This is a genomic window from Halomonas sp. RT37, from assembly GCF_040070525.1.
In the GTDB taxonomy this organism is placed as follows: Bacteria; Pseudomonadota; Gammaproteobacteria; order Pseudomonadales; family Halomonadaceae; genus Halomonas; species Halomonas litopenaei.
On the sequence record NZ_CP098827.1, the window covers coordinates 3,890,986 to 4,352,358 of the forward strand.

The 461,373-nt window shown below is 64.1% G+C and carries 390 protein-coding genes, 8 tRNA genes, 3 rRNA genes and 2 pseudogenes (1 of these 403 only partly in view); 149 read left to right on the forward strand and 254 right to left on the reverse strand.

Going from position 1 to position 461,373, the window contains the following annotated elements:
* Together NFG58_RS16860 and NFG58_RS16865 are read right to left on the reverse strand one after the other, a co-directional pair.
* Nucleotides 1–846 carry the 5' portion of an AI-2E family transporter gene (locus NFG58_RS16860; RefSeq protein ID WP_045991998.1) on the reverse strand. Its footprint begins 276 nt before the window's first position, so the window shows 846 of its 1,122 coding nt (coding positions 1–846); it begins with the start codon at nucleotides 844–846; its stop codon lies beyond the left edge, outside the window.
* Nucleotides 843–1,085, reverse strand: a complete 243-nt coding sequence (locus NFG58_RS16865) for a sulfurtransferase TusA family protein (RefSeq protein WP_045991997.1) — start codon at nucleotides 1,083–1,085, stop codon at nucleotides 843–845. Before NFG58_RS16865 ends, NFG58_RS16860 begins: the two co-directional genes overlap by 4 nt.
* A gap of 147 nt (nucleotides 1,086–1,232) precedes the next feature.
* Here NFG58_RS16865 and NFG58_RS16870 point away from each other — a divergent pair, with 147 nt between their 5' ends.
* Nucleotides 1,233–2,795 carry a M48 family metalloprotease gene (locus NFG58_RS16870; protein ID WP_239452522.1) on the forward strand — a complete coding sequence of 521 codons (1,563 nt, stop codon included), beginning with the start codon at nucleotides 1,233–1,235 and terminating at the stop codon, nucleotides 2,793–2,795.
* A gap of 196 nt (nucleotides 2,796–2,991) precedes the next feature.
* On the opposite strand, the gene nadA is transcribed toward NFG58_RS16870, so the two are convergent.
* The 7 genes from nadA to NFG58_RS16905 all read right to left on the reverse strand — a co-directional run bounded on the left by nadA (nucleotide 2,992) and on the right by NFG58_RS16905 (nucleotide 9,788).
* Nucleotides 2,992–4,020: a quinolinate synthase NadA gene (gene nadA, locus NFG58_RS16875; protein WP_348827022.1), complete on the reverse strand. Its 1,029-nt coding sequence runs from the start codon at nucleotides 4,018–4,020 to the stop codon at nucleotides 2,992–2,994.
* Nucleotides 4,021–4,502: 482 nt separating this feature from the next.
* Nucleotides 4,503–4,578: transfer RNA gene (locus NFG58_RS16880), tRNA-Lys, on the reverse strand.
* Nucleotides 4,579–4,619: 41 nt separating this feature from the next.
* A tRNA-Lys gene (locus NFG58_RS16885) sits at nucleotides 4,620–4,695 on the reverse strand.
* 69 nt (nucleotides 4,696–4,764) lie between these two features.
* Nucleotides 4,765–5,634 (reverse strand): 23S rRNA pseudouridine(2605) synthase RluB, encoded by an 870-nt coding sequence (rluB, locus tag NFG58_RS16890; RefSeq protein WP_045991996.1) that lies wholly within the window; start codon nucleotides 5,632–5,634, stop codon nucleotides 4,765–4,767.
* Nucleotides 5,631–6,650 carry an SMC-Scp complex subunit ScpB gene (gene scpB / locus NFG58_RS16895; RefSeq protein WP_348827023.1) on the reverse strand — a complete coding sequence of 340 codons (1,020 nt, stop codon included), beginning with the start codon at nucleotides 6,648–6,650 and terminating at the stop codon, nucleotides 5,631–5,633. The genes rluB and scpB overlap by 4 nt, the downstream gene beginning before the upstream one ends.
* Complete coding sequence (locus tag NFG58_RS16900) at nucleotides 6,647–7,723, reverse strand: ScpA family protein (RefSeq protein WP_348828146.1); 1,077 nt, start codon at nucleotides 7,721–7,723, stop codon at nucleotides 6,647–6,649. The genes scpB and NFG58_RS16900 overlap by 4 nt, the downstream gene beginning before the upstream one ends.
* Nucleotides 7,724–7,946: 223 nt before the next feature.
* Nucleotides 7,947–9,788: a DEAD/DEAH box helicase gene (locus NFG58_RS16905; protein WP_348827024.1), complete on the reverse strand. Its 1,842-nt coding sequence runs from the start codon at nucleotides 9,786–9,788 to the stop codon at nucleotides 7,947–7,949.
* Nucleotides 9,789–10,016: 228 nt separating this feature from the next.
* On the opposite strand from NFG58_RS16905, the gene NFG58_RS16910 reads away from it, so the two are divergent.
* Both NFG58_RS16910 and NFG58_RS16915 read left to right on the forward strand, forming a co-directional pair.
* Entirely contained in the window at nucleotides 10,017–11,138 is a 1,122-nt protein-coding gene (locus NFG58_RS16910) for an efflux RND transporter periplasmic adaptor subunit (protein WP_213229929.1), read from the forward strand.
* A gap of 3 nt (nucleotides 11,139–11,141) precedes the next feature.
* Entirely contained in the window at nucleotides 11,142–14,213 is a 3,072-nt protein-coding gene (locus NFG58_RS16915) for an efflux RND transporter permease subunit (protein ID WP_306168890.1), read from the forward strand.
* A 90-nt stretch (nucleotides 14,214–14,303) separates the two neighbouring features.
* Here NFG58_RS16915 and NFG58_RS16920 read toward each other — a convergent pair whose 3' ends face one another.
* Together NFG58_RS16920 and purL are read right to left on the reverse strand one after the other, a co-directional pair.
* Entirely contained in the window at nucleotides 14,304–15,107 is an 804-nt protein-coding gene (locus tag NFG58_RS16920; protein WP_045992008.1) for a crotonase/enoyl-CoA hydratase family protein, read from the reverse strand.
* A 172-nt stretch (nucleotides 15,108–15,279) separates the two neighbouring features.
* On the reverse strand, nucleotides 15,280–19,197 hold the full coding sequence (gene purL / locus NFG58_RS16925; RefSeq protein WP_306168888.1) for a phosphoribosylformylglycinamidine synthase: 3,918 nt from the start codon (nucleotides 19,195–19,197) through the stop codon (nucleotides 15,280–15,282).
* 140 nt (nucleotides 19,198–19,337) lie between these two features.
* Between purL and mltF the strand changes: the two genes are divergently transcribed.
* From mltF to NFG58_RS16945, 4 genes are all read left to right on the forward strand, one after another.
* The gene (gene mltF / locus NFG58_RS16930; protein ID WP_045991989.1) at nucleotides 19,338–20,813 is read left to right on the forward strand and encodes a membrane-bound lytic murein transglycosylase MltF; all 1,476 of its coding nucleotides are present in this window, start codon (nucleotides 19,338–19,340) and stop codon (nucleotides 20,811–20,813) included.
* Between the two features lie 14 nt (nucleotides 20,814–20,827).
* A complete protein-coding gene (locus NFG58_RS16935) occupies nucleotides 20,828–22,798 on the forward strand; it encodes a diguanylate cyclase (protein ID WP_348827025.1) in 1,971 nt (656 codons plus the stop codon).
* Between the two features lie 235 nt (nucleotides 22,799–23,033).
* A complete protein-coding gene (locus NFG58_RS16940) occupies nucleotides 23,034–25,058 on the forward strand; it encodes a sensor domain-containing diguanylate cyclase (protein WP_306168886.1) in 2,025 nt (674 codons plus the stop codon).
* Nucleotides 25,059–25,178: 120 nt separating this feature from the next.
* Nucleotides 25,179–27,233 (forward strand): GGDEF domain-containing protein, encoded by a 2,055-nt coding sequence (locus tag NFG58_RS16945; protein ID WP_306168885.1) that lies wholly within the window; start codon nucleotides 25,179–25,181, stop codon nucleotides 27,231–27,233.
* An 86-nt stretch (nucleotides 27,234–27,319) separates the two neighbouring features.
* Here the strand turns inward: NFG58_RS16945 and tadA are convergent, their stop codons facing one another.
* The gene (gene tadA, locus NFG58_RS16950; RefSeq protein ID WP_045991988.1) at nucleotides 27,320–27,772 is read right to left on the reverse strand and encodes a tRNA adenosine(34) deaminase TadA; all 453 of its coding nucleotides are present in this window, start codon (nucleotides 27,770–27,772) and stop codon (nucleotides 27,320–27,322) included.
* A gap of 122 nt (nucleotides 27,773–27,894) precedes the next feature.
* Here tadA and NFG58_RS16955 point away from each other — a divergent pair, with 122 nt between their 5' ends.
* Nucleotides 27,895–28,710, forward strand: a complete 816-nt coding sequence (locus NFG58_RS16955) for an acyl-CoA thioesterase II (protein WP_108132364.1) — start codon at nucleotides 27,895–27,897, stop codon at nucleotides 28,708–28,710.
* 173 nt (nucleotides 28,711–28,883) lie between these two features.
* Here NFG58_RS16955 and NFG58_RS16960 read toward each other — a convergent pair whose 3' ends face one another.
* From NFG58_RS16960 to thpD, 3 genes are all read right to left on the reverse strand, one after another.
* Nucleotides 28,884–29,237 (reverse strand): DUF488 family protein, encoded by a 354-nt coding sequence (locus NFG58_RS16960; RefSeq protein WP_045991984.1) that lies wholly within the window; start codon nucleotides 29,235–29,237, stop codon nucleotides 28,884–28,886.
* A gap of 130 nt (nucleotides 29,238–29,367) precedes the next feature.
* Entirely contained in the window at nucleotides 29,368–29,577 is a 210-nt protein-coding gene (locus NFG58_RS16965) for a hypothetical protein (protein ID WP_108132360.1), read from the reverse strand.
* A gap of 89 nt (nucleotides 29,578–29,666) precedes the next feature.
* Complete coding sequence (gene thpD, locus NFG58_RS16970) at nucleotides 29,667–30,590, reverse strand: ectoine hydroxylase (RefSeq protein WP_348827026.1); 924 nt, start codon at nucleotides 30,588–30,590, stop codon at nucleotides 29,667–29,669.
* 178 nt (nucleotides 30,591–30,768) lie between these two features.
* Here thpD and NFG58_RS16975 point away from each other — a divergent pair, with 178 nt between their 5' ends.
* From NFG58_RS16975 to NFG58_RS17010, 8 genes are all read left to right on the forward strand, one after another.
* Complete coding sequence (locus NFG58_RS16975) at nucleotides 30,769–31,515, forward strand: Crp/Fnr family transcriptional regulator (RefSeq protein ID WP_045991981.1); 747 nt, start codon at nucleotides 30,769–30,771, stop codon at nucleotides 31,513–31,515.
* 119 nt (nucleotides 31,516–31,634) lie between these two features.
* Entirely contained in the window at nucleotides 31,635–32,336 is a 702-nt protein-coding gene (locus NFG58_RS16980; RefSeq protein ID WP_348827027.1) for a GntR family transcriptional regulator, read from the forward strand.
* A 74-nt stretch (nucleotides 32,337–32,410) separates the two neighbouring features.
* The gene (locus tag NFG58_RS16985) at nucleotides 32,411–33,619 is read left to right on the forward strand and encodes a CoA transferase (RefSeq protein WP_045991075.1); all 1,209 of its coding nucleotides are present in this window, start codon (nucleotides 32,411–32,413) and stop codon (nucleotides 33,617–33,619) included.
* 52 nt (nucleotides 33,620–33,671) lie between these two features.
* Entirely contained in the window at nucleotides 33,672–34,964 is a 1,293-nt protein-coding gene (locus NFG58_RS16990; protein WP_108132357.1) for a TRAP transporter large permease, read from the forward strand.
* Nucleotides 34,965–35,032: 68 nt separating this feature from the next.
* Nucleotides 35,033–36,079: a TRAP transporter substrate-binding protein DctP gene (dctP, locus tag NFG58_RS16995; protein WP_045991077.1), complete on the forward strand. Its 1,047-nt coding sequence runs from the start codon at nucleotides 35,033–35,035 to the stop codon at nucleotides 36,077–36,079.
* Nucleotides 36,080–36,086: 7 nt separating this feature from the next.
* Nucleotides 36,087–36,635, forward strand: a complete 549-nt coding sequence (locus NFG58_RS17000) for a TRAP transporter small permease (RefSeq protein WP_108132356.1) — start codon at nucleotides 36,087–36,089, stop codon at nucleotides 36,633–36,635.
* Between the two features lie 19 nt (nucleotides 36,636–36,654).
* Nucleotides 36,655–37,602, forward strand: coding sequence for a hydroxymethylglutaryl-CoA lyase (locus tag NFG58_RS17005; RefSeq protein ID WP_348827028.1), 948 nt, complete (start codon nucleotides 36,655–36,657; stop codon nucleotides 37,600–37,602).
* Nucleotides 37,599–38,840 (forward strand): MFS transporter, encoded by a 1,242-nt coding sequence (locus NFG58_RS17010; protein WP_348827029.1) that lies wholly within the window; start codon nucleotides 37,599–37,601, stop codon nucleotides 38,838–38,840. Before NFG58_RS17005 ends, NFG58_RS17010 begins: the two co-directional genes overlap by 4 nt.
* An 86-nt stretch (nucleotides 38,841–38,926) precedes the next feature.
* Here the strand turns inward: NFG58_RS17010 and NFG58_RS17015 are convergent, their stop codons facing one another.
* From NFG58_RS17015 to NFG58_RS17030, 4 genes are all read right to left on the reverse strand, one after another.
* Nucleotides 38,927–39,865: a CorA family divalent cation transporter gene (locus tag NFG58_RS17015; RefSeq protein ID WP_348827030.1), complete on the reverse strand. Its 939-nt coding sequence runs from the start codon at nucleotides 39,863–39,865 to the stop codon at nucleotides 38,927–38,929.
* A gap of 43 nt (nucleotides 39,866–39,908) precedes the next feature.
* On the reverse strand, nucleotides 39,909–42,938 hold the full coding sequence (locus NFG58_RS17020) for an EAL domain-containing protein (protein WP_222570049.1): 3,030 nt from the start codon (nucleotides 42,936–42,938) through the stop codon (nucleotides 39,909–39,911).
* A gap of 181 nt (nucleotides 42,939–43,119) precedes the next feature.
* A complete protein-coding gene (locus tag NFG58_RS17025; protein ID WP_108132352.1) occupies nucleotides 43,120–44,958 on the reverse strand; it encodes an ABC transporter ATP-binding protein in 1,839 nt (612 codons plus the stop codon).
* A 69-nt stretch (nucleotides 44,959–45,027) separates the two neighbouring features.
* Entirely contained in the window at nucleotides 45,028–46,215 is a 1,188-nt protein-coding gene (locus NFG58_RS17030; protein WP_348827031.1) for a Xaa-Pro peptidase family protein, read from the reverse strand.
* 156 nt (nucleotides 46,216–46,371) lie between these two features.
* Between NFG58_RS17030 and NFG58_RS17035 the strand changes: the two genes are divergently transcribed.
* Together NFG58_RS17035 and NFG58_RS17040 are read left to right on the forward strand one after the other, a co-directional pair.
* Complete coding sequence (locus tag NFG58_RS17035; RefSeq protein WP_108132350.1) at nucleotides 46,372–47,091, forward strand: YebC/PmpR family DNA-binding transcriptional regulator; 720 nt, start codon at nucleotides 46,372–46,374, stop codon at nucleotides 47,089–47,091.
* A 191-nt stretch (nucleotides 47,092–47,282) separates the two neighbouring features.
* Nucleotides 47,283–48,383 (forward strand): GGDEF domain-containing protein, encoded by a 1,101-nt coding sequence (locus NFG58_RS17040; protein ID WP_348827032.1) that lies wholly within the window; start codon nucleotides 47,283–47,285, stop codon nucleotides 48,381–48,383.
* Nucleotides 48,384–48,476: 93 nt separating this feature from the next.
* Here the strand turns inward: NFG58_RS17040 and NFG58_RS17045 are convergent, their stop codons facing one another.
* On the reverse strand, nucleotides 48,477–49,268 hold the full coding sequence (locus NFG58_RS17045) for an META domain-containing protein (RefSeq protein WP_348827033.1): 792 nt from the start codon (nucleotides 49,266–49,268) through the stop codon (nucleotides 48,477–48,479).
* 148 nt (nucleotides 49,269–49,416) lie between these two features.
* Nucleotides 49,417–51,084: a diguanylate cyclase gene (locus NFG58_RS17050; protein ID WP_348827034.1), complete on the reverse strand. Its 1,668-nt coding sequence runs from the start codon at nucleotides 51,082–51,084 to the stop codon at nucleotides 49,417–49,419.
* 322 nt (nucleotides 51,085–51,406) lie between these two features.
* Between NFG58_RS17050 and NFG58_RS17055 the strand changes: the two genes are divergently transcribed.
* From NFG58_RS17055 to NFG58_RS17065, 3 genes and pseudogenes are all read left to right on the forward strand, one after another.
* Nucleotides 51,407–51,709, forward strand: a complete 303-nt coding sequence (locus tag NFG58_RS17055) for a hypothetical protein (RefSeq protein ID WP_045991267.1) — start codon at nucleotides 51,407–51,409, stop codon at nucleotides 51,707–51,709.
* A complete protein-coding gene (locus tag NFG58_RS17060) occupies nucleotides 51,706–51,987 on the forward strand; it encodes a type II toxin-antitoxin system HigB family toxin (RefSeq protein WP_348827035.1) in 282 nt (93 codons plus the stop codon). Before NFG58_RS17055 ends, NFG58_RS17060 begins: the two co-directional genes overlap by 4 nt.
* A 16-nt stretch (nucleotides 51,988–52,003) precedes the next feature.
* Nucleotides 52,004–52,255, forward strand: a pseudogene (locus NFG58_RS17065) (transcriptional regulator); the annotation flags it as partial.
* 119 nt (nucleotides 52,256–52,374) lie between these two features.
* Here NFG58_RS17065 and NFG58_RS17070 read toward each other — a convergent pair.
* Together NFG58_RS17070 and NFG58_RS17075 are read right to left on the reverse strand one after the other, a co-directional pair.
* Nucleotides 52,375–52,899 carry a DNA-binding protein gene (locus tag NFG58_RS17070; RefSeq protein WP_287164291.1) on the reverse strand — a complete coding sequence of 175 codons (525 nt, stop codon included), beginning with the start codon at nucleotides 52,897–52,899 and terminating at the stop codon, nucleotides 52,375–52,377.
* A gap of 735 nt (nucleotides 52,900–53,634) precedes the next feature.
* Nucleotides 53,635–53,889 (reverse strand): hypothetical protein, encoded by a 255-nt coding sequence (locus NFG58_RS17075; protein WP_348827036.1) that lies wholly within the window; start codon nucleotides 53,887–53,889, stop codon nucleotides 53,635–53,637.
* 192 nt (nucleotides 53,890–54,081) lie between these two features.
* On the opposite strand from NFG58_RS17075, the gene NFG58_RS17080 reads away from it, so the two are divergent.
* The gene (locus tag NFG58_RS17080) at nucleotides 54,082–56,262 is read left to right on the forward strand and encodes an AAA family ATPase (RefSeq protein ID WP_348827037.1); all 2,181 of its coding nucleotides are present in this window, start codon (nucleotides 54,082–54,084) and stop codon (nucleotides 56,260–56,262) included.
* Between the two features lie 116 nt (nucleotides 56,263–56,378).
* On the opposite strand, the gene traJ is transcribed toward NFG58_RS17080, so the two are convergent.
* The 10 genes from traJ to NFG58_RS17130 form a co-directional block, all read right to left on the reverse strand.
* Complete coding sequence (gene traJ / locus NFG58_RS17085) at nucleotides 56,379–56,756, reverse strand: conjugal transfer transcriptional regulator TraJ (RefSeq protein WP_274487823.1); 378 nt, start codon at nucleotides 56,754–56,756, stop codon at nucleotides 56,379–56,381.
* A complete protein-coding gene (locus NFG58_RS17090) occupies nucleotides 56,753–56,992 on the reverse strand; it encodes a type I toxin-antitoxin system ptaRNA1 family toxin (RefSeq protein ID WP_348827038.1) in 240 nt (79 codons plus the stop codon). Before NFG58_RS17090 ends, traJ begins: the two co-directional genes overlap by 4 nt.
* Nucleotides 56,993–57,064: 72 nt before the next feature.
* Entirely contained in the window at nucleotides 57,065–57,262 is a 198-nt protein-coding gene (locus tag NFG58_RS17095) for a hypothetical protein (protein WP_348827039.1), read from the reverse strand.
* A gap of 78 nt (nucleotides 57,263–57,340) precedes the next feature.
* Nucleotides 57,341–57,538 carry a conjugal transfer protein TrbL gene (locus tag NFG58_RS17100; RefSeq protein ID WP_274487830.1) on the reverse strand — a complete coding sequence of 66 codons (198 nt, stop codon included), beginning with the start codon at nucleotides 57,536–57,538 and terminating at the stop codon, nucleotides 57,341–57,343.
* A 55-nt stretch (nucleotides 57,539–57,593) separates the two neighbouring features.
* Nucleotides 57,594–58,889: a P-type conjugative transfer protein TrbL gene (trbL, locus tag NFG58_RS17105; RefSeq protein WP_274487826.1), complete on the reverse strand. Its 1,296-nt coding sequence runs from the start codon at nucleotides 58,887–58,889 to the stop codon at nucleotides 57,594–57,596.
* 2 nt (nucleotides 58,890–58,891) lie between these two features.
* Nucleotides 58,892–59,089, reverse strand: a complete 198-nt coding sequence (locus tag NFG58_RS17110) for a hypothetical protein (protein WP_000790452.1) — start codon at nucleotides 59,087–59,089, stop codon at nucleotides 58,892–58,894.
* 2 nt (nucleotides 59,090–59,091) lie between these two features.
* Nucleotides 59,092–59,868 (reverse strand): P-type conjugative transfer protein TrbJ, encoded by a 777-nt coding sequence (trbJ, locus tag NFG58_RS17115; RefSeq protein ID WP_177186121.1) that lies wholly within the window; start codon nucleotides 59,866–59,868, stop codon nucleotides 59,092–59,094.
* A 1,153-nt stretch (nucleotides 59,869–61,021) separates the two neighbouring features.
* Nucleotides 61,022–61,930, reverse strand: coding sequence for a replication protein C, IncQ-type (gene repC, locus NFG58_RS17120; RefSeq protein ID WP_274487831.1), 909 nt, complete (start codon nucleotides 61,928–61,930; stop codon nucleotides 61,022–61,024).
* A complete protein-coding gene (locus NFG58_RS17125) occupies nucleotides 61,920–62,774 on the reverse strand; it encodes a helicase RepA family protein (RefSeq protein ID WP_348827040.1) in 855 nt (284 codons plus the stop codon). The genes repC and NFG58_RS17125 overlap by 11 nt, the downstream gene beginning before the upstream one ends.
* Before the next feature lie 4 nt (nucleotides 62,775–62,778).
* Nucleotides 62,779–63,000, reverse strand: a complete 222-nt coding sequence (locus NFG58_RS17130) for an AlpA family phage regulatory protein (protein WP_205619377.1) — start codon at nucleotides 62,998–63,000, stop codon at nucleotides 62,779–62,781.
* A gap of 95 nt (nucleotides 63,001–63,095) precedes the next feature.
* On the opposite strand from NFG58_RS17130, the gene NFG58_RS17135 reads away from it, so the two are divergent.
* The gene (locus tag NFG58_RS17135; protein ID WP_348827041.1) at nucleotides 63,096–64,097 is read left to right on the forward strand and encodes a LuxR family transcriptional regulator; all 1,002 of its coding nucleotides are present in this window, start codon (nucleotides 63,096–63,098) and stop codon (nucleotides 64,095–64,097) included.
* Nucleotides 64,098–64,156: 59 nt separating this feature from the next.
* Here NFG58_RS17135 and NFG58_RS17140 read toward each other — a convergent pair whose 3' ends face one another.
* The 7 genes from NFG58_RS17140 to NFG58_RS17170 all read right to left on the reverse strand — a co-directional run bounded on the left by NFG58_RS17140 (nucleotide 64,157) and on the right by NFG58_RS17170 (nucleotide 73,946).
* Nucleotides 64,157–65,728: a hypothetical protein gene (locus tag NFG58_RS17140; RefSeq protein ID WP_348827042.1), complete on the reverse strand. Its 1,572-nt coding sequence runs from the start codon at nucleotides 65,726–65,728 to the stop codon at nucleotides 64,157–64,159.
* A gap of 54 nt (nucleotides 65,729–65,782) precedes the next feature.
* The gene (locus tag NFG58_RS17145) at nucleotides 65,783–66,970 is read right to left on the reverse strand and encodes a tyrosine-type recombinase/integrase (RefSeq protein ID WP_348827043.1); all 1,188 of its coding nucleotides are present in this window, start codon (nucleotides 66,968–66,970) and stop codon (nucleotides 65,783–65,785) included.
* Between the two features lie 308 nt (nucleotides 66,971–67,278).
* Nucleotides 67,279–68,856 carry a glutamine-hydrolyzing GMP synthase gene (gene guaA / locus NFG58_RS17150; protein ID WP_045991086.1) on the reverse strand — a complete coding sequence of 526 codons (1,578 nt, stop codon included), beginning with the start codon at nucleotides 68,854–68,856 and terminating at the stop codon, nucleotides 67,279–67,281.
* A 166-nt stretch (nucleotides 68,857–69,022) separates the two neighbouring features.
* The gene (guaB, locus tag NFG58_RS17155; RefSeq protein ID WP_348827044.1) at nucleotides 69,023–70,492 is read right to left on the reverse strand and encodes an IMP dehydrogenase; all 1,470 of its coding nucleotides are present in this window, start codon (nucleotides 70,490–70,492) and stop codon (nucleotides 69,023–69,025) included.
* A gap of 126 nt (nucleotides 70,493–70,618) precedes the next feature.
* Nucleotides 70,619–71,749 (reverse strand): ABC transporter substrate-binding protein, encoded by a 1,131-nt coding sequence (locus NFG58_RS17160; protein WP_348827045.1) that lies wholly within the window; start codon nucleotides 71,747–71,749, stop codon nucleotides 70,619–70,621.
* Between the two features lie 86 nt (nucleotides 71,750–71,835).
* Nucleotides 71,836–73,281, reverse strand: coding sequence for a sensor histidine kinase (locus NFG58_RS17165; protein WP_348827046.1), 1,446 nt, complete (start codon nucleotides 73,279–73,281; stop codon nucleotides 71,836–71,838).
* Entirely contained in the window at nucleotides 73,278–73,946 is a 669-nt protein-coding gene (locus tag NFG58_RS17170) for a response regulator (protein WP_045991089.1), read from the reverse strand. The genes NFG58_RS17165 and NFG58_RS17170 overlap by 4 nt, the downstream gene beginning before the upstream one ends.
* Nucleotides 73,947–74,070: 124 nt before the next feature.
* Here NFG58_RS17170 and NFG58_RS17175 point away from each other — a divergent pair, with 124 nt between their 5' ends.
* The 4 genes from NFG58_RS17175 to NFG58_RS17190 all read left to right on the forward strand — a co-directional run bounded on the left by NFG58_RS17175 (nucleotide 74,071) and on the right by NFG58_RS17190 (nucleotide 78,363).
* The gene (locus NFG58_RS17175) at nucleotides 74,071–75,045 is read left to right on the forward strand and encodes a tripartite tricarboxylate transporter substrate-binding protein (RefSeq protein ID WP_108449946.1); all 975 of its coding nucleotides are present in this window, start codon (nucleotides 74,071–74,073) and stop codon (nucleotides 75,043–75,045) included.
* Entirely contained in the window at nucleotides 75,042–75,476 is a 435-nt protein-coding gene (locus tag NFG58_RS17180) for a tripartite tricarboxylate transporter TctB family protein (RefSeq protein ID WP_045991090.1), read from the forward strand. Before NFG58_RS17175 ends, NFG58_RS17180 begins: the two co-directional genes overlap by 4 nt.
* A gap of 95 nt (nucleotides 75,477–75,571) precedes the next feature.
* A complete protein-coding gene (locus NFG58_RS17185) occupies nucleotides 75,572–77,077 on the forward strand; it encodes a tripartite tricarboxylate transporter permease (RefSeq protein ID WP_045991091.1) in 1,506 nt (501 codons plus the stop codon).
* 215 nt (nucleotides 77,078–77,292) lie between these two features.
* Nucleotides 77,293–78,363: an AbrB family transcriptional regulator gene (locus NFG58_RS17190; protein WP_045991092.1), complete on the forward strand. Its 1,071-nt coding sequence runs from the start codon at nucleotides 77,293–77,295 to the stop codon at nucleotides 78,361–78,363.
* Nucleotides 78,364–78,394: 31 nt separating this feature from the next.
* Here the strand turns inward: NFG58_RS17190 and NFG58_RS17195 are convergent, their stop codons facing one another.
* From NFG58_RS17195 to NFG58_RS17210, 4 genes are all read right to left on the reverse strand, one after another.
* On the reverse strand, nucleotides 78,395–79,489 hold the full coding sequence (locus tag NFG58_RS17195) for a hypothetical protein (RefSeq protein ID WP_348827047.1): 1,095 nt from the start codon (nucleotides 79,487–79,489) through the stop codon (nucleotides 78,395–78,397).
* A gap of 35 nt (nucleotides 79,490–79,524) precedes the next feature.
* Nucleotides 79,525–81,096, reverse strand: a complete 1,572-nt coding sequence (locus tag NFG58_RS17200) for a GMC family oxidoreductase (RefSeq protein WP_045991094.1) — start codon at nucleotides 81,094–81,096, stop codon at nucleotides 79,525–79,527.
* Entirely contained in the window at nucleotides 81,093–81,713 is a 621-nt protein-coding gene (locus tag NFG58_RS17205) for a hypothetical protein (protein ID WP_146164648.1), read from the reverse strand. Before NFG58_RS17205 ends, NFG58_RS17200 begins: the two co-directional genes overlap by 4 nt.
* Nucleotides 81,714–81,868: 155 nt before the next feature.
* Nucleotides 81,869–83,602, reverse strand: a complete 1,734-nt coding sequence (locus NFG58_RS17210; protein ID WP_348827048.1) for an alkaline phosphatase D family protein — start codon at nucleotides 83,600–83,602, stop codon at nucleotides 81,869–81,871.
* A 180-nt stretch (nucleotides 83,603–83,782) separates the two neighbouring features.
* Here NFG58_RS17210 and xseA point away from each other — a divergent pair, with 180 nt between their 5' ends.
* The gene (gene xseA / locus NFG58_RS17215; RefSeq protein ID WP_124803400.1) at nucleotides 83,783–85,174 is read left to right on the forward strand and encodes an exodeoxyribonuclease VII large subunit; all 1,392 of its coding nucleotides are present in this window, start codon (nucleotides 83,783–83,785) and stop codon (nucleotides 85,172–85,174) included.
* A gap of 277 nt (nucleotides 85,175–85,451) precedes the next feature.
* Here xseA and glrR read toward each other — a convergent pair whose 3' ends face one another.
* From glrR to NFG58_RS17245, 6 genes are all read right to left on the reverse strand, one after another.
* On the reverse strand, nucleotides 85,452–86,837 hold the full coding sequence (gene glrR, locus NFG58_RS17220) for a two-component system response regulator GlrR (protein WP_045991097.1): 1,386 nt from the start codon (nucleotides 86,835–86,837) through the stop codon (nucleotides 85,452–85,454).
* A gap of 54 nt (nucleotides 86,838–86,891) precedes the next feature.
* Nucleotides 86,892–87,479: a hypothetical protein gene (locus tag NFG58_RS17225; RefSeq protein ID WP_231498601.1), complete on the reverse strand. Its 588-nt coding sequence runs from the start codon at nucleotides 87,477–87,479 to the stop codon at nucleotides 86,892–86,894.
* The gene (locus NFG58_RS17230) at nucleotides 87,476–88,984 is read right to left on the reverse strand and encodes an ATP-binding protein (protein ID WP_348827049.1); all 1,509 of its coding nucleotides are present in this window, start codon (nucleotides 88,982–88,984) and stop codon (nucleotides 87,476–87,478) included. Before NFG58_RS17230 ends, NFG58_RS17225 begins: the two co-directional genes overlap by 4 nt.
* Nucleotides 88,985–89,794: 810 nt before the next feature.
* Nucleotides 89,795–91,105, reverse strand: coding sequence for an amino-acid N-acetyltransferase (gene argA, locus NFG58_RS17235; protein ID WP_045991098.1), 1,311 nt, complete (start codon nucleotides 91,103–91,105; stop codon nucleotides 89,795–89,797).
* Nucleotides 91,106–91,326: 221 nt separating this feature from the next.
* On the reverse strand, nucleotides 91,327–92,592 hold the full coding sequence (locus NFG58_RS17240; protein ID WP_045991099.1) for an inorganic phosphate transporter: 1,266 nt from the start codon (nucleotides 92,590–92,592) through the stop codon (nucleotides 91,327–91,329).
* A gap of 83 nt (nucleotides 92,593–92,675) precedes the next feature.
* Nucleotides 92,676–93,356 carry a TIGR00153 family protein gene (locus NFG58_RS17245; RefSeq protein ID WP_045991100.1) on the reverse strand — a complete coding sequence of 227 codons (681 nt, stop codon included), beginning with the start codon at nucleotides 93,354–93,356 and terminating at the stop codon, nucleotides 92,676–92,678.
* A gap of 135 nt (nucleotides 93,357–93,491) precedes the next feature.
* Here NFG58_RS17245 and NFG58_RS17250 point away from each other — a divergent pair, with 135 nt between their 5' ends.
* Nucleotides 93,492–94,373 (forward strand): CYTH domain-containing protein, encoded by an 882-nt coding sequence (locus tag NFG58_RS17250; RefSeq protein WP_348827050.1) that lies wholly within the window; start codon nucleotides 93,492–93,494, stop codon nucleotides 94,371–94,373.
* Nucleotides 94,374–94,471: 98 nt separating this feature from the next.
* The gene (locus NFG58_RS17255) at nucleotides 94,472–95,440 is read left to right on the forward strand and encodes an ion transporter (RefSeq protein ID WP_315901234.1); all 969 of its coding nucleotides are present in this window, start codon (nucleotides 94,472–94,474) and stop codon (nucleotides 95,438–95,440) included.
* A gap of 122 nt (nucleotides 95,441–95,562) precedes the next feature.
* Here NFG58_RS17255 and NFG58_RS17260 read toward each other — a convergent pair whose 3' ends face one another.
* Nucleotides 95,563–96,186 carry an L-threonylcarbamoyladenylate synthase gene (locus tag NFG58_RS17260; RefSeq protein ID WP_045991103.1) on the reverse strand — a complete coding sequence of 208 codons (624 nt, stop codon included), beginning with the start codon at nucleotides 96,184–96,186 and terminating at the stop codon, nucleotides 95,563–95,565.
* A gap of 79 nt (nucleotides 96,187–96,265) precedes the next feature.
* Nucleotides 96,266–97,270, reverse strand: coding sequence for a PHP domain-containing protein (locus NFG58_RS17265; RefSeq protein WP_348827051.1), 1,005 nt, complete (start codon nucleotides 97,268–97,270; stop codon nucleotides 96,266–96,268).
* A gap of 220 nt (nucleotides 97,271–97,490) precedes the next feature.
* On the opposite strand from NFG58_RS17265, the gene NFG58_RS17270 reads away from it, so the two are divergent.
* Nucleotides 97,491–97,790 carry a YciI family protein gene (locus NFG58_RS17270; protein ID WP_045991104.1) on the forward strand — a complete coding sequence of 100 codons (300 nt, stop codon included), beginning with the start codon at nucleotides 97,491–97,493 and terminating at the stop codon, nucleotides 97,788–97,790.
* 260 nt (nucleotides 97,791–98,050) lie between these two features.
* Nucleotides 98,051–100,096, forward strand: coding sequence for a bifunctional tRNA (5-methylaminomethyl-2-thiouridine)(34)-methyltransferase MnmD/FAD-dependent 5-carboxymethylaminomethyl-2-thiouridine(34) oxidoreductase MnmC (gene mnmC / locus NFG58_RS17275; RefSeq protein WP_348827053.1), 2,046 nt, complete (start codon nucleotides 98,051–98,053; stop codon nucleotides 100,094–100,096).
* Nucleotides 100,097–100,235: 139 nt separating this feature from the next.
* Here the strand turns inward: mnmC and NFG58_RS17280 are convergent, their stop codons facing one another.
* The 13 genes from NFG58_RS17280 to ccmA all read right to left on the reverse strand — a co-directional run bounded on the left by NFG58_RS17280 (nucleotide 100,236) and on the right by ccmA (nucleotide 115,918).
* Nucleotides 100,236–100,508 carry a YheU family protein gene (locus NFG58_RS17280; RefSeq protein WP_045991106.1) on the reverse strand — a complete coding sequence of 91 codons (273 nt, stop codon included), beginning with the start codon at nucleotides 100,506–100,508 and terminating at the stop codon, nucleotides 100,236–100,238.
* Nucleotides 100,505–102,547 carry an NAD-dependent DNA ligase LigA gene (gene ligA, locus NFG58_RS17285; RefSeq protein WP_348827055.1) on the reverse strand — a complete coding sequence of 681 codons (2,043 nt, stop codon included), beginning with the start codon at nucleotides 102,545–102,547 and terminating at the stop codon, nucleotides 100,505–100,507. Before ligA ends, NFG58_RS17280 begins: the two co-directional genes overlap by 4 nt.
* A 192-nt stretch (nucleotides 102,548–102,739) precedes the next feature.
* Nucleotides 102,740–104,716 carry a cell division protein ZipA gene (zipA, locus tag NFG58_RS17290; RefSeq protein WP_124803414.1) on the reverse strand — a complete coding sequence of 659 codons (1,977 nt, stop codon included), beginning with the start codon at nucleotides 104,714–104,716 and terminating at the stop codon, nucleotides 102,740–102,742.
* A gap of 225 nt (nucleotides 104,717–104,941) precedes the next feature.
* Entirely contained in the window at nucleotides 104,942–108,439 is a 3,498-nt protein-coding gene (gene smc / locus NFG58_RS17295; RefSeq protein WP_124803416.1) for a chromosome segregation protein SMC, read from the reverse strand.
* A gap of 3 nt (nucleotides 108,440–108,442) precedes the next feature.
* On the reverse strand, nucleotides 108,443–109,663 hold the full coding sequence (gene ccmI / locus NFG58_RS17300) for a c-type cytochrome biogenesis protein CcmI (RefSeq protein ID WP_348827056.1): 1,221 nt from the start codon (nucleotides 109,661–109,663) through the stop codon (nucleotides 108,443–108,445).
* On the reverse strand, nucleotides 109,660–110,262 hold the full coding sequence (locus NFG58_RS17305) for a cytochrome c-type biogenesis protein (RefSeq protein WP_348827057.1): 603 nt from the start codon (nucleotides 110,260–110,262) through the stop codon (nucleotides 109,660–109,662). Before NFG58_RS17305 ends, ccmI begins: the two co-directional genes overlap by 4 nt.
* On the reverse strand, nucleotides 110,253–110,801 hold the full coding sequence (locus tag NFG58_RS17310) for a DsbE family thiol:disulfide interchange protein (RefSeq protein WP_108132330.1): 549 nt from the start codon (nucleotides 110,799–110,801) through the stop codon (nucleotides 110,253–110,255). Before NFG58_RS17310 ends, NFG58_RS17305 begins: the two co-directional genes overlap by 10 nt.
* Nucleotides 110,802–110,862: 61 nt before the next feature.
* Complete coding sequence (locus NFG58_RS17315) at nucleotides 110,863–112,863, reverse strand: heme lyase CcmF/NrfE family subunit (protein WP_108132329.1); 2,001 nt, start codon at nucleotides 112,861–112,863, stop codon at nucleotides 110,863–110,865.
* Nucleotides 112,864–113,084: 221 nt separating this feature from the next.
* Nucleotides 113,085–113,555, reverse strand: coding sequence for a cytochrome c maturation protein CcmE (gene ccmE, locus NFG58_RS17320; RefSeq protein ID WP_045991113.1), 471 nt, complete (start codon nucleotides 113,553–113,555; stop codon nucleotides 113,085–113,087).
* Entirely contained in the window at nucleotides 113,545–113,757 is a 213-nt protein-coding gene (gene ccmD, locus NFG58_RS17325; RefSeq protein ID WP_231498600.1) for a heme exporter protein CcmD, read from the reverse strand. Before ccmD ends, ccmE begins: the two co-directional genes overlap by 11 nt.
* Nucleotides 113,754–114,494, reverse strand: coding sequence for a heme ABC transporter permease (locus tag NFG58_RS17330; protein ID WP_045991114.1), 741 nt, complete (start codon nucleotides 114,492–114,494; stop codon nucleotides 113,754–113,756). The genes ccmD and NFG58_RS17330 overlap by 4 nt, the downstream gene beginning before the upstream one ends.
* Before the next feature lie 51 nt (nucleotides 114,495–114,545).
* Nucleotides 114,546–115,280, reverse strand: a complete 735-nt coding sequence (ccmB, locus tag NFG58_RS17335) for a heme exporter protein CcmB (RefSeq protein WP_045991115.1) — start codon at nucleotides 115,278–115,280, stop codon at nucleotides 114,546–114,548.
* Complete coding sequence (ccmA, locus tag NFG58_RS17340) at nucleotides 115,277–115,918, reverse strand: cytochrome c biogenesis heme-transporting ATPase CcmA (RefSeq protein ID WP_045991116.1); 642 nt, start codon at nucleotides 115,916–115,918, stop codon at nucleotides 115,277–115,279. Before ccmA ends, ccmB begins: the two co-directional genes overlap by 4 nt.
* A gap of 276 nt (nucleotides 115,919–116,194) precedes the next feature.
* On the opposite strand from ccmA, the gene lexA reads away from it, so the two are divergent.
* Together lexA and NFG58_RS17350 are read left to right on the forward strand one after the other, a co-directional pair.
* Nucleotides 116,195–116,671, forward strand: coding sequence for a transcriptional repressor LexA (gene lexA / locus NFG58_RS17345; RefSeq protein WP_045991117.1), 477 nt, complete (start codon nucleotides 116,195–116,197; stop codon nucleotides 116,669–116,671).
* Nucleotides 116,671–117,297: a YigZ family protein gene (locus NFG58_RS17350; protein ID WP_348827058.1), complete on the forward strand. Its 627-nt coding sequence runs from the start codon at nucleotides 116,671–116,673 to the stop codon at nucleotides 117,295–117,297. Before lexA ends, NFG58_RS17350 begins: the two co-directional genes overlap by 1 nt.
* Before the next feature lie 77 nt (nucleotides 117,298–117,374).
* Here NFG58_RS17350 and NFG58_RS17355 read toward each other — a convergent pair whose 3' ends face one another.
* From NFG58_RS17355 to NFG58_RS17370, 4 genes are all read right to left on the reverse strand, one after another.
* Nucleotides 117,375–119,153, reverse strand: coding sequence for a lysophospholipid acyltransferase family protein (locus NFG58_RS17355; RefSeq protein WP_348827059.1), 1,779 nt, complete (start codon nucleotides 119,151–119,153; stop codon nucleotides 117,375–117,377).
* A gap of 230 nt (nucleotides 119,154–119,383) precedes the next feature.
* Entirely contained in the window at nucleotides 119,384–120,706 is a 1,323-nt protein-coding gene (locus NFG58_RS17360) for a sodium ion-translocating decarboxylase subunit beta (protein WP_108449929.1), read from the reverse strand.
* Nucleotides 120,707–120,715: 9 nt separating this feature from the next.
* Nucleotides 120,716–122,527: a sodium-extruding oxaloacetate decarboxylase subunit alpha gene (gene oadA / locus NFG58_RS17365; RefSeq protein WP_348827060.1), complete on the reverse strand. Its 1,812-nt coding sequence runs from the start codon at nucleotides 122,525–122,527 to the stop codon at nucleotides 120,716–120,718.
* A 72-nt stretch (nucleotides 122,528–122,599) separates the two neighbouring features.
* Entirely contained in the window at nucleotides 122,600–122,848 is a 249-nt protein-coding gene (locus tag NFG58_RS17370) for an OadG family transporter subunit (RefSeq protein WP_045991122.1), read from the reverse strand.
* Between the two features lie 187 nt (nucleotides 122,849–123,035).
* On the opposite strand from NFG58_RS17370, the gene NFG58_RS17375 reads away from it, so the two are divergent.
* Nucleotides 123,036–124,067: a tRNA-dihydrouridine synthase family protein gene (locus NFG58_RS17375; protein ID WP_348827061.1), complete on the forward strand. Its 1,032-nt coding sequence runs from the start codon at nucleotides 123,036–123,038 to the stop codon at nucleotides 124,065–124,067.
* Between the two features lie 52 nt (nucleotides 124,068–124,119).
* Here NFG58_RS17375 and NFG58_RS17380 read toward each other — a convergent pair whose 3' ends face one another.
* The 11 genes from NFG58_RS17380 to NFG58_RS17430 form a co-directional block, all read right to left on the reverse strand.
* Nucleotides 124,120–124,986 carry a DUF1989 domain-containing protein gene (locus NFG58_RS17380; RefSeq protein WP_213228550.1) on the reverse strand — a complete coding sequence of 289 codons (867 nt, stop codon included), beginning with the start codon at nucleotides 124,984–124,986 and terminating at the stop codon, nucleotides 124,120–124,122.
* Nucleotides 124,987–125,309: 323 nt separating this feature from the next.
* Nucleotides 125,310–125,386 (reverse strand) — tRNA-Arg (locus NFG58_RS17385).
* A 66-nt stretch (nucleotides 125,387–125,452) separates the two neighbouring features.
* Nucleotides 125,453–125,529 (reverse strand) — tRNA-Arg (locus NFG58_RS17390).
* A gap of 83 nt (nucleotides 125,530–125,612) precedes the next feature.
* Nucleotides 125,613–125,705: transfer RNA gene (locus NFG58_RS17395), tRNA-Ser, on the reverse strand.
* An 85-nt stretch (nucleotides 125,706–125,790) separates the two neighbouring features.
* On the reverse strand, nucleotides 125,791–125,985 hold the full coding sequence (csrA, locus tag NFG58_RS17400; protein ID WP_045991125.1) for a carbon storage regulator CsrA: 195 nt from the start codon (nucleotides 125,983–125,985) through the stop codon (nucleotides 125,791–125,793).
* A gap of 189 nt (nucleotides 125,986–126,174) precedes the next feature.
* A complete protein-coding gene (locus NFG58_RS17405; protein WP_045991126.1) occupies nucleotides 126,175–127,425 on the reverse strand; it encodes an aspartate kinase in 1,251 nt (416 codons plus the stop codon).
* A 113-nt stretch (nucleotides 127,426–127,538) separates the two neighbouring features.
* Complete coding sequence (gene alaS, locus NFG58_RS17410; protein WP_348814824.1) at nucleotides 127,539–130,145, reverse strand: alanine--tRNA ligase; 2,607 nt, start codon at nucleotides 130,143–130,145, stop codon at nucleotides 127,539–127,541.
* A gap of 183 nt (nucleotides 130,146–130,328) precedes the next feature.
* Complete coding sequence (locus tag NFG58_RS17415; RefSeq protein ID WP_348827062.1) at nucleotides 130,329–130,802, reverse strand: regulatory protein RecX; 474 nt, start codon at nucleotides 130,800–130,802, stop codon at nucleotides 130,329–130,331.
* A gap of 145 nt (nucleotides 130,803–130,947) precedes the next feature.
* Nucleotides 130,948–132,018 carry a recombinase RecA gene (gene recA / locus NFG58_RS17420; RefSeq protein WP_045991129.1) on the reverse strand — a complete coding sequence of 357 codons (1,071 nt, stop codon included), beginning with the start codon at nucleotides 132,016–132,018 and terminating at the stop codon, nucleotides 130,948–130,950.
* A 293-nt stretch (nucleotides 132,019–132,311) separates the two neighbouring features.
* Nucleotides 132,312–132,812, reverse strand: a complete 501-nt coding sequence (locus NFG58_RS17425; RefSeq protein ID WP_348827063.1) for a CinA family protein — start codon at nucleotides 132,810–132,812, stop codon at nucleotides 132,312–132,314.
* A 190-nt stretch (nucleotides 132,813–133,002) separates the two neighbouring features.
* Nucleotides 133,003–133,161, reverse strand: a complete 159-nt coding sequence (locus tag NFG58_RS17430; protein ID WP_045991131.1) for a YqaE/Pmp3 family membrane protein — start codon at nucleotides 133,159–133,161, stop codon at nucleotides 133,003–133,005.
* 351 nt (nucleotides 133,162–133,512) lie between these two features.
* Between NFG58_RS17430 and mutS the strand changes: the two genes are divergently transcribed.
* Both mutS and fdxA read left to right on the forward strand, forming a co-directional pair.
* Nucleotides 133,513–136,104 carry a DNA mismatch repair protein MutS gene (gene mutS, locus NFG58_RS17435; protein WP_348828147.1) on the forward strand — a complete coding sequence of 864 codons (2,592 nt, stop codon included), beginning with the start codon at nucleotides 133,513–133,515 and terminating at the stop codon, nucleotides 136,102–136,104.
* A 251-nt stretch (nucleotides 136,105–136,355) separates the two neighbouring features.
* Nucleotides 136,356–136,679, forward strand: a complete 324-nt coding sequence (gene fdxA, locus NFG58_RS17440; protein WP_045991132.1) for a ferredoxin FdxA — start codon at nucleotides 136,356–136,358, stop codon at nucleotides 136,677–136,679.
* Between the two features lie 760 nt (nucleotides 136,680–137,439).
* Here fdxA and eno read toward each other — a convergent pair.
* The 12 genes from eno to pilM form a co-directional block, all read right to left on the reverse strand.
* Nucleotides 137,440–138,735 (reverse strand): phosphopyruvate hydratase, encoded by a 1,296-nt coding sequence (gene eno / locus NFG58_RS17445; protein WP_348827064.1) that lies wholly within the window; start codon nucleotides 138,733–138,735, stop codon nucleotides 137,440–137,442.
* A gap of 103 nt (nucleotides 138,736–138,838) precedes the next feature.
* The gene (gene kdsA / locus NFG58_RS17450) at nucleotides 138,839–139,690 is read right to left on the reverse strand and encodes a 3-deoxy-8-phosphooctulonate synthase (protein WP_108449773.1); all 852 of its coding nucleotides are present in this window, start codon (nucleotides 139,688–139,690) and stop codon (nucleotides 138,839–138,841) included.
* Nucleotides 139,691–139,695: 5 nt separating this feature from the next.
* Nucleotides 139,696–141,351, reverse strand: coding sequence for a CTP synthase (locus NFG58_RS17455; RefSeq protein WP_045991135.1), 1,656 nt, complete (start codon nucleotides 141,349–141,351; stop codon nucleotides 139,696–139,698).
* Between the two features lie 175 nt (nucleotides 141,352–141,526).
* Nucleotides 141,527–142,945 (reverse strand): FAD-dependent oxidoreductase, encoded by a 1,419-nt coding sequence (locus tag NFG58_RS17460; protein ID WP_045991136.1) that lies wholly within the window; start codon nucleotides 142,943–142,945, stop codon nucleotides 141,527–141,529.
* 34 nt (nucleotides 142,946–142,979) lie between these two features.
* Complete coding sequence (gltB, locus tag NFG58_RS17465) at nucleotides 142,980–147,425, reverse strand: glutamate synthase large subunit (RefSeq protein WP_108449771.1); 4,446 nt, start codon at nucleotides 147,423–147,425, stop codon at nucleotides 142,980–142,982.
* Between the two features lie 588 nt (nucleotides 147,426–148,013).
* Nucleotides 148,014–149,132, reverse strand: a complete 1,119-nt coding sequence (gene aroB / locus NFG58_RS17470; protein ID WP_348827065.1) for a 3-dehydroquinate synthase — start codon at nucleotides 149,130–149,132, stop codon at nucleotides 148,014–148,016.
* Nucleotides 149,129–149,677 (reverse strand): shikimate kinase AroK, encoded by a 549-nt coding sequence (gene aroK / locus NFG58_RS17475; RefSeq protein WP_045991139.1) that lies wholly within the window; start codon nucleotides 149,675–149,677, stop codon nucleotides 149,129–149,131. The genes aroB and aroK overlap by 4 nt, the downstream gene beginning before the upstream one ends.
* Nucleotides 149,677–151,092, reverse strand: coding sequence for a type IV pilus secretin PilQ (pilQ, locus tag NFG58_RS17480; RefSeq protein WP_348827066.1), 1,416 nt, complete (start codon nucleotides 151,090–151,092; stop codon nucleotides 149,677–149,679). The genes aroK and pilQ overlap by 1 nt, the downstream gene beginning before the upstream one ends.
* A complete protein-coding gene (locus tag NFG58_RS17485; RefSeq protein ID WP_348827067.1) occupies nucleotides 151,089–151,580 on the reverse strand; it encodes a pilus assembly protein PilP in 492 nt (163 codons plus the stop codon). The genes pilQ and NFG58_RS17485 overlap by 4 nt, the downstream gene beginning before the upstream one ends.
* Nucleotides 151,577–152,245, reverse strand: a complete 669-nt coding sequence (gene pilO / locus NFG58_RS17490; RefSeq protein WP_045991141.1) for a type 4a pilus biogenesis protein PilO — start codon at nucleotides 152,243–152,245, stop codon at nucleotides 151,577–151,579. Before pilO ends, NFG58_RS17485 begins: the two co-directional genes overlap by 4 nt.
* On the reverse strand, nucleotides 152,242–152,814 hold the full coding sequence (locus tag NFG58_RS17495) for a PilN domain-containing protein (protein ID WP_222570016.1): 573 nt from the start codon (nucleotides 152,812–152,814) through the stop codon (nucleotides 152,242–152,244). Before NFG58_RS17495 ends, pilO begins: the two co-directional genes overlap by 4 nt.
* Nucleotides 152,811–153,863 (reverse strand): type IV pilus assembly protein PilM, encoded by a 1,053-nt coding sequence (gene pilM, locus NFG58_RS17500; protein ID WP_045991143.1) that lies wholly within the window; start codon nucleotides 153,861–153,863, stop codon nucleotides 152,811–152,813. Before pilM ends, NFG58_RS17495 begins: the two co-directional genes overlap by 4 nt.
* A gap of 239 nt (nucleotides 153,864–154,102) precedes the next feature.
* Between pilM and NFG58_RS17505 the strand changes: the two genes are divergently transcribed.
* Nucleotides 154,103–156,631, forward strand: coding sequence for a penicillin-binding protein 1A (locus NFG58_RS17505; RefSeq protein WP_348827068.1), 2,529 nt, complete (start codon nucleotides 154,103–154,105; stop codon nucleotides 156,629–156,631).
* Nucleotides 156,632–156,778: 147 nt separating this feature from the next.
* Entirely contained in the window at nucleotides 156,779–157,483 is a 705-nt protein-coding gene (locus tag NFG58_RS17510) for a DUF481 domain-containing protein (RefSeq protein WP_231498599.1), read from the forward strand.
* A gap of 376 nt (nucleotides 157,484–157,859) precedes the next feature.
* On the opposite strand, the gene NFG58_RS17515 is transcribed toward NFG58_RS17510, so the two are convergent.
* Together NFG58_RS17515 and rpmE are read right to left on the reverse strand one after the other, a co-directional pair.
* On the reverse strand, nucleotides 157,860–159,131 hold the full coding sequence (locus tag NFG58_RS17515) for a malic enzyme-like NAD(P)-binding protein (protein ID WP_222516052.1): 1,272 nt from the start codon (nucleotides 159,129–159,131) through the stop codon (nucleotides 157,860–157,862).
* A gap of 502 nt (nucleotides 159,132–159,633) precedes the next feature.
* Nucleotides 159,634–159,846, reverse strand: a complete 213-nt coding sequence (rpmE, locus tag NFG58_RS17520) for a 50S ribosomal protein L31 (protein ID WP_045991147.1) — start codon at nucleotides 159,844–159,846, stop codon at nucleotides 159,634–159,636.
* 169 nt (nucleotides 159,847–160,015) lie between these two features.
* Between rpmE and NFG58_RS17525 the strand changes: the two genes are divergently transcribed.
* The 13 genes from NFG58_RS17525 to tatC all read left to right on the forward strand — a co-directional run bounded on the left by NFG58_RS17525 (nucleotide 160,016) and on the right by tatC (nucleotide 172,503).
* A complete protein-coding gene (locus NFG58_RS17525; RefSeq protein ID WP_348827069.1) occupies nucleotides 160,016–162,241 on the forward strand; it encodes a primosomal protein N' in 2,226 nt (741 codons plus the stop codon).
* Between the two features lie 139 nt (nucleotides 162,242–162,380).
* Nucleotides 162,381–164,066: an arginine--tRNA ligase gene (gene argS, locus NFG58_RS17530; RefSeq protein ID WP_045991149.1), complete on the forward strand. Its 1,686-nt coding sequence runs from the start codon at nucleotides 162,381–162,383 to the stop codon at nucleotides 164,064–164,066.
* Nucleotides 164,067–164,069: 3 nt separating this feature from the next.
* On the forward strand, nucleotides 164,070–164,804 hold the full coding sequence (locus NFG58_RS17535; protein WP_348827070.1) for an SPOR domain-containing protein: 735 nt from the start codon (nucleotides 164,070–164,072) through the stop codon (nucleotides 164,802–164,804).
* A 273-nt stretch (nucleotides 164,805–165,077) separates the two neighbouring features.
* Nucleotides 165,078–165,596 (forward strand): ATP-dependent protease subunit HslV, encoded by a 519-nt coding sequence (gene hslV / locus NFG58_RS17540; protein WP_045991151.1) that lies wholly within the window; start codon nucleotides 165,078–165,080, stop codon nucleotides 165,594–165,596.
* Nucleotides 165,597–165,598: 2 nt separating this feature from the next.
* Complete coding sequence (hslU, locus tag NFG58_RS17545) at nucleotides 165,599–166,921, forward strand: ATP-dependent protease ATPase subunit HslU (RefSeq protein WP_306169151.1); 1,323 nt, start codon at nucleotides 165,599–165,601, stop codon at nucleotides 166,919–166,921.
* 123 nt (nucleotides 166,922–167,044) lie between these two features.
* Entirely contained in the window at nucleotides 167,045–167,428 is a 384-nt protein-coding gene (locus NFG58_RS17550; protein WP_108132301.1) for a gamma-butyrobetaine hydroxylase-like domain-containing protein, read from the forward strand.
* Nucleotides 167,429–167,556: 128 nt separating this feature from the next.
* The gene (gene ubiE, locus NFG58_RS17555) at nucleotides 167,557–168,303 is read left to right on the forward strand and encodes a bifunctional demethylmenaquinone methyltransferase/2-methoxy-6-polyprenyl-1,4-benzoquinol methylase UbiE (RefSeq protein WP_222516055.1); all 747 of its coding nucleotides are present in this window, start codon (nucleotides 167,557–167,559) and stop codon (nucleotides 168,301–168,303) included.
* Nucleotides 168,304–168,310: 7 nt separating this feature from the next.
* On the forward strand, nucleotides 168,311–168,952 hold the full coding sequence (locus NFG58_RS17560) for an SCP2 sterol-binding domain-containing protein (protein WP_045991278.1): 642 nt from the start codon (nucleotides 168,311–168,313) through the stop codon (nucleotides 168,950–168,952).
* On the forward strand, nucleotides 168,949–170,571 hold the full coding sequence (ubiB, locus tag NFG58_RS17565) for a ubiquinone biosynthesis regulatory protein kinase UbiB (protein WP_045991155.1): 1,623 nt from the start codon (nucleotides 168,949–168,951) through the stop codon (nucleotides 170,569–170,571). The genes NFG58_RS17560 and ubiB overlap by 4 nt, the downstream gene beginning before the upstream one ends.
* A gap of 22 nt (nucleotides 170,572–170,593) precedes the next feature.
* Nucleotides 170,594–170,926: a phosphoribosyl-ATP diphosphatase gene (locus tag NFG58_RS17570; RefSeq protein WP_045991156.1), complete on the forward strand. Its 333-nt coding sequence runs from the start codon at nucleotides 170,594–170,596 to the stop codon at nucleotides 170,924–170,926.
* 57 nt (nucleotides 170,927–170,983) lie between these two features.
* A complete protein-coding gene (tatA, locus tag NFG58_RS17575; protein WP_045991157.1) occupies nucleotides 170,984–171,247 on the forward strand; it encodes a Sec-independent protein translocase subunit TatA in 264 nt (87 codons plus the stop codon).
* A gap of 6 nt (nucleotides 171,248–171,253) precedes the next feature.
* Nucleotides 171,254–171,730, forward strand: coding sequence for a Sec-independent protein translocase protein TatB (gene tatB / locus NFG58_RS17580; protein WP_222516056.1), 477 nt, complete (start codon nucleotides 171,254–171,256; stop codon nucleotides 171,728–171,730).
* A complete protein-coding gene (gene tatC / locus NFG58_RS17585) occupies nucleotides 171,727–172,503 on the forward strand; it encodes a twin-arginine translocase subunit TatC (RefSeq protein WP_222516057.1) in 777 nt (258 codons plus the stop codon). The genes tatB and tatC overlap by 4 nt, the downstream gene beginning before the upstream one ends.
* A 136-nt stretch (nucleotides 172,504–172,639) precedes the next feature.
* Here tatC and elbB read toward each other — a convergent pair whose 3' ends face one another.
* Nucleotides 172,640–173,305: an isoprenoid biosynthesis glyoxalase ElbB gene (gene elbB, locus NFG58_RS17590; protein WP_222516058.1), complete on the reverse strand. Its 666-nt coding sequence runs from the start codon at nucleotides 173,303–173,305 to the stop codon at nucleotides 172,640–172,642.
* 204 nt (nucleotides 173,306–173,509) lie between these two features.
* Between elbB and hemB the strand changes: the two genes are divergently transcribed.
* Together hemB and ppk1 are read left to right on the forward strand one after the other, a co-directional pair.
* Nucleotides 173,510–174,517 carry a porphobilinogen synthase gene (gene hemB / locus NFG58_RS17595; protein WP_348827071.1) on the forward strand — a complete coding sequence of 336 codons (1,008 nt, stop codon included), beginning with the start codon at nucleotides 173,510–173,512 and terminating at the stop codon, nucleotides 174,515–174,517.
* Between the two features lie 47 nt (nucleotides 174,518–174,564).
* The gene (ppk1, locus tag NFG58_RS17600; RefSeq protein WP_222516059.1) at nucleotides 174,565–176,787 is read left to right on the forward strand and encodes a polyphosphate kinase 1; all 2,223 of its coding nucleotides are present in this window, start codon (nucleotides 174,565–174,567) and stop codon (nucleotides 176,785–176,787) included.
* Between the two features lie 341 nt (nucleotides 176,788–177,128).
* Here the strand turns inward: ppk1 and NFG58_RS17605 are convergent, their stop codons facing one another.
* On the reverse strand, nucleotides 177,129–179,258 hold the full coding sequence (locus tag NFG58_RS17605) for a PhoX family phosphatase (RefSeq protein ID WP_124803460.1): 2,130 nt from the start codon (nucleotides 179,256–179,258) through the stop codon (nucleotides 177,129–177,131).
* 285 nt (nucleotides 179,259–179,543) lie between these two features.
* Here NFG58_RS17605 and NFG58_RS17610 point away from each other — a divergent pair, with 285 nt between their 5' ends.
* Entirely contained in the window at nucleotides 179,544–180,305 is a 762-nt protein-coding gene (locus NFG58_RS17610; protein WP_124803462.1) for a hypothetical protein, read from the forward strand.
* A 216-nt stretch (nucleotides 180,306–180,521) separates the two neighbouring features.
* Here the strand turns inward: NFG58_RS17610 and NFG58_RS17615 are convergent, their stop codons facing one another.
* Nucleotides 180,522–181,238: an urea carboxylase-associated family protein gene (locus NFG58_RS17615; RefSeq protein ID WP_204248908.1), complete on the reverse strand. Its 717-nt coding sequence runs from the start codon at nucleotides 181,236–181,238 to the stop codon at nucleotides 180,522–180,524.
* 235 nt (nucleotides 181,239–181,473) lie between these two features.
* A complete protein-coding gene (locus NFG58_RS17620; RefSeq protein WP_348827072.1) occupies nucleotides 181,474–182,184 on the reverse strand; it encodes an NAD(P)H-dependent oxidoreductase in 711 nt (236 codons plus the stop codon).
* Between the two features lie 132 nt (nucleotides 182,185–182,316).
* On the opposite strand from NFG58_RS17620, the gene NFG58_RS17625 reads away from it, so the two are divergent.
* The 4 genes from NFG58_RS17625 to NFG58_RS17640 all read left to right on the forward strand — a co-directional run bounded on the left by NFG58_RS17625 (nucleotide 182,317) and on the right by NFG58_RS17640 (nucleotide 184,419).
* Nucleotides 182,317–183,231, forward strand: a complete 915-nt coding sequence (locus NFG58_RS17625) for a LysR substrate-binding domain-containing protein (RefSeq protein WP_181248594.1) — start codon at nucleotides 182,317–182,319, stop codon at nucleotides 183,229–183,231.
* Nucleotides 183,232–183,462: 231 nt separating this feature from the next.
* Nucleotides 183,463–184,098 (forward strand): lysozyme-like domain containing protein, encoded by a 636-nt coding sequence (locus NFG58_RS17630; RefSeq protein ID WP_348827073.1) that lies wholly within the window; start codon nucleotides 183,463–183,465, stop codon nucleotides 184,096–184,098.
* Nucleotides 184,080–184,205, forward strand: coding sequence for a hypothetical protein (locus tag NFG58_RS17635; RefSeq protein WP_348827074.1), 126 nt, complete (start codon nucleotides 184,080–184,082; stop codon nucleotides 184,203–184,205). The genes NFG58_RS17630 and NFG58_RS17635 overlap by 19 nt, the downstream gene beginning before the upstream one ends.
* Nucleotides 184,206–184,293: 88 nt before the next feature.
* Nucleotides 184,294–184,419 carry a hypothetical protein gene (locus tag NFG58_RS17640; protein ID WP_348827075.1) on the forward strand — a complete coding sequence of 42 codons (126 nt, stop codon included), beginning with the start codon at nucleotides 184,294–184,296 and terminating at the stop codon, nucleotides 184,417–184,419.
* 96 nt (nucleotides 184,420–184,515) lie between these two features.
* Here NFG58_RS17640 and NFG58_RS17645 read toward each other — a convergent pair whose 3' ends face one another.
* The 7 genes from NFG58_RS17645 to rho all read right to left on the reverse strand — a co-directional run bounded on the left by NFG58_RS17645 (nucleotide 184,516) and on the right by rho (nucleotide 190,786).
* On the reverse strand, nucleotides 184,516–185,595 hold the full coding sequence (locus tag NFG58_RS17645; protein WP_108132293.1) for a 3-deoxy-7-phosphoheptulonate synthase: 1,080 nt from the start codon (nucleotides 185,593–185,595) through the stop codon (nucleotides 184,516–184,518).
* 316 nt (nucleotides 185,596–185,911) lie between these two features.
* Complete coding sequence (locus NFG58_RS17650; protein WP_348827076.1) at nucleotides 185,912–186,079, reverse strand: hypothetical protein; 168 nt, start codon at nucleotides 186,077–186,079, stop codon at nucleotides 185,912–185,914.
* 113 nt (nucleotides 186,080–186,192) lie between these two features.
* Nucleotides 186,193–186,348, reverse strand: a complete 156-nt coding sequence (locus tag NFG58_RS17655) for a hypothetical protein (RefSeq protein WP_181248593.1) — start codon at nucleotides 186,346–186,348, stop codon at nucleotides 186,193–186,195.
* 81 nt (nucleotides 186,349–186,429) lie between these two features.
* Nucleotides 186,430–187,143 (reverse strand): dihydromonapterin reductase, encoded by a 714-nt coding sequence (folM, locus tag NFG58_RS17660; RefSeq protein WP_124803466.1) that lies wholly within the window; start codon nucleotides 187,141–187,143, stop codon nucleotides 186,430–186,432.
* Nucleotides 187,140–187,919 (reverse strand): NAD(P)H-flavin reductase, encoded by a 780-nt coding sequence (locus NFG58_RS17665; RefSeq protein ID WP_108132291.1) that lies wholly within the window; start codon nucleotides 187,917–187,919, stop codon nucleotides 187,140–187,142. The genes folM and NFG58_RS17665 overlap by 4 nt, the downstream gene beginning before the upstream one ends.
* Entirely contained in the window at nucleotides 187,916–189,409 is a 1,494-nt protein-coding gene (ubiD, locus tag NFG58_RS17670) for a 4-hydroxy-3-polyprenylbenzoate decarboxylase (RefSeq protein WP_045991170.1), read from the reverse strand. The genes NFG58_RS17665 and ubiD overlap by 4 nt, the downstream gene beginning before the upstream one ends.
* A 117-nt stretch (nucleotides 189,410–189,526) precedes the next feature.
* Nucleotides 189,527–190,786 (reverse strand): transcription termination factor Rho, encoded by a 1,260-nt coding sequence (gene rho / locus NFG58_RS17675; RefSeq protein ID WP_045991171.1) that lies wholly within the window; start codon nucleotides 190,784–190,786, stop codon nucleotides 189,527–189,529.
* 438 nt (nucleotides 190,787–191,224) lie between these two features.
* On the opposite strand from rho, the gene ppx reads away from it, so the two are divergent.
* Nucleotides 191,225–192,784 (forward strand): exopolyphosphatase, encoded by a 1,560-nt coding sequence (gene ppx, locus NFG58_RS17680; RefSeq protein ID WP_108449746.1) that lies wholly within the window; start codon nucleotides 191,225–191,227, stop codon nucleotides 192,782–192,784.
* 66 nt (nucleotides 192,785–192,850) lie between these two features.
* On the opposite strand, the gene tilS is transcribed toward ppx, so the two are convergent.
* From tilS to rpsB, 18 genes are all read right to left on the reverse strand, one after another.
* On the reverse strand, nucleotides 192,851–194,137 hold the full coding sequence (gene tilS, locus NFG58_RS17685) for a tRNA lysidine(34) synthetase TilS (RefSeq protein ID WP_348827077.1): 1,287 nt from the start codon (nucleotides 194,135–194,137) through the stop codon (nucleotides 192,851–192,853).
* A 210-nt stretch (nucleotides 194,138–194,347) separates the two neighbouring features.
* Nucleotides 194,348–195,301, reverse strand: a complete 954-nt coding sequence (locus NFG58_RS17690) for an acetyl-CoA carboxylase carboxyltransferase subunit alpha (protein WP_045991173.1) — start codon at nucleotides 195,299–195,301, stop codon at nucleotides 194,348–194,350.
* A gap of 158 nt (nucleotides 195,302–195,459) precedes the next feature.
* The gene (gene dnaE, locus NFG58_RS17695) at nucleotides 195,460–198,969 is read right to left on the reverse strand and encodes a DNA polymerase III subunit alpha (RefSeq protein ID WP_348827078.1); all 3,510 of its coding nucleotides are present in this window, start codon (nucleotides 198,967–198,969) and stop codon (nucleotides 195,460–195,462) included.
* A gap of 46 nt (nucleotides 198,970–199,015) precedes the next feature.
* A complete protein-coding gene (rnhB, locus tag NFG58_RS17700; RefSeq protein ID WP_231498598.1) occupies nucleotides 199,016–199,654 on the reverse strand; it encodes a ribonuclease HII in 639 nt (212 codons plus the stop codon).
* Entirely contained in the window at nucleotides 199,644–200,927 is a 1,284-nt protein-coding gene (lpxB, locus tag NFG58_RS17705; protein ID WP_348827079.1) for a lipid-A-disaccharide synthase, read from the reverse strand. Before lpxB ends, rnhB begins: the two co-directional genes overlap by 11 nt.
* Before the next feature lie 144 nt (nucleotides 200,928–201,071).
* Complete coding sequence (gene lpxA, locus NFG58_RS17710) at nucleotides 201,072–201,839, reverse strand: acyl-ACP--UDP-N-acetylglucosamine O-acyltransferase (protein WP_045991176.1); 768 nt, start codon at nucleotides 201,837–201,839, stop codon at nucleotides 201,072–201,074.
* The gene (gene fabZ / locus NFG58_RS17715) at nucleotides 201,836–202,279 is read right to left on the reverse strand and encodes a 3-hydroxyacyl-ACP dehydratase FabZ (RefSeq protein ID WP_348827080.1); all 444 of its coding nucleotides are present in this window, start codon (nucleotides 202,277–202,279) and stop codon (nucleotides 201,836–201,838) included. Before fabZ ends, lpxA begins: the two co-directional genes overlap by 4 nt.
* Before the next feature lie 114 nt (nucleotides 202,280–202,393).
* Nucleotides 202,394–203,434 (reverse strand): UDP-3-O-(3-hydroxymyristoyl)glucosamine N-acyltransferase, encoded by a 1,041-nt coding sequence (gene lpxD, locus NFG58_RS17720; protein ID WP_045991178.1) that lies wholly within the window; start codon nucleotides 203,432–203,434, stop codon nucleotides 202,394–202,396.
* A gap of 56 nt (nucleotides 203,435–203,490) precedes the next feature.
* A complete protein-coding gene (locus NFG58_RS17725; RefSeq protein ID WP_222516070.1) occupies nucleotides 203,491–203,997 on the reverse strand; it encodes an OmpH family outer membrane protein in 507 nt (168 codons plus the stop codon).
* On the reverse strand, nucleotides 203,997–206,345 hold the full coding sequence (gene bamA, locus NFG58_RS17730) for an outer membrane protein assembly factor BamA (RefSeq protein WP_181248592.1): 2,349 nt from the start codon (nucleotides 206,343–206,345) through the stop codon (nucleotides 203,997–203,999). Before bamA ends, NFG58_RS17725 begins: the two co-directional genes overlap by 1 nt.
* Before the next feature lie 175 nt (nucleotides 206,346–206,520).
* Nucleotides 206,521–207,879 (reverse strand): RIP metalloprotease RseP, encoded by a 1,359-nt coding sequence (gene rseP, locus NFG58_RS17735; protein WP_253028477.1) that lies wholly within the window; start codon nucleotides 207,877–207,879, stop codon nucleotides 206,521–206,523.
* Nucleotides 207,880–207,976: 97 nt separating this feature from the next.
* Nucleotides 207,977–209,200: a 1-deoxy-D-xylulose-5-phosphate reductoisomerase gene (ispC, locus tag NFG58_RS17740; RefSeq protein ID WP_108449741.1), complete on the reverse strand. Its 1,224-nt coding sequence runs from the start codon at nucleotides 209,198–209,200 to the stop codon at nucleotides 207,977–207,979.
* Nucleotides 209,197–210,003, reverse strand: coding sequence for a phosphatidate cytidylyltransferase (locus tag NFG58_RS17745; protein WP_045991182.1), 807 nt, complete (start codon nucleotides 210,001–210,003; stop codon nucleotides 209,197–209,199). The genes ispC and NFG58_RS17745 overlap by 4 nt, the downstream gene beginning before the upstream one ends.
* Nucleotides 209,996–210,766 carry a polyprenyl diphosphate synthase gene (gene uppS / locus NFG58_RS17750; RefSeq protein ID WP_045991283.1) on the reverse strand — a complete coding sequence of 257 codons (771 nt, stop codon included), beginning with the start codon at nucleotides 210,764–210,766 and terminating at the stop codon, nucleotides 209,996–209,998. The genes NFG58_RS17745 and uppS overlap by 8 nt, the downstream gene beginning before the upstream one ends.
* 202 nt (nucleotides 210,767–210,968) lie before the next feature.
* A complete protein-coding gene (gene frr, locus NFG58_RS17755) occupies nucleotides 210,969–211,526 on the reverse strand; it encodes a ribosome recycling factor (RefSeq protein ID WP_045991183.1) in 558 nt (185 codons plus the stop codon).
* Between the two features lie 4 nt (nucleotides 211,527–211,530).
* Entirely contained in the window at nucleotides 211,531–212,298 is a 768-nt protein-coding gene (gene pyrH / locus NFG58_RS17760) for a UMP kinase (RefSeq protein WP_045991184.1), read from the reverse strand.
* Nucleotides 212,299–212,441: 143 nt separating this feature from the next.
* A complete protein-coding gene (gene tsf / locus NFG58_RS17765) occupies nucleotides 212,442–213,311 on the reverse strand; it encodes a translation elongation factor Ts (RefSeq protein ID WP_348827081.1) in 870 nt (289 codons plus the stop codon).
* 150 nt (nucleotides 213,312–213,461) lie between these two features.
* Nucleotides 213,462–214,208, reverse strand: a complete 747-nt coding sequence (gene rpsB, locus NFG58_RS17770) for a 30S ribosomal protein S2 (protein ID WP_045991186.1) — start codon at nucleotides 214,206–214,208, stop codon at nucleotides 213,462–213,464.
* A gap of 395 nt (nucleotides 214,209–214,603) precedes the next feature.
* On the opposite strand from rpsB, the gene map reads away from it, so the two are divergent.
* The 7 genes from map (at nucleotide 214,604) to NFG58_RS17805 (ending at nucleotide 222,524) form a co-directional block, all read left to right on the forward strand.
* Nucleotides 214,604–215,395 carry a type I methionyl aminopeptidase gene (gene map, locus NFG58_RS17775; protein ID WP_045991187.1) on the forward strand — a complete coding sequence of 264 codons (792 nt, stop codon included), beginning with the start codon at nucleotides 214,604–214,606 and terminating at the stop codon, nucleotides 215,393–215,395.
* Nucleotides 215,396–215,401: 6 nt separating this feature from the next.
* Nucleotides 215,402–218,077 (forward strand): [protein-PII] uridylyltransferase, encoded by a 2,676-nt coding sequence (locus tag NFG58_RS17780; RefSeq protein WP_108132282.1) that lies wholly within the window; start codon nucleotides 215,402–215,404, stop codon nucleotides 218,075–218,077.
* Between the two features lie 156 nt (nucleotides 218,078–218,233).
* On the forward strand, nucleotides 218,234–219,430 hold the full coding sequence (dapC, locus tag NFG58_RS17785; protein WP_348827082.1) for a succinyldiaminopimelate transaminase: 1,197 nt from the start codon (nucleotides 218,234–218,236) through the stop codon (nucleotides 219,428–219,430).
* A 43-nt stretch (nucleotides 219,431–219,473) separates the two neighbouring features.
* Entirely contained in the window at nucleotides 219,474–219,812 is a 339-nt protein-coding gene (locus NFG58_RS17790) for an arsenate reductase (protein WP_108132280.1), read from the forward strand.
* A 50-nt stretch (nucleotides 219,813–219,862) separates the two neighbouring features.
* Nucleotides 219,863–220,888, forward strand: a complete 1,026-nt coding sequence (dapD, locus tag NFG58_RS17795; protein WP_108132279.1) for a 2,3,4,5-tetrahydropyridine-2,6-dicarboxylate N-succinyltransferase — start codon at nucleotides 219,863–219,865, stop codon at nucleotides 220,886–220,888.
* Nucleotides 220,889–220,933: 45 nt separating this feature from the next.
* The gene (gene dapE, locus NFG58_RS17800; RefSeq protein WP_348827083.1) at nucleotides 220,934–222,130 is read left to right on the forward strand and encodes a succinyl-diaminopimelate desuccinylase; all 1,197 of its coding nucleotides are present in this window, start codon (nucleotides 220,934–220,936) and stop codon (nucleotides 222,128–222,130) included.
* A 4-nt stretch (nucleotides 222,131–222,134) separates the two neighbouring features.
* Nucleotides 222,135–222,524 carry a hypothetical protein gene (locus NFG58_RS17805; RefSeq protein ID WP_045991193.1) on the forward strand — a complete coding sequence of 130 codons (390 nt, stop codon included), beginning with the start codon at nucleotides 222,135–222,137 and terminating at the stop codon, nucleotides 222,522–222,524.
* Between the two features lie 148 nt (nucleotides 222,525–222,672).
* Here the strand turns inward: NFG58_RS17805 and NFG58_RS17810 are convergent, their stop codons facing one another.
* Entirely contained in the window at nucleotides 222,673–223,137 is a 465-nt protein-coding gene (locus NFG58_RS17810; protein ID WP_348827084.1) for a cold shock domain-containing protein, read from the reverse strand.
* 132 nt (nucleotides 223,138–223,269) lie between these two features.
* On the opposite strand from NFG58_RS17810, the gene NFG58_RS17815 reads away from it, so the two are divergent.
* A complete protein-coding gene (locus tag NFG58_RS17815; RefSeq protein WP_181248591.1) occupies nucleotides 223,270–223,548 on the forward strand; it encodes a SlyX family protein in 279 nt (92 codons plus the stop codon).
* Between the two features lie 202 nt (nucleotides 223,549–223,750).
* On the opposite strand, the gene trxB is transcribed toward NFG58_RS17815, so the two are convergent.
* The 3 genes from trxB to NFG58_RS17830 all read right to left on the reverse strand — a co-directional run bounded on the left by trxB (nucleotide 223,751) and on the right by NFG58_RS17830 (nucleotide 226,042).
* Nucleotides 223,751–224,704 carry a thioredoxin-disulfide reductase gene (gene trxB, locus NFG58_RS17820; RefSeq protein WP_045991195.1) on the reverse strand — a complete coding sequence of 318 codons (954 nt, stop codon included), beginning with the start codon at nucleotides 224,702–224,704 and terminating at the stop codon, nucleotides 223,751–223,753.
* Between the two features lie 283 nt (nucleotides 224,705–224,987).
* Nucleotides 224,988–225,590: a peroxiredoxin gene (locus NFG58_RS17825; protein ID WP_045991196.1), complete on the reverse strand. Its 603-nt coding sequence runs from the start codon at nucleotides 225,588–225,590 to the stop codon at nucleotides 224,988–224,990.
* A 242-nt stretch (nucleotides 225,591–225,832) separates the two neighbouring features.
* On the reverse strand, nucleotides 225,833–226,042 hold the full coding sequence (locus NFG58_RS17830; protein ID WP_108449737.1) for a CPXCG motif-containing cysteine-rich protein: 210 nt from the start codon (nucleotides 226,040–226,042) through the stop codon (nucleotides 225,833–225,835).
* A 220-nt stretch (nucleotides 226,043–226,262) separates the two neighbouring features.
* On the opposite strand from NFG58_RS17830, the gene acnA reads away from it, so the two are divergent.
* A complete protein-coding gene (acnA, locus tag NFG58_RS17835) occupies nucleotides 226,263–229,007 on the forward strand; it encodes an aconitate hydratase AcnA (protein WP_045991198.1) in 2,745 nt (914 codons plus the stop codon).
* A 212-nt stretch (nucleotides 229,008–229,219) separates the two neighbouring features.
* Here the strand turns inward: acnA and NFG58_RS17840 are convergent, their stop codons facing one another.
* From NFG58_RS17840 to radC, 18 genes and pseudogenes are all read right to left on the reverse strand, one after another.
* On the reverse strand, nucleotides 229,220–229,525 hold the full coding sequence (locus tag NFG58_RS17840) for a DNA-binding transcriptional regulator (protein WP_108449735.1): 306 nt from the start codon (nucleotides 229,523–229,525) through the stop codon (nucleotides 229,220–229,222).
* Nucleotides 229,506–229,604, reverse strand: a pseudogene (locus NFG58_RS17845) (type II toxin-antitoxin system RelE/ParE family toxin); the annotation flags it as partial. The gene NFG58_RS17840 and the pseudogene NFG58_RS17845, both read right to left, overlap by 20 nt.
* 81 nt (nucleotides 229,605–229,685) lie before the next feature.
* Nucleotides 229,686–231,365, reverse strand: a complete 1,680-nt coding sequence (locus NFG58_RS17850) for an NAD-dependent malic enzyme (RefSeq protein ID WP_108132277.1) — start codon at nucleotides 231,363–231,365, stop codon at nucleotides 229,686–229,688.
* A 270-nt stretch (nucleotides 231,366–231,635) separates the two neighbouring features.
* A complete protein-coding gene (trpS, locus tag NFG58_RS17855; protein ID WP_045991200.1) occupies nucleotides 231,636–232,670 on the reverse strand; it encodes a tryptophan--tRNA ligase in 1,035 nt (344 codons plus the stop codon).
* A 104-nt stretch (nucleotides 232,671–232,774) separates the two neighbouring features.
* Nucleotides 232,775–233,890 (reverse strand): alanine dehydrogenase, encoded by a 1,116-nt coding sequence (gene ald / locus NFG58_RS17860; RefSeq protein WP_348827085.1) that lies wholly within the window; start codon nucleotides 233,888–233,890, stop codon nucleotides 232,775–232,777.
* 212 nt (nucleotides 233,891–234,102) lie between these two features.
* Nucleotides 234,103–234,783, reverse strand: coding sequence for a response regulator transcription factor (locus tag NFG58_RS17865; protein WP_348827087.1), 681 nt, complete (start codon nucleotides 234,781–234,783; stop codon nucleotides 234,103–234,105).
* Nucleotides 234,780–236,339, reverse strand: a complete 1,560-nt coding sequence (locus NFG58_RS17870) for a HAMP domain-containing sensor histidine kinase (RefSeq protein ID WP_348827089.1) — start codon at nucleotides 236,337–236,339, stop codon at nucleotides 234,780–234,782. Before NFG58_RS17870 ends, NFG58_RS17865 begins: the two co-directional genes overlap by 4 nt.
* Nucleotides 236,336–237,946, reverse strand: coding sequence for a hypothetical protein (locus tag NFG58_RS17875; RefSeq protein WP_348827091.1), 1,611 nt, complete (start codon nucleotides 237,944–237,946; stop codon nucleotides 236,336–236,338). The genes NFG58_RS17870 and NFG58_RS17875 overlap by 4 nt, the downstream gene beginning before the upstream one ends.
* Nucleotides 237,943–239,052 carry a hypothetical protein gene (locus NFG58_RS17880; protein ID WP_348827092.1) on the reverse strand — a complete coding sequence of 370 codons (1,110 nt, stop codon included), beginning with the start codon at nucleotides 239,050–239,052 and terminating at the stop codon, nucleotides 237,943–237,945. The genes NFG58_RS17875 and NFG58_RS17880 overlap by 4 nt, the downstream gene beginning before the upstream one ends.
* Nucleotides 239,053–239,330: 278 nt before the next feature.
* Nucleotides 239,331–239,891 carry a carbonate dehydratase gene (locus NFG58_RS17885; protein WP_348827093.1) on the reverse strand — a complete coding sequence of 187 codons (561 nt, stop codon included), beginning with the start codon at nucleotides 239,889–239,891 and terminating at the stop codon, nucleotides 239,331–239,333.
* 215 nt (nucleotides 239,892–240,106) lie between these two features.
* Entirely contained in the window at nucleotides 240,107–240,529 is a 423-nt protein-coding gene (locus tag NFG58_RS17890) for a TraR/DksA C4-type zinc finger protein (protein ID WP_348827094.1), read from the reverse strand.
* 418 nt (nucleotides 240,530–240,947) lie between these two features.
* On the reverse strand, nucleotides 240,948–241,406 hold the full coding sequence (locus tag NFG58_RS17895; protein ID WP_045991208.1) for a thioesterase family protein: 459 nt from the start codon (nucleotides 241,404–241,406) through the stop codon (nucleotides 240,948–240,950).
* Complete coding sequence (locus NFG58_RS17900; RefSeq protein WP_348827095.1) at nucleotides 241,396–241,731, reverse strand: DUF2007 domain-containing protein; 336 nt, start codon at nucleotides 241,729–241,731, stop codon at nucleotides 241,396–241,398. Before NFG58_RS17900 ends, NFG58_RS17895 begins: the two co-directional genes overlap by 11 nt.
* Before the next feature lie 178 nt (nucleotides 241,732–241,909).
* Nucleotides 241,910–243,100: a class I SAM-dependent rRNA methyltransferase gene (locus NFG58_RS17905; RefSeq protein WP_045991285.1), complete on the reverse strand. Its 1,191-nt coding sequence runs from the start codon at nucleotides 243,098–243,100 to the stop codon at nucleotides 241,910–241,912.
* A gap of 64 nt (nucleotides 243,101–243,164) precedes the next feature.
* Nucleotides 243,165–244,094 (reverse strand): bifunctional DNA-formamidopyrimidine glycosylase/DNA-(apurinic or apyrimidinic site) lyase, encoded by a 930-nt coding sequence (gene mutM, locus NFG58_RS17910; RefSeq protein ID WP_348827096.1) that lies wholly within the window; start codon nucleotides 244,092–244,094, stop codon nucleotides 243,165–243,167.
* 155 nt (nucleotides 244,095–244,249) lie between these two features.
* The gene (gene rpmG, locus NFG58_RS17915; protein ID WP_016856547.1) at nucleotides 244,250–244,405 is read right to left on the reverse strand and encodes a 50S ribosomal protein L33; all 156 of its coding nucleotides are present in this window, start codon (nucleotides 244,403–244,405) and stop codon (nucleotides 244,250–244,252) included.
* A 112-nt stretch (nucleotides 244,406–244,517) separates the two neighbouring features.
* Nucleotides 244,518–244,754: a 50S ribosomal protein L28 gene (gene rpmB, locus NFG58_RS17920; protein WP_045991211.1), complete on the reverse strand. Its 237-nt coding sequence runs from the start codon at nucleotides 244,752–244,754 to the stop codon at nucleotides 244,518–244,520.
* A gap of 398 nt (nucleotides 244,755–245,152) precedes the next feature.
* The gene (gene radC, locus NFG58_RS17925) at nucleotides 245,153–245,827 is read right to left on the reverse strand and encodes a DNA repair protein RadC (RefSeq protein WP_108132272.1); all 675 of its coding nucleotides are present in this window, start codon (nucleotides 245,825–245,827) and stop codon (nucleotides 245,153–245,155) included.
* A gap of 200 nt (nucleotides 245,828–246,027) precedes the next feature.
* Here radC and coaBC point away from each other — a divergent pair, with 200 nt between their 5' ends.
* From coaBC to slmA, 5 genes are all read left to right on the forward strand, one after another.
* Entirely contained in the window at nucleotides 246,028–247,374 is a 1,347-nt protein-coding gene (gene coaBC, locus NFG58_RS17930) for a bifunctional phosphopantothenoylcysteine decarboxylase/phosphopantothenate--cysteine ligase CoaBC (protein WP_348827097.1), read from the forward strand.
* A 60-nt stretch (nucleotides 247,375–247,434) separates the two neighbouring features.
* On the forward strand, nucleotides 247,435–247,902 hold the full coding sequence (dut, locus tag NFG58_RS17935) for a dUTP diphosphatase (RefSeq protein WP_124803512.1): 468 nt from the start codon (nucleotides 247,435–247,437) through the stop codon (nucleotides 247,900–247,902).
* A 59-nt stretch (nucleotides 247,903–247,961) separates the two neighbouring features.
* Nucleotides 247,962–249,344, forward strand: a complete 1,383-nt coding sequence (locus tag NFG58_RS17940; RefSeq protein ID WP_348827098.1) for a phosphomannomutase/phosphoglucomutase — start codon at nucleotides 247,962–247,964, stop codon at nucleotides 249,342–249,344.
* A 21-nt stretch (nucleotides 249,345–249,365) separates the two neighbouring features.
* Nucleotides 249,366–250,271, forward strand: a complete 906-nt coding sequence (gene argB, locus NFG58_RS17945; protein ID WP_045991215.1) for an acetylglutamate kinase — start codon at nucleotides 249,366–249,368, stop codon at nucleotides 250,269–250,271.
* Between the two features lie 136 nt (nucleotides 250,272–250,407).
* Nucleotides 250,408–251,016 carry a nucleoid occlusion factor SlmA gene (gene slmA, locus NFG58_RS17950; RefSeq protein ID WP_045991216.1) on the forward strand — a complete coding sequence of 203 codons (609 nt, stop codon included), beginning with the start codon at nucleotides 250,408–250,410 and terminating at the stop codon, nucleotides 251,014–251,016.
* Between the two features lie 133 nt (nucleotides 251,017–251,149).
* On the opposite strand, the gene NFG58_RS17955 is transcribed toward slmA, so the two are convergent.
* Both NFG58_RS17955 and NFG58_RS17960 read right to left on the reverse strand, forming a co-directional pair.
* Entirely contained in the window at nucleotides 251,150–251,590 is a 441-nt protein-coding gene (locus tag NFG58_RS17955) for a VOC family protein (protein WP_045991217.1), read from the reverse strand.
* Nucleotides 251,591–251,634: 44 nt separating this feature from the next.
* Complete coding sequence (locus NFG58_RS17960; RefSeq protein ID WP_348827099.1) at nucleotides 251,635–252,087, reverse strand: DUF411 domain-containing protein; 453 nt, start codon at nucleotides 252,085–252,087, stop codon at nucleotides 251,635–251,637.
* Between the two features lie 149 nt (nucleotides 252,088–252,236).
* Here NFG58_RS17960 and NFG58_RS17965 point away from each other — a divergent pair, with 149 nt between their 5' ends.
* Together NFG58_RS17965 and NFG58_RS17970 are read left to right on the forward strand one after the other, a co-directional pair.
* Nucleotides 252,237–252,770, forward strand: a complete 534-nt coding sequence (locus tag NFG58_RS17965; protein ID WP_124803520.1) for a DNA-3-methyladenine glycosylase I — start codon at nucleotides 252,237–252,239, stop codon at nucleotides 252,768–252,770.
* The gene (locus tag NFG58_RS17970; protein ID WP_348827100.1) at nucleotides 252,758–253,918 is read left to right on the forward strand and encodes a metal-dependent hydrolase; all 1,161 of its coding nucleotides are present in this window, start codon (nucleotides 252,758–252,760) and stop codon (nucleotides 253,916–253,918) included. The genes NFG58_RS17965 and NFG58_RS17970 overlap by 13 nt, the downstream gene beginning before the upstream one ends.
* Nucleotides 253,919–254,028: 110 nt before the next feature.
* Here the strand turns inward: NFG58_RS17970 and NFG58_RS17975 are convergent, their stop codons facing one another.
* The 3 genes from NFG58_RS17975 to metE form a co-directional block, all read right to left on the reverse strand.
* Nucleotides 254,029–254,634 carry an NAD(P)H-dependent oxidoreductase gene (locus NFG58_RS17975; RefSeq protein ID WP_348827101.1) on the reverse strand — a complete coding sequence of 202 codons (606 nt, stop codon included), beginning with the start codon at nucleotides 254,632–254,634 and terminating at the stop codon, nucleotides 254,029–254,031.
* 192 nt (nucleotides 254,635–254,826) lie between these two features.
* Complete coding sequence (locus tag NFG58_RS17980; protein WP_348814860.1) at nucleotides 254,827–255,582, reverse strand: C-type lysozyme, inhibitor; 756 nt, start codon at nucleotides 255,580–255,582, stop codon at nucleotides 254,827–254,829.
* 208 nt (nucleotides 255,583–255,790) lie between these two features.
* On the reverse strand, nucleotides 255,791–258,091 hold the full coding sequence (gene metE / locus NFG58_RS17985; RefSeq protein ID WP_348827102.1) for a 5-methyltetrahydropteroyltriglutamate--homocysteine S-methyltransferase: 2,301 nt from the start codon (nucleotides 258,089–258,091) through the stop codon (nucleotides 255,791–255,793).
* 104 nt (nucleotides 258,092–258,195) lie between these two features.
* On the opposite strand from metE, the gene NFG58_RS17990 reads away from it, so the two are divergent.
* A complete protein-coding gene (locus NFG58_RS17990) occupies nucleotides 258,196–259,110 on the forward strand; it encodes a LysR family transcriptional regulator (protein ID WP_045991224.1) in 915 nt (304 codons plus the stop codon).
* A gap of 90 nt (nucleotides 259,111–259,200) precedes the next feature.
* On the opposite strand, the gene NFG58_RS17995 is transcribed toward NFG58_RS17990, so the two are convergent.
* Nucleotides 259,201–260,805, reverse strand: a complete 1,605-nt coding sequence (locus tag NFG58_RS17995) for an ATP-binding protein (protein ID WP_348827103.1) — start codon at nucleotides 260,803–260,805, stop codon at nucleotides 259,201–259,203.
* Between the two features lie 4 nt (nucleotides 260,806–260,809).
* Nucleotides 260,810–261,523 (reverse strand): winged helix-turn-helix domain-containing protein, encoded by a 714-nt coding sequence (locus NFG58_RS18000; protein WP_083970186.1) that lies wholly within the window; start codon nucleotides 261,521–261,523, stop codon nucleotides 260,810–260,812.
* 380 nt (nucleotides 261,524–261,903) lie between these two features.
* Here NFG58_RS18000 and NFG58_RS18005 point away from each other — a divergent pair, with 380 nt between their 5' ends.
* The 5 genes from NFG58_RS18005 to drt2 all read left to right on the forward strand — a co-directional run bounded on the left by NFG58_RS18005 (nucleotide 261,904) and on the right by drt2 (nucleotide 268,691).
* On the forward strand, nucleotides 261,904–264,792 hold the full coding sequence (locus tag NFG58_RS18005; protein WP_348827104.1) for a ribonucleoside-diphosphate reductase subunit alpha: 2,889 nt from the start codon (nucleotides 261,904–261,906) through the stop codon (nucleotides 264,790–264,792).
* 132 nt (nucleotides 264,793–264,924) lie between these two features.
* On the forward strand, nucleotides 264,925–266,169 hold the full coding sequence (locus tag NFG58_RS18010; RefSeq protein ID WP_124803534.1) for a ribonucleotide-diphosphate reductase subunit beta: 1,245 nt from the start codon (nucleotides 264,925–264,927) through the stop codon (nucleotides 266,167–266,169).
* Nucleotides 266,170–266,284: 115 nt separating this feature from the next.
* Nucleotides 266,285–266,593: a hypothetical protein gene (locus tag NFG58_RS18015; RefSeq protein WP_045991229.1), complete on the forward strand. Its 309-nt coding sequence runs from the start codon at nucleotides 266,285–266,287 to the stop codon at nucleotides 266,591–266,593.
* 64 nt (nucleotides 266,594–266,657) lie between these two features.
* A complete protein-coding gene (locus NFG58_RS18020; RefSeq protein WP_348827105.1) occupies nucleotides 266,658–266,891 on the forward strand; it encodes a DUF2188 domain-containing protein in 234 nt (77 codons plus the stop codon).
* 528 nt (nucleotides 266,892–267,419) lie between these two features.
* Nucleotides 267,420–268,691 carry an antiviral reverse transcriptase Drt2 gene (gene drt2 / locus NFG58_RS18025; RefSeq protein ID WP_348827107.1) on the forward strand — a complete coding sequence of 424 codons (1,272 nt, stop codon included), beginning with the start codon at nucleotides 267,420–267,422 and terminating at the stop codon, nucleotides 268,689–268,691.
* Between the two features lie 415 nt (nucleotides 268,692–269,106).
* On the opposite strand, the gene NFG58_RS18030 is transcribed toward drt2, so the two are convergent.
* From NFG58_RS18030 to NFG58_RS18050, 5 genes are all read right to left on the reverse strand, one after another.
* Nucleotides 269,107–269,343, reverse strand: coding sequence for a hypothetical protein (locus NFG58_RS18030; RefSeq protein WP_045991287.1), 237 nt, complete (start codon nucleotides 269,341–269,343; stop codon nucleotides 269,107–269,109).
* A 110-nt stretch (nucleotides 269,344–269,453) separates the two neighbouring features.
* Nucleotides 269,454–270,407, reverse strand: coding sequence for an EamA family transporter (locus NFG58_RS18035; protein WP_348827109.1), 954 nt, complete (start codon nucleotides 270,405–270,407; stop codon nucleotides 269,454–269,456).
* 48 nt (nucleotides 270,408–270,455) lie between these two features.
* Nucleotides 270,456–271,241: an AraC family transcriptional regulator gene (locus NFG58_RS18040; protein WP_348827110.1), complete on the reverse strand. Its 786-nt coding sequence runs from the start codon at nucleotides 271,239–271,241 to the stop codon at nucleotides 270,456–270,458.
* 313 nt (nucleotides 271,242–271,554) lie between these two features.
* Entirely contained in the window at nucleotides 271,555–271,809 is a 255-nt protein-coding gene (locus NFG58_RS18045; protein WP_045991231.1) for a hypothetical protein, read from the reverse strand.
* A gap of 80 nt (nucleotides 271,810–271,889) precedes the next feature.
* Nucleotides 271,890–274,382, reverse strand: coding sequence for a PQQ-binding-like beta-propeller repeat protein (locus NFG58_RS18050; RefSeq protein ID WP_348827111.1), 2,493 nt, complete (start codon nucleotides 274,380–274,382; stop codon nucleotides 271,890–271,892).
* 183 nt (nucleotides 274,383–274,565) lie between these two features.
* Here NFG58_RS18050 and NFG58_RS18055 point away from each other — a divergent pair, with 183 nt between their 5' ends.
* Together NFG58_RS18055 and NFG58_RS18060 are read left to right on the forward strand one after the other, a co-directional pair.
* Nucleotides 274,566–275,183 (forward strand): glutathione S-transferase family protein, encoded by a 618-nt coding sequence (locus tag NFG58_RS18055; protein ID WP_108132258.1) that lies wholly within the window; start codon nucleotides 274,566–274,568, stop codon nucleotides 275,181–275,183.
* Between the two features lie 267 nt (nucleotides 275,184–275,450).
* The gene (locus NFG58_RS18060; protein WP_348827113.1) at nucleotides 275,451–277,307 is read left to right on the forward strand and encodes a monovalent cation:proton antiporter-2 (CPA2) family protein; all 1,857 of its coding nucleotides are present in this window, start codon (nucleotides 275,451–275,453) and stop codon (nucleotides 277,305–277,307) included.
* A gap of 143 nt (nucleotides 277,308–277,450) precedes the next feature.
* On the opposite strand, the gene NFG58_RS18065 is transcribed toward NFG58_RS18060, so the two are convergent.
* Together NFG58_RS18065 and NFG58_RS18070 are read right to left on the reverse strand one after the other, a co-directional pair.
* On the reverse strand, nucleotides 277,451–279,787 hold the full coding sequence (locus tag NFG58_RS18065; RefSeq protein WP_348827115.1) for an ATP-dependent DNA helicase: 2,337 nt from the start codon (nucleotides 279,785–279,787) through the stop codon (nucleotides 277,451–277,453).
* Nucleotides 279,780–281,474 (reverse strand): VRR-NUC domain-containing protein, encoded by a 1,695-nt coding sequence (locus NFG58_RS18070; protein ID WP_222516094.1) that lies wholly within the window; start codon nucleotides 281,472–281,474, stop codon nucleotides 279,780–279,782. The genes NFG58_RS18065 and NFG58_RS18070 overlap by 8 nt, the downstream gene beginning before the upstream one ends.
* A gap of 428 nt (nucleotides 281,475–281,902) precedes the next feature.
* Between NFG58_RS18070 and NFG58_RS18075 the strand changes: the two genes are divergently transcribed.
* The 4 genes from NFG58_RS18075 to NFG58_RS18090 all read left to right on the forward strand — a co-directional run bounded on the left by NFG58_RS18075 (nucleotide 281,903) and on the right by NFG58_RS18090 (nucleotide 284,921).
* Nucleotides 281,903–282,682 carry a 3-hydroxybutyrate dehydrogenase gene (locus tag NFG58_RS18075; protein WP_045991236.1) on the forward strand — a complete coding sequence of 260 codons (780 nt, stop codon included), beginning with the start codon at nucleotides 281,903–281,905 and terminating at the stop codon, nucleotides 282,680–282,682.
* Between the two features lie 121 nt (nucleotides 282,683–282,803).
* Nucleotides 282,804–283,832, forward strand: coding sequence for a patatin-like phospholipase family protein (locus NFG58_RS18080; RefSeq protein WP_045991237.1), 1,029 nt, complete (start codon nucleotides 282,804–282,806; stop codon nucleotides 283,830–283,832).
* Nucleotides 283,833–284,090: 258 nt separating this feature from the next.
* Nucleotides 284,091–284,471, forward strand: a complete 381-nt coding sequence (locus NFG58_RS18085) for a carboxymuconolactone decarboxylase family protein (protein WP_052704215.1) — start codon at nucleotides 284,091–284,093, stop codon at nucleotides 284,469–284,471.
* A gap of 60 nt (nucleotides 284,472–284,531) precedes the next feature.
* Nucleotides 284,532–284,921, forward strand: a complete 390-nt coding sequence (locus NFG58_RS18090; RefSeq protein WP_052704216.1) for a cupin domain-containing protein — start codon at nucleotides 284,532–284,534, stop codon at nucleotides 284,919–284,921.
* 368 nt (nucleotides 284,922–285,289) lie between these two features.
* On the opposite strand, the gene NFG58_RS18095 is transcribed toward NFG58_RS18090, so the two are convergent.
* The gene (locus NFG58_RS18095; protein ID WP_108449724.1) at nucleotides 285,290–286,327 is read right to left on the reverse strand and encodes a nitronate monooxygenase; all 1,038 of its coding nucleotides are present in this window, start codon (nucleotides 286,325–286,327) and stop codon (nucleotides 285,290–285,292) included.
* A complete protein-coding gene (locus tag NFG58_RS18100) occupies nucleotides 286,324–286,884 on the reverse strand; it encodes a retropepsin-like aspartic protease (RefSeq protein ID WP_108132253.1) in 561 nt (186 codons plus the stop codon). Before NFG58_RS18100 ends, NFG58_RS18095 begins: the two co-directional genes overlap by 4 nt.
* Nucleotides 286,885–287,018: 134 nt before the next feature.
* Between NFG58_RS18100 and NFG58_RS18105 the strand changes: the two genes are divergently transcribed.
* Entirely contained in the window at nucleotides 287,019–288,284 is a 1,266-nt protein-coding gene (locus NFG58_RS18105; protein WP_348827116.1) for a homoserine O-acetyltransferase, read from the forward strand.
* A gap of 208 nt (nucleotides 288,285–288,492) precedes the next feature.
* A complete protein-coding gene (locus NFG58_RS18110; protein ID WP_348827117.1) occupies nucleotides 288,493–289,110 on the forward strand; it encodes a flavin reductase family protein in 618 nt (205 codons plus the stop codon).
* Nucleotides 289,111–289,199: 89 nt separating this feature from the next.
* On the opposite strand, the gene NFG58_RS18115 is transcribed toward NFG58_RS18110, so the two are convergent.
* Nucleotides 289,200–289,958: a sulfite exporter TauE/SafE family protein gene (locus NFG58_RS18115; RefSeq protein ID WP_045991241.1), complete on the reverse strand. Its 759-nt coding sequence runs from the start codon at nucleotides 289,956–289,958 to the stop codon at nucleotides 289,200–289,202.
* A 65-nt stretch (nucleotides 289,959–290,023) separates the two neighbouring features.
* Nucleotides 290,024–291,373: an MFS transporter gene (locus NFG58_RS18120; protein ID WP_231498595.1), complete on the reverse strand. Its 1,350-nt coding sequence runs from the start codon at nucleotides 291,371–291,373 to the stop codon at nucleotides 290,024–290,026.
* Nucleotides 291,374–291,537: 164 nt separating this feature from the next.
* Between NFG58_RS18120 and NFG58_RS18125 the strand changes: the two genes are divergently transcribed.
* Nucleotides 291,538–292,362 (forward strand): helix-turn-helix transcriptional regulator, encoded by an 825-nt coding sequence (locus tag NFG58_RS18125; protein ID WP_348827118.1) that lies wholly within the window; start codon nucleotides 291,538–291,540, stop codon nucleotides 292,360–292,362.
* Nucleotides 292,363–292,371: 9 nt separating this feature from the next.
* Here NFG58_RS18125 and NFG58_RS18130 read toward each other — a convergent pair whose 3' ends face one another.
* Both NFG58_RS18130 and NFG58_RS18135 read right to left on the reverse strand, forming a co-directional pair.
* Nucleotides 292,372–293,154, reverse strand: a complete 783-nt coding sequence (locus NFG58_RS18130; RefSeq protein ID WP_348827119.1) for an autotransporter outer membrane beta-barrel domain-containing protein — start codon at nucleotides 293,152–293,154, stop codon at nucleotides 292,372–292,374.
* 9 nt (nucleotides 293,155–293,163) lie between these two features.
* The gene (locus tag NFG58_RS18135; RefSeq protein ID WP_348827120.1) at nucleotides 293,164–293,505 is read right to left on the reverse strand and encodes a hypothetical protein; all 342 of its coding nucleotides are present in this window, start codon (nucleotides 293,503–293,505) and stop codon (nucleotides 293,164–293,166) included.
* A gap of 199 nt (nucleotides 293,506–293,704) precedes the next feature.
* Between NFG58_RS18135 and NFG58_RS18140 the strand changes: the two genes are divergently transcribed.
* From NFG58_RS18140 to NFG58_RS18165, 6 genes are all read left to right on the forward strand, one after another.
* The gene (locus NFG58_RS18140; protein ID WP_348827121.1) at nucleotides 293,705–294,910 is read left to right on the forward strand and encodes a hypothetical protein; all 1,206 of its coding nucleotides are present in this window, start codon (nucleotides 293,705–293,707) and stop codon (nucleotides 294,908–294,910) included.
* A 309-nt stretch (nucleotides 294,911–295,219) separates the two neighbouring features.
* A complete protein-coding gene (locus tag NFG58_RS18145) occupies nucleotides 295,220–296,683 on the forward strand; it encodes an aminotransferase (RefSeq protein WP_348827122.1) in 1,464 nt (487 codons plus the stop codon).
* Nucleotides 296,684–296,805: 122 nt separating this feature from the next.
* Nucleotides 296,806–298,155: a Na+/H+ antiporter NhaC family protein gene (locus NFG58_RS18150; RefSeq protein ID WP_108132248.1), complete on the forward strand. Its 1,350-nt coding sequence runs from the start codon at nucleotides 296,806–296,808 to the stop codon at nucleotides 298,153–298,155.
* A gap of 8 nt (nucleotides 298,156–298,163) precedes the next feature.
* Nucleotides 298,164–299,336, forward strand: coding sequence for an agmatine deiminase (aguA, locus tag NFG58_RS18155; RefSeq protein ID WP_108450150.1), 1,173 nt, complete (start codon nucleotides 298,164–298,166; stop codon nucleotides 299,334–299,336).
* 142 nt (nucleotides 299,337–299,478) lie between these two features.
* Nucleotides 299,479–299,727: a hypothetical protein gene (locus NFG58_RS18160; RefSeq protein WP_045991247.1), complete on the forward strand. Its 249-nt coding sequence runs from the start codon at nucleotides 299,479–299,481 to the stop codon at nucleotides 299,725–299,727.
* Nucleotides 299,728–300,124: 397 nt separating this feature from the next.
* Nucleotides 300,125–300,367 carry a hypothetical protein gene (locus NFG58_RS18165; RefSeq protein ID WP_045991248.1) on the forward strand — a complete coding sequence of 81 codons (243 nt, stop codon included), beginning with the start codon at nucleotides 300,125–300,127 and terminating at the stop codon, nucleotides 300,365–300,367.
* A gap of 63 nt (nucleotides 300,368–300,430) precedes the next feature.
* On the opposite strand, the gene NFG58_RS18170 is transcribed toward NFG58_RS18165, so the two are convergent.
* The 4 genes from NFG58_RS18170 to NFG58_RS18185 all read right to left on the reverse strand — a co-directional run bounded on the left by NFG58_RS18170 (nucleotide 300,431) and on the right by NFG58_RS18185 (nucleotide 305,169).
* Nucleotides 300,431–301,108: an extensin family protein gene (locus tag NFG58_RS18170; RefSeq protein WP_348827123.1), complete on the reverse strand. Its 678-nt coding sequence runs from the start codon at nucleotides 301,106–301,108 to the stop codon at nucleotides 300,431–300,433.
* Between the two features lie 96 nt (nucleotides 301,109–301,204).
* On the reverse strand, nucleotides 301,205–301,384 hold the full coding sequence (locus NFG58_RS18175; RefSeq protein ID WP_045991250.1) for a hypothetical protein: 180 nt from the start codon (nucleotides 301,382–301,384) through the stop codon (nucleotides 301,205–301,207).
* A gap of 147 nt (nucleotides 301,385–301,531) precedes the next feature.
* On the reverse strand, nucleotides 301,532–303,181 hold the full coding sequence (locus tag NFG58_RS18180; protein WP_045991251.1) for a BCCT family transporter: 1,650 nt from the start codon (nucleotides 303,179–303,181) through the stop codon (nucleotides 301,532–301,534).
* Nucleotides 303,182–303,501: 320 nt separating this feature from the next.
* On the reverse strand, nucleotides 303,502–305,169 hold the full coding sequence (locus NFG58_RS18185) for a BCCT family transporter (RefSeq protein WP_083970190.1): 1,668 nt from the start codon (nucleotides 305,167–305,169) through the stop codon (nucleotides 303,502–303,504).
* A 384-nt stretch (nucleotides 305,170–305,553) separates the two neighbouring features.
* On the opposite strand from NFG58_RS18185, the gene NFG58_RS18190 reads away from it, so the two are divergent.
* Nucleotides 305,554–306,549 (forward strand): LLM class flavin-dependent oxidoreductase, encoded by a 996-nt coding sequence (locus tag NFG58_RS18190; RefSeq protein WP_348827125.1) that lies wholly within the window; start codon nucleotides 305,554–305,556, stop codon nucleotides 306,547–306,549.
* Between the two features lie 31 nt (nucleotides 306,550–306,580).
* Here the strand turns inward: NFG58_RS18190 and NFG58_RS18195 are convergent, their stop codons facing one another.
* From NFG58_RS18195 to NFG58_RS18240, 10 genes are all read right to left on the reverse strand, one after another.
* Complete coding sequence (locus NFG58_RS18195; protein WP_348827127.1) at nucleotides 306,581–308,152, reverse strand: amidase; 1,572 nt, start codon at nucleotides 308,150–308,152, stop codon at nucleotides 306,581–306,583.
* A 77-nt stretch (nucleotides 308,153–308,229) separates the two neighbouring features.
* A complete protein-coding gene (gene xylB / locus NFG58_RS18200; protein ID WP_348827128.1) occupies nucleotides 308,230–309,702 on the reverse strand; it encodes a xylulokinase in 1,473 nt (490 codons plus the stop codon).
* A 61-nt stretch (nucleotides 309,703–309,763) separates the two neighbouring features.
* A complete protein-coding gene (locus tag NFG58_RS18205; RefSeq protein ID WP_108450155.1) occupies nucleotides 309,764–311,236 on the reverse strand; it encodes a mannitol dehydrogenase family protein in 1,473 nt (490 codons plus the stop codon).
* A 60-nt stretch (nucleotides 311,237–311,296) separates the two neighbouring features.
* On the reverse strand, nucleotides 311,297–311,920 hold the full coding sequence (locus NFG58_RS18210) for a nucleoside triphosphate hydrolase (RefSeq protein WP_108132238.1): 624 nt from the start codon (nucleotides 311,918–311,920) through the stop codon (nucleotides 311,297–311,299).
* A 25-nt stretch (nucleotides 311,921–311,945) separates the two neighbouring features.
* The gene (locus tag NFG58_RS18215; protein WP_348827130.1) at nucleotides 311,946–312,749 is read right to left on the reverse strand and encodes an L-iditol 2-dehydrogenase; all 804 of its coding nucleotides are present in this window, start codon (nucleotides 312,747–312,749) and stop codon (nucleotides 311,946–311,948) included.
* Entirely contained in the window at nucleotides 312,746–313,426 is a 681-nt protein-coding gene (locus tag NFG58_RS18220) for an HAD-IA family hydrolase (protein ID WP_348827131.1), read from the reverse strand. The genes NFG58_RS18215 and NFG58_RS18220 overlap by 4 nt, the downstream gene beginning before the upstream one ends.
* A 9-nt stretch (nucleotides 313,427–313,435) precedes the next feature.
* Nucleotides 313,436–314,578, reverse strand: coding sequence for a sn-glycerol-3-phosphate ABC transporter ATP-binding protein UgpC (gene ugpC / locus NFG58_RS18225; protein ID WP_045991259.1), 1,143 nt, complete (start codon nucleotides 314,576–314,578; stop codon nucleotides 313,436–313,438).
* Nucleotides 314,579–314,715: 137 nt separating this feature from the next.
* Nucleotides 314,716–315,606 carry a carbohydrate ABC transporter permease gene (locus NFG58_RS18230; RefSeq protein WP_045991260.1) on the reverse strand — a complete coding sequence of 297 codons (891 nt, stop codon included), beginning with the start codon at nucleotides 315,604–315,606 and terminating at the stop codon, nucleotides 314,716–314,718.
* 56 nt (nucleotides 315,607–315,662) lie between these two features.
* Nucleotides 315,663–316,553, reverse strand: coding sequence for a sugar ABC transporter permease (locus NFG58_RS18235; RefSeq protein ID WP_348827132.1), 891 nt, complete (start codon nucleotides 316,551–316,553; stop codon nucleotides 315,663–315,665).
* A gap of 89 nt (nucleotides 316,554–316,642) precedes the next feature.
* Nucleotides 316,643–317,992: a sugar ABC transporter substrate-binding protein gene (locus NFG58_RS18240; RefSeq protein WP_108450158.1), complete on the reverse strand. Its 1,350-nt coding sequence runs from the start codon at nucleotides 317,990–317,992 to the stop codon at nucleotides 316,643–316,645.
* Between the two features lie 752 nt (nucleotides 317,993–318,744).
* Here NFG58_RS18240 and NFG58_RS18245 point away from each other — a divergent pair.
* The gene (locus tag NFG58_RS18245; protein ID WP_348827134.1) at nucleotides 318,745–320,052 is read left to right on the forward strand and encodes an MFS transporter; all 1,308 of its coding nucleotides are present in this window, start codon (nucleotides 318,745–318,747) and stop codon (nucleotides 320,050–320,052) included.
* 139 nt (nucleotides 320,053–320,191) lie between these two features.
* Here the strand turns inward: NFG58_RS18245 and NFG58_RS18250 are convergent, their stop codons facing one another.
* From NFG58_RS18250 to NFG58_RS18265, 4 genes are all read right to left on the reverse strand, one after another.
* On the reverse strand, nucleotides 320,192–321,151 hold the full coding sequence (locus NFG58_RS18250; protein WP_045994626.1) for a sugar-binding transcriptional regulator: 960 nt from the start codon (nucleotides 321,149–321,151) through the stop codon (nucleotides 320,192–320,194).
* Between the two features lie 68 nt (nucleotides 321,152–321,219).
* Complete coding sequence (locus NFG58_RS18255; protein WP_348827135.1) at nucleotides 321,220–322,575, reverse strand: HAMP domain-containing sensor histidine kinase; 1,356 nt, start codon at nucleotides 322,573–322,575, stop codon at nucleotides 321,220–321,222.
* On the reverse strand, nucleotides 322,572–323,249 hold the full coding sequence (locus NFG58_RS18260; protein WP_045994628.1) for a response regulator transcription factor: 678 nt from the start codon (nucleotides 323,247–323,249) through the stop codon (nucleotides 322,572–322,574). The genes NFG58_RS18255 and NFG58_RS18260 overlap by 4 nt, the downstream gene beginning before the upstream one ends.
* A gap of 48 nt (nucleotides 323,250–323,297) precedes the next feature.
* The gene (locus NFG58_RS18265; RefSeq protein ID WP_348827136.1) at nucleotides 323,298–323,687 is read right to left on the reverse strand and encodes a PepSY domain-containing protein; all 390 of its coding nucleotides are present in this window, start codon (nucleotides 323,685–323,687) and stop codon (nucleotides 323,298–323,300) included.
* Nucleotides 323,688–323,854: 167 nt separating this feature from the next.
* Here NFG58_RS18265 and NFG58_RS18270 point away from each other — a divergent pair, with 167 nt between their 5' ends.
* Together NFG58_RS18270 and NFG58_RS18275 are read left to right on the forward strand one after the other, a co-directional pair.
* On the forward strand, nucleotides 323,855–324,334 hold the full coding sequence (locus tag NFG58_RS18270) for a PepSY domain-containing protein (RefSeq protein WP_348827137.1): 480 nt from the start codon (nucleotides 323,855–323,857) through the stop codon (nucleotides 324,332–324,334).
* A complete protein-coding gene (locus tag NFG58_RS18275) occupies nucleotides 324,324–324,677 on the forward strand; it encodes a hypothetical protein (protein WP_045994631.1) in 354 nt (117 codons plus the stop codon). Before NFG58_RS18270 ends, NFG58_RS18275 begins: the two co-directional genes overlap by 11 nt.
* Before the next feature lie 34 nt (nucleotides 324,678–324,711).
* On the opposite strand, the gene NFG58_RS18280 is transcribed toward NFG58_RS18275, so the two are convergent.
* Complete coding sequence (locus NFG58_RS18280; RefSeq protein ID WP_240184326.1) at nucleotides 324,712–325,557, reverse strand: ion transporter; 846 nt, start codon at nucleotides 325,555–325,557, stop codon at nucleotides 324,712–324,714.
* Between the two features lie 220 nt (nucleotides 325,558–325,777).
* Nucleotides 325,778–327,001, reverse strand: a complete 1,224-nt coding sequence (gene pobA, locus NFG58_RS18285; protein WP_108132227.1) for a 4-hydroxybenzoate 3-monooxygenase — start codon at nucleotides 326,999–327,001, stop codon at nucleotides 325,778–325,780.
* A gap of 172 nt (nucleotides 327,002–327,173) precedes the next feature.
* Between pobA and NFG58_RS18290 the strand changes: the two genes are divergently transcribed.
* Nucleotides 327,174–328,106, forward strand: a complete 933-nt coding sequence (locus NFG58_RS18290; RefSeq protein WP_348827139.1) for a helix-turn-helix domain-containing protein — start codon at nucleotides 327,174–327,176, stop codon at nucleotides 328,104–328,106.
* Nucleotides 328,107–328,261: 155 nt separating this feature from the next.
* Here NFG58_RS18290 and NFG58_RS18295 read toward each other — a convergent pair whose 3' ends face one another.
* The 5 genes from NFG58_RS18295 to NFG58_RS18315 all read right to left on the reverse strand — a co-directional run bounded on the left by NFG58_RS18295 (nucleotide 328,262) and on the right by NFG58_RS18315 (nucleotide 334,771).
* Nucleotides 328,262–330,301 carry a CocE/NonD family hydrolase gene (locus NFG58_RS18295; protein WP_045995305.1) on the reverse strand — a complete coding sequence of 680 codons (2,040 nt, stop codon included), beginning with the start codon at nucleotides 330,299–330,301 and terminating at the stop codon, nucleotides 328,262–328,264.
* A 138-nt stretch (nucleotides 330,302–330,439) separates the two neighbouring features.
* Nucleotides 330,440–331,741: an ATP-grasp domain-containing protein gene (locus NFG58_RS18300; RefSeq protein ID WP_348827140.1), complete on the reverse strand. Its 1,302-nt coding sequence runs from the start codon at nucleotides 331,739–331,741 to the stop codon at nucleotides 330,440–330,442.
* 193 nt (nucleotides 331,742–331,934) lie between these two features.
* Nucleotides 331,935–333,224 carry a TRAP transporter large permease gene (locus NFG58_RS18305; protein ID WP_108132224.1) on the reverse strand — a complete coding sequence of 430 codons (1,290 nt, stop codon included), beginning with the start codon at nucleotides 333,222–333,224 and terminating at the stop codon, nucleotides 331,935–331,937.
* Nucleotides 333,214–333,741: a TRAP transporter small permease subunit gene (locus NFG58_RS18310; protein WP_045995308.1), complete on the reverse strand. Its 528-nt coding sequence runs from the start codon at nucleotides 333,739–333,741 to the stop codon at nucleotides 333,214–333,216. The genes NFG58_RS18305 and NFG58_RS18310 overlap by 11 nt, the downstream gene beginning before the upstream one ends.
* Nucleotides 333,742–333,745: 4 nt before the next feature.
* A complete protein-coding gene (locus NFG58_RS18315) occupies nucleotides 333,746–334,771 on the reverse strand; it encodes a TRAP transporter substrate-binding protein (protein ID WP_213231626.1) in 1,026 nt (341 codons plus the stop codon).
* Nucleotides 334,772–335,091: 320 nt separating this feature from the next.
* On the opposite strand from NFG58_RS18315, the gene NFG58_RS18320 reads away from it, so the two are divergent.
* Both NFG58_RS18320 and NFG58_RS18325 read left to right on the forward strand, forming a co-directional pair.
* Nucleotides 335,092–337,161: a TonB-dependent receptor gene (locus NFG58_RS18320; RefSeq protein WP_348827143.1), complete on the forward strand. Its 2,070-nt coding sequence runs from the start codon at nucleotides 335,092–335,094 to the stop codon at nucleotides 337,159–337,161.
* 169 nt (nucleotides 337,162–337,330) lie between these two features.
* Nucleotides 337,331–337,888 carry a HutD family protein gene (locus NFG58_RS18325; RefSeq protein ID WP_185696400.1) on the forward strand — a complete coding sequence of 186 codons (558 nt, stop codon included), beginning with the start codon at nucleotides 337,331–337,333 and terminating at the stop codon, nucleotides 337,886–337,888.
* A 582-nt stretch (nucleotides 337,889–338,470) separates the two neighbouring features.
* Here NFG58_RS18325 and rrf read toward each other — a convergent pair.
* The 7 genes from rrf to ilvC form a co-directional block, all read right to left on the reverse strand.
* Nucleotides 338,471–338,586: ribosomal RNA gene (gene rrf, locus NFG58_RS18330) — 5S ribosomal RNA — on the reverse strand.
* Nucleotides 338,587–338,681: 95 nt separating this feature from the next.
* Nucleotides 338,682–341,687, reverse strand: a 23S ribosomal RNA gene (locus NFG58_RS18335).
* 199 nt (nucleotides 341,688–341,886) lie between these two features.
* Nucleotides 341,887–341,962: transfer RNA gene (locus NFG58_RS18340), tRNA-Ala, on the reverse strand.
* 127 nt (nucleotides 341,963–342,089) lie between these two features.
* A tRNA-Ile gene (locus NFG58_RS18345) sits at nucleotides 342,090–342,166 on the reverse strand.
* 101 nt (nucleotides 342,167–342,267) lie between these two features.
* Nucleotides 342,268–343,805, reverse strand: a 16S ribosomal RNA gene (locus NFG58_RS18350).
* The 16S, 23S and 5S rRNA genes sit together here with 2 tRNA genes alongside, the layout of an rRNA operon.
* A gap of 796 nt (nucleotides 343,806–344,601) precedes the next feature.
* On the reverse strand, nucleotides 344,602–345,423 hold the full coding sequence (gene pssA, locus NFG58_RS18355; protein ID WP_045994259.1) for a CDP-diacylglycerol--serine O-phosphatidyltransferase: 822 nt from the start codon (nucleotides 345,421–345,423) through the stop codon (nucleotides 344,602–344,604).
* Nucleotides 345,424–345,685: 262 nt separating this feature from the next.
* Nucleotides 345,686–346,702 (reverse strand): ketol-acid reductoisomerase, encoded by a 1,017-nt coding sequence (ilvC, locus tag NFG58_RS18360; protein WP_045994258.1) that lies wholly within the window; start codon nucleotides 346,700–346,702, stop codon nucleotides 345,686–345,688.
* 227 nt (nucleotides 346,703–346,929) lie between these two features.
* On the opposite strand from ilvC, the gene ilvY reads away from it, so the two are divergent.
* Nucleotides 346,930–347,817 carry an HTH-type transcriptional activator IlvY gene (ilvY, locus tag NFG58_RS18365; RefSeq protein ID WP_045994257.1) on the forward strand — a complete coding sequence of 296 codons (888 nt, stop codon included), beginning with the start codon at nucleotides 346,930–346,932 and terminating at the stop codon, nucleotides 347,815–347,817.
* 74 nt (nucleotides 347,818–347,891) lie between these two features.
* Here ilvY and ilvN read toward each other — a convergent pair whose 3' ends face one another.
* Together ilvN and NFG58_RS18375 are read right to left on the reverse strand one after the other, a co-directional pair.
* A complete protein-coding gene (gene ilvN, locus NFG58_RS18370; protein ID WP_045994256.1) occupies nucleotides 347,892–348,383 on the reverse strand; it encodes an acetolactate synthase small subunit in 492 nt (163 codons plus the stop codon).
* Nucleotides 348,383–350,107, reverse strand: coding sequence for an acetolactate synthase 3 large subunit (locus NFG58_RS18375; RefSeq protein WP_045994255.1), 1,725 nt, complete (start codon nucleotides 350,105–350,107; stop codon nucleotides 348,383–348,385). The genes ilvN and NFG58_RS18375 overlap by 1 nt, the downstream gene beginning before the upstream one ends.
* An 884-nt stretch (nucleotides 350,108–350,991) precedes the next feature.
* On the opposite strand from NFG58_RS18375, the gene NFG58_RS18380 reads away from it, so the two are divergent.
* A complete protein-coding gene (locus NFG58_RS18380) occupies nucleotides 350,992–352,368 on the forward strand; it encodes a sugar porter family MFS transporter (protein ID WP_045994254.1) in 1,377 nt (458 codons plus the stop codon).
* A gap of 256 nt (nucleotides 352,369–352,624) precedes the next feature.
* On the opposite strand, the gene clpB is transcribed toward NFG58_RS18380, so the two are convergent.
* The 3 genes from clpB to rluD form a co-directional block, all read right to left on the reverse strand.
* Nucleotides 352,625–355,207, reverse strand: a complete 2,583-nt coding sequence (gene clpB / locus NFG58_RS18385; RefSeq protein WP_348827144.1) for an ATP-dependent chaperone ClpB — start codon at nucleotides 355,205–355,207, stop codon at nucleotides 352,625–352,627.
* A gap of 160 nt (nucleotides 355,208–355,367) precedes the next feature.
* Nucleotides 355,368–356,123, reverse strand: a complete 756-nt coding sequence (pgeF, locus tag NFG58_RS18390) for a peptidoglycan editing factor PgeF (RefSeq protein ID WP_045994252.1) — start codon at nucleotides 356,121–356,123, stop codon at nucleotides 355,368–355,370.
* Nucleotides 356,120–357,079: a 23S rRNA pseudouridine(1911/1915/1917) synthase RluD gene (gene rluD / locus NFG58_RS18395; RefSeq protein WP_045994251.1), complete on the reverse strand. Its 960-nt coding sequence runs from the start codon at nucleotides 357,077–357,079 to the stop codon at nucleotides 356,120–356,122. Before rluD ends, pgeF begins: the two co-directional genes overlap by 4 nt.
* A gap of 165 nt (nucleotides 357,080–357,244) precedes the next feature.
* Here rluD and NFG58_RS18400 point away from each other — a divergent pair, with 165 nt between their 5' ends.
* Nucleotides 357,245–358,063, forward strand: a complete 819-nt coding sequence (locus tag NFG58_RS18400; protein WP_045994250.1) for an outer membrane protein assembly factor BamD — start codon at nucleotides 357,245–357,247, stop codon at nucleotides 358,061–358,063.
* A 253-nt stretch (nucleotides 358,064–358,316) separates the two neighbouring features.
* Here NFG58_RS18400 and NFG58_RS18405 read toward each other — a convergent pair whose 3' ends face one another.
* From NFG58_RS18405 to NFG58_RS18415, 3 genes are all read right to left on the reverse strand, one after another.
* Nucleotides 358,317–360,083: a hypothetical protein gene (locus NFG58_RS18405; protein WP_348827145.1), complete on the reverse strand. Its 1,767-nt coding sequence runs from the start codon at nucleotides 360,081–360,083 to the stop codon at nucleotides 358,317–358,319.
* 97 nt (nucleotides 360,084–360,180) lie between these two features.
* Entirely contained in the window at nucleotides 360,181–361,506 is a 1,326-nt protein-coding gene (locus tag NFG58_RS18410; RefSeq protein WP_348827146.1) for a sugar ABC transporter substrate-binding protein, read from the reverse strand.
* 715 nt (nucleotides 361,507–362,221) lie between these two features.
* Nucleotides 362,222–363,853 carry an NAD+ synthase gene (locus NFG58_RS18415; RefSeq protein WP_348827147.1) on the reverse strand — a complete coding sequence of 544 codons (1,632 nt, stop codon included), beginning with the start codon at nucleotides 363,851–363,853 and terminating at the stop codon, nucleotides 362,222–362,224.
* Nucleotides 363,854–363,951: 98 nt separating this feature from the next.
* Between NFG58_RS18415 and NFG58_RS18420 the strand changes: the two genes are divergently transcribed.
* Nucleotides 363,952–364,248, forward strand: coding sequence for a PP0621 family protein (locus tag NFG58_RS18420; protein ID WP_108133534.1), 297 nt, complete (start codon nucleotides 363,952–363,954; stop codon nucleotides 364,246–364,248).
* A 93-nt stretch (nucleotides 364,249–364,341) separates the two neighbouring features.
* On the opposite strand, the gene thiO is transcribed toward NFG58_RS18420, so the two are convergent.
* On the reverse strand, nucleotides 364,342–365,448 hold the full coding sequence (gene thiO / locus NFG58_RS18425; RefSeq protein WP_348827148.1) for a glycine oxidase ThiO: 1,107 nt from the start codon (nucleotides 365,446–365,448) through the stop codon (nucleotides 364,342–364,344).
* Between the two features lie 87 nt (nucleotides 365,449–365,535).
* Between thiO and NFG58_RS18430 the strand changes: the two genes are divergently transcribed.
* Nucleotides 365,536–366,153, forward strand: coding sequence for a GspH/FimT family pseudopilin (locus NFG58_RS18430; protein WP_348827149.1), 618 nt, complete (start codon nucleotides 365,536–365,538; stop codon nucleotides 366,151–366,153).
* Here NFG58_RS18430 and NFG58_RS18435 read toward each other — a convergent pair.
* From NFG58_RS18435 to rplU, 17 genes are all read right to left on the reverse strand, one after another.
* Nucleotides 366,150–367,172: a PilX N-terminal domain-containing pilus assembly protein gene (locus NFG58_RS18435; RefSeq protein ID WP_348827150.1), complete on the reverse strand. Its 1,023-nt coding sequence runs from the start codon at nucleotides 367,170–367,172 to the stop codon at nucleotides 366,150–366,152. The genes NFG58_RS18430 and NFG58_RS18435 overlap by 4 nt on opposite strands.
* A complete protein-coding gene (locus tag NFG58_RS18440) occupies nucleotides 367,169–367,651 on the reverse strand; it encodes a prepilin-type N-terminal cleavage/methylation domain-containing protein (protein WP_348827151.1) in 483 nt (160 codons plus the stop codon). The genes NFG58_RS18435 and NFG58_RS18440 overlap by 4 nt, the downstream gene beginning before the upstream one ends.
* Nucleotides 367,648–368,067: a type IV pilus modification protein PilV gene (pilV, locus tag NFG58_RS18445; RefSeq protein ID WP_315901180.1), complete on the reverse strand. Its 420-nt coding sequence runs from the start codon at nucleotides 368,065–368,067 to the stop codon at nucleotides 367,648–367,650. Before pilV ends, NFG58_RS18440 begins: the two co-directional genes overlap by 4 nt.
* A complete protein-coding gene (locus tag NFG58_RS18450; RefSeq protein ID WP_348827152.1) occupies nucleotides 368,064–368,573 on the reverse strand; it encodes a GspH/FimT family pseudopilin in 510 nt (169 codons plus the stop codon). Before NFG58_RS18450 ends, pilV begins: the two co-directional genes overlap by 4 nt.
* Nucleotides 368,560–368,934 (reverse strand): type IV pilin protein, encoded by a 375-nt coding sequence (locus NFG58_RS18455; protein ID WP_348827153.1) that lies wholly within the window; start codon nucleotides 368,932–368,934, stop codon nucleotides 368,560–368,562. The genes NFG58_RS18450 and NFG58_RS18455 overlap by 14 nt, the downstream gene beginning before the upstream one ends.
* Nucleotides 368,935–369,273: 339 nt before the next feature.
* On the reverse strand, nucleotides 369,274–370,227 hold the full coding sequence (gene ispH, locus NFG58_RS18460; protein WP_185696479.1) for a 4-hydroxy-3-methylbut-2-enyl diphosphate reductase: 954 nt from the start codon (nucleotides 370,225–370,227) through the stop codon (nucleotides 369,274–369,276).
* 101 nt (nucleotides 370,228–370,328) lie between these two features.
* Complete coding sequence (gene fkpB, locus NFG58_RS18465; protein WP_045994447.1) at nucleotides 370,329–370,775, reverse strand: FKBP-type peptidyl-prolyl cis-trans isomerase; 447 nt, start codon at nucleotides 370,773–370,775, stop codon at nucleotides 370,329–370,331.
* A 62-nt stretch (nucleotides 370,776–370,837) separates the two neighbouring features.
* On the reverse strand, nucleotides 370,838–371,344 hold the full coding sequence (lspA, locus tag NFG58_RS18470) for a signal peptidase II (RefSeq protein ID WP_231498700.1): 507 nt from the start codon (nucleotides 371,342–371,344) through the stop codon (nucleotides 370,838–370,840).
* A gap of 37 nt (nucleotides 371,345–371,381) precedes the next feature.
* A complete protein-coding gene (gene ileS, locus NFG58_RS18475) occupies nucleotides 371,382–374,228 on the reverse strand; it encodes an isoleucine--tRNA ligase (protein WP_348827154.1) in 2,847 nt (948 codons plus the stop codon).
* Between the two features lie 10 nt (nucleotides 374,229–374,238).
* Complete coding sequence (ribF, locus tag NFG58_RS18480) at nucleotides 374,239–375,291, reverse strand: bifunctional riboflavin kinase/FAD synthetase (protein ID WP_348827155.1); 1,053 nt, start codon at nucleotides 375,289–375,291, stop codon at nucleotides 374,239–374,241.
* A 171-nt stretch (nucleotides 375,292–375,462) separates the two neighbouring features.
* Nucleotides 375,463–376,986 (reverse strand): murein biosynthesis integral membrane protein MurJ, encoded by a 1,524-nt coding sequence (gene murJ, locus NFG58_RS18485; RefSeq protein WP_348828148.1) that lies wholly within the window; start codon nucleotides 376,984–376,986, stop codon nucleotides 375,463–375,465.
* Nucleotides 376,987–377,331: 345 nt separating this feature from the next.
* Nucleotides 377,332–377,598, reverse strand: a complete 267-nt coding sequence (rpsT, locus tag NFG58_RS18490) for a 30S ribosomal protein S20 (RefSeq protein WP_045994444.1) — start codon at nucleotides 377,596–377,598, stop codon at nucleotides 377,332–377,334.
* 344 nt (nucleotides 377,599–377,942) lie between these two features.
* Entirely contained in the window at nucleotides 377,943–378,716 is a 774-nt protein-coding gene (locus tag NFG58_RS18495; protein WP_108133522.1) for an SDR family NAD(P)-dependent oxidoreductase, read from the reverse strand.
* 207 nt (nucleotides 378,717–378,923) lie between these two features.
* The gene (gene proB, locus NFG58_RS18500; RefSeq protein WP_348827156.1) at nucleotides 378,924–380,066 is read right to left on the reverse strand and encodes a glutamate 5-kinase; all 1,143 of its coding nucleotides are present in this window, start codon (nucleotides 380,064–380,066) and stop codon (nucleotides 378,924–378,926) included.
* Nucleotides 380,067–380,125: 59 nt separating this feature from the next.
* Nucleotides 380,126–381,313: an Obg family GTPase CgtA gene (gene cgtA / locus NFG58_RS18505; protein WP_108133520.1), complete on the reverse strand. Its 1,188-nt coding sequence runs from the start codon at nucleotides 381,311–381,313 to the stop codon at nucleotides 380,126–380,128.
* Nucleotides 381,314–381,436: 123 nt separating this feature from the next.
* A complete protein-coding gene (gene rpmA, locus NFG58_RS18510) occupies nucleotides 381,437–381,694 on the reverse strand; it encodes a 50S ribosomal protein L27 (protein ID WP_045994440.1) in 258 nt (85 codons plus the stop codon).
* A gap of 62 nt (nucleotides 381,695–381,756) precedes the next feature.
* Nucleotides 381,757–382,068: a 50S ribosomal protein L21 gene (rplU, locus tag NFG58_RS18515; protein WP_045994439.1), complete on the reverse strand. Its 312-nt coding sequence runs from the start codon at nucleotides 382,066–382,068 to the stop codon at nucleotides 381,757–381,759.
* Nucleotides 382,069–382,355: 287 nt separating this feature from the next.
* On the opposite strand from rplU, the gene ispB reads away from it, so the two are divergent.
* From ispB to NFG58_RS18530, 3 genes are all read left to right on the forward strand, one after another.
* Nucleotides 382,356–383,354, forward strand: coding sequence for an octaprenyl diphosphate synthase (gene ispB, locus NFG58_RS18520; protein ID WP_045994438.1), 999 nt, complete (start codon nucleotides 382,356–382,358; stop codon nucleotides 383,352–383,354).
* Nucleotides 383,355–383,483: 129 nt separating this feature from the next.
* Nucleotides 383,484–383,560, forward strand: a tRNA-Pro gene (locus NFG58_RS18525).
* A gap of 204 nt (nucleotides 383,561–383,764) precedes the next feature.
* A complete protein-coding gene (locus tag NFG58_RS18530; RefSeq protein WP_213230446.1) occupies nucleotides 383,765–384,391 on the forward strand; it encodes a hypothetical protein in 627 nt (208 codons plus the stop codon).
* Nucleotides 384,392–384,419: 28 nt separating this feature from the next.
* On the opposite strand, the gene NFG58_RS18535 is transcribed toward NFG58_RS18530, so the two are convergent.
* The 9 genes from NFG58_RS18535 to NFG58_RS18575 all read right to left on the reverse strand — a co-directional run bounded on the left by NFG58_RS18535 (nucleotide 384,420) and on the right by NFG58_RS18575 (nucleotide 396,274).
* On the reverse strand, nucleotides 384,420–385,589 hold the full coding sequence (locus NFG58_RS18535) for an alpha/beta fold hydrolase (RefSeq protein WP_348827157.1): 1,170 nt from the start codon (nucleotides 385,587–385,589) through the stop codon (nucleotides 384,420–384,422).
* Nucleotides 385,590–385,701: 112 nt separating this feature from the next.
* Nucleotides 385,702–386,982, reverse strand: coding sequence for a TRAP transporter large permease (locus NFG58_RS18540; protein WP_348827158.1), 1,281 nt, complete (start codon nucleotides 386,980–386,982; stop codon nucleotides 385,702–385,704).
* A 1-nt stretch (nucleotide 386,983) separates the two neighbouring features.
* Nucleotides 386,984–387,478: a TRAP transporter small permease gene (locus NFG58_RS18545; RefSeq protein WP_045993609.1), complete on the reverse strand. Its 495-nt coding sequence runs from the start codon at nucleotides 387,476–387,478 to the stop codon at nucleotides 386,984–386,986.
* 92 nt (nucleotides 387,479–387,570) lie between these two features.
* On the reverse strand, nucleotides 387,571–388,554 hold the full coding sequence (locus tag NFG58_RS18550; RefSeq protein ID WP_071211131.1) for a DctP family TRAP transporter solute-binding subunit: 984 nt from the start codon (nucleotides 388,552–388,554) through the stop codon (nucleotides 387,571–387,573).
* A gap of 95 nt (nucleotides 388,555–388,649) precedes the next feature.
* On the reverse strand, nucleotides 388,650–389,609 hold the full coding sequence (locus NFG58_RS18555) for a C-terminal binding protein (protein WP_348827159.1): 960 nt from the start codon (nucleotides 389,607–389,609) through the stop codon (nucleotides 388,650–388,652).
* Between the two features lie 228 nt (nucleotides 389,610–389,837).
* On the reverse strand, nucleotides 389,838–390,623 hold the full coding sequence (locus NFG58_RS18560) for an IclR family transcriptional regulator (protein WP_213230432.1): 786 nt from the start codon (nucleotides 390,621–390,623) through the stop codon (nucleotides 389,838–389,840).
* 552 nt (nucleotides 390,624–391,175) lie between these two features.
* Complete coding sequence (locus tag NFG58_RS18565) at nucleotides 391,176–392,339, reverse strand: Fic family protein (RefSeq protein WP_348827160.1); 1,164 nt, start codon at nucleotides 392,337–392,339, stop codon at nucleotides 391,176–391,178.
* A gap of 451 nt (nucleotides 392,340–392,790) precedes the next feature.
* Entirely contained in the window at nucleotides 392,791–394,941 is a 2,151-nt protein-coding gene (katE, locus tag NFG58_RS18570) for a catalase HPII (RefSeq protein ID WP_213230428.1), read from the reverse strand.
* Nucleotides 394,942–395,329: 388 nt separating this feature from the next.
* A complete protein-coding gene (locus NFG58_RS18575) occupies nucleotides 395,330–396,274 on the reverse strand; it encodes an Rpn family recombination-promoting nuclease/putative transposase (RefSeq protein ID WP_348827161.1) in 945 nt (314 codons plus the stop codon).
* A gap of 444 nt (nucleotides 396,275–396,718) precedes the next feature.
* Between NFG58_RS18575 and NFG58_RS18580 the strand changes: the two genes are divergently transcribed.
* The 6 genes from NFG58_RS18580 (at nucleotide 396,719) to NFG58_RS18605 (ending at nucleotide 401,707) form a co-directional block, all read left to right on the forward strand.
* Nucleotides 396,719–397,090, forward strand: coding sequence for a hypothetical protein (locus NFG58_RS18580; protein ID WP_348827162.1), 372 nt, complete (start codon nucleotides 396,719–396,721; stop codon nucleotides 397,088–397,090).
* 3 nt (nucleotides 397,091–397,093) lie between these two features.
* Complete coding sequence (locus NFG58_RS18585; protein ID WP_348827163.1) at nucleotides 397,094–397,453, forward strand: hypothetical protein; 360 nt, start codon at nucleotides 397,094–397,096, stop codon at nucleotides 397,451–397,453.
* A gap of 343 nt (nucleotides 397,454–397,796) precedes the next feature.
* A complete protein-coding gene (locus NFG58_RS18590; protein ID WP_348814917.1) occupies nucleotides 397,797–398,612 on the forward strand; it encodes an FCD domain-containing protein in 816 nt (271 codons plus the stop codon).
* Between the two features lie 69 nt (nucleotides 398,613–398,681).
* A complete protein-coding gene (gene dgoD, locus NFG58_RS18595; protein WP_045993632.1) occupies nucleotides 398,682–399,830 on the forward strand; it encodes a galactonate dehydratase in 1,149 nt (382 codons plus the stop codon).
* Nucleotides 399,831–399,918: 88 nt separating this feature from the next.
* Nucleotides 399,919–400,881: an SMP-30/gluconolactonase/LRE family protein gene (locus tag NFG58_RS18600; protein WP_045993633.1), complete on the forward strand. Its 963-nt coding sequence runs from the start codon at nucleotides 399,919–399,921 to the stop codon at nucleotides 400,879–400,881.
* Between the two features lie 82 nt (nucleotides 400,882–400,963).
* Complete coding sequence (locus NFG58_RS18605) at nucleotides 400,964–401,707, forward strand: SDR family oxidoreductase (RefSeq protein WP_045993634.1); 744 nt, start codon at nucleotides 400,964–400,966, stop codon at nucleotides 401,705–401,707.
* A 17-nt stretch (nucleotides 401,708–401,724) separates the two neighbouring features.
* Here NFG58_RS18605 and NFG58_RS18610 read toward each other — a convergent pair whose 3' ends face one another.
* Nucleotides 401,725–403,977, reverse strand: a complete 2,253-nt coding sequence (locus NFG58_RS18610; protein ID WP_222517085.1) for an EAL domain-containing protein — start codon at nucleotides 403,975–403,977, stop codon at nucleotides 401,725–401,727.
* A 301-nt stretch (nucleotides 403,978–404,278) separates the two neighbouring features.
* On the opposite strand from NFG58_RS18610, the gene NFG58_RS18615 reads away from it, so the two are divergent.
* Entirely contained in the window at nucleotides 404,279–405,028 is a 750-nt protein-coding gene (locus tag NFG58_RS18615) for a FadR/GntR family transcriptional regulator (RefSeq protein ID WP_108133555.1), read from the forward strand.
* Nucleotides 405,029–405,208: 180 nt separating this feature from the next.
* Here the strand turns inward: NFG58_RS18615 and NFG58_RS18620 are convergent, their stop codons facing one another.
* Genes NFG58_RS18620 through NFG58_RS18630 form a run of 3 tightly spaced genes read right to left on the reverse strand, consistent with a single transcriptional unit; the run spans nucleotide 405,209 to nucleotide 408,609 of the window.
* Nucleotides 405,209–406,459, reverse strand: a complete 1,251-nt coding sequence (locus NFG58_RS18620) for an allantoate amidohydrolase (protein ID WP_222517086.1) — start codon at nucleotides 406,457–406,459, stop codon at nucleotides 405,209–405,211.
* A 51-nt stretch (nucleotides 406,460–406,510) separates the two neighbouring features.
* Nucleotides 406,511–407,212 (reverse strand): DUF1028 domain-containing protein, encoded by a 702-nt coding sequence (locus NFG58_RS18625; protein WP_222517087.1) that lies wholly within the window; start codon nucleotides 407,210–407,212, stop codon nucleotides 406,511–406,513.
* 8 nt (nucleotides 407,213–407,220) lie between these two features.
* Entirely contained in the window at nucleotides 407,221–408,609 is a 1,389-nt protein-coding gene (locus tag NFG58_RS18630; RefSeq protein ID WP_045993637.1) for an AbgT family transporter, read from the reverse strand.
* 266 nt (nucleotides 408,610–408,875) lie between these two features.
* Here NFG58_RS18630 and NFG58_RS18635 point away from each other — a divergent pair, with 266 nt between their 5' ends.
* Nucleotides 408,876–409,790 (forward strand): mechanosensitive ion channel family protein, encoded by a 915-nt coding sequence (locus NFG58_RS18635; RefSeq protein WP_348827164.1) that lies wholly within the window; start codon nucleotides 408,876–408,878, stop codon nucleotides 409,788–409,790.
* A gap of 160 nt (nucleotides 409,791–409,950) precedes the next feature.
* Nucleotides 409,951–410,466 (forward strand): DUF805 domain-containing protein, encoded by a 516-nt coding sequence (locus tag NFG58_RS18640; protein ID WP_222517088.1) that lies wholly within the window; start codon nucleotides 409,951–409,953, stop codon nucleotides 410,464–410,466.
* A 30-nt stretch (nucleotides 410,467–410,496) separates the two neighbouring features.
* Here NFG58_RS18640 and NFG58_RS18645 read toward each other — a convergent pair whose 3' ends face one another.
* Complete coding sequence (locus NFG58_RS18645) at nucleotides 410,497–411,999, reverse strand: sigma 54-interacting transcriptional regulator (RefSeq protein WP_348827165.1); 1,503 nt, start codon at nucleotides 411,997–411,999, stop codon at nucleotides 410,497–410,499.
* Nucleotides 412,000–412,230: 231 nt separating this feature from the next.
* On the opposite strand from NFG58_RS18645, the gene speB reads away from it, so the two are divergent.
* The 10 genes from speB (at nucleotide 412,231) to NFG58_RS18695 (ending at nucleotide 423,118) form a co-directional block, all read left to right on the forward strand.
* The gene (gene speB, locus NFG58_RS18650) at nucleotides 412,231–413,181 is read left to right on the forward strand and encodes an agmatinase (RefSeq protein WP_045993646.1); all 951 of its coding nucleotides are present in this window, start codon (nucleotides 412,231–412,233) and stop codon (nucleotides 413,179–413,181) included.
* Nucleotides 413,182–413,273: 92 nt separating this feature from the next.
* Nucleotides 413,274–414,659: a YjiH family protein gene (locus NFG58_RS18655; RefSeq protein ID WP_083970496.1), complete on the forward strand. Its 1,386-nt coding sequence runs from the start codon at nucleotides 413,274–413,276 to the stop codon at nucleotides 414,657–414,659.
* A gap of 13 nt (nucleotides 414,660–414,672) precedes the next feature.
* The gene (locus tag NFG58_RS18660; protein ID WP_287165665.1) at nucleotides 414,673–415,356 is read left to right on the forward strand and encodes an HD domain-containing protein; all 684 of its coding nucleotides are present in this window, start codon (nucleotides 414,673–414,675) and stop codon (nucleotides 415,354–415,356) included.
* Nucleotides 415,353–416,993 (forward strand): 5-guanidino-2-oxopentanoate decarboxylase, encoded by a 1,641-nt coding sequence (locus NFG58_RS18665; RefSeq protein WP_222517091.1) that lies wholly within the window; start codon nucleotides 415,353–415,355, stop codon nucleotides 416,991–416,993. The genes NFG58_RS18660 and NFG58_RS18665 overlap by 4 nt, the downstream gene beginning before the upstream one ends.
* A 139-nt stretch (nucleotides 416,994–417,132) precedes the next feature.
* The gene (locus NFG58_RS18670) at nucleotides 417,133–418,458 is read left to right on the forward strand and encodes a cytosine permease (protein ID WP_045993648.1); all 1,326 of its coding nucleotides are present in this window, start codon (nucleotides 417,133–417,135) and stop codon (nucleotides 418,456–418,458) included.
* Nucleotides 418,459–418,461: 3 nt separating this feature from the next.
* Complete coding sequence (locus NFG58_RS18675; protein ID WP_108133486.1) at nucleotides 418,462–419,238, forward strand: nitrilase-related carbon-nitrogen hydrolase; 777 nt, start codon at nucleotides 418,462–418,464, stop codon at nucleotides 419,236–419,238.
* Complete coding sequence (locus tag NFG58_RS18680) at nucleotides 419,235–419,978, forward strand: MBL fold metallo-hydrolase (RefSeq protein ID WP_108133485.1); 744 nt, start codon at nucleotides 419,235–419,237, stop codon at nucleotides 419,976–419,978. Before NFG58_RS18675 ends, NFG58_RS18680 begins: the two co-directional genes overlap by 4 nt.
* A gap of 77 nt (nucleotides 419,979–420,055) precedes the next feature.
* Nucleotides 420,056–421,504, forward strand: a complete 1,449-nt coding sequence (locus NFG58_RS18685; RefSeq protein ID WP_222517092.1) for an aldehyde dehydrogenase family protein — start codon at nucleotides 420,056–420,058, stop codon at nucleotides 421,502–421,504.
* Between the two features lie 420 nt (nucleotides 421,505–421,924).
* Nucleotides 421,925–422,470, forward strand: a complete 546-nt coding sequence (locus tag NFG58_RS18690) for a DUF805 domain-containing protein (RefSeq protein ID WP_222517093.1) — start codon at nucleotides 421,925–421,927, stop codon at nucleotides 422,468–422,470.
* Between the two features lie 90 nt (nucleotides 422,471–422,560).
* Nucleotides 422,561–423,118 carry a DUF805 domain-containing protein gene (locus NFG58_RS18695; RefSeq protein ID WP_222517094.1) on the forward strand — a complete coding sequence of 186 codons (558 nt, stop codon included), beginning with the start codon at nucleotides 422,561–422,563 and terminating at the stop codon, nucleotides 423,116–423,118.
* A gap of 104 nt (nucleotides 423,119–423,222) precedes the next feature.
* On the opposite strand, the gene NFG58_RS18700 is transcribed toward NFG58_RS18695, so the two are convergent.
* The 9 genes from NFG58_RS18700 to NFG58_RS18740 form a co-directional block, all read right to left on the reverse strand.
* Nucleotides 423,223–424,626, reverse strand: coding sequence for a Na+/H+ antiporter NhaC family protein (locus NFG58_RS18700; RefSeq protein WP_348827166.1), 1,404 nt, complete (start codon nucleotides 424,624–424,626; stop codon nucleotides 423,223–423,225).
* A gap of 59 nt (nucleotides 424,627–424,685) precedes the next feature.
* Complete coding sequence (locus NFG58_RS18705; RefSeq protein WP_108449223.1) at nucleotides 424,686–425,738, reverse strand: putative sulfate exporter family transporter; 1,053 nt, start codon at nucleotides 425,736–425,738, stop codon at nucleotides 424,686–424,688.
* Between the two features lie 205 nt (nucleotides 425,739–425,943).
* Nucleotides 425,944–426,684 (reverse strand): amino acid racemase, encoded by a 741-nt coding sequence (locus NFG58_RS18710; protein ID WP_222517095.1) that lies wholly within the window; start codon nucleotides 426,682–426,684, stop codon nucleotides 425,944–425,946.
* A gap of 30 nt (nucleotides 426,685–426,714) precedes the next feature.
* A complete protein-coding gene (locus tag NFG58_RS18715; RefSeq protein ID WP_222517096.1) occupies nucleotides 426,715–427,995 on the reverse strand; it encodes a TRAP transporter large permease in 1,281 nt (426 codons plus the stop codon).
* Nucleotides 427,996–427,998: 3 nt separating this feature from the next.
* A complete protein-coding gene (locus tag NFG58_RS18720; RefSeq protein WP_108133479.1) occupies nucleotides 427,999–428,556 on the reverse strand; it encodes a TRAP transporter small permease in 558 nt (185 codons plus the stop codon).
* Between the two features lie 86 nt (nucleotides 428,557–428,642).
* A complete protein-coding gene (locus tag NFG58_RS18725; protein ID WP_052704426.1) occupies nucleotides 428,643–429,626 on the reverse strand; it encodes a TRAP transporter substrate-binding protein in 984 nt (327 codons plus the stop codon).
* 44 nt (nucleotides 429,627–429,670) lie between these two features.
* Nucleotides 429,671–430,903, reverse strand: coding sequence for an aminotransferase class I/II-fold pyridoxal phosphate-dependent enzyme (locus tag NFG58_RS18730; RefSeq protein ID WP_222517097.1), 1,233 nt, complete (start codon nucleotides 430,901–430,903; stop codon nucleotides 429,671–429,673).
* 22 nt (nucleotides 430,904–430,925) lie between these two features.
* Nucleotides 430,926–432,242, reverse strand: coding sequence for a histidinol dehydrogenase (gene hisD / locus NFG58_RS18735; RefSeq protein ID WP_348814922.1), 1,317 nt, complete (start codon nucleotides 432,240–432,242; stop codon nucleotides 430,926–430,928).
* A 69-nt stretch (nucleotides 432,243–432,311) separates the two neighbouring features.
* Complete coding sequence (locus NFG58_RS18740; protein WP_222517143.1) at nucleotides 432,312–433,325, reverse strand: D-cysteine desulfhydrase; 1,014 nt, start codon at nucleotides 433,323–433,325, stop codon at nucleotides 432,312–432,314.
* A gap of 219 nt (nucleotides 433,326–433,544) precedes the next feature.
* On the opposite strand from NFG58_RS18740, the gene NFG58_RS18745 reads away from it, so the two are divergent.
* Complete coding sequence (locus NFG58_RS18745) at nucleotides 433,545–434,447, forward strand: LysR substrate-binding domain-containing protein (RefSeq protein ID WP_108133476.1); 903 nt, start codon at nucleotides 433,545–433,547, stop codon at nucleotides 434,445–434,447.
* 37 nt (nucleotides 434,448–434,484) lie between these two features.
* Here the strand turns inward: NFG58_RS18745 and NFG58_RS18750 are convergent, their stop codons facing one another.
* Nucleotides 434,485–435,231 (reverse strand): UTRA domain-containing protein, encoded by a 747-nt coding sequence (locus NFG58_RS18750; protein WP_231498696.1) that lies wholly within the window; start codon nucleotides 435,229–435,231, stop codon nucleotides 434,485–434,487.
* A gap of 317 nt (nucleotides 435,232–435,548) precedes the next feature.
* On the opposite strand from NFG58_RS18750, the gene NFG58_RS18755 reads away from it, so the two are divergent.
* The 7 genes from NFG58_RS18755 (at nucleotide 435,549) to NFG58_RS18785 (ending at nucleotide 442,150) form a co-directional block, all read left to right on the forward strand.
* Complete coding sequence (locus NFG58_RS18755; RefSeq protein ID WP_287165669.1) at nucleotides 435,549–436,625, forward strand: ABC transporter substrate-binding protein; 1,077 nt, start codon at nucleotides 435,549–435,551, stop codon at nucleotides 436,623–436,625.
* 132 nt (nucleotides 436,626–436,757) lie between these two features.
* The gene (locus NFG58_RS18760; protein WP_108133475.1) at nucleotides 436,758–437,627 is read left to right on the forward strand and encodes an alkaline phosphatase family protein; all 870 of its coding nucleotides are present in this window, start codon (nucleotides 436,758–436,760) and stop codon (nucleotides 437,625–437,627) included.
* Nucleotides 437,624–438,457: an ABC transporter permease gene (locus NFG58_RS18765; protein ID WP_108133474.1), complete on the forward strand. Its 834-nt coding sequence runs from the start codon at nucleotides 437,624–437,626 to the stop codon at nucleotides 438,455–438,457. The genes NFG58_RS18760 and NFG58_RS18765 overlap by 4 nt, the downstream gene beginning before the upstream one ends.
* Nucleotides 438,444–439,292 carry an ABC transporter permease gene (locus NFG58_RS18770; protein WP_108133473.1) on the forward strand — a complete coding sequence of 283 codons (849 nt, stop codon included), beginning with the start codon at nucleotides 438,444–438,446 and terminating at the stop codon, nucleotides 439,290–439,292. The genes NFG58_RS18765 and NFG58_RS18770 overlap by 14 nt, the downstream gene beginning before the upstream one ends.
* The gene (locus tag NFG58_RS18775; RefSeq protein ID WP_197037145.1) at nucleotides 439,289–440,437 is read left to right on the forward strand and encodes an ABC transporter ATP-binding protein; all 1,149 of its coding nucleotides are present in this window, start codon (nucleotides 439,289–439,291) and stop codon (nucleotides 440,435–440,437) included. Before NFG58_RS18770 ends, NFG58_RS18775 begins: the two co-directional genes overlap by 4 nt.
* Complete coding sequence (locus tag NFG58_RS18780; RefSeq protein WP_108133472.1) at nucleotides 440,434–441,174, forward strand: HAD family hydrolase; 741 nt, start codon at nucleotides 440,434–440,436, stop codon at nucleotides 441,172–441,174. The genes NFG58_RS18775 and NFG58_RS18780 overlap by 4 nt, the downstream gene beginning before the upstream one ends.
* A 67-nt stretch (nucleotides 441,175–441,241) precedes the next feature.
* A complete protein-coding gene (locus NFG58_RS18785; protein ID WP_108449218.1) occupies nucleotides 441,242–442,150 on the forward strand; it encodes an NAD(P)-dependent oxidoreductase in 909 nt (302 codons plus the stop codon).
* 59 nt (nucleotides 442,151–442,209) lie between these two features.
* Here the strand turns inward: NFG58_RS18785 and NFG58_RS18790 are convergent, their stop codons facing one another.
* A complete protein-coding gene (locus NFG58_RS18790; RefSeq protein ID WP_348827167.1) occupies nucleotides 442,210–443,121 on the reverse strand; it encodes a LysR substrate-binding domain-containing protein in 912 nt (303 codons plus the stop codon).
* A gap of 140 nt (nucleotides 443,122–443,261) precedes the next feature.
* On the opposite strand from NFG58_RS18790, the gene NFG58_RS18795 reads away from it, so the two are divergent.
* The 6 genes from NFG58_RS18795 (at nucleotide 443,262) to NFG58_RS18820 (ending at nucleotide 450,593) form a co-directional block, all read left to right on the forward strand.
* On the forward strand, nucleotides 443,262–444,707 hold the full coding sequence (locus NFG58_RS18795; RefSeq protein ID WP_222517105.1) for an aldehyde dehydrogenase family protein: 1,446 nt from the start codon (nucleotides 443,262–443,264) through the stop codon (nucleotides 444,705–444,707).
* An 11-nt stretch (nucleotides 444,708–444,718) separates the two neighbouring features.
* A complete protein-coding gene (locus tag NFG58_RS18800) occupies nucleotides 444,719–445,723 on the forward strand; it encodes a dipeptidase (RefSeq protein ID WP_204248966.1) in 1,005 nt (334 codons plus the stop codon).
* A 180-nt stretch (nucleotides 445,724–445,903) separates the two neighbouring features.
* Nucleotides 445,904–447,535, forward strand: coding sequence for a BCCT family transporter (locus tag NFG58_RS18805; protein ID WP_124805153.1), 1,632 nt, complete (start codon nucleotides 445,904–445,906; stop codon nucleotides 447,533–447,535).
* A gap of 1 nt (nucleotide 447,536) precedes the next feature.
* Nucleotides 447,537–449,327, forward strand: coding sequence for a hypothetical protein (locus NFG58_RS18810; RefSeq protein ID WP_348827168.1), 1,791 nt, complete (start codon nucleotides 447,537–447,539; stop codon nucleotides 449,325–449,327).
* Nucleotides 449,324–450,139 carry a DUF3726 domain-containing protein gene (locus tag NFG58_RS18815; protein ID WP_045993663.1) on the forward strand — a complete coding sequence of 272 codons (816 nt, stop codon included), beginning with the start codon at nucleotides 449,324–449,326 and terminating at the stop codon, nucleotides 450,137–450,139. The genes NFG58_RS18810 and NFG58_RS18815 overlap by 4 nt, the downstream gene beginning before the upstream one ends.
* A 70-nt stretch (nucleotides 450,140–450,209) precedes the next feature.
* A complete protein-coding gene (locus NFG58_RS18820; RefSeq protein ID WP_108449213.1) occupies nucleotides 450,210–450,593 on the forward strand; it encodes a RidA family protein in 384 nt (127 codons plus the stop codon).
* 324 nt (nucleotides 450,594–450,917) lie between these two features.
* On the opposite strand, the gene NFG58_RS18825 is transcribed toward NFG58_RS18820, so the two are convergent.
* Genes NFG58_RS18825 through NFG58_RS18840 form a run of 4 tightly spaced genes read right to left on the reverse strand, consistent with a single transcriptional unit; the run spans nucleotide 450,918 to nucleotide 454,698 of the window.
* Nucleotides 450,918–451,691: a transporter substrate-binding domain-containing protein gene (locus NFG58_RS18825; protein ID WP_287165674.1), complete on the reverse strand. Its 774-nt coding sequence runs from the start codon at nucleotides 451,689–451,691 to the stop codon at nucleotides 450,918–450,920.
* 14 nt (nucleotides 451,692–451,705) lie between these two features.
* On the reverse strand, nucleotides 451,706–453,247 hold the full coding sequence (locus tag NFG58_RS18830) for an FAD-dependent oxidoreductase (protein ID WP_348827169.1): 1,542 nt from the start codon (nucleotides 453,245–453,247) through the stop codon (nucleotides 451,706–451,708).
* On the reverse strand, nucleotides 453,234–453,599 hold the full coding sequence (locus NFG58_RS18835) for a (2Fe-2S)-binding protein (RefSeq protein WP_287165676.1): 366 nt from the start codon (nucleotides 453,597–453,599) through the stop codon (nucleotides 453,234–453,236). Before NFG58_RS18835 ends, NFG58_RS18830 begins: the two co-directional genes overlap by 14 nt.
* On the reverse strand, nucleotides 453,583–454,698 hold the full coding sequence (locus NFG58_RS18840; RefSeq protein ID WP_287165677.1) for an FAD-binding oxidoreductase: 1,116 nt from the start codon (nucleotides 454,696–454,698) through the stop codon (nucleotides 453,583–453,585). Before NFG58_RS18840 ends, NFG58_RS18835 begins: the two co-directional genes overlap by 17 nt.
* A gap of 177 nt (nucleotides 454,699–454,875) precedes the next feature.
* Between NFG58_RS18840 and NFG58_RS18845 the strand changes: the two genes are divergently transcribed.
* Complete coding sequence (locus NFG58_RS18845; protein WP_287165678.1) at nucleotides 454,876–455,790, forward strand: LysR substrate-binding domain-containing protein; 915 nt, start codon at nucleotides 454,876–454,878, stop codon at nucleotides 455,788–455,790.
* 86 nt (nucleotides 455,791–455,876) lie between these two features.
* On the opposite strand, the gene NFG58_RS18850 is transcribed toward NFG58_RS18845, so the two are convergent.
* Complete coding sequence (locus tag NFG58_RS18850) at nucleotides 455,877–456,761, reverse strand: LysR family transcriptional regulator (RefSeq protein WP_287165679.1); 885 nt, start codon at nucleotides 456,759–456,761, stop codon at nucleotides 455,877–455,879.
* A gap of 177 nt (nucleotides 456,762–456,938) precedes the next feature.
* Here NFG58_RS18850 and NFG58_RS18855 point away from each other — a divergent pair, with 177 nt between their 5' ends.
* The 3 genes from NFG58_RS18855 to NFG58_RS18865 all read left to right on the forward strand — a co-directional run bounded on the left by NFG58_RS18855 (nucleotide 456,939) and on the right by NFG58_RS18865 (nucleotide 459,743).
* Nucleotides 456,939–458,120, forward strand: coding sequence for an MFS transporter (locus NFG58_RS18855; protein WP_348827170.1), 1,182 nt, complete (start codon nucleotides 456,939–456,941; stop codon nucleotides 458,118–458,120).
* 244 nt (nucleotides 458,121–458,364) lie between these two features.
* Nucleotides 458,365–459,174 (forward strand): 2,5-didehydrogluconate reductase DkgB, encoded by an 810-nt coding sequence (dkgB, locus tag NFG58_RS18860; RefSeq protein WP_045993672.1) that lies wholly within the window; start codon nucleotides 458,365–458,367, stop codon nucleotides 459,172–459,174.
* Between the two features lie 266 nt (nucleotides 459,175–459,440).
* Nucleotides 459,441–459,743: a helix-turn-helix domain-containing protein gene (locus NFG58_RS18865; protein ID WP_287165681.1), complete on the forward strand. Its 303-nt coding sequence runs from the start codon at nucleotides 459,441–459,443 to the stop codon at nucleotides 459,741–459,743.
* A 42-nt stretch (nucleotides 459,744–459,785) separates the two neighbouring features.
* Here NFG58_RS18865 and nhaC read toward each other — a convergent pair whose 3' ends face one another.
* Nucleotides 459,786–461,225, reverse strand: a complete 1,440-nt coding sequence (gene nhaC, locus NFG58_RS18870) for a Na+/H+ antiporter NhaC (RefSeq protein ID WP_287165682.1) — start codon at nucleotides 461,223–461,225, stop codon at nucleotides 459,786–459,788.
* Nucleotides 461,226–461,373 lie beyond the last annotated feature (148 nt).

Below are 461,373 nucleotides of genomic sequence, written 5' to 3' on the forward strand. Positions count from 1 at the left end.
ATAGAGAAACTGGTCGCCCAGTCCGAAGTGAAAGCCCGCCACCGCCGCCACCGGCAGTGTCGCAACCGCGGCGCCGATGTAGGGCACCAGCACCGAAAAACCCACCAGTACCGCCAGCAGCGCCGAATAGGGAAGGCCAAAGAAGGCGAAGGTGAAGAAGGTCACACTACCGACGATGACGATCTCGGTGGCCTTGCCGCGCACATAGTTGGCGATCTGGCAGTCCATCTCCTTCCACACCCGGGTCATCAGGTCACGCTTGGCCGGCAAAAGCGACACGGTAAAGCCCACCAGACGGTCACGGTCCTTGAGCATGAACAGCACCAGGATCGGCACCAGTACCAGGTAGATGAGCAGTCCCAGCACATTGCCGAGCGACGCCAGCGACAGCGTCAGCGCACGCTGGCTCAATTGGGTCGCCTCGCGGCTGAGCACGGCGATCCAGTCCTGGACCAGGTCCGGAGTGATCAGCTGGGGGTAGCTCATCTGCAGGTCGTCCAGCATCTGCTGGCCGGCAGCAAACATCCGCGGCGCTTCCTGGATCAGGCTGGCGAGCTGGTTCCAGATCAACGGCAGCAGGATCAGCGCCAACGCCAGCAGCACCCCGACAAAGGCCAGAAAGACCGTCATGACCGCCACCAGGTGTGGCACCTTGCGTCGCGTCAGGGCGTTGACCGCGCCCTGCAGCAGAAAGGCCACCACCAGCGCGGTGAGAAAGGGCGCCAGCATCTGGCCAAGCCAGATCACCACCGCCAGCCCCACCACCAGCAACACCAGCAGCAGCACCGCCTCTTCATCGGAGAAGTAGTGATCGACCCAGCCACGAAATACGCTACGCAGACTCATGCATCACCCGCCTTGCGCAACCAGTAGACATAGACCTTGTCGCGTTCTTCACGCCCTTCCAGCACGTGGGCGCTGTGCTCGGCAAAGCTTTCAAAGTCTCGCCAGGAACCGGCGTCGGTGGCCCTGACCTCCAGCACCTGCCCAGGCGACAGGCGCGACAGCGCCTGCTTCGCCTTGAGCAGCGGCAGCGGACACGGAAGTCCGCACGCATCTAGCACATCGTCAGGTTGCACTGCCATGATCTCTCCCGAGAGAATGCGATATCGGATCGCTGCACATCGCAGCGCCGTTGCCCCGAGGGGCGAGCCCTTGCGATTTAAAGGCACTTTTCCGGCTGAATCAATGTCCCAAGGCAACCCCCTCCAACGCTATCGACGAGGATTTCGATGCCCAAGCGCACGCTGTTTGCCGTCACCGCTCGCCCCGCGCGGGCACGCCGTCAGGCATCACCTTGGCATCGTGGCCGCTGGCGCCCGATGCCGGGCCTGGCCCTGGCGTCGACGCTTGCGTTGAGCCTGAACGCCACCACAGTCCAGGCCCAGTATCTGGACCAAGGCACCCTGCTCGATCAGCCGAGGGAGCTGAACCTACCCTCGCTGATGTCCACCGGCAGCAACGCCATCAGCGGCGAGGAAACCCGCCTTGGACGTGCCTGGCTACGCCAGTTTCGCGCCCACGTGCCGGAATGGCGCGACCCATTGGCCCAGCACTATGTGGAGACGCTGGTCGGCCGCCTGGTGCCCTACAGCGACCTGGGAGGCATCAACACCACCATCACCCTGGTCGACAACAAGACCCTGAACGCCTTCGCCGTCCCCGGCGGCGTGGTCGGCGTCAACACCGGCCTGTTCGCCTTCGCCGACCAGGAGGCCGAGGTGGCCTCGGTACTGGCCCACGAGCTGGGCCACCTGTCACAGCGCCACTACGCCCGTAGCAAGGCACGCGCCGAGCAGACCCAGGTGCCTGCCATGGCCACCATGCTGGCGGGCCTGATCCTGGCCGCCAGCGGCGCCGGTGACGCCGGCATCGCGGCCCTGGCCGGCAGCCAGGCGGCGATGATCCAGGACCAGCTGCGCTACTCGCGTCGCTACGAGGAAGAGGCCGACCGCATCGGCCTGCAGGCCATGGCCAGCGCCGGCTACGAGCCCCAGGCCATGGTCGACATGTTTCGCTCCATGCAACGTCTGATGAGCCTCCAGGGCGGCACTCCGCCGGAGTTCCTGCTGACCCACCCGATCACCGAATCACGCATCAGCGACACCCAGGCCAGGGTCAACCAGACCCGGGTGACGGGCTCGGCACCGGATGAACTGCAGTACCAGTTCATCCGGGCCCGGGCACTGCTGGCGATCCACGAGCGTGCGCCCGGCCAGGCGATGACGGTGATGCGCCAGGACCAGGCGCCGGCGGACGCCCAGCGCTATCTGCAGGCGCTGATCGACGCCCGAGCCGGCCAGACCGGCTCGGCACTGAATACGCTCGACGGCCTGGCACGGGCCCACCCGGATACCGCCCTGCTGCCCGCCAGCGCCGTCCAGGTGGCGCTGGAAGGCGGGCGCGTCGACGAGGCCATCGAGCGTGCCCGGCGTCAGTTGCGCCTGATGCCAGGCTACCCACCGACCAGCCAGCTGCTGGGCGAGGCGCTCTTGCAGCGCGACCCCGACGCGGCCTACCGGGAACTCCACGAACTGGCCCAGCGCCGTCCCGAGGATCCCACCGTGTTCGGGCTGCTGGCGGAAGCCGCCGGGCGCAGTGGCCGCGAAGCCTGGGGCCATCTGGCCAGAGCCGAGCAACTGCAGCTGACCGGTGAGATCGATCGCGCCATTCGCCAGCTGGAGGTCGCCGAGGCGATGGCCGAGCGCGAAGGCGACCTTAACGCCAGGTCAAGCATTCAGCGTCGTCGAGACGCCTTCCTCGACTACCGCCGGACCATGGAGAAATTCCGCTGAGCAGGAAGCTCCGCTGAACCCGACAGCGACGGACGCGGCGACGACACCGTGCTCAGGCGACGCAACGCTCAGGCCCGCCAGCCCACAGACGACTCGGCCCAGGAACAAAAGCGCCCACGAGACTCTCTCGTGGGCGTGGGCTCGTGGGCGTGGGCTCGTGGGCGCGGGGTGTCACCAGGAAAAGTAACGGCTGACCTCAGGCCTGAAACTCCAGCATACGCGTCAGCGGCTTCAGCGCCTGGGTGCGCAGGGCGTCGCTGACCTGGATTTCACCGCTGCTCTCTCGCAGCGCGGCGGCCAGATTGTCCAGGGCATTCATCGCCATCCACGGGCAGTGGGCGCAGCTTCGACAGGTCGCGCCATTGCCCGCCGTCGGGGCCTCGAACAGGGTCTTGTCGGGCACCGCCTGCTGCATCTTGAAGAAGATGCCGCGATCGGTGGCGACGATCAGCTGCTCGTTGGGCAGCTCCTTGGCCGCCTTGATCAACTGGGAGGTGGAACCGGCGACGTCGGCCAGACTGACCACCGCTTCGGGCGACTCCGGGTGCACCAGTACGGCGGCGTCCGGATAGACCGACTTGAGGTCCTCGACCCCCTTGGCCTTGAACTCCTCGTGGACGATGCAGGCGCCGTCCCACAGCAGCATGTCGGCGCCGGTCTGCTTCTGGATGTAGCCGCCCAGGTGCTTGTCCGGGGCCCACAGGATCTTCTCTCCCCTGGCCTTGAGGTGCTCGATGACGTCCACCGCGATGGAGGAGGTAACGACCCAGTCGGCACGCGCCTTGACCGCCGCCGAGGTGTTGGCATAGACCACCACGGTGCGATCCGGATGGGCGTCGCAGAAGGCCGCGAACTCGTCCTCCGGGCAACCCACGTCCAGCGAGCAGGTCGCCTCCAGGGTCGGCATCAGCACGCGCTTTTCCGGTGACAGGATCTTGGCGGTCTCGCCCATGAAGCGCACGCCGGCCACCACCAGCGTATCGGCCTCGTGGCGTGCACCGAAGCGCGCCATCTCCAGCGAATCGGCGACACAGCCGCCGGTCTCTTCGGCCAGCTGCTGGATGGCGTCATCGGTGTAGTAGTGCGCCACCAGTACGGCATTGTGAGCCTTGAGCAGGCGCTTGATCTCTTCGACGCGCGCAGCGTCTTCCGAGGGAATACGGGTAGGGCAGTACGGGCGCGCGAGATGCTCTCTGATCTCGGCGCGAGAAGTCATGATCGTCATCGTGTCTACCACTGTGATCGACAGGGGATCCCCCTGCTGATGGGACAGTGCCGCGAACGCTCCGTTCGGCGACACGCCAGGAGAACCCTCGAGCGTGGAGCCCGGCGCCGATAGCGCCAGCGGCGACTCCTGATGCGGCGCTGGAAAGGCGTCACTGCCGCTCCAAACCCGCTGCCGGTGGTTCTCTCCCTCGCCCATGCGTCTATCGCAGCGGCGAGTCACTTGACAGTTTAACGCAGGCGGACGGTTATGCCGAGTCTCCACGCATGGTATCGGCCCAAGATTGCGCCTGCGGCATACCTGTTCTCGATTCCCTGTCGACACGATGGCATCGGCTCGACGCCGTCGGCGCGGCGTACTTGCGCCGCTTGAGGAACGGTCTGTTCAGGCTGACAGCGCCGTCGTGGCGGCGGCGGCGGCTCCAACCGCGGACTGCGCACACGAAAAACGGCCCCCGCTGCAAGCAGCGAGGGCCGTGAATCTGGTGGGTCGTGTAGGATTCGAACCTACGACCAATTGGTTAAAAGCCAACTGCTCTACCAACTGAGCTAACGACCCGATCATGACAGGACATCGTCCTGACCATGCACAGGTTCGGATGGTGGGTCGTGTAGGATTCGAACCTACGACCAATTGGTTAAAAGCCAACTGCTCTACCAACTGAGCTAACGACCCTTCCGAACGGGTGCAGATATTACGGATATGCCCCTTTCGACGCAAGTGTTTTTTTCGATTACCGTATCTTTAGCGCTTCTTGTCGCCGCGATCCGGCTTGCCGCCACGCTTCATCGTATGCACCGGGCGACGCTTGTTCTTGTCGCGGCTCCAGCGATTCTTCTCGTCCGGCGTCAACTCAGGCACCTTGCGCGATTCGAGTCCCGCCAGTCCGGCCAGGTCGTCGACCTCGTCCTGGGAAAGCTCGGTCCACTCGCCGGCCTTGGCCCGCTTGTCGAGGAAGATGTTGCCGTAGCGGACCCGCTTGAGGCGACTGACGGTCAGCCCCTGGGACTCCCACAGACGCCTGACCTCGCGGTTGCGGCCTTCCATGATGACCACGTGGAACCAGGTGTTGATGCCCTCGCCGCCGAACTCCTGGACGTCGCTGAAGCGTGCCGGGCCATCCTCGAGCATCACGCCTTCGACCATGGCCACCACGTGCTCGCGCTTGACCTCCCCCATCACTCGCACTGCGTATTCGCGCTCGATCTCGGTGGAAGGATGCATCAGCCGATTGGCCAGCTCGCCGTCGGTGGTGAACAGCAACAGCCCACTGGTGTTGATGTCCAGGCGGCCAATCGCGATCCAGCGCTCGCCCTTGAGGCGCGGCAGGCGGTCGAATACCGTACGCCGCCCCTCTGGATCCTTGCGCGTGCACAGCTCGCCCTCGGGCTTGTTGTACATGATCACCCGCCTTGGCACCTCGTCGGCGGCGCGCAGGGTGATCGGTCGGTCATCGAAACTGACCCGGTCACGGGCCTCCACTCGGTCGCCCAGGGTCGCCACGCTGCCGTTCACCTTGACCCGACCATCGGCGATGGCGGCCTCCATCTCCCGGCGGGATCCCAGGCCGGCACGCGCCAGCACCTTCTGCAGTTTTTCGCTGGTGGTCGTCATTCGTCGTTCTCACTCTCTGTAGGTTCCACCCCCGAGGCAGCGTCATCATCGACGCGGCCCCGGGCGCGTTCGGACAGCCTGGCTTCCAGATCGGCAAAGCTCAGGCGAGCCCGTTCGGACGCCGTCCCGGCGTGCTCGTCGTCGGCCGTCCCGGCCGTCGTCTCGGCTTCCTCGCGGGAAGCCGCCAAATCCTCGTCGTCGGGCGCTTGGCCCGCCGTCGTCTCGGCTTCCCCGCGGGAAGCCGTCACTTCATCCTGATCGGGCGATGATGCCTCGCCTTCCTCGGTCTCGCCTCTTTCGGTTGCAGCTTCAGCGCTGCCAACTTCAGCGCTTCCATCTTCAGCGCTTCCATCTTCAGTGGGTTCACCCTCGGCAGTTTCACCCTCGGCGGTCTCACCATCGTCGTCCAGCGGCTCGTCGGCCTGGGCCAGCAGCGCCGAGGGCGGAGGCGGTGGCTCGTCCTCGGTGTCGAACTGTTCGAACTGCTTGAGCTCGTGCATCGGCGGCAGCTCGTCGAGGGTCTTGAGCCCGAAATCGTCCAGAAAGCCACGGGTAGTGGCGAACACCGCCGGTCGTCCCGGCACGTCTCGGTGCCCGACCACGCGAATCCAGCCACGATCGAGCAGGGTGCGCATGATCGAGCCGCTCACCGTGACCCCGCGGACCTCCTCGATATCGCCCCGGGTCACCGGCTGACGATAGGCGATCAGCGCCAGCGTCTCCAGCAGCGCCCGGGAATAGCGCTGGGGGCGTTCATCCCACAACCGGGCGACCCAGTTGGCCAGCCGCGGGCGAATGCGCAGCTGGTACCCGGAGGCGGTCTCGATCAGCTCCATGGCGCCTCTGAGGTGACGCTCGGACAATCGCTCCAGCGCTTCCTTGAGCGCCCGTCGCGGCGGGCGCTCGTGTTCATCGAACAGCTGTTCGAGGCGGTCCAGCGCCAGCGGTTGGCCGGCGGCCAGCAGCGCCGCCTCTACGATGTCGTCCAACGCATCGGGCGTCTCCATCACGCTCATGCGGGCTCATCTCCCTGTGTCTTGTCAACCGACTGACCGATACGCCGATCCGGTTCACCGGCATCATCGAAGGCGCTGTCGTCGCCCGCCTCGTCGTCAACAGCGCTGTCCTCGGCGGCACTATCGTCCAAGGCATCATCAAAGGCATCGTCAGAGGCATCACCGAAGGTATCGCCGAAGGTTTCGTCGTCGAAGGCGCTCTCGCCATCGTCCTCGAGCCCTTCGTACGGATCTTCGTCGCCGTCCTCGGCCAATCGTGCCCTGACGTGGATCGGTGACATCGGCGCATTCTGGACGATTTCGATCATCGCCTCCTTGGCCAGCTCCAGGATCGCCATGAAGGTCACCACCACCCCGGCCCTGCCCTCTTCAAGCGAGAACAGCGCCTCGAAGGGGGTGTAGTGCTCATGGGTCAGGCGCTCCATGATCGCCAGCATGCGCTCCCGGGTCGACAGCACTTCACTTTCGATCTGGTGGGCCTGGTTGAGTTCGGCCCGGCGCAGAATGCCGGCCAGTGCGCCAAGCAATTCATCGAGCTCGACGTCCGGGTGGATGACCCGTGCCTCCACCGGGGGCAGCGCCGCCCGGGCCGGAAACCAGTCACGTCCAACCCGGGGCAACTCCGCCAGGGCCTCGGCGGCGAGCTTGAGCCGCTCGTACTCCTGCAGGCGGCGAATCAGCTCGGCGCGGGGGTCTTCGTCCTCGTCACCGTCTTCGCTCCTGGGCGGGCGCGGCAGCAGGGTGCGCGACTTGATCTCGGCCAGCATCGCCGCCATCAGCAGGTACTCGCCGGCCAGTTCGATTTCCATGGCCTTCATCAGTTCCACGTACTCGATGTACTGGTGGGTGATGGCGGCCACATTGATCGACAGAATATCCAGATTCTGCCGGCGAATCAGATAGAGCAGCAGGTCGAGCGGTCCCTCGAAGGTCTCGAGAAAGACCCTGAGCGCCTCCGGGGGAATGTACAGATCCTCGGGCAGCTCGGTGATCGGCTCATCGAACAGGCGTCCCAGCACCTGGGCGTGGGCTTCGACCTCGGCGTGAGGGACAGCACCGGCCTGGGCCTGCAAATCGCCCTCGGTGTCAGGCCGAGTCGCTGCACCTTCCTCGTCAGTCCCACCCTGGGGTTGTTGTGTCGTCGGCGAGTCGCTCACGCGTGGGGGACCTGGGTTGCCATGGTAGTGGTTACGATGAACAAGGGAGGATGCGGCCGCTTGGACCGAGGCGCCACCAATCCCCCAGTCTATCAAGCTCCGCGCGATCTGGCTAAATCAGCGAGGCCCAGGCGGCACTTCAGTCGGCGCTATCGGCGGTGCGATAGCGGCCGCGATAGTCGAACAGCTTTTCACGCACCTGCCAGTGACGCCCCACCTTGCGTCCGACCACGAAATCCGGGGCCCTGAGTCTTTGCTGCTCGCGACATACCTGATCGGGTGACGTCGGCGACCAGGGCACTCCGGGCGCCCGGGCGTGATCACGCAGAAACACCGCCTCGAAGGCCCGCCGCTGGGCGGGCGTCTCCAACGCGAACCACTCGGCCAGGGTGGCGCCATCCTCGTCATGGTAGGTGACCTTGAGCCGCGGCAGTCCGCGCCCATTGACGGTGGACTCGAGCAGCATGCCGCTGACCCGCAGCACCCTGGCGTCCTTGAGCTTCAAGGCCTCGCGCAGCTTGTCGTCGGCGTCCACCAGCAGCGTCTGGCAACCATGGCAGCGTCGGGCGGCGATATCGTTCTCGGCGCCGCAGTCGCCGCAGGTCTTGAAGCGAAAACGAAAGTCGCACTGGCGCGCCCCTGGCTCGGCGGCAGCCAGCGCCCTGCCTTCGGCGTCGACCAGGCCCTGGCAGCGACGGCCGAAGTGTTCGATCACCAGCTCGCCGTCGCGCTTGCCCCAGAACAGGTTGGCGTGGCCACACAGCGGACAGGGCACCTGCACCGGCTCGCTGTCGCTGTCCGGCCGCGGGCTGCCCACCTCCGGCGCATACAGGTCCCAGGGATTGCCGGCGTAGTCGAGGATCAGACAGTCGCGCTTGCCGGGCGAGAGCCTGAGTCCCCGCCCGACGATCTGCTGGTACAGGCCGACGGACTCGGTGGGCCTGAGGATCGCGATCAGGTCCACATGGGGCGCATCGAAGCCGGTGGTCAGCACCGAGACGTTGACCAGGTACTTGAGCCGTTTCGCCTTGAAGTCCTCGATCAGCCGGGTGCGCTCGTCGCTGTCGGTATCGCCGGTGATCAGTGCCGAGGCCTGTGCCGGCAGATAGCCGAGGATCTCCTCGGCGTGGGCCACGCTTGCCGCAAACAGCATGACCCCCTCGCGCTCCCGCGCCCGCTCGATCACCTCGGCGATGATGCCTGGCGTGGCCCGGTGCCCGGCCACCACGCGATTGAGCTCTTCCTCGCGATACAGCCCGCCGGTTCCCGGCGCCAGTTGTGAGAAGTCGTAGCGGGCCACCGCCGCATCCACCTTGAGCGGGCTTGCCAGGTAGCCCTGGCGCACCATCAGCCGCAGCGGCTGCTCGAACACGCAGTCGCCAAAGAAGCTGTCCGCGTCACCGCGCACCATGCCGTGGTGGTGGCGGTGGTAGATGAAGCCCTGGCCCAGTCGATACGGAGTCGCGGTCAATCCCAGTACCTTGAGCGAGGGATTGCGAGAACGCAGATGGTCGATGACCCGCCGATAGGAGGAGTCCGCGTCCAGCGATACCCGGTGGCACTCGTCGATCACCAGCAGGGTGAAGGGGCCATGGGCGTTCTGCTCGTCGCTCACCGCGTCCAGGTGGCGGACCACCGACTGCACCGAGCCGAACACCACCTGGCGGGCGCTCTCCTTGCGCCCGAGTCCGGCGCTGAAGATGTCCGCCTCGAGGCCGTAGGCCAGGTACTTGGCATGATTCTGCTCGACCAGCTCACGCACGTGGGCCAGCACCAGAACCCGCCCTCGGGCCAGGCGGGCCAGTTCGGCGATGACCAGCGACTTGCCGCTGCCGGTGGGCAACACCACCACCGCGGGCTCATCGGACTGACGAAAGTGACCAATGACGCGTTTCACCGCCTCGTGCTGATAGGGCCGCAGCTCTGGCCTGACGGAGGCGGGAGGCGACGATGGCGGGAGCCGGGACTCGGTCTGGGGCATGACGACGCCTTTACTCTGCAGGGTTCGGCAAACATTGATCCACGACACATCAGCGTGTACTCGGCGCCAGTAGCATGGGCGGCTGCGCGTCGAACCGACGCACTCTACGCCAAGCGCTCGATGCTCCACAACAGGGCCGGACCCTCCCCACCCTCCGGGCAGCCCTGGGGCACCGGCCTCGGCGAGTCACGCCGCACGTCAAGCGGCTCCGTCTTCAAGGACTCAGCCATGTCGCTTCGCCAACTCTGTCAGATGGCCTCCCTGCTCGTCTTTGCCGGTCTGCCCCTGCTGCAGGGCTGCTCCGAGGGAGATCCGCCCCTGGCCAAGCAGGTCACCCGCCCGGTCAAGCTGCTCACCCTGGACGAGATGGGCAATCGCTCCCTGACTCGCTACCCCGGTGTGGTCGAGGCCTCCGAACGCACCGACCTGGCCTTTCGCATCGGCGGGGAACTCAAGGAGCTGAACGTCCAGGCCGGCCAGGCGGTCACCAGTGGCGAGCGTATCGCCCTGCTCGACGACCGCGACGCCCGCAACGCCTTGTCCAACGCCCAGTCAAGCTACGACCTGGCGCTGGCGACCTACCGCCGCATGCAGATATCGCTGGAAAAAGGTGCCATCAGCCGCGCCGCCTTCGATGAAGCCCGGGCGGCCTTCCTGTCGGCCCAGGCCCAGTTCGACCTGGCCAAGGACCAGCTCGGCTACACCGAGCTCAAGGCGCCCTTCGACGGCGTCATCGCCAGCGTGCCGGTGGACAATTTCCAGGTGGTGGCCCCCCAGCAGACCATCGCGGTGCTGCAGCAGCCCGGCAATATCGACGTGACCTTCGACCTGCCCGAACAGCAGATCCGCCAGCTCGATCTGGAACGCGTGCGTGCCGCCCTCGAGAAGGCCGACAGCGTCGCCTGGGTGCGCTTCGGCGATGACGAGCGTCGTTTCCCCGCGCGCTACAAGGAGCACGATACCCGCGCCTCCAGCGGCACCCTCAGCTACACCGTCACCCTGACCCTGCCGACGCCGGACGACGTCTACGTGCTGGCCGGCATGAGCGCCGTGGTATCGATGGACCTCAACGCCCTGACCGGCGAAAGCGACGGCCTGTGGCGGGTGCCGCTGGGCACCGTGGTCACGCTGGAGGACGACCCCGAGGCCACGGTGGTGTGGCGCTATATCGCCGACGACGAAGCCTCGGGCAAGGTGGAAGCGGTACCGGTACAGGTCCGCACCGCCAGCGACGACGGCATCTTCATCGCCGGCGATCTGGCGGCCGGCGATCGACTGGTCGGCGCCGGCGCCCATCTGATGCGCCAAGGTCTTCGCGTCACCGCCTGGACCCAGGAAGAGGGGCTCTAGGTCATGGTCGGCTATTTTCTGCGCAACAAGACCATCAGCTGGATGGTCACGATCCTGTTGTCGGTGGGCGGTATCGTCTCCTTTCTCGGCCTGGGGCAGCTGGAGTTTCCCGACTTCACCATCCGCATGGCGCTGGTCAGCACCGCCTACCCCGGCGCCAACCCGCAGCAGGTCGAGGAAGAGGTGACACTGCGCCTGGAAAAGGCGATCCAGGAGATTCCCAACCTCAAGCGGGTCAGCTCGGTGAACAGCGCCGGGCTCTCCCAGATCACCGTGGAGCTCGACACCGACGTCCAGGGCACTGCCCTGCCCCAGTACTGGGACCTGCTTCGGCGCAAGATCGGCGACGCCCAGGCGGGCCTGCCCCCCGGCACCTCGGAGTCGCTGGTGGTGGACGACTTCAGCGACGTCTACGGTCTACTGTTCAATCTATCCGGCGATGACTACAGCCTCTACGACCTGAAGAATCAGGCCGACTTCCTGCAGCGCGAACTGCGCCTGATCGAGGGCGTCAAGAAGGTGGTGATCGCCGGCGATCGCCCGGAGCAGGTGACCATCTCGCTCAACCGCGAGCGCATGCAGGCTCTGAACATTCCCCCGGATGCACTGATCGGCCTGCTCAACGCCCAGAACGCGGTAGCCGACGCCGGCAGCGTGCGTCGACACGGCAAGATCATCTCGCTGCAGCCCAGCGGTGAATTCAGAAGCGTCGAGGCGCTGGAGGACCTGATCGTCGGTCGCCCCGGCGCCAACCCGGTGCACCTGGGCGACATCGCCACGGTGACGCGCGCGCTCACCGACCGTCCCGGTCAGCTCTACCATGCCGACGGCAAGCCGGCGATCTCGCTTGGCCTGTCGTTCGTGTCCGGGGTCAACGTGGTCAAGGTCGGCGAGGCGGTGGACGCCCGCCTGGCCGAACTGGAATCCCGCCTGCCGCTGGGCATGCAGCTGACCCCGGTCTACCACCAGCCCCAGGTGGTCAAGGAGGCGGTGTCCGGCTTTGTCATCAACCTGATGGAGTCGGTGGGCATCGTCATCGTGGTGCTGCTGGTGTTCATGGGCCTGCGCTCCGGCCTTCTGATGGGGCTGATCCTGTCGATCACCATCCTCGGCACGCTGATGCTGATGGCCGCCCACGGCCTGCAGTTGCAGAAGGTCTCGCTGGGGGCCCTGATCATTGCCCTGGGCATGCTGGTGGACAACGCCATCGTGGTCACCGAAGGCATGCTGATCGGCCTTGGCAAGGGCAAGAGCAAGCTCGAGGCAGCCAAGGAGGTGGCCGGCCAGAACTGGCTGCCGCTGCTCGGCGCCACCGCCATCGCCATCACCGCCTTCGCCCCCATCGGCCTGTCACCGGACGCCACCGGCGAACTGGTGGGCTCACTGTTCTGGGTGCTGTTCTATTCGCTGCTGCTGAGCTGGATCACCGCCCTGACGCTGACCCCCTTCTTCTTCGACATCTTCTTCAAGGACCGGGTGATCGGTGACGGCGACAGTCACGAGGATCCCTACAAGGGAGTGATTTTCCAGCTGTTCGGCTGGCTGGTCGACAAGGGCATTCGCTTTCGCTGGCTGACCATCGCGGTCTGCGTGGGCCTGCTGGTCGGCGCCTTCGCGCTGTCCTCCAACATCAAGAACGCCTTCTTCCCGGATTCCACCACACCGCTGTTCTTCGTCGATGTGTGGATGCCTGAGGGCACCGATATTCTCGAGAGCGAGCGGGTGGCCTCGCGCCTGGAGGCACAGGTGGCGACGATGGACCAGGTCACCCACGTGACCAGCGTGATCGGCGGCGGCGCCCAGCGCTTCACCCTGACCTACTCGCCCGAGGACCGCTATCCGAGCTACAGCCAGCTGATTGTCGAGACCGAGGATCTCGACAGCCGGGCCAGGCGCATGGCCGAGATCATCACCCTGCTGCGCGATGACTACCCCGAGGTGCAGTACAAGGTCCAGGCGCTGCAGGTCGGCCCTTCGGCCAAGGCCAGCCTGGAGGCGCGCCTGTACGGCCCGGACCCGGATACCCTGCGCAAGCTCGCCACCGAGGTCAGCGAGGTGTTCCGCGCCGATCCCTTCGTCGACAGTATCCGCCTGTCCTGGGGAAATCGGGTCGAGGAGCTGACGCCTGAGTTTCTCGAGCAGCAGGCGCGGCGCGTCGGCGTCACCCGCCAGGCGCTGCACCAGGCGTTGCTGATCCACAACGACGGCCAGATGGCCGGCGTCTACCGCGAGGGCTCCGACCTGATCCCCATCGTGCTGCGCGATGAACGGCAAGAGCGCTACGGCCTCAACGACATCGCCAGCCTCAACGTCTGGAGCGCCGAGCAGCAGACCTACATCAGCGCCGGCAGTGTGCTGGGGCCGCTCGAGACCCAGCTGCATGATCCGCTGATCAAGCGTCGCGACCGTCAGCGCATGCTGGCGGTCTACGCCGAGCCGCTACCGCTGTCCGGCGAGACGGCGGCCAACATCCTTGCGCGGCTCAAGCCCCGGATCGAGGCCATCGATCTCCCCGAGGGCTACCACCTGGGCTGGGGCGGCGAGGACGAGACCTCGCGTGACGCCAAGAAGGCGCTGTTCAAGTTGTTGCCGCTGGGCATCCTCGGCATGTTCATCCTGACCATGCTGCTGTTCGGCAACCTGCGCCAGTCGCTGGCGATCTGGGCCATCGTGCCCTTGACCGTGATCGGTATCGTCGGCGGTCTTCTGACCTTCAACGCCCCCTTCACCTTCATGGCGCTGCTCGGCACCCTGAGCCTGGTCGGCATGGTGCTCAAGAACGCCATCGTGCTGGTCGAGGAGATCAAGATCCAGATGCCGCTGTACGAGGCGCCCTTCGATGCGGTGATGGCCGCCGCCATCAGCCGGGTACGGCCGGTATCCATGGCGGCGATCACCACCATGCTGGGCATGATCCCGCTGTTCGGCGACGCCTTCTTCGCCTCCATGGCGGTGGTCATCGTGTTCGGTCTGGGTGCGGCCACCTTGCTGACCCTGGTGATCCTGCCGGTGATCTACGCCACCCTGTTCCGCATCCATCCTCCGTCGCCAGTCGAGGGGCCTACCGGAACCTGACCCCTATCGGAAGGTGACTGCAAGACAAGGCCCTCGCGGGCGATACCCGCGAGGGCCTTGTCGTTGGCTTGCGGCATAGGCCGCCGGCGCTCAATCGAACCGCGGTGGGCGCCCGTCCAGGCGTGCCCGGGTCGCTTCTCGCTGCTCGCGCCCGGCCAGCAGGTTGCGCTGCAGTTCGGCTTCCATGGCCAAGCGTCCGCGCTCATCCAGGCGCGGCGCCTCTCGCCACAGCCGACGCGCCGCGGCCACCGCCTTGGGCGAGCGCCGGGCCATGGACACGGCGAGCTCCAGCGCCGCCTCGCGCGGGTCCTCGTCCAGCCGCGAGGCCAGCCCCAGCACCATGGCCTCGTCGCCGGCCAGATGGCGGCCGGTCAGCATCAGATCCTGAATCACGTCCTGACGCAGCGCGGCGGCGGTGACGCTGACCGCCATATCCGACATCAGCCCCCACTCGATCTCCGGCAGCGCCAGCGTCGCCTCCGGGTGGACGATACGCAGATCGGCACCCAGCGCCATCTGCAGGCCGGCGCCAAAGACGTGACCATGCAGCGCCGCTACCACCGGCGCCCCCAGGTCACGCCAGCCAAGCGCCAGGCGCTGGGCCGGATTGACCCCACTGGCGTCCGGCGTCAGCAGCCAGGCCACGCGCTCGGGGCTTGCCACCACCGAGGCCACGTCCAGTCCCGAGCAGAAGCTCTCGCCCTCGCCGGTAAGCACCACCGCGCGCAGGCCCACCCGTTCGCCCAGCCAGCGCTGGACCTCGAGCAGGGCGTCGATCATCGGCGGATCCATGGCGTTGTGGCGATCTGGCCGCTCGAGATGTACCCGTGCCACATGGTCGATCAGGGAGACGCTCAAGCGGTCATGAAAACTGCGCTGGGTGGATGAGGACATGGAAGCTCCGTCGATAAGGTGGCCGGTCAGGTGATCGATAAAGGGGCGAAACTGTGCAAGCGGGAACTTCAACTTGGCACCTGACGCCGCTCGATACAACACCTGACGTTGTCCCGGATACGACAACGCCGCCCGCAGGCGGCGTTGTCGTGGGTCAGGAGGGACTGGAGGATCAGCCCAGCCACACCCGGGCATTGCGGAACAGCCTGAGCCAGGCGCCGTCCTGGCTCCACTCGGCCGGCCGCCAGGAGTTGGTGACGGCACGCACCACCCGCTCCGGGTGGGGCATCATGATCGTCACCCGGCCATCCGGCGTGGTCAGGCCGGTGATACCGGAGGGCGAGCCGTTGGGGTTGGCCGGGTAGCGGGTGGTGCACTGGCCGTGGTTGTCGATATAGCGCAGGGCCACCTGGCCCGAGCCCTGCATGCTGCGCAGGTGGGCGCTATCGCGAAACTCGGCGCGGCCCTCGCCATGGGCCACGGCGATGGGCAGGCGCGAGCCTTCCATGCCGGCCAGCAGGATCGACGGGGTCTTCTCCACCTGCACCATGGCCACTCGGGCCTCGAACTGCTCGGACTCGTTACGCACGAAGCGCGGCCAGTTCTCGGCGCCGGGGATCAGCTCCTTGAGCTGGGACAACATCTGGCAGCCGTTGCACACGCCGAGGGCGAAGCTGTCGTCGCGCGCGAAGAAGTCGGCGAACTGCTCGCGGGCGCGGGGGTTGAACAGCACCGACTTGGCCCAGCCACCACCGGCGCCGAGCACGTCGCCGTAGGAGAAGCCACCACAGGCGGCCAGCCCCTTGAATTCGTCGAGACCGACACGTCCCTCGAGCAGGTCGCTCATGTGCACGTCGACCGCCTCGAAGCCGGCCTTGTCGAAGGCCCAGGCCATCTCCAGGTGACCATTGACGCCCTGCTCGCGCAGGATGGCGGCACGCGGACGTGCGCTGTTGACGAAGGGCGCGCTGATGTCCTCGTCGACGTCGAAGGTCGGGCTGGCACTCAGGCCCGGGTCACGGGTGTCGAGCAGGTTGTCGAACTCGTTCTTGGCGCACTCGGGGTTGTCGCGCAGAGCCTGCAGGCGGTAGCTGGTCTCGCTCCAGGTGCGCTGGGTCAGCTGCCGGGTGGTCTCCAGCAACGGCTCCTCGAACAGGGTCACGCGGATCTGGTCGTCGTAGCGCGGACGGGCGATGACGCCGCAGGTCTCGATACCGGCGGCGGCGAACTGGGCCAGCACCTCTTCGGTGTGCTCACGGCTGACCTGGATGACCGCCCCCAACTCCTCGCTGAACAGCGCGTCCACCGCCTCGGCGGCCTCGTCGATCAACCAGTCGAGCTTGATCTCGAGCCCGGCGCGGCCGGCGAAGGCCATCTCCAGCAGGGTGACGATCAGGCCACCGTCGCTGCGGTCGTGGTAGGCCAGCAGTCGACCGTCGGCGTTGAGCCCCTGGATGACGCTGAAGAAGGCCTTGAGGTCCTCGGCGTCGTCCAGGTCCGGGCAGTCGTTGCCGACCTGGCCGTAGACCTGGGCCAGGGCGGAGCCGCCCAGACGATTCTTGCCGGCGCCCAGGTCGATCAGCAGCAGGTCGCTCTCGTCCTGGTCGAGGCGAATCTGCGGGGTCAGCGTCTTCATGGCGTCGGTGACCGGAGCGAAGCCGGTGATCGCAAGGGTCAGCGGCGAGGTCACCGCCTTCTGCTCACCGTCCTGCTCCCAGGCGGTGCGCATGGACATGGAGTCCTTGCCCACCGGCACCGCGATGCCCAGCGCCGGGCACAGCTCCATGCCGACGGCGTGCACGGCGTCATACAGCGCCTGGTTCTCGCCTTCATGGTCCGCCGCGCTCATCCAGTTGGCCGACATCTTGATGTCGCCAAGCTGGGCGATCGGGGCAGCGGCCAGGTTGGTGATCGACTCGGCCACCGCCAGGCGTGCGCTGGCGGCGGGGTCGATCAGCGCCACCGGCGACCGCTCGCCCATGGCCATGGCCTCACCGGCGTGGGTATCGAAGCTTGCCGTGGTCACCGCCACGTCGGCCACCGGCACCTGCCAGGGACCGACCATCTGGTCACGCGCGACCTGGCCGGTGATCGAGCGGTCGCCAATGGTGATCAGGAAGCTCTTGGAGGCCACGGTGGGCAGACGCAGCACGCGATCCAGCGCCTCGCGCAGGTCCAGGTTGTCGAGCATCACACCGGGCAGTTCCAGCGGGGCACGCTCGAATTCACGCTGCATCTTGGGTGGCTTGCCGAACAGCACGCTCATCGGCAGGTCCACCGGGCGGGTGTCGAAGTGGCCGTCCACCACCGCCAGGTGGTGTTCTGCGGTGGCCTCGCCGACCACCGCGTAAGGGCAGCGTTCGCGCCGGCACAGGGCGTCGAAGGTCTCGAGATCCGCAGGTGCCACCGCCAGCACGTAGCGCTCCTGGGCCTCGTTGCACCAGATCTCCAGCGGGCTCATGCCGGGCTCGGCGTTGGGCACCTCGCGCAGGCTGAACAGACCACCACGATCGCCGTCCTTGACCAGTTCCGGCAAGGCGTTGGACAGACCACCGGCGCCTACGTCGTGGATAAAGCAGATGGGGTTGTCGTCACCCAGCGCCCAGCAGCGGTCGATGACCTCCTGGGCACGCCGCTCGATCTCGGGGTTGTCGCGCTGAACAGAAGCGAAGTCGAGATCGAAGCTCGACGAGCCGGAGGCCATCGACGACGCTGCGCCGCCGCCGAGCCCGATCAACATCGCCGGGCCACCCATCACGATCAGCTTGCCGCCCACCGGGATCTCGCCCTTGGCCACGTGCTGTTCGCGGATGTTGCCGTAGCCGCCGGCGATCATGATCGGCTTGTGGTAGCCGCGACGCTCGATGCCGCTGGCACCGAGAGCGTCCTGCTCGTAGGTGCGGAAATAGCCGGTGAGGTTGGGACGGCCAAATTCGTTGTTGAAGGCGGCGCCGCCGATGGGGCCCTCGAGCATGATCTCCAGGGCGTTGACGATGCGCTCGGGCTTGCCGTAGTCGAACGCCTCCCAGGGCTGCACGAACTCGGGGATACGCAGGTTGGACACGGTAAAGCCGGTCAGCCCCGCCTTGGGCTTGCCGCCGATGCCGGTGGCGCCTTCGTCGCGGATCTCGCCGCCGGCACCGGTGGCCGCACCGGGATGAGGCGCGATGGCGGTCGGGTGGTTGTGGGTCTCGACCTTGGTCAGGATGTGGATCGGCTCCACTTCCCCGCCGTAGCTGGCGCGCTCACCGTCACGACCGGTCAGCGGGGTGGCGAAGAAGCGACGCGCCTCGCTGCCCTTGATCACCGCAGCGTTGTCGCTGTAGGCCGACAGGATGCCGTCCGGCGAGGCCTCGAAGGTGTTCTTGATCATCTTGAACAGCGAGTGGCTCTGGGCCTCGCCGTCGATGACCCAGTCGGCGTTGAAGATCTTGTGGCGGCAGTGCTCGGAGTTGGCCTGGGCGAACATCATCAGCTCGACGTCGCTGGGGTTGCGGCCCAGCTCGACAAACGCCTCGACCAGGTAGTCGATCTCGTCCTCGGCCAGGGCGAGTCCCAGCTCGCGATTGGCGACCTCAAGCGCAGTACGGCCACCCTCGAGCACGCCCACCTGGCCCAGCGGCGCCGGCTCATGGTGGGCGAACAGGGTGGCGGCGTCGGAGCTGTCTCGCAGCACCGTCTCGGTCATGCGGTCATGCAGGCCGGCGACGATGGCGTCGAAGTGGGCTTCCTTCAGCGTACCGCGCACCTTGATGCGATAGAGGATGCCGCGCTCCAGGCGGTTGATCTGGGTCAAACCGCAGTTGTGGGCAATGTCGGTAGCCTTGGATGACCAGGGAGACTGGGTGCCGATACGTGGCACCACCAGCAACGCAAGCCCCTCCACATCGCTATCCTGCTGTGCCGGCCCGTAGTCGAGCAGGCGCTCGAGCAGGCTCAGTTCGGTGGCATCGAGCTCCCGCTCCAGATCGGCAAAGTGCACATACTCGGCGTGCAGCGCCTCGATCTCGGGGACGGACACACGCAGTTGAGCCAGCAGCTTGGCGTGACGGAAGGTGGACAGGGCGGGCGCTCCGCGCAGTTCGAGCATATCCAGGAGCCTCTGAAGATCAGCGATAAAAGAAGGGGGCCGCGGCGGGCGAGACGGCATATGATACTGGAAACCGACGGGTGCGAGAAATCGATGCGGATGACAGCGCCCCGTGGGCTGGGTAAGGTGGGCGCTCCACCATGAGCGATTTTGCCCCGATGAAGGACGGTTTCCGTCATGCGCGGCGCCTGCGCATCCTTGCCGCCAGTGGCCTGGGCCTGCTGTGGGCGCTCTGGCCAACACCGCCCGGCCCCTCCTCAAGCGCTGCCCTGGAGCGAGTACTGGCACGTGATTTCATCACCGTGCACACCCGCAATACCCCCTTTACCTACTACGAGGGGCGCCAGGGACCTACCGGCTTCGAGTACGAACTGATGCGTCGCTTCGCCGACCGCCTCGGGGTCAGCCTGAACCTGAGCGATGACCACCATGTGCAGAGCGTGCTCGACGCGGTGCGCCACCAGGGCGACCTCGGCGCGGCCGCCCTGCCGCTGGATCCGCTGGCGGAAGGCCTGGTGTTTTCGCGCCCGATCCTGTCGATGCAGCCGATGGTGGTGTATCGCCGAGGACTGCAGCCGCCCAAGGCGCTCGATGACCTCAAGGACTGGAACATCGGCATCGCCAAGGGCACCGGCATCAGCCGCGTCATGCACGAATTGCAGCGCGAGCACCCTCGCCTCAGCTGGAAGGAAGCGGAAGACCTGGAGATCGCCTCGCTGCTCAGGCGCATCGAGGATGGCGAGCTGGACGCCGCGGTGGTGTACGCCCACCAGTTCCGCCTCAATCGTCTGTTCTTCCCCGAAGTGGAAGACGGCTTCGACATCGGCGAGCCGGTGACCATGGCCTGGGCCTTCTCCGGGAAAGACGGTCTGGCGCTGATCGAACGCGCCAATACGTTCTTCGACGAGCTTCGCGCAGACGGTGAACTCGACCGCCTCACCGCCCGCTACTTCGGTCATGACGACTATCTCGAGTACGTCGGCGCCCGGGTCTTCATCAACCACGTCAACAAGCGCCTGCCCCGCTTCGATGCCCTGTTTCGAGAGGCCGCCCGCGCGCAACACTTCGACTGGAAGCTGCTGGCGGCGGTGGGTTATCAAGAGTCCCACTGGGACCCGGAGGCAACGTCGCCCACCGGGGTGCGTGGGCTGATGATGCTGACCAACGCCACCGCCGAGGAAGTCGGAGTATCGAACCGGCTGGACCCGGCCCAGAGCATCGAGGGCGGCGCACGCTATCTGCGCAGCGTCGAACAGCGATTGCCCGAGTCGATCACCGGGGAGGACCGCCTCTACATGGCACTCGCGGCCTACAACGTGGGCCTCGGCCATCTGTATGACGCCCGTGATATCGCCCGCATGCGGGGTGGCAACCCGGATCTGTGGCGTGATGTGCGTGAGGCGCTGCCCCTGTTGCAGGAAAGCCAGTGGCACAGCAAGACACGCCACGGCTACGCAAGGGGTGGCGAACCGGTCATCTATGTGCAGAATATTCGCCGCTATCTCGAGATCCTCGACTACGTCGATCGCAGCCAGCAGCAGTTCCACCAGCTGAATGCCCGCCTGCCCGATCAAGCCGACGCCGAGATCTTCGAACTCGTGCCCCCCATGCCCTAGGACACCTTGCCTTCATGTCTCGAATTGCCCTGTCCATGACGCTGCTGGTCATCCTGCTGGCCACGGCGGGACTGATCGTCGACCCCTCGATGATCCAGGATCAGAGCCACAGCGCCAGCTGGACCCTGCTGCTGCTGACCGGCATCGGCCAGGCGATGTGGTACTGGCGTGGGGTGAGGATGTCGGTCGTGTGTCTGTTGCCGGTGCTGGCGATCCTGCTGCTGGGCCTGGCCAGCTACCTGCTGCCCGAAGCCCTGATCTCTTACGTCACGCTCGACCAATGGGCATCGTGGCTACCCGGGGTCCAGGGCCTCGACGATCTTCGACCGCCCTTGATGGAGCTGCTCATCCTGCTGGCGCTGACTGGCGGGCTGCTGGGACGCACCCGGGCGAGCCTGGCCGCCCCGCTGCTGCAGGCGCTGGCGGCGCTGTTACTGGTCACCGAAGCGCTGCTGGTGATCACCGACGAGATCCGCTCGCCGCAGAACCTGGCAGGCACCCCCGCCAGCATGCTGTTGCTGGCGCTGTTGCTGGTCGCCCAGTTCGTCGGCGTGGTCTCGGGGTGGCGCCACACCCGGATCAGCATCCTGCGCAGCCTGATTCCCTCGCTCGCCCTGGTGCTGGTCAGTCTGTTCGTCTGGAACCAGCAACGTGTGTACGTGGACCAGCAGCTTCAAGACGAGCTGCAGGGCGAATCGGATCGTCTGGCGACTCAGCTTGGCGCCGAGATAACGGCCCACCTGGAGGCAGTGAGACGTTTCGCCAGCTTCTGGAGCCTGCTGGAAGAGGCCCCCAGCGCCGAAGAGTGGGAGCGCCAGGCCGCCTTTTACCACCAGGACTTCAGCTACTTTCTCAACATCGCCTATATCGAAGCCGACGGTACCATCCGCCTTGTCCACCCACGCGATGACAGCAACCGGGCGATCATCGGCATCAATGCACTAGACGTGGACCGCCCCTACGTCGACGCACTGGCGAAGGCACTTTCCGACAACCAGGAGGGCCACACCGGCGTCGTGCCACTGCTGCAGGGGATGCCCGGCATGATCTACTACCTGCCGATCACCTCCCCCGACCAGCAGCGCGTCACCGGCGCTGCGGCCATGGTGCTCAGCCTCCCGGTGCTGGCCGACAAGCTCTACGCCGAGACCCTGCTGGACCGTGAGCATATCCGCATGCGCTTTGCCGTGGACGGTGACACCATCCGCGACTGGCCGACCAGCGAGTCGCCAGGCCCATGGACCACGCTTAGCCTGCTTGCCCTTGACGAACAAGAGCTGACCGTCGCCTTGAACGCCTCCACTGGCTACTTGCTGGGTCTGCGTTCGCGCCAGCCGGTGGCCAGTCTCAGCATCGGGCTGCTGCTGGCTTACCTGCTGTACATGGTGGTATTCGGCCACCACCGCATGTCGGTACAACACTCGTCGATGTACCGCTCCAACGAGGAGCTGCGCCGAGAGGTCCGCCATCGTACCGAACTGCAGCGTGAGGTGGAGTGGCTTGCCGGCCACGACGAGCTGACGCTGCTGCCCAATCGCCGCCTGTTCATGTCGACGTTGCGAGAACAGCAGGAGTGCCGCTCGCTGAGCGTTCTTCTGTGTGACATCGATCACTTCAAGAGCATCAATGACCAGCTCGGCCACCAGGCGGGGGACGAGGCGCTTCGTCGCTTCGCCCGAGTGGGACGCCTGGCGATGCCCGAAGGGGTGGTGCTGGCCCGTTACGGCGGCGAGGAATTCGTGGCCCTGCTGACCGGGGTGGCCGCGGACGAGGCCGTCGAGATCGCCGAATCCCTGCGCCAGAGCGTGATGAACTGCGGCGTTGAGCATGCCGATGGGCGCCCCATGACGGTAAGCATCGGCATCGCCAGCCACGGCGCCGGCGACCTGATCGCCGAAGACCTGCTCCACCGCGCGGATCTGGCGCTTTATCGGGCCAAGCGGCAGGGGCGCAATCGTATCGAGGTTTGTGGATCACCTGCCTGAGCGCGGCCTTGCGCGGATCTGGCACGCGGCCTCAACACCAGGCGCCAACCAGACACCCACCCGCCCCCTCGATGTCCTTGATCTACATCAGGAAAGGCATGGTTCCGCGCCCACTTGGCCGCATTTTCCAGCACAATCCCCCGAACGTCTATTCTTCTCGCTGATCGGTTCGGCGAGATATTTCGCTGACCACAACGTCCAACAACCGCCAGCTCCTCGCCTGGAAAGTGGGTACATGCTACGTCTCAGAATCCCGCTGACGCTGTTGTCCCTGGCACTGTACATTGCGGGGCTCTGCGCCAGCCTCGCCGGCTATACCGCCTCGACCACCTTGCCCACCCTGGTACTGGGCGGCTTGATCGGTCTTGCTCAACTGGCCTGGTACCGCCAGCGGCTGGGCTTGAGTCTGACGCTGGTGGTGGCGGTGTTGGCCGCTCTGCTGATCGGCGTGGCCGGCGATATCCTGCCCCAGGGCTGGCTGTCTCTGGCGACTTTCGATCCACCGGCGCCGCTCGATACTGGCCACCCACGCCTTTCCTGGCAGTGGCCGGGGTTGGCCGACAGCCTGCTGCTGGCGTGCCTGGCCTTGAGTCTTGCCCTGCGCACCCGTGCCAGCCTGGGCACCCCCTTGCTCCACGCCATCGCCGTCCTGCTGTGGGGGAGTCTGGCCTACCAGGTGGCGGCGCCCGAGACACTGCCGCCGCTGGCGCCACCCGCAGGTCCCTGGGCGCTGGCGGGCAGCGGGCTGCTATTGCTGACCCAGTTCCTGGCGGTGGTGACCGGCTGGCGCCATAACCAGGCGAGCCTGTTGCGCGCCCTGGGCCCCGGTCTTCTGATTGCCACGGCAACGGTTCTGCTGTGGTGCCAGCAGGACAGCGAGGCCAATCGACAGCTATTCGAACGTGCCCAGCGGGAGACCGATCGCCTGTCGGCAACGATGACAGACCGCATCGACGACACCCTTCGAGCCATGCATCGCTTCCATCTGGTCTGGGAGATCGATCAACGCCTGCCCTCGGCATCGATGTGGCGCCACGAAGCCCAGAGCTTTATGAACGACTTCCCGGAACTGCCCCTGCTGGCCCTGATCGATCCCTCCGGACGGGTCCAGCACCTCTATCCCGACGACAACTGGCACCAGGCCTACCCGGGCATGCGCTTGCTGGATGGAGCCCTCGACCAGCCACTGATGGAAGTGCTGCAGCAGAGCTTTCACCAGCGCGACGCGGTGTCATCGGATATCCTGCCACTGCCCGATGGGGGCTGGGGCATCATCCACTTTCTGCCGATCCACACGGTTGATGGTGGGCGGCTGCTGGGTTCGGTCGCCATGGTCTTCAGCCTCGACGCCTTAGCTTCCAATCTCCTGCCCGCGCTCGCCGATATACCGGACGCCATGACGCTGACATTGAAAGACGGCGACAGCACCCTATGGCGGGTACCGACGTCAGCGTCGAATTCGCCCTGGAGGCTCGTCAGCGACGTTCGTCTGCTGTCCCATACCCTGCACCTGGAGCTCAGCCCCAACCGCCGTTTGCTGGAGCACCTGAAGCTGCACTATCCGAGTTCAACGCTGTGCACCGGCCTGATCATGGCTCTGCTGCTCTACCTGCTGTTGTTCAGCCGCCATCGGCAGCGCCAGCAGCACCGCCAGATTGCCGATACCAATCTCGAACTACGCCGAGAAATGCGGCGTCGTTCGCGCCTGCAGAAAAACATCGAATGGCTGGCAGGACACGACGACCTCACGGGCCTGGCCAATCGACGCACCTTTCTCGCCAGCCTGCCGACGGACGCCGGACAGAGCCCTCTCAGTCTGCTGTTATGTGACCTCGACCATTTCAAGCGCATCAACGACCAACAAGGCCATCAAGCCGGAGACCAGGCGCTCAAGCGCTTCGCCGCCTGCGCGCAGAAACTGCTTCCACAGGGTGGCGTGCTGGCCCGCTACGGCGGCGAGGAATTCGTGGTCTATCTGCCACAGGGCGATATCGCCTGGGTACATGCCTGGGCAGAACACCTGAGGCGAGAGGTGCAGGCCTGCGGCGTACAACACGAAGACGGCAGTCCCATGACGGTATGTATCGGCCTGATCACCCAGACCGACGGCCCCGTTGTGCCGAGGGACTTGCTGCATCGAGCGGATATGGCGCTGTATCGTGCCAAGCGGCTGGGCCGCAATCGGGTGGAGATCGCCGAGGCGAAGCCCGCTGCTGAGCCCAGCGAGGCCACAGAGCCCAACGGTCTGTTGCACTCCTGACTCAGGTCAACCCCACTGGCGCGAGGCGGCGCACTTCTTCCTGAGTCTCGATCAGCGCCTGGGTAAGCTGGTCGTAGCGCGGCCAGTCAGGCCGCGAGCCGCCAGGGTTGGAACGCCTGAATGTGGTACACCTCGACACCCGTTGTTCGTCACTACCGGCTATTGAGCCAAGGGCTGACCCTGCTCGCCCTGGTGCTGGCAGTCGCCTCCCTCACCGTGCTCGATACTCGGGTAGCCTCTCTGCCGGCGAATCAGACGACCCTGGCGCTGGCCCTTATCGTCGCCATCGGTCAATGGCGATGGACACGCAAGGGGGTCTTCACCAGTGCCCTGGTGCTATGGCCACTGTGTCTGTGCCTGGTCACTCTGCTATTCGGCACCTGTGCACCGGAAGACTGGCTGTCACTGGAGCGCCTGTCCGAACCCTTCCGTTGGCTGACAACACCTTCGACGCTGCTGGACTGGCGCCCGCCGCTGGTCGAACTGGTCGTGCTGACGCTGCTGACCCTGGGGATACTGGCGCGCACGCGCTCGAGCCTGGGCGTCCCCTTGCTCCACATGTCCTGCTTGCTGCTGTTGCTGCTGGACCAGACACCACTGCATCACTGGCTGCCTTCAGCGGCACTGCTGCACGCCCACTCGCTCACCGTCACCGCCGTCCTCGGCCTGTTGCTGGCCGGCCAGTGGGTGGGCGTGGTAAGCGGCTGGCGTCCCACCCGCGACAGCCTCAGGCGTGGGCTTTGGCCTTCGACACTTCTGGTCGTGATGACCCTGGCACTTTGGCAGTACCTGGAGATTCAGGCCGATGGCGAACTGCAATATCTAGGACAGCGCGAAGGCCGTGCCATGGAGGAACGCCTGGCTGGCGAATTCAATGACTTTCGACACTCCCTGCAACATTTGCAGGTTTTCCTCGAACAATCGCCGCTCCCGCCCTCTACCGAACGCTGGCAGCACCTGACGCGACCTCTTCGCGACCACTTTCCCTACCTTGCGACGCTGCGCTACGTCGAAGTGACCGGCGGCAATGTGCGAAGCCCCGCGACCACAGTCGTCCCCAGGTCCACTGATATGCCTCAACCTGCCGCGGTGCTCCCCCCGGCGGCCCAGATCACTACCCTCGCCATCGACGCTCCTGCACCGACGATGAAGATCACGCTCTCGCTACCGATTCGCCGTCCCGGTGGAAAGCCGCTCGGGCACTTGGCAGCGACCTTGTCACTATCAGCCATGGCCGAGAATATGTATACGCATCCCCCCTCGGGGGCGGGGAGCCTGCAGGTCCGACTTACCTACCACAACCGTCTGATCAAGGAATGGCCCATGGAGGGGCATCCGGCCCCGTGGACAGTATCTGTTCCCCTCGACGCCATTCCCCTGCATCGACCCGACAATAAGGCGGTGACAGTCGACACAGCCTATCTACCGCTCGAGCTGACCTTGCGCCCCGATACCCGATTGCTGACGCGCCTGCGCAGCCGTCTTCCGGCTGTCACCCTGATGCTGGGTCTGCTGTTCAGCCAGTTCCTCTATCTGACATTGTTCAGCCAGCACCAGATGGCCTCCCAGCATCGTGCGCTTGCACGCTCCAACGGAGACCTTCGCCGCGAGGTCCGCACTCGCCATCGCCTGCAGCAGCAACTCAGCTGGCTCGCCGACCACGACGAACTCACCGGTCTGCCGAACCGACGTCACCTTCAGGCCACCGCCCAGACCTGGCGGGCGCGCTTGCCCCTTAGCGTTATTCTTGTCGACATCGACCACTTCAAGCGCATCAACGACTGCCTCGGCCATGCCGAAGGCGACAGAGTGCTCAAGGCGGTAGGTCGACTTGCACAGGAGACCCTGGGGGATGACGGCCTGCTGGGGCGCTACGGCGGGGAAGAGTTTCTGGTGATCATTCCCGAAGGACGGCTAGCCGAAGCCAGCGCTGTGGCCGAGCGTCTGCGGCGTGCCGTCCGACAGGCACCGCTGGCTCATCACGACGGCACGCCACTGACCATCAGCCTGGGGGTGGCATGCCAGGACCAGGCACCGCTAGATCTGGCACGCCTGATACAGCAGGCGGACCAGGCGCTCTATACAGCGAAGCACCAGGGACGCGACCGGGTCGAGCTTTTCGTGGATACCGTCGACGGCGCATCGGACCTGGACACACCGCCCTTCACCACCTGAGCAAGGCTCGAAACCTGTAACGGGAGTCTTGAGCAACCCGTCGGCACCGCCGACGTTGCCTCAGTGCTTTGCGCTGCGGCAAAGGCTCATCGGCGCTCGGCAAAAAACGTCTTGAGCAGGCGAGAGGCTCGGCTCGCCAGCACCCCACCTTCGACCTCCACCTGGTGGAAGTGCCAGGGCTGGGCGAACAGGTTGGCTCGGGACTCGACCATGCCGGAACGAGGCTCCGCGGCACCGTAGACCAGACGCCGGATCCTGGCGTGGATGATGGCCCCGGAGCACATCATGCAGGGTTCCAGCGTCACGTACAGCGTGCAGCCCTCGAGCCGATAGTTCGACAGGCTCACCCCGGCGTCCCTGAGCGCCTGAACCTCGGCATGGGCGCTGGGATCATGGCTCGCCACGGGGCCGTTGGCGCCGCGACCGATGATCTCTCCGGCCGCGTCCACCACCACCGCACCGACCGGCACCTCTCCTGCCTGGGCCGCCCGCTCCGCCAGTTCCAGCGCTCGATGCATGTAAAATTCGTCACTGCGCAAGGTGTTGCACTCCCGTACACTGAGCCCAGGCAAATGCTGAACCATTGTCGCGGGCACGGCAATCGCCACCGTGTCACCGCCATCGACTAGCCGGGCTACCCCGGCGCAAGGAGGATACGCGAATGTCGGACGCCTTGAAGGGTCTGGTAGACCTGCTGGGCCTGGAAATGCTGGAAGAGAACCTGTTTCGTGGACGCAGCCAGGACCTGGGGCTTCCCCAGCTGTTCGGCGGCCAGGTACTGGGCCAGGCGCTGTCGGCGGCCACCCAGACCGTCGCGGCGGAGCGTCAGGTGCACTCGCTGCACGGCTACTTCCTGCGTCCCGGCGACGCCGCCATGCCGGTGGTCTATCAGGTCGACCGCGTTCGTGACGGTGGCAGCTTCACCACCCGCCGCATCACCGCGATCCAGAAGGGCCGTCCGATCTTCTTCTGCAGCGCTTCCTTCCATGGCCAGGAACACAGCCTGAGCCACCAGGCCAGCATGCCCGCCCTCGAAGCAACAGAGCCCGGCGACAGCGACGAGATCCTGCGCTTCCCCGGCCACCCGATCGAATTTCGCCATGTGGAAGACACCGCCGAGGACGGCGCGCCCGCGCGCAAGCGGTTGTGGTTCCGGCTCAATGGCGAGCTGCCCGATGACCCCGCTCTGCATCGCTACCTGCTCGCCTACAGCTCGGATTTCAACCTGCTGACCACCGCCCTGGTGCCCCATGGCATCCGTTTCGGCGACCCCAAGCTGCAGATCGCCAGCCTCGACCACTCGCTGTGGTTTCACCAGGACGTGGCCGTCAACGACTGGCTGCTGTACGACATGGACAGCCCCTGGGCCGGCGGCGCCAGAGGCCTGGCTCGTGGCAGCATCTACAATCGAAAAGGCGAACTGGTGGCCTCCAGCGCCCAGGAAGGCCTGACGCGTCTAAGGGAGCCCCGGGACTAGCGCACAGGGGGGCCATCAGGGACGCCTGAAAACCCCGCTAGCCGGGCTGGCGGTAGGCCCGGTGTGATCGAGAAGGTGGTGTCAAGCCGGTGTAGCTCAGCAGGTAGAGCAACGCATTCGTAATGCGTGGGTCGGAGGTTCGAGTCCGTGATGCCCGGTGGTCCCCCCGAACGTCACCCGGTCAGCATGGCCAGGTAGTCCTTGAGTACCACGGCGTTGTTGTGGGTCTCATCCTTCGAGGAAAACACCAGGGTTACCTTGTGCTGCTGGCTGCGCTCGGCCAGGGGTCTGAGCGTTTCCCTCTGCTCCTTCAGCTCAGCCAGATAGCGCTGACGAAACTCGCCCCAGCCCAGTGCTTCGCTGTGAAAGGCCTTGCGCAGGTCATCACTGGGAGCGGCCTCCTTGATCCATTCATCGATACGCGCCTCGTCCTTGGCGATCCCCCGCGGCCAGAGCCTGTCCACCAGCACCCGATAGCCGTCGTTGTCGGCGGGCGCATCGTAGGCCCGCTTGAGCTGAATCGTCATCGTGCCTCCAAGTCCGAGAATGTGCTCCATCCTTAACAGACGCATGGCCCGGCCGTCACCCCGTGTGGCTTTGGCAGTCGCAGCCGATGCCGATGCCAATGAGACAATCAGACCAGGCGCCAGCGTCCGACTATTCGAGGCGTTCGAGAATGGTGCAGGAGCAATCCCGCTCCCCCACCTCGTCGATCAGTACCCGATAGCGCGGCAGACGTATGTCGTCACCGTCACCTTCGACCAGGGCCGAGGTATCGATGATCTCGGCGGTGTTACCCGAGGACAACTGGTCCTCGGCTACCATGACCAGATCACGGGCAATCAGCAGGGTGTCGCCAATGTGCATGGGGGCTTCCTCTTGATGGCTCTTTTCTCTTGATGGGGAGCGGCCACGCCCAAGGGCGAAGCCATCTACCGACATTGGCTGGCGCCTGATCATCCCAGTGCTGGCGTGCGCTCGCGCGCCGCCAGGTGCTCGGGCCGTGGGGACTTGGCGCCGAAGGGAGTGACCAGGCGGTTGTCGACGCTGTTGTAGACGAAGAACAGGTTGGAGCGCGGCCACGGTGACAGGTTGCTGTTGGACGCATGCAGCGCGTTGCAGTCGAACAGCAGAATCGACCCGGCCGGCCCCTTGGGCGCCTCGATGCCCTGCTTTTCGATGATCGGTCCCAGCTGCTCTCGGGTGGGTACGCCGATGTGCTGCGCCTTGAGCGAGGTCTCCCAGTTCTGGTCCGGGGTGCGTCCCACGGTGGGAACAAACTGGCGATGGGACCCCGGCACCAGCATCAGCGGTCCGTTGAACTCGCCGTTGTCGGTGAGCATCAGCGAGACACTCAGCGCGCGCATGCCGGGCATGCCGTCTTCTGCGTGCCAGGTCTCGAAGTCCGAGTGCCAGTCGAAGCCACTGCCCTGAAAGCCGGCCTTGTCATTGATCCGCGACTGGTGCACGTAGACACCGCCCCCGAGCAGTTGCTCGACGATCTTCAGAAGCTGCGGCGAGCGAGTCAGGCGATCGAAGCGCTCGGACAATTCGTGCATGCCGAACACCGAACGAATGGCACCAGAGACAGGGTCGGTGATGACCTTGTCGCTGCCGGTCAGCTCGGGATCCCGCTCCATGGCGCTTAGTTCATCGAAGAAGGGCTCAATGTCGTCGGCCTCGAAGAAGCTGTCGAACCAGAGAAAGCCGCGTTCTTCGAATGCGGCCAGCTCCTGCTCGTCGAGCGGCCCGGCCTGGCGCTGCTCGGGCGTCGCATGGACGACCGGGCAATGGCGGGCGATATTGCCCATTGGCGCGTCGAGGCGTGTGGGATAGCCATCATCCGAACGGATCGACAGTTGGTTGGGTGCGTAAGTCATGACTCCGCCTCCGTAACGATTCCAGAATGGATCGCCGTGACCGGAGACGCTGTGCCTTGACCGACCTCGGCGATGGACCCCCATCCTGGGCCTGTATCTACCGCGCCGACATAACCTGAGTTAACGTAAACCCCTAATACGCATTCTCCATCGAGCCTGTCGTGCAAGGAGCCTTGCCGTGTCGAACCGGGACAGCTGCATCGTCAAGCATTTTCGCCACTATCACCCGCTCAGCGATGGCGATCGCCAGCTGCTGGGCGCGCTCGAGAAGTCACCGCTGGAGGTCAAGGCCGGCGATAGCCTTTGGGAGGAACGCGATCCTGCCCAGGACTTCTTCACCCTGAGCCAGGGCTGGGCCTTCTCCTACCGGCAGCTGGAAGACGGCGCGCGCCAGATCCTGGAGGTCTACCTCCCTGGCGACGTGATCGGGCTACGCGAATACGCCTTTCATCAGCGTCTTACCGGCGTCCAGATGATCGAGGACGGCACCATCTGCCGCTTCCCCCACGCCCGTCTGACCGACATCTTTCAACAGTCGACCACCCTGACCTCGATCCTCTTCGCCATGGCCAGCCGCCAGCAGGTGCTGCTGACCGAGCGCCTGGTCAATCTGTCGCGACGCAGCGCCAGACAGAAGCTGGCTCACTTCATCATGGAAATGTACGAGCGCCTGGCCAAGACCGCCGGCCGCCAGGAAGACCACAGCATCCGTCTGCCACTGTCCCAGGAAATGCTGGCCGACGTGCTGGGGCTGAGTCCGGTGCACGTCAGTCGCACCTTCAGCGCACTCGACGAGGAGGGCCTGCTGCACCGGAACCGTCATCGTCTGCTGCTGCCTGATCCGGCCGCCCTGGCCGATGCCGGCCAGTTCGACGAACGCTACCTGGCCGACAGCGTATTCGCGGCCAACGACGCGGTGGGCTAGGACTGGCCCACCACCGGGGAATCACCAGACGCTGCATGCAATTTCGACCAAAAGTCTAACTTCGCCCAGCCATAAAGCCCTCTACTCTTACGATTGTATGCAATGTAAGAGATTTCCTCGTGACTCCGACCACCCCGCTCGAAGCCAGCGGTGCCCGCACGGCCACCGCCCAGGTCCATGAAGCCATCAAGCAACGCATCCTCGACGGCGCCTATCGACCGCTCGAATTCGTGCGTGAGGCGGCGGTTGCCCGGGAACTCGAGGTCAGCCGTACCCCGGTCCGCGAGGCGCTGCGGGAGCTGGTCTCCGAGGGCTGGCTCGAGGCCATCCCCCATCAGGGCGCCAGGGTGACCGAGTGGACCGAAAAGGACGCTCGTGAAGTGTTCGAACTGCGCCTGGTACTCGAACCCATGGCGGTCGGACTCGCCTGCCGACACATCGACGCTGACACCCTCGCCCATCTGGACGACCTGGCCTCGCGCATGGAGGCCCTGACCGAGAGCCCCCTCGATGGTGCGGGCCACAGCGAGCTGGCCTCGCTCAACCACGAGTTTCACCGCCTGTTGATCCATGCCAGCGACAACCAGCGTCTGGCCCAGATCCTCGAGAGCGTGGTGCGTACCTCGATCATCCGACGCAATTTCGCCAGCTACGACCGTTCGGCGCTCAAACGCAGCATGCAGCACCACCGCGAGATGCTGATCGCCATCGGCGCCGGCAACGCCGCCTGGGCGGAGAACGTGATGCGCGCCCACCTGCTGGCCGCGCGGGTATTGCACGTGACCGTCGACACCTCGACCGCGACCTCATCGCCCCCGTGATCCTCCCGGCGCGGCCCTTTTTTGCGTTTCACCCTTCATCTTCCACCCTCGACCTCTGACCACGGACCTCCAACATGAACGAGCTTATCGCCTCACTCCCGCTGGACGACCTCAAGGTGCTCGAACTCGGCCAGCTTATCGCCGGGCCCACCTGCGGCCAGGTACTGGCCGACTTCGGCGCCCAGGTGGTCAAGATCGAGCCACCGGGCAAGGGCGACGCCATGCGCCAATGGGGCCAGACCGACGAGAGCGGCGAACCGCTGTGGTGGAACGTGATCGCCCGCAACAAGCAGTCGCTGACCCTCGATCTGCGCAAGCCCGAGGGCCAGGACCTGCTGCGGCGCCTGGCGGCCAAGGCCGATGTGCTGATCGAAAACTTCCGCCCCGGCACCATGGAGCGCTGGGGCCTGGACTATCAGAGCCTGTCGGCCGACAACCCGGGGCTGATCATGGTGCGGGTCACCGGCTTCGGCCAGGACGGTCCCTACGCGTCGCGTGCCGGCTTCGCGGCGGTGTGCGAAGCCATGGGCGGGCTGCGCTACATCAGCGGCTACCCGGACCGCCCCCCGGTCAGGGTGGGGATTTCGCTGGGCGACACCCTGGCCGGGGTCCAGGGCGCCATGGGCGCGTTGCTGGCGCTGCACCAGCGCGAGAAGACCGGGCGTGGCCAGGTGGTGGACAGTGCCATCTTCGAGGCGGTGATGGCGATGATGGAGAGCCTGATCCCCGACTACGCCCGGGCCGGCAAGATCCGTGAGCGCGCAGGCAGCTTCCTGCCCAAGATCGCGCCGTCCAACGCCTATCCCGCCAGGGACGGCCGGGACGTCATCATCGGCGCCAATCAGGACACCGTCTTCCGCCGGCTGTGCGAGGCCATGGGTCAGCCCACCCTGGCCGATCATCCGGACTACGCCGACCATCGCGCGCGAGGCGAGAACCAGCAGGCCATCGACGAGCTGATCGCCGCCTGGACCGCCCACCACGATGCCCAGCATATCGTCGACCTGCTGGCCGACGCCGGTGTCCCGGCGGGCCTGGTGTACACCGCCAAGGACATGCTCGAAGACGAACACATCAAGGAGCGCGGCTCCATCGTCGAGGTGCCGGACCGCCACGGCAAGCCGCTGCCGATGCAGAACGTCTTTCCGCGGCTGTCGCAGACGCCTGGCAAGGTACGCCAGGTCGGTCCGGCCCTGGGCGAACACACCGAGGCGGTGCTCGGCGACTGGCTGGAACTCGACCAGAACAGCATCGATGCCCTGCGCAAGGACAGCGTGATCTAGCACCGCCAACCAGCGACCACTCTGCCGACAACAACAACCTAGAGGCTCTTGCATGGAACCCCTACTCGTCCTGGCGCTGCTGATCGTATTGATCGCCGTCGGCCTGCCGATCTTTCTGTCCCTGGGGCTGGCCGGGCTCGCCGGCCTGTACATGGCCCGGGGCTCCATGGCGTTCTTCTTCGCGCCGTCATCGCTGTTTGGCCAGCTCAATGCCTTCGAATTGATCGCCCTGCCGCTGTTCATATTGATGGGCAACCTGCTCGGCGCGACGCCGGTGGGCAACAACCTGTTCCAGGCGGCGGTGAGGTGGCTGCACTGGCTCAGGGGTAGCCTGGCGATCTCCTCGGTGGGCGCCTCGGCGGTGTTCGGCGCGGTGTCCGGGGTGAGCCTGGCCGGCGTCGCCGCGGTCGGTTCGATCGCCGTACCGCAGATGCTCGAGCGCGGCTACAGCCGCTCGCTAGCCGCCGGTGCGGTGGTCAGCGCCGGCGCCCTGGCGATGCTGATCCCGCCCAGTGTGCCCTTCATCATCTATGGCGCCGTGGCCAGCGTATCGGTGGCCGACCTGTTCATCGGCGGTATCGTCCCCGGGGTGGTACTGGCCCTGGCGCTGTCGCTCTACATCTTTATCCGGGTGAGTCTGAAGCCCGAGGAAGCGCCCAGCGTCGAGCAACGCTTCAGCTGGCGCGAGCGCTTCGCCAGCCTTGCCCACATCTGGCACGCCGCCCTGCTGGTGCTGGTGGTGCTTGGCTCTATCTATTCTGGACTGGCCACCCCCAGCGAGGCCGCCGGCATCGGCGCCTTTGGCGCCTTCGTGATCGCCGCGCTGATCTTCCGCTGCCTGACGCTTGCCTCCTTCGGCCGCATCCTGGCCAGCACCGCACGAGTCAGCGGCGCCATCCTGCTGATCATCGGCTGCGCCAAGATCTTCGGCGACTACCTCAACATGGTGCGGGTGCCGCAGCTGCTGACCGAATCGCTGACCGCCTCGGGCCTGCCGGACTGGGCGATCCTGCTGGCGGTCATGCTGCTGCTGATCCTGCTCGGCATGATTGTCGATGCGGTCTCGCTGATCGTGGTCACCACGCCGGTGCTGCTGCCGCTGATCCAGGCCATGGGCTATGACCCCCTGTGGTTCGGCATCGTCATGGTGCTGAACCTGGAGATCGCGGTGATCACCCCGCCGGTAGGGCTAAACCTCTACGCGCTCAGGGGGGTCTGCCCGGAGCTGTCGGTGGAGGAGATCATCAAGAGCGCGCTGCCCTTCGTGGCGGTGCAGTTCCTGGTGCTGATGCTGTTCGTGTTCTTCCCCAGCATCAGCCTGTGGCTACCGAGCCTGATGCACTGAAGGGGCCCCGATTCACTCGCCCCGCTGGCCAGGGGCAACAACGACAATGACAAGACGGAGACATTCCCATGAACCTGACCCGCCGCCAACTGCTCAAGACCACCGCCTTCGCCACCGCAGGGGCCTCGCTGCTGGGCCCCCAGGCGCTGATGCCACGCCATGCCCGCGCCGCCACCACCTTCACCGGCGTGACCTACCTGCCACCGTCCTACAAGGCGCTGACCTACGGCTCCGCCGGCTTCGTCAACTACCTGCGCGACAACGGCGGCGACGTGCTTGAGGTCGATTTCTACGACTCGGGCCAGCTGCTCAAGGCCGACGAACAGCTTCCCGCGCTGCGCTCGCGCAATATCGACTTCATGTTCCACACCACCTCCTACATCACCCGCTCGCTGCCGATCCTCGGCATCACCGGGCTGCCCGGTGTCGTCGGCGAGCTGTACCGCCACCCCGAGCGGCTGCGTCAGGGCAGCCCGCTGTTCGACCTGATCAATGAGGAGCTGGCCAAGGAAAACCTCTACATGCTGACCTCCGGCGGCGGCATCCTCGAGCCCGAATACATCTGGAGCACCCAGGACAACGCGGTGCGCAGCCTCGAGGACATTCGCGGCAAGAAGGTCAGGGTGGTCAGCTTCGAGGCCACCTCGGCGCTGGAGGCCTACGACATCGGTGCGGTGCGCATTCCTTCGTCCGAGACCTACATGGCGCTGCAGCGCGGTACCGTGGACGCCGGCGTGTTCAATATCTCCACCATCATCGGGCGCAGCCTGCAGGAGCAGGTGGACGTGTGCTACCAGCTGCCGATCACCGGCTTCTCGGTGGCGCCCTTCATGCTGCGTGACCGCTGGGACAGCCTCGACGACGACAGCCGTGCGATCCTCGAAGATGCCGCCCGCTGGTACGACGAGAACTTCATCAGCCACTGCAACGACGATATCTATCCCAACGAGTACTGGCCTCAGGTGCGCGAGGAGAACGTCGAGATCATCGCCCCCAGCGACGAGGATCTGGCCGCCTTCAACGAGGCCACCCACAAGGTATGGGACCACTGGAAAGGCGAGGTCGGTGAGGAACTCGGCGAACGTGCCATCAAGCTCGCGCTGGGACAGGCCTGAGGTCGCCATGAAAGCGCACGCACAGAGGATCCCCCTCAAGGGCTGGGATGGCGTACTCGCCATCCTGCGCCTGGCCTCGATGGCGGTGCTGGTGTTCATGACGGTGTCGATCTGCTACGACACTGTCATGCGCTACGCCTTCTCCGCCCCCACCCACTGGAGCCTGGAGATCAACTCCTTCCTGCTGGTGTATCTGGCGGTGATGGGCGCCGCCGAGGCCCAACGCTTCGACGCCCATATCCGTATCACCTTCTTCAAGGACAAGCTTCCCGCCAAGGCGCGTCGCCTGCTGGAAGTGTTCACTGGTCTTGCCGGGATGACGTTCTGCGCGATCCTCGCCTGGCGCGGTTATCTGATGGCGGCCCAGGCCTTCGAGTACGGCGAACGGGTGTCCAGCGCCCTCGGCACCCCCATGGGCATCCCCTACGCGCTGCTGCCGATCGGCTTCACCGCACTCGGCCTTCAGTTTCTGATCGACACCCTGGCGAGCCTTTCCCGCGGCGCCCCACTGCCGCCGCCGGACGGCTCCGATCACATCGATGCCACCCACCCTTGAACCCGACGGAGACTCCCGCATGACCACCACGTCACCCGCCCCGATCGAACTGGTCGAGGTCGCCCCACGCGACGGCTTCCAGTCGATCGCCGATCCGCTGCCGACAGAGCGCAAGATCGAGGTCATCCAGGCGCTGCTCGACGCCGGCATCCGACGCATGGAGATCGGCTCCTTCGTCAGCCCCCGGGCGATTCCGCAGATGGCGGACACCGGCGAGCTGATCCGCGCCTTCGCCCATCGCCGCGATGTGAGATTCTCCGCGCTTGTTCCCAACCTCAAGGGAGCCGAGCTTGCGCTTGAACACGATGTCAGCGAGCTGGTCTACGTGGTCTCGGTGTCCGAGGCGCACAACCGCAACAATGTGCGCCAGTCGGTGGATGAATCGTTGGAGGCCTTCGCCCGTGTGGTCGAGGCGGTGCGCGCCAAGGGCAACACCGCCCTGCGCCTGGACCTTGGCACCAGCTTCGACTGCCCCTTCGACGGCAGGGTCGACTGGCGCCGGGTCGATGAGGTGCTCACTAAGGCGCTCGCCATCACCGGCGAGTTGCCGGTGGAAGTCGCCCTGTGCGACACCACCGGTCGCGCCACGCCCTTCCAGGTGGCGGACCACTTCACCGAGCTGACCGAGCGCCACCGATCCCCCGCCCTGTCCTGGGCGTTCCACGGCCATGACACCTTCGGCATGGGCGTGGCCAACGCCCTGTTCGCGGCCCGCCACGGTGCCGCCGCACTCGACGCCGCCTGCGCAGGACTCGGCGGTTGTCCCTTCGCTCCGGGGGCCACCGGCAACACCGCCAGCGAAGACCTGGTCTACGCCCTGCAGGGGGGCGGGATGGCAGGTGACATCGATCTTGGCGCGCTGCTGCACGCGGCCGACTTGATCGCGGCACTGCCCGGCGGCAAGACCGAAAGCCACCTGCGGCGGGTTCCACGTGAGGGCCTGGCCGGGGCAGACGCGGGGGCATGAACCAGCAGACGGCGCCCTCTCCAGCTCCCTCTTCACCGCCCTCTCCGCCTCCCCAGGTCGGTATCGCGCTGCTGGCAACGACCCTGGTGCTGGCCTTCTCGTCGCTGGTGGCGCTGTTTCCCTCGGCGATCGCGCCGACCCTGGCGGACTCGCTGGGGGTTTCCACCGCCACCGTAGGTATCCAGGTCAGCCTGATCTTCGGTGGCGCCATGCTGACCTCGCTGGTCGGCGGGCCTCTGACCCGACGCTATGGCCCCTGTCGAGTCAGCCAGCTGGCGCTGGGGCTGCTTGGCGGCGGCGCGGCGCTGCTGACCCTGCCGTCGCTGGCCACCTTCGCCCTGGCCTCGCTGATCGCCGGGCTCGGCTATGGCCTGACCAACCCCTCCGCGTCGCTTTTGCTGTTTCGGGTTACTCCGCGTCACCGCCAGGGCCTGGTGTTCTCGCTCAAGCAGACCGGGGTGCCCTTCGGTGGCGTGCTGGCGGGCCTTGTCGCCCCCGCCCTGGCGCTGGCCATCGGCTGGCAGGCGGCTCTGGGCTGCCTGTTCCTGGTCGCCGTCATCGGTATTCTGCTATTGCAGGTTCAGCGCCATCACTGGGACCGCGAGCGCGACCCTCGCACTCCTTGGCTGACCACCCCCCTGGCCGGGCTCCAGGTCGTCTGGCAGCGCCCGGCGCTGCGCTATCTGGCCCTCTTGAGTCTCTGCTTTTCTGCCATCCAGCTATCGGTCTCGGCCTTCACCGTGGCGCTGCTGGTCGAGGATCTGGGCGTCGGCCTGGTCGTCGCCGGCGCCACCATGTCCGCGGTCCAGGTCTTCGGCATCATCGGCCGAGTGCTGTGGGGCCTTGTCGGCGATATCCTCGACGATCGCCTGATCACCCTGATGGGGCTGGCCTGCCTGAGCGCCGGTAGCGGCCTGGCCATCGCCACCATGGACGCCGACTGGCCGCGCTGGGCAATGGTCGCGGTGCTGTGCCTCATGAGCCTGTCGGCGCTTGGCTGGAACGGCGTGTTCATGGCCGAGATCACCCGTCTGGCCCCCGCCGAACGGGTGGCCGACGCCGCCGGTGGCTGCCTGGTGCTGACCTACAGCGGGGTGCTTGTCGGGCTACCCCTGCTGGGTGCGCTACATGGGCTGTTCGGCAGCTATACCGCCCTGTTCGGGCTGTTGGCGGGGCTTGCCCTGGTGGGCCTTGGCTTTCTGCTGAAGGCGCGACGGGCCATCGCCGCTCCCGGCTGACCGTCGACGCGGTGTGACCAGCGTTCGGCGGCCAAGGGTCGTTGAAGCGGCTGGCTCAAGCGGCTGGCTCAAGTGGCTGACGGGGCCTAGATAAAACGCCAGCGCTTGAGCACCACCAGCTCCACCGCCACCAGCACCACCATGAAGGTGCAGAACAGGGCGAAGGACATGGGATTGTCGACGCCAGGCATGCCGCCGATATTCACGCCCAGCAGGCCAGTCAGAAAGCTGATCGGCAGGAAGATGCCGGAGATGATCGACAGCAGGTAGGTGTTGCGGTTGACCTTTTCGGTGTGCTGATGGGTCTGGTACTGCTGAACCATGCCTACGTGCTCAAGATAGAAGTCCACCGACTCGTTGATTCGCTGGATGGTGTCGCGGGCATTGGCCAGATCGAATCGATCATCGGCAAGCAGCGGTGGCAGGCTGTCGATCATCGCTTCAATGGCGTAGCGCTGGGGCTTGAGGAAGCGACGCAGCTTGATCAACCGCTTGTTCAGCGACATCAGGACGGCGTTGTCGGCCTCAGGCTCTTCTTCCTGGGCGGCGATGGTGGCGTCGAAGGGCTCGACGAAATCCTCGATGCGCTCGTGGAGCTTCTCGATGATATCCACCACCACTGCTCCCAGATCGTCAGGCCCCTTGCCCTGCTCGAGCTCACGGCGTATGTCGGCGATAGCCCGGGAAGGCAGCTTGCGGGTGGAAATCAGCACCCCATCGTAATAGAGGATGCGGATACTGAGCATGTCGTCGGGCTGCTCGCCCTGGTTGAGGTTGACCCCACGCAGAATCAACAGGAAGTTGCCGTCGCCGAGGGTCTCGAAGCGCGGCCGGGTGTCCTCGGCCAGCACGCCGTCGATGGCGGATTCGGGGATTCCTGCCAGCTCGAGGCGCTCGCAGGTAGCATCGGCATCCCGCTGAAAGTGGTACCAGGCGCCTGCCTGAAGCGGACCTGGCGCTGGCTCGGGCAACTGGCGGACTTCCTGGCCAAACGACCAGGCGTCGATGAAAAAAGGCGCGGTCATGCAGGCTCCATCAGGTGTTCGTCAGGCGGGCCGCGCCCGCCGCTTACAAGGTCGAGAAATCAAGCTCGGACAGCGGCGCCGGCTGTCCGTACAAAAAGCCCTGGTAGCGGTGGCAACCGTGTCGATGAAGCCAGTCCCGCTGCTCCGCTGACTCCACTCCCTCGGCGATCACATCAAGCCCCAGGCTGCGCGCCAGGGCAATGGTGCTTGCCACGATGGCGGAGCTGGTGGCGTTGTCGAGCACGTCGCGAACGAAGGACTGGTCGATCTTCAGCTCGTCCAGCGGCAGACGCTTCAAATAGGCCAGCGACGAGTAGCCGGTGCCGAAGTCGTCCAGCGCGAAGGTCACGCCCAGTGCCTTGAGCCGCGTCATGGTGCGCTCGACCCCGTCGCGATCCGCCACGAACAGCGACTCGGTCACCTCAAGCTTGAGACGCCGGGCCGGCGCCCCGGTGCGCGCGAGGATATCACTGACCCGGGCAACGAAGCCGGGATCCTGAAACTGCCTGGGACTGACGTTGACCGACACGGTCCTGGTGGTGTCATCACCCTGCTGCACCCAATCCACCAGCGTCAGGCAGGCCTGCTCGATGACCCAGAGACCGAGTTCATGGATCAGTGGGCGCTCCTCGGCCAGCGGAATGAACTCGGACGGCGGAACGAGGCCCCTGTCGGGGTGTCGCCAGCGGATCAGCGCCTCGACCCCGGTGACACAATCAAGCTGATCGACCTGTTTCTGGTAGACGAGATACAGCTCAGAGCGCGCCAGCGCGCCAAGCAGGTCTTCGTATAGCTGAGCACGCTGCTGCATCCGTCGCTGCATCCCCGGGTCGAAGAAGCAGACGTCGCTGGCGGTCTGACTCTTGGCCTGGAACAAGGCCATGTCGGCCTGCTGCAACAACCGTTCGCGAGAGACCTCGTCGCGAAACGGACTGATACCGACGCGCGCATTCGGCGACACCGGACGTCCTTCGATCCAGACCGGCATATCCAGCGTGTTCAGCAGCTTGCGAGCAACGGTATCGGCCACGCGCACCGCGGTCTCGAGTTCCACGCCCACGCCTTCGAGGACCACCACGAACTCATCGGCGCTGAGACGTGCCAGAGTATCCTCCTCGCGCAATACCGACTCGAAGCGACGGGCGGCTTCTCTGAGCAGCTCGTCACCGCCGTGGTGGCCGAGGGTATCGTTGACCTGCTTGAAGTTATCGAAATCAATGAGCAGCAGTGCGCCGTAACAGCCATCCCGCTGACAACGTTCCAGTTTTTCGCCGAGTCGATCGAGCAGCAGGCGTCGATTGGCCAGGCCCGTCAGCGGGTCGAAGAAGGCAAGCTGATGAATTTCTTCCTCCGCCGCCTTGCGCTCGGTGATGTCGCTGAGCGTCGCCACGTAGTTGCGCAGCTGGCCCCGCTCGTCACGCACCGCGCTGATGGTCAGCCATTGAGGATAGATGTCTCCGCTCTTGCGACGATTCCAGATCTCGCCCTGCCAGGCACCGGTATCGCCGATCCGCTGCCATAGCTGTCGATAGAAGTGTTCGTCATGTCGCCCCGAGCGCAGGATGTCTGGGCGACTCCCCTGGACCTCGTCTTCGCGATAGCCGGTGATGTCGGTAAAGGTCCGATTGACCTTGAGAATGCGGCCATCGACATCGGTGATCATCATGCCCAGGTGGGTCTCGAAGGCTACCGCGGCAATGCTCATGTTGGCCTGATGCAACCGCTCCAGGGTGACATCACGCACTACCAGCAGGACACCGTCATGCTCCCCATCACCGCTGAGCAGCGGACTGATCAATGCACTGAAGTCACGGGGGCCGCCACCTACGGTCAGAGAATAATCAAACCGACGTACTTCACCGCTGGCCGCCACCTCGGCCAGCGCCTCGTCCAGACGTCTGGCGATGTCCGGCGGCAGAAAGGCGCGGTAGTGGCTGCCGACCAGGACCTCCGGCGGTGCCAGCAGCAAGGCTTCGTCTCCGGCATGGACAAAGGAGAAGTGGCCACCGCGATCCAGCACCAGTACCAGGTCCTGCATGGAACCGATCAACGCCTTCAAGCGAGCTTCACGGCGGTGGGCGGCCTGTTCGGCGCGCTGCCGTTCGACCACCTCCCCCTGCAACGCCAGCTGGGCACGCCCCTGCGCCAGCACGTGACGCAGCAACCATAATCCGAGCAGGGCCAGCAACGCCCCCAGCACTACCAGTGGCCACAGGCGCTGGCTCCAGCCCGACAGCAACGCCTCGTGACTGTAGCCCAGCACCAGCCACAGAGGCAGTTCGGCCACTCGCCTCGCCACGAACAACCGCTCCTGACCATCCAGCGGGGATTGCTGACGAAAGTGAAGCGTATCCGGCGCGTCCGCGGTCAGCGATCGACTTCCCGCCTGCGACACCAATTCTCCCGGCGCCAGCCCAGCCGCAGGCACGCGGACCACCAGCCGTGCCTCGCTGTCGACCAGGGCGATGCTTTCTCCCTGCATCAGGCCGAACCCCTTGATCGCTTCCGCCAGGGGCCGAGGGTCGATCGATGCCATGGCAACATGCATCTGAGTGGTCTCTGCCGTGCTCCGTTGCACCAGAGTCATGCGATATTCGCCGGCAGACGGCGAATAGTGCAGAGACGAAACCAGGGTCTCTCCCCTCCTCAATCCGGCCAACTGTCGAAGAAACGCATCCTGGGGTAACCAACCCTCGAAAAAGCGAGCTTCTGCGCTTGTCGGGTCCGAGAGGATCGCCAGGTCTTCTACCAGGGGAAGGGACCTGGTTCGCTCCCTGAGCAAGGGTGCCATCGGCGGTCCATTGCCGGCAGGATTGATCATTTCATCGAGAGCCAGTAGCCCGGCAAGCGCGTGAGTCGCGACGTCAAAAGGCTCGGCCACCAGCGCCTCGACCACCTCCGCTCGCGCGTCGAGACGTTGCTCCACACGCTCCACCTCGGCCAGATACTGGCCCCTGAGGGTCCACACGATGCTGGCGACCAGCAGCATCAAGGCGGTCACATAGAGCGCAATGGCACGACGACGCCCCGAGTCGGACGCATTCGTCACAAAGGGGGATGGATCAACTGACACGGACACGTCGTCGTTTCGCCTCTAGAGCATTCATGTGGAAGGTGCGCATCCAGATTCCGTCGACTGTCTTGGGCATGGACGAGTGATCATAGCCAACCCTGCACTACTTGCGCAGTACTTGCGCACCACTCGCGCATTAAACCGCCTAGTTTCTTGATCACACCAAGCTGACCATGGTCCGTCATTCCCCCAGAAAACCTCCGACCTGGCGGCGCCACAGGGAAGCATAGAGGCCATCCCGGGCCAGCAAAGATTCGTGCTCACCCATCTCGACGATGCGCCCCTTGTCGATGATTACCAGTCGATCGAGCATGGCGATGGTCGACAGGCGATGGGCGATGGCGATGACGGTCTTGCCCTCCATCAGGGTATAGAGATGCTGCTGAATTGCCGCTTCCACCTCGGAGTCCAGCGCCGAGGTGGCCTCGTCGAGCACCAGGATCGGCGCATCCTTGAGCAACACCCGAGCGATGGCGATCCGCTGGCGCTGCCCCCCGGACAGGGTCACACCGCGCTCTCCCACCTGGGCATCCAGGCCCCGACGCCCATGAGGATCGACCAGATCCTCGATAAACTCGTGAACATGCGCCTGACGCACCGCCTGCCACAACCTTTCTTCGCTGCAGTCTCGACAACCGTAGGTCAGATTCTCGCGCAGCGATCGATGCAGCAGGGACGTATCCTGGGTCACCATACCGATCTGTCGACGCAGCGATGCCTGGGTGACCTCGGCGATATTCTGACCATCGATCGTTATCTGCCCGGCCTGCAGATCATGAAAGCGCATCAGCAGCGACGCCAGGGTCGACTTGCCGGCGCCGGAGCGGCCGATGATGCCCACCTTTTCGCCCGGGGAAATGTTCAGATCGAAACCGTCGAACACCCTGGGGCCCACCTGGCTTCCCCGGGCGTAGCCAAAGACCACGTCCTCGAAACGAATCTCGCCGTGCTGGACCCGCAGCGCAGGGGCCGCTGGTCGATCCTGCACTTCGGGGATACGCGACAGGGTGTTGATACCGTCCTGAACGGTGCCGACATTCTCGAACAGGCCAGCGACTTCCCACAGGATCCAGTCGGACATGGAGCGCACCCGCATGACCAGACCGATCGCCACCGCCGTTTCACCAAGGGACACCCAGCGGTGATACCAGGCCAGTACGACCAGTCCCGCCATACCCACCAGCAGCAGGGTATTGAGGGTCGCCAACGACACCGATAGCCAGGTGGCCAGGCGCATCTGCCGATGTACCGTTCCCATGAAGCCATCCATGGCTTCCCGGGCGTAGGCCCGCTCCGCCCCGGCATCGGCAAACAGCTTGATCGTCTGGATATTGCTGTAGCTGTCCACGACCCGCCCGGTCATCACTGCCCGCGCGTCCGCCTGGGCCATGGACACTCGGCGCAGCCGGGGGATAAAAACCCTCATCAATGCCAGGTAGCCCGCAAGCCATAGCACCAGAGGAGCCATCAACCAGGGCTCGGCGGCCCCCAGCACCACCAGCGCGCCGGTGAAATACACCAGCACATAGACCAGCATGTCGAGCACCTTGGTGACGGTCTCGCGCATGGCCAGCGCGGTCTGCATCACCTTCTGCGAGACGCGCCCGGCAAACTCGTCATGAAAGAACGACAGGCTCTGCTCGAGCATCAGCCGATGGGAGAGCCAGCGCCCGAGCATGGGGTAGTTGCCGAAGATTCCCTGGTGGGTGATCAACGACAGCAAAAACACCAGAAGTGGCAGTCCTGCCAGCACCGCCGCTCCCAGGCCGATCAAGCTGGTCAGGTGGGTGTCGACAAAGCCCTCACGGTCGGCTTCGGCCAGCCAGTCCACCAGTTCGCCCATGGCGGTGAAGAACACCACCTCGGCGATGGAGACCAGCGCCGTGACCACCGCCATGGCCGCCAACAGCCCGGTGAAGGGACGCGAGTAGTGGAGCACGAAGGGCCACAACCGGTCCGCGGGTACCGACTCGGGCTGGTCGGGATAGGGATCCACCAGCCTCTCGAAAAAACGCAGCATGTTCCGCTCTCGTATCGCATGACGCCAGCCGCTCATCATACCCTTGTGCCGTTCATGCGGCGTGTCCTGTCAAGGTCGGTGCACCAGTGCCATGTCATGGTCGGTCAGGCGCATCGCGCCTCGATCGGTGACCCTCACCGTATTGCTTAGACCGATGCCGAAACCTCCCGGCAAGCGCAGACACAGCGGCAGGTGGAAGACCATGTTGCGGGCAAGCGGCGTGGTCTGCCCGGCGGCGAGAAAACCAGTGCCTTCCACCCAGCTCGGCGGAAACTGGGCACCGACCGCGTAGCCGTAAACCCCCGAATGGAAGAAGCGTTCGCGGTGTGGCGCCAGGATAGCATCGGCGAGCCGGGCGACGTCTTCGAAAGGTGTGCCCGGCGTCATGGCCTCGCACATGCGGGCCTCCATCTCGACACACAGGTCGGCGGCGAGGCGCATCTCGTCGCTGATCGGCCCGACCACCACCGTGCGCATGGTCGGCGCGGTGTAGCGCTGCCAGACGGCGCCAAACTCGAGGAACACCGCATCGCCCGAAGCGATGCCCCGGCGCTTGTGGTTGACGTGGATGATGCCACTGCGCGACCCGCTGGTGACGATCGGGGCCAGGCTGAAAAATTCGCTGCCGGCCTCGAGCATCACCTGGGCACCGACGGCGGCCACCTGGTTGTCGGTGACACCGGGCTCGACCACCTCGATGGCACGCGCAAGCCCAAGCGATGTCATCTTGGCGCTGCGCGTCAGGCAATCGAGTTCGGCGTCGCTCTTGACCAGTCTCAGGCTCGCCATCAGGCCACCGGCACGATCATGGAAGCGATCGCCACCGAGTCGCCCCTGCAGATGACGCATCAGGCCAAACCGTAGACCGCTACTGCTGCCATCGATGCCGATGTCGTGACTGTCCGCCAAGGCGTCAGCCAACGGATCGATCACCTCATCGAGGGCTTCCCAGCGATAGCCGACCACTTCATCGACCCTCGCCGTCACCACGGCGGGCCCGGTCTCGATGGACGCCACCTGCAGCAGCGTGTGCGAAGGGGTGACCACCAGGGCCGCGTGCACGGAGACTTCGAAGGTGTGATAGCCACACAGATAGAAGATGTCCGCCGCCTGGCACAGAAGCAGAGCGTCCATCCCCTGTCGCTGCATGGCATCGCGAGCGCGCGCCAGCCGGCGATCGAACTCCTCGGCGGCAAACGGCAGTTCGCTTCCGGCGTGCTCTACCGCCAGGGCCTGGCGGTACTGATGGTGATCCATTGGCCGTCTCCTTGATCGATTCACCACAGTGTAGACAGTCAAGCCGGTTCGTCTTCCAGGCGATCCCGGGCAAGCCGAGGGGAAATAAGACTTCTCGCCGAGGGGCGGACTCTCGTAGAATTCCAGACTCGTGTAGACACGCCACAGGAATACGCAATGGGCAGGGCCTTCCAGAACCGCAAGGAATCCATGGCCAAGACGGCCGCCGCCAAGACCAAGGTCTACAGCAAGTACGGACGCGAGATCTACGTCTGCGCCAAGTCCGGAGGCGTCGATCCGAACGCCAATCTGTCGCTGCGCAGCCTTCTCGACCGCGCCAAGAAGGACCAGGTACCGGGTCATGTCATCGATCGGGCGCTGGAGAAGGCGTCGGGCGTCGGCGGCGAGGACTACTCGCTGGCACGCTATGAGGGCTTCGGTCCCGGCAACGCCATGGTGATCGTCGAATGTCTGACCGACAATCCCAACCGGACCTTCGGCGACGTTCGTGCCTGCTTCACCAAGACCAAGAGCAAGATCGGCACACCGGGCAGCGTCAGCCACATGTTCGACCATCTGGCGATCCTCGCCTACACCGGCGAGGATGAAGAAGCCGCGCTGGAAGCCTTGATGGAAGCCGACGTGGATGTCACCGACATCGAGAACGAGAACGGCCTGATCACCGTGTTTGCTCCGCCGACCGACTACGCCAAGGCGCGTCAGGCGCTGCGCGAATCCCTCGGCGCCGAGGAGTTCGAGATCGACGAGATCCAGTTCCTGCCCCAGGCCACCACGCCGGTGGAGGGGGATGACCTGGCCATGTTCGAAAAGCTGCTCGACATGCTCAACGACCTCGATGACGTCCAGAACGTTTATCACAGCGCTGAATTACCGTAGCGCAGCGACGCCTTTCGACTGACGAAACTGCTACAGTTAAGTAGCATCGCAGTGCCCGGCAGGGGCTCGTACCCAGGCATGAGCCCTGCCCTGACACTGCTTCCGGGCACGGGATTCGATAGAACTGCGAGGACTCTACCGTTCGTTGGAACGCTTCGACGACTACTTCCACCGAGAGCGAGTTTCCGTGCATGGCCCCATTTTCCCCCCTGACCCAGGCTGCCGCACAACGCCCGGACAACATTCGACACCGCAATCTTCGCAAGCACCTGCTCACCCGCTGGGCCAGTCTGATGGGTGCGGCGGTGCACTTCCTCTTCATTCCACTGTTCTGGGTGCTCGATCACTCGCTGCTGGCACTGATCAACGTGATCAGCGTCGCCATGTGGCTTGGCGCCTATCTCGCCAATCAACATGGCGAGCAGGACCGCGCGGTCTACCTGATCACCACCGAGGCTTACTGCCACGCCATCATCGCCACCGTGATCCTGGGTACCTCCGCCGGCTTTCACTTCTACCTGCTGACACTGTCCTGCTGGGCGGCCGTCACCCACTCGGTCAAGTGGGTCGCGCTGGTGCTCGGCCTGATGGGGATGCTGATCTTCCTGTTCCTGGAGTTCCCGCTGTCCCAGATGTTTCCGCTGGAAAGCGGCCCCGGCTTCCCGCTGATGCTGGCGACCCTGAACCTCTCCTGTGCGCTGTTCACCATGGTCGGCTTCGCCATGCTGGCCCGCCACGTCTACGAGACCCAGGAAGAAACGCTGACCAGCATGGCGACCCGTGATGCCCTCACCGGCCTGCACAACCGTCGTTTTGCCGGCGAATACCTGCGCCAGTTATCAGGCGACAGACAGGATGGCACCAACACGCCCTACAGCCTCGCGCTGATCGATATCGATCATTTCAAGCTGATCAACGACAAGCATGGGCACAAGGTCGGCGACCAGTGCCTGATCCAGATTTCCGATCTGCTGGTGCGCCACTTTCGCCGCTCGGATGTACTCTGCCGCTGGGGCGGCGAGGAATTCCTGCTGATCTTCCCCGGCGCCGACTTGAACGAGATCCTGCCGGTGCTCGAAGGTTTCCAGGAGCGCCTTCGCAGCCTGCCCATCATGCACAACGGCGACGTCATTTCCTTGACCGTCAGCGTCGGCGTGACCAGCCATACGCCCGGCATGCACTATGATCTGCTGATCAATCGCGCCGATCACCTGCTTTACCGAGCCAAGGCCGAAGGTCGGGACCGGATCATCAGCGATGAGTCAGAGGAGCAGGTCCCTCCGCCGCTCTAGCCGGCAAGCGCCAAGCGACCACCCGGACAGCGCCAGGTCATCGCTCCCACGCCAATCTAATGCCGCCCGTCAAAGCCTGCCTTGAGGCAGGACTCAGGTCAGGTGCACCACCTCGAATCGCGCCAGCACCTTGTCATTTTCATCGAGCAGTTCAAGTTCATCGGCCAGTAGACGAAACGCTCTGGTGGCCCCCAGTGCCTCGACCAGCGCGCGCTCCTGGGCCATGACAGGCCCCTGGCAGGCCTTCCTGGTAGTGGCCAGCGGGGCCAGCGACAGCGCATCCCCCTCCCGCTGGTAACTTCCCATCAGGCGGTTGCACCCTCCGGATCCGGCCAGACGGCCCTCCTGGGTGTGCAGCACGATATGCGCAGAACCGTCGACAGCGACTTCTCCGTCGACTTGCACCAGCTTCCAGTAGCGCTCTTCCAGTGGTTCGTGCAGCGGTTCGGGCAGCCGCGCCAGGCGGGCAGCCTCGCCATCTGGCGTACGCGACGCCTGCGACACAAGATCGCCACCCTGCACGACTTGCCACCGCTGCGCCGCCTCCGGGGCGGGCTCGCCCAGCGACAGTTCGCCATCCGTCAACTGCCACTGACCACGGTGGCGGCGGCGAGGTTGCTCGCCGGGTCCCAGATGCGTCTCCTTGAGCAGATATCGCCCCCCGTCATCGAGCGCCAGATCGAGACGTACCGCCTTGCAGTCATCACAGGACAGTTCACCACGAAAGCTCGCAGGAAGTGGCGCCAGGCTGGACGCCTCTGCCTGGAACGACTCGCTCGACCCGGTGCCACTCGACGACGCCCCGGTACAACCGGCCATCAGCAGCAACAGCCAGGCCGTCCCCCACAGACGCGACTGGCGTAGAGTTCCTGGAGTCGGTTTCATGGTGCCCCCTTGGTGTTGAAGAAACGATGCTGGCACACTGCTGTGGCAACATGTGACGCATCTTGGACCGCCATCCTGCCAAGGGTTCTCCGCCTGCGCATGTCGAAGATCAGGGAACCGGCCAGACGCCAGACTTCAGAAGGTACCTTCATGAGGTTGTCGAGGCGACGCCACCGGAGGCATTCAGCACCACCCGATCGCGGCCGGCGTACTTGCCTCGATACAGCGCCTGGTCGGCCCGCCGCAACAGTGCTGAGGCGCTCTCGCCCTCCAGTCGTTTGGCCACCCCCAGAGTACAGGTCAACAACACCTGCTCTCCGGTGAGCAGCGTCAAGGGCGTTGTCGCCAGACCCTTGCGAATGCGTTCGGCGATATCCAGCGCCTGATGCTCGTCGCGCTCCTTGAGCAGAATCACGAACTCTTCTCCCCCGTAACGACACACCGGATCGATGTCGCGCACGACCTCCTCGATCACCTTGCCCAGATGCTGCAGCGCGCGATCACCTTCGGCATGCCCCCAGCCATCGTTGAATCGCTTGAAGTTATCGATATCCAGCATGATCAACGACAGTGGTCGCCCGCTTACCTCGGCCTGGGCCACCGCAGCGGGCAAGGCTTCATCGAGATAGCGGCGATTGTGCACACCAGTAAGACCATCGAGATAGCTCATGCCGTGCAACCGCGCCTTCTCCTCCAGCAGCGTCTCTCGCTCGCGCTGCAACAGACTGATGCGATCGGCCAGGGCCAGCGACAAGAGGATGGCCTCCAGCGCGGAACCGATCTGGAAACCGTGCAGCGTCCAGAAGTTGTGGGGGGACAACCCATAGGTCACCAGCAGCAACAGGACCACCCCGACCACCAGCACCGACCATGCCATCAACAGCCACTGAGCGGGGCGAAAGCCACGCCACAAGCCACGCACCGACGACAGCAGAAAAGCCGTTAGCGTCAGCACCCCCAGCAGCGAATAGAACACCACGGTCAAGAAGCTCGGCAGCAGCCAGGCGATGGCGGCGGCCAGCGCCAGGAGCCAGCACAGCCACCGCATCAACGAGTCCACTCTCGGGTCCTGGCGCGCCGTCATCAGAAAACGCCGGCAGAACTGCAACCCGCAGATGCTGATCACCGACAGGGCCGTCAGCAGCAAGGCCTCGTTCAGGCGTGCCCCCATCTGCGGAAAATAAAGCAGCAGCAAGCCGTTCTGACACAAGAAGTAAGCGCCCGCTCCACTCAAGAACCCCAGATACCAGAGGTAGTTGGTATCGCGAAGACTGAACAGCAGAAGGCTGTTGTAGATCACCAGGCCCGCGATCAAGCCGAAATAGAGCCCCTGCCCCAGCAACAAGTCACGCCAGTAACGGTGTAGATCGACGTCATCCAGTACCTGCACATTGAAGCGTATCGCCTGATCGGTCTCGACGCGCAACAGCAGTTCATTCGTTGCCACAGGCAAGCGGAACTGGGGCAAGGCAGCAGCGAGCCCCGGATCATCGGCAAAATGCGTCTCCCTCGCGACGGGGCGACACCCCGATTCGTCACAGACCAGCAGCTCGACTCCCTGAACCAGAGGATTGGACAGCACCAGGCGCTGCCCGGGCAGAGCACCCACCACCCTCAGTCGCAGCCATACCGGATGCGCCTTGAGTCCCAGGCTGACCTGCTCATCGAGAGACTCTGCGGTAACCGTAGAAAGCGCTCCTTTCTCCGGTGGTTGCTGCCCCTGGTGGTCGAGTACCCACAGCGACACATTGGGCTGTGGGCGAGAGGCCTCCCCCGCCAGCTCCCACGCCAGCAGCACCACCATCGCGGTCAACAAAAGCCAAATCCGCCCCATGCCTCTGCCCGACTCACCTCCCCCGCCCCACTGCATCGCAGCACTCCTTGTCGCCCAGACTCAGTGTAGCCGCTTCCTTCCGGCATACCTTTCCTGCGGCACTGTGCCGCCAGCGAAGTTTCAACCCAGAGGAAGGATAGTGCCCAAATCCCCCAGCAAGGACTCACTTACACGAGACGACCCAACAGGGTTGAGGTAGCGCCCCCGAGGGAGGGAGTGGCAAGGACGTCATATGCGAGTATGCTGGGACCTGAACGTGATGAAAGAACAGGAGATCGCTCACTTCACCAGCAAGGAGGTTCACATGAAGGTCTACAAACCTCAGTGGCAATGTACCCTCAACGTGACCGAGGGCGCAGAGCAGACCGCAAGCTGGAAGAATCGCCTGGCCTGGCAGCTCAGGCAGATGGCAGACCGTCTCGAAGGAGGCCGCCGCACCCTGATTCTGGATGTGGATGTCCAGCCCTCCATCGCCAAGGACGATGTGGATCGTTGCCTGGGCAAGGGCTTTGCCCTTTCCCAGACCCTGATGACCGAGCTGGCCCAGCAGGCCGCCTGCGAGGACATCATGCGTGACGCCAAGGCAGAACTGTACGAGAGCGATTGAACGACAGAGTCCCCGACCGGCGCGGCTTGATGGTGCGCCAGGCCCGGGCCAATAGTCTGCACCTGAACGCACAACACCCGCCAAGTGGCGGGTGTTGTGGTTTATGGAAGCTCGATTTCAGAAACGCCAGCATTCTCAAAGATGGTCGGGCGGTGTTCAATATCGCTGGAAACAAGTATCGACTCGTCGTCTGGATCAACTACGCCTACAGGGTTGTCTACATCCGTTTCATCGGTACCCATGCGCAGTATGACAAGATCGATGTACAGACGGTCTGAACTTCGGAGGGACATCATGGATATCAAGCCGATCAGAACAGAGGCCGACTACCATGCGGCGCTGACAGAAATTGAAAGCCTGATGATGGCCGAACCGCACACGCCAGAAGGCGAACGACTGGACGTCATGACTACCCTTATCGAGGCCTACGAATCCAGACATTTCCCGATGGATCTTCCTGACCCCGTGGAGGCAATCAAATTTGAAATGGAGCGCAGGAGCCTGAGCATCAAGGATCTTGAGCCCATGATTGGTAAACGTAACCGATCATCCTCACCCACATGACGTTTCCTTGCTGGCCACAGAGCCAGTGAAGGTCGTAACGATAGTCCGACCGTATATGCGACGGGCCCTGTTACGGGCCATGTTATGGGCTATAAGAAGGACTAGGCGGTCAGAAGCTCCATATCCCCACCGGTATGCACGGGGTGGCGCTGGGTCTCCTTGGCAATATTCACCGTCAAAGCCACCTTCGCCACTTCCAGCACACCGGCATCTATCGTGTAGCCTCCCCTGCCCTTGAGCCACTCAAGCACCTCGGCGAGATGCCAGATCGAGGCGCTACCTTCGTGAACCGGAACGGGAAACGTCGCTCGGTGGGAAAGCATCAACTTGCGCATTGCCTGTCGGGAAACACCCACAACATCCGCCACATCGGTCAAACCCACCAGGTCCGGCGAAGCCTCGATAAGACGTGCCGACGACACGGCGCTCTTGACGTCGGACAAGGCAGAGCGCATCGCCTCTTCGGCACTGTCTGCTTCCCGGGAAAATTCCAGCGCCAGGCGCCCCGGCAGTCCCACGCCCACCAGAGCATCGTCACAACCCGCAGCGCCAAGGCGCTCCACCAGGGCATCCGGGTCGCAGTCGTGGTCAGCCAGTTGGTATTTCAGTGTAAAAATATACTCCACGGCTCAATCCTCCGGTTCCGTTCCGCCCTGGCGCCTATGCATGGCGCACTTGTCCACCACCCTGCGTAGCGCCCGGGCGTGGCTACCAGGATTTTTCGGTGTACTCCACACACTCGCGATACAGAACTCACCACAGCGGCAGTCGTCGTCATTGTAGGGACAGTAGATCCTTCCCCAGGCATGTCCACCACCCACTTCAACTCGCCAGCCCTCCCCTTCCGCGTGCCTGATCGCGGCTTCAATCTCCTTTTTCGGGTGCGATGGACGAGTCATTCCTTGCCTCCAGTATGGGAACGGCCACTCATGGTTGTCAACTGACAACCCTCACCCGCCCCTTGTGCCAGAAAAACTCCTTCGCGATGGCTTCACCCCAGTCACCAAGGGTGTACGACGGCTTCAATCAAGCCGGCGCCAATACGGACATGGTGAGGGGGGATGGGGACCAGCAGTAGCGTTCCTTCCCACAGGGGATCAATAACCATCAAACTCACCTGTTTCAGCGTATTCATCGACACCCACGCCATGACAGATCGAGAGCCGGTACCGGGCACCACCGCGTTGGAGCCAGTCAGATGACCCGCCTGGCCCGGTCCAATCGTCTGCACCTGAACGCACAACACCCGCCAAGTGGCGGGTGTTGTGGTTTTCGATCATTGCACCGACGCTGTCAGGTCGTCGGAGAAGGGATCATTCCCACTCTAATATCAATGAGAAGAAAATGCATATAAATAACAGCTAGTTAGAAGAGCAACCTTTCTCGATACCATCATCTATACCATGCTCAGAATTTTTTTGATTTTTTGCAGCTCGTCGACGTTTTAGTTCAGCTTTGGCCCAAGCTGACGATTCTGCCATGTCCTTACGCAGTTGTTCCAGCTCAACAGGATGAAGCCTGCGGACCATAGCCAAGCGCCCTTTGTGCTCCTCTGTAGCAGTGAGCTGCGGCACGTCTGCTGTACCCGATCCCCCAGGATGCTGACGCTTGCTCATGTCTCCCCCCTCAACCGTGACCTCCCCACTCCTCGACCTCTAATGAAGCAAAGCCTAAGCACATAATACCAAAGTAGCATGTTTCATAAGGATTTTTCTGGGCTACATCAATATAGCCACTCCTTTTTCTCCTACAATGGGATGAGCAGCAAGCATATAAAGAAAACTTCACAAATAATATACGGAGGGAAAATGATCGAGTCTATATCAATGCAAGGAGTAGCAAGCTTTAGTGAACTTACTCCAGTTACGATAAACACAAACAAAAAATTAGTAGTCATTTATGGTCATAACGGCACAGGAAAATCAACTCTAGCAAGATACTTACAGAACACATCAGACAGCAACTATAACAGGTGTAATTTTACTCTACCAAACTCGCAAGACTATCAACTATTAGTTTACAACACTGATTTTGTGGAAAAAAACTTCTCGCAAGATAGTTTTGAGGGAGTATTCACCCTCGGTGAAGAAAATGTGGCAGCCGAACAAGCAATAACTGTTGCAGAACAGGAAATAACCAGCCTAGAAGGCCAGAGGCATCAAAAACAGCAAGCTAAATCGGAGTGTGGAACCAGAAAGGAGACTAAGATACGACACATAAAAAACAAAGTATATGAAATCAAGAAAGAGCATGACAGAAAAGATCTAGACCACTGTTTAGTGGGCTTTAAAAATTCTGCTGACAAGTTTTATGAAGCGCTCTTAAGAACTCCTCTACTAAATTCACCTGGATATGATTTTAACGATCTTGCAAGGGAGTCAAGCGAACTAAACAGAAAAACTGCTGAGAAAAGAAGTCTATTACCAACACTATCCTCCAATTTGTCTGCCATAGAGACAAACAGCATTTTTAACGAAGTGATTATTGCATCAAGAGAAAGCTACCTATCCAATCTAGTAGAAAAATTAAAGAATTCCTCATGGATAGATCAAGGTAGAATTTACATAAATGATGCGGAAGGGAAATGTCCATTCTGTCAGCAGGCTTTAGGGGATGAATTGGCAAAGCAAATCAACTCACTATTCGACTCATCATATGAACAAAAGAAAAAAGAAATACAGGGTTTAAGAGACAGTTACTTCAATAAAGCCAACGAGCTAAAAACACAGCTTTCCGAAAACCATTTCAAATTACTAAACAATAGAGACCTTGATTTACAGAAAGAAAGGCTTATAAACTCTTTAGAAGCAAACCTAGAAAAAATAGATAAAAAGCTAAACGACCCTAGCATAAGAGTATCACTGAAAGAAACAGACGATTTTTTACAATCAATAAACCAAATAGTAGAAGACGAAAACTCTTCGAGAAGAACCTTTAACTCGAAACTAGAAAAGAAGAAAGATTCCCTAGACGAAATCAAGAGTAAATTCTGGTCTTTGGTTCGCATTAAGTTTGATTCTGAAATAAAGAAACACGACAAATTAATAGAGGAAATCAATTCTGAAATTTTGAAATACGAAGACGAAATAGCAGCGTTGACCAGGTCAATCGAAGAACAGAATGAAATAATCTCTGAGAACAGAGCAAAGATAACAAACATAGATACGTCAATAACCAACATTAACAGTCAGATCATAAGCATCGGCTTAGAAGGCTTTGAAATCAAACGAAAGCCAGGTGAAGACAACCACTATTACCTTTGCCGAGGCACGCACAACAGCGGAAATCACGTGTACAAATCTCTGAGTGAAGGTGAGAAAACTCTTATCACTTATCTTTATTTTTTGGAATTGTGCCAGGGAAGCATACGCTTCGACTCGCCAACCCCTAAGAACAAGAAAATAATTGTTGTTGACGATCCAATTTCCAGTCTATCTCATAATTACATATATGAGATAGGCTCTCTTACTCATAAGAAAATCATCAAGGGATATGAGTATTCGCAAGTTATCCTGCTGACTCATAGCCTATATTTCCTACACGAAATGATAAAATACCTCCCTAAGAAACAAGAGGACTTCGATAAAAAGTGCAATGTATTCAGAGTCACAAAAAATACTCATAGCAACATATCGCCAATGAAGAGAGGCGATATAAAAAATGACTACCAGTCCTATTGGCAGATAATAAAAGATGCACAAGAAGGGAACACTAATAACATCGTACTCCCTAACATCATGAGAAACATTCTCGAATATTACTTTTCTTTCGTTCACAAAACCGATGAATTAAAAAAAGCTCTTGAGGAATTAGAAGAAGATGACGCTGAATTTTCTTCTTTTTTCAGATTTATTAACAGAGAATCTCATTCCGACTCAGTAAACATAAACGATCTTGGCGAAATAGATTCAGATCGCTTCATCAATAAATTCAGAGAAGTTTTCCTACGGACAAATTTTGAAGAACATTACAACAAAATGATGTCTTAAACTAAAAAATATAAAGTCGAACTGAATAGGGAAAGTTCATTTTCAATCAATCCACTTTGTGTGCAGAATAATTAAAGGCGGCCCCGCGCCGCCTTTATACTACTATTTTCTCATCGTCATAATTCAGACCTCGGCATAACAATCTTGGTCATGACCTTACCCATTTCCTCCTGTGTCGCCTCAATCTTGCTGAGAACAGCAAGGATTGTAGACTGGCCGAACTGGGAAGTTCGCACGTCATCGGTAAGCCATAGCTTCAATAGGCCACCTAAGCGGCCAAGGTCGCCGTTGATTCGGGCCAATTTCCGAACCTGCTCATAATCCACCACACCAGAGATGTGGTAACCCTGACCGACTTCGCGTAAGTACCGTGCAGCACTCATACCAGCTCGTTTTGCCTGCGCCTCGATCAGCTCCTTTTCCTCGGGCAGGCAGTACACTTTGATAGGTGTGCTGCTCTTCCTCGTTACTCGTTCTGTCTTATCGTGCATCATCTTTTGCCTTGGTTCCTTGTCACTTGGCGGATAGTGTCCAACGCCTGCGCAAAGTCATCCGGCGTCGCTCGGCCAGTTTCAGCCTGGTAGTAAAGGATCGTGAACATATTGGCGACCGCCTCCGCGACGGGCGAAATCTGCCGTGCTGTTTCCTGGTCGATGAATTCCAGGGCGGCAAGCTTGATCGCTGCCTGATGAATTGCGTGCTGAACTTCGATATTATGCGTGGCTGTCATGTGCCACCTCTCTGACAGGTGGTATGTGAAAATGCGGGCCGGTGCACCATCACCGGCCCGTGTGCTTTCTAACTACTTGCGTCGGCCAAACGGCCAGCGTCTCATTTTGTCGATTTGATCGGCCGATCTCGTCATGTCCTTGTAGGCACGCCCGGCCAACCTGTTTTGGAACACCTCCATTTTGTCGGCAATGGCTTTCATCTTCGGGCCGTGCCCGGTGTTGTGCAGCCACTGCCCCAAAAAATAGAAGGCCAGCATCACAATGAACATCACTGCGAAGAAACCAAATACCTCCGCAAGATTTTGGGGGGGGAAAGTTAAACTCCATAATCAGTAATCCTTATCTAGTTAGGCCATGCGACCTTTTTTAACAAAACTGGCAACCTCTTCGCTGCGCTCCTGCTGGCGTTCCTGGGCATACGAAACGTAGTCCTCAACGTCGAAGGTGTGCTTTTCCGGGTCGCGCTCTTGCCACTCTGCGTGTGCTTGGCGGGCTTCTTCCTGGTCCTCACTGGATAGGCCATCAAAGCCGCCGGTTTGATTCATCCAGCCAGTGCCGCCACCGCTTAAGCTATCGTTGTCAAATGCAGGGGAAGCGTCGTCAGTCGCCCTCCTTGTCGTCGTCATCCCCGTCATCTTTCGTACTGTTTCGGATCGAGCTGGCTAAACGACCTCCAGCGGTGCGGCCAATTCTATCCCCGGCCATATCACTCATTCCCTTCATCAAATTCGCACCGGTATCCGCTGCAATACGCCCCGCTTTTACAGCGCTACCTTTAAAGCCGCCGCCAGAGGATTCGCCACCGCTAGAAGATTGGCCGGAAGCTTGGGAAAAGGAGCCAGCTTCATCAGAGCCGCCGCCTCCGCTAAATGCTCCGCCCAGGCTCGACATAACGTCAGTATTGTTCGCTACGTTCTCACCTGCTTTTGCAAATGCAGCCTGAATAGCAGACGCACCGCCGGCGGTAGCCATTGCTGCACCGGCAGCCATACCACCAGTGGCAACAGCCGCTCCGGCCATCGCCCCGGCACTGATACTGCCAGCACCTGCCGCCGCACCGCCTCCAGGAACCAGGCTGGCAACCACATTGGGAACCGAGTGAATAAGCATCACCAGAACCAGTGAAACGACAAAGATCACCAGCAGTTCACGCATAGGGGCATCATTGGATAGATCGGTATAGAAACCGTCCATGATCGACATGGCAATGCCAATGAGCAACGTCATTGTCATCAACTTCAAAGCAACGCCCAATACGCTTTTGAAGTAGTTGATTGCTATATCTGAAGTCCAACGCGAACCACCAAACCCCAGCACGAAGACACCGGCATAGATCAATATCCAAGCCGTCACCAAGGCCAACAACACATTGGCTGCCACTACCGCCATACAAGCCAAAATTGCCAGCGTGATTAAGAAGATAGACAAGTTATCTATCGGGCTTGTGATGCTGTAGGACTTACCAGCTTTCACAATAATGTCGAACGCAATACTAATAGGCTCTGACGGAGTTAGGTCTCTCGGAAGGCCACCGGCTTGAGCACCGATCATTCTCAACGAGTCGATGATTGACGTCGCAAAGTCTGGGCCGTTTCTGAGCAACCAGAGAAAGAAACCAAACGTCAGGATGAAGCGCACGAACTCGGCAAAGAACTCCCTTATATCCGCTTGTTTAAGGATTAAGGTCCCGCCAGTCCAAACAAGGGATATAGTGCCCAGCGTCCAGAACAGCCAGGCGGCATAGTTTGTAATTACCGTGCCCCAAGTAGCACTGGCCGTCATGAAACGCACGGCCACTTCGTCCAAGACTCCATTAGGCTCAATGGCCGCTGACGCAGTTTGCGAAGTTAGTAAAACTGCCAGGAGCATCACAAGTCGAATGAATATCTTGCTCATGATTAGAACCCCTTGTTCTTGGAGCGATCAGTGGGTTCGCCCATATCCCAAAGACAGTTCCCTTCTTCCCTCTGCTCTTTCGTCAGGTTTGGGTTGTCACAGTTGATCGTTGCAGGCTTTGGCCCGTCATCTTCACCGCACCCCACCAGAACGAAAGAGGCCAACGCGCTAACGATAAAAACTCGGGTGATATTCTTCATGATTAAAACCCTCTGTTTTCTGAACGGTCGGTTGGCTCGCCCATATCGAACAACCTTTCACGGGACGCTTGATATTGAGCTTCGCGGTCAGCATCCGCCTGCATTCGAGTGCCAACGGCATTCTGCTGAGCAATCAGCAGGCTACGGATTTGCAGGAGCTGGTTAGCCTGGTTGCTGGCGAGCTGATTGGCGTAGCCAATGGCGGCCAGTTGGCCGTCTGCGCCCTGGGCGGCAGATTGCAGGCGGTTAAGCTGTCGGGCGTCGGCTTCAAGATTGTCTTGCTGCTGCTCCAGGCCCTTAAACAGCGCGTCGTTGGCCTTCTTCTGCGATTCAGACGCCAGGCGACGGTTCTCGGCCATCGCGGCTCGTTCGGCATCACTGCATCCCGCCGCCGAGAAACAAGGCGAGCTGCGGTAATAGGCCACGTCCTGGAACTTGCCCAGGTAAGCATCGAGGCTGCCAAGTTGGTTCTGGTAATAGGCGAGCGTGTTGGTAGCCTGATTCAGATCGTTGATGGTGCGCTGCGCCTGGTCCCAAATATGGGCCGCCGGGGCCATCGTGTTTTGCAGTTGGTTTTCGTACTGCTGAAGCTGGGTTTGGTATTCCTGAATCTGCTTGGCCGTCTGCGCGACCGCTTCCAAAGCAGACATGATGTTTTGCGTCAGATTGGTGCCATCAACGACAGGAATACCGGCATAGGTAGGCTGAAAAGTGCAGGCCGTCATGGCGACAACCAGAGTAATTTTAGCGGCTAAATTTTTTCTTTTCACATTTTGCATTCGTTGATCTCCATTACCAATGAATGCTTTATCGTGCCTTTCAATGCATAACGTATAAGCCCAATAATTGGACATAAAAGTTGACATAGGAAAATTTAAGCCAACAACTCCTACGGCGACAGCCAATGGCCTCGCAGAGCAGGATTATCGTTGAGCGCCCCGGCGCGAATAAGGTAGGTGAAGAAGGAACCGCCGACTTGTCGGTGGGCCTACTTCACCTATCCTGCCCGCCTTTCAGCGTTGTTTACGCCAAGGAAAGTGTTGCCGCGAAAATCTGTTTTTTAGTGCAAACCATATAAAATCGCTTGTTCACCTTCTTGCTAGAACAGAAGTACGAAATAAACACGTAATATCAGGCAATTACTACGCTAACGCGGGGGTTTACACAGCAAACAAACACAGAAATACACAGCTTTACCAATTCAGGAGGGATAGCGCCCCTCAAGTGTCAATGAAACGTACGAGTGCTAGCAACTCATCGAATTTAGATCGCTGTATTTCATGGGTTTCCTAACCCACTAGACGCTCTCGCCGGCTTTTTCTTTGACGGTTTCAGATTGATATCGATTGGGTCATGCAGTCAGGAAGGATCGCTATCAACACCCTGTGCGTGTCGAGCCACTAGCGCCCAACTTCGGACAGCTTTTCGGCACAACGTCAGTGCGGATAAGAAATGTAGTGTTGTAGTATGTTGTATGGTGCTACTACATACTACAACCTACAAATCACACGCATCTTCAGCCGACTACCGCCTGAAGTGGCTATTCATCTTGATGTATGAAATACGGCTTTCTGAGCCGCACAGAGAAGCGCTTCAGGCATCACCCACCACTAACCCCTAGTTGGCCTCTGAACGACGCTCCTGGGGCTTTTAAGGCGGCTTTGGTTGTCCTTCGGACGGATTGAACGCCAAGAAAAGGTGAAGGCCCTTGGCGAGGAAGCAGAATCGGCCACCCTCTTGGCGTTAAAACATCGGCCAAAGGCCGATTGAATTGGCAAGGCATGACCGCGCCATTCAGGCGCGGGCTATGCCGCGCATGATGGATATTCTTTGGAATATCTTGGATCGATTTCCAAAACAGGCCGGAAAGCCTTGCCCTGCAAGGGCTTGCGCGATTGAAGCGGGTACCGTTATGCCGGGGGTGGGATACTGTTATGCCGGGGGACGGGTACTATTATGCCGGGGATGGGTGCTGTCACGCCGGGGGTTGGCTTGGTTGGCCCCTGGCCGCCTAATCTCCCATTTCCCCTTGGCGTATTCATGTACAGTCCAGCCCACTGAAATAAGTTCAGCCAACGCTTTCCGGGCCGTCTGACGGCGCTTTTTCAAGGTGTTGGGGTTCTTCGTTTCGTCCGGCCAAACGTAGTTGCAAAGAGTATCCAGTTCTACCCGTCCAGATTTCCCGGCATCAATCCAGCCCGATAATCGCTGATGTATTAATCGAGCAGGATCGGTCTGTAGCGCCCGAACCTCAGTCATGTCGAGCCGAGTATGCGGACGCTCTCCCATTACAGCCTCTGCTAATCGAGGGTTAAGGCTGACAAACAGTTTACCTTCCCGGTCGTCGCTGACGTAATCGGACAATATGCGGAACCCCTGACGCTGCCCGTTACGCTCCACAATGACCGATACTGCCCATAGGCGCTCGATGCTATCGCGGATAGTTTTGAACTGGCTGCCTCCATCGTCGGCATACCCAAGTTCTCGGGCCAATTGTCGGAAGCTGCCCTTGGCAACCATTGCATCCTTCTCAACCGCGTCCCACTTCAGGTCTAGCAAGAGACGCAATTGCTGCCCAACTTCTGACTCTGTTTCGTTTCGCAGCACAATCCCGCGTCCCCCATCACCAGAAATTGCGGCCATAGCCACAAGCCCTTGTAAGATACGAAGATCATCAACACCTAGAGGCTCGGGCCCCCAGAAACGTATCGAATCCTCGCCATGGTTATAGGTTACGTCCAGCTTGAGCCGCTTGCGCTCTCCACGCTTCAGGCTACGGAACAAGCCAGGAGCCAGGCAATGAGCTGGATCATGTCGAACATGGGTAAGATCAAAGCTCATCACGTGACCTCACCTTAGATTTTTTGAATGGCAGCACGCCATGGGCTACGCACTGCCTCTCCAGCACGGCAGGTTTCAGCACACCGCCCTCGTGACGCCGGAACCAACGCTCTGCGAAAGGAGAACCATAATTCGCCTTGCTCACGCCATAGCGGACGAAGTACCCACGCTGACTATCATCAACACTCCATTCCTCAGCCTCGGTTTGCGTCATGCCAGACAGGTACGATTGCCAGCGAATGTTATCGACCAGAACAGACGACCCACGGCTGGCCTGTTGCTGGTCACCCGCACCAATGATGGCAGCGCTCTTACTGGCATGGTGCAAAAATACGATAGAGCACCCCGTATCGGCGGCGATGGCTTCCATACGTCCGATCACTTGCGCCATTGGACCGCTAACGTTTTCATCTTCGATGTGGAAACGACGTAAGGTGTCCAGGATCATCAAGCGGCGACCCGCAGCCGCTCGCTTAAGGCCATCGAACCAATCGAGACACATAATGTTGGGGCACCTTCCTATTAGCGGCTCAATCAGCAAGCCTTCAGCAACAGCTTGCCGCTGCTCGGCGGTGAGATGCGCTCCAAGCGCATGTAATCGGTGATGGATAGCAGCGGGAGGATCTTCTGCGGGAAGATAGATAACTGGCCCAACAGGAAATTCTCCGACTTCCAGCAAGTCTGGGCCTCCAGCGATCTGCGTGGCAAGCTGTAAGGCCAGCATGGATTTTCCGGCACCACCTGGTGAAACCAAGGCCCCTACCGTACCGGAAACCATGTTAGGTAAAACATAATCAAGAGGCGGCGGCGTTTCCGAAAAGGCCGCCATAAGATCAAGGGCCATAATGTTAGGCCCCTATGGTGTTGCCAGGCCGAGTAGCCTGGATTCCTGAAGACTTACGCTCCTCAATCCACTGCTCTACTTCCGACAGGTCCCACGCGACGTTTCTGCTGGTAAGTGCAATTCGGCGAGGGAACTCACCCCGCTTCTCCAAGTTATAAATTGTCCGTGAGGAGAGCGGAATCATCTCCAATAGCACTTTTCGATTGATCAGTGTCTTGTTTGCCATTGCTTGCATACTTGTGCCTCCACTTACTTACGAAAGCTCTATGGTGCCCAGCAATGCCACTTGATTAAGCCTATAAATTGGATAAAATGGTTGACATGGAAAGTGAAGAGCAAGCAAAAAAGCGACTTGGCAATTACTATATAGCTATCTGGAATGGTTGTGATCCAGATATTGCCAGCGCCATCCGCCAGTTCCGAGATAGCTGGAAACCATATTCCGCAGCATCCCGGCGCTACCCCATTCATCGGCTAATACATGAGCTGATAGACCCTGCTGTAACCGCATACAGGGAAGCACTCCCGCCTGACTACCTGGTACACATGCCAGGTTCAACAGAGGTATCTTTCAGCGAGATGGCTCAGCTGGTCGGGTTTGATGCAGCGGTCCGCCTACAACGCCACCTGCTAAGAGCGTTCATAAAAACAAAAGACCAACAGACCAAGACAGATCAAAGGTTTATCGCAACACATGAATCACTGATTGAATTAGTTCAGGACTGTGCATGCAAGCAACCGGTAAAGTCTTCAATGCGATGCATCAACGGAACATCTAGAGGGCTAAATGACAAACGCCGCCACAGCTTTTGTCGTTTCTGTGGTTCTCCGACTACGCTAACATCATTCTCGGATAACAAATCCCAATTGCGTGGTAGCAATGACGTTCTACGTCTAAGCAACTTGTACTGCACACATCACCAACCAAAATTACCAAATGGAGCTTGGAATCCTTTATATAAGCAGGCAACACGCTCTATCGCGCAGTTTGACATTGAATTAGAAAGAATAAACAAGCAATGCGCCAATCGCTCTAGACCTTTAATGTCTGGCGATACACTGGTCGATCAATACTTCCTTTACTTGATGCTAGGCAAAACTTTACAACCAGCAGACAAGGCCGAATTACGCAATCTAGCCCGAAGGATGGTGGACTCTAAGCTATCAGATACCAAGAAAAAAATGCTGGTACTCAAGCGAGACGGATTTAACCAGACAGAAATCGGAAAGCAAATACTGAACGCCAAGCAGCAGCCAATGACACGCCAAGCCGTGTCTAAAGCGTTGGCGTCAGTTAGAAACGAATTCCTGCTAGAAACCTAGAAAGCCACTAAGAGAAATTTTAGCCGCTAAAATCTTCACCTAATGGCTTTACCATGATTTTATCCTAGAAGCTTTTGGTCAATTTCAATAAGCAAGCTTGTCATTTTGCGAAGTATTTTATCAAACGCCTGAATTAGTTCATTGTCATTTATACCAAGCCGCTCAATGGTTTTTTCATAGTTGGATCCACGTCTATGTGCGACACCTGTTGACCTAACCCCCTGCAACCCTCCCAAAAAAGGTGCAACCTCGAACTGGATTCCATTATCCCTCAAAAACTCGGCGAGAATTTTAATTGAACCAGTTTCCCCCGAGGATATATGCTTTTTCAAAGCTTTGACATTAATAGAGTCAATTGTGACTTTCACCAACGAGAGAACCTGAGAGTCGAACTCTGACTGCTCATTCTTAGTCAGCGAATGCAACGTTTTGAAACAATGTCCATCACCTTCTGATAGTGGCAAAAATAGTGGCCACCCTTTAACATTTAGCCACTTCTCTTGAAATCTCTCGAAACATGACTTGAAAACAAGGTCTGGGCTTTGTGCATCAGCAAATGCCCCCATCATACTCCTGTCAAAGTAGGTACTACTCATTTCCCGACCTTCAGGAGGAATATTGAAACTTTTCCAATACACTTGCTCGGAGTACGGAAGGTCTCGCCCAAGATCACCTAAAAAGACACAAACATGTTCTGAAGAATTATTATCAAAACGGAGCCTCCAAAATCCATACTTATGAATAACACTATCTTGCACTTCGTATTCCGATGAAGAGCCAAAATACTTCAGAAGAACTGATTTATCGAAGTAAACAGGTGTTAGATAATGTGGGGCGCCCTTATTTTTCCCAAAGTAGTCCGCTAACAAAGAAGGATCACAAGAATTTTTAGTATTGTCATGAGCATCGCCTTTTATAACGAAAGATTCATATTCCTTTCCAAGCTTGAACGGGCTGCAATTCTCCTCATTTCTAGGAAGACAGCAGAAAAGCTTTTTCCCTAAAACCCTGGTAAATGTATTAAAACCATTCACATAGGAGCCATCCCAAAATCTTGTATACGAGACACAGGGCTCATTAACATGCTCATCTGGTAACCGTTCGCTTGTTACTTTATGACGCGAGTTTTCAAAGAACAGCAGCAAATTCATTTGTTTCGCAGACATAAAGGCATTCAAGAACGACTTACGTATGACAATTTCATTGCTCGAATACTTAACAACATCTATTTCAACACCGTTATCATCATCAACAACATATTTTTTATTTTCTCTGTCGTGATAAAGATTAAGATACAACACTAACTCTTGAAGTATTTCTTTATATGGGCTTCTAGTACCATGAAATTCTCTACAAACCACTAGCGGGAAGTATTCAGAACTATTTTGTTCGTACCAAATATCATCACCGCATGTAACAATAGATGGACCTCCGCTCCCTGGAGACAAGTCCCAGCCATAACCCTCCATTGCTTTATCAGTACTTTCTGGGGCAACTAGGCAAGAAAATATAGACCCATCCTCAGTCTTATCGCTTTTATTTAAGTTCTTATAGAGAGGAACCCAAACACCTTCTCCCAGTTCATTTCTAACGAATCCCAAGAAATCATCCATATCTTTATTTTCTGTCATTTCACTCGTTCCTATAAAAATAAGTACTGAACGAACCACAACTCCATGTATCTATTAAGCGGTCCATTCGTCAATCATATCCGCCCAGTCTTGCAACATAGATGTACGCTGATCACGATACTCGGCTTTGTTATATATCGCCCTCACACCTTTTTGCTCATGTGCCAGGCATTTCTCTATCCAATCGGTGTTGTAACCGGCTTCATGGAGCAAGGTACTGGCTGTTCGTCTCAGGTCGTGCGGGCCGAATTTGGCAAGCGGTCGCCCCTCTTTCTGAGCCAGCTTGTAAGTCATCGTCATTACCCGGTTCAGCGTGGCACTGCTCATGGGTACGTCAGAATCGTAGCGTGATGGCAGAACGTACTCCGATCCTCCGGAGAACGTCTTCAAAGCGATGAAGATGTCCATGGCCTGCCTGGATAGAAACACCAGGTGAGGATTTCGCCGCTTCATCCGTTCTTTGGGGATCGTCCAGAGCGCTTCGCTGAAGTTGATTTCACTCCAGGTGGCATTCGTCAGCTCGCTTTTTCGCACCATCGTCAACAATAGTAGCTTTACCGCTGCCCGGATCGATGGTGATGTACCAATACGCCCCATGTACTGGTACATGATCCTGATTTCTTCGGGCGTCAGGGTTCGATCTCTCGGCTCAAACCTGGCAATGCTTGCGGGCCTCACCAGGTCTGCCGGGTTCTCAACCTTCTGGCCTCGCTCAGTCGCCCAGCGGTATACCTGGAGTACAATCTCACGCGCATGAACCGCCGTAGCAGGTGCACCGCGCTCTACGATGGCGTCGGTTAGTGCTCGCAAGTCCTCGTGGGTGATTTCGGTCAGCTTCTGATTGCCGAATTTCGTTTCCAGCTCTCTCGTATAAACCGAGCGGCGCATATCACGGGTAGAATCGGCCATCTGATAGCCACGTAGCCACTTTTCCGCCCAGGCACCAAAGGTTTCAGCCCCTTTAACACGCGCCTTGTCTCGGGCCTTCTCCTTCGCTGGCGACTTTCCATCGGCGACCATCCGCTTGGCTTCACCAAGCCGCTCACGGGCTTCTGCCAGAGTGATACCCCCAACGCCATAGCGGCCAAAGGTGATTGTCTCTTGCCTGCCATTGATCGAGTAGTTGTAACGGAATGAGATAGAACCGGCAGGAGTGACGGCCACGTAGAGGCCATCCCGGTCATTCACTTTGTAGAGTTTATCCCTCGGCTTGAGGTTGCGCAGCTTGGTATCGGTCAGCAAGAGTCTTATCCTTCTTCGATTCCAATACCATGCTGGAAGATCACCCGAAAATCAGGCCACAAAGCCAATAAAAACAGTTATTTAAACAATTTCGATACCATGAACACACAAGATCAAGCAGCATGGTATCGGCTATCACTCATGGCATCATGTCTCGATAATACCACCTTGGATACCACGCTCAAGCGGTGCTTCCCGCTGCCATCAGTTGCCAAACACTGCCAGACATAAAAATAAAAAAGCCCATTAAAACATGGGCTTAAGTATCATTTAATGCCAGTTAGTACCAGCTAATGCCTAACGTGCGATCATTCCCACTCGATCGTCGCCGGCGGCTTGGACGAGACGTCGTAGGTGACGCGGGAGACTCCGGACAGTTCGTTGATGATGCGGTTGGAGACCTTCTCCAGCAGTTCGTAGGGCAGGTGCGCCCAGCGGGCGGTCATGAAGTCGATGGTCTCGACGGCACGCAGGGCGATGACCCATTCGTAGCGGCGGCCATCACCGACCACACCGACGGACTTGACCGGCAGGAACACCGCGAAGGCCTGGCTGGTCTTGTGGTACCAACCGGAGTTGTGCAGCTCTTCGATGAAGATGGCATCGGCCTCGCGCAGGATGTCGGCGTACTCCTTCTTGACCTCGCCGAGGATACGCACGCCCAGGCCCGGCCCCGGGAAGGGGTGACGATAGACCATGTCGTAGGGCAGGCCGAGTTCCAGGCCGAGCTTGCGCACCTCGTCCTTGAACAGCTCACGCAGCGGCTCGACCAGCTTGAGCTTCATCGTCTCCGGCAGGCCACCGACGTTGTGGTGGGACTTGATCACGTGGGCCTTGCCGGTCTTGGCGGCGGCCGACTCGATCACGTCCGGGTAGATGGTGCCCTGGGCCAGGAAGTCCACGCCCTCGATCTTGGCCGCTTCGCTGTCGAAGACGTCGATGAAGGTGTTACCGATGATCTTGCGCTTGGCTTCGGGGTCGGCCTCTCCTTCGAGCTTGCCGAGGAACAGCTCTTCGGCGTCGACGCGGATCACCCGCACGCCCATGTGCTGGGCGAAGGTCTCCATCACCTGGTCGCCTTCGTTCTTGCGCAGCAGGCCGTTGTCGACGAACACGCAGGTCAGCTGATCGCCGATGGCCTTGTGCAACAGGGCCGCGACCACCGAGGAGTCGACCCCGCCTGACAGTCCCAGCAGCACGTGGCGGTCACCGACCTGGTCGCGCACCCGGGCGATCTGGTCCTCGATGATCTTGGCCGGCGTCCAGTTGCGCTCGGCGCCACAGATCTCCAGCACGAAGTGCTCGAGGATGCGCTGACCCTGCAGGGTGTGGGTGACCTCGGGGTGGAACTGTACGCCGTAGAAGCGCTTTTCCTCCCAGGCCATGGCAGCGATCGGGCAGCTCGGGGTGGAGGCGGTGACGGTGAAGGTCTCCGGCACCTGGGCGACCTTGTCACCGTGACTCATCCACACGTCCAAAAGGCCGCGCCCGCTATCCGGATCGACGTGATCCTTGATGTCCTTGAACAGCGCCGTCTCGGCGTCCAGGCGGATCTGGGCGTAGCCGAACTCGCGCTTATTGGAGCCCTCGACCTTGCCACCCAGCTGCTCGGCCATGGTCTGCATGCCGTAGCAGATACCGAACACCGGCAGCCCCATCTCGAACACGCAGGCCGGCGCCCGCGGCGAGTCCAGCTCGGTCACCGACTCCGGGCCACCGGCCAGGATGATGCCGTTGGGGCGATACTCGCGGATCTCCTCTTCGGTGATGTCGAAGGCGCGAATCTCGGAGTAGACGCCGATCTCGCGCACCCGGCGAGCGATCAGCTGGGTGTACTGGGAGCCGAAGTCGAGGATCAGGATCTTGTGGGCGTGGATATCGGTCATGGGGACTTACCTTGCAGGCAGTGGGGCCGGTGGGCCGAGCAATCGAAAAGCGAAAAGCTGGAAGCGGCGGACCGCTTCCAGCTCAGGGCGACGAGGGGCGAGTCGCCCCGCGCGCCCTCTGGTGCGACGCGTCTGGTGCGATACGCCTGGCGCGTCACGTCAGCGCCTACCCTGCTCGATAGTTGGGCGCTTCCTTGGTGATCTGGACGTCGTGAACGTGGGACTCGTTGAAGCCGGCGCCAGTGATCTTGACGAACTCGGGCTTGGTGCGCATCTCGTCGATGCTGGAACAGCCGGTGTAGCCCATGGAGGCACGCAGGCCACCCATCAGCTGGTGCACGATGGCACCCATCACACCCTTGTAGGGCACCCGGCCTTCGATGCCTTCCGGCACCAGCTTTTCGACGCCGTCGTCCTTGTCCTGGAAGTAGCGATCGCTGGAGCCCTGGGTCTGGGACATGGCGCCCATGGAACCCATGCCACGGTAGGCCTTGTAGGTACGCCCCTGGAACAGCTCGACCTCGCCCGGCGCCTCCTCGGTGCCGGCCAGCAGGCCACCGACCATGATGCAGCTGGCACCGGCGGCTACCGCCTTGGCGATGTCGCCGGAGAAGCGCACGCCACCGTCGGCGATCAGCGGGATGTCGAACTCCTTGAGCGCCTCGGCCACGTTGGACACCGCGGTGATCTGCGGCACGCCGACACCGGCGACGATGCGGGTGGTGCAGATGGAGCCGGGACCGATGCCCACCTTGACCGCGTCGGCACCGGCCTCGGCCAGCGCCCGGGCGGCGTCGGCGGTGGCGATGTTGCCACCGATGACCTGGATCTGCGGGAAGTGCTCCTTGACCCAGCGCACCCGCTCGATCACGCCACGGGAATGACCGTGGGCGGTATCGACGACGATGGCGTCGACGCCGGCCTCGGCCAGCGCCTTGACCCGGTCAGGGGTTTCCGGACCTGTGCCCACGGCGGCGCCGACCAGCAGGCGGCCATCGGCGTCCTTGGCGGCGCTGGGGAAGGTGCGCGCCTTCTCGATGTCCTGGAAGGTCACCAGGCCACGCAGGCGGAAGTCGCCGTCCACCACCAGCATCTTCTCGACCCGGTGCTCCTGCATCTTGCCCTTGATGACGTCCAGCGGGGTGCCTTCCGGCACGGTCACCAGGCGATCGCTCGGGGTCATGATGTCGGCGACGCTGTCGCCATGGTTGGGCTGGAAGCGCATGTCACGCTCGGTCACCAGGCCGACCAGGGTCTCGCCCTCGACCACCGGAAAGCCGGAGAAGCCGTGTTCCTTGGCCATCGCCAGCAGGTCCTGCAGCTTGGCCTTGGGTCCGACGGTGACGGGATCCTTGACGATGACGCTCTCGTGCTTCTTGACCTTGCGCACTTCCAGCGCCTGCTGAGCGATGCCCATGCTCTTGTGGATGATGCCGATGCCACCTTCCTGGGCCATGGCGATGGCCAGGCGGGCTTCGGTGACGGTATCCATGGCGGCGGAGGCGAGGGGAATATTGAGGAAGAGGTCGCGAGTCAGGCGGGTCCGGAGACTGACGTCCTTGGGGAGAACGTCGGAATAGCCGGGAACGAGCAATACGTCGTCAAACGTAAGTGCTTCTTGGGCCATACGTAGCATAATCGGCAACACCCACTGAGGCTTTAGAGGGAGGGAAGAAGTTAATCGCCCATTATAACGTTCCGCCCCGGCCTCCGGCAATGTGCCAGCTTGACACTTCGATGCTCCTCGGTTGCCATCCGCCGTCTACTCCGGCGCCAGCGCCCCGCTACCCCGTTCGACCGCTTCATCCAGCGCCTGCTCGCCCTGAAAACGCGCTCGCCAGTGGTCGGTGAAGGCCTCCCGGCGGGCAGGATCGACGAAGGCCAGCAAGGTGGCGTTGGGCAGTATCGGGTAGAGCCGCTCCCCCACCTGGGTGCGCAGCCTGGCGGCGGTGTAGGGGCCGGTCACCCCCGGCAGCACGCTGAACAGAGGCGTCTGCCCCGCCAGTACTCGCTGGCCACGCTGACTCAGCAAAAACTTGACGAAGGTCTCGGCGGCCTCGACGTGGGGGGCATCGCGATGCACGAAGGCCATGCGCATCAGCACCAGCGAATAGTCCCTGGGCACCTGCACGATCACCTCGGGATGTTCCTGGGCGTAGACCATGGCGTAGGAACCCAGCAGGTTGTAGCCGAGCCAGTAGCGTCCCTGGCTGAGCCCTTCGAGCATCGCCCGGGTGCTGGCCTCCAGGCGGGTATCGACACGCCCCATGGCACCGACCAGCTCCCAGAAGCGCGAGGAGTAGCGCGCATCCTGCTGGGCCAGGGTGTAGCCCACCCCGCTGGAAAGCGGCGAGTAGGTGGTCACCTTGCCCGTCAGCCAGCGGGCCTGGGTCGCCAGCAGCGCGTGCAGGTCGCCATGGGTCTGGGGCGGCAGCATATGCCGCGACAGATCCAGCCGATAGGCCATCACCACCGGCTCGAAGGTGAAGGCGAAGACCTCGTCGCGCCAGCGCGCCCACTCGGGCCAGCGCTCGATCTCCGGGCCACTCAGGCGCCGCGCCAATCCTTCATTGACCCGGGCCATCTGCCACGGCATCGCCGAGCTGATCACCACGTCAGGCGCTCTGCTCGCCCCTTCGCCCGTCGCCTGGCCTCCCTGAAGATGTCCCACCACGCTGTCGTCCACCTCCCGGGTGGTGCGATCCTCAAAGCGCAGGGGAATCTGGGGATAGGCCTGGCGAAAGGCGTCCAGCAGCGGCGCCACCACGTCGAGATCCAGCGCCGCCGAGATCACCAGCGGATCGTCATCTGAGGGGGTGCGGCTGTCGCCGCTGTGACAGCCACCCAGCAGCAGAAGCATGAGCAGTAAAAGCGGCAGCCACTGCGACACCACCAGGGGCTGCCGCCGTGTGACCTGCGTCGCACACCGGGCCGGGAGACGTTCACAGGATCGAAGGCGTTGTCCGGGCTGCAGGGACATCAAGTACTCTCTCCTGGATTCACGCCGGCCGCAAAGGCACCGGTGACATCCTGTTCGTCCTTCGCCAGCGGCAGCCACAGCACCACCTCGAGTCCCTGCGGCGAGCGGTTGGCGAATTGCACGCGGGCGCCCATGCGCCGGGCGGTGGTATCGACGATGGCAAGACCAAGCCCGGAGCCCTCGGTGTCCTGGCGCCCACCCCGCTGAAACGGCTGCCCCAGCGTCGCCAGCGCCGCGTCGGCGACACCAGGGCCGTCGTCGACGATCGACAACCGCGCCCAGTCGCCCTCGCGCGCCAGATGCAGGGTGATCTCGCAACCTGTCGGCGTGTAGCGCAGGGCGTTGTCGATCAGGTTGCCCAGGGCTTCGCGCAGTGCCCAGTCCTCGACACAGACCTTCAGCGGCTCGGCTGGCAGGCTGCCAAGCCCGAGGTCATGCTCCGCCGCCCGCTCCCGCGCCGCCCAGTCCAGGGCGACGTCGCGTACCAGCTCACCCAGGTCGAGCGCAGGCAGCGCCGTCTCCCGGTCGAGGTGGCGCAGTCGTGCCAGCGACAGCAATTGGCCGGCCAGTCGACTGGTGTCCTCGGCCCGGGCGTGAACGCGCATGAGCGCCTGGCGCCATTCATCCGGATCACTGCTGCGAAGGCCCAGCTCGCTGACGGTCTTGAGTCCCGCCAGCGGCGTCTTGAGCTGGTGGCTGGCGTCGGCGGTGAAGCGCAGAAGATCCTCGCGTCCCTGGCGCTGACGGGCGAACAGGTGGTCCAAGGCCTGGGCGAGCTCATGAAGCTCCTTGGGCACCCTGGTCGCCAGCGGACTGAAGTCATCGGCGCCGCGCCCACGAATCTGGCGGCGCAGGCGGCGCAGGGGAGACAGCGCCGCGCGCATGGTCAAGCCCATCAGCACCCCGGTCAGCAGCACCATGGCAATAAAGCGCGACAGCGAACGCTCGAACAGTGAGCGGGCCAGGGCTCGGCGCCCCTCGAGGGTATGCCCGACCCACACCTGCACCGGCAGCTGGGTGACCCAACCCGCCGAGGCCACCCGCTGGGCATGCAGACGCAGCTCTCCCAGCGTCGTGGTCAGGTCCCGCGACATGCCGCCTTCATCCAGCGCCTGCTGCCAGGCGGTGGGGATGTCCACCGGCCAGTTACGCGACAGCGTCCTGCCTTCATCGTCCAGCACCGCGTAGAACACCCGCGCCTGGCTGTCGGTGGCGAGGATCTGCAGCGCCGCCGCCGGCACCACCACCTGGGGGATGCCGTCCTGCCAGCGCACCGCCTCGGCGATGGTCAGCGCCGCCGCCTGCAACTGGGCGTCGAAGGCCCGCGCCGCCGCCCGCTGACTGCTGACCCAGGCCTCCACCATCAGCGCCAGCCCCAGCACTCCGACGGTGACCACCAGCCAGCCACCGAGCCGACGCTTGAGTGATCCATCGACCTCGATCACCCGTCGTCCTCTTCCAGACGGTAGCCGAGACCGCGAAAGGTGCGGATACGCAGACCAGCGCCCTTGAGCCGCTTGCGCAGCCGGCTGACGTAGACCTCCAGGGCGTTGGAGCCCACCTCGCCGAAGCCGAAAAGACGGCCTTCCAGGGTCTCGCGAGGCGCGATGGCTCCAGCGTGCAGCAACAGGCTTTCAACCAGCAGCAGCTCGCGATGGGGTAGCGCCATGGGCTCGCCGAACAGACTGGCGGCGCCGCTGGCCGGATCGAAGGACAAGGGACCCAGGCCAAGACGGTTGTCGGCGCGCTGCTGGCTGCGCCTGAGCAGCGCGCGTACCCGCGCCTCAAGTTCGGCCAGTTCAAAGGGCTTGGCCAGGTAGTCATCGGCCCCCAGGTCGAGTCCCCTGACTCGGTCATCCAGGGCGTCCCGGGCGGTCAGGATGATCACCGGGGTGCGATCGCCCGCGTCACGCAACTCGGCCAGCAGTGACAGGCCGTCACCGTCGGGCAGCCCGATGTCCAGAAGCATCAGGTCGACCCCACCCTGGCGCAGCGCCGCCCTGGCATCACTGCAGCAGGCAAACACCTCCACGGTATTGCCAAGGGGGGTCAGGGCCTCGACCAGCGAGCGGCTGATGAGGGCATCATCTTCGACGACGAGAAGGCGCATGCGACTAATGTCTTATCCAGGCAGGGAGGGCATGACAGGTTGATGAAAGCTAGTCGGCCTAGCATCTCTCACGTTAAAGCACCCCGGTTTCATCAATCCATAATAATAGTTGTCAGGAGTCCGCATGAAGAATATCACAGCTCTGCCCGCCGCCCTGCTGCTCGGCGCCAGCCTCAGCGTCGGCACCGCCCAGGCCGCCGACGAGGCCGAATGCATCGCCCCGGCCAAGCCCGGCGGTGGCTACGACCTGACCTGCCGGCTGGCCGCCAATGGCCTGCTCGAGACCGGACTGATCGAGGACCCGATGCTGGTCACCTATATGCCCGGCGGTATCGGTGCGGTGGCCTACAACCACGTCAACGGCGTGCGCACCGACGACCCCAACCTGATCGTCGCCGCCAGCACCGGCGCCGCGGTCAACCTGGCGCTGGGCAAGTTCGGCCAGTACGACGCCAGCGAAGTGCGCTGGGTCGGCGCCCTGGGAGTCGACTACGGCGCCATCGTGGTCAAGGCCGACGCGCCCTGGCAGACCCTGGATGAGCTGATGACGGCGCTGCAGGAAGACCCCACCCAGGTCGCCTTCGGCGCCGGTGGCAGCGTGGGCAGCCAGGACTGGATGAAGGCCGCGCTGACCGCCAAGGCCGCCGACGTCGATCCGCGCAGCCTGCGCTACGTGGCCTTCGAGGGTGGCGGTGAAGCCCTGGCCGCACTGCTCGGCAACCATATCCAGGTGTTCTCCGGTGACCTGTCGGAGCTCAAGTCCCAGCTCGAGAGCGGCGACATCCGCGTGCTGGCGGCACTGTCCGAGGAGCGCATGGGCGGCCCCTACGCCGAGATTCCCACCGCCGCCGAACAGGGTTACGACGTCCAGTGGCCGATCTGGCGCGGCTACTACATGGGCCCCGAGGTCAGCGACGAGGCCTACCAGGCCTGGGTCGAGCGCCTCGAGAACCTGGCCGGCAACGAGACCTTCGCCGAGCTGCGCGAAGCCCGCGGCCTGTTCCCCATGGCCCGCTTCGGTGACGACTTCGACGGCTACGTCAAGGATCAGGTCGCCGGCTTCAAGGAGCTGGCCACGGAAGTGGGTCTGACCCAATGAGTATCGCCGCCGACCGCTGTCTGGGTATCGCCCTGATGGGGTTGGCGGCGTTTACCGCCGTCAACGCCCTGTCCCTCGAGGTGCCCTTCAGCTACGACCCCGTTGGCCCCAAGGCCTTTCCGCTGGGGCTCTCCATCCTGCTGGGGCTGCTGTCGCTGGTGCTGGTGATACGTCCGGGTGAAAACGGCCACTGGCCCGACAAGCGCCTGGGATTGCGCCTGATCGGCGTGCTGGTGCTGCTGCTGGTCTACGCCGTGCTGTTCCCGCGCCTGGGCTTTTTGTTGAGCTCGATGCTGGTGATCGCCGCCCTGGCCTGGCTGTTCGAGGCCAGTCCGCTCAAGGCCGTGGCCACCGGTGTGTTGATGGCGCTGGGCGGCCAGTGGCTGTTCACCCATGGCCTTGGCATCGGCCTGCCCGGCCTGCCGTGGTAGCGCGAACCGCCGCCCTGAAGCCAGCTCCTGTAACAGCTCAGCTGCCAGCGCTGCCCCAGCCCTGACCGCCACCGATCCCTGATCAAGGTGTTCCCATGTTCGACTTTCTTATTGAAGGCTTCGGCGTCGCCCTGACGCCGCTCAATCTTGGCCTGGCCTTCCTCGGCGCGCTGCTGGGCACCCTGTTCGGCGCCCTGCCGGGCATCGGGCCAATCAACGGCATCGCCATCCTGATGCCGCTGGCCTACACCCTGGGCCTGCCCGCCGAATCCGCGCTGATCCTGCTGGCCGGCATCTACACCGGTGCCGAGTACGGCGGGCGCATGTCCAGCATCCTGCTCAATGTGCCCGGCGACGCCGGCGCGGTGATGACCACCCTCGATGGCCATCCGCTGGCCAAGCGTGGCCTGGCCGGTCCGGCGCTGGGCCTGTCGGCGGTGGCGTCGTTTGTCGGCGCCACCATCGCCATCATCGGCCTGACCCTGTTCGCCCCGCTGCTGGCCCGGGTGGCGGTGATGTTCGGCCCCGCCGAATTCTTCGCGCTGATGGTGTTCGCCTTCTCGTCGATGTCGGTGATGATGGGCAAGGACCCGATCAAGACCGCCATCGGCGCCGTGCTCGGCGTGCTGATCGGCACCGTCGGCGTCGACTCCGGCACCGGCGTGATGCGCTACACCTTCGGCATGCCGGAGCTCTATGACGGTATCGACTTCGTGGTGATGATCATCGGCCTGTTCGCCATCAGCGAGATCCTGCTGATGCTCGAGCACGCCCATCGCGACGACGTCGATGACACCCTGCCGCCGCTGGGCCGGGTGTTCGTCAGCCTCAAGGAAGTGATGGCCTGCAAGGGCACCATGCTGCGCTCCGGCGTGCTCGGCTTCATTATCGGCGTACTGCCCGGAACCGGCGCCTCGGTGGCCGGGGCGGTGTCCTACACCACCGAAAAGCGGCTGGTGGACAAGGACAACACCTTCGGCACCGGCGACATGCGTGGCCTGGCGGCGCCCGAAGCGGCCAACAACGCCTCCGCCGCAGGCTCCTTCGTACCGATGCTGACCCTGGGCATCCCCGGCTCCGGCACCACCGCGGTGCTGCTCGGCGCGCTGATGCTCTACAACATCACCCCGGGTCCGATGATGTTCACCGACAACCCGGAGGTCGCCGGTGGCCTGATCGCCTCGTTGTACATCGGCAACCTGGTGTTGCTGGCGCTCAACCTGCCGCTGGCCGGGGTCTTCGCCAAGGTGCTGACCATCCCGCGCTGGGTGCTGGTGCCGGCCATCGCCGTGCTATCCTTCGTCGGGGTCTATCAGCTGCATTCCGACCTGACCGCCATCTATCTGATGCTCGTCATCGGTGTCTTCGGCTACCTGCTGCGCAAGCTCGGCTTCTCGCTGGCGCCGGTCATCCTCGGCTACGTGCTGGGCGGCCTGATGGAAGAGAACCTGCGTCGGGCGTTGGCGATCAGCGGTGGCGACACCGCCATTCTGTGGCAGTCCGGCATCTCGCTGTCGCTGTGGATCGCCGCCTCGGCGCTGCTGGTACTGCCCTGGCTGGTACCCAAGCTGCTCAAGCAACGGCCCTCGAGCCAGGCTTGATGCAACGGGCTTCAGGGCCATGCTCGAGTCGCCCCGGCAAAGGCCCTGGCATCGCTCTTATATGGCCCGCACGAAGCCCCTGCGTAGCCCTTGTGTAGCCCTTAATGTAGCCCTCGTGTAGTCCCTGCGCGGCGCCATCTGGCGCCGCGCGCCGTCGTCAGGCTCGATCACCACCACCTGTGCACAGAGTACAGGCAACGCACACAGGAGACGCCATGCCCGCCGCCCCCACACTCCTTCCCCCCGGCGCCTGGCGCTTCCTGCCCACCCTCGCCCTGGGCGGTCTGGGCGGGGTCATCGCCTACCTGATCGACCTGCCGCTTCCGTGGCTGCTCGGCGCCCTGATCACCACCACCCTGGCCAGCCTCGCCGGGGTGCGCCTGGGCTCGCCGGGACGGTTGCGCAAGGGGGTTCTGGTGGTCATCGGGGTGATGCTGGGCTCGGCCTTCACCCCGGAGCTGTCCGGCGATATCACCGCCTGGGCCGCCAGCGCCGCAATCATGCTCGCCGCCACCGCGGTAATGATGGTGGTGGCGGTGGCCTTCAGCTACCGCGTGGCCGGTCACTCGCTGGACACCGCGCTCTACGCTGGCGCCCCGGGCGGACTGTCGGCGCTGTTGATGATGGCCCACGAGTCTGGCGCTGACCTGCGTGCCGTCGGTATCACCCACGCGGTGCGTATCCTGGTGCTGCTGCTGGCGATTCCACCGATCCTCGGCCTGTTCGGCCACGTGGATCTGGCCGGCGCCAGCAACGGGCCGGCCCAGTGGAGCCAGCTACCCTCGCTCGCCGGCACCGCCTGGCTGGTGGTAGCGGCGGCGCTCGGCGCCGTGGTCGGCCGGGTGCTGCGCCTGCCCAACGCCCTGCTGTTCGGCCCGGCACTGGTGTCGTCGCTGCTGCACTTTTCCGGGCTGACCCACGCGGTGCTGCCACCGGCGCTGATCGCCCTGGCTCAGGTGGTCATCGGCACCTCGGTGGGCGTGCGCTTCGTCGGCGTGGCGCTGTCCGACATGGCGCGGCAACTGGGTCTGGCGGTGGTCCAGGCGCTGATCCTGGTGGTGCTGGCGGTGGCGGCAGCCTGGGTCGGCCAGGCGCTGACCGGCATCTCGGTGGCTGCGGCGCTGCTGGCCTACATGCCGGGCGGGGCGCCGGAGCTGAGCCTGGTGGCGCTGTCACTGAATATCGAACCGGCCTTCGTCACCTCCCACCATCTGCTGCGCATCACCGTTCTGCTGGTGGCGCTGCCGCCGCTGGTGGGCTGGGCTCATCGCCGCCTCAGGGCCTGACGGCATCTGGATTCAGGTGTGGCGATTGGGCTCAGGCGTGGGCGTTCAGAAACGTCATCAACCGGGGAAAGACTTCACGGTCGACCCGGGCGCCCATGAACACGTCCTGATGACCGTAGCCGTCGATGATCGCGAGCTCATGGCGCCCCGGGGCGACCTCCTCCAGGGCCCGGTGGCAGTGCACGTTGCTGTCGGTGAAGACGCGATTGTCGCGCCCGGTCAGCAACAGGCAGGGGGTATCGACGCGGCGCGCCTCGAGCAGGTAGTCGTCGGGTAGCGCAGCGTACTCGGGCACCTCGCGCATCTTCACCGTGCGATGGCCCCGGCGCAGCATCTTCAAGACATGCCGGTGGTAGTTGAGTCCTACCGGGCCGTAGAGGTCACCACCCCGACGGTGGGTGCGCTCGTCCAGGTTCTCGTGGTTGTACAGTGCCGGCCAGCCGGTGCCCCACATCAGTGACAGCATATGGCAGGCTGGCACGTCGCATTCGCGGTGGAACAGCGATACGCCTTTCGACAACAGCTTGCCCAGCGTGAATCTTGGATCCTCGCTCCAGCGCGGGCTGACGTAGGGCTGCTGGAAGATGCGCTCGATCACGAAGGGAAAGATGTGGCCCTTGATCCTCGACCAGCGCGGTACATGGGGCGTCAGCGCAACGCTGTTGAGAATGCAGGAGCGAATGCCGCTGACGGTGCCGCCGAACAGTGCCATGGCAAAGCCCATCGAGCCGAGACAGTGGGCGATCACGTGCAGCTCGACGTCGTCCCCGGCGATCTGGCGAATCTTCGCCACCGCCGCAGGAAAATCAAACAGCGCACAGTCATCCATGGAGTAGCGGTTGGGCTGCAGGTTGTAGGGATGGCGGTTGCTCATGCGGAAGTCCAGCGTCCACACCTCGTCGACCCCTTCGTCCAAAAGGAAGCTGACCAGGTTGCGATGCTCGGGCTGGATGAACATGTCGCTGGAGGTGGTCAGGCCATGAACGATCATCACCGCCATGCGCCCCTGGCCACGCCGAAAGCGCAGCAGTGACAGCCCCAGGCCGTCCTCGGTACAGAAGCCGTGCTGGGTGACCTCGGCGTCGACAACGCCGTCGAGGGTATAGAGGGGGATCTCGCGGGCCATGGTGTTACCTCCCGGTGGGTCGCCGCTTCCGTCTGCTAGGCCAGCATCCGCGCCATGGCGCGCTCGGCCAGGGCGGCGATGGTGCGCGAGGGATTGAGCCCCAGCGCGCGCGGCACGATGGCACCGTCGAGCACGTACAGTCGCGGATAGCCGAACACCTCCCCGGCATGGTCGACCACCCCGTCCCAGCGATTCTCTCCCATGGGACAACCGCCCAGTGGGTGCGGGGTGATCAAATAGTCCAGCAGGCGCCAGCTCGGTGGCTCGATGGCGACGCCTCCGGTGGCCGCGCTCAGGCGCTTGTGGCGTTCGCACAGCGCCTGCACCGTGGCTCGCGACGCGGCCACCCGATAGTCCAGGCTCAACGACGGCTCTCGCTCCAGCCAACGCCGCGTCAGCCTGAGCACCCCGTCGGCGGTGTCCATGCCCTGGCCGAACCAGGGCATCAGGCAGCGATCGGGGTCATTCTCCTTGAGCGCCTCGGCCAGCACCGCGCGCCAGCCACCCCGCAACATGCTCGCGGTGGCGGAGCGCGACAGCAATTGCGTCAAGGCGTGGGCGATCAAGTCAGGGTAGCCGCCGTCCTCGACGAAGTAGCGCTCACCGCCGTCGCTGCCGTCGAGATAGTCGATGGCGGCGCTGATGGTCGGCCCGCGACAGGCATCGATGCGTCTGTTCGGGTAGATCGCGGGGGTCAGGAAATCGCCATTGGCGCACCAGTGATGGCCGAGCAGCGGCGACAGTTCCGGCAGAGTGCGGTACTGGTCCCTGGCCCGCAGCAACAGCTCGGTGGACCCCAGCGAGCCGGCGGCAAGGATCACTCGCTCGGCGCGCTCGTGACGGATCGTCGGCGCGCCTTCCAGATGCTGAAAGGTCACCCGGTAGCCCCCGGATTCCGGCACCAGCGATCGCACCATGCTCAATGGACGTATCTGCGCCCCCAGCTGCTCCGCCCGGGCCAGGTAATTCAGGTCAAGGGTATTGCGGGCCCCCACCGGGCAGCCGATATCGCAATAGCCGCAGTGGATGCAGGTCCCCTGTTCCTTGCCGTGGACATTGAGGGCCTGCCGACTGTGTCGACGGTGGTGAGGCTCACTGAGCCGATAGTTCCAGTCGGGGTCGAAGCGCACCGCCAGCGGCAAGGGGCGAAAGCGATCGCCGTCACCGCTGCGCACGGCGGCCTCCTGGACCAGTCGATAGCGCTCGCTGACCTGGCCCGCGGGGACCTCGGCCACCTCCAGCATCTGGCCTACCCGGTCCTGGTAGGGGACGAGTTCATCGAAGTCGATCGCCTCCGGCCAGCCACTGTCGAAGGCGAAGCGCTCAGCCGGCACCGAGACATTGGCGTAGACCAGCGAACCACCACCCACGCCAGCGCCCTGTGCCACCGCCATGCGCGAAAAGAAGCGCAGGTCGAGCCAGCCATGACGCTCCCGAGGGGCGTCCACATCGAAGCACCAGTCATCATCCGGCCCCCGGGGGAAGTCCTCGCGCTCCCAGCGTCTTCCGCGCTCAAGCACCAGCACCTTGAGCCCGGCCTCGGCGAGCCGGCAGGCCGCCACGGCCCCACCAAACCCTGACCCCACCACGATGGCGTCGTAGTTCATGCCTCGGGCTCCCGGCGAATGACCCAGGGCGCATAGAGGTGCCACAGTTCACCAAAGAAGAAGCGACCGAAATCCGCCACCGTGCGCAGGTCCCCTTGGCCCGTCGGCGTCATGGTCTTGAGCATGGCCATCAACTCGGCCACGCCCAGGTGCAGGATGCCCGCCCCGAGAATGTCGGCCGTGGCGCTCTCGCCCTCGTGCAGGGTGGTATAGAGGGTGGTGGTATCGCGCCAGAGATCAGGCCCCGGATCGTCGTTGACCCGCTTCACCCCGTGCAGGAACAATCGCCGCTCATCCAGTTCCAGAACCGCGTCGTAGACCATCTGACGCCCCGCCCCGGGGCCCTGGGAAAACAACTGAAAGTCGCCCTCTAGAATCACCAGCCCGAGGCCCAGCGGGGCAAAATCGACGACACCACCCAGCCTGCCGTGGTGGCGGTCGTCGGCCAGGAAGGCGCCCATGTCATCGATCTGGACCTTGGCGTGGAGGGCCAGTTCGGTGCCTTCTGCATGCCCCAGCCGTTCACCACGCTCGGGCGCCTGGCTTCCGAGCGAAAAATGGCCTCGCATGGTTTCCTCGAACAGCAATCCCGCCAGCATGGGGTTAGTCGTATTCACCGACATTTCTCCAGGAAAGGACCTGCTCTTGCGCCTGTCGTCCGGGCCGCCCGCCCTTTGGCGACCGGCCCGTCAGCACTCTTCCGACGAGCGCTCTCCAGCCCAGCGCCCTTCAGCCCCGCTTTCGACATTGCCGCTACCGGCCATATCGCTCGCTACCAGGGCACCAGCGCCAGATCGTTATAGGGCACCACGGAGCCATCGGGGTCCGTCACCCTGACTTCATCGCCGTAGCGATCGATCACCTTGACCCGCAGACGGTGGTGAGCGCGGTCCAGCTCCAGGCGACAGAAGTTTTCCTGCTGATAGAAGCCAAAGGCCCGGTAGTGCAGCGTCACGTCACCATCAAACAGCGGAAAGCCATCCACCTGACCGGGCAGACGGGAGTCGTGAACAAAACCGTTGGGGTCCCCGTCGGCCCAGAAGAACGGCCAGTACAGCGCCGAGGAGGTGACGTCATACAGCCGTCGCGGCTCTCCACCGCCCCCTTCCACCACCATCTCGGCGATATTGGCGCAGTGCACGTCGCCGCTGAGGAAGATCACATTGTCGATGCCGGCCTCGACGATATGTTCGACCAGCGCCTTGCGGGTGGCCGGAAACCCCGACCAGCTATCGCTCTCGGCACGCCGGGAGAGGTTGGTCCGCACCAGATCCGTCGGCGCCTGGGCGTCATGGCCATCCAGGGCCGGATCGAGCCTTTCATCCAGCGGACTGGGCGCGAACACCGTCGAGGTAACGACAAACTTGGGCATCGCGCCGCACCTGGCCTGCTGGTCGCTCAGCCACGTGAGCAGCACGTCCAGCTGGGAAGGATGCTGGGGGTCGATGCTGGGCCGTCCCAGCAGATGGTTGTCCATCACCCGGTTCTCGCGACCGTAGGTACGATGGGTACGGGTGTCACAGACGAAGAAGGGATAGCCGCCGCAGTCGAAGTGATAGTGCAGATGACGCCCGAAGCTGCGCGGGCAGTGTGACCACTGGTAGCTCATGTAGGCGCCAATGGCGACATTGAACAGCTCGCGCTTGGCGGCGAGCCGGTCACGATGCCAGTTGTCCTCGATCTCGTGGTCATCGAGGATCATGTACACCGGTGCCTGGCGCAGGAAGTGGCGCATCTGCGGGGAACCAAAGGCCTGGCGATAGCGGTCCTGAAACTCGGCGAAGGTCTCGGCGCGACCGATCGGCACGAAGCGACTGTACTGATCGGCGTAGATCTGATCGCCCACCAGCAGGCTGAAGCGCGCCGCCGGCCGACTGCCTCGACGCCTTAAGTGACTGGCCATGGGGCCGAAGATGCGATCGGCTTCCTTGGTCTTCCACAGGGTACCGGGATAGCGACAGGACCCCAGCAGAAAGGCCAGTCGTGGCTCCACTGCGGCGGCGAAGGTGGTGAATTCGGCCTCGCAGTGCTCGCCATCTAGGTCGGCGAGCAGCGACGCCATGCCGTTAACGTCGGACAGCCTGGCGGCGATCTGGGCGTCACTCAGGCTTTCCACGTCGGGCGTCGTGTCATCCAGGGTGAGGGTCGCGACACGCACCTTGTAGCGGGTATCGGGCGTCAACGGCACCACCCCATCGGGTTGGCCCAGCGGCGCCACGCCATCGATCGCTCCCAGACCTTCCTCGGCCCCCAGCTCGAAGGTCCCGGTACGATCAAACTCCCGGTGCAGACGAAAATAGAAGGCGTGGGGACGTGACGGATCACCGTCGATCAGGCGGGGCAAGCCATTGTCCTCGACCACCGCCAGCAGGCCCACGGTGCGCAAGGACGCGGTCAGGTCGACGCCATCATCATTGGGAGCGATACCGCGAACCCACAGCCGACAGCTGTGAGCCGTGGTGTGCCCCACGATAGGCCCGATATCGGGCGCGCGAAGTCCCGACATGTGCCCTCCTCCGTCGCAGCGGCGCGTGCGAGGCAGACCGGTTGCCCGCCTGTCCCGTTAAGCGTAGTTCGACTTTGCTGAAGCGGCGACCTGGGCTCTGGTAACCTGTCACTTGCCAGCGTGGTCCTGCCAGTCGCTGATGCTCGCCGATTCTCTTCAATGCCAGCCCAGGAAGCCTCCATGACAGCGACGTCGGATAGCGCCCAGGACGTACTCTCGGTCAGCGACCTCAATCGACGCGCGCGCGCTACGCTGGAAGCCGATCTCGGCGAACAGTGGATCGAAGGCGAGCTGTCGGGGGTCTCGCGCCCGGCCTCGGGGCACGTCTACTTCACCCTCAAGGATGAACGCGCCCAGGTGAAGGCGGTGCTGTTTCGCACGCGTGGACGCTTTGTGTCGACGCCCATGCGTGACGGTGATCTGGTGCGGGTGCGCGCCCGAGTCTCGCTGTTCGAGCCCAGGGGCGACTACCAGTTGATCGTCGAGGCGGTGCAGGCCGCCGGAGCCGGCGCCCTGCTCGCCGCCCTGGCGGCGCTCAAGCAACGCCTGGGCGACCAGGGGGTCTTCACCAACGCTCGCTCGCTGGCCTTTCCCCCGCGACATCTGCTGGTGCTGACCTCCGCCAGCGGCGCCGCCCTGCGCGACGTGCTGGCGGTACTCCGGGCACGCTGGCCGCTGGTCACGGTGACCCTGATACCGGTACCGGTCCAGGGGGCCGAGGCGGCGCCCGCGATCATCGCCGCCCTGGGCCTGCTCAATCGCCAGGCGACGCTGGACCAGGACCGGGACGTGGTGCTGATCACCCGTGGCGGCGGCAGTCTCGAGGATCTGTGGGCCTTCAACGATGAACACCTGGCCCGAGCGATCCACCACTCGCGCCTGCCGGTGATGTCTGCGGTGGGCCACGAGACCGACCAGAGCCTGTCGGATCTGGCCGCCGACGCCAGCGCACCGACGCCCTCCGCCGCCGCCGAACGTCTGGTGCCCTCGCGCCAGGAACTGACGGCCCGGCTAACCCAGGCAGACAATCGTCTGAAGGGTGCACAAGCACGCCTGTTGCAGCGGGAAGGCCAGCGGCTGGATCACCTGCGCTCGCGCCTGCGTCACCCCGGCGAGGCGATCGCACGTCAGCGCGATAGTCTTGGCCAGCTGAAGGAACGCCTCGGACGCGCCATCAGCGGTCGAGTGGTCGCCGAGCGGCGCCGCCAGACAGACCTGGCTCACCGTCTGTCGCTGCGCTCGCCCGGACTCACCCTGGACGAGAATCGGCGCCAACTGAGCCGCTTGAGACGCCGTCTCGACGGCGCCCAGCGGCTATCGCTGGTCCATCGGCGCGAGCGCCTGGCAGCCGCCGCCCGGGAGTTGCAGGCGGTCAGTCCGCTGGCCGTATTAGGTCGTGGCTACGCCATCCTCACCGCCAGCGACGGCCAGGCGGTGCGCCGTGCCGATCAGGCCGCGCCCGGCCAGCGACTGCACGCTCGTCTCGCCGATGGCGAGCTGGACGTCGAGGTGATCGAGACATGGCCGGCAGCCGAGCAGGCCCCGGACAACCGATCCGACGACGAGGCCTAGGGCTTGTCTGAAAAGTGCCTGCGCTCGGTAATACAGCGTTAAAAATCGGATCAAAATGCTCATTTACACCCCGTAAACTGCGCTTTCTCACCGATTTTTGCCTTGTCTAACCTTCGCTCGTCGACTTTTCGGACAGCGCCTAGGTTGTCGGTATCTTGCCGGCGGCACCTTGCCGGCGGCACCTTGGCGGCGAACCGCCGCCGGCTGAAGCAGCCGGACGGGGCCGGAGCGGGGATCTTCGGGGGCTCGGCCCATCGGACCAAGCCTGCCCATCGGGCTAGCGAGAAGGGCTTGCCACCCCCGGCTTGAACGAGGCGGGTTCCAGCTCGTGGCGGGACAATAGCTTGTAGAAGTCGGTACGGTTACGTCCGGCGATGCGCGCCGCCTGGGTCACGTTGCCCTCGGTAATCTTCAGCACCTTGACCAGGTAGCTACGCTCGAATCCTGCGCGAGCGTCGTTGAAGGTCGGCATGGCGTTGTCTTCCGCCGCCAGCGCCTGGGCCACCAGGGCTTCCGGGATCATCGGCGCACTGGACAGTGCCACGCACTGCTCGACCACGTTGACCAGCTGACGCACATTGCCGGGCCAGGCACAGGTTGCCAGCAGATTGAGCGCCTCCGGCGAGAACCCCTTGACGAAGGGCTTGTGGCGCGACGCCGCCTGGGCTACCAGATGCTTGACCAGCAGCGGCACGTCCTCGGCGCGATCCTTGAGCGCCGGCAGCTTCAGGTTGACCACGTTGAGGCGATAGTAGAGATCCTCACGGAACTCACCTTCATGCATGGCCTGATCCAGATCGCGATGGGTCGCCGACAGCACCCGCACGTCCACCGGCACCGACGTGGTGGAGCCCACCGGGCGCACCTGACGCTCCTGCAGTACCCGCAGCAGCTTGACCTGGATCGCCAGTGGCATGTCGCCGATCTCGTCCAGGAACAGGGTGCCACCGTCGGCCGCCTGGAACAGCCCGCCGTGTTCGCTGATGGCCCCGGTGAAGGCGCCCTTGGCGTGGCCAAACAGCTCGCTTTCCAGCAACTGCTCCGGCAGCGCGCCGCAGTTGATCGCGATAAAGGGCTTGTCGGCGCGGGCGCTGGCTTTGTGGATGGCATTGGCCAGCAGCTCCTTGCCGGAGCCCGATGGTCCAGTGACCAGCACGCTGACATCGGACCCCGCCACCATCCGCGCCTGCTCGAGAATACGCTCCATTTCAGGGCTGCGGGTGATGATCTCGTCGCGCCAGCTATCATCACCTTCGCCGCTGCTAGCGGTATTGGACAGGGCATCGTCGATGGCCCCGAACAGCTCTTCGCGGTCCACCGGTTTTGTCAGAAAGCTGAACACGCCCTGGCGAGTGGCGCTGACCGCATCCGGAATCGAGCCATGGGCAGTCAGGATGATCACCGGCAGGCCGGGCATGCGCCGCTGGATATCCTGGAACAGCGCCATGCCGTCCATTTCATCCATGCGCAGGTCGGACAGCACCAGATCCGGCCGCCCTTCTTCCAGCCGTTTGAGCGCCTCGCGACCGCTCTCGGCGGTGGTCACCCGGTAGCCGCGGCTTTCCAGGCGCATGCCCAGAAGCTTCAGCAGGCTGACATCATCGTCTACCAGCAGTACATGGGCCGATGTCCTGGCGTTCGCGGTCGCTGCGACTTGCTTCATATCACCGTCTCCACAATTTCACTCCATCCGCTGTCGCTGGTTGGTGCTCTGCTCTCATTCCGCCTGCTGTCGCAGATTGATGTTCTGCTCGATGGCAGTCATGGCATCGAGCTTGTCTGCCAGTTCCTTGTTTTCCTGGCGTAGCCGAGCCACCTCGCCATGATGGCGACCGGCGCGGTCATCCAGGGCGCGCCGCCCTTCGAGTTCGTTGAGCCAATAGCGCAGCAGGGGCTGGAGTTCAACGGGCGCCAGGCTCAGGTCCGCCTTGTAAAGCTCCGACGCCTGGTCCCACTGGGCTTCGCTGCCCCAGCTCAAGGCCACGGCACGCCCCAGGCGTTGCTCGGGCGCATGACCTTCCAGCCGCGCCAGCATGGCGTCACGCCACTGGCGATCGCCACGCTGGGAGGCCAGACCGAAGGCGATCCAGTCGGTCAACATGCAAGAAGACTCGGCAAAGGTCGGCACCTCTGCATGGCAGGTGGTCAGATCGAGCGCTTCGACCGCCGGTGTTTCGTCACCGACTGACTCGATAGGCAGCATTTCGCAACCGCTGATCACCAGCATCAGACTGACAACAGCGGCAGGGCCGACGACTCGGGTAAGCGAGCGTCGAGGTGTCAGGGTCACACCCCTTGAGTTCATAGCGTCAGGTTCCTTGCGTCCTGACCCGTCAATGCGGGCCTTGTATCGTTATGTAGGCCGTAATGTCGGCCATCTTCCGGTGGTGCTGCCGGCAGCGTCAGTCGAAAGCACACCGGCCACTCGGGATCATCGATCAGCTCGAGCCGGCCGTGCTGTAGACGAGCGCAGTCGGCCGCCACGGAGAGTCCGATGCCGGAGCCCTTGAGCGCACCCTTGCGTCGTGCTCGTCCTTGGTAGAAGGCCTCGAAAAGGTGGTCACGGTCCTGCTCGGCGATCGGCTCGCCGGTGTTGGCCACCTCGAGCTCGAGCCTGTCGTGGCGTGCACGGGCGCGAATCAGCAGCTTGCCACCATCCTCACCGTAAGCCACGGCGTTGGACACCAGATTATCGAGCAATCGGGCGGTGGCCTGATGATCGGCACGCCACTGCAGCGGGCCCGAGAACACTTCGACCCCCATCTCCTTGGACTGCAGGCTCAATCGATGCTTGGCCAGCACCTCGCGTGCGACCGTGGCCATGTCGAGGCGCTCGATGGCCGCACTGCGGTGGTGCTGCAACAGATTATAGTCGAGCAGTTGCTCGATCAGGCGCTGCAGTTCGGCGCCGCTGGCGTCGATCAGGTCCAGCACTTCACGCTGACGCGGGCTCAACTCACCGGCCACGCCATCGGACAACAGCGCCGATCCCTCACGAACGCTGGCCAGCGGTGTCTTCAGTTCATGGGACATATGGCGCAGGAACTGCTGTTTCTGGGCTTCGAGCTCTTCCAGGCGATGGGTCAACCAGTCGAGCCTCTCGCCCAGCGCCACCAGCTCTGCAGGACCCTGAACGTGGCGCTGCTGGCTGTCCTGATAGCCACTGCCGATGCCGAGGATGCGCCGCTCGAGCTGACGCACCGGGCGTATGATCAAGCGGGTGAACAACAGCATCAGCATCAGACTCGCCGAGACCAGTGCCCCGGTCTGCCACCACAGGCGTTGCTGCACTTGTCGCGCCCGTTCACGGATGGCGTCCAGGCGCAGATCGATGCGCCTGTTGGTGGCCTGGCGCATACCCTCGACGTGTCGGGAAAAAGCTACAAAGTCGTCGAGCGAAGCCGCGTAGGCCTCCGGCGGCTGTTGCGGCAGGGTCGCGAGTTCGTCGAGCAGGCGTTCCAGCGCCTGGATGTCGGGGTCATCGGGCAGCAGCAGGCGCTGGCGCGCCAGCAACTCACGGAACTCGGCCAGACGATCGGCATAGATGTCGAGCAGGCTTTCTTCCTGGATCACCGCGTACTGGCGCGCACCACGCTCCATTTCCACCGCCAGCGACCCCAGCGTGCGTGCCCGACGTGTCTCGGACACCGCCTGACGAGCGCTGACCTCGGCCAGCCGCGACAGCTCCGACAGCGCCTGACCAGCCTGGTACATCAGCACACCAAGCGGCAGCATGACCACCACGAAGGCCAGCAGCACCAGTTGCAACAGCGAGCGAGGGCGCCAACGGCGCGTGGCAGCAGAGGTCATGACCAGAGTTCTGTGAAGGAAGGTGAATGAAGCGTCCATCAATCCATCCAGAAGAATACCAGAATTGGCCCGTTACCCCCGCGTCAAACGCTCAGCCGACTTCGCAAAAAACCGTATGAAAAAAAAGGGGCCGGCTAGGCCGGCCCGAATACGCAGGGAACTGAAGGGTCGAAAACAGATCAATCGATGGCCTGGTCCGCCCATTGAACGGTTTTCGGGTGGCCCAAAGGGCCCGAAGCCAAGGTGCGATCGTCGTTACCAGGAACCTGATCTCACCTCTTGGATGGTCTCCCATCCTGCCTCGTTCTGGCTCCGTCGCCTGGGCGGCGGAGCGAAAGACTCCCCCGAAGGGGTCGGCTTCCTTGCCAGAGCATCCTTGCTCTTCACGACACCTCTCCTTGCCTGATCGGCCGGTGCCGTCTCATCGCAACCTTGTGTCGCACATCACGCGGAGCAGGCGCTGGATTCGTCGGAGTCGCACAGGGCAGTGATTTTTCCGCCGATCCCGGAAGGACAACGACACTTGATCGCCACCTTCCCTGCTCGCCAAGACTATTGCGATCACCGTGCCAAAAACAAAGCAACCTATTTATTATCAATAACTTAAAATTATCAAAAATTGCCAACCACAGCCATCTTAAGCGTCATGGCCGACTTTCGAGGTCTGAGCCTTGAACAAACGTCGCCAAATCCAGACGCAAAACGAGCCAAAATCAAAATATCCTTACTTAACAAACAATTACGGCGTCTCCAAATGGAGACGCCGTAATGGTTGGCCGAAACGTCGACGAGCACCTTCCCTGGTACGCCCTACAAGGCCTTGCTCATTACCTTCGACTTCCGCGCATGATTGTAGGCGTCGCGTCGCAGCGGTGGCAGTTCATCGAGCGCCGAGGGGACAAAGCCGTGCTCAAGAAACCAGTGGGCGGTGTGGGTGGTCAGGGCAAACAGACGATCGATGCCCTGGCGCCGGGCCTGACGCTCGATCTCTGCCAGCAGGCGTTCACCACGGGCCCCGCTACGATAGTCCGGGTGCACCGCCACGCAGGCCAGCTCACCGACGTTGGCGTCGTCGAAACGGTGCAGGGCGGCGCAACCGATGACCATGCCATCACGCTCGATCACCAGGTAGTCGTCGATCTCGTGCTCGAGCCGTTCGCGGGATCTCGGGACCAGCATGCCGCGCTTCTCCAGCGGATCCAGCAGTTCCAGCAGCCCGCCGATATCCTCCACGCCCGCCGCTCGAAGCTGTTCGTAGCGATGCTGGGTGATCATGGTGCCGACGCCGTCACGGGTGAAGAGTTCGCCCAGCAGAGCGTCGGCGTCGCGCCAGGACAACAGGTGGGTGCGTGCGACGCCATGGGACGCCGCCTCGCAGGCGGCTCCCAGGTGGCGTGCGCGCTCCTCACCGATAGAGGCGTCGTCCAACAGCGGCCGCGCCTCCGCCGGAGACAGCTGTCGCAACAACCGCCCGCTGTCATCGCGCAGACCGTCGGATTCCCCCAGCAGGATCAACTTGTCGGCCTTCAGCGCCACTGCCACTTGCTGGGCGACCTCTGCGGCGTCCAGATCGAAGACCTCGCCCGTGCTGGAAAACCCGAGCGGCGGCAGCAGTACCAGCGAGTGCTGCTCGAGCAGGGCTCTGACCGCCCCCGAGCGGACCCGGCGTACCTCGCCGGAACGCTGGAAGTCGACGCCGTCACGCACCCCCAGGGGCTTGGCCATGACCAGATTGCCGGACACCGTGGTCAACTCGATACCGTGCAGCGGCGTGTTGGGCAGCCCCAGTGACAGCCGCGCCTCGAGCCACAGGCGCTGCTCGGCGGCGACCCGCTCGACCCTGGCCATGATGGTTTCGTCGGCGACCCAGCGCCCCTGATGGCGCACCGGCGAGATACCCTCGGCTTCGAGCACGCTGTGTACCTGATGGCGAATGCCGAAGGCCACCACCAGCTTGACCCCCAGGGTGTGCAAGAGCGCCAGGTCCTGGATCAGCGACTCCCCTCGCCCCGCCGCCATCGCCTCCCCTTCGACCAGCACGACGAAGGTGCGGCCACGGTGGGCATTGATATAGGGCGAGGAATGGCGAAACCAGTCGACGAAGGAAAAGGACGTGTTCAAGGACCGGACCTGCTGCGGCGGACAAGGAGAAAGGAGTTCTCACTATATCAGAGCCTGCTATCGACCCACACCCGCCCCGCCCGTTACGCCCTGTTGCCACCTGCGCACCTGTGAACGCCAGACACGACAACGGCGCCCGAAGGCGCCGTCGTGGGGGGGAGGAGTGAGCGACATGATCGCCCTATAGCCCCTTTCCAACCCGTTAGTTGAAGATCCCTTGCCTAGTTGAAGATCCCCTTGAACATGAAGAAGAACATGATCGCAAGGCCCGCCCCTGCCGGCAGGGTGATCAGCCAGGACATCACGATGGTACCGATGACCCTCAGGTTGAGGGCGGCAAGACCGCGGGCCAGACCCACGCCCAGCACCGCACCCACCAGGGTGTGGGTGGTCGAGATCGGCAGGCCGGTTCCCGAGGCCAGCACCACGGTGGTGGCGGCGGCCAGGGTGGCGGCGAAGCCACGGCTCGGGGTCAGCTCGGTGATGCCGGTGCCGACGGTGGCGATGACCTTGTGACCATAGGTCACCAGGCCGACCACGATGCCACCACCGCCCAGCACCAGCACCCACCAGGGCACCGCCGAGGCGCCTTCGATGCTGCCATGCTCATGCACCACGCTGATGACCGCGGCCAGAGGGCCGACGGCATTGGCCACGTCGTTGGAACCGTGGGCGAAGGCCATGGCACAGGCGGTGAAAATCATCAGCACGCCGAACACCCGCTCGACACCCTCGAAACCGAAGGAGTCGGTCTTGCGCTGGCTACGGCCGATGCTGCGCTCGCGCCAGATACCCAGGCCCATCAGCGCCAGGCCAAAGAGCACCGCGATCAGCAGACTCTCGAACGGAGCAAGGTGCAGGCCCACGTGCTTGAGGCCCTTGGTCAGGGTCACCATGGCGACGATGAACCCCACCAGGAACACGTACATCGGCACATAGCGCTTGGCAGCGGCGAACGGGTCGTCGGCTTCGAACACCAGACGCTGCACCGACTTGAACAGCATGAAACCGATGGAGCCCGCGAGCAGCGGCGAGACGATCCAGCTGGCGGCGATCTGGCCCACCTTGCCCCAGCCCACCGCCTCGATGCCGAGCCCGGCCAGGGCAAAACCGACGATGGCACCGACGATGGAATGGGTGGTGGACACCGGCCAGCCCTTCATCGAAGCGATCAGCAGCCAGGTGCCGGCGGCCAGCAGCGAGGCCAGCATGCCGTAGACCAGGAACTGGGGGTCGTTTTCCAGAAGGGCCGGATTGATGATGCCCTTGCGGATGGTTTCGGTGACCTGGCCACCGGCCAGCCAGGCACCGAGAAATTCAAAGATGACGGCGATGATGATCGCCTGCTTGATGGTGACCGCCCGTGAACCTACGGAGGTACCCATGGCGTTGGCCACGTCATTGGCACCGACGCCCCAGGCCATGAAGAAACCGAACGCGCAGGCCAGTAGGATGAAGATGTCACCGTGCTGGGCAATGATCGACATGGGAGAAGATCCCTTGATTGCTGACTGAGGAAAGTCTGAATGACGTCAGACCGCCCGCAGGCGGTCGGATGGAAAGACGGTCTTCAGTTCGCCGTCATGATCTGGAGTCGGCTGCCGACCCGCTCGGCGCGGTCCGACACTTCTCCGATCCATTCGATGATCTGATAGAGGAACATCACGTCTACCGGCGGCAGGTCCTTCTCGAGGGCGAACAGCTGGCGACGAATGGCGATCTGCTGCTCGTCGGCACGCTGCTCGAGATCATGCAGCCCACGGATCAATTTCTGCATCAGCTCGGTGACATTGCGTCCGAAGCCGGATTCGAGCAGGTCCTTGAGTTCCTCGAGGGCCTGACGCGCCTGGGCGACACAGTCGACGGCGGTGGCGATGTACTCGCGCATCGGGGTCGCCAGGGCGTCGGGTACCTGCATCTGGCGGCCGAGCATGATGCCGGTGATGTCGCGGGTCTTGTTGGCGATCTTGTCCTGAACGCTGACCAGGTCCAGCAGGTCCGAACGGGAAACCGGCAGGAACAGGGTGTTGGGCAGGTTCAGCCTCAGCTCGGTCTTCAGCGAGTCCGCCTCGTGTTCGAGCCGGGTAATCACTTCACGATGCGAGGCCGCCGCATCCCAGTCGCCCCTAAGGGTCGCCTCGAAGAAGGGCAGCAGCTCGGCAGAGCAGTCGTGCGCCTTTTCGATATGGGCCAGCAGCGGTTGAAAGGGGGAGCGGCCAAACATCGCCGAAAACGGATTTGATGTCACCATAGGGAGTCACGGACACTGGAGAAATGGCGGCGACAGTATAGTGACCCCAAACTGTCACGTCATGGAAAAAATACTGCCTCACTAACGTCACATTGATGTGATTCACCCTCCATTATCCCTGCCAGGACGCTCCGCATGAGCCATGAAGTCGAACTCAAACTCGCCCTGGGGCCGGATGGCCCGGATGCGCTACGACGCCACCCCCGCCTCGCCGGAGAGGCTTCCCGCCGTCAGACGCTGGTCAATACCTACTACGACACCCCTGAGGGAGATCTCAAAGAGGCCCGCGTCGCCCTGCGTCTGCGGCGTATCGGCGACGAGTGGCGCCAGACCCTGAAGACCAGCGGCCAGGGCGGTGGTGGCCTGTCCACCCGGGGAGAATGGGAATGGAAGGTGGCCGGCGACACCCTCGATCTGGAAGGTCTCAAGGGGCTCGAGCCGATCCAGGCATTGGACGAGACCCTGCTGACCCGCCTCGCCCCCTGCTTTACCACCGACTTTCAGCGGGAGGTGTGGCTTTTGCAAAGCGATGGTGGCGAGGTCGAAATCGCCCTCGACGAGGGCGAGATTCGCGTGGGGGAGCTAAGCGTTACCATCCGCGAGGTCGAGCTCGAGCTCAAGCGGGGAGACGCCAGACAGCTACTGGAGCTGGCCGATGGCTTCGCCGAGAGCGTCCCGCTGCGCCCATCGGACACCAGCAAGGCGGCTCGCGGGACGGCACTGGCGGAGGGCTGGCGGCTGCCGTCCGGCGACAGCCCCTCGACCCTGCTGCATCGCCTGGTGGTCGCCCTCGACGCCTACGCCGACACCCAGGACAGCGGCTGGATGGTCACCGCCCGGGAGACGCTAGAGCGGCTTGCACAGTGCTCGTCGGCGCCCGGTGTCGGTGAGGAAGTCAAGCACCTGCAAGACTCCCTCGAGGACGCAGAGCACCGTCCCGACTGGCTCAGTGCCGAGGTCGGCGCCGGCCTGTTGAGACTCGGTCGCCGGCTACCCGACAACGTCGAGATGGAGTAACGTCAATAGCGAGCAACGCCGACGATGGCCCCATTTCCTGTAGGCGATAACCTAATCCCTGCAGGAGAATGCCCCGAGACCACAAGGACACGCCCGTGATCAACGGCTACAAGCCGGCCGCCGAAGGCCTCAAGACGCGCATCTTTCAGATCATCTTCGAGTCGGATACCCGGCTGGCCAAGGGCTTCGACATCGCCTTGATCACCGCCATCCTGGCCAGCGTGCTGGTGGTGGTGCTGGAGAGCGTCGATAGCCTGCGCATGCAGTATGGCGAGCTGTTCCGGGCCATCGAATGGACCTTCACCATCCTCTTTACCATCGAGCTGGTCCTCAGGCTCTACTGCCTCGAGCGGCCGCTCAATTATCTGAAGAGCTTCTACGGCACCGTCGACCTGATCGCCATCCTGCCGAGCTGGCTGGCGCTGCTGATCCCCGGGGCCCAGTCGCTGATTGTCATCCGCCTGCTGCGCAGCCTGCGCATCTTCCGGATACTGAGACTGATGGAATTCGTCGGCGAGGGACGCCTGTTGATCGACGCGCTGAAGCGCAGCGGCCACCAGATCTTCCTGTTCCTGTTCACGGTGTTCATGCTGGTGACCATCTTCGCCTCGATGATGTATCTGATCGAGCCGAGGGAGGCCGGTTTCACCAGCATTCCCGTAGCCATCTACTGGGCGGTGGTGACCCTGACCACGGTGGGCTACGGCGATATCTCACCGGTGACGCCGCTTGGCCAGGCCATCAGCGTGGTGGTCATGTTGATCGGCTACTCGATCATCGCGGTCCCCACCGGAGTCTTCTCCGCCGAGGTAATCCGCTCGATTCGTGCCGATCGCTACTCCGACGAAGCCTGCCCAGGCTGCGGCCACGACCGCCACGAGCAGCGTGCCAAGTACTGCCTGATCTGTGGCACCTGGCTCGACGAGGACACCCCCGACCCCAACGCGCCGAAGGAAGAACCAGAAGAGGAACCGGAGGACGACGGCGGTGAGGAAGAAAAGGCCAAGCGCGAAGATGACGAAGACGATGGCGTCAGCAATCCCGACCGCAGCGGGCCCTCTGTCTAAGGCGGGGTCCACAACCGCGGCCCGGGAGAGCGAGCCAGGAACGCGACCCCATCATCGTGGCGGTATTCGCCTGTCGCCTTTCTGACAATGCGCCGCATGCTTTCGCTGGTTTGCGTCGAGCGCTACTCCTGGAAGGGTGAGATATCGCCGCGCCCTTCGCGCACGATGACCGGCGGCATGTCGCGCAGATCGATCACGCTGGTCGGCTCCAGCTGACAGGCGCCACCGTCGATCACCAGGTCCAGGTGCGCACCGAAGCGATCGCGAATCTCTTCGGGGTCGGTCATCGGCAACGCCTCCCCTACCGGAATCAGGGTCACGCTCATCAGCGGCTCGCCCAGGCGTTCAAGCAGAGCACGCGAGATCTCGTGGTCCGGCACCCGTACACCGATGGAGCGGCGCTTGGGATGCAGCAGCAGCCGGGGCACCTCGGTGGTGGCGTGCAGGATAAAGGTGTAGGCGCCCGGGGTGTGGGCCTTGAGCAGGCGGAAGACGGCGTTGTCCACCTTGGCGTAGGTGCCGATCTCCGACAGGTCCGAGCACACCAGGGTGAAGTTGTGCTTGTCGTCCAGCGACCTGAGCCACTTGATCTTCTCGATGGCCTTCTTGTCCCCCAGGTGGCAGCCCAGGGCGTAGCCCGAGTCGGTCGGATAGGCCACCACTCCGCCCTTGTGGATGATCTCGACCGCGCGGTCGATCAGGCGCTTCTGGGGGTTGTCGGGGTGAATCTGAAAGTACTGGGTCATGTTGCCTCCCTGGCGAACAAACGGGCAAAAGAAGTTGGCGAAGAAAGCACGAGGCGCAGCGCGGGCCTTCCCTCTGAGACTAGACCGAATGGGCGGCGTTCTTGTCTTCGGGGCTCTTGTCTTCCGGGCCGGCGCGCGGGGTGTCATCGTCCACGCTCGCATTTGTCACGCCAGGGCCCGCCACGTTCGTACTCGCCGCGCTGGCGAACCAGGCGGCAAGGCGCGGATGGGCCCACACCGGCGCCACCGCGGTGCGCGGAATCGGACTCATGCTGCCCGGCGCCAGGTGTCCTCCCGGAAAGTGAAAGTCGCTGCCAAGCGATCCGTACAGCTCGCGCTCCATCAACTGTCGCGCCAGGTCCCGGGTGACATCAGGGTTCTGGAAGCCGCTGACCAGCTCCGCCGCCTGGCCCCCTGCCCGACAGAACTCATCGAGCAGCAGGCCGCGCTTGCGCCGGGTCAGCTTGTAGCGAAGGGGATGAGCCAGCACCGCCACGCCGCCGCTGTCGAGGATCCACTCCACCACCTCGGACAGGTAGGGCCAATGCGACTTCACGTCGCCGATCTTGCCGTTGCCAAGATACTTGCTGAAGGCCCCGGACAGATCCGCCACCAGCCCTTCTGCCACCATCACGTGGGCGAAGTCGGGGCGATTGAGCGGCCGGTCGCTGCCGGCCCAGGCACGCGCCTTGGCCAGCCCGTCGCTCAGGCCGATGCGCTCGAGTCGCCGGGCAATGGTCTCGGCACGCTTCTCGCGGGCGATGGCCTGCTCGGCAAGGCCGGCCTCCAGCATGGCCCCCGGCCCCGACGGCAACAGCCCGACCACATGGATATTGAGTCCCCGCCACTGACAGGACAGTTCGCTGGCGGGCAGCACCGACAGCCCAAGCTCGCGGGCGCGAAGGTCGGCCTCGGCGACTCCCTCGAGGCTGTCATGGTCGGTCAGGGCGATATGCGAAAGCCCCTTGGCGTGGCACAGCGTCACCAGTTCCGACGGCGCAAGAGCGCCGTCGGAAGCGGTCGAGTGCATATGCAGATCGATGGCGAGGGCCGTGCCCTCGAAGGACTCAGGAAGGGCTGGCATGGGACAGGAAACTGGCTCCTCGACATGACGCCGGGCGGCGACTTTGACAGAATATGGCCTCCATGGTGCGCGTGGCGCCTGCCGCGGTCAATGCTGGTCGCGTCGCGCATGCGCCTCCCCGAGCCGGGTGATCGTCATCCAGGATGCCGTAGAGCGGCATCCGACCGCCCGGCGAGTCTGCCCGGGCCAACGTCAACCGGGCCCTATCGAGGAACTATCGATGCTCTACGCGATCATCAGCGAAGATGTGGACAACAGCCTGGAACGTCGACTGGCCGCCCGGCCCGACCACCTGGCTCGACTCGAGGCCCTGCGCGATGAGGGACGCCTGGTGCTGGCCGGACCGCACCCGGCGGTGGACAGCGAAAATCCCGGAGACGCCGGCTTCAGCGGAAGCCTGGTGGTCGCCGAGTTCGACGACCTGGCCAGCGCCCAGGCCTGGGCCGATGCCGACCCCTACATGATCGCCGGCGTCTATGCGTCGGTCACCGTCAAGCCGTTCAAGAAGGTCCTGCCCTGAGGCGAGCCGAGTGCCTGCCCCGCGCACCTGGCGGGATCGCGGGCACCCTGCTTCTGGCACCTGTTCGTGGACAAGCGATGTCCTGGCTACCGTTCACGGACAGCCTGTTTGCTCCGGGTTTGTTCACAGCCCGCTTGTTCACAGAGTCTGTGGAAAAGTCTGTTGAAACGCCGCGGACGCATTGCTGTAACCCTGTTGCCACGCCCTCGACAACAGAGTGATCAATTCTTGACCAGCCCCGCCAGCCGGAAATCTTCGACGTGACATCATCTCCAGATGGCCTCCCCGCCCTGACCGCCGCCACTACCGCCGAACTGGACTGGCGCGAGGACGACAGCGGAATCAGCCCTCACTCCCGTGCCTTCGACGATGTGTACTTCTCGCGCCACGACGGTCGCGCCGAGACCGAGCACGTGTTTATCGCCGCCAACCGGCTGCCCCAGCGCTTTGCCGCCTGGCACGAGCAGCGCCCCTTCGTGATCGGTGAAACGGGCTTCGGCACCGGGCTCAACGTGCTGTGCGCCTGGCACAGCTTCGAGGCGCTGGCGCCCCCCGGGGCGCGGCTGCACATCGTCTCCACCGAGCGCTATCCCATGAGCGCCGAGGATCTGATTCGGGCCCTGGCAGGCCAGCCGGATCTGGCCGACAAGGCGGCGGCGTTGATTCGTCAATGGCCGGCGGCGGTCACCGGGGTGCATCGACTGGTGCTGTCGCCCCGGGTCATTCTCGATCTGCACCTGGGTGACAGCAGCGAACGCCTTGCGCTGCTCGACGGCCTGGTGGACGCCTGGTTCCTCGACGGCTTCGCCCCCTCGAAGAATCCCGAGATGTGGCAGCCTGCACTGTTCGCCACGATGGCGGCGCACTCCCGTCCTGGCGCCACCTTCGCCACCTTCACCTGCGCAGGCATCGTCAAGCGCGGGCTCAAGGCCGCCGGCTTCACCTGGCGCAAGGTACCGGGCCATGGACGCAAGCGCGAGATGCTCGCCGGCGAGATCGACTCGCCTCCCGACGATACCGGCAGACGTCACACCCCCTGGTTTCGCCCTCCTGAGGCGCGGCCCTGTCGGCGCGTGGCCATTGTCGGCGCGGGCATCGCCGGCTGCAGCGCCGCCGAGGCGCTGGCCCGACGTGGTGTCGAGGTCACCCTGATCGACGCTTCGCGACCCGGCAGCGGGGGCTCCGGCAATGTCCAGGGCGCGCTATACGTGAAGCTCGCCGCCGACACCAACCACCAGAGCCGGGTCTATCTGGGCGGGCTGCTCTACAGCCAGCGCTGGCTCGCCCGACTCGACCCCGAGCAGCGCCTGTGGTCGCCCTGTGGCGTGCTGCAACTCGGTGCCAACGAGCGCGAGGCCCGTCGCCAGCGACGCTTTCTCGATCACCACGGCCTACCCCACACGGTGGTGCGTGGCATCGACGCCGACGAGGCCTCCAGCCTCGCCGGGCTCTCGCTGCCCCACGGCGGCCTTTACTATCCGCTGGCAGGCTGGGCCAGGCCGCGCGAGCTGTGCGAGCAGCTCGCCCGCACGCCAGGGGTGACCTTCGTCCAGGCCAGCATCGACAGCATCGAGCCTCTGGAGGGCGGCGGCTGGCGTCTTGTCGGCAGCCACGCCCTGAAGGGCGATCACACCAGCGTCGCCATCGAGGTGGATCAGGTCATCGTCGCCGCCGCCTATCGCTCGGCTGACTTCAGCCAGGTCACTGGCCTGCCGCTGCAGGCGGTACGCGGCCAGGTCAGCCGCGCGCCCCTGGCGCTCGAGGCCCCGGCGCCGAAGCGAGTGGTCTGCGCCGGTGGCTACGTGGCACCGCCGCTGGATGGCGTGCTGACCTTCGGCGCGACCTTTGCCCCGGGGCGTAGCGACAACGACACCCTCGACGAAGACCACCAGGCCAACCTAGAGGAACTCGACAGAACCCTGCCGGGCTACCTCGACCAGCTGCGTCAAGCCGGCCACCCGCTGGCGCTCGAGACTCTCGACGGTCGTGGCGGTGTGCGCTGCGCAAGCCCCGACAAGACGCCCTACGCAGGCCCGCTGCCCGATCAGCCGGCATGGCTTCGCGACTACGCGGTGCTGGCCAAGGACGCCACCCGGGTGCCGGACGTCGCTGGCAGCCACCATCCCGGCCTGTGGATCAGCGCCGCCCACGGCTCACGGGGGCTGGCCAGCGCGCCGCTGTGCGCCGAACTGCTGGCCTCGCGGATCTGCGATGAACCGCTGCCGCTGGAAGCCCCCCTGGCCGACCACCTGCACCCGGGGCGGCGGCTGATCCGCGATATCGTCCAGGGCAAGCGCCAGGGCTGACTCCAGGATGAGCGCCAGGGCTGGCTCCAGGGCTGGACGCAAGCAGCAACGCCCAGACGCCGACGGCCCGCCTTGAAGGCGGGCCGTCGTCTTTTTCACCCGCCGCAGCAAACGCCAAGCGGCCGGGGGCATCGGCAGATCAGATGTCTCCTTCTTCCTCGTCATCTGCGATGTCTCTGCCAAAGGATCGCCACTGGGCCAGGGTCAGCACCTCGGTGCTCTCGGTCTCCAGATCGTGGGCGATGATCAGCTCCGAGCGCTCGAGCTGGCCCTTGAGCTCCTTGACCCAGCCTTTCATGCCCTCTCCGGTGTCGGTGGTGTCGTAGCCCTGACGGGTGACGAAACTCTCGAGCAGGGCGTCCAGTGTCTCCCCGGGCAACATGCGATAGGGTACTTCGACGAAACGGCTCATGCTTGCTCCTCCGAACTCTCGGATTCCCACTCGTTCAGGCGCGCGAGGAAGGTCGCCTCGTCGATCACCTCGACCCCCGCCTGCTCGGCCTTGGCCAGTTTACTGCCAGCACCGGGGCCGGCCACCAGGCAATGGGTCTTCTTCGACACGCTGCCGGCCACCTTGGCGCCCAGCGCCTGCAGGCGCGCCTTGCCCTCGTCCCTTGTCATGGTCTCCAGAGTACCGGTGAGCACCCAGGTCTGGCCTTCCAATGGCGTGGGGCGCTCGCCGACGTCGACCTCGTCCCAGTGCACCCCCGCGGCGATCAACGCCTCCAGCGTTTCGAGATTGTGCGCCTGCTGGAAAAAGGTGGCGATATGGGCGGCCACCACCGGACCCACGTCGTCCACCGCCTCCAGCGTCTCACGGTCGGCCTGCTTGAGGGCATCGAGGTTGCCGAAGTGGCTCGCCAGGTTGGCCGCGGTGGCCTCGCCGACCTCGCGGATACCCAGGGCGTAGATAAAGCGTGCCAGGGTGGTGGCCTTGGCCCTTTCCAGCGCCTCGACCAGATTGCTCGCCGACTTCTCGGCCATGCGCGGCAATTCTGCCAGTCGCTCGGCGGACAGGCTGAACAGGTCCGCCGGGGTCTTGACCCAGTCACGCTCGACCAGGGCATCGATCAGCTTGACGCCGAGGCCGTCGATGTCCATCGCCCGGCGCGAGGCGAAGTGCTTGAGCGCCTCCTTGCGCTGGGCGGCGCATACCAGCCCGCCGGAGCAGCGTGCCACCACCTCGCCCTCGATCCGCTCTATCTCGGACTCGCACACCGGGCAGCGCTCGGGAAAGACGATATCCTCGCCTTCGCCTGCCGCCTCGACCACCCTGACCACCTGGGGGATCACGTCGCCGGCGCGGCGAATGGCGACCCGGTCGCCGATGCGCACGCCAAGCCTCGCGATCTCGTCGGCGTTGTGCAGGGTGGCGTTGGACACCGTCACCCCGGCCACGCTGACCGGGTCGAGCCGTGCCACCGGGGTGATCGCCCCGGTGCGCCCCACCTGAAATTCCACGTCGGTGAGGGTCGTGGTCTGCTCCTGGGCCGGGAACTTGAAGGCGATGGCCCAGCGCGGCGCCCGCGAAACGAAGCCCAGCTCGCGCTGCAGGCGTAGCTCGTCGACCTTGATCACCACCCCGTCGATATCGACGTCCAGGCGCTCACGACGCTCCCCCAGGCGGCGGCAGTAGTCGATAACACCGTCCGCCCCCTTGACCACTTCGAGCTCGCGACTGACCGGCAGGCCGACCTCGGCCACCCGCTGCATCAGTTCGCTATGGGTGCTCGCGCCTCCATCGGGCTCAAGGCGCGCTACCTGGTAGCCACGGAATTCGAGTGGCCGCGTGGCGGTCACCCTGGGGTCGAGCTGGCGCAGGCTGCCGGCGGCGGCATTACGAGGATTGGCGAAGACCTTGCTGCCCTGCTCACGGGCACGCTCGTTCATCGCCTCGAACTCCTGGTGACGCATGATGACCTCGCCGCGCACCTCCATCAGCGTCGGCGGCGTCTCGCCCCGAAGGCGCAGCGGAATGGACTTCAGCGTCTTCAGATTGGACAGGATGCCCTCGCCGGTACGGCCGTCGCCACGTGTGGCACCGCTGACCAGCACACCGTCTTGGTAGACCAGCGAGACCGCAGCGCCGTCGAACTTGGGCTCACAGGAGAACGACAGTGCGTCGGCGTCCAGCTCCATACGCTCGGCCACCCGCTTGACGAAAGCTCGTATCTCATCGTCATCGAAGGCGTTGTCCAGCGACAGCATGGGCAGCGCGTGGGTCACCTCGGGGAAGCCGTCGGCGGGCTTGGCACCGACCCGCTGGGTCGGCGAGTCGGGGCTCGCAAGCTCGGGATGGGCCTGTTCGAGCTCCGTCAGCCGACGCAGCAGCCGGTCGTACTCGGCGTCGGGCAGGCGCGGGTCGTCGAGCACGTGATAGCGGTAGTTGGCGTCATCGAGTTCGGTGCGAAGCCGCGCGACCTCGTCACGGATCGAAGCATCGGTGGTCATGTAAACCCTTGTCCTGGCGAAGTGCGAAGTGCTGATGATCGGCCATTCTACCCCATGCCCGCCGGGAGAAAACCGCCAGGCATCACCGCCCCCGACAGGCAACCCCGGTCCGCCCCATCAAGACACAGAAGGAAAACGCAGACGGCCCCGTGTCTCCACGGGGCCGTCGCGTGCCAGGCAGCGCCTGCGCGGTCAGTTCACCTGATAACGATGCAGGCGGTGGCGGCGCTCGAACTCCTGCACCCGCTGGCGGGCAAACTCCACGGTCTGGGCGGTCATCACGCTGTGATTCTCGTCCTTCAGCTCACCCCCCATATGGCGCACGATCACCATCGCGGTCTCGACCATGGCCTCGAAGGCCGCCGAGCTGTCCTTGGCGCTGGGCAGCGGCATCAGCAGGGTGATACCAGGTGTGGTGAAGTCGTCCATGGCCTCGATCGGGAAGGTCCCGGGCTTGAGCACGTTGACCATGGAGAACTGCAGGGCGCTGCCCTCATCCTCGGTCTCGAAGCGATGGAAGATGCCCATGTCTCGGCTGTAGCGCAAACCGCAGGCCATCATCAGCTCCAGCAGGGTCGTGCCAGGGAAGCCGTCCTCGTCACGGGACATCACGCTGATGACGATGATTTCCTCGGCATTGCTCAGGCTGTCACGGGCATGCTCGGCGTTGACGTCGTGGCGCAGGGCCTTCTCGAGCACCGGATGGGTGCGCACCCTGGAGTCTTCGACATCGATGTCCTTAGTTTCATCAAATGCGGCTTCGTCATACGCGGCTTCGTCGTACGTGGCATCGTCGAACGAGGCTTCGTCTTCCATCGACGAGGCGCCACGCTGATCGGCAGCGGCCTGCCTGGCAAGCAAGGCTTCCTGACGGCGGCGCTCGGCCTCCTCCTGACGCAGCCCTTCTTCCTGCTGCCGCTGACGCTGCTGTTCGGCCTGATGCTGTGCCTGTTCGGCCTGCCGGCGAGCTTCTTCTTCGGCCTTGAGCTTGGCTTGTTCGGCCTTCTGCTCGGCCTTGAGCCGTGCCTTCTCGGCTCTTTCCTTCTCACGCTTCTCGCGTTCGATACGCTTCTGTTCCCGGCGCTCTCCCAGCGACTTCTGCAGCGAAGCGCCAAAACGATGCACGGAGGACCCCATGCGACGAGAGCGATCCTTCAACGAATCTCCCATCCCCTCGAAGTCCACCAGACGATACTGATCTTCGTCGAATTCTTCGTGGTCCTGTGGATCCGCCGCCAGAGACGGCATGGCAGCGTCGCCGGGCTCGCTGGCGACGTCATCGTCACGACGCGCGCTCAAGCTGGGCTCGCGGCGCCCATCACCCGCGTCGGCGACATCGTCACGCACCGCGTGTTCGTCCTGGGCAGTCTTGCCGGTGGAGGCGTCAGCGTCCACCGGAGCGTCCATCGTCGTCTCGCTGGTGGCCCGTGGCTCCTCGCGGCTGTCGGCCGCCATGGGCTCGTCTGACAGGGAGGACTGCTCGGCCACTTCTTCAGCGTTCGGGGCCTGCGCGGGCGCTTGATCGACCCGCACCGACGGCTCTGCCTGTGCTGGAGTCGGTTCTGCCTCGGCGGGCGCTTGTTCTGCACCCTCTTCTACACCCTCTGCCTGGGCGGGCTGCTCGGCCCGGGCTACAGGTGCCGGCTGACTGGCTCGCGGGGCAACGGTGTCCGCCGGCCGGTCATTGGTCGACGATCCATCGGCGCGCTGGCTGTCACCAGCCTCCTGAGCGCGACTGGCCTGACTGGAGCGGAATTCGGACAACACCCGGGATGGCCCGGGGTGCTCCTGGCGCTGCAGCTTGGGCTTGGGCTGAACATTGGAGAAGTCCGCAGGCCTGACGACCCTGGCCCCTCCATTGGGCAGCTCCCAGTTGATTTCTTCCTGGCGCGCACGCTCCTCGGGGTCGTCCTCTACCGAGGCCACCTCCCGACGCTCTGGCGCGCTGGGTCCGGGGCTCGCCGCCATGGCGGGTTCCTGATCATGGCGACTGCCATGACCACTGCCATAGCCGCTTTCGTAGCTACCGTAGCCACTATCGAGGACGTCTCCCTGCACCTCATCAAGGCGGGGAGTGCGACGTTGGCGCTGGAGGCGACGCGCCCCATCGATAACGATGAGGGTCACCAGTGCCAGCCCCAGAATGATCAGCCACTCTCTTAGTTCCATGGGTCGTCATGCCTTTGCTAAGGCGCCATGCCTGATGGTTGTCCGTCAACAGCATAGCGTGATTGCGAAAAAAAGGGCCACTTTTTTTATTTGTCAAGCGCCGGATTTTCTCCGGTCTTCTCGACAGTGCCCTTCGCATTCGCCCTTCCAACTCCCTTTGCTTACCTTGCCATGCAGTATCATGGTCTTACTTGGTAACCCTATTATAACCACCTTTCAAGTGCATCATGCTTCTGCCAGCGCGGCCGCCTCGTCCACGCCCACCGAGACCAGTCGCGAGACGCCAGGTTCCTGCATCGTCACACCCATCAGTCGTTCACCGGCCTCCATGGCGATCTTGTTATGGGTGATATAGATGAACTGAACGCTCTCGGACATTTCCTTCACCAGCTTGGCATAGCGCCCGACATTGGCATCGTCCAGGGGCGCATCCACCTCGTCGAGCATACAGAACGGCGCCGGGTTCAACTGAAAGATGGCGAATACCATGGACAACGCCGTCAGTGCTTTTTCTCCCCCGGACAGCAAATGAATCGTGCTGTTCTTCTTGCCCGGAGGTCGCGCCATGATGGCCACCCCGGTTTCCAGCAAATCATCGCCTGTCAGGGTCAACCATGCGGTTCCACCACCGAAGACTCGCGGGAAAAGCGACTGCAGGCCGGCGTTGACCCGCTCAAAGGTATCGCGGAATCGCATCCGCGTCTCCTGATCAATACGTCGGATCGCCTTGTCCAGGGTTTCGAGGGCCTCGTTCAGCTCGGCCTGCTGCGCTTCGAGATAGTCACGCCGCTCGGCCTGCTGCTCGTACTCCTCGATGGCGGCCAGGTTGATCGCCCCCAGCCGGCGAATCTTCTCGCCCAGCTCCTCCAGCCGGGTCTGCCAGGCGGACTCGGTGGCATTGGGGTCCAGCCCTTGTGTCAGAGCCTCGGCATCGTGGCCAAGTTCCCTGAGCTGCTCATCCTGGGTCTCGGCCTTCAGCGCCAATGCCTGAACCTGCATACGCGCCTCCTGCAGACGCTCGCGCACGCCATCGAGATTTCGCTCGTGGCTCTGCCGCGCCTGCTCGTCGTCGCGTAGACGCTCGACCAGCGCCGCCGCCCGTGCCCGCGACTCATTGAGCTGGCGCTCCTCCTGCTCGCGCCGGTGCAACAGCTCATCGAGGCGCTCGCGACGTTCCTCATCCGGCTCATGCAGTCCCTCACGCGCTTCCTCGAGTTCGGCCACCCGCTCCTCCAGGCGTGAGCGGGTATCCCCCGCGCGCCCCTGCTGCTCGGCAAGGCCAGCACGCTCGGTGGTCAACCGCTGGTGCTCCAGGGTGAGCTGCTGGGAGCGCTCGCTCAGCGGACGCTGGCGGGTACGCAGCGAGGCCAGCCGCTCGCGCGCCTGGGTGCGCTCGCGCTCGAGACGCTCGCGTACCTCGGCGCCCTCTTCCAGCCGAGCCATGGCGCTCTGCCACTGCTCGCGCATTTCCTCGATGGCCAGCCGCGCTTCCTCGTCGGCTTCGGCCAGGCCCTCGAGCTCCTCGTGGATCTCGGCGCCGCGACTGGACAGATGCTCAAGCCGGCTGGCCAGACCATTGTCCTGGACCGCCAGTTGCTGACGCGCCTGATCCAGCTCACGCTCCGACAACCGCAGTTGCTCGAGCCCCTGCTCGGCCTGATCGACCAACGCCTGGGCACCTTCACGGGCCTGCTCGACGGACGCCAGCCGCTGTTCCTGCTCTGCCAGGGCGGCACTTGCCTCGTCCAGCCGGGCACGGCTCACCAGCAACGCATCCGGCCCATCTCCCTCGCCCCGCTGGCGCGCCCAACCAGGGCCTAGCCACAGGCCGTCGGCGGTCACCAGGCTGGCCCCTGCCTCGAGCCGATCCTGTGCCTGCCAGGCCTCGTCACGGGAGGCCGCACAGCGAATGCAGGCGAGCCACTGCGCGGCCGCACCGGCGCCCTTGACCCTCGCCGCCAGGCTGTCGCCGGCAGCGTCGAGGCTGGCCTCTGAATCGAGCAGTGCCAGTTCGGCGGCAAGCGGCGAGGCCATCACCTCACGACAGTGACTCGACGACGCCATGCGGGCCCTGAGCCAGGGACCCAGCACCCAGGACACCGTCTCCTCCCAGCCGGGCTCGACATTCAGGCATTCGCCCAGGCGTGGCGCCTCGGCAAGACCATGCTCGGCCAGGTGCCGGTCCAGGCTTTCGTCGTGGTCGGCCAGGGCCGCCTCGATCAGCGCCTCCAGCGAGGCGATCTCGCCACCCAGGGCGCTGTGACGGGCAAGCGCCTGCTCGCGCGCGCGGTCATGTTCGACAACCTCGCGACGGTTGGCGTCGCGCTGCTCGATCAGCCGTTCACGACGCTCCTCGAGCTCCTCGGCGCGGGCCTCGTGCTCGGCCAGCTGACTCTTCACTTCTTCGCGCTGAGCGCTGAGGCCGGCCAGGTCCGGCAATTCATCGAGCTGCTGACGGCGCTTGGCACGGTCGGCGGCGATGCGCTCGAGCCGAGCTTCCAGCTCACGCAGTCGGTCCTGGGTGCGTTCAGCCTCGTGGCTGTCGCTGCGCCAGCGTTCGTTGAAGGCCTCCCATTCGGCGTCGGCCTCCTCCACCGCGGGCTCGGCCTCCTCCAGCGCCGCTTCCAGCTCGGCCAGTTGCTCTGCCAGTTCTTCCTGCTCGGGGCCCAGGGTCTCCAGGCGATCCTCGAGGGCCAGCAGGCGCTGACTGTCGTCCTCGCCGAGACGATCGAGCTCCTCGAGCTCGCGGCGGGCACTCTCGAGATCCCGCGCCAGCTGCTGATCGCGGGAGCGGGTGTGTTCGAGCTCCTGCTCGAGGCGGGCGATGGCGGTGGTGGTCTCGTAAAAGCGTGCCTGGCGCTGGTCGAGCTCCGAGGCCAGGCCATCGTGCTCGGCGCGGGCCTCTTCCAGCCGGGTCTCGCACTGGCGCATGCCGAGCACCTCGCGCTCCACCGCGGTCTCGAGCTCGCGCACCCGGGTGTCCTGCTCGGTCTGGGCGGCACGCAGGGCGCGTCCGCGCAGCAGTGCGAGTTCGCCCTTGACCCGGTGCTCTTCTTCTTTCAACGACTGGTAGCGTCTGGCCGCCTCGGCCTGACGCTTGAGCCGCTCGAGCTGCTTGTCCAGCTCCTCACGGATATCGTCGAGCCGGTCCAGGTTCTCCTGGGTGCGACGCATGCGATTTTCGGTCTCGCGACGGCGCTCCTTGTACTTGGAGATACCGGCGGCCTCTTCCAGGGTGGCGCGCAGCTCTTCGGGACGCGCCTCGATCAGCCGCGAGATCATGCCCTGGCCGATGATGGCGTAGGAGCGCGGCCCCAGGCCGGTGCCCAGGAATAGGTCGGCGATGTCGCGTCGGCGACACTTCTGGCCGTTGAAGAAGTAGCTGGACTGGGCGTCCCGGGTGACCTGACGCTTGACCGAGATCTCGGCGTACTGGGCGTAGACCCCGCCCATGGTGCCGTCGCGGTTGTCGAAGGTCAGCTCGATGGAGGCCATGCCCACCGGCTTGCGCCCGGTGGAGCCGTTGAAGATGACGTCGGTCATCGACTCGCCACGCAGGGTCTTGGCCGAGGATTCGCCCATGACCCAGCGTACGGCGTCGATGATGTTCGACTTGCCGCAGCCGTTGGGACCGACGATGGCGGTCATGTTGCCGTCAAAGGGCACCGTGACCGGATCGACGAAGGACTTGAACCCGGCCAGCCGGATCGACGTCAGACGCATGGACTATTCAATCACTCGATCGATGATAAGCGCGACAGGATCCATGTCCGGGCCGCCTACTGCAACCCCTTGTCGTTCACCCATGAGATCGCCGGCCTGGGGCTGGGCCTGGCCGCTGGACGATACCCGCGCCAGCAGACGCACCTCATCGACCTGCGCGAGGCTTGCCATGGGCGACATGGCATCGCTGGCGTCAAGGGTCAGGCTGGCCGGCAGGTCGGCCAGGGTCAGGCGCTCGATGGCCAGCGGCGGCAGCTTGCCTTCGCTGTCCCGTGCCACCACGAACACCGTGGTCTCCGGCGCCAGACGCCCGACCAGTTCGTCGGCCAGCGACAGGCTGACCAGCACATTGCGCTCGCTCGCCGCAGGGGCCAGGCGTTGCTCGGCCTGGGCGACGCCCTGGCGCATGGCCTCGGACAACGGCGAGTCGTCTGTCGTCGACAGACCGCGCCGCCAGAAGCCCAGGGCGCCCTGGTAGTCGTCCTGCTGGAAGGCCTCGACCCCCAGAAACCACATGGCCGAGGGCAGATTCGGCGCCTCGCGACTGGCCTCCCGGGACAGCGCCAGAATGCGATCGTCGAGCCGCCCTTCGTTGATGAAGTACTGCATCTTGGCCAACTCGCCGATCCACCAGGGTGAACGCCCCTCCAGCGCAAGCACACGCTCGATGGCATCGCGGGCCTCGGCGTAGGCGCCGCTGTCGCGGTAAAGCGGATACAGCGTCTGCCACACGCGAGGGTTGTCGGGTTGGCTCTCGGCCTGCTGCTCGAGGCGCTGGATCATCAGCGCGAGGCTGGCCTCGGGATCACTACGTACCTCTTCGATGGCCTGATACAGCACCAGGTCGCCCTCGGCGCCCTCCCAGCGGTACCACAGCACGCTGACCACCACCACCGCCACCAGCACCAGCGGCACCGCCAGCTTGCCCGCAGCGGCAGACTTCAGCGGCGAGCGCTTGAGCCGCTCGGTGTCATCGAGCAGGCTGCGCTGGAGTTCACTGAGATCCTCGTCGAAGCGTGCTGCGTCGATGTCTCCCCGAGACTTGGCCGCTTCCAGCGACGCCACCCGACGACGATAGACCGCCACGTTCTGGGCGGCGGCGTCATCGCTGTCCTCCAGCGCACGTTGCAGGCGTTCCACCTTCGCCGCACGGCGCAGGGGCAGGATCAGCAGCCAGGCCGCGAGCAGCAGCAGAACGGCAAAGGCCAGCCATAACAGGGTCATGCGGATCCCTCTCTATCGATCAGGTCGTCCAGGCGCGCCTGCTCCTCGGCGGACAGGCTGCGTACCTGGGTGCGTCGCCGTGAGCGGATGATCAGCCACAATACCAGGGCGCCGATGACGACCAGCGCGCCGGGCAGCCCCCACAGCAGCAAGGTGCGCCCCTCGAGACGCGGATTGTAGAGGACATAGTCGCCGAAGCGCTGGACCATGAAGTCGATGATCTCCTTGTCCGAGCGGCCGTCCTGAAGCTGGGCGTAGACCCGCTCGCGCATGTCGGCGGCGATCGGCGAGTTGGAGTCGCCGATGGCCTGGTTCTCGCACTTGGGGCAGCGCAGGGTAGCGGTCAACTCCTGATAGCGCTTTTCGGTCACCGGGTTGTCGAAGCCGCGTACCTCGATGGCTTCCGCCCGAGCGTCGAGCGCAGCGACAAGCATCAACAGCGCCAGCACCATGCCCGCCAGCCAGCCAAGGCCCGAGCCAGGCAGGTTACGTGCACGGGCGCTGCGGTCGTCGCCGCTAGCGCGGGTGCGGGCGCTGGAGCTGATAGCGCGGGTGCGGGCGCTGATAGCGCTCGAGCAGCACAGATCGATCAACGCCATTTTTCCACCTCCGGCAAGATGATCTTCTCCACATCGTCGGCGGTGATATAGCCGGTGTGGTGGTAGCGAATGATCCCCTCGGCGTCTACCAGGAAGGTCTCGGGAGCGCCGTAGACGCCGAGATCGAAGCCGAGGGTACCCTCGGGATCGAAGATATTGAACTCGAAGGGATTGCCGAACTGGGTCAGGAAGGCGCGTCCCCTGGCTCTGCGCTCGCCGTCGCTGGCACCTTCTTCCTTGTAGTCGACCCCGACCAGGCGTACCCCGCGCTCGGCCAGATCCAGAAGCTGCGGCATCTCCTGACGACAGGTCGGACACCAGCTGCCCCAGACATTGACCAGGGAAAGCTCGCCGGACAGTGCGTCCTGGCTCACCCGGCGCTCGGGATCCTCGAGGGTCGACAGCTCGAAGTCCGGGAACTCCCTGGCCATCAACGCGGATTCCCTTTCAAAGGGGTTGATCGACAGCCCCTGATAGAGAAAGATCCCGAGCGCCAGAAACAGCACCAGCGGCAACAGCAATAGAAGTCGACGTTTCATGCACGGGTCTCCCTGGCCGTGACGACAATGACAGGAGCGAAGGCCAGCGGCTGACGATCTTTCATGATGCATTGGCCTCCCTGGCCGTCACGACAGGTTCGGGCTCACGTACGCTCAAGCGGCGACGGTAGCGCCTGTCGGCGACGGCGATGATGCCACCGGCGGCCATCAGCAGCGCGCCCAGCCACAGCCAGCGCACGAAGGGCTTGATCTGCACCCTGAGCGCCCAGCTGCCGTCGTCGAGCTCCTCGCCCATGGCCACGTAGAGGTCATGGAACAGGCCAGGCCGCAGCGCCACCTGGGTCATCGGCATGCCGCGCGCGATGTACAGGCGCTTCTCCGGGTGCATCTCGAAGCTTGCGCTGGCGCCCTCTCGGGTCACCTCGATGGTGGCCGCGTCGGAGACATAGTTCGGCCCACGACGCTCGTCCAGCGCCGTCATGTGAAAGCCGATTCCGTTGACCTCGACGCGGTCACCGACATTCATGCGCACGTTGCGCTCCACCGAATAGTTGGACACCAGGGCGACCCCGATGATGGTCACGGCAAGCCCCAGATGGCCGAGCACCATGCCCCAGTAGGCAGGCGTCAGGCGCTTGAGGGCGCCAAGGCGCGAGCCGGCTCGGGAGGTCTTGCCCCACAGGTCGCGCACCAGCGACAGCACCAGCCACAGCGCCGCGACCAGGCCCAGCGACGCCTTCAGGTTCCACTGCCCGGTGTAGACCAGCGGCGCCGCCACGCCGATGACCAGAGCGCCGAGACCGGCGATCCACAGGCGGGTCAGCAGCTCGCGCCCGGCCATGCGCTTCCAGCGGGCGCTGGGGCCAAGCCCCATGAACACGCAAAGCAATACGGTCAGGGGCACGAACAGGGCGTTGAAGTAGGGAGGCCCCACGCTGATCTTGCCCAGGTTCAGCGCGTCGAGCAGCAGCGGATAGACGGTGCCGAGCAGCACCGTCACCGTCATCACCACCAGCAGGATGTTGTTGACCAGCAACAGGGCATCGCGGGATACCCAGTTGAAGCCTCCGGGCTGGCTGACCCGTGGCGCGCGCAGGGCGAAGATCAACAGTGACAGGCCCACGGTGATGCCCAGCAGCACCAGAATGAACAGGCCCCGCGAAGGATCATTGGCGAAGGCGTGCACCGAGGTCAGCACCCCTGAGCGCACCAGGAAGGTGCCCATCAGCGACAGCGAGAAGGTGGTGATCGCCAGCAGCACCGTCCAGCTCTTGAAGGTGCCGCGCTTTTCGGTCACCGCCAGGGAGTGGATCAGCGCGGTGCCGGCGAGCCAGGGCAGCAGCGAGGCGTTCTCCACCGGGTCCCAGAACCACCAGCCGCCCCAGCCCAGTTCGTAGTAGGCCCACCAGCTACCGAGCGCGATGCCGACGGTGAGAAAGGCCCAGGCGATATTGGTCCAGGGGCGCACCCAACGGGTCCAGGCGCTATCCAGGCGTCCGCCCAGCAGCGCGGCGATGGCAAAGGCGAAGACCACGCTGAAGCCCACGTAACCCATGTACAGCATCGGCGGATGGATGATCAGACCGACGTCCTGCAGCAGCGGATTGAGGTCGGCGCCGTCGGCGGGGATATTCGGCAGCGAACGCTCGAAGGGGTTGGAAGTGATCAGCACAAAGGCCAGAAAGCCCACGCTGACCAGCCCCATCACGCCGAGCACGCGCGCCACCATGTCCGGTGGCAGCCCCCGGGAGAAGCAGCCCACGGCGAAGGTCCAGACTCCGAGGATCAGGCTCCACAGCAGCACCGAGCCTTCGTGGTTGCCCCACACCGCGCTGAACTTGTAGTACCAGGGCAATAGCGAGTTGGCGTTGTTGGCGACGTTGACCACGCTGAAGTCGTCGAGCATGTAGCTCGCCGTCAGACAGCCGTAGGCGATCAACAGAAAGGCCAGCTGGCCCGCCGCCATCGGCCGCGCGTAGGCCATCCACAGCGGGCGCCGAGTGGCAGCCCCGGCCAGCGGCAGCACCGCCTGCACGCAGGCCATCAGCAGCGCCACGATCAGCGCGTAGTGTCCGATTTCCGGAATCATCTTGATCAGCATGGATTCACCTTGGCCCGCCTTCCGTCCGCGTCAGTCCACTGGCGCCTGGCTCTGCGACTGAATCGCGTGGGCCCATGGGCCCGGAACGCCTGCGTTATGGTCGATTGACCCTGTCCCCTTCTGGCTCGAAGAAGCGCCTTCGGCCCTGCCCCCTCGGGCAAACAAGGCCCCGCACCACGGAGCCCTGTTGTCGGGATACCTTTTTTGTCGATGCACGCAGCCTACTGCGACGTGCCTGGGCCCGCCTGCTTGTAGTCTGCCGGCGAATAGCCGGCGTCTTCCAATGCCTCGGCGACCTCGGGCGGCATATAGTTCTCGTCGTGCTTGGCCAGCACCTTGTCGGCCGCGATATAGCCGTCGCCGGTCAGTTCGCCGACCACCACCACGCCCTGCCCCTCGCGAAACAGGTCCGGCAGGATGCCGCTGTAACGCACCTCGACATCGTCGACGTAGTCGGTGACCACGAAGCTGACGTCCAGGCTGTCACTGTCACGATGGACGCTGCCTTCCTTGACCATCCCGCCGGCACGTAGCTGCCGGTCCACGGGGGCTTCTCCGGCGGCAATCTGCACCGGGCTGAAGAACAGGTTGATGTTGGAGCGCAGGGCGTACAGCGTCAGTCCCACCGCCACCGCACACAGCGCCACCAGTCCAAGCACCAGCAGCATCTTATTTCGGCGTTTAGCCCTCATCTTGATCCTCCGAGGGGGAACTTGCGACCGCGGCGTCACGCCTCAGCCGGCGGCGCAAGGTGCGCCGAACACCGCGGCTTTCGCCGCGAACCAGAATCACGCTCAACAGCAGAAAGCCCAGGGTCGCACCCCAGGCGGTCCACACATAGGGGCCGTGGCTGCCCATGCTGACCAGCTCGGCCAGCGACTCGAAAGCCATCATGGACGCTCCTCGAACAGCTCTTTCACCCAGCGCTTGTGGCCTTCACGGCGCAGGATCTCGGTACGGGTGCGGGTCAGGGTGAAGGCCGCGAAGAAGGCGTAGAACCCCAGCACCATGATCAACAGCGGCATCCACATCTCGACCGGCATCGCCGGGCGTTCGGTGATGGTGAAGCTGGCGGGCTGGTGCAAGGTGTTCCACCACTCCACCGAGTACTTGATGATGGGTATGTTGATCACCCCCACCATGGCCAGCACCGACGCCGCCTTGGCGCCGCTCTGGGGGCGGGCGAAGGCGCGCCGGATCAGCATCACGCCAAGATACAGAAACAGCAGGATCAGCATCGAGGTAAGGCGGGCGTCCCACTGCCACCAGGTGCCCCAGGTAGGCTTGCCCCAGACCGACCCCGACAGCAAGGCGATGGCGGTCATGGCGGCGCCCAGCGGCGCCATCATCGCTGCCGCCATGTCGGCGATCTTGATCTTCCAGACCATGAATACGAAGCCGGAGGCGGCCAGCGCCATGAAGATCGACTGGGCCAGGAAGGCCGCAGGCACGTGCACGTAGATGATGCGAAAGCTGTTGCCCTGCTGGTAGTCCGCCGGAGCGAAGGCCAGCCCCCAGACGCTGCCGACCAGGATCAGCGCCAGCGCCAGCGCCCAGCACCAGGGAGAGAGACGCGCGGCTATGCCGTAGAACCAGCGCGGCGATCCCAGCTTGTGAAAGAAGGCCCACATGAGCGTTGTACCTCGATCAACCTTGAATTCGTGATGGCCACGACGGCCCGATCAACCATGGATACTGATGCGCAGCGACGCGGCAATGGCCACAGGAGCCGCCATCAGCGCTACCGACAACAGCGCGCCGATCACCGCCAGGTGCCCAAGCCATTCCCCGCCGCCCAGCGCCGCGCCCATGGCGCCGGTGCCGAAGATCAGCACCGGCATGAAAAGTGGCAACACCAGAAGCGACAGCAGCATGCCACCACGCGCCAGCCCCACCGTCAGCCCTGCGCCGATGGCACCAATCAGGCTGATGCAGCCACTTCCCAGTGCCAGGGTCGCGCTCAGCGCCAGGTAGCTGCCCTGGGGCAATGCCAGCAGCACCCCCAGCAAGGGGGCCATCAACGCCAGCGGTAGCCCGGTGGTCAACCAGTGCACGGCGACCTTGGCCAGCACCAGCAGCGACAGCGGGTGCGGTGCAAGCAACAGTTGCTCCAGGGTGCCGTCCTCGAAGTCGCCACGAAACAGGCCGTCCAGCGACAGCAGTGCCGACAGCAAGGCGGCCACCCACAACACGCCAGGGGCGATCAGCGCCAGGCGTTCGGGTTCCGGCGAGATCCCCAGTGGAAACAGGGTGATCACCATGGCGAAGAACACCAGCGGGGTCAGGGCGTCACCCGGTCGACGGGCGACCGCCGTCAAGTCACGGCGGAAGGTGGCAGCCATCGCGCGGCCAAGGCCATCACCGGCCTCTCTGACCGGCTCGGCGGCTTCGATCGACCCAGACATCGGCGTGTTCATGAAGCCACCTGTCGTTGTCCGTCCAGGGTCAGCCGGCGCACGCCAGGCACATTGGACAGCGGATGGTGGGTGGTGACCAGCACCGCGCCGCCGCTGGCGGCATGGTTGGCCAGGCGGCGCTCCAGGGCGGCCACGCCGGCCACATCGATCGCGGTAAAAGGTTCGTCCAGCACCCACAGGGCACGGCGACTCGACACCAGACGAGCCAGGGTCACCCGGCGCTTCTGGCCGGCCGATAGCTGGGCGGTGGGGACGTCCTCGAAGCCGGCCAGGCCGACTTCGGCCAGGGCCGCCTCGAGCTCGGCATCGGGGCGCCCCTCGCCCCCCAGCGCCTGATACCAACGCAGGTTTTCCAGGGCACTCAGGTTGGCCTTGATACCCGGGGCATGGCCCAGATACAGCAGGTTGGCCAGCAGGTCGGCGCGGGCGCGGGGCAGCGCCCGCCCCTGCCAGCGCACCTCTCCATCGACGTCGGCGATCTGGCCGCACAGGATCTTCAACAGCGTGGTCTTGCCACTGCCGTTGGGTCCCTCGACTCGGAGCACTTCCCCCGCCTTGAGGACAACATCCAATCCTCGAAACAACCAGCGGCCATCGCGCTCACAGGCCAGTTGTCGGGCTTCAAGACACAGACGCAAAGGGCACTCCACAACCAGGGACGGGGCAGCAAATCACGCACAGACTTTACACCGATTGCACTACCCGAACCAGACAGCCAGCGCAGCTGACAGCCGCAATCGCACAGGCAATGCACCTTTCGTTGATCCATGGCACTTGCACGAGCGGCGAGGCCTGCTATCTTTCACATACTGTATGAATCGACAGTATCAAGATCCCTCGACGTTGACACCAATCGCCACCCGCTACTCCATCCCGTGACAGCCCGACCCTCACAACAAGGGAGACCCCGCGCCATGGATATCGCGACCTGCCAGTTCCTCGAACGCCTGCCCAACCTGCCCATCGCCGACAGCTGGGCACCCGTCGACTCCACCTCGGATGCCCTGGTGGAGGTCCCCCTGCTGGGGCAGGTATCCGCCGGCATGCCGATCGAGGCCTGCCTGGACAACGCCACCCTGCAGGTGCCATCGCGCATGGTCAGGCGCAACACCTACGCCCTCAAGGTCTGCGGCAACTCGATGATCGATTGCAATATCTTCGACGGCGATGTGATCATCATCGAACGCCAGGAAAGCGCCGAGAACGGCGAAACGGCGGTGGTGATGATCAATGACCAGGAGGTCACCCTGAAAAAGCTCTATATCGAGAAGAATGGTGTTCGCCTGCAGCCGGCCAACGAGACCATGCCCCCGATCTACCTGAAGAACAGTGACATCCGTGTGCTGGGCCTTGTCATGGGTGTCGCCCGCCAGGAAGAAATGGCCGCCTGATGCGCTACCCGATACCCGAGCTTGCCCCCGGTGAGTGGCACGAAAGCGAGATCGAGGTGGAAAAGAGCCGCTTTATCGCCTGGGTGGCCCACGCCCCCAAGGTGGCGGACTTCGAAGCGCTGCTGGCCGAGGCTCGCAGGCAGCATCCCAATGCCAGCCATCATTGCAGCGCCTACATCGCAGGCCCGCCCGGGGAGCAGGTGCACATTGGCTTCTCCGATGACGGCGAGCCGGGCGGTACCGCCGGCCGACCGATGTTTCAGGCACTCGATGGCGATGGCATCGGCCAGGTGGGCGCGGTGGTGACCCGCTACTTCGGCGGCACCAAACTCGGTACCGGCGGACTCGCCCGCGCCTATACCCAGGCGCTGGTCACGGCGCTGGAAAGCCTGCCCAGGGGCGAATGCATCGAGCGCCGCCCACTCAAGATACGGGTCGACTTTGCCGGCGAGGCCGACGCCCGGCAGTGGTGCCAGGGGCAGGATATCCCGGTGCAGGCGGTCGACTACGGGGCCGAAGGCGTCACCTTGACCCTGGGCTGGCCCAGTGAACGGTCCACCGACCTGAGCGAGCTCAGCACTCGCCTGAAGGGCCGCATCGAGTCCCTGGACCATCGGGCAGGCTAGGCCCGCTCGATGCTAACGTCGTGGGAGCCTCCAGCCCCGCCTGTTCCGCCTCCGGGACCGGTCCGACGCGCCCCCTGCTAAAGCGGCCTCTCCAGGACGGCGTGTTCGTCCTTGGTGAGAGGGTCCTCTCCAGACGAGACAGCGTCTTCACCGATATAGCGTCTGCGCTTGTCGGCCTTGAGCCGTGCCACGTCGACCACCACCAGGCCATCGATGCAGTAGCCGAAGGCGGTATCCACGCCGAAGGCCTTGAAGCTGACGCCGCCAGGTTCGGCCACCTCCACGTACTGCTTGTAGAGCGCCGGCACCCCCGCCCCCATGGCCTGCAGGGCGCCTTTCAAGCGCTGAAAGTCCTCGCCGGCATCGTTGCCGGCGAACAGCCGATCCGCCTCCTCGCGCCCGGCGCGCGACATCGTGCACACCGCCTTGGCCCGGATTGGGCTGTCACCGTCCCCGTGGTAGTGCCGGTAGTAGCTGACCAGCAGGTCCTTGGCCAGGGGCGGTAGATGATTGGGAATGGTCACCGGCCCGAACAGCCAGCGCACCTCGGGATGATGGCGCAGGTAGGCGCCAAGACCATGCCAGAGATAGTCGAGACTGCGACGTCCCCAGTAGCGTGGCTGGACAAAGCTGCGGCCCAGCTCCAGCCCGTGGCGCCAGCGATCCATCGGCGCCTGTTCGAGATGAAAGATGGTGGCGCTGTAGAGCCCTTCGATGCCTTTGCTATCGAGGATGCGCCCGACCTCACCGAGACGATAGGCCCCGGCGATTTCCAGGTCACGATCGTCCCACAGCACCAGATGACGATAGTGCTCGTCGTACTCGTCCAGATCCCGCTTCTTGCCGGTGCCCTCGCCGACCCGGCGAAAGGCAATTTCACGAAGCCGCCCGATCTCACGCATCACCGCAGAGTCGGGGCGATGGTCAAACAGCAGGATCTGCTTGCCGTCAGGCGTCCTGCCCAGCACCTCGGCGTCGACCAGCTCCTCTCGCAGGTGCTGGCGATTTTCCGGATGGGCAATACCCGCCTCGGAGACAAACACGCCCTTGCGTCCCCGCCCCAGACGGTAGACGTGCTTGCGCAACAGCTTGAGCTTGGCGACGGTGGCCAGGTCCTCGCGGTCGAAGCGTGACAGCGGGATCTCGCCCCCCACCTTGAGCGTGATGTGCCGCCCTTTCTGGCGAAACATCTCGTGGGGCAACAGCAGCGTGCCCAGCGGCGAGTACAGCGAGGCCAACGAATAGAACAGCGAGGAGTTGCGACCGCCCACGTGCACCGGCAGGATCGGCGCATTGGTACGCCGGGCCGCGTGCAGGAAACCCGACAGCCAGTTGCCGTCCTTTACCCCCTTGGGCCCCGCCCGCGACACCTCGCCGGCGGGGAAGACGATCACCGCCTGTTCATCGTCGAGGGCATCGACGATGCCCTGCAGGCTCTTGCGAAAGCCCCTGCGCGACAGGTTGTCCACCGGCAGCAGCAACGGTGCCAACGGCGAAAGCTGCATCAACAGGTCATTGGCGACGATTTTTACGTCAGGGCGTACATCCGCCACCATGCGTACCAGCGCCAGCCCATCCAGAGCACCGAGGGGATGATTGGCGACGATCACCACCCTGCCGGCGACCGGAATGTTGTCGCGATCACGCGACGACAGCGAATAGCCGAAGTTCAGCTGATCGAGCACCGCGTCGATGAACTCGAGCCCTCCGGCGCGGCGATGACGCTCGAGAAAGGCATTGATCTCGCGCTCGTGCACCAGCCCCTTGAGGCCGGCGCTCAACAGGCGGCGGCACCAGGCTGGCCAGCTCTGTACCTTCGGCACCTTGGCCATCAAGGCCTTTTCGACATCGATCATGCCCGTCCTCCGTCGGTGGCAATAGCCGCCAGACTAGAAAGCGCGCATGACAGCACCGTGGCGATCGCATGTAAGCGGGATGACGGGCTCGACCGGAGTCAGCTACAAAAGCAGCGCCCCCACCTTGCGGCGGGGGCGCTGCGTTCGGTCAAACAGGGCTGCGGGTCCGGATGACTCTACTCCCGGGTCTTGATCACCATCCCGGGACCATCATGTCGGGGACCCGATCATCATCCCAGGTACTTGATCATCACCCCGGCGGCCACTGCCGAGCCGATGACACCAGCAACATTGGGCCCCATTGCGTGCATCAGCAGGAAGTTGTGGGGATTGGACTCGAGCCCCACCTTGTTGGACACCCGCGCCGCCATGGGCACCGCCGAGACACCGGCGGAGCCGATCAACGGGTTGATCGGATGCTTGCTGATGAGGTTGAGCAGCTTGGCCATCAGCACACCGCAGGCGGTGCCGATGGCAAAGGCCACCATGCCGAGCCCGAGGATGCCCAGGGTCTCCACCGCCAGGAAGCGGTCGGCCATCAGCTTGGAGCCAACCGACAGTCCGAGGAAGATGGTCACGATGTTGATCAGGGCGTTCTGCGCCGTGTCCGAGAGCCGTTCGACCACCCCGCACTCACGCATCAGGTTGCCGAAGCAGAACATCCCGAGCAGCGGCGCCGCATCCGGCAGGAACAATACCACCAGGATCAGCAGTGCCAGCGGAAACACGATCTTCTCGAGCTTCGACACCGGACGCAGCTGGGTCATGGCGATGCTGCGCTCCTTCTGGGTGGTCAACGCCTTCATGATCGGCGGCTGGATCAACGGCACCAGCGCCATGTAGGAGTAGGACGCCACCGCGATGGCACCCAGCAGCTCGGGGGCCAGGATGCTCGAGACATAGATCGAGGTCGGACCGTCGGCTCCACCGATGATGCCGATGGCCGCAGCCTGGTTGAGGCTGAAGTCCATCCAGCCCATGGCGGTCATGCCCACCGCCCCGATCAGAGTGGCGAAGATGCCGAACTGGGCGGCGGCGCCGAGGAACAGGGTGCGCGGGTTGGCCAGCAGCGGACCGAAGTCGGTCATCGCGCCGACCCCCATGAAGATCACCAGCGGCGCGATACCGGAGGCGATGGCCACGCTGTAGAACTGATACAGCATGCCATGGGAATAGCCCCCATCCATGGCCAGGTCGTTGGCGGTACGAAGCAGCGCCGGCGAGATATCACCGTGCAGCGTCTCGCTGATGGCGTAGCGCCAGGTATCCACGTCGGCGCCCGCCGGCAGACTGGTGCCGAGCGCCTGGGCCATCTGCGCCAGCAGCTCGGGACGGCCCAGGTGGGCCGCCTGCTCTGCCGCCGACAACGCCAGCCCTGCCTCGGGAATATTGGCCAGGATGCCGCCGAAGCCGATCGGCACCAGCAACAGCGGTTCGAACTTCTTGGAGATGGCCAGCCACAAGAGCAGCAGGCCCACCACCAGCATCACCGCCTGGCCCAGGGTCAGGTTGTACAGCCCGGAGCCGTACCATAGGGTCAGAATCTTCTCCATGGGAGGTCCTTAAAGCACGATCAGGGTGTCGCCGACGGAGACGCTGTCGCCCTCGGCGACCTGGACGTCAGACACGGTGCCGGCAGCAGCAGCGCGGACCTCGGTCTCCATCTTCATCGCCTCGAGGATGACCACCACGTCACCCTCGGCCACGCTGTCGCCGGGCTTGACGTTGACCTTGAAGATGTTGCCGGCCAGCGGTGCATCGATGGTCTCGCCGGAGGAAGCTGCCGGCGCCGCCGGTGCAGCGTCAGAAGAGCCAGAGGCGGGCGCTTCCTTGACCTGGGAAATGTCGCCACCCTCGGCGACCTCGACCACGTAGGCGGTGCCGTTGACCTTGACGGTGTAGGTCTCGGGTCCGGCGGTACCAGCCTTGGCCGCCGTCGCCTTGGCGGGCGCAGCGGGCGTCGCCGCCTCGACGCTGGGCGCAGGTTCGAAGGCGTCGGGGTTGTCACGGTTCTTGAGGAACTTGAGCCCGATCTGCGGGAACAGTGCGTAGGTCAGAACGTCGTCTACCTGACGCTCGCCTTCGGCCAGGCGGATGCCGTCGTCCTTGGCCTTGGCGGCCAGCTCATCGGTCAACCGCGACATCTCGGGATCCAGCCGATCCGCAGGACGCTCGGTGATCGGCGAGGCACCGTCCAGCACCCGGCTCTGCAATTCGCTGTCGAAGTCCGCCGGCGCAGCGCCGTACTCGCCCTTGAGCAGCGCCTGCACCTCCTTGGAGATGGACTTGTAGCGCTCCCCCATCATCACGTTCATCACCGCCTGGGTGCCGACGATCTGGGAGGTGGGGGTCACCAGCGGAATAAAGCCGAGGTCTTCACGGACCCGAGGAATCTCCTTGAGCACCTCGTCGAGACGGTCACCGGCGCCCTGCTCCTTCAACTGGCCTTCCATGTTGGTGAGCATGCCGCCCGGCACCTGGGCCACCAGAATGCGCGAGTCGATGCCCTTGAGCGAGCCTTCGAAAGCGGCGTACTTCTTGCGCACCTCACGGAAGTAGGCGGCGATATCTTCCAGGGCTTCCAGGTCCAGGCCGGTATCGCGCTCGGTGTCCTTGAGCATCGCCACCAGCGATTCGGTGGGGCTGTGGCCGTAGGTCATCGACATCGAGGAGATGGCGGTATCGACGTTGTCGACGCCTGCCTCGGCGGCCTTGAGCGCGGTCGCCGACGAAAGCCCGGTAGTGGCGTGGCAGTGCAGATGGATGCGAATATTCAGCGCCGACTTGAGTTTGGTGACAAGCTCGAAGGCGTCATAGGGAGTCAGAAGCCCCGCCATGTCCTTGATAGCCAGGGAGTCGGCGCCCATGTCGGCGATGGACTTGGCCAATTCCACCCAGCTATCCAGGGTGTGCACCGGGCTCTTGGTGTAGGAGATGGTACCCTGAGCATGGCCATCGTTGGCCTTGACCGCCTGGATCGCACGCTCGAGGTTACGTGGGTCGTTCATCGCATCGAACACGCGGAAGACATCGACCCCGTTGGTCTTGGCGCGCTCGACGAAGCGGTCGACCACGTCATCGGCATAGTGGCGATAGCCCAACAGGTTCTGGCCCCGCAGCAACATCTGCTGGGGCGTATTGGGCATGGCTTCCTTCAACGCCCGTATCCGCTCCCACGGATCTTCGCCGAGGTAGCGGATACAGGCGTCAAAGGTGGCGCCGCCCCAGGATTCCAGCGACCAGAAGCCGATCTTGTCGAGCTTCTCGGCGATGGGCAGCATGTCGTCGATACGCATGCGGGTGGCGAACAGAGACTGATGGGCGTCGCGTAGCACGACATCGGTGATGCCTAGCGGGCGTGCAGATTCGCTCATGGCTGGGTCCTTATCGTTATGAAGCGCTTTGTCGAAATTCACGGTCAGGGTCGTCGCCTGGTACGGACGACCTCAGCGACGCTGGCGGTAGCGGTGAACCGCGGCCGAGATCGCCGCCATCACCGCATCGTCCTGGCCCGGCGCGGCGGGTGCCGCCCCGCGCTTGGGCGCCTCGACCGGCACCGGTTCGGGAAAGTAGCGACCGATGACACGAGACATCAGCGTGGTGGTGATCACCAGCACCGTAAGAAAAACAAAAACAAAACCCATGCCGAGCGCCATCAGGCTGAGGCCCTCGTTGAGCAACTGAGTGTCTTGCATGCGGGATCCTCCGCGTTGTAGCGCCAAAGTTGCCTTGATCTTTCTGGATCATACGGCTTGCGCAAAAATTTTGATGCTATACCCTGCCACATCCCCGGCACAGCACCATGGTCTAAAGGTAGCAGTTTTGGTTGTTAAATTACTACATAAACAGGGGTTAGACGAAGGTCGCATCGGGCTCGCGCCCATGGAGGGCGTGATCGACGCCCACACCCGCGACCTGCTGACCCGTGACGCCGGCTTCGACTGGACGGTCACCGAGTTCGTACGGGTGGTGGACGCGCGCCTGCCGCCTCGAGTGTTCTACAAGCACTGCCCGGAACTGGCGACCGAGGGCGTCATCACCCCCAACCACATCCCGGTGCACCTGCAACTGCTCGGCTCCGACCCCGACGCCCTGGCTGCCAATGCCCGCCAGGCGCTGCGCCTCGGCGCCATCAGCCTGGACTTGAACTTCGGCTGCCCAGCCAAGCTGGTCAACCGCCATGACGGCGGCGCCTCATTGTTGCGCGATCCGCGACGCCTGGAGCGTGCCGTGGACGCCGTCCACCGTGCCGTGGGCGACAGAATCCCGGTCACTGCCAAGATCCGCCTGGGCTTCTCCGACCGCCGCCGGGCGCTGGACTGCGCCCTGGCCGCCGAGGCCGCCGGCGCCACCCAACTGGTGGTGCATGCCCGCACCCGGGACGAGGGCTATCGCCCGCCGGCCCATTGGGAGTGGATCGGCCGCATCAACCAGCGCCTGCGCATCCCGGTCGTCGCCAACGGCGACATCTGGACCCTCGAGGACTACTGGAAGGCACGCACCCTGTCCGGCTGTCGCGACGTCATGCTTGGCCGCGGCGCCCTGGCCGACCCGAAACTCGCCCCGCGCATCCGCCACTGGCAGTGCACCGGAGAGCGCCTGCCGGCCACGACATGGGCCGAGCGAGCCGGTATCCTGACGTCCTATGCTGCAATGCAGCGTACCACACTCCCGGCAAAAGTGGTGGTATCGCTACTAAAGCAGTGGATGAACCACATGAAGGCGCGCGACCGCGAGGCCGCCTCCCGCTTTCAGGCCCTGCGCCGCATCACCGATCTCGATAAATTCCTTGCGGGGCTCGGCGCCCAGCGCATCGAATCAGACGCAGCGCCAGAAACCGCACCTGACGCCACACTGCGCCAGAATCTCGCCTCACCCAAGCACCGAAGCGAGGCAGTCGCCGCCGCCCAATAGGGATAGGCAGGCCAACCTCCCCTCCCGGAGAGGAATCCGATCGGAGCAGCGCCTAGCTCTTGTCCTTGAGATCGGCCCAATCCACATCGGGATCACGCCGCCCGTGGGCGCCTGCATAGGCCGGAGACTCAGGCGGCTGCCACTGCGCCAGCCGCTCGGACTCGACCTCGAACACTTCCACCGCCAAGGGGTGGCAGGTGGACAGCGGATCCCTGGCGTCCGGCCCCCATAGATCCACCGACAGATCGCCACCGGGACAGCAGGACAGCGCGCACAACAGGTCGATCTCGGCGAACAGCTCAAGATAGTCCCCAGGCCGCGCCGGGCAGGCCTTCATGAAGTACTGGTCATCGTCGTTGAGCCCGGTGCACTGGAAGACATTGAGCACGTCATGCACGTCAAACTCGGTCAACCCCCAGGGTGCGACCGCCCTCACCAGGTTGGAATGGCAGTGAAAGTCGAAGTCCTCGCCGGTCAACAGGCGATTGACGTAGGGATCACAGCGGGTTCCCAGCAGGTCATGCACGCGCCCGCCTTCGGCGTCTTCACCGTAGCCTGCCAGGGTGTCGTCGATGATGGTGGCCATGGGGCGCAGAAAGGGCAGCGTCGACCACAGCCTGTCGTAGGTGCTGACATGAGCTCGCTGCAGCTGACGGGTGCGCGAGGCCCACATACGCTCGCGCGGGTCATGGCGGTGCCACATGTTGAAGTCACCGACCTGGGCGCCGTCGACGATGGCGATGCGAAAGACCTGCCCCGCCTTGACCTCCCATGCCAGCCCATCACGAATCGGTACCCGGTGACTGGCCACCCGCCGCCGACTCCCCGCCCGTTCGGTCAGGCCGTCATAGAAGGCGCGATCCACGTCGAGCACTGACCCCCTGGTCGCCTGATACGCCGCCGCCACCTTGCCGCCCATGCGCCACCCTCCCGATGCGTGAATGTCAGGCTTCAGCCTAGACCAGGCCAGGGGAGACAACGACCGACGCTCGACACAGCACTGTTCATAACGAATCGACGCCAGTCGGCCGGTCAGCCGGTCAGCCGGTCAGCCGGTCAGCCGGTCAGTACGAAACTGGACAGGAAACTTGGCAGGAAACAGCATAAAAAAAGGCGCCCATCCTTCGACAGGCGCCTAAACGATCGCAACCGGCAGTAGTGGCCAGCCGGTCAGCACGAAACTGGACAGGAAACTTGGCAGGAAACAGAAAACCCGCCCTCCGAAGAGAGCGGGTCTGAATCTGGCGCGCCCGGGAGGATTCGAACCTCCGACCACCTGATTCGTAGTCAGGTACTCTATCCAGCTGAGCTACGGGCGCGTAGGCAATGAAACTCATTGCGATGTCGTATTCCAGGAAACTATCGGAATGCAACCTGGGAGAAGATGGCGCGCCCGGGAGGATTCGAACCTCCGACCACCTGATTCGTAGTCAGGTACTCTATCCAGCTGAGCTACGGGCGCGTATCAATCTCTTGATGCACCAGGCATCCAACATGCCTGATCATCGGTACCCATGAAGCCGCTTCACGACATGCATCGTAAAATGGCGGAGAGGGAGGGATTCGAACCCTCGATGAGGCTATAAACCCCATACTCCCTTAGCAGGGGAGCGCCTTCAGCCACTCGGCCACCTCTCCCTCATCGGCACGGTGCGTATCCTACCGAGACGTAAGGCCTTTGTCCAGCCCGAGGCGAAAAAAGTTCTCCGCTCGGCCACCACCTTCACTCATCATCGGCAGCGCCATCGTCAGCCTTCTCGCGCTGGATGCGCTGGTAGATCTCTTCACGGTGGACGGCAACGTCCTTGGGCGCATTCACGCCGATACGCACTTGATTTCCCTTCACCCCCAGAACGGTGACGGTGATATCGTCCCCGATCATCAGGGTTTCGCCGACGCGGCGTGTCAGGATGAGCATGACTGATCTCCTTCTCAGACTTGTTACGTGAGTCGCTACGCCGTCACGCTTCCGGACGACGTGCCCTCTTTCTTGGTGGCGAGCACTAGCGACTCATGACACCTGATTGTGCCGTTTAAGGGAAGCCCCCGGCCGAATTGGCGAGGGGGACTCCTTAAAGCGTAGAAGGTGTGCGCCGCGCCGAGAAACTTATTCGCTCTCGATATCGGCCTTGTCGAGACCAAATGCCTTGTGCAGCGCACGTACTGCCAATTCCATCTGCTTCTCGTCGATCACCACGGAGATCTTGATCTCCGAGGTCGAGACCATGCGGATGTTGATGTTTTCCTCGGACAGCACGCGGAACATCTTCGAGGCGACCCCGGCGTGTGAGCGCATACCCACCCCTACCAGAGACACCTTGGCGATATTATCGTCGCCACGCAACTCGCCACCGCCCAGATCGGGGATGACCTGCTGCTCGAGGATGCGCATGGTCTGCTTGTAGTCACCCTTGGCTACGGTGAAGGTGAAGTCGGTGTAGTCACCGGCCGGCGCCACGTTCTGCACGATCATGTCGATCTCGATGTTGGCGTCGGCGATCGGGCCCAGGATGCGCGAGGCCACGCCCGGCACGTCCGGCGTGTTGAGCAGGGTCAGCTTGGCTTCGTTGGCGGTGAAGGCGATGCCTGAGATCAGCGGTTCTTCCATGGAATCCTCGTCTTGTTCGGAGTCTGCAACGATCAGGGTGCCGGGGCCGTCCTCGAAACTGGACAGCACGCGCAGCGGAACATTGTACTTGCCGGCAAATTCGACGGCGCGAATCTGCAACACCTTGGAGCCGAGGCTGGCAAGCTCCAGCATCTCCTCCACGGTGATCGAATCCAGGCGCTGGGCCTTGGAGCAGACCCGCGGGTCGGTGGTGTAGACGCCGTCCACATCGGTGTAGATCTGGCACTCGTCGGCCTTGAGCGCGGCCGCCAGCGCCACACCGGTGGTGTCCGAGCCGCCACGACCCAGGGTGGTGATATTGCCTTCCTCATCGACCCCCTGGAAGCCGGCGACCACCACCACCTGGCCAGCGTCCAGGTCTTCGCGCATCTCGTCGGTCTCGATGCGCTGGATACGCGCCTTGGTGTGGGCGCTGTCGGTCATGATGCCGACCTGAGAGCCGGTGTAGGACGTTGCCGGCACGTCCAGCTTGTGCAGCGCCATCGCCAGCAGCGAGATGGTCACCTGCTCGCCGGTGGACACCAGCATGTCCATCTCACGGGGGGTCGGCTCGTCGTTGATCTCGTTGGCCATCCCGATCAGGCGGTTGGTCTCGCCGCTCATGGCGGAGACCACCACCACGACCTGATGGCCCTGGTCGCGGAAGCCCTTGACCTTCTCGGCCACGGCCTTGATGCGCTCCACCGAGCCGACCGACGTCCCACCGAACTTCTGTACGTATAGTGCCATATGCCGTCTTCCTCGCTCGTTGGATTCAATGAATGAAACTGTTGTCTCTGCGAAGTTTTGTCAGGGCAGAAAAAAGGGCCGGGGACCCTCTCGAGCCCCCGACCCCAGAGGGATCACAATTTGGCGTCCACCCAGGCCGGGACGCTCTCCAGCGCCGCCGGCAGTGCATTGACGTCGCTACCGCCGGCCTGGGCCATGTCGGCACGACCGCCGCCCTTGCCGCCGACCTGTCCGGCGACGTGATTGACAAGCTCCCCGGCCTTGACCCTGGCGGTCAGATCATCGGTCACCCCGGCGATCAGGCTGACCTTGCCGGCGGCCTCGTCGGCCACCCCCAGCACGATGATGCCGGAGCCAAGCTTGTTCTTGAGCTGGTCAAGCACGCCACGCAATTCCTTGCCCGACACGCCATCCAGGTGCGTCGCCAGTACCTTGACGCCCTGAACCTCTGTGGCGCTTGCCAGCATGTCGCTGCCGGCGGCGCTGGCGAGCTTGGCCTTGAGCCGCTCGAGCTCCTTCTCCAGGCCGCGATTACGCTCGACCAGGCTGTCGACTCGCTCCTCGAGCTGCTCGGGCTTGGCCTTGAGGCGCTCGGCCACACGCGCAAGGCGCGCCTCCTGTTCGCCGAAGTAGGCCAGCGCGCCCTCACCGGTGATCGCCTCGATCCGACGCACGCCTGAGGCGATGCCGCTCTCGGCGACGATATGACAGCAGCCGATGTCGCCACTGCGGGCCACGTGGGTACCACCACACAGCTCGATGGAGAAGTCGTCGGCACCGATGGTCAGCACCCGCACGCTGTCGGCGTACTTGGCCTCGAACAGGGCAGCGGCGCCCTTCTCCTTGGCCTCATCGAGGGTCATGCTCTCGATCCGGGTCGGCGCATTGGCCAGCACCTGCTGGTTGACCAGGCGCTCCACTTCCTTGAGCTGTTCGGCGCTCATTGCCTCGAAGTGGCTGAAGTCGAAACGCAGGCGCTCAGGCGTCACCAGCGAGCCCTTCTGCTGGACATGATCGCCCAGCACCAGACGCAGGGCCTTGTGCAGCAGGTGGGTCGCCGAGTGGTTACGCACCGTCGCCGCACGCAGGCTCTCGTCCACCTGGGGCGTGACCTCGCTGCCGACCACCAGCTCACCTTCGAGCAACACCCCCTGATGCAGGTGATGCCCCGCCTGTTTCTGGGTGTCCTTGACCAGGAACCGTCCGCCCTCGACGTTCAGGTAGCCGGTATCACCGATCTGGCCCCCGGACTCGCCGTAGAAGGGGGTGCGGTCCAGCACCACCACGGCGGGATGCTCAGGCGTCAGGCGCTCGAGCGCATTGCCTTCGCTGTCATAGAGCGCGACCACCCTGGCGTTGTCCTCGAGGCGGTCGTAGCCGGTGAACTCGGTCTGGCCCTCGAGCTCGATGGTGGCGCTGTACTCGGCGCCGAACTGGCTGGCCGCCCGGGCCCGCTCACGCTGCGCCTCGAGCTCCCGCTCGAAGCCTTCGGCATCCAGGGTGACGCCACGCTCACGGCAGACATCGGCGGTGAGGTCATAGGGAAAGCCGTAGGTGTCGTAGAGCTTGAACACCGTCTCGCCCGGCAGGGTGTCACCGTCGAGCGCGGCCAGCGCCTGCTCCAGCAGGCCCATGCCATGATCCAGGGTGCGAGCGAACTGCTCTTCTTCCTTCAGCAACACGCGCTCGATCTGTGCGCGAGCCTGGCGCAGTTCCGGGTAGGCCTCGCCCATCTCGGCGTCCAGCGCCGCCACCAGGCGATGGAAGAAGGCTCCCTGGGCGCCCAGCTTGTGACCATGGCGGATCGCCCGGCGAATGATCCGCCTGAGCACGTAACCACGACCTTCGTTGGAAGGCAGCACGCCGTCCGCGATCAGGAAGGCACAGGAACGGATATGGTCGGCGATCACGCGCAGCGACGGCGCCTCCAGGTCGCTCGCACCGGTCGCCTCGGCGGCGGCCTTGAGCAGATTCTGGAACAGGTCGATCTCGTAGTTGGAGTGGACCCCCTGCATGACCGCGGCGATGCGCTCCAGCCCCATGCCGGTATCGATGGACGGTTTGGGCAGCGGCTTCATCTCGCCGCTGGCGTCGCGATCGAACTGCATGAACACCAGGTTCCAGATCTCGATGTAGCGATCACCGTCTTCCTCCGGACTGCCGGGAGGGCCGCCCCACACCTCGGCGCCATGATCGTAGAAGATCTCGGAGCTGGGTCCGCAGGGGCCGGTGTCGCCCATCTGCCAGAAGTTGTCTTCGTCCAGCTTGGAGAAGCGCTCGGGATCGATACCGATCTCGTCTTTCCAGATGCGTTCGGCCTCATCATCACTGACGTGGACGGTGACCCACAGCTTCTCCTTGGGCAGTCCCAGCACCTCGGTCAGGAAGGTCCAGGCAAAGCCGATGGCGTCGCGCTTGAAGTAGTCGCCGAAGCTGAAGTTGCCCAGCATCTCGAAGAAGGTGTGATGACGCGCGGTGTAACCGACGTTGTCCAGATCGTTGTGCTTGCCACCGGCGCGCACGCAGCGCTGGGAGGAGGTAGCCCGCACATAGTCCCTGGGGTCACGCCCGAGAAAGACGTCCTTGAACGGCACCATGCCGGCGTTGGTGAACAACAGCGTCGGATCGTTGCCCGGCACCAGCGAACTGGACGGCACGCGGGTATGACCCTGTTCTTCGAAGAACCTCAGAAAGGCCTGTCTGATATCTGCGCTTTTCATGAAATATCCGTGGCGATGAGCGATAGAGCGCGTCGAACCGGCCCACTGCCGTGGCACGCCGGAGCATCCGAGCATGAAACCGCGACCCGGGGCTGTCGCAAAAGGGGACATTATAGCGTAGTTGTCAAGCGACTAAAGTGGGTCGTGCAAAACCGCATCCGAGAAGGCCCGTCTGACGGCGGTTCAATCATCGCCGAGGGCCCGTATCGCCTCGCGCACATGGTCGAAGTCGAAACCGCGCCCGGCCAGAAAGCGTTCACGCCGAGCACGCTCCCTGGGATCCGCTGGCAGCTCTGGGCCGAAGCGCCGCTCCAGCGCTTCGCTCGCCAGTCGATACCAGTCGACGGACTCCTCGTGCTCCAGTTCTGCCAGCGCCTCCCTGGCCAGCGCTCGATCGACGCCCCTCTGGCCCAGTTCCGCCAGCATCTTCACCGGCCCCTGCCCCCGCATCAACCGGCCGCGCAGAAAGCTCTCGGCGAAGCGCTGGTCGCTCTGCAGGCCTTGCTCGGCCAGCGCTTCCAGGGCCTGGTCAATGTCCTCGAGGACGTGCCCCTTGGCCAGCAATCGCCCTCGCAGCTCTTCACGGCCGTATTCGCGTCGAGCGAGCAGATCGATGGCGTGCTCGCGTGGGGACATCTGGCTGGCAGCCTTGTGCATGTCATCTCCTGTTGGCACGGGACGGCGAGCACCGACGGCGCGAGCCCCCTTTCACAAACGCCTCGGGCCCCTGTCGAGGGGCCCGAGGAAAGTCGTACGTTGCGACGTCACAGGCCGGCGTGCCGGCCTGCCGCGAGTCGACCTGCTACAGCAGATCGTCGCCAAGGTCGTCGCCAGCGGGCGCCGCGGCTTCCGCTTCCTTCTCGCTCTTCTTCGGCTCCGGCTGGGTCAGCAGCTGGGCACGAATCTGGGACTCGATCTCTTCCATGATGGCCGGGTTGTCCTCGAGGAACTGGGCGGCGTTGGCCTTGCCCTGGCCGATCTTGTTGCCCTGGTAGCTGTACCAGGCGCCGGCCTTGTCCACCAGCTTGCACTGAACGCCAAGGTCCACCACCTCGCCGGCGTGGTAGATGCCCTTGCCGTAGAGGATCTGGAATTCGGCCTGACGGAAGGGCGGCGCCACCTTGTTCTTGACCACCTTGACCCGGGTCTCGTTGCCGGTGACCTCGTCGCCCTGCTTGACCGAGCCGGTACGACGGATATCCAGACGCACGCTCGAGTAGAACTTCAGGGCGTTACCGCCGGTGGTGGTCTCGGGGCTACCGAACATCACCCCGATCTTCATGCGGATCTGGTTGATGAAGACCACCATGCAGTTGGCGTTCTTGATATTGCCGGTAATCTTGCGCAGCGCCTGGGACATCAGTCGGGCCTGCAGACCGACGTGGGAGTCGCCCATCTCGCCTTCGATCTCGGCTCTGGGCGTCAGCGCCGCCACCGAGTCGATGATGATCACGTCGACGCCACCGGAACGCACCAGCATGTCGCAGATTTCCAGCGCCTGCTCACCGGTATCCGGCTGCGACACCAGCAGATCATCCAGATTGACGCCGAGCTTCTCGGCGTAGCTGGGATCGAGGGCATGCTCGGCGTCGATAAAGGCGCAGGTCTTGCCGTCCTTCTGGGCCTGCGCGATCACCGACAGTGTCAGGGTGGTCTTGCCCGAGGACTCCGGACCAAATATCTCCACCACTCGACCATAGGGCAGACCGCCGATGCCAAGTGCGATATCGAGACCCAACGAGCCGGTGGATACCGACGGCATCACCACCCTGGGAGCGTCTCCCAGACGCATCACCGTACCCTTGCCGAACTGGCGATCGATCTGGGAAAGGGCGGCGTCCAGCGCCTTGCTGCGGTTCTGATCCTGCGCCATTACGGAGCTCCTGTAGACAATGGATCGGGGTCGAGCGCCTTGCCCGAGTCCCCATCGGGCCCTGCGCCGGACCCTGGCAATTACTGTATGACTGAACAGTAGTATGACGAAATTTGCGGACGACGACCAGCCCTTCGAGGTGACGAATCGAGCGCATAGGGCAAATCAATAGTGGATGAGGGGTTGATCGCTGCACCGCCACAGCCGCGGGGCCGGAACGCTTGCGCCACACGCCCGGCGCACTGCGCTGGGCGCTACGCCCACGGCCACCTCAAGGGCACCGCCGGCTGGGCTCAGGTCAGGCTCTCGAGCCGCCTGATCAGGCCTTCGAGCGCATGGACCACGGCGGCCTGGCGAACCTCATCGCGACCGCCGGCAAAGCGCTGCCGATCGACCTCGAGCCGCCCGTCGACGGCGAAGGCAAACCACACCGTACCGACAGGCTTTTCAGCGCTGCCGCCATCCGGACCGGCGACGCCACTGACCGAGACGCCAAGTCGGGCACCACTGTCGCGACAAGCGCCCTCTACCATCGCCTCCACCACCGGCTGACTGACGGCGCCATGGGCGTCCAGGGTCTCGCCGGGCACCCCCAGCAGCCGCTGCTTGGCGGCGTTGGAGTAGGTCACGTAGCCGGTCTCGAAGTAGCGTGAACTGCCGGCGATATCGGTAATGGCAGCGGCCACGCCGCCACCGGTACAGGACTCGGCGGCGGTCACCGAGACCCCACGCTCGACACACAACTCACCCAGCCGAATCGCCAGGCGACGAACACGATCGTTTGCATTTGTCATCGCAGGCCCGTCTCTTGTGGTGAAAACAGGGTGTCACGATACGACATCACGACAACAATGACAGGCTCGTCGTTGCCTCGGAAACGTCTTGCCACGACAACCGCGACAACAAGCCGACAGGTACAGCGCCCACCAACGCATCGCGGCGACCGAGGTCGCCGCGACAGTGATACCCGTCATCCAGGCAGGTTCAGCGCTTGGCAATGATCCAGATGGCGTGAACGATACCGGGAATATAGCCCAGCAGGGTCAACAGGATATTGAGCCAGAAGTGCAGACCAAAGCCCACCTGCAGGAAGACGCCCAGCGGGGGCAGCAGGATCGCGAGAATAATGCGTACAACGTCCATATGACAGCTCCTTTGAATAGTCCGTAAAGACAGTTCCTTGTAGGCGACTCCTTGAGAGAGTCCCGCAAGGGAAGAGAGTTCCTTGAAAATCGCTCCGCACTCACCAGAAAAGGCGTCGACCGATCACCCACAAGGGTAGACGGACACCCTCTGGCCCCACAAATGCTGCATCGTGGATACATCATGCTGACACGCCTGGCCCCCGGGAAGAAAGCCCGAGACGGATCTCGGCACAGCGGTACAGGCGCGCCCTGCGCCCATGCTATCCTTGACGCCTTTCGCCAGCGTCCCTCGCGATGCCGGCCCGCCGCCGACGACTCATCAACATCGCTTCGAGATCCCATGAACGACATGGCCAAGCCCAGCGCCCCCAGCCATACGCCGATGATGACCCAGTACCTGCGGATCAAGCGCGAGCACCCCGAGGTGCTGCTGTTCTACCGCATGGGGGACTTCTACGAGCTGTTCTACGAGGACGCCAAGCGCGCCGCCGCGGCCCTCGACATCACCCTGACCCAGCGCGGGCAGTCCGCCGGCAAGCCGATTCCCATGGCCGGCATTCCCTACCACAGCGCCGAGGGCTACCTGGCACGCCTGGTCAGCGCCGGCGAGTCGGTGGCGATCTGTGAACAGATCGGCGACCCGGCCACCTCCAAGGGACCGGTGGAGCGCAAGGTGGTGCGTATCGTCACCCCCGGCACCCTCCACGACGAAGCCCTGCTCGACGCCCGCCGCGATAACCTGCTGGTGGCGATCGCGCCCCAGGGGGAGCGCATCGGCCTGGCCTGGCTCGAGGTCTCCAGCGGCCGCTTCAGCGTGCTCGAGGTGGAAAGCGAGGCAGAGATGCTGTCGGAGCTGACCCGCCTGGACCCGGCGGAGCTGCTGGTACCGGAAAGTACCGAGCTGCCGCCGGCGCTTGGCGAACGCCGCGGCCTGCGTCGTCAGAGCGACTGGCTGTTCGACCACGAGAGCGCCCATCGGGTGCTGTGTGACCAGTTCGGCGTGCAGGACCTCAAGGGGTTCGGCTGCGCCCACCTGCACGCGGCGATCATCGCCGCCGGGGTACTGGTGGACTACGCCAGAGACACCCAGCGCAGCGCCCTGCCCCATGTCACCGCCATCGGCGTCGAGAGTCGCGACGACACCGTGGTCATCGACGCTGCCAGCCGGCGCAACCTGGAGATCGACACCAACCTTGGCGGGGGCGGCGACAACACCCTGGCCAGCGTGCTCGACACCACCACCACCGCCATGGGCTCACGCCTGCTCAAGCGCTGGCTCAATCGACCGCTGCGTGATCGCGAGCAGGTCATGGGGCGCCAGGCGGCCATCAGCCTGCTGCTCGACCATGACGGCCATGAGCCGCTGCGCGACGACCTCAAGGCGATCGGTGACGTCGAACGCATTCTGGCCCGGGTGGCCCTCAACAGTGCCCGCCCGCGGGACCTGGCACGGCTGCGCGACGCCCTCAACGCCCTGCCGGCACTCGAGGCGAGCCTTGCCGGCTACGCCGACGGCACCACGCTCGACGGCCTGCGCCAGCACATTCGCCCCTTCCCGGAGCTGGCCGAACTGCTGACCCGAGCCCTGGTCGACAATCCTCCCGTGGTGATCCGCGACGGCGGCGTCATCGCCGAAGGCTTCGACGACGAGCTCGACGAGCACCGGGGCCTGGCCGAACACGCCGGCGACTACCTGGTGAAGCTCGAGACCCGCGAACGCTCGCGCACCGGGCTTGCCGGGCTCAAGGTCGGCTACAACAGGGTTCACGGCTACTACATCGAGATCCCCCGTGCCCAGGCCAAGGAGGCCCCGGCCGACTATATTCGCCGCCAGACGCTGAAGAACGCCGAACGCTTCATCATCCCGGAGCTCAAGGAGTTCGAGGACAAGGCGCTGTCGGCCAAGTCCCGCGCCCTGGCCAGGGAAAAACTGCTGTACGACAGCCTGCTCGACAGCCTCAACGCCGAACTTGCCAGGCTCCAGGCGACGGCCAGGGCGCTGGCCGCACTCGACGTACTGTGCACCCTGGCGGAGCGAGCCCGGGCGCTGGACTTTGTCCGCCCGACGCTGTCAGAGACCCCAGGCTTCGATATCCGCGGTGGTCGCCATCCGGTGGTCGAACAGGTCAGCGACGGCCCCTTCGTGCCCAACGACCTGCGCATGGACGACGATCGCCGCATGCTGGTGATCACCGGCCCCAACATGGGCGGCAAGTCGACCTACATGCGCCAGGCGGCCCTGATCACCCTGCTCGCCCACAGCGGCAGCTTTGTCCCCGCCGACAGCGCCACCATCGGCCCGGTGGATCGCATCTTCACCCGCATCGGCTCCAGCGATGACCTGGCCGGCGGGCGCTCCACCTTCATGGTGGAGATGACCGAGACCGCCAATATCCTGCACAACGCCACCGACCACAGCCTGGTGCTGATGGACGAGATCGGCCGGGGCACCAGCACCTTCGACGGCCTGTCACTGGCCTGGGCCAGCGCCGAACACCTGACCCGTACCCGCGCCTTTACCCTGTTCGCCACCCACTACTTCGAGATGACGGCGCTGGCCACAGAGGCGCCGGCGGTGACCAACGTCCACCTGACCGCCGCCGAACACAATGATGGCATCGTCTTCATGCACCGGGTCGAGGATGGCCCCGCGAGCCAGAGCTATGGCCTGCAGGTGGCCCAGTTGGCCGGTGTGCCCCAGACCGTCATCGCCGAGGCACGGACCAAGCTTGCCGCCCTGGAGCAGCAGGAGATCGATCATGGCCGCAGGAGCGCTGATCCGGATGGCGGAAGCCGACACCACCAGTCCGCCCCCCAGCAGGCGGACCTGTTCGCCAGCGCCCCCCACCCACTGGTGGAAGAACTCGGGGGCCTGGCGGTCGACGACCTCAGTCCACGCCAGGCACTGGAACTGCTGTACCGCTGGAAGTCGGCACTGTGAGGCCCTTGTGAGGCATACTCTTGCCCGATAGCGGCGCGAGGACTAGAATGTGGCACCCAAGGACCGTAGATTATAAAAAGCCATTTCTATATAACATTAAGGCTTAAGACGCGCCGGCATGTTACGCCGGACGCGAAGGTTGCATGGCCTGCATGGGCGCCACGCCGCACGCACGTCACCAACGACCCGGGCGAAAGCCACCACTGTACAGAGAGGCCGGCAAGGCGCTGGCCCGAGGAAGGGAGACTGGCATGACATTCGTCGTCACCGAAAACTGCATCAAGTGCAAGTACACCGACTGTGTCGAGGTCTGCCCGGTGGACTGCTTCTACGAAGGCCCCAATTTCCTGGTGATTCACCCCGACGAATGCATCGACTGCGCCCTGTGCGAGCCGGAATGCCCGGCCGAAGCGATCTACTCGGAGGATGAACTGCCCGAGGGCCAGGAACAGTTCCTGGAGATCAATACCGAGCTGGCGGAGGTGTGGCCCAACATCACCGAGAAGAAGGATCCGCCGGAAGACGCCGAGCAGTGGGACGGCAAGCCGGGCAAGCTGGAAAAGCTCGAGCGCTGAGCTTAGCCGCCAGGCAGTACCTGAACAAACGCGACAGCCGCCTTATCCGGGCGGCTGTCGCGTTTGTGTAAAGCAAATCTTGAAGGAGGGTGTCCGGCCCACTCGCCCCCGGACAAGCAGCGACCGGCGCGGATTTCTGCCCGACATCGGCGCAGGAAGGACGTGGCGCAATGGCCTCTCGAAGCAGGTGCCCGACAGGCAGGCATAAAAAAAGGCGGCCCGTAGGCCGCCCGCTCCAAGCGTTTCCTTGGGCGGCTCCCTCCGCCCTACTCCCTGAGCGCCCTCCGTGCCCAGAAGCGACTTCCTGTCGCACCAGGCGCGCTCTTGACTCCTGAACGCATCCCGAAAACACCTACCTGAACCGTAGAGTGGCAAGTCCGGCCCATCCGGGTGTCAACCACCGAGGACATCCATGCCCCTTCACTGCCGACGTCGACTCCACCTCCTTGCGGAAACGATGCCGAAACAATGAAGTTTCCGTGGGACAGACGGGCGACTTGCCGCCGCGAAGCCTGACCTCTCGATTCGTGTGGCCATTCTGTCAGTTTCTGGGGTCATCACAAGCACCCTACTTTTCTCAACCATGACGCAGACCGAGAGGGCATGGCGAAAAAAGTATCGAAAAATCAAGGCGATAAAAAAGGCTCGCAACACGGTTGCGAGCCTTTTCGGCGCCAAAATAGTCAATATCTTACAAGAACTGTAGTCAATCTCTTACAAGACGCGTCGACACTAGCACCATCGGTGCCTTGCCAAGGGCCTACGCCTGCCCCTTGATGGCGGAGCGACCCGGATAGCTCGCACGCTCACCCAGCTCCTGCTCGATGACCAGCAGACGGTTGTACTTGGCCACACGATCGCTGCGGCACAGAGAGCCGGTCTTGATCTGACCGGCACAGGTGCCCACGGCCAGGTCGGCGATGGTGGTGTCCTCGGTCTCACCGCTGCGGTGGGAGATGACCGCCGTGAAGCCGGCGTCCTGAGCCATGCGAATGGCATCGAGGGTCTCGGACAGGGAACCGATCTGATTGAACTTGATCAGGATGGAGTTGCCGATGGACTCGTCGATGCCGCGCTTGAGGATACGGGTGTTGGTCACGAACAGGTCGTCACCCACCAGCTGCACGCGATCGCCGAGCTTGGCGGTCAGCGACTTCCAGCCGTCCCAGTCGGACTCGTCCAGACCATCCTCGATGGACACGATCGGGTACTCGTCGCTGAGGCCCACCAGGTAGTCACCGAAACCCTCGGCGTCGAAGCTCTTGTCCTCGCCGGCCAGCAGGTACTGCCCGTCCTTGTAGAACTCGCTGGCGGCGCAGTCCAGCGCCAGGGTGACGTCCTTGCCCAGCGCGTAACCGGCGTCTTCGACGGCCTGCTTGATGACCGCCAGCGCCTCGGCGTTGGAGGCCAGGTTGGGGGCGAAGCCGCCCTCGTCACCGACGGCGGTGGCCAGACCACGCGCCGACAGCACCTTCTTCAGCGCATGGAAGATCTCGGCGCCGACGCGCAGCCCTTCGCGGAAGCTCGCCGCGCCGACCGGCTGGACCATGAACTCCTGGATGTCGACGTTGTTGTCGGCGTGCTCGCCCCCGTTGAGGATGTTCATCATCGGCACCGGCATCAGGTACTTGCCCGGCTGGCCGTAGAGCTCGGCGATGTGCGCGTAGAGCGGCACGCCCTTGGCGTTGGCGGCGGCCTTGGCCGCGGCCAGGGAGACCGCCAGGATGGCATTGGCGCCCAGGTTTTCCTTGTTGTCGGTGCCGTCGAGCTCGAGCATGGCATCATCCAGCCCGCGCTGATCGCGTGCGTCCATACCCAGCAGACGCTCACGGATCTTGCCGTTGGCCGCGTCCACCGCCTTCAGCACGCCCTTGCCGAGGTAGCGGCTCTTGTCACCATCACGCAGCTCCAGCGCCTCGCGAGAGCCGGTGGAGGCGCCGCTCGGTGCGCAGGCGACACCGATCGCGCCGCTTTCCAGGCGGACTTCCGCCTGCACGGTGGGGTTGCCGCGAGAGTCCAGCACCTCGAGGGCACGAATATCGACGATCTTGGTCATCTTGAGGATCCTTGTGGGTGAAAAACTCGTGTCAGCGTTGTCGATCCGCCCGGGTGACACCATAGGCCCCAGGGCCAGAACACACGATCCAACGGAGGTAGCGTCAGCGTATCTCGATCGACGGTAGTTTTTTTACTACGTCATCCAGCGCCTTGATCTGCGACAGGAAAGGCTCGAGCTTATCAAGCGGGAGTGCACAGGGGCCGTCGCATTTTGCTGAATCGGGATCGGGATGGGCTTCCAGGAACAACCCGGCGATGCCCACCGCCACCCCGGCCCTGGCCAGGTCCAGCACCTGGGCGCGGCGGCCATCGGCGCTGTCACTGCGCCCGCCCGGGCGCTGCAGCGAGTGGGTCACGTCGAACAGCAGCGGGAAGCCGGTGTCCTTCATCTCGCCGAAGCCGAGCATGTCCACCACCAGGTTGTTGTAGCCGAAGCTCGAGCCGCGCTCGCACAGCAGCAGCCGCTCGTTGCCGGCTTCCTGGAACTTGGTGATGATGTGGCGCATCTCGTGGGGGGCCAGGAACTGCGGTTTCTTGATGTTGACCACCGCACCGGTCTCGGCCATCGCCACCACCAGGTCGGTCTGGCGAGCCAGAAACGCCGGCAGCTGGATGACATCGGCCACCTCGGCCGCCGGTGCCGCCTGGTGCGGTTCGTGGACATCGGTGATCACCGGCACCCCGAAGCGCGACTTGACCTCATCGAGGATCGCGAGCCCCTTGTCCAGGCCGGGACCGCGGTAAGAATGCACCGAGCTGCGGTTGGCCTTGTCGAAGCTGGCCTTGAACACATAGGGGATGTCGAGCTTGCCGGTCACCTCGACGTAAGCCTCGGCGACCTCGAGGGCCAGCTCACGAGATTCGAGCACGTTCATCCCTGCAAACAGCACCAGAGGCAATGAATTGCCGGCCCTCAGGCCGGCAAATTCGATGGTACGCTGGGCGTCTGACATGGCGATCACTCCTGATGCGCGGACTGGGCGCGGGTGCGCTTGGCCTTGTGACCCAGGGCCGCGTTGACGAAGCCGGTGAACAGCGGGTGGCCATCACGCGGCGTCGAGGTGAACTCCGGGTGGAACTGACAGGCCACGTACCAAGGGTGGTCCGGCAGCTCGACCATTTCCACCAGGGAGTTGTCGACGCTGCGTCCGGAGACCACCAGGCCTGCCTTTTCCAGGTCCTCGATGAACTGGTTGTTGACCTCGAAGCGATGACGATGACGCTCGACGATGATGTCGTCACCGTAGGCCTCGCGGGCCTTGGACCCCTTGGCCAGACGGCACTCCTGGCCACCCAGACGCATGGTACCGCCCAGATCGGAGGCCTCGTCACGCACCTCGATCTTGCCCTCGGGGTTGAGCCATTCGGTGATCAGGCCCACCACCGGGTGCTGGGTGTCGTGGGTGAACTCGGTGGAGTCGGCATCGTTCCAGCCGGCCACATGGCGCGCGTACTCGATCACCGCCACCTGCATGCCCAGGCAGATGCCCAGGTAGGGAATGTCGTTCTCGCGGGCGAAACGCGCGGTGGCAATCTTGCCTTCCACACCGCGCTCACCGAAGCCGCCGGGCACCAGGATGGCGTCCTTGCCGGCCAGCCGGTCGGTGCCGTGACGCTCGATGTCCTCGGAGTCGATGTAGTCGACGTTGACCTTCACGCGGGTCTGGATGCCGGCGTGGATCAGCGCCTCGTTCAGCGACTTGTAGGCGTCCAGGAGCTCCATGTACTTGCCGACCATGGCGATGTTCACCGACTTGAGCGGGTTGAGCTTGGCGTCGAGCACCTTGACCCACTCGCTGAGGTCGGCCTCGTCGGCCTCGAGGCGCAGCTTGTCGCAGACGATGTCATCGAGCCCATGCTCGTGCAGCATCAGCGGAATCCGATAGATGGTATCGGCGTCCTGCAGCGGTACCACCGCGCGTTCTTCCACGTTGGTGAACAGCGCGATCTTGCGACGCTCGGTCTCTTCCAGCTCGACCTCGCTGCGGCAGATCAGGATATCCGGCTGGATACCGATGGAGCGCAGCTCCTTGACCGAGTGCTGAGTCGGCTTGGTCTTGGTCTCGCCGGCGGTCTGGATGTAGGGCACCAGCGTCAGGTGCATGAAGATGGCGTTGCTGGCGCCCTTCTCGCTGCGAATCTGACGGATGGATTCGAGGAACGGCAGCGACTCGATGTCACCCACGGTGCCACCGATCTCCACCAGTGCCACGTCGAAGCCCTCGCCACCTTCGTAGACACGACGCTTGATCTCGTCGGTGATGTGCGGGATGACCTGCACCGTGCCGCCCAGGTAGTCGCCACGACGCTCCTTGCGCAGCACGTGCTCGTAGACCCGGCCAGTGGTGAAGTTGTTGGACTGGGTCATCTTGGTGCGGATGAAGCGCTCATAGTGGCCCAGGTCCAGGTCGGTCTCGGCGCCATCCTCGGTGACGAACACCTCGCCGTGCTGGAAGGGACTCATGGTGCCCGGATCCACGTTGATGTACGGGTCGAGCTTGAGCATGGTGACCTTGAGGCCGCGAGCCTCGAGAATCGCCGCCAGCGAGGCCGACGCAATGCCCTTGCCAAGAGAGGACACAACGCCGCCGGTCACGAAGATATATCGTGTCATGGAGAACCTGTCGAAACGTGATCGGTAGGCCCGGCAGGAAGCCGCGCCAGGATGGGACGACAGACTAGCAGATATCGACTAACGGCTCAATTTGCACAACAGGAAGTCATCCTGGAGAAACCGCCCCGCCCCTCCGCCATGGTTCTCACAACGGGGGACGGGGCTCGGCAGAGCCTCAGATGTCGAGGTAGTCGAGGATGCCCTCACCGGCCTGGCGACCTTCATAGACCGCAGTCACCACCAGATCGGAGCCGCGCACCATGTCGCCACCGGCAAAGATCTTCTCGTTGGTGGTCTGGAAGGCGAAGCTGCCATGCTCAGGCGCCTTGACCCGGCCACGCTCGTCGACCTCGATGCCCACCGACTCGAACCAGGGCGCCGGGCTCGGCTGGAAGCCGAAGGCGATGACCACGGCGTCGGCGGGGATGATCTCCTCGGAGCCCGGCACCACCTCGGGACGGCGACGGCCGTTCTCGTCGGCTTCGCCCAGGCGGGTACGCACCACCTTGACGCCTTCGACCCGCTCTTCACCGACCACCGCCACCGGCTGACGATTGAACAGGAAGTCCACGCCTTCCTCGCGGGCATTGGCCACCTCACGCCGGGAGCCCGGCATGTTCTCTTCGTCACGGCGGTAGGCGCAGGTCACCTCACGGGCGCCCTGGCGAATGGCGGTACGGTTGCAGTCCATGGCGGTATCGCCACCACCCAGCACCACCACACGCTGACCTTCCAGCGAGACGAAGTCCTCGGGATTCTTCTCGAAGCCCAGGCGGTGGTTGACGTTGGCGATCAGGTAGTCGAGCGCCTTGTGCACCCCGGGCAGGTCCTCGCCGGGGAAGCCACCTTCCATATAGGTATAGGTGCCCATGCCGAGGAACACGGCGTCGTACTTCGCCAACAGATCCTCGAAGGCGACGTCCTTGCCCACCTCGACGTTGAGGCGGAACTCCACGCCCATCTCCTCGAACACCGCACGACGACGTTCCATTACCGTCTTCTCGAGCTTGAATTCGGGGATGCCGAAGGTCAGAAGGCCGCCGATCTCGGCGTACTTGTCGAAGACCACCGGCTTGACGCCGTTGCGCACCAGGATGTCGGCGCAGCCGAGGCCAGCGGGGCCCGCGCCGATGATCGCGACCTTCCTGTCGGTCCAGGTCACCTGGCTCATGTCCGGGCGCCAGCCCATGGCGAAGGCGGTGTCGGTGATGTACTTCTCCACCGAACCAATGGTCACCGCGCCGAAGCCGTCATTGAGGGTGCAGTCACCCTCGCACAGGCGGTCCTGGGGGCACACCCGGCCACACACTTCGGGCAGCGAGTTGGTGCGATGCGACATCTCCGCCGCCTCGAGGATGTTGCCTTCGCTGACCAGCTGCAGCCAGTTGGGAATGTAGTTGTGGACCGGACACTTCCACTCGCAGTAGGGATTACCGCAGTGCAGGCAGCGATGCGCCTGGCTGGCCGCCTCCATGGGCTTGAACGGCTCGTAGATCTCGGCGAACTGGCGGGCGCGGGTGCGCGCCGCCTTCTTCTGCGGATCCTGACGACCGACGTCGATGAACTGAAAGTCGTTGTTCAAACGGTTTGCCATGATGTTCTCCTGCCTTGTTCGGGACGCCGTCGGGTTATTCGGGCTGACGCGTGGACTGGGCCAAGAGGCCATTCAGGCTCGCCGCCTTGGGCTTCACCAGCCAGAAGTGGCGGATGAAGTCGCTGAAGTCCTCGAGGATCGCCTGACCGCGCAATGACCCGGTCTCGGCCACATACTCCTCGATGGTTTCCCTGAGGTGTCTCCGATAGGCCTCCATGGCCTCGGTGTTGACCCGATGGATCTCCACCAGTTCGTGGTTGTAACGGTCGACGAAGCAGCGATCCTCGTCGAGCACGTAGGCGAAGCCGCCGGTCATGCCCGCACCGAAGTTGACGCCGGTCTCGCCGAGCACGCAGACGATGCCGCCGGTCATGTACTCGCAGCAGTGATCGCCCGAGCCTTCGATGACCGCGTGGGCGCCGGAGTTGCGCACGCCGAAGCGCTCGCCGGCGGTACCCGCGGCAAACAGCTTGCCGCCGGTGGCGCCGTACAGGCAGGTGTTGCCGATGATCGCCGTCTTGTGGCTCTCGAACTGACTGCTCTTCGGCGGGGTGATGACGATCTTGCCACCGTTCATGCCCTTGCCGACATAGTCGTTAGCGTCACCTTCCAGGTACAGATTGAGTCCGCGGGCGTTCCACACCCCGAAGCTCTGACCGGCGACACCGGTGAAGCGCGCGGTCACCGGCGCGTCGTCAAGACCCGCCTCGCCGTAACGCTTGGCGATGGCGCCGGAAGTCAGCGCACCCACCGAACGATCACAGTTGGTGATGGTGAAGGACACGTCGGCCCCGCCCTTGGACTCGATGGCGTCCTTGAGCGCCTCCAGCACCTCGAGGTTCTTGGCGCCCGGGTCATGGGGCACGTTACGGCTGACCTGGCAATACTGAGGGGCATCTGCCGGCACATGGTCGTTGGCCAGCAACGGCGTCAGGTCAAGCTTGTGCTGCGAAGGCGTCAGCCCCTCGAACACCTCGAGCAGGTCGGTGCGCCCGATCAGGTCGGTGAGCTTGCGCACACCCACCAGCGCCATCAGTTCGCGCACTTCCTCGGCGATGAAGCGGAAGTAGTGCTTGACCATGTCGACGGTGCCACGGAAGTGCTCGTCGCGCAGGTACTGCATCTGGGTGGCGACACCGGTGGCGCAGTTGTTGAGGTGGCAGATACGCAGGTACTTGCAGCCCAGCGCCACCATCGGTGCGGTACCGAAGCCGAAGCTCTCGGCGCCAAGAATCGCCGCCTTGATCACGTCCAGGCCGGTCTTCAGGCCGCCGTCGGTCTGCAGCCGGATCTTGTCGCGCAGGCCGTTGATGCGTAGCGCCTGATGCACCTCCGGCAGGCCCAGCTCCCAGGGTGAACCGGCGTGCTTGATCGAGGTCAGCGGGCTCGCCGCGGTGCCGCCGTCGTAGCCGGACACCGTGATCAGGTCAGCGTAGGCCTTGGCCACGCCGGTGGCGATGGTGCCGATGCCGGGTTCGGAGACCAGCTTGACCGACACCTGGGCGTCGGGATTGACCTGCTTGAGGTCAAAGATCAGCTGGGCCAGGTCCTCGATGGAGTAGATGTCGTGGTGCGGCGGCGGCGAGATCAGGGTCACCCCCGGCACCGAATAACGCAGCCGGGCGATCAACTCGTTGACCTTGCCACCGGGAAGCTGGCCGCCCTCGCCGGGCTTGGCGCCCTGGGCCACCTTGATCTGCAGCACCTCGGCGTTGACCAGGTAGGCCGGGGTGACACCGAAGCGCCCGGAGGCGATCTGCTTGATCTTGGAGCTTCTGATGGTGCCGTAACGCGACGGATCCTCACCACCCTCACCGGAGTTGGAGCGCCCACCGGCCTCGTTCATGGCCTGGGCCAGGGCCTCGTGAGCCTCCGGCGACAGCGCACCCAGCGACATGCCGGCGCTGTCGAAGCGTGGCAGCAGGTCCTCGACCGGTTCGACTTCCTCGAGCGGCAACGCCTCGGCGGCGGGCTTCAGCTTCAGCAGGTCACGGATGGTGGCGGGCGCGCGATCATTGACCAGCTGCGCAAACTTCTTCCACTTGGCGTAGTCGCCCTCCTGCACCGCCTCCTGCAACGCCTTGACCACATCGGGGTTGTAGGCGTGGTACTCGTGACCATGGACGTACTTCATCAGGCCGCCCTGGGAGATGCCCTTGCGCGGCTTCCAGGCGTCCTTTGCCAGCGCCACCTGAGTCAGCTGGATCTCGTTGAAGCCGGTGCCCTCGATGCGCGAGGCCATGCCGGTGAAGCAAAGATCCATCACCTCGGAGGACAGACCCACCGCCTCGAACAGCTGCGAACCACGGTAGGAGGCCAGGGTCGAGATGCCCATCTTGGAGAGGATCTTGAACAGCCCCTTCTGCAGGCCCTTGCGGTAGTTCTCGCGGGCGTCCGCCGGATTGCCTGACAGCTCACCGGTGCGATGCATGTCGGCCATCACCTGGTAGGCCAGCCACGGATAGACCGCGGTGGCGCCCACTCCGAACAGCACCGCCATCTGGTGGGCGTCACGGGCGTAGCCGGTCTCGACGATCAGGTTGACCCGCGGGCGCAGGGCCTTGCGACCGAGTTCGTTGTGGATCGCGCCCACCGCCAGCGCCGGATGGATCGGCACCTGCCCCTGGGGCAGGTCGGCATCGGACAGCACCAGGATCACCTTGTTCTCGTGAACCGCCGCCTCGGCCTCGCGACACAGTTCGAGCAGCGCCGCCTTGAGCCCTGTCTGCTCCGGGTCATAGCCCAGCGACAGACGCTGGCTGGCAAAGGCCGGGTCGTCCTGGCCTACCAGAGCGGTGAACTTGCGCGGCGACAGGATCGGGGTCGTCAGCACGATACGGTGGGCATGCTCCGGGGTCGCCTTGAACACGTTGCGCTCGGCACCGATGCAGGTCTCCAGCGACATCACGATGGCTTCGCGCAGCGGATCGATGGCCGGGTTGGTGACCTGGGCGAACTTCTGACGGAAGTAGTCCGACAGCATCCGGTGCTTGCCGGAGAGCACCGCCATGGGGGTGTCGTCACCCATGGAGCCCACCGCTTCCTGGCCGCTCTCGCCCAGCGGACGCAGCACCTGGTCACGCTCCTCGAAGCTGACCTGGAACATCTTCTGCTGCACCTGAAGGGTGTCGGAGTCCATGTTCTTGAAGGCGGCGAGCTCGGTCAGCGCGGACTCCAGGAACTGAGCCTCCTGCTTGAGCCAGCGCTTGTAGGGATAGGCCGACTTCAGCCGCTCGTCGATGTCGCTGGTGTGCAGCACTTCGCCGGTCGCGGTGTCCACGGCGAGGACCTGACCGGGGCCGACACGGCCCTTGGCCACCACGTCCTCGGGCTTGTAGTCGTAGGTACCGATCTCGGAAGCCAGGGTGATGAAGCCGTTGCGGGTGATCACCCAGCGCGCCGGGCGCAGGCCGTTGCGGTCGAGCATGCACAGGGCCTGACGGCCATCGGTCATGACCACACCGGCGGGACCATCCCAGGGCTCCACGTGCATGGAGTTGTACTCATAGAAGGCACGCAGATCGCCGTCCATGATCTCCACGTTCTGCCAGGCCGGCGGCACCATCATGCGCACCGCCCGATGCAGCTCCATGCCGCCGGTCAGCAGCACCTCGAGCATGTTGTCCATGCTCGAGGAGTCGGAACCGGTGGTATTGACGATCTGGTCGAGGCTGGCGATGTCGGGCAGCCGCTCGGAGACGAAGTTCTCCTTGCGCGAGTTGGCCCAGCCACGGTTGGCCTCGATGGTGTTGATCTCGCCGTTGTGGGCCAGCAGGCGGAACGGCTGAGCCAGCGGCCAGCGCGGCGCGGTGTTGGTGGAGAAACGCTGGTGGAACACGCAGATGGCGGTTTCCAGGCGCTCGTCACCCAGGTCCTGATAGAAAGCCGGCAGGTCCACCGGCATCACCAGTCCCTTGTAGGAGACGACGTCGCTGGACAGCGAGCTGACGTAGAAGTCCGGCTCGTCGATCAGCGCCTGCTCGGCCAGTCGGCGGGCCATGAACAGCGAGACGTCAAAGGCTTCCTCGGCGTCACCGGGCTCGACGAACAGTTGACGGATACGCGGCAGGCACTCCAGCGCCATCGGGCCGCACACGCTGGGGTCCACCGGCACCTCGCGCCAGCCGAGCACCTTGACACCACGCTCTGTCAGGCTCGCCTCGAGCACCTGGCGGGCGCGCTCCTCACGCTGGTCATCGTCGGGCAGGAAGATCACGCCCACGGCATAACTGTCGCCCAGTTCGATACCCAGGCTTTCCTTGGCGGCGTGGCGCATGAAGCCGTCGGGCATCTTCAACAGCAGGCCACAGCCGTCACCGGTCTTGCCGTCGGCAGCAATACCGCCACGGTGGGTCATGCAAGTCAGGGATTCGATGGCAGTACTGAGCAGTTCATGGCTAGCCTGCCCTTCCATGTGGGCGATCAGGCCAAACCCGCAGTTGTCACGGAACTCGCCGGGCTGGTGAAGACCTCTGTTCATGGGCGCGCCTCAGGTGAAAGGGTTGTAGTCACAGCATAATCGCGATATTATTATCGGTTTTTCTTTTGATTTTAAGCCCTTAAGGGCTTTCGCTAACTGCACGAAAAATGGGTACCCAGCATAGCCAGCCCCCCGCCCTCGCGCAATCTCCCCGCCGCGCACGCCCCATAAAAAAACACCGTAAATCTGATGCTTGCACCAAGGCTTCGAAAAAAAACCTTATCAGGTCAACGACTTGGAAGCCGTTTCCAGCAAGTCTTGCTGTACGCCTTTCGCCACTAGACTTTAGTCGCAAAAACTGTCGACACCCCATGCCGATCAGGCATACGACATACAGATCCACGCATGAGCGGCGCCTCTTCCCCCTTCCCGAAGCCGTCGACAGCACCTCGTAGCGCACTCCGTGAAGCCCTGTTCGGCCAATACCTGTTCCGTCTCTTGCCGTTCCTTTCCACGCCAAAGCCACGCCAAAGCCACGCCAAAGCCACCCGTGCCAACCAAAGCCAACCTTGCAGCTCGGCGTGCCCCAGACACGACAACGCCCGCGCAAGGCGGGCGTCGCAGTCGATACGCTGGAGACTGGCATCATCAGGCCCGCGGGTAGGCCTCGATGCATTCGCCAAGCAGCGCCGGCGGGGTCTGATCGTAGACGCAGGCCTCACCGAGCGCGCGCATCAGCACCAGGCGCATGCGGTCATCGGTATTTTTCTTGTCGAGCTTCATGCGCGACACGAAATCCTCAACCGTCATTTCCCTGGGAGCCGCCACCGGCAGACCCGCCCGCTCGATCACTCGACGGGTGCGCGTCACATCGGCCTGCTCGATAAAGCCCTGGCGCATCGACAGGTCCGCCGCCATCAGCATGCCCACACCCACCGCCTCGCCGTGCAGCCAGGTGCCATAACCCATGTAGGCCTCGATGGCGTGCCCGAAGGTGTGCCCCAGATTCAAAAGCGCCCGCACGTCCTGCTCGGTCTCGTCGAGGGCGACGATCTCGGCCTTGATCGCGCAACTACGTTCGATGGCCTTGGCGAGCACAACATCGTCGAGGTCACGCAACGCAGCCATCTCATCTTCCAGCCAGCCGAGAAAGTCACTGTCATGGATCAGTCCGTACTTGATCACCTCGGCAAGACCCGCGGACAGCTCCCGCTCGGGCAGGGTCGAGAGCGTGGCGGTATCGATCAGCACTGCGCGGGGCTGCCAGAAGGCGCCAATCATGTTCTTGCCCAGCGGATGATTGACCCCGGTCTTGCCCCCTACCGAAGAATCCACCTGGGACAGCAGAGTGGTGGGCACCTGGATAAAGGAGATGCCGCGCTGGTAGGACGCCGCGGCGAAGCCGACCATATCGCCGATCACCCCGCCGCCCAGCGCCACCAGCGTGGCCTTGCGGTTGAAACCGGCCTCCAGCAGGGCGTCCCAGATGCGCGAGACGCCATCGACATTCTTGTGGGCTTCACCTTCCGGCAGCACCAGGGTCTCGATCCTGAGGCGGTCGTCGGCCGCTGACAGCGCCGAGGTCAACCGCTCGAGATAGTGCGCGGCGACGGTGTCGTTGGTCACCACCATCACCTGGCGACCACTGAGATAGGAGGCCAGACGCTCACCGTCATCGACCAGCCCCGGTCCGATATGGATGGGGTAGCTGCGATCGCCCAGGGCGACGGTCAGGGTCAAGGGATTCACGGACGTGGGTGTGCTCATGATGAGGCCTTGCAGGTGAGAGGGTCGAGGAGGCGATGGACGCGACGAACGATATCGTTGACCACCGAGCGCGGCCCGCGGCGGTCGGTGCGGATCACCAGGTCCGCGGTGGCGCGATACAGCGGGTCACGCAGGGCGAACATGTCGCGCAGCAGTTGCTCGCGATCACCGCGCTGCAGAAGCGGCCGGTTGCGATCCTTGGCGGTGCGCTTCAACTGCTGCTCCACGGTAGTGAACAGATAGATGACGGTACCGCCCTCGCGGATACGCTGGCGATTTTCCTCGCGCAGCACCGCGCCGCCGCCAGTGGCGATCACTACCTTGTCGTAGTCCACCAGCTCGCTGATCATGGCGCTTTCCCTGTCACGAAAGCCGCTCTCGCCCTCGACATCGAATATCCAGGGGATATCCGCGCCACAGCGTGACTGAATCTCGTGGTCACTGTCGTAGAACGGACGTGACAATTCGGCCGCCAGCAGGCGGCCGATGGTGCTCTTTCCCGCCCCCATGGGGCCTATCAGAATCAGGTTGGGTACTTCCTGCATCAGTGAGTCGCCAGGCCGTCGTCGAGTATCCGGGGAGTGATGAATACCAACAACTCTACCTTATCGTTGACGTCCTCGGTATAGCGAAACAGCTTTCCCAGCCAGGGGATATCGCCAAGCCAGGGCGTCTTGTACAGCGTATGCAGCTGCTGGGTGGTGAGAATCCCCCCCAGCACCACGGTCTCGCCGTCCTCGACCAGCACCTGGGTCTGGATCTCGTTGGTATCGATGGCCGGCTCGCCGTCGAAGCTCTGCTCGGCCAGGGTGTCATTGTTGATGGTCAGATCCATGACGATGCGGTCATCGCTGGTAATCTGCGGGGTGACCTCCAGCGCCAGCACCGCCTCCTTGAACTCCACGTTGGTGGCACCGCTGGAGGTGGACTCCTGGTAGGGGATCTCCTTGCCCTGCTTGATCAGGGCGGTGTGCTGATTGGCGGTAATCACCCGCGGCTCGGAGATGGTCTGGCTCTTGCCCTCGCTCTCCAGCGCATGCAACTCCAGATCCAGCAGCACATCCCCGGCCAGATAGCCGAACTTGAAAGAGCTTCCCGGATCCAGGGCATCGCCCAGATCCACCCCCAGGCCACCGTAGGCATCCCCTCGATTGCCGAAGACCCCATCACCGACCTGTACCGATTCACCCAGCGCCCCGGACAGGGCACCGTCCCCGCTCCCCACAGGCAACTTGTCGTGGCGGCTGCGTGCCCCCCAGTTGACGCCAATCTCCTCGGCGGTGTTGTCTCGGGCCACCACGATGCGCGCCGAAATCTGCACCTGGCGTACCGGCACATCCAGGCGCGCCAGGGTCCAGCGAATCTCGTCAAGCTGACTGGCCACGTCCTGGACCAGCAGGGTATTGGTGCGCGGATCGGTGGCCACGCGCCCGCGATCGGACAACAGCCCGAAACCGTTCTCGCCACGCAGCAAGGCGGCGAGCTCAGCCGCCTTGGCATAGCGCACTTCGATATGCTCGGTCACCAGGGGCTCAAGCTCGTCCAGCCGCGAGGCTGCCTCGAGCTTGAGGCGATCACGCTCGGCCAGTTCCGAGGCCGGCGCCACCAGCAGGATGTCGCCCTGCCGACGACTATCGAGCCCCTGGCTCTCCAGCACCATGTCCAGCGCCTGGTCCCAGGGCACCGCTTCCAGGTTCAGGGTCACCCGCCCAGCGACGCTATCACTGGCGACGATATTGAGGCCGGTGAAGTCACTCAACACCGACAGCACCGAGCGCACCTCGACATCCTGAAAGTTCAGAGTGATTGGCGCGCCCTGATAGCCCTCACCCTGCGCCCAGCCCGGCGACACCAGCAGCACACCGACCACCAGCCCCACCAGCCACCGCGCGATCGCCTTCCCAGGCGAAAACGCCGATTCGCCTGTCCGACATGAACCGATATCAGGTCGCCTGCTCACTCGCCTACCCTCATGACACGCTCCTTCCAGCGATAGTCCTTGCCTGCAACCGCCTCCAGCCTGACGGCCTCACCGCTGATCGCCGCGACCCTGGCGGGCGGATTGGCCAGCATCTCCCCTTGCGCCACCCGATAGAGATGACCATCGGGCGCCTCGAACAGCGCCCAATGCCGCTGCCCTCGACCCAGTACTCCCACCAGTTCAAGTTCGTCCAGGGAAAAGGCAGCAAGACCGCTGCCTTGCCCAAACCGCTGACCGCCGAAGCCCTGGCCCTCGAAGCGAAAGGGGCTTCTCGCGTTGGCGTAGCGATACTGCAGCACCGGCAGGCTCACTACCTCGGGCAACGCTACCGGCCGCCGATCGAGCTCCGGCGCCAGCGCCTCGGCCAGACGCCGATCCAGGGCGTCGAGGTCCGCCTGCTGGCAACCCGTCAGGGCCACACCCAACAAGGCGCCCATCAGCACGCCCACCAGCCGGCGCCGCCTCATGAACCCTCCACCAGCGCATCGGCGACGCGCGCCCCGTCACCAATACTGTAGGTCTGCGCCAGCGCGTGCAGCTCAAGCCCTCCCTCGACCGGCGACAGGCTGAAATCGTGCAACGTCACCAGTCGGGGCAGGTTGGCCAGATCAGCCACGAAACCACCGATGGCGTGATAGTCGCCCCGCACCCGCAGATCAAAAGGCCGCTCGACATAAAGCTCCAGGGGGCGCGCCGGCCTCAGTTCGAGCTCCTCCAGCGATAGCCCGCGACGCTTGGCCACCTGGCCGATGCCTTCCAACAGCGATGGGATGGCGGCGCCATCCGGCAACATGCGACGCCGCTCGCTGACACGCTGATCGAGATCCACCAACAGCCGCTTGAGGCGATCAAGCTCCGCCAACTCGCGTGCGCGGCCTTCGAAGTCGGCGACCACCTCTCGCTCCTGACGCTGCAGCTCCACCAGACGCTGTGACAGGGGATGCAGATAGCCCACCACCATGGCCACCAGGGCGAGCACGAAAGCCAGGATCGCCACCAGGGTCCGCAGCGACATCGGCCAGCGCCCGGCCTCACTCAGCTCCAGCCGACGCCAGTCCAGCGCCTTGAGCCGGCGCCACTCATCGAGCCAGCGCTCACGCCAGCTGACATCACCGCCCTGCTCTGAATTCATGGCAAGGGCTCCAGCGCCGGCAATGCCGCGAGGGTCATCTCCAGCGCAAAATGCTGATAGCCCTGCTCGGCCCCCACCCGCGACAACAGCGGTTCGGCAAAGACCTGCGCACGCTCGAGGGAGCGCAGCTGTTCGACCAGCCTGGCACTGTCGACGGCCTCGCCCTCGAGCATCAATCTGTCGCCGATGCGCTCGACACGCTGGTAGCGAACCCCCGGCGCCAGGGTGGCTGCCAGGGCGTTGACCACCGCAAGCGTCTGGCGCCGCTCGTCCTGCAGCCGCTCGAGCAACGCCTGTTCCTGATCCAGCAATGAGAGCTGGCGTTCGAGATCGACCATCTCGGCGGACTTTTCTTCCAGACGCTCGACGGCAGCGGCGACATGTCGCTGGCGGGCCTCCATCTGCCTCAACCCCCACTGCAGCCACAGCGTCGCCATCAACGCGAGCCCGACACCCGCCAACGCCGACAGCGCCACCGCCAGCCAGAAGCGTCGCGTGCGCCTGGCGCGAGCGGCCTCGCGCCAGTCAAGCAGATTGACCTGGACCTCGTTGATCGTCACATCTTTCATGGTCGTCCTCGCATGGCCAGGCCGCAGGCGGTCAGCAGGGCCGGCGCTTCGCCTCGCAGTGCCGCCGCGTCCAACGATGGCTTGAGCGCCATCCCCTCCAGCGGGTCCACCTGGCTGACCGGCAGGCCGAGGGCCTGGCTCAGACGATCGGCAAGCCCCGCGACCAGGCTGCCACCTCCGGTCAACAGCAGTCGCTCGAGCGGACGCACATGGTCCGACACCTGATATAGCTGCAACGATCGCTGGATGTGCTCCACCAGGGTCTCGACGAAGGGCCCCAGCACCGTCTGCGAATAGTCGTCCGGCAAACCGCCCCGCTTCTTGCCAAAGCCGGCCTCATCCATGCCGATACCGTAGTGACGCTGGATCGCTTCGGTGAGCTGCATGCCGCCGAACAGGCTGTCATGGCTGTAGACGATGCGCCCGGCCACCACCACGTGCAGCGTGTTGAGGTAGGCGCCCACGTCCACCAGGGCCAGAGCGCCGTCCCCCAGTCGGCGACGACGGCAAAGGCCAGCGATGGCCCGCTCGATGGCGAAGCTCTCGACATCCACCGCCGCAGGCATGAGCCCGCTGGCCTCCAGCGCCTGGGTCAACTGCTCGACGTCCTGGCGACGACAGGCCACCAGCAGCACCTCCTGCCACTGCGGATCGTCGGAGCAGCGTCCCAGGCGATAGAAGTCAAAGGCCACCTCACGGAACGGAAACGGTATGTGCTTGTCTGACTCCCATTCGATACGGGCCTCGATCTCTTCATCATCGAGCGCTGCCGGATAGCGCAGTACCCGGGTTATCGCCGCGCGGGATGGCACCGCCACGGCGGCCTCTCGACTCCCTGGAGAGGCCAGCTCGACCACCCGCGACAGCACCTCGATGACCTCGCCCATATCACGTATGCGGCGCTCCACCACGGCCCCTTGACGCAGCGGTCTGACCGCGTAGCCGGCCACGCGGTGGCCGGCGTCGTCCTCCACCAGCTCGATCAACTTGACCGAGGCAGAGGTGATATCGACACCGACCAGACCCTTGTCCTTCGAGGAAAACCACATGAGCCCATCACACTGCCACCATGGCACCGCGCCCGATGCACGACGCTGTGGCGCCAGCCTAGCCAAAACCGGGCCGGGCCTTACTGATCCATGACGGCACTTTGTGCAACAAGACGGGCAATTCGTCACAATGGTGGTGACAGGCCCTCCCAGTTCCTATAATGGCCGACGCAAAGGACTGCCTTACCCCATCTCTTCGCCCCGCCGTTTTTCGTTCTCAGCATGGACACCGCGATTTCATGAAGTATCTCAGAACGCTCATTTTCTCCGCCGTGTGGCTGGTGATATCGCTTGGCGCCGCCGCGGCCCTGGGCGTCGTCGGTGCCGCCCTCTACTTCGCTCCTGGGCTTCCCGATGTCCGTCAACTGCAGGACTTCGAGCTGCAGACGCCACTGCGCATCTATACCCGCGACGGTCAGCTGATCGGCGAATTCGGCGAGGAACGCCGCATGCCGGTCGACTTCGAGGACATTCCCGAGCCAATGCTCCAGGCACTGATGGCAGCAGAGGATTCGGCGTTCTTCGAACACCCCGGCGTCGACCCCAAGGGCCTGGCCCGGGCCGCAGTGGAACTGGTGTCCAGCGGTGGCGATATCCAGTCGGGCGGTTCGACCATCACCATGCAGGTGGCGCGCAACTATCTGCTGACGCTGGACCGCACCTTTACCCGCAAGCTGCGTGAGATCCTGCTGTCGCTGCAGATGGAACAGATCCTGAGCAAACAGGAAATCATGGAGCTCTATGTCAACAAGATCTTCCTGGGGCACCGTGCCTACGGCATCGCCGCCGCCGCCGAGGTCTACTATGACAAGCCGCTCGACGAGCTGACGCTGGCCCAGCACGCGATGATCGCAGGCCTGCCCAAGGCGCCTTCGGCCTTCAACCCCCTGGCCAACGCCGAGCGCGCGCTGATTCGCCGCAACTGGATCCTGTTTCGCATGCGCGAGCTGGGCTACATCGACCGGAGCGCCTATGACGAAGCGGTTCAGGCGCCGATCACCGCCAGTCGCCACGTGGCCAAGGCCGAGGTTCAGGCCGACTATGTCGCCGAGATGGCCCGTCAGTTCGCCACCGATCGCTTCGGTGACGAGGCCTATACCGGCAGCTATCGCATCACCACCACCATCGACAGCGAGCTCCAGCCCATGGCTCGCCAGGCGCTGGCCAATGGCCTGATCGCCTACGACACCCGCCATGGCTGGCGCGGGCCTGAGGACACCGAGATTCCTCAGAGTCTGGCCGAAGCCCAGGAAAAGACCGAGCGCACCGGCCTGGAGGAAGAGCTGTCCGAGTCTCCCGAGGTCATGGAAACCGCCCGTCGCGCGGCCGAGCGCAGTCAGACCAGCGTCGAGGGCGTCGACGGCGACGTAAGCAACTGGCTGCAGGTGCTGGAGCGCACCCCGACCTACGGCCCGCTGGAACCCGCCATCGTGGTGAAGAGCGAAGGCCGCGAGATGCAGGTTCTGGCCCATGAGGGCGAGCTGATCACCCTGTCCTGGGATGGCCTCGACTGGGCCGCGCCCTACAAGAGCGCCCGCTATCGCGGCGCGGCGCCCTCCTCGGCCTCAGAGATCGCCAGCCGGGGTGACCTGGTACGCATCCTCCAGCGCGAGGACGGCAGCTGGCGCCTGTCCCAGCAACCGGGAGCCGAGGGCTCACTGGTAGTGATGGACCCGCAGACCGGCGCGATCCTCGCACTCCAGGCCGGCTTCGACTTCGACGCCAGCAAGTTCAACCGCGCGATTCAGGCCCGTCGCCAGGCCGGCTCCATCTTCAAGCCGTTCATCTACCTGGCGGGCCTGAACAGTGGCGAGGTGACCCCCGCCACCGTCATCAACGACGCCCCGGTGGTGCTCAACGACGGCAGCAACGAACTGTGGCGCCCGTCCAACTCCAGCGGTGACTTCCTCGGCCCGACCCGACTGCGGGTCGGCCTTGCCCGCTCGCGCAACCTGGTCACCATTCGCCTTCTGCAGAACATCGGGCTGAGTCGCACCATCGACTTCCTGGTGGACTTCGGCTTCTCCCGTGATCGTCTACCCAACGGCCTGTCGCTGGCACTGGGCAGCGCCAGCCTGACCCCGCTGGAAATGACCAACGCCTACGCGGTGCTGGCCAACGGCGGCTTCCGGGTATCGCCCTGGTTCATCGAGAAGATCACCCAGGGCGAGCAGCAGACCCTGGTGGAAGAGGCAAGCCCCCGCGTGGCCTGCCGCGAATGCAGCGAAGGCCAGACCACCACACAGATCGACGGCAAGACCTACGAGGTGGCGCCCAGGGTCGCCAACGAGCGTGCCGTCTACCTGCTGCGCGACATGCTGCGCGACGTGGTCGAGCGCGGCACCGCCCGCCGCGCCCTGGCACTCGAGCGCACCGACATCGTCGGCAAGACCGGCACCACCAACGACCAGCGTGATGCCTGGTTTGCCGGCTTCAACGGCGACTACGCTGCCACCGTGTGGGTGGGCAAGGACGACAACACCCCCACCGCCGAGTACGGCGCCCAGGCCGCCTTGCCGATCTGGGTCGACTTCATGGGGCAGGCGCTGGCCGGCAAGCCGGAGAACATCCCCGAACAGCCGCCAGGCATCATCACCGCCAGGGTCGACGCCAACAGCGGTCGCCTGCTGCGCGACGGCCAGGGTGGCGGCGTCGAGGAACTGTTCGACGAAGACCACATGCCCACCGTACAGCCCCGCCGTGTCGAAAGCGCCGTCGAGCGCCACAGCGGCTCCCAGGGTACCGGCGCCTACGAAGCCATCTTCTAAGGCCATTACCCCTCCTTCCCGTCGGGAAGGAGGGGCCCCTTGTCACTTCGCGCTACCCACCACGCCTTGAACCTTCCTAGAGACCACCTTATGGTGATTTCCCGTTTTCATTTGCCCGCGACGGCACTATGCATTTTCGGGCTTTTTGTGCCGATAAAAGCCGCGCTGGCGGACGCCTTCTACGCCCCGATCCCCGTCCATGACGACTCGCCGGACTTTCTCGGCCATGTCGAGTTCGGCTACACCCATCTGTCGGGCAACTCCAACAGCGAGACCTTTCTCGGCAAGGCTCAGCTCACCTGGCTGCAGGGGGCCTGGCTGTCACGCCTGCGCGGCGAGGCCCGCCACGCCAGCGAGGACAGCGAGACCAGTGCGGAGCAGTATCTGGTGTCCTTTCGCCAACGCCGCGAACTGGTCGGCCCGCACTATCTGTTCGGCTTCGGCCGCTGGGAGAAGGATCGCTTCAGCGGCTACGACCACCAGTTCACCGCCATCACCGGCTACGGCCGCCAGCTGATCGACGACGATCGCGCCCACCTGGCGCTGGAGGCAGGCCCCGGCTATCGTGCCGACATCCTGCCCGGCGAGAACGACCAGCGTCTGGCGGTGGCCTACGGCGCCCTGGAGGCCGGCTATGCGCTGAGCGATAGCGCCACCCTCGAACAGGAACTGTCGCTGGAGACCACCCGCAAGAACTCGACGGTGCGCTCCTATACCGCCCTGGATACCCGCATCAACGCCCATATGTCGCTGCGCCTGTCCCACGAGATCAAGCACAACTCGGATCCCCCCGAGGACGCCGAGGCCAAGACCGACCGCATCACCTCGGCCTCGCTGCGCTACGAGTTCTAAAGCAGCGTCCATTCCCCGATGGCCTCGCTGCGATACGAGTTCTCAAGCAGCTCTCATCCCTTGGGATCCCCCCGAGGATGCCGAGGCCAAGACCGACCGCATCACCTCGGCCTCGCTACGCTACGAGTTCTAGGGCAGCCCTCGATCAAGAACAGACCGGCTCCTGCACCACGAGTTCTCAAGCAGCTCTCATCCCTTGAGGACGCCGAGGCCAAGACCGACCGCATCACCTCGGCCTCGCTACGCTACGAGTTCTAGCGACCAGGACCGATCGGATTACGGCCACCAGACGCGACAAGGCCCTCCACTGGAGGGCCTTGTCGTTACTGTCGAGACGCCTGGATCCTATCGGCATCTGGATCTAGCGGCGCCTGGCTCAGCCGCCGTAGACGTCGTCGATGGTCTTGAGCGGATAGTGCGACGGGTAGGGCTTTCTGGCCACGCCGGAGTCCACCGCCGCCTGGGCCACCGCCGAGGTCACCCGCTCCAGCAGACGCACGTCCACCGGGGTCGGAATGATGTACTCACGGCCGAAGCTCATGGCGTCCTTCTCGTAGGCTTCCAGCACCGCCTGGGGCACCGGCTCCCGCGCCAGGTCCTTGAGCGCATGGACGGCGGCGACCTTCATCTCTTCGTTGATGCGGGTGGCGCGCACGTCCAGGGCACCGCGGAAGATAAAGGGAAAACCGAGCACGTTGTTGACCTGGTTCGGATAGTCCGAACGTCCGGTGGCCATGATCACGTCCGGGCGGGTCTCCCGCGCCAGGTCGGGATGGATCTCCGGATCCGGATTGGTGCAGGCGAAGACGATCGGGTCCTTGGCCATCTTGCCAATATGATCGGCGGTCATCAGGCCAGGGCCGGACAGACCGATGAACACATCGGCACCATCGATGGCGTCATCCAGGGTGCGCTTGTCGGTGTCCACCGCAAACATCGCCTTGTACTGGTTGAGGTCCTCACGACCTGTATGGATAACGCCCTTGCGATCGAGCATCACCAGGTTCTCGGGGCGAGCACCACAGGCCACCAGCAGCTTCATGCAGGCGATCGCCGCGGCGCCGGCGCCCATGCACACGATACGCGCCTGGTCGAGGGACTTGCCGGCAATTTCCAGCGCATTGAGCATACCCGCCGCCGTGACGATGGCGGTGCCATGCTGATCATCGTGAAACACCGGGATCTTGCAGCGCTCGACCAGCGCCTGCTCGATCTCGAAACACTCCGGTGCCTTGATGTCCTCGAGGTTGATGCCGCCCCAGCTGTCGGCAATCCGCGCCACGGTATCGATGAATGCCTGGGGACTCTCGGCGTCGACCTCGATATCCACAGAGTTGATGCCGGCGAAGCACTTGAACAGCACACCCTTGCCTTCCATCACCGGCTTGCTCGCCAGCGGCCCCAGGTTACCGAGGCCAAGGATGGCGGTGCCGTCGGAGATCACCGCCACGGTGTTGCCCTTGCCGGTATAGCGATAGGCGTTTTCCGGGTCCCGCGCGATCTCTCGCACCGGCTCCGCCACGCCGGGACTGTAGGCCAGCGCCAGGTCCTTGGCCGTGGCGGTCGGCTTGGTCAGTTCGACCGACAGCTTTCCGGGAATGGGGAGGGCGTGATAGTCCAGCGCAGCCTGCTTCTTTGCGTCCGTCATGCTTGGTGTCCGGATGTCCTTGTGGAACGGTGGCAACACAATATAGAAAAATATTCCATTTCTCAACATGATTGAGAAAAGCGTCAGTTATACGCCCGTTTCAGGATTTTCGCTGACAATGTCGACAACTTTTGCTGCATTGCACCAACCCTTGTCATGAAGAAAGATGCAAGGAAGGTGAGCGCAGAGATGGGCCAAGGGTGACGCTGGAAGCTCACCGCTCGGGCAAGCGTGAGTTCGCCCAGTGACAACGATGAGGCCCGACCATCGCCTCCCTTTGCTGCTTGAAGCCTAGTCGCCCGCCGCGCGTTGCGCATTGATGCAACGCAATAACGGGAACGCTCACGCGGTCGCGGGCCCTGCCCTTTGCCCCCTGTCCTTTCCCCACGTTCCTCTGCGCAACCCCAGACGCAACGAACCCGCCATGAAGGCGGGTTCGAAGGGGACATTGCCCGAGCATCGTCGACCAGCGTTTCTCGCTGGCGCGTTCAGCTCCGTACGATCAACGCTTGAGCGCGGCACCGAAACGCTTGTTGAAGCGCTCGACGCGACCACCGGTGGTGGCCTGCTTCTGCTTGCCGGTGTAGAACGGGTGGCACTGAGAGCAGACGTCCAGGCTCAGGTCGTGGCCAGCGGTGGAACCGACCTCGAAGGTGGCGCCGCAGGAACAGGTCGCATTGACCGTCTTGTAATCCGGGTGGATACCTTGTTTCATCGTGAACCTCACTTTTCGGTATGCCGCCACCTGATCCATTGCCAGGCACCGCATACGGGTAATGGCACGGGCACTCGTTGGTGCGTCGTCAAGCCCCTGTGCCGGCCGGTGATCCGCTCCCATCAAGGAAGCGGCGGAGTATTCTAGCAGACTTCATTGTGGAGGCCAATTGGCTGACTCTCCTGCCCCGCGCGTGCTGCGGATCGCCATTCCATCCCCCCTTCGCCGCCTGTTCGACTACCTCCCCCAGGGGGTGCCCCCGCAAGGGGGCTGGTCGCCGGGACTGCGCGTGCGCGTCGAGTTCGGCCGCCGCCAGGTGGTGGGCGTCATCGTCGACTGTCGTGACGACAGCGACCTGCCGCTGGCCAAGCTGAAGCCGATCCAGGCCTGTCTGGACAAGGCGCCGCTGCCAGGCGATTGGCTGTGGTTATGTCGATTCACCTCGCGCTACTACCAGCACGCCCTCGGCGACACCCTGGCCCATGCCATGCCGGTGTTGCTGCGTCAGGGACGCCCGCTGGAGGCGCGGGTACGCGAACGCTGGCAGGTCGCCTTGAACGGCGATCCTGCCCGCCTGGGCCGGGCTCCGCGCCAGGCCGAACTGCTGGAGATGCTGCGCCAGCATCCCCAGGGCCTCACCACCCAGGTGATCCAGGCGCAATCCTTCACCCGCGACCAGCTCAAGGCGCTGGAAGCCAAGGGGCTGGTGAGCTGCCATGAGGAAACCCTCACCGGCCCCACCCCCGACGACGGCCAGGGCCTGCTGGCGAGCCCGGCGCTGGCCCTGAACGACGAGCAGGCCAAGGCGCTGAACCAGCTCCACCAGGGGCTCGATCGCTTTCACCCTTGCCTGCTGCACGGGGTGACCGGCAGCGGCAAGACCGAGGTCTACCTGCAGTTGATCGAGGCGGTGGTGGCCAAGAAGCGCCAGGCGCTGGTGCTGATTCCCGAAATCGGCCTGACTCCGCAGACCCTGGGGCGCTTTCGCCAGCGCTTCCGGGTCCCGGTGGTGGCGCTGCACTCGGGGCTGACCGACCACGAGCGCCTGGACGCCTGGGAGGCGGCGGCCAGCGGGAGGGCGCCGATTATCATCGGTACCCGCTCGGCCATCTTCACCCCGCTGGCACGTCCAGGCCTGATCATCGTCGACGAAGAACACGACGGTTCGTTCAAGCAGCAGGACGGGCTACGCTACCACGCCCGCGACCTGGCGGTGGTGCGCGCCAAGCGCCATGGCATTCCGCTGCTGCTGGGGAGCGCCACGCCATCGCTGGAGAGCCTGCACCGCGCGCGCACCGGTGACTACGCTCACCTGCGGCTGACCCGGCGGGCCACTCGCCATGCTCCCGCTCGACTGGAGCTGGTCGACCTCAAGGGGCGCCCTCGACGCGGCGGCCTGATTCCGCCGGTCATCGACGCCATCAAGGCAACGCTGGATGCCGGCCATCAGGTGCTGGTGTTCATCAATCGCCGCGGTTTCGCCCCCACGCTGGCTTGTCACGCCTGCGGCTGGATGGCCGAGTGCGACCACTGTGACGCACGCATGACCTGGCACCGCCAGCCGCCGATGCTGGCCTGCCACCACTGCGATCGCCGCCGGGTCATTCCCGACGCCTGCCCGGACTGCGGCAGCGCCGACCTGCGTCCGCTGGGTAGCGGCACCGAGCGTACGGAGGAGAGCCTGGCCGAAACCTTTGCCGAGACCCCGGTCCACCGCATCGACCGCGACAGCACCCGGGCCAAGGACGCGCTCGAGAAGATGCTCACCGAGGTCCGGCGTGGCGAACCAGCGATCCTGGTCGGGACCCAGATGCTGGCCAAGGGCCACCATCTGCCCCACGTCACCCTGGTCGTGGTGGTCAACGCCGACGCTGGCCTCTACGCCAGCGACTTTCGCGCGCTGGAGCACTCGGCCCAGTTGCTTGAGCAGGTGGCCGGGCGCGCCGGCCGCGCCGCCCACCCTGGCCGAGTGCTGGTGCAGACCATGCACCCGGACGACCCTAGCCTGCGTCTATTGGCCGAGCGCGGCTACGACGCCCTGGCCGAGTCGCTGCTGGAAGAACGCCGCATCGCCGCCCTGCCGCCACTGCGCTTCATGGCCCTGGTCCGCCTGGAAGGCCCCCGGGAAGACGCCCTGACGGCACTCGCCCGGGAGATCGCCGGCGAATTGCGCGAGCAGGTACGTAGCCTGGCTCTGGATCTCGACTGCCTCGGCCCGGTACCTGCCCCCATGGAGCGCCGTCAGAACCGCTACCACCTGCAGATCGCGCTGATGGCGGAGCGACGCAGTCAGCTGCACCCCGCGCTCGAATGGCTAGCCCACCGTCTGGAAGCCTGGCCCGAGGCGCGGCGTATCCGCTGGTCCATTGACGTCGATCCGCAGACCCTGAGCTGAGGTCCGATACGCTGAGCTTTGCCGCCCCGGCCTTTAAAGGCCAGGCGCAATCATCGATAATACGCGGTCTGCCCGCCGACAGGTGCTCCCGCCAGGATTCGCCACGCTCGGCCACCGTGCCACAGGACATAGACGCCTCATGAAAGACACCATCGTTGCGCTGCTGGATGCCGCTCTTGCCGAGCTCAAGCAGCAGGAAGTCGTTCCCCAGGAGCTTTCCCCGGCCTACAAGGTCGACCCGACCAAGGACAAGGCCCACGGCGACTACGCCACCAACCTCGCCCTGATGCTGGCCAAGCCGGCCAAGGCCGCACCGCGCCAGGTGGCGGAAAAACTGGTCGCGGCCCTGCCCGAAAGCGCCGCCGTGTCCAAGGTCGAGATCGCCGGCCCCGGCTTCATCAACTTCTTCGCCGCCACCGACGCCGCGGCCCAGGTGGTGCGCCAGGTGCTGGACGCCGGCGACGCCTTCGGCCGTAGCCTGGCCGGCGCTGGCGAAAAGGTGCAGGTGGAGTTCGTTTCCGCCAACCCCACCGGCCCCCTTCATGTCGGCCACGGCCGAGGCGCCGCGGTGGGCGACTGCCTGTGTCGCCTGCTCGAGGCCACCGGCTACGACGTCACCCGCGAGTTCTACTACAACGACGCCGGCGCCCAGATCACCAATCTGGCGCTGTCGGTGCAGGCCCGCGCCAAGGGGCTGGGCCCGGACAGCGACGGCTGGCCGGAGGACGGCTACCGCGGCGGCTACATCGAGGACGTGGCCAAGGCCTACCTGGCCGGCGAGACCATCCACGCCGACGACCGCCACGTCACCGCCAAGGGTGACCCGGAGGATCTCGACGCCATCCGCGAGTTCGCCGTGGCCTACCTGCGTCGCGAACAGGACCTGGACCTGCGCGCCTTCGGCGTCGGCTTCGATGTCTACTTCCTCGAGTCCTCGCTGTACCAGCAGGGCAAGGTCGAGGAGACCGCCCGTCGCCTGACCGATAACGGCCACACCTACGAGCAGGACGGCGCCCTGTGGCTGCGCACCACCGACTTCGGCGACGACAAGGATCGGGTGATGCGCAAGAGCGAAGGCGGCTACACCTACTTCCTGCCCGACGTGGCCTACCACCTGGACAAGTGGCAGCGCGGCTTCACCAGCGTGATCAACGAGCAGGGTGCCGACCACCACTCCACCGTGACCCGGGTACGCGCCGGTCTCCAGGCGCTGGATGTCGGTATCCCCCAGGGCTGGCCGGACTATGTGCTGCACCAGATGGTGCTGGTCACCCGTTCCGGGGTCGAGGTCAAGCTGTCCAAGCGGGCCGGCAGCTACGTTACCCTGCGCGACCTGATCGACGAGGTCGGCCGCGACGCCACCCGTTTCTTCCTCGCCGCCCGTCGCGCTGACTCGCAGCTGACCTTCGACATCGATCTGGCGCGCTCGCAGTCCAATGACAACCCGGTGTACTACGTCCAGTACGCCCACGCCCGGGTGTGCAGCGTGCTGCGCAAGGCCGAGAGCGAAGGCCTGGCCTTCGACCACGCCACCGCCATGGCCAACCTGGGCCTGCTCGAGGCAGACCAGGAAAAGGCCCTGCTCAATCGCCTGGCGCGCTATCCCGAGGTGGTCGAGCACGCCGCCAAGGCCCGCGAGCCGCAGCAGATCGCCCAATATTTGCAGGATCTGGCAGCCGACTTCCATAGCTGCTACAACGCCTGCAAAGTCATGGTCGACGACGACGCCCTGCGCAATGCGCGCCTGGCGCTGGGCCTGGCCGCGCGTCAGGTGCTGCGTAATGGACTCGACCTGATGGGCGTCGGTGCACCGGAGGAGATGTAAGCCATGGCCACTCGCAAGGCGCCCCCGCGCAAGCGCGGAGCAACCACCAGCCAGAAGCGCAGGCAAGCACCCAAGCAGGCCCGCGGAGGTATCCCCGGCTGGCTGTGGGCCGCCGTCGGCGTGGTCGCAGGCTTCCTGCTGGCCCACCACCAGAACGGTACCGCTCCCTGGCAGGATCCCCGTTCACCGGTGGCGGCGGTACTGCCCAAGCCCTCCAGCGGCGAGCAGCAGGGCAGCAATGCGAGTGGCAGTGCACAAGGCGGACAGGCCAGCGAAAGCGAGCCGCCGATGCCGACGTTCGAGTTCTATACCCTGCTGCCGGAGTCCGAAGTCATCGCCTCCGACGAGGAGATGCCGGCGTCCACCGCCAAGCGCCCCGAGGCGGCCCAGCCGAGCGAGGACGAGATCTCCGCGGACGACCCCATCGCCGCGGTGATCGCCGCCAACTCCCGCGAAGAGGAAGCGTCGTCCATGCCATCCGAGACACCGCGCAGCGCCGAGCGTCGCTACATGCTGCAGGCGGCCTCCTTCCGCGAGGTCAACGATGCCCGACAGCTCGCCGGGCGACTCAAGGACTTCGGCCTGCTGGCCAAGATCAGCGAGGTCGAAGCCACCGGCGGCGCCACCTGGCATCGCGTGCAGGTCGGCCCCTACAGCGATCGCAATGAACTGTCGCGGGCCCAGGATCTGATGAGCACTCAAGGCATAGAGCCGCTGCTGATCCAGCTGCAGAACTGACGTCGGCACACCTCCTCCTACTGAAGCTACGCCCACCAGGCCCAGAACGTCACGTCTGGGCCTGGTGCGTGCTGGCCACCGCTCAAGCACCCATCGTGGCGGTGTCTCTCTTCCTCTGTTGCACCGTCTTCTTGGCGCAGCGAGCCGCATTCCCGAGTCGCCCGCGCTTGAAATCCTTGCGACCTGCCCGCACCTACCAGCCTATCGCTTATGCAGAGGGCTCTGCCCCTCGACAGTCACCGGAGGCCTCGGCTTCCCCAAGGAGAATTCTCCATGACCACGATCGTTTCCGTTCGCCGCGGCGACCAGGTGGCATTGGCCGGCGATGGCCAGGTGTCACTGGGCAACACGGTGATGAAGGGCAACGCCAGCAAGGTGCGTCGCCTCTATCACGGCCAGGTGCTGGCCGGTTTTGCCGGCGGCACCGCCGACGCCTTCACCCTGTTCGAACGCTTCGAGGCCCAGCTGGAGAAGTACCAGGGCAACCTGGTCAAGGCCGCGGTGGAGCTGGCCAAGGACTGGCGCACCGATCGCGCCCTGCGCCGCCTCGAGGCGCTGCTGGCGGTGGCCGACAAGAAGGCCTCGCTGATCATCACCGGCAACGGTGACGTGGTGGAACCCGAGCGTGGCATCATCGCCATCGGCTCCGGCGGCAACTACGCCCTGTCCGCCGCCCGCGCGCTGCTCGAGAACACGGAACTGTCGCCCCGCGAGATCACCGAGAAGTCGCTGGAGATCGCCGGTGACATCTGCGTGTTCACCAACCATCACGTGACCCTGGAAGAGCTTTGATCATGACCCAGATGACGCCCCGCGAAATCGTCCACGCGCTGGATCAGTACATCGTCGGTCAACAGGATGCCAAGCGCTCCGTGGCCATCGCCCTGCGTAACCGCTGGCGCCGCATGCAGCTCGACGGCGAGCTGCGCCAGGAGGTCACCCCCAAGAACATTCTGATGATCGGCCCCACCGGCGTCGGCAAGACCGAAATCGCCCGGCGCCTGGCCAAGCTGGCCAAGGCTCCCTTCATCAAGGTCGAGGCGACCAAGTTCACCGAGGTGGGCTACGTCGGCCGTGACGTCGAGTCGATCATCCGTGACCTGACCGAGGCAGCGATCAAGCTGGTACGCGAGCAGGCCAAGGAAGAGGTCGGCCACCGCGCCGAGGATGCCGCCGAGGATCGCATCCTCGACGCCCTGCTGCCGCCGCCCCGTGGCCAGGAAAACGAGCCGCGCGAGGACTCCTCGACGCGCCAGATGTTCAGGAAGAAGCTGCGTGAAGGCCAGCTCGACGACAAGGAGATCGAGATCCAGGTGTCGCCCCAGGCGCCCAACCTCGAGTTCCAGACACCGCCGGGCATGGAAGAGATGACCAGCCAGCTACAGAACCTGTTCTCCGGCATGGGCAAGGGCAAGACCGAGACCCGCAAGGTCACGGTCAAGGAGGCCTTCACCATCCTTCGCGACGAGGAGGCCGGCAAGCTGGTCAACGAGGACGAAATCAAGTCCCGCGCGGTGGAGGCGGTGGAGCAGAACGGCATCGTCTTCCTCGACGAGATCGACAAGGTCGCCAAGGGCAGCGGTCAGTCCAGCGGCGGTGAGGTCTCCCGTGAGGGCGTCCAGCGCGACCTGCTGCCGCTGATCGAAGGCTCCACGGTGTCGACCAAGTACGGCATGGTGAAGACCGACCACATCCTGTTCATCGCCTCCGGCGCCTTCCACCTGTCGCGTCCCTCGGATCTGATCCCCGAGCTGCAGGGCCGTCTGCCGATCCGTGTCGAGCTGTCGGCGCTGACGCCGGACGACTTCAAGCGCATCCTGACCGAGCCGTCCGCCGCCCTGACCCGTCAGTACGAGGCGCTGCTGGCCACCGACGGCCTCGAGGTGCGCTTCACCGATGACGGCATCGAGCGCATCGCCGAGATCGCCTTTAACGTCAATGAAGGCACCGAGAACATCGGCGCCCGTCGCCTGCACACGGTAATGGAGCGGCTGCTCGAGGAGGCCTCGTTCAAGGGCTCGGATCTCGGCAACCCGCTGGTCATCGACCGTGCCTACGTCGATTCTCAGCTCGGCGAACTGGCCATGGACGAGGATCTGAGCCGGTATATCCTGTAACCACCGGCCAAGCACCCTCGATGACCGGGCCGCCGCGCACTGCGCCGCGGCCCGGTCGTGCTTTCGATGCCGCCAACGTTGACGTCCGGGCACGCCCACCGTGCTGAAACAGAGAGGATCGCCATGAGCGCCCCCACTCCGACCCTGGTGCACTACCACAGAAAGGCCCGCGAGCTCGAGATCGGCTACGCCGACGGCTCCCGCCACCGCCTGTCGGTGGAGTACCTGCGGGTGTTTTCTCCCTCCGCCGAGGTCCGTGGCCACGGCGGCGACACCGCCACCCTTCAGGTCGGCAAGAAGGACGTGGGCCTTGCCGACATCACCCAGGCGGGCCGCTACGCCCTCAAGCTGCACTTCGACGATGGCCACGACAGCGGCCTTTACAGCTGGGACTATCTGGACTGGCTGATCCGCGAGCGCGAGGCCAACTGGGCCGACTATCTCCAGCGTCTGGACGAGGCCGGCGCCAGTCGCGAGCCGCTGGGTATCGAGATCCGTCAGCTGTAGCGATCGACACCGGTGTAGCGACAAGCCGGGTGACGGTCAAAGACAAGCCACCTCGGCAAGGCTACAATGGCCGCTGCCAAAGAGCCCCCATCGGCTCTTCTCGCCATCGCTCACGACTCGGGAGTCCCATGGATAAGCGCACCACCCACTTCGGTTTTCAGGACGTGCCGGTCGAGGAAAAGGCCTCACGTGTCGCCGATGTCTTCCACAGCGTGGCGGCTCGCTACGACGTGATGAACGACCTGATGTCCTTCGGTATCCATCGGCTGTGGAAGCGCCTGACCATCGAACGTTCCGGCGTCCGGCCTGGTCATAGCGTACTCGACATCGCCGGCGGTACCGGCGACCTGGCGCTGAAGTTCTCGCGCATGGTGGGACCGCGCGGCAAGGTGGTGCTGGCCGACATCAACGCCTCCATGCTTGGGGTGGGACGCGACAAGCTGATCGACCGTGGTGTCGGTGGCAACGTCGAGTACGTCCAGGCCAATGCCGAATGCCTGCCATTTCCCGACAATACCTTCGACTGCATCACCATCGCCTTCGGTCTGCGCAACGTCACCGACAAGGACGCCGCCCTGGCCTCCATGGCGCGCATCCTCAAGCCCGGCGGCCGCCTGCTGGTGCTGGAATTCTCCAAGCCCGACAATCCGCTGTTGACCCGCGCCTACGACGAGTACTCCTTCCGTCTGCTGCCGAAGATGGGCGAAATGGTGGCCGGCGACGCCGACAGCTATCGCTATCTGGCCGAGTCGATCCGCATGCACCCGGATCAGGAAACGCTCAAGGGCATGATGGAAACCGCCGGACTCGAGCGCGTCGAATACACCAATCTCACCGGCGGCATCGTCGCGCTGCATCGCGGCATCAAGCTTTGAGGACATGATGGCCTTGACCCCGACCCTGCTGCTGGCCGGCATCGAGAAGACCGTCAACGCCCTGCTCGCACGCGACCCTGCCTCGCCTTCTCGGCTGCGCTCGCTGGCGGGCCAGCGGGTGCTGATGTGCCTGGAGTCCCCGCGTGTCCAGCTGGCGCTGTGCTATCACCCCCAGGGGGTTGACCTGCTGCTGGTGGACGAGGTCGATGAAGGCGCCTGGGACGCCATCGTCGAGCTGGACAGCGACACCCTGGGCCGGCTGGCCGGCGGCGCCGACATGGAACGGCTGATGTTCGAGGGCCGTCTGGCGGTGCGCGGCAAGATCCACCTGCTCGAGGCGACCCGCGACCTGCTGCTGGATCTCGACCTGGACTGGGAGGCTGAGCTTGCCCGCTATCTCGGCGACCTGCCGGCTCACCAGCTCGCCGAAGGCCTGCGCGGCCTGTCCCGCTGGGGCCTGCGCACCCACCGTGAGCTGTGCGCCGACGTCTCCGAGTACGTCTTCGAGGAAGCCCGCTGGCTGCCCGGCCGCCATCAGCTCGAGGCCATGCGCGAGGCGCTGACCGAACTGGAGCTGGCCACCGACCGTACCGAGGCACGTCTCAAGCGCCTGACCCGTCGCCTGGCCCGGGAGAACGACGTCTCATGATCCTCCGCCCGCTGCGCATCATCTGGGTCGTCACCCGCTACCGTCTCGACACCCTGCTGCCGCTGGAAAAGCTGCCCTGGTGGCTGCGCCTGATATTCACCTGGTCGCCGCTCAAGCTGATTCCCGTCGGCGAGCGCTCCCGCGGCGAACGCCTGCGTCTGGCGCTGGAGTCACTGGGGCCGATCTTCGTCAAGTTCGGCCAGATGCTGTCGACCCGTCGCGACCTGTTCCCCGACGATATCGCCAATGAACTCAAGCGGCTGCAGGATCAGGTACCGCCCTTCCCCGGCGAGCAGGCCGAGGCACTGATCGAGGAGTCCTTGGGCGAGCCGCTCGAGGTACTGTTCGCCGAATTTTCCCGTGAGCCGCTGGCCTCGGCCTCGATCGCCCAGGTCCACACCGCCAGGCTGCCCGACGGCCAGGACGTGGTGGTCAAGGTGATTCGCCCAGGCATCGAGCGGGTCATGCGCCAGGACATGGCGCTGATGTACCTGGTGGCGCGAGCGCTGAACAAGGTGCCGGAAGCGCGCCGGCTGCACCCGGTGGAAGTGGTCCGCGACTACGAGACCACCCTGTTCGACGAGCTCGACCTGACCAAGGAAGCGGCCAACACCTCCCAGCTCAAGCGCAACTTCGACAAGTCGCCACTGTTGTATGTGCCGTCGATCCACTGGCCGCTGACCCGCCACAAGGTGATGGTCCAGGAACGCATCCACGGCGTGCCGGTGGCCGACATCGAGGCACTCAAGGCCCAGGGCACCGACCTGAAGCGCCTGGCCGAGCGCGGCGTGGAGATCTTCTTCACCCAGGTGTTCCGCGACAACTTCTTCCACGCCGACATGCACCCGGGCAACATCTTCGTCTCCCGCCAGGCGCCGTCCGACCCCCAGTACATCGCCATCGACTGCGGCATCGTCGGCAGCCTTACCCGGGAAGACCAGGACTACCTGGCGCGCAACCTGCTGGCCTTCTTCCACCAGGACTACTACGAGGTCGCGGCGCTGCACATCGAGTCCGGCTGGGTGGCCGAAGATACCCGCGCCAACGAGTTCGCGGCGGCGGTACGCACGGTGTGCGAGCCGATCCTCGAGAAACCGCTCAAGGACATCTCGTTCGGCCAGGTGCTGCTGGGCCTGTTCCAGACCGCGAGGCGTTTCAATATGGAGGTCCAGCCCCAGCTGGTGTTGCTGCAGAAGACCCTGCTCAATATCGAGGGGCTGGGCCGTCAGCTCTACCCGGACCTGGACCTGTGGGCCACCGCCAAGCCCTACCTGGAGCGCTGGATGAAGGAGCGCGCCGGCGCCCAGGGCCTGTGGGAGTCGTTCAAGCGGCAGGCGCCGGAGCTGACCCGACAGCTACCGGAATTGCCGGTGCTGGCCCACCAGGCGCTGTCCCAGACCGAGAAGCGATCGCGCCAGATCACCCAGCAGGGCGAGGTCATGACCCACATTCTCGGCCAGCTGACCCGCCAGGCCAGGCGCATACGCCGGACCCGACTGGGGCTCGCCCTGGCCGCGGTGGCGCTGGCCTGGCAACCGCTGTCCGGCTGGTTGACCGATCAGCCCTGGCCGGTTCTGGTCGCTGCGGGCATCGGCACACTGCTGGTGATCTGGAACTGATCTTTTAATGGAATCTTCACCGATGAGCGATATTCTGAACCAGCTCGACGCCGCCCTCAGCGAACGTCGGCACGCCGATCCTGACACTTCCTACGTTGCCTCCTTGCATCACAAGGGGCTGAACAAGATACTCGAGAAGGTGGGCGAAGAGGCGGTGGAGACCGTGCTTGCCGCCAAGGATGTTGACGCGGATCCAGCCAGTCGCGAGGCGTTGATCGCCGAAACGGCAGACCTGTGGTTTCATAGTCTGGTGATGCTCTCGCACCTGGGACTCGACCATCGGCAGGTGCTGGATGAACTCGCCCGACGCTTCGGCGTATCGGGGCACGAGGAGAAGGCCTCGCGCCGCTCCTGAGCCTCGGCGGGAACCAACGATTCACGGCGCCTGGCGCCGCATATTGAGGAAGTTCTTATGTTAGGTGGTATCAGTATCTGGCAACTGCTGATCGTACTCGGCATCATCATCCTGATCTTCGGCACCAAGAAGCTGCGCAACGTTGGCAGCGACCTGGGTGGCGCGGTCAAGGGCTTCAAGAAGGCCGTCAACGAAGATGAGGACAAGTCGGAGGAGGCCAAGCCCCAGGCCCAGGTCCGTCATGACGAGACCGATACGCCCAACAACACCTACGACGTCGAGGCGGAGCGCAAGCCCGAATCCTCCGACGAGCGCAAGTAACGCCACATGTTCGATATCGGCTTTCTGGAACTGCTGATCATCGGGGTGGTGGGACTGCTGGTGCTGGGTCCCGAGCGCCTGCCCAAGGCCGCGCGTACCGCCGGCCTGTGGATCGGACGCATCAAGCGTTCGGTGGCCGGCATGCAGCGCGAGATCAGCGCCCAGCTCGAGGCCGAGGAACTGCGCCAGAAGCTCAAGGAGCAGGAACGCAAGCTGGACGACAGTGTCAACCAGGCCAAGCGCAGCGCCGAACAAGCCAAGCGCAGCGTGGAATCCATCGCCGACACCCCGAACACGGGCAACGGCGGGCAGGCGGATTCCACCGGCGCCCAGTCTGCCTCGGCCGGCCAGCGGCTGGACGACGCCGTCGACAGTGCCGCACGCGCCTCGTCGTCCAGCGCTTCGGCTTCCACGCTCTCCCCCGCATCAGCGCCCAGCGATGACACCGCCTCTTCCGAGCACAAGGACTCCGCCACCCGATGAGCGATACCGGTGACACTCCGCCGTCAAGCCAGGGCCACGCCCCACTGATCGAACACCTGGTGGAGCTGCGCTCGCGGCTGATGCGCGCCGTGATTGCCATCCTGGTGATCTTCCTGGCGCTCTACGCCTTTTCCAACGACATCTACCAGTTTGTCGCAGACCCCCTGATGGAGCTGCTGCCGGAAGGCTCCCAGATGATCGCCACCGAGGTGGCGTCGCCCTTCCTGGCGCCGTTCAAGCTGACCCTGGTAGTGGCGGTGTTCGTGGCCATTCCCTTCGTCCTGCACCAGGCCTGGGCCTTCGTGGCACCAGGGCTGTACGACAAGGAAAAGGCCCTGGCGCTGCCGCTTCTGGCCTCGAGCGTGCTGCTGTTCTATCTCGGCGCGGCCTTCGCCTACTACGTGGTCTTTCCCCTGCTGTTCGCCTTCTTCACCCAGACCGGGCCGGAGAACGTGCAGGTGATGACCGATATCAACCAGTATCTCAACTTCGTGCTGAAGCTGTTCTTCGCCTTCGGTATCGCCTTCGAGATCCCGATTGCCACCTTCCTGCTCATCCTCACCGGCGCCGCCAGCGTCAAGAGCCTGAGCGCCAAGCGCCCCTACGTCATCCTCGGCTGTTTCGTCATCGGCATGCTGATGACCCCGCCGGACGTGGTCAGCCAGAGCCTGCTGGCGGTACCCATGTACCTGCTCTACGAGGTCGGGCTGCTGTTCGGCCGGCTGGTCAAGAGGCGGAGCAGCGATGACGAGGGAGCGCCGGACGAGGCGTGATCGCCACACCGGCAGAGCCCCCGTCAGCAGAATGCACAAAGCCCGAGGCATTGGCCTCGGGCTTTGCTTTTTTACCGCTCTCGCACCGGTGGTGTTCAAGGCGCTTGGCGACAATGATCCGCCATCGTCTGCCGTCTCAGGTGTTGACGTCCATCATCTCGTCGATACGATCCACCAGCTTGTTGATGCCCAGCGCCGCCTCGCTGATGCGGGTAGCCAGCATATAGGCGGGGGTGGTCACCAGGCGATGCTCGAAGTCCACCACGATATCGTCCACCGCACAGCTGCGATGCAGGCCGCCCATAGCGCTGATGCAGCCACACACCTCGGGGTCGGTACCGATGGTGACGGCGATGCCTGGCCCCAGCACCTTGGGCACCAGCACCGGCGCGATGCACATCAGACCGATCGGCTTGCGCGCATCGTGAAACTCGATCAACAGCTCAGCCAGGTCCTCGTGGACCTCCATCTCGGACTTGGCCGTGGCGTAGTTCGAAAGATTCTTGGCCGCCCCGAAGCCACCGGGCAGGATCAGGGCATCGAAGTCCGATGCCGACAGTTCGTCCAGCGGCGAAATCTCGCCCCGCGCCAGGCGGGCGGACTCGACCAGCACATTGCGCGACGCCTCGACGGCCTCCCCGCTGTGGTGGTCGATCACCTCCTGGTGAGCGATATCCGGGGCAAAACAGCGATAGGCGATGCCCAGCTGGTCCAGGCGCAGCAGGGTCAGGGTGGTCTCGTAGATCTCGGAACCATCCTGTACGCCGCAGCCCGACAAGACGATCGCTACCTGTTTACTCATGTCATTCTCCTTTATAGCGCGTCGCGAACGGGGCCGGACGCGGCCAAGACTGCCACTACTCTAGAGAGTCGCCACGGGTGCGACAAGACGCGACTTTCGGCGAACGGGAGAGGAGGAATATACTCAATCAATGTCATGCTTTTGTCATGAAGTGCCACCAGACTAGCGCGTGGCGCCGAATCCTTGCTTCCGTGGAGTGCCGTCTTGAGTGCCATTACCCCTCGTCTTTACCCCGCCAGCCGTCCTCGCCGCATGCGCAAGGACGACTTCTCCCGCCGCCTGATGCGCGAGAACCAGCTGAGTGCCGACGATCTGATCTGGCCAGTCTTCGTGCTCGAGGACGAAGGCCGCCGCGAGGCTGTACCCTCCATGCCCGGGGTCGAGCGCCTGTCGCTGGACCTGTTGATCGAAGAGGCCCGCGAGGCCGTCGAGCTGGGCATTCCCGCCATTGCGCTGTTTCCGGTGGTCGACGCCGACAAGAAGAGCGAGCTGGCGGAAGAAGCCTACAGCGCCAGCGGCCTGGTCCAGCGCAGCGTGCGCGAGCTCAAGGCCGCCCTGCCCGAGCTCGGCGTGATCACCGATGTCGCCCTGGACCCCTACACCAGCCACGGTCAGGACGGCATCCTCGATGAAGACGGCTATGTGGCCAATGACCGCACCGTCGAGACCCTGATCAAGCAGGCGCTGTCCCATGCCGAGGCCGGGGCCGACGTGGTCGCCCCTTCCGACATGATGGACGGGCGTATCGGTGCCATCCGTGAACTGCTCGAGCGTGAAGGCCTGCCCAACACCCGTATCATGGCCTACAGCGCCAAGTACGCCTCGCGCTACTACGGCCCCTTCCGCGATGCGGTGGGCTCGGCGGCCAACCTGGGCAAGGCCGACAAGTCGACCTACCAGATGGACCCGGCCAACAGCGACGAGGCCCTCCACGAGGTCGCCATGGACATCACCGAAGGTGCCGACATGGTGATGGTCAAGCCCGGCATGCCGTACCTGGACGTGGTCCGCCGGGTCAAGGACGAGCTGCGGGTGCCCACCTACGCCTACCAGGTGAGCGGTGAATACGCCATGCACATGGCCGCCTTCGACAACGGCTGGCTGGACGCTGACACTGTCATCCTCGAGTCGCTGATGTGCTTCAAGCGTGCCGGCGCCGACGGCGTGCTGACCTACTTTGCCAAACGCGCGGCCAGGCTATTGGCCCGCTGATCAGGGGAGGGAGCGGCGCCCTTCCCGAGCCCCGATGAGGAACCACCATGGAAGACGCGCAGAGCGACAACGCCACGATTGAACATGCGACCCTGGGCAAGTCCGACGTCTCGATGAGCGACGCGCCCCAGGCCGATACCCCGGTGCCGCGCCTTAACCAGACGCGCACCGGCATCAAGCCCAAGGCAATGCCGGACCCGGAGGCCGACCTCACTGACCCGAGCCTCTACTTCAATCGTGAGCTGTCGCATCTGCAGTTCAACATCCGGGTGCTGGAACAGGCGCTGGACCAGGCGCACCCGCTGCTCAACCGCCTGATGTTCCTGTTGATCTTTTCCTCCAACATGGACGAGTTCTTCGAGATCCGGGTGGCCGGACTGAAGAGCCAGCTGGCCGTGGGCGACGACGCCACCGGTGCCGACGGCCGCAGCCCACGTTCGGTGCTCGACGAGATCTCGAAGATCGCCCACGAACACGTGGAGCGTCAGTACCGCATCCTCAACGAGCAGCTGATCCCTGCCATGGAAGCTCACAACATCCGCTTCCGTCGGCGTGGGGACTGGACCAAGCAGCAGCGCAAGTGGGTCCATGATTACTTCTCCACCGAGATCATCCCGGTGGTCAGTCCCATCGGGCTGGACCCCTCGCACCCCTTCCCGCGGCTGGTCAACAAGAGCCTCAACTTCATCGTCGAGCTCGAGGGCAAGGACGCCTTCGGCCGCGAGGGCGGCCTCGCCATCCTGCCGGCGCCACGTTCGCTGCCCCGGGTCATCGCGCTGCCGGAAGAGCTGTGCGAGGAAGGCTTCACCGAGTATCTGTTCCTGTCGTCGATGATCCACGCCCACGCCGACGAGGTGTTCCCGGGGATGAAGGTCAAGGGCTGCTACCAGTTCCGTCTGACCCGCAACGCCGACATGACGGTGGATCCCGAAGAAGTCTCGGACCTGGCCTCGGCCCTGCGCGGCGAGTTGCTGGCCCGGCGTTACGGCAGCGGCGTGCGCCTGGAGGTGGCCGACAACTGCCCCGAGGAGCTTTCCGACTTCCTGATCAAGCAGTTCCAGCTCGAACCCAGTGACCTCTATCGGGTCAATGGCCCGGTCAACCTGACCCGCATGATGTCGGTACTGGGTGACGCCGACCGACCCGATCTGATGTACCGCTCCTTTACCCCCGGCGTGCCCAAGCAGGTCAAGCAACCCAACTCCATCATGCAGTCGATGCAGGAAGGCGACATCCTGCTGCACCACCCCTTCCAGTCGTTCACCCCGGTGGAGGACCTGCTGCGCGAGGCCGCCCGCGACCCCGACGTGCTGGCGATCAAGCAGACGCTGTATCGCACCGGTGCCGACTCACCCATCGTCAACGCCCTGGTCGAAGCCGCCGGCCAAGGCAAGGAAGTGACCGTGGTCATCGAACTGCGCGCCCGCTTCGACGAAGCCGACAACCTGGCGCTGGCCTCGCGCCTGCAGGAGGCCGGCGCCATCGTCATCTACGGGGTGATGGCCTACAAGACCCACGCCAAGATGATGCACATCGTGCGTCGCGAGAAGGGCGCGCTGCGCCACTACGCTCATCTCGGCACCGGCAACTATCACTCCAAGACGGCCAAGCTCTACACCGACTACAGCCTGCTCACCGCGGACCCTGTGCTGTGCGCCGACGTGCACAAGGTGTTCCAGCAACTGTCCGGCATGGGCCGCACCCGCCAGATCGAGAAGCTGCTGCACGCCCCCTTCACCCTGCACGAACGGGTCGTGGAAATGATCGAGCGGGAGGCAAGCTACGCGCGCAAGGGCAAGCGCGCCCATATCATCGTCAAGTGCAACTCGCTGACCGAACCCAAGCTGATCCAGGCGCTCTACCGCGCCTCCCAGGCCGGCGTCGAGTGCGACCTGATCATCCGCGGCATGTGCTGCCTGCGCCCCGGCCTGCCCGGTATCTCCGAGAATATCCGGGTGCGCTCGGTGATCGGTCGCTTCCTCGAACACACCCGGGTGTTCCACTTCCACAACGACGGCAAGCCCGAGATATGGGGCTCCAGCGCGGACTTCATGGCGCGCAACATGTTCCATCGGGTCGAGACCTGCTTCCCGCTGCTCGACAAGAAGCTCGCCGCCCGGGTGCGCAAGGACCTCGAGACCTACCTGGTCGACAACTGCCAGAGCTGGCTGCTGCAGGCCGACGGCACCTACATCAAGCAGGATCCGGGCGAGGCCGCACCGATCTCCGCCCAGGAAACGCTGCTGTACGCCTACGCCGCTCGCGCTTGAATAACGCCCCGCATTGACGCGCCATCGGCGCGTCGATAACACCACCCAGGCCCCTCGCCAGCGACGCTGGCGAGGGGCTTTTCATGTTGTCGTCATGTGTCCTGACGGCTGCCGGACGCCGCGCGACCTGCGCCTTGGCCGCCCCAAGCGGTTCCCGGACCAACCGCCTCCCGCTTCAGGCTGCCGATCATCCAGCCCTGGACACCCAGACCCTAGAAAAAACACCCCGGCTCCCTGAAAAGGGAGCCGGGGTGCTGGGGCGGCGCAAGACGTCAGACGTAGAGAACGCCCCTGGAGGTTGCCCGAAAGGCCGACGCAAGCCGGCACCTTTCGGACACGTCCTAGACGCCGATCTGGCCGCCGTCTTCGCGCTGGATCACCACCGTGGCGGCGCGCGGTCGCACGCTGGCATCAGACGCCTGGGTCGCGTCGTCACTGGCCGGCCAGTTGCCCGGATGCTGGATATTGATAAACAGCGCGGTCTTGTCCGGCGTGGGGAAGATGCCAGTGACCTCGCAGCCGTTGGGGCCTACGCAGAAACGCTTGAGCTTGTCCTGGTTGGCCCCGGAGATCACCGCGGCGGCACCATCGGCACGCTCGAGCTCCGCCGGCACGACCGCCAGCACCTGGTCATTGGTGCTCTCGGTGACGCCCTCGTAGCCGTTGTCGGTCTGGATCCACAGGATGCCCTGGCCGTCGCCGCGCTCATCGAAGTAGAGCCCATCGGGACTGGCGAATTCGTTGTCGGCGGTCAGCCCGGACAGGTTGTTCTGGTCACTGGCCGCGGCACCGAACACGAATACCTCCCAGTCGAAGGCGGTGGCATCGCTGCCCTCGCGCCAGCGGATGATCTGACCGGCCTCGTTGTTCGCCCGCGGGTTGGCCGCATTGACCGGTGCCGTGGCGTAGCCGTTGCCCAGCGCGGTGATGTTGTCGCCGTCGCCGGTCAGGGTCGCCTCGGTGCCGTCTTCGGTACGCTTCGAGTTGTTGGTCAGGGTCATGTAAACCTCGCCGGTGGACGGGTCCACCGCGCCCCACTCCGGGCGATCCATCGGCGTGGCACCCATCAGGTCGGCGGCGTCACAGGTGTGGATGATCACCCCGGCCAGGTCATCGGCGTCGAGTTCCAGCGCCTCGGCCAGGGTACGGCCATCCTGGGTGGAAGCGTCCGGCGTCAGCGGCAGCCACTCGCCGCTGCCATCGGCGTTGAAGCGAGCGACGTAAAGGGTGCCGCTGTCCATGTACTTGTCACCGATCGCCAGGCGATCGGCCTCGGCGCCGGGAGCGATGGCATCCGCGGGGTCCCAGGCCGCCTCGGAGACAAACTTGTAGATGTACTCGTTGCGCGAGTCGTGACCGGAGTAGAACACCACCGGCTCGCCTGCTACCAGCTTGCCCGGCCAGCAGCCCTCGTGGCGGAAGCGGCCCAGCGCCGTGCGCTTGATCGCCTGCCTGCCGGTATAGGGGTCGATCTCGACGATATAGCCGAACTGACGCGGCTCGTTGCGGTAGTCACCGCTGGCGTCGTCGGCGACGGGGTCGCCGATCAGACGGGTAAATTCGTCGTCGCGTTCGCTGTCATCACCCGCGGCGGTCTCCCAGCCGTAGCGTCCGCGACCACTGGCGATGCCAAGACGGTCATCGTCCAGGGTACGGCCCTCGTTCTTGACGAAGTAGGCCGGCCAGTTCTCCTCGCAGGTGAGATAAGTTCCCCAGGGCGTGTAGCCGTGGGCACAGTTGTTGTTGGTGCCGCGAGCCTGGGTGCCGCCCGGGGAATACCTGGTCTTGACGTAGTCGCTGCCCGCCACCGGCCCTGACAGGTGCATCGGGGTGGCGCTGGTGTAGCGACGGTTATGGGCGGAACCCTTGACGTGGCTCCAGCGACCATCGGCGTCCTTCTTCACCTCGACCACGGTCACCCCGTGGGCGTTGATCTCGGTGCGCACCTCGTCCGCCGGACGCTTGCCTTCGGTCATGTTGGTAGGGCCGCCCTGGGGCGCCCACAGCGCGTTCTCGTCGATGTATTCGTTGTTCATCACCAGCAGGAAGCGCTCGGAGGCCGTGCTCTCATCCAGCGCGAAAGGATGCATGCCGTCGTGATGCATGCCGACGCTGGCCGCCTGGGCCTGGGGCGTCATCGTCAGATCCTCGCTCCATTCGGGCGCGCTGTCGTCAAGCGGCGTACCCCAGGGCACCAGCACCTGGGCGGTATAGCCCGGCGGCACCACCACGGCGTCGCTGCGCGAACCGGCAATCGACTCGAAGGCCAGCGCCAGCGGCGTCTTGGCCATCCCTGACGACGGCTCGTTGGCGAAGGCCGAGAGACCAAAGCTTCCCAGCATGGTCATGGCCGCCATGCCCATGCCACCCTTCATCACCGCTCGCCGGGAAAGACGACGGTCGAGCACCGAGGAGAAGGGTTCATTACGGCTGGGGTTCAACAGACGATGATCTTCAATTTCCTTGCTCATTGCGCAGTCCTCTTCTTGCAGCCCTCTGTTCGCCGTCAAGGCGTGGGCTGTCGGTGCCAGTCACTGTTGCCGGCCTCGGGTATCGGAGGGGAAAGTCGATCACAGGGGCGACGGCGGTCCGCCGACAACACTAGGTAGTCCAGATGACACTCGTATGACGATAGACGAGGTTGACGCAGAGCACAGGAAGTAGCGCTATTGTAAAAAGAGTAACAGTTGGTGAAAGAAAATGGCTTCGCTCGTCGACACAGTGCACCAACAATCGCTATCGACAGGACCAGAACCATGTGGAATCTGGGACACCGACATCAGCGCATACTTCTTATGCCCCAACGCGCCCCTTCAGCCGACGAAGATCCCGAGCCTCGTTGGTACTGGGTCCACTGTGTCGATCAACAGAGCCTCGACCGGGGCAGCGCCGCCAATGTCCAATCGCTTTCGTGCCTCGACCAGGCACTTCCCTGTTGTCTCGTCATACCGCCACAATCGGTCACCCTGGTAACGCTGGACGGCGCCCTGGCCGAGGAGGTCGACAGCAGGGAGTCACTGGATGAACTGGTTGAGCGGGAGCTTTGCGTAATACCGCACACTCTCGCGCTCCATGTGCTCTATCGTGATGACAGCGCCCTGGATGTCATGGTGGTGCAGCGTACCCTGCTGGCCCAGTGCAGCCGACGCCTGGGACGCCATCACCTCTCGCCCCGCTGGTGGGCCAGCGCCTTCCAGGGTCTGCCGCCGCCCGAACCCGACACCCTGGGCGTACTGCCCTGGGGCGACGACTGGATGCTGAAGTGGCGCCACCCCGAGACCCCTGAACGGGAGCGCTGGCTGTGCTGGCCCAAGAGTCAGGACATGGAGGACCTGAGCGACCATCTTCCGGAAGTGCTGCGCGAGTCGCCATGGAATTGTCCACTGGCCCCCCAGGCCGTCAACGGCCTCGACTGCCTGGACTTCTGTGCCCGCCACCTGCCCGAGGACCTGCCACTGGTGCCCTCGGACATCGGAGGTGAGGGTCAGCCTAGGGAGAAGAAGCCCGAGCCCGCGTAGAGGCAGCGTGATCGCTATCGCTAAACTTCGCTGCCACTGGCCCAAAAAACGTGTAGAGGCGTTTGAAGCGACGAGAGGGAATGCTGAAGTCATATCGTGAGCGATGACGAGCCGGATGCCGCCGGAGCGCAAAGGCTGGAGTTTACCTTCGACGGAATGAGAACCTTTAGCGCCGGCGGCGGAGTTGCAGTGCATCGCCATCTATCCCGTGTTTCTTCAATCTCCGAGCATGACTCCTATACTTTCCGTTTGGCTACCAACTCCGTTGACCGCCGTAATATCCTGGGGACAGCATGACATGACTACGTAACAGGTCATCATTGCCTTGAACACGATCCTGTCGTCTCTTTTGGCCACGGGTGGCACAAATGTCAGTGAGCCATCACCATCAAGTGGAACATTCATCCACACATTGAATGGTGATGGAACATGCGAAACCTCCTTGCCGATGGCAAGCAATGCCATTCGAAGATTATCAACACAGTTGTCATGGTATTCGCTTACGCCAAGCTGTCTATAGCGATTGATATCGCAGGCGGCAATCAATGTGTCATGCACCCCAGGCGAAGTATCTTCCACTAGTTCCAGCATCTCGTTTCTTCTATTGGAAACCATACTGTCACCGACAACCGGCACCAAGCGCCCAAGATGGGTTCGAGTATGTTCCATGGATAGAAATTCGTCTGGATCACTCGTATTGAAAGCCCACATATCGCAGACCTGCAATCCACTTACGTTAATCAGCGTAAGCATCTGCCCTTTTTCCAGTACAACGGCAGCGCCACACCTCGCGGGAATGAAATAGACCTTTCCTGGCTGCAGAACACCATTGCGCGCAAGCGGTTGGCTCACTGACAACTGTTTTTCTTCCAGCGCACCGAAAGAAGCCGCCAGATCAGGCTCCCTATCTCTACTTATATAACCACCCATCATCCACCTCGCTCACTGATTTTTCCGACTTATCATGAAGAATACATTGTTGGAAATCAGACACTCCCTCTCACCACATCGGCCCTCTGACGGCGAGACGCGCAAATTTCTCATCCCGCGAGACTATTCTTATTTCAAGTTCTGCAATACAGACGTTTGCTGGACAGGGAATCACATCTGTTGCCGAGCATCTGGTACCCAGCAGGGGACGATCGTAGAAGCGGTCACGGAGGTGCGCTCACCCCGAGACTGGATCGGAAACAACGCGAGCAACGTCCAGACTGGCCGCCAGCCTGTCGACCAACGCCTCAACGCGTTGCTCCGCCTGAATCAGAGACTGCTGCAGCCGCTCGTCGGCAAACTCGTCATACTCCACGGCGATGCTGTGCAACTCCTCTATGCCGAGATAGGCGAAAACGGTACGCAAGTGTGGTTCGACGTGGTTGGTGTGCTCCATTCGCTCACCAGGCTCGTAGCCATAGTCACCCCGTGCACCAAGCACCACCAAGCGCTTGCCCATGGCGCTCAGCATCGGCCAGTAGGGCAAGCCTGGGCGGGAGCGATCAAAGCCGAAAGTCCGCCCGACTCGCACGATATTGTCGATATAAGCCTTGAATCCGGCCGGAACGCCGAAGTTGTACATCGGGACGCCAGCGATGATCAGATCCGCCTCGAGCAGTTCGTCGACCAGGGAATCACTCTCCGCGAGAACCTCGTGCATCCAACTATCCCGCGCTTCCGGCTTGGTGAAGGCGGCATGAATCCAATCACCGCTGACAGGACGAGGCGGCTGCTGGCCGACATCGCGATAGACGACCCTGTCGTCAGGACGTACCCGTTGCCACTGTGTGACGAAGTGGGCGCTGAGGCGTCTCGAATGCGATCCGTGGGGTTGACTACCGGAAAGTCCGGAGCGTGCGCTGGCATCAAGGTGCAACAGTGTGGCCATGAAGATTCTCCTTTGGGATTAGTACCGCTCATGCTTGGTGGAGCACGAACGACAGAATCTTCCAATCGATTCGGGCCGACAAACGATCTATTCTTTGCAGATGCACAAAAATTTTTTATCCATAGGGGTGTGATGCAACGACGCCGACTACCACTATCGCAGTTGCGTGCCTTTGAGGCGGCAGCACGTCACCGTAGTTTCAAGGGGGCGGCTGAAGAGCTGGCGGTAACGCCCGCCGCGATCAGCCACCAGGTACGTGAACTGGAAAGCTGGCTCGGCGTAGCGCTATTCGAGCGTCGCACCCGCCAGGTGATCCCGACCGACGCGGCAACGGAGCTTTCTCCCGTGCTACGCCAGGGCTTTGACGCCTTCGCCGAGGCATTGGAAAGTCTGCTCAAGCGAACGACACCCGCCAGCGTCACCCTCTCCTGCACTCCGGCCTTCGCCAGCCAGTGGCTGCTTCCTCGACTGACCGACTTTCATTCGACGAATCCCGATATCGCCTTGAATATCCATGCCAGCGAGAGCGTGCTTGATCTGACGCATGGAACCCGCCTGGCGATTCGTTACGGTATGGGCCCCTATCCGGACCATGAGGTGGTGACCCTGGCGACCGATCGCATTGCCCTGGTCGCCAGCCCGCAACTCCAGCTGGCTGGCGTCGACGACCTCAGGGGTGTTCGTCATATCGATTTCGACTGGTACTGTCCGAACCTTGGCCTGCCCGGCTGGGCTCAGTGGTGTCAGGCGTTGGGGTCTACCCCTGCCGTGCTGGGGCCTCGACTCGCCTTCTCCGAAGAAAGTCACGCGATCCAGGCCGCTATCTCCGGTCAGGGCGTGGCCCTGCTGGGCTTGACCCTGGTGCAGGATGAGATCGCTCGTGGTGTGCTGGAGGTGCCATTCGGCCCGTTTCTACCGGGACTGCACTACCACCTGATCAGGAGCCAAACAATGTCCGACAATGCCATCCTCGACAAGGTGGTAGTTTGGCTTCAACAGGCGTTTTCAGCGGCAACCGCTACCATAGGCGAACAACAGGCACCTTGATGCAACCCGTTTGCCTTCCCGCAAGAAATGACCGTCCTGGCCTTGAGCGTGGCGCTGGATGATCGAACTCAGACGTCATCGGACATCGAAGGCGTTCGCCCCATCGCCCCCTCTCCGATGACCCGAAGCAGCCGGTGGGACATGTGAGGATGACCCGACACTGCACGGGAGGGCATACTGGGGGCGATATCACTAAAACGGGAAAATGTTGTGAAACGGGCCATGCCAGGGATGCGGTCTGCTCTACTCACTACGGTGCTTGCCGCGGCGCTTGTTACTCTCAGCGGCTGCGCCGCCTTAGCCCCGGCGCCGCCGAGCCATCAGGACAATCTGTGCGAGATCTTTCGCCAGCAGCCTGACTGGTACGACGCCACCCAGGCCTCCTATGAAAAGTGGGGCACGCCCCCCTGGACCCAGATGGCCTTCATCAAGCGCGAGTCGTCGTTTCGCAGCCACGTCAGGCCGCCACGTACCAAACTACTGGGCTTCATTCCGTGGACGCGCCCGTCCTCGGCCTACGGCTATGCCCAGGCCCAGGATCCGGTATGGGGCGAATACGATGACGCCGCCGGCGGGCTGTTCGCCAGTCGCACCGACATGGACGACGCCACCGACTTCATCGGCTGGTACAACGCCCGCACGCGGCGCATGACGGGGGTGTCACTGTCCAACCCCGAGCACCTGTACCTGGCCTACCACGAAGGCCAGGGCGGCTATCAGCGCGGCAGCTATCGCGCCAAGCCGGCGGTGCAACGCGCGGCGCGGGAGGTGGCCAGCACCGCTTCCCGCTACCGCAGCCAACTGGCAGCCTGCGAGGCGGAATTCCGCTGCGACAGCTTCTATCAGGTATGGCCCTTCTGCCGCTGAGTCAGGTGGCCACCCACTATGCCTCCCGCTACCGCGGCCAACTGGCGGCCTGCGAGGCGGAATTCCGTTGCGACAGCTTCTATCAGGTATGGCCCTTCTGCCGCTGAGTCAGGTGGCCACCCACTCTGCTTCCCGCTACCGCAGCCAAATGGCAGCCTGCGAGGCGGAATTCCGCTGCGACAGCTTCTATCAGGTATGGCCCTTCTGCCGCTGAGTCAGGTGGCCTCCCACAATGCTTCCCGCTACCGCAGCCAACTGGCGGCCTGCGAGGCGGAATTCCGCTGCGACAGCTTCTATCAGGTATGGCCCTTCTGCCGCTGAGTCACGTCCCCACCCACGGCGCGAGCCAGTTTCGCCGGACAAAAACGACCAGAGGCCCGAAAGGGCCTCTGGTCTGGTTCGTTCGCATCGTCGGGCTCAACCCTGCTGGGCAAGACGCTCGGCAGCCAGGCTCAACAGGTGTTCGGTGGTCTCCCAGCCGATGCAGGCGTCGGTGACCGAGACACCGTAGCGCAGCTTGCCGGGCTCCAGGGGTTGTTTGCCCTCGTTCAGATGGCTTTCGAGCATCACCCCGATCAGCGAGGTGTCACCGGCCAGGCGCTGGGCCAGCACCTCGAGCAGGACTTCGCTCTGACGGCGATGGTCCTTGCGCGCATTGGCGTGACTGCAGTCCACCATCAGCCGCGGCGGCAGGCCGGTGCCGATCAGCGCCTTCCTGGCGGCGGCGACCGCGTCGACCCCGTAGTTGGGCTCACCGTGGCCGCCCCGCAGCACCACATGGGTGTAGGGGTTGCCGGCGGTCTCGCGCATGACCGGCTGCCCCTGCTCGCCCACCGCGAAGTGCTGGTGGGGGTGGGCGGCCGAGCGCATGGCGTCCAGTGCCACCTGGACGTCGCCGCTGGTGGCGTTCTTGAAGCCGACCACCGCGCCGATGCCACTGGCCATCTCGCGATGCAGCTGGGATTCGGTGGTGCGTGCGCCGATCGCGACCCAGGCCAGCAGGTCCTCAAGGTAAGGAGCGATCATCGGCTGCAGGATCTCGGTGGCCACCGGCAGGCCCAGCTCGACGATCTCGCGCATCAGCTGGCGTGACAGCTCGAGCCCACGCGCCATGTCGCCCTTGCCATCCAGGTCCGGGTCATAGGCCAGGCCCTTCCAGCCCACGGTGGTCCGGGGCTTCTCGACGTACACCCGCATCACCACCAGCACTCGATCACGGATGCTGTCGGCCAGGGAGGCCAGGCGCCGGGCGTATTCAAGCGCCGACCTGGGGTCATGGATCGAGCAGGGCCCGACTACCGCCAGCAGGCGATCGTCACGACCCTCGAGAATGTCACGGATCTGCTGACGCTGAGCGTCGACGCGATCGCTCAGGGTCGTCCCGAGTGGGCACTGGCGCTTGAGCGCCTGCGGGGTCGGCAGGGTCATCTGGGGGGCGGTCTCTTGCGTCGCGGCAGCGTTGAGGTCGGCGGTGGCAAGCGAAAGGCTGGCGGTCATGGTATCAGCTCCGTGTGGTCGTACATCGTTGGGTGCGTCGACCACCGAGGCGCTCACGGTCGGAGGTGGCCAGTTGGGCCGACCGCGCGTCGATAAATCGCCAGCTATCGCCATAGGCATAGCCATGGGAAATGGTGCTGGCGAAGAGTCGATATGCGGTCATGTCATTGCTCCGGTTGCCTGCCTTTCGCAGGTGAGTGCTACTGAGTGAAAACGTCTGGCCATACAAACAAGGAACCCCCGGACGGGCAGCCGTCCGGGGGTTCTGGGAGGCGGCCCTGGGGGGGGAGCGCCTCGCGAGTGCCAGATACTTGGATCAGGCCTCGCGCACCAGCGCCCCGGTATCAAACCAATACCAGGAAAAGCTGGGCCAATAAAAGGACACCGCGTCCGCATGCACACAATCCGAGCCCAAGACGGCACCGACGAGGGCGCTTTCGCTGCCATCGGGTCGGGGTCGGGTCGGGTTTGCGTGATCGGTCATCGGTGTCTCCTCGAATCTTGTTTCATCCTGCCCCGCGCCGGAGCAAATGGCAACCCCTGTGCACGGGCAGGAAAAGCGCCGTGCCGTCGACCATGGTCGACTGACGTCCCTGGCTAGCCTGTCGCCAGCTGCACCCAGCCGATGGTCGCCGGCAGGCAGGTCATGCCGACCATCACCACCAGGCCGAGAAAGATCGTCAGGAATCCGCTTTCGTCATGAAAGCCGTCGTGAGAGCTGTCGCCATGCAGATCGTCGTCGTGATGGGCCATGGGTCGCCTCCTTGTGATGTTGTTGTCAGGGTCATCCAGAGTCTAGGGGGATTCCTCGGGTCAGGCGAGTCCGCCGGCGATTCAGCGCAGGTGGCGGCCACCGTCCACAGCCAGGGTCGTCCCGGTCACATAGCGGTTGTCGAGCAGGTAGCGCAGGCTCTGGTAGATGACCCCTGGCCCCGGCACCATGTCCATCGCCGACTTGGCCCTGGCCTTGGCGGCATAGTCCTCGTCATCGCCCTGATTGAGCATGATCAGCGCGGGTGCAATGGCGTTGACCTGGATCTCAGGGGCATAACGCGCGGCGAAGGACAGCGTCAGATTGTCGAGCCCGGCCTTGGTGGCGGCGTAGGCGGCGTGCTTGCGCGAGCCCTTCTGCACCACATAGTCGGTCATGTGGACGATGTCCCGCTGGGGCTCGCTGCAGGCGTCGAGCAAGGGCTTGGCGTGGAGGTTGATCAGGTAAGGCGCCAGCATATGGATACGGAACAGCCGCTCGAAGGCGGCCCCGGCATCCTCGCCATCGCTGTCCGGTGCCCAGTCGCTGGCGTTGTGGACGATGGCACGCAAGGCGTCTGTCTCGTCCTTGAGCCGCTCCAGGAAGTCGAGGATACCGTCTTCGCTGGAGAAGTCCGCCTGGAGGGTGACGATGCCGCGCTCGCGCATGGCCTCGAGCTCCGGGCGCTCGCGGCGATAGCTGATGATCACCGGCTGGCCGTCCTGTACCAGGCGCTCGGCGCAGTGACGCCCCAGACGCTGGGCGCCACCGGTAATCAGGATCGGCGACGCGCTCATGACTGCTTTTCCCCGACCAGGCTACCGACCACCGGCACCAGAGGGTCGCGTGGCGCGTAGGCGAAGACGTCCGAGAACACCCGTGACGGGTCCAGCCCCAGCGAGGCGAGCACGTCGACACAGGCATAGACCATGCCGGGCGAGCCCGACAGATAGACGTCGTGGCCCGACACATCGCCAAGCTCGGCGGCGAGTGCGGCGTCGATACGGCCATGATGGGCGTGCACCCGCTCGTCGGCGAAGCCTTGCTCGAAGCCTTCCTCGCAGACCGCGTGGAAGCTGACCTTATCGGACTCGGCGACCCACTGCCGGGCCAGGCTCTCGGCGTACAGATCACGGCGTTCCTTGGCCGCCCACCACAGGCTGATGGAGCGCTCGGGGTTGGCGTGGAGCGCCGCCTCGACGATCGCCTTCATCTGGGCGAAGCCGGTACCGGCGGCGATCAGCGTCAGCGGACGATCGCTTTCACCATCCAGCACGCAGTCGCCCCCCGGCAGACGCACGGTCAGGTGCTGGGCCTCGACCAGCATGGCCCTGAGCTGGGCCGAGTTGGAGCGTTCGGGCCAGTGCTGAATATGCAGCTCGAGTCGCCCATCGTCACGATGGCGGCTGGCGATGGAAAAGGGCACCCAGCAGTCATCGTCCAGGCACATTTCCAGGTACTGGCCCGGGGCATGGGCCATGGCCTCGGCGCGTCCTTCCAGAATCACGCGAAACACGTCAGGGGTGAGGTCCTCGACCTCGATGACCTGGCAGGTCAGGGTCCTTGCCGTCATGTCGACCTCTTGTTGCTGTCGGGGAGAGGAATGTCGAATTCGTCCCAGCGCTCGCTGACCCGGGACTTGATGCTGTCGTCCATGGCAATCGCCACGCCCCACTCCCTGTCCGTTTCACCCGGCCACTTGCTGGTGGCGTCCAGGCCCATCTTGGAGCCGAGCCCAGCCACCGGAGAGGCGAAATCGAGGTAGTCGATCGGGGTGTTCTCGACCATCACGGTGTCGCGGGCCGGGTCCATGCGGGTGGTGATGGCCCAGATCACGTCCTCCCACTGGCGAGCGTCGACGTCATCATCCAGCACGACCACGAACTTGGTGTACATGAACTGACGCAGGAAGCTCCATACCCCCATCATTACCCGCTTGGCGTGGCCCGGGTACTGCTTTTTCATGGTCACGACCGCCATGCGGTAGGAGCAGCCTTCCGGGGGCAGATAGAAGTCGACGATCTCAGGGAACTGGCGGCGCAGGATCGGCACGAACACCTCGTTCAAGGCGAGCCCGAGGATCGCAGGCTCGTCCGGTGGACGTCCGGTGTAGGTGGAGTGGTAGATGGCGTCCTTGCGCATGGTCATGCGCGTCACGGTGAACACCGGAAAGGTCTCCACCTCATTGTAGTAGCCGGTATGGTCGCCGTAGGGACCTTCCGGCGCGGTATCATCGGGGTACAGGAAGCCCTCGAGGATGATCTCGGCAGACGCCGGCACCTGCAGGTCGGCGTGACCGCAGTTGACCAGTTCGGTGCGCGAGCCACGCAGCAGGCCGGCGAAGGCGTACTCGGACAGCGAGTCAGGCACCGGGGTCACCGCCCCCAGAATGGTCGCCGGGTCGGCGCCCAGCGCCACCGCTACGGGGAAGGGCTCGCCGGGGTGCGCCTGCTGGAATTCCTGGAAGTCCAGCGCGCCGCCACGATGGGACAGCCAGCGCATGATCAGGCGGTTCTTGCCGAGCTTCTGCTGGCGATAGATACCGAGATTCTGACGACTCTTGTGCGGGCCCTTGGTGATCACCAGCGGCCAGGTCACCAGGGGGGCGGCATCACCGGGCCAGCAGTGCTGGATCGGCAGTCGATCCAGGTCCACCTCATCGCCCTCGAAGACTCGCTGCTGGACCGGTGCCGAGCGCACGGTCTTGGGACCCATGCTCATGATCTGCTTGAAGATCGGCAGCTTTTCCCAGGCATCGCGAAAGCCCTTGGGAGGTTCCGGCTCCTTGAGAAAGGCCAGCAGCTCACCGACCTCGCGCAGCGCCTCCACCGAGTCCTGGCCCATGCCCATGGCGACGCGTTTGGGGGTGCCGAAAAGGTTGCCGAGCAGCGGCATTTCGCTGCCCTTGACGTTCTCGAACAACAACGCAGGGCCACCGGCGCGCAGGGTGCGATCGCAGATCTCGGTGATCTCGAGATAGGGGTCCACCTCGGCGGTCACCCGCTTGAGTTCGCCGGCGGCCTCGAGACCCGCGATAAAGTCACGCAAGTCACCATATTTCATGCGATTGCCTCGCTCCCCTGAACACAAAAGGGGCAGCATAGCATGCTGCCCCTCGTCTTGACCTCGGTCACCTGGACCTTGCGTCTGGCGACCGCCCAGGCGCGGCGTTGGCCAACGCTAGCGGCGCTTCATCGCCTCGAAGAATTCGAGGTTGGTCTTGGTGTCCTTGAGTCGGTCGATCAGGAACTCGGTGGCCGCGGTATCGTCCATCGGGTTGAGCAGCTTGCGCAGGATCCACATGCGCTGCATCTCCTCGTCGGAGGCGATCAGGTCCTCACGACGGGTGCCGCTGCGGCGGATGTTGAGCGCGGGATAGACGCGACGCTCGGCCAGACGGCGATCCAGGTGGGCTTCCATGTTACCGGTGCCCTTGAACTCCTCGAAGATCACTTCGTCCATCTTGGAGCCGGTGTCCACCAGGGCCGTGGCGATGATGGTCAGGCTGCCGCCTTCCTCGATGTTACGCGCGGCACCGAAGAAGCGCTTGGGCTTTTCCAGGGCATGGGCGTCGACACCACCGGTCAGCACCTTGCCGGAGGACGGCACCACGGTGTTGTAGGCGCGCGCCAGACGGGTGATGGAATCGAGCAGGATGACCACGTCCTTCTTGTGCTCGACCAGACGCTTGGCCTTCTCGATCACCATCTCGGCCACCTGGACGTGACGCGCCGGCGGCTCGTCGAAGGTCGAGGCGACCACTTCGCCGCGCACGGTGCGCGACATCTCGGTGACCTCCTCGGGGCGCTCGTCGATCAGCAGCACGATCAACTGGCACTCGGGGTTGTTACGCGTGATCGAGGTGGCGATGTTCTGCAACATCAGCGTCTTGCCCGCCTTGGGCGGCGACACGATCAGGCCACGCTGGCCCTTGCCGATGGGTGCGGTCAGGTCGATGATGCGCGCGGTCAGATCCTCGGTGGAACCATTGCCGATCTCCATGCGCAGACGGTCCTGCGGAAACAGCGGCGTGAGGTTCTCGAACAGGATCTTGTGCTTGGCGTTCTCCGGCCGGTCCAGGTTGATCTGGCTGACCTTCAACAGCGCGAAGTAGCGCTCGCCTTCTTTCGGCGGGCGAATCTTGCCGGAGATGGTGTCGCCCTTGCGCAGGTTGAAGCGCCGGATCTGGGACGGCGACACATAGATATCGTCGGGGCCGGCCAGGTAGGAGCTGTCGGCGCTGCGCAGGAATCCGAAACCGTCCTGAAGGATCTCCAGCACGCCATCGCCGAAGATGTCTTCGCCGCTCTTGGCGTGCTTCTTCAGGATGGCAAAGATGATGTCCTGCTTGCGGGACCGGGCCAGGTTGTCGATACCCATCTCGCGGGCGATATCGAGAAGCTCCGGCACGGGCTTTTGCTTGAGTTCGGTCAGATTCATCAGAGTTCAGAAATTACTCGTGGAAGCCGGGCGGCAAGGCGCCGAGGGGCGAAAAGACACGCCGATTGAGTGCGTTCAGAGCCCGAGGCTGCTCGTGCGAGGCCAGGTAAAGATAATAGGGCCATTGACTGGATTCTCCGGAGGGGAGATCCACGCCAGCGTCTGGACGAGGGAGCAGGTTCATTCGCCGTTGCCAGCGTCTCGCGGGCTTGGGCCGGGGCCTTGGCCGGGAGCGGAGCTGACGTCGTGCGGGCTGTCTGACGACTTGGGATGGTCACGTCGCGGCGGCGGCGCGACCGGGAAAACACATTCGAAACAGGCGAATGACCCGATACTAGACAAGCCGGAAGGGGAACGCAAGCCCCGTGGCGGACCCGGATCATTGACATCCCCCGGGGCGAAACGCAACCTTGATCCATCTCCAGTGAAGGACCCGCCATGAATCAACCCTCGGATACGCTCAGCACCCTGCGCGAGTCGCCCCACGACGCCACCAAGGACCCCGCCCGCCTGGCCGCCATCGATCTGGGCTCCAACAGCTTTCACCTGCTGGTGGCCAACTATCAGGATGACCGGCTGCAGGTGGTGGCGCGGCTGGGCGAAAAGGTCCAGCTGGCGGCGGGCCTGGACGACGACGGCTACCTCAACGAGGACGCCATGACGCGGGCGCTGGACTGCCTGGCTCGCTTTGCGCCCTTTCTCGAGGGCATCCCCGCCTCGCGTATGCGGGTGGTGGGCACCAACGCCCTGCGCGATGCCCACAATAGCCAGGAGTTGATCGACCGCGCCGAGGCCATGCTCGGCACGCGCATCGAGATCATCGCCGGGCGCGAGGAGGCACGCCTGATCTACCTCGGCGCGGCCCACGCCCTGGCCGAGAACGGGCGCCGGCTGATCGTCGATATCGGCGGCGGTTCCACCGAGTTCATCATCGGCGAACAGTTCGAACCCAAGGCGCTGGAAAGCCTCTCCATGGGCTGCGTGACCTTTACCCGACGCTTCTTCGGCGACGGCGATATCAGCGAGAAGCGCATGCGCAACGCCGAACTCGCGGCCTTGTCGGAACTGGCCAATATCCGCAGACCCTACCAGCGTCTGGGCTGGGATGACCCGGTGGGCTCCAGCGGCACCATCAAGGCGGCGGCGGCGGTGATGCACGCGGCAGGCGACGCGCCGGAAGGAGTGATCACTCGCGACGGTCTGGCCAAGTTGCGAAAGCGCTTGATCAAGACCAAGCAGCTCGACAAGGTCTCCATGGACGGGCTCAAGGCCGATCGTGCCCGGGTCTTTCCCGCCGGTGTCGCGATTCTGTGCGCGATCTTCGAGGCCTTCGACCTCAGCGAAATGCGCTACGCCGACGGCGCCCTGCGTGAAGGGGTGCTCTACGACATGGCTGGCCGCAACAGTCCCGAGGACTCGCGTCTAAAGAGCCTGGAGACCCTGGCCCGCTACAACGCCGTCGACGTTCGCCAGGCCGACAATGTGGCCGCCTCGGCCAAGGCGCTGTTCGCCCAGGTCGCCGACGACTGGGGGCTCGATGAGGAACGTGGCCGCTATCTGGAGTGGGCCGCCTGGGTGCACGAGATCGGCCAGTCGATCTCGCACAGTCAGTTCCATCGCCACGGCGCCTATCTGCTCGAGCACTCGGATCTGGCCGGCTTCTCGCGCCCGGAACAGCGCCTGCTGGCCTTCCTGGTCCGCGCCCACCGACGCAAGTTCCCGAGCAAGGAATGGCAGCTGTTGCCGAAGGCCGAACAGCGTGACAGCCAGCGCCTGGCACGCCTGCTTCGACTGGCGGTGATCCTCAACCATTCGCGCCCGGAGCAGCCGCCGGCGACGCCGCGGCTCGAGGTGGACGGCGAGGTCCTGCATCTGCACTACCAGGGCAGCGACGAGCCAGGCCTCTTGTGCACCGACCTGGAACGCGAGGCCGACTACCTGGCCAATACCGACTTCGCGCTCAAGCTGCACGCGGGCACGGCCCACGCCGAGGCCTGAGCCCTCTCACACGGTCCCTGGCCAGAGCCCTTGGTCAAGCCATCAGCCGGCCCCAGGCGTTGCCCGTCAGGGCGACGCCGTCCAGCCCTCGGCCAGGGCGATCCAGCACCCCCTGCCGGCGTCCAGCGCAGCCACGCAGCGCTCACCCTGCCACACCACCAGCACCTGGGCACGCCGCCAGGGCGGCACACCAGCCTCCTGCAACAGCCGCTTCAGGTCGCGACTTCCTCGCCCGGCAAGCCTCAGCCGTTCGCCGCCCTGGCGCGGGCGAAGCCACAGCGGCAGCGAAGTCTCCTCCGCCGTTGTCGGCAGCCGTAGCGACCGTCCCGCTACCATCACGACACGGCCAGGCGCCCAGGGGCCTTCGGCAACCTCCAGCGGATCTCCGGCACCCTCCCCCATCAGCCACAACGCACCGCGCCAGAGCCGCGCCTCTGCCCCGGGCCAGCTCACCTTGACCTCGGCGTCACGCCGGGCATGGCATTGCTCGAGCAGATCGTCCAACCGTGGTCCCGGTGCCGGCGCAAGTCCCAGCCGACGCAGGCACAGCCCGATCAACCAGCGCTGACGGCGCCGTGACAGCGACAGCAGGCCCTCGAGTTCCAGCCTGGCGGGGTCGCCACCCAGCCGCGCCAGATCCTCAAGCGCGTATTCGTCCAGCAGTGCCGCCGCCTCGCCGGCATGACGTGCACTCGCCGCCAGGGCGTCCGCGGCGTCGGGCCAGCGCTGCGCCAGCGCCGGCACCACCTCATGACGCAGATAGTTGCGATCGAACTCGCGACTGGCGTTGCTGGGGTCCTCGACCCAATCGAGCCCGCGACGCCGGGCTTCGGCTTCCAGTTCGCTTCGCCGGACCTCCAGCAAGGGGCGCTCGATCGAAAGGCCACGTTCCTTACGCCGCGCCGGCATGGCGGCAAGGCCCGCAACGCCTGCTCGCCTGAGTGCGGCCAGCAGCAGCGTCTCGGCCTGGTCATCACGGTGCTGGGCCAGCCACAGCACATCACCGGCGTCCAGGCATTCGACGAAGGCGTCGTAGCGCGCCTGGCGCGCCGCCGCCTCCAGGCCCTTGCCGGAAGTACGGTCCACCCTTGCCCGGGCGACCTCGAGGGTTACCCCCAGCTGCGCGCATAGCCTGCGACAGTGGCGCTCGAAGTCATCCGCCGCCGCCTGCAGGCCATGGTGCACGTGGATCGCCCGCAATCGGCGCGACCGCTGCCCGCAGGCCCTTGCCGCCAGCGCCAGCAGCACGCAGGAGTCGAGCCCACCGGACAGCGCGATCCACAACGACCGCTCCGGCGGCACCCGGTCGAGGGCCCGCTCGATTCGCGCTTCAAGGGTGGGAGACGTCGGCATGTCGGCGATTCCTGAGGGTCAGGGTGGGCGGTGGCACCTACTATGCATACGGCCCCCATCGCAGGACGATGGGGGCCGCACAATCGATGCAGAGCATTCGAGCTCAGGCCGGGCGCCGTGGCTCATCAGACGCTCATCGATGCAGAGCGTTCGAGCTCAGGCCGGGGCGCCGTAGCTCATCAGACGCTCATCGATGCAGAGCGTTCGAGCTCAGGCCGGGGCGCCGTAGCTCATCAGACGCTCGTAGCGACGTTCGAGCAGTGCCGCGGTATCCATGGCGTCGAGGCGCTCGAGGCTTTCGCCGATGGCGTCGCGGACCCGGGTGGCGGTTTCATGGGGGAAGCGATGGGCGCCGCCCAGGGGTTCCTTGATCAAGGTGTCGACGAAGCCCAGCTCCTTGAGACGGCTGGCGGTGATCCCCATGGCCTGGGCGGCGTCGCTGGCCCGCTCGGCGCTCTTCCACAGGATCGAGGCACAGCCCTCCGGCGAGATCACCGAGTAGGTGGAGTATTCGAGCATCATCAGCTCGTCGCACACGCCGATGGCCAGGGCGCCGCCGGAGCCGCCTTCGCCCACCACGGTGGAAATGATCGGCGTCTCAAGCCGCGACATCACCGCCAGATTGTAGGCGATGGCCTCGCTCTGACCGCGCTCCTCGGCGTCGATGCCCGGGTAGGCACCAGGGGTGTCGATAAAGGTCAGCACCGGCATCTTGAAGCGCTCGGCCATCTCCATCAGACGGCAGGCCTTGCGATAGCCTTCCGGCCGCGGCATGCCGAAGTTGCGGCGCACCTTCTCCTTGACGTCGCGGCCCTTCTGGTGGCCGATGATCATCACCGGACGATCATTGAGTCGCGCCACACCACCGACGATGGCAGCGTCATCGGCGAACTCGCGATCACCGTGCAGTTCGTCGAAGTCAGTGAATACGTGCTCGAGGTAGTCCAGGGTGTAGGGACGCTGGGGATGGCGTGACAGCTGGGATACCTGCCACGGCGACAGGTCCTTGAAGATCGACTCGGTGAGCTTGCGGCTCTTTTCCTCGAGTCGGGAAATTTCGTCCGCCAGGCTGACCTGGCTGTCGTTGCCGACCAGACGCAGTTCTTCGATCTTGGCCTGCAGTTCGGCGATGGGCTGTTCGAAATCGAGATAGTTGGGATTCATGGGCCAGCCTTGTGGTCATGGTCAGGCGGGCGCGACGCAGTCGTCGCAAGCCCACCCATGGCAAAGAAAAAGTGGTGTGCATTATCGCACCCTGACCGGGCCACGCAAGGCGCAGCGGGTCAAGATCGTCTTAGAGGCGCCCTCGCAACCCCGCGCCGCTAGCGATACTTGAGGCGGACGCCGTCCTGGCCCTCGACCTCACGCAGCGCGATCAGCAGGTCGTCGGATGGCAGCACTTTCCACTGCTCGTCGAGTTCGAGCCAGCCGGTGGCCTCCAGATTGCGGTAGCGCAGGCGCACCGGCAGGCCTTCCTGGTGACGATGCGGCTCGAGGCTCGTGCGCAGGCTGTCGATCAGTCGACCGTTGGCCTCACGCCCATCCACCGAGACCTCCACCGCCTGACCGAAGCGCGAGCGCGCCTGGACCATGGGGGTGACCTCCTTGCCGCGCAGGCGCAGGCCGCCGGAGTAGTCATCGCTGGACACCTCGCCTTCGATGATCAGCACCTCGGCGTTGTCGAGCTGCTCGCGCACGCTGTCGTAGAGCTCACCGAACAGCGACGCCTCGATGCGTCCGGTACGGTCGTCCAGGGTCACGAACGCCATGGTGTCGCCACGCTTGGACTTCATGGTGCGCTGGGCCACCACCAGGCCGGCGACCCGCTGGGGCTCGCGAGACGGTTTCAAGTCGGCGATGCGGGTCGAGACGAAACGCGAAAGCTCTTCCTCGTATTCATCGATGGGATGGCCGGTCAGATAGAGCCCCAGGGTGTCCTTCTCGCCGGCCAGGCGCTCGCGGTCGCTCCACTCCCGCACGCGCAGATAGTCGGCGTAGGGATCGCTGGCGCTGTCGTCCTCGTCCGGGGCGAAGGCCTCGCCAAACAGATCCATCATCCCGGCGCTCTGGTTCTTGTGGCTCTGGGCCGCGGCCTTCAGGGCGTCATCCAGCGAGGCGGCCAGCACGGCGCGGTTTGGCCCCAGGTTGTCCAGCGCCCCGGAGCGGATCAAGGCCTCCAGGGTACGCTTGTTCATGCGCTTGGGGTCGATCCGCCGACAGAAGTCGAACAGGTCGCTGAAGGGGCCGTCTGCGCTGCGCGCCTCGACGATGGCGCCGATGGGACCTTCGCCCACCCCACGGATCGCGCCCAGGCCGTAGACCACCCGCCCCTCTTCGTCGACGGTGAACTTGTAGCCACCGACATTGACGTCCGGCGGGGTCACCGTCAGCTTGAGGTGACGACACTCCTCGATCAGCGGCACCACCTTGTCGAGGTTGTCCATCTCGGTGGACATTACCGCCGCCATGAAGGGACCCGGATAGTGGGCCTTGAGCCAGGCGGTCTGGTAGGACACCAGGGCGTAGGCGGCGGAGTGCGACTTGTTGAAGCCGTAGCCGGCGAACTTCTCCACCAGGTCGAAGATGTTGCCCGCCAGGTCGGCATCGATGCCGTTGGCCGCGCAGCCCTCCATGAAGCCGGCGCGCTGCTTGGCCATCTCTTCCGGCTTCTTCTTGCCCATGGCACGACGCAACAGGTCGGCCTGGCCCAGCGAGTAGCCGGCCATCACCTGGGCGATCTGCATCACCTGCTCCTGGTACAGGATGATGCCGTAGGTGGGCTGCAGCACCGGCTTGAGCAGATCATGCTGGTAGTCCGGGTGCGGATAGGAGATCTCCGCCCGACCGTGCTTGCGGTTGATGAAGTCGTCGACCATGCCGGACTGAAGCGGACCGGGACGGAACAGCGCCACCAGGGCGATCATGTCCTCCAGCGAGTCCGGCAGCAGGCGCTTGATCAGCTCCTTCATGCCACGGGATTCGAGCTGGAACACGGCAGTGGTCTCGGCCTTCTTGAGCATCTCGAAGGTCTTGCCGTCATCCAGCGGAATGGTGTCGATATCGAGCGGTCCCTGGCCCTCCTTCGAGCGCACCTTGTCGACCATCTCCAAGGCCCAGTCGATGATGGTCAGGGTACGCAGGCCAAGAAAGTCGAACTTGACCAGGCCGGCGTCCTCGATATCGTTCTTGTCGAACTGCACCACCAGGCCGGAGCCGTCTTCATCGCACAACAGCGGAGAGAAGTCGGTCAGCTTGGTGGGGGCGATCACCACGCCACCGGCGTGCTTGCCGGTGCCTCGGGTCACGCCCTCGAGCTTGAGCGCCATGTCCCAGATTTCCTGGGCCTCCTCGTCGGCCTCGAGGAACTCCTTGAGCTGAGGCTCCTCCTCGATGGCCTTGGCCAGCGTCATGCCGACCTCGAAGGGGATCAGCTTGGACAGCTTGTCACCCAGCGAATAGGGCTTGCCCTGGGCCCGGGCCACGTCGCGAACCACCGCCTTGGCGGCCATGGTGCCGAAGGTGACGATCTGGGACACCGCGTTGCGGCCATAGCGCTCGGCCACGTAGTCGATGACCCGGTCGCGCTTCTCCATGCAGAAGTCGACGTCGAAGTCGGGCATGGAGACACGTTCCGGGTTGAGGAAGCGCTCGAACAGCAGGTCGTACTGGATCGGGTCGAGGTCGGTGATCTTCTGGGCGTAGGCCACCAGCGAGCCGGCACCGGACCCCCGCCCCGGCCCCACCGGCACGTCGTTGTCCTTGGCCCACTGGATAAAGTCCATCACGATCAGGAAGTAGCCAGGGAACCCCATCTGCAGAATGATGTTCAGCTCGAAGTCCAGGCGCTCGCGGTAGCGTTGCTCGAGGGCCGCCCATTCGTCACTGTCGCGGGGGTGATGCGCCACCGGATAGAGCGCCTCGAGGCGCTCGGTCAGACCGTCGTGGGAGATCTTGCGGAAGAACTCGTCCTGGGTCATGCCCTCGGGGATGCCGTACTCCGGCAGGAAGATCTCGCCCAGACGCACGTCGACGTTGCAGCGCGCGGCGATCATCACGCTGTTTTCCAGCGCCTCGGGGATATCGGCGAACAGCTCGGCCATCTCCTGGGGCGACTTCAGGTACTGCTCTTCGGTGTAACGGCGCTCACGTCGGGGATCGTCGAGCGCCTTGCCCTCACCGATGGAGACCCGGGTCTCGTGGGCCCAGAAGTCCTCACGCTTCAAAAAGCGCACGTCGTTGGTGGCCACCACCGGCACCCCGGTGTCCAGCGCCAGCGCCACCGAGGCGTGTACGCAGTCTTCTTCCAGCGGGCGGCCGGTACGGGTCAGCTCCAGATAGAAACGTCCCGGGAAGGCCTGGCACCAGTCGTCCAGCAGGCGCCTGGCATCGGCGTGAAGATCGCTGAGCAGGTGGCGACCGACATCGCCATCGCGACCACCAGACAGCGCAATCAGCCCCTCGTTCTGCTCGAGCACCCAGGCCTTCTCCAGGTAGGCCCGCCCCTGGCGCTGGCCCTCGACCCAGCCACGCGAGATCAGCTCGGTCAGATTGCGGTAGCCGACGTCGTTCATCGCCAGCAGGGTCACCCGATAGGGGTGATCCAGGTCGTGGCCGTTGACCAGCCACAGATCTGCGCCGATGACCGGCTTCATGCCGGCGCCCTGGACACCGTTGTAGAACTTCACCAGGCCGAACAGGTTGGCCTCGTCGGTCAGCGCCAGCGCCGGCGCCCCGTGCTCGATGCCCGCCTTGACGTACGGCTTGAGGCGCACCAGGCCATCGACGAGGGAGAACTCGCTGTGGACGCGAAGATGAACGAAGGGAGCGGACATGAGAAAGCCTTACCTCGACCCGCCGTGGCGGGTGTGTGAAAACGGGTCAGAACAGCGCCAGTTGACGCTTTACCGGTGCAAACGACCGGCGATGCTCGGCCAGCGGCCCGAGGCGTTCGAGCGCGGCCAGATGCTCAGGCGTCGGGTAGCCCTTGTGGCGGGCGAAGCCGTAGTCGGGATAGCGCTCGTCGAGGGCCAGCATGGCCGCGTCACGGGCCACCTTGGCCAGGATGGAGGCGGCGGCGATGGCCGGATGGCGGGCATCGCCCTTGACCACGGCCTGGCCCGGAACATGATGCCCGGGCAGCCGATTGCCGTCCACCAGCAGGTACTCAGGAGCCGGCGCCAGACCATCGATGGCCCGGCGCATCGCCAGATGGGTGGCGTGATAGATATTGAGCCGGTCGATCTCTTCGGGGCTCGCCTCGGCCACATGGTAGGCCAGAGCATGCTCGCGTATCTGGCCGTCGAGCGCCTCGCGACGCTTGGCACTCAGCGCCTTGGAGTCATTGAGTCCGCTGATCGGCACCGAGGGATCGAGGATCACCGCCGCTGCCACCACCGAGCCCACCAGCGGCCCTCGACCAACCTCATCGACACCGGCCAGCAAGCTGCCATCATAGTTCACCACCAGCGGCGGCAAGGCAGGCTTGTTGCTGCGCCTGGACTTCGCTTCAGCGGCCACCGCCAGCCTCCTGACGGACATCATCCGTTTCATCAGCCGTGGCCTCGGCCACCTCCTCGGCCAGCCGAGGCGATACGCTTTCCGGCAACGGCTGTCCCGCTACCAGCGCTTCGATGGCCTCCGCCGCACGCCGGCTGGCATCACGCTGCAACCCCTCGTGCATGGCGGCAAAGCGAGCCTCGAGCGCAGTCCGCGCCGCTTCATCGTCGAGCAACTCGCCCAGGCGGGTGGCAATGGCCTCGCTGCTGGCCTCGTCCTGGATCAACTCCGGCACCAGCGATTCGCGGGCGATCAGATTGGGCAGCGAGATCCACTCGGTCTTGACCATCAGCCGAGCGATGCGATGGGTCATCGGCGCCATGCGGTAGCCCACCAGCATGGGGCGATGACACAGCATCGCCTCCAGCGCCGCGGTGCCGGAAGCCAGCAGCACCAGGTCGCTTGCCACCATGGCCTCACGAGCCTGGCCATCGAGCAGGCTGACGCAGGCCGCAAGCGCCGGCCGCGCGGCCAGCAGCGCCTCGAGCTCTTGCCTTCGCTCGGGCGTGGCCGCCGGGATCACCACCGCAAGCCCCGGCCTTGCCTTGACCAGGCGCTCGGCAGCCTCCAAGAAGGTCTCCCCCATGAAGCGGATCTCGTTGCGCCGGGAGCCGGGCAGCAACGCCAGCACCCGGGCGTCGGCGGCAATCCCCAGCGCCTCGCGCGTGGCCCGGCGGTCGTTGACCAGCGGCAGTTCGTCGGCCAACGGATGGCCGACGAAGGCCACCGGCACCCGGTGCTTGACGTAGAAGGCCGCCTCGAACGGCAGAAAGGTCAGCATGGCGTCCACCGAGCGGGCGATGCCCTTGACCCGCCCCTGACGCCAGGCCCATACAGACGGGCTGACGTAGTGGGCGGTGGTGACACCTGATTCGCGCAGCTGGCGCTCGAGGCCAAGATTGAAGTCCGGGGCGTCGATTCCGACCATGATGTCGGGTTCCCAGTCCAGTGCATCCCGACGCAGGGTGCGGCGCACGCGGATCAGCTCTGGCAGGTGCTTGATCACCTCCACCAGCCCCATCACCGACAGGGTCTCCAGCGGATACAACGACTCGAGCCCCTCGGCGATCATGCGCGGGCCACCCAGTCCTCGGAATGCCACCTCGGGATGACGCGCCTTGAGCGCGCGCATCAGGCTCGCTCCGAGAATATCGCCGGACAGTTCACCGGCCACCAGGTAGACGCGGCGGATTGAGCCTGTCTCGCTGGCGACATCGCGTGCAGCGTGGGTCATGACGGATACCTGACTGGCTGAACAAGTCTGACGATGGAAGGGTGCCCAAGCCGACGACGGCCATCAAGATGGCCGACGACACTGGGGCTGACGCCCGCCGCTGCGGGCGCCGACCGCCGGCCCGACCGCCGGGCCGACGACTGCCTAGCGGATGATGCCCCGCGAGGACGCCTCGATCGAGGCCACGAAGGCTTCGGTCTCGGCCAGCGAGAAGCGCTGGCGGATCTCGCCGATGGCCTGTTCCACGGTGAGCCCCTGACGGTACACCAGCTTGTAGGACTCGCTGAGGGCACGGATGGCTTCCGTCGCAAAGCCGCGGCGCTTGAGCCCGACCACGTTGAGTCCGTGGGCCTGGGCCGGATTGCCGTTGATCATCACGAAGTCCGGGGTGTCCTTGGTGATGATCGAGCCACCGCCTGCCATGGCGTGGGAGCCGAAACGACAGAACTGATGGATGGCGGATAGCCCGCCAATGATCGCGAAGTCGCCCAGGTGCACGTGGCCCGCCAGGGTGACCTGATTGGCCAGGATGCAGTCGTCGCCGATCACGCAGTCATGGCCGACGTGGACGTAGGCCATGAACAGGTTGCGCGAGCCGATGGTGGTCTCGCTGCGATCCTGAACGGTGCCCCGGTGCAGGGTGACGCCCTCGCGCACGACGTTGTCGTCACCCATCACCAGGCGGGTCGGCTCGCCCTGGTACTTCTTGTCCTGGCAGGCCTCCCCCACCGAGGCAAACTGGAAGATGCGGGTACGCTCGCCCAGCACGGTGGGGCCCTGCACCACGACGTGGGGGCCGATGACCGACCCGGCGCCAATCTCGACGTCTGGGCCGATCACACTGAAGGGCCCCACCTCGACATCGTCGGCCAGGCGGGCGCCGGGGTCTACGATGGCGGTCGGATGTATCAAGCGATCTTCCTCTCGGCACAGATGATGTCGGCCTCACAGGCCAGCTCGCCTTCCACGGTGGCACGGCACTTGAACTTCCAGATACCCCGCTTGGCCCGCTCGACCTCAGCGCGCAGCTCAAGCTTGTCGCCCGGCATCACCGGGCGCTTGAAGCGCACGTTGTCGCTGCCGACCAGGTAGTACACATAGCCATCGGCGGGTAGCTTGTTGACGGTCTTGAAGCCCAGGATACCGCAGGCCTGAGCCAGCGCTTCCACCACCAGCACGCCGGGCATGATCGGGTGGTAGGGGAAGTGACCATTGAAGAACGGCTCGTTGATGCTGACGTTCTTGTAGGCAACGATGGTTTCGCCAAGGGTCAGTTCCGTGACCCGATCCACCAGCAGAAAAGGATAGCGGTGGGGCAGATATTCGCGAATCTCGTTGATGTCCATAACCATCGTAGCGACCTCTGAAATGACAAGAGCCCTTCTCCCTGGAAGGACATGACCGGCGGGGGCCAAGGGCACCATACCGGCAATAGGCGGTGGATTATACCGACCTGTACCCGCCCCTCAAGCCTCGCCGGAGCCTCGCTTCTCCAGACGATTGACCCGCTTGGCGATACTGTCGAGCTGCTTGAAACGCACCGCATTGCGGCGCCACTGACTGTTTTCCATGGCCCCGGTGCCCGAGGAATAGACCCCGGGTTCGAGGATGGAGTTGGTCACCAGGCTCATGCCGGTGACCTGGACGCCGTCGCAGATGGTCAGGTGGCCGGACAGCCCCACTCCGCCACCCAGCATGCAGTGGCGGCCCACCCGGGTGGAACCGGCGATGCCGACACAGCCGGCCAGGGCGCTGTGGTCACCGATGTGCACGTTGTGGGCGATCTGCACCTGGCTGTCGATCTTGACGTCGTTGCCGATCACGGTGTCACCCAGCGCCCCACGGTCGATGCTCGAGCAACTGCCGACCTCGACATCATCGCCGAGCACCGCGCCACCGAGCTGGGCGATCTTGCGCCAACCGCCACCGTCGTGGGCAAAACCGAAGCCATCGCCACCGATCACGCAACCGCTGTGCAAGATGACACGCTTGCCGACGACCACGCCGTGATAGAGGGTGACGTTGGCGTGCAGGAAACCGTCCTCGCCAATCTCGCAGTCCGCCCCGACCACCGAACCGGGCCCGACCACCACACGATCCCCCAGGCGAGCACCTGACTCGATCACCGCATTGGGGCCGATCGAGACGTCGGCACCCAGACTGGCGTCCTCGGCCACCACCGCACTGGGATGGATGCCCGGCTGGTGCGCGTCGGCCTGGGGGTCAAGCATGCGCGAAAGCTCGGCGTAGCCGAGGTAGGGATTGTCCAGCACCAGCGCTGGCACCGGGCAGGCGTCGAGATGGTCGGCGTGAAGCAGCACCGCCGCCGCCCGGGTGGACGGCAGGTCCTTCAGATAGGCGCGATTGGCAAGAAAGCTCACCTGATCGGGGCCGGCGTCCTTGAGCGTCGCCAGGCCAACGATACGTTGGCTGCCGTCACCGTGCAGGCGAGCGCCCAGGCGAGAGGCGATATCGGAGAGGTTTGGCTGTGTACGTGTCGATTTCATGTATGACCGTAATGCGGTGACGACGGAATTCGGGACAGGCGCTGTCGGCGATTCCCTCAGTACGTGTTGAGCAGCCGGGTGACCTCGGCCGTCAGGTCCGGCAGATCACGACCGCTGTGCAGGACACCGTCCGGTGTCACCAGCACCTCGACCTCGTGACGCTCGATGACCTGAGCGACCGCCTGGTCGACCCTGCCTTCCAGGCGACTTATCAAACGCTGTTCGGCTTCCTGGCGAGCCTCGAGGATATCACGTCTGAGGCGATCGAAACGCTGCCCTTTTCGCTGAAATTCCTGAACCCGTGAGGGGCTCGGCTGCCCTTCGGCAGCCGCCAGGTCGTCGGCCAGGGCCTCGAGCTCAAGGCGTAGCGTCTCGGCCTCGCGCTGCCAGGGTGCGACCTGTTGCTGCAGGCTCTGCATGGCACTGCGGGCGGCCTCGGTGTCGAGCACGGCGCGACGCCAGTCGAGCACCGCCACCTGGGACGCCGATGCCGACACCGGGCTGCTCAGTGCAGCGGCCAGCGCCAACCACACCAGCCAGCGGCGACGGCCGCCTGTCCTCATCAGAAGGTCTGACCCAGCGAGAACTGGAACACCTGGGTGTCGTCCTCGTCCTCGTCATTGAGCGGCTCGGCCACGCTGAAGGTCAGGGGACCCACCGGCGTCAGCCAGGAGACGCCCACGCCCACACTGTAGCGTATATCGCTGAATTCCACCCCGGAGTTGCACTTCTTGCGATCCTCGTCCTCGGACAGCACGTCGTAGCACTCGGTGAGGAAGGTGTTACCGGCATCGACGAACAGCGACGGCTGCACCGAGCGCTTGTCCTCGACGAACGGCATCGGGAAGATCAGCTCCATGCTGCCCTCGAGCAGCACGTTACCGCCGAGGGTCTCGTCATCACCGTCCTCACGTTCGGTGGTGAGCTGGCCAAGGGTGTTGTCGGTGAAACCACGCACCGAGCCCAGGCCACCGGCGAGGAAGTTCTCGTAGAACGGATAGGGGTCGCTCGAATTGATGGCATCGGCGTAGCCCAGCTGGCCACTGAACTTCAACGACCAGGTCTGCTCTTCGTTGAACGGGAAGAAGTGCTTGGCCTGGGCCCTGGCCTTGTAGTACTCGGCGTCACTGCCGGGCACCCCGAGTTCCAGCGACAGCCGCTGGTAATTACCCGCCGTCGGCATGATGCCGCGGTTGAGGTCGTTGCGGGTCCAGCTGCCGGTGGCCGACAGGGTACTGGCGTCGTCACCCTCGTCGAGCACGTAACGCTTGATCTCCGACGGGGTGTCATCGTAGGTGTCGATCTCGAGCTTCTCGATGTTGGCGCCGAAGTTCATCCGCGTCAGCTCGTTGATCGGGTAGCCGAAGTTGATCCCGGCACCGAGGGCATCGGTGGAGTAGGTGGAGATGTCGGAATCTTCGTAGTCCGTGGCCCGGTAGTAGAAGTTGTAGCCGCGGGAGATGCCGTCCAGGGTCCAGTAGGGATCGGTGAAGCCGAAGTTGACGCTGGTGTAGGTATCACTCTTCTGGGCGCCGATATTGACCCGGTTGCCGCTACCCAGGAAGTTGTTCTGGGACAGCGAGGCACCGTAGATGACGCCGGCACTCTGGGAGAAGCCGAGACTCGCCGACAGCGAGCCTGAGGGCTGTTCCTCGACGGTGTAGGTGACGTCGAGCTGGTCGCTCTCGCCGGGGACCGGCTCGGTCTGCACCTGCACCTGCTTGAAGAAGCCAAGGCGCTCGAGGCGCTGGCGCGACTGGGAGATGGCCTCGGTGGAGGCAGGCGCGCTCTCCATCTGGATCATCTCGCGGCGCAGCACTTCATCCTTGGTGGTGGTGTTGCCGACGAACTGGATACGCCGTACGTAGGCGCGACGCCCCGGCGCCACCTGGAAGCTCAGGTCCACCGTCTCGCCGTCGCTGCGCACCTCGGGGATACCATTGACCTCGGCGAAGGCAAAGCCCTCCGCACCCAGGCGTGAGCGCATGGCCTCGGAGGACGCCACCACGTCGCTGCGCGAGAAGATATCACCGGATTCGAACTGCAGCAGCTCGCGGGCCTCGGCCTCGGCCACCTTGAGATCACCAACGAAGCTGATGTCGCCGACCCGGTAGCGATTGCCTTCATTGACGTTGATGGTGATGAAGATGCGCGACTTGTCCGGGCTGATCGATACCTGGCTCGAGGTGATCTCGAAGTTCACGTAGCCGCGGTCTAGGTAGTAGGAGCGCAGCCGCTCCAGGTCGCCAGCCAGCGCCTCGCGGGAGTACTCGTCGGCGGAGAACCAGCCGAAGAACAGACCGGGATCGTCCTCGAGCTCGAACTCGTCGAGCAGGATCTCGTCGGAATAGGCTTCATTGCCGACGATGTTGATCTGGCGGATCTTGGCGACCGCACCTTCATTGATGTTGATGTCGACCCGCACCCGGCCCTGGCCCACCGGCGTCAGCTCAGTGTCGATGCGTGCGCTGTAGCGGCCCTGGGACTGGTAGAGGCCTTCCAGCTCACGCTTCATCTCGTCGATGGTCGAAAGCTGCAGCACCTGGCCTTCGCTGATGCCGGCCTGCTTGAGGCCCGCACGCAGGTCCTCGTCGGGAATCTGGGAGTTGCCTTCGATATTCAGCGCCGAGATCGTCGGGCGCTCCTCCACCTGGATGATCAGGACGTCGCCTTCACGGGCCAGCTGGATATCTTCGAACAGTCCGGTGGCAAACAGCTGGCGAGCCGCTTCGGCCAGTTCACTGTCGTCCACTCGATCGCGAGCGTTGACGGGAAAAGCATTGAAGACGGAAGCCGCAGAGACCCGTTGAAGGCCTTCCACGCGAATGTCCGACACGGTGAAAGGGGCCGCGTGCGCCACCTGGGCACAGGCGGTCAAGAGTGTCGCCAATCCGATGGTCTTGATTTTCATGCAGTCGTTTCGCTCGCGTTGAGTCAGCGTACCTGTCCAGACAGGCACCTTATACATTTCTCCGCCTTACTGACAAGTTGGCGGCGGCGTCTCGCTTGGTGACGTCCCCGGCAAAGCGCGATTCACCTGGGCGCTCGTTGTTGCGCACGCACCACGTCGATGGCGGGGGCAACTTCTACCACAAGCGCATCACATCGAAGTACAGGGCCATGATCATCAGGGTGCCCACCAGCGCCAGCCCGACCTTGAGGCCAACGGCCTGGGTGCGCTCGGACACCGGGCGCCCACGTACCGCTTCGACCAGGTAGTACAGCAGATGGCCGCCATCGAGCACCGGAATCGGCAGCAGGTTGAGCACCCCAAGGCTGATCGACAGATAGGCCATGAAGTTGATGAAGCTCTCGAGCCCGGAACGCGCCGTGTCACCGGCGATCCGAGCGATGGTGATGGGCCCGGACAGATTGGTCGGCGAAATCAGGCCGACCACCATCTTGCGCACGGCGTCGAACGTCAGAAGCGTCATCTCGGCGGTACGTGAGGCCGCCTGCCCCACTGCGTCCAGGGGGCCGTAGCGGATTTCCCGCTGGTACTGCTGGGGCCAGTCTACCGGGGCAACGCCGGCACCGATATAGCCGATCTCGCTTCCATCATCCAGCCGGTTGATCCGCGGCGTCAGACTCAGCGCCTTCGACTCGCCGTTGCGCTCGACCTCCAGCGACAGCGTCTGGCCGGGTCGCGCTCTAACCCGCTCGACCAGATCAGGCCAGTCACTCACCGCGCGATCGTCGATACTCAGCACACGATCACCGGCTTGCAACCCTGCCTCGGCCGCGGGCTCCCCTTCCATCACCTGGCCGATGACGGCAGGCATGTCGGGACGCCAGGGGGCGATACCGAGCGTTGCCAGCGGCGCGGGCGGGTCCTGCCCCACCAGCCAGTTCTCGACCGGCGCGCGATAGCTGCGGGAGGCACTCGAGCCCTCCTCGCGGGCCTCGATCTCCAGGCTGCCACTGGCGCCGATGGCCGCCACCAGCTTGAGATTGACCTCGTCCCAGGAGCGCACCGTCTCGCCACCGATGGCGGTCAGCTCCATCCCCGACTCTAGGCCCGCTTCGGCCGCCGGCGTCTGCGGGGTGACGTCACCCACCACCGGCACCACCGTGGTAGTCCCGGCGACGAACAGCGCCCAGTAGGCCACCAGTGCCAGCAGGAAGTTGGCCAGCGGGCCCGCCGCAACGATGGCCATGCGGGCCCACACCGACTTGCGATTGAACGCCTGATCGAGCTGGTTCTCGGGCACCTCGCCTTCGCGCTCATCGAGCATCTTGACGTAGCCGCCCAGCGGAATCGCGGCGATGGCGAATTCGGTGCCATGGCGATCGAAACGCGACCACAGCGGGCTACCGAAACCCACCGAGAAACGCAGCACCTTGACCCCGCAACGCCGCGCCACCCAGAAGTGACCGAACTCATGGAAGGTGACCAGCAGGCCGAGTACGACGATCACGGCCAGAATATTTTGAATCAGGCCCACGCAAGCCTCCTTGGCTGTATCACGACGGCCGCCGTCGCCGCCGCTTCCCAGGCTCCGGCAGCGCCAAAGGCAAAAGGTTCAACCGGGTGCGCGATCATCACAACGCCTCCAGCCAGGCACGGGCACGCGCGCGGGCGTCATGGTCGGCGGCGAGTACCGCCTCCAGATCATCGGCACCACCACCGGGGGCACCTGCGCGCACCGCCTCGACCAGCCGGGGGATCTCGGTGAACCCAAGCCGCCCGTCGAGAAAGGCCTCGACCGCCACCTCATTGGCAGCGTTGAGTACCGCCGGCTGCAGCCCACCCTCGTCCATCGCCTCACGGGCCAACCGCAGGCACGGAAAGGCGGCCTCGTCGGCGGGTTCGAAGTCGAGCCTGGCCACCTGAAACAGGTCCAGCGCCTCGACCCCGGCCTCGATCCGCTCGGGCCAGGCCAGACCGTAGGCGATGGGGGTGCGCATATCGGGATTGCCGAGCTGCGCCAGCACCGAGCCATCGCTGTAGGCGGCCATGGAATGGATCACGCTCTGGGGGTGCACCACCACCTGGATCTGCTCGGGGCGGGCGTCGAACAGCCAGCAGGCCTCGATCAGTTCCAGCCCCTTGTTCATCAGGGTGGCGCTGTCCACCGAGATCTTGCGCCCCATGGACCAGTTGGGGTGGGCGCAGGCCTCATCCGGGGTCACCCGGGCCAGCCGCTCGGCATCAAAGCCACGAAACGGCCCGCCCGAGGCGGTCAGCAGCAGCTGAGTCACGCCGTGGCGCCCGAGTCCCCCACGATGCTGGCCAGGCAGACACTGGAAGATCGCATTGTGCTCGGAGTCGATGGGCAGCAGCGCCGCACCACTTTGCTCCACCGCTTTCATGAACAGGGCCCCGGACATCACCAGGGCCTCCTTATTGGCCAGCAGCACGCGCTTGCCGGCCCGCACCGCCGCCAGCGTCGGCAACAGGCCCGCCGCGCCGACGATGGCCGCCATCACCACCTCGGCCTCGGGGGCGCTCGCCACCTCGGCCAGAGCCGCTTCGCCGTGACGCACCTCGGTGGCAAGCCCGGCCTCTTTCAGCTGCGTGGCCAGCCAGTCGGCGTCGGTCGGCGTGCCGAGCACCGCCACGTCGGGACGATGGGTCAGGCACTGACGATAGAGGGCCTCGCGGGAGCGATGGGCGGTGAGAGCGTGGACCCGATAGCGGTCGGGGTGGCGGGCGATGACGTCCAGGGTACTGGTCCCGATGGAGCCGGTCGCACCGAGCACCGAGACGCCCTTGATGGTGGTCGAGGAGGTTTGGGACGAGGCAGAAACTGCAGATGCCGTCATGCTTGCACCAGCCAGGTAAAGAACAGGGCGAACACCGGGACCGCCGCGGTAAGACTGTCGATGCGATCGAGCACCCCGCCGTGCCCCGGCAACAGCGCGCTGGAGTCCTTGAGGCCGCGATGGCGCTTGAGCATACTCTCGAGCAGATCGCCGAGCACCGACACCAGGGTCACGCCGAGGGTCAACGCCACCAGCGCCAGACCGGCCGACAGCGACAGCTGCTGCCACAGCGCGAACACCAGCGCCAGCGCAGCGGTGACCGCCATGCCCCCATAGACGCCCTCCCAGGACTTGCCGGGGCTGACGTTGGGTGCCAGCTTGCGCCGCCCCAGGGCACGCCCGACAAAGTAGGCGCCGATGTCGGCACCCCACACCAGCAGCAGCACGAACAGAAGCCAGGCGCTACCGCTCTCGCGCAGCAGATTGAAGCCGACCCAGGTCGGCAGCAGCACCCAGGCTCCCATGGCCAGGCGCATCGCCCGCGAGGACCACTGATGGCTGCGCCCAGGATGACCGAGCACCCACCACAGATTCAGCGCCCAGCCCAGCGCGCCAATGACCAGCGGCCACAGCGCCAGGTGCTGGCCGAAATGCCACAGCAGCGCCATGCCAAGGGCCAGCACCAGCGGTGGCAGCAGGCGCGAGGCCCCGCGCTCGAGCCCCGCCAGATTGGCCCACTCCCAGCCCGCCAGCACCACGATGGCGGCGGTGAACAGGGCGAAGGGGCCGCCCTCCAGACCGAACAGCCCGGCCAGCGCCAGCGGCGCCAGCCAGGCTGCGGTGATGATCCGCTGTCTAAGCACCCTGGGCCTCGAGCTGTTCGTCGGTCATGCCGAAGCGGCGCTTGCGCCGGCAGAAATCCTCCAGGGCGTCATCGAAGGCCTCGCCATCGAAGTCCGGCCACAGGACGGGCGTGAAGTACAGCTCGGCGTAGGCCAGCTGCCACAACAGGAAGTTCGAGATGCGCCGCTCACCGCTGGTGCGAATGCACAGATCCACCGGCGCGGCGTCACTCAGACTGACCTGATCGGCCAGCGCCTGCTCGTCGATGGCGCCGGGGTCGAGCTCGCCGGCGGCCACTCGCTCGGCCAACCGCCGCGCAGCCCGGGCGATGTCCCACTGACCACCGTAGTTGGCGGCGATCACCAGGCGCAGCCCCTGGTTGTCGCAGGTCAGCCGCTCGGCCTCTTCGATGCGCTTCTGGATGGCCGAGGAAAACCCCGAGGTATCGCCGATCACCGACAGCCGGATGTCATGCTCGTGCAGCTTCTTGACCTCACGCTTGAGCGCCATCAGGAACAGTTCCATCAAGGCGTTGACCTCGGCCGCCGGGCGCTTCCAGTTCTCGCTGGAGAAGGCGAACAGCGTCAGCGTCTCGATACGGCGCTCAGCCGCCCGACGAATGACGGCCCTGACCGCCTCCACGCCGGCGTGGTGTCCACGCACTCCTGACAGGCCGCGCGCCTTGGCCCAGCGATTGTTGCCGTCCATGATCACCGCCACATGGCGAGGCAGGCTCGCGGTCGGCGGTAACGGGCGGAGTTCGGGAGACGGCGTTGACTTCATGGTGTCTCGCATGACGGTTGAATCAGGCCCCGAGGCATCCCTGACCCGGGGAGTCCAGACAGTATGACCGATGGCGGGGTCGGCAGGGATCGCTGAACGACGTAGTACCCAGCGGCCGACCGGCCACGCCAGGCGTGACCGGTCGGTATCGCGCCCCCTCCCGGCCGCACAGGCAGGCCGGTACGGGTATCGCCAGGGCGCCTCAGACCTGCATCAGGTCCTCTTCCTTGGCGGTCAGGGTCTTGTCGATCTCGGCGACAAAGCGATCGGTGATCTTCTGGATCTCGTCCTCGCCCTGACGCTCCTCGTCCTCGGAGATATCCTTGTCCTTGAGCAGCGCCTTGAGGTCGTTGTTGGCGTCACGACGCACGTTGCGAATCGCCACCCGGGCGTTCTCGGCCTCCTGACGCGCCTGCTTGATGTAGCCCTTGCGGGTCTCCTCGGTCAGCATCGGCATCGGCACGCGGATCACGTTGCCGGCAGACGCCGGGTTGAGGCCCAGGTCGGAGGTCATGATGGCCTTCTCGACCTTCGGCACCATGCTCTGCTCCCAGGGCACCACGGCCAGGGTGCGGGCGTCCTCGACGTTGACAGAGGCCACCTGGTTGAGCGGCATCATGGAACCGTAGTATTCGACCTGCACCGCGTCCAGAATGCTGGGATGAGCACGACCGGTACGAATCTTGTTCAGGTTGTGATGCAGCGACTCGACGGTCTTCTGCATTCTTGCTTCTGCGTCTTTCTTGATCTCGTTGATCACGATGTCACCCTCTGTGAATCAGCGTGCCTTCCTTGCCGCCCACCACCAGGTTGAGCAGGGCGCCAGGCTTGTTCATGTTGAAGACCCGGACCGGCATGTCATGGTCCCGCACCAGGCAAATCGCGGTCAAATCCATCACCCCGAGCTTCTGATCGAGGGCGTCATCATAGGACAGTTCGTCGTACTTCACGGCATCGTCGAACTTGACCGGATCCTTGTTGTAGACGCCGTCCACCTTGGTGGCCTTGACCACCACGTCGGCGTCGATCTCGATACCGCGCAGACAGGCGGCGGAATCGGTGGTGAAGAAGGGATTGCCGGTACCGGCGGAGAACAGTACCACGTCACCGGAGGTCAGGTAGCGAATCGCCGTGCGCCGATCGTAGTGCTCCACCACGCCGCTCATGGGAATGGCCGACATCACTCGCGAACGGATGTTCGAGCGCTCCAGCGCATCACGCATGGCCAGGGCGTTCATCACCGTGGCCAGCATCCCCATGTGGTCACCGGTCACGCGCTCCATGCCGGCCTCGTGCAGGGCGGCACCGCGGAACAGGTTGCCGCCACCGACCACGATACCGACCTGGACACCGATACCGACCAGTTGCCCGATCTCCAGCGCCATGCGGTCCAGTACCTTGGGGTCGATGCCAAAGTCGGCATCCCCGGTCAACGCCTCACCCGAGAGCTTCAGCAGGATGCGCTTGTACTTCGACACCGCGGCACGGGGCTTCTCGGACTTGGACAGGGGGGAAGAATCGACGCTGCTCATGGCATTTCTCCGCTTTGGGCTTGACTGGGTCGGGTGGCGGTCGGTCAGGCCGCGAGACACCCACCGCTGACGCATACACGAAGGCGTGCGCTTTCGCGCACGCCATCATTACACTGTGCAGGCACAGTTTGGAACCTTGGACCTTAGCTACGCTTGGCCTGTTCCATGACTTCCTTGGCGAAGTCGACCTCTTCCTTCTCGATGCCCTCGCCCACTTCAAAGCGAGTGAAGCCGACCACTTCACCACCGGCGGCCTTGACGAACTCGGCCACGCTCTGGTTCGGGTCCTTGACGAAGGGCTGCTCGGTCAGGCTGTTCTCGGCCAGGTACTTCTTCAGACGGCCCTGGACCATCTTCTCGGCGATCTGCTCAGGCTTGCCGGCCATGTCCGGCTGAGCCAGGATGATGGCCTTTTCCTCGTCGAGGGCTTCCTGAGGCATGTCCTCGGGACGGGCCACGGCCGGGTTGATCGCGGCGACGTGCATGGACACGTCCTTGGCGGCTTCCTGGGTACCGCCCTTGAGCTCGGTCAGCACGCCGATACGGCCACCGTGCACATAGGCACCCACCAGGTTGCCTTCAGCGGCGTCGACGACGACGGCACGGCGCACGCCGATGTTCTCGCCAATCTTCTGCACCAGCTGCTCGCGGGCGGTTTCCAGCTCGCCTTCGGTCACCGCGGCCACGTCGTCGCTCTTGGCGGCGAAGAAGGCGTCGGCGATCTTGTCGGCGAAGGCCTTGAAGTTGTCGTCACGGGCAACGAAGTCGGTCTCGGAGTTGATCTCGACCATCACACCGTAGGCACCGTCTTCGGCCACACGAGTGACGACGACGCCTTCAGCGGCGGTACGACCGGCCTTCTTGGCGGCCTTGAGACCGGAGTTCTTGCGCAGATCCTCGATGGCCTGCTCGATGTCACCGCCGGCTTCGGTGAGTGCCTTCTTGCACTCCATCATGCCGAGCCCGGTACGCTCGCGCAGTTCCTTGACCTGGGAGGCGCTGATAGCTGCCATGGTATTCACCTCTAAATGGTTCGACCTGGGTGTCGGAGAGACCCTCGGTATTACCGCGGGCCTGAAGTAGAGAAAAGGGGGCCACGGCCCCCTTTGCGCCTGTCCGGCGTGGATCGCTCGCGCGATCGGCTGGCCCAGGCGGGCCGAAGCTTACTCGGCAGCGGCAGCGGCGGCGTCGCCTTCGCTGTCGGTCACTTCGACGAACTCATCGGGGCGACCTTCCTTCGCACGGCCACAGGCATCGGCGATGGCCTTGACGTAGATCTGGATGGCGCGGATGGAGTCATCGTTGCCCGGGATCACGTAGTCGACGCCGTCCGGATCGGAGTTGGTGTCGACCACACCGATGACCGGAATGCCCAGCTTGTTCGCCTCGTTGATGGCGATGCGCTCGTGGTCGACGTCGATCACGAACAGTGCGTCCGGCAGGCCGCCCATGTCCTTGATACCGCCGATGGAACGCTCGAGCTTGTCCTGCTCGCGGGTGGCCATCAGGACTTCTTTCTTGGTCAGCTTCTCGAAGGTGCCATCTTCGTGCATGGTTTCGAGTTCGCGCAGACGCTTGATGGACTGACGAATGGTCTTGTAGTTCGTCAGCATGCCGCCGAGCCAGCGGTGGTTGACGAACGGCTGACTCACACGGTTCGCTTCTTCCTTGATGATCTTGCTCGCGCTACGCTTGGTACCGACGAACAGGATCTTGTTGTTGGAAGCGGCCATCTTCTCGACCACATCGATCGCCTCGTTGAGCGCCGGAAGGGTATGCTCGAGGTTGATGATGTGAATCTTGTTACGAGCGCCGAAGATGAACTTGCCCATCTTCGGGTTCCAGTAACGGGTCTGGTGACCGAAGTGTGCGCCTGCCTTGAGCAGGTCACGCATATTGACGTGTGCCATGGATGACTCCTGAAAAATCGGGTTAGGCCTCCACGCACCCCATGGATCCGACCAGAGGTTTCCCTCAGGCACCCGGGACCATGTGTCGGTGCGTGTGTGTTTTCAAGGCGCGAGGCTCCGTCATGGAGACCTCTTCTACTGTTTGTCGCTCGCCAGCGGGCTATCCCGTTGCAGGCGATCGCAAGACCAGGGTCTCGACGAAAACACCAGCAAGGAACGGCGATTGCAGGAAAGCGCGCAGCTTTATACCATGGATGACCTTCGAATTGAAGTCGCCCAACGTCTCGCGCACCTCGACGCGTCCCTCCCCGGAGTCGCCGCGGTCATCGTCGCCGCGAGCCAGCGACTCGGCTCAGCCGCCTGCGCCGGGGCGACACCACCCAGACCGAGATCCCATGAACGTACCCATCAAGACGCCCGAAGAAATCGAGAAGATGCGCGAAGCCGGCCGCCAGGCCGCCAGTGTGCTGGAGATGATCGCCCCCCACGTGGAAGCCGGCGTCAGCACAGGCCACCTGGACAAGCTGTGCCACGACTACATCGTCAACGAGCTCGGCTCCACCCCGGCGCCGCTCAACTATCACGGCTTTCCCAAGTCGATCTGCACCTCGATCAACCACGTGGTCTGCCACGGCATCCCCGACGACAGCAAGAAGCTGAAGAAGGGTGACATCATGAACATGGACATCACCGTAAGGACCGCCGACGGCTACCACGGTGACTCCAGCGTGATGTTCATCATCGGCGAGACCATCCAGGGCGAGCGGCTGTGCCGGGTCACCCAGGAGTGCCTCTACCGCAGCATGGCGCTGGTGCGCCCTGGTGCCCGCCTGTCGGAGCTGGCCCGGGCCATCGAGAGCCACGCCAAGGCCAACGGCTATTCGGTGGTGCGTGACTTCTGCGGCCACGGCATCGGCGCCGGCTTCCACGAGGACCCCCAGGTACTGCACTATGACGGCTACGCCCCCGAGGCGGATATCGAACTGGCCGCCGGCATGTGCTTCACCATCGAACCGATGATCAACGTCGGCGACCATCGCACCAAGGTACTGCGCGATGGCTGGACCGCCGTGACCAAGGACAAGGGGCTGACCGCCCAGTGGGAGCACACCCTGCTGGTGACCGAGACGGGGGTCGAGGTGCTGACCGCCCGTTCCGACGAAGACCTGTCCTTCCTCGAGCGCTGAGAGCCCATGCTGCTGCACCACTATCGCTTCGCACCGGAATTCGAGCTGTTCGACTTCGACGACTTCGCTCGCCAGCTCGAGGGCCAGCGCTCCCCCATCGCGCCCTTCAAGGGCGCGCTCAAGGAGATCCAGTCGCGGCTGGACGAGCGCTTCCTCGGCGGCGCCGACATCCGCGACCTGGTGCGAGGACGGGCCTGGTGCCTGGACCAGCTGCTGGCGCTGGCCTGGGCGCGCCAGCCAGGCCTGGACGATGGTGTAGCGCTACTGGCGGTGGGTGGCTACGGCCGCGGTGAGCTGCATCCTCATTCGGACATCGACCTGATGTTCCTGCTCGAGGACGATGACGACACGCCCTACCGCGAGCCGCTGACCGCCTTCATCACCTTCCTGTGGGACATCGGTCTCGAGATCGGCCACAGCGTGCGCTCGCTCAACGACTGCGAGCGCGAGGCGAAGGCCGACGTCACCGTCATCACCAATCTGCTCGAGTCACGCACCCTGGCCGGCCGCGAGGCCCTGCGCCAGGCCATGCGCGAGCGCCTGTCCGGTGAGCGCATGTGGCCGGCAGACCGCTTCTTCGAGGCCAAGTGGCAGGAGCAGATCACCCGCCACTACCGCTTCAACAACTCCGAGTATCACCTCGAACCGAACATCAAGAGCTCCCCCGGGGGGCTTCGCGATATCCAGATGATCGGCTGGGTGGCCAAGCGCCACTTCGATACCGAGTCCTACGAGGACGTGGTCGCCAAGGGCTTCATGAACGATGCCGAGCACCGCATCCTGAGCCAGGGCCAGGCCTTCCTGTGGCAGGTCCGCTACGCCCTGCACATGCTCACCGGACGCGCCGAGGATCGGCTGCTGTTCGACCATCAGAACACCATCGCCGAGCTGTTCGGCTACCGCGACAGTCCCGAGCGCCTGGCGGTGGAACAGTTCATGAAGCGCTACTACCGCCATGTCACCGCCCTGGCCGGGCTCAACGACATGCTGCTGCAGCACTTCGACGAACAGATCCTGAGGCCCGACACCCCGATCAGCGTGACCCCGCTGAACGAGCGTTTCGAGATCGCCGGCGGCTACATCCAGGTGCGCTCGCGAACCCTGTTCCGCGACCAGCCGGCGGCGCTGCTCGAGCTGTTCTACCTGATGGCCGAGCACCCCGAGATCGAAGGCGTACGCGCCGACACCATCCGCCTGATCCGCGACCATCGCCACCTGATGGACGACCGCTACCGCAACGACCCGCGTCACCAGGCGCTGTTCATGGCGCTACTGCGCTCCGGTGGCAATGTCGCCCGCCAGCTGCGCCGGATGAATCGCTACGGGGTGCTGGGCAAGTATCTGCCGGCCTTCGGCCAGGCGGTCGGCCTGATGCAGCACGATCTGTTCCATATCTACACCGTGGACGCCCACACCCTGCGCCTGCTGAAGTGCCTGCACGGCTTCCGCAAGCCCGAGGCGAAGAAGGAGTTCCCGGTGGCGGCGACCCTGATTCACCAGGCGCCGAAGATGGAGATCCTGTGGATCGCCGGGCTGTTCCACGACATCGGCAAGGGCCGCGGCGGCGATCATTCGCTGATCGGCGCCCGCGAGGTCGAGGACTTCGCCGAACGCCACGGGCTCAGCCAGCGTGATACCCGACTGGTCAGCTGGCTGGTGGAAAACCACCTGCTGATGTCGATGATCGCCCAGAAGCGCGACATCACCGACCCCGAGGTGATCCGCGACTTCGCCGCCAGCGTCGGCGACGAGACCCGCCTGGACTACCTGTACATCCTCACCGTGGCCGACATTACCGCGACCAATCCCACCCTGTGGAATGGCTGGCGCGCCTCGCTGATGCGCCAGCTCCACGCCGAGACCCGGCGGGCACTGCGGCGTGGCCTCGAGAACCCGCTGGAGCGCGCCGACTGGGTCCGCGAGACCCGCGAGGAGGCGCACTCGCTGCTGGCCACGATCGGCGCCGACATGGCGCGGGTCGACGCCCTGTGGGAGTCGCTCGGCGAGGACTTCTTCCTGCAGTACGCCTCCAGCGAGGTGGTGTGGCAGACCCAGGGCATGCTGGCCCACGCCGGCAGCGAGCTGCCGCTGATCCTGATCAACGCGCCCACCGACGACATGGCCGAGGGCGGGACCAAGGTATTTATCCATACCCGTTCGGTGGATGACCTGTTCGCCGCCACCGCCGCCGCCATGGAGCAGCTCGGGCTGTCGATCCACGACGCGCGCATCGCCACCTCGCTCAATGACTGGACGCTGAACACCTTTATCGTGCTCGATGACCACGACAAGCCGATCCGCGACGCCAGCCGCCTCGAGGAGATTCGCCGCCACCTGGTCGAAGAACTCGACGACCCGGACGACTACCCGACCATCGTCACCCGCCACACCCCGCGCCAGCTCAAGCACTTCAAGGTGGCCACCCAGGTGGCCATCGAACAGGACCCGGGTGGCGAGCGCACCCTGCTGGAGCTGACCGCACCGGACCGGCCCGGCCTGCTGGCTCGGGTCGGCAGTATCTTCATGGAGCAGGGCATCACCCTGTCGGCGGCGAAGATCGCGACCCTCGGCGAGCGCGTCGAGGACGTCTTCTACGTCACCGACCGCGAAGGCCGACCGATCACCGACCCCGAGCGCCAGCAGCAGTTGCGCGAACGGCTGATCGACGTCCTCAGTGTCTAGCGGCCCCGCCGAGCTGAGCTGAATCACACAGCAGGCAAGGCGCGTCGATTTGAGGCTGGTACGCCCCTTCCCTATAATCGATGCCCGGTCGCGCCCCGCGCCGACGGCACCCACTCCCGTGATGACAACGACGCCCCAAGGGCGCGCCTGGACCCCATGAACCCTGATCTCGACGCCTTGCAACCCTACCCCTTCGAGCGCCTGGCGGCGCTGAAGGCGGACCTGACGCCACCAGCCGACCTCGCCCATCGTCCGCTGACCATCGGCGAGCCACAGCATGCGCCCTACCAGGCGGCACTCGACGCCCTGGTCCGACATCAGCATGACTTCGCCCGCTATCCGGCCATCGCCGGACTGCCCGAGCTGCGTCAGGCCATCGCCGACTGGGCCAGTAGCCGCTTCGGCCTGGACGGGCTCGACGCCGAGCACCAGGTGCTGCCGGTCAACGGTACCCGCGAGGCCATCTTCGCCTTCGTCCAGGCCTGTCTCGATCGCTCACGCCCGGCGCGGGTGGCGGTGCCCAACCCCTTCTACCAGATCTATGAAGGCGCCGCCCTGCTGGCCGGCGGCACCCCGCTGTACCTCGACTGCCGTGCCGACAACGACTTCCGCCCGGATTTCTCGGCCGTCGACGCCGACACCTGGCGCCAGGTACAGCTGGTGTTCTTGTGTTCGCCGGGCAACCCCACCGGCGCGGTGACCCCGATCGAAGAGTTCCAGCAGTTGATCGCCCTGGCCGACGAGCACGACTTCATCATCGCCTCCGACGAGTGCTACTCGGAGCTGTACCTGGATGAGCAGGCTCCCCCACCGGGACTGTTGCAGGCCGCCGCCGCCATGGGGCGCCACGACTATCACCGCTGCCTGGTGTTCCACTCGCTGTCCAAGCGTTCGAACCTGCCGGGGCTACGCTCGGGCTTCGTCGCAGGCGACGCCGAGCTGATCAGCCGCTTTCGTCGCTACCGCACCTACCACGGCTGCGCCATGGCACTGCCGATCCAGCAGGCCTCGATCGCCGCCTGGTCCGACGAAGCCCACGTGCGCGACAACCGAGACGCCTACCGCGCCAAGTTCGCCGCGGTCACCGAGATCCTCGCACCGGTGATGGACTTTCCCGCCCCCGAGGCTAGCTTTTATCTGTGGCCAGCGGTCCCCGACGGTGACGACGCCGCCTTCACCAGGCGACTCTACGCCGAGGCCCACGTCAGCGTCCTGCCGGGCAGCTACATGGGCAGAACCGGCAGCGACGGCACCAACCCGGGCGCCGGTCGGCTGAGACTGGCACTGGTGGACGAACTGGCCCCCACTCGGGAAGCGGCCGAGCGCATCCGCGACCTGCTCGCACGCGGCTGATCCCGACCGACGCCACGACCAACGAACATTGAGGACGGGCCCCATGCTGACGCTCTACGTGATCAAGAACTGCGATACCTGCCGCAAGGCCCAGAAGGCGCTGGACGGCAGCGGCCACCCCTACCAGGTCCATGACCTGCGCGCCGATGGCGTATCGGCGGCGCTGCTCGAGCACTTCCTCGAGTCGGTGCCGGTGCTGACCCTGCTCAACAAGCGCAGCACCACCTGGCGCCAGCTACCTGACGACGACAAGAACGACGTCGACGCCAACAAGGCCCGCGAATTGATGCTCGCCAACCCGACCCTGATCAAGCGCCCGCTGCTCGACACCGGCGACGACATCCTGGTCGGCTATCGCGACGGCGACTACGACGACCTCTAATTTTTCGCCCCTCTTTGCGAATTCCAGTACCTACGAAAAGGACATACGGCATGCACAGCTTTGCACTCGGCATCGGCACCCAGAACACCCAGGGCGACTGGCTCGAGGTCTACTACCCGGCGCCGCTGCTCGCCCCCGACGCCAGCCTGGTAGAGGCCGCCGCCCGGGTACTCGACGCGCCCCAGGGCACCGCCGCCGTCAGCTTCCTGCCGGAACACTGCCAGGCCCTGGCCGACGCCCTGCGCGACGCCGGCCACCCGGAGCAGGCCGAACTGGCCGCCAGCCTCAGCGCCAGCCAGCGTCCGCTGGTGGCGACCTTCATCAGTGAGGACCTGCCGCCCCAGAGCGCCCCGGAGGTCTACCTCAAGCTGCACCTGCTGTCCCATCGCCTGGTCAAGCCGCACCAGCTCGACCTCACCGGCATGTTCGGTCTGCTGCGCAATATTGCCTGGAGCAGCGAAGGCGCCATCGACATCATCGAGCTGCCGGCACGCCGCCTCAAGGCCCGCCTGGAAGGTCGCACCCTGTCGGTGGACTGTGTCGACAAGTTCCCCAAGATGACCGACTACGTGGTGCCCAATGGCGTGCGCATCGCCGACACCGCACGGGTGCGTCTGGGCGCCTACCTGGGCGAGGGCACCACGGTGATGCACGAGGGCTTCGTCAACTTCAACGCCGGCACCGAAGGCCCGGGCATGATCGAGGGCCGTATCTCGGCCGGCGTGGTGGTCGGCAAGGGCTCCGACCTGGGCGGTGGCTGTTCCACCATGGGTACCCTGTCAGGTGGCGGCAACATCATCATCTCGGTGGGTGAAGGCTGCCTGATCGGCGCCAACGCCGGTATCGGTATCCCGCTGGGCGACCGCTGCACCGTCGAGGCCGGGCTCTACATCACCGCCGGCGCCAAGGTCACCCTGCTCGATGACCAGGGCCAGGAAGTACGCACCCTGGCGGCCCGCGAACTGGCCGGCCAGGACGATCTGCTGCTGCGTCGCAACTCGACCAACGGCCGTATCGAGTGCCTGACCAACAAGAGCGCCATCGCCCTCAACGAAGCGCTGCACGCCCACAATTGATCCCGAGCGCGGCGGCCCTGGCCGCCGCCTTTCTTCGAGACCGCTATGCCGACTACCGACTTGCCTGCACCGACCGACGCCCCCGCGACCACCGAGACACTCTCGCCCACCCTGGAGCTTGCCCTCGAGCTGTTGCGGCGTCCTTCGGTAACCCCGGACGACATGGGCTGCCAGGCGCTGATGATCGAACGCCTCGAGCGCCTGGGCTTCAACGTCGAGTCGCTGCCCTTCGGCGAAGTGGAAAACTTCTGGGCGGTGCACGGCCACCACGGCCCGGTACTGGCCTTCGCCGGCCACACCGACGTGGTACCCACCGGGCCCGAGCACCAATGGCAGACCCCGCCCTTTGCCCCGATCATCGATGATGACGGCATGCTGCGCGGTCGTGGCGCCGCCGACATGAAAGGCAGCCTGGCCGCCATGGTCACGGCGGTGGAACGCTTTGTCAGCGCCCACCCCGATCACCCCGGACGCATCGCCTTTCTGATCACCGCCGACGAGGAAGGCCCGGCGGTGGACGGCACTCGTGCGGTGGTCGAGCACCTGCGCGAGCGCAACGAACGCCTCGACTACTGCATCGTCGGCGAGCCTTCCTCCACCGAGCGCCTGGGCGACGTGATCAAGAACGGCCGGCGCGGCTCGCTGGGCGGCGTGCTCAAGGTCCGCGGCATCCAGGGCCACGTGGCCTATCCTCACCTGGCGCGTAACCCGATTCACCAGATCGCGCCGGCGCTGGACGCCCTCGCCAACGAACACTGGGATGCCGGCAACGACTGCTTTCCTGCCACCAGCTTCCAGATCTCGAACCTGCGCGCCGGCACCGGTGCCACCAATGTGATCCCGGGCGAGGTCGAGGCCACCTTCAACTTCCGTTTCTCCACCGAGACCACCGATGCCGACTTGCGCGAGCGCACCGAGGCCATCCTGCGTGGCTTCGACCTGGACTTCGAGATCGACTGGACGCTCAACGGCCAGCCCTTCCTGACCCGCGAAGGGGCGCTGGTCGACGCCGCCGTGGCCGGCGTCCGCGACGTCACCGGCACCACCCCGGTGCTGTCCACCTCCGGCGGTACTTCCGACGGTCGCTTCATCGCCACCCTAGGCGCCCAGGTGGTGGAACTTGGCCCGCTCAACGCCACCATCCACAAGGTCGACGAGCGCGTGCGCGCCGCGGACCTGGATGACCTGAGCCGGGTCTACGAAGCCATCCTGACGCGGCTGTTCGCCGACGCAAGGAGCTGAAGTGATGACCGAGCGCTACCCGGATATCGAGATCTATCTTGGCGAGGCCAGCGCCGAGCGCATCGGCGAGTGGCTCGGCGCCACCCTGAATGCCCCGCCGCTGACCCCCTGCGGCAAGCTCAAGTGGCGCACCGAAGGTCACCTCGATGGTGCCGACATTCCCGTGTTGCTGGTCGGCAAGGCCGCCGATGGCTTCGCCAGCCTGTGGCTCGACAGCGGCCAGTCCCCCTGGCCCACCGACGCCGACTTCGCCAGGGCCGCCGCCCTGGCGCTGGACTGCGAGGTGCGCTGCTCGCTGGGCGGCTGGCAGCCCGGCGACGACCCCGACCGTTTCCTGCAGGTGTTACCCGACGGCAGCGAATCGGCCATCGACTGGCCCGACTCGGGACACTGACGAGGCGCTCCCAGCTGGGCCCTGACAAGGGTCCTGCAACGGGCGCAGAGCCAGGCACTGAAACGGGCGCGGAGGCAGACCCGCGGCGCCACAAACGACAACGCCCCGCACTAGGCGGGGCGTCGTGGCAATGGCGAGAGCATCGCGCTCAGGTGATGACGGTGACGTCGTCGGCCTGCAGGCCACGCTCGTTCTCGATCACGTAGTAGCGTACTCTCTGGCCTTCGGCCAGGGTGCGATGGCCCCGGCCGCGGATGGCACGGAAGTGAACAAAGACGTCCTCGCCCCCGTCACGGGTGATGAAGCCGTAGCCCTTGTTGACATTGAACCACTTGACCTCGCCGATCTCGCGATCGTCATCCTCGACCTCGGCCAGGTTGACCAGCCTTGGCGTCAGGGCATTGAGGGCCAGGGTGGCTACCAGCAACACGCCAAAGACCGCTCCGGCAGCGGCAAGGTAGCCATGCAGCAGTGCCTCCTCGGCGATGGCGCCGTGCAACTCCTCGACGGACAGCCCGGTCACCAGGCTGACGGCAAGAGCAATCAGCAGCGGTGCAGCCGCGGCCAACAGCAGACTGATCACACAACAACGAACGAATACCCTTTTTTTCATGGACGTGAAAAACTCTCTTCTTATGGTGAAAACAGGTGGAATGACCATGGGATCCGCGGCCATGCACGATACACAGACGAGATCCTTCCGCCACGACTTCTCGAAAAAAGCCCAAGGCAGGCAGTTGACACGATGAACAGTGACACACCGCAACATGAGTCTATCACGGGTATTGACAAGTCGTCCGCCGATCTAGCAAAGCGTGTCGAAGAACTGGAGAGCCGTCTGGCCTACCAGGAACACTGGCTGGACAGCCTGGACGCCACCATCGCCGGCCAGGAGCGCCGAATGATGGAGCTGGAACGCATCAATCGCCTGATGCAGGAAAGGCTACGCGAACTGGCGGCCAGCAACGACCGCGGACTGGGCGATGCCCCCGGCCCCGAGGACGAGTTGCCGCCACACTATTGAGGCGCGGCCCGGCGGACAGGACAGTACTGCTCCGCCGCTGCCCCCCCCCCCCGGCGGATGCCATCAACAAGAACACCGCCAGGCATTTGCCTGGCGGTGTTTTTTGTATCAGATCGATATCGATGCTGCCAGCGGTGCAGTTGTAGTGAGCCTGACGATAGCCTCAGTCGAGGCTGTCCAGATATCGCGCCTGACGATAGCGTCAGTCGAGGCTGTCCAGATAACGCTCCACGTCCAGCGCCGCCATGCAGCCGCTGCCGGCTGAGGTGATCGCCTGACGATAGACGTGATCCATGACGTCGCCGGCGGCGAACACACCGGGCACGCTGGTGGCGGTGGCGTTGCCCTCGAGGCCTGACTTGACCTTGATATAGCCGCCTGCCATCTCGAGCTGGCCCTCGAAGATGCCGGTGTTGGGGCTATGACCGATGGCGATGAACACGCCGGGTGCGGTGATCTCGCGGGTCGAACCGTCCTCGACCGCCTTGAGCCGCGCACCGGTGACCCCGGTGTTGTCCCCCAGCACCTCGTCCAGAGTGTGGTTCCAGATCAGTTCGACGTTGCCGTTCTCGGCCTTCTCGAACAGCTTGTCCTGCAGAATCTTCTCCGCCCTGAGGCTGTCGCGGCGGTGCACCAGGGTGACCTTGGAGGCGATATTGGACAGGTAAAGCGCCTCTTCCACGGCGGTGTTGCCGCCGCCCACCACGATCACTTCCTGGTTGCGATAGAAGAAGCCGTCGCAGGTGGCGCAGGCCGACACGCCCTGGCCCATGAACTGCTGCTCCGAGGGCAGCCCCAGGTAGCGCGCACTGGCCCCGGTAGCAATGATCAGGGCGTCGCAGGTGTAGGTGCCGTTGTCGCCCTTCAAGGTGAAGGGACGTTCGCGCAGTTCCACCTCGTGGATATGGTCGAACAGCACCTCGGTATCGAATCGCTCGGCGTGACGGCGCATGCGCTCCATCAGCTCCGGCCCCTGGACACCGGCGTCGTCGCCTGGCCAGTTGTCCACGTCGGTGGTGGTGGTCAACTGACCGCCTGTCTGCATGCCGGTGATCAACAGCGGCTTGAGATTGGCCCGCGCAGCGTAGACCGCCGCACTGTAGCCGGCAGGCCCCGAGCCCAGGATGATCAGACGTTCGTGGCGCACTTCGCTCATGGCTACCTCACAAGACTAACTTGACTAAGCCGGGGGCTCCCCTGGGGGGCCGCGACGCTAAAGGAAAATGGATTCGATGATGACGGCGACGCAGCGTCGTCATGAGCCAATCCACCCGGAACTCGGGTCGGCAGGGTGCGGTCTGCCGCGCAACGGTCTGTCGCGACTGGCCAGCACACCAGCATGCCGAGAATATACGCAACGGGGCGGCCAGGCCGCCCCGTCGTGACACTGCTCGGGCTGTCCCGAGTCGGCTCACCTGGCGGTGAGCGCTGGCAGCGTCTTACAGCTCGCTGGAGTGAGTACCCAGGTACTTGGCGACACCTTCAGCGGTATCCTTCATGCCTTCCTGGCCTTCGTCCCAGCCAGCCGGGCAGACTTCGCCGTGCTTCTGGTGGTGCTGCAGGGCCTTGACCATACGCACCATCTCATCGACGTTGCGGCCCAGCGGCAGGTTGTTGACCACCTGATGCTGCACCACGCCATCCTCGTCGATCAGGAAGGAGGCGCGCAGGGCGACACCGGCTTCCGGATGCTCGATGCCGTACGCCTGGGTAATCTCGTGCTTGACGTCGGCCACGATCGGGAAGCCGACCTCACCGATACCACCGGCGTCCGGGCTGGTCTTGCGCCAGGCGTAGTGGGTGAACTGGGAATCGATGGAGACACCGATCACCTCGACGCCCAGATCCTTGAACTGCGCCAGACGGTTGTCATGGGCGATGATCTCGGACGGGCACACGAAGGTGAAGTCCAGCGGCCAGAAGAACAGCACGCGCAGCTTGCCGTTGCTGTCGGACAGCTTGAAGTTCTCGACGATTTCGCCGTTGCCGGTGACGGCGGCGGCTTCGAAATCGGGAGCTTGACGTCCTACCAGTACGCTCATGAAAGTCTCCTTGGAGTAGTGAAACGTGAGGGTTCAAGAATCAGGGGCAAATACCGGATGTCACCCTAGGCCAGCGAACCACACCGGGCCAATCGACCTGGGCCATCGACCCGATAGTCGCCGGCTATTGTCACCCGACGGCGATGACGTCGCAATGACGCCGTCATCGACATCCGCCAGGCTCGAATGAGATCGTTACGCGGCCCACAGCGGCGCATGACACTTCCATCACATGAGCCCTGTCACATGACCTCGTCATCGTCGCCGGCGACCACCGAGACGATATCCTCGGTCACCGCATCCACCTCGATACGGTAGTGGATCGGCGCACAGCACTGAGGGCAGTCTTCCCAGGTCTCGTGGCTGCCCTGGGAGGTGTCCACCACCAGCTCGATATGGGCATCGCAGTAGGGGCAATCAAGCCGCCAGCTCGGCAGCGTCTGTTCGTGCACGATGCAGCTCCCCTCTGGTCGCGATCGACGTGAACCTTCACCATGGGGGTGACCCGACAGCCTTTCAAGGCGTGATCCGGCATCCGTTTACACGTCAACGGTTGAAGAACACAACTATGATGACCAAGTACCACTACTAGTACCACCAAGGGATCGATATTGGCCCCGCGCCGATCCCAGCGAACCTGGACCGTTCGATTCAATGCCTCAGGAGGACAGCATGAGTAGCGATTCCCTACCGGATACCCGTCGCACGCTAGATGTAGGCGGGACTCAGTACGACTTCTACAGCCTGGCCCAGGCTGCCGAGGACCTTGGCGATATTCAGCGTCTGCCGATGACGCTCAAGGTACTGCTGGAAAACCAGCTACGCTTTGCCGACGATGAGAGCGTGTCCAGAGACGACCTTCAGGCGCTGGTGGACTGGCAGAAGGAAGGCCGCTCGGACCGCGAGATCGGCTACCGTCCCGCCCGCGTGCTGATGCAGGACTTCACCGGCGTGCCGGGGGTGGTCGACCTGGCCTCGATGCGTGCCGCGGTGGAAAAACTCGGTGAGCAACCGTCGAAGATCAACCCGCTGTCACCGGTCGATCTGGTCATCGACCACTCGGTGATGGTCGACAAGTACGGCGACCCGTCCGCCTTCAAGGACAACGTGGCGCTGGAGATGGAGCGCAACCGCGAGCGCTACGAGTTCCTGCGCTGGGGCCAGCAGGCCTTCGACAACTTCCGCGTGGTGCCGCCGGGCACCGGCATCTGCCACCAGGTCAACCTGGAGTACCTGGGCAAGACGGTGTGGACCCGGGAAGAGGACGGCAAGACCCTGGCCTACCCGGATACCCTGGTCGGCACCGACTCCCACACCACCATGATCAACGGCCTCGGCGTACTCGGCTGGGGTGTCGGCGGTATCGAGGCCGAGGCCGCCATGCTCGGCCAGCCGGTGTCGATGCTGATCCCCGAGGTCATCGGCTTCAAGCTGACCGGCAAGCTCAGAGAAGGCATCACCGCCACCGACCTGGTACTCACCGTCACCGAGATGCTGCGCAAGAAAGGCGTGGTCGGGAAGTTCGTCGAGTTCTACGGCGACGGCCTCAAGGACCTGCCCCTGGCCGACCGCGCCACCATCGCCAACATGGCCCCGGAGTACGGCGCCACCTGCGGCTTCTTCCCGGTGGACGACGAGACCTTGAACTACATGCGGCTGTCCGGCCGCGACGACGACCAGATCGCCTTGGTCGAGGCCTACTCCAAGGAGCAGGGCCTGTGGCGCGAACCCGGCCACGAGCCGATCTTCAGCGACACCCTGGGACTCGACATGGGTGACGTCGAGGCCAGCCTCGCCGGTCCCAAGCGGCCCCAGGACCGTGTCGCCCTGAGCCAGCTCGCCACCACCTTCGAAAAACTGATGGAGGACGAGGGCAAGTCGGCCAAGGACAGCCGCGACGACAAGATGGGCTCCGAGGGCGGCCAGACCGCGGTCGGCGTCGAGCGCAGCTATCGTCACGCCGACAGCCAGGACGTCAACTACAAGGGCGAGGACTTCAGCCTGGACCCCGGCGCGGTGGTCATCGCTGCCATCACCTCGTGCACCAACACCTCGAACCCCAGCGTGATGATGGCTGCAGGCCTCTTGGCCCGCAAGGCCAAGGAGAAGGGCCTGGCGACCAAGCCCTGGGTCAAGACCTCGCTGGCTCCCGGCTCCAAGGTGGTCACCGAATACCTGGCCGCCGCCGGCCTGCAGGACGACCTCAACGCCCTGGGCTTCAATCTGGTGGGCTATGGCTGCACCACCTGCATCGGCAACTCGGGCCCGCTGCCCGAGCCGATCGAGGATGCGGTCAAGACCGGCGACCTGACGGTGGCCTCGGTACTGTCCGGCAACCGCAACTTCGAAGGCCGGGTGCACCCGCTGGTGAAGACCAACTGGTTGGCCTCACCGCCCCTGGTGGTGGCCTTCGCCCTGGCCGGCAATGTGCGCTGCGACCTGGACAATGACCCCATCGGTGAAGGTAGCGACGGCGAGCCGGTCTACCTCAAGGACATCTGGCCCACCCAGGCCGAGGTCGCCGAGGCGGTGGAGAAGGTCAACACCGAGATGTTCCGCAAAGAATACGCCGCGGTGTTCGACGGCGACGAGGTGTGGAAGGCCATCAAGGTGCCGGAAAGCGAGGTCTACGAGTGGGACGACAACTCGACCTACATCCAGCACCCGCCCTTCTTCGAGGGCATGGGCAAGGAGCCGTCCAAGGTCGAGGACGTCAAGGACGCCCATGTACTGGCCATGCTCGGCGACAGCGTGACCACCGACCACATCTCGCCGGCCGGCGCGATCAAGCCCGACAGCCCGGCGGGCCGCTACCTGCAGGAGAACGGCGTCAAGCCGGTGGACTTCAACTCCTACGGCTCGCGGCGCGGCAACCACGAGGTGATGATGCGCGGCACCTTCGCCAACGTGCGCATCCAGAACGAGATGCTCGATGGCGTGGTCGGTGGCGAGACTCGCCACGTGCCCAGCGGCGAACAGATGGCGATCTACGACGCCGCTATGAAGTACCAGGAGGAAGGCACCCCCCTGGTGGTGGTGGCCGGCAAGGAGTACGGCACCGGCTCCTCCCGCGACTGGGCAGCCAAGGGCACCCTGCTGCTCGGCGTGCGCGCCGTGCTGGCGGAGTCCTACGAGCGCATCCACCGCTCCAACCTGATCGGCATGGGCGTGGTACCGCTGCAGTTCCCCGAAGGAGAGGATCGCAAGTCACTCGGCATGACCGGCGACGAGACGGTCTCCATCGAGGGCCTCGACAGCCTCGAGCCGGGCGGCAAGGTCAAGGTGACCATCAAGGGCGACAAGGGTGAGAAGACCCTCGACGCCCTGTGTCGCATCGACACCGCCAACGAGCTCGAGTACTACCGCCACGGCGGCATCCTGCACTATGTGCTGCGCAAGATGATCGGCGCCGCCTGATCACCCGGCGGGCCCAGGCCCGCCACACAGACGGCCGGCGCATCGCACTGGCCGTCACACCGAGACCTCGCCCACCGGCGAGGTCTTTTTTTAGCACTTCGCCGACCTGCAGAAACCAGGCTGGGCGTGAGATTAAGGTAGGTAGTTTTCAGGCACAGGGGACTGAACGGGCATGTCTTGACACCTCGCTCGGTACCGCCACAGGAGCAGTTTCAAATAATGGCTTGCAAGCCCTTATCAGCGATGACGTTGAGCAGCTTGAGCGCAGGGCCGGCCGGACGCGTTTCGCCCTGCTCCCACTTGCGCACCGTCGAGGCAGTGGTGTGCAGGTGATGGGCGAACACCGGCTGGCTGAAATTCAACGCCTCACGTAGACGCTTGATGTCACCGGCACTGAACTCGCGCACCGGTGGAGGACACATGGTGTCAAACTGACGCATGGTTACCTTGCTGATCGCGCCAGCGTCTTGCAATGCGGCCAACTCGCCGCGCAGGGATTCAATGATTTTGCTCGTCACAACGCACCTCCAGTAGAACACCCGCTTGCAACGCCTTTGCCAACTGCCTGGCGGAAAGTTCTAGAAACACCTTACCAGCACTTGGTGTCTACTCAGTGCTCAAGAAAGTAAAAACCCCGCCTTGTGGCGGGGTTCCGTGATCGCTTGAGCGCGCAGATGCCTAGAAGGCGCGGCGACGATAGTCGCGATAGTTGGGCATCCAGCAGCTCTTTTCGATGTCGCGGCGCAGCTTGGTACCGTCGCTCTTGAGCGCCACGCCCTCGTGCTGGGCCTGGGCCGCCACGTCGAAGGCGATCGACTTGGAGATATCGCGGATGCGCGACAGCGCCGGCAGCATGGCACCCTCGCCCTCCTTGACGATCGGTGCCTCCCGGGCCAGAGCCCGTGAGGCCGCCATCAGCATCGCATCGGTGACGCGGCGTGCACCGCTTGCCACCACCCCGAGGCCGATCCCCGGGAAGATGTAGGCGTTGTTGCACTGGGCGATGGGAATGCGACGACCATTGATCTCGACCGGGGCGAAGGGACTGCCGGTGGCCACCAGGGCGTCGCCGTTGGTCCACTCGAGCACGTCGGAGGGGATCGCTTCGGCCCGAGAAGTGGGGTTGGACAGCGGCATGATCAGCGGCATCTTGCAGTTGGCGTGCATCGCCTTGACCACCGCCTCGGTGAAGATACCCTTCTGGCCACAGACGCCGAGCAGCACCGTCGGCTGAACCTGCTTGACCACCTCGAGCAGGTCCTGACCTTCCCAGCCCTCGACCATACCGGCCGGGTGAGCAAGGCGGCGCTGGAAGTCACGCAGCCAGGTCTGGTCGTCCGTCACCAGGCCCTCGCGATCGACCATGTAGACCCGCTCGCGGGCCTGGGACTCGGTCAGGCCTTCGGCCATCATCGCCACCACCACCATCTCGGCGATGCCGCAGCCGGCGGAGCCGGCGCCGACGAACACCACCCGCTGACGGGCCATGCCCTCGCCACGGGCCTGGCAGGCCGCCATCAGGGTGCCGACGCAGACCGCAGCGGTGCCCTGGACGTCATCATTGAAGCAGCATAGCTCGTCGCGATAGCGCTCCAGCAGCGGCATGGCGTTGGCCTGGGCAAAGTCCTCGAACTGCAGCAGTACCTTGGGCCAGCGCCGCTTCACCGCCTGCATGAAGGCATCGATGAACTCGTCGTATTCTTCCTGGCTGATACGCGGGTGGCGCCAGCCCATGTAGCGCGGGTCGTCCAGCAACTGCTGGTTGTTGGTACCGACGTCGAGCATTATCGGCAGAGTATTGGCCGGGCTGATGCCGCCACAGGCGGTGTACAGCGACAGCTTGCCGATGGGGATGCCCATGCCGCCGATGCCCTGGTCACCGAGGCCGAGGATGCGCTCGCCGTCGGTGACCACGATCACCTTGACGTTGTCCTTGGTGGCGCTGCGCAGGATGTCGTCCATGTACTCGCGGTCGGGGTAGGAGATGAACAGCCCCCGGTGGTTGCGATAGATATTGGAGAATTCCTCACAGGCCTTGCCGACCGTGGGGGTGTAGATGATCGGCAGCATCTCCTCGAGATGCTCGGAGACGAGGCGGAAGAACAGCGTCTCGTTGTCGTCCTGGATCGCCCGCAGGTAGATATGGCGGTCCAGGTCATTCTGGCACTGCTGGTACTGGTGGTAGGCACGCTCGACCTGTTCGTCGATGGTCTCGACGTTCTGCGGCAAGAGGCCGATCAGGTTGAACTGCAGGCGCTCCTTCTGGGTGAAGGCGCTGCCCTTGTTGAGCAGCGGCATCTCCAGCAGAGAGGGTCCAGCGTAGGGAATATAGAGGGGACGCTTGGGTTCTGTGCTCATCTCTCGTCTCGTTTGGTGACTCGGTCAAGGGACTCTGGCGAGTCCGGGCACTCTTCTCGGTACCCTTGGGGAAACACTGACGACATCGCCCGTGCGCGATGCACCGGGCTCAGGCGGCGCCTGCCTGACAAGGCGTTATACCATTCTTCCTTTGTGCCCACTCTAGCACGCCGTCGAGAAAGCCCCGCAAAAGCGGGCCCTCAACGCAGGGCCCATGCGCACTTTAGCTCAGACAAGAGCGACTCGACGATGAGACGCGTAGGAAACGGCTCAAACGAAGCGACCAAGCCCCGCGGCGACACGCAGTCGATCCATCAGCGGAGCAGCCTCGGCACGAGCACGCTCGGCCCCTTGAAGCAGCACCGTCTCGATATGGCCCGGATCTTCCATCAGCGCCTGGTAACGCTCACGCGGGGCGCGCAGCTGTTCGTTGAGGTGTTCGAAGACCCGGTTCTTGGCGTCCCCCCAGCCGATGCCCGCGGCGTAGTCATCACGCATGGCCTGGGTTTCCTCGGCGCTGGCGAAGGCCGAATAGATCTGGAACAGGGTGCAGGTGTCGGGATCCTTGGGCTCGCCGGGCTCCAGCGAGTTGGTCTTGATCTTGCGCACCAGCTTGAGCAGCTTCTTTTCCGGCACGAACAGCGGGATGGTGTTGTTGTAGCTCTTGGACATCTTGCGACCGTCGAGGCCACCCAATACCTGGACCCGCTCGTCCACCACCGCTTCGGGCAGGGTGAAGAAGTCACCCTTGTAGAGATGATTGAAGCGCCCGGCCATGTCGCGGGCCATCTCGATGTGCTGGATCTGGTCGCGTCCCACCGGCACCTTGTTGGCCTGGAACATCAGGATGTCGGCGGCCATCAGCACCGGATAGCCGAACAGGCCCATGGTGACGCCCTTGTCCGGATCCTGGTTGCCGGCTTCGTCGTTCTCCGCCACCGCCGCCTTGTAGGCGTGGGCGCGGTTCATCAGGCCCTTGGCACAGACGCAGGACAGCATCCAGGTCAGCTCGGGAATCTCGGGGATATCGGACTGGCGATAGAAGATGGCGTTGTCGGTGTCCAGCCCCAGCGCCATCCAGGTGGCGGCGATCTCGAGGCGCGACTGCTGGACCCGCTGCGGGTCCTGACACTTGATCAGCGCGTGCAGATCGGCGAGGAAGTAGTAGGACTGCACGTTGGGATCGAGGCTGGCCTCGATCGCCGGCTTGATGGCCCCGACGTAGTTGCCCAGATGGGGGGTACCGGTGGTGGTGATACCGGTCAGCACCCGGGTCTTGTCGGAAGCGGTGGTCGTTGCGGACATGGACGGCACTCTAGTATCGGCAAATGCCCGCTATGGTAACGCCAAGGCCTGTGGATGGCGACCGGGGCGACAGCGCCGCCCCGGCCGACCCTTGGCCAATCACATCAGCCGAGCACACTCTCCACGCTGGTCACCGGCAGCGAGAAGGCCTCCCCTACGGCTGCGTAGGTGAGCTGGCCGTCATGGACATTGAGACCGGCGGCGAAGTGACGATCCTCACCGAGCGCCCGGCGCCAGCCCTTGTCGGCCAGTGCCACCACGAACGGCTGGGTGGCGTTGGTCAGGGCCTGGGTCGAGGTGCGCGCCACCGCACCCGGCATGTTGGCGACACAGTAGTGGACGACGCCGTCCACCACGTAGGTCGGCTCGGCGTGGGTGGTGGGCCTGGAGGTCTCGAAGCAACCGCCCTGATCGATGGCCACGTCCACCAGCACCGCCCCCGGCTTCATTTCCGACAGCATGGCGCGGTTGATCAGCTTGGGCGCCGCCGCCCCCGGGACCAGCACCGCCCCGATGATCAGGTCCGATTCGCGCACCGCTTCTTCCAGTGCATCGGCGCAGGAAAACACCGTCTTCATGCGCCCCTGGTAGCGATCATCCAGGGTCTCGAGGCGCGGGATCGACTTGTCCAGCACACTGACATCGGCGCCCAGCCCCAACGCCATGCGGGCGGCGTTCTCGCCGACCACGCCACCGCCGATCACGGTAACCTTGGCAGGCGGCACCCCAGGCACCCCGGGCAGCAGCACACCCGCACCGCCCTGGGCCTTTTCGAGACTGTGGGCACCGGCCTGCACGGCCATGCGTCCGGCCACGGTGCTCATCGGCGCCAACAGGGGTAGTCCACCCTGAGGCGCGGTGATGGTCTCGTAGGCGATGCAGGTCGCGCCGCTGTCCAGAAGCCCCTTGGTCAGGGTTTCTTCGGCGGCCAGATGCAGGTAGGTGAACAGGGTGTGCTGGGGCCGCAGCCGGGCCACCTCTTCGGGCTGGGGCTCCTTGACCTTGAGGATCAACTCGGCGCCATCGAACAGCGCGTCTACATCGGCCTCGATGGTGGCACCGGCAGCTTGATAGGCCTCGTCGGTAAAACCGGCGCCCTCACCCGCACCGGCCTGCACGACCACCGCGTGGCCACGCTCAGTCAGCTCCCGCGCACCACTGGGGGTCAGGGCGACGCGGTACTCATGGTTCTTGATTTCCTTGGGGACGGCGATCTGCATGGCGACTCTCCCATCGATTCGTACAACAGATTTTTTATCGTCACCCACAGTGAAGCACAGGAATTTTTTGCCAATAAACCCCCGACGAAAAAACGGAAAGATCAGAAAACTTCACCCTCAAAGACCTTTGAACTTTCTTCCCAGGCCCCTAAAAACAGCAAGACACACCAAGGCGAATATCCACTCCGGAGACAACCCGATGGGAAAGGACCTCAAAGGCCTTGAGCGTCGTAGCGGTATCCCGCGCCGCGGACCGTAGTGATGCGCGAGGCGTGGTCGCCGAGCTTGCGCCGAACCCGCCCCACGTAGACATCGACGGTATTGGTCATGGGGTCCTCGTTGAGCCCCCAGACCGCGTTGAGGATACGTTCACGGCTCATCACCCGCCCGGCATTGCCGAGCAATAGCGCCAGCAGATCGCGCTCCTTGGTCGACAACTCGACGACCTCACCGTCGACCTTCAGGCACAGCGCCTCGCGATCGAACTGCACCGGGTCTCCTGCCAGCGTGCCCGGTGTCGCGCCTGCCCGTGCCCGGGCGCGTCGATGCAACGCCTCCATGCGCGCGATCAGCTCGTCGAAGGAAAAGGGCTTGCTCAGATAATCGTCGGCTCCCTTGCGAAGCCCCACGATCTTCTCATCGGTGGCATCCAGGGCCGTCAGCATCAGAATCGGGACCTCGTCGCCCCGTGCCCTGACTCGCGTGCACACCTCATGCCCGGACAGCCCCGGCAGCATGATGTCGAGCAGCACCACATCAAAACCGCCCTCCTTCAACAGCGACAAGGCGGTTTCACCATCACCGGCACGGGTGGCGGTCCACCCCTCGCCCTTGAGCCCGCGGCACAGAAAGTCCGCGACCCTATCTTCGTCTTCCACTACCAGCACGTTCACGTCGTCGTGGACTCCTCGGCCATCCCTGGCACATCGATGTAGACGATCAGCCCGCCTCCCGGCCGGTCTTCCAGACCGGCCTCCCCTCCGTGGGCACGGGCGATGGCGCGCACAATGGGCAGTCCCAGGCCACTGCCCTCAGTGTAGTTGGTGGAGGTATTGGCACCGCGATAAAAGCGTTCGAACACCACCGCCTTGTCGACCGCCGATACCCCCCTGCCATCGTCCTCCACCGCGATTCGCCAGCCACCACCATGACGCCAAAGGCGCACCACCACCCGGGGGCCACCGTGGACCCGGGCATTCTGAAGAAGCGCCAGCACCGACTGGCGTAGACGCAGGCGATCCACCTCCACGGGGGCAACGGTCACCTCGGTCTCAAGAGACACCAGCACCGATGACAGACTGATGACATCCTTGAGAAACTCGACCAGTTCGGTGGGTTGCGGTTGCAGGCGCAATTCGCCGCTCTCCTGGCGTGCGATGGTCAGCAGGTCGTCGATCAGAGCAGCAGTATGGCCGGCCGCCTCACGGGCACGACGCAACGCCTCGCGGTAGTCGTCCTCGTCGGGTTGGCGCGCGCGCAGTACCACGTCGCATTCGCCCTGGATGATGGTCAACGGTGTGCGCAGCTCGTGGCTGACATCGGCCAGCAGTCGACGCCGATGCCGTTCGGCCCGACGCGCTTCCTCCAGCAACCTTTCGAGTTCTCCGGTGCGATCCGCCACCGCCTCCTCCAGCGCGCTGTTCTGGCGCTCGAGCGCGCGCCGCTGGGAGTGCACGTCTGCACCCATCTGATTGAGCAGACGGCTGATGCGGCCTAATTCGTCACCGCCGGAGACCTTGATGGCATGACCGAAGGCACCCCCGTGCATACGCTCGACGCCCGCCATCAGCCTCTGAAAGCGCCGCGATACCCGCCAACGGTAGAACACCATGACCGCCACCGTCAGCACCACCGCCAGCAGCGCAAAACCGAGCGCCAGCCAGCGTGTATGGCGGGCGCCCCGGGCCAGTTCCTCACGGGCTTCGCGCACCTCCTCGATCTCGCCCTCCAGGGCCACGTCCATCAGCTTGCGGAAGCGTTCATCAATGGCTTCATCGAGCAGCGCATAGAAACTCAACCAGCGGCTGACCGGATCGAGCTCCCGCTCCGAGTCGAGCAGCTCAGCGTAGCCGCGGATCACCTCGTCCAGCTGGTCCTCGAGCCTGGCCAGCAGTTCCAGCTCCTCGACTTCCTCGTCGCCTACCAGCTCGATCTCGGCGCCGATGATATCGCGGATCTCGCCGATATCCTGGCGCACCAGCTCCTGTAACCGGCGCTCCCCCTCACCACCGTCCTGATCACCGATCAGCAAGGCATCTGCGTACTGCTTGAACAGCCGATAGCTGTGGGTCGACAGATTCAGGTGTGCTTCGTAGGAGTGATGCGCCAGGTTCATGCGATCGCTCAACCAGGTACTGCGCTCGACGCTCCAGTAGGCCAACACCGCTCCGGTGCAGGCCATCGTCAGCAAGACCAGGGTATAGGCGGTTACCACACTGATGATTTTCATGACCCCAGTTTACTGTTCCCGCAGACGGAAGGCGTTTTCGGATGATCCATGTTCTCCGACAGGCGCAACAACATGCCGGCACCGCCGGTGACCGAATCAGGTAGATTGTGCACCAGGGTCGCCGGGCAGCGTGCGTCAAGCAGCGTGAACAGCTCGACGGCGTCCTTTAGCAGCGGCCACAGGTAACTGTCGACCACCACCAGATCAGGGCGCGACAGCAGCGCCTGGACCAGGGCTAACCGCAGGGACTCACCAGGGGTCAGGTTGTGCCCTGCTTCCTCGATCCGCCCATCCAGACCTCCCAGGCGAGCGATCGCAGGGCCCAGACCACACTCTCGCGCCACCCGGCCGATGTCGTCATCGTCGGGGCGCGCGGCGGCCCCCATGGTCAGCGCGCGGCGCAGGCTGCCCCTGAGCAAGGCGGGGCGATCACCGATACAGGCGATGGCCGGCTCGGTCGGCAAGCCGTCAAACCGCAGTCGCCCCGCCTCGGGTGCACGCCGCCGTGCCAGCACCGCCAGCACCCGCGACGCCAGGTCGGGATCATCGGTGGCGAGACACACCCGCTGGCCCGCGCGAATACGCAGATGCAGGGTGCAGCCACCCACCCGCAGGTGCTCCAGATCCAGCGGCACCGGCCGTCCACGTCGACGCACTCGCGGCAAGGCCTCGGTCCGCGCGAGCAGTGCCCGACACTTGTCGCGGGCGACACACCAGGCGCTGTAGCGATCCCATACGCCGATACATTCGCGCACAGGTACCACCAGGATCGCCAGCACCGACAGTGCCGCGGCGGCGTCCGCCGCCGCCAGACCAAAGCGCGCCGTAGCCCACAGCACCGCCGCTCCACCAAGCCCCAGAGAAGCGTTGGGCAGCGCACGCAGCAGCGATACCCGACGTACGCGACGCACGGCGTCCTCGGCACTGCGATGTCCCTTGCGCTCCAGGCTGGCGATTTCACGGGGCAGGCGATTCATCAACGCCAGCTCGCGGGCGATGGGAATCCGCTCCATCGCGGCAATGGCCACCCCGGCACGCCGCCTTCGCAGATCCCGATGCAGGCGGCCCAGCGCCAGACCCAGCCCGGCGGCCAGCGCCACGGCGACGAAGATGGGTAGCATGCCGGCCAGCGCCAGGACGGGATCGATCAGCCACAGGCACAGCGCCGCCATGGGAAAGACCACCGCCGCAGACACCAGCCGAGTGATGCCCATGCCGACCCAACCCCGGGCCGCCGTCAGGTCACCGACAAAGCGCAGCGACAGTCCTCCGAGGCGACGACCGGCAGGCTCGGCACCGAGCGCAGCGATGGCGCGGAAGACGACGCTGCGAAGCTCCACCGCGTAGCTCTGGCCGATGGCCTCGCCCCGGACCCTGGCCAGTGCCTGGCAGGCAGCGATCACCAGCGCTGCCGCTGCCAGTATCAGCAGCGAGGTCAGCGGCAGCTGGGAGGAGGTCGAGCCGGACGTCGAACGCAGTGCGACGAAGACATCGCGGGTGGCGAAGGCCGTGGCCATCATCAGCCCAGCCTGGATGATCCCCAAGCCCACCACCAGCGCGATATGCCTGCCTCTGCCATGCCCCGAGAGTTCGGGAAGCTCGCTCATGCGGCGGCACCCGTGGCAAGCCGGTTATCCTCTGTCAGGTCCTTGAGCATGGTCTGACCGAGACGCCTTCTGATGATTGGCGCCACCAGCCTCGATACCGCCTCGGGGTCGCACAGCGCCTCACGCTTGACCACCGGCAGCCCGGTTTCGCCGCTGGCTTCACGGCTACCGAGCGCCGACAGACTGACCATCCCCGCCAGGGCAAAGGGCGTTTGACCATGACGTTTGAGCACCGACACACCCCCGACCGCACCCAGCGCATCCGGAGCCGCGAACAGGATACCGTCCAGGCGCTCGATGATCGGGGAATCCGCCAGGATGGCAGCGGTCTCGTCCTGGAACACCCCGTCGGCGATTTCCACCACCACCACCTCGGCACCGCGCGCCGCCGCGCCACCGACCAGCGCCTCGAAGCCACGTTCGATGCGCTCGAGCGGACAGCGGAAGGTCGACGCCATGCCGGCATCGGTAAAGTCACTGACGGCCACCGAGGCGTCAGCGAAGGCGTTGAAGTCACCAAAGGCGCCGGTGCCGGTGGCCTTGACCCCCTCCACCGCAAAGCCCGCACGCTGGAGGCCGTGGGCCAGGCTCACCGCCGCTGTAGTCTTGCCGGCATTCATCGAAGCACCGAACACCCCAAGCACCACCACATCGTCGGGGATACGCGCATCGGCGATGGCATAGCGGTCAATATTGATCACCTCGCCGCGCACGTCGGCGAGAAAACCCAGCGGACGCAACTGAGTGGGGCGAGCCATCCTGGCATGTGCCGCCTCGACCTTGCCGGCGATGCCGCCACCGGCCAGCAGATCCATACGCACATCCACCTCAGCGCGGCCCATGAATTGATCCGGTGCGTAGCGATCTCCCACACACAGCACCAGCAGATCACCGGGGTAGCTCTCGCTGGGACGGCCGCAGGCCAATTGGACCCGCTTGTGCTGCCCGACCTGGAGGACTTCACACAGGATCAGGTCACCGGCGCGCAAAGGATGGTCGAGACTGGCCAGGGAACGGACGTCATCGCGCCTGGCGCGGCGGGTGGTAAAGGCCCACTTGGCGGAGGCGGGCACGGCGAAGGGAGTCACGGCAGCGGCACAGGTCATGGCGGTAATCCTCTGGGATGAAGGCACATCCCGAGGCTACCGTGGGCCGCTCGGTGCATCCTGTCAGCCGGGTGAGCGCGGCATTAAGCCCACATGAACACAAGCTGACAAGGCGTGAAAAAGCGCGTAGCGGATTGGCGACAGCGAACAACCGTGGCCTACAAAGGGTGATACCCCCCTCCTTCGCCTTGCATCAGGCGCGCAAGCGCTTGCGGTTGCCAAACCTCCCGTCTCGCCGCCCGGAGGCCATCCGCCTACCCTCGAACCAGAGCGCCGGGCTAGAAAGAGTTCTGGATCCGCCTATAGCCTTCCACCAGGCTATTGTTGGTGCGGGCCACGTCTTCGGAAAACGCAGAGTCCTGAACCGTTACGCGGGACAGGGTGTCCAGATCGGTCCCTGGGCCAATCCGCTCGGTGGACGGCACATAGAAGTCGTCGGGAAGATCGCAACCATCCACCACGGCGTTATGGCGCACCACCGCGCCCTTGCCGATGGTGCAGTTGAACAGCACGCTGTTGAAACCGATAAAGGCGCTCTCTCCTACCACACAAGGGCCATGCACGATGGCGCGATGCGCAATCGACGTGCGTGCACCAATGATCACCGCCGCCCCGGACTTGGAGTGGATGACGACGCCGTCCTGGATATTGGAGTGGGCGCCGATGATCATCGGCTCCATCTCGCCATCGGCGTTGACCTCATCGGCGCGAATGACCGCGTAGGGGCCGATGAAGACGTTCTCCTCGACGATCACCCGCCCACAGAGAATAGCCGTGGGATCGACAAAGGCGCTGGGGTGGACAACCGGCAAATCGCCGTAGGGATTCTTGCGGATCATTCATGCTTCCTTGGTTGAGATTCCTGCAAATCAGATAGTGATCGTCGCCCGGCGTGGTCGGCATGGGCGAATCTTGATGCGACATACGGCGCCGCCTTCGCTGAGCCGGTTGGATCATCCGTGGACAAGCCCACCGCGCAGGCACTCGTCCAGACTCAGCATCGCCCTTGCGGGCGGCCATCACGGTCACAAGCGGTGGATGCTTACCGGCGCCGCTACTTCCGCGTCCTGGCGAAGTGGTGTTCTCTCTGTTCCTGGCGCTGCTTGGCTTCGAGACACAGCCGCGCCGTTGGCCGGTGCAACAGCCGTGGCAGGCCGATGGGAACGCCGGTCTCCTCGCAGTAGCCGTACTCACCCGTCTCGACGCGCGTCAAGGCGCTGGCAATATTGCCCAGCAAGCGGGTTTCCCTGTCGGCCTGGCGAAGCTGCAGCTGAAGCTCTTCCTCCTGGGCTGCCTGATCCAGATCGTCGCTCGACCTTTCTCGAGCCGACATGCGCAGGCGAACCTCCTGCAGTCGCTCTTCGACCAGCTCCCGTTCCTGCAGTAACCGGCGTCGAAAGAACGCCAGTTGCTCACCGTTCATGTAGTCGTCGTCCGGCATCTCGAGAAGATGCGCTCCGTCATCCATCGTTGGCATCTCACCGCTCCTCCCGCCGCGCCGATTGCACAAGGCGTCTGAGACCATCACACTCGCACAAAATGTTATGTTATAACATATCTGTTAAGTGGCACAACACACCCGCAAATCTTGACTCCCAGGGCCACCTCGCTGAGGCGGTCGTTGACCACGTCGCCGTCCACGGCCACCAGGCTGACCCTCCCGCCTCTACCTCGTGGTCCAAAGTGCTGCAGTTCTTCCATGAACCCAGGGAGTCTTTAGACGCATTCAGGAACAAAGTGCGACCTATCACACCCAGGGTCAGGACAAAAAAGCTGCCAGTATTGAGATTCGCCAACTCGACACCCAGGGTGCCAGAAAATTGCCGGAAGGGGCGGAGGCCAGCTGTGTACGCTCAGGTCTGTGTGGTCAGGTCCCTGTCGTCAGGACGTTATCGTCAGCTTTCCGCGACCAGGGCGCCGCCGTAGGCGCTGACGAATTCGGGAGGAAGACGGCGGGGACGGCCGCTTGAGAGAGCGATGCAGGCGTAGCGGGTACGTGCACGCAGCAGGGTGACACCATCCTGCGGGCGTATCAGTTGAAAGCGGCGGGTCAGGGTCAGGCGCGAGTCGCAGGCGACGATCCAGGTGGCCATGGCCAGGCGTTCGCCCTCGAAACCCGGCGCCAGATAGTCGAGTTCGTGACGGTGCACCGCCATGGCGCGATCCAGCGCCCGGTAGTGTTCCAGGGTCAGACCCAGCTGGCCGGAGTGCTCCCAGCTGGCCTGTTCCACCCAGCGCAGGTACTGGGCGTTGTTGACGTGGCCATAGTGGTCGATGGCCTCGGGCGCCACCAGGATGTCGATCACGAAGGGCCGGGGCAGATCCCAGTCGAAGGCACCGTGTTCAGCGGTCATGATCGTCCTCCTTGCGGCCACCGCAGTTCCAGCAGGTATCGAGGGCCCCTTCGAGCTCCTCGCCGCAGGCCCGGCAGCGCCAGGCGCTGTCCGGCGCTGGCTCCTCGAGCGCCTGTTTCACCAGCGCTTCGGCTCGCTCACGGTTGTGCTCGGCGACCCACACCTGGGGCTCGCACTCCAGCGGCGGCAGCTCCCCGGCGCCACCGCCGAGGGTCATGTTGCGCAGTTCGCAGGGGATCCCGGCGGCGTCGAGCAGGTTGCGCACGTGGCCCACCAGCAGGGCGTTGCCGTGGGAAAAGATCAGGGTCCAGGGAACCTCGGTCATGGTGTCTTCCTTGGCGCGGGCTTGCCCAGGCACGATGTGACACTTCCATCGCCCGAGGCAAGCCCCTGCGCCTTTTTCGGCCCAGCTAGTTCGGCCCAGCTAGTTCGGCCCAGCGTGTTCAGCCACGGCGAGTCACGTCGCGCCTATCTAGCTCATGCCTTGTTCAATCGCGCCTTGCTCAGTCGCGAAAGACGCGCACACCGAGCGCCTTGAGGTAGGCGGTTTCGGGGATCGCCGGGTGCACCGGGTGATCCGGTCCCTGGTGGCCCTGGAACAGGATCTGTCCCTGACGATCCTGGTGACGTACCGCACCGCGCACCACGTCGACCAGGCGATCCTGTGCCAGGTGCATGGAGCAGGAGGCGGACAGCAGCAGGCCATCGCGGCCCAGCAGGCGCATGGCGTCGCGATTGAGTCGGGCGTAGGCACGCTCGCCGTTGGCGATATCCTTGCGCCTCTTGATGAAGGCCGGCGGATCGAGCACGATCACGTCGAACTTCTCGCCGTCGGCCTTGAGCGCCGCCAGCGCCTCGAAGGCGTCGCCGTGACCCACAGCGACCCGCTCGTGCTGGCCGTTGAGCGCGGCGTTCTCGGCGACGCGATCCAGCGCTGACTCGCTGGCATCCACGCACAGCACTTCGCTGGCGCCATGGGCCGCCGCCTGCACGCCCCAGCCACCGACGTAGCTGAACAGGTCCAGCACCCGCTTGCCGGCCACCCGCTGATTGAGCCAGGCGCGGTTGATGCGGTGGTCGTAGAACCAGCCGGTCTTCTGGCCGTCGAGCACGGGGGCGGCGAACTGCACGCCGTTCTCTTCCAGCAGCACCTGCTCCGGCAGCTCGCCCTTGACCACCTCTACCACCTCGCTGAGGCCTTCCTGACGACGACCACTGGTGTCGTTGCGCAGCACCACACAGGCAGGGGACAGCACCTTGTCGAGTGCGTCGAGCAGCTCGTCCTTCACCGCTTCCATGCCGGCGGTGTTGAGCTGGACCACCAGCACCTCGGCGTAGCGGTCGATGACCAGCCCCGGCAGCAAATCGGCCTCACCATGGACCAGGCGGTAGAAGGGCTTGTCGAACAGGCTCTGGCGCAGCGCCAGGGCCTGATTCAGGCGATGCACCAGCAGCGAGCGATCCAGCCGCATGCTCGGGTCACGCGAGACGATGCGGGCGCAGATCAGCGAGTTGGGATTGACGTAGGCCAGCCCCATGGGCTTGCCATTGGCGGCCTCGACGATGACCTGCTCACCGACTTCGAGCCCCTTGAGCGGCGTCTCGGCGATGTCGATCTCGTTGGAATACAGCCACAGGTGGCCGGACTTGAGGCGACGATCGGCGTTCTTTTTCAGGCGCAGCGGACGAGTCACGGTGATCACTCTCTCTACGGAAACTACATGAATAATTGGGCGAGCCCTTCAAGCCTGGATCGGGCTAACGCTGACAGCGGGGACAAAACACACTGGCACGCTGCCCCAGGGTCACGTGCTTCAGCTCACCGCCACAACGGCGGCAGGGTGCGCCGGCACGCCCATAGACGTTGAGGCGCTGGGCGAAGTAGCCGGGTTCGCCGGTGCCGCTGACGAAGTCGCGCAGGGTGGTGCCGCCCTGGGTGATGGCCGCGGCCAGCACCTCCTTGGCGGCGGCGGCCAGGCGATCGTAGCGCTCGCGTCCGATGCGACCGGCCGCGCGGCGCGGATCGATACCGGCCAGAAACAGCGCTTCGCTGGCGTAGATATTTCCCACCCCGACGACCACGGCATTGTCCATCAAGAACGGTTTCACCGCCGCCTGGCGCCCCCGCGACAGGGCGTACAGCCGGGCGCCGTCGAAGGCCTGCGACAACGGCTCGGGGCCTAGCCGCGACAAGCGGGTATCGTGGGCCTCGTCGTCCCGGAGCCAGTCGACGAAGCCGAAACGACGCGGGTCGTGATAGCGCAGGATGACGCCGTCCTCGAGCACCAGGTCCACATGGTCGTGCTTCCTGGGCAGCTCACCGAGGCGGGCAATACGCAGGCTACCGGACATGCCCAGGTGCCACAGCAGGGTGCCCTTTTCGCGCACTCCGCCGCCGTCGTCCGCCCGGGACGCGACCGTGCCGGTGCCCTCGGTGCTGGCGAGCGTCTCGCCGTTCTCGACGCTCTCGGCGCTCTCACCGCCCTCGCCCGACAGCACCGGCAGCAGCAGGTACTTGGCGCGACGGCGAATCTCGCCGAGGCGGGCGCCGATCAGACGATCGGCGAGATCCTCAGGCACCGGCACCCGCAGGCGCGACTGGCGCACCAGCACCTCACGGATCTCGCGCCCTTGTACGTGGGGGGCGATGCCGCGCCGGGTGGTCTCGACTTCGGGAAGCTCGGGCATGGCGCACCTGGGGCCTGGGGTTAGAGCGGCGAGCAGCGAGCGACATCATGCCATCGCCCAGGGCCGCTGACAGGGACATACGCAAGAACCCGACCTCGGGGCCGGGTTCTCGGTGACAGGCGACAACTCGCCTGCGGTGGAAGCGAGATCAAGCCTTACTTGATCTTGGCTTCCTTGTACATCACGTGCTTGCGAACCACCGGATCGAACTTCTTCATTTCCATCTTGTCCGGAGTGTTACGCTTGTTCTTGTCGGTGGTGTAGAAGTGGCCGGTACCGGCGCTGGACACCAGACGAATCTTGTCACGCATGAGACTTCTCCCAGTTTGCCGCCTGGTACGCGTCGTGCACACCAGGCCAGTCATTCAAGTCGGCGGAGGCCGTTCGCTCAGGCGAACCAGTGGGCTCCCGAGGACGTCATCCTTAGATGGCGTCGCCGCGCTTACGGATATCGCTGAGCACCTCTTCGATGCCCTTCTTGTCGATGATGCGCATGCCCTTGGAGGAAACACGCAGGGTCACGAAACGCTTTTCGGACTCGACCCAGAAGCGATGGCTGTGAAGGTTCGGCAAGAAACGACGACGGGTCTTGCGCTGGGAGTGTGAAACGTTGTTACCAGTCACCGGGCGCTTGCCGGTAACCTGACATACTTTGGACATGAGAGCCTCCAACCGCGTGGCGAGTTGTTCAAAACCTGTCGGGCAAACCGGGAAGGGCGAGAACCGAAGGGATGTGTCGCAGACTGGCCGCGCGGTGCCGGCGAAAGTCCGCATTCATCATGCCCTCAGCAACCTCGAGCCCTGTCATGAGCCCCGTGCTTTTGACCCAAGGGAATTCAAAGGGTGCACTTTATACCAGACCCTGCCTCCATGGGCAAGGGATACACCAACGTTCGCCAGGTCGCTCGCTCACGGCCCGTGTCGAGGTGCTCGAAACGGCTCCGCTGCGTCGACGGCGATGACGTGACGTGTTCGGGTAGAGAGTCGCCCGGCCAGGACGCGATAGGATCGAGACGATCCTCGCCCCGCCTGGGCCAGCTCTCTTTGCGCGCGGCGCATTATACCCAACCTCGCTCGGCAAATGACACCACTTCTGCGTCTCCCACCACAAAATGATCCAGCACACGGATATCGAACAGGCCCAGCGCCTCTTTCAGGCGATCGGTGATACGCCGGTCGGCGTCACTGGGCTCGGCCACCCCGGAGGGATGGTTGTGGCACAGGATCAAGGCGCCCGCCCCCAGCGCCAGGGCACGTTTGGCCACCTCACGCGGGTACACCGAGGCGCTGTCCAGGGTGCCGCGAAACAGCACCTCGAAGCGGATCACTCGATGCTGGGCGTCGAGAAACAGTGCGGCGAAGGCCTCGTGGTCCAGATGACGAAGCTGGGCGGAAAGAAAGGTCCTGACCCGCGCGGGAGAGTTCAGCGCCTGGCCCCGCTCCAGATGGCTCGCCAGATGACGGCGCGACATCTCCTGGGCGGCCTGCAGCTGAACGAAGGTGGCAAGCCCCAGGCCACGCTGGGCACAGACCTCCTGCTGATGCGCCTCGAGCAGGGCACGCAGTCCGCCGAAGGCACCCAGTACGTCCCGCGCCAGGTCCACCGCGGAGCGTCCTGCCACCCCGACCCGCAGCACAATCGCCAGCAGCTCGGCGTCGGATAGCGCGGTGGGCCCCAGCGCCAGCAGCTTCTCGCGAGGGCGCTCGCCCTCTGGCCAGTCTCGTATCGACATCCCTGTCTCCTGCTCCGTTTCTCGTCACGCCCTGTCGTCACACCCTCTTGTCACATCCTCCCCTCACGCCCTGTCGGCGAGCGCCGACATACCCGTTGAGTCTAGTGCGGTCTGCCTGATCTGGAGCCAGGGTGCGCGGCTACGCATGATCCGGTACCGGTGGTAAGGTAGAGGGCTGACTCTGGCTGCGGACTTTTTTCATGTTGCACGCTCCCTCCTCTTCCGGTTGCGGCCTGACCGGCTCAGGCCCCGGCGGCCTGCGCCCCGGGCAGCGGGTTGTGCTGGGCATCAGCGCCGGTATTGCCGCCTACAAGAGCGCCTCTCTGGCCCGACTGCTGGTGCAGGCGGGCTGCGAGGTGCAGGTAGTGATGACAGAGGGAGCCCAGGCCTTCATCACGCCGCTGACGCTGCAGGCGCTGACCGGACGCGCGGTACGCACCTCGCTGCTGGACCCCGACGCCGAGCTCGGCATGGGTCATATCGAACTCGCCCGCTGGGCCGACCTTATTCTGATCGCCCCCGCCACCGCCGACCTGATGGCGCGCCTGGCCCAGGGCATGGCCGACGATCTGTTGACCACCGCCTGCCTGGCCAGCGACGCCCGGCGGATGCTGGCCCCGGCGATGAACCAGGCCATGTGGCGCCATCCGGCGACCCAGCGCAACGCCGCCCGGCTGGTCGAGGATGGCTGGGCCCTGCTGGGCCCCGACCAGGGCGACCAGGCCTGTGGCGACGTCGGCCCGGGACGCATGATGGAACCGGAGGCCATTCTCGGCGCCCTGCTGGATGCCGGCTCTCCCTCCACGCCCCGGACAGCGACAGGCGTCGTGGGAGAGAAAGGCGAAGCAGTGCCCCCGGACGCAGACCTTCATGTGGTGATCACCGCCGGCCCCACCCGGGAGCCGCTGGATCCGGTGCGCTACCTGTCCAATCACAGCTCCGGCAAGATGGGTTTCGCCCTGGCCGAAGCAGCCCGGGACAGTGGCGCCCGTGTCACCCTGATCGCCGGTCCCGTCAGTCTGCCGACACCCCCGGGCGTTGCCCGCCACGACATAGAAACCGCGGAAGAACTGCTCGCCTCGGCCGAAGGGCTGATGGATGGCTGCGACATCTTCATCGGCTGCGCGGCGGTGGCGGACTATCGCGCCGAGGCTCCGGCCGAGCACAAGATAAAGAAGCGCGATGACGACGACGGTCTTACCCTGAAGCTGGTCAAGAACCCCGACATCATCGCCACCCTGGCTGCCCGCGATCCGCGTCCGCTGATGGTCGGCTTCGCCGCCGAGACCCGCGACGTGGTGCACTACGCCGAGGACAAGCTCGCGCGCAAGGGGCTCGACATGATCGTCGCCAACGACGTCTCCCGGGAGGGACTCGGCTTCGGCTCGGACCGCAATGCCGCAACCCTGGTGTGGCGCGACGGCGAGTCTCTCGCCCGCCGCGAAGAGACCGACCAGGACAAGGCCAGCCTGGCCCAGGCCATCATCGCCCAGGCCCGAGCCTGCCTCGAGGCGCGACGTCAGACGGTGCGGCCGAACCCGCGCTGAGCCACGACACCACTTATTTATCAGGAAGCCTGTCTGGCTGCCCAAGACCAAGGACCTTTCATGCACGACACTGCCTCGCGCCCTCGCCTCGCCGTCAAGATCCTCGATGAACGGATCAAGGAGCGCATGCCCCGCTACGCCACCGACGGCTCGGCCGGGATGGACCTTCACGCCCTGCTCGACGCGCCGCTGACGCTGGCCCCCGGGGATTGCGATCTGGTCCGCACCGGGCTCTCGATCCATATCGCCGATCCGGGCCTGGCCGGCATGATCCTGCCCCGCTCGGGGCTTGGCCACAAACACGGCATCGTGCTCGGCAACCTGGTCGGCCTGATCGACTCCGACTACCAGGGCGAACTGATGGTGTCGGTGTGGAACCGATCGACCACCGCCTTCACCCTCGAGCCCTTCGAACGTCTGGCCCAGTACGTGCTGGTGCCGGTGGTCCAGGCCGAGCTGGAAGTGGTCGAGGACTTTTCCGAGAGCCTTCGCGGCGGCGGCGGTTTCGGCAGCTCCGGCCGCCACTGACGCCCCAGGTTCGACTACCCGTTCATTCAAGCGCCACGTCAAAAGGACAGGACCCTCATATGACTCAAGTCCCCTCCACGATCTTTCGTGCCTACGATATTCGAGGCGTCGTCGACGAGACCCTGACCGAAGCCGGGGTCGAGGCGATCGGCCAGGCCATCGGCAGCGAAGCCCAGGCCCGCGGCGAATCCCGTGTGGTGGTGGCCCGCGACGGGCGACTCTCCGGCCCGCGCCTGATCAAGGCCCTGACCCGCGGCCTCACCGCCAGCGGCTGTGACGTGGTCGACATCGGCATGGTGCCGACGCCGGTGCTGTACTTTGCCACCCACACCCTGGAAGGCACCCGCTCCGGGGTCATGCTGACCGGCAGCCACAACCCGCCGGACTACAACGGCCTGAAGATGGTGCTGGGGGGCGAGACGCTCTCTGGCGAGGCGATCACCGCGCTCTACACTCGCCTTCAGAACGGCGATCTGCGCGAAGGCCAGGGCCAGGTGTCCGAGCACGATGTGCGTGACGCCTACCTGAAGCGCATCCTCGACGACGTCTCGCTGTCGGGCTCGATCAAGGCGGTGGTGGACTGCGGCAACGGTGTGGCCGGCGAACTGGGCCCGCGCCTGGTCGAACAGCTCGGTGCCGACACCGTGCCGCTGTTCGAGGACATCGACGGCAACTTCCCCAACCACCACCCGGACCCCGGCAAGCCGGAGAACCTCAAGGACCTGATCCACGCGGTGGCCGAGCACGGCGCCGACATCGGTCTGGCCTTCGACGGTGACGGCGACCGCCTCGGCGTGATCACCCCAAAGGGGCGCCTGATCTACCCCGACCACCTGCTGATGGCGTTCGCCGAGGATATGCTCGGTCGCAATCCGGACGCCCGGGTGATCTTCGACGTCAAGTGCACCGGCAAGCTGATCGAGGTGATCGAGAAGGCCGGCGGCACGCCGGAGATGTGGCGCACCGGCCACTCCCTGATCAAGGCAAGGATGAAGGAAACCGGCGCCCTGCTGGCCGGCGAGATGAGCGGCCACATCTTCTTCAAGGAACGCTGGTACGGCTTCGACGACGGCCTTTATGGGGCCGCCCGCCTGCTCGAGATCCTGTCGCGCTTCGACGGCGACGCCGACACCTTCTTCGATCGCTATCCGCAGAACCTGAGCACCCCGGAGATCAACATCGAGGTCACCGACGAGACCAAGTTCGACCTGGTCGCGCGCCTGGCCCGGGAAGGTGACTTCGGTGACGAGGGCGTCAAGACCACCCTGGACGGCATCCGCGTGGACTACCCGGATGGCTGGGGTCTGTGCCGCGCGTCCAATACCACGCCGATGCTGGTGCTGCGCTTCGAGGGTAACGACGCCGCCGCGCTGGAGCGCATTCGCGATCGCTTCGCCGGTGCGCTGGCCGACGTGGACGCTTCGCTCACCCTACCCAACTGACGTGCAGGAGACATGACGCCCATGAGCGAACAGGCACGCGATCCGCGCCTGGTGGTGGAGGTCCTCTCCGAGGCCCTCCCCTATATCCAGAAATTTTCCGGCAAGACCGTGGTGGTCAAGTATGGCGGCAACGCCATGACCGAGGACGCCCTGATCGACTCCTTCGCCCGGGACATGGTGCTGATGAAGGAAGTCGGCATCAATCCGGTGGTGGTCCACGGCGGCGGCCCCCAGATCGGTGATCTGCTGGCCAAGCTCAACATCGAGTCGCGCTTTGTCGGTGGCATGCGTGTCACCGACGCCGAGACCATGGACGTGGTCGAGATGGTGCTCGGCGGACTGGTCAACAAGGATATCGTCAACCAGATCAATCAGTGCGGCGGCAAGGCCATCGGCCTGACCGGCAAGGATGGCGCCCAGATCCGCGCGCGCCAGCTCAAGGTCGAGCACCAGAGCCCGGAAATGACGGCGCCCGAGATCATCGACATCGGCCATGTGGGCGAAGTGGAACACGTCTCCACCGACCTGATCGAAATGCTCGCCGCCCGGGATTTCATTCCCGTGATCGCCCCCATCGGGGTCGACGGCGAGGGTCGCAGCTACAATATCAATGCGGATCTGGTGGCCGGCAAGGTGGCCGAGGCACTCGGCGCCGAGAAGCTGATGCTGCTGACCAACGTGGCCGGGTTGATGAACCGCGACGGTGAGGTGATGACGGGACTTTCCACCGCTCAGGTCGACGAATTGATCGCCGACGGCACCATCCACGGTGGTATGCTGCCGAAGATCCGCTGCGCCCTCGACGCGGTCAAGGACGGGGTCGTCAGCGCCCATATCGTCGATGGCCGGGTGCCCCACGCCACCCTGCTGGAGATCTTTACCAACGCGGGTGTCGGCACCCTGATCACCAACGAATCGCCCAACTGAAGTACCCGTACCAGGGCGATACGAAAGCGACACGATAACGACGCAAGGAAGTGCGAACCGGGCACAAGCTCCGGACGCAAGGGAACTCGCCCGCCGGCGCCCCGGCGGGCCATCAACGACAAAAGAATTCGATATCATGACGCAGGAAAAGACCCCAAGTCGGCGGGACCAGATACTGCAGGCGCTGGCCCTGATGCTGGAAGAAGACAGCGGCAAGCGCATCACCATCGCCGCCCTGGCGCGCCAGGTCGGCGTCTCGGAGGCAGCGCTCTACCGCCACTTCCCGAGCAAGGCCAGGATGTACGAGGGCCTGATCAGCTTTATCGAGGAGACCCTGTTCGAGCGCATCACGCGCATCCTCGACGAGCAGCAGGAGGCGCTGCCGCGCTGCCATCAGATCATGACCCTGGTGCTGGCCTTCACCGAAAAGAACCCGGGCCTGTCGAGGCTGTTGGGCGGCGACGTGCTGACCGGCGAGACGGCGCGACTGAGGCAGCGTATCCACCAGCTGTTCGAGCGGCTGGATACCCAGTTCAAGCAGGTACTACGCGAGGCGGAGCTGCGCGAGGGTCGCCGGCTGGCGATGCCGGCCAGCGCCGGCGCCAACCTGCTGACCGCCCAGATCGAGGGACGCATCGCCCAGTACGTGCGCAGCGACTACCGCCACCGCCCCACCGAGCATTGGGAAGACCAGTGGCCGGCACTGTCGTCACACCTGCTGAGAGACAGCGCCATCCCCGCCTGAGCAAACGACGCCCGCGTGGCAGGTCACGTGGCAAGCTGCAAGACAAGGTGTCGATGGGGGAGTCAGCTCCCCCATCCCTTCGCTGCCCCTTCGGCGCCGCTCGCTGGCACGATCGACAGCGGCCCTTCGCTCGCTACCAGCTGCCGGTGTTCTCCATCGAGGCCCAGGGCTCGGCGGGTTCCAGGGCGTCGCCCTTCTGCAGCAGTTCCACCGAAATGCCGTCCGGGCTCCTGACGAAGGCCATATGGCCGTCACGGGGGGGCCGGTTGATGGTCACACCGTTGTCCATGAGCTTCTGACACAGGGCGTAGATGTCATCGACGCGATAGGCCAGGTGGCCAAAGTTGCGTCCGCCCTGGTACTCCTCCGGGTCCCAGTTCCAGGTCAGCTCGAGCTCCGGCGCGTTGAGCTGGCTTGAGCGCTCCTCGTCCTCTGGCGCCGCCAGGAACACCAGGGTAAAGCGTCCCTTGTCGTTGTCCTTGCGACGCACCTCCTTGAGGCCCAGCAGGTCGCAATAGAAGTGCAGAGAGGCGTCGAGGTCGCTGACACGCACCATGGTGTGTAGAAATTGCATTCGGGTCTCCTCGGGGTTCAGGGGGCCGCGTCTGCTGCGCGGGCTCAGGGGTAACGGGCCACTACCATGGCGCGCGCATCGTCGACTGTAAAGCCGAGCACCGCGTAGTCATCGAGACGGCCGGTCTCCATCCCGGGCGAGCCATGGGGCATGCCCGGCACCGCCAGACCATCGATGTCCGGCGACGCCTCCAGCAGCCAGGCTACCTGCTCGGCGGGCACATGGCCCTCGATCAGGTAACGCCTGCCGGCATCATTGGTCAGGGTAGCGGTATGACAGGACGCCAACGCCTGGGGAACCCCCAGGCGCTGCTTGACCGACGCCATGTCGGGGCTGTCGTGAAGACGCACCTCGAAGCCGGCCTCACGCATATGCTCGGCCCAGGCGCTGCAGCAGCCGCAGTGGGGATCCTTGTGCATGTCCAGGCCTGCGGCCAGTGCAAGCGGGCTGAAGACACCCATGAGAGCGGCACCCAGGGCGCGAGAAAGACGTGTCATCGCGTATGATCTCCTGACGGAAAAAGAGAAGGACAGGCCTCAGGATCGCAGAATCGCGCCATCAAGGGTATGCCGAGTCGGTACCCTTTTGTCGTAGCGCAGGTCGGTCCCAGGGGAATCGAGACATCCTACCAACAAGAGCAAGCCGCATGAGCGAGTACTGCGACCTGGCACCGGGGCATCCGCTGCACGGGCCCTACCATGACAGCGAATACGGGTTCCCGATCCGAGGCGAGTCCGACCTGTTCGAGCGCCTGGCACTCGAGATCAATCAGGCCGGTCTGTCGTGGCTTACGGTGCTGAAGAAGCGCGAGGGCTTCAAGCGCGCCTTCGACGGCTTCGACGTCGATCGGGTCGCCGCCTACGACGACGACGATCGGGCACGTCTGCTGGCCGACGCCGACATCATTCGTCACCGCCTGAAGATCGAGGCGGTGATCCACAACGCCCGGGTAATCCAGGCCATGCGGGAGTCCCACGGCGGCTTTCAGGCCTGGCTGGATGCCCACCACCCGCGTGAACACGCGGACTGGGTGAAGCTGTTCAAGCGTCACTTTCGCTTCACCGGCCCGGAGATCGTCAAGGAGTTCCTGATGAGCGCGGGCTACCTGGCCGGCGCCCACCGCGACGACTGCCCGGTGCAGGCCCGGATACTGGCGGCGGCGCCACCATGGACTCGCTGACCCAGGCCGCCCTCGGCGCGGCCCTGGGCGGCGCGGTTCTGGGCCGTCACCTGGGCCGCAAGTCATTGCTCGCCGGCGCGGTGGTCGGCAGCCTGCCGGACCTGGACGTGCTGATCGACTACGGCGACGCCGTGGCCAATGTCACCTACCACCGTGGCTTCAGTCATTCGCTCTTCGTATTGACGGGGCTCTCGCTGGCGCTGGCCGGGCTAGCTCAGCGACTGGCCCAGCGACTGGCCGAGCGCCGGGCCAGACGCCCTGCACAGGGACTGGGCTTGAGCTTAAGCCCGGCACAGGGCCTGGACTTGCAGCACCTTGGCCTGTTGCGCTGGTGGCTGTTCTTCTGGCTGTGCCTGGTGACCCATCCGCTGCTGGACTCGCTGACCACCTACGGCACCCAGCTGTGGTGGCCACTCGAGGTCACCGCGCCCAGCGCTACCCCGCTGGTGTTCATCATCGACCCGGCCTACACCCTGGCCTTGCTGGTCGCGCTGGTGATCGCGCTATGGCGTGGCCATCGGCCAGCAACCTTGCAACGCGCCGCCAGCTGGGGCCTGGTGATCTCGACGCTGTACCTGCTGCTGGCGCTGGGCGCGCGCGGCTGGGTCGATGCCAGGGCCGACGAGGCGCTCGACCGAGTGGACATGGCCGAGGCACCGCGCCTGATCCAGCCGGCGCCCTTCTCGATCCTGCTGTGGCGGGTCACCGCCGTGGACGGCGATCGCCACGCCGAGACGCTGGTCGGCCTGCTCGACGGAGATACCCACCCGGTCGTCGAACTGTTTCGACGCGGCACCGAACTCGAGGCTGCCGCCCTGGCGCTCGGCAGCGGTCGCCGCCTGGCCTGGTTCGCCGGCCCCTTTGTGCGCTACGAGGTGGAGCGCAAGGGAGACGCCGAGCGTCTGCTGGCCACCGACCTGCGCCTGGGCTTTCCCGGCTTCCATCCGTTTCGCTTCGCTTTGGCCGAACGCCAAAATGGCGACTGGCGCGCCCTGGAACCGACCCTGCAACTGCCGATGAGCGCAAGCCAGCGGCCCTTGGGTCAATTGTTCGAGCGCATGCTGTCACCACAGCCCGCGCTGTGTGTCGCTGACTTCGTCGATTCCCGCTGGCAGCTGGGCGCAGGCGACGACTGCGACGCTCGCTGACACCCGGCCGGGTGTCGGCCTCTTCCCTGAGCGACGATCACCATACGCACGCCGCCGTGGCCCTGGCCACGGCGGCGTGCGAATCAGTGTCTTCAGACCTCGGGCGCGGCTTACAGCCTGGCGACCAGCGCCTCGATCTCGGCGTGGGCAGTGGTGAGGGCCGCTTCCTTGTGTTCGTCACCCATGCTGAGCCCTTCGGCAAACACCGTGTCGACCTCATTGATGCCGATCAGGCCCAGCATATGGCGCAGGTGCGGTGTCTGGGTATCCAGAGCACTACCGGCGTACTGACCGCCGCGAGCGCCCAGCACGATGGCACGCTTGCCCTCGAGCAGCCCCACCGGGCCATTCTCGGTGTAGCGGAAGCTCTTGCCCGCGCGCAGGATACGGTCGAACCAGGCCTTGAGCTGGGAGGGAATGCCCAGGTTGTAAAGCGGCACGGCGAGCACCAGCACGTCGTGGGCCTCGAGCTCGGCGAGACGCTCATCGGAGCGCGTCGCCAGCTCGCGCTGTGCCTCGCTGCGCTCTGCGTCCGCCACCTGCCAGCTGGACAGCTCGTCGAGGCCCAGGTGTGGCAGGTCGTCGGCGACCACGTCGCGATGGGTGATCTCGATATCGTCACGCTGGCGCGCCAGGCGCTCGAAGTGGCGTGCCAGCTGGGTGGACTGGCCTTGGTCGGCGAGGATGGATGAGGTGACAAGCAGTACGCGGGTCATGGCGAGCTCCTGTGGAAGATGATGTCTGCGCACAGTTTACCGCCAATAAAATCGACGAAAAGCGAATAAATCTCGGAATACCTTTCGATAAAAACGAATAAAGCGCCGCTCGGCGCTTTATTCGCGTGTGCTGGCTACACAAGCCAAGGACGCTTTCGTCGGCTTGCCAAGCGCGTCCACGTCGCCCCCCCGTCAGGGCGCGATGCCCTGCCCACACCCCTGCAGCTGACGTCCGTTGACGTTCAAGGTGACCTGGGCCGGCCAGGGCGTGCCCGCCATATCATCGAAGCAGGCACCGGCCTCGATGCGCAGCTCGAAGGGCGCATCGGCGCGGCCGCTTTCCAGGATCACTCGACCGGCACCGTTGTCCAGGGTGGTGACGCGATAGGGCAGGCTCACTTCACGCTCGCCGTAGTCCAGACTCATGTCGATGCGCGGCACGTCATTGGCCAGTTCGAGGTGCCAGCCTGGCTCGTTGCCCCGGGCCAGGAACATCACCCCGGGCTTGTCGCTGCGCCGCAGGGAGTCGCGGCGGGTACGGGCCTCGCACTCGAGCCGACCGCGGGAGCTCTTGATCACCGCCCGATCACCGAGAATGTGGGCGCTGAGTTCCCCCCGCTGGTAACGCTCGCCCTGGTCCACCACCGCCTGGGGCAACTGCTCGGCACCGTGGGTGGTCCACAACCTGAGCGAATCCTCCTGGGTCGCCGAGACCATGTCCTGACTCGGCGAACAGCGCCAGCCAACGAAGGTAGCGCCATCACCGACAAAGTAGGCAGAGGGCAGCAGCGGCGCCTTCTGCTCCACCGGCGCATCGGTAAAGGAACCGCGCCGCTCCGCGCGATCGGTCTGCTCGCTGGCAGGACCGGGAGCGCTGGTAGTGGCGCACCCCACCAGTCCACTCAGCATCACGACAAGGAGGGGTGAGACGACAGCGGGACGACACATGACAGGCTCCTTCGATCACGACATCAGTACGATTCCGTGGCCCCGCCAGGTGCCGTCTGGCGTGTCCCTGTCGGGGCCTACTGGCGAAGCTTACCAGCCACATCGTCAAAAGGCGCGGCTCTGCCACCATGGGATCGCCCCCTCGCACAATCGACGAACTTTCAACCGCGCTTCCCGGCGTCATGGGCCCTCTAGTGCGGCTCGGTCGTCAGGCGTGGCGTCGACGCAGTTCCTTGGCGGCCTGGACCATATTGGCCAGCGCCGGTGTCACCTCCTCCCACTGACGGGTCTTGAGGCCGCAGTCCGGGTTGACCCACAGCCGCTCCAGCGAGATGCGCTCGGCGGCCTTTTCCATCAGCGCCACCATCCAGTCCACCTCGGGCAGGTTCGGTGAATGGATGTCGTAGACCCCCGGTCCGATCTCGTTGGGATAGTCGAAGTCACGGAAGGCGTCGAGCAACTCCATGTCGGAGCGCGAGGTCTCGATGGTGATGACGTCGGCGTCCAGCTCGGCGATGGAGGCGATGATGTCGTTGAACTCGGAGTAGCACATGTGGGTGTGGATCTGGGTCGCATCCGCTACGCCGCTGGCCGACAGGCGGAACGCCTCCACCGCCCAGTCCAGATACTCCTGCCACTCGGCCTTGCGCAGCGGCAGACCTTCCCGCAGCGCCGGCTCGTCGATCTGGATAGCGCGAATGCCCGCCGCCTCCAGGTCACACACCTCGTCACGCAGTGCCAGGGCAATCTGGCGGCAGGTGGTCGCGCGAGGCTGGTCATCACGCACGAAGGCCCACTGCAGCATAGTCACCGGGCCGGTCAGCATGCCCTTCATCGGCGCCCCGGTCAGCGACTGGGCGTAGCGGCTCCACTCCACCGTCATCGGTGCAGGACGGCTCACGTCGCCGAACAGGATCGGTGGCTTGACGCAGCGTGACCCATAGCTCTGGACCCAGCCGAAGCGGGTGAAGGCGTAACCGTCGAGCTGCTCGCCGAAGTACTCGACCATGTCGTTACGCTCGGCCTCGCCGTGGACCAGCATGTCCAGGCCCAGCTCTTCCTGCAGCCGCACCGCCTGGGCGATCTCCTCGCGCATCCTGGCGTTGTAATCGTCAGCGGACAGGCGTCCTGCCTTGTGGTCACGACGGGCAGCGCGAATCTCAGCGGTCTGGGGGAAGGAGCCGATGGTGGTGGTCGGAAACAGCGGCAGTCCGAGGGCGCGACGCTGCTGCTCGGCGCGCTGCAGATAGGGGCTCGGGCGCTGGCTGTCGGCCTCGCCAAGCGCCGCCAGGCGTGCACCGACCTCGGGACGATGAATGCGTGGCGACTCACGCCGCGAGGCAATCGCCTGCACGCAAGCCGCCAGCAGCGCCTCGTCTTCGGGTCGCACCCGGCCAGCGAGCAGTCTTGCCAGGGTCACGGTCTCGTCGAGCTTCTGGCGAGCGAAGGCCAGCCAGCTTCTGAACTCGGCGTCGAGCTCGGTCTCGCGCTCCAGGTCCACCGGCACATGCAGCAGCGAGCAGCTGGGGGCGATCCACAGACGCTCGCCCAGACGGCTGGCGGCGTTGGTCCACTGATCGCGCAGGGCAGCCAGGTCGGCGCGCCAGATGTTGCGTCCGTCGATGACGCCCAGCGACAGCACCTTGTGAGGCAGCAGACGGTCGACCACCGTCTCGACCTCCTGTGGGGCACGCACGGCGTCCAGGTGCAGCCCCGCCACCGGCAGATTGACCGCCAGGGTCAGGTTGTCGCCGAGGCCGCCGAAGTAGTTGGCCACCAGCAGCTTGACCCCCGACCCCTGCAGATGATGGTAGGCACGTTCGAAGGCTACCTTCCAGTCGCCGGGCAGGTCCTGGGCCAGGGCCGGCTCGTCGAGCTGCACCCACTCCACACCCAGCTTGGCGAGTCTGGCGAACACCTCGGCGTAGACCGCCAGCACACCATCGAGCAGCGCCAGACGATCGAAGGACGACTCGCCCCGCTCCTTGCCGAGCCACAGCCAGGTCAGCGGCCCGACCAGCGCCACTTTGACCGCGTGCCCCTGCTGCTGCGCCTCGACGACCTCGTCGAACAGCCGCGTGCTGGCCAGGCGGAAGTCCTGCCCCTGGTGCAGTTCCGGTACCAGATAGTGGTAGTTGGTATCGAAGTACTTGGTCATCTCGCAGGCGGCGGCGGGCTCGCCGCTGGGCGCGCGGCCCCGGGCCATGCGAAAGGCGGTGTCCAGATCGACTTCACCACGCTCGAGCTCGGCCTTGGCAGCAAAACGCGCCGGCACCGCACCCAGCAGCAGCGACACGTTGAGCACCTGGTCATAGAAGGCGAAGTCGCCCACCGTCACCAGGTCCAGTCCCGCCTCGCGCTGATCCTGCCAGTGACGCTTGCGCAACTCGCGACCGGTCGCCTCCAGGCTGGCCCGATCGGCGTCGCCCTTCCAGTAGGCTTCGGTGGCGCGCTTGAGCTCGCGGTCGGCACCGATGCGGGGATACCCCAGAATATGAGAAAAAGTCATGGTGATTCACCTTGATCATGAATGATACGACGAAGTGTCGCTGGCATCCGAAGGGTGAATCAAACTAAACTTCTTAATCTTTACTATGAAAGAAGCTCACGATAATGCTCGAACTCCGTCATCTGCGCACTCTGATAGCGCTGCGCGACGCCGGCTCCCTGGTGGAGGCCGCCGAACGGGTCCACCTGACCCAGTCGGCGCTGTCCCACCAGCTCAAGGATCTGGAGGAGCGTCTGGGCGGGCCACTGTTCCTGCGCAAGACCCGGCCGGTGGAGTTCACCCGAGCCGGGCTGCGCCTCTTGAACCTGGCCGAACAGATCCTGCCCCAGGTGCGCATGGCCGAGCGTGACCTGGCGCGCCTGGCCGGCAACGAGCAGGGCCGCCTGCACATGGCGATCGAGTGTCATAGCTGCTTTCAGTGGCTGATGCCCACCGTGGATCACTTCCGCGACCATTGGCCGGAGGTCGAGATCGACATCCCCGGCGGCCACCACTTCGATCCGCTGCCGGCGCTGGCCCGCGAGCAGCTCGATCTGGTGATCACCGCCGACCCCCAACCCCTGCCCGGCGTTCACTACGAGCCGCTGTTTCGCTACGAAGGCCTGCTCGCCGTGGCGCGTCAGCATGCCCTGGCCGGGCGCTCCCACGTCTCGCCGCAGGATCTGGCCGACCTGACCCTGATCACCTACCCGGTGGAACGTTCGCGTCTGGATGTGTTCACCCAGTTCCTCGACCCGGCCGGCGTCACCCCCAGGGAGGTGCGCACCGCCGAACTGACGATCATGATGATGCAACTGGTGGCCAGCGGTCGCGGAGTCTGTGCGCTGCCCAACTGGGCACTGACCGAGTACCTGGAGCGGGACTACGTCAAGGCCGTCGCGCTGGGCGAGGATGGTGTATGGAGCACGCTCTTCGCCGCCATCCGCGAAGATACCCGGGAAGCCCCCTGGATGGTCGACTTTCTGCGCACCGCGCGGGAGACGTCCTTTGCGGTACTGGAAGGGATCAAGCCGGCCTGAGCGGGAAACATCGTCGAGGCGCTGAACGAATCAGGCCCGCCCGAAACAGGGGCCGTTCACCGGCATTCAGGTTGGCCCGCGGGCAGATTCTCAGACCCGGCGGGGGATGATCAGCGAGAATCGCGCGCCCTTCAGGTCGGGGCTCTCGTCCACGCTGACGGTGCCGCCGTGCCAGGCCATCACCTTCTGCACGATGGACAGCCCCAGCCCGTAGCCGCCGGAGCGGCGGGTTCGGCTGTCGTCCAGGCGGGCGAAGGGCTTGAAGATATCCTGGCGCGCCTCCGGCGGAACCCCTTCCCCATCGTCCTCCACGTCGACCCTCACCTGGTTGGGTTCGTCGAGCAGGCTGACCTTGACCCGGGTGCGGGCGTGGCGGCAGGCGTTGGCCACCAGGTTCTGGGTGGCCCGCTGCAGATAGCGGGAATCGGCGTGGACCTCGATCTCCGGCCCCGCGGTCAGACGCACGTCAAGATTGCCGTGCAACGGCATCAGGGAGTCGATCACCCGCTCGCAGATATCACGCAGCTCCACCGGTTCGGGGGAAGCTTCGACACCGTGGATGGTCTCGCTGTCGAGGCGCGCATAGGTGAGGATTTCGTCGATCAGATCGTCGAGTTCATCGATATCGCTGTCGACCCCCTGCAACTGGCGCCTGACCAGGGCATCCTCGGACATGTCCTCGACCATCTGCACCGCAAAGCGAATCCTCGCCACCGGCGTCCTGAGTTCGTGGGACACTGCCCGGATCATGTCCTGCTGGGCCCGCAACAGCGACTGCACCTGGGAGGCCATGCCGTTGAAGGCCATGCCGACACGCCCGAGAAAGTCGCCGCTCTCGACCTTGACCCGGGTGTCGAGGCGACCGCTGGCAAGCCGGGTGGCGGCCATCTCGAGTCGCGCCATGCGCGCCTCGATACCCCGCACAATCAGGTAGATGACGATCGCCAGTGCGCCCATCAGCAGCACCAGCATCGACGCCAACAGCGCCGGCGGAAGCGCCTCGTAGCTGGCCATCGGCCCTACCGTGAGCCAGAAGGGGGCTTCGCCAGGCGGCGTCACCTGCATGAACAGCACCACTGACCAGTGCTCGGGCAGTAGCTGCATCATCACCTCGCCACCGGCCAGGCGGTTGCGCTGACGTGGCTCGAGGATATCCGGAGGGGACTGGCTGATCGATACCGGCAGGTCGCCGCGGGTCATGCTGTCGATGCTCGCCTGGCGCGCCCCCGCCGGCAGGCTGGCGAGCCATTCCCCGCTGAGCTGGGTCAGGCCCCGCAACTGGCGCTCCGACATGCCGGACAGCGACACCTGCAGGACCGCGCCACCGGCGGGCATCAGCCGCCAGAAGCGCCACTCATGGGGACTGTCACGCCCGACCAGCACGCCGCCGCGCTGCAGTCGAAGACGGGTGAAGTAGCTCGGCGACAGCGACGACAGGGGCACGATCGACATCGACATGTCCAGCGCCTCGGACTTCTCGGCCATCCACTCACGCCGCTCGCCCCGCGGCATGCTGTCGATCATCGTCGCCAACAGGTGCATGGGCGCCTCGGCCAGCTGTTCGCGATAGTGCTCGATGCGCACCTTGTCGATCAGCGTCATGCCCACCATCGCCACGCCGAGCGCCAGCACCAGGGTCGCCGCCAGCATGACGTAGACCCGCAGGAAGGTACTGTCGGCCAGGGCGCGACGCATGGGTTCAGCTGTCCTTCACGAACAGATAGCCCTTGCTCCTGACCGTCTTGATGCGGTGCGGATGATGGGGGTCATCGCCTATCTTGGGCCGAATCCGCGACACCCGCACGTCGATGGAGCGGTCCTGGCCGTCGTAGCGGATGCCACGCAACTGGGAAAAGATTTCTTCGCGGGTCAGCACCCGACCGGCATGGCTGGCCAGCAGCCACAAAAGGTCGAACTCGGCGCTGGTCAGATCGATACGCTCGCCCTTTAGCCAGGCCTCGCGGGTGGCGTTGTCGATTTCCAGGTCCTGGAACGTCAAGCGGCTTTCGCCACTGACCTCGGCTCCGTCGAGACGACGCAGCAGGGCACGCATGCGTGCCAGCAGTACCCTCGGCTGCACCGGCTTCGGCACATAATCGTCGGCGCCCATCTCGAGCCCCAGGACCTGATCCATGTCGTCGGTCCGCGCGGTCAGCATCAGGATCGGACCACCGTAGTCGCTGCGAACACGACGACAGATCGACAGGCCATCCTCGCCCGGCAGCATCAGATCCAGAATCACCAGATCCGGCTGCAGCGACAGAATACGATCGACGCCGCGACCGCCGTCATCCTCCAGGCTCACTCGGAAGCCGTTGGCTTCGAGGTAGTCCCGCGTCAGACCAGCGAGACGCTCATCATCTTCGATGATAAGTACGTGATCCTGTTCTCGTTGCTCTGAACGTTCTTCCATAGGGGGTCTCATTCCTTTTGGCGAATGCCGGGCATTATCCAACCTGGCCGAATGACTGGTGCTGAGCAATGTCACACGCGATAACACAAGGATACCCGAATTTTGCGCTGTCGCCTGCCCTCGCCCTGATGCGCATCAAGGCCGCCACCACGGCGCCCACGCCGGTTGTGCCCAGTTGCCCCCTTGATGACCACACCTCATCCACAGACTTATCCACTTGATGACGGGCAAGAAGCACACTATCTTGTGTCCGAATATCCAGAGAGACACCACATCATGTGTCTCTAGCAATATCACAGAAGCCTGTCAACTGCCTCTTTCTCGCAGTTGGTCACGCCTGTTTTCACGACTTTTTTTACCTCATAGGGAGCCTCGGCGCCATGGATACCCTCGCTAGCCCGGACCGACCGTCCGTCTCCGTCACCGCCCCCGACACGCTGCGCGTGATCAAGCGCACCGGGGACGTGGTGCCCTTCGACGCCGGCAAGATCGCCGTGGCCATCAGCAAGGCATTCATCGCCGTCGAGGGGGACAATGCCGCCACCTCTAGCCGGGTCCGTGACTTCGTCAAGGAATCCGCCGAGGCCATCGAGCAGACCTTTGCCCGTCGCCTGGCCGACGGCGGCACCGTGCACATCGAGGATATTCAGGACCAGGTCGAGCTGGCGCTGATGCGCAGCGGCGAGCAGAAGGTCGCCCGTGCCTACGTGTTGTACCGCGAGGAACACGCCCGCGCCCGCGAGGAAAGCGGCATCGAGAAGCCGCACCCGACCCTCAACGTCACCGCCGCCGACGGCAGCCGTCGTCCGCTGGACCTGGGGCGTATCGAGACCCTGGTGTTCGACGCCTGCGAAGGCCTCGAGAACGTCGACCCCAACAAGATCGTCCAGGACTCGCTGAAGAACCTGTACGACGGTGTGACCATCGATGGCGTGTCCCAGGCGCTGATGATGACCGCTCGCACGCTGGTCGAGAAGGACCCGAACTACACCTACGTCACCGCTCGTCTGCTGCAGGACAACCTGCGCCGCGAGGCGCTGTCATTCCTCGACGTGGCCGAGGACGCCACCTACGGCGACATGGCCGAGCTCTACAAGCCGGCCTTCGTGCGCTACGTCGAGCGTGGCATCGAGTTCGAGCAGCTCGACCCCGAGCTTGCCAACTTCGACCTGGAACGTCTGGGCGAGGCGCTCGACCACAGCCGCGACAACCAGTTCACCTACCTGGGCCTGCAGACCCTGTACGACCGCTACTTCATCCACCGCGATGACGTGCGCTACGAGCTGCCCCAGGTGATGTTCATGCGTGTGGCCATGGGCCTTGCGCTGAACGAGGACGACCGCGAGACCCGGGCCATCGAGTTCTACGAGCTGCTCTCCAGCTTCGACTACATGGCCTCCACCCCGACCCTGTTCAACGCGGGCACCGTGCGCAGCCAGCTCTCCAGCTGCTACCTGACCACCGTGCCGGATGACCTCGAGAGCATCTACGGCGCGATCCGCGACAACGCCATGCTGTCCAAGTGGGCCGGCGGTCTCGGCAACGACTGGACCCCGGTGCGTGCGCTGGGCTCCTACATCAAGGGCACCAACGGCAAGTCCCAGGGTGTGGTCCCCTTCCTCAAGGTGGTCAACGACACCGCCGTCGCGGTCAACCAGGGCGGCAAGCGCAAGGGTGCCGTCTGCGCCTACCTCGAGACCTGGCACCTGGATGTCGAGGAATTCCTCGAGCTGCGCAAGAACACCGGCGATGACCGTCGTCGTACCCATGACATGAACACCGCCAACTGGGTGCCGGACCTGTTCATGAAGCGGGTGTTCAATGACGAGGAGTGGACCCTGTTCTCGCCGTCCACCTGCCCGGACCTGCATGACCTGTACGGCGTGGCCTTCGAGAAGCGCTATGCCGAGTACGAGGAGATGACCCGCAACGGTCAGCTCAAGCTGTTCAAGCGGGTCAAGGCCAAGGACCTGTGGCGCAAGATGCTGTCGATGCTGTTCGAGACCGGCCATCCCTGGATCACCTTCAAGGATGCCTGCAACATTCGCAGCCCCCAGAGCCACGCCGGCGTGGTCCACAGCTCCAACCTGTGCACCGAGATCACCCTCAACACCTCGCCCGACGAGATCGCGGTGTGCAACCTGGGCTCGATCAACCTGGCGCAGCACGTGGTCGACGGCGAGCTCGACAACGACAAGCTCAAGAAGACCGTGCGCACCGCGGTGCGGATGCTCGACAACGTCATCGACATCAACTATTACGCGGTGCCCCAGGCGCGCAACTCCAACTTCAAGCACCGCCCGGTGGGCCTGGGCCTGATGGGCTTCCAGGACGCGCTGTACGCCCAGGGCATCGCCTACGCCAGCGGCGAGGCGGTGGCCTTTGCCGACCGCTCCATGGAGCTGATCAGCTACCACGCCATCGAGGCCTCCAGCGACCTGGCCGCCGAGCGCGGACGCTACGAGAGCTTCGAGGGCTCGCTGTGGAGCCAGGGCGTGCTGCCGATCGACTCTGTCGACAAGCTCAAGGCCGAGCGTGGCGAGCAGTACATCGAGGTCGACACCAGCCAGACCCAGGACTGGGATCGCATCCGTGACAAGGTGCGCAGCCAGGGCATGCGCAACTCCAACGTGATGGCCATCGCCCCCACCGCGACCATCTCGAACATCTGCGGCGTGACCCAGTCGATCGAGCCGACCTATCAGAACCTGTTCGTGAAATCGAACCTGTCCGGCGAGTTCACCGTGGTCAACGCCTGGATGGTCAACGACCTCAAGGAACGCGGCCTGTGGGACGAGGTCATGATCAACGACCTCAAGTACTACGACGGCAGCGTCCAGCCCATCGACCGCATCCCGGACGACCTCAAGGCCAAGTACGCCACCGCCTTCGAGGTCGAGCCCAAGTGGCTGGTCGAAGCCGCCGCACGGCGCCAGAAGTGGATCGACCAGGCCCAGTCGCTGAACCTCTACATCCAGGGCGTGTCCGGCAAGAAGCTCGACGTGACCTACCGCATGGCGTGGTTCCGTGGCCTCAAGACCACCTACTACCTGCGCGCCCTCGGCGCCACCTCGGTGGAGAAGTCCACGGTGGACCGCGGCAAGCTCAACGCCGTCTCCAACGGCACCGCACCCCAGGCGGCCGCACCGGCGCCGGCACCCGCAGCCGAGGAGCCCCGCGGCATCGACGACTTCCTCAAGGGCAAGGGTGGCCAGCGTCCGCCGTCCGCCGGGGAAATCGACGAGCTGGGCTGTGAGGCCTGCCAGTAACACCGGCGACAACGCCATGACGGACGTGCGGGCCAGGCCCGCACACCTCGCCCCGGCACCGCCGGGGCCACCAGACAACCCCACGCCGACGCCAGGCGCGTCGGCCGATCAGATGATCGGGAGACCGCAACAATGCTGAACTGGGACGAGTTCCACGAGGACGACACCGCCACCGCAGAAGTGCCTGAGCCGAAGAAGGCCCCCGAGCCGACCCCGGCTCCGGCTGCCGAGGCAACGGATGAGGTGCGCGAAAGCGCCGGCAACTACCAGGCTGCCGACCAGGACCGCATGGCCCGGGCACGCAAGTCGCTGGAAGAACTCGACGTGGCCGCCGGCCTCGAGGAACTCGAGATGGGCGCCGCCCGGATCGAGGTCGACGACAAGAAGATGATCAACGCCCGTGCGGACCTGAACCAGCTGGTGCCGTTCAAGTACGAGTGGGCCTGGCAGAAGTACCTGGACGGCAGTGCCAACCACTGGATGCCCCAGGAAGTGAACATGAACGCGGACATCGCGCTGTGGAAGAGCAACGACGGCCTGACCGCCGACGAGCGCCGCATCGTCGAACGTTCACTGGGCTACTTCTCCACCGCCGACTCGCTGGTCGCCAACAACCTGGTGCTGGCGCTGTATCGCCTGATCACCAACCCGGAGTGCCGCCAGTACCTGCTGCGCCAGGCCTTCGAGGAAGCGATCCACACCCACGCCTACCAGTACTGCGTGGAGTCGCTGGGCATGGATGAGGGCGAAGTCTTCAACATGTACCGCGAGGTCCCGTCGGTCGCCGCCAAGTCCGCCTGGAGCCTCAAGCACACCCAGTCGCTGGCCCGTCCTGACTTCCAGACCGGCACCGTCGAGACCGACCAGGAGCTGCTGCGTAACCTGATCGCCTTCTACTGTGTCACCGAAGGCATCTTCTTCTACTGCGGTTTCAGCCAGATCCTGTCCATGGGCCGGCGCAACAAGATGACCGGCGTGGCCGAGCAGTTCCAGTACATCCTGCGCGACGAGTCGATGCACCTGAACTTCGGTGTCGACATGATCAACCAGATCAAGATCGAGAACCCGAACCTGTGGACCCCGGAGTTCCAGGACGAGGTCACCCAGATGATCCTCGAGGGCACCGAGCTCGAGATCAGCTACGCCCGCGACACCATGCCCCGCGGCGTGCTGGGCATGAACGCGGCGATCATGGAGGAGTACCTGCACTTCATCTGCAACCGTCGCCTGGCCCAGATCGGCCTGAAGGAGCAGTTCCCGGGTGCCCAGAACCCCTTCCCGTGGATGAGCGAAATCATCGATCTGCGCAAGGAGAAGAACTTCTTCGAGACCCGCGTCACCGAGTATCAGGTCGGCGGCGCGCTGAGCTGGGATTGATCGAGACGACGCCCGGGCCTGACGGCTCGGGCGTCTTTCCTTCACTCCACCGACAACCCCACCAGGGAATGGCGACACCACCAATGTTCTGACGTGATTTCAGGAGGGCAACAGCATGGCTGTTTCCAATGGAAGACCCCAGCAGCATGACACCCGCGCCTGGCAGTCCGCCCTGGACCGGGCTCTGGCCGCCCACGGCGGCGAACGCGCCCTGGCCCGCTACGACCACCTGGCCCACGCCTTTCCTTCCCCCGAGTACGATCCCCGCGACGAGCACCACCCGCACCTCAACCTGGACGCCTTGAAGCGCTGGGCGCTCTATCGCGGCTGGCGGGCGCAGCCCGATACCGACCGCATGAGCACGGCCAGTACCCCACCGATCTGCTTTACCCGCTTGTCGCGCCATCGCGTCAGAAGTCATTGACGACGGCCAAGTATCGTGCCGGCGATATACCGTCTCGCGCAAAAACTTGAACGAGGAAGTGGAAATGGTCAGAAAGACTCACCACGTAGTTCCCAACGCTGATGGTGGCTGGGACATAAAGAAGGGCGGCGGAAAGAAGTCCATCAAACACTTTAGCCTTAAGTCAGATGCTGTGGATCACGGAAGGGGAATTAGCAAAAACCAAGGTAGCGAATTCGTCATACACAAAAAAGATGGAAAAATTCAAAATCCAGATAGCCACGGTCGCGATCCTTTTCCTCCTCGGGATAAGAAATAGAAAAGGTCGCAACAGTGCTAGGACCATTCGCTTAATAAAGTAAAAACGCAGGAACGCTAGAAACAAAACTTTTCTTTGCGCCCCTAACGGGGCGCCTCGAGCGAAATGCGTTGCGAATTCCAGGTCTTCAAGGACAGGCTTAAACTTTAATCATCAACCTCCTCGATGAACTAAATTTCACCTACCCCTTCCAACAACTGACCATACGTGATAAATTTTATCTGCTCGCCAAATCGTTGGCGAGGAACATCACAGGATGTCAAGCATTTGCGAGCATACGTGAAAGCGTGCCAAGAAATGTAGCGACATCGCACTGATGAGATCCAGCTTCATAGTGGTCTCCATAGTAATTGTGATACTGACATCATATGTCATCTCTAACAGAAGCGGCGCATCATTGCTTTCAGTAGAACGAAAGAAATGATGGATGGTGAGACTTAGTCCACTTGGTTAAGCCGGGGGGGAGTAATGTGGATGGCCGCAGTCCTTCCCCCTCGGTTTTGCTAAGCTAATGCGGGGAACATAATCATGGATGATGCGTGCTGGTTTCGTAGAAGAAACTACTTACATTTTGACTCTCCTGTTAGCTTTAAAAAAGCAGAAAAATTAGTTACCAATCCTCAAACAGTATCTCGGCATAGCTTTTACCCACTCATTAGTTATACCATTGATAGTACAAAAATAAGCAAAGACAAAGTCACCAACCAAATAACAAAGGAACCAAAAAAGAGGCCTATATCTTATCCAGCTCACAAAGACGGACACATATACAGCTACTATTCAAAGCTAATCTCTCAACATTATGAAGAAAAGGTAAATACGGTTCAGCTCTCTGAGTCGATACTGGCTTTTCGCCAACTAGGAAAAAGCAATATAAGCTTTGCAAAAGAAGCTTTTGATACAATAAAAGAAATGGGAAACTGTAGCGTTGTAGCACTAGACATAAAATCTTTTTTTGACACTCTCGATCATAAAATGCTTAAGGAGAAATGGTCAAAAATAATTAGCGCCAGTTCACTTCCAGCGGATCACTACTCTATCTATAAGTCGATAACCCAGTATTCAATAGTAGACAAACATAGACTTTACGAAGAACTTGGCATTTCTAAAAACAACCCAAAGAAAAGCAGGCATCGACTTTGCCTACCTAACGAATTCAGAGAGACAGTACGAAAAAAAGGCTTAGTCGCGACAAACAGGGCTGGAAAAGGTATTCCTCAAGGCACCCCGATAAGTGCTCTACTATCAAACATCTACATGATCGACTTCGACATATTAATGAACGAAGTCGTATCAGAACAAGGTGGAAAATATTTTAGATATTGTGATGACATGCTATTCATAACCCCAACCGCTTATCGTGATGATGTTGCCGGTTTCGTGCAGTCGGAGATAATCAAACTTGGACTTAGCATACAGACAAAAAAGACGGAAAGAAGAACATTCAGCATTACTCCTACGGGGCTACAAAGTGATAAGCCATTACAGTATTTAGGTTTCACCTTTGACGGGGAGAGAATTCTGATTCGATCATCTTCACTTTCTAGATATTCCAGAAAGATGAAGGGCGGCGTTAAACTAGCTAAGAAAACGATGGAAAAGAAAAATAAAGAGCGCACAGAAAAGAACCTTCCCGAGAAAGGGATTTATAAGAAAAACCTGTATGAAAGATACTCTCACCTTGGGAAAACAAATTTCATTACTTATGGACACAGGGCCGCCAAAGAAATGAATTCTTTCCACATAAAGAGACAACTGTCTCCCCTTTGGAAAAGATTGAAAGACGAAATTGAAAAATAACCTCCCCCTTCACCGAAGACTCTTAGCTTACAACCTGAAAAAAAATTAGCGGGTGTTTCGTTGCATCTGCTTCATTTTCTGAACCATTATTCGAAGAATGTGCAACGTTTCAGGTCAGTCTCGAACACAGCCCAATCATAAGGAGAGTGCGGCCTTGCGCTTCGCGGTCCATCGTTTGACGGAGTTTTCAACACTCATTCTGCCCTCCTGATGGCTGCACTATAGCCTATGCAACTCTGGAGGGGGGGGGGCACTTCAGGCCAGTACCCCACCGATCTGCTTTACCCGCTTGTCGCGCCATCGCGTCAGGAGTCATTGACGACGGCCTCACTGGCATAAAAATGCGCAAGGCCCGTCACCGGGTCTTGCGTGTATCGAGCGCTCTGCCGGCGTCGTCGGCGTCTTCAGGCAAGCCCTAGCGGCTGACCAGCAACCTCGCCTTGGGCTCCACCCTGATCACATCCTGCAGCGCACTGCGCATGGCCTCGCCGGAGCAGGCCGCCGCGCGGCAGAACTGCAGCGCGATTTCATCATCGTGGGCCCTGCCGACCAGGGCGTCGCGGCAGCCGTCGTCACACAGCCGCTCGGCGAGATCCTCGGGGTTCACCCCTCGGGGCAGTCGAAAACGTAGTTCGAAATCGTGTTCTTTCATGACTGGCGTCCTCCTTGAAAGACCGACGTTATTGTCGAACGCCGAGGCCAGTTTGAAAGACGCGCTTGAGGCTCCCTATTGTCCCAAGGATACAGTCGCCCGGCTGGGTATCAGTCCGACGCCCGGGACGACCTTCTACGCCCAATCCAGCCGCTGCCGATCAGCATCCCAAGGGTGATCAGCACCGCCGCCCCGGCAAGCCACAGGGTAGGCGCGGCGAAGCCGGTCACCACCAGCACCAGGGTCGACAGCAGCGGCGTGAAGTAGGCCAGCAGACCCAGCAGCCGCAGGTCCCCCTGCTTGACCCCGATATCCCAAGTAAAGAAGGCGCTGCCCACCGGTCCCAGGCCGAGAGCGATGACACCGAACCAGGCGCTGCCCTGGGGCCAGCGGCCGGGTTCGAAGGCCAGATGACACGCTGCCGCCAGTATCGCGGTGACCAGACAGAAGCCCCCCACCGCGGCGGTGGGTACCGTGCGGGTGGCCCGGGACAGCACCGAATAGCCACTCCAGACGAAGGCACAGGCGAAGGCGGCGGTGTAGCCCAGGAGGCTACCGCCGGCGTCGACGTCTCCGCCGATCAACAGCACCGCCCCGCCGAAACCGAGCAGGCTGCCGACCACGTGAAACCCGCGCAGGCGCTCGCCGGGCAGCAGAGCGACAAACAGCACGATCAACAGCGGCCAGAGATAGCTGATCAGGCCGGCGTTGGCCGGCGGCGCGTTCTGCTGGGCGATAAAGTAGAGGGCGTGGTAGCCGAACAGCCCGCCGACGCCCAGCGCCCAGACCAGTGGCGGCTGGCGCATCGGCGCCAGCACCGCCTCGCCGCGCAGGCACTGATAGACCACAAAGCACACAAAGGCCACGCCGAACGCCAGAGCGGTGAGCAGAAACGGTGGCACGGGCCCCGACAACTGGGTAAAGAGGGCCAGCATGGCCCAATTGAGCACCGTGGTGGCACCGATCCAGGTGGCGCGCCTACGCGAGATGTCGACCGCATCGGAGGATGCCCCCGCCTGGGCAGAGGAAGAAGATGAAGAAGAAGAAGATGAGGAAGAGCGCATAAAGACCTCCAGAACATCGAGGTCTCGAGTGTGGGCCAGCCGCCCACACTAGGTCTTGTACGATTCTGACCTGTTGTGCGTGGCGGTTGCGGCTTGACGCCGCCAGGCGCCGGGAGAAACGTCATGGGCCTCGCGGAAGACGCGGGAAAAGTGGGCGGCGTCGTGGAACCCGCAGACCAGCGCGACCTCGCTGAGGGCCATGGCCGAGCCGGAACGAGTCCGGGTGACCAGTAACTGTCGCGCCAGGGCCAGCCGCTCACGGCGCAGCCAGACCGCCGGCGGCACTCCGAGCAGCTCACGAAACTGACGGGCGAAGACCGCCTCGGACAGGTGGCACAGCGCCGCCATCTCCTTGACGCGCCAGGGGTGGGCCAGCTCGCCGCGTAGCCTTGGCAGCAGCTCGAGCAGACGCAGGCGCGGCGCCGGGAGCGGCCTGCCGCGCCCTTCATCCAGCGCGTGCTGCAGGCGGGAAAGCCACCGGGCCAGCGCCTCGACGCCGGCGCCCGGGGCGGGCGCGGCCTCGACCAGGCTCGCCGGCGCGCGATAGCCCCTCGCTCGCTCGTTTTCGAAGATCCCCTCCACCCCCAGGGCCTGGCACCAGGCCACCGGCAGGTCGAGCACCAGAATGTCGTTGGCCCCCGGCGCGAGATAGTGGTGGGTCTCGCCGCTGGGGACCGGGGCCAATACGCCCGGCCCTACGCGCAGACCACGTCCGCCAACGTCCAGTTCCACCATGCCGCCGCGGCCCAGCAACAGCTGCTGAAAGTCGTGGCGGTCACTCAACACTCGGTCTGGATAGTGTCGATGTTCGATCAGGGGGGCGTGGGCGCTCATCGGTCTAGCCCCGCACTCGCTGCGCAGGCAAAGGTCGCTTCCCTTGATGCAGGTCAAATGTGATTTGATGACAAAAGATATATGCTCTCATTTACAACCTCATCAGGCTCTGGTAGTGATGAGGACTATCGGAGGTCCTCTCCATGGAACATGCAGGAGGTCCGTCATGGCGACATCCAAGAGTGTCATCAAGCGAGTCTACGTTCCCACCCACGTCAAGACGCTGCCCAATGGCGAGCGCGTCAAGATCCCCGGCCACTATAAACAAAAGGCGCCCGGCGACTGAACAGAGCGCCAGCCTCTGTTGCACCAGTCAGATCGAGGACGGCTCCCTGCACACCCGCCACCAGCCAAGCCCCACGGGTACCCCGTAAAGCAGCGCATGGACCAGCAACTCTTCGCCCAGGGCGTAGCCGTGCGACAGCCCGACGCTCAGGTTCCAGGCGCATATCGCCAGCCAGGCGAGGCTGAATATCCACATGGCGGTGTGCTGTCGCGGCTTGGGGCAGCGCCACAGCAACACCAGGACCACGACCACCCCGACGACGACAATCAACATGGTTCTCATGGGTGCCCCCTGCGTAACCTGCAATGTTGTTTTTCAGCATAGCCATGGCCGGGCGCGGCGGGACCGACGCCCGCCATCGCTCACTTCGTGCCACCCCCTTGGGGCAAAGCCTCGGGCGCTGCGTACACCACCAGTTCGGCGGCCTGGTCTGAAGGCGCTGCACCTTGCGGCAGGACAAGCGCCACCACCTTCGCCTCGCTCCTGCCCTGGTGAGTAAGTTGGCTTGCACCCCGCGCCCCCTCGACCATTCGCTGGCGCCACAATGCCCGACCATCATCCAGAGCGAAGGCGTAGAGCGCGACTGACCTTGTCTGGTCCGCGACGACCACCGCTGCATCGCCGGAACTACCCGAGAGCATCATCGGTGCCGACAGATTCGCCGTTCCGACAGGCAGCGAAAGCTCGAACGGCAAGCGCAACTCCTGAGGCAGTTCGACGTCGAGGTCACCGACGGTGCGACGCCAGACGATCGCCGAGCTATCGCTACCATCACTATCATCACTACCATCACTGCCGCGCAGAGCGTAAAGCGCGGACAGCTCGACCTTGACCAGCTCCCCCCAGGGAGGCGTACGACAGGATAGCCAGGGATGACGAGGGTCGGCACCACGGGAGCCGACGCTGGCGTAGAGCGCTTGCCCATCCGGGCCGAGCCTCAGCGCCACACGGGGTGACGCCAAGGGTAGCGTCGGTCGGATCAGCCGCTCCAGCGACGCCGGCAAGGTGACTGGCCCAGCGCTGTCCCTGGCCCGCAGGCGAATACGGCAAAGCAGTTGATCCACCGGCGAAAGTCCCCACATGTCGCGTTCGCGCAGTGCCTTCGGGTCAGAGGGCGGTGTTCGCCAGGTCTCTGCCGACAGCGGCGGTGGTGGCCTCAGGTCAAGCGACGCCAGGGTCTCCCCGCTGGGCATGTCCAGCATCAACAGCCTGCCCTCGCTCGTCGCCACCACCACCGCCTGGGGCCGATCGTCCAGGCTGACCATGACAACGTCCTTTGCTGCCGTCGACGCTGTGATCACCGCATCGACAGGCATCGCCCCCTCGCCGGGCATGGGGGCAAGATCCAGCGCTCGCGTCCATAGCGGTTCGCCGGTGGTCACTTCCAGCGCCGTCACCCGGCCTCCCGGGCCCTGCTCACTCTCATCTCGGACGTTATCCGGGCGGCGCTCGGCCCCAGAGGCAGCAGGGGCAGCAGGGGCAGCAGGGGCAGCCACCATCAGCAGGCCCTGGGTCTCATCGACGGCGACGATGCGAAGGTGGTAGGTGCCTGGCGTCTCGGGCCGCCAGCGCCAGATGCGATCGCCGGTGGCGATGTCCAGCGCCACCACCTCGGGGCCGAACCCCGTCAGCAGTACCAGTCGCGAGGTGACCTGGATGCCGGCGGCTCCCTTCAGCATCTCGGCGGATGTGTCGGCACTCATGTCAGCCACTTCGACCACGTCAGCCACTTCGGCCACTTCGGCCAGGTCGACCTGGCCGTCGGTGCCGAAACTCTCGCAGTGTCTGCCGGTGTCGGCATCCAGCGCCAGCAAGCGCCGATCTCGGGTGACAACGAACAGCCGCTGCGGACAGACCAGATCGCTTTCCGCGACCCCCTCTTCCCCGGCACCTTCATGGGTCGCCGACATTTCCAGGGGATCCGGCTCGCCCTCCCCGGGGGTAGGCGCAAAGACGCCCTCGACCATATCCTGCGTTCGCTCAGCGGCATCGTGATAGGCAAGCGTGCGACAGGGCCCCAGCGGCTCGATATTGTCCTCGTTGCCCTTTCCGTCGCTGTTCGGGTGTGACCAAAGACGCTCGCCGGTAGCGACCATGCGAGCTTCGATGCCGCTCGAGGTACAGACAATCAGTCGGTCGTCGATGATGACCAGAGGGAAGGCGGTGGCCAAGTGGTTCTCTGTCTCTGCCTCCGCCCTCTCCTGCTCCAGCTCGAGACGCCATAGCGCATCAAGGCCAGTGGCGGACTCACCCTGGGGGTTTGCCGGGGCCTTGGGCACCGAGGAGCCATGACTCTCGGGACGCGAAGACAAGGACGGTTCGACAGCAGGGAGAAAGGCCAGCAACAGCAGCAAGGACAAGCAAGAGAGCGTCATCAATCCCAGCGCCTGCCTGCAGCAGGCGTAGGCACCGCGGGAGAACCAGGGCAACAGCAGCACCAGCCCCAGCAATGCCGGCAGGCCCAGACGCGGCAGCAGGCGCCAGGCGTCCAGCCCCACTTCCCACAGTGCCCAGCCAAGGGTTGCTCCAAGCAGTAAAGCGTAAAGCCCCGGGGCGAGGCGCCATCGTGCCATCAGGCCGCATCCGGTCAGCGCCAGCCCCCCCGCCGCCAGCACGTAGTACGCCGAGCCCCCCAGCGCCAGCAGGTAGCCCCCGGCGGCCAGTGCAACCAACGCTGTCGCCAGCACCAACAGGCCAAGCAGTCGTGCTGGCCACCTTGCGGCACGCCTGTCATCCATCGCCTTACCTCCGGCATCCTTGACTTCGAGTCGGGCCAGCTCGACGCTCTTGCCCATCCTGCCGCTCTTGCCGCTCTTGCCGCTCTCGCCGCTCTTGCTACTGGGGCGCAGCTCCATGCTACAAGGGGTAGACTACCCTTCGGTACGGGGCGGCCCTGACCGCCTGGAACAGGATAGAAGCTGCCAGATGCCACTGCGACTCCCGCAGCGTCGCTCAGTGCCGAATCGCGCTGTCGACCTTCCCGCCTCCCGCAATAGTGACACCATAGACTCATCATCCATGCACCAGGGGACACCTCCATGAATCTCTACGGCGATACACGCTCGGGAAACTGCTACAAGATCAAGCTGCTGGCATCGCTGCTGGACATTCGCATGGTGTGGATAGGCATCGACATCCTGGCCGGGGACACCCGCGAAGAAGACTTCCTGGGCCGCAACCCCAACGGCAAGATCCCCCTGCTCGAGCTGGATGATGGACGCTTTCTGGCGGAATCCAACGCTATCCTCCACTACCTGGCCAGCGGCAGTGAGTGGCTGCCCGAGGATCGTTACCGCCATGCCAAGGTGCTGCAGTGGCAATACTTCGAACAGTACAGTCATGAGCCCTACATCGCCGTGGCGCGCTTCATCTCGCTCTACCTCGGATTGCCGGAGGACCGGCGGGCCGAATTCGACGCCAAGCAGCAAGGCGGCTACAAGGCGCTCGGCGTCATGGAGCGTCAGCTGGAGGCTACGCCCTTTCTGGTGGGCGAGCACCCCACCATCGCCGACATCTCGCTCTACGCCTACACCCATGTGGCCCACGAGGGCGGCTTCGATCTCGGCGCCTTTCCCGGCATTCGTGCCTGGATCCAGCGTATCCAGGCACTGCCAGGCTATGTCGCCCTCGGTGAGGACAGCCTCTCGTCCGAATGAGCAGAAGCCCCCGCTGCGGCCCACGGCGCTAAAGGTGCCGTGACGCCGGGGGCTGTCCAGCACCGCGAACCAGCCCCGGCACCAGCACTCCGCAGCAAAGCTCCGCCTCAGAGCCCTGCATCAGAACCCTGCATCAACGCCCTGTAACAGAGCCCTCCTGCAACAGAGCCCCGCCCCAGCGCCCACGCTGCTATCGGCATAACATGCATGCCGGTGACATCAGGTATGCTATGGGGCCCACCCACGAGCCGCCCTGGAGACCCGACCTTGGCCACCGCGCTGCTTCTCAACGTCTTGATCTTTCTCACTGCGGCGGTGCTGGTGGTCCCGATCATCAAACGCCTCGGCCTGGGGGAAGTGCTCGGCTACCTGATCGCCGGCGTGCTGATCGGTCCCTCGGCCCTCGGCCTGGTACCGGACGCCGAAGGGGTACTGCAGTTTTCGCAGGTCGGTATCGTCTTTCTGCTGTTCGTCATCGGCCTGGAGCTGAAACCGGCACGGCTCAAGCTGATGCGCAAGGCGGTGTTCGGCTTTGGCAGCCTGCAGGTGGCCATCACTACCCTGGTGCTGGGCCTGACCGCCCTGGCACTGGGCCTTCCGCCGGTGGCGGCGGCGGTGGTGGGCTTCAGTCTGGGGCTGTGCTCTACGCCACTGGTACTACACCTGCTGGGCGAGCGCCAGGAACTCAACAGCCGCCACGGACGCCATGCCTTTGCGCTGCTGCTGTTCCAGGACATGGCGGCCATTCCGGTACTGGCGGTGATTCCGATCCTTGCCGCCGACTCGCTGGTCAGCGGCGGCATGACTGCGGTGCTCAAGGAAGTCGCCATCGCCGTCGCCGCCTTCACCGGTCTGATCTTTGGCGGGCGCAAGCTGCTGCCGCCGCTGTTCCGCCTGGCCGCTGCCACCGACAGCCGCGAAGTGTTCGCCGGCATGTCGTTGCTGGTACTGATCGGTGCCGCCCTGCTGATGGAGCTGGCCGGGCTGTCCATGGCACTTGGCGCCTTTATCGCCGGTATCCTGTTGGCCGATTCCGAGTATCGCCACAGCATCGAGGCCGACATCGAACCGTTTCGCGGTCTGCTGCTGGGGCTATTCTTCATGGCGGTGGGCATGACCGCCAAGATCGGCCTGCTGGCACAGTCTCCTGGGCTGGTGCTGGGCCTGACCGCACTGCTGCTGCTGGCCAAGGGCGCCAGCCTGATGATCGCGGCTCGGGTCTACCGCTGCGGCTGGCGCGAGACCACCACCCTCGGCGTGCTGTTGTCACAGGGCGGAGAATTCGCCTTCGTGCTGTTGACCGCCGCGGGTTCAGCCGCCTTGCTGGCGCAGGACCTCGTGCACGTTCTGGTGCTGGTAGTGTCGCTGTCCATGGCCGCCACACCGATCCTGTTTCTGGGCCACGAACGGCTGGTTCGGCCATTGTTCAAGAAGCCTCGGCCCAAGCGCGACTTCGATGCCATGGACGATGATTCGCCACGCATCATTCTGGTCGGCTTCGGTCGCTTCGGTCAGATCATGGGGCGGGCGCTTCAAGGGCTCGAGATCCCCTACACCGTCCTCGACATCAATGCCGACCACGTCGACTTCGTGCGTCGCTACGGCAACAAGGTGTACTACGGCGACGCTACCCGACTGGACCTGCTGGATGCCGCCGGCGCGCGTCATGCCCAGGTGCTGGTGGTCGCGGTCGGCGATCCGGATATCTCGATGCGCATCATCCATCGCGCCAGCAAGCGCTTCCCCCACCTCAAGATCTATGCACGTGCCCGAGATCGTCACCATGCCCAGTTGCTGATGCGTGCCAAGGTCGGCTTTATCCTTCGTGAGCTGCTGCCGGCGAGCCTGGAAATGACCCGTGAGGTGCTGATCGGGCTCGGTGTGCCCCGCGACCAGGCCCAGCACACCATCGACACCTTCCGCCCCCACGACGAGGAGACCCTGCGGCGTCAGCTCGAGGTCTTCGGCAACGAGAAGAAGCAGATGCAGACGGTGCGGCAGGCGGCCAAGGAGCTCGAGACCCTGTTCGAGGCCGACGAGGACATCCTGACCCGGGTCGAGGAAATCCCCCGGCGCCAAGCCTCGGATGGCGACGACACCAAGCGCTCGGCCAACGAGTCCTGACCTCCGGCCCTTGTGCCAGAACCTCCAGCCCTTGTGCCAGAAGCCGCTTGCACTGCCATTCACCGGCCACGTCGAGGGCCAGTCTGCCCAGGCAAGGGCAGAGAACGGACAAGGGCAGCGACAGGTCAGACACAGGGACGACGTCAGCGCCGGGCCGTTTCCCACCAGCGGGGCAGCCTCGCCTGCACCTCAGGTCTGACGAAGCGATCGTCCAGCAATACCAGGGTGCCAGTATCCTGGGGCCCGCGAATGACCCGCCCGGCCGCCTGGACCACCTTGATCAGCCCGGGGATACGATAGGCGTAGTCGTCACCGCGACCGAAGCGTTGCTCGAGGCGTGTCTTCAGCGCCTCCTGGCGGGCATCGCTGGGGGGTAGCCCCAGGGTGGCGACAAAGGCACCGATCAAACGCTCGCCGGGCAGGTCGACGCCTTCGGCGAAGGCGCCTCCGAGTACCGCGAAGGCGATTCCCTCACCCCCTGGCACAAAGTCCTCCAGAAAGGCCTCCCGCTCCGCCTCGCTCATGGCGCGTCGCTGGGCGCGCTGAGGAATGTCGGGATGGGCCTCGGCCAGGGCTTCTCGCACCTGCTCCAGGTAGGCGAAGCTCGAGAAGAACGCCAGATAGTGGCCGGGACGTCGACGGTACTGCGCGCTCATGACGTCGAGTATTCCCGGCAGGGATCGCTTCCGATCGCGGTAGCGGGTAGACAGCTGCGCGCACACCCGCACCTCGAGCTGCTCGGCGACAAAAGGCGACGCGACCTCGGACCATACCGTGTCCTCGGCTAGCCCCAGCAGGTCGATCTGATAGCGTGGTGGCGCCAGGGTCGCGGAAAATAGCACGCTTGCGTGAGCCGCGGCGAAACGGGGCCGCAGGAAGTCGGCGGGCACCTGGTTGACGATGGCCAGTCGTGCCCGCCCGCGCCCGTGACGGGTGAGCTCGCACAGCGAGTGATCACCGAAACGCTCCGCCAGCCGAACGAAGGCCAACGCCTCGAACAGGCAGTCGGTCAGCGCCGGCTGGGTGTCCTCCGGATGCTCGCCCAGGTGGTCGCCGATGGCACCACAGAGTCCCTGAAGGGAGCCGATCAACTCCGCCGGCAAGGCGTCGAGGGCAAACCAGCGTGGCGCTTCGCGACTGCCCGGGTCCTCTCCGCCGTGCTGACGCACCAGTGCCTGCCACTGCTTGATCACCCTGGCCAGAGGTTGGCGCAGCGCCCCCGGCGCCTCCTTTTGCAGGCGCGCCAGGCGACGCTGATCGAGGCTCGCCGAGTACATGCCACGGGCACGCTCGATCAGGTTGTGGGCTTCGTCCACCAGCACACCCAGGCGCCACTGTCGCGCCTGGGCCAAGCCGTGCAACAGCGCGCTCGAGTCGAAATAGTGATTGACGTCGCCGACCACCAGATCGCACCAGCGAGCCATCTCCTGGCCCAGGTAGTAGGGGCAGACGCGATGCTCAAGCGCCACCTGCCTGAGCCCGTCACGATCTAGCCAGCCCTGCTCCACAGCCGCCTGCCTCGCCTCGGGCAGGCGGTCGTAGAAGCCCTCAGCCAGAGGACAGCTATCTCCGTGGCAGGCCAGTTGCGGATGCTCGCAGGCCTTGTCCCGAGCGATCAGCTCCAGCGTGCGCAGCTTGCGCTGTGGGCCAGGGTCGAGCTGCGCCAGTGCCGCCAGCGCCAGCTGTCGGCCGGTGGTCTTCATGGTCAGAAAGGCGGCGCGGTCCAGCGCCTGGCGGGGCATCGCCTTGAGCAGCGGGAACAGGCTCCCCAGCGTCTTGCCGATGCCAGTCGGCGCCTCGATCAGCAGATCCCGGCCAGTGGCGACGGCCTTGTAGGTGGTCTCGGCCATCTCGCGCTGCCCAGGCCTGAACGCAGGGTAGGGAAACGTCAGACGGTCCAGCGCTTCATCTCTCCGCCGGCGATGTGAGGCTTCGGCCAGCGCCCAGGCTCGATAGGCGCGACAGGCCGACTCAAGCTCCTGCCACAGCGTGGCGGCCTCGGCCTCGACGCTCAGGCAAGTCTCGCGACCGCTGACCAGATCCAGATAGACCAGCGCCAGGGTAATCCGCTCGCGCCCCTGCTGGCGGCACCAAAGTGCGCCGTAGGCCCGCACCTGGGCCCAGTGCAACGCGCGCTGATTGTCGGCCATGCGCTCCAGGCGTCCCCGGTGGGTCTTGATCTCTTCGAGTCGCCCACCGTTCTCGGCCACACCGTCGATGCGCCCCTGGACCTTGAGACCCTCGAGGGTGGCGACCACCATCACCTCACTGCGGTAGCCTTCGCCACGTCGGGCCACGACGCGGGCATGCCCCTCTATCCCTTCCCGAGAGCTGGGGGCCGGGGTGAAGCGGTGATCCAGATCACCGCGTCTACCGGTGAACTCGCACAGTTCCCGCACGCCGACGCTGAGAGAGACCGACTCGGCCGTGTCCGAGGTGGCTGTCTCGGCATCGTCAGACGATGAAGATCCCTCAGCCATCGGACCACCTCACGTGGCACACCGACACCGGAATGCCGTGGCACTGGAAGTGCTCAAGCCAACGTCGCTGGTTGTCCTGCAGCCGGTCTCCTGGCGCCTTGACCTCGATCAGACGATAGCGGGGCTGGCCCTTGCCAGCATCGGGAAAGAACTGGATCAGGTCCGGCCAGCCCGATCGGTTGGCCTTGAGATCCTCGAGAAGGCGCTCGAACAGCACCGCCAGGTGTTCAGGCGCAATACAGTGAAGCGCCAGTTCCAGCAAGGCTTCGTCGAGCACTTCCCAGTAGACGAAGGGGTTGGCCAGCCCCTGCTTGTCGCGCCAGCGGGCCCTGATACGCTCGCGGTAGTCGCCGCTCGCCAGCGCCTCCAGGCAGGCATCGAAGCGATCACGCCGCCGCGATACGAAGTCTGGCCGATACAGATCCGCCGGCCCGCGATGGAAGGGATGAAAGAAGGCTCCCGGCAAGGGGGCGAAGATGACGTCCCAGCAGAGCAGCCCGAAGAGCCCGGCGAAGAGGTGATTCTCGACGTAGAAGGCTGGGGCCTCATCCCGGGCCAGGTGATCACGCAGCGCCAGCTCCACCGAGCCACTGGCCGCCAGCGATAGTGGCGGCAAGCTCAGGCTCCAGCTCTGCGGCGGCGCCTGTGCTGCCGGCTTGAGCACCGGCAGACCCAGGCGGCGCTGCAATCGCGGCACCAGCCGGGCAAGCGCCTGGCGCTCGGCGTCGTCCAGCGGTGCCTCGAGCGCCTGGGTCGCCAGCGTCAACGCCTGGTGATGCTCTCCCTCTCGCTCCAGCAGGCGCAGTCGACGCACCCGCGCTTCGCCCGGGCCAGCAAAGGAGAAGATCTCCAGCGCCAGCGCCACCTGCCCCTCTCGCTGGGCCTGCTGGCCCAGACGCAGCAGCAGGCGAGACCGCCGTGCCGCGAGCCAGGGGTTGTCGTCGGGCAGCCTTGGTACTGCCGACCAGATATCAGCCACGGCTTCGCCGTCGTCGAATCGCTCTCGCAGCCGATGCAGGCAGAGATAGGCATCCACCTCCTGACGCTGCTGAAACCCCCGCGACGCGGGATCGAAACTCACCCGTTCATAGCGCATATGGCCAAGCTCGGCCATCACGAAATCGGACCAGCTCTGGCGCAGATTGCCGAAGAACATCAGGCGCAGTCGATCACACACCGACATTACCGAGACCCGCACCAGGGTCTCGTCGGACTCAGGCCACCAGGCGCTCCAGCGCCGCGGCGTGAACTGGCCGTCCAGCGCCTCGCACAGACGTGACTTGGAGACCGAGGTGGGCAGACCGCAAGCGGACACAGTTTCGGCGAAGACCCGTCGAGCCTCGGGCAGGCGCAACTGTGCAAGCAGGTCATCGAGACTCAGCACGGGATCAAGCTCCACCAGCTGCGCCGCCGCCAGTCGGCTCAGCGCCTGCTCGAGATCATCGACCTCGGTGTAGACCAGGCGACTTGTGCGAAACAGCTCACCCTTGCGCGAGACCATGCGGACCAGCAACGCCTGGGCTGCCTCCGGCAGCTCGCCGAAGGCCATGATAAAGCGCTGTTCTGGCTCTGCCAGCAGGTCGGCGTGGCGTGCCATCACCCAGTCGAGCACAAACTGAAAGTGACGCAGATAGTAGAGAGGATCGTCGCGCAGGTCGGCGGGTAGCGTGGGCGACTTGGGATTCATGCAGGCATTTTACCAGTGGTTCGCTGCGCTCCCAAGGAAGTTACCGACGCGCGCCCGGGTATTCGTCAGGCGGCAAACGGCTTTGCTGCTAAGCATTGATGAGCATTATGTGGATAAAGCCATTTCAGCAAAAGCCGAATCTTGCATGCCAGTCTATGCTGGTGACACTGTCGAGCAAGGCCATGACCAACGAGCCTGCTGCCGGCCTGCCGCCTGATCGGACTCGGTGAAACACGTCGAGCTCTGTGGAGCTGGTCGATGTCGATGACGGCATCGACAAAGCTCGTCGATACAGCCCGACGATGAAGCCATCGAAAAAGCTCGTCGACGAAGCGAGGCCAGTGAAGCGACCTATCGGTCAAGCCATGAACACGCTGCAAGTTCCTGCCGGCCAGCGCCGGCGATCTCGTCTCTAGAGGAAGTGATCCATGCCCCAGCAGAAGACCGCCATCATCACCGGCTCCACCAGCGGTATCGGTCTCGGTATCGCCGAAGGCTTCGCCAAGGCGGGCATCAACCTGGTCATCAACGGTATCGAGGCCGCCGCGGACGTGGAGGCCACCCGTGCCAGTCTCGAAAAGCACGGCGTCAAGGTCGTCTATGACAACGCCAACATGATGGACCCCGGCGAGATCAGCGCCATGCACAAGCGGGCCGAGGCAGAATTCGGCAGCGTGGACATCATCGTCAACAACGCCGGTATTCAGCACGTGGCACCGGTGGACGAGTTCCCCGAGGACAAGTGGAACGCGATCATCGCCATCAACATGAATTCCGCTTTTCACCTGACCAAGGCCGCCTTGCCTGGCATGAAGGCACGTGGCTGGGGGCGAGTGATCAACATCGCGTCCGCCCATGCTCTGGTGGCATCGCCTTTCAAGTCGGCCTATGTGGCCGCAAAGCACGGCGTTCTGGGACTGACCAAGACCGTGGCGCTGGAAGTCGCCGAACACGGCATCACCGTCAATGCCATCTGCCCGGGATACGTGCTGACGCCTCTGGTCGAGAAGCAGATTCCCGACACCGCCAAGGCACGCGGTATCTCCGAGGACTCGGTCATTCGCGACGTCTTGCTCGCCAACCAGCCGACCCGCCAATTTGTCACCACCGAACAACTGGCGGCCACGGCGCTGTTCCTGTGTTCGGACGGCGCCGCCTCCATGACGGGAATCGCCCTGCCGGTCGATGGCGGCTGGACAGCACACTGAAGCACCGTTCGACAGGGTAGAGCATGCGGCGAACCTGCCGCCGACGCCGCTGCTGCCGCACTTTTCCCGGCAAGGGAAGACGGCCTCACGGACGACCGCACCAAGATGACAGGAGAGCTTGATGGCCAAGCCACCCAAGAAAATAAGTCTGGCACTTCAGGGTGGAGGCGCTCACGGCGCCTTTACCTGGGGGGTCCTCGATGCCCTGCTCGACGACCCATGCATCGAGATCGAGGCCATTTCCGGCACCTCCGCTGGCGCCATGAACGCTGTCGTTCTGGCCGATGGTCTGGTCCAGGGCGGGCGAGAGGCTGGGCGCGAAAAACTGGAAACGTTCTGGCGTGCCGTGTCTCAGTCGGCGCGCTTCAGCATTCTGCAGCGCACCCCCTGGGATCGTCTTAGCGGAAACTGGAGCCTCGACTACTCGCCGGGCCACGTCTACTTCGACCTGATGACGCGATTCTTCTCGCCGAGCCAGTTCAACCCCATGAAGTACAACCCCCTGCGGGACATCATCGTCGAGCAGGTCGACTTCGACAATGTGTGTGGCTGCGACCAGATGAAGGTCTTCGTGGCCGCGACCAACGCCGAGACCGGGCGCGTCAAGATCTTCGATCGCGCCGAACTCACCCCCGACATGGTGATGGCGTCGGCCTGCCTGCCCTTCCTGTTCGAAGCGGTCGAAGTCGACGGGGTGCCCTACTGGGACGGCGGCTATTCCGGCAATCCTCCGCTGTTTCCCTTCTATCACACCACCGAGTCCCGAGACATCCTGATCGTCCAGGTCAATCCGGTGGAGCGTGAGGGGTCGCCGACCAGCGCCCAGGAGATCCTCAATCGCACCAACGAGATCACCTTCAATGCCAGTCTACTCAAGGAGTTGAGGGCCCTCGCCTTCGTCAAGCGACTGATCCACGAAGGCCACCTCGACCCCAAGAACTATCGCGACATGCTGGTCCATATCATCGATAGCCAGGACCTGCTGAAACCCCTCGGGGCCTCATCGAAGCTCAACGCCGAGTGGGACTTCCTGTGCCATCTGCGAGATCTCGGCCGCAAACGCGCCCAGGACTGGATCGAGCAACACTACGACGACATCGGCAAGCAGGACAGCGTCGACTTGAGAGCCATGTTCGAGGGCACCCACTGATCGGCAACGGGTCCCGATAGGCGTTATGGCATAGCGGTGCCGGTAAGGTTGCAGGCCCGGCACCGACCAAGCTGAGCAAACGGATCAGTCCGACAAGAAGTGATGACTCAGCAAGATAAAACAGTCGTATGTTTCAAACGACATAGAGATTGGTAGCGGCAAAAAAATGGCTTGTCTTCCTGCTGCCGCCGATTACGGAAAGGCCGACACGGAATGCGATTACCCCGACCACTACCGTCGCCATGAGGATGCTGGAAAATGAGTTCCACCGCCGTTTCACCCAACATGGAGAAGGGACTCGCCTTCTTCCGCAAGCACAATCCCGCCGCCGCACAAGCGTTGGAGGAAAAGCTCGGTGACTTCGCCCCCGACCTGATGCGCCTGGTCGCCGAATTCCCCTTTGGCGAAATGTACGGTCGTGATGGCCTGGACCCCAAGCTGCGCCAGAGCGCCACGCTCTCGGCACTGGCCTGTGGAGGCCACGAGAATCAGCTACGCATCCATATCGGCATCGCACGCTCACTGGGCTTCACCCGTGACGAGCTGGTCGAACTGTTCATGCAGCTGGCGCCCTATGCCGGCTTCCCGGTCACCATCAATGCGGTGCTGGCCGTCAAAGACATCTACCCCGATACCTGAAGATCACCACGGTGATACACGCCCCACCAAACCCAACGCTGCGCAAGAAGGAATTACGCCATGTTTGAACATCAGAAAAATCCGCCGATGGAACCCGTTGACGAGGTCGATACCACACTGGCCTACATCGACCTTGCGGACGTCAAGCTGCCGGCAGGCGCTGCACCGCTAGAGCAACGTCACCTGCGCTTCCGCCGCGTCGACGTGGCACCAGGTGGCATCGTGCCTTACCACTCCCACGAGAACCGCCCGGCTATCCTGTTCGTGTTCCAGGGCGAGATCGTCGAGTACAACTCCAAGCATGAGCAGCCGCGCGTTCACAAGGCGCCGTCGATCATCGCCGAGTTCAACGAGATCTGGCACTGGTGGAAGAACGAGACAGACGGTGACGTCATCATCTACGCCGCGGACCTGGCCGAGACCGAGAAGTGCGCCGAAGGCGAGTGCTGATCGACAGACCGAAAGCATGCTCGGCGATGTCGTTCGCCCCGCCGCAAGGCGGTAATACATCGGTAAAGCAATAATCAACCGATATCAGCAGAAGCCGCGGCCACTCATCGCCGAGTGCCGCGGCTTTTTTATGCCAGAGCGAAGCTGGATGTTATGCCAGAGCGCCGAGGCCTTGCGTGCCAGAGCGAAGCCGCATGTTATGCAAACGCGCCACGACCTTGTGTGCCAGAGCGAAGCCGCATGTTATGCAAACGCGCCGCGGATTTCCGAAGCGTTAGCGCTGCCTCGCGACCCTGACCTGCCCCCAGGAACCGCAATCTACGCTTGTCGCCAGGTTGGCGTTGCGAGCGCACAGGAAGACGTGCTCCTCATTGCTCCTCGAGTTCTCCTGCCAGCCACTGGAGTTGCTCGGCCACCGGTACCTCACGACAGTGGCGCCGATTCTGGCCCGCCCACAGCGGAGAAAAGTCACCGCTGCAACGGGACTCGTGGGCCGCGCGCAGCTCGCACAGGGCGCTGGCAGCCAGCGGAAAGTCGGGTACCTCATCCGACAGCGGCCCCAGCTCGCGCATGGCACGATTGACGATCCCGCGGGCGGGCCGACCGGAGAAGACATTGGTGATGTCGGTGGAGGCTTCATCATCCAGCAGCGCCCTGCGGTGGACGGCCCTCACCGATGCCTCGGGGCAGCACAGCAGTGCGGTACCGATCTGGACCGCTTGGGCGCCCAGATCCAGTGCCTGCCGGACCCCCTGGGGGTCGCCGATCCCTCCGGTCGCCACCACCGGCAACGAGATAGCCTCGACCACCCGGGGCAGCAATGACGCCAGCGGCAACTGAAGACTCAGGTCGTCACTCAAGAAATGTCCCCGGTGACCGCCTGCTTCAAGGCCCTGGGCGATCACCACGTCGGCGCCATGGGCTTCCAGCCACCGGGCCTCATCCACCGTGGTGGCGGTAGACAGCACCAGCGCACCGCAGGCCTTCACCCGCTCGACCAGTTGTGCCTCAGGTAGACCGAAATGAAAGCTCACCACGGCGGGACGGTGGCGCTCGACGATGGCACAGGCATCGCTGTCGAACGGCCGTCTGGTAGGCGTGTCACTTGGAGGTGGCGGCGCGATTCCCAACTCTTCATGGTAAGGGGCCAGCAACGCTCGCCACTTCTCCAGTCGACTCGGTTGAGGCTCGGGCGACACATGGCTGAAGAAGTTGACGTTGACCGGGCCTTGTCCTTCCACCGCTGCAAGGGCCTGATCCAGCGCCTCGAGGGCCAGCATGCCGGCAGGCAGGCCTCCCAGACCTCCGGCTGCGGTGACCGCAAGCGCCAGTGTCTCGTCCTGGGCGCCGGCCATGGGAGCCTGGAGGATGGGCCACTTCAGCCGCAATCGAGAGAGCGCGGTCATGGTTGAATCTCCTTGTGTGGAGCGGCGTCGGCTCTCGGTGACGAGGAGCCGCGCGCCTGCAATTCCAGGATATCGCCACGGATGGCAATGTCGAAGCGTCCGAGAAAGCTCATGCCCAGCAGCGCCGTCTCACCTTCCATGCCCGGGCTGATGGAGCCATCGACCCGAGTCGCCGACAGGCCGCCCAGGGTAACGCTGTCGAGGCGTGTCAGGGTGCCTTGTGCACGACCATTGGCGGTATGAAACCAGGCGCTGCCGAGGTCCGGCAACGACAGTCTTGCCGCCAGATCTCCCGGCAGAGCGACACGGGTAGCGCCGGTGTCGACAAGGAAGGTCACCGGCGTGCCATTGATACTGCCGGGCGCAACGAAGTGTCCGCCAGGCCCGCGCTTGAGCCTCAACGGCTCGCCCTCGGCCACCTGATTCAGGTTGGCATTGGGGTTCAGGCGCTGCTCCAGCCAGGACGTCGCCCACCAGCCACCGAGCCCCATGAACAGCACCCAGAACAACAGCATCATGGCGAGCCCGGGGCCACGTGTCCCCTGTCGCTGGGTCATCGGTTTCTCCTCACGGGCGGTTTCGTCCTCCTCGCGCCGGGACGACGAAGGCAGCATGGCGAAGGCGCCAGGTGAACGCTGTACTGGTGTCTGTACGCGGCATCGTCCGCGCCAACCACCACCAGGGAAGGTTCATGATGACAGTTTATGCGTCCGCTCTCCATGACCGGCGCCAGCCTGGCGTCGCCGTCGCCCTTGGCCTCCTCGTCGCCTCGATCTGGCTTATCGCCTCGCCGGCACTGGCCAGCGCCGACAACGATGACGAGGCGGCCTCCACCGGCCTGGACAATGTCACCAAACAGGTCTTCGAGATGCCAAGCTACACCACCGTCGGCGGTGACACCATCGCCCCGGTCAGAGTCGGCTGGGAGGCCTATGGCGAGCTTAACGAGGCAGGCGATAACGCCATCCTGATCACCCACTTCTTCTCCGGCACCAGTCACGCCGCCGGCCGCTATGACGGTGAAGAGACCCCCGGCTACTGGGATGCCATCATCGGCCCCGGCAAGCCGCTCGACACCGACCGCTATTACGTCGTGTCGTCGGACACCCTGGTCAACCTCAACGCCGGCGACCCCAGAGTCACCACCACCGGTCCTGCCAGTCACAACCCCGACACCGGCGAGCCCTGGGGCACCGACTTCCCGTTGGTAACCATTCGCGACTTCGTCAATGTGCAGAAGGCCTTGCTGGATGATCTCGGTATCCAGCGCTTGCACGCGGTGATGGGGGCCTCCATGGGAGCGCTGCAGGCTTACGAGTGGGCCAGCGCCTATCCCGAGCGGGTCGAACGCCTGATTCCGGTGATCGGTGCGGGCGTGGCCGATCCCTGGCTGATCGCCAGCCTGGACGCCTGGGCCGCTCCCATCACGCTGGACCCCAACTGGCGCGGCGGTGACTACTACGCACAGACGCCACCGCTCGACGGTCTACGCGAGTCGTTGAAGCTGATCACCCTGCAGGCCAACCACTGGCGTTGGGCGGACGCCACCTTCGACCGCGACTGGGCCGACGCCAACACCTCACCGATGAGCTCACTGGAAGCCCAGTACGAGGTCGAGGCGACCCTGGACAGCGTCGCCGAACAGCGGGCTGCCACCGCCGACGCCAACCATCTGCTGTACCTGGTCAAGGCCAACCAGGCCTTCATGACCGGCCATGGCGACAGCCTGGAGGCGGGCCTGGCCGCCATCGAGGCCCCGACCCTGATGCTCTACAGCGAAGACGACCTGGTGTTCTCGCCCCAGAAGGTTCGCGAGACCGCCGCACTGATCGAGGCCGACGGCACCCCGGTGACCCTCGAGGCCCTGGAGGGTGACCGAGGCCACATCGACGGCGTGGTGAACATCCAGCAGGCCGAAAAGCAGTTGCGTGACTTCCTCGAGGCACCGATTCCCTGAACGCTCGCCGTCGCCGACCAGGCACCGGGGCCTGATTGGCGGCCCTGGCGCCTTTCCAGGACCGAGGCGATGGCCTCGATCACGCATCTCCGCCAAGGCTGGACCTGTCGGGCTCGGCGTGCTGGGATAGCGCCTGGACCGCCCCACGCCAACTGGCACCAGCACAACGGGTGCTGTTGCAACGACAATGAACACAAGGAGTTCGACAGTGAGCGACGACGCCACCCTCAAGGTCAGCGAGCTGGACGCCGGCCTGATCTATCGACTGTTCTCCGGAGCCATCGCTCCGCGTCCCATCGCCTGGGTGTCGACCCTGAGCGAGAGCGGTCACGCCAATCTGGCGCCCTTCTCGTTTTTCAATGTGGCCAGCGTCGATCCCCCCGTGCTGGCGTTTTCTCCATTGCTCAACGGCGAAGGCGCCACCAAGGACACCATCGCCAACCTCAAGCAGGTCGGCGAGTGCATCGTGCATATCGGTGGTGAGGCGCTGGCCGAGGCGCTCAACGCCACCAGCGCAAGCCTGCCGCCCGAGGGAGACGAGTTCGACCATGCCGGGTTGACCAAGGCCAGCCTGGGAGACCTGCGGGTACCGCGTATTCAGGAGGCACCGGTTGCCTTCGGCTGTCGCCTTCACGATATCCTGCACTTCGGCGACCGTCCGCTGTCAGGCAACCTGGTACTGGCCGAGGTGACCGTCATCCACGCCGATCCCCGGGTGTGGAACGGTCGACACGTCAGCTGCGACGCCCTGGCCCCGATCGGGCGCTTGGCCGGCAGCGACTACGCACGCTGCACCGACCTGTTCTCACTGGAACGTCCGAAGTAACGAACCCTGGGGCGCCCCGGCAACGCCTGACGGCGCCTGCAACGGCCCAATGCAGCTCTCGATGAAGCTCGGGTCGCCCGGGTCGTTGCTCAAGCCGCAAGCAGCGAACGCGTCACCAGGTAGCCGCCCATGGCCAGCAGGCCAAGCAGAAACACCTGGCGAAAGCGCGCCTCGGATAGCCGGCGTCTGAGCCAGGCGCCCCACCACATGCCAAGACTCGCCGGCAGCAGCGCCAGGCTCGACGCCAGCAGCAGGTCGGTGGAGAGCAAGTCCCTCTCGCCGAGTGCCAGCGCCAGGCTCAGGGTCGACAAGCTGAACAACAGCCCCATGGCCTGAACCAGGGCGTCCCGTGACAGACCGATGGCCTGCAGAAAGGGCACCCCGGGGAAGACGCTGGAGCCTGTCAGCCCGGTCAGGACGCCATTCATCGCGCCGACGGCGCCGGCCTGGACCGGGCTTCCCGAGAAGCGCAGCCGTCGCCCGCTCAGATTCATCAGTGCGTAGAGCATCAGCAACAGCCCCAGCAGCAACGACAGCCAGTGAGCCTCGACGCTGGCCAGCACCCATACCCCCGGCCAGACCGCCAGCACCGCCGCCAACAGAAACAACCAGAGCCGACGGCATAGCGCCAGCAGATGCCCTCCCACCAGGGCCTGCCAGACGTTGGTGACCACCGTGGGCACCAGCATCAGCGCCATGGCCAGAGGCAGCCCCAGGGTCGCGGTCAACAGCGCCAGCAGTACCGTGGGCATGCCCATGCCGAGCACTCCCTTGACCAGTCCTGCCAGGACGAAGATGGCCGACAAAAGGATCAGAGTATCGGGTGCGAACAGCGCGTCCGGCAGCATTCAAACGTCCTCGGAGCGGGTCTCTCGGCCAAGGTCCTCGATAGCGTTCCCTCGGCCCAGGTGGTTCAGTGCGTATCGTCCAGCCTGGCTTCCCACTCCCCTGCCACCCGCTGGCCGCGGCGCTGATTGACGCCAGCGCAGATCACGATGGCGATGATGAAGAAGGCAGCGCACAACAGGATCGAAGCCTTGAGCCCCACCGCCGCCTGCAGCAGTCCCAGGCCGACGATACCGATGACCCCCGCCAGCTTGTTGGCCAACCCCCAGAACCCGAAGAACTCGGCCGCCTTCTGGCGGGGCGAGAACAGGCCTACCAGGACCCGGCTGGCCGACTGGCTGGAGCCGAGGCTGAGGCCCGCCAGGCAGCCGACCACCAGAAACAGTTGCTCGGCCTGCCAGTCGAGTCCCCAGGTAGCGTTTAGCCAGGCGGTGACCTCGGGGGTGGCCCAGATGGCCAGGATCGCCAGCACCCACAGCACCAGAGTCATCAGATAGGTCACCAGGGTACCGATGCGGTCCTGGATAAAGCCAAATCCGAGTGCCCCTGCCGCGGCGGTGATCTGGACGATGATGAACATCAGGTTGCGGGTGCTTTCCTGCCAGCCGATGACCTGGGCGCCATAGATGAAGGCGAAGGCGATGATGATGTAGACGCCAGCCATGGAGAACAGCACCGAGGTCAGAAACAGACCCAGGTCACGGAACCGACGCAGCTCGTGCAAGGTGGTCGATACCCGCTGCCAGGCGATGCGGGCGAAGGGCTGGCGATGGGGCTGTGGTTCGGCGCGCTCCTTGAGCCAGACGAAGGTTGGTATCGCCGCCAACAGGAAGAATCCCGCGGCGAAGGGCCCGACCCAACGGATCCGCTCGAAGTTATCCGCGGTGGCCTCGCCCAGTATGGCCAGGGTGAAGCCCGCTGCCACCAGTCCGCCGACGTAGCCCAGCGCCCAGCCGAAACCGGAGATGGCGCCGAGCTTCTCTGGCGGCCCAAGCCCCGGAAGAAAGGCCGCGATAAAGGACTCACCCATGGAGTAGGCGTAGTTGGACAGGATGATCAACACAAAGCCCAGCGCCACGTAGCCCGGCTCGACGAAGTAGAGCATGGCGGTGGTGGCGATGGTGGCCAGATAGCTGGCAAACAGGAAGCGCTTCTTTTCGGCGCGGTAGTCCATCACCGCACCACACAGCGGACCGGTCACCACCACCAGCAGAAAGCTCAGCGCCAGCGCCAGGCTCCACAGCAGGTTGGCCAGGCGAAAGTCGTCGCCTCGGTCGCCGACGATCACCGTGGTGAAGAGTTCACCGAACACCACGGTGATGATCAGCAGGGTGTAGGCCTGATTGGCGAAGTCGAACATCGCCCAGCCGAAGATCTCGCGCCGGCTCGCCCTGTCGCCGCCCCTTGGAGTCGTCATGCTCACGCTCATGCTGCCGTCCCGTTGGCAAAGGAGTCCAAGATAGCAGCCCGACTCGCCCCAGCGCCACGTCACGCCGAGCCCGGCAGACCCTCGGGACGACCACTGACACCAATAACGAAGTGATACAGTGTGGGCTTCAGACTTTCGACCCAGCGAGCCTCATGACTCCCATCGACTACCTGGCATCCAGCGCGGCCCAGGCCTGGCACCAACGACTGGCTGGCCTGATTCAGGGTGCCGATCGCAGCGACCTTCCGCGACAGCTGGAGCAGGCACTCGCCGAGCTGGTGCCCCTGGACACCCTGATCCTGCATGCCTACCAGGGCCGAGGCCGTCCGCGAGTGGTCCATGACAACTATCCCCCCGAACGCCGCCAGCGCGACATCGACCCTTATCTGAGTCGCGTCTACCTGCTCGACCCGATGTTCCAGGCCATCGAGTCTGGTCAGGATAACGGTACCCATCGACTGCGCGATCTGGCGCCGGACCGTTTCGAGAGCAGCGAGTACTACCACCACTACTATCGCGGCCTGGGACTCAAGGATGAGATCGGACTCTTCGCACGGGTCAGCGACGACACCGTGATGGTGCTGTCTCTCGGCTTCCGTACCCAGTCGCCACCGGTGACTCGGCGCACCGTACAGGCGCTACGCCACCTGACGCCCATCGTCGAAGCCCTGCTTCAGCGGTTCTGGAGCTGGCAACGCAGTGCCTTCGAACCGCAACACCAGGAGGTCGAGCCCGTCGACGCCGCCTTCTCGAGTTTTGGCCAGGGTGTGCTCACCCGCCGCGAGCAGGATATCGTGCGCCTGCTGCTCGCGGGCCACTCGGCCAAGTCGGCGGCGCGAGAGCTCGGCATCAGCGACGGCACCGTCAAGGTCCACCGCAAGCACGTCTATCAGCGCCTGCAGGTCACGAGTCAGGCCGAGCTGTTTCGCGCCTTTCTCGATCACGTAGCGCTGATCTCCCGCCAGCAGCGTGACTGACGCACCCGCTCAGAAGCGGTAGGAGAGATACAACCGCCCCTCCCAGATATCCAGGTCATCATGGCCGATGCTGAGATAGCCGGCGCTGGCCTCGAGCAGGGTGGCCTCGCCGACAAACCAGCGAGCGCCAGTGCGCAGGGTACCCGTCAGGTCAGAAGGGTCCTCCCACTCCAGATCCTCGTTGAGGTAGCGCCCGTCGTTGGGCTGCTCGAAGGCCCAGTCCACCCCCAGTTCGGCGTAGGGCATGATCAGACCCGCGTGGTCAGTGTGGTAGATACGGCTAAGCTCACCACTGACCGACGCGACGCCAGTGCTGTAGGAGTCGCCGGGCACTTCCACCTCCACCGGTATCCCCAGGATCTTGCCGTCCAGGTCATAGTCGTCGCTGCGCTCACGGGAGTAGAACAGCGAGACGGTGGGACGCAACAGGGCCTCCCCCCAGCGGTACTGACCGTGGGCATTGAGCGCGCCGCCGAAGCTACGGGTGTCGAAGCTGCCATCCAGGGTCGCCAGTTCGGTGTCATTGTCACCCCAGCGCCAGATCAGCGATGCGTCCAACGCCCAGCGCTCGGACAGTCGATAGGCGACATAGGGCGAGATGCTGAAGCCATCGCTGTCGCTGTCCCAGGCGCCGCCAAAGTTGTCAGAGCGGCTCGAGTCGACGCTAAAACTGACACCCGCCACCGCCTGCTCCGACACCCAGCGGTCGACCCCCACCGCCACTACCTGGGCCTCGCCATCCAGATCCTGGCCATCACGGTCATCGGAGATATCGGTATAACGAGCATCCACCCAGGTGTTCTAGGGAGAGACCGGCTCTCCCTGACGCCCTGCGGTGATCGGCACCTGTTCCATCAAGGTGGCCTCCAGCGCGTTCCGGGTTCTTGCCTGGGCGTGCTGGCGCAGCAGGTTCTCGGGGCAGGTCACCACCGGCAGGGTGCCGTCGGCCAGCGGTGCGCCCCCGAGCCTGGGGTCGTGACGAGGGTCGATGCAGAGGTTAGCCGGCAGCGGCACCCGCCCGGCATACCACTCGGCCGCGTCGACACGGCCAACGATCTGGCCCTGGGGCATCGATGGCAAAGAGGGTGTCAGACCCGACGGCGGACGCTGTTCAGGCGGTACGACGCCGATGGGAGGTGTCACCCCGGAAGGTGGCCTAACATCCGGAGGCACGACACCGATGGGGGGCGCTACCTCGCCCGGCCGCGCAACGTTCGGAGGAAGGCTCCATTGCCCCAGGGTGGGCCGCCCCGGCGTCACCCCCACCGGCGGACGTTCGGGGGCGGGCACCGTACCTATCGGCGGCGTTACCCCGGTCGGCGGCCGGAAGCCCGGAGGCACCGTGCCTATCGGCGGCGTCACCCCGGTGGGTGGCCTGAAGTCCGGTGGCACCGTGCCTATCGGTGGCGTCACCCCGGTGGGTGGTCTGAAGTCCGGTGGCACCGTCCCTATCGGCGGCGTCACCCCGGTGGGTGGCCTGAAGTCCGGAGGCACCGTGCCTATCGGCGGCGTCACCCCGGTGGGTGGCCTGAAGTCCGGAGGCACCGTGCCTACCGGCGGCGTTACCCCGGTGGGTGGTCTGAAGTCCGGTGGCACCGTACCTATCGGCGGCGTCACTCCGGTGGGCGGCCTGAAGTCCGGAGGCACCGTGCCTATCGGTGGCGTCACCCCGGTGGGTGGCCTGAAGCCTGGAGGCACCGTGCCTATCGGCGGCGTCACCCCGGTCGGGGGTCGGAAGCCTGGCGGCACCGTGCCTATCGGTGGCGTCACCCCGGTCGGGGGTCGGAAGCCTGGAGGCACCGTGCCTATCGGCGGCGTCACCCCGGTCGGGGGTCGGAAGCCTGGCGGCACCGTGCCTATCGGTGGCGTCACCCCGGTCGGGGGTCGGAAGCCTGGCGGCACCGTCCCTATCGGCGGCGTCACTCCGGTGGGCGGCCGGAAGTTCGGTGGCACCGTCCCTACCGGCGGCGTCACCCCGGTGGGTGGCCGGAAGCCTGGCGGCACCGTACCTATCGGCGGCGTCACCCCGGTGGGTGGCCGGAAGCCTGGCGGCACCGTACCTATCGGCGGCGTCACCCCGCCAGGGCGGGAAAAATCAGGAAAGATCTTGCCGATGGGAGGGGAAATGCCCGGACGCTCCGGCATCGGGATCTGCCCGGCCGGCGGCAATGTGAAGCCACCCTTCTGGTTCTGGGTATCCAGCAGACAATCCTTGTTGCCCCCCAGATCCAGAAGCTTGTGCACACCACCGTTGCCGTTGGATACCACTGGCGACAGGGTCAGGTGCAGGCCGCCGGCATTGCGCGTCCACTCATCGACGCTCTGCTTTCCCTGCGCCGCCTCCAACCCGAAGTCACCCGGCGAGGTCCCCGACAACCACACCGAGCGCGAACCATCGTTGGTGACACCGACAAAAGCCAGCCCTCCCGAGGCACCACAGTTGGCGGCGATAGCGGGTAACGGGGCCGACATCAGAAAGGCGACAAGGGTGCCCAGGGCACGACGAGTAAAGGGTGGTGCTGGCAACATGGCAAAGTATCCGGACTGACCATTCAGCATCCGCCGCGCCAGAATCTGGGCCACCTCTTCCGGCACCTGCGGATCATTACGGCACAGCCTACACCAACGTCGGAGGATCGCTACGTCTGCCTCAAGTCTCGGTAGTGCCGTTTCGCGCACCCCTCTCTCAATCATGAGGTAGATCAAGGTCATGGCAACCTGAGTCGATCATAGGCTACCCCATCGGTGATACCGGCACTGCCGCCGCCTGGCGGCCCGAGGAGACCTACCCTCATAAGGATATGTCATCGACAGGGGCAGTCTGGCGAGACTGGAGACCTTCCCAAGGAGGTTTCCAATGACAACACCCGACACTCGCCTCTCGTCCCGCCCCTCGACTCCCGTCGCCGACACGGCTCCGGTTCCGGCCCCAGTCCCAACAACAGTGGATGCCGAGACCCTGTGGCGCCAGGATCGGGACCACTTCGTCCATCCCTTCACCGACTTCAGCGTCTTCCACGACAAGGGCTGCGAGCTGATCACCGATGCCGAGGGCATCCACGTTCAGGACATTCACGGCAACCGCTTTGTCGACGGCATCGCCGGGCTGTGGTGCGTCAACGTTGGCCACGGTCGTGCCGAGATCGGCCAGGCCATGGCCGAACAGGCCACCCGCATGGCCTACTTCTCGACCTTCAACAATCTGTCCAACGCACCGGCTACGCGGCTGGCCGCCAAGCTCGCCGAACTGGCCCCGGCCCACCTCAACCATGTCTTCTACAGCTGCGGAGGCTCCACCGCCAACGACGCCACCATCCGCCTGGTGCACTACTACTTCAACCGCCTGGGCAAGCCGAACAAGAAGCGTATCCTGTCGCGCCGCAACGCCTACCACGGCACCACCTACCTGGCCGCGAGCCTGACCGGCATCGAGAGCAACAACTGGGAATTCGACACCCTCGATGGTCTGGTCACCCATCTAAGCGAGGCCAACCTCTATCGTCGCCCCGAAGGCATGGATGAAGCACAGTACTGTGATCATCTGGTCGCGGAACTCGAGGCCACCATCGCCGAGATCGGCGCCGACAATATCGCCGCCTTCATCGCCGAGCCGATCATGGGAGCCGGCGGCGTACTGGTGGCCCCCCGGGGCTATCACGCCCGCATGCAGGAAGTGCTGCGCGCCCACGACATCCTGTATATCGCCGACGAGGTGGTCACCGGCTTCGGTCGCCTCGGCCACATCTTCGCCTCGGAAGCGGTATTCGACACCCAGCCCGACGTCATCAACCTGGCCAAGGGCCTGTCCTCGGGCTATGCCCCGCTCGGCGCGACCCTGATCTCCGACCGCCTCTACGAGGTGCTGGGCACGCCCCAGGGCAAGGGCGGAGTACTCAGCACCGGCTTCACCTACTCCGGACATCCGGTCAGTTGCGCCGCGGCGCTCAAGAATATCGAGATCCTCGAGCGAGAAGAGCTTTGCGCCAACGTCCGCGAGGTCGGCCCCTATCTGGAGCAGGCACTGGCGACGCTGTCACGACATCCCACCGTCGGCGACGTGCGCGGCAGCCACTTCATGATGTGCATCGAGAACGTGGCCGACAAGGACACCAAGGCGCTGTTCCCGGTGGACGCGCGTGTCGGCGATCGGGTGGCCTTCGAGGCCCAGCAGCGCGGACTGATCATTCGTCCGGTGGGGCATCTCAACGTGATCTCGCCGCCCCTGATCTGGACCCGCGACACCGTCGACGAGGCCGTCGCCATCCTCGACGAGGCGCTTGCCGCCACCGCCGAGTCCCTGCGTCGCGACGGCTATCTCTAGCCACGAACCCTCCTGCAACACGAGGCCGCGCTTTTTTGCCGCGCGGCCAGCGCAGGGCTCGCCCCTGCGCGATAGCTTCCGTCCAATAACAACCGTCGCCACAGGCGATACAAGGAGCTTGCATGGAAACCTACGGCGTCTGGAGCCTGGTTCCCACCCTGGTGGTGCTGGTCACCGCCATCATCACTCGTCGCACCATCGAATCACTGCTTGCCGGCTGCCTGGTCGGGCTCTTGATGATCGCCCCCAGCGAGGTCGTCACCCGCGGGTCGGACATCCTGCTCACGGTCCTCGGCAATGACACCGTCACCTGGATCATCCTGGTCTGCGGCCTGTTCGGCAGCCTGATCGCTCTGCTGGTCAAGACCGGCGGCGTGCTGAGCTTCGGTGACGCCATGACCAAACGACTGCACAGTCGTCGCCAGAGCCTGCTGACCACCTGGGTGCTGGGGCTGGTGATCTTCGTCGACGACTACCTCAACGCCCTGACCATCAGCGCCTCGATGAAGAAGATCACCGATCGCTTCGGCGTCTCCCGCGAAAAGCTGGCCTATCTGGTGGATTCCACCGCCGCCCCGGTGTGCATCCTGGTGCCCTTCTCGACCTGGGCGGTGTTCTTCGCCGGCCTGCTCGAGGACAACAACGTCGCCGACAACGGCATGTCGCTGTACATCTCGGCGATCCCGTACATGGCCTACGCCTGGGTGGCGGCGGCCCTGGTGCCCTTGGTCGCGCTGGGCTGGCTGCCTGACATCGGCCCGATGAAGACCGCTGAGGCCCGTGCCAAGGCCGGCCAGCCGGTGCCCGATGGCGGCGAGGAGCACGCGCTGCAGATCGACACCAACTACGATGGCCAGAGCCCGCATCTGCTCAACTTCCTGCTGCCCATCGCCAGCCTGATCGTCGCCACCTGGTACTTCGATATCGACATCCTGCGCGGGGTCATCGTTGCCCTGGCCGTCACCCTGGTGCTGATCGCCGTCCAGCGTCTGCTGAGCTTCAACGACACCTTCGATACCGCCCTGGAAGGCTTCAAGGCGATGATCATGCCGCTGGGTACCCTGGTCGCCGGCTTCTCGCTCAAGGAGGTCAACGACGTCCTGGGCCTCACCGAGGTGGTGATCCAGGCGGTACAGCCGCTGATGACCGCCGGCCTGCTGCCCGCCGTGGTATTCGTCACCATGGCCTTCCTGGCCTTTGCCACCGGCTCCTTCTGGGGGCTGTTCGCGGTGGCCATGCCGATCGTGCTGCCGTTGGCGATCAGCATGGACGCCAATATGCCGCTGGTGGTCGGCGCCTTGATCTCGGCCAGCGCCTTCGGTAGCCACGCCTGCTTCTACGGGGACTCCACGGTGCTGTCGGCCCAGGGTAGCGGTTGCAGCCCCATGGCCCATGCCCTGACCCAGATCCCCTACGTGTTGATCGCCGCGGCCCTGGCCACCGGCGTATTCCTGCTGATCGGATTCTTGTGAGAGCCTCCATGAACCAGACACACCATTCGTCTTCACCGACCCCGGCCCCTATCGCGTCCCCTATCGCGTCGCGTTCCGCTGGCAGCGACGCGCACAGTCCCGCCCGACTTGGCTGGTCCATGCCGGCGGAATTCGCCCCTCACGACGCCTGCTGGATGCTGTGGCCCCAGCGCCCGGATACCTGGCGCCTGGGAGCCAAGCCCGCCCAACAGGCCTTCGTCGCGGTAGCCAGCGCCATCGCCGAGAGCGAGACCGTCTACGTGGGCGTCAACGACGATCAGTACGAAAACGCCCGTTATCAGCTTCCGGAATCGATTCGCGTGGTCGAACTATCCAGCAACGACGCCTGGATGCGGGACGTGGGCCCGACCTTTCTGACCCACCCCGAACATGGCCTGGCGGTGGTGGACTGGGAATTCAACGCCTGGGGCGGACTCAAGGGCGGACTCTACTTTCCCTGGGACAAGGACCGCCGGATCCGCCCCAAGATCGCCGAAATGCTGGGCATCCCCCGCTTCGATGCCGGTATCGTGCTGGAAGGCGGTGCCATTCACGTCGACGGCGAGGGCACCCTGATCACCACCGAGGAGTGCCTGCTCAACCCCAACCGCAACCCGGGTCTGGATCGCGCCGCCATGGAGGCGCGCCTGGGTGAGCAGCTGGGCATCAGCAAGGTCATCTGGCTTCCCCGGGGCTGCTACCTCGATGAAACCGACGGCCACGTCGACAATCTCTGCTGCTTTGTGGGCCCCGCCGAAGTTGCCTTGACCTGGTGCGACGACGCCGCGGACCCGGAGTACCAGATCTGTCGCGACGCCCTGGCGGTGCTGGAAGCCAGTACCGATGCCTGCGGTCGACCGTTTACCGTGCACCGCCTGCCCCAGCCCGGCCCGCTGTTTATCGGCGAAGACGAGGCCAGCGGCATCGACCGGCTCTCGAGCTCGCACCCACGCCAGCCCGGGGACCGCATGGCGGCCTCCTACGTCAACTTCTACATCGGCAATCGAGTGGTGGTCATGCCCCTGCTGGATGAACGCCGCGACAATGAGGCTCGCGACATTCTGGCGAGGCTTTTTCCCGAGCGTCGGGTGATCGGCGTGCCCGCCCGAGAGATCCTGCTCGGCGGCGGCAACGTCCACTGCATTACCCAACAACAGCCGAGGGATCCAAGACGTACCTGACAGGCGGGAGTCGTCGTCTGTAACGACACGGCACCAGAAAATGTCTGCTGAAAGCGACACCACATCGGAGAATCAAGGGGTTGTGCTCGGCTCTCTTGGCCAATAGGCTCGATATGGCACATAACAGCATAGGAGAAACATCATGAGGAAGGGTTCCATCAAGACACTCTCCAGCCTGCTGCTGGCCACTTTCATGACCTTGGGCCTCGCCGCCTGCGGCACCGGCACCGGTGAACGCGCCGCCAGTGGCGCTGGCGTGGGTGCCGCCGTAGGTGCCGGCGCCGCCGCCGCCACCGGTGGTGACGTCGCCGAAGGCGCCGTGATCGGCGGTGGCGTAGGCGCGGCCACCGGCGCCGCCACCGATGAGGACGACGTCGACCTGGACAACTAAGGTCCTGGGCCTGGGGCGAGGCGAGGCTGCCTCGTTCCAAACCTGCTCGACGCACAAGAACACCGCCTGCTTGCCGGCGGTGTTCTTGTATCTGGCCGGTCGGGTATCTCGCCCGGGTCTGGCCGGCCGGGTATCTCGCCTGGGTCTGGCCGGTCGAGTATCTCGCCTGGGTCTGTCCGGTCGGGTATCTCGCCTGGGTCTGGCCGGCCGGGTATCTGAGCTGTCGTGTGTCTGGCCTGGTTCGATCAAGCGGGGTTCGGCTAAACGGGGGTCTGCCAAGCGGGCGCGGCTCCCACAATTGGCGCCAATTGGCGACAATTGCTGCATATTTGCTTCACTTGCTCCTTTCTGTGCCGTTGTTACTGTTAGGGTCATCCCCCAGCATGAGGACGACGACATGAAACTTCTGAAGATGACCGGGCTGAGCGCTACTGCCCTGACCATGGCCCTGGCACTGTCGGCCTGCGGTACCGGTACCGGAGAACGGGCGCTGAGTGGCGCGGGGGTCGGTGCAGCGGTAGGTGCCGGCGCGGCGGCCATCACCGGCGGCGACGTGGGCAAGGGCGCGGTCATCGGCGGCGGCGTGGGTGCGGCGACCGGTGCTGCCACCGATTCCCGGGACATCGACCTCAGTCGCTAAGTCCAGGCCCGAAGAGTCCCAGCAGCTTTCGACCCCGCCCCGATCCGAGCCAGGATGCCGCCCTCAGCGGCAGACCCGACCGCCCACGCCGAGATGAAAGTGATCGGCGTGGGCGGCATTGTAGTCAGGCCCCAGCACGGTGCCGAAGACCTTGCAGGCGCGCTGCCCCACTTCCTTCAGGAAACGTCCTTCGGCTCTCTTGCCCCAGTGGCCCGACAAGCTGATGCGACGACCGTCCTCGAGTTCGAAGGCGGCCACATCCAGGGCCTCGGCGCTGGCATGCTGGCTGCGACGTCCCTCGGCCCGACCATAGATATTGCGACAGGCGAAGCTGCCGAAGTGTTCGATCTGGGCCACGTCCACGCCAAGATGGGCGCGCGCAGCGGCGTTGAGCTCATGACGCTCGAACACCGCCCAGGCCACCGCCAGCGGGCAGCGTGTCATCACGCTCGGCTGCATGCGCGACTGGCCACCGGCGTAGCGCACCAGATTGGAAAGCTCGCACTGGCCCCGGGTGACGTCATCCAGTGGGGTATATCGCTGGGGCGGGTCCGCCGCCAGCACCGCACGGCAGGCCTCGGGGTCATCCGCCAGCCGCGCCAGCTTCCAGCCGAGGAAAGGACCAGGCGGCGTCTCGATCGATATCGGTGTCCAGGGCAACCAGCGATCCGGAATTGCGATCATCCCCTTGTCCAGGGCAACGCCCAACACCAGCAGCATGATCAACAGCCACTGCCCCATATAGTTCCTTCCTGTGCCCGACCCTTTCTGTGCCCGACCCTTCCTGCGCCCGACCCTTGGCCACGGTTCATCCCACGACCGGGGCGTCGGGTACGATCAAGGGTCCACCAACAAGGATAGCGCCAGAGCGACGATACCGACCGTCACGGCGGTTACCACCGCCAGGATGACGATACGGTCCAGCCAGCGATCGAAGGTGACCCAGTTGAATGTCAGCCGCCTGCGACGAGACGGTGGCCCGCGGCGGGTCGCGCCGCGGGCAGGGGGTGAAGACATGGCCGAGATCCTTCCGACGATACCCTGAGCTTACGTCCTGGCACTCTTCCTGACTACCAATGCATCGTAGATACTGCATTTTGCGCCAAGTTTCGTTTGACGGTGCTCGCCCGGGGTCACAGATCGCCGGTGCCGGTCGACGTCACGTCAGTGGTTGATGCGCCGGTTGACCACGTTGGGGGCCCGCCGCAGACGCTCCTCCTCGGCCAGGTTGCCGGCCTCGAACGGATCCGCGCCCACCGGGGTCTCGCCATGCTGACGGTACAGCTGTGACAGCATGTTGCGGCGATCCGCCTGCAGCTCCTTGACCAGCACGAACATCATCCCGAACAGGATGAACGAGAACGGCAGGGCCGCCAGCACGGCGGCGGACTGCAGTCCCTTGAGCCCACCTGCAACGATCAGCGTCAGACAGATGGCGGCAATCAACAGCCCCCAGCAGATCCGCTTGTACAGCGGCGGAGCGATGGAGCCATGGTCGGTCATCTGGGCGACGATAAAGGAGGCGGAGTCTGCCGAGGTGACCAGAAAGATGAAGATCAGGATCATGGCGAGCACCGACAGCACCGTGGAAAACGGCATCAGGTCGAACATCTCGAACAGTGCCACGGTGATATTGTCCTGGGTGGCGGCGGCCAGGCCGGCATCACCGCCCAGCTCCATATGCAGGGCCGCCCCGCCGAACACCCCGATCCACAGACACGCCAGCAGCGGCGGCACCACCAGCACACCGAGTACGTACTCGCGAATGGTCCGTCCCCGCGAGACCCGAGCCACGAAGGTGCCGACAAAGGGCGACCAGGCGATCACCCACGCCCAGTAGAAGATGGTCCAGCTGGAAGCCCAGGGGTCATCGTTGTAGGGCGACATCTTGAGGCTCATGCCGATGAAGTTCTGCAGGTAGTCGCCGATGCCCAGGGTGATGGTCTCGAGGATCTTGACCGTGGGGCCGGTGAACAGCACGTACAGCATCATCGCGATGCACAGCGCCATATTGAGGTTGGACAATCGCTTGATGCCCTTGTCGAGCCCCGACCAGGTCGAGGCCATGTACGCCACGAACATCACCCCGAGGATGCCCGCCTGCCAAAGGCCGCTTTCCGGCAGTCCGAAGACCGCATTGAGGCCACCATTGACCTGCAGTACCCCGAGCCCCAGCGAGGTCGCCACCCCCATCACCGTGGCGACCACGGCGAAGATGTCGAGCCAGTCGGTGTAGGGGCGCAGCGCCGGGCGCTTGGCGGTCATCGACGACAGCACCGAGGAGACCAGCCCGGCCTGGTCCTTGCGAAACTGGAAGTAGGCGATGATCAGCCCGACCAGCGAGAATGCCGCCCACTGGTGCACCCCCCAGTTGAAGTAGCTCATCTGGATGGCGTAGCGCGCCGCTTCCACGCTTTCGGCGGGGACCGCGCCATAGGGAGGCTCGGCGAAGTGGGTCATGGGCTCGGCCATACCGTAGAACACCAGACCGACGCCGAAGCCGGCCGCCAGCAACATGCTGATCCAGGAAAAGGTGCCGTAGGTGGGGGTGCTATCCTGGGGCCCCAGGCGCACCTTGCCGTACTTGCTCATCGCCAGCGCTACCAGAAAGATGACGAAGGCGAACACCGCCATCAGGTAGAACCAGCCAAAGTAGTGGGTCACCTGGCTAAGCGCGGTGTTGGCGGCGTCACCGAAGGCGTCGGGGAAACTGGCGCCCACGGCGACCAGGGCGATGATGATAAGGGCAGATAGACGAAAGACGCGATCCTTGCCAGACAGCGGCAGGCGCTCCTGCAGCGCTCGACCGTTCATGGACACTCCTTGCCAGACGGCGGTCATGATGTGAGGGGCGTAGCACCCTAACAAAAGTCGGACTCTCCATCACGGTAGGCGAATATTCGATTCGGCACAAAAAATTGCCGGCACCCTGGGGTACCGGCAATAGTGCCGGAAATAGTACCGGCAATAGTGTCGGAAATAGTGCCTCCAATAGCGCCGTCAGTTAACGACATAGCAGAAGGCCCGCCATGGGGCGGGCCTTCTGGTTTCCTGCGGTCAGGTCTGGCTCCGCCTGTCCCTTACCAGCCGGGGCTATCACAGACGGGTGATCGAAGCCCGACCGCCACTAGTGGTTACTGCGGTTTCGGTGTGGCCATCGCCTCGCTGGAGCCACCCTCCTCACTGTCATCCATTTTCAGCGCTTCCTCGGGGGGCTCCATTCCTTCGGTCTTGGCCTGGTCACGCGCCTCGAAGGCGTCTGCACCGACCGGCATCTCGCGGTAGTGCTGATAGAGACCGTCGAGCATCAGCTTGCGATCCTTGCGCAGCTCTCTCACCAGCACGATCACCATCATGTAGAGGATGAAGGTGAACGGCAGCGCCGACAGCACCGATGCCGACTGCAGTCCCTTGAGGCCGCCAGCGGCGATCAGCGTCAGGCAGATGGCGGCGATCAGCACCCCCCACAGCACCCGCTTGTAGAGGGGAGGATTGATCGAGCCGTTGTCGGTCATCTGGGCAACGATATAGGACGCCGAGTCTGCCGAGGTCACCAGGAAGATGAAGATCAGCATCATCGCCATCACCGACAAGAGTCCCGAGAAGGGCATCAGATCGAACATCTCGAACAGCGCCACGGTGATGTTGTCCTGGGTCGCCTGGGCCAGACCGAGGCCCTCGTTGGCCAGTTCCATATGGATGGCGGTGCCACCGAACACGCCCAGCCACAGGCAGGCCAGCAGTGGCGGCACGAACAGCACGCCGAACACGTACTCCTTGATGGTGCGCCCCTTGGAGATGCGCGCCACGAAGGTGCCGACAAAGGGCGACCAGGCGATGACCCAGGCCCAGTAGAAGATGGTCCAGTTCTGGGCCCAGGGATTATCGTTGTAGGGCGACATGCGCAGGCTCATCACGAAGAAGTTCTGCAGGTAGTCGCCCAGTCCCAGTGTAATGGTCTCCAGCAGCTTGATGGTGGGGCCGGTGGCCAGCACGTAGACCATCATGGCGATACACATGATCATGTTGAGGTTGGACAGTCGCTTGATCCCCTTGTCCAGGCCCGACCAGGTGGACGCCATGTAGGCCAGGAACATGCAGAACAGGATGATGAACTGCCACAGGCCGTTCTCCGGGATGCCGAACACCGCGTGCAGGCCGCCGTTGGTCTGCAGCACGCCCAGCCCCAGCGAGGTCGCTACCCCCATCACCGTAGCCACCACGGCAAAGACGTCCAGGGCGCCGTTGAACTTGCGCAGCCCCGGTCGCTTGGCGGTCAGCGGACGCAGCACCACCGACACCAGGCCCGCCTGCTCCTTGCGAAACTGGTAGTAGGCGATGATCAAGCCCACCAGGGCGAAGGCCGCCCACTGATGAATCCCCCAGTTGAAGAAGCTGTACTGAATCGCGTAGCGGGCCGACTCCGCGCTTTCCGGCGTCATGTCGGCGTAGGGTGGTGCAATATAGTGGGTCATGGGCTCGGCCATGCCGTAGAACACCAGGCCAACCCCGAAGCCGGCCGCCAGCAGCATGCTGACCCAGGAAAAGAAGCCGTATTCTGGCTTGCCGTCCTGCGGCCCCAGGCGCACCTTGCCGTACTTGCTCACGGCAAGGCCGAGCAGAAATACCACGATGCCGGTGACCGACAGCAGATAGAACCAGCCAAAATAGTGGGACACGCCACCCAGGGCGCGACTGGCGACTTCGCCGAAACCTTCAGGGAACATGGCCCCCAGGGCCACCAGGATCAGGATGATGATCGCGGAGACGTAAAAGACCCGCTGTCCTTCATTGCGTTGCATATCGCCTTCCTTTTGTTCGACTGCTTGTTGGAAGGCCTGTGCAGCGCCGCTCCGGCGAAGACCACGCTCGGACGCTCCTTATCGAACGCTTCTGCCCGGGCATTCGCCGAGCAGCCTTTGCAGACCCGTACTTTGATAACAGTTAGGTTGTTATCTATCATCCCCGGGCAGCCTACCGATCCGGCTTGGCACTAAGCTGACACTGGACTGCCACTGGAGAGTCGAAGCACCGATGAGGCACCTCGGTGACATCATAGTGAAGTTCGCCACCAAGACAGCGGAATCCACCACCCGCCAGTCGGCGCAGCAAAACATCCGCCAAATTCGTCGCCTCAGGTACGAATTTTCCCGGCCAAAAGCCCGGCCCAAAAGAAGGAGAGCCCCATGGCCCGTCTCGACACTACGCCCCTTTCGGTCCTGGACCTGGCGCCGATCCGGGATGGAGGCACCGTCGCCGACAGCTTCCACGACAGCGTTGCCCTCGCCCGCCTGAGCGAATCGCTTGGCTTCACCCGCTACTGGCTGGCCGAACATCATGGGCTGGAGGGGATCGCCAGCGCGGCGACCTCGGTACTGATCGGACACCTGGCGGAGAAGACCTCACGCATCCGCGTGGGCAGCGGCGGCATCATGCTGCCGAACCATCCACCACTGGTGATCGCCGAACAGTTCGGCACCCTGGAGACGCTCTATCCGGGCCGCATTGATCTGGGGCTGGGCCGGGCGCCGGGCTCGGACGCGGCCACCATGGCGGCGATGCGCCGCGATCCCCACGCTGGCGTCGAGGACTTCCCCCAGCGTCTGGCCGAACTGGAAGGCTTTCTTGGCGAGGCCCGACCGGAGCAGCGGGTCCGGGCGGTGCCCGGCCAGGGCACCCGAGTACCGATCTGGCTGTTGGGCTCGAGTCTGTACAGCGCCCAGCTAGCCGCCCACAAGGGGCTGCCCTTTGCCTTCGCCGCCCAGTTCGCCCCGGCCCAGCTCGACGAAGCGCTGGCCATCTATCGCCGCGACTTCCGCCCCTCCGAGGTGCTCGCGGCGCCCTACGCCATGGTCGGTCTGCCGGTGCTGGCCGCCGCCACGGACGAGCGCGCCGACTACCTCGCCAGCACCGCAAGGCAGAAGTTTCTGGGCCTGATTCGCGGCCAGCGCGGACGCGCCCGGCCACCGGTGGCGACGCTGGACTGGAACCCCATGGAGCGCGCCCAGGTGGAAGGGTTTCTTGGCGCCGCGGTGATCGGCAGCCCGGCGACGGTGCGCGACGGTCTGGAGCGCCTGCTAGAACGCACCCAGGCCGATGAACTGATGATCAACACCGACACCTATGCCCTGGAGGATCGCCTCGAGAGCTACCGCCTGGTCGCTGAGGTATGGCAGGGCTGAGCCCCGCCCGGCAACGTGGCGCGACGCGGCCTCAACGCGGCGGGTGAGCCCCGGGCGTACGCCATTCGGGCTCGCGCTCGAGCCAGTCGGGAGCGGCCTGCTCGAAGGCATGAGCCCAGCGCAGCAGGTCGCGATCACGGCGATGGGGAGCGATGAGCTGGACGCCCATGGCCTGGCCGCGCGGATTGAAGCCTGCGGGCAGATTGATCACCGGGCACCCCGACAGGGAGCCGGCGATCACCACCTCCATCCAGCGATGGTAGGTGTCCATCGTTCGCCCGGCGATCTGCCCGGGCCAGGGTGTGTCGACGTCGAAGGCAAATACCTGGGCGCTGGGCAGGGCCAGCGCATCGAAGCGCTCGAACAGTCCGAGCAGACAGGCGTACCAGGCACTGCGCTCGACGTTGGCGCGGTGCACATCCAGCGCCGTTCGGCCCATGCCCTGCTCGACCTCCCAGCAGGCCTCGGGCTTGAGCTGGCAACGACGGCTATCGTCGGCCCAGACCTCTGACAGACTGCCCGCCACCGCCCACTGGCGCAGCACCAGCCAGCTTTGCCACAGCCGCTCGGGTGACATCTCCGGCACCACCGGCTCGACCCGGGCACCGAGGCGCTCGAACACCGACAGCGCCCCCTGGCAGACGTCCAGCACGCCCTCTTCCATCGCCAGGTAGCCCTGCCAGTCGCCGAGCCAGCCGATACGCAGGCCCGACGCCGCGTCAGCGTCATCGAACGGATCGGCGAGACGCTCGGGATCATCGGCGAGTGACAGGGGAGCGCGGGGGTGGGCCCCGGCCTGGGTCGCCAGCAGCCTGGCAAGGTCGCCGACGCTGCGCGCCATGGGCCCTTCAGTGGCCAGCTGATGGCCGAAGATATCAGGGCCTGGACCATGGGGAACGCGACCGAAGGAAGGCCTCATCCCGAACAGGTTGTGGTAGGCGGCGGGGTTTCGCAAAGACCCCATCATGTCGCTGCCATCGGCCACCGGCAGCATGCGCATGGCCAGGGCGGCAGCGGCCCCGCCGCTGGAGCCACCGGCGCACAGGGCGGGATCGAAGGCGTTGCGGGTCGCGCCGAAGACGCGGTTGTAGGTCTGGGAACCGAGGCCAAACTCCGGCGTGTTGGTCTTGCCGACAAAGATGGCACCGGCCTCGCGCATCCGCCTGACCATGATGCCGTCCTGCTGTGGCACCTGACCCTTGAACAAGGGCGAGCCCATCGAGGTCGGCAGGTCACGCGTGGCCGAAAGGTCCTTGATCGCCTGGGGAATGCCGTGGAGCCAGCCGCGAGAGCGCCCCGCCGCCAGTTCGCGGTCGCACTCCCCGGCCTCTTCCATCAGCACCTCGTGGTCACGGCGAGAGACGATGGCGTTGACCACCGGGTTGGCCGCGTCGATCTGTGCCAGGTAGGCGTCCATCACCTCGCGGCAACTAAGCTCTCGTGCATGGATCGCCCGGGACAGCGCAAGCGCTCCCAGCGCCAGGATCTCGCGCTGGGCAGGGCTGGTGGCGCCCTCGCCCACGGACGGAGCAGAGGATGAAGCGCCGGGCGGTGAGGTGGGCGAATCAGACGGTAAAGGTGACGATGGCGGTGGAATAGGCATGGCGTCCTCGCTGCACGGCATTGAGACGAGCGGGCTGGCCCGACATGTTCCAACGCTAGCGGGCGGAGCCTCAGCTGTCATCCATGCAAACGGTCGAGGGCGACCAGCCAGCCCAGGTAGACCTCACCATAGCGCTTGACTCGGCCTGCGTCGGGCTCGGCCCGGGAGCCTTCATCCAGCTGCACCAGCGTCTGACACAGCTCGTCCAGCTCGCCCTCCCTGGCACACCAGGCCGCCTGGATGGCGCCGCCAAGCGCGGCGGCGTCGGTCACCCGGGGGCACACCACCTCGGTGGCGGTGATGTCCGCCACCATCTGGCGCCAGGCGGCGCTGTGGGCGCCGCCGCCGATCAGCCGAATCTGGCGTGCCTGGTCAGCCAGCGGCCCCATCAGGTCAAGGCCGTAGCGCAGACAGAAGGTGGCGCCCTCCACCACCGCGCGACACAGATGGGCGGGGCTGGTATTGCGACTGGTCAGGCCGAGAAAGGAGGCGCTGGCCTCGGGCAGGCTCGGTACCCGTTCGCCGTTGAAGAACGGCAAGACCGTCACGCCATCGGCGCCGACAGGCGCCTGGACCAGGGCCTGGTTGAACCCCGCCAGGTCGAGACCGAACAGCTCACGCACGCGATTGGTGGCCGAGGTGGTGTTCATGGTGCAGACCAGCGGCAGCCAGCCCGCGTGGCTGGCGCAGAAGTTGGCGACCATGGCGGAATCGGCCAGCACCGGGTGATCGGAGTGGGCGCAGACGGTGCCCGAGGTGCCAAGGCTCATGGTTACCTTGCCCGGCACGATGTTGCCGGTGCCGATGGCGCCGAGCATATTGTCTCCGCCGCCGCTGGCGACCGCGACGCCCGGGGAAAGCCCCAGCTCCCGGGCCAGCACCGGCCGGACCTGCCCTGCCGTGTCGCGGGAATCGATCAGTCTTGGCAGCACCCGGGCCGGGTCCAGCTCAGGGGCGATCCACTGCCACACCTCAGGACTCCAGCGCCGTGAGCGACTATCGAAATAACCGGTACCCGAGGCGTCTCCCGCCTCGCTGACACGCTCGCCGGTCAACCACAGATTGAGGTAGTCGTGGGGTAACAGCACGCCATCCACGCGATCATAGATGTCGCGATGATGCTCGCGCAGCCAGGCCACCTTGGAGGCGGTGTAGCCGGTCTGAGGCACCAGGCCGAGCCGCGCCAGGCAGCCCTCTTCCCCGCCCAGAGCGCCGATCAGGGCCTGGTTGTGGGCATGGGTCTCGGTATCGCACCACAGCTTGGCCGGGTACAGCACCTGATCCCTGGCATCCAGCGCCACCATGCCATGCTGCTGGCCGGAGACACCGATGCCGCGGATATCACCGGCGCTGACACCGGCCGACGCGATCGCCGCGTGGAAGGCGCCGATAAAGGCCTCGATCCACTGTGCCGGGTCCTGCTCGCGCCGCCCCCTGGCGCCCTCGATCATGCGGTGGGGTCGACTGGCCTCGCCAATGGTGGCGCCACGCGCCAGATCCACCACCACCACCTTGGTGCTCTGGGTGCCACAATCCACACCGAGATACATGAAAAGATTCCTCGTTGGCGCATCGACACGGTGCGTCGAAGCCGACGCGCTCAGCGGTGGGTCAGGACGCCAGCGCCTCCAGGGTCGCCCTGGCGCCCTTGTCCTGCAACAGCTTCAACGCCTCGACGTAGGCCACCACGAAGCGCGGCGAGTCGGCGAGATCCCCGAACAGCTCACGGTTCTCGATAAAGGCAGTGGGGTGCTCGCGCTGGGAACCGGCGAGCTCGGTCAGCCGATCCTTCCAGCGATCGACGATCACGATGGGCTGGCCCTGCTCGTCCACGCCTTCGGCGTAGCGCGCCCAGCTTGCCACCACCGCGGCAGAACGCTTGAGTTCGCCGCCGTGTTCGAGCTGGTGACGAATGACCGGCAACAGCCACTTCGGGATTCGGTCCGAGCTTTCAGCACAAAGCCGCGATAGCGTGTCTCTCACCTCGGGATTGGCGAAGCGCTCGATCAGGGTGTGCCGGTACTGATCGAGATCGACGCCAGGGACCGGAGGCAGTGTCGGGCTGCCCTCCTCGGCCATGTAGCCAAGCAGGAAGTCGATGAACAGCGGATCCTGACAGACCTCATGGGCGTAACGATAGCCGGCCAGATAGCCGACATAGCAAAGCGCCTGGTGGCCTGCGTTGAGCAACCTGAGCTTCATCAGCTCGTAGGGCTCGACGTCCTCGACCAGCTGCACGCCGACCTCATCAAACGCCGGTCGGTCACTGGCAAAATGATCCTCCAGCACCCATTGGGTGAAGGGTTCGCAGATCACCGGCCAGGCGTCTTCCAGTCCGAAGCGCTCGGAAAGCTCCTCGATGTCGCCCGGCGTGGTCATCGGTGTGATGCGATCGACCATTGAACTGGGGAAAGGCACTTCCGCCTCGACGTACTGCCCGAGCGCGCGATCACGAGCGTAGGCAAAGGCCGTGAACATGCGCCTCGCCACCTCGCCGTTGCCCGGGATGTTGTCGCAGGACATCACCGTGAAGGGCGGGATGCCGCGCTCGCGCCGGCGCTCGATCGCCGCCACGATCAAGCCAAAACTGGTACGCGGACGCTCGGGGTTGCACAGGTCATACACCACCTCGGCGGCATCGAGATCGAACTCGCCGGTGACCGGGTGGACGTTGTAGCCGCCCTCGGTCACCGTCAACGAGACGATCCGGATGGTCGGGTCCGACAGTGTCTCTATCACCGCCTCGGGGTCGTCCGGCGCGAAGCGGTAATCGATGATCGAACCGATGACGCGGGGTTCCAGCGCGCCATCGGGATGCTTGACCACCAGGGTATAGAGGTGGTCCTGGCTGGCCAGCGCCTCCTGCATGCGCTTGTCGCCTGGCATCACGCCGATGCCGACGATACCCCAGTCATGGGCCTGCCCGGCTTCCATCAGACGATCCAGGTACATGGCCTGATGGGCCCGATGAAAACCGCCGACGCCGAAATGGGCGATGCCCGGTGTCAGCGCCCGACGATCGTAGCTGGGCACCGAGATATGCGGAGCGAGGCCAGCCAGTTCCGCGTTGCAAAGTCGTGTCATGAAGGCTCTCCGCCAGATGAACAATGAGAAAGCAGAGCCGCTTTCCAAAAATGGGATTGGCTAGTGCCAGTGGAGATCGGCGGTGATCGAGCGGGTCTTGATCAGGCGCGCGTTGAGCATGTCCTTGTCCCGGGTCTTGGCGATGGCCCCGGCCTGGTCCTGGCCCATGCCGAGCCAGCGCTCGATCAATCGCTGCTCGAGCACCGTATCGGCGACCTCGAGAAACAGGCTGAAGTCGAAGTAGTCCGCCAGCGCCGGCCAGGGCCCGTGATCCAGCAGCAGGTAGTTGCCCTCGACGATCAGCACCCGATGACCGGGCGTGATCACCCGAGCACCGGCACGCGCCAGGTCCAGCGGTCGGTCGAATACCGGTACGGCCACGTCCCGGTCGGCTCGCTTCAGCCGCGCCAGGTCATGGCGCAGGCCATCCACATCGAAGGTTTCCGGCGCGCCCTTGATGGGCAGCAGCCCCTGCGATTCCAGCACGCCGTTGTCGAAGTGATAGCCATCCATGGGCACCACCTCGGCGACGCCGGGTTGCCGCTCGTTGAGCTGACGCGCCAGCCAGGCGGAGCGAAAGGACTTGCCGGCCCCCGGCGGGCCGGCCAGAGCAACGATATAGCGCGCCCTGCCCTCGCTGCGCGTCAGCAGTTCGTCAGCGATCGCTTCCATGGTGGGGGTCATCTGTCACCTCGCTCGTGCCCGTGGCTCAACTCATCCAATTGCCGCCATCGACGTTCAGGGTCTGGGCGATGACATAGTCGCTGTCGGCGCTGGCCAGAAACACCGCAGCGCCGGCGTAATCGTCCGGTCGCCCCATGCGGCCACAGGGCACCGCCTCGCCGACCAGTCGCTTCTTCTCGCCGAGGGGGCGTCCCTCGTAGCGGGCGAACAGGGCGTCGACCTCGTCCCACATGGGGGTATCGACCACCCCCGGGGCGATAGCGTTGACACGGATACCGTGGCGAATCAGGTCCAGCGCGCAGGACTGGGTCAGACTGATCACCGCTGCCTTGGTGGCGCAATAGGTGCTGACCAGAGGCTCGCCACGCCGCCCGGCCTGGGAGGCCATATTGATGACGACACCGCCACGTTTCGCCTCGACCATCGCCCTGGCCACCGCCTGCAGGGTGAAGAACAGCCCCTTGACGTTGACCGCGAACTGGCGCTCGAAGTCGGCCTCATCCACCTCGAGCACCGGCGCCATGCCAAATACCGCCGCATTATTGACCAGCACGTCGATAGCGCCAAAACGTTTCTCTACCTTTCGAACCATAGCAGTGATGGCGGTGTTGTCGCGGACATCCAGCGCAGTACCCATCGCACGCTCACGGTCGAAACCTTCCAGCGCCTCGTCGATGGCCTCGCTGTCGACATCCGCGATCACCACGCGCGCGCCCTCCTCGGCGTAACGCCGGGCGATGGCGAGCCCGATCCCGCGTGCACCACCGGTGATCACGGCGGTCTTGTCCTGGAGCTTGCCCGCCACCGGGCCAACAGAGGCGTCTTTCATACGCTGGCCTGCTGACGCTGCTGCCAGTTGGACACCAGGGCGGGCAATTGCGCCATATGGGTCATCACCTGCCACACACCGAGTTGGCTGAGCCGTTCGGCGTGATCGGCGGGCAGATGGCTTGCCCCGACGAAGCCGATGACCGTCATGCCGGCGGCCAGCGCGGCGCTGGCACCGGCGATGGAGTCCTCGACCACCAGGCAGGCACCAGGGCTGACCCCCAGGGTCTCGGCGGCCAGCAGGTAGACACCGGGATCGGGCTTGGGCTTGTCGACCTGCTCGGCACAGAAGATCGGCGCCGTGCCCAGTACCTGATCCAGACCGGTACGCGACAACGAGGCGACGACCCGCTGACGACGACTGTTGGAGACCACCGCCTTGGTACCGGGAATCGCCGCCAGCGCCTGCGCCACGCCATCGATGGCGGTGAGTTCGCGAGCGAGGCGGGCGTCGATCTCGTCGTCGAGCAGGGCCAGCGCCTCCTTGGGCAGCGCGTGGGCGCTCTGGCCGTCGAGAAGCTCGAGAATCGCCGCGGTGGTGCGGCCCAGGGCTTCATTCAGGGCCGCCTCTACGTCGAGGTCGGGTAGCCACTCGGCCAGCCGATCGGCCAGGGTCGCCTCGGCGATCACCTCACTGTCCACCAGCACGCCATCGCAGTCGAAGATCAGGGTCGTCATGGTCGCTCCTCAGGCTTCCGCGGTACTGGCGGCACGATTGTCCTGGCGGGTCAGCGATGCCAGCGGGTGACGCTCCAGGCTTGCCAGCGCCAGACCCTGCTCACCGAACAGATGTGCCCGGCCCGGCTCGAAGCCGAAGCGAATCTCGTCTCCCACCCGGTGGGTCACGTCGCCATCCACCATCAGCGTCAGCAAGTCGCCGTCCATCTCCACGTACAGCGAGGTCTGTCCGCCCAGCCGCTCGATCACGCTGACGCTGGCCTTCAGCGGTCCCTGGTCGTCGAGCATCAGATGCTCGGGACGGATGCCGAGCTCCAGCGCCTGGCCCTGGGCCACCTCGTCGCCTTCCACCGGCACCTTGACGGTATCGCCGCCCGGCACACGCACCTCGACCCCCTGGGCGTCGCCGGCAACGGCCTCGACCTTCAGGAAGTTCATCTTGGGCGAGCCGATGAACCCCGCCACGAAACGATTGCGCGGATGGTGATACAGCTCCATCGGCGAGCCGACCTGTTCCACCACGCCGCCCTGGAGCACCACGATCTTGTCGGCCATGGTCATGGCCTCGATCTGGTCATGGGTCACATAGATCATGGTCGCCTTGAGCTCTTCGTGCAGACGCGCCAGTTCGATGCGCATCTGTACCCGAAGCGCCGCATCCAGGTTGGACAATGGCTCGTCGAACAGGAAGATGCTGGGGTTGCGCACGATGGCGCGGCCGATCGCCACACGCTGGCGCTGACCGCCGGAAAGCGCCTTGGGCTTGCGCTCGAGTAGGGGCTCCAGCTGCAGGATCTTCGCCGCGTCCAGCACTTTCTGGCGGCGTTCCTGCTGGGACACCCCCGCCAGCTTGAGGCTGAAGCCCATGTTGTCCTCCACCGTCATGTGGGGGTACAGCGCATAGCTCTGGAACACCATGGCCAGCCCCCGCTCCGCCGGCCCCAGGTCGTTGACCCGCTGGCCGTCGATGACGATATCGCCGTCACTGGTGCTTTCGAGTCCCGCGATCATCCGCAAAAGGGTCGACTTGCCGCAGCCGGACGGGCCGACGAAGACCACGAATTCCTGGTCCTTGACCTCCAGATCGACGCCCTTGATGACGTGGGTGTCGCCGAAGCTCTTGACCACCTGGTTGAGTGTCAGTGTTGCCATCTTGTTGTCCTCGAAGTTCTGTCAGGGGCGCCTCGGCGCCGCCTGAAATATCTGTCTGCCGGTGCGTCGTTCACCGCGCCGAAGATCGGTTTTTTCATCGCGCCGAAGGCCGGTCACCTCACCGCGCCGAAGATCGCTCACTTCACCGCGCCAAAGGTCAGACCACGGACCATTTGCTTCTGAGTCAACCAACCAAAAATCAGGATCGGCGCGATGGCCATGGTCGAGGCCGCCGACAGCTTGGCCCAGAACAGTCCCTCGGGGCTGGAGAAGGAAGCGATGTAGGCGGTCAACGGCGCCGCCTGAGAGGTGGTCAGGTTCAGGCTCCAGAAGGCCTCGTTCCAGCTCAGGATCACCGACAGCAATCCGGTGGAAGCGATCCCCGGCAGGGTCAGCGGCAGCAGCAGGTACCACACCTCCTGGAAGGTGCTGGCACCGTCCATGCGGCCCGCTTCCAGAATCTCCCTGGGCAGGTCCTTGAAGAAGGTGTAAAGCATCCACACCACGATCGGCAGGTTCATCAAGGTGTAGACGATGGTCAGGCCGATGCGGGTATCGAGCAGGCCGAAGTCGCGAAACAGCAGATAGATCGGTACCAGCACGCCCACCGAGGGCAGCATCTTGGTGGACAGCATCCACAGCAGGGTGCCCTTGGTGCGCTTGGTCGGCAAAAAGGCCATGGCATAGGCCGAGGGCACTGCGATCAACAGCGCCAGCAGGGTCGAACCAAAGGAAACGACAACGCTGTTCCAGGCGAACTTGAGATAGTCGGCCCGCTCCTGTACCTCGACATAGCTTTCCAGTGTCGGGGTGAAGATCAGGCTGGGATCGGCGATGGCCTCGGCTTCGGTCTTGAAGCCGGTGACGATCATCCAGAAGATCGGAAAGAAGATGATCAGGGCCACGCCCCAGCCCAGCAGGGTGATGCCGAACTTGCGCCTGCGCTGGGCGCGCAGGGCCGAGGCACCTCGCCCGGCGTCGGCGACCGGCGCCTTGACGCTGTCGCCGGTGGTAGTGGTGGTGGTCATGTGGTGCACCTCGTCAGCTTGTTGTTGGTCGATGGGTCGTCAGCGGCCGCAAGGCGCTACTGCTCGAGGTTCTTGGCCACCATGCGCACCAGGAAGATGGCGACGATGTTGGCCAGGATGATGGCGATGACGCCGCCGGCGGAGGCGGTGCCCACGTCGAAGTCGAGCAGCGCGCGGATGTAGATCAGGTAGGCCAGGTTGGTGGTGGCCAGCCCCGGTCCACCCGAGGTGGTGACGAAGATTTCGGCAAAGATCGTCAGCAGGAAGATCATCTCGATCATCACCACCACGCTGATGGCACGCTTCAGGTGCGGCAGGGTGATGTAGAAGAAGATCGCCACCGGGCCCGCACCATCCATGCGTGCTGCCTCGACCTGATCGTCATCCAGCGACTGCATCGCGGTCAGCAGGATCAGCAGCGCAAAGGGCAGCCACTGCCAGGACACGATGATGATGATCGAGGTCAGCGGCAGGCTCGAGAACCAGTCCACCGCCGGCAGCCCCAGGCTCTCGGCGAGCCAGGCGAATACGCCGTTGGCCGGGTGCATCATCATGTTCTTCCACACCAGGGCGCTGTCCGTGGGCATCACGAAGAACGGCGAGATCGCCAGCACTCGGGCGACGCCGCGCCCCATGAAGTCCTGCTGGAACAGCACCGCCAGCAGGGTGCCACCGACCACGGTGATGGCCAGTACCCAGCCCACCAGCAGCAGGGTGGTGCCCATCGCCGACCACAGCGCCGGGTCGGTCAGCAGGTATTCGTAGTTCTCGAAACCGGCAAAGCCGGTCATGCTCGGCATCAACAGGTTGTAGCGCTGAAACGAGAACCAGACGGTCATCGCCAGCGGCACGATCATCCACAGCAGCAGCAGAGTAACGGCCGGCGCCTGCAGCGAGAGGGTGCGAAGCCCTCCGACGGTGCGCCCGGAAGTACGGTTCTTGTTCATGGGAGATCACGCTTGGTCAGGCCTGCGGGGTAAGTCCGCAGGCGATCGGAGCCAGGGGCCGACCGTGGAGGCCGGCCCACGAACGAGCTTCAGTCGGTATAGCCGGCGCGCTTCATGGTGCGCTCGGTGGCCCGCTGGGCGGCGGACAACGCCTGCTCGACGCTGGTCTCGCCGGTCAGGGCCGAGGCCACCATCTGGCCGACCTGGGTGCCGATGGCCTGGAACTCGGGGATGCCGACGAACTGGACGCCCACGTAGGGGTTCGGCTCGAGGCTCGAGTCGAGCGGGTCGGCCTTGCTGATGGCGTCGACCACGAAGCTGGCGAAGGGCGCGGCCTCGATGTACTCGGCGTTGTCGTAGGTGGACTGGCGGGTGCCGGGGGGCACGCTGGTCCAGCCTTCACGCTCGCCGACCAAGGCCACGTATTCAGGCGAGGTGGCCCAGGTCACGAACTGACGAGCCGCATCCTTGGCATCCGAAGAAGCGGGGATGGCCAGCGCCCAGGCCCACAGCCAGTGAGAGCCCTTGGGGGTCTCGGCCACCGGCGCCGGGGCGAAGCCAAGCTGGTCGGCGACCTGGGACTCATCGGCATCGAACAGCTTGCCCGCCGCCGAGGTGGCGTCCACCCACATGGCGCAGTTGCCGCGCGAGAACAGCGCCAGGTTTTCGTTGAAGCCGTTGGAGCTGGCACCGGCCGGACCGTAGTTGTCGAGCAGGTCGACGTAGAAGGCGACCGCCTCCTGCCAGGCCGGGCTGTCGATCTGGGCGTTCCAGTCCATGTCGAACCAGCGGCCGCCGAAGGTGTTGGTCAGGGTGGAAACGAAGGCCATGTTCTCGCCCCAGCCCGGCTTGCCACGCAGACAGATGCCGGCCACTTCGCCGTCGTCGTCGTGCAGGGCTTCTGCCCAGTCACGCACCTGGCTCCAGGTGGGCTGCTCGGGCATCTCGATACCGGCCTCGGCGAACAGATCCTTGCGGTAGTAGAGCATCGAGCTTTCGGCGTAGAACGGCAGCGCGTAGAGGCTACCTTCGTGACTCAGGCCATCGCGCACGGGTCCCAGCAGGTCATCGACCTGATAGCTCTCGGGCAGATCATCCAGCGGCTCGAGCCAGCCCCGCTCGGCCCAGATCGGGGCCTCGTAACTGCCGATGGTCATGACGTCGAACTGGCCACCCTGGGTGGCGATATCCGTGGTCATGCGCTGACGCAGCACGTTCTCTTCCAGTACCACCCAGTCGAGGGTGATGTCCGGATGCGCCTTCTCGAACGCTTCGGTCAGGCTCTGCATGATCACCATGTCGTTGTTGTTGACGGTAGCCACGGTGATGGTCTCGGCCTGGGCGGCTGACGCGCCCAGCGACAGCACCAGCGCACTTGCCGGCACCAGCGGCCTGGACAGCGCCGCGCAAAGAGGACGGAGGGTGTAAGACGGCTTCATGGCGCACTCCTGATCGTTACCCGCTTGGCGGGGATATTGTTGTACCGCCGACGCGAATCCTCGGACTCGTCGTGGTGGTCGGGCATTGCGTGCATCCGAGCAAGCCAACGCTGCGGATACCTCACCCAGAAAATGATCAATCAAATCACTTGATGATCAAATGATCGAACACAGCCACACAAAACGCAAAGCCGATAGCTTTAGACTTTAGCGGTACACGGACGCCTTTCAGCCCCTGCCCCGGCAACCACTCATCGACGTAAATCAGCCAAACGTCTGGCCTTCACCGAGCTCGCACAAAACAGCAAATATTAGATATTCAGCCTCTTCATTACCTTGTTGTTTAAAGGCTTTTCATCTTCCCATGGTATTTTCCCGCCCCTGGCTTCAGCCTGGCCCCTTACCTCGAAAAGCCGTTGTAACAGTCAGCACTTTCTTTAAAATCAATCGACTAACCCAATACTCTCCTTATTTTCCATATATAGAAATCTTATTCCCTATATGGAATAAAATTGACGCTCTCAGACCCGCCTCCTAGGCTTCGATCGATCGCTGATCCGGCAGTTCGATGCGTCCTTTGCGGCACTTCTGCAGATCCACCGCGCGACCTGTCATTTATTTCCCTGCCTTCTCGTCCGGTGCCCCGGGGCCCTTGCGTGAAGCGCCGGCCAGGGCCTCGCCGAGCATGCCTGCAGGCCCCACGCCACCACGCATGCCACGCCAATCGATCCTGGATCGAGGGAGCCACAACAATGACAGACCACGCTGCTCTGCCTCCGGCCATCGCCAACAAGTCCAATCGCAAGCGCTACTTCCAGTTCAGTCTGATGCTGCTGGCGGCAGGGTCCATCTATCCCCTGCTCTACCTGCGCCAGAATTTCGAAACACCGATCCTCGAGGTCTTCAACATCACCTCGAGTGAACTCGGTAACTTCTATTCCATGCTGGGTGTCGTGTTCTTCCTGTGCTACCTGCCCAGCGGCTGGCTCGCCGACAAGTTCTCGCCCCGCCTGCTGGTGACGGTCTCCATGGCCGGCACCGGGCTGCTCGGATTACTGTTCGCGACCATCCCTTCCGGCGTCATGCTGACGATGGTGTTTCTCGGCTGGGGCCTGACCTCGGGGCTGACCTTCTGGTCGGCGATGCTGAAGGGGGTGAAGATGCTGGCCAAGAAAGACGAGCAGGGTCGCTTCTTCGGTATCCTCGATGGCGGGCGCGGACTGATCGAGGCGATCCTGGCGACCATTGCGATCAGCCTGTTCGCGTACTACCTCAACGACCAGCAGGACAACACCACCGAGGCGCTCAAGGTGGTGGTCTACATGTATTCGTTCACCTGTCTGGTGATCGCCGCCTTGACCTTCATCTTCTTCACTCGCCATGACGGCTCAGAGATACGCGCCAAGAAGATCAAGACCAGCGGCAATGTACTCGCCGACCTCAAGCATCTGGCGTCGATTCCGGCGCTGTGGCTGGTTGCGCTTATCATCCTGTGCGGCTACCAGCTGTTCTGGGCGACCTATTCCTTCTCGGCCTATGTCCAGGAGGGATATGGCGTCACCGCCGTCGCCGCCGGCGCCATCACCGTGGCCAAGCTGTGGATGCGCCCTATCGGCGGCATCACCGCCGGCTTTCTCGGTGACCGCTTCGGCAAGACCAATGTGCTGGCACTGCTGTTCCTGGGCGCCACCGCCTTTCTGGCCACCTTGATCCTGATGCCGACCTCGGTGGGCACGGTGGCCTTGCTGGCGGTGGTGCTGATGATCGGTGTGCTCACCTATGCGTTGCGCGGACTGTACTGGGCGATACTCGATGACTGCGATATTTCCATGGAGGTGGCGGGACTGGCCATCGGCGTAATCTCGCTGCTCGCCTACACCCCGGACATCTTCCTGCCGCAGATCTACAGCTTCCTGTCGGCACGCTTCGAGGCGGTCACCGCCTACCAGCTGTACTTCGGCTACATCGCCTGCATGGGCATCGTCGGGATGCTGGCATCGCTCAAGCTCAAGGCGATCACCGCGCGCAAGGAGCAGCAGTTGCAGCACCAGCAGGCGTGAAGGCAAGCAGGCCAGATCCACACGAAGTGACGAAGAAGCGCATCAGACAACACCCTCGCGCCCCGGCGAGCCGCCGGGGCGCGAGGGTGTCAGGAAGGGGGCCAGGCAAAGGCGCTCGACGATACAGCAGCCGTGCTGCCTAGATTTGCGAGGAAAGGCGCTCGACGATATAGCGCGCCGCCTGATCGTCGGTGATCAGACTGGTCAGCCAGCCGCCGCGTAGCGCGGCCAGGATGGCCGGCCCCTTGTCGCGGCCACCGGCCACCGCCACCATCGCCTGACGCTTCAGCGTGGTCAGCGGCAGGCTGGTCACTCGCTGACTGGTGGAACAGTCGATCAACCGGCCATCGGCATCCATCGGCCAGCCCACCAGCTCTCCCACGGCGTCCAGCGCCAGCAGCTCGTCGAGTTCCGACTCGCTGATGAAATGATCCTGAAACAGCGTCGCCTGGCGATCGATCCGCCCTACCCCGACGAAGGCCGCGCTGGCCTGCTCGGCCACCTCGCCGATGGCGCGAAACAGCGGCTGTGCCGCCAGCGCCCGCTTCTCCTCGACCGAACTGGCGACCACCGGCGTCGGCAGCAGGTAGCGCTCGCCGCCGGTCTTGTCCGCCGCCACCATGACCCCGTCGTAGCGGTTGGACGAGCCGTCCCTGGCCACGTTGCCGACCAGCGAGACGAAGCGATGACGTGGACGGTCGATCCGGCTCAGGGCCTCCACGGTCGCACGAATCGAGCGGCCGGAGCCCAGCGACAGGGTCTGCGGCTCGCTGCGCTCGATGATGCGTGACAGACGCTCGGCGCCGGCCACAGCCAGGTAGGGGGTACTGTCCTCGGCGGTGGCGGACGCAGGCACCACGTCGCAGTAGTCCAGTTCGAAACGTTCACGGATGGCCTGGGACAGTGCGGTGCAGTGGGCCACGGGGTGGTCGATATGGACCTTGACCAGGCCTTCCTGCCTGGCCAGCGCCAGCAGTCGCTGCACGCCCGGACGGGAGACCCCAAGCTGTGCGGCGATCTCATCCTGTGTCTGTCCACCCACATAGGAAAGCCAGGCGGCTCGTGCGGCCTGGTCCAGCTTGACCTCGAACTTGTCCACGCATCGTCTCTCTGGCTGATCGAACAGCCTGCATCATCGCAAGCCAGGGACACCGGCACAACGCAGGCTTACTCGGCCGGCGCCTTTTCCAGCAAGCCGCCGGGCAGCGTGACGCTTACCCTCAGTCCACCGAGCGCCGCGCGATCCAGGGTCATCGTACCGCCGTACAGTGACACCAGTTCCTCGACGATGGAAAGCCCCAGCCCACTGCCGGGGCGGCGCTCATCCAGACGCACGCCGCGCTTGAGTACCGCCTCACGCTCTTGCGCGCTCATGCCCGGACCGTCATCTTCCAGACGCAGGCGCACGCTGTCCCCTTCGAGCCAGAGATCGAGCTCGACCCGGGTGCGCGCCCAGTCGATGGCATTCTCCAGCAGGTTGCCGGTCAGCTCCTGCAGATCGTTGGGATCGATGCGCAGCGCCAGCCCATCCGCCACGCGGGTCTCGAGACGGATACCGCGACGCGTTGCCAGCCGAGACAGGCCGTCCAGCACCGGCGCCAGCACCCTGGCCAGACGTACCCTGGCGGCCAGGGCGGCGCTGCCGACGGCGCTGGCACGGGCCAGGTGGTGGCGCACGGCAGCATCGATACGTCCTAGCTCCTGGCGCATCCTGGCTCGCTCGGTCTCGGGAAGGCGTTCCGCCTGGGTCATCAACACGCTGACCGGCGTCTTGAGCGCGTGGGCCAGATTGCCGGCGGTGGCGCGACCGCGCTCGATCAGCCGCCGGTCATGGTCGAGCACCTCGTTCATGGTCACCGCCAGTTCCGCGAGCTCGGTCGGCAGCCGGGTATCGAGGCGCTCCCGCTGGCCGCCCTTGACCGCCGCCAGATCCGCGTGAAGCGACCTCAAGGGCGCCAGCCCCCAGCGGATCTGCAGCGCCAGACCGGTCAGCAACAGCACGCCGAGCCCCAGCAGCGACAGCCATAGCAGCCATTCGAAGCGTGCCACTTCGGCATCGAGCTCCTGACGGCTGACCGCCAGGCTGACGTGAACGGGGTGGGGATGCCCCGACAGCCTGAGGGAACGCTCGACCAGCCTCAGCCGCTGCCCACGAGGCCCTTCGATGGTGCGCCAGACGGTGTCCGGGGAGGCGGTGATCGGCAGGCGCTGATCCCATAGCGAACGTGAGCCCCGGGAAAGGCGCTCGCCGTCGCTGATCTGCCAGTACCAACCGGAGAACACCTGATCGAAGCGCGCATCGCCGAGACTGTCGTTGACCACCAGGGCACCGCTCTGGGGATCCCGATCCAGGGCCGCCAGCAGCACCCGGTGCATCGACGACAGGCGTTCGTCGAACGAGGCCGAGGCGGATTCGCGAAAGCTGTAGGACAGCCCACCGCCGACCAGCGGCAGGATCACCAGCACCAGCACCAGCGACGCCAGCAGCAGCCGCCGGGTCAGCGAACCGCGCGGCGGCGTCACGGCGCATCCTCTCCCGCCGGGGTCACCAGGCGATAGCCCTCGCCGCGTCGTGTCTCGATCCGCTCGCTGCCGAGCTTGCGCCGCAGGCGACTGATCTGGACGTCGATGACGTTGGAATCGGGTTCATGGTCACGGTCGTAGACGTGCTCGGCCAGCTCGGCGCGACTGACCACCCGCTCGCGGGCATGCATCAGGTAGGACAACAACCGTGACTCCTGAGCCGTCAGCGCCACCGGCCTGCCGGCCAGCGTCACGGCCCCCGTGTGGGTGTCGAAGCTGAGCGCCCCGGCGCTGAGCACCGGGTGGGCGTGGCCGTGGCTGCGGCGCACCAGGGCCCGCAGCCGAAACATGACTTCGGCGGTCTCGAAGGGTTTGGTGACGTAGTCGTCGGCCCCGGCAGAAAAGCCCGCAGCCTTGTCGGACCAGCGCTCTCGCGCGGTCAGCACCAGCACCGGCAGGTCGATGTCGTCGTCGCGCCACTGGGCCAGCCAGCGGGTGCCATCGCCATCCGGCAGTCCCAGGTCGAGCACGACTGCGTCGTAGCGCTCGGTGCGCAGCAGAAAATCCGCCTCGCCTCCGGTCGCCGCGACCTCCACCAGCAGCCCGCCTTCCTCGAGGGAGGCGGCGAGCGCTTCGCTCAGCGCCTGGTCATCCTCGACCAGCAGAATCTTCATGCCACGCCTCCTCCGGCGTCATCCCTGTATTGCGGTGATCCCCGCGGGCTAGTCGGCGTCGCGCGGCGCTGGGCGCTGCATGGCATCGATGCCGACCCCTTCGATGCTCAACAGCTCACCACTGCCTGCGTCGAACTCGAACTCCACGACCTGTCCCTGGGCGCCGACCAGTTCGATCTCGTAGAGGATTCTGCCGTCGTCACGTTCGAGCTCCACTTCGAGCACCTGCCCGTCGTAGCGCTCATCGAGCCAGTCCAGCAGCGTCGGCAACGCCACCAGCCGGCCCTCACGCACCTCCTGGTGCAAGTCACGCCAGTCGTCATCCGCGCGGGCGAAACGGATTCCCAGCGACTCGCTCGCCAGTGCCGCGAGGCTGACGTCGTCGCTCGGGCGCGGGGCCTGGGCCAGGCTCGCGGCCATCACGGACGTGCATAGCAAGAAAAGTGTCTTGGAGGTCATGAGGCGAAGTCTGACCCACTGCAGATGAATGAAAGATGAACGATCCCGTCAGGCTGGCGACAGGTCCCCCCTGTCAGGATGGTCCCACTCGCCGAGATCACCAAGCACACGGTGAGCTTACCTCAACAGCGAATGGAGTCCCCAGCATGAACAAGACTGTCACCCTGAGCCTGGCCGCCCTGACCTTGAGCGGTACCCTCGCCACCAACGCCATGGCCGACGATGAAGCCGTCAACCGGGAGGAGATCGACCGCCTGCTGGCCAGCACCGGGGAGTACGGCTTCACCCACTACGATGAGCTGGATATCGACGACGGCGATCGTTTCGAGGCGGAAGGCTGGCGCGACGACGGCTGGCGCCTGGACGTCGACATGGACCTCAGCGACGGCAGCCTGCTGGGCGAACAGCGGCGCCAGAGCGAGATTCCGACCTGGAGCCTCAGCGGCGACGATGTCGGCAAGGCGCTGGACGCCGCCCAGTCGGCCGGCCTGGAACTGTTCAGCTCGCTGGATGTCGACCGTACAGGTGATATCGAGATCGAAGGCTACGACGCCCAGCACCAGGAGCTCGAGGTCCGCCTCGATCGCCATACCCTTGACGTGACCGGAGTCCAGCATGACGACTGATCATTCCTTCAGCACCGACGACTACCAGCACAACGCCGCCTGGAGGGCGGCGTCCCGTTGGCAGCAACGCGCTCGCCAGGCACGCCCCACCCGCCGGATGGGTGGCTTCAAGCTGGCTCTCGCCACCCTGGTCGGCGCCGTCACCCTGGTGCTGGCCACCATGATGGCCCTGGTGCTGAGCCTGGTGGGACTGGCGCTGATGCCGCTGGTGCGTCACCGCATGAAGAAGCGCATGGAGGCCTACCGCGCCGATCATGCCGACGACATCACGCCTGGGGCGACCACCCGAGCCCCCGGCCAGGACGATGCCCGCGTGTGGGAAGGCCAGTATGAGGTCAAGTGAAGCACCCGGCGGGCGATGCAGCGACGAGTGCGCGTCACTCGCGCGGATCGCCTCCCGGCAGCCGTTCGGGACCGGGCTCGGGCACCTGATCAGACCCGCCTGCCCTGTCTTCGCGGGCAACCTGCCCGCTTGACGGGGCGTCGCTGCTGGCATCGAGTGCCCCCCTCAGGGCCACCACCTCGGCCTTGAGTTCTCGCACCTCGCGGTGCAACTCTCGCAGCATGTCTCGATTGACCCGATGCAGCCGTTCGGACTCGTCCTCCTGATCATCGATGAACAGTGAACCGACGTAGGCCGCGAAGCTACCGAACAGACCCACACCGGCCACCATCAACAGCGCCGCCACCACCCGTCCCAGCGACGTCACCGGATAGTAATCGCCGTACCCCACCGTGGTGACGGTGACGAAGGCCCACCACAGCGCCTCCTCGGCGGTATCGATGGCACTTTCCGGGTTGGGGCCTTCCACCACCAGGATCACCACCGAGCCGAAGATCAACAGCAGTACCGTGGCCGAGGCCACCGAGGCGAAGATGCCCTTGGCCTTGTTGCGAAACAGCAGGTTCCAGATCAGGTGTACCGACTTGATCGCGCGCAGCATGCGGATGATCTGCACTACGCGCACCAGACGGCCAGCCATCAAGAAGCTCACCGGGATACTCGCCAGCAGATCGATCCAGCCCCAGCGCATAAAGCGCCACTTGCTTTCCGCACGGTGGAAACGGATGCAGAAGTCGGCAAAGAAGAAGCCGCAGACCACCAGGTCCAGCTTGAAAATCAGGTCATCGACCTCCGGCGGCAGGTCATTCAGCTCCTGCACCGCCATGGCACCAAGCACGTAAAAGGAGAGGATCAGAATCAGGATCTGAAATGGGGTCAAGCTCTCTTGTTTCATGGGGTTCGACATCGACCGGGAAGCAGAATCACGACCTTACGCGATGCACCGGAAGCTGCCTAGCGGCAGGACACGCCCCGAGCCCTCACCAGGTCAACGTCGACCCATTGCACCTTTCCCTGTCGATGCCCCGATGTCGGTATTGCCCCTGACCGAGAGCCGCTTTTCCCTCGCAGGTCCCTCGCCGGCAGATACCTCTATGACGCTACTCCAGGGGTTCGTAGGGCAGCCCCACGTAGTTTTCGGCGATGGTGGTCAGGCCCGCTGTCGAGCCGGTCAGATAATCGAGCTCCGCCAATTGCATGCGCGCCTCGAAGTCTTCCTCGTCGCTGAAACGATGCAGCATCGACGTCATCCACCAGGAGAAGCGCTCGGCCTTCCAGATACGCTTGAGGCACACCTCGGAGTAGCGCGGGATCAGATCGCTGCGCCCTTCGTTAAACACCTTCACCAGCAGGCGATACAGGGTGTTGACGTCACTCGCCGCCAGGTTCAGCCCCTTGGCACCGGTGGGCGGCACGATATGGGCGGCGTCCCCCACCAGAAACAGGCGACCGTACTGCATCGGCTCGACCACGAAGCTGCGCAGTGGTGCGATGCTCTTTTCGATCGAAGGCCCCGTCACCAGAGTCTCGGCCACGTCTTCCGGCAGGCGCCGTTTCAGTTCGTCCCAAAAACGCTCATCGGACCAGTCCTCGACCTTCTCATCGAGGCCCACCTGCACGTAGTAGCGGCTGCGATTCTCCGACCGCATACTGCACAGGGCGAAGCCCCGCTCGTGGCGCGCGTAGATCAGCTCATCGGTCACCGGTGGCGTGTCGGACAACAGTCCCAACCAGCCAAACGGATAGACCCGCTCGAAGGTCTTCAGGCGCTCCTGCGGGATCGATTGGCGTGACACGCCGTGGTATCCATCGCACCCCGCCACATAGGCACAGCGCAGACGGTACCCCTTGCCTTCATGCTGAAAGGTGAGGGAGGGCGACTCGCTCTCCAGATCATGGGGGGTGACGTCGCTGGCCTCGTAGTAGCTGATACCGCCTTCTCGCTCGCGTGCTTCCATCAGGTCCCGGGTGACTTCGGTCTGGCCGTACACCATCACCTGCTTGCCATCGGTGTGCCCCGCAAGGTCGACGCGTACCCGGCGGTTGTCGAAGGCAAGCTCAAAGCCGTCGTGGGGCAGGCCCTCGGCATCCATGCGTTCGCTGACGCCGGCTTCACGCAGCAGGTCGACCATGCCCTGCTCGAGCACCCCGGCACGAATACGTCCCAGCACATAGTCGCCGCTCTTGCGTTCGACGATCACATTGTCGATCCCGGCCCGGCTGAGCAGTTGCCCCAGCAGCAGTCCGGAGGGCCCGGCCCCGATGATGGCGACCTGGGTCGTGAGTTCACTATCGATACGCTCGGGGGAAGATGTTGTCGTCATGGTGGCTACCTCGTCAGCGGAACGTTATGGTTATGCCTTGTATTTTTCGCTGAAACACCACCCCAGATAAGGCATATTCCTCGCCACAAACTGGACTTTTCGCGGAATCTACCCTGACATTTGTCGTAGTCACGCTCAATCACCTCCCCGGCAACCGCCAGGAGCGCAGACCATGAACCCCGAGACCCCGTCCACCACGATATCGTCAGCGGTTCCCACCTTTACCCTTTACGGGGAAACCGGTAGCTGGCCGACCCCCGACCTGCTGCACTGCGAGTCCATCGCCGAACGCAGTCGGCTTCACGATTGGCGCATCCATCCTCACCGCCACGTCGACCTGACTCACCTGCTGCTGCTGTACGCGGGCGAGGTCGAACTGCAACTGGAAGACAGCCGACAACGGCGGGCCGCCCCGCTGCTGATCCTGGTGCCTGCGCTCACCATTCACGGGTTTGCCTTCGCTCCGAACATCCAGGGCCACATCCTGACCCTGGCGGCACCGCTGGTCAGCCACCTCGAGCAGGTACTGCCGGACGCCAGCAGGGTCTGGCGCAGCGCGGGAGTCACTGCACTAGCCGACGCCAGACACCGACTGCAGACATTGGTGGAACATATCGACGGGGAATACCGACGGCCGGCGCGGGACCGCGACGTGCTGCTCGACGCCTTGATCCAGGCGCTGACGGTGGAAGCGGCTCGCCTGGCGACGCATCCGGCCACCCGGGCCAGGTCTGCCGTGAGCACCGATCCCGGCCACGGCCACCTGGCCCGCTACCAGACACTGATCGAGCGGCGCTTTCGCCAGCAGCCGAGCATCGAGGAAATGGCGCGCGAGCTGGACATCAGCGCGGCCCACCTCAACGCCCTGTGCCGGCGCCTGGCGGACCAAAGCGCCCTGGCGGTGCTGCACCAGCGTCTACTGCTCGAAGCCAAGCGCGAGTTGACCTATACCAACCTGACCATCGCCCAGATCGCCGATGGCCTGGGATTTTCCGAGCCCGCCTATTTCACCCGCTTCTTCAAGCGGCTCAGCGGAGTGGCTCCCCGCGACTTCCGCCGCCGCCAGTTCCATCGTCAAGGCGACGGATCGCCAAGCTCGCCCTAGGCGCTGTCCGAAAAGTCGACGAGCGAAGGTTAGACAAGGCAAAAATCGGTGAGAAAGCGCAGTTTACGGGGTGTAAATGAGCATTTTGACCGGGCTGGCGCACCAGCCGATTTTTAACGCCGTATTACCGAGCGCAGGCACTTTTCAGACAAGCCCTAGACCAGATCCCGGGGGAAGACCTCATCCCAGCTTCGCGAAAAGATTCGAGTATCGCCCTGCCAGGCGTCCAGGGTGGCACGCACCCGAAAGCTGTCGGCGTCGCTGGTCAGCCGAGTGCGGGTCAGGGTGTGGATCTCCCAGTCCCCCCGGCGGAAGGTACGTTGCCACTCGGTCCAGCCGGTAACACTGTCGTAGTTGCCGTAGGAATAGCTGTAGCGCTCGGTCACCGAGCCGGAGATGTCCAGCGCGATATCGTCCAGCCGGTAGCTGCCCTCGTCGTGGAACACCTCCAGTGTGGTCTGGTCATTGGCCAGATCTCGGATCACCTTCCAGCTTTCCTGGGAAGGCTGCAGCAGCGTCTTGGCCAGCGGTGGCGCCCCTTCCGGCTCCTCGAAGGGGCGCAGAGCCGCTTCTTCCGCCGGCCTGGGGACCCTGGTCGGCAGCACCAGGCGACAGGCACCAGGCCACAGTGTCAGGCGTACCGGCCTTGGTGCAGGCCATACCAGCGGCCAGTAGCTGGTCGAGATCGCCAGCCGGATGGCGTGCCCCGCCGGAAACTGCTGGGCAATATGCTTGAGACACACCGTCACGCGGTAGCGGCGCCCCGGCACCAGAGGCTCCGGGTGTTCGTCGCTGTCACGATGGGTCAGGTTGAGCACCCCATAGGACACCCGTGTCGCCTTGTCGTCCTCGGCGATATCGACAAGACGCAGCGCCACCATCGCCACCGGCTGGTCGGCGGACAGTTCCAGCTGCACCGATGGGGCACCACAGATTTCCAGATCCTGCTCGAGCCGGGGCGTCTGGAAAATCAGGGCGCCGCCGTCCTCGTCACGCTGGTCGTGAGGCAGATCCGGCGGTGCGTTGTAGGAACACCACTTGCCGGCATACAGGCCCACCGACAGCGGCGAGCGGATATCCAGGCTCTCGTCGTCATCGCCGTCCTTCGCGTCGGTGCCGTCCTCGCCACGCAGGTCATGTCCGCTGGTCAGCCGCCAGCTCCGGGACATGATGTGGGGAGAGGGCCAGCTCGGCTCGGCGACCCAGCGACCGGGACGAGCGCTGTAGCGCGCCGATGGCGGCATCGATTGCTGCATCCAGACCCTCAGCATCGGTTCGTCCATGATCCCGGTATCCTGGTCCTTCAGCCAGTGGTCCCACCACCGTAGCCCTTCCTGCAGGAAGCCGATGGCCGGCCCCGGTACCCCGAGGTGGGGGTACTTGTGAGCCCAGGGGCCCACCAGCCCCTTGCGTGGCGAGGTCAAACCGGCCAGCAGCCGGAAGACGGCGTTGCAGTAACCATCCGCCCAGCCGCTGATGGCGTACACCGGCACCTGGATACGGCTGTAGTCCTCGCACACCGAGCCATGTTTCCAGTAGTCGTCACGTCGCTGGTGCTGAAGCCAGCGCGAAAGCCAGAGGCCGCTGCCGTCCAGGCGATCGAGCCACATCCTGAACCAGTCGCCACCCACCAGCGCCGGGTCGGGCGGGATGGCATTGCCATCGAACATGGTCGACGCCCAGGAAAGATTGTCGGCCAGCAGGCAGCCACCCATATGGTGGATATCATCGGCGTAGCGGTCATCGGTAAAACAGATGGTGATGACCGCCTTGAGCTGCGGTGGGCGCATGGCGGCGATCTGCAGGCCGTTGAAGCCCCCCCAGGAAATACCGACCATGCCGACACTTCCCGTACACCAGGGCTGGCGTTCCAGCCACTCGAGTACCGCCACCCCGTCGTCCAGTTCCTGCTGCAGGTACTCGTCGGTCAGTACGCCATCGGATTCGCCGGTGCCTCGGATATCGACGCGAACCCCGGCATAGCCATGCCCGGCCCAGTAAGGATGCACCTGAGCGTCTCGCTCCGCGGTCAGGTCACGCTTGCGATAAGGCAGGTACTCGAGGATCGCCGGCACCGGATCATCGTCGGCGTCGACCGGCCGCCAGATACGGGCAGCCAGCCGCGTGCCGTCGGCCAGTGGAATCCAGGTTTCCTGCTCCATCACCTTGCGCGGAAAATCGCTGACCACCCGCATCGTCGCTCCTTGCACTGGCTTCAAGCTCACCCTGTCGAGATCGCCCTGTCCATACCGCGCTGCCGAGATCGCCCTACCCCTGCAACCTGGCCACTCCAGCGCTCTCGGTGACGCTCGGTACAGCGGCGGCGCGCCGACTCAACTATCGATATCGCCGAATGCGAAGATCAGTCGGGCCGCCAGTTGCTGATAGCGACGAAGCAGCGCCTGATAGTCGTCGCCCCCCATCCAAATATAGGCCAATGCGAAGCTGTAGCTATCCTGTTCTGGCAGGCTCGACAGACGCTGCCCCTCCTCCACCTGCAGACTGATCACCGTGCCGGGGTAGTCCTGTTCGAGTTGTGCGAGGGTCTGCGCCGAGGGAACCCGTTCGACGGTGGCGTCATGGAAGAACACGCGGTAGAAGAACTTGGCCGCGACCGCGTAGGCGCCCTCCCGGTGGGGCAGTCTCGGACGCTGCCCCAGCGCCAGGTCCACCGTCACCTGCTGATGGCTGATCCCGTCGACCTTCTCGAACAGGTCGCAATGTGACTGGGAAATGCGTGTGTTGATCTCGAGCAGCCAGATGCGATCCTGGAGTTCGTCCCAGAAAAACTCGACGTTGAACGCGGATTGATCGAAGCCGGTGCGGGTCATGACCAGGCGGGTGGCGTCGATCATCTGCTGCTGAACCCTTTGTGGCAGGGCCGAGGGGTACAGATAGTGGAAGAAGCTCAACACCCCTGGGTAGCGAATCGAGTCGACCACACCATAGACCACGACCTCGCCATCGTGGACGTAGCCTTCCAGCGTGCATTGCCAGCCGCCGATGATTTCCTCGGCCATGCAGTAATGGCCATCGATCGCCGCGATCTCCGGAGGCAGGTTGGCCTGATCCAGCACGCTGTTGAACGGCTCGGCGATGGAACCGATCTCCGCCTTCAGACGGTCAATGGCAAGCGCAAAGTCTTCCGGCGTCTCGATGCGAAAACCGAGCCGTGAGCCCGACGACTTGATCGGCTTGACGAAGAAGGGAAAGGACAGCCCCGCCGCACCGATCTGACCCAACGCCGCCTCGTCGAAGGGGTCGAAGGCGGTGAACCCGGGGATGTACTGCGGCACCACCTCGCGCTGAACGCAACGGCTCCAGTACTTGTGCTCACACTTCAGCAAGCTTTCCAGCGACGTCGATCGGGTACCGAATCGCTTGCACAGGATCGGCAGCATCGTGGATACCGGAAAATCCATATAGCCGATGATCGCGTCTATCGGCCTGCCGAATCGGTCCAGGGTCTGGCCGGCTTCCTCGAGCATCGCGGGAATATCGAATTCTTCGGTGTCATAGACCGCCTCCGGCGCAATAATTCGGTGAAAGCGCCATTCTTCGGCACCCTTCAAGCGCAGCAGACGCTCATGATTGTCATCGTTCAGCCCCACCACAAAAATATTGCGCGCACTCACGTCAAGCCCTCGCGTCATTACGATGGTGTCACGCTGCAAGCTTAGTGAAACGCGCTTCCCACAAAGGCTCATATTGGACTAGAGCGTCATATCAGAAACCTCATCCAACCGACATTAAATGCATCAAAAAAGCCCGCCGTATGGCGGGCTTGGGGTGAGCTGAGCGTAATACTGGCCGCCGCTTCGATGCCGACTACAGCAAAAAGAGGGTGCTCAAGGTCGGGAACAACAGCAACAGAGCCAGGCGCACAAAGTCAGACACGATAAAGGGAGAGACGCCTCGGAAGATCTCTCCCAGTCCCACATGGGGCGCCATGGCCTTGATCACGAAGACGTTCATCCCCACCGGCGGCGTGATCAGCCCCAACTCGACCGTCAGCACCGTGACGATGCCAAACCACACCGGGTCGATACCCAGGCTCTGAATGATCGGGAACACCACCGGCACCGTGATCACCAGCATGGCGATCGAGTCCATGAACATGCCGAGCAGGAAGTACATGGCCAGGATGCACAGCACGACAACGAAGGGCGTCAGCTCCATGGCAAACAGACTGTCGCTGATGGAGAACGAGATGCGTGAGAGCGAAATGAAGTAGCCCAGCGCCTCGGCACCGACCAGCATGAAGAACACCACCGCCGACAGCGCCAGGGTCTCCTGGACCGCAGACCACAGCTCCCGTGCACGCAGCCCCTTGACCAGGGCGTAGATCAGGGTGGCAAAGGCACCGACACTGGCCCCCTCGGTGGGAGTGAAGATGCCCAGGTAGATGCCCAGGATCATGACCAGGAAGACCGCGAAGAAGGGCACCAGCCCGCCGAGCGAGGCAAGCTTCTCGCCCCAGCTCGTCGCTTCCCCTGCCACCGCCAGTTCCGGCTTGACCCGCATGACCACGCTGACGGTCAGGGCGTACAGCACCAGTCCCAGGAGCCCGGGCACCAGACCCGCCATGAACATGTCACCCACCGACTGCTCGGTCAGGATGGCATAGATCAGCAGGGCGATACTGGGCGGAATCATGATGCCTAGGGTGCCGCCCGCGGCCAGCGCCCCGGTGGCCAGGCCACGATGGTAGCCGTATCGCTCCATCTCCGGCAGGGCCACCCGGGTCATGGTGCTGGCGGTGGCCAGAGAAGATCCGGAAATCGCCGAAAAGACGCCACAGGAGCCGACGGCGGCGATCGCCAGGCCGCCCTTCCAGCCACCGCAGATCACCCGAGCCGACTGGAAAAGCTTGCCGGCCATGCCAGAATGCGCCGCCAGCACGCCCATCAGGATGAACATCGGAATCGCGCTGAAGCTGTAGTTGGACAACACCTCCACCGGCACCGACTTCAACATCGATACCGCCGCGCCTAGATCGATGATCGTGGCAAAACCACCGACACCGACCAGCAGCATCGCCAGAGCTACTGGCACCCGCAGGATCATCAACACCAGCAACAGCAGCAGCCCGAACCCGCCGATCGTCTCAGTCGCCATGGGACACCTCCGCACTCTGGCCGAACAGCGCCCCCAGGAGCGCGTGCAGCAGGCTGCGCAACGCCAGCAGAGCACTGAGCACTGCAGCGACAAGATAGATCGGCCCGAGCGAGATCCTCAGGTCCTGGGTGACCTCGCCGTACTCGACAGCGGCGTGGGCCGCACCCACCAGGCCCGTCGCCAGCACCCCGCCAAGCACCGCAAAGCCCAGCAGATAGACGCCATGCAGGCGCGCTGCGATGGACGCAGGAAGACGGTGGGAAAAGGCCTCGACCACCACCTGGCTCTTCTCCACGCTGGCCGACATGGCCGCCAGCAAGGCAAACAGCATCAGGTAGCTGACCAGTTCGACGCTACCGAAGACCTGAAAGGAGATAGCGCCATCGGTCAGACGCTGCAGGTAGCGTGTCACCACGTCGGCGATGGTCACCGCCAGCATCAGTATCAGACAGCCGCCCGCCACCCAGCGACAGACCAGGGCCAGCCAACGGCTGGCCCCTTCCAGAAAGGGTTGCATGGCGTCACTCCGTCCCGGCGCAGCTTTCACGTGCCGCCAGCGCCGCCTGATAGACGTCATGCGCCTGGCTCAAGCCGCGCTCCTCGAGTCCGCTCAGGTAATCCTCGATGCCCTGCTGGAGCGGCGGCGCCCAGTCGGCGTTGTCGAGGGGCGCATCGACCACCCGAATAGTGTGGCCGGCGTCCACCGCTTCCTGCCGCCCCACCTCGTCGATGGCGTGGAACACCTCCCCCGCATTGAGTGCCCACTGCATGCCGGAGTTGGCATCGATGACCGCCTGCTGCTCCGGCGTCAGCCGATCGTAGGCACGCTGGCTCATGGTCGCCACAAAGATCAGCGAATAGAACGGCACCTGGGTGTGGTATTCGACCAGCTCGTTGATACGAAACCCCTTCATGCCTTCCCAGGGAAAGCTCAAGCCATCGAGCACGCCCCGCTGCATGGAGGTATAGATATCCGGGGCAGGCATGCCTACCGGGCTTGCCCCCATGTTTTCGAGGATATCGCCTGCCACCGCGGTCGGGCGACGGATTCGCAGTCCTTCCAGATCGGCCGGTACCTGGACGTCGGTATCCACGGTATGGATGTAACCGGGACCGGTGGTGAACATGAACAACACGCGAGTATCGTCGTACTCTCCCCCCAGGCCGCCATCGTCGTGCAGGGTCTGCAGGATGCATGAACCCTGTATCGCGGAATCGGCCACCCCGGGGAGTTCGACGATCTGCGACAGCGGGAAGCGCCCGGCGGTATAGCCCTGAGCGGTGGCGCCGATATCGGCGATGCCGTTTACGGTCGCCTCATAGATGTCGTCAGCCTTGGCCAGGGTACCGGCGGGAAAGACCTGAACACGCAGATCACCGCCGGAGTCTTCCTCCACCGCCTTGGCCCACTGCTCGAAGATCTGGGTATTGATACCAGAGGCACCAGGCCAGAAGTGGGCCATGCGCAGCGTGGTCGCCGCTTGAACCGAGGCACAGGAAAGGGCCGTCAGGGATGCGGCCATCAGGCACGCGAGGGGGGTCTTCATGGGGATCCTCCGGACTTTATCGTTATCGTCGACGCGCGCTCATTATTGGTCTCTCGCTCGACACCGTTTCCGGCAACTCGACAAGTGGCGCTCGTTCGCATAGTGAACTTCTGTTCGTTTTTCAGTTCAAAAGATAAACTACCTGGCCACACAACGAAAAGCGACTTTGGTCTAGCGGAAGGCCAGGCACCGACGGGAACCAGGCTCTCTTCCCCAGAGTGGTGCCAAGGAGGCGACTTCTCTAGAATTGTGCTTAAACGATAAAGATGCTCTTTCGAGCCACCACTCCCTTCTCGCCTCGCCGTTCAAGGATGAAGCTGATGACCTCTCGCCCGGCCGCCGCCCTGCTGCTGCTCCCGCTGACAACGCCTGTCACCGCACAGACTGCCGCAACCGACGACCGCGCCGTCGAGCTGCAGCAACCCGTGTTGACGGTGTCGGCGCCGCGCCTGGAGCGCGAGCTACTCACCACCCCGATGGCTGTCTCGGTGGTCGATGAAGACGACATCCATCAAGGTCAGCAGCGGGTCCGTCTCGATGAATCCCTGGTTCGAGTGCCCGGGGTCTTCATCCAGAATCGCGACAACTTCGCCCAGGGTGCTCGTGTCTCCATCAGGGGCTTTGGTGCCCGCGCTCCCTTCGGTGTGCGCGGCATCACCATATTGGTGGACGGTATTCCCTACACCCTCCCCGATGGCCAGGCCCAGCTCGATGCCATCGACCTGGACAACGCAGAACAGATCGAGGTCATCAGGGGACCGGCGGCGGTTCAGTACGGCAATGCCGCCGGTGGCGTCATTTCGGTCACGACGGCGGACGGGCGTGACGAAGGTGACGACTCGACGACGATACGTGCCGGTATCGGTAGCGACGGCTACAACAAGCAATCCCTTTCCACCGGCGGCGAGCACGACGGCTGGGCCTACCACCTGGGTGCCTCGCGACTGGAACTGGCCGGCTATCGGGATCACAGCCGCACCGAGAAGCGCTTGCTGAACGCCAGCCTGTCACGAGATATGGGCGATCAACGCCGTCTCACCGCCATCATCAACCTGCTCGACAACCCCCGTTCCGAAGATCCTGGTGGCCTGACCCAGGACCAGGTCGATGAAGATCGCCGACAGGCGGGCCGCTTCACCGAGGACTACGACACCGGCCAGAAGGTGGACCAGCAGGTCGTGGGATTGCAGTACGAGGATCTTGGCTTCGGCCCCGGGGAGCTCTACCTCAAGGGATTTACCACCTGGCGAGACTTCGAACAGCAATTGCCCTATCCGGGCGACAGCTTGATCGACTACCGACGTCACCACTTCGGTGGCAGCGCCGAATATCACCAACGCTTCAACCTCGCCGGCATGACGCTGGACAGCATGGTGGGTATCGACGGCGCTCGCCAGGAAGACGACCGCCATCGCCGCGATGTAGCCTTCGATGGCAGCGTGACGGGAGAAGTGGCCGACGAGACCCAGACGGCGACCAGCCTGGGTATCTTCGCCCAGGGCGACCTTGCCCTGAATGAGCACTGGACACTGTCGGCCGGCGGACGCTTCGATCGCATCGACATGGAAATCGATGACGACTACGACAACGATGGCGACCAGAGCGGTGAACGCACCTTCCACGAAACCAATGGAAGCGTGGGAATCAGCTACCGCTTCCATCCCTTGCATCAGGTCTACGCCAACACCTCCACCGCCTTCGAGACACCGACCTTCTCGGAGTTTGCCAATCCCGCAGGTGGTGGCTTCAACCCCGACGTCGAGCCCCAGGAGAGCTGGAGCCGTGAGCTCGGGGTGCGCGGCACCCTGCCCACCGGACTGGATTACGACGTCACCCTGTTCTCGATCGACGTTGACGATGAACTGGTCCCCTACGAGATCGATGGCAGCGATCGTACCTTCTACGAAAACCTTGGCGACACCAGCCGCGACGGGCTCGAAGTCGCGCTAGGATGGCAGCCCTCGGCGCGTCTGGAGCTCAATACCGCCCTGACCCTGGCACGCTACGAGTTCGACCAGGTTTCCGGTAGTGGCCTGGACGGCAACCGTCTGCCCGGGCTTCCGGAGACAACCTGGGTCAACCAGCTCACCTGGTACGGGATAGGTAGCCAGGACACCCGTTACTTTGCCACCCTGGAAACCCAGTATGTGGGCGACATGGTCGCGGACAATGCCAACCGGGTAGACGTCGACAGCTACTGGCTGGTCAACCTTCGTGCGGGTGACGGCTGGCGACTGGGCGGCAACCAGATACTGTCGACCTACCTCGGCATCCGAAATCTGTTTGACGAAGACCACTATGCCAATGTCCGCATCAATGCCAGCAACGACCGCTATTTCGAACCGGCGCCGGACCGTTCCTTCTATGCAGGCGTAGAACTATCATTTTGATGTAAGCACAACTTTTTCGCCGAACTGTTGTGATTCGGGAATCAGCGCCGAGCGAGAGTCGCTCTACCCCAGCATCTCTTGAGCCAGATCAAGCACATCGACTTAAACCCTTGAGACGATGAAACGATCCTTGGCAAAAGGAGGCGCAGCACTCGCTGGCCAACCTCCCATGATCATTCGACGCTCATCCGAGACACCCGCGCGCCTCTGGTCCGGCGGCACGACGCGGGAGCTGTTTATCGCTCCCGTTGACAGTGACTATGCCGACCGGAACTTTCAGGTCCGCCTGAGCACCGCCACGGTAGAGTCCGAAGAGTGCCTGTTCACCCCACTGGCAGGCTACGAACGACACCTCATGGTATTGGAAGGCGCGGCCCACCTTGAGCATCAAGGGCACCGCTCCAGGGACCTCAGGCGCTTCGAAGTCGACACCTTTGACGGCGCCTGGCAAACCCTGAGCCAGGGGCTCTATCGCGACTTCAACCTGATGGTGAGATACGGCAGTCGCGGCTACCTCACACACCAGTTGCTCCGCGAACAGGAAACCCTGCACCTGTCACCGGAACCCGCACTACTTCGAGCCTGGTACCTGATCAGTGGTCGTGTGGAACTCGTCTCCGGCGAGGTACTCGCGGCCGGTGATCTTCTGGTCATCGAACCCGGCGACCGCCTGGGCCTGCGTTCGCTGCAAGCGAGCCAACTGGTCGTCTCCACCATCGCGTTCTAGGCACAGAGCCGCGACAACCGTCTTGCCGAAACTTGCCTGAAACCAAAGAAGCCCGCCTCCTCTCGGAAGCGGGCTTCTTCGTGATACATGCCTGATCTGTTCCCGACAGGGTAGTCGCATGGGGGGTGAGTCACCCCAGCGCTCTTTACAAGGGCTGCAGCGAAGCTGCAAGGGGGGACGAACGACGCGAGCTTGCCCTTGAGAAGAGCCAGGCCGGACCGCACCTCGGGGGGGCGGCGGCCGGCCCACATATAAAGAGAGGGGCTGAACTTGTAGAGAGCCATGCATGCGCTCTTTACAAAAAGAAGGCCCAACTCCTCTCGGAATTGGGCTTCTTCTGAATAAATGCCTGACGATGACGCTTAGACAGCAAGGTCGCTCGCATGGGGGTGAGTCACCCCAGGGTTTGCAGCGAAGCTGCAAGGGGGGACGAACGACGCGAGCTTGCGAGCGGCCGGACCGCGCCGAGGGGGTTATCGGCGCGGCCCCACATATAAAGAGGGGGGTCTTCCCCATGCATACGCTCTTTACAAAAAGAAGGCCCGACTATCTCTCGATAATCGGGCCTACTTTTGAATAAATGCCTGACGATGACCTACTCTCGCATGGGGAGACCCCACACTACCATCGGCGCTGAGCGGTTTCACTTCTGAGTTCGGCAAGGGATCAGGTGGTTCCCACTCGCTATGGTCGTCAGGCGGAAAAAAGACAATATATATCATGCCGACGATACGCTTCATCGTATCCGTCAATTGATTCGGGACATCATCGACCAAAACCCTTTGGGTGTTATATGGTCAAGCCTCACGGACCATTAGTACCGGTTAGCTCAACGCCTTGCAGCGCTTCCACACCCGGCCTATCAACCAGCTGGTCTTGCTGGGTCCTTTAGGAGGCTCAAGGCCTCAGGGAGATCTCATCTTGAAGGGGGCTTCCCGCTTAGATGCTTTCAGCGGTTATCCCGTCCGTACATAGCTACCCGGCAATGCCACTGGCGTGACAACCGGAACACCAGAGGTACGTCCACTCCGGTCCTCTCGTACTAGGAGCAGCGCTTCTCAAATCTCCAACGCCCACGGCAGATAGGGACCGAACTGTCTCACGACGTTCTAAACCCAGCTCGCGTACCACTTTAAATGGCGAACAGCCATACCCTTGGGACCGACTTCAGCCCCAGGATGTGATGAGCCGACATCGAGGTGCCAAACACCGCCGTCGATGTGAACTCTTGGGCGGTATCAGCCTGTTATCCCCGGAGTACCTTTTATCCGTTGAGCGATGGCCCTTCCATACAGAACCACCGGATCACTAGAACCTACTTTCGTATCTGCTCGACGTGTCTGTCTCGCAGTTAAGCACCCTTATGCTCTTGCACTCACTGCACGATTTCCAACCGTGCTGAGGGTACCTTCGTGCTCCTCCGTTACTCTTTGGGAGGAGACCGCCCCAGTCAAACTACCCACCACACACGGTCCTCGAACCGGATTACGGTCCTGAGTTAGAACGCCAATGATGCCAGGCTGGTATTTCAAGGTTGGCTCCACCCCATCTGGCGACAGGGTTTCAAAGCCTCCCAGCTATCCTACACAAGCAACATCAGCGTCCAGTGTGAAGCTGTAGTAAAGGTTCACGGGGTCTTTCCGTCTAGCCGCGGGTACACAGCATCTTCACTGCGATTTCAATTTCACTGAGTCTCGGGTGGAGACAGCGTGGCCATCATTACGCCATTCGTGCAGGTCGGAACTTACCCGACAAGGAATTTCGCTACCTTAGGACCGTTATAGTTACGGCCGCCGTTTACCGGGGCTTCGATCAGGAGCTTCGCGTGAGCTAACACCATCACTTAACCTTCCGGCACCGGGCAGGCGTCACACCCTATACGTCCGCTTGCGCGTTTGCAGAGTGCTGTGTTTTTAATAAACAGTTGCAGCCACCTGGTATCTTCGACCGCGTCAGGCTCCGGTCGCGAGGACCTTCACCCTAATGCGGCGTGCCTTCTCCCGAAGTTACGGCACCATTTTGCCTAGTTCCTTCACCCGAGTTCTCTCAAGCGCCTTGGTATTCTCTACCTGACCACCTGTGTCGGTTTGGGGTACGGTCTCACAGTATCTGAAGCTTAGAGGCTTTTCCTGGAAGCGTGGCATCGATGACTTCCTGACCGTAGTCAGTTCGTCTCGCCTCTCGGCCTTAAGGATCCGGATTTACCTGAATCCTCAGCCTACCGGCTTTCACCAGGACAACCAACGCCTGGCTCACCTAGCCTTCTTCGTCCCCCCATCGCAATACTGTGAGGTACGGGAATATTGACCCGTTTCCCATCGACTACGCCTTTCGGCCTCGCCTTAGGGGCCGACTCACTCTGCTCCGATTAGCGTCGAACAGAAACCCTTGGTCTTCCGGCGGGGGAGTTTTTCACTCCCCTTGTCGTTACTCATGTCAGCATTCGCACTCGTGATACCTCCAGCATGCTTCTCAACACACCTTCATCGGCTTACACGACGCTCCTCTACCGCGTGTTCGCATCCTTAAAATGACTCAGGCCGTTCACCTTGCCCTGCCCGACTCAACGTTCGGGAAGCGCTTTGCCATCGCTTCGCGATGGCAGCGAACTGACACTATCGAATCACCTTAAGTGATGCGAACACACCCGTAGCTTCGGTACCTGGTTTGAGCCCCGTTACATCTTCCGCGCAGGCCGACTCGACTAGTGAGCTATTACGCTTTCTTTAAAGGATGGCTGCTTCTAAGCCAACCTCCTAGCTGTCTAAGCCTTCCCACATCGTTTCCCACTTAACCAGGATTTCGGGACCTTAGCTGACGGTCTGGGTTGTTTCCCTTTTCACAACGGACGTTAGCACCCGCTGTGTGTCTCCCACGCTTGCACTCACCGGTATTCGGAGTTTGCCTCGGGTTGGTAAGTCGGGATGACCCCCTAGCCGAAACAGTGCTCTACCCCCGGCGGTGATACGTGAGGCGCTACCTAAATAGCTTTCGAGGAGAACCAGCTATCTCCGGGCTTGATTAGCCTTTCACTCCGATCCACAAGTCATCCAAATCTTTTTCAACAGATCCTGGTTCGGTCCTCCAGTTGATGTTACTCAACCTTCAACCTGCTCATGGATAGATCGCCCGGTTTCGGGTCTATTTCCAGCGACTGGTCGCCCAGTTAAGACTCGATTTCTCTACGCCTCCCCTATACGGTTAAGCTCGCCACTGAAAATAAGTCGCTGACCCATTATACAAAAGGTACGCGGTCACCAAACAAGTTGGCTCCCACTGCTTGTACGCATACGGTTTCAGGATCTATTTCACTCCCCTCTCCGGGGTTCTTTTCGCCTTTCCCTCACGGTACTGGTTCACTATCGGTCAGTCAGGAGTATTTAGCCTTGGAGGATGGTCCCCCCGTCTTCAGTCAAGGTTTCACGTGCCTCGACCTACTCGATTTCACAACACTCAGGTTTCGGTTACGGGGCTATCACCCACTATGGCCAGATTTCCCAATCTGTTCACCTACCAGTTGTGTTGCTTAAGGGCTGGTCCCCGTTCGCTCGCCGCTACTAGGGGAATCTCGGTTGATTTCTTTTCCTCGGGGTACTTAGATGTTTCAGTTCCCCCGGTTCGCCTCTCATGTCTATATATTCAACATGAGATACCCAAGTTACCTTGGGTGGGTTTCCCCATTCAGAGATGTCCGGGTCGCAGGTCGTTTGCCACCTCGCCGAACCTTATCGCAGGCTTCCACGTCTTTCATCGCCTCTGACTGCCTAGGCATCCACCGTATGCGCTTCATCGCTTGACCATATAACCCCAAAGGGTCTGTCAATCGATGATGTCACGACAATTGCCGGATACGCTTGAAACGTATCTTACTTTGTCAGCATGATATACATTGTTAAAGAGCGTTAGAGCAAAAGCTCTAAGCGAGAGACTTGATATCGCCTGATGGCGAACAAGCATCTTGCTTAGAACTTGACGACTGTTTTACTCGAGATGAGAAATGGTGGAGCCAAGCGGGATCGAACCGCTGACCTCCTGCGTGCAAGGCAGGCGCTCTCCCAGCTGAGCTATGGCCCCATATCCTGTCGGGTATGCTTGACCAGAACCAGCTATCAAACGATGGGCCTGGGCAAATCCGATGCTACCCGGCGAGCTCACCGATCTTCACCACACCAAAGGCGTGCACTCGCTGAACTTATGAAGATGGTGGGTCTGGGCAGACTTGAACTGCCGACCTCACCCTTATCAGGGGTGCGCTCTAACCAACTGAGCTACAGACCCATTGCCGAGCAATATTGGGCATAAATCCCAAACAGTCGTTACTCTTGCTTGATCAGGTAATTCATTGTGAGCACTTACCGACAGTCAGATGACGTGTCGTTTAAGGAGGTGATCCAGCCGCAGGTTCCCCTACGGCTACCTTGTTACGACTTCACCCCAGTCATGAACCACACCGTGGTGATCGCCCTCCGAAGTTAGGCTAACCACTTCTGGTGCAGTCCACTCCCATGGTGTGACGGGCGGTGTGTACAAGGCCCGGGAACGTATTCACCGTGACATTCTGATTCACGATTACTAGCGATTCCGACTTCACGGAGTCGAGTTGCAGACTCCGATCCGGACTGAGACCGGCTTTATGGGATTAGCTCCACCTCGCGGATTCGCAACCCATTGTACCGGCCATTGTAGCACGTGTGTAGCCCTACCCGTAAGGGCCATGATGACTTGACGTCGTCCCCACCTTCCTCCGGTTTGTCACCGGCAGTCTCCCTAGAGTTCCCGACCGAATCGCTGGCAAATAGGGACAAGGGTTGCGCTCGTTACGGGACTTAACCCAACATTTCACAACACGAGCTGACGACAGCCATGCAGCACCTGTCTGAGAGCTCCCGAAGGCACCAATCCATCTCTGGAAAGTTCTCTCGATGTCAAGGGTAGGTAAGGTTCTTCGCGTTGCATCGAATTAAACCACATGCTCCACCGCTTGTGCGGGCCCCCGTCAATTCATTTGAGTTTTAACCTTGCGGCCGTACTCCCCAGGCGGTCGACTTATCGCGTTAACTGCGCCACAAAGCTCTCAAGGAGCCCAACGGCTAGTCGACATCGTTTACGGCGTGGACTACCAGGGTATCTAATCCTGTTTGCTACCCACGCTTTCGCACCTCAGCGTCAGTGTCAGTCCAGAAGGCCGCCTTCGCCACTGGTATTCCTCCCGATCTCTACGCATTTCACCGCTACACCGGGAATTCTACCTTCCTCTCCTGCACTCTAGCCTGACAGTTCCGGATGCCGTTCCCAGGTTGAGCCCGGGGCTTTCACAACCGGCTTATCAAGCCGCCTACGCGCGCTTTACGCCCAGTAATTCCGATTAACGCTCGCACCCTCCGTATTACCGCGGCTGCTGGCACGGAGTTAGCCGGTGCTTCTTCTGTGAGTGATGTCCTCCCTCGAGGGTATTAACCTCAAGGCTTTCTTCCTCACTGAAAGTGCTTTACAACCCGAAGGCCTTCTTCACACACGCGGCATGGCTGGATCAGGCTTTCGCCCATTGTCCAATATTCCCCACTGCTGCCTCCCGTAGGAGTTCGGGCCGTGTCTCAGTCCCGATGTGGCTGATCATCCTCTCAGACCAGCTACGGATCGCAGCCTTGGTGAGCCGTTACCTCACCAACTAGCTAATCCGACATAGGCTCATCCGATAGCGCAAGGTCCGAAGATCCCCTGCTTTCCCCCGTAGGGCGTATGCGGTATTAGCCTGGGTTTCCCCAGGTTATCCCCCACTACCGGGCAGATTCCTATGCATTACTCACCCGTCCGCCGCTCGACGCCTCCTAGCAAGCTAGGATCGTTTCCGCTCGACTTGCATGTGTTAGGCCTGCCGCCAGCGTTCAATCTGAGCCATGATCAAACTCTTCAGTTTAAAGTCTGATAGTCCGTTAAGCGGACCAAACTTGGCTCAAGGTTCAAACGTCTCGTTTGACGAGTCGCTTGCCTTGATATTTCAGTGACAGTGTCACTGACTCATCGGCAAGCGCCCACATGAATTACCTGATCAAATTATTAAAGAGCATGCTCTGGACTCTATAGAGAGCTTAAAGAGCGTCTCGCTTTGCTGCGCCGCAGCCCGAATCGTTAACCCGAGCCTTTGTCACAGCGCCCTGCGAGGAAGGCGTATTCTACAGAATCGAAGCGTTTCGTCAAGGCTTTCTTTTTTCGCCGTACAAGCGATGCCTGCAGGACCCAAGAGAAAGCGAAGCGAGCCTGACGCGCATCCTGCGATGCCGTCCTGGCGACTCCGATCGAGTGGCGAGCATTTTACCGATTTCTCGTTGCCCGTCAAGTGGAGAATTTTTCGAAGACTTGAAAAAGCCTTTTCAAAACAATCACTTTACCACCCTTCACCGCCTGTGACGTTTGCTCGTCGCCGGCAGCGGATGCGTACTTTACGCATCACCTCCGGCCTTGGCAAGCGCTTTTCGTAAAAAAATGCCAGATCATCGAGCAGTGTCGATCCAACAGCGGCACCATCTTGTCCACACCGCTCTATGGAACCCCCTGTGGATGAATGCACAGACTGCCCCAGAAGGCGCTTTCGGCACTCATACAAGAACAGGAACGCCCGCGCTAGGCGGGCGTTCCTGTCGGTCGTCAGTATAACGAAGCGTTGGGCTTGCTGCTCACATCGGCCTCTATTGTTACCGCAAGATGATCCTGGGCTAGGTCTTGAGCTTGCGCATCAGCGCCATCGTCGGACCGGACGCCACATAGGTACCGAACAGCAGCAACAGCATGACCGACGGCTCGATCGAGATCACGACAAATCCCAGCACGATGGCCAGCAGGGCCACAAAGGGCACCGGCCCCTTGAGATCGACATCCTTGAAGCTGTAGTAGCGAATGTTGCTGACCATCAAAATGCCAGCCGCCCCCACCACCAGCAGCATCAACAGCTTGAAGCCAAGAGCGGTGGCGTCGAAGCTGTGGAACGTCCACACACTGGCCGCCACCAGCGCCGCCGCCGACGGGCTGGGCAAGCCGATGAACCACTTCTTGTCGACGCTGCCGATCTGCACGTTGAACCGCGCCAGGCGAAGCGCCGCACAGGCCACGTACAGGAACGCCACCACCCATCCGGTCTTGCCGATGTCCTGCAGGATCCAGGTAAAGGCGACAAGCCCCGGCGCCATGCCAAAGGAGATCATGTCAGCAAGGCTGTCATATTCGGCGCCAAACTCGCTTTGTGTATTGGTCAGCCTGGCTACCCGGCCGTCGAGGCCATCGAGCACCATGGCGATGAAGATGGCCACCGAAGCGGCGGTGAAATCGCCATTGAGGGCGGCGACAACGGCGAAGAATCCCGAAAACAGCGCCGAGGTGGTGAACAGGTTCGGCAACAGGTAGATCCCCCGCCGTCGCACCTTTTTGCCGTCCTCGACCGCTTCTTCCACGACTTCGGATTCCCGCATGAAGGCGCTGGCCAGATCTTCATCCTGGGGCTCTCGTGGTTCCTGCTCACGCTTGCCTGCGTCTTCGCTCATCTCTGTCATCCATTGGCTTCGAGTATGGGATCATTCTACACGACCGGCCGGCCGTTACCGCCAACCTCGCGGCAGCCGCCCTCTCCCCCAGCCTCGGGCACCTGCGGGCCAAACGCAAGGCACAGCGCAGGATTCATGCGGCAGCACCATGACCACTCAGTCGTTCACCCATGACGCAACGGGGGAGGAGCACTGAGTGTGCTCCTCCCCCGTTTCTGTCCCCATCGGCGGGCAAGCCCGACGATGGGTTACCAGGAACCCATCAGTTCTTGGATTTGTCGACCAGCTGGTTGGCGGCGATCCAGGGCATCATGCCACGGAGCTTCTCACCGACCTGCTCGATCTCGTGCTCGGCGTTCAGGCGACGACGTGCGGTCATCGAGGGGTAGTTGCTGTTGCCCTCGTTGATGAACATCTTGGCGTACTCGCCGGTCTGGATACGCTTGAGGGCGTTGCGCATGGCGGCACGCGACTCGTCGTTGATGACCTCAGGGCCGGTCACGTACTCGCCATACTCCGCATTGTTGGAGATGGAGTAGTTCATGTTGGCGATGCCGCCTTCGTACATCAGGTCAACGATCAGCTTGAGCTCGTGGAGACACTCGAAGTAGGCCATTTCAGGGGCGTAGCCCGCTTCTGTCAGGGTCTCGAAGCCGGCCTTGACCAGTTCGACAGCGCCACCACACAGGACAGCCTGCTCACCGAACAGGTCGGTTTCGGTCTCGTCCTTGAAGGTGGTCTCGATGATGCCGCTGCGGCCACCACCGATGGCGGCGGCGTAGGACAGGCAGAGTTCCTTGGCCTGGCCGGTGGCATCCTGGTGGATGGCGATCAGGTCAGGAATACCGCCGCCACGGGCGAATTCGGAGCGCACAGTGTGGCCCGGCGCCTTGGGGGCGATCATCACCACGTCCAGATCCTTGCGTGGCTCGATCTGGTTGTAGTGGATGTTGAAGCCGTGGGCGAAGGCCAGGGTAGCGCCTTCCTTGAGGTTCGGCTCGATTTCCTGCTCGTAGATAGCCTTCTGGTTCTCGTCCGGCGCCAGCACCATGACGACGTCGGCGGACTGGCAAGCCTCGGCCACAGAGGCCACCTTCAGGCCGGCGGCCTCCGCCTTGGCGGCGGAAGAAGAACCCGGGCGAAGCGCGACGGTGACGCTGACGCCGGATTCCTTCAGGTTGTTGGCGTGGGCGTGGCCCTGGGAGCCGTAACCGACGATGGTGACCTGCTTGTTCTGGATCAGCTGAAGATCGCAGTCCTTGTCGTAATAAACGCGCATCTGGTGCTCCTGAAAACGAGTGCCTGCTCGGCGATAGAAGAGATCTTGTCTGTGTCGTGTTGCGTTCAGCGTTGATGGCCACCCGCGCCGTCTTGTGCGGCGCTGGGCAGACGAGAGGGCTCGCCCTCCGTCGATGCATCCCACCTTACGCCAGCGCCCGTATTGCGTAAAACGCTATATTTGCAATACTACGTGCCAAAATATGCAATTACAGGTCAGGACTCCCCATGGACTTCCGCCCCCTGAAGCACTTTCTGATGCTGGCCGATTCACTGCACTTCGGCCGTGCCAGCGAGGCCTGCCACGTGAGCCCATCGACCCTGAGCCGCTCCATTCGCCAACTGGAACAACAGCTCGGCGTGGTGCTGTTCAACCGTGACAATCGCCACGTGGTGCTGACCCCCCAGGGAAAGCGCTTCCAGCGCTATGCCAAGGAAGCCCTGGAAGAGTGGGAACAGGTCCGCCTGTCGTTGCAGAGCGAGGCCAAGCGCCTCAGTGGTGAAATCAGCATCTACTGCTCGGTGACCGCGAGCTACAGCTTTCTCTACAGCCTGCTGGCCGACTTCCGCCAGCGCTATCCCGCCATCGAGCTCAAGCTGCACACCGGCGACCCAGCCCGAGCCATCCAGCGAGTGCTGGCCGGCGACGAAGACATGGCCATTACCTCACGCCCGCGCCGCCTGCCCGATGGTCTCGCCTTCAAGTCGCTGACCCGTTCGGCACTGGTGTTCATCGCCCCACAAGAGCAACGACCGTGGGTGCCACAGCAGCCGATGAGCCCGAGCCAGACACAGTGGCAAGGGGTGCCAATGATCCTGTCGGAGGCTGGGCTATCGCGGGAACTGGCCGACACCTGGTTCAAGGCGCTGGGCGTGACCCCGACCATCTACGCCCAGGTAGCCGGCCACGAAGCCATCGTCAGCATGGTCGGACTCGGCTTCGGCATCGGTGTGGTGCCACGCATCGTGCTGGAGGCGAGCCCGCTGGCCGAACGCGTGAGAATACTCCCGGTCAAGCCGGAACTGCCGCACTACGACGTGGGCCTCTGTGTGCTGGAGCGGCGTCTGAAGAGCCCGTTGATCGACGCCCTGTGGCAGGAAGTCGTGGAGCGTTGAGGCCGGGCACGAAAACGCCGCCCCGAGAGGCGGCGTAACAGGTTCACCGGCTGCCCACCAGGGCCAGCGGCTTGCTAGAGGCTAAGCACCTTGTCACCACGGGCGATACCCGAGACGCCGGTGCGCGCTACTTCGAGAATGCCCACGGGGCCCATCGCCTGCAGGAAGGCGTCGAGCTTCTCGGCATCGCCGGTGATCTGCACGGTGTACAGACTCGGGGTGACGTCGACGATCTGGGCACGGAAGATGTCTACCGTGCGCTTGACCTCATCGCGGGCAGCGCCCAGCGCCTTGACCTTCACCAGCATCAACTCACGCTCGATATGGTTGCCTTCGGTGAGATCCACCAGCTTGACCACGTCGATCAGCTTGTTGAGGTGCTTGGTGATCTGCTCGATCACCCGGTCGTCCCCGACGGTGGTCACGGTCAGACGCGACAGGGTCGGGTCATCGGTGGGCGCCACGTTGAGGGTTTCGATGTTGAAGTTGCGCTGGGAGAACAGCCCCACGACCCGCGACAGCGCACCCGGTTCGTTTTCCATCAGAATCGAGATGATATGTCGCATCAGGTCCGCTCCGTCTTGGAAAGCAGCATGTCACGCATGGAGCCCAGAGGCACCTGCATCGGATAGACGTGCTCGTGCGGGTCCACCGCGACGTCGAGGAACACCAGCTCATGGGTGTCGGCGAAGGTACGCGCCAGCGCCTCTTCCAGATCCTCTTTCTTCTCGACCCTGAGCGCGGTGAAACCGTAGGCCTCGATCAGCATCTGGAAGTCCGGCAGCGACTCCATGTAGGAGTGAGCATGGCGGGACTTGTAGTTGAGGTCCTGCCACTGGCGCACCATGCCCAGCGAGCCGTTGTTGAGATTGATGATCTTGACCCCACCACCGAACTGCTTACAGGTGGAGAGTTCCTGCATCATCATCTGGAAGCTGCCTTCGCCGGTCACGCAGACGACCTCCTCATCGGGGAAGTTCTGCTTGACGCCCATGGCCGCGGGAAAACCGAAGCCCATGGTGCCGAGTCCACCGGAGGTGATCAGCCGGTTAGGCTTGTCGAACTTGTAGTACTGGGCTGCGAACATCTGGTGCTGACCCACGTCGGTGGTGACGTACGCCTCACCACGAGTCACCCGGCAGATGGCTTCGATCACCTCCTGCGGCTTGAGCACCTCGCCGGGCCTGGACGGCTCGTAGAGCTTGCCCTTGCGCTCGTCGCGCCACTCGTCGATGGTCTTCCACCAGTCCTTGAGCGCGTCGGGATTGGCGATCTCATGGCCCTGCACCAGGCTGATCATTTCGTTGATCACGCTGGCCGCAGGTCCAACGATGGGCACGTCTGCGCGCACCGTCTTGGACACCGAGCTGGGGTCGATATCCACGTGGATGATCTTGGCCGTGGGGCAGAACTTCGAGGTATTGTTGGTCACACGATCGTCGAAACGCGCGCCGATGGCGATCACCAGGTCGGCGTGATGCATCGCCATGTTGGACTCATAGGAGCCGTGCATGCCGAGCCAGCCCAGGCACTGATCGTCGCTCTGGGGATAAGCCCCGATGCCCATCAAGGTGGTGGTGATCGGAAAACCGAGCTGCTTGACCAGATCGGTCAGACCCTCGCAAGCACGCCCCTGGACCACGCCACCACCGGTGTAGAACACCGGACGACGGGCCTTGAGCATCAGCTCCACGGCCTTCTTGATCTGTCCGGTATGGCCGCGACTGACCGGGTTGTACGAGCGGATCTTGACCTTCTTCGGATAGACGTACTCGTAGCGCTCGGTGGGCGCCGTCATGTCCTTGGGTATATCCACCAGCACCGGACCGGGACGCCCGGTGGCGGCGAGATAGAAGGCCTTCTTGAGCACCTCGGGAATCTCGCTCGGGTGCTTGATCGAGAAGCTGTGCTTCACGATTGGCCGGGTGACACCGACGATATCGGTCTCCTGGAAGGCATCGTCACCGATCAGATGGCTCATCACCTGACCACAGAGCACGACCATCGGGATCGAGTCCATATAGGCAGTGGCGATGCCGGTCACCGCATTGGTGGCCCCCGGACCCGAGGTGACCAGTACCACCCCGGGCTTGCCGGACGCCCGGGCATAGCCGTCGGCGGCGTGGGTCGCGGCCTGCTCGTGGCGAACCAGGATGTGCTTGACCTTGTCCTGACGGAACAAGGCATCGTAGATGTGTAGTGCGGCGCCGCCCGGATAGCCGTAGATGTATTCCACGCCCTCATCCTGGAGGAAGCGGGCGATCATGTCCGCGCCTGAAAGCAATTCCACAGATGTATCTCCCCTGGAGGTCTCGAGTGCGATTCGCACCTGTCGTGGGTACGAAGTCGAGTGCAGCGGTATGCTGCTGCCGGCGCACCGGCACCTGATGCCAAACCCTGGCGTCCGTCGGCCCGGTTGGGGCCTGCACTCTCATCACGGCGGGTCACCGCGTCGGGGCGTTGGCCAGGCGGGGCGGTTAACCCGAACCTGGTAGTCCTTCGGCGGGTAGAGGCCCATTGGCCTACCCTTCACGCGGCGTTGGGGGTCACCCATCGTGCCGCGCCCGCAGTCAGGAACCCTCAAGATTCCAATAGCGCTCTGTGACTGTCAACCGCCGTTCCCATCGCGCTCGGTCAGAGCACTCTGAAAGGCCTCTTTTCGCGGGTGCAGCAAGACCAATGTCTAACGCCGTTTTCTCGAAATCTGGCCATGACGCTGCTGTAATGACGCCAGGTGACACGATTCACTTACTTTACCAGACACCGATGGAGAGGGTGCGGCGGAAAGTCGCCACGACAGCCGGAGCATGACGGCAGGAGAGTTTCTCTCTGCCCCGCCCCGGGACTGATCGGCACCGCTGACGATCAGCGAACGACTCGCCGAGCTTTCGAATCGGGGCGCTGACACTTGCCATCTGGATCGCTGACGCCTCAAGAGAGAATCGATTCACCCAAGGATGTCTCTAGGCGCTGTCCGAAAAGTCGACGAGCGAAGGTTAGACAAGGCAAAAATCGGTGAGACAGCGCAGTTTACGGGGTGTAAATGAGCATTTTGATCCGATTTTTAACGCCGTATTACCGAGCGCAGGCACTTTTCAGACAAGCCCTAGACAACCACAAGGTCTTTTCGACAACCACAACAACGCCCCCCCCTTTCACAGGAGGTAGCACTACATGTCTCGCATCATGCAATGGTCCATCACCGTGGCGCTGGCAGGATTCCTGTTCGGCTTCGACACCGCGGTCATCTCCGGGGCCGACAAGCCCATCCAGGCGCTGTGGGGTCTCAGCGACCTGCAGCATGGCCTGCTGATCATGTCCATGGCCCTTTGGGGCACCGTGATCGGTGCCATCTTCGGCAACTGGCCCACCGATGCGCTGGGAAGGCGCGCCACCCTGCTGATGATCGGTGTGCTGTACCTGGTCTCCGCGGTGGGCTCGGCGGTGGTGTCCGACCCCTGGCTGTTCGCCTTCTTCCGCCTGATCGGCGGCATCGGCGTCGGCATCTCCTCGGTGGCGGCCCCCACCTATATCTCCGAGATCGCCCCGCCGCGCCATCGCGGCTTTCTGGTCGCCATGTACCAGTTCAATATCGTCTTCGGCATCCTCATGGCATTCGTCTCCAACTATGTGATCGGCAGCCTGATGAGCGACGACGCCTGGCGCTGGATGCTGGGTATCGAGGCCATCCCTGCACTGATCTACACCCTGATGATCACCCGTGTCCCGCGCAGTCCGCGCTGGCTCATCCTCAAGAAGAACGCTATCGAGGAAGCAGGCCAGGTACTTCGCCAGATCAACCCTGATGCCGATGTCGACGCCGAGATCAACGCCATTCGCGCCGCCGAAACCGACGAAGCGTCCGCCAAGGCCCCCTTCTTCTCGCGTCGCTATCGTCTGCCGATTCTGCTGGCCTTCCTGATCGCCTTCTTCAACCAGCTCTCGGGCATCAACTTCATCATCTACTATGCCCCCCGGGTGCTCGAAGCCGCCGAACTCGGTAGCCAGGCAGCGCTTCTGTCCACCGCCGGCATTGGTCTGGTCAACCTGGTCTTCACCATGATCGGGATGTCGCTGATCGACCGCTTCGGCCGCCGTACCCTGCTGTTCATCGGCTCGGCCGGCTATCTAGTGTCGCTGGTGCTGATCTCTCGCGCCTTCTTCGCCGACGCCCTGGGCGGACTCGAAGTCCCGCTGCTGCTGGGACTGTTCATCGCTGCCCATGCCATCAGTCAGGGTGCGGTCATCTGGGTGTTCATCTCCGAGGTCTTCCCCAACCACGTGCGTGCCCGCGGCCAATCCTTCGGTGCCTCGATCCACTGGGTCTTCGCTGCGCTGATCACCCTGGTCATGCCCTGGGTGCTGGGCACCTTCAGCGGCGGGCCGGTGTTCGCCTTCTTCGCGGTAATGATGCTGCTGCAACTGGTGTTCGTGATATTCCTGATGCCAGAGACCAAGAACGTCAGTCTCGAGGAACTGCAAAAGCACCTGGTGGGCGACAACGTACGCCTGCGACGCGTGCACCTGTCCGGCGCCCGGGCGACGCGCTAGGGCTTGGCAAGAATAAGCCCGCGCTCGTTGCCCTTTCGGGCAGAACCCAAGCCTTGATGAACGCCACGAAAAAGCCCGCCGGGTGGGGAACCGGGCGGGCAAGGGGGTCACAGGACGCAACCTGACCTTCAGTATAGCGACCGATTAACCATTTGCTTGAGAATGGGTATTCGAATTACCCATCATGCACGAATGCCAGCCGAAGGCATCAGGCCCCTCCTCGATGAAGGGGCCTTCTTGCGTGATCGACCCGTGGTCAGCGGTCGAAACGTAACTGACCATCGTCGGCGACCACGCGGATCACGTCGCCAGCGCTGAACTTGCCGGCCAGCAGGTCCTGTGCCAGCGGGTTCTCGATCCGGCTCTGCAGGGCGCGCTTGAGCGGACGAGCACCATAGACCGGGTCGAAGCCGACCACCGCCAACAGCGCCAACGCCTCGTCGGAGACCGTGAGCCCGAGATCGTGTTCTGCCAGCCGCGTGCGCAGACGTTCAAGCTGGATGCCGGCGATCGCCTGGATCTGATCCTGACCGAGGGCGTGGAACACCACCACTTCATCGATGCGGTTGATCAACTCAGGACGGAAGTGGCTTCCGACCACCTCCATCACCGTCTGACGCATGCTGTCGTAGTCGGCGTCGTCACCACCGAACTGCTGGATGATGTCGGACGCCAGGTTGGAGGTCATCACGATGACGGTGTTGCGGAAATCCACCGTGCGCCCCTGGCCGTCGGTCAGGCGACCATCCTCCAGCACCTGCAACAGGATGTTGAAGACGTCCGGGTGGGCCTTCTCCACCTCGTCGAGCAGCAGCACCGAATAGGGTTTGCGGCGCACCGCTTCGGTCAGGTAGCCGCCTTCTTCATAGCCGACATAGCCGGGAGGCGCGCCGATCAACCGCGCCACCGAGTGCTTCTCCATGAACTCGGACATGTCGATGCGCACCATGGCTTCCTCGGTGTCGAACAGGAAGTTGGCCAGCGACTTGCACAGTTCGGTCTTGCCCACCCCGGTCGGGCCGAGAAACAGGAAGGAGCCGTTGGGCCGGTTGGGGTCGGCCAAGCCCGCGCGGGAGCGCCGCACCGCGTTGGCCACGGCGGTAACCGCCTCGTCCTGACCGATGACCCGCTGGTGCAGGGCCTCCTCCATGCGCAGGAGCTTGTCGCGCTCGCCCTCGAGCATCTTGGCCACCGGAATGCCGGTCCAGCGTGACACCACCTCGGCGATTTCCTCCTCGGTGACGTTGGAGCGCAAAAGCTTGTGGTGACGAGTGTCCGCCTCGGCATCGCCGCTCTCGGCAATCTTCTTCTCGAGCTCCGGAATCACCCCGTACTGCAGTTCCGACATCCGCCCCAGGTCGCCCTGGCGGCGAGCCTGCTCCAGGTCGACCCGCGCCCGGTCTAGCTCGTCCTTGAACTGGGCCGCGCCCTGGATGCTGGCCTTCTCGGCCTTCCAGATCTCGTCCAGGTCGGCGTACTCGCGCTCCAGCTCGCCGATCTGTTCCTCAAGGGTATCGAGGCGCTTGCGCGAGGCCTCGTCGGTTTCCTTCTTGAGGTGCTCGCGCTCCATCTTCAACTGGATCAGGCGACGATCCAGACGGTCCATTTCCTCCGGCTTGGAGTCGAGCTCCATGCGAATGCGCGACGACGCCTCGTCGATCAGGTCGATGGCCTTGTCCGGCAGCTGACGATCGGTGATGTAGCGCGTCGACAGCTTGGCCGCCGCGATGATCGCGCCGTCGGTAATGTCGACGCCGTGGTGCACCTCGTAGCGCTCCTTGAGGCCACGCAGGATCGCCACCGTGTCTTCCTCGCTGGGCTCGTCCACCTGCACCTTCTGGAAGCGCCGCTCCAGCGCCGCATCCTTCTCGATGTACTTGCGGTACTCGTCCAGGGTAGTGGCACCGACACAGTGCAGCTCACCCCGGGCCAGCGCCGGCTTGAGCATGTTGCCGGCGTCCATGGCGCCCTCGGCCTTGCCCGCACCGACCATGGTGTGCAATTCGTCGATGAACAGGATGACCCGCCCTTCTTCCTGGGACAGCTCGTTGAGCACCGCCTTCAGGCGCTCCTCGAATTCACCGCGGAACTTGGCCCCGGCCAGCAGCGAGCCCATGTCCAGCGACAGCACGCGCTTGTCCTTGAGCCCCTCGGGCACCTCGCCGTTGATGATGCGGCTGGCCAGCCCCTCGACAATGGCGGTCTTGCCGACGCCAGGCTCGCCGATCAGCACCGGGTTGTTCTTGGTGCGCCGCTGCAGCACCTGGATGGTGCGACGGATCTCGTCGTCACGCCCGATCACCGGATCCAGCTTGCCGTCGGCGGCCCGCTGGGTCAGATCCAGGGTGTACTTCTCCAGCGCCTCGCGGCTGTCCTCGGCGTTGGCGTCATCCACCTTCTGGCCACCGCGCACGCTATCGATGGCGCCCTCCAGCGACTTGCGCGCAAGGCCAGCCTGGGTCAACGCCTTAGCCACGGCATGCTTCATGGCGATTGCCGCCAGCAGTACCAGTTCACTGGCGATGTATTGATCGCCACGCTTCTGGGCCTCGGCATCGGTGAGGTTGAACAGCTTGATCAGATCCCGGGACGGCTGCACTTCGCCGTCGAACTGGGCGACCTGGGGCAGATCGTCGATCTGGCCCGCCAGGGCGTCACGCAGCCGACCGGCGTCGCCCCCCGCCTTCTGTACCAGCGCCTTGACGCCGGTGTCGCGGTTGTCGAGCAGCGCCAGCAGCAGGTGCGCAGGTTCCATCTGATTGTGCCCACGCCCCACGGCGAGGGACTGGGCGTCGGCGATAGCCTCCTGCAGCTTGGCGGTAAACTTGTCAAAACGCATCGATATCTCCTTTCGGGATGGCGATGCGTTCGGACGCACCGCTTGACCCTGTCAATGTGACTTGACAGAGATATGGCGGTGCTTTAGGGACGTTTCAAGTCTAGTGAAGCAGTTTCACGTCTAGAGGGGAGTCTCGGGAAAAGTGCGACGTCGGTCCGTTCTATCGCAGCCAGATCACGCTGGCCATGCGCCCGGTGACGCCGTCGTCACGACGATGGGAATAGAAGCGTGATTCACAGGCGGTGCAGAAGTGGCCGCCGCTGACGTGGGAGACGCCAAGACGTTCAAGCCGCAGACGCGCCAGCTTGTAAAGGTCCGCCATATAGTGCCCCAGGCGATAGGGGCTCGGTTCAAAGGCGCTGGCCGCCTCGGGGTGCACGCCGCAGAAGGCCTCACGCACCTCGGGTCCGACCTCGAACTGAGCGTTGGAGATCGCCGGCCCCAACCAGGCCATCAGTTCCCCAGGCGCAGTGCCCAGGGAGGCCACGGTAGCCTCCAGCACGCCACCGGCCAGGCTGCGCCAGCCAGCGTGGGCCAGCGCCACGCGCTCCCCGCCACGGTCACAGAAGAACACTGGCAGACAGTCCGCCGTCAGTATCACGCAGGCGTAGTCACGGGTGGTCGCCACCGAGGCATCGGCCTTGGGTATGGTGTCACTGAAGCCATGCTGGACGCTGGCGCCGTGGACCTGATCGAGCCACAGCAGCGGACGCTCATCGCCCAGTTCCTTGCTCAACTGGCGCCGACAAAGCTCCACATGTTCCGGCTTGTCGCCGACGTGACTCGCCGGGTTGAAGGCGGCGTAGGGTCCCTGGCTGGGGCCGGTCTCGCGGGTGGTGACGAAGGCACCGACATTGGCCGGAGCAGGCCAGTCGGGCACGATCACGCTGGGGCGAAGGTCGAGGGCATCGATCATTGCATGGTCTCCGCATCGTCACGCAGGAAGTCCAGCAGCATCAGCAGGTCATCCGGCAGCGGCGCCTGGAAGCTGACCTCCTCACCACGACTCGGGTGGACGAAGGCCAGTCGACGCGCGTGCAGCGCCTGGCGCGGAAACTCGCGCAGGATTTCCTTGAGCGTCTGCCCCGCTCCGGGCGGCAGCTTGAGTCGCCCACCGTAAACCGGGTCGCCGATCAACGGAAAGCGTCGGTGCGCCATGTGCACGCGAATCTGGTGAGTACGGCCGGTCTCCAGCTTGCAGCGGACGTGGGTATGGGCACGAAAGCGCTCCACCACCCGATAGTGGGTCACCGCCGACTTGCCCGAGGCGGTAACCGCCTGGCGCTTGCGGTCCTTGGGATGCCGGCCGATCGGCGCATCCACGGTGCCGCCAGAGGTCATCTTGCCCACCACGATGGCGTCATACTCCCGCGACACGCTACGCGCCTGCAGCTGCGCCACCAGGTCAGCGTGGGCGGCCAGGGTCTTGGCCACCACCATCAGCCCGCTGGTGTCCTTGTCGAGGCGATGCACGATACCGGCACGAGGCAAGGTGGCGGCGTCGGGAAAGTGGTGCAGCAAGGCATTGAGCAGGGTCCCGTCGGGGTTGCCCGCAGCGGGGTGAACCACCAGCCCCGGCGGCTTGTTGACCACCAGTACCTGGTCGTCCTCGAACACCACCTCAAGCGGAATATCCTGCGCCTCGAAGCGAGTGTCATCCTCGATGAGGGCCTTGAGCACCAGCCTTTCTCCACCGTGGACCTTGTCCTTGGGCTTGGCCGCAGCCCCATCCAGGGTCAGGGAACCGTCCTTGATCCAACCCTTCAACCGCTCCCGGGAATAGTCGGCAAACAATTCCGCTGCGGCCTGGTCCAGGCGATAGCCTGCCATGTCGAGGGGAATGCGACTGTGGACGTCGAGGGTCTGTGACATGGTTCGGAACACTTCTCTGTGGGGATCGAAGATTGATGGCAACTCGCGCACAAAACACGTGGCCCGCAGCAGGAAGACTGCGTTTCCAGGCAAGGTGCTTTATAGTGGGCGGATCGCGGCCGATTCTACCACGGCCGACCCGGGTTGTTTGACACGAGGACCAAGATGCGCGTTTTCACTACTTCCGCCGCTCGCCTGGGCGCCCTGGTGTTGATGGGCGCGGTACTCGGCGGCTGCGCCAGCAACGACGTCGAGGAAGAGCGCTACGACGGCGCCACCGAACGCCAGCTCTACCAGGAAGGTCGCCAGGCCCTGGAGAACGGCAGCTTTACCACGGCCATGAACCGCCTGGAAGCCATCGACACCCGCTTCCCCTTCGGCGACTACGCCGAACAGGCCCAGCTCGAACTCATCTATACCTACTACGAGATGGATGACTGGGAAGCCGCCCGGGCCGCCGCCAGCCGCTTCATTCGCCTGCACCCCAACCATGCGCAGGTCGACTACGCCTACTACATGCGCGGGCTGGCCGCCTGGCAGGCCGGTCGTTTCAGCCTGGAGTCGCTCAAGGTCATCGATATCTCGGAGCGGGACCTCGGCGCTACCCGAGACGCCTACACCGACTTTACCGACCTGATCACCCGCTATCCGGACAGTCCGTACGCCCCGGACGCGCAACAGCGCATCATCTACCTGCGCAACCTGCTGGCCCAGCAAGAGCTGCATGTGGCCGACTTCTACCTGCGCAAGAAGGCCTACATGGCCGCCGTGCAGCGGGGTCGCTGGGTGTTGGAGAACTACCCCCAGGCCGAGGCTACCCGCGACGCCCTGGCGGTGATGGTCGAAGGCTACCTCGGCATGGGCCTGCGTGACCGCGCCAGCGAGACGCTGCAGGTGCTGATCGAGAACGACCCGGACAACGAGCGCCTCAACGGTCGTCGCTTCGAACCCAAGTACGTCGACGGCGCCCCACTGAGCGCCTGAACGACCGCAAGGCAGGCGGTGCCGTGAGGTTGCCGGCTGGCCAAAGAAAGGAGAAGGGGCCGCCCATGGGCGGCCCCTTCTTGTTGCAGCGCTTGCTGTCATTCGCTCTGCGCTTCGCTTCGTTTCCTTTCTCTTCGTCCAGCTCCCATCTTGACGCTCCAGGGCTGCGATCCACCGTCCTTCCGCCGTCGCTGGCCTGTGGCTGCCCTTGGCGTCCACCGCAGGCCAGGCTCCGGCTATTTTCTGCTTCTACTCAACCTGTCGATGCCTGGGACGGTGTGCCTTCGGGCTCCCAACGCTTGAACTGCTTGGAGCGCTGCAGGCCCCAGTAGGCGAAGACGAAGTAGATAACCGTGCACCAGATGGTGATGTCGTAGAACAGCTCACGATTGACGTAGTACTGATACAGGTCGGGGCTTTCAAACATCACCCGCCAGGCCAGCACCGCTGGCACACCCAGTCCAACGATCCCCCACATCACCTTGATGCCCTTGGATAGCAGTGTCTTGTCCTCCACGCCTTCGCGGTACTTTTCCGCCGCCTTGCGCCGGTGATGTTCGACCACCCGCTCGTTGAACTCCTGCTGGGCCTTTTCCTTCTCTGGATAGGCCTCACAGGCACCGGCCCTTCGCGCCAGCACCACGTAGACCAGGATCGACACAAACCAGGTCGGCAGGAACAGGTAGTAGAACGGCATCACGTCGAGGACATTGAGCCCAAAACCGAAGATCAGCGAGATACCCCAGCTGGCGATCGCCGGCCGGTTGTCGGCAAGGCCCTTGAAGTTGGCCCAGTAGCGGGTCATGCCGAGCCGCGGGAACAGCTGGTACTCAGCAAAGGCGATGCCGCCCACCGGCACCAGGATCAGGCCAGCGTAAGTCAGCAGTGGCAACATGCTGCGGTAGACGAAGGGGAAACAGCTCGCGCCCATCACCCCGAGCCCCACCAGCATGGTCACCTTCCAGCGCTTGACCTCGGGCATCAGCGCCTGGGCGGCCAGACCGGCGCGGTACAGGTTGGAATTCGCCGTGGTCCAGCCGGCCACGATCACGATCACGAAGCCGGACATTCCCAACGCGTAGAACGCCACATCGCCGGGGTCGACCACCAGGATACTGAGCTTCATGGTGGCGGCGGTGGCCGCCCCCATCAGGCCCGCCGAGATCCAGGCCACATAGTGGCCGAACATCATGCCGGTACTGGTGGCCAGGGCGTAGCGCTTCTTGCGGGCATAGCGCAAAAGCGCCATGTCGATCAGTCCGAAGTGGGCGAAGGTATTGGCGGCCCAGGCGAAGCCGATGACCTCCCACAGCCCGATCCCCGGTTCGCCATCGGCGTTGATGCCGGTGAATACGCTGGCACTGGCGATGGCGACGAAATCCGAAAAACTCGTCAGGGTGGTAAAACCGGTCACCGACTCCGACAGCGCCGGTATCAAGACCATGCCGCCGGCGGTGAACATCACCATCAGCCAGGGTGCACAGATGCTGGCGAACTCGCTCAGGGCGTTGAAGCCGAAGGCCGCGACCAGCACCACGATGGCCCCTACGGCAAAGGCGATGATGACGAAGGCCATGTCGGTGGGATAGGGCGCCACCTGAGGTGGCACATGGAAAAGCACCCGCACCGCGGTGGCAGAGACCGTGATCATGGCCGCCGAGATGGCAGCAAAGATCACCACATTGGCGCCGTTGTAGAGCTTCGCCATGACGTTGCCGGCGATGCGTTCCAGGTAGGCGAAAAGACTGAGCCGGGTGCCGACGGCGATCGGTGCGGTGATCAGGGTAAAACTCAGTATCGCCAGGGTGTTGCCGATGACCAGACCGATCAGAATGTCCCAGATGCCGGCACCGAGGCCGACGAAGGTGGCACCGATCACGAACTCGGTCGCGGCCACGTGTTCTGCGGCATACAGTCCGAGAAAGTGCTTGGCACCGTGCTGCTTGTGGGGCGGAACCGGCAGCTGTTCATCGTCGACGCTGTCTAGAGATTGCTGCGGGTCAAATCCGGATGTCGCCATGGGCGCCTCCTTGTGTGTCACTCATCTCGCTTGCGGGTGAACGTCGCACCTGCGGGATCACCCGTTCCGCCGGCTTCCTTCGAGGAGCCGATCGCCACTACTGCTGAGCAAAGCGTGCCTGCTCGGTCACCTTCTCGGTGACCCACTGAGCATCTTCGATGGCTTCCTCGGCGGAGATGTCTCCGGCCAACGCCTTGGCGAAGCGGTTACCCACCGCCGTACCGATACCCTGAAAAGCGGGGATCGCCACGTACTGAACACCTCGATAGGGCACCGCCTGTACCGTCGGGTCATCCGGATTGGCGCTTCTCAACGATTCCAGCACCAGCTCACTGTAGGGCGCGGCCTCGCGGTAACTCGGATTGTCGTAAAGCGAAGCCCGGGTCCCCGGCGGCACCTGGGACCAGCCCTCTCGCTCGGCCACCAGTTCCTGATAGCCCCGGGAGGTGGCCCAGGCGACAAAGCGCTTGGCCGCCTCGCTCTGCTCGGAACTAGTGGGAATTGCGAGCGCCCAGGCCCACAGCCAATTGCTGCGCTTGTCCAGTCCGTTATCAGGTGCAAGGGCGAACCCCACGCGATCTGCGACCTCGGAGGCCTCGGGATCGGTCACCGCGGATGCGGCCACGGTGGCATCCACCCAGATGCCGCACTTGCCCTGTTGAAACAGCGCGAGATTCTCGTTGTAGCCGTTGTCTTCCGGATTCGGCGGACCGTACTCTCCCAACAAGGTCAGATAGAGATCCAGCGCATCGCGCCAGCCACCTCCCTCGAGCTGTGGCTGCCACTCTTCATCGAACCAGCGACCGCCGAAGGCGTTGGCCATGGCGGTCAACAGGGCCATGTTCTCGCCCCACCCCGGCTTGCCCCGCAGGCAGATGCCGTAGTGTTCATCGGAGCCCGAGAGCTTTTCTGCCGCCTGTGCCAGAAAGTCCCAGCTCGGCGCCCTGGGCATGCTCAGGCCCGCATCCTCGAACAGGTCCGTGCGGTACATGGTGAAGGCGGACTCCGCATAGAAGGGAGCCGCGTAGAGAACATCCTGATAGGACAGCGCCTGGCGCACGGTGGGCAGCAGATCCTCGGGCTGGTAGTCGCCAGGCATGTCGGCGATGGGTACAAGCCAGCCACGCTCCGCCCAGATGGGGGCTTCGTAGGTGCCGATGGTAACGATGTCGAAGCGCCCCCCGGAGGTGGCGATATCGGTGGTGACCTGCTGGCGCAGCGTACTCTCGTCCAACGTCACCCAGTTGAGCTGAATATCGGAATTCCCCGCGACAAAGTCCTCGCTCAGCTCTCGCATCCGCAGCATGTCCCGGTTATCCACCGTGGCAATGGTCAACTCGGCAGCCACGCCATGCTGGGCAAACACCGCCCCACCCCCCATTACCAGCGCACAAGCGGTTTTAACTCGAAAGGACGTCATCATTCGCGCTCCCTCTGCCGGCGTTATAGGTTCCTGTTCTAAAAAACCTTAGCACCATGGCGTCGTCCCAACATTGAAATGTCGCGCTTTATTTACCGGGACATTGGTCTAAACACACCCAGAAACCACTATTAAAAATTAATTTAATTAGGCATATATGATTTCAAAAAACCCATGAAAAACAATGGCAAGGAATAAATCTGCGCCTATCCCCCTGAAAACAACCATACTAGTTCAGCAAGAACTGCGATATCGCCTACACCTCGCACCGCACTCTTCTCCATTACCTTTACGATGCCTATTGGCGCTTCAGTCATGAAGGCTTAAATCATCTCTTCCGACGAATATGCAAAGTGACGTCGATCACCGTGTAAAAACGGCGTACGCATCAAAGAAAATACCATCTAATGGTCGCGGGGCTTTAGGCGCTGTCCGAAAAGTCGACGAGCGAAGGTTAGACAAGGCAAAAATCGGTGAGAAAGCGCAGTTTACGGGGTGTAAATGAGCATTTTGATCCGATTTTTAACGCCGTATTACCGAGCGCAGGCACTTTTCAGACAAGCCCTAGCGAGCGCAACAGAAATCCCGGCCCGGGAAATCATGACCAACGACGGGAAGTGACGTCGCAAACAGCGAAGGGTGGGCATAACATCGCCACCCGCCGAGCCGATCTGGCCCGACGGGTGGGGTACCGACAAGAGGAAAGAAGCAGGTCTCGTCAGAGGCCCGGTTGCCATCCATTGACGATAGGATAACGACGGTCACGGCCGAAGCCGCGCTGGGTCACGCGCACGCCTACCGGTGCCTGGCGGCGCTTGTACTCGCAGCGGTCCACCAGCTTGACCACCTTGTAGACGTCCTCGGCGCTGAAGCCTGCCTCGATGATCGCCTCGGCGCTCATGTCGCCTTCGATGTAGCGCACCAGAATGGCGTCCAGGGTGTCATAGTCCGGCAGCGAGTCGCTGTCCTGCTGGTCCGGCGCCAGTTCCGCCGAGGGCGGACGCTCGATGACACGCTCCGGGATCACCAGGTTCTCGGTGTTGCGCCAGCGCGCCAGGCGATACACCCAGGTCTTGTAGACGTCCTTGATGGCGTTGTAACCACCGACCATGTCACCGTAGAGGGTGGCGTAGCCCACCGCCATCTCGCTCTTGTTGCCGGTGGTCAGGACCATCAGGCCCTTCTTGTTGGACAGCGCCATCAGCAGCACACCGCGACAGCGCGACTGGAGATTCTCCTCGGTGGTATCACGCTCGGTACCCTCGAAGCTCTCGGCCAGGGTGTCCATGAAGGCTTCAACCATGGGCGCGATCGGCATCACTTCATAGCTGACCCCAAGCAGACGGGCCTGCTCGGCTGCGTCTTCCTTGGAAATGTGGGCGGTGTAGTGATACGGCATCATCACCGCATGGACCCGCTGGGGGCCGAGTGCATCCACCGCGATGGCCAGCGACAGGGCCGAATCGATGCCGCCAGACAGCCCCAGCACCACGCCCTTGAACCCACTCTTGTTGACGTAGTCACGCAGACCGGTGACCAGAGCGCTGTAGAGGTCTTCCTCCGGCGCCACGTCCAGATCCACCTCGCCCTGGCGCGGGGTCCACTTGCCCTGCTCCTCGACGAAGTGCACTGGGCTCAGCCAGATATCCCAGTGCGGCGCCTGCACCGCCAGCTTGCCTTCGGCGTCGACACAGCAGGAGCCACCGTCGAACACCAGCTCATCCTGACCGCCGATCTGATTGACATAGACCAGCGGCAGGCCGACGTCACTGGCACGCTGCTCGAGAAGCTCGAGCCGCTCGGCCGGCTTGTTCTGGTGGTAGGGCGAGGCATTGAGGGTTACCAGGATATCGGCACCGGCGTCGCGAGCCTGGCGGACCGGCGCTTCCTGCCAGATATCCTCGCAGATCAGAATCCCGAGCCTGGCGCCCTTGTGTTCCACGACCAGCGGCGTGTCTCCGGGCTGGAAGTAGCGCTGCTCATCGAATACCTGATAGTTGGGCAGGGCCTGCTTGGCGTACTCATCCAGCCACTGGCCGTTGTAGAGCACGCCGGCCATGTTGTGCAGCGCGCCCTCGCGACGGCCGGGATAGCCCACGATGACCATGACGTCGCGGACCATCTTTTCCGCCATGCGGGTACGCGCCTCGCGCAGGCGGGTCTCCATCGACGGCCTCAGCAACAGGTCTTCGGGCGGATACCCGGTCAAGAACAGTTCCGGCAGAACAACCACGTCGGCACCGTGCTCGAGGAAAGCCTCGCGTACGGTCTCGATGGCCCGGTCGGCGTTGCCGGGGATGTCGCCGACCAAGGGGTCGAGCTGCGCCATCACCAGAGTCAGGTCTTGCATGAGCGGAGAAATCTCTCGAGAATCGGGGGGATCAGCCCCCATTGTCCCGCAAGGGCCGCCAACAGGCAAAGGCCGCCTCCAATCCGTGTGGAGTAAGGATGAACCTCTTGATAATCCGCCTTCTGATCTTCGCCGTGGTGTTCTTTGCCGGGCTCAAGCTTTATCGCATGTACCGCGAGTGGAAGTTTGAGCAGCAGGATCAAGGCCCCACCTCCCATGAGGGTGGCAAAATGGTCCGCTGCACCTGGTGCAAGGTACACCTGCCCGAGCAGGACGCCCTGCGCGAAAAGGGCGAGTGGTTCTGCTGCGGTGACCATCGTGACAAGTTCATCACCGAAAGCCGCCAAGGCGACGATGCTGACGGCGATAACGGCGATGACACCCAGGGGCGTTAAACGCCCCGACAGTCACGCCGACGCCCAGTTGACCGACGCCCCGCTGCCCATTGCTACCTCACCCTGCCCCTGCTTCGATCGCCTCACTCCCGGTCAGCTTGGGCGCTCTTCCACACGTCCTTGCAACCGATAGGGCGCGGGATCAATGATGGGCTCTCTTCCCAGTAGTTGATCCACCAGCAGGCGCGTCGAGGCCGGCGCCAGCACCAGCCCATTGCGGTAGTGCCCGGCGTTGACGTGCAGGTTGTCCCAGCTGGGGGCCTGGCCAATATAAGGCACCCCGTCCGGTGATCCGGGCCTCAGTCCGGCCCAGTGGTGCTCGATCTCGCAGTCAGCCAATGCCGGAATGATGGCGGTAGCGCTATGCCATAGTGAGCTGCGGGCGTCGTCGTCGGTGCCCTTGTCGAACCCGGCGTCTTCCAGGGTAGAGCCGGCCAGCACCCGCCCGTCGCTGCGAGGAATCACGTAGCGTCCATCCATCAGCACCACCCGCTCGACCAGTCCGGGTGGTGCCTTGAACAGAATCATCTGACCCTTGACCGGGCGTACCGGCAGATCGAGCCCGGCCATGTCGGCAAGCCCCGCCGACCAGGCGCCGGCACAGATAACCACTTGATCGGCACTGAGGTTGCCCTGGTCGGTGTTCACCACCGCCACCCGCTCCCCTTGCCGCTCGAACCCGGTGACCGTGCATTGCTCGCGCAACGTCACCGACGTCATGTCTTCCAGTCGGGACCTCAGCGCGCGCATCAGACGGGGGTTACGAATGCTGCCCAGGGTCGGCATCCACAGCGCCTCGTCGATATCGCTGCGGGCGTTGGGTTCCTTTCGGCGAATCACTTCAGCGCCTACCCGCGACAGCGGCTTGCCAACCTCCCGCGCCCACTCGAGTGCGCGCGCTTCGTCATCCACCCTCAGGTAGAGAAGCCCTTTCTGACGATACTCCGGGTCGACCCCGGTCTCCTCCAGCAGGCGCAGGGCCAGTTCGGGGTAGGCCCCCTCCGACCAGCTCGCCAGGCGCGATACCGGCGAGCTGTAGCGCCAGGGATAAAGCGGCGAGACGATCCCGCCCCCGGCCCAGGAGGCCTCGCTACCGCAGCCGCCTCGCTCTACCACCGTCACACTGTGACCGGCATCGGCCAATTGCAGTGTCGTCATCAGCCCTATGACGCCGCCGCCAATCACCAGGAAATCACTCAAAGCGCTTCTCCAACGTCTGCTCTCCCTTCTCCGAGCTAGGCTCAAGGAACCCTGAATTCAAACAACAACCACAAGGAAGCGTTCGCCATGGACGACGACGCCCGACGCCCCCGTCATGTCTGCATGTCCCAAGCTTACTGGCACACACCTCACCACCCCGAACCTTACCGCCCCAAGTCTTGCCATCCCGAACCTCATCGAATCGCTTTCCGCCAGTCCGGAACTACCTTGCTGGAGCTGTTGCTGGTGGTGGCTATTGTAGGCCTTCTGACCAGCGTGGCCCTGCCCGGCTACCGGGCAATGGCCGCCCGACAGGATATCGCCAGCGAGCTTTCGCGACTAGAAGGCGCCCTGATGCTGGCCCGGGGCACTGCCATCACCCGGGCAAGACCCGTCACCCTTTGCCCGAGCGACGACGGCATTCACTGCGGCGAGGACTGGAGGGGGAAGCTGTTGATCAAGGCGGGAGCGCCGAGCTGGGAGGGAGCGACACTTCATGTCTTTGCGCCCAGCCGGCTCTCAAGCATCGGCTTTCGCGAGGATGCAAAGCCGGTGCGTTTTCTGGCCAATGGGCGCGCCAGCGGGCATAACGGGACTTTCGATATCTGCGCGCGAGAAAACACGGGCGCTAGGCTGGTACTCAGCAATTTTGGAAGGATCAGAAGTGAAAAGGGTCGGTGTGCTGGACCCTCGTTTCCGCCTTAGTCATCACGATCGATCCAGATTACGCCGCCGTCACCTTCTCCACCTTCATCGGGGCTGATTTCGACCTTGCCATTTATCGTGACGGGACCTTCGGCAACTAGTCTGCCATTGATCGTGAGCCCCCCGCCCCCGCTTATCGCCATAGACCCGGTACTCCAGATGTCTCCATTGAGTTCCACCTGTCCGTGAGGAGCGAGCGTTGGCGCTCCAGAAACAACGATCGAGGTGTCATAGCTCCCAGCTGGGGCTTCGATTGTCACGCTCTGGCTCGGATCGGCAGGATCCACCACGATCACGATCTGATCCGCATCAGGGTAATCCGCTAGATTCAGACTGCCATCAAACCCGTGAGTTCTAGCGTCGCAATAGACGATCCCTTGGTGACTCGCACAGCCATCCGGCCCAAAGTCGGCATCCTCGAAGTCTTTGGCGACCTCATCGATATAGCTGTCTGGACCGTAGTCGTTACCGGGGTGGGCAAGTCCGTTTAGTTGGCAGTTGGCGGGCTGATCCAGCTCAGGATGTGCCACCACAGGCCCCCCCGCATAGACCATGCAATCGTCAGGGATGAGATCGGGCAATTCCAATCCAGAGCTTTCCTTCTCTCGCCCCACCATCAGAAAGTGCCTTGCCAATACCTGCTCACCATCGCTGACCTGCCCCATGATCAGCTGCACGACAACATCCTGTTCTATACAGTCGATATGTCGATAGCCCACTGTGTCGCTATTGGTCAGTGTGTGTACGTCCGACCAATCAGCGGATACGCCGCCCTGTTCCGCTCGGTCTTGAATCTCGGCACACTCCAGTAGCCCGCTCGATTCAGGCGTTTCACTTAGCCTCTCGGCCCCACCCCAATCCGCCGCCATCTGGGCCTGGGCCATGGCGCGCATATTGCCGGCCAGGCGTTCGTCCACCAGCGCCGACTTGACCCCGGCCATGGCCACCACCGAGGCGATCGCTACCAGCGACAGCACCACCAGTAGCGCCGCGCCTCGCTGGCGGGCTTGAGGCTTCACCCGTCGGCCTCCGCCGCGGACACGGCCTGGAGACGATCCACCGCGTGCAGCCGAATCGGTGTCCTGGCGTGGGGCAGGTTCAGGGTGATGCGATAGAGTCCCCCACCCAGATCTTCCAGCACCTGATCGTCCTCGCAGGAACCATCGTAGGCCAGGCCATCGACCAGAGGCTCGCCGCTGTCGACCTTGTGCAGCGTACAGGACTCGCCATCTGGCGCCGGGCGCAGCACGTAATCGCCGGGGGAGGCGTCGCCCCGGCGCACCGCCGCGGTGATGGTATCGAGGGCGTAGCTCAGGACCGCCTGGCGATCGGCCAGGCGCAGCACCTCGCGCGCATTGGCGTTGACCTCCTGAAACAGCGAGCCCGCAGCCAGGATCACCAGGCTGCCGACGACCATGGCCACCATCAGCTCGACCAGCGACACGCCGCGCTGGCGACGCAATGACTTGCACGGGGAAAGGACGCGGTGCGGGCTCATGGTGCTTTCCGAGCGGGCAGCTTGACCCAATACTGAAACAGGCTGGGTTCGGTGAAGCGCTCGTCCTTCCAGCCGATACGCAATTCGAAGGCGCAGTCGTCCCGAGCGATCACCGCCTCATTCAGGGGAATGAGACCGGGAAGGAAATCGGCCCAGTGCTCGCGCCAGTGCTCTCGGGAAAGGCTCTCGGGCACACCTTCAGGACAGTACCCGCCATTGGCCACTAGGCTTGCCCACAGCAGTTCCCGTGCATCCTGGGCGGCCAGGTCCGCCAGCGATCTCTGGATACTGGAATGGGCGCTTTGCAAGCTGCGCAACTGCATCCCCGCCACCCCTAAAAGTCCCACCGACAGCAGCACCAGCGCCACCAGTGCCTCGAGCAGGGAAAACCCGGCCTGGGATCGCAGGCTTCTCACGCGGCATCTTCCTCATCGCCGGAACGTACCACGCCGCTTGGCTCCACCGAGACCCAGCGACCCTCGCCTCCTGTCCCGCGAAGCTGCCAACGGCAAGGGCTACCGTAGCTGCAGTCATCCAGGCGCCCCATCAGATCGAAGCTGACCCCACCGGGCGATACCCGGGTGCCGTCCGTGCGCGCCGCCTCATCGACCATCAGTACATCACCATGCGCGGTTGGAGTGGACTGGCAGCCGCCGGCATCCGCGTCTCCCGCCAGCACCTCGAGCCGCCAGCGTCCCGCACAGTCGACCACCAGTACCTTGACCTCCTGGCGTCGGGTCAAGGCGGTGGTGCGTGCCAGGGTCAGTGCGCCGACCAGGCGATTGGTATCCGCCACCAGACGTTCGCCGGCCAGCCAATGGTGCAGGCCAGGCACCGCCACCGCAGCCATCAGGCCGATCACCGCGACGCAGACGACCAGCTCCAGCAGGGTGACCCCGCGCTGGCGGCTACCAGCAGTCATCTGGTGCCCGTTCGCCGGTCTGGTCCATGGTCAGGCTATCGCAGCCTTCCTTCACCGACTGGGCGTCGAGGGCCCTGGCCTCGAGAAAATAGCGCCCTGGGTGGCGTTCCACCGACAGTTGGTAGAAACCGGACTCCGACGGTCGTTCAAGCCCGTCACAGGCAGCGATATCATAGGCCTGGTCACGGCTGTAGCAGCGTTCCAGCGACGAGGCGGTCATCATCAACAGAGCGCGGCCATCGGCGACACGGGTCTCGCGTAGATGCTCGGTGTACATGGGGTAGGCCACCGACGCCAGCAGACCGATGATGGCGATGCACAGCAACAGTTCGATCAGGGTGAAACCGCCCTGACGCTCCATCGGGCCTGGTGACGAAGCCCGTGTCGAAGCGGCACTGACTTTCTGGTCCAGCTCACTGAATCCATGCTCATCCCAGCGCGTCTCTGCGTAAATTGAGCCTCGCGTTTTTCGTATTCCCTGCATCGGGCTTCTCCGGCTCGTTTTCCCTTCGAGTATGTCGCACGTCCGCCATGGACGGCAGGCGCTGGATCAAGGTTGTGTCGCGACACCACGCTTAAGCACAGACTTGAGGCTTTCTCCTACGCCTGAAAACAAGGACGCCACCCTTGGGGGCGGCGTCGAGATGCTGCACTGGAAAAACGAACGGCGGAATGCCTTCACGGCAATCCCCTGGTGGCATCAGTCGCTGACGATGACCCGCTCGCGCAGTTCACGCGGCATCGAGAAGGTGATGGTTTCCTCTCGGCCGGCCAGTTCCTCGGGGGCCTCGGCGCCCAGCTCGGTCAGGCGGTCGATGACCCCCTTGACCAGTACCTCCGGGGCGCTGGCCCCGGCGGTCACGCCGACTGCACCGATATTCGCAAGCCAGGCCGGATCGATCTGCTCGGCACTGTCGATCAGGTAGGCCGGGGTGCCCACTCGCTCGGACAGCTCGCGCAGGCGATTGGAGTTGGAGCTGTTGGGGCTTCCCACCACCAGTACCAGGTCGGAGCCCGCCGCCAGTTCGCGCACCGCGTCCTGGCGGTTCTGGGTGGCGTAGCAGATATCGTCCTTGCGCGGCCCCTGGATGTCGGGGAAGGTGGCGCGCAGGGCATCGATCACCCGAGCGGTATCGTCCATGGACAAGGTGGTCTGGGTGACAAAGGCCAGCCGACTGGGGTCCTTGACCTCCAGACGGGCCACGTCCTTTTCGTCCTCGACCAGGTAGATCTGGCCACCGTGGGAGGTGTCGTAACGCCCCATGGTGCCTTCGACCTCGGGATGCCCTTCATGGCCGATCAGGATGCACTCCTGGCCACGGCGAGCGTAGCGCAGCACTTCCATATGCACCTTGGTCACCAGCGGGCAGGTGGCGTCGAAGACCTTGAGCCCGCGCCGCTCGGCCTCCTCCTGCACCGCCCGGGACACCCCGTGGGCAGAGAAGATCACGATGACGTCATCGGGAACCTCGTGGAGTTCCTCGACGAAGATCGCCCCACGCTCGCGCAGGCTATCGACCACGAAGCGGTTGTGGACCACCTCGTGACGCACGTAAATGGGCGGCCCGAACACGTCCAGCGCGCTGTTGACGATGTCGATGGCCCGGTCGACGCCGGCGCAGAAGCCGCGCGGGTTGGCCAGCTTGATTTGCATGGTTTGCCTTGCCTCGGTGCCGTCTTGGCACCTGGTTGAGCGGATGATTCGCGTGGTCATCACGTACTGCGCCTTACCGGCACACCGGGGACGTGAATCGCCTAGTGGGTGGTGGCGGGCTTGACGCCCAGCACCTCGACCTCAAAGGTCAGGGTGCGCCCGGCCAGCGGATGATTGAAGTCCACTTCCACCATGTCGCCGTCGATCTCGGTGACCACCCCGGGTAATTCGTCGCCGTTGGCATCGGCAAAGGACATCACGGTGCCGACCTCCGGCTCGTCGCCGTTGAACACCTCACGCTTCATGCGCTGGATGTTCTGTGGGTTGTGCTGACCGAAGGCGTGCTCGGGACTGACCTCGAAGCTGCCGCTGTCGCCGTCGGTCATACCCTTCAACGGCTGCTCGAACCCGGGCGGCAGGTTGCCATCGCCCAGTTGAAAGGTCGCCGGGGCCTTGTCCCGGGTGGAGTCCACCACGGTGCCATCTTCCAGCTTGAGGGTGAAGTGAAGGGTGACTTCCATGCCCTCGTCGATACGGTAGTCGCTCATTGGGATCTCCGAAAGAGTGACGGACCGGCAGGGACCGATACGTCGCTGCCGGCAACAGATAATTAGCCGCGCCGGGCGCGGCGGCGCTCGCCGAAGATCGACTCCCAGATCAGGCCGATGGCGCCCAGGGTGATGCCGATATCCGCCACGTTGAACGCCGGGTAGTACCAGCCCGCCGCGTGAAAGGACAGAAAGTCCACCACGTAGCCGTGCACCAGGCGGTCATAGAGGTTGCCCAGGGCGCCGCCGATGATCAGCGCGAGACACGCCCCCAGCAGCTTTTCGTCACGCCGCAGGCGACGCATCCAGATCGTCAGGCCGACGGTGGCCGCCACCGCGATGGCGGCGAACAGCCAGCGCTGCCAACCGGGGTGATCGGCCAGGAAACTGAAGGCCGCCCCGGTATTGTGCAAAAGCGTCAGATTGAAGAACGGCAGCACCTCCACCGGCGTGGCGTAGGTCAGCGTCTGGCTCATCAGTGCCTTGGTGCCCAGATCGAGCACGACCCAGGCCAGCGCCAGCCACCACCAGCGCAGCGGCTGGCGCATCGGTTCTACCTGTGAACTCATGTGCCCGTCACCCTCCTTGGTCGTGGAATCCGTGGCGTCAGGCATAGTGACGCACCTCGCCCGGACCGTCCGGCAGGTTGCTGACGCAGCGCGAACACAGGTCCGGGTGCTCGGGCAGCGAGCCCACATCGGGGCGATGGTGCCAGCAGCGCTCGCACTTGGCGTTGTCGCTGGCGCGCACCGCCACCTTGAGCCCTTCGACGTCGGTCTCGGCGGCATCGACTCCTTGGTCGAGCGGCGCCAGGTGGACCTCGCTGGTCAGCATCACGAAGCGCAGCTCGTCGCCCAGGCGCGAGAGCAGTTCGTCAAGCTCGTCGCTGACGTGCAGGGTCACCTCGGCGGCCAGGCTGCCCTTGATGGTCTTGGCGTTGCGGGCGTCTTCCAGGCACTTGTTGACCGCCTGCTTGACCGTCAGCACCCGCTCCCAGAAGTCACGGCCCATGCTGGCGTCGTCGCTGAGGGTGGACAGGCCTGTGTAGTAGGTCTCCAGCAGCACGCTGCGGCCTTCGGCCAGGCCCTTCTCGCCGGGAATGTTCTCGAAGATCTCCTCGGCGGTGAACGACAGGATCGGCGCGACCCAGCGCACCAGCGCCTGGACCACGTGATAGAGCGCGGTCTGGGCGCTGCGACGGGCCTGGGAGTCGGACTGGGTGGTGTACTGGCGATCCTTGATCACGTCCAGGTAGAAGCCGCCCAGCTCCCGCGCGCAGAAGCCGTGCACCTGCTGGTAGACGTCGAGGAAGCGGTACTCGTCGTAGGCCGTCTCGATGCGTGCCTGAAGTTGCGCGGCGCGGTCCACCACCCACTGGTCCAGCGCCAGCATGTCGTCGAAGGCCAGGGCGTCACGCTCGGGGTCGAAGCCATTCAGGTTCGCCAGCAGGAAGCGCGCGGTGTTGCGGATACGCCGGTAAACGTCGGCGGTGCGCTTGAGGATCTCGTCGGACACCGCCATCTCGCCGGAATAGTCGGTGGAGGCCACCCACAGACGCAGGATATCGGCGCCGAGCTTGTCCATTACCTCCTGCGGGGCCACCACGTTGCCCATGGACTTGGACATCTTGCGGCCCTGGGCGTCGACGGTGAAGCCATGGGTCAACAGGCCCCGGTACGGCGGGTGACCGTCGATGGCGCAGCCGGTCAGCAGCGAGGAGTGGAACCAGCCGCGGTGCTGGTCCGAGCCCTCCAGGTACAGATCGGCACGCGGGCCGCTCTGATGGCCGTGGGGGTGCGAGCCGCGCAGCACGTGGCGGTGGGTGGTGCCGGAGTCGAACCACACGTCCAGGGTATCGGTGACCTTGTCGTACTGACTGGCCTCTTCGCCCAGAAGCTCGGCCGGGTCCAGGCGGAACCAGGCGTCGATGCCGTCGCGGTCGACCAGGTCGGCGACCTTCTCGGTCAGTTCCACGGTCTGCGGGTGCAGCTCGCCGCTTTCCTTATGCAGGAAGAACGGGATCGGCACGCCCCAGTTGCGCTGACGCGAGATGCACCAGTCCGGGCGGTTGGCGATCATGCTGTGCAGCCGCGCCTTGCCCCAGCCCGGGGTGAACTCGGTCGCCTCGATCCCTTCGAGCGCGCTTTCGCGCAGGGTGCGACCGTCATGGCCAGGGATGTCCATGCCGACGAACCACTGGGCGGTGGCCCGGTAGATCACCGGGGTCTTGTGGCGCCAGCAGTGCATGTAGCTGTGGGTGATGGTCTTGTGAGCCATCAGCGCGCCGGCCTCGGACAGTGCCTCGACGATCTTGGGATTGGCCTTCCAGATCAGCATGCCACCGAACAGCGGCAGGTCGTCGACGTAGACGCCGTCGCCCTTGACCACGCTGATGAAGTCACTGAAGTCCATGCCGTAGCGGCGGCAGGAGTCAAAGTCATCGACGCCATGAACCGGCGCCGAGTGGACGATGCCGGTGCTGCCCTCGTCGCTGGTCACGTAGTCGGCGAGATACATCGGCGCGGTACGGTCATACAGCGGATGATGGAACTCGATCAGCTCCAGCCGTTCGCCACGCGCTGTGGCGATGACCTCACCGCTCAGGCCGAAGCGCTCGAGGCAGCTCTCGACCAGTTCCTCGGCCAGCAGCAACAGCCGCTCGCCGGTGTCGACCAGGGCGTAGTTGAACTCCGGATGGACGTTCAGCGCCTGGTTGGCCGGGATGGTCCAGGGGGTGGTGGTCCAGATGACCACCGCCGCCGGCTTGGGCAGGCTGTCCAGCCCGAAGGCGGCGGCCAGCTTGGCGTCGTCTGCGCAGGTGAAGGCCACATCGATGGCGTCGGACTTCTTGTCGGCGTACTCGACCTCGGCCTCGGCCAGGGCCGAACCACAGTCGAAGCACCAGTTGACCGGCTTGAGTCCCTTGAACACGTAGCCGCCCTTGACCATGTCGGCCAGGGCGCGGATCTCGCCGCCCTCGTTGGCGTACTCCATGGAGCGGTAGGGATTGTCCCAGTCGCCGACCACGCCCAGACGCACGAAGTCCTGAAGCTGGCCCTTGACCTGCTCGTCGGCGTACTCGCGACACAGCGCCCGGGCCTTTTCAGGCTCCAGGTGCTTGCCATGAGTGGTCTCCACCTTGTGCTCGATGGGCAGACCGTGACAGTCCCAGCCCGGCACGTAGGGTGCATCGAAGCCGGCCAGGTTCTTCGACTTGACGATGATGTCCTTGAGGATCTTGTTGACGGCGTGACCGATGTGAATGCTGCCGTTGGCGTAGGGAGGGCCATCGTGCAGCACGAAGACCTCCTGGCCCTGGCGTGCTTCGCGCAAGCGCTGGTAAATGTCCAGCTTCTGCCACTGCTCGACCCGCGCCGGCTCGCGCTTGGGGAGCATGCCGCGCATGGGGAATTCGGTTTCTGGCAGATTCAGAGTGTGCTTGTAGTCGCTCATAGTCCTGGGGTCAGCCGTCGTCATGATCGGCGGGGGCCTGCCCCGCCGGGGAATCCTGGGTTGCGGCTTCGCGCGCACGTGGCGCCGATGCCAGAGGATAGGGTCGTGGGCCGTCAGGGTCCCGGGCAAACACTGCTCGCGCCCGGTCGATGTCGGCATATATCTGGGTCTTCAGCGCGGCGAAGTCCGCGAAGGTCTCTTCACCGCGCAGCTTGGCGCAGGGCACCACCGTCAGGCGTTTGCCATACAGATCCGCCCGCATGTCCAGCAGGTGCGCCTCCAGCACCGGACGCGGCGACCCTACCGTGGGCCGCCAGCCGATATTGACCACCGCAGGATGACGCTGGGTCGCCTCGCCATCGCTGCCGTCGTGGATCTCCACCGTCGCCGCGTAGACACCGCGCAGCACCAGCGGGCCCGGCAGCAGCGGCAGGTTGGCGGTGGGCACGCCGATGGTGCGCCCGCGCTGCTGGTCACGCACCACCCGGCCGCTGACGCGGTAAGGCCGGCCCAGCAGGCGCGCCGCCGCCTCGAAGTTGCCACAGGCCAGCAGGGTGCGCACCCGTGTGCTCGACACTCGATCATCGTCGATGCGAAAGGTCAGGGTGTGTTCGACGCTGAAACCGCTGCTGCGGCCGGCTTCGGTCAGCAGGGCAAAATCACCGCGACGATCGCAGCCGAAGCGGAAGTCGTCGCCCACCACCAGATGGCGTACGCCGAGCCCTTCCAGCAACACCCGTTCGATGAATTCTGCCGCCGTCAGCTGGCGCAGCGATTCATTGAACGGCAGACACAGCACCCGATCGACGCCGCACTCCTTGAGCAGGCCGACCTTGTCGCGCAACCGCGTCAGGCGCGGTGGCGCCTGGTCGCCGGCAAAGTACTCGCGCGGCTGGGGTTCGAACACCACCACGGTCACCGGCAGTCCGCTGCGCGCCGCCTCGGCGTGGCACTGCTCAAGGATCGCCCGATGGCCCAGGTGCACCCCATCGAAGTTGCCGATGGTCGCCACCGTGCCACGGTGCTCCTCGCGCAGATTGTGCAGGCCTCGAATTACTTCCATGAGTCGGGTCACACCGAACCTAAAGGGAGTCGATTATAGCGAAGTGCGGGGCGCCGCGTCTTCCCACCGTCTGAAGGCGTCTGGGTGGGCAGGCACTTTTCCAACACGCCCACGCCATAGGCTTGTTCCGAAAAGTCGACGCGGGCAGGCAGCTTTCTAACACCCCCCGCCTTAGCCCTTGAGCCGGAACTGACGAACTCTCACACCAGTGATGCCCAGCCAGGCGAAGTACGCAAGCCCGCCGGCCGCCACCAGCGCCGCCATCCACAGCGCACGAGACATGAGCCCCCAGCCGAGCCACTGGTGCCACTCCGGCGCCAGCAACACAAGCACCAGGCCCATGGCCACACAGCCGCCTCCGAGCTGCACGGCAAAGCGCCCCCAGCCGGGCTGGAAGCGCAGCACGCCCTGCCTGCGCAGCAGCCAGGCCAGCATCCCGGCATTGAGGAAGGCCGACAGCGCGGTGGCCAGCGCCAGCCCGGCGTGGGCCAGTGGCCAGATCAGGATCAGGTTGAACACCATATTGGCGACCATCGCGATGATACCGACCTTGACCGGCGTCTTGGTGTCCTGGCGGGCAAAGAAACCGGGCGCCAGCACCTTGATCAGCATGAAGGCGACCAGGCCGAGGGCATAGGCACGCAGGCTCATCGCCGCCATCACGATATCGTTGTCGGTCATGGCGCCGTAGTGGAACAGCGTGATCAACAGCGGCTCGGCCAGCAGCGCCAGCGCCAGCGCCGCTGGCAGCCCCAGCAGCAGCACCGCTCGCAGCGCCCAGTCCAGCATCTGGCTGAAGTGCTCGGTGGACGCCTCGGCGTGGCGCCGCGACAGCGCCGGCAAGATCACCGTACCGATGGCCACGCCGAACACCCCCAGTGGCAGCTCCACCAGGCGGTCGGAATAGTAGAGCCAGGACACGCTGCCCGCCGCCAGCAGCGAGGCCAGGATGGTATCCAGCAGCAGATTGATCTGCGACACCGAGACTCCGAACAACGCCGGCGCCATCAGTCGAAGGATGCGCCGCACACCCTCGTGGGCGAAGTTGGGCCAGGGCCGGGGCATCAGCCCGAGCCTCACCAGAAAGGGCACCTGAAACAGCAGTTGCGCGGCACCGGCGATCAGCACGCCCCAGGCCAGCGCCATGGCCGGCTCGCTCATCATCGGCGTCAGCACCAGCGCCGCACCGATCAGCGACAGGTTCAGCAACACCGGGGTGAAGGCCGGTACCGCGAAGCGATTCCAGGTATTGAGCACGCTGCCGGCGAAGGCGGTCAGCGAGATCAACAGCAGATACGGGAACGTCAGCCGAAGCATGTCGGTGGTCAGCGCGAGCTTGTCGGGATCTCGCGCAAAGCCAGGAGCAAACACCCAGGTCAACCAGGGCGCGGCGACGATAGCCAGGGCGGTGATCAGCGCCAGCACCGCCGCCAGGCTACCGCACACCGCATTAAGCAGTTCGCGTATCTCTTCGCGGGTGCGGGTGGTCGAGTACTCCGACAGCACCGGCACGAAGGCCTGATTGAAGGCGCCCTCGGCGAACAGCCGACGCATGAAGTTGGGGATCTTGAAGGCCACGAAAAAGGCGTCGGCGCCCTGTCCTGCACCCAGCAAGGTGGCGATCACCACGTCGCGCACCAGCCCCAGCACCCGGGACAGCATGGTCATGCTGCTGACCACCAGCCCAGAGCGCATCAGGCCCCGACGCACGGGCGCCTTGGCGCCCCCCACCGAGGTGCCCGCTCCCTGCTCCAGGGCCTGATCAATGTCCTCATCCGAGGCCTGCTGTCGACGCTCGTCGGTCACGTCACTGATTCCTTGCTTGCGGGTTCCCTGCTCAATTCCCGGCTCGTTTGTCCGGCCCTCTTGTCCCACTGACATTCCCCGCCCTGTGGCTCGCCATCGCCCGGAGAAGGGCGACGAAGGGGCACCGGGGCGCCGCGGGTCATCAATTGGCAGGCACAAAAAAACCGGCCGTAGCCGGTTTTTCGCGTGCGCGACACGGACGCATCCGCGTCACGCCGAAAGCGCGGGACCGGCTTACGCAGCCAGCGCCTTGATGCGCTTGTTCAGACGGCTCTTGATGCGAGCGGCCTTCTTCTTGGACAGGGTGTCCTTGTCGGCGATGCGGTCGATGACCGGCTGCGCCGCCTTGAAGGCGTCCATTGCCTGAGCGTGGTCACCGCTGTTGATCGCCTTGATCACGCGCTTGACGTAAGTGCGGACCATGCTGCGCTGGCCTGCCTTCAGGACACGACGAGATTCTGCCTGACGGGCGCGCTTACGGGCTTGCTTGCTGTTAGCCACTGACTGTCTCCTTGGAGAAAGTTGTCGTCACCGTCGCACGATGACTTGATAACGTATTGATCCAACAGGGAAATAAAAAAATCCCCGTCGGCCTGGCCATCTGGCCGACCGCCATCGCAAGCACTGTCGCGAGGCAATCGTTACGGGCCGTGTCTGAGAGGATGGCGCATCCTATCATGTCAAGGTACTGCGCGCCAGCCTTTTAGGGCCTGGCGCGCCTGGCTCACTCCACCGACCCTGTGCCCGGCCAGCGGCGGCCACCGCAACGGTCATCGCGCCACTTGTCACGACGCCACGGGCGTCTCAGGTCACCGCAGACGTCGCCGCCGCCATCACCGCTCGAATCACTTCAGCTTCGACTGGATCATCTGCTTGACGAAGCGCTGACGCTCCTGCAGCCGCAGCCCCTGGATCGCCTCCGCCAGATCATGAGCCTCTTCGCCCACGTGCCAGTAGAGCTGACGGCGAGTGCTGATCGCCTGGTAGGCGGCCTCCGCCACTTCCTTCGGGCCCAGAGTAATCTCCTGCTCCGTGCACACCATGGAGTCAGGGTTGTTGGAGTTCATCGGTGTATTGATCAGACCGGGTTCGATGATCCCTACATAGATGCCATCGGACTCCAGCTCGATACTCAGCGACTCGCCCAGCGACGTCACGAAGGACTTGGTCGCACCGTACACGCTGAACATCGGCAGCCCGGTGATCGCCGACGCCGACGACGTCAGCAGGATGGCGCCTGCCTCGGACGCCATCACGTAAGGCAGCGCCTCCTTGATGATGTAGATCGTGCCCATGGCATTGATCAGGTTCATCATCTCGTACTTTTCGAGCTCGACGTCCTTGAACAGGCCACTCGCCTGAATCCCGGCATTGGAGTGGACGACATCGATTACTCCACCGCAGACGGTGGCGAACTGCTCGATGGCGTCGTGCACACCGGAACGACAGGAGACATCGCACTTGTAGGCAAACAGGTTCGCCTGCCCTTGCGCCTGCAGCTCGTTCAGCGCCTTGACGTTGATATCCAGGCCACCGACCTTGAAGCCCTTCTCCAAAAACAGCTTGACGACCTCAAAGCCGACGCCGGAACCGGCACCCGTTACCAGAATAGACTTCATCGACAACGCTCCCTCTTCTCCAAAGACCGCTGAGACCACGCACCGGGGCACGCTTCAGCTTCAAGGCTCACGCGACAGGACAGATGTCGCGCATGCGCCGCCGACAGCGGCTGCTGTCGGCGGCGCATAAGAGCACGGAGAAAAGACGGGAACCATATCCCTAAAGAGAGGCGCCGGGGGCAACAAGGCGCCTGATACCGACCTGGATCAAGCCAGCACCACAAGATTGTCGCGGTGAATCAGCTCCGGCGCTTCCATATAGCCGAGCAACTCACAGATGCGACCGCTGGGCTGGCCGAGAATCTTGCGCGCGTCCTCGGCGTTGTAGTTGACCAGCCCCTTGGCGATCCGCTCACCCTGCTCGTCGACGCACAGCACCATATCGCCGCGCGCAAAGTCACCCGAGGAGGCCTTGACCCCCACCGGCAACAGCGACGAGCCACTGCCGCGCAGCACCCGTACCGCGCCGGCGTCCAGGGTCAGGGTACCGCGCACCTGCAGCTGGCCGGCGAGCCAGCGCTTGCGCGCAGCGATGGGGGCCCGGTCCGGCGTCAACAGGGTGCCCAGCCGCTCGCCATCGGCCAGCCGCTCCAGTACCCGGGGCTGGCGACCGCTGGCGATCACCGTGACCGCCCCGCTGCGCGCGGCCAGGCGCGCCGCGCGCACCTTGGTGGTCATGCCACCACGGCCCAGGGCGCCGCCGCCGCCGGCCACCGCCGCCAGGCGCGCATCGTCGGCGCGCCCCTCCTCGATCAGCCGGGCGCTGGGGTCATGACGCGGGTCGGCGTCGAACAAGCCCTCCTGGTCGGTCAGGATGACCAGCGCATCGGCCTCGAGCAGGTTGGCCACCAGGGCGCCAAGGGTATCGTTGTCGCCAAAGCGGATCTCGTCGGTGACCACGGTGTCGTTTTCGTTGATCACCGGCACCACCTTGAGGTCCACCAGCGTGCTCAGCGCCGAGCGCGCGTTGAGGTAACGCTTGCGATTGGACAGATCGTCGTGGGTCAGCAGAATCTGCGCGGTCACCAGACCGTGACGACCGAAGTGACTCTCGTAGGTTTCGGTCAGCACGTTCTGCCCCACCGCCGCAGCGGCCTGGAGCTCTCGCACCGATGACGGGCGAGCCCGCCAGCCGAGACGCACCATGCCTGCCGCCACGGCCCCGGAAGACACCAGCACCACCTCGATGCCGCGACTCGCCAGGGCGGCGATCTGATCCACCCAGCCACCGATGGCGGGGTCATCGAGGCCACGCCCGTCGTTGGTCAACAGGGCGCTGCCAATCTTCACCACCACCCGTCGCGCGCTGGACAGGGCGTCACGCCCCGGGACCCGCTCTCCGCTGTGCATCCTTTTCTCGCCCCGCTGCTCTGGCCGAACGGGGAGGCTGTCGACTCCCCTGACGACCGCTATTGAACGTATTCGACCTCGACGTCGTAGTCGTCGTCATCGAGATCGTCATCGTCGTCTTCGTCACGCTTGCGACGACGACCCAGGCGCGCCTCTGTCCTGGCCACCGCCTCATCTTCCATGCGCCGGCGCATCTCCTGCTCGCGCTCCATGGCCTCTTCATCCTCGTTCTCGAGGGTGCGCTGCTCGGTCAGCCAGCGATGGGCCGCCTGCACCAGTGCCTCGGTGCCGACGTTGGAGATCGCCGAGATACGAAAGACCGGGCCTTCCCAGCCGAGTCGACGCACGATCTCGTCGGCGGCAGCCTCACGCTCGTCCTCGGGCAGCAGGTCGAGCTTGTTGAGCACCAGCCAGCGCGGGCGCTCGGCCAGGGTCGGCGAGAACTCGCCCAACTCATGGATGATCGCCTCGGCGGCTTCCACCGGATCGGACTCATCGAACGGCGCCACATCCACTACGTGGAACAGCAGGCGGGTGCGCGTCAGGTGCTTGAGAAAGCGCAGTCCCAGGCCGGCACCGTCGGAGGCACCCTCGATCAGCCCCGGCACGTCGGCCATGACGAAGTGCTCGTGCATGCCGAGCTTCACCACTCCCAGGTTCGGCACCAGGGTGGTGAAGGGGTAGTTGGCCACCTTGGGCTTGGCCGCCGACACCGAGCGGATCAGCGTCGACTTGCCGGCGTTGGGCAGGCCCAGCAGACCGACATCGGCCATCACCTTCATCTCCAGGCGCAGGTTACGCCGCTCACCCTCGGTGCCCGGCGTGGTACGCCGTGGTGCCCGATTGGTGGAGGACTTGAAGTGAATGTTGCCGAGCCCACGGCGGCCGCCCTGGGCCACCTGCACCACCTGGCCGATCTCGGTCACGTCGGCGATCACCTCGAGGGTATCCTCGTCGATCACCGTGGTACCCACGGGCACCTTGACGTGGAGATCCTCGCCGGCGCGGCCGCTCATCTGGCGACCCTGGCCGGGCTGGCCGTTCTGCGCCTTGTAGAAGCGCTGATACTTGAAATCGATCAGCGTATTGAGGGCATCGTCACCAATCAGGTAGACGCTGCCACCATGGCCGCCATCGCCGCCATCCGGGCCGCCCTTGGGCACGTACTTCTCGCGCCGGAAGCTCAGGCAACCGTTACCTCCGTTGCCTGCCTCCACGATGATCGAGGCTTCGTCGACGAACTGCATCTATCACTCTCCTGGCGGATGCTTTCCACCATGATACAAGAAGGCCCCGCGCTTGGCGGGGCCTTCCGGGACCTGTCGGCAAGCGAGTCACGCTCGCCGGCGGCCCATGGCGTTCGGGCGGTCTCAGGCAGAGACGACGCTGACGAACTTACGGTTCTTCGGACCCTTGGTCTCGAACTTGACCACGCCTTCGTCCAGAGCGAACAGGGTGTGGTCCTTGCCGATGCCAACACCGGTGCCGGCGTGGAAACGGGTGCCACGCTGACGCACGATGATGTTACCCGGGGTCACGGCCTGACCGCCGAACAGCTTGACGCCAAGGCGTTTGCTTTCACTGTCGCGACCGTTACGTGTGGAGCCGGCTGCCTTCTTATGAGCCATTGCAAAGTCCTCGCTCGTTGAGGGAATAGTCCGCTACGCATTCGCCCGAGGGCGAGGCGTATTTAGGCAGAAATTCCGGTGATTTTAACTTCGGTGAACCACTGACGGTGGCCCTGACGCTTCATGCTGTGCTTGCGGCGACGGAACTTGATGATAGTCACCTTCTCGCCACGGCCGTGGGCGACGATTTCGGCGCTGACCTTGGCACCCTCGACCAGCGGGGCACCAACGGTGACGTCGTCATCGTTGCCGACCAGCAGAACCTCGTCGAACTCGACGGTATCGCCGGTGGGGATTTCCAGTTTCTCGAGCTTGAGAGTCTGGCCTTCCTGAACGCGGTACTGCTTGCCACCGCTTTTGATCACTGCGTACATGCTGTTTCTCCAGAAACTCATCGGGGTTGGCTCTTGATCGACCTGCTTCGAGTGGCGCCCCTTTTGGCAGCCATCTGACAGGGAGCATGGATGAGTGGGCCGCGTATTATAGCGACACCCTCGCGTGGGCACAACCCGACAACCAGCGTCAAGTGGCGAGACCGGAAAAAACCCCGCGCGAGGCCGCCGCCGGGCGCTAATCGTCTTGACGCCCCCATGGGCGGCCCATAGCATGACCGGCAACCCAAGGCCCACGGCCTCCCTCACCTCCAGTCGAAGCCGCCTTCATGTCAGTCAACGCCACCCCGTCACCATCAGCAGCTCCTTCGCCGATTCACGCGGTGGTCGCCGACGACTTCGCCGCCGTCAACCAGACCATCCTCGACCAGCTCGCCTCGCGCATCCCGCTGGTGGAGACCATCGGCCAGTACATCATCGAAAGCGGCGGCAAGCGTCTGCGCCCCCTGCTGGTGCTGCTGGCGGCACGCGCGCTGGAGTATCAGGGCGATCGTCACATCACCCTGGCGACGCTGATCGAGTTCATGCACACCTCGACGCTGTTGCATGACGACGTGGTCGACGAGTCGCACATGCGTCGCGGCAAGGCCACCGCCAATGACGCCTGGGGCAACGCGCCCTCGGTGCTGGTCGGCGACTTTCTGTATTCGCGCTCGTTTCAGATGATGGTCGAGGTCGGCTCCATGCGCATCATGGAGGTGCTGTCCGCCGCCACCTGCACCATCGCCGAGGGCGAGGTTCAGCAGCTGACCAATGTGGGCAATCCCGACACCGACGAGGCCGCCTACTTCGACACCATCCTCGGCAAGACCGCGATGCTGTTCGAGGCCGCCTCCCACAGCGGCGCCATCCTGGCCGGCGCCGACGAGCGCCAGGAACAGGCGCTGGCGCTGTACGGACGCTACCTGGGTCTGGCGTTCCAGCTGGTCGACGACCTGCTCGACTACGAGGGCGACGCCAAGGCCATGGGCAAGAACGTCGGCGACGACCTCGCCGAAGGCAAGCCCACCCTGCCGCTGATCCAGGCCATGGCCGCCGGCACCCCCGACCAGACCCGCCTGGTGCGTCGCGCCATCCGCAAGGGCGGACTCGACCACCTCGACGAGGTGCTGGCCATCGTCAAGTCCACCGGCGCACTGGACTACACCCGCCAGAAGGCCGAAGAGATGGCCGCCAAGGCCCTGGCCGAACTCGACCATCTGCCGCCCTCGCCCTACCGCGACAGCATGGCCGAGCTGGCCCGCCTGGCGGTGGAACGCAAGACCTGAAAATCACCGGGCAAGTGCCCTCAAGTGACGGGGAAGCTGGAAAAAAGTGGCTGACTCGGGCTCGCGAGGGTTGCATCATCCACAAGGATCCGTATACTACGCATCCGTTGAGGGACACACCTCAAACATCGGAGTATAGCTCAGCTTGGTAGAGCGCTGCCTTCGGGAGGCAGAGGTCGTAGGTTCGAATCCTGCTACTCCGACCAAGAATTTAGTAAAGACGGCCACTTAGCTCATCAGAGCGGTGGCCGTTTTTCGTTGGACGCCCCCCTTCACCTCCCCACGTCTTGCAAGTCCGTCACCGCTGACCCACTCTTTCTAGATGCTCGACGCTGCACAATAAAGGCAGCGTCATACGTGGAGATCATGGATTCGATCTCGCCCTCCCCTAACCGACAAGGACCTCTCCCATGGAATGGATCTCCAGCCACGGTACCTTTCTGCAATTCATGACCAGCCTCGGCACTTTGGCGGTCTGGATCTTCTACGCCCAGTTGCTCTACGCCGGCTTCCGTCGCCAGCGGCGCCCCAAGGTGGTCATCAATCAGGTGATGGGCTTGTCCACCCAGGGCCGCTGCCTGATCAGCAACATGAGCGCCGAGGGCATCCATATCGAGACCGTCCAAGTATGGCTGCACGAGAAGTGCGGAATACGCCGCTGCACCGTGTCGGAGGTGGATACCGACGAAAACGGCGACACCCCCACCTCCATCTCCAGGGGGACGCTGCAGGGTCCACTGCCATCCAACGCCCACCTGGATGCCGGCGAAATCGATAGTCTGGTGCGCCGGGCACGCGCCGCCGACATCGAGGACGAAGACAACACCCTGTGTGAGGGTGAAGACAGCGACTACGTGCTCGAGTTGCTGGTGCTGTACATCTACAGCTCCGCCCCCGGCATCATGGGGGCCAGCCGCTCCTTTGTGTTCGACGACAACGGACAGGCGCGTCCCCACCACCTGGAAACGCAACAACTCAGGGGCTACCGCGACCGCAAGCGCATGGCGCGTATCTATCGCAACTATCTGGACCGCTAACCCGTCGTCCGTCCAGGCCACGCCGTCGTCAAGGCTGCCCTTCGCCACCGCCGAGAAACAGTAATGTCTCGGCAAATAGCTGAGGGGCATGCTTTTCCAGATTAAGAAAGTGCGATCCCTCTCCAATCACCACATAGCGCTTTTCCTCAGCTGCCAGCTCTGCGAAAAGCCCTCTGGCATCAGCGTCGGTCGCCGTAGGGTCGTCATCGCCGCGAATAACCAGCGTCGGTACGCTGATGCGCGAAGCCTCATAGATCGGTCGCGCATTGAAGATCTCCCACAGATCAACCAGAACGCCGTTAGGCGCCTTGACGACGTCGGAATCCTCGGCGGGCTCCATAGCCAACATCTCGTCAAACCAGCTGTCGAAAACCGCCCGATCACGCCACTGTTCAAGTGCCTCGGGCGGTATCTGGTTGGCCCAACGCTGGTCTGCCTGCTCTCGATTCACTGTCCGGTAGGCGCCCACGTCGGCCAACTTGCCAGGATCATTCGCATCGGCCAGGCTGCTGGTCCAGTTCTGGTTACGATGGCTATAGACCGGCGCGAACAGCACCAGGCGATCCACCTTTTCATCGTTACGCGCCGTGTACATGCCACTGGTGACGGTACCCCAGGACCAGCCCACCAGATTGACCCTGTCGACTCCAGTGCGCTCGCGAATGAAATCGATGACACCCTCCATATCGTCGATGACCGTCTCTGCCCGCGCGAAAGGTGCGTTGTCTTCAGAGGGCTGCGCCATCACCTCCGGCCGAGTCGAATTGCCATACCCCCGCTGATCAAGGTAGTAGGTGGCAAAGCCTGCCTCCGCGGTGTGATCCATCCAGCTCTTGCCGTCTGCCAGGTCGGTGTCGAAGGAAATGCCGGGATAGGTGGCACCGTGAACAAACAGCACCGCCTCGGACATGTCGGCGGGCGACACTCCATCAGGCAGACGCTCCCTGACATAAAGCTCGATGGCATCGTCCACAGAGCTCTTGATGCGGTGCTCCTGCATGACGGTTTGAGCCAGAAGCGACATCGGGGCAAGCATAGTGGCGAACGTAGTGAAAACGAGGGCGGTTCTGCACGAGGCGAGCATGAGCATCTCCTTGTCATTGGCGGTCACTGAACCGACAGGAGAAGCATAGACGGCGAACTCAGCGGCAACCGCTAGACCTTGGGCAAGGGCCGGAGCGCCCGATATGCCAGCCATCCGCAGCCCCTTGGCATGCGCATCGCCCCTGTCTCCCGAGGCCTGGCCGGCAGCGGAAGACGGGGGCGATAAAGGCGTTGATGGACAGCGTGTGCGACTTACGATGCCACGCTCAATTGAACACCGACAGCAATACCAGCGACAGCTGCGGTACGTAGGCGATCACCAGCAAGGTCAGGATCATCACGATCACGAAGGGCACGATGCCCTTGATCACGGTGCCAAGCGAGGCATTGCCGATGCGCGAGGCCACGAACAGATTGATCCCCAGCGGTGGCGTGATGAAGCCGATGGCCAGGCTGACCACCATGACGATGCCGAAGTGCACTGGATCGATACCCATGGAGGTCGCCACCGGATAGAGAATCGGTGACAGCACCAGAATCGCCGGTGTGGTATCCATGACGCAGCCCACCAGCAGCAGCATTACCAGGATGACCAGCAGCAACACCGCAGGGCTCGACGAGAACTGCAGCATGAAGTCGGCGATCGCCACCGGGATCTGCTCGATGGTCAGGATGCGGGCGAAGGTCGAGGCGCAGCCCAGGATCACCATCACCGTGCCGGTGGTGGCGCAGGACCCAGCGATGGTCTTGAAGATATCCCGGGGCGACAGCTCGCGATGGATGAACACCCCACAGACAAAGGCGTACACCGCCGCCACTGCCGCCGCCTCGGTGGGAGTGAAGATGCCCGCATAGATACCCCCCAGGATAATCACTGGATTGAGCAGCGCCCACTTGGCCTCCCACACCAGGCACAGGGTCTTGCGCCCATCGAAGGGGGCATCATCGCCCTTCCAGCCCATCTTGCGGGAATAGAAGTAGGCGTAGGCGATCAGCACCAGACCAATCAACAGTCCCGGCAGGACACCGCCGAGGAACATGTTGGAGATCGAGGTGCCGGTGGAGACCCCGTAGAGCACCATCGGGATCGAAGGCGGAATGATCACGCCGATACTGCCGGCCGCCGCCACCAGCGCCAGCACGAAGGACTTCGAGTAGCCGGCCTCGAGCATGGTCGGCACCACCATGGACCCCACCGCTGCAACCGTGGCCGGGCCCGAGCCCGATACCGCGGCAAAGAACATGCACACCACCACGGTGACGATGGCAAGCCCCCCGGTGAAGCGACCAAAGAAGGCCGAGGCCACCCCGAGAATCCGCCGCGACACGCCGCCGGCCCCCATCAGGTCGCCGGCCAGAATAAATAGCGGTATGGCCATGATCGGAAAGCTATCGGTGGCCGATACCAGGGTCTGGGCCACATAGAGCTCGGACAGGGTGCCGAAGGACAGGATGGTCACCACACAGGACAGACCGATGGCGATGCCCACAGGGACGTTCAGGATCAACAATACCACCAGGCTCAAGAACAATACCGTCGCGGTCATCTCACACCTCCTTGTCGTGTACGGCGTCGGGATGCGCAAGCCGCCAGCGAATGCTCTGCACCTGGCGCAGGGTGGTCAGCGCAAAGCCGACGAAAGGCGCCGCGTAGACCACCCACATGGGAACACCGATGGCCGGGGAGGCCTGGCCGAGCATCAGCTGGCGCTCTATGACCGCCCAGCTGGTCCAGACCACATAAAGCGCGAAGGCCAGAAACAGCAGGTCCCCCAGGATGACCACCCAGTGACGCGCCGAGCGTGGGAACAGCTTGAGCGCCGCGTCGATCTTGATATGCCGCATTTCCCGGGCGCCGTAGCTGATCCCAAGATAAATCAACCAGATAAAGAAGTAGCGCGCGAGCTCCTCGGACCAGGACAGCGACGCGCCCATGATGTATCGCATGAACACCTGCACCGCGAGCAATAGCGTCATCGCGGACATCAGCGCCACGCAGATCGAGATCTCCGCGTACTCATCGAGCCATCTCACAAGTTTCATCCGCTCTCTCCCTGGCAGCGGGGTGATGACAGAAGTCGGCAAGGCTACAGCGAAGCGCCCGCGTGCAGCGGGCGCCTTCTGGCCTCATCGGGTCATGGCTTCAACAGCTCGTCGAGGTACTCGGGATGCTCCATCTTCGATTTGACCAGCGAATAGATGTCGGCCTCGACGGCGGCATCACGCCACAGCTCCTTCTGCTCCGGGGTAATCTCGGTCACCGTCACCCCCTGATCGGCAAACTTGTCGAGGATCTCGCCTTCCAGCTGCTGGGAGCGCTCGCGCTGGTACGTCGTCATCTCATCGATGGTGGCGTCGAGTGCCTCACGCAGGGAGTCGTCGAGGGCGTTGTACCTGTCGAGGTTCATGAACACCAGGTAGGGCGTATAGACGTGCTGGGTCAGCGACACATGGTCCTGCACTTCCTGGAAGCGATTGCCGTCGATGATGCCCAACGGGTTTTCCTGGGCGTCCACGGTCCCCTGCTGCAGCGCGGTAAACAGCTCGGTGAAGGCCATCGGTGTCGGATTCGCACCGTAGGCGCGCCAGGCCGCCAGATGGACCTCATTCTCCATGGTCCGCACCTTCATGCCGTCCAGATCAGCCGGCTCGGCCACCACCTTGCCGCTATCGGTGAAGTTGCGAAAACCGTTCTCCCAGAACGCCAGCCCCTTGAGGCCCTTGCTTTCCAGCGACTCGAGGAGCTTGTCGCCGACCTCGCCGTCCAGGGCGCTGTAGGTGGCCTCCGTCGACAGGAACAGGAAGGGAGCATCGAACACGTACAGGTCCGCAAACAGCGTGGCCATCGGACTGGTCGAGGAGATACCGATGTCGATATCACCGAAGATGGTGCTTTCCACCACCACCCTGTCATCGCCTAGCTGGTTATCCGGGAACAGCGTGATCTCGAGCTCGCCGTCGGTCCGCTCTTCGACCAGGCGCTTGAACTCGACACTGGCGTCCTTGGCCGAGGTCGAGGTCACGCTGGACATGCGCAGCGTTTCGGCCTGAGACAGCGCCGGGGTCATCGCCAGTGCCGCGGCGATCAGGGACAGCTTCATTCTGGAGAGTCTTGGCATGAGGTCTTCCTTTTTTGGCGTTGTTGGCATTGAAGAGCACGGGCACCAAGGCGCCCGTCGTCACAGCGATCCTGCATCCGCTTCTCGAGGGTTCGTCACGCGAGCCGATTGACGGCCCAGTACACCGCCTCCCCTCTGGCAAAACGCACCGCCTCCTCGGCCACCTTGCGCTTGAGCTCGGCAGCCGCGTCCTCGGAATACCAGGCCATGTGCGGTGTGATCAGACAGCTTGGCTGGGCCCACAACGGGCTCTCGGGTTCCAGCGGCTCCCGTTCGGTGGTGTCGAGTCCTGCCCCGGCAACGTGACCGGAGGCGAGCGCCTCGGCCAGTGCCACCTCGTCGATGATCCCGCCCCGTGAGGTGTTGACCAGAAAGACCCCGGGCTTCATCGCGGCCAGTGCCCCTGCGTCGATCAGGTGACGGGTGTCCTCCGTCAGCGGGCAGAACACCGCCACCACATCGGCCCGGCCGTAGAGCGAATCGAGTTCGACGGCTTCGATATAGTCGGTGCCATCCTCGGCACTGGGGCGGTAGAAGGCGTCGTAGCCGATGACGCGGAAACCGAGGGCGTCGACTTTCCGAGCGTACAGTCGACCGATCCGCCCCAGGCCGATCAGACCCACCGTCTGAGTCGACTGCCGCCGCAATGGAATGGCCTCGACGTAGTCCCAGCGACCCTGGTGACAGGCAAGGTTCATCGGCACCAGCTTGCGCGTGAGCGCCAGCGTCAGCGCCAGGGCATGGTCGGAGACCTCGTTCATGCCGTAGTCGGGTACGTTGCATACCTGCACCCCGGCGGCGGTGGCCGCCTCGAGGTCCACGTTATTGACGCCGACACCGTAGCGCACGATCAGCTTGAGTCGTGGCAGTGCCTCGAGCACCCGACGGGTGAAGGGGGCGTACTGGTTGAGCGCGATGTCCACGTCAGTAAGCTGATCGACCAGATCCTGCTCGCTGCGACAGGCCAGCATCGGTGCGTCGAATCCGGCGGAAGCCAGGATGTCCTGCTCGACGTCATGGTCGGCGTGATCCAGATCGGAGAAGACAATGTTCATGGCAGGTGTCCTTTTCAAGATCCCAGACAACCACTGTCCACAGGCGGAACGGCCTCTCTGACATCGTCAGAGACAGCTGATGCCAGCATCATCAGTGGTCCTTTCATGTCATCCCCGGCGCTGCAGGGGCCGGTATCGACCAATACGTCCATCTCACGCTCCGGTGTGGGTGGTGGCTGCCAAGTACAGAGCGCCACGCGCGACCGCGCCTGGACGCGATGCTGCTTGCTAACTTTCACCACGAAGGGCCCGCGAGATGGTGTCGGCGGTGCGTTTGACCTGGGGGCCCAGGGCTGCCATGCGGTCTCTCGGCATAAAGCTGATGACACTGGTGACACTGACGGCGGCCACGGCGTCATCGACATGATTCTTGACCGGTGCCGAGACACAGCGGATGCCGTACTCGTTTTCTTCCCAGTCGAAGCTCCAGCCGCGCACGTCGGCTTCCTTCAGGTCGCGACGGACCTCCGCGAATGATTTGAGTGCAGGAGCATCCTCGCGTGGCCTGGCTACCCGCTGCACGGCGGCATAGTAGGCGGGCCAGCTGGAGGGATCCTTCGATGCCAGCATTGCCTTGCCCAGGGCAGTGGCCAGCGCCGGCATGCGCCCTCCGGTGCGCGAGCGCATCTCAAGAGTCCGCTTGCCCGGCAACTTGCACAGGTAGAGCACATCACCACCGTCGAGCACCCCGAAGTGCACGGTATCCCGCGTCTGTTCGGCCAGCGCCTCCAGGTACGGCCTGGCAATATCGACCAAGGGCTGCTGCTCTGCCGCCCGTTCGCCCAGCTCGATCAACTTCGCCCCGAGGTAGTAGCCCTTGTAGGGCACCTTGTGCAGGTAGCCGTCTCTGACCAGGCAGGACAGGGAGCGGGCCACCGTACTGCGGGGGAGCTGCATCGCCTGGGACAGCGCCTTGATCGTGGAAATACCACGCCCGACGCACTGCAGCACTTCGAGCCCTCGACTCAGGGTCTGGGTGCCGGAGCGGTCTTTTGGGGGAATCAGTTCATCCATGGCGCCTCCTTGATTCATCCCATTCAAGGCAAGGCCCCATACACGGTCAAATAGTCAACCAATCCACCACATAGTGGGTCACTTGAATAAGTAACTTACGGAAACAGCAACAAAAAACCGCCAACTTCGTGAAAGTGGCGGTGGCAGAAAAAACAACGTCTCACCGATCAGTACGAAATCGCCGACATCTCTTGCAAGACATCTCCTGATGACTCAACCAAGGTCGATATCAGCTCGGGCAATGATGCGCACTTCAGGCAATTTATTTAGCTTGAGGGAACCGTCTTTACTCCTGCACCTTTCATCCAGGTGACGCTTACACCGGCTGATGCTTGCACTCAGGGTCACCAGTGGTCCACTTGAGCGGAGTCGAAGAAAAAAAGTGGCGATCTCAACGAGTTACTATTGCTATTGGGGAAAGACCAAGCCAGCTGGCGACAACGTGCCTTACCGAGGTCGAGAGGGCGGCACCCCGTCCTACCGTTCCCCGCAACCGCGGGGCTCAGCAGTATGGCTCGGCGCTCCTTCTCCTCGTGTCATTACGGCGGACACCTATTCCCCGCTGTCCTGATGAAACCGTTCCGGTACCTGATAGCGCGTGCTGCGGCCACCTCCTGGAAGCTTCACCAAGCACCCCTTCTCGACCAGCCCTGCGAGATGACGGGTGGCAGTTGCCTTACTGACCTTGGCGACTTTCTGGTACTGCGACGCACTGATGCCGTGTTCGAAGCCTCTCTCACCGCCATCCAGCAGGCGGTTCAACACCTTCACCTGCTCAGGCAACAGGCCGGCCGCCCTGAAGTGCTGCCAGAATCGGGCCTTGGCCAACGTCCGATCGACCTTCCCCAGGACATCCAACAAGGTGGCATCCAGGGTCTCCAGGAACCAGACAAGCCAGGCCGTCAGGTCAAGCGTGCCACACTGGTTCGCTTCCAGGCGCCGATAATAGTCAGCGCGGCGCTCCAGGATGGCAGCCGACATGGCATACAGGCGGATACTCTGCTGATCCGCCTGCGCCAAGGCGCGATCGGCGATGGCCCGGGCAATCCGACCATTGCCGTCTTCAAATGGATGCAGTGTCACAAACCAGAAATGTGCCAGGCCCGCTCGAACCAGGGGATCCAGTTCGGGGTCATGATGGCTGGACGCGAACCAAGTGAGGAACTGATCAACCTCATGTTCCAACCCCTCACGCGGCGGCGCTTCGAAATGCACCTTGGGTCGATCGAGGCGGCCCGAGACCACCTGCATGGGCTCCACTCCGCGCCACTGCCCGGGCCTTAGCGTCGTAAGCCCTGCGTCAGCATCAGGGAACAACCACCGATGCCACTGAAACAGCCTGGTGGTGTCCAGCGGCGTGTCAGGCTTGAAGGTGGCATCCAGCATCAACTCTGCCAGGCCTTCAGCACGTGGTGAGGTAGCCCCCTCCGGCTCCTCCACACCAAGGCGTCGGGCCAAGGAAGAGCGAACTGACGCTACGTTCAGACGCTCTCCCTCGATGGCCGAAGAGGTAACGATGCTCAGCAGTAGCGTATCCAGGGCGGCTCTTGCCTCAGCGTCCTGGTCATCCGCGGATGTCAGAGCCCACGAGCGTCCCAGCAAGATGCCGAGATCCCTCCAGCATGCCTGGACCCGCGGCTGAATCTCGGTCGCGTGCCAGGTGAAGTTCGGCCAGTCAGGATGCTGCCAGATCCATGTCGAGGCGTGATCGGTCATGCCAGGCCTCCAAGAAGGCGGAGGAGCCGAATGACAACGATATTCGACTCGCATTGTGAGCCGAATAATGATTGGTTTCGGCTCAGCTGGCAAGTCTGGGAGTCATAAGGCCTCGGCGACCATGAGGACAGGTTTCAGATCAGGCCACCCAATCCAAAGGTGGTCAAAGGTGGCCCTCATGGCGGCCCGGGGAGCGATGCCCCGCTGCATGAGGCGGCGTGCCGTCCACGAATACAGGGCATGGGTAAGACCGGCCAATAGCCCCAACAGCAAGCCGTGGATCAGGTCCGATCGGCGGATGGCCTATGGATAACGCGACACGGCGTACTTCTTCCTGAAGATCCGCGCCGCATTTCCCGGCAAAATGCGATGAACCCAAAAAAAGCCCCCGAGTCTCCTCGGGGGCTGCTGTGCTGACCGCCTGTTCAAAGGGGTCTGCCATCGCCGGACCTCAGGCCGGCATGTCGTTGGCCTTGGCGTCGCGCGACCAGACCCGGTGGCCACGAATCGCCTCCTGGAAATCGGCGTAGAGATCGTCCACGGTCTGCGCCGAGAACACGCCGTCTTCCGGCACCTCGATGCCAGCCGCCTGCAGCACATTGGCACCGTCGCCGAGTGCAGCGATCGGCTTGAGGTGCTTGTAGGCCTCCTGCACGTAGTAAAGCCCCAGGCCGGAACCCGCCAGCGCCTTGACACTGTCATCGCCAGGGGCCACCGCCACGGCGTCCAGAGTCACCGACGGCAGTCCGTTGAGCATGGCATCCGGGGTCAGGGTGCCGCCTTGAACGGTCGCCACGGGCGCCATCGACGGCGCGATGATGAGCCCCTGGGCCCCCTCGGCTTCCAGGCGCTTCTGCAGCGCTTCCACCTGGTCACCGTCGACCCCGTCGGCGGCCAGGATCGCCACCTTGCGATAGCGAATATCCGGCTGACCGCGATGCATCAAGCTAAGCGCCGAGGAGGCGTCCAGCGACGTGGTGCCCAACTCTTCCGAGGGTGCCGGCGGATGCTCCGGCGGCTTGACACCATGCACCTCGCCCACCCGTCGCGCGAGCTCCATGTCGATATTGGGCAGGATCTCCTTGATCACCCGCTCACGGATCCACGGACGCTCGACCTTGGACAACTCGAAGGCGTAAGCGGCGATGATGTGCTCTTTCTCGACGTCACTCTGGCTATGCCAGAACAACCTGGCCTGGGAGTAGTGGTCGCCGAAAGACTCGCTGCGCGCCCTGACCTTGTGGGCATCGATGCGCTCCTGATAGCTCTCGAAACCGCCGTTTTCTTCCGCCGGCGGGGTCTCCCGGGGCCAGCCATCCTCGATCGAGTTGGGTTCGTAGGAAACCTGGCCCTTGTTGATGGTCTGACGGTGCGGAGCGTCGCGCTGGTGATTGTGGAACGGGCACACCGGCTGGTTGATCGGGATCTCATGGAAGTTCGGGCCACCCAGGCGCAGCATCTGGGTATCCAGATAAGAGAACAGGCGCCCCTGAAGCAGCGGATCGTTGCTGAAGTCGATGCCGGGCACTACATTGCCGGGGTTGAAGGCGACCTGCTCGGTCTCGGCAAAGTAGTTGTCCGGGTTGCGATCCAGCACCATTTTGCCGATGGGAGTCACCGGCACCTGCTCCTCGGGAATCAGCTTGGTCGGATCGAGGATATCGAAGTCGAAGGCATGCTCGTCTTCTTCCTCGACCACCTGAATGCCGAGCTCCCACTCCAGGGCATCGCCATTCTCGATGTCTCCCCACATCTCGCGGCGGTTGAAGTCCGGATCACGACCCCACAGCTTCTGGGCCTCGTCCCAGATCAGCGAGTGGGTGCCCGCCAGCGGCTTCCAGTGGAACTTGACGAAGCGGGCCTTGCCTTGTCGATCGATCAGCCGGAAGGTGTGGACGCCGAAGCCTTCCATATAGCGGTAGTGCCGCGGGAAGGCCCGGTCGGACATGGTCCACAGCACCATATGGGCGCTCTCGGGCATCAGCGAGACGAAGTCCCAGAAGGTGTCGTGGGCCGACTGTCCCTGGGGAATCTCGTTGTGGGGCTCGGGCTTCACCGCGTGCACGAAGTCGGGAAACTTCATCGCGTCCTGAATGAAGAACACCGGCATGTTGTTGCCCACCAGGTCCCAGTTACCCTCATCGGTGTAGAACTTGGTGGCAAAGCCGCGCACGTCGCGCACGGTATCATTGGAGCCGCGGCCGCCCTGCACGGTGGAAAAGCGCACGAATACCGGCGTCTTCTTGCCGGTATCCTGAAACAGTCCCGCCTTTGAGTACCTTGCCGCCGCCTCATAGGGCTGAAAGTAGCCGTGGGCCGCCGCACCGCGGGCATGGACGATACGCTCGGGAATGCGCTCGTGATCGAAGTGATTCATCTTCTCGCGGAAGATGAAGTCTTCCATCAGCGTCGGGCCGCGCTCGCCGGCCTTCAGCGAATTGTGGTTGTCCGCGATCCGGGTGCCCTGGTTGGTACGCAGGTCATGCCCGGTCGCATCACTGCGGTAGGTCTCGAGATTGTCGGACTTGCTGTTGGCGTCGGTACGACGCTCAGTGTCATGAGCCTCGTCTCGATTCGGTTGGGTGTACGGATTCTTCGCCATGACAAACACTCCGTTGTTTGCTCGGGAAATGAGCCTTCCACGCCACCAGGCGTGGGCCGTCATCGGTCCGGTCGGCGCCAACTACCAGTCACACCGCCAAACAAGCCATTCCCTTATAGGCAAGAGATCTACAACTCTCAAACCTCCATCGAAGCACCCTCTTATGCAAAGAAACGAAACACCTCTTCTATATCAGTAAGTTAAACCTTATACATAGAGTTAACAAAAGTTAGACTCTTACATACGCACACCTGCATTACATTGCCTTACGTGATGCGCAACCCTAAATCGAGAAGGCGTCTCGCGCTCGGCCGCACCGCCACCCGGGCCATCGAGCGATGCGGCAGCTTGGCACACACATCCATCTTGCGAGTCGGGCCGACTCAGCTCACTCCTTTCTTCTCAACTCCGCCACCTGCTCAAGCTCGAGTCCGCAGATCTCTGCGATTTCGCGGTCATCCATGGCGGTGCGTGCAATCAGGTTACGCGCGGCTTCCAGACGCCCTTCCTCGCGCCCTTCCTCGCGCCCTTCCTCGAGTCCCTTCTGCTTCCACTGTTCGGGCCATCGTTTGGCACGTTCCGACAGCATGGTGTGTACCTCCTCAAGGTCATTGAGCGCCTGCCACTGCTCGTGGTCGCCCTTCCCGCCCGGCACCCAATTGGGCAGCAGGACGCGCTTGATCCATGTCGCGAAGTGGCGCCGCAGCCGAGCCTGCCCGGGTGATTTCAACCACTCCACCAACTGGCCGATGGTGTCGATCACGTCCTGTTGGCTGTGGTGATACTCCAGCCGAAAGATGGCGGCAACCATGTTGCGGGTGTCCGTGGGCCAGCGCTCGTCGGCGACGATTGCACCTTCATCCAGCAGCAGATAGGACTGCGAGGGTTGGTAGCGAGCCAGCTCCGTCGCTGCGGGATGAACCAGTTCGGACAGTTCCTGCGCTGCGCTCCAGCGCCTTTCTCCATTGTAGAGGACGATAGGCAGTACCGGCGGCAAGCTGCGCTCGCTGGCCAACTTTCTCTGCTTCACCAGGTCCTGATACAGCAGCCCCACGTAGGTCATGATGCGCAGCGCCATGAAGGGATCGACGCTGCTCTGAAACTCGATCAGCAGATAAAGGTACAGCCAATCATCACCAGAATGCACCCGCCAGATCACGTCACCTTCGCGGTCGCGAAGATCATCCGTCACGAAACCGCCGCTGACCTTCTCCAGGCTGTCCAGGTCCAGCCGCTCGACCCACTCCCCTTCGACGAACCCCGTCAAGAGGTCACGTATCACCTTGGGCTCACTGAACAGCAGCTTGTAGCTCTGATCGTGTCTATCACGCATGGCAGGCTGGTCCATTTATACATCCTGAACCAGACAATGACGTGGGCCCCTCGAGAGCTCCAGCGCACGAGAAGATCTCGGCAAAGACCAGCCAAAAAAGTGATACGTACGGAGCAATCTAAGTGGAGTTGTCAAAATACATGCTGAAAGGAAACGGCTTTAAGGCTCCTTTCCCTGGCATTTCAGAAAGTCTTGTGGCAAATGGCGTTAACACCCTTCAGGCATCGGTCACCCCATCTAACGATCCTCGTCAAACTCAGGTCAAATCGCTCAACGCAGGGATATCGTTCTGGATAGACTACAACCAAAGGCACTCCCTCTCTGAATGCCACCAGGGTATCGATACACCATTTCCTGCCGGCACCGCGCCCGCGTATCCGCGTAGAAATCCTGGCAGTCATGGTCCAGCCAACATTTAATGAGAAGAAAAGGGACTACAAGACCATGGATACACCACTGGAAAGGGCTAAACGCACACTTCGACTTGCCTTTATCGAACACAAGGTACAAGGGGGCCTCGCCGGCAGGGACCGGTCGATCAACTATTTCCTGGATGTCATGGGGGATGTGCTCACGCCCTGGGCCATCGATAACCTGCCCCCTCGTATACTGAGTGACCTGTTCATCAACCTGCTTCAAAGCTACCAAGCAGGTCTGCCGAGAAAGGACATGGGGCAGGCTCTGCTCGAGGATATGACCCCGACGGGAGTAGCCTTCACGCTCTACCATGACCAAGGCTCCAGGTACCCTTACAACGAGCCTGAGCCGCTCGAGGGTGAGGCAACGGATAAAGTCGTTTCACTATTCTCGAGGTGACATATGCAGGAGATGGTTGAGCAGATCCACAGCTACATGTGGTCGTTCTGTCAGAAGGCTCGGATCGATGTTGACCCTGTCATGCTCAAGCGGAGCATCGGTCAGCAAGTGTCTGGCGCCCTGCTTGTCGTCTCGCCGGAAGCCCTCAAGCGCATCGGCCATACTCGCCTGGCCGTCATGATCGATGTGGCCAACCGCCACGACCTCTCCCTGGCTGAACTGTTGAACGAGGCACTGGTGGCTGGTGCTGACGATGCTGCATCCGTTTGCCGATCACTTCAACCCAGGAAGGAGCACATTCAGAAAATCAAAGCGCGCTCGAGGCTGACACTCGTCAGGCCCACAGGACCTCCTCTCGCCTAGGCAACAACCGCCAGACGATGCTCCCCACCATTGCATCGACGAGGAAGCCGACCTGGCGGGCACTGACTGGCCCGATGTTTCTCAGCTTCAATCCATTCTCCAGCACTTTTGTCACACCACGTCGCCCACCAGATCTACTGCAGAACTTCGCCCAAGACGACGGCGATGTTGCATGGCTCGACATGTTCACGAATCAGCGAGCTACGACGCCAACGAGCGCGAGACGGGACGCTGCACCTCGTTATCGCTCCTTCCACCAAGGTCTACCCCATTCGAGGCATTCCTGCCTTGCCTTAAATGTCAGACATTAACTATAGTAACGTCGAACATTATGGAGGCCTGGATGGACGCTCTCGCTTCACTCCCGAGGCCCGCCGAGGGTCGCGGTGCCGCGGCGCTGGCCGAGGTACTGGCACGGGCGATTCTGTCGGGACACTGGCAGCCGGGGGATCTGTTTCCTCGGGAGCTGGACCTGTGCCAGCACTTCGAGGCCAGCCGCAATCGGGTGCGTAACGCCCTGGGCGAACTCAGCGCGGCGGGGCTGATCGAGCGCACCGCAGGTCGCGGCACCGTGGTGCGCGATATCGTCGACTGGCATCTGCTGGATCCGCAGATGAGCGGCTGGATGGCCAGCCTGGACGCGCCCCACCCGCAACTGGTCGAGGCGGTGTTTGCCTTTCGCCTGGCAGCGGAACCCTATATCGGCGAGCTGGCGGCGCTTAACGCCTCCGGCGAAGACCTGGCACGCATCGAACGCGCCTTTGAAGGCATGCGGGAGACCGCCGATGCGCCCTCGCAACGACTGGCCCACGCCGAGCACGATGTGGCCTTTCACGACGCCATCTATCGCGCCAGCCACAACCTGGTCTGGCGCCAGATGGGGCTGCTGTTGAGGCCCTCCATCGTGGCCCTGATCCAGCGCTCGCAGCGCCATGCCGGGAGTTCCTCTGACGACCACACGGACGACGCAGCAGGCGGCCATGCGCGTGGACTCAGCGACAGCCTGGAGCGCCACCGCCAGCTACTCGAGGCGATTCGCCTGAGGCAGCCAGAGCAGGCCCGCCACGCCACCGAACTGCTGCTCGAGCGCACCGCACGTGACCTGGACAAGACGCTCCCGGCCAGTGGCATCACGACACCGGCGTCGCGACACCTTTAAGCCCGTCCGCTCGCTTCACCCAACCCCATCGACATCGGGCCAAGCAGGCCCCCACAAGAGGCATCGACCATGAAGATCACCCGACTCAAGACCTGGCAGGTTCCGCCGCGCTGGTGCTTTCTGAAGATCGAGACCGACGAGGGCGTCTACGGCTGGGGCGAGCCGGTCATCGAGGGCCGGGCCGCCACCGTGGAAGCCGCAGTGCACGAGCTGTCGGACTACCTAATCGGCCAGGATCCGCGCAATATCGAGCACCTGTGGAACGTCATGTACCGGGCCGGCTTCTATCGCGGCGGCCCGATTCTGATGTCCGCCATCGCCGGCATCGACCAGGCGCTGTGGGATCTCAAGGGCCGCGAACTCGGCGTGCCGGTGCATCAACTGCTGGGCGGCAAGGTGCGTGATCGCATGCGTATGTACGCCTGGACCGGCGGCGATCGTCCCGCCGACGTGGGTGCCGGCGCCAAGGCACTGACCGATCAGGGATTTACCGCCTTCAAGATGAACGGCACGCCGGAGATGCAGATCGTCGACAGCCATCGCAAGATCGACGAGGCGGTGGCCCGCGTCGCCGAGGCTCGCGACGCCGTCGGCCCCGATGTGGGCATCGCGGTGGACTTCCACGGCCGTGTCCATCGGCCCATGGCCAAGACGCTGATGCGCGAGCTCGAGCCCTATCACCTGATGTTCATCGAGGAGCCGGTGGCACCCGAGCACCTGCCGGTGCTCAAGACCATCGCCCAGGATCTGGCCACCCCGATCGCCACCGGCGAACGCCTGCACACCCGTTTCGCCTTCCGTGACCTGCTCGCCGACAACATGGTCGATATCGTCCAGCCGGACCTGTCTCACTGCGGCGGCATCAGTGAAGGCTTGAAGATCGCCACCCTGGCCTCGGCCTACGACGTGGCCCTGGCGCCCCACTGCCCGCTGGGCCCGCTGACCCTGGCGGCGTCGCTGCAGCTGGATGCGGTATGTCACAATGCCTTTATCCAGGAACAGAGCATGGGCATCCACTACAACAAGGACAACGACGTGCTCGACTATCTGGTCGACAAGAACGCGCTGGCGATCGAGGACGGCTTCTGTGCCATTCCCGAGGGGCCCGGCCTCGGCGTCGAGATCAACGAGGCGTTCGTCGAGGAACGCGCCAAGGTCGGACACCGCTGGCGCAATCCGGTATGGCAACACGATGACGGCTCCGTCGCCGAGTGGTGAGCGACGGCTGATCGCGTTGCCGAACAATGACAACAGTCCTGGTGGATGCGCGCTCCAAGGTGCCATCCGCCAAGTTCGAGGAGACGTCATGTCCCGTTCCGCATCCCCCTGCCTTGGCGAGGCTCGCGCCATCGTCGAGGCACCCTGCGAACTCGGCGAGGGCCCCAGCTGGGACGCCCGGCGTGGCGAGTTTCGCTGGCTCGATATCCTCGGGCGCCGCTTCCATCGCTACCGCCTCGAAGACGGCGATCATCGGTCCCAGGCGCTGGACGAGCTGGTGTCCTTCGCCGCCCCCTTGACCAGCGGTGATGATCTGCTGGTCACCGAACACGGCCTCAAGGAACGCGACCACGCCCACGGCGGCGTGTCACCCTGGCGCGAGGTCGAGGCTGCCAACCCGGTGACGCGCAGCAACGATGCGCGCATCGATCGCCACGGCGGGCTGTGGTTCTCGACCATGGGCAAGGCCGCCGAAGCCGCAGCCGGCAGCCTCTATCGCCTGTACCGCGGCGAGATCTTCTGCCTGAAGCAAGACATCACCATCCCCAATGCCCTGTGCTTTTCACCGGATGGTCGCCTTGGCTACTTCACCGACACCGCCACCGGGGTGGTCATGCGCTGGGCGCTCGACGCCGAGGGCTTCCCGTTGCGCCAGGATGGCGGCGCCTTCCTTCAGGACGGGGTGGCGGCAAGGCCCGAACAATTGGCCGAGCCCGAACCCTGGGCGGACTTCAACGACGACCCGGGAAACCCGGACGGCGCAGTGATCGATGCCGATGGCTACATGTGGCTGGCGCTATGGGGGTCAGGGCGGGTTGCCCGGCTGACGCCGGATGGCGAGGAGGTCGGTCATGTCAGGGTCAACGCCGACCAGCCCTCCTGCCCGGCCTTCGGCGGGCGTGAGCTGACCACCCTGCTGATCACCACCGCCACCGAAGGACAGCGAGAACACAAGGAAGGCCGCCAGGACGGCGCTACCTTCCTGTTCGACCTGAGCGAAGCGCTTCCCGGCGTACGTGGGCTCGATGATCCACCGATCGCACTGCGCTGAATCGCTGCTCACATGCCGCCGCTTTCGGCTTGTCCATCGGCGGCGCCCCCAGGTTTACGACGCACCCCCAGAGGCCTGAAGCATGAGCGAATCCGACTCTCCCAAGGTCGCCATCATCACCGGTGGCTCACGCGGTATCGGGGCCGACATCAGTCGGCGTCTGGCCAACGATGGCTATGCAGTGATCGTCAACTACGCCCATCACCGCGAGGTCGCCGACGGCCTGGTCGAGGAGATCCTGGCCCAGGGCGGCGCGGCGCTGGCCGTTCAGGCAGACATCTCACGCACCGACGAAGTGGCGCAGCTTTTCGACACTGCCATGCAGCGCTTCGGTCGCGTCGATGCGCTGGTGAACAATGCCGGCGTGCTCAAGGCGGTGCCCATCGCCGAGGCGGCGGACGACGACTACGACACGCACTTCGAGACCAACACGCGCGGCACCTTCAACACCCTGAGGGAAGCCGCCTCGCGCCTGGAAGATGGCGGCCGAATCGTCAACCTGTCGAGCAGCGCGCTGGCGCTGAATCTGCCTGGCTACGGGCTCTACAACGCCACCAAGGCTGCGGTGGAGTCGCTGACCCGAGTGTTTGCCGGCGAGTTGCGCGGCAGGCGGATCACCGTCAACGCGGTAGCGCCGGGACCGGTGGATACCGAACTGTTCCGCTCGGGCAAGACCGAGGAACAGATCGAAAGGTTCACCCATATGCCACCACTGGAGCGACTGGGCCAACCGCGTGACATCGCCGCGGTGATCGCCTTCCTGCTAAGCCCCGAGGCCGAGTGGATCAATGGCCAGGTCATCCGCGCCAATGGCGGCTTCGCCTGAAGCAGCGTCGTCAAGGCTCAGCGCAGTTCTTCGTTGGCGGCGTCGCGGATGCCGTCCCCGACGCGACTGCGCAGCCACTCGGTGGCGGCCTCGGCGGTCATTGGTCGTGAAATCAGGAAGCCCTGCAGCATATGGCAGCCTTGCTCCGCCAGGTGGTCCGCCACCGTCTGGTCTTCCACCCCCTCGGCGACCACGCTTAGCCCCAGATGGTGAGCAAGCTCGATCGTGGAGGACACGATGACGTCGTCCTCGGACCCCTTCACCAGCTGCATGACGAAAGACTTGTCGATCTTCAGCTCCTGGACCGGCATGCGCTTGAGCTGGGCCAGCGACGAATAGCCCGTTCCATAGTCATCGATGGCCAGCTCCACCCCCATGGCGCGCAATGACTGCAGCTTGCGCGCCCCCATCTCCGGCGATTCCATCAGCGCGCTCTCGGTGAGCTCGATGCACAGACACTCGCCGCGCAGGCCATGGCGGTCCAGCGCCCGCTCGACCCGCTTGATCAACCCTGGCTGCTGCAGGTCCATGGCCGAGATATTCACCCCGAGGCGCACATTGAGCCCTGCCTCGCTCCACCTGGCCAGCTGCTGGCAGCCGGTGTCGATGACCCACTGGGTCAGCTGGTGGATCAGCCCCGAGCGTTCGGCCAGTGCAATGAATTCATCCGGAGGGATGCGTCCGAGCCTGGGGTGATCCCACCGCAGTAGTGCCTCCATGCCGAGGGCCCGTCCTGTCAGGGCCGACACCTGGGGTTGATAACGCAGCGAGAACTCACCGTTGCTGGCGGCGTGCTGGAGATCGCGCACCAGAGACAGATGGCGCAGATGGCGTTCGTCCTGGCCGTGCAGGTAACACTGATAGGACTGGCGTAGCTGACGTGCTCGATCCAGTGCGATCTCGGCCCGCCGCAGCAGCAGGTTGGCCTCGCCGCCATGCTCCGGATAGCGCGCCTCGCCCATGGCGCAATCGAGTGTCACCGGCGACCCATCCAGACGGATCGCCCGGGTCAGTCGACGATGCGTATCCTCAAGCCACAGCGGGTCGAGGTGAGACACTGACAGCAGCAGCAGGAATTCGTCGCCACTGAGACGGTAAGCCCCTGCCTTGGGTGCCGGCAGATCCGCCAGGCGTCCGGCCAGCGTACTCAGTACCTGATCACCGAAGTCATGGCCGAAGGTGTCGTTGATCCGGCGCATATGGTTGATGGTCAGCCGCAGCAGGGTAAAGGGACGCCCGGTGGCGATGGCAGCCTCGATATCCTCGTTGGCGCATTGGCGATTGCCTAGCCCGGTCAACTGGTCCTGGCGTGAGCGCTTGCGAATGTCGGCTTCCCGGCGCACCAGGTCGTTCTGCATCTTCAGCATGGTCGAGGACAGCAGACCAAATTCTCCCTTGCGGGGAAGTCGATCGAGATCCAGAGGTTCCCCACGCCCCACACTCTTGGCCGCCCCGACCAGCCGCAACAGCGGCAGACTCACGCCTCTAGCGATCAAGCTGGCGGCCACCAGCATCAGCGCCAGGCTGATCGCCAGGATGATGGCCAGCTGGCGCTTTATCGCCTGATAGTCGGCCAGCAGAGTCTCGTAGGAACGTTCCACCACGAGCTGGATACGCCCCTTTGCATCCTCGAACAGCGTCGAGGCTCGGCGCAGACCCTCGCTCCCCACAAGGCCAACGTCCTCACCTTCACCCACCTGCACCTCGAAATGGGTGTCGCTACGAATCAGCGCCGACAGCGCCGTTGCCATGTCCTCGTCCAGGCGAAACCCCATGACCAGCCAGCCCACGGACGTCGTCCCCCGCACCGGATGCAGGACAAGTTGAAAGGCCTCGCCATCATGAATGAACAGGGTGATGGTCCCATCGGTGCGTCTCGCCTGATCCCGGAGGTCAGGGAAAGCATCCGTGGCCCCGGCATCATGATGGCTCGACACCATCACACGGCCCTCATCATCGAGCAGGCTCACCATGTTGGCACCCATGCGCTCCGCGTACTCGCCAAGCACGTCCACTCGCACCGCGCTGTCGAGCGGGTCGATGGCCTCGCGGAAACGCGGATCTTCCACCAGCAGATCCACACTGTGCAGCAATTGCTGGCCCCAGCCATCGAGCAGGGCTTGCGCCACGCCGGAGGCCACGCCCAGTTCCTTCTCGCCCTGCTCCATGGCGGTCGTCTTGAGCGCACTGAGTACCGCCCATGACACGACCAGCTGGATCCCGATGGTCAGGACCAGCATCACCAGCAGTAGCCGAGCACGAAAGGACATCGAAAGGCCTCCACAGATTGTCGATGGCGCCACCACCACACAAACGCTGCACACAGAGTGGCAGATAAAGTCACCCGTAACCCCCTCACGGGCACTGCGGTCTAACCGGCTTAGGCCACTTCAGGCACAGGCTTCACCCTTTGGCTTCTAGAATAGCCATACTGTTACTAAATGTAACTAATATTCACAAAATCTTTGCCGTCCAGCCCTGCGCAGTCGCGGCAGCCCTGACCGACGAGGTGGCGGCCAGTCCGTCATGAGCTCTGATATGCTGTGGTTTCATCACCGACGAGAGACCAACATGACCGGATCGACACCTCGCAGACGACCCTATCAATTGGCAGAGACCATCAAGGGCTGGATCGTCGAACGCGAGCTGTCACCGGGTGATCGCCTGCCCGGTGAGGCGGAGTTGATGGAGATCCTCGGCGCCTCCAAGGGCACCGTTCGTGAAAGCACCCGGGTGCTGGAAGCCCAGGGGCTGGTCGAGACGCGTACCGGACCCGGCGGCGGCGTGTTTATCCGGGAAATGAGCGAATCCCGCGCCATCTCGCTGCTCAGCCACTATCTCTATTTCAAGGACATCTCGATCCGCGACATCTACCAGATCCGGTTGGCGCTGGAACCGGAGCTGGTAGCCTCGCTGGCGGGGCAGGTCGAGGCTTCAGAGATCGCCAGGCTGCGCCAGTCGCTTGCGAGCTACGCCGAGCCCGCCTGTGACCTGGACGCCGAGCGCCAGCAGCACATCGACTCGCTGGACTTTCATGAACAACTGGCGCAGCTTTCCGGCGGCAACCCCTTGCTGTCCTTCATCATCCGCTTCACCGCCCAGGTGCTGTCCGACCTTACCGTCTATCGGCGGCTGTACGAGCCCGGCGACCATCATATCGGTCCCGCCGGCTGCCAGTATCACGCCTGGCTGCTCGACGCCATCGAGGCCGGCGACGGAGAACGCGCCCGCACCCTGATGCGCGAGCATCTGCTGGAAGCCCAGGCGGTGATGCACGACAACGAGGCGCAGGTAAGACGCGGGTTTCTCAACGAAGGTTAACCACTAGGGCTCGTCCGAAAAGTGCCTGCGCTCGGTAATACGGCGTTAAAAATCGGATCAAAATGCTCATTTACACCCCGTAAACTGCGCTTTCTCACCGATTTTTGCCTTGTCTAACCTTCGCTCGTCGACTTTTCGGACAGCGCCTAGTAGTTGCGGAGGTGCGAGTCTCGGCGACGCTTATTGCTCCTTCACGGTCAGGTCCTTGAGAAATTGCATCAGTACACGAGTGGCCGCCTCACCGTCGGCCGCGGTGATGGCTTCGTCCGGATGGTGACTCAGGCCATCGGTACAACGCACGAACAACATGCCGATACCGGTCAGGTCGCACATCGCCAGACCGTCATGACCGGCGCCGCTGAACAGCAGATCAGCCGGCTCATCACACCGTTGGCAGGCATCCCCCAAGGCCTCGATCAGCCAGTCCGCGCAGGCCACCGCCTCGGCCTCATAGGTCGTCTCCACCGTCAGTGACAACTCGCGCGCCTGTGCCAGTTGTCGGCAGGCGGCCAGAATGTCCTCGCGACCACGACGCCGAACCTCGGCGTGGGGAGAGCGCAGCTCGAGGGTGAACACCACCTCGGCAGGAATCACGTTGACCGCGTTGGGGCGTACCTCCAGCTTACCCACCACCCCGACAAAATCCTCGGTGGCGTTAAGGATGCGGTCGACCTCGGCGATCATCTCGGCAGCCCCCACCAGCGCATCGCGACGGCCCGGCATCGGCGTGGTGCCGGCGTGGCCTGCCTTGCCGGCAACCGTCAGCCGGTGACGCTCGATCCCGGTCAAGGAGGTCACCACGCCGAGAGCGTGATCGCGCCGTTCCAGCACCGGCCCCTGTTCGATGTGGACCTCGACGAAGCCCAGCACCGAGTCAGGATCTCGGGCCAATGACGGAATTTGCTCAGGATCACCACCAAAGGCCCGAAGCGCCTCGCCCACGCTGATGCCATCGGCATCCCTGGCCTCCAGACTGGCAGGATCGAAGGTACCGGCCAGGGCACGACTGCCGATCAGCGTCGACTGAAAACGGGTCCCCTCCTCATCACCGAAGGCCACCACTTCGACGCCGTAGTCGAGCTCGATCCCATCCTTCTTCAATCGCTCCAGCGCCAGCAGCGGCAGCGCTACGCCGAGCATGCCGTCATACTTGCCACCTTCGACCACGGTGTCCTGGTGTGACCCCATGATCAGCGTGCGCGCGCCGGCGCGCGCCTTGTCGCATCGCCCAACCAGATTCCCGGAGGCATCCATTTCGGGCTCAAGTCCGGCCCGGCGCATCCAATCGGCGATAAGTTCGAGTACCTGGCGGTGTTGCTCCGAGCAGAACAGCCGGGTCACGCCGGCACCAGGCTCCGAGAAACACGCAGCCTCGTCGAGGCGCTCGAGCAGTTGTGCGCCGAGCGTCATGGTCTCGTGGTCAGCGGTCATGATATCTCCAGATCGGGTGCCTTGAGGCACCGGAATAACGAAGGAATGGCGTCAGCGACGCGGCAGGGACGCCAGAAAGTCGGCAAAGGCTGGCGCGCGCACACGCCTGGCCAGGGCGCGCAACTCGCCCGCGATATCGCCCTCACACCAATCGACACGCAGATCGAGGGGGGCCTGGGTAAACGACTCGATACGCAGGGCGGCGGAGCGCGTGCCTCTGACGTCGCCTCCCTCTACCAAGGCGACCTCCAGGGCGTCGATCAGTCCCTCGAGCAGGTACGCCTCATAGTCGTCGCGGTACTCGGGCGTTGCGCCCTGGCGCACGGCGTCGGCGTTGGTACAACAGGTGTCGACAAAGGCGTGGGCCAGGGCCTCGACCACCTTGGCGCTGGCCAGCAGGTTGCCCGCCGCGGCCACGCCGGGGTAGCAGCAGGAAGCGACGGTGGCGAGGTTGTCGGCACCGCTATGCAGCGCTGAGCGCCCCCGGGCATCCATCACCAGGCACTGGCGCAACGAGGCACCCTTGTCGGCGTCGACCTGCCGGGCAAGCGCACCGCGGGCATCCTCCCCCCGTTCCAGCGCCCGGCGGACACCGTCGGGATACCAGGGGTGGGTAACCCGCCCCTGGGTCGCGCAGGCGCCGACGCCACGCCACACATGGTGAACGTAGCCGCCCACCGCCACACCTCCGGTGGCGGTGAGGGCGGCTACCGTGCCGGTAGCCGGATGAACATGCAGCAGCGACAGTGTCATGGCGCGACCTAGTAGCCGACCATATGGCCGATCACCAGACCACCCCAGGACAGCAGGTAGACCAGCGCCATGAAGGGCAGGATAGCCTTCAGCCACTTCTCGTAGGACACCCGGCCCAGCGCCAGCATCGCCAGGGTGCCACCGGAGGTCGGCACGATCAGGTTGGTCAGGCCGTCACCCACTTGGAAGGCGGTGATCATCAGCTGGCGGCTCATGCCGACCAGGTCGGCCACCGGCACCAGGATCGGCATGGTCACCAGCGCCTGGCCAGAGCCGGATGGCACAAACAGATTGATCACCCCCTGGACGACGCTGGCCATGATCGCCGACAGCGCCCCCGGGATATCCTGAATCAGACCGCTCAGGGCGTAGACGATGGTGTCGATGATCTGGGCGTCCTTGAGGATCACCTGGATCGAGGCGGCCAGGCCGATGACCAGGGCGCCCGCCGTCACGCCGGATGCCCCCTCCATCATCTGCTTGACGATCTCGTTGGCCGACAGGCCGTTGACGATGCCGATCACGATGGCGATCAGCAGGAACATGCCGGCGATCTCATTGATGTACCAGCCCTGGGTAAAGACCCCCACCAGCATGGCGGCGAGGCCACCGACGAACACCACCAGCGTGAGCTTGTCGCGCTTGCTCATGTGGTACTCGTCCAGCGACTTGCTCATGGCCTTGGCGTCGTTGGGCTCCTCGAAGTCCATGCGGGTGACGAAGCGACAGATATACCAGGACAACAGGCCCAATGAGGTCAGCACCAGCAAGGCGCGCAGCCAGGCGCCGGAAAAGGTCGGTAGCTCGGCGATGCCCTGGGCCACGCCCACGGTATAGGGATTGATCGGCGACAGTGCAAAGCCCACGCCGATGCCACCCACCGCCATGGTGGTGCCCACCAGGCTGGAGCAGCCCACCGCGCTGGCGATCAGCACCGCGATGGGCACCAGCGCAATATTGTTCTCGAAGCCGACGGCCACACCGAAGAAGCCGTAGATGAAGGTGCCGGCGGTGATGATGACGTTACGCCGTTCGACGCCGACCCGATTGACCGCCACCCCGATGGCGTTCTCGAGGGCGCCGGTGCGTTGAAGGATATGGAACAGCCCGCCGGCGATGAACACGATGAACAGGTACAGCGAGGCCGCGTTCAAGCCCTTGGGAATCGCCACGAAGATGTCAAAAGGCGAGATCGCCGCCACGTCGCTCAGATAATGAAAGGAGTCCGGCACCACGCGGGTGCGTCCATCCTGCATGACCCGCTCGAACTCGCCGGCGGGAATGATGAAGGTCAGCGCATAGGTGGCGAGCAGGATCAGGAAGATCAGCACCATCGGGTCTGGCACCGTGCGATACCACTTCTTGCGCTCTTTCAGCGTCTGGTCGTGGGCACTCATGGAGTTGTCCTTGTTGTGGAAGAACCGTTCTGGATCGTTTGTCGAAGAAGGCCTGGCGATGGAGTGACGCCGCGAGCGTATCGCGGCCACCTCCAGATGAACAAAAGTATTTATCATGATAAATAGAGGGTCAAGTCGGAACCGACGAGGTATCCGGACTGCCAGCGTTGGCAGGTGACGCGCGATTTGCCTGGCGCCCCGCTATGCTCAGCAACAAGGGCGCAGGATAGTGCGCCCGCCGCCTGAACATGGCCCGGGAGGATGCGATGGAAGAACTGGAACAACTACCCTTCGTGTCGCTGCTGCTGGGAGAGGTTCAGGCCTACCTGTCAGACATTGGTTCTGCTGGCCCACGACTGGCCGCCGGCCTGCTGCTGATCCTGGTGACCTGGCTGGTGGCGAGATTCGGCCGCGCCCTGGTGGCGCGGGTGGCCGACAAGGCCAAGCTCCGACGCAATCTGCGCGATGTCCTGACCATGCTGACGGGGCTCTGTCTTTGGCTCGGGGGACTTCTGATCACCATCACCCTGATCTTCCCCACCGTCACTCCCGGCAAGGCCCTTACCACCCTGGGCCTCGGTTCCATCGCCATCGGCTTCGCCTTCAAGGACGTGTTCGAGAACTTCCTCGCCGGCCTCTTGATCCTGTGGCGAGAACCCTTCCAGATCGGCGACCACATCGCCCTGGAGGCCAACGACGTGGAAGGTCAGGTAGAGCAGATCACGGTGCGCGACAGCCGTATCCGCCGCACCGACGGCCAGATGATCGTGGTGCCCAACGCCCTGCTGTTCCAGCAGCCGGTCATCGTCCGCACCAACCGCGATATCCGGCGCACATCCATCATCGTTGGCGTCGCCTACGACGAGGACGTGGACCAGGCTCGCGAGATCATCCAGGGCGCGGTCGCCGAGGTGGACTCGGTGCGCAGCGACGTACGTGCGGTGCAGGTCTTCGCCGAGGCCTTCGGCGCCAGTTCCATCGACTTCGAGGTGGCCTGGTGGACCGGGTCCCGCCCCGTCGACATCCGCGCTTCCCGCGATCAGGTGGTGGCATCCATCAAGCGCGCGCTCGATGAGGCCAATATCGAGATTCCCTTCCCCTACCGCACTCTGGTGTTCAAGGACCAGGCAGAGGCCGAACGCTTCCATCCTTCGGAAGCAGGTCGCCCACCAGACTTATGAACCAGCACTATTTACGCGGTTCGTACTAGAAACTACGTGATCGCCTATCTAGACCAAGGGAGAAAATGGGTAGGATTCAAGTCGGAAGGACGCAGCTTATCGAACCAGTCTCCCTCAACTGCACACCGGCATCACGCTGGATCTACAGGACGAGATACCGATGCATCGCCCTACTGCTCCCGGATTTCACGACCCTGTCGCCCCCGGTCACTCATCGCCCCAGGCCTTCGAGCTCAGGCGAGTGTTGCCGGGCTACTGGTTCGACAGCCTGGCGGGGCGCGAGAGTCGTCTCGACTTCTGTCTCAACGCTACCCTGGCGCTATCGTTCTACTATGCCGCCCTGTGGGCGACCACCATCACCGCCCCCGCCCTCGAGGACGCATTGACGATCAAGGCAGGCCTGCTGGGGATCTGGTGGGTTGTCATCAGCCTTCAGCCTTTGGTGCTCCACGGCACTCGTCGCCTGCACGACCTGGGCCAGGCGGGCTTGTGGAGCCTGATGCTGCTGGTCCCCGGCGCCAACCTGCTGCTGACGGTGGTACTCGCCATGCAGCCCGGGGAGTCCAGCGACACCGAGCACGACGAACAGGGCTCCACCAGCGGTGCGGTATTGGTGTTGAAGCCACTGCTGATCCTGGCCACCTGGGTCGGGTTCTTTTACGTCTTCCGTCAGTAAGTGCCGCAGAGCTCGGCCCTTCATCACCAGTCACCCGATCCGCAACCCATGCTGCTTGAGCTTGCGCACCACGCTTGGCTGGCTGATGCCCAGCTGTTCGGCGATGGCGTAGGTGGTGGGAAGGGTACGGCAGCAGTCGGCAAGGATCTCACGCTCGCGCCGGGCCAGGGCGGCCTTCAGGCCCTCGCCCCGGGCAAGCGGCAGCTCGGGTCGCGCTGCACCTGGTGCGGATAGTGTCGCGGATGAAGTAGCGCCATCAGCCAGCGCAGCGGAGGCTCCGGTGACAGACGCCGCCGTCTGCTGCGCTTCACGCTGCTGCGAGCCGAGCGGCCCTAACGAGGCCCCCGTGGGCGGCACCAGCAGATCGCCCTGGATGACATCGTCACTGGATAACCAGGCCCTTTCCAGGGTGTTTTCCAACTCACGCACATTGCCCGGCCAATCCCAGCCCATCAGTGCCTGCCACACGTCTCGCGCCAGCATCTTGTCGCGTCCATAACGCCGATTGAGGCGCTTTAGCTGGCGCTCGACCAGGCCGGGAATATCCTCGCGGCGCTCGCGCAGGGGCGGCAGGGTGACCGGAATCACGTTCAGCCGGTAGTACAGATCCAGGCGAAACAGGCCCTGCTCGACCCGTGCCGACAGGTCCTGATTGGTGGCCACCACCAGGCGAAAGTCGACCCGTCGCGGGGCCCTGTCCCCAAGCCGCGTAATACTGCCGTCCTGGATGGTCTTGAGCAGCTTGGTCTGCACCGCCAGGGGCAACTCGCCGATCTCGTCGAGAAACAGGGTGCCGCCCTCGGCCTGCTCGATCAGCCCCTTGCGGCCCCCCGGCGCGGCGCCGGAAAACGCGCCCTTTTCATGGCCGAACATCTCCGATTCGAACAGGCTTTCAGGGATGGCGGCGCAGTTGACGTCGATAAAGGGGCCATCGCGGCGAGAACTCCAACGGTGCAGCTGGCGGGCGAAAGCGGTCTTGCCCACCCCGGACTCGCCCAGCATCAAGACCGTGGCGTCGGTGGGCGCGACCCGCTTGAGCAGCAGCGCCACCTCGCGCATCAGCTGGCTTTTCACCTCCAGGTCATCGAGCTCGGCCTCGAGTGCTTCGCTGTCGCTCTCCAGCGCATGGCCCCGGCGCAAGTGCTCGCTGAAGCGGCGCTGCAACAGCGCGTACTCCTGCTGCAGCAGCTGCAGATCGGTCAAGTCCATGGAGCGGCTGACCACCGCCACCAGCCGCTCACCCTCGAATACCGGATGGGCCTGGGCGATGACCCTGCGTCCGGTGCCGGTGCGCTGGACCAGCTGGGCCGGCCGCCCGCTGCGAATGACTTCCAGGCTGACCGACGGGGTCAGCACGCCATCGGCCTCGAGCCGCTGCACGCTGGTGGCGCAGAGCTCTTCGCAGGACATGCCGTAGACCGCCGCCGCCCCGGGGCTGACGTCGCGGATACGACCATCCGGCGCGACGATGAAGAAGTGGTCGTGGGCGGTGTCGATGATGGTCTTGAGAATCTTGGTGTCGTCGTCGCTCATCCAGCGATCCATAAATGCATCATTGATTCAGAAGTGTATCACGATGCGTCGGGATCGCGATTCACTTCTGGATCACGTCTATCACCACAGCAGACCTTCCCTTGGAATCCCTGCACCTCTATTACATCTTTAGTATAAATGCTTAAAAGATGGCACGACGTCTGCATCACCCATAACAACCGTCAGGCCCAGGGCCGCGACCGTCCCCATCCACGATGCCAGGAGTTCCCTGTGAGCGACTTCAATCAACCTCTCGGCGGCAACGAGATGCCGCGCTTCGGTGGCCCTGCCACCATGATGCGTCTGCCCACCCAGACCAGCGCCGAGGGTCTGGACGCCGCCTTTATCGGCATTCCCATGGACATCGGCACCTCCAACCGCCCGGGCACCCGACTGGGGCCGCGCCAGATCCGCGACGAATCGCGCATGCTGCGCCCCTACAATATGGCCACCCGTGCTGCACCCTTCGACAGCCTGCAGGTGGCGGACATCGGCGACGTGCCGATCAACACCTTCAACCTGCCGAAGAACCTGGACATCATCAGCCGCTTCTACGACGACGTCCTGTCCCACGACTGCGTGCCGCTGACCCTGGGCGGTGACCACACCCTTACCTGGCCGATCCTGCGCGCCATCGCCAAGAAGCATGGCCCGGTCGGGCTGATCCATATCGACGCCCACGCCGACGTCAACGAGCACATGTTCGGTGAAGAGGTGGCCCACGGCTGCCCGTTCCGCCGTGCCCAGGAAGAAGGGCTGCTGGACGCCAACCGGGTCGTCCAGATCGGCCTGCGCGGCACCGGCTACGCCGCCGAGGACTTCGACTGGTGTCGCCAGCAGGGCTTCCGCGTGGTCCAGGCCGAACAGTGCTGGCACAAGTCTCTCGAGCCGCTGATGGCCGAGGTGCGCGAGCAGATGGGCGATGGCCCGGTGTACATCTCGTTCGACATCGATGGCCTGGACCCGTCGGTGGCGCCCGGCACCGGCACGGTGGAAATGGGCGGCCTGACCTCGGCCCAGGGCCTGGAGATCGTGCGCGGCGCCCAGGGGCTCAATATCGTCGGCGGCGACCTGGTCGAAGTCTCCCCGCCCTACGACCCCAGCGGCAACACCGCCCTGATGGGCGCCACCCTGCTCTATGAAATGCTGTGCGTGCTCCCCGGAGTCGCGCGCCGCGACTGAATCCTCACAGGGCCAGGGAGTGGCCCTGGCGACAGCCAACGAGGCGCCCGCGTCAGGGCGCCGACCATTACAACAGCAAAGAGTGATCGCCCATGTCCTCCCACCTGCATTCTGCCGACAAGATCACGACCGACGGGGGCAAGCTAAGCACCCATGGTCTGATCAAGTTCCTCGTCCCGTCGTTGATCGGCATCCTGCTGTTCCTGGTGCCCTTCTCGGTCGGTGACACCATCAACATCGGCATGGGTCTGGCCGCCGACTGGCTCAAGGCCACCCTCGGCGACGCCCTGCCCGCCATCGCCACCGTAGTGCTCACCCTGTCCATCGTGCTGACCCTGGTGGTCAAGCTGACCAAACCAGGCTGGGCCCGCCAGGGCGCGATGAAGGAGCTGTTCGACATCGCCCCGCTGTGGGTGGTGATGCGCGCCCTCGGCGCCGCCTTCGCGCTGATGACCTACTTCCAGGTCGGCCCGGAGATGGTCACCGCCTCCTTCACCGGCGGGGTGATGCTCAATGACCTGGCGCCGGTGCTGCTGACCTTCTTCTTCTTCGCCGCCATCCTGCTGCCCTTCCTGGTGGACTTCGGCTTCATGGAGTTCATCGGCTCCATGGTGCGCACGCCCTTTCGCAAGATCTTCGGGCTGCCCGGGCGCAGCGCCATCGACGCCACCGCCTCCTGGATGGGCTCCGGCACCGTCGGCGTACTGATCACCACCCAGCAGTACGAGCAGGGCTTCTACAACGCCCGCGAGGCCTCGGCCATCGCCACCAACTTCTCGATCGTGTCGATCGCCTTCGCCCTGCTGGTGACCAGCTTCATCGGCATCAACCACCTGTTCGTGCCGTTCTACCTGACCGTGGTGGTCGCCGGCCTGGTCGCCGCTGTCATCGTGCCGCGCCTGCCGCCGCTGTCACGCAAGGCCAACACCTACTACGAGCCGGTGGGCTGCCAGATCCAGGAAGAAAACACCGGCAACCAGAGCCTGTTGCGCTACAGCCTGGGCATCGCCGTGGCCCGCGCCGAGACCGCCCCGGGCCCGCTCAAGCTCGCCCGCCTGGCACTGTTCAACGTCGCCGACATCTTCTTCGGGCTGCTGCCGCTGGTCATCGCCATCGGTACCGTGGCGCTGGTACTGGCCGAGTTCACTCCGCTGTTCACCTGGCTGTCCATGCCGATGGTGCCGGTGCTCGAGTGGATGGGTCTGCCCGAGGCCGAGGCCGCCGCGCCGGCGACCCTGGTGGGTTTCGCCGACATGTTCCTGCCGGCGGTACTGGCCAGCGATATCGAGAGCGAACTGACCCGCTTCGTCATCGCCTGTCTGTCACTGACCCAGTTGATCTACATGTCAGAGATCGGCGCCCTGCTGCTGAAGTCACGGATCCCGCTCAAGCTGTGGGAACTGGTGGTGATCTTCCTGCTGCGCACCGCCATCACTCTGCCCATCATCGTGGTCATGGCCCACTGGCTGGTGGGTTGATCGGGAGGCCGACATGACAGACCCAAACGATGCTCACGCCGCCGGCAAGGCGGCCTTCACCCGCATCGACCAAAGCACGGCAGAAGACTGGGCGGTGATCGCCGCCCACGACGCCGACTACCTGGCCGGCCTCGCCGACAGCGTACTGGATACCCTCGCCCGGCTGGGCGAGGGCCACCAGCCCTACCAGATCACCCGGCTGGAGCACTGTCTGCAGAGCGCGACCCGGGCCGAGCGTGCCGGCGCCGACGAAGAGATGATCGTCGCCGCCCTGGTCCACGACATCGGCGACGAACTGGCGCTTTTCGATCACGCCGCCTTCGCTGCCTCGATCCTGCGCCCCTTCGTCAGCGAGAAGACCCACTGGATCGTCCAGCATCACGACGTCTTCCAGGGTCACTATTACTGGGACAAGGTCGGCGGCGACAAGGACGCCCGCGAGCGGTTCCGCGGCCACCCCTGGTTCGACGACTGCGAAGCCTTCTGTCGTGACTGGGACTGTCCGTCCTTCGACCCCGCCTATGACACCCTGCCGCTGGCGCACTTCGAGCCCATGGTCAGGCGGATCTTCGCAAGAGCCCCCTACTCGGTGGCCCCGGACCCCGCCCTCGCCCCTGGCTCGTCTCAAGCCTCTGATCCGTCTCAAGCCCCTGGCCCGTCTCAAGCCCCTGATCCGTCTCAAGGAAGTACCGCATGACCTGCGCTGAACTGCTGATCCGTCTGCTGCGTGACACCTACGACGTGGACACCGTCTTCGGTATCCCCGGCGTCCACACCATCGAGCTCTATCGTGGCCTCGAAGGCGGCAATGGACACGACCACCAGGGCAGTGGCATCCGCCACGTCACCCCGCGCCACGAACAGGGCGCCGGCTTCATGGCCGACGGCTACGCCCGCACCACCGGCAAGCCCGGCGTGTGCTTCATCATCACCGGCCCCGGCATGACCAATATCGCCACCGCCATGGGCCAGGCCCTGGCCGACTCGGTGCCGATGCTGGTGATCTCCAGCGTCAACCGCCGCGACACCCTGGGACGCGGCCAGGGCCGGCTGCACGAACTCCCCGGCCAACGCGAGCTGATGGCCGGCGTCTCGCGCTTCAGCCACACCCTGCTCGACCCGAACGGCCTCGGCGAGGTGCTGGCCCGTGCCTTCGCCGTGTTCGATGGCGCCCGCCCCGGCCCGGTGCATATCGAGATCCCCATCGACCTGTTCGACGCCCCGGTCAGCGAGCCTGTCAGCACGCGCCGCACGGCGCTGGCCAAGGCCGCACCGGCCCCCGCCGCACTCGAGCAGGCGCTCGACTGGCTGGTCGACGCCAAGCGCCCGCTGGTGCTGCTCGGCGGCGGCTGCGTCGATGCCCCGGACGCCGCCCGTCGTCTGGTCGAGAGCCTCGACGCCCCCACCGTCACCACCATCAACGCCAAGGGCCTGCTCGGCCGCGACCATCCCCTGGATCTGGGCGCCAACGCCTCGCTGCCAGCGGTGCGGGAGCTTGCCCATGAAGCCGACGTGGTGCTGGCCATCGGCACCGAGCTTGGCGAGACCGACTATGACGTGGTGTTCGACGACGGCTTTACCCTCGACGGTCGACTGATTCGCATCGACCTGGACCCCGAGCAGCTTGCCCGCAACCAGCATGCCGACCTGGCACTGGTGGCCGACGCTGCCTCCAGCCTCGAAGCGCTGGCCACCGGCTGCGACCAGCGCCTCGGCGGTGAGCAGCTTTCGCGCGATGGCCGCAAGCGTACACATGATGCGCTGAGCGCCCTGGCGCTGGCCGATGATCCGGCCTTCCGCCCCTATGTGCCGCTGTTCGACACCCTGCGCGAGAGCCTGCCGGGGGCGATCCTGGTGGGCGATTCCTGCGCCACCACCTACGCCGCCAACCATCTGGTCAGCCAGGACGCGCCGCGCCGTTTCTTCAACGCGTCCACCGGCTACGGCACTCTCGGCTACGGCCTGCCCGCGGCCATGGGCGCGAGCCTCGGCCAGCCGGACCTGCCGGTGGTGGCGCTGGTGGGCGACGGTGGGGTGATGTTCACCCTGACCGAGCTTGCCTGTGCGGTGGAGGAAAGGCTGCCGGTCATCGTGCTGCTGTGGCACAACCAGGGCTACGAGGAAATCCGCCGCTTCATGGACAACGCCGGCGTCACCCGCCTCGGCGTGGACATCCAGGCACCGGACTTCCAGACCCTGGCGGCCGGCTTCGGCTGTGCGGCGACCCGGGTCGGCAACCCCGCCGGCCTCGCCCGGGCAATCGCCCATCGCCCCGAAGACGGCCCGATGCTGATCGAAATCGACGCCACGGCATGGAACGCCGCGGTGGCCTGATCGAGCAACGACCCCTTTGCCGGCGCCACGGCGCCGGCCCTTTTGCTCCTTTTGTCCGCCCCTTTTATCTGCTCCGTTTTGCGCTCCCAATTTCGCGCCCCTGCGGTACCTACCAACCATAACCACAAAGGTTTCCTAGATGATTTCACTCAAGCGGCTGATCGGCCACGACACCCTGGATGAACACCAGCACAAGAGCATGGGAGGCATGGCCACCTTTGCCCTGTGGCTCGGCGCCAACGTGGTCGTCACCACCATCCTCACCGGCATGCTGCTGGTGCCCGATCTGCGCTTCCCGGTCGCCATGACCTGGGTCCTGATCGGCTCGCTGATCGGCGCCATTCCGCTGCTGCTGGTAGGACTGATGGGCCAGCGCACCGGCCTGCCCTCGATGGCCCTGACCCGCCGCGCCTATGGCCCCACCGGCTCGAAGATCATTTCGCTGGTCAACATGGCGGTGCTGATCGCCTGGAGCTGGATCCAGGCGCTGCTGGCCGGCATGAGCCTGGACTACGCCATCGAGGCCACCACCGGCTACTCCAACCTGCCGCTGATGACGATCCTGTGCGAGACCATCGTGGTGCTGATCGTGCTGCGCGGCCACCTGGGTATCGAGCGCATCGAGCGCTGGGCGGCGGCGGCCATGATGGTGCTGGCGGCCGGCGTGGTCTACCAGCTCAACCGCCACTACGAGGTCGGTGCGCTGTTCGAGATGCCCGCCGAATCCCGCAACGGCATCACCCTGGGCATCGCCTTCGACATCGTCGTCGCCACCGCCTTCTCGTGGATTTCCACCTCCGCCGACTACAACCGCAACTGCAAGAGCGGACGCATCGCGGTACTCGGCACCTACGGTGGCTACGTCTGCGCCTCGATGATCGCCATGGGGCTGGGTGCCGCGGTATCCGGCCTGTCGGTGCTCGGCGGCATGGAACAGACCTACGACCCGACCCGGCTGCTGTCCGGCTTCGGCTTTGGTCTGCCCGCTGCGCTGGTGATCTTCTTCTCGGTGATGACCACCAACGTGATGGCGGTCTACAGCGCCACCCTGTCGTGCATGAACGTGTCCCCCGGCATGGCCTTCTGGAAGCCGGCGCTGGTGATCGGCGTGGTGACGGTCTTTGGCGCCCTGATCCCCGGTATCCTCGACCAGTTCCAGAACTTCCTGTTGCTGATCGGCGCCTTGTTCATTCCGGCCTTCTCGGTGATGATCGTCGACTACTACCTGGTCGGCCGTGACGGCTATAGCGCCGAGCTGCTGCGCTCGCCGCACCAGCTCGGTCGGCCCACCGCCGGTATCGCCATCGGCGCCTACCTGATCGGTGCGGCCCTGGCGGCCTACTGGACCCTGGTGGCACCGCTGTCCATCGGTGCCTCGCTGCCGGTGTTCGTCATCACCGGCGGACTCTACTGGCTGGGCTGTGCCCTGTTCACCCGTTCCAGCCTCGCTGCCCAAGGAGACTGATCCATGCGCCTGATGCTGGCCCAGACCGACCCCGTCCACGCGGATGTCGCCGCCAACCTCGATGCTCTCGATGGCCTGTGCCAGCAGGCGGTGGCCGCCGGCGCCCAGCTGCTGGCCCTGCCGGAACTGGCGCTGACCGGCTACAACGTGTTCGAACGGCTCGATGAGCTGGCCGACGAAGGCGAGTTGATCGATCAGGTCGCCCGATTGGCGCACCAGTATCGCCTGCACCTGCTGTTCGGCCTGGCCCAGCGCCAGGCCGACGGCCGCCTGACCAACTCGGCGGTGCTGATCGACGATGCCGGCACCACCCTGGCCTGCTACCACAAGCGCCAGCTATGGGATCGTGAACATCAGTACTTCATCCCCGGTGACGAGCTGTGCGTGGTCGACACCCGGCTCGGCCGCCTGGGCCTGATGATCTGCTACGACAACGAGTTCCCGGAGATAGCCAGAGCGCTGGCCCAGGCCGGCGCCGAGGTGATCCTCTCGCCCACCGCCAACATGGTGCCCAACGCCGAACGCCAGCAGTTGCAGATCCGCGCCCGGGCGCTGGACAACCAGCGCTTCGTCGCCTGCATCAACCGCGCCGGCATCGAGGGCGAGCTGCACTACTGTGGCAACAGCCTGGTGGCGGGACCGGACGGCGAGGTGCTGGGGCGCCTTGGCAACGACGCCGGGGTGCTGGTGGTGGACATCGAACACTCGCGTATCGACGAGAGCCGCAGCCACCAGGACTACCTGAAGGACCTGCGCGCCCTGCCGGGAGGCAACACGTGAGCACCTTCACCCTGCCCCGGGGTGACGCCGCCAGCTGGTATCGCACCCAGCGCCTGGCCGACGGCATCACCCTGATCGACGAACCGGCCATCAAGCCGTTCTACCGCTGCAATATCTGGCACGTTCGCGGCCGCGAGCGCGATCTGGTGGTGGACTTCGGCCTGGGCGCGGTGCCACTGCGCGAGCGCGTGGCACTGCTGGCCGAACGCGAGATCGTGGCGGTGGCAAGCCACACCCACTTCGATCATATCGGCGCCGCTCACGAGTTCGACTGCTGCCACGTTCATCGCGCCGAGGCCGATATCCTGGCAAGCCCCGACAACCGTCGCACCCTGGCCGAGGCCTTTCTCGACGACGCCATGTTCGACGCCCTGCCACCGCTGCCCTACGCCCACAGCGGCTATCGCATTGCGGCGCCGCCGCGTATCGAGACGCTGGAGGACGGCGACGTCATCGAGCTGGGCGATCGCCATTTCGAGGTGATCCACACCCCCGGCCATTCGCCCGGCGGCATCGCCCTGTGGGAGGCCGCCAGCGCCACCCTGATCAGCGGCGACATCATCTACGACGGTGAGCTGATCGAGGACGCCTATCACAGCGACCTGGACGACTACGCGGCGAGCCTCGAGCGCCTGCGGCGGTTGCCTATCGCCACGGTGCACGGCGGCCACTTCCCGAGCTTCTCGGGCCGTCACTGCCACGCCATGATCGATGACTGGCTCAAGCGCCACCAGGCGTGAACGCGGGACACCCCCTCATCTCGCCGATCATTTCATTCGCTTATTCCCTCTAATGTCTTTGCCCCTGGAGTCCCTCCGTGCAACAGCTGACACAACAGTTTATCGACAACCGCTGGGTCGATAGCCACAGCCGCCGGCGCCTGGCTGTGACCGATCCCTACCGCCAGACCCAGATCGCCGAGATCACCGCCGGCGATGCCAGCGACGTCGACGCCGCCGTGGCCAGCGCGCGTGCCGCCCTGCCCGCCTGGCAGGCGCTGGGCGGACAGCGTCGGGGCGACTTTCTCGAAGCCTTCGCCACGGCCCTCGAAACCCGCCGCGGCGATCTCGAACGGCTGTCCTCCACCAACAACGGCAAGGCCCTGGCCGAGGCCGCCATCGACCTGGACGACGCCATCGCCTGCTACCGCTACTACGCCGGCCAGGCCCGCGCTCTGGAGCAGCGTCAGGGTCGCCTGCTCGAGCACGGCATGGACGGCGTCGAGGCGCGGGTGTTCGAAGACCCCGCCGGCGTGGTCGGACTGATCACCCCCTGGAACTTCCCGCTGGTCACCAGCGCCTGGAAGATCGCACCGGCACTGGCCGCCGGCTGCACCCTGGTGTTCAAGCCCTCCGAGGTCACCCCGCTGCCCGAGGTGGCGTTGGCCGACATCGCCGTGGAGATCGGCCTGCCTGCCGGTGTGCTGAACCTCTTGCTGGGTGACGGCGAAGGCATCGGTGCCCCTCTGTCCGCCCATCAGGGTGTGGATAAATTGTCCTTCACCGGCAGCAATGGGGTCGGCGAGAAGGTCATGCGGGCCGCCGCCAACGGCGTGCGCGGCGTATCACTGGAGCTCGGCGGCAAATCGCCGATCCTGGTGCTCGATGACGCCGAGGTCGAAGCCGCCGCCGACTGGGTGATGGCCGGCATCTACTTCAACTCCGGGCAGATCTGCTCCGCCACCTCGCGACTGATCGTGCATCAGACGCTGGCCGAACCGCTCTACCAGGCGCTGGCCGACCGTATCGACGGCCTCACCCTGGGTGACCCGCTGGCCGAGGGCACCGACATGGGCCCGATGACCAGCGCCCGTCAGCGCGAAGCCGTGGAGCGCTACCTCGAGATCGCCAAGGAGGAAGGTCTGACGCCGGTGCGTGACGGCCGCCATCGTGACCTGCCGGCCCAGGGCGAGTTCGTCGCCCCGACCCTGTACCGCGATGTGCCCACCTCAAGCCGTCTGTGGCGCGAGGAAATCTTCGGCCCGGTGCTGTGTGCGCGCAGCGCAGAGAGCGAAGCCGAGGCCATCGCCCTGGCCAACGATAGCGCCTTTGGCCTCGCCGCCACCGTGATCTCTGGTGACGCCGAGCGCGCCAGGCGTGTTGGCCGCGCCCTGCGTGCAGGCAGCATCTGGTTCAACTCCGAACAGCTGGTGATGCCCGAGGCCAGCTGGGGCGGCTTCGGCGCCAGCGGCATCGGACGTGAACTCGGCCCCTGGGGACTGTCCGGTTATCTTGAGGTAAAGCATCTGATTGGCCCTGCCGCTTAACCTCTCCCGGTCCTGTTTCCGGACCATCGCCTCAGCGACGACTCAGTATCACCGCGGCAATATCTCAACAACATCACCCCGATGGCAGGCCAAGGCGCCCGGCCATCGGGGTGTTTTTTTGTCGCAGCGACGCAATTTCGTGCCAGTTCGGCCAACCCGAGGTCAAATAATTAGAAAATTCTTAAAAAGAGAAAGGATGTAGGACATCCCCCATATCCCCTGACGAAATGGCTTTCTAGAGTCGCAGTGAAGCCTTCGCTGCAGGCACCAATGATGCGTTCCTCATGCAAGGACAACATGCGCCACCGCCAACCATTGCCATGACGACTGACCATCCATCAAGGCATGGGAAAATCCGACAACGCCTTGACACCTTTGATGAATCGAAGACCGATTTAAAGAAGGAAACAGGAGAAGAAGATGAGACTCAACTCCATGTCGTCAGCCACCTCATCTTCCGTCACCTTGCCGCTGCCGCTGTATAGCGTACCCGGTAGAAGCAGCAGACTCTGGTCAACTCGTGGCCGTATCGGGCGCATTCGCTACTGTAGCCGACTTGCCGCAGTAGGACTCATCTATAACCTCGCGCTCTTTCTCCCACTTTATCTCGACTACCTGTACCCTGCGACACTCACCCAGAGCACCTTTACCATCCTGATCTACGCCTACGCAGGCCTGTACTCAGTCTTCACCCTTTTCGCCATTCTTCAGGCAAAACGTCGCCTTAACGATCAGGGGCGTTCTGGGTGGGTACTGCTTCTTGGACTGATTCCCCTGATCAACGTATGGCTGGTCATCACCCTAGTCTTCTCTCGTGGCACACCAGGAAGCAACCCCTTCGGACCACCACCTTCTCCATCGACTTCATCGGAAACGAAGCGCTTCTGGTGCTTGCTCATTCTTAACATTGCCGTGGCGTCAGCGGCCATCTGCTATGGACCACTACAGTTTCACCTGGGTCTTTAGACCCTCCCAGTGGACTGCTAAAAGCATAGATATTAACCGACTCGGCGAAAGGATCGCCGGAACTCTTACCCCAAGGAAGGAAGCAGCAAGATGACAAACGAAAGCACTACGTTAGATAACTCAAATGAAATCAACTTCCCTTCAGATACAGAAATCTCCAACACGCAAGGTGATGCAAACGACCGCCAGGCAGCAAATAAAAACCCTGGACTATGGTCGACCAATGGTCGTATCGGTAGAGTAAGATACTTTAATCGCTTAACCTTGCCGGTATTGTTCGTCTATGCCGTACACGGGATACTTATCTACTATAGTCTGACGGCAACACCGGCCGCTGCAGAGACAGCCGCCAGCGCCTTTACCATCAGCCAATTCGTGCTTGGAATTCCATTGACTATCTTTGCGCTAATCCAGGGAAAGCGCAGGCTAAATGACCTGAACAAGTCAGGCTGGCTCATGCTACTTTTCTTTATCCCCCTTATAAACCTCATCCCATTTATCATGGTGACCTTCATCAAGGGGAGTGATGGTGACAACCGCTTCGGTGCTGAACCTTCCCCCCTCACTTCTAATGAGATGACCCTGTTCTGGTTCCTGACCGGACTGTCGGTCGTTGCTTGCGTAGCGCTGGCCTCTCTAACGCTCTAAAAAAACATTCCCTGCGCTACTACCAACAACGACAACCACAAGAGCGCCACAGCCCCGCCAGCATGGCGGGGCTGTTTTTTTACTGCCAGGTGAGCGGAGGCCGGTCAGACGGCTGCGACCTCGGTGGTGCCCTGCTTGCGCCGCCGAAGCAGGATCGAGACGGCCAGCACCACCAGCATGGCCCAGGGGTACGGGGTCAGGAAGGAGGCAAAGGCTGACGGCGCGGCGACCTCGTTCTGCACCGCGGTGGAAGCGATGACCTCCTGCCAGACCGCCACCACGATGTGCCAGGGAAGCAGAAAGAACACCGTGCAGACCGCGCAGTCCATCAGGTTGGCGGCCCTGGCCGGCGAGATGCCGAACTGCTGAGCCAAGCTTCGTACCAATCCCGGCCCCACCAGCAGCAGCGCCGGGGCGTTGGCCGACAGCGGAGTAGATGCGGCAATCGTCACTGCCACGATGCTGGTCTCGGCGCTGGCCCGGTCCTTGACCAGGCGCTTCCTGGCGCCGTCCAGCAGTTTTTCCATCAGACCGGTATCGAGAATCACCTGGGTCAGCGCCAGCACCATCAGCGCAAACAGCACGGCGCCGGTTACCGAAGCAATACCATTTTCGATCAGGCCGGTGCTCTCGCCTCTGGCTTCGGGCAACGAGAACAGATCACCCAGGCCAATGGCACCGATCGCCAGGGCGCACAGCATGGCCACCAGATTGCCGATAAACATGGCTTCGACGATGTGTCGGCGCTTCAGCGCAAAGAACACCACCGCCGCGAGCGGAATCAGCATAACCAGGCCGGAAGCATGACCGGAAGGCACCTCCACGGCTGACGCCGAGGCCTCGCCGCTGGCACCGAACAACAGGAAGATCAGCATCGAGATCGCCGCAGCCGACAGCGCCAGCGGTAGACGGGTGCGGATCACGTCGGCGATTTCCGCCCCTTGGGTATAGGAGGACACGATGGTGGTATCCGACACCGGGGACAGGTTGTCACCGAAGGCCGCACCGGACAGGATCGCCACCGCCAGCATGGACGGATCCGCCCCCAACAGGACGCCCGCCGGGTACAGCACCGGCGACAGCCCGATGACGGTACCGGTACTGGTGCCGGTCCCCAGGGCAAACACCATGGCCATGGCAAAGGCCAGCAGGGTGAAGGCCGCACCCTCGGCGCCCACCGCTGCTCCCAACCACATCAAGCCATCGATCAGGCCGCCGGCGGCCATCAACTTGCCGAAGACACCGGCCAGCAGCCACAGTGCGATGATGGCCGTCGCGGTGGAATTGCCCATCCCCTTGAGCAGGCTGTCACAGTACGCCGTGCGTTGCCGACAAAGAAAGAGTCCCACGCCCATGGCCACCCAGGCGCAGGCCCAGAATGGCTTGGTGCCGGCACGCTCGAACACCGACAGATAGACAAGGCCTAGCACCAGCAGGATCAGGGGCGTCAAGGCACCCAGGGTGCCCCCACGAAAGGACAGTGAAGGTGTTGCGGTTTGTGTTGTCATTATCAGGGACCTTATTGTGTTTTATTGGTGTATTAGCGAGAACAGCGTTTCATCGCCGCTCAGCTACCCAGCCCACCGAAGACCACCACCCCCAGCACGATGGCCAGCAGCAGCAGGGTCTCCAGCACCATCAGGATGACCGGCTTCCAGCCGACCACCGCGAGCTTCTGAAAGGAGGTCTTGATGCCCAGGGCGGCGATGGCGGTGACAAGACACCAGCGCGACAGCGTCGACAGTCCTTCGTTCACGCTGTCGGGAATCAGCCCCAGGCTGTTGATCAGCACCAGCGCCACGAACCCCACCAGGAAGCCAGGCAGCATCGGCACCTGGCGCTTTCCCTCGCTGTTGCGCGAGGCGCGATAGAGCCAGCTGAAGATCATCACCACCGGCACCAGCATGGCCACACGCACCAGCTTGACCAGGGTCGAGACGTCGCCGGTCTCCTCCGAGATGATGTACCCCGCCCCGACCACCTGGGCCACGTCGTGGATGGTGCCCCCCAGGAAGATGCCGGCCTGGGTATTGGCAAGGTCGAGCACCCCCACCAGCAGCGGGTAGGTCACCATGGCCACCGTCGACAGCGTGGTCACGCCCACCACTGTGAGGATGGTGTTGCGCTCGCTGGTGTCGTTTTTCGGCATCACCGCCGACAGCGCCAGCGCCGCCGAGGCCCCGCAGATCGCCACGGCACCACCGGTCAGCAGGCCCAGATCACGGTGCAGGCCAAGCGCCCGGGCCAGCAGCCCCCCTGCGCAGATCACCAGTCCCACCGCGGCGAGCACCGTCAGCACCGGTCCAAGCCCCAGGTCACCGACTTGCTCGAGGGTCATGCGTGCGCCCAGCAGCGCCACGCCAAGGCGCAGCACGGTGCGCGCGGCAAACTCGATCCCCGGCAGGCAGCGTCCCTCTTCGCTCAAGAAGTGCAGCGACATGCCAAACAGCAAGGCGTAGAGCAGGGTCGGCCCACCGTAGTGATCGGCGATAAAGGTGGTGGCCAGGGCAATGGTCACGCACACCAGCAGTCCTCGCCCGATCGGGCTCAGGGACGCCAGTCGACGGCTTAGCCGCTGTCGCGAGGTCGCCGTCGAGGGGGAAGAAGAGGGTGAGGTCATGGGACGACTCCGGATCGTGAAAACGAGCGACCCCGGTCCTGCCGGATGAGGCCGGCGGACGAAGGCGTCTCTTTGGTGAACGGGACAGGAAGATCGACGTGCTGGCGGCGCTCGACGCCGCCCTGTTTCAACCTCTGTGCAGTGCTCTCGTTACAGCGCTCTCGTTACAGTACTCTCGCTTCAGCGCTCGACTCGGTTCTCCGAATCAACCGCGCGGTGCCTTTCCGGTGGCCTCGGCGACCACGTCTTCGGCCAGCACCTGTACGGTATCGATGATCGGCACGCGACCATCGAGCGCATCGCGGATCACCGAAAGCTCAGTACAGGCCAGGACCAGCACGTCGGCACCACGCGCCTGGACATCATGGGCGGCCTCGATGAAGGCGGCACGGGTGGCGGGCGCGCGCCCGGCACCACGCTTGACCGCTCGGATCACGTCGAGCACGCGATCCTCGTTGTCGGGATAGACCAACGACAGCCCCCTTGGCTCGATGAATCCCTCGTAAAGACCAATCTTGCGAAGCGCCGGCGAGCACAGCATGCCCACCCTGGCCCCCGGCATCTCGGCGGCGACCCGGTCCAGGGTGCGCTCGACGATATGCCACACCGGAATGTCCACCGCCTGCTGGGCGGCCGACCAGTAGTAGTGGGCGGTATTGCAGGGCATGACCAGAAAATCGCAGCCTGCCTGCTCGAGTCGTCTGGCCATGGCAGCAATGGCAGGCGCCGGTGACTCGCCGTCACCGTCGATCAGCGCCTTGATCCGTGATGGCACCTTGGGATTGTTGTCGACCAGCATATGCACGTGGTCGATATCGTCCTCGCCGGGCGTCACCTCGATGACCTTCTGCATGAAGGCCACCGTGGCGTCCGGTCCCATGCCGCCCAGCACGCCGACCATCGTATGGTCGGCGATTGTTGCGGAGTTATCGGTGGAAAGCGTCATAGCGGGTCCTTTGACGAGTGATGACCGGTATCAGAAGCCGAGAAGGTTGGGCAACCACAGGCTGAGCTGCGGGAAGAAGGCCAGCAGCAAGGCGATGACCACCATGGAACCCACCAGCGGCAAGGCGCGCACCGAAATCTTCTCGATGGAGACATTGGCGATCGACGAGCTGATGAACATGTTCTCGCCCAGCGGCGGCGTCGAGAAACCGATGCCCAGGCTGACCACCAGCACGATGCCGAAGTGCACGGGATCGACGCCGAGCTCCACCATCACCGGCAACAGCACCGGCGTGACGATCATGATGGTTGCCAGGATCTCGATGAACATGCCGACGATCAGGAGAAAGCCGATCACCAGAATCCACACCAGCCACAGGCTGTTGGTGATATCCAGGATGCCCTGGGCGATCATCGCCGGAATGTGATTCTCGACCAGGATGCGGCCGAAGGCGGTGGCGGTGAACATGATGATCAACACACGCCCGGTCAGCCAGGTGGTGCTCTGGAAGGCCTCGTTGAGCCCGCGCAGCGACGACTCCTTGTGGATGAAGACACCGACGAACAGGGCGTAGAAGATCGAGACCACGGCCGCCTCGGTGGGCGTGAACATGCCCGAATAGATGCCGCCCAGGATCACCACCGGCGCCATCAGCGACCAGAAACCATCCTTGAGCACCGCGACCACCCGCTTGCGATCGTAGGAAGTTCCCTCGGTCTGGTAGCCGTTGCGCTTGGCGGTGATGTAGTTGGCCACCATCAGGCCCGCCCCCAGCATCACGCCGGGGATGACGCCGGCCATGAACAGTGCAGAAATCGACTCGTTGGCGGTGACGCCATAGATCACCAGCGGCATGCTGGGCGGAATGACCACCCCGAGACCACCAGCGGTGGCGGTGATCGCCGCCGGGTAGCTTCTGCCGTAGCCGCGCTCGATCATCGCCGGTATCACCAGCATCCCCACCGCTGCGGTAGTAGCAGGTCCCGAGCCCGAGATCGCGCCAAAGAACATGCAGGCCATCACCGCAGCGGCGCCTAGCCCACCAGCGGCGGGACCGGCCAGCTCCTCGGCGATCAGGATCAGGCGTCTGGCGATACCGGCATCCCCCATCAGTGCGCCAGCCAGGATGAACGACGGCAAGGCCATCAGCGGAAACGAGTTGATGGCCGAAAAGGCCAGCTCGATCAGCGAACTGAGATCGTCGCCGTTGAGCACATAGACGGCCATCGAGGCCACACCGAGAGAGACGACGATAGGGGTGCCGAAGAACAACAGCCCGGCAAACATGGAAAACAGTACGGTTGCGGCCATGGCTTAGCCCTCCGCCTTGGACGACGTCTTGCCGTCGCTGTAGTGGCTCGTTTCCTCGGTGATCCTGGACACTTCCTGAGCGTCCACGTCACCTGGCTCGATGCCCTTGAACAGCTTCAGGTACTGCACCTGCAGCACGCGAAAGGCCATCAAGGTAAAGGCGATGGGGAAGACGAAGTAAACGTAGGCCAGCGACCAGCCCAGGGCCGGCGAGTCATAGGGGAATTCCAGCAACAGCCCGATCAGATCCAGGCTCTTGTAGGCCAGCACCAGACAGAAGGCGACCCAGATCAGATCCACCAGCAACAAGAGGGTATTGGCCACCTTGCGTGGCATCAGCTTGATATGGGTCTGCAGACGGTTATGCGCGCTCAAGTGGGCGGCGTGGGCGGCGCCCAGAAAGACAAACCAGACGAAGGCGTAGCGCGCGAGCTCTTCGATCCAGGCCATGCCGATGCCCAGGGTGACGCGCATCACCACCTGAACGAACAGCAGAATGACAAAGAGCCCGAGCAGAAAGCGGCAGGCGTAGTCTTCGATATAGTTGAGTTTGGCCAGCATGGAGGCCTCCTTCCCGACGGGAATGCAGCAGCGATGACAACAAGACCCGGGCGGCGGTCAGCGACCGCCGCCCGCGGCGACAACGATCAGTGACCGAGCGCCGCCTGCATTTCCTCGAAGGCTTCCTGGCCACCGATGTCCTCGTAGAACTGCGGCCACACCTCTTCCTGGGCGATGCGGATCCATTCATCCTCATCTTCCAGGGTGGCCACCTCGACCCCTTCGGCTTCCATGGCAGCGCGCGCCTCGGAGGCCTTGGTCAGCTGGAACTGCAGCGCGTACAGCTGCGCCTCCAGGCCGGCGCGATCGATGATCGCTCGCTCCTCGTCGGACAGACGCTCGTAGCTGCGCACCCCCATCACGATGGGCTGCAGCGAGTACTGGGCGTGAAGTTCGGTGAGGTGGTCCTGCACCTCGTGAAACTTCATGGTGCTGTTGACGATGTAGGGGTTGTCCTGGCCATCGATCACGCCCTGCTGCAGGCCGGTGAAGACCTCCGGCCAGGACATGCTGATGGGGCTGGCGCCCCAGGCCTCGTAGCTGGCCAGCATGATCTCGTTCTGCGGCACGCGAACCTTGAGTCCCTCGACGTCGGCGAGGGTCGTCACCGGCCGCTGGGAGTTGGTCAGGTGACGGAAGTTGGAGTACAGCCAGCTGACGATGTGCACACCGGCCTCTTCCTCGGCGATGGTGTTCCACCGATCGGCCAGGGGGCCGGTGGTGGCCTTGACCGCATCGGCGTGGCTACGCAGGGCATAGGGCATGGTCAAGGCGCCCAGACGCGCTGCGTAGGGCGTCAGGTTGCCGACACCGACCAGCGCAAAGTCCAGCTTGCCGATGCGGGTGTCCTGGATCATGCCGGTCTCGGAACCGAGCTGGCCGCCGGGGAACAACTCGACCTGCATCTCGCCGTCGGACAGCGATTCGACCAACTCCTCGAAGCGCTGGGCCAGGGCCCCCTGGTCGGAGTCCATGGGATCGCCCATGCCGACCTTGAAGGTCTTGGCCTCTGCGGCGGTGGCAGTGGCTGCCATGACGATGGCGGCGGTAAGTAGAGTCTTCTTGAACATTATTGTCACTCCGGATGTCTTGTTATTGCGTCGTCAGACGTGGCTCAGCGAGAGCCGAGCGCCTTGTCGGGTGTTGCCTCGGGGGGCTGCACCGCCTCATCCATGGCGGCGCTCATCAGCGCGACGATGTCGTCGCAGTCTGCTTGATCGAAGGTCAGCGGCAGGCGCAGGTCACACAGGGTGGCGAGTACTCTGTCGGCGATCGGCAGCGCACGTGTGCCGGCCAGATAACCCCAGCTGTCGTAGCGGCTGGTGTAGTCCTCCGGCAAGGGTTTGCCATACCACTTCAACGGAATGCCGCGGGCCTCGCAGCCCTCGACAAAGCGCGCAATGGTGTCGGCGCCCAGCGCCGGCAGGCGGAACTGGATGGAGCTGCCGACGAAGTCCTCCCTGGCGGGCCGGTCAATCAGGCACACCTCGGCGATATCTCCAAGACGCTGCTCCATGCGCCGATACAGCGAATTCCAGCGCGTCTTGCGGTGCTCCATCTCGGCCAGCTGAGGACGCAGGATGGCCGCCCGCAGATTGTCCATGCGGCCACTCATGTTGGGTGTCATCAGACGCGTCTCGGCGAAGCTTTCGGGCGCGGGTGCGGCCAGGTGCCGATCGAACAGCATGTAGGAGCCGGACAGGATCACCGCACGCCGCATGACCTCGGCATCGGCTGTGGCCAGAAGTCCGCCCTCTCCGGAATTGATGTGCTTGTAGGTCTGGGTGCTGAAGCAGCCTGCCTTGCCGAAGGTGCCGCTGGGTCGGCCATCGTAGGCCGCCCCCATGGTGTGGGCACAGTCTTCGATCAGCACGATGCCGTGGGACTCGCACACCGCGACGATGGCGTTCATGTCGCCGATATGGCCGCGCATGTGCGACAGCACAAAGAAGCCGGCACCGCTCTCGCGAGCGGCGCGATCCAGGTCGCCGGGATCGACGGTGGTATCGTCCAGGATGTCCACCAGTACCGCCTCGCCCCCTGCCGCGACGATACTGCCGGGCACCGGCGACAGGGTGAAGGCGTTGCACAGCACCTTGTCGCCGGCCTCGAGTCCGCAGGCGCGCAGCGCCAGCTGCAACGCATAACCGCCGGAGGCGCAGGCCAGTGCGTAGTCGACACCCAGGCTCGCGGCGAACTCGGACTCCAGCAGGGCGGTCTCACCGGCCTCGCCTTCGGCCAGGTTGTAGCGATGCAGGCGACCGCTCTGGAGCACGGCCACCGCCGAGGCGATGGCGTCGTCAGAGATGGCTTCCTGCTGGGTGAAGGATTTGGCAAAACGGCGCATGGCAGGCTCCTTCGCTTGCGACTCAGTAACGAGCCTGACGGTGAACAGGGAAATCCCACTCCTGCTCGGGGAAGTACTTGGCCAGGCGCCAGTCACAGGCCCGGGCGTGGCCTTCCATGCCCTCGGTGCGGGAAATCCGGGATCCCACCGCGCTGAAGGTCAGATTGGCCTCGACGCTCAACTGCTGGGTGGTCAGCACCTTCATGAACTTGTGGACATTGAGTCCACCGGAGTAACGCCCGGCGCGCTTGGTCGGCAGGATATGGTTGGTACCGGAGCACTTGTCACCGTGGGTGACGGTGCTGCCCTCCCCCAGAAACAGCGAGCCATAGTTGCTCAAATGCTGCTTCCACCAGTCCAGATCCTCGCACAGCACCTGCAGATGCTCGCAGGCGTACTGATCGCTGATCGCGACGATCTCCTCGCGGCTGTCGCCCACGATGACCTCACCGAAGTCGCGCCAGGCAGCGTGAACGATATCCGCGTTGGGCATGTCGTCAGCGACTTTCGGCAGAATCTCCATCACTTCGCGGGCGATCGCTTCGCTGGTGCTGAACAGCCACACCGGTGAATTCGGGCCGTGCTCGGCCTGGGACACCAGGTCGACGGCGATGGTCATCGGGTCGGCGGATTCGTCGGCGATGATCGCCGACTCGGTGGGGCCGGCAAACACATCGATACCCACTTCACCGAACAGCAGGCGCTTGGCTTCGGCCACGTAGGCGTTGCCGGGACCGACCAGGATGTCGGCCTCGCGGCCACCGAACAGACCGAAGGCCATGCTGGCCATGGCGTGGACGCCGCCCATCTCGAGGATCATGTCGGCGCCGGCCACATGCATGGCGTAGGCCACCGCCGGGTTGATGCTGTCGCCCCGGGGCGGCGAACAGGCCACCACGTGTTCGACACCGGCGGCCTTGGCGGTGGCCACGCTCATCAGCGCCGAGGCGGCGTGAGCGTAGCGGCCGCCCGGCACATAGCAGCCGGCGCTGTGTACCGGCAGCACACGCTGACCGAGCAGCACGCCCTCTTCGGTCTCGATCTCGAAGGAGGTCAGGCTGTCACGCTGGGCCTCGGCAAAACGGCGGATCTGGCGGTGGGCGAAGTCGATGTCGTCCTTGACCGACTGGGGCACGCTGTCGATCAACTGACGCCGCTTGTCGTCGCTCAACACAAAGTCGCCGGTCCAGCCGTCAAACTTCTCGGCGTATTCGCGCACGGCCGCCTCGCCGCGGGCACGAATATCCTCGAGCATGCCACGCACCGCTTCCGTCACGCGCTGGTCTTCGGCGGCAACGCCAGCGGCGGCCTCCGCCGTCTTGAGATGACGAATGGTCATTGTTGTCTCCGAATAACGTCGTCGAGGGCGCCCGAACTCAGCGGGCGCCTGCCCTGAAGCGCCCTGGGCCTAGCCCTTGTAGTCGGGGAAACCGAAGGTATCGGGATAGCCGAACAGCGCAACGGCGCCGCCGGTGTGCAGGAAGACGACGTTCTCGTCCTGCTTGAAGTGGCCCTGGCGGATCAGGTCGATCAGCCCTGCCATGCCCTTGCCGGAGTACACCGGGTCCAGAAGGATGCCTTCGTGACGGGCCAGCAGGGTGACCGCCTCGATCATGCTGTCGGTGGGCACACCGTAGCCCTCACCCACGTAGTCGCAGTTGGCGACCACCTGGTCGCGGCTGACGACGCCGGACAGGCCGAGCTTGGCTTCGGTCTTCTGGGCCAGGGCAAAGACGTTGGCTTCCTGCTTGTCCTTCGGCGCGCGAACGCCGATGCCGAGCACCGGGATACCGGCGTTGCAGGCGCTGAGGCCGGTGACCAGGCCCGCCTGGGTGCCGGCGCTGCCGGTGGCGTGGACCAGATGATCGATGCGCAGACCCATGTCGTTGGCCTGGGCCAGAAGTTCCAGGGCGGCATTGACGTAGCCCAGGGCACCGATCTCGTTGGAGCCGCCGCCGGGGATGATGTAGGGCTTCTTGCCTTCACTCTTCAGACGATCGGCCAGGCCTTCCATCTCGGCGGCCATGTCGGCACCGCCCGGGCGCTTCTCGACGCTGGCGCCGTGGAGCTGATCAAGGAAGACGTTGCCGTTGTAGTTGTAGTTGGGGTCCTCGCTGCCGGTGCGGTCTTCCAGCAGGATGTGGCACTCGAGCCCCAGCTTGCAGGCGGCGGCCACGGTCTGGCGGGCATGGTTGGACTGGGTGGCGCCCTGGGTGATGATGGTGTCGGCACCCTGTTCCAGGGCATCGGCCATCAGGAATTCCAGCTTGCGGGTCTTGTTGCCACCGGTGGACAGGCCGGTGCAATCGTCGCGCTTGATCCACAGCCGCGGACCGCCGAGCAGCTTGCTCAGGTTGTCCATGGGCTCCAGCGGAGTGGGCATATGGCCGAGACGGACACGGGGAAAACGGGACAAGTGCATACGGGCCTCCAGGCGAGTCATTGTTGGCATTGGCGTGCTCTCTTGACGACCTACGTCGAAAGACACAGCAGGCCTGAAGGCCTGCCCTCGAGCGATCGCTTCCAAGTTAAGCCTCGCCTGGAACATGAGACCAATGCCAAGTTGCTCGCCAGCTGTTAAATTTTTGCATAGCCACTGCTTAGCCCCGGCCGCCACCCACCAAGGCAGACCAAAACACCAATGAAGATCGAATGGATAGAGGATTTTCTCGAGCTTATCGAAGCGGGCACCTTTTCCCAGGCGGCCGAACGGCGCCACGTCACCCAGCCGGCATTCTCGCGCCGCATCCGCCAGCTGGAAGAATGGCTGGGGGTGGCGCTGATCGATCGCAGCGCCTCGCGCCTGGAGTTGACCGCCCACGCGCGGGCGTACGAGCCCCAATTACGAGAGTGGCTGGCACGCCTTTACGCCATGCGCAGTCGTCTCAGAAGCGATGCCCGCCAGGGGCCCAGGGCCATTCTGACCACCCAGCACACCCTGACCGTCAGCTACCTGCCGCGCCTGTTGCGCCACCTGCGTCATCACGCGCCTGAGGTGGGACTGCAGATCACCTCATCCGACCGCAGCCAGTGCATCCACGACTTCGAGCAAGGCAAGGCCGACCTGTTGCTGTGTTCGGAGCTGGAGGGCGCCCCCCTGTTCAGCGGCAGCGACAGCGTCGAGCGGCTGTCACTGGGCGTTGAACGGCTGTTGCCGGTGTGCGCATCGGATCATCACGGTGGTCTCATGCACGAACTCGAGGAAGGTCAACGACTGCCCTTGATCGGCTACGATCCGGACAGCTTTCTTGGCCAGGCCCTGGCGACGCCTTACCTACTCGATGCCCAACGCCACTACGAGATCGAACTGGTCTGCGAGACCGCCTTCACCATCGGCATTCGCCAACTCGCCCTGGCCGGTCTCGGCATCGGCTGGCTACCCCACGGGTTGATCGAGGAAGACCTCGAGAGCGGCAAGCTGATTTCCTTGCAGGAAATCCTCGGCGGCCCCTCTCTGGAAGTGGCCTGCTATCGCCATCGCGACGAAGCGGCAGTGGCAGCCCCCCTGTGGCACCTGCTGGAAGAACGCCCTCCCGCGGTCTAGCACTCCCCTGCAGTTCGAAGCCCCTCGATCTCGCACCTCAAACTCCCTGAGGGGCGGCGGAAAGCGTCAGCTCGATGGCGTCGTGGCGCCAGTACTCATCATCACAGTCGATGGCACGGCCGTTCTGGTCGTGGTTGATGCGGGTGATGCGCTGGGCGGGGCTGCCGCGTACCGCGTTGAGCGCGCTGGCGGCGTCGCTGGAAAGTACACAGGTGCCGAGCTCGTAGCTGACCCGCCCGACCCGGATGCCGTACTCGCGGCGGTAGAGCTCGGTCAGCGATTCCCGCGCCAGATCGAACTCCAGAATGGCGGGAAAGCAGCGCGGCAACAGATGGTGTTCCACGTAGAGCACCCGGCGTTCGTCCACCAGCCGGGCACGACAGATGCGGTAGACGCGCTCGCCTTCGGCGAGTCCCAGCCGGCGGGCGACCGTGACGGGCGCGATCACTTCCTCGGCACTGAGCAACAGGGTGCGGGCGCTGCGCTGCTGGGATCGCACCATCTCGTGAAACGGCAGGCAGGCCAACAGGTCATAGCGTAGCCGTGGCGGCGACACGAACCAGCCGCGCCGATTCTCGCGATACACGCAGCCCTCCGCCTCCAGCTCATTGAGTGCCTCGCGCAGGGTGATGCGGGTGGTCTGGAGGCGCGCCATCATGTCTCGCTCGCTGGGCAGACGGCGATCGCCCCGTGTCGAGGCCAGACTCAGCAAGGGCGCAAGACGCTCGCGCAGGCGATGGGAGGGTGAGGCGTCGTGCGAGGTGTCGTCAGGGACAGTAGGCAAGGCGGACTCTCGAAGCTCTGACCAGGATCGCCGCCGGGCAGTATCCGGTGGCATCCAGCTTTCTGGTATAGACCAAAGAAGGTTCAACGTAATTTCAGCAGTCTAGTGGCAAGCCGGTGACAAAGCGATGACAGTGCTCGAACGAGTCGGGTTTTTCGTCCTTTACCTAGCTCATATGGACTGAGACGAGACTGCCACGCAACTGACACGAGGCTGTCACGCTAGCTCCTTAGGGTGATCGTCAACGGGAACTGATCTAGACCAGAAAGGCGCATCGGTTTCCGTCGACTTCACGCCCCTGACCCGGAGACCCTCTCGTGATCGTCACTTCTCTGCGTTACCCGACCCTGACCGCCCTGGCCTGCGTTGGCCTGCTGTCCACCGCCGCCCAGGCAAACACCGCCGAGCTTGAGTCACTGATCGAGGCCGCCAAGCAGGAAGGCCGCGTCGACAGCGTCGGCATGCCCGACACCTGGGCCAACTGGAAGGACACCTGGGCCGACCTGGAAAGCGTCTACAGCCTGGCGCACACCGATACCGACATGAGCTCCGCCGAGGAAGTCGCCAAGTTCAAGGCCGAGGGCGAGAACGCCACCGCCGATATCGGCGACGTCGGCTTCGCCTTTGGTCCGATCGCGGTGCAGCAGGGGGTGACTCAGCCCTACAAGCCCACCACCTGGGACGAGATCCCCGACTGGGCCAAGGACGACGATGGCCATTGGATGCTCGGCTACACTGGCACCATTGCGCTGATGATCAACAAGAACCTGGTGGAAGAGGACCAGCGCCCGAGTTCCTTCGCCGACCTGCGCGAGGGTGACTACTCGGTATCGGTGGGCGCCGTGGGCCAGGCTTCCCAGGCCAACAATGCGGTACTCGCCGCCGCCTACGCCGCCGGTGGCGACGAGGGCAATCTGGCCCCGGGCCTCGAGCTGTTCGCCGAACTGGCCGAGCAGGGCCGACTGTCGCTGGCCGACGTGTCCATCGCCAACCTGGAGAAGGGCGAAGTGGAAGTGGCCCTGCTGTGGGACTTCAACGCCTTGAACTACCGCGACCAGATCGACCGTGACGCCTTCGAGGTGGTGATCCCCTCGGACGCTTCGGTGACCTCCGGCTATGCCACCATCATCAACACCCACGCCCAGCACCCCAACGCCGCCAAGCTGGCCCGTGAGTACATCCTGTCCGACGAAGGGCAGTTCAACCTGGCCGAGGGCTACGCTCGCCCGATCCGCGCCGAGCACCTGACCCTGCCCGACGACATCGCCGCCAAGCTGCTGCCCAACGAGCAGTACGCCAGCGCCCGTCCGATCCAGGACTTTGCCGCCTGGGAACAGAGCGCCAAGGTGCTGCCGCGCCAGTGGCAGTCCGAGGTGCTGATCCACCAGCAGTGATCAAGCGCTGAGGACAGCGCCGCTACGTCGATCGACCGCTGAAGACAGTGCCCAAGTGGCCTGTCTTCAGCGCATTCCACGTCTTATCGCGACAGCGCCGCGCCCTGTATTGCCGCGCGGCCGGGAGTCATCATGACCAGACCCGTCATACTGGTGGTGCTGGACGGCCTTAATCACGCCGTCGGCCATCACGCCATGGGCCACTTGAGCGCCCTGGTAGAGGCCGGACGCGGCTACACCACCCACCTCGACTGCGAGCTGCCGGCCATGTCTCGGCCGCTCTACGAGTGCCTGCTGACCGGCGATCGCCCGGTGGACTCCGGGGTAGTGCACAACGACATCGTGCGCCGGTCCCATGGCATCAGCCTGTTCGACCTGGCCCGCGGCCAGGGCCTTGCCACCGCTGCGGCGGCCTATCACTGGGTCAGTGAGCTCTACGTCAAGGCGCCCTTCGAGCGCACCCGCGACCGTTTTCTCGACGACCCTGCGGCGGCCATCCAGGCCGGCATCTTCTACTGGCAGGACCACTATCCGGATGATCACCTGTTCAGCGACGCCGAGGCCCTGAGGCAACGCCACGCGCCGGACTTCCTGCTGGTTCACAGCATGAACATCGACGATACCGGCCACCGTCACGGCGGCGACTCGCCCCAGTACAGAAACGCCGCCCGCCACGCCGACATCGCCCTGGCCGACTACCTGCCAGGCTGGCTGGCCGACGGCTGCCAGGTGATGATCACCGCCGACCACGGCATGAACGCCGATCGCTCCCACTCGGGCCTGCTGGAAGAAGAACGCCGGGTGCCGCTGTGGCTGTTCGGCGACGCCTTTGCCGACCCCGCCGGACGGGTCATCCGCCAGACCCACCTGTGCGGCACCCTGGCAAGCGTCCTCGGGCTCTCCCACGACAAGCCCTGGCATCCCGAGTTGCTGGCCGCGTCCAGCAGCGCAGGCGTCGCATCCACCGCGAACGCCACCTGCAACGAGGAGGCCGGCTCGTGAAGGCGCCCCTACCGGCCTGGCTGTGGCTTGTGCCTTTCGCCGTGATATTCACCGCCTTCCAGCTGGCGCCGATGGCCTGGGTCGCGATCAGCGCCTTCAACGTCAACGGTAACTGGGGCCTTGGCCACTTTCAGGAGATCGCCCAGTCGGCGTTCTTCCGCCAGGCGATCTGGAAGAGTCTGACCATCTCGCTGGTGTCCAGCGCCATCGGCCTGGTCATCGCCACCCTGACCTGCCACGCCCTGGTACGTTCCGGCGGACGCCTGAGGCGAGCGATGATCGCCTTCACCAACATGACCTCCAACTTTGCCGGCGTGCCCCTGGCCTTCGCCTTCATCATCCTGCTGGGGGCCAACGGCGTGCTGACCCTGGCGCTTCAACGACTCGGCATCATCGAGGACGTGCGTCTTTACTCCACCGGCGGGCTGATCGTCATCTACACCTGGTTCCAGATTCCGCTGGGCATCCTGCTGCTGTTCCCGGCCTTCGCCGGCCTCAAGGCCGAATGGCGTGATGCCGCCAGCCTGCTCGGCGCCGGGCGCATCGCCTACTGGCAGCGCATCGGCCTGCCGGTGCTGTGGCCGGCCCTGGCCGGCACCTTCACGGTACTGTTCGCCAACGCCATGGGCGCCTACGCCACCGTCTACGCGCTGGTCAACACCAGCTACAACCTGATGACCATTCGTATTGCCAACCTGGTGGCCGGCGACCTGTTCCTCGAGCCCAATCTGGCAAGCGCCCTGGCGCTGATTCTGGTGATGCTGCTGGTGCTGGTCACCCTGGTCCAGCAGTGGCTGTTGAGAAGGAGTGCACAGCATGGCTCACGCTGAAACCCTGCCGGCTCACAAGAGCCCGACCGCAGCGCCGCTGTCGGCGACCTTCAACCCCTACGCCTGGATCGTCGGCAGCGTCTTCGCGGTGCTGGCCCTGCCGCTGGTGGCGACCCTGGGTTACGCCCTGGCCACCCGCTGGGGCGCGACCCTGGTCCCCGATGGCCTGACCCTGGCCTGGTTCGTGGAGCTATGGACCACCCCGCGCTTTGTGGCGGCCTTCGCCCGGTCGCTGGCTGTCGCCGTGGGTGCCCTGGCGCTGTCGCTGGTGCTGGTGATGCCGGTGGCTTTGCTGGCCCACACCCGCTATCCGTGGCTGGACCGCTGGATGAACACCCTGATCCTGATGCCCTTCGCGGTGCCCCCGGTGGTGTCCTCGGTGGGGCTACTCAAGCTCTACGCTGGCGGCCCGCTGCCGCTGGTGGGCACCCCCTGGATCCTGATTCCCACCTACTTCACCATCGTGCTGCCGTTCATGTACCGCGCCATTGCCAACAGCCTGCGTGCGGTGGACGTGCAAAGCCTGATGGACGCCGCCCAGCTGCTGGGTGCCGGGCCGCTTAAAGCCTTCTTTCTGGTCATCCTGCCCAACCTGCGTGGCGGGGTGCAGATCGCCATCTTCCTGTCGTTTTCGTTCCTGGTCGGCGAATTCGTCTTCGCCAACATGCTGGTGGGCACCCGCTTCGAGACGCTGCAGGTCTACCTCAACAATATGCGCGGCGCCAGCGGCCACTTCACCAGCGCCCTGGTGATCACCCTGTTCGCCTTTACCCTGATCCTGACCTGGCTGGGCAATCGCCAGGCCGAGCACACCATCACGGAGGCCACACGATGATGGCTGCCACTACACCTGCCACCCAGCGCGCCGCCCCGTCCACGGTCCCGTCCACTATCCCGTCCTCGGTCCAGACCACGACCCCGTCCGCGCCAGGCCGCCAGGAAAGCGGCAACGCGGTCTCGCTGAGGGGGCTGGCCAAGCGCTTCGGCGAAACCTCAGTGTTCGCCGACATCGACGCCGATATCGAGCATGGCGAGTTCATCACCCTGCTGGGGCCGTCCGGCTGCGGCAAGTCGACCCTGCTGCGGGCCATCGCTGGGTTGACCTCGCTGGACGCCGGCAGCATCCACATCGGCGGTGACGACATCACCCGCCTGCCGCCCCAGCGGCGCGGGGTCGGCATGGTGTTTCAGCACTATGCGCTGTTTCCCAACCTCAAGGTCGCCGACAACGTCGCCTTCGGCCTGCGCATGCAGAAGGTCCCCGGTGACGAGCGCGCGCGCCGGGTGGACGAGGTGCTGCGCCTGGTCGAGATGCAGGACCAGGCGCACAAGTTTCCCCACCAGCTGTCGGGCGGGCAATGCCAGCGGGTGGCACTGGCACGCTCGCTGGTGGTGGAACCCAAGGTACTGCTGATGGACGAGCCGCTGTCGGCGCTGGACGCCCGCATTCGTCGACATCTGCGCGACCAGATCCGCGAGATTCAGAAGACCCTCGGCCTGACCACCCTGTTCGTGACCCATGACCAGGAAGAGGCCATGTTGATGTCCGACCGGGTGTTCCTGATGCACCAGGGACGGATCCTGCAAAAGGACACCGCCGAGGTGCTCTACACCCGGCCCCGGGACGAAAACGCCGCCGGCTTCATGGGCCACTACTGTCTGCTCGACGCCGTCGAGGCCGCGCCACTGCTGGGCTTTCGCAGCCAGGCCGGGCGTGTCGCGCTGCGCCCCGAGGCGCTCTATCTCAGCGTGCAGGGCCGCCCTTTGGGTGGCGAGCGGCCGGCGCGGGTGGGACCGGGCGTCAGCGGTCGTGTGCGTCGACATCGCCTGCTCGGTAACATCGTGCGCTACGACATCGACTGCGATGGCACCAGCCTCGCCGTCGATACCCTCAATCGCTCCGCCCGCAGCCTGCTGCCCGCCGGCTGCGAGGTGACGATCCACGTCGATCTCGACGAGGTTCAGGAGCTGGATGCATGAACGACCTGACGAGCCCTGTCACCATGACCACTGACGCCTGCCACGGCGATGCCGCCAAGGCCCCCGACGCGCCCATGACCCTGGCCCTGTTCGACCTCGATGACACCCTGCTCGACGGCGACATCACCGGACTATGGAGTCAGTGGCTGATCGATCTCGGCTGGATCGAGGACGGCGACGCCTACCGCGCCGCCTTCGCCGAACACATGGCCGCCTACGCCGCCGGAACGCTCGACATGGAAGCCCATCTGGCGCTGTTGCTGACGCCGCTGGCCGGCCGCAGCGAGGCCGACGTCAGGCAACAGGTCGACGCCTTCCTCGAGGCCAAGGTGGTGCCCCGGCTCTTCCCTCAGGGCCACGAACGCCTGGCCTGGCACCGTGACCAGGGCCATCGGGTGGTGATCATCTCGGCCTCGCCGATCCACGTGGTCGGCCCGCTGGCCGAGCGCCTCGGTGCCGATCAGGCGCTGGCCACCGCCCTCGAACTCGATTCGCGCAGGCGCTACACCGGCAAGGCCGAGGGCATCCGCACCTTCCAGGGCGGCAAGCTCGAGGCGCTGCGCGAATGGCTGGCCGAGCACACCCCGGTGGAGAGCTTCGGCTACTCCGACTCGCGTAACGACCTGCCCCTGCTGGAATTCGTCGACCGTCCCTTCGCCATCAACCCCGACCCGACGCTTGACGCCACCGCCCGCGAGCGCGGCTGGCCGGTACAGTGGTGGCGGCAGGTCGACTGAGCGTGGAGGCACCGGGCGGAAGAGGTTAGGCTGTTACCTACTTTCTAATCTACAACGAGCCGCCCGTATGACCTCTCCTGCCACCATCGCCCTGCTGGGCACCGGTATCATGGGCCTGCCCATGGGCCGTCATCTGATCCGTGCAGGCTTCCCCCTGCGTGCCTGGAATCGCAGCATCGACAAGGCAGCCCCGCTGGGCGAACTTGGCGCCACTCTGGCCGAGACACCCATCGAGGCAGCGGCAAACGCCCAGGCGGTGGTGATGATGGTAAGTTCGGGCGCGGTATGCGAGACGCTGCTGTTCGGCGACGACGGCATCGCCCGTCAGTTGTCTCCCGGTACCCTGCTCATCGTGATGTCGACCATTGGCCACAGTGAAGCAATCGCCTTGGCCGAACGCTGTCGCGAGCTTGGCCTTGGCTGGGTGGACGCCCCGGTCTCCGGCGGCGAAAAGGGCGCGCGCGAAGGATCTCTTTCGATCATGGCCGGAGCAGACGCCGTCGATTACGACAGGGCAAAGCCCATTCTCGAGGCCATGGGCCATCCCCTGCATATTGGCCCGGCAGGCAGCGGCGCCCTGGCCAAGCTGGTCAATCAGTTGACGGTGGCCAGCACCATCGCGGCGGTGTCGGAAGCCCTGGTGCTGGCCGAAGCCGGCGGCGCCGACCCCGCCAAGGTGCGCCAGGCCATGCTGGGGGGCTTCGCCTACTCGCGGATTCTCGACCAGCATGGCCAACGCATGCTGGACGGCGACTTCGCACCCGGCGGACCGGCCAGGCATCAGCTGAAGGACACTCGCGCCGCCTGCGACGTCGCCCGGGAACTCGGCCTCGACTTGCCGCTGCTTGAGTTGACCGACCGCCTGTTCGGCGATCTGGTCAACGCAGGTGGTGCTGACCTCGACCACAGCGCCCTGCTGCTCGAGGTCCGGCGACGCAACGGCATGGACGCCGGCGAACTCGACCGCAACGGCTGACGGACGGCGAGCCCGCCTGGCGTTATCGGCTATTGGCTGAACGACTATTGGCTGATCGGCTATTGGCTGCTCGGGGCATGGCCATCCTGCCCCTGCCCCTCCTCCAGGCGCTCGATAATAAAGGCCGCCATGGCAGCGGCGGCCGGCGACAGGCTGCGACCGGCCAAGCGCACCAGTCCCACCTGGCGCTCCACCACCGGGCACTCCAGCGGAACGAACCTCAGCCGCTCGTACTCCTCGGCGAACGCCAGTCGCGGCAGGGTGGTGATGCCGAGCCCCGCCACCAGGCTGGCGGTCAGCGAGATCATGTTGGAGATGAAGAAGGTGGGACTTGCCAGCAGCGCCTCGGCCTCGGTGCCCTCGAGCAGCCGCGAGGTGCCGTTGCCGATCAGGGTCTCGCCGGCAAGCTCGCGCCAGTGCAGGCTCTCGCGCCCGGCGAAGGGATGGTCATCGCGACACACCACCCCCACCTTGTCGCGCAGCAAAGGGGTGAACGCCAGGGCATCGTCAGGCTGCCACAGGCTTGAAAGCCCGATATCCACCTCACCGCCCAGCACCTGCTCGCGCACGAAGTCGGCGTTGCCGTCGTGCAGCGCCACGCGGATGCCCGGATAGCGCTCGACGAACTCCGACAGCAAGCTCGGCATCAGGCGGCTGGCCACCGACGGTACCGCCGCCATGTCTAGATGCCCCGCCTGGCGCTCGACCTGGGCGAGCAGGTCGCGGCTCAGGCGATCATGCTGGAGGATCAGCTCGCGAAAGCGCGGCACGCAGTATGCGCCGAAGGGGGTAAGGCTCGCCTGGGCCCCCTTCTCGAACAGCGCCTCGCCAAGGCGCGCTTCCAGCTCACGTACCGCCATCGACACCGCCGGCTGACTGCGGTGAAGCTGGCGCGCGGCGGCGTGAAAGCCGCCGTGGTCGACAATCGCCAGCACGTAGCGCAGCGGCTGGATCTTGAGGTCGGGGAGCATGGCATTTCCTCACACGGGCCGTCACACGGGCCGTCACACAGACAGGCGGTAAGCCTTATTTATCATATGCTCGTTATTATTGATTATCTTTATTTTGGTGACTCTCCTAGGCTGTGTCGCATTCGTCACAGGAGGTCATCATGTCTCAGCAGTCAGCCTACCCACTCTATATCGACGGCCAGTGGATCGACGGCGTCGACCAGATCGAGAACCGCAGCCCGTCGGATACCAGCGACCTGATCGGCGTCTACGCCCAGGCCTCGACCGAGCAGGTCAAGGACGCCATCGCCGCCGCCCGCCGGGGTGGCCGCGAATGGGCCAAGAGCGGCCTGGAGCAGCGCTACGGCGTGCTGATGGCGGTGGGCGACGAACTGATGGCGCGCAAGGCCGAGCTCGGCGAGCTGCTGGCCCGTGAAGAGGGCAAGACCCTGGCCGAGGCGGTCGGCGAGGTCCACCGCTCCGCCCAGTTCTTCCACTACTACGCCGCCGAGGTGCTGCGCCAGATCGACGAGCGCGCCGAGTCGGTGCGCCCCGGCGTGGAAGTGGAGGTGCGCCGTGAGCCGGTGGGGGTGGTCGGCGTCATCAGCCCCTGGAACTTCCCCATGGCCACCGCAGTGTGGAAGATCGCCCCGGCGCTGGCCTTCGGCAACGCCGTGGTGTTCAAGCCGGCCAACCTGGTCCCCGCCAGCGCCTGGGCGTTGACCGAGATCCTCAGCCGTCAGGCGCTGCCCGCAGGCAGCTTCAACCTGATCATGGGGCCGGGTTCGAGCGTCGGCGACGCCTTGATCTCGAGTCCCGAGATCAATGCCCTGACCTTTACCGGGTCGCTTGAGGTCGGTCGCCGGGTGGCCGGCGCCACCGCCGCCAACCTGGTCAAGTGCCAGCTCGAGATGGGCTCCAAGAACGCCCTGATCGTGGCCGACGACGCCGATCTCGACCTCGCCGTGGAGGCCGCCTTCAACGGCGCCTACTCCGGCACCGGCCAGAAGTGCACCGCCTCGTCGCGGCTGATCGTCACCGAAAAGGTCCACGACGCCTTCGTCGAGCGGCTGATCGAGCGCCTGAAGCAGGTGCGTGTCGGCCCCGCTCTGGAAGACGGCGTGCACATCGGCCCGGCGGCCGACGCCCGCCAGCTTGCCTCCAACCTGGCATGGGTCGAACGCGCCCAGGCCGATGGGGCTCGGCTGGTGTTCGGCGGCGAGCGCGTCAGCGCGGCAAGCGACGGCTACTTCATGGCACCGGCGCTTCTGGTGGATACCACCAACGACATGGCCATCAATCGCGAGGAGGTGTTCGGCCCGATCGCCTGCGTGATCAAGGTCGCCGACGCCAACGAGGCCATCGAGGTGCTCAACGACACCCACTTCGGCCTGACCGCCGGCATCATCACCGACTCGCTGAAGCTTGCCAGCGAGTTCAAGGCCCGCGCCGAGACCGGCTGCGTGATGGTCAACCTGCCCACTGCGGGCACCGACTACCACGTGCCCTTCGGCGGCCGCAAGGCGTCGAGCTTCGGCCCCCGCGAGCAGGGCCGCTACGCCCGCGAGTTCTACACCGTGGTCAAGACCTGCTACGTCAAGGCCTGAGGAGAGACGTCATGTCCCGAGAAATGCTGACCGTCGACGGCCTGCAGTACTCCAACTGGTCGCGGGAGATCTTCGAGCAGATGCGCGAGGGCGGCCTGGACGCCGTCCACGCCACCCTGGTCTACCACGAGACCACCCGCGAGACGCTGTCGCGCCTGGGCGAGTGGAACCGCCGCTTCGAGGCCCATGCGGACCTGATCATGCCGGTGCGCGGGCCCGGCGATATCGCCAGGGCCCAGGCCAGCGGGCGCATCGGGGTCTTTCTCGGCGCCCAGAACTGCTCGCCCATCGAGGACGATATCGACATGGTCGAGGTGATGCGCGATCTCGGCCTCTTGATCATGCAGCTCACCTACAACAACCAGAGCCTGCTGGCCTGCGGCTGCTACGAGGCAGAAGACAGCGGTATCACCCGCTTCGGGCGCCAGGTGATTCGCGAGATGAACCGGGTCGGCATGGTCATCGACATGTCCCACAGCGCTGAGCGCTCGACCCTCGAGGCCATCGAGCTGTCGAGCCGTCCTGTGATCATCTCCCACGCCAACCCCGAGAGCTTCCACCCGGCCAAGCGCAACAAGTCCGACCGGGTACTCAGGGCCATCGCCGAGTGCAACGGCCTGCTGGGCTTCTCGGCCTACCCCTTCCACCTGCGCAACGGCCCGGACTGCACCCTTGCCGAGTACTGCGAGATGATCGCCCGCACCGCCGACCTGATGGGGGTCGAACACCTGGGCATCGGCACCGACCTGTGTCAGAACCAGCCCACCTCGGTGCTCGACTGGATGCGCAACGGCCGCTGGTCCAAGGACATGGACTACGGCGAGGGCAGCGCCACCAACGCCGGCTGGCCGCGGCCACTGGCCTGGCTCAAGGACAGTCGCGACTTCCCCAACCTGATACAGGGCCTGCGCGACGTCGGCATGAACGAGGACGAAGTGGCCGGCATCATGGGCCGCAACTGGGTGGCGCTGCTGGAGCGCGCCGCCACGCCTCAGGGGATCGCCAAGGTCGCCTGAGGCGGCACTCGGAACAGCCCCCGACCAGTCCTCGACCAGCCCTCGACCAACCCTGGACCAGCCATCCGTCAGCCACCGACCCGCCGGCATCCCAGATTTCAACAACAACCGAATGCCTGCGGCCATCAATCACCATAACAGGCACCGCCCCGACGGTGCCGCACGCCAGAGGTTCATGCCATGACCACCTCCACCACCGGCACCTCGTCGCCCGCCGATCGCTCGGCGCCAGCGACCGCGGACTTGCCCGCCGGCCAGTATCGCCTGGGCGACCCCGTCGTGCTCTGTCTCAGCATCGGTTTCATCCTGCTGTTCGTCGGCCTGTCGCTGTACGACATCGACGGCGTCGCGGGGGCCATCGGCACGGGCTTCGCCTGGACCGCCAAGGCGCTCGGCAGCTACTTCCAAATCCTGCTGCTGCTGACCTTCTTTATCGCCATGGGGCTGATCGCCACCCCGGCGGCAAGTGCACGCATCGGCAACACCCGCACGCCGGAGCTGTCCACCTTCAAGTGGGTGTCGATCATCATGTGCACCCTGCTGGCAGGGGGCGGGGTGTTCTTCGCCGCCGGCGAGCCGATCTACCACTTCGTGGTCACGCCGCCGGCCTTTGCCGGCAGCGCGGCCATCGAGGCCGGCAGCGACTCCGCCATCGCCCCGGCCCTGGCCCAGTCGTTCATGCACTGGGGCTTTCTGGCCTGGGCGGTGCTCGGCAGCCTGACCGCGGTGGTGCTGTCCCACGCCCACTATGACAAGGGCCAGCCCTTGCAGCCGCGCACCCTGCTCTATCCGGTACTCGGCGAACGGCTGATGAAGGGCCCGCTGGGCGGCGTGGTCGACGCCCTGTGCGTGATCGCGGTGGTGGCCGGCACCGTCGGCCCCATCGGCTTTCTTGCCACCCAGGTCAGCTTCGGTCTGCATGAGCTGTTCGGCGTGGCCAACACCTACATGACCCAGTTGATCATCCTGATCGGCCTCGGCGCGGTCTACGTCACCTCGGCGGTTACCGGCATCGACAAGGGCATCCAGATCCTGTCGCGCTTCAACGTCTTCCTGGCGCTCGCCATCGCCGCGGTGATCTTTCTGTTCGGGCCGACGCTGTTCATGGTCAACGCCTTCACCCAGGGTTTCGGCGAGTACCTGACGTCGTTCTTCGCCATGTCGACGATGACCGCCCAGAGCGCGCCGGACTGGTGGATGCAGTGGTGGACGGTGTTCTTCTTCGCCTGGTTCATCGGCTATGGCCCGCTGATGGCGATCTTCGTCGCGCGCATCTCCAGGGGCCGCACGATTCGGCAGATGGTGCTCACCGTGGCGGTGCTGGCACCGGTGGCCACGGCCATCTGGTTCACCCTGCTGGGAGGCTCCGGCATCTTCTACCAGATGACCGGAGCCATCGACCTGACCGAGGCGCTCAACAACTTCCAGTTCGACGTGGCTACGCTGACCGTGGCCCAGGCGCTGCCCGGCGGTACCGTCATGGCGGTGGCGATCCTGGTACTGACCACCATCTTCGTCGCCACCACCGGTGACTCCATGAGCTACGCCATCGCCGTGGTCGGCGCCGGTCACGACGAGCCGAGCCCGCTGGTTCGCGCCTTCTGGGGCATCGCCATGGCGCTGATGGCGGCTATCCTCCTGTACATGGGCGCGGGGCAGATCAGCGCCCTGCAGCAGTTCATCGTGCTGACCGCCATCCCGGTGTCGCTGGTGCTGCTGCCGTCGCTGTGGACCGGCCCCCAGGCCGCCCTCGCCATGGCCCGCGCCCAGGGCATCACCAGCCACAAAGCCAGCGCTACAGGGGAGGCCTGAGATGAGACGCGAAGACCTCGCCAGCCGCCTTTCCGACGTCGAGCAGCGCCTGCGTCTGCGCGCGCCCGACGAGGTGATGCAACTCGATCGCCTGGGCAGCCTGCACGCCAGCCGGCTGAGCTTCGTGCGTAGCCTGGTGCGCCAGATGGCGCGCCAGCGCTGGCAGATCAGCACCACCCGCTTCGAGCTCGACGCCGAGGGCCACGGTGTCGCCATCTATCGTCTGCAGACGCCCCAGGCCCGTTACCACGGGGTGATCTTTTCCCAGCCACTGGACGACGACGCCCGCTCCGACCGGGTCATCGCCGAGGCCTGGGACGTCACCTTCGGCGTGGTCGAAGGCGACGTGGACGACTCGCTGCTCGAACAGATGGCCGCCAATGTGCCGCTGCAGGAGGCCGGGCGCCAGCATCCACGTCTGCTGGTGCTGTCCCGGGCCAACCGCAGCCTCAGAAACTTCGCCGCCTTTCTCGACGCGCTGTGCGCCGGGCGACAGCCCGACCCGGCCTGGCTGACCCGGGTCGGCTATCTGTATCGCACCACCGCGGTCTACGGAAACGGCAAGTTCGGCATCGCCGACTTCGATCGGCTCAAGCACAACCCGGACTTCCAGCGTCCCTTCTCGGCCCAGATGCTGGCGGTCTACCTGCTGCGCCACTTCTCCATCGAGCAGATCGAGCATATGGCCCGTGCCCGGGCGCCGGGCAGCGCCGTCGCCATGGCCGCACCGCTGCGCCGCTATCTGGGCATCGGCAATTCCACCGGACTGGGCATGGCGCCCTTTCTGATCAACCACCCGCAGCTGATCCAGCGCTGGGTCGAGAGCCGCGAGAAGGCGCTGGCCCAGGTCAGTGGTCAGGTCCCTGGTGAACCGGAGCGACAGCGCCTGGTGGCGCTTGTCGCCCGGGCCGAGCGCCACCTGGCCCAGACCGTGACCGAGGATAGCGAGCAGAGCGCGCGCAACCGCGAGACCGCCAGCGCCCTGCCGGCGGTGCGCGCCTGGCTCGAGCAGGTACCACTGGCCGAGGAGCTGTGGCAGGAGTTGATCGACTGGAGCCGCCAGACCCTGAGCCTGGAAGCCCAGGAGCTGATCCACACCCTGTTGCTTGAGCTCTACCCGGAGATCGTCGATCCCTTCGAGGACCAGATGGGGGTCGAGGAGGGCCTGGAGCTGACCCCGGACATGCCGCTGGTCAGACTCAAGCAGTTGATCGAGACCCACTACGACTGGGCCCTGCGTCATGACTTCGGCGACCCCGAGGAGCGCTACTGGTTCTGGTATCGCTCGGTCGAGAAGGAAGAACCGCGCCTGGGCGTGCGCGACGTCGAACCCGGCGCCGACCGTGAGCTGAAGCTCGCCATCGCGCCCCGGGTGGCCGATACCCATGGGGTCATCGACGACTTCCTCAGCGCCCATCCGCGCGCCCTGGTGGTGGAGTTCCTGATTCACCACCCGCGTCACAAGGACATCATCCGGCGGATCCAGAGCATGGCCGAGACGCCCTTCGGCGAGATCCGCGCCAACCTGTGGGCCCGCGAGTTGAAGCCAATGCACCTGCTTCGCACCAAGCTTTCGTTCTTCGGCGCCAGTCGCTTCGATCCCAAGTCCGATCGCTGGGTGCGTATCACCCTGTTCCAGGGCGCGCCATTGGTCGAGGAGCTCAACGCCGAGCCCAGCGACCTGATCGACTTCGACGACTGGAGCTTCCCGCTGGAGCCCGACCAGGACGCCGCCGGCACGCTCAAGGAAGCCGATGCCCAACCCCGCCAGCACGCCGGAGCCAACTCATGAAGGTGTCCTACAACGAACTCCAGGGACTCTGCCGCAAGGCCTTCCAGGCCATGGGCTTCGAGGACGGAGACGCCAGCGACGCCGCCGACATGGTGGCCTGGATGCAGCTCTACGAGCTCGGTGGGCTGGCAGCGCTGGGACGAGGCCTCGACTTTCTGCTCGCGGATCAGGGCGAGCGCCCCCCGGAACTCGTCTACTCCGACGGCGACCTGGCGGTGCTCGACAGCCACGGCGCCAGCGTGCTCAAGAGCTCGACCCTGGCACTGGAGCTGGGCTTTGCCAAGGCCCGGGCGCGAGGCCTTGCGGTGATCAAGATCCGCCACTGCCACAACCGCCAGTTGATCATGGGCTACCTGGCGCGACTGGCCGGGCGCGGGATGAACGTCACCGCCTTCTGGCGCAATGCCCAGGCGCCTGACGGTGAGGCCCGGACCGCTGGCGCAGAGCAGGCGGCAGCCACCCCGCTGATCGAGCAGGTGGTGGGCTTTCGCGCCGGAAGTTCGGTGCCGGAGATCCGCGTCTACGCGGTGCACGAGGTGCCCGAGGAAAACGAGCCCAACGACGGGGTGACGCTGATCATGGCCAACCACGTGGACCTGCTGCCGTCGCTGCGCTCCGAGTATCAGCTCGACCTGCTGGCCCGCCACCAGGAGTCCGACCTGCTGGCTTGCCGCGAGCGTGCCATGCAGCAAGGCATCGAGGTCGACGACGGCCTGTGGGCGCAGCTCAAGGCGCTGGCCACCCGGCTGCTGGTGGAGTCTACCGAGGCCTCTCGCAGCGGCGCCGGCGCCGGCACCCACGACAACGACTGACACACAACCCTCACCCCTTGGCACTCTCTTTGCCCTACTGCCCCCGACTTCCAACGTTCGAGGATACCCCATGGTTCACCCGGTCAAGACCGAGCTGTTCGCCTCCCGCGCCCCACTGTCCTGGGCCAGCGTCGGCAACGGCATCCTGTTCACCGCCCAGATCCCCATCGACAAGAGCGGCGAGGTGGTCGACGGCGGCATCGAGGCCCAGACCCGCCAGACGCTGGACAATCTGGTGCACACCCTCGCCTGCGCCGGTGGCGGCGTTGAATCGCTGACTCAGGTATTGATCTACGTGACCCGACGCGAGGACCTGGCTACGGTCAACCGGGTCTACGCCGAGTACGTCAGCGAGCCCTACCCCAACCGCGCGGCGGTGATCGTCTCCGGCTTCGCCCGGGAAGAGATGCTGGTCGAGATGGTGGCCTACGCGGCGCTACCTGTGACGCCCTAGGGCTTGTCTGAAAAGTGCCTGCGCTCGGTAATACGGCGTTAAAAATCGGATCAAAATGCTCATTTACACCACGTAAACTGCGCTTTCTCACCGATTTTTGCCTTGTCTAACCTTCGCTCGTCGACTTTTCGGACAGCGCCTAGCCGCCTATTGCACCGTGCCGCCGACGGCGTAAATGGCCGAACCCCCGACACCAACGAGCCCTCCGATGGAGGGCTCGTCGCATGGTGGGCTCGTCGCATGGTGGGCTCGTCGCATGGTGGGCTCGTCGCATAGCTGTCACGCCTCTCGTCTTCCCCCCGCGGGAGGTCGACTCCGCCGGTGCTATTTCTCGAAGTAGCGTGCCCACAGCGCCTGGTAGTCGCCGTCGTCCTTGAGCCCCTGGATGGCCTCGCTGAACGCGATGGCCAGTTCGCGATCGCGCTGGCGGAAGGCGGCGCCGACGCCGGGCCCGTAGATCGACTCGGGGCCGGTCACCAGCTCGCCCTTGCGCGCAAAACGCTCATCGCTGAACAGCCGCTCCTGGGCCAACGGGAAGGCGGTAAAGACCAGGTCCAGCCGACCGGTGAACATGTCGTTGACCACGCCGCCGGAGTCCGAGTAGCGACGAATGTCCGCCTCGCCGTGGTAGGTGGTCACGTACTCGTCCTGGATGGTGCCCTGCTGCACACCGATAGTCATCTCCGACAGGTCCCCTTCGGGATCGATCTCCGCGTCGGCCTGGCCGACCCACACCGAGGGCACCTGATAGTAGGGATCGGAGAACAGCACCTGTTTCGCGCGTTCGTCGGTGATGTTCATGGCCGAGGCGATCAGATCGTACTTGCGCGCCAGCAGCCCCGGGATGATGCCGTCCCAGCCCTGCTCGACCCACTCGCACTGGCGCTGCATGCGCTCGCAGGCGGCCTCGACCAGCTCGACCTCGAAGCCGGTCAGGCTGCCGTCGGGCAGCTTTTCCTGGTACGGCGGATAGGGCACGTCGACACCGATGCGCAGCGGGCGATCGTCGGCCTGGGCGGTGGTGGCAACAGCGGCGCCGGCGCCGGCAAGGGCCATCGCCAGGCCAAGGGAGGCAGACAGAGAAGCGTTAACTTTCATGGTCATTTCTCGCTCTATTGTGATTGTGTGGTCAGGTGATCGGAGGGCGCCAGTGCCAGCTCGCCCAGCGTGATGGAGGTCAACGGTGGGCGAATGCGGTAGTAGCCGACCTCGTCCATGTCGCGGCCCTGCTCGCGGGCCATCAACCGTGACACATTGGTGCCGCATAGCCGTCCCTGGCAGGGGCCCATGCCACAGCGGGTGAAGGCCTTGAGCTGGTTGGGCCCGGCAGGCCCCGCTTCCAGCGCCGCCTTGAGCTGGGCCCGGCTCACCCCTTCGCAGCGACAGATCAGGGTCTCGCCGGGCTGTCGCTCGACCCAGTCCGCCGGTGGGGTGAACAGTGCATCCAGCAGACGTCGACCGGACAGATCCTGGCGGCGTCGACGCCTCAGCGCGGCGCTTTCCCTGGCGACCGCCCGGCGGTTATCGGCGTCTGGTATCGGCGCCGCGGCGCCTTTTGCATCGGCTGTCGTGTCCAGCGGGTCAGCCATCAGGTCGTCCAGCACGGCCAGCGCCGCCAGTCGCCCTTCGCGCTCGGCATTCACAGCGCCGCCGATGCCACCGCCGTCACCGGCCAGCCACACCCCCGGGCGCACCGACAGGTCGTCGCGACGATCGGGCACGAACGCCTGCTGCGCCTCCTGCCAACGGTGCTCGATGCCCAGCCCTTGGGGGAGCTGCGGCTCGGGCACCACCCCCATATGGGTCAACAGCCAATCGGTCTTGAGCTTGTGCTCGTCGCTGTCGCCACGCCGGCGATAGCGCACCCCGGTCAAGCGCTGGTCACCCTCGGCAGCCAGCGACTGGACGCCACGCACGATCGGCACCCCAGCGCGCCTCAACGCCGCCAGCATGCGCGCGCCCTTGGCGAGGTAGCCGCGAGCCCGCCAGGCCCTGAGCGGGTGACGCAGGGTCCGCGCCAGTCCCAGGTTCGGCGCCGTATCGAGGATCATCCGGGGCGGGCAGCCGGCGTTGAGGTACTGCCAGGCCAGCAGGTACAGCAGTGGCCCGTTGCCCGCCAGCACCGGCGGCCCCTCGGTCAGCAGCGCGCCCTGCTTCATCAGGATCTGGGCGGCGCCGGCCTGCATCACCCCAGGTAGCTGCCAGCCGGGGAAGGGCCAGCCCCGCTCCATGGCGCCGGTGGCGATGATCAGACGCTCCGCAACCAGTTCCCGGCTGATGCCATCGTGCCCCCGCACGCCCAGGCGATGGGCGTCGTCCAGGGCGTCGTCCAGCGCCTCGATCCACCACACCCGCGTGCCTGGGCGATAGTCGATCTCCCCCCGTCTGGCGGCGTCCAGGAAGGCGCCGACCAGGGACCGACCGCGATGGTAGTCCTTGCCCATGACTGCGGCGTCGAGCTGGGGCTGGTCGAGATCGCGATAGATCTGCCCGCCCGGCGCCCTGGCCTGATCCAGTACCAGCGAGCGCAGGCCGGCCTCGGCCAGTCTCAGGGCCGCCGCCATGCCGGCAGGGCCGGCGCCGAGTACCACCACTCGGGCGCGGTCCTTGCTGCCGTCGGTGCCGACGGTCTCCCTCGGCTCACAGGTCTGCATCTTCGCGCCCCCTCTGCTCGTCACCACTGGCATGGTTGGCGGTGTCCCACCGGGAAGCCGTCGCTGTCTCTTCGTCGAGCTGGCGGCGTACCCGCATGCCCTGCTCCACCGTGACCAGACAGCCCTGTCGATTGGGGGCACCGTCGATGGTGATCAGGCAGTCGTGGCACACCCCCATCATGCACAGCGGTGCGCGATGGCCACTGGCGACGTGGCGGCGATAGCCGGCGGCGCCCTGGTGCATCAGCACCGCGGCCGCCACGCTAAGCGTCGAGGGCACCTGGTATGGTGCGCCGTCGATGGTGATGGTGACCTCGGGTGTGGCCGTGGCCCTTTTATGCCGCTTGAACATCGAAGCGTCCTCCCGAGAAGAGCGGATAGCGCTCGGTGAGCCGATCATCGTCCAGCGCTGCGGCCAGCTCATCGGCGTGAAAGGCGGCCAGGGTGATGCCGCTGTGACAGCTCAGGTTGTAGGCCCCGGGATAGCGCTGCGAAGCCTCGTAGACGGGGCAACCGTCCGGCGTCATGATCCTCAGCGCCGCCCAGCTGCGCACCAGCCGCGCCGACGCCAGATCGGGATAGATGGTCACCGCCCGCCGCGCCAGGGCGTGCAGGGTTTCGAGGGTGACCCGGGTGTCGTGGCCGACGTGCTCGAGCACGTCGCCGATCAGGTAGCCGCCGCTCGCCGTCTGGCGAATCTGCGGTGTCGGCAGGCGGCCGGCGGCGGGCAGCCGCTCGCTGACCAGCACCTGGCCACGCACCGGCGTGACCCGACCGCAGAGACCCAGCGGCGGTGCCAGCCGCGCCGCCCCCAGTCCGCAGGCCAGTACCAGCCGTTCGGCACGCACGGCGCCACGGGCGGTGTGGGCAACAAAGCCCGCCTCGCCGGGGTCGATCGAGGCGACCGGATGATGAGGCCGTACGTCCACGCCAAGCGCCTGGCAGGCGCTGTAGAGTGCGCGCAGCAGAAACAGCGGATTGCAGTGGCCGTCGTGGGGTGTCCAGATGCCCCCCGGGACGTCGCCGCCAAGGCCCGGCAGCAGTCGCTCAAGCCGCGCGCCCTCCAGGTACTCCCAGCGCACGCCGGCCTCACGGGCCCAGGGCGCGTCGTATAGTGCCTGGTACTCGGCGCAACGCTTACGCACCTCGTCGTCGTCAAGACACAGATCGACGCCTCCGGGCTGCTCGAACTCCAGATCCACCCCGGTGCGCTCGCCAAGCTCGCCGGCGAATCTCGGCCAGGCTCGACTCGAGGCCAACGACATCGCCGCATAGGCGGGCATACCGGCGCCCTTGCCCTGGACCCAGACCAGGCCCGCGTTGCCCCGGGAAGCCTTGAGGGCGGTATCGTGCTCATCGAGAACGCAGACGCGACGGCCACGGCGCGCAAGCCCGTAGGCCACCGCCATGCCGACCACACCACCGCCGATGATCATTACCTCGTGTGCCATGGAAGCCTTGGACCCCTAGCCGTCGATTGCCGATGACTCGACGATAGAAGCCACATCCCATACGATCCAATACCAATCAATGGCAAACCCATGCCCTGATGTTATGGCTCCTTTCGATGCAGGGCTGGATGCAGGGCTGATGGGTGGGTTCAGTGGAGGTTTCGATGGAGGACAGCGATGGACAGCCCCCGGCTCAGTGACCGCCAGTTGCAGGCCTTTCAACACACCATGGACAGCGGCAGCGTCACCGCCGCCGCCAGCCGCATGCGCATCGCCCAGCCAGGCGTCACTCGGCTGTTGAAGCAGCTCGAACACGACCTCGGCTTTGCGCTGTTCTCGCGGATCAAGGGACGTCTGGTACCGACGCCGGAGGCGCGCCTGTTCTATCGCGAGCAGCAGCGCCTGTGGCAGGGACTCGAGCACCTCAGAGACAGCGCCAGGCGGATTCGCCAGCGCGAGCTTGGCGGGCTCGGCATCAGCGCCATGCCGCTGCTCGGCCTGACCTTTGTCCCGGACGTCATCGCCGGGATGGCCAAGGATCACCCAGACCAGCACCTGCGGTTGTCCACCTACCGCTCCGAGCAGGTGGTGGAAGACGTGGTCACCCAGCGCTCGGAGATCGGTTTTTCCCTGCTGGGAGGCCAGGATGAGCGCCTCGGTGCGTCAGCCTTCACCCTCGATAGCGTCTGCCTGCTGCCCCGGGATCACCCGCTGGCAGGGCGCGAGAGCATCGCCCTTGAGGACCTCGATGGCCAGACGCTGATCCACTATGAACCGGGAGACCCCAGTCGCCAGACGCTGGAGCGCACCCTGGCCGAGCAAGGCATCGTGCCGCGCTCGCGGCTGGAGGTGTCGCTGGCGCTGCAGGCAACCCGTCTGGTTGGCCAGGGCGCCGGCATCGCCATCGTCGACGCCCTCAACGCCCGCGCCATGGGCGGCAGCGACAGCATTGCGCTACCGCTGCAAGAGCCCCTGACCGACACCTTCTACCTACTGACACCCCGGGACCAGCCGCTGTCGCGGCTGGCCGAGGAGTTTGTTCAGCGCTTTCAGCGTCGGTTTGCCGAAGTGCAGGCAGAAGCGACGCCATAGCCCTTAGCAATAGCCCTTGGCAATAGCGCTGGGAAATGGCCCGACGCAAGAACCCGCTGGGCTAACCCGGTGGCAAGGACCGCCCGTTACAGCCGCAGTCTGGGCTGGATGACATCAAGAAACGCCTGAATGCGGGCCGACAGGGCGGTATTGCGGTAGTACACCGCCTGCACCAGTTCCCGGGGCCCGCCGTGGCGCATGGCGTCAGGCAGGATGACCTCGAGGCGTCCGCTGGCGATATCATCGCCCACCATGAAGTTCGAATGGCAGGCGATGCCCTCCCCGGCCAGGCACAGGTTTCGCATCACCTCGCCACTGGAGGTCGCAAGCGTGGGCGTGATCTCCTCGTCCAGGCCCTCCACCGGCCAGCGATTAAGTGCCGTCGGGGCGAGAAAGCCGATCAGCTGATGATCGGCCAGCTCCGCCACCGAGGCTGGCCGTCCGGCCCGCTCGAGATAGGCGGGGCTCGCCACCAGGTACAGCCGCGAGCGCCCCAGCAACCGGGCGTGCAGGGTGGAGTCCGCCAGGGCACCGATGCGAATGGCCACGTCGGCACGCTGCTCAAGCAGATTGATGATGCCGTCGCTGGCGGAGAGCTCCAGCTCGATACCGGGATAGCGACGACGGAATTCTCCCACCAGAGGTACCAGCTGGTGCAGCACGAAGGGGCTGGCAGCGTCCACTCGCAGGCGTCCGCTGGGCTCGCCGCGCCCCAGTGCCAGCGACTCTTCGGCGGCGATCAAGCGCTCGAGCCCGACGCGCACCTGCTCGATAAAGCGACAGCCTTCATCGGTCAGGGCGACGCTTCGCGTGGTGCGGTTCAACAGCGGCACCTCGAGGCGCTGTTCCAGGCGCTGCACCGCCCGGGAGACCCGCGCCACCGGGACGTCCAGACGCGACGCCGCGGCGCTGAAGCCGCCGCTATCGACCACCGCCAGCAGCAGTTCCAGATCTTCTGAGCGGGTCTTCATCGTTGCGGTTCCTGTTCGGTTCGGCGCTGCTGAGTTCGTTTCTGTTTAGCGCGCAATTGTCTCGATAGCGACAAAGGTGTTTCTCGATTAGACGCGTTTATCGCAAAAGTCTCCTCCCCCAGACTCCGCGTCGTCAAGTCGTCTCACGAGACGACGCCATCTCGACAGGAGAAACAGATGCCCATCGCGCTATTTGCGCTGACCCTCAGCGCCTTCGCCATCGGTACCACCGAGTTCGTCATCGTCGGACTGGTGCCCACCATCGCCCAGGACCTGGGCGTCAGCCTGCCCTCTGCGGGACTGCTGGTCAGCCTCTACGCTGCCGGTGTCGCGGTAGGGGCACCGGTACTGACCGCCCTGACCGGCCGTTTCAATCGCAAGTGGGTCCTGCTCGGCCTGATGATGCTGTTCATCGCCGGCAATCTACTGGCCTGGCAGGCCCCCGGGTATGGTTCGCTGATCACCGCCCGCATACTGACCGGCCTCGCCCACGGCGTGTTCTTCTCGATCGGCTCCACCATTGCCACCAGCCTGGTCGCCAAGGACAAGGAAGCCAGCGCCATCGCCATCATGTTTACCGGCCTGACCGTGGCACTGGTCACCGGCGTGCCGCTGGGCACCTGGATCGGCCAGACCTTCGGCTGGCGCGCGACCTTCCTGGTGGTCTCGGCGCTCGGCCTGCTCGCCCTGATCGGCAGCGCCCTGCTGATTCCTGGCAACCTCAAGCGCTCGGCTCCGGCGACGCTGGGCCAGCAACTCAAGGTACTGACCCATCCGCGACTGCTGCTGGTCTACGCCATCACCATCCTTGGCTACGGCGGCACCTTCACCGCCTTCACCTTCCTCGCCCCGATCCTCGAGCAGACCACCGGCTTCGCGCCGTCCATGGTCAGCCTGATCATGCTGGTCTACGGCGCCTCGGTGGCCATCGGTAACCTCTACGGCGGCAGGCTGGCCGACCGTCTCGGCCCCATCCCCGCCCTGACCCTGATCTTTGCCGGACTCGTCGCCATCCTGCTGGTGCTCAGCGTCAGCGCCGTCCACCCGGTCGCCGCGGTGCTGACGATCCTGGTGTGGGGCGCCTTCGCCTTCGGTAACGTGCCGGGCCTGCAGGTCTACGTGGTCAAGCTGGCCGAGCGCTATGTGCCCGAAGCGGTGGACGTGGCCTCAGGGCTCAATATCGCTGCCTTCAATATCGGCATCGCGCTGGGCTCGGTGGTCGGAGGCCAGGTGGTCACGCACCTCGCACTGACCGACACCGCCTGGATCGGCGCCATCATCGTGCTGGCGGCGCTGGTACTGACCCGGCTGTCCGGCAGGCTCGATCAGCGTCGCGCCGCTCGCCTGGCCAGCGCCTGAAGCCCGCGACCCGCGACCCGCGACCCGCGTCCCGCGACAGCCACAGAGCGAACGGAAGAGCCTCGTGGCTGTCGCATTATTGCTTCGCCTGCTAAATTTTTTTGACGAACCCTTGAAGTCGCAAGGGTCTCCCCGCATGTCATTAACGACACATCGAAGCACGTATCGGCAAAACACCGGCCTGCCGGTGACAAAGGAATCCAGGGTCCCGCTGTGCGGGCCTCGCCACGACAATGGAGCCAAGATGTCTCAGCCTATCCCCAACCCCGGTCTCGGTACCTTTCGCCTGACGGGCGACACCCTGCGTCACGCGGTCACCACCGCGCTGAAGCTTGGCTATCGGCATATCGATACCGCCCAGTTCTACGGCAACGAAGCCGAGGTCGGCTCCGCCATCGAAGCGAGTTCGGTCCCCCGCGACGAGATCTTCCTGACCACCAAGGTGTGGTGGGATCGTCTGGATCCGGTATCACTCAAGGCAAGCGTCGAGGAGAGCCTGTCCAAGCTGGGCACCGGCTACGTCGACCTGCTGCTGATCCACTGGCCGTCGCCGGACGATGAAGTCCCCATGCGCGACTACCTGACCGCCCTCAAGGAAGTGAAGGACGCCGGCAAGGCGCGCCACATTGGGGTGTCCAACTTCACCAAGGCGCACATCGATCAGGCGGTGGATATCCTCGGCAAGGGAGAGATCCTGACCAACCAGATCGAGGTCCACCCCTTCCTGCAGAACCGCGAACTGATCGCCCACTGCGAACGCCACGGCATCATCCCCACCGCCTTCATGCCGCTGGCCGTGGGCAAGGTGCTCGAGGACGAGACGCTCAAGGCCATCGCCGAGAAGCATGGCGCCAATCCGGCCCAGGTCGCCATCGCCTGGCTCAACCAGCTCGGTATCCCGACCTTCCCCTCCTCGACCAAGGAGCAGAACCTCAAGAGCAATCTCGAGGCGCTGAAGCTCGAGCTGTCCCAGGAGGACATGGACGCCATCGCCAAGCTGGATAGGGGCGAGCGTGTCGCCAGCCCCGATTTCGCACCGAAGTGGGATCAGTAGACCGGCAGACCGACGCTGCCATCACTGATCTCTTGATGGGCTGATCGTCGATCAGACCTGACCCAAGGCGCCACCTGCGGTTCACCGCCGGTGGCGCTTTTTTCGCTTCTTGTGTCAGGTGTCTTGGCACAGGGTCTGACAATCTAGGCGCAAATGGCCTGTGTTATGGCCCACGGGGCGATCGTTTCCGATAGTGAAGTCACGGGTCGACCACAAAGTCGCACGCGCACCATGACCATCTGGTCAGTCCTCAGAGAGGCACCCCCATGGCTACAGAGTTGGAGACGCTGATCTCCCGCGAAGATCCAGCGCTCGTCGAAAGAGCCAGGAAGAAAGCCGACGCCATGCTGCTCGAGCTCAAGATCGCTGACATTCGCAAACTGGCGGAAATGACCCAGCGCGAGATGGCGGATGCGCTGGGAGTCAAGCAACCCACCATCGCAGGACTGGAAAAAGGCGGCCAGGACGCGCGTTTGAGCTCCATCAAGCGCTATGTCGAAGCCATCGGTGGAAAGGTCAGCCTGACCATCGAGCTAGCGGATGGCAGCCAGCACGACTTTCCGGTGTAGCTCCTGTGTCGCCTTGGCGCTACCGCCCCCTTGGCGCTGTCTTCACTCATTGGCGCCTGGTACCTCTGGTGAAGCGTCGTCCTCGGGTGCTGCCAGCGGCTTGATCGTCCAGCCGGTGTAGCCGTAGAGCACGGTGACCAGCGGCGACAGCCAGCAGAAGAAGTTGAACGGCAGATAGGCAATCGTCGCGACCCCCAGCGTCGCCGCCTGGTAGGCGCCGCCGGAGTTCCAGGGCACCAGATTGGCGGTGACGGTGGCCGAATCCTCCACCGCCCGGGACAGGTTCTCCGGCGCCAGTCCCCGCTCTCGGTAGGCCTCGGCGTAGGTGCGTGCGCCCATGACGATGGCCATGTACTGATCGCACAGCACCACATTGGCGCCGATCGACGTCAGCACCGTGGACAGGATCAGCGAGCCCCGGGTCCTTGCCGCCTTCAGAATGGTCTCGGCGATGGTCCTGAGCTGCTGGGTGCGCTCCATGACCCCGCCGAACATCATCGCCACGATGACCAGACTGATGGTGTAGAACATCGAGTTCAGGCCGCCGCGGCTAAGCAGGCTGTCCACCGCCTCGACGCCGGTATCGGAGGTCACGCCACCAAAGGCCACCTGCATCAGTTCAGCGTAATCGGCCCCCTGCATGCCCAGCGCACAGAGACCACCGGCGATGACCCCCAGGGTGATGCCGGGTATCGCCGGCAGCCGCTTGTAGGACACGAATAGCACCAGCAAGGGCGGCAGCAGCAGCACCGGGTTGATGACGTAGTGCGCCGCCAGGGTCTGCTGCATCACCTCGACCCGCTCGAGCCCGCCGGACGTGCCCGAGTAGTAAAGACTCAGCGCCATCTCGATCACCAGGGTCAGGCCAATGCTGACCCCGGTGGTGTAGGACATGTGCTTGATATGGGTGAACAGGTCGGTACCGGCCATGGCCGGTGCCAGGTTGGTGGTATCCGACAGAGGCGACATCTTGTCGCCGAAGTAGGCCCCGGACAGCACCGCCCCGGCCACCAGCGGCAGCGGAATCCCCAGCGAGCCGCCGATCCCCATCAGCGCCACCCCCAGGGTGCCGGAGGTGCCCCAGCTCGACCCGGTCGCCAGCGACGAGATGGCGCAGATGACCACCGCCGCCGGCAGGAAGATCGTCGGCGACAGCAGCTTGAGGCCATAGGAAATCAGCGTCGGCACCACCCCGGCCTGAATCCACACCCCGATCAGCACCCCTACCACCATCAGGATGATCAGCGCCGGCAGGGCGTTGTGGATGCCTCGCACCATACCTTCCTGAATATCGTCCCAGCGGTAGCCGCAGCGCAGCGCCACCAGACTCGCCACGATCACCCCCAGCAACATGGGAATCTGCGGGTCGAGCCCGTAGACGACGATGGATACGCCGATGCCGACCACCAGGGCGATCAGCGATACCAGCGCCTCCGTCAGGGTCGGGGGGCGCTGCACTGGGGAAAAGAGGCGGTGGATCAAAAGGGGCACTCCTGAGCAGGGTCGGTCGCCGACAGAGCCGGAGAGAATCTGCGAGCCCTGGCCACTGCTCGAGCGCTCCCCCCGACGATTCAGGAAAGCTAGGCGGCGATTCACAACGCTGCCATCAAAGCGTCATCAATCGTTTCAA

What these genes read in the sequence shown, in the direction of transcription:
- NFG58_RS16865 (WP_045991997.1), bottom strand. Translation starts at nt 1,085, where the DNA reads ATGGCAGTGCAACCTGACGATGTGCTAGATGCGTGCGGACTTCCGTGT.
- NFG58_RS16870 (WP_239452522.1), top strand. Translation starts at nt 1,233, where the DNA reads ATGCCCAAGCGCACGCTGTTTGCCGTCACCGCTCGCCCCGCGCGGGCA.
- nadA (WP_348827022.1), bottom strand. Translation starts at nt 4,020, where the DNA reads ATGACGATCATGACTTCTCGCGCCGAGATCAGAGAGCATCTCGCGCGC.
- rluB (WP_045991996.1), bottom strand. Translation starts at nt 5,634, where the DNA reads ATGACGACCACCAGCGAAAAACTGCAGAAGGTGCTGGCGCGTGCCGGC.
- scpB (WP_348827023.1), bottom strand. Translation starts at nt 6,650, where the DNA reads ATGAGCGTGATGGAGACGCCCGATGCGTTGGACGACATCGTAGAGGCG.
- NFG58_RS16905 (WP_348827024.1), bottom strand. Translation starts at nt 9,788, where the DNA reads ATGCCCCAGACCGAGTCCCGGCTCCCGCCATCGTCGCCTCCCGCCTCC.
- NFG58_RS16910 (WP_213229929.1), top strand. Translation starts at nt 10,017, where the DNA reads ATGTCGCTTCGCCAACTCTGTCAGATGGCCTCCCTGCTCGTCTTTGCC.
- NFG58_RS16915 (WP_306168890.1), top strand. Translation starts at nt 11,142, where the DNA reads ATGGTCGGCTATTTTCTGCGCAACAAGACCATCAGCTGGATGGTCACG.
- NFG58_RS16920 (WP_045992008.1), bottom strand. Translation starts at nt 15,107, where the DNA reads ATGTCCTCATCCACCCAGCGCAGTTTTCATGACCGCTTGAGCGTCTCC.
- purL (WP_306168888.1), bottom strand. Translation starts at nt 19,197, where the DNA reads ATGCTCGAACTGCGCGGAGCGCCCGCCCTGTCCACCTTCCGTCACGCC.
- mltF (WP_045991989.1), top strand. Translation starts at nt 19,338, where the DNA reads ATGAGCGATTTTGCCCCGATGAAGGACGGTTTCCGTCATGCGCGGCGC.
- NFG58_RS16935 (WP_348827025.1), top strand. Translation starts at nt 20,828, where the DNA reads ATGTCTCGAATTGCCCTGTCCATGACGCTGCTGGTCATCCTGCTGGCC.
- NFG58_RS16940 (WP_306168886.1), top strand. Translation starts at nt 23,034, where the DNA reads ATGCTACGTCTCAGAATCCCGCTGACGCTGTTGTCCCTGGCACTGTAC.
- NFG58_RS16945 (WP_306168885.1), top strand. Translation starts at nt 25,179, where the DNA reads ATGTGGTACACCTCGACACCCGTTGTTCGTCACTACCGGCTATTGAGC.
- NFG58_RS16955 (WP_108132364.1), top strand. Translation starts at nt 27,895, where the DNA reads ATGTCGGACGCCTTGAAGGGTCTGGTAGACCTGCTGGGCCTGGAAATG.
- NFG58_RS16960 (WP_045991984.1), bottom strand. Translation starts at nt 29,237, where the DNA reads ATGACGATTCAGCTCAAGCGGGCCTACGATGCGCCCGCCGACAACGAC.
- NFG58_RS16965 (WP_108132360.1), bottom strand. Translation starts at nt 29,577, where the DNA reads ATGCACATTGGCGACACCCTGCTGATTGCCCGTGATCTGGTCATGGTA.
- thpD (WP_348827026.1), bottom strand. Translation starts at nt 30,590, where the DNA reads ATGACTTACGCACCCAACCAACTGTCGATCCGTTCGGATGATGGCTAT.
- NFG58_RS16985 (WP_045991075.1), top strand. Translation starts at nt 32,411, where the DNA reads ATGAACGAGCTTATCGCCTCACTCCCGCTGGACGACCTCAAGGTGCTC.
- NFG58_RS16990 (WP_108132357.1), top strand. Translation starts at nt 33,672, where the DNA reads ATGGAACCCCTACTCGTCCTGGCGCTGCTGATCGTATTGATCGCCGTC.
- dctP (WP_045991077.1), top strand. Translation starts at nt 35,033, where the DNA reads ATGAACCTGACCCGCCGCCAACTGCTCAAGACCACCGCCTTCGCCACC.
- NFG58_RS17000 (WP_108132356.1), top strand. Translation starts at nt 36,087, where the DNA reads ATGAAAGCGCACGCACAGAGGATCCCCCTCAAGGGCTGGGATGGCGTA.
- NFG58_RS17005 (WP_348827028.1), top strand. Translation starts at nt 36,655, where the DNA reads ATGACCACCACGTCACCCGCCCCGATCGAACTGGTCGAGGTCGCCCCA.
- NFG58_RS17010 (WP_348827029.1), top strand. Translation starts at nt 37,599, where the DNA reads ATGAACCAGCAGACGGCGCCCTCTCCAGCTCCCTCTTCACCGCCCTCT.
- NFG58_RS17015 (WP_348827030.1), bottom strand. Translation starts at nt 39,865, where the DNA reads ATGACCGCGCCTTTTTTCATCGACGCCTGGTCGTTTGGCCAGGAAGTC.
- NFG58_RS17025 (WP_108132352.1), bottom strand. Translation starts at nt 44,958, where the DNA reads ATGCTGCGTTTTTTCGAGAGGCTGGTGGATCCCTATCCCGACCAGCCC.
- NFG58_RS17030 (WP_348827031.1), bottom strand. Translation starts at nt 46,215, where the DNA reads ATGGATCACCATCAGTACCGCCAGGCCCTGGCGGTAGAGCACGCCGGA.
- NFG58_RS17035 (WP_108132350.1), top strand. Translation starts at nt 46,372, where the DNA reads ATGGGCAGGGCCTTCCAGAACCGCAAGGAATCCATGGCCAAGACGGCC.
- NFG58_RS17040 (WP_348827032.1), top strand. Translation starts at nt 47,283, where the DNA reads ATGGCCCCATTTTCCCCCCTGACCCAGGCTGCCGCACAACGCCCGGAC.
- NFG58_RS17045 (WP_348827033.1), bottom strand. Translation starts at nt 49,268, where the DNA reads ATGAAACCGACTCCAGGAACTCTACGCCAGTCGCGTCTGTGGGGGACG.
- NFG58_RS17055 (WP_045991267.1), top strand. Translation starts at nt 51,407, where the DNA reads ATGAAGGTCTACAAACCTCAGTGGCAATGTACCCTCAACGTGACCGAG.
- NFG58_RS17075 (WP_348827036.1), bottom strand. Translation starts at nt 53,889, where the DNA reads ATGAGCAAGCGTCAGCATCCTGGGGGATCGGGTACAGCAGACGTGCCG.
- NFG58_RS17080 (WP_348827037.1), top strand. Translation starts at nt 54,082, where the DNA reads ATGATCGAGTCTATATCAATGCAAGGAGTAGCAAGCTTTAGTGAACTT.
- traJ (WP_274487823.1), bottom strand. Translation starts at nt 56,756, where the DNA reads ATGATGCACGATAAGACAGAACGAGTAACGAGGAAGAGCAGCACACCT.
- NFG58_RS17090 (WP_348827038.1), bottom strand. Translation starts at nt 56,992, where the DNA reads ATGACAGCCACGCATAATATCGAAGTTCAGCACGCAATTCATCAGGCA.
- NFG58_RS17095 (WP_348827039.1), bottom strand. Translation starts at nt 57,262, where the DNA reads ATGTTCATTGTGATGCTGGCCTTCTATTTTTTGGGGCAGTGGCTGCAC.
- NFG58_RS17100 (WP_274487830.1), bottom strand. Translation starts at nt 57,538, where the DNA reads ATGAATCAAACCGGCGGCTTTGATGGCCTATCCAGTGAGGACCAGGAA.
- trbL (WP_274487826.1), bottom strand. Translation starts at nt 58,889, where the DNA reads ATGAGCAAGATATTCATTCGACTTGTGATGCTCCTGGCAGTTTTACTA.
- NFG58_RS17110 (WP_000790452.1), bottom strand. Translation starts at nt 59,089, where the DNA reads ATGAAGAATATCACCCGAGTTTTTATCGTTAGCGCGTTGGCCTCTTTC.
- trbJ (WP_177186121.1), bottom strand. Translation starts at nt 59,868, where the DNA reads ATGCAAAATGTGAAAAGAAAAAATTTAGCCGCTAAAATTACTCTGGTT.
- repC (WP_274487831.1), bottom strand. Translation starts at nt 61,930, where the DNA reads ATGAGCTTTGATCTTACCCATGTTCGACATGATCCAGCTCATTGCCTG.
- NFG58_RS17125 (WP_348827040.1), bottom strand. Translation starts at nt 62,774, where the DNA reads ATGGCCCTTGATCTTATGGCGGCCTTTTCGGAAACGCCGCCGCCTCTT.
- NFG58_RS17130 (WP_205619377.1), bottom strand. Translation starts at nt 63,000, where the DNA reads ATGGCAAACAAGACACTGATCAATCGAAAAGTGCTATTGGAGATGATT.
- NFG58_RS17135 (WP_348827041.1), top strand. Translation starts at nt 63,096, where the DNA reads ATGGAAAGTGAAGAGCAAGCAAAAAAGCGACTTGGCAATTACTATATA.
- NFG58_RS17140 (WP_348827042.1), bottom strand. Translation starts at nt 65,728, where the DNA reads ATGACAGAAAATAAAGATATGGATGATTTCTTGGGATTCGTTAGAAAT.
- guaA (WP_045991086.1), bottom strand. Translation starts at nt 68,856, where the DNA reads ATGACCGATATCCACGCCCACAAGATCCTGATCCTCGACTTCGGCTCC.
- guaB (WP_348827044.1), bottom strand. Translation starts at nt 70,492, where the DNA reads ATGCTACGTATGGCCCAAGAAGCACTTACGTTTGACGACGTATTGCTC.
- NFG58_RS17170 (WP_045991089.1), bottom strand. Translation starts at nt 73,946, where the DNA reads ATGCGCCTTCTCGTCGTCGAAGATGATGCCCTCATCAGCCGCTCGCTG.
- NFG58_RS17175 (WP_108449946.1), top strand. Translation starts at nt 74,071, where the DNA reads ATGAAGAATATCACAGCTCTGCCCGCCGCCCTGCTGCTCGGCGCCAGC.
- NFG58_RS17180 (WP_045991090.1), top strand. Translation starts at nt 75,042, where the DNA reads ATGAGTATCGCCGCCGACCGCTGTCTGGGTATCGCCCTGATGGGGTTG.
- NFG58_RS17185 (WP_045991091.1), top strand. Translation starts at nt 75,572, where the DNA reads ATGTTCGACTTTCTTATTGAAGGCTTCGGCGTCGCCCTGACGCCGCTC.
- NFG58_RS17190 (WP_045991092.1), top strand. Translation starts at nt 77,293, where the DNA reads ATGCCCGCCGCCCCCACACTCCTTCCCCCCGGCGCCTGGCGCTTCCTG.
- NFG58_RS17195 (WP_348827047.1), bottom strand. Translation starts at nt 79,489, where the DNA reads ATGGCCCGCGAGATCCCCCTCTATACCCTCGACGGCGTTGTCGACGCC.
- NFG58_RS17200 (WP_045991094.1), bottom strand. Translation starts at nt 81,096, where the DNA reads ATGAACTACGACGCCATCGTGGTGGGGTCAGGGTTTGGTGGGGCCGTG.
- NFG58_RS17210 (WP_348827048.1), bottom strand. Translation starts at nt 83,602, where the DNA reads ATGTCGGGACTTCGCGCGCCCGATATCGGGCCTATCGTGGGGCACACC.
- xseA (WP_124803400.1), top strand. Translation starts at nt 83,783, where the DNA reads ATGACAGCGACGTCGGATAGCGCCCAGGACGTACTCTCGGTCAGCGAC.
- glrR (WP_045991097.1), bottom strand. Translation starts at nt 86,837, where the DNA reads ATGAAGCAAGTCGCAGCGACCGCGAACGCCAGGACATCGGCCCATGTA.
- NFG58_RS17225 (WP_231498601.1), bottom strand. Translation starts at nt 87,479, where the DNA reads ATGAACTCAAGGGGTGTGACCCTGACACCTCGACGCTCGCTTACCCGA.
- NFG58_RS17230 (WP_348827049.1), bottom strand. Translation starts at nt 88,984, where the DNA reads ATGACCTCTGCTGCCACGCGCCGTTGGCGCCCTCGCTCGCTGTTGCAA.
- NFG58_RS17240 (WP_045991099.1), bottom strand. Translation starts at nt 92,592, where the DNA reads ATGTCGATCATTGCCCAGCACGGTGACATCTTCATCCTACTGGCCTGC.
- NFG58_RS17245 (WP_045991100.1), bottom strand. Translation starts at nt 93,356, where the DNA reads ATGGTGACATCAAATCCGTTTTCGGCGATGTTTGGCCGCTCCCCCTTT.
- NFG58_RS17250 (WP_348827050.1), top strand. Translation starts at nt 93,492, where the DNA reads ATGAGCCATGAAGTCGAACTCAAACTCGCCCTGGGGCCGGATGGCCCG.
- NFG58_RS17260 (WP_045991103.1), bottom strand. Translation starts at nt 96,186, where the DNA reads ATGACCCAGTACTTTCAGATTCACCCCGACAACCCCCAGAAGCGCCTG.
- NFG58_RS17265 (WP_348827051.1), bottom strand. Translation starts at nt 97,270, where the DNA reads ATGCCAGCCCTTCCTGAGTCCTTCGAGGGCACGGCCCTCGCCATCGAT.
- NFG58_RS17270 (WP_045991104.1), top strand. Translation starts at nt 97,491, where the DNA reads ATGCTCTACGCGATCATCAGCGAAGATGTGGACAACAGCCTGGAACGT.
- NFG58_RS17280 (WP_045991106.1), bottom strand. Translation starts at nt 100,508, where the DNA reads ATGAGCCGTTTCGTCGAAGTACCCTATCGCATGTTGCCCGGGGAGACA.
- ligA (WP_348827055.1), bottom strand. Translation starts at nt 102,547, where the DNA reads ATGACCACCGATGCTTCGATCCGTGACGAGGTCGCGCGGCTTCGCACC.
- zipA (WP_124803414.1), bottom strand. Translation starts at nt 104,716, where the DNA reads ATGGAACTAAGAGAGTGGCTGATCATTCTGGGGCTGGCACTGGTGACC.
- smc (WP_124803416.1), bottom strand. Translation starts at nt 108,439, where the DNA reads ATGCGTCTGACGTCGATCCGGCTGGCCGGGTTCAAGTCCTTCGTCGAT.
- ccmI (WP_348827056.1), bottom strand. Translation starts at nt 109,663, where the DNA reads ATGACCCTGTTATGGCTGGCCTTTGCCGTTCTGCTGCTGCTCGCGGCC.
- NFG58_RS17305 (WP_348827057.1), bottom strand. Translation starts at nt 110,262, where the DNA reads ATGGCGTTGATCGATCTGTGCTGCTCGAGCGCTATCAGCGCCCGCACC.
- NFG58_RS17310 (WP_108132330.1), bottom strand. Translation starts at nt 110,801, where the DNA reads ATGAAACGTCGACTTCTATTGCTGTTGCCGCTGGTGCTGTTTCTGGCG.
- NFG58_RS17315 (WP_108132329.1), bottom strand. Translation starts at nt 112,863, where the DNA reads ATGCTGATCAAGATGATTCCGGAAATCGGACACTACGCGCTGATCGTG.
- ccmE (WP_045991113.1), bottom strand. Translation starts at nt 113,555, where the DNA reads ATGAGGGCTAAACGCCGAAATAAGATGCTGCTGGTGCTTGGACTGGTG.
- ccmD (WP_231498600.1), bottom strand. Translation starts at nt 113,757, where the DNA reads ATGATGGCTTTCGAGTCGCTGGCCGAGCTGGTCAGCATGGGCAGCCAC.
- NFG58_RS17330 (WP_045991114.1), bottom strand. Translation starts at nt 114,494, where the DNA reads ATGTGGGCCTTCTTTCACAAGCTGGGATCGCCGCGCTGGTTCTACGGC.
- ccmB (WP_045991115.1), bottom strand. Translation starts at nt 115,280, where the DNA reads ATGAACACGCCGATGTCTGGGTCGATCGAAGCCGCCGAGCCGGTCAGA.
- lexA (WP_045991117.1), top strand. Translation starts at nt 116,195, where the DNA reads ATGGATATCGCGACCTGCCAGTTCCTCGAACGCCTGCCCAACCTGCCC.
- NFG58_RS17350 (WP_348827058.1), top strand. Translation starts at nt 116,671, where the DNA reads ATGCGCTACCCGATACCCGAGCTTGCCCCCGGTGAGTGGCACGAAAGC.
- NFG58_RS17355 (WP_348827059.1), bottom strand. Translation starts at nt 119,153, where the DNA reads ATGATCGATGTCGAAAAGGCCTTGATGGCCAAGGTGCCGAAGGTACAG.
- NFG58_RS17360 (WP_108449929.1), bottom strand. Translation starts at nt 120,706, where the DNA reads ATGGAGAAGATTCTGACCCTATGGTACGGCTCCGGGCTGTACAACCTG.
- oadA (WP_348827060.1), bottom strand. Translation starts at nt 122,527, where the DNA reads ATGAGCGAATCTGCACGCCCGCTAGGCATCACCGATGTCGTGCTACGC.
- NFG58_RS17370 (WP_045991122.1), bottom strand. Translation starts at nt 122,848, where the DNA reads ATGCAAGACACTCAGTTGCTCAACGAGGGCCTCAGCCTGATGGCGCTC.
- NFG58_RS17375 (WP_348827061.1), top strand. Translation starts at nt 123,036, where the DNA reads ATGGAGGGCGTGATCGACGCCCACACCCGCGACCTGCTGACCCGTGAC.
- NFG58_RS17380 (WP_213228550.1), bottom strand. Translation starts at nt 124,986, where the DNA reads ATGGGCGGCAAGGTGGCGGCGGCGTATCAGGCGACCAGGGGGTCAGTG.
- csrA (WP_045991125.1), bottom strand. Translation starts at nt 125,985, where the DNA reads ATGCTCATCCTGACACGCCGCGTCGGCGAAACCCTGATGATCGGGGAC.
- NFG58_RS17405 (WP_045991126.1), bottom strand. Translation starts at nt 127,425, where the DNA reads ATGGCACTATACGTACAGAAGTTCGGTGGGACGTCGGTCGGCTCGGTG.
- alaS (WP_348814824.1), bottom strand. Translation starts at nt 130,145, where the DNA reads ATGAAAAGCGCAGATATCAGACAGGCCTTTCTGAGGTTCTTCGAAGAA.
- NFG58_RS17415 (WP_348827062.1), bottom strand. Translation starts at nt 130,802, where the DNA reads ATGCACAAGGCTGCCAGCCAGATGTCCCCACGCGAGCACGCCATCGAT.
- recA (WP_045991129.1), bottom strand. Translation starts at nt 132,018, where the DNA reads ATGGCGCAGGATCAGAACCGCAGCAAGGCGCTGGACGCCGCCCTTTCC.
- NFG58_RS17425 (WP_348827063.1), bottom strand. Translation starts at nt 132,812, where the DNA reads ATGACAAATGCAAACGATCGTGTTCGTCGCCTGGCGATTCGGCTGGGT.
- NFG58_RS17430 (WP_045991131.1), bottom strand. Translation starts at nt 133,161, where the DNA reads ATGGACGTTGTACGCATTATTCTCGCGATCCTGCTGCCCCCGCTGGGC.
- mutS (WP_348828147.1), top strand. Translation starts at nt 133,513, where the DNA reads ATGGCCAAGCCCAGCGCCCCCAGCCATACGCCGATGATGACCCAGTAC.
- fdxA (WP_045991132.1), top strand. Translation starts at nt 136,356, where the DNA reads ATGACATTCGTCGTCACCGAAAACTGCATCAAGTGCAAGTACACCGAC.
- eno (WP_348827064.1), bottom strand. Translation starts at nt 138,735, where the DNA reads ATGACCAAGATCGTCGATATTCGTGCCCTCGAGGTGCTGGACTCTCGC.
- kdsA (WP_108449773.1), bottom strand. Translation starts at nt 139,690, where the DNA reads ATGTCAGACGCCCAGCGTACCATCGAATTTGCCGGCCTGAGGGCCGGC.
- NFG58_RS17455 (WP_045991135.1), bottom strand. Translation starts at nt 141,351, where the DNA reads ATGACACGATATATCTTCGTGACCGGCGGCGTTGTGTCCTCTCTTGGC.
- NFG58_RS17460 (WP_045991136.1), bottom strand. Translation starts at nt 142,945, where the DNA reads ATGGCAAACCGTTTGAACAACGACTTTCAGTTCATCGACGTCGGTCGT.
- gltB (WP_108449771.1), bottom strand. Translation starts at nt 147,425, where the DNA reads ATGAACAGAGGTCTTCACCAGCCCGGCGAGTTCCGTGACAACTGCGGG.
- aroB (WP_348827065.1), bottom strand. Translation starts at nt 149,132, where the DNA reads ATGAGCACACCCACGTCCGTGAATCCCTTGACCCTGACCGTCGCCCTG.
- aroK (WP_045991139.1), bottom strand. Translation starts at nt 149,677, where the DNA reads ATGCAGGAAGTACCCAACCTGATTCTGATAGGCCCCATGGGGGCGGGA.
- NFG58_RS17485 (WP_348827067.1), bottom strand. Translation starts at nt 151,580, where the DNA reads ATGAGGCGGCGCCGGCTGGTGGGCGTGCTGATGGGCGCCTTGTTGGGT.
- pilO (WP_045991141.1), bottom strand. Translation starts at nt 152,245, where the DNA reads ATGAATTCAGAGCAGGGCGGTGATGTCAGCTGGCGTGAGCGCTGGCTC.
- NFG58_RS17495 (WP_222570016.1), bottom strand. Translation starts at nt 152,814, where the DNA reads ATGAAAGATGTGACGATCAACGAGGTCCAGGTCAATCTGCTTGACTGG.
- pilM (WP_045991143.1), bottom strand. Translation starts at nt 153,863, where the DNA reads ATGTGGTTTTCCTCGAAGGACAAGGGTCTGGTCGGTGTCGATATCACC.
- NFG58_RS17505 (WP_348827068.1), top strand. Translation starts at nt 154,103, where the DNA reads ATGAAGTATCTCAGAACGCTCATTTTCTCCGCCGTGTGGCTGGTGATA.
- NFG58_RS17515 (WP_222516052.1), bottom strand. Translation starts at nt 159,131, where the DNA reads ATGACGGACGCAAAGAAGCAGGCTGCGCTGGACTATCACGCCCTCCCC.
- rpmE (WP_045991147.1), bottom strand. Translation starts at nt 159,846, where the DNA reads ATGAAACAAGGTATCCACCCGGATTACAAGACGGTCAATGCGACCTGT.
- argS (WP_045991149.1), top strand. Translation starts at nt 162,381, where the DNA reads ATGAAAGACACCATCGTTGCGCTGCTGGATGCCGCTCTTGCCGAGCTC.
- NFG58_RS17535 (WP_348827070.1), top strand. Translation starts at nt 164,070, where the DNA reads ATGGCCACTCGCAAGGCGCCCCCGCGCAAGCGCGGAGCAACCACCAGC.
- hslV (WP_045991151.1), top strand. Translation starts at nt 165,078, where the DNA reads ATGACCACGATCGTTTCCGTTCGCCGCGGCGACCAGGTGGCATTGGCC.
- hslU (WP_306169151.1), top strand. Translation starts at nt 165,599, where the DNA reads ATGACCCAGATGACGCCCCGCGAAATCGTCCACGCGCTGGATCAGTAC.
- NFG58_RS17550 (WP_108132301.1), top strand. Translation starts at nt 167,045, where the DNA reads ATGAGCGCCCCCACTCCGACCCTGGTGCACTACCACAGAAAGGCCCGC.
- ubiE (WP_222516055.1), top strand. Translation starts at nt 167,557, where the DNA reads ATGGATAAGCGCACCACCCACTTCGGTTTTCAGGACGTGCCGGTCGAG.
- NFG58_RS17560 (WP_045991278.1), top strand. Translation starts at nt 168,311, where the DNA reads ATGGCCTTGACCCCGACCCTGCTGCTGGCCGGCATCGAGAAGACCGTC.
- ubiB (WP_045991155.1), top strand. Translation starts at nt 168,949, where the DNA reads ATGATCCTCCGCCCGCTGCGCATCATCTGGGTCGTCACCCGCTACCGT.
- NFG58_RS17570 (WP_045991156.1), top strand. Translation starts at nt 170,594, where the DNA reads ATGAGCGATATTCTGAACCAGCTCGACGCCGCCCTCAGCGAACGTCGG.
- tatA (WP_045991157.1), top strand. Translation starts at nt 170,984, where the DNA reads ATGTTAGGTGGTATCAGTATCTGGCAACTGCTGATCGTACTCGGCATC.
- tatB (WP_222516056.1), top strand. Translation starts at nt 171,254, where the DNA reads ATGTTCGATATCGGCTTTCTGGAACTGCTGATCATCGGGGTGGTGGGA.
- tatC (WP_222516057.1), top strand. Translation starts at nt 171,727, where the DNA reads ATGAGCGATACCGGTGACACTCCGCCGTCAAGCCAGGGCCACGCCCCA.
- elbB (WP_222516058.1), bottom strand. Translation starts at nt 173,305, where the DNA reads ATGAGTAAACAGGTAGCGATCGTCTTGTCGGGCTGCGGCGTACAGGAT.
- ppk1 (WP_222516059.1), top strand. Translation starts at nt 174,565, where the DNA reads ATGGAAGACGCGCAGAGCGACAACGCCACGATTGAACATGCGACCCTG.
- NFG58_RS17605 (WP_124803460.1), bottom strand. Translation starts at nt 179,258, where the DNA reads ATGAGCAAGGAAATTGAAGATCATCGTCTGTTGAACCCCAGCCGTAAT.
- NFG58_RS17610 (WP_124803462.1), top strand. Translation starts at nt 179,544, where the DNA reads ATGTGGAATCTGGGACACCGACATCAGCGCATACTTCTTATGCCCCAA.
- NFG58_RS17615 (WP_204248908.1), bottom strand. Translation starts at nt 181,238, where the DNA reads ATGATGGGTGGTTATATAAGTAGAGATAGGGAGCCTGATCTGGCGGCT.
- NFG58_RS17620 (WP_348827072.1), bottom strand. Translation starts at nt 182,184, where the DNA reads ATGGCCACACTGTTGCACCTTGATGCCAGCGCACGCTCCGGACTTTCC.
- NFG58_RS17625 (WP_181248594.1), top strand. Translation starts at nt 182,317, where the DNA reads ATGCAACGACGCCGACTACCACTATCGCAGTTGCGTGCCTTTGAGGCG.
- NFG58_RS17630 (WP_348827073.1), top strand. Translation starts at nt 183,463, where the DNA reads ATGCGGTCTGCTCTACTCACTACGGTGCTTGCCGCGGCGCTTGTTACT.
- NFG58_RS17635 (WP_348827074.1), top strand. Translation starts at nt 184,080, where the DNA reads ATGGCCCTTCTGCCGCTGAGTCAGGTGGCCACCCACTATGCCTCCCGC.
- NFG58_RS17640 (WP_348827075.1), top strand. Translation starts at nt 184,294, where the DNA reads ATGGCCCTTCTGCCGCTGAGTCAGGTGGCCTCCCACAATGCTTCCCGC.
- NFG58_RS17645 (WP_108132293.1), bottom strand. Translation starts at nt 185,595, where the DNA reads ATGACCGCCAGCCTTTCGCTTGCCACCGCCGACCTCAACGCTGCCGCG.
- NFG58_RS17650 (WP_348827076.1), bottom strand. Translation starts at nt 186,079, where the DNA reads ATGACCGATCACGCAAACCCGACCCGACCCCGACCCGATGGCAGCGAA.
- NFG58_RS17655 (WP_181248593.1), bottom strand. Translation starts at nt 186,348, where the DNA reads ATGGCCCATCACGACGACGATCTGCATGGCGACAGCTCTCACGACGGC.
- folM (WP_124803466.1), bottom strand. Translation starts at nt 187,143, where the DNA reads ATGAGCGCGTCGCCGATCCTGATTACCGGTGGCGCCCAGCGTCTGGGG.
- NFG58_RS17665 (WP_108132291.1), bottom strand. Translation starts at nt 187,919, where the DNA reads ATGACGGCAAGGACCCTGACCTGCCAGGTCATCGAGGTCGAGGACCTC.
- ubiD (WP_045991170.1), bottom strand. Translation starts at nt 189,409, where the DNA reads ATGAAATATGGTGACTTGCGTGACTTTATCGCGGGTCTCGAGGCCGCC.
- rho (WP_045991171.1), bottom strand. Translation starts at nt 190,786, where the DNA reads ATGAATCTGACCGAACTCAAGCAAAAGCCCGTGCCGGAGCTTCTCGAT.
- ppx (WP_108449746.1), top strand. Translation starts at nt 191,225, where the DNA reads ATGAATCAACCCTCGGATACGCTCAGCACCCTGCGCGAGTCGCCCCAC.
- tilS (WP_348827077.1), bottom strand. Translation starts at nt 194,137, where the DNA reads ATGCCGACGTCTCCCACCCTTGAAGCGCGAATCGAGCGGGCCCTCGAC.
- NFG58_RS17690 (WP_045991173.1), bottom strand. Translation starts at nt 195,301, where the DNA reads ATGAATCCCAACTATCTCGATTTCGAACAGCCCATCGCCGAACTGCAG.
- dnaE (WP_348827078.1), bottom strand. Translation starts at nt 198,969, where the DNA reads ATGTCCGCTCCCTTCGTTCATCTTCGCGTCCACAGCGAGTTCTCCCTC.
- lpxB (WP_348827079.1), bottom strand. Translation starts at nt 200,927, where the DNA reads ATGACCCACGCTGCACGCGATGTCGCCAGCGAGACAGGCTCAATCCGC.
- fabZ (WP_348827080.1), bottom strand. Translation starts at nt 202,279, where the DNA reads ATGGTTATGGACATCAACGAGATTCGCGAATATCTGCCCCACCGCTAT.
- lpxD (WP_045991178.1), bottom strand. Translation starts at nt 203,434, where the DNA reads ATGAAATCGACACGTACACAGCCAAACCTCTCCGATATCGCCTCTCGC.
- NFG58_RS17725 (WP_222516070.1), bottom strand. Translation starts at nt 203,997, where the DNA reads ATGAGGACAGGCGGCCGTCGCCGCTGGCTGGTGTGGTTGGCGCTGGCC.
- bamA (WP_181248592.1), bottom strand. Translation starts at nt 206,345, where the DNA reads ATGAAAATCAAGACCATCGGATTGGCGACACTCTTGACCGCCTGTGCC.
- ispC (WP_108449741.1), bottom strand. Translation starts at nt 209,200, where the DNA reads ATGACGGCATCTGCAGTTTCTGCCTCGTCCCAAACCTCCTCGACCACC.
- uppS (WP_045991283.1), bottom strand. Translation starts at nt 210,766, where the DNA reads ATGAAGTCAACGCCGTCTCCCGAACTCCGCCCGTTACCGCCGACCGCG.
- pyrH (WP_045991184.1), bottom strand. Translation starts at nt 212,298, where the DNA reads ATGAGCAGCGTCGATTCTTCCCCCCTGTCCAAGTCCGAGAAGCCCCGT.
- tsf (WP_348827081.1), bottom strand. Translation starts at nt 213,311, where the DNA reads ATGGCAGCTATCAGCGCCTCCCAGGTCAAGGAACTGCGCGAGCGTACC.
- rpsB (WP_045991186.1), bottom strand. Translation starts at nt 214,208, where the DNA reads ATGGCACACGTCAATATGCGTGACCTGCTCAAGGCAGGCGCACACTTC.
- map (WP_045991187.1), top strand. Translation starts at nt 214,604, where the DNA reads ATGAACGTACCCATCAAGACGCCCGAAGAAATCGAGAAGATGCGCGAA.
- NFG58_RS17780 (WP_108132282.1), top strand. Translation starts at nt 215,402, where the DNA reads ATGCTGCTGCACCACTATCGCTTCGCACCGGAATTCGAGCTGTTCGAC.
- dapC (WP_348827082.1), top strand. Translation starts at nt 218,234, where the DNA reads ATGAACCCTGATCTCGACGCCTTGCAACCCTACCCCTTCGAGCGCCTG.
- NFG58_RS17790 (WP_108132280.1), top strand. Translation starts at nt 219,474, where the DNA reads ATGCTGACGCTCTACGTGATCAAGAACTGCGATACCTGCCGCAAGGCC.
- dapD (WP_108132279.1), top strand. Translation starts at nt 219,863, where the DNA reads ATGCACAGCTTTGCACTCGGCATCGGCACCCAGAACACCCAGGGCGAC.
- dapE (WP_348827083.1), top strand. Translation starts at nt 220,934, where the DNA reads ATGCCGACTACCGACTTGCCTGCACCGACCGACGCCCCCGCGACCACC.
- NFG58_RS17805 (WP_045991193.1), top strand. Translation starts at nt 222,135, where the DNA reads ATGACCGAGCGCTACCCGGATATCGAGATCTATCTTGGCGAGGCCAGC.
- NFG58_RS17810 (WP_348827084.1), bottom strand. Translation starts at nt 223,137, where the DNA reads ATGAAAAAAAGGGTATTCGTTCGTTGTTGTGTGATCAGTCTGCTGTTG.
- NFG58_RS17815 (WP_181248591.1), top strand. Translation starts at nt 223,270, where the DNA reads ATGAACAGTGACACACCGCAACATGAGTCTATCACGGGTATTGACAAG.
- trxB (WP_045991195.1), bottom strand. Translation starts at nt 224,704, where the DNA reads ATGAGCGAAGTGCGCCACGAACGTCTGATCATCCTGGGCTCGGGGCCT.
- NFG58_RS17825 (WP_045991196.1), bottom strand. Translation starts at nt 225,590, where the DNA reads ATGAGCGTACTGGTAGGACGTCAAGCTCCCGATTTCGAAGCCGCCGCC.
- acnA (WP_045991198.1), top strand. Translation starts at nt 226,263, where the DNA reads ATGAGTAGCGATTCCCTACCGGATACCCGTCGCACGCTAGATGTAGGC.
- NFG58_RS17850 (WP_108132277.1), bottom strand. Translation starts at nt 231,365, where the DNA reads ATGAGCACAGAACCCAAGCGTCCCCTCTATATTCCCTACGCTGGACCC.
- trpS (WP_045991200.1), bottom strand. Translation starts at nt 232,670, where the DNA reads ATGTCCGCAACGACCACCGCTTCCGACAAGACCCGGGTGCTGACCGGT.
- ald (WP_348827085.1), bottom strand. Translation starts at nt 233,890, where the DNA reads ATGCAGATCGCCGTCCCCAAGGAAATCAAGAACCATGAGTACCGCGTC.
- NFG58_RS17870 (WP_348827089.1), bottom strand. Translation starts at nt 236,339, where the DNA reads ATGAAAATCATCAGTGTGGTAACCGCCTATACCCTGGTCTTGCTGACG.
- NFG58_RS17875 (WP_348827091.1), bottom strand. Translation starts at nt 237,946, where the DNA reads ATGAGCGAGCTTCCCGAACTCTCGGGGCATGGCAGAGGCAGGCATATC.
- NFG58_RS17880 (WP_348827092.1), bottom strand. Translation starts at nt 239,052, where the DNA reads ATGACCTGTGCCGCTGCCGTGACTCCCTTCGCCGTGCCCGCCTCCGCC.
- NFG58_RS17885 (WP_348827093.1), bottom strand. Translation starts at nt 239,891, where the DNA reads ATGATCCGCAAGAATCCCTACGGCGATTTGCCGGTTGTCCACCCCAGC.
- NFG58_RS17890 (WP_348827094.1), bottom strand. Translation starts at nt 240,529, where the DNA reads ATGCCAACGATGGATGACGGAGCGCATCTTCTCGAGATGCCGGACGAC.
- NFG58_RS17895 (WP_045991208.1), bottom strand. Translation starts at nt 241,406, where the DNA reads ATGACCGCTGAACACGGTGCCTTCGACTGGGATCTGCCCCGGCCCTTC.
- NFG58_RS17900 (WP_348827095.1), bottom strand. Translation starts at nt 241,731, where the DNA reads ATGACCGAGGTTCCCTGGACCCTGATCTTTTCCCACGGCAACGCCCTG.
- mutM (WP_348827096.1), bottom strand. Translation starts at nt 244,094, where the DNA reads ATGCCCGAGCTTCCCGAAGTCGAGACCACCCGGCGCGGCATCGCCCCC.
- rpmG (WP_016856547.1), bottom strand. Translation starts at nt 244,405, where the DNA reads ATGCGTGACAAGATTCGTCTGGTGTCCAGCGCCGGTACCGGCCACTTC.
- rpmB (WP_045991211.1), bottom strand. Translation starts at nt 244,754, where the DNA reads ATGTCCAAAGTATGTCAGGTTACCGGCAAGCGCCCGGTGACTGGTAAC.
- radC (WP_108132272.1), bottom strand. Translation starts at nt 245,827, where the DNA reads ATGTCGATACGAGACTGGCCAGAGGGCGAGCGCCCTCGCGAGAAGCTG.
- coaBC (WP_348827097.1), top strand. Translation starts at nt 246,028, where the DNA reads ATGTTGCACGCTCCCTCCTCTTCCGGTTGCGGCCTGACCGGCTCAGGC.
- dut (WP_124803512.1), top strand. Translation starts at nt 247,435, where the DNA reads ATGCACGACACTGCCTCGCGCCCTCGCCTCGCCGTCAAGATCCTCGAT.
- NFG58_RS17940 (WP_348827098.1), top strand. Translation starts at nt 247,962, where the DNA reads ATGACTCAAGTCCCCTCCACGATCTTTCGTGCCTACGATATTCGAGGC.
- argB (WP_045991215.1), top strand. Translation starts at nt 249,366, where the DNA reads ATGAGCGAACAGGCACGCGATCCGCGCCTGGTGGTGGAGGTCCTCTCC.
- slmA (WP_045991216.1), top strand. Translation starts at nt 250,408, where the DNA reads ATGACGCAGGAAAAGACCCCAAGTCGGCGGGACCAGATACTGCAGGCG.
- NFG58_RS17955 (WP_045991217.1), bottom strand. Translation starts at nt 251,590, where the DNA reads ATGCAATTTCTACACACCATGGTGCGTGTCAGCGACCTCGACGCCTCT.
- NFG58_RS17960 (WP_348827099.1), bottom strand. Translation starts at nt 252,087, where the DNA reads ATGACACGTCTTTCTCGCGCCCTGGGTGCCGCTCTCATGGGTGTCTTC.
- NFG58_RS17965 (WP_124803520.1), top strand. Translation starts at nt 252,237, where the DNA reads ATGAGCGAGTACTGCGACCTGGCACCGGGGCATCCGCTGCACGGGCCC.
- NFG58_RS17970 (WP_348827100.1), top strand. Translation starts at nt 252,758, where the DNA reads ATGGACTCGCTGACCCAGGCCGCCCTCGGCGCGGCCCTGGGCGGCGCG.
- NFG58_RS17975 (WP_348827101.1), bottom strand. Translation starts at nt 254,634, where the DNA reads ATGACCCGCGTACTGCTTGTCACCTCATCCATCCTCGCCGACCAAGGC.
- NFG58_RS17980 (WP_348814860.1), bottom strand. Translation starts at nt 255,582, where the DNA reads ATGTGTCGTCCCGCTGTCGTCTCACCCCTCCTTGTCGTGATGCTGAGT.
- metE (WP_348827102.1), bottom strand. Translation starts at nt 258,091, where the DNA reads ATGACTTTTTCTCATATTCTGGGGTATCCCCGCATCGGTGCCGACCGC.
- NFG58_RS17990 (WP_045991224.1), top strand. Translation starts at nt 258,196, where the DNA reads ATGCTCGAACTCCGTCATCTGCGCACTCTGATAGCGCTGCGCGACGCC.
- NFG58_RS17995 (WP_348827103.1), bottom strand. Translation starts at nt 260,805, where the DNA reads ATGCGTCGCGCCCTGGCCGACAGTACCTTCCTGCGGGTCTACGTCATG.
- NFG58_RS18000 (WP_083970186.1), bottom strand. Translation starts at nt 261,523, where the DNA reads ATGGAAGAACGTTCAGAGCAACGAGAACAGGATCACGTACTTATCATC.
- NFG58_RS18005 (WP_348827104.1), top strand. Translation starts at nt 261,904, where the DNA reads ATGGATACCCTCGCTAGCCCGGACCGACCGTCCGTCTCCGTCACCGCC.
- NFG58_RS18010 (WP_124803534.1), top strand. Translation starts at nt 264,925, where the DNA reads ATGCTGAACTGGGACGAGTTCCACGAGGACGACACCGCCACCGCAGAA.
- NFG58_RS18015 (WP_045991229.1), top strand. Translation starts at nt 266,285, where the DNA reads ATGGCTGTTTCCAATGGAAGACCCCAGCAGCATGACACCCGCGCCTGG.
- NFG58_RS18020 (WP_348827105.1), top strand. Translation starts at nt 266,658, where the DNA reads ATGGTCAGAAAGACTCACCACGTAGTTCCCAACGCTGATGGTGGCTGG.
- drt2 (WP_348827107.1), top strand. Translation starts at nt 267,420, where the DNA reads ATGGATGATGCGTGCTGGTTTCGTAGAAGAAACTACTTACATTTTGAC.
- NFG58_RS18030 (WP_045991287.1), bottom strand. Translation starts at nt 269,343, where the DNA reads ATGAAAGAACACGATTTCGAACTACGTTTTCGACTGCCCCGAGGGGTG.
- NFG58_RS18035 (WP_348827109.1), bottom strand. Translation starts at nt 270,407, where the DNA reads ATGCGCTCTTCCTCATCTTCTTCTTCTTCATCTTCTTCCTCTGCCCAG.
- NFG58_RS18040 (WP_348827110.1), bottom strand. Translation starts at nt 271,241, where the DNA reads ATGAGCGCCCACGCCCCCCTGATCGAACATCGACACTATCCAGACCGA.
- NFG58_RS18045 (WP_045991231.1), bottom strand. Translation starts at nt 271,809, where the DNA reads ATGAGAACCATGTTGATTGTCGTCGTCGGGGTGGTCGTGGTCCTGGTG.
- NFG58_RS18050 (WP_348827111.1), bottom strand. Translation starts at nt 274,382, where the DNA reads ATGGAGCTGCGCCCCAGTAGCAAGAGCGGCGAGAGCGGCAAGAGCGGC.
- NFG58_RS18055 (WP_108132258.1), top strand. Translation starts at nt 274,566, where the DNA reads ATGAATCTCTACGGCGATACACGCTCGGGAAACTGCTACAAGATCAAG.
- NFG58_RS18065 (WP_348827115.1), bottom strand. Translation starts at nt 279,787, where the DNA reads ATGGCTGAGGGATCTTCATCGTCTGACGATGCCGAGACAGCCACCTCG.
- NFG58_RS18070 (WP_222516094.1), bottom strand. Translation starts at nt 281,474, where the DNA reads ATGAATCCCAAGTCGCCCACGCTACCCGCCGACCTGCGCGACGATCCT.
- NFG58_RS18075 (WP_045991236.1), top strand. Translation starts at nt 281,903, where the DNA reads ATGCCCCAGCAGAAGACCGCCATCATCACCGGCTCCACCAGCGGTATC.
- NFG58_RS18080 (WP_045991237.1), top strand. Translation starts at nt 282,804, where the DNA reads ATGGCCAAGCCACCCAAGAAAATAAGTCTGGCACTTCAGGGTGGAGGC.
- NFG58_RS18085 (WP_052704215.1), top strand. Translation starts at nt 284,091, where the DNA reads ATGAGTTCCACCGCCGTTTCACCCAACATGGAGAAGGGACTCGCCTTC.
- NFG58_RS18090 (WP_052704216.1), top strand. Translation starts at nt 284,532, where the DNA reads ATGTTTGAACATCAGAAAAATCCGCCGATGGAACCCGTTGACGAGGTC.
- NFG58_RS18095 (WP_108449724.1), bottom strand. Translation starts at nt 286,327, where the DNA reads ATGACCGCGCTCTCTCGATTGCGGCTGAAGTGGCCCATCCTCCAGGCT.
- NFG58_RS18100 (WP_108132253.1), bottom strand. Translation starts at nt 286,884, where the DNA reads ATGACCCAGCGACAGGGGACACGTGGCCCCGGGCTCGCCATGATGCTG.
- NFG58_RS18105 (WP_348827116.1), top strand. Translation starts at nt 287,019, where the DNA reads ATGATGACAGTTTATGCGTCCGCTCTCCATGACCGGCGCCAGCCTGGC.
- NFG58_RS18115 (WP_045991241.1), bottom strand. Translation starts at nt 289,958, where the DNA reads ATGCTGCCGGACGCGCTGTTCGCACCCGATACTCTGATCCTTTTGTCG.
- NFG58_RS18120 (WP_231498595.1), bottom strand. Translation starts at nt 291,373, where the DNA reads ATGACGACTCCAAGGGGCGGCGACAGGGCGAGCCGGCGCGAGATCTTC.
- NFG58_RS18125 (WP_348827118.1), top strand. Translation starts at nt 291,538, where the DNA reads ATGACTCCCATCGACTACCTGGCATCCAGCGCGGCCCAGGCCTGGCAC.
- NFG58_RS18145 (WP_348827122.1), top strand. Translation starts at nt 295,220, where the DNA reads ATGACAACACCCGACACTCGCCTCTCGTCCCGCCCCTCGACTCCCGTC.
- NFG58_RS18150 (WP_108132248.1), top strand. Translation starts at nt 296,806, where the DNA reads ATGGAAACCTACGGCGTCTGGAGCCTGGTTCCCACCCTGGTGGTGCTG.
- aguA (WP_108450150.1), top strand. Translation starts at nt 298,164, where the DNA reads ATGAACCAGACACACCATTCGTCTTCACCGACCCCGGCCCCTATCGCG.
- NFG58_RS18160 (WP_045991247.1), top strand. Translation starts at nt 299,479, where the DNA reads ATGAGGAAGGGTTCCATCAAGACACTCTCCAGCCTGCTGCTGGCCACT.
- NFG58_RS18165 (WP_045991248.1), top strand. Translation starts at nt 300,125, where the DNA reads ATGAAACTTCTGAAGATGACCGGGCTGAGCGCTACTGCCCTGACCATG.
- NFG58_RS18170 (WP_348827123.1), bottom strand. Translation starts at nt 301,108, where the DNA reads ATGGGGCAGTGGCTGTTGATCATGCTGCTGGTGTTGGGCGTTGCCCTG.
- NFG58_RS18175 (WP_045991250.1), bottom strand. Translation starts at nt 301,384, where the DNA reads ATGTCTTCACCCCCTGCCCGCGGCGCGACCCGCCGCGGGCCACCGTCT.
- NFG58_RS18180 (WP_045991251.1), bottom strand. Translation starts at nt 303,181, where the DNA reads ATGAACGGTCGAGCGCTGCAGGAGCGCCTGCCGCTGTCTGGCAAGGAT.
- NFG58_RS18185 (WP_083970190.1), bottom strand. Translation starts at nt 305,169, where the DNA reads ATGCAACGCAATGAAGGACAGCGGGTCTTTTACGTCTCCGCGATCATC.
- NFG58_RS18190 (WP_348827125.1), top strand. Translation starts at nt 305,554, where the DNA reads ATGGCCCGTCTCGACACTACGCCCCTTTCGGTCCTGGACCTGGCGCCG.
- NFG58_RS18195 (WP_348827127.1), bottom strand. Translation starts at nt 308,152, where the DNA reads ATGCCTATTCCACCGCCATCGTCACCTTTACCGTCTGATTCGCCCACC.
- xylB (WP_348827128.1), bottom strand. Translation starts at nt 309,702, where the DNA reads ATGTATCTCGGTGTGGATTGTGGCACCCAGAGCACCAAGGTGGTGGTG.
- NFG58_RS18205 (WP_108450155.1), bottom strand. Translation starts at nt 311,236, where the DNA reads ATGACACGACTTTGCAACGCGGAACTGGCTGGCCTCGCTCCGCATATC.
- NFG58_RS18210 (WP_108132238.1), bottom strand. Translation starts at nt 311,920, where the DNA reads ATGACCCCCACCATGGAAGCGATCGCTGACGAACTGCTGACGCGCAGC.
- NFG58_RS18215 (WP_348827130.1), bottom strand. Translation starts at nt 312,749, where the DNA reads ATGAAAGACGCCTCTGTTGGCCCGGTGGCGGGCAAGCTCCAGGACAAG.
- NFG58_RS18220 (WP_348827131.1), bottom strand. Translation starts at nt 313,426, where the DNA reads ATGACGACCCTGATCTTCGACTGCGATGGCGTGCTGGTGGACAGTGAG.
- ugpC (WP_045991259.1), bottom strand. Translation starts at nt 314,578, where the DNA reads ATGGCAACACTGACACTCAACCAGGTGGTCAAGAGCTTCGGCGACACC.
- NFG58_RS18230 (WP_045991260.1), bottom strand. Translation starts at nt 315,606, where the DNA reads ATGACCACCACCACTACCACCGGCGACAGCGTCAAGGCGCCGGTCGCC.
- NFG58_RS18235 (WP_348827132.1), bottom strand. Translation starts at nt 316,553, where the DNA reads ATGAACAAGAACCGTACTTCCGGGCGCACCGTCGGAGGGCTTCGCACC.
- NFG58_RS18240 (WP_108450158.1), bottom strand. Translation starts at nt 317,992, where the DNA reads ATGAAGCCGTCTTACACCCTCCGTCCTCTTTGCGCGGCGCTGTCCAGG.
- NFG58_RS18245 (WP_348827134.1), top strand. Translation starts at nt 318,745, where the DNA reads ATGACAGACCACGCTGCTCTGCCTCCGGCCATCGCCAACAAGTCCAAT.
- NFG58_RS18260 (WP_045994628.1), bottom strand. Translation starts at nt 323,249, where the DNA reads ATGAAGATTCTGCTGGTCGAGGATGACCAGGCGCTGAGCGAAGCGCTC.
- NFG58_RS18270 (WP_348827137.1), top strand. Translation starts at nt 323,855, where the DNA reads ATGAACAAGACTGTCACCCTGAGCCTGGCCGCCCTGACCTTGAGCGGT.
- NFG58_RS18275 (WP_045994631.1), top strand. Translation starts at nt 324,324, where the DNA reads ATGACGACTGATCATTCCTTCAGCACCGACGACTACCAGCACAACGCC.
- pobA (WP_108132227.1), bottom strand. Translation starts at nt 327,001, where the DNA reads ATGACGACAACATCTTCCCCCGAGCGTATCGATAGTGAACTCACGACC.
- NFG58_RS18290 (WP_348827139.1), top strand. Translation starts at nt 327,174, where the DNA reads ATGAACCCCGAGACCCCGTCCACCACGATATCGTCAGCGGTTCCCACC.
- NFG58_RS18295 (WP_045995305.1), bottom strand. Translation starts at nt 330,301, where the DNA reads ATGCGGGTGGTCAGCGATTTTCCGCGCAAGGTGATGGAGCAGGAAACC.
- NFG58_RS18305 (WP_108132224.1), bottom strand. Translation starts at nt 333,224, where the DNA reads ATGGCGACTGAGACGATCGGCGGGTTCGGGCTGCTGCTGTTGCTGGTG.
- NFG58_RS18310 (WP_045995308.1), bottom strand. Translation starts at nt 333,741, where the DNA reads ATGCAACCCTTTCTGGAAGGGGCCAGCCGTTGGCTGGCCCTGGTCTGT.
- NFG58_RS18315 (WP_213231626.1), bottom strand. Translation starts at nt 334,771, where the DNA reads ATGAAGACCCCCCTCGCGTGCCTGATGGCCGCATCCCTGACGGCCCTT.
- NFG58_RS18320 (WP_348827143.1), top strand. Translation starts at nt 335,092, where the DNA reads ATGACCTCTCGCCCGGCCGCCGCCCTGCTGCTGCTCCCGCTGACAACG.
- NFG58_RS18325 (WP_185696400.1), top strand. Translation starts at nt 337,331, where the DNA reads ATGATCATTCGACGCTCATCCGAGACACCCGCGCGCCTCTGGTCCGGC.
- pssA (WP_045994259.1), bottom strand. Translation starts at nt 345,423, where the DNA reads ATGAGCGAAGACGCAGGCAAGCGTGAGCAGGAACCACGAGAGCCCCAG.
- ilvC (WP_045994258.1), bottom strand. Translation starts at nt 346,702, where the DNA reads ATGCGCGTTTATTACGACAAGGACTGCGATCTTCAGCTGATCCAGAAC.
- ilvY (WP_045994257.1), top strand. Translation starts at nt 346,930, where the DNA reads ATGGACTTCCGCCCCCTGAAGCACTTTCTGATGCTGGCCGATTCACTG.
- ilvN (WP_045994256.1), bottom strand. Translation starts at nt 348,383, where the DNA reads ATGCGACATATCATCTCGATTCTGATGGAAAACGAACCGGGTGCGCTG.
- NFG58_RS18380 (WP_045994254.1), top strand. Translation starts at nt 350,992, where the DNA reads ATGTCTCGCATCATGCAATGGTCCATCACCGTGGCGCTGGCAGGATTC.
- clpB (WP_348827144.1), bottom strand. Translation starts at nt 355,207, where the DNA reads ATGCGTTTTGACAAGTTTACCGCCAAGCTGCAGGAGGCTATCGCCGAC.
- pgeF (WP_045994252.1), bottom strand. Translation starts at nt 356,123, where the DNA reads ATGATCGATGCCCTCGACCTTCGCCCCAGCGTGATCGTGCCCGACTGG.
- rluD (WP_045994251.1), bottom strand. Translation starts at nt 357,079, where the DNA reads ATGTCACAGACCCTCGACGTCCACAGTCGCATTCCCCTCGACATGGCA.
- NFG58_RS18400 (WP_045994250.1), top strand. Translation starts at nt 357,245, where the DNA reads ATGCGCGTTTTCACTACTTCCGCCGCTCGCCTGGGCGCCCTGGTGTTG.
- NFG58_RS18405 (WP_348827145.1), bottom strand. Translation starts at nt 360,083, where the DNA reads ATGGCGACATCCGGATTTGACCCGCAGCAATCTCTAGACAGCGTCGAC.
- NFG58_RS18410 (WP_348827146.1), bottom strand. Translation starts at nt 361,506, where the DNA reads ATGATGACGTCCTTTCGAGTTAAAACCGCTTGTGCGCTGGTAATGGGG.
- NFG58_RS18415 (WP_348827147.1), bottom strand. Translation starts at nt 363,853, where the DNA reads ATGCAAGACCTGACTCTGGTGATGGCGCAGCTCGACCCCTTGGTCGGC.
- NFG58_RS18420 (WP_108133534.1), top strand. Translation starts at nt 363,952, where the DNA reads ATGAACCTCTTGATAATCCGCCTTCTGATCTTCGCCGTGGTGTTCTTT.
- NFG58_RS18430 (WP_348827149.1), top strand. Translation starts at nt 365,536, where the DNA reads ATGGACGACGACGCCCGACGCCCCCGTCATGTCTGCATGTCCCAAGCT.
- NFG58_RS18440 (WP_348827151.1), bottom strand. Translation starts at nt 367,651, where the DNA reads ATGAGCCCGCACCGCGTCCTTTCCCCGTGCAAGTCATTGCGTCGCCAG.
- NFG58_RS18450 (WP_348827152.1), bottom strand. Translation starts at nt 368,573, where the DNA reads ATGACTGCTGGTAGCCGCCAGCGCGGGGTCACCCTGCTGGAGCTGGTC.
- NFG58_RS18455 (WP_348827153.1), bottom strand. Translation starts at nt 368,934, where the DNA reads ATGGAGCGTCAGGGCGGTTTCACCCTGATCGAACTGTTGCTGTGCATC.
- ispH (WP_185696479.1), bottom strand. Translation starts at nt 370,227, where the DNA reads ATGCAAATCAAGCTGGCCAACCCGCGCGGCTTCTGCGCCGGCGTCGAC.
- fkpB (WP_045994447.1), bottom strand. Translation starts at nt 370,775, where the DNA reads ATGAGCGACTACCGTATCGACGAGGGCATGGAAGTCACCCTTCACTTC.
- lspA (WP_231498700.1), bottom strand. Translation starts at nt 371,344, where the DNA reads ATGAGTTCACAGGTAGAACCGATGCGCCAGCCGCTGCGCTGGTGGTGG.
- ileS (WP_348827154.1), bottom strand. Translation starts at nt 374,228, where the DNA reads ATGAGCGACTACAAGCACACTCTGAATCTGCCAGAAACCGAATTCCCC.
- ribF (WP_348827155.1), bottom strand. Translation starts at nt 375,291, where the DNA reads ATGGAAGTAATTCGAGGCCTGCACAATCTGCGCGAGGAGCACCGTGGC.
- murJ (WP_348828148.1), bottom strand. Translation starts at nt 376,986, where the DNA reads ATGCGCTCTGGGCTGGTGGTCAGCAGCATGACCATGCTGTCCCGGGTG.
- NFG58_RS18495 (WP_108133522.1), bottom strand. Translation starts at nt 378,716, where the DNA reads ATGAAGTCTATTCTGGTAACGGGTGCCGGTTCCGGCGTCGGCTTTGAG.
- proB (WP_348827156.1), bottom strand. Translation starts at nt 380,066, where the DNA reads ATGCACAGCGGAGAGCGGGTCCCGGGGCGTGACGCCCTGTCCAGCGCG.
- cgtA (WP_108133520.1), bottom strand. Translation starts at nt 381,313, where the DNA reads ATGCAGTTCGTCGACGAAGCCTCGATCATCGTGGAGGCAGGCAACGGA.
- rpmA (WP_045994440.1), bottom strand. Translation starts at nt 381,694, where the DNA reads ATGGCTCATAAGAAGGCAGCCGGCTCCACACGTAACGGTCGCGACAGT.
- rplU (WP_045994439.1), bottom strand. Translation starts at nt 382,068, where the DNA reads ATGTACGCAGTGATCAAAAGCGGTGGCAAGCAGTACCGCGTTCAGGAA.
- ispB (WP_045994438.1), top strand. Translation starts at nt 382,356, where the DNA reads ATGTCAGTCAACGCCACCCCGTCACCATCAGCAGCTCCTTCGCCGATT.
- NFG58_RS18530 (WP_213230446.1), top strand. Translation starts at nt 383,765, where the DNA reads ATGGAATGGATCTCCAGCCACGGTACCTTTCTGCAATTCATGACCAGC.
- NFG58_RS18535 (WP_348827157.1), bottom strand. Translation starts at nt 385,589, where the DNA reads ATGGCTGGCATATCGGGCGCTCCGGCCCTTGCCCAAGGTCTAGCGGTT.
- NFG58_RS18540 (WP_348827158.1), bottom strand. Translation starts at nt 386,982, where the DNA reads ATGACCGCGACGGTATTGTTCTTGAGCCTGGTGGTATTGTTGATCCTG.
- NFG58_RS18545 (WP_045993609.1), bottom strand. Translation starts at nt 387,478, where the DNA reads ATGAAACTTGTGAGATGGCTCGATGAGTACGCGGAGATCTCGATCTGC.
- NFG58_RS18550 (WP_071211131.1), bottom strand. Translation starts at nt 388,554, where the DNA reads ATGCCAAGACTCTCCAGAATGAAGCTGTCCCTGATCGCCGCGGCACTG.
- NFG58_RS18555 (WP_348827159.1), bottom strand. Translation starts at nt 389,609, where the DNA reads ATGAACATTGTCTTCTCCGATCTGGATCACGCCGACCATGACGTCGAG.
- NFG58_RS18560 (WP_213230432.1), bottom strand. Translation starts at nt 390,623, where the DNA reads ATGGATGAACTGATTCCCCCAAAAGACCGCTCCGGCACCCAGACCCTG.
- NFG58_RS18565 (WP_348827160.1), bottom strand. Translation starts at nt 392,339, where the DNA reads ATGACCGATCACGCCTCGACATGGATCTGGCAGCATCCTGACTGGCCG.
- katE (WP_213230428.1), bottom strand. Translation starts at nt 394,941, where the DNA reads ATGGCGAAGAATCCGTACACCCAACCGAATCGAGACGAGGCTCATGAC.
- NFG58_RS18575 (WP_348827161.1), bottom strand. Translation starts at nt 396,274, where the DNA reads ATGCGTGATAGACACGATCAGAGCTACAAGCTGCTGTTCAGTGAGCCC.
- NFG58_RS18580 (WP_348827162.1), top strand. Translation starts at nt 396,719, where the DNA reads ATGGATACACCACTGGAAAGGGCTAAACGCACACTTCGACTTGCCTTT.
- NFG58_RS18585 (WP_348827163.1), top strand. Translation starts at nt 397,094, where the DNA reads ATGCAGGAGATGGTTGAGCAGATCCACAGCTACATGTGGTCGTTCTGT.
- NFG58_RS18590 (WP_348814917.1), top strand. Translation starts at nt 397,797, where the DNA reads ATGGACGCTCTCGCTTCACTCCCGAGGCCCGCCGAGGGTCGCGGTGCC.
- dgoD (WP_045993632.1), top strand. Translation starts at nt 398,682, where the DNA reads ATGAAGATCACCCGACTCAAGACCTGGCAGGTTCCGCCGCGCTGGTGC.
- NFG58_RS18600 (WP_045993633.1), top strand. Translation starts at nt 399,919, where the DNA reads ATGTCCCGTTCCGCATCCCCCTGCCTTGGCGAGGCTCGCGCCATCGTC.
- NFG58_RS18605 (WP_045993634.1), top strand. Translation starts at nt 400,964, where the DNA reads ATGAGCGAATCCGACTCTCCCAAGGTCGCCATCATCACCGGTGGCTCA.
- NFG58_RS18610 (WP_222517085.1), bottom strand. Translation starts at nt 403,977, where the DNA reads ATGTCCTTTCGTGCTCGGCTACTGCTGGTGATGCTGGTCCTGACCATC.
- NFG58_RS18615 (WP_108133555.1), top strand. Translation starts at nt 404,279, where the DNA reads ATGACCGGATCGACACCTCGCAGACGACCCTATCAATTGGCAGAGACC.
- NFG58_RS18620 (WP_222517086.1), bottom strand. Translation starts at nt 406,459, where the DNA reads ATGACCGCTGACCACGAGACCATGACGCTCGGCGCACAACTGCTCGAG.
- NFG58_RS18625 (WP_222517087.1), bottom strand. Translation starts at nt 407,212, where the DNA reads ATGACACTGTCGCTGCTGCATGTTCATCCGGCTACCGGCACGGTAGCC.
- NFG58_RS18630 (WP_045993637.1), bottom strand. Translation starts at nt 408,609, where the DNA reads ATGAGTGCCCACGACCAGACGCTGAAAGAGCGCAAGAAGTGGTATCGC.
- NFG58_RS18635 (WP_348827164.1), top strand. Translation starts at nt 408,876, where the DNA reads ATGGAAGAACTGGAACAACTACCCTTCGTGTCGCTGCTGCTGGGAGAG.
- NFG58_RS18640 (WP_222517088.1), top strand. Translation starts at nt 409,951, where the DNA reads ATGCATCGCCCTACTGCTCCCGGATTTCACGACCCTGTCGCCCCCGGT.
- NFG58_RS18645 (WP_348827165.1), bottom strand. Translation starts at nt 411,999, where the DNA reads ATGAGCGACGACGACACCAAGATTCTCAAGACCATCATCGACACCGCC.
- NFG58_RS18655 (WP_083970496.1), top strand. Translation starts at nt 413,274, where the DNA reads ATGTCCTCCCACCTGCATTCTGCCGACAAGATCACGACCGACGGGGGC.
- NFG58_RS18660 (WP_287165665.1), top strand. Translation starts at nt 414,673, where the DNA reads ATGACAGACCCAAACGATGCTCACGCCGCCGGCAAGGCGGCCTTCACC.
- NFG58_RS18665 (WP_222517091.1), top strand. Translation starts at nt 415,353, where the DNA reads ATGACCTGCGCTGAACTGCTGATCCGTCTGCTGCGTGACACCTACGAC.
- NFG58_RS18670 (WP_045993648.1), top strand. Translation starts at nt 417,133, where the DNA reads ATGATTTCACTCAAGCGGCTGATCGGCCACGACACCCTGGATGAACAC.
- NFG58_RS18675 (WP_108133486.1), top strand. Translation starts at nt 418,462, where the DNA reads ATGCGCCTGATGCTGGCCCAGACCGACCCCGTCCACGCGGATGTCGCC.
- NFG58_RS18690 (WP_222517093.1), top strand. Translation starts at nt 421,925, where the DNA reads ATGAGACTCAACTCCATGTCGTCAGCCACCTCATCTTCCGTCACCTTG.
- NFG58_RS18695 (WP_222517094.1), top strand. Translation starts at nt 422,561, where the DNA reads ATGACAAACGAAAGCACTACGTTAGATAACTCAAATGAAATCAACTTC.
- NFG58_RS18700 (WP_348827166.1), bottom strand. Translation starts at nt 424,626, where the DNA reads ATGACAACACAAACCGCAACACCTTCACTGTCCTTTCGTGGGGGCACC.
- NFG58_RS18705 (WP_108449223.1), bottom strand. Translation starts at nt 425,738, where the DNA reads ATGACCTCACCCTCTTCTTCCCCCTCGACGGCGACCTCGCGACAGCGG.
- NFG58_RS18710 (WP_222517095.1), bottom strand. Translation starts at nt 426,684, where the DNA reads ATGACGCTTTCCACCGATAACTCCGCAACAATCGCCGACCATACGATG.
- NFG58_RS18715 (WP_222517096.1), bottom strand. Translation starts at nt 427,995, where the DNA reads ATGGCCGCAACCGTACTGTTTTCCATGTTTGCCGGGCTGTTGTTCTTC.
- NFG58_RS18720 (WP_108133479.1), bottom strand. Translation starts at nt 428,556, where the DNA reads ATGCTGGCCAAACTCAACTATATCGAAGACTACGCCTGCCGCTTTCTG.
- NFG58_RS18725 (WP_052704426.1), bottom strand. Translation starts at nt 429,626, where the DNA reads ATGTTCAAGAAGACTCTACTTACCGCCGCCATCGTCATGGCAGCCACT.
- NFG58_RS18730 (WP_222517097.1), bottom strand. Translation starts at nt 430,903, where the DNA reads ATGCGCCGTTTTGCCAAATCCTTCACCCAGCAGGAAGCCATCTCTGAC.
- hisD (WP_348814922.1), bottom strand. Translation starts at nt 432,242, where the DNA reads ATGACCATTCGTCATCTCAAGACGGCGGAGGCCGCCGCTGGCGTTGCC.
- NFG58_RS18740 (WP_222517143.1), bottom strand. Translation starts at nt 433,325, where the DNA reads ATGCACTTGTCCCGTTTTCCCCGTGTCCGTCTCGGCCATATGCCCACT.
- NFG58_RS18745 (WP_108133476.1), top strand. Translation starts at nt 433,545, where the DNA reads ATGAAGATCGAATGGATAGAGGATTTTCTCGAGCTTATCGAAGCGGGC.
- NFG58_RS18760 (WP_108133475.1), top strand. Translation starts at nt 436,758, where the DNA reads ATGACCAGACCCGTCATACTGGTGGTGCTGGACGGCCTTAATCACGCC.
- NFG58_RS18770 (WP_108133473.1), top strand. Translation starts at nt 438,444, where the DNA reads ATGGCTCACGCTGAAACCCTGCCGGCTCACAAGAGCCCGACCGCAGCG.
- NFG58_RS18775 (WP_197037145.1), top strand. Translation starts at nt 439,289, where the DNA reads ATGATGGCTGCCACTACACCTGCCACCCAGCGCGCCGCCCCGTCCACG.
- NFG58_RS18780 (WP_108133472.1), top strand. Translation starts at nt 440,434, where the DNA reads ATGAACGACCTGACGAGCCCTGTCACCATGACCACTGACGCCTGCCAC.
- NFG58_RS18785 (WP_108449218.1), top strand. Translation starts at nt 441,242, where the DNA reads ATGACCTCTCCTGCCACCATCGCCCTGCTGGGCACCGGTATCATGGGC.
- NFG58_RS18790 (WP_348827167.1), bottom strand. Translation starts at nt 443,121, where the DNA reads ATGCTCCCCGACCTCAAGATCCAGCCGCTGCGCTACGTGCTGGCGATT.
- NFG58_RS18795 (WP_222517105.1), top strand. Translation starts at nt 443,262, where the DNA reads ATGTCTCAGCAGTCAGCCTACCCACTCTATATCGACGGCCAGTGGATC.
- NFG58_RS18800 (WP_204248966.1), top strand. Translation starts at nt 444,719, where the DNA reads ATGTCCCGAGAAATGCTGACCGTCGACGGCCTGCAGTACTCCAACTGG.
- NFG58_RS18805 (WP_124805153.1), top strand. Translation starts at nt 445,904, where the DNA reads ATGACCACCTCCACCACCGGCACCTCGTCGCCCGCCGATCGCTCGGCG.
- NFG58_RS18810 (WP_348827168.1), top strand. Translation starts at nt 447,537, where the DNA reads ATGAGACGCGAAGACCTCGCCAGCCGCCTTTCCGACGTCGAGCAGCGC.
- NFG58_RS18815 (WP_045993663.1), top strand. Translation starts at nt 449,324, where the DNA reads ATGAAGGTGTCCTACAACGAACTCCAGGGACTCTGCCGCAAGGCCTTC.
- NFG58_RS18820 (WP_108449213.1), top strand. Translation starts at nt 450,210, where the DNA reads ATGGTTCACCCGGTCAAGACCGAGCTGTTCGCCTCCCGCGCCCCACTG.
- NFG58_RS18825 (WP_287165674.1), bottom strand. Translation starts at nt 451,691, where the DNA reads ATGAAAGTTAACGCTTCTCTGTCTGCCTCCCTTGGCCTGGCGATGGCC.
- NFG58_RS18830 (WP_348827169.1), bottom strand. Translation starts at nt 453,247, where the DNA reads ATGCAGACCTGTGAGCCGAGGGAGACCGTCGGCACCGACGGCAGCAAG.
- NFG58_RS18835 (WP_287165676.1), bottom strand. Translation starts at nt 453,599, where the DNA reads ATGTTCAAGCGGCATAAAAGGGCCACGGCCACACCCGAGGTCACCATC.
- NFG58_RS18840 (WP_287165677.1), bottom strand. Translation starts at nt 454,698, where the DNA reads ATGGCACACGAGGTAATGATCATCGGCGGTGGTGTGGTCGGCATGGCG.
- NFG58_RS18845 (WP_287165678.1), top strand. Translation starts at nt 454,876, where the DNA reads ATGGACAGCCCCCGGCTCAGTGACCGCCAGTTGCAGGCCTTTCAACAC.
- NFG58_RS18850 (WP_287165679.1), bottom strand. Translation starts at nt 456,761, where the DNA reads ATGAAGACCCGCTCAGAAGATCTGGAACTGCTGCTGGCGGTGGTCGAT.
- NFG58_RS18855 (WP_348827170.1), top strand. Translation starts at nt 456,939, where the DNA reads ATGCCCATCGCGCTATTTGCGCTGACCCTCAGCGCCTTCGCCATCGGT.
- dkgB (WP_045993672.1), top strand. Translation starts at nt 458,365, where the DNA reads ATGTCTCAGCCTATCCCCAACCCCGGTCTCGGTACCTTTCGCCTGACG.
- NFG58_RS18865 (WP_287165681.1), top strand. Translation starts at nt 459,441, where the DNA reads ATGGCTACAGAGTTGGAGACGCTGATCTCCCGCGAAGATCCAGCGCTC.